Below are 461,373 nucleotides of genomic sequence, written 5' to 3' on the forward strand. Positions count from 1 at the left end.
CACGGCCCGGCGGCCCCCGCGCCGGGCGACCACGTACCGGGCGAGGCGTATCAGGCCCCCGGCGAGTCGTACCCGCCCCCCGGCGGCGCGTACGGCCCGCCGCCGCCCGGATCCCCGCACACCCTGCCGCACCAGCACCAGCACCAGCACCCGCACCCGCACCAGGCCGCCATGACGGAGGCTCAGCAGCCTCCCCCGGCCGATCTCCGGACCCCGCCGCCTCCGCTTCCGCAGACCGGTCAGTGGACGCGCTACGACCCCTGGGGCGCGCCCCAGCAGCCCCTGAGCCGCCCCGACACCGGGGCCGAGGGCGGGAAGGCCCGCAAGGGACGCCGTGGAGCGGCGCTGGCCGGCGCCGTCCTGCTCGCTCTCGTCGCGGGCGGGATCGGCGGCGGGATCGGTTCGTACATCGAGCGCAACGGCGGCCTCACCACGGTCGAGCTGCCGCAGGCGGGCCCCGACAGCGGGGGCCGGGCCCCGGACAGTGTCGCCGGTATCGCCGCGCGCGCCCTGCCCGGTGTGGTGACCCTGCACGTCAGCGGGTCCGCCGAGTCCGGCACCGGCACGGGGTTCGTGCTCGACGGCAAGGGCCACATCCTCACCAACAACCACGTCGTGGCTCCCGCCGGGTCGGCCGGCCACATCACGGTCACCTTCAGCGGTGGCGAGACCGCGTCGGCCGAGATCGTCGGCAAGGACAGCGGGTACGACCTGGCGGTGGTGAAGGTCCGCGGGGTCTCGGGTCTCAAGCCCCTGGCCCTCGGCAACTCCGACAACGTGCGGGTCGGTGACCCGGTGGTGGCCATCGGCGCCCCCTTCGACCTGTCCAACACGGTCACGTCCGGCATCATCAGCGCCAAGCAGCGGCCCATCACCGCCGGGGGCGAGAAGGGCGACGGCAGCGACGTCAGCTACGTCGACGCGTTGCAGACCGACGCCCCGATCAACCCGGGCAACTCGGGCGGTCCGCTCGTCGACACCCAGGCCCGGGTGATCGGTATCAACAGCGCCATCCGCGCGGCCGACAGCGGCTCCGGGCTCGACGGCGGGCAGTCGGGGTCCATCGGCCTCGGGTTCGCGATACCGGTCAACCAGGCCAAGCGCGTCGCCGAGGAGCTGATCAACACCGGCAAGGCCACCCACCCGGTGATCGGCGTCACCCTGGACATGCAGTACACCGGTGACGGCGCCAAGGTCGGCGGGAAGAGCGCCGAGGGCACCTCCGCGGTGACCCCCGGCGGCCCCGCCGACAAGGCGGGGATCAGGGCGGGTGACGTCATCACCCAGGTGCAGGGCCAACGCGTGCACAGCGGAGAGGAGCTGATCATCAAGATCCGCGCCCACCGGCCGGGCGACCGGCTGGACCTCCGGCTGACCCGTGGAGGTAAAGAGCTGCCCATGACTGTGACACTGGGTTCGGCGAGCGGTAGCTGACCGGCGGCGGCAGGTACCGGACGGACGGCAACGCCGGGTACCGTGGAGCGGGTCCGGGCCACGGTCACCCGGCGGAAGAGAACCGCCGGGAACACGCAGAGAACACGAGGAGCAGCAAGGTGTTCAATGACATAGGCGCACTGGAGCTGCTGACGCTCGTGGTCATCGCGGTGATCGTCTTCGGTCCGGAGAAGCTGCCGAAGGTCATCCAGGACATCACGCGCACCATCCGCAAGATCCGTGAGTTCTCGGACAGCGCGAAGGAAGACATCCGCACGGAGCTCGGCCCGCAGTTCAAGGACTTCGAGTTCGAGGACCTCAATCCCAAGACGTTCCTCCGCAAGCAGCTTTCCGAGGGCGGCGACGACCTGGGGCTGAAGGAGATCCGCGAGAGCTTCGACCTGCGCAAGGAGATGGCCGAGATCACCGACGCGGTGAACGGCCGGGAGAGCGCCTCCTCCACGGCCCCCGCGGCGGGCACGCCCGACCTGCTCAAGAAGGAGCCGGGCTCCGATCTCCTCAGGAAGGAGCCGGCCCCGGACCTCCTCAAGAAGGAGTCGGCCCCGGACCTCCTCAAGAAGGAGACCGCGCCCGGCCGTCCGGAGAAGCCCGCCCTGGACGAGCGCCCGCCCTTCGACGCAGACGCCACCTGAGACCGGTCAATCCCGGCTCCCCGGGACGGTATGGCTATTCTCCATCTGTCCGGTTGCGAGGTTGCCTACGCCCGAGAGGGAGGGCCGCTCCGGATCAGCGACAGATCGAGGAGGCGGCCGGGCAGATGGAGACGACGAGTCGGGCAGGGGCGGACGGTGCCCCCGGCGCCGGCACCACAGCGGGGGCGCCGGCGACCCGGCGCGCTGTCGACGGCTATCTGAAGGCGCCGTTCCCCTGGTACGGCCTCGACGAGGCGTTCACCGGCCCGCGCTGGCTGATGCAGGTCACCCCGGCGGCGGACGGCACGGTGCAGCACGGCTGCACCGGGCACGGCGAGGAACCCGCCCTGCGCGCCGGCGACAGCGCCGAGAAGGAGCGCTTCGCGGTGGTGGTGACGGTCGCCAGCAGCCCGACGCGGCACAGCGGCGACGGTACGGGTGTGCTGGAGGCCACCACGGTGTCCTCGGCGGCCTGGCTGGCCGGCAGCGGCCTGCTCACCTACACCTGGCCCGCGCAGATGGACCACGTCCTGCGTGGCGAATGGCTGAGCCAGCAGACGGAGGCCGCGTTCGCGCTCGCCGACGAGGTGGGCCAGGCCCCCTGGTCGGTGCTGTCCCTTCCGGTGGACGGGGTGCCGGTGGACTTCCACTACCGCGAGTCCGAGTTCGGCTGGATCCTCGCCGGATCGGCGCCCGACGGGGTGCACATCGGCGCGTACGGGCGCGGGATGAGCGCCTACGGCCTGGGCTTCGCGGTGATCGGCGACATCAGGACGTACGAGGACTGAGCGGACCGCCCGCCCACGGGGCGGCCCCGGACGGCGGCCCCGCCTAGCGGGACCGCCTGTGCCCGAGGACCGCCCCGAGGCCGCCCCGTGCGCGGCTCAGAACTTGTTGCGCGGGGTCAGCCCCAACGACATGCCGGACAGCCCGCGCTGACGGCCGCCCAGCTTCTGGGCGATCGACCGCAGCGCCGCGCCGGCCGGGGAGTCCGGGTCGGACAGGACGACGGGCTTGCCCTCGTCGCCGCCCTCCCGCAGCCGCAGGTCGATCGGGATCGCGCCCAGCACCGGCACCTCGGCGCCGACCGTCTTGGTCAGCCCGTCGGCGACCCGCTGACCGCCGCCGGAGCCGAACACGTCGACCATCTCGTCGCAGTGCGGGCACGGCATGCCCGACATGTTCTCGACCACACCGACGATCTTCTGGTGGGTCTGCACGGCGATGGACCCGGCGCGCTCCGCGACCTCGGCCGCCGCCTGCTGCGGGGTGGTGACGACCAGGATCTCCGCGTTCGGCACGAGCTGGGCCACGGAGATCGCGATGTCACCCGTGCCCGGCGGCAGGTCGAGCAGCAGGACGTCCAGGTCGCCCCAGTACACATCGGCGAGGAACTGCTGGAGCGCCCGGTGCAGCATCGGGCCGCGCCACACCACCGGGGTGTTGCCCGGGGTGAACATGCCGATGGAGATGACCTTCACGCCGTGCGCGGAGGGCGGCATGATCATGTTCTCGACCTGGGTGGGCTTGCCGTCCGCGCCGAGCATCCGGGGCACGCTGTGCCCGTAGATGTCCGCGTCCACCACGCCGACCTTGAGTCCGTCGTCCGCCAGCGCCGCCGCGAGGTTCACCGTCACCGACGACTTGCCGACGCCGCCCTTGCCGGACGCGACCGCGTAGACCCGGGTCAGCGATCCGGGCCTGGCGAACGGGACCTCACGCTCCGCGGTGCCACCGCGCAGCGAGGAGGCCAGCTCCTTGCGCTGCTCGTCGCTCATCACGTCGAGCGTGACCTCGACCCGCGACACGCCTTCGACGCGGGCCACCGCGTCGGTCACGTTCCTGGTGATCGTCTCCCGCATCGGGCAGCCGGAGACCGTGAGGTACACGGTGACAGCGACCACACCGTCAGGATCGATGTCGACGGATTTCACCATGCCCAGCTCGGTGATCGGTCGGTGGATCTCCGGGTCGTTCACTGTCGCCAGCGCTTCACGCACCGCGTCTTCCGTAGCCATACGGACGATGGTACGGCGCCGGTGCCTACGCGCGGGTAGCCCTTCAGCGGTCGGCTTCGTCACTCTCCGCGGGAAGCAGCATCCGGCGCTGTTCCATGTCCCTGACCATGGCTTCCAGCTCCGACCGGATCCAGTCCCGGGTGGCGACCTCGCCGAGGCCCATCCGGAGCGCCGCGATCTCCCGGGTGAGGTACTCGGTGTCCGCGATCGAACGCTCGTCCTGCTTGCGGTCCTGCTCGTGGGTGACCCGGTCGCGGTCGTCCTGGCGGTTCTGCGCGAGCAGGATCAGCGGGGCCGCGTACGAGGCCTGGAGGGACAGCGCCAGGGTCAGGAAGATGAAGGGGTACTGGTCGAACCGGAGCGCCAGGGGCGCGACGACGTTCCACGTCACCCACAGGATGATGATCAGCGTCATCCAGACGATGAACCGCCCCGTCCCCAGGAAGCGGGCGATGCGCTCGGAGAACCGGCCGAACGCCTCCGGGTCGTAGTCCGGCAGCAGCCGGCGCCGGGGTGCCTTCGGCTGGTCGAGCCGTGGCCGTGGCGGACGCGCGAGGCCCGAGGCGCCCGACGGGCCGTTCTTCGCGCGGTCCTCAGCGACCACCGGAGACCTCCTCCCCGCTGTCGAAGTCGGTCTCCCGCCAGTCCTCGGGGAGCAGGTGGTCCAGCACGTCGTCGACGGTGACCGCGCCGAGCAGCGACCCGCTCTCGTCCACCACGGGCGCCGAGACGAGGTTGTACGCGGCGAGGTAGCTGGTCACCGCGGGCAGCGGGGTGTCCGGGGCGAGCGGTACCAGATTGCTGTCGACCAGCGAGCTGACCAGGGTGAACGGCGGGTCGCGCAGCAGCCGCTGGAAGTGCGCGGTGCCCAGGTACCTGCCGGTCGGTGTCTCGTCCGGCGACCGGCAGACGTACACCTGGGCGGCCAGCGCGGGGGAGAGGTCCTGCTGCCGGACCCGGGCCAGCGCGTCGGCGACCGTCGCGTCCGGGCGCAGGATGATCGGCTCCGTCGTCATCAGCCCCCCCGCGGTCCGCTCCTCGTAGGAGAGCAGACGCCGCACGTCGGCCGCGTCGTCCGGCCGCATCAGGGTCAGCAGGCGCTCCTTGTCGGCCTCCGGCAGCCAGGAGAGCAGGTCGGCCGCGTCGTCCGGGTCCATCGCCTCCAGGACGTCGGCCGCGCGGTCCTCCTTCAGCTTGCCGATGATCTCCACCTGGTCGTCCCCGGGCAGTTCCTCCAGGATGTCCGCGAGCCGGTCGTCGTCCAGGGCGGCGGCCACCTCGGCCCGGCGCTTCGGCGTCAGATGGTGCATCGCGTTGGCGACGTCGGTGGGGCGCAGCCGGTCGAAGGTGGCCACCAGGCTCTCCGCGCCGCCGTGCTGCTCCAGCGAGAACCCGCTGATGGCCGACCACTCCACGGTCAGCGTCTCGCCCTTGCGGCGCAGTGCGCCGCCACGTCCCTTGCGTACGAAGAACTTGTCGATCTCCCAGTCGCGGCGGGCCGGGAGCTGCTGGATGGCCACGTCGAGGACGGTGACCTCCTCGTCCGTCTCCACCAGGCGCACCCGCCGGTCAAGGAACTCGCCCAGGACCAGTCGCTCGGTCGGGCGCTGTTCGAAGCGCCGCATGTTGACCACGCCGGTGGTGATGACCTGGCCGGACTCGACGCCCGTCACCCGGGTCATCGGCAGGAAGATCCGGCGCCGGCTCACCACCTCGACGACCATGCCGAGGAGCCGCGGGGGCTTGCCGCCGACCCGGAGCATCGCCACCAGGTCGCGCATCCGGCCGACCTGGTCACCGTTCGGGTCGAACACCGGTACGCCGGAGAGGTGCGAGACGAACACCCGGGGGGTGCCTGCCGCCATCCTGTGCGTCTCCCTCCGCCCCCCGCGTCCGCCTTGCCGTGATTCAGGCTAGCCCGTACCCGCCCCCGCCGCCCGTGGCGGACCGTCCGTCCGGCACTGGGCCGAAAGGCGTACCGGGCACGGGTACGCTGCCGTCTGCCACCCCGACACACCGACGAGAGGCAGTGCGCCGTGACCTCTTCCGCCCCGGCCGTCCGGGCCCGCCGCCGGACGGCCGCCGCCCTGGTGCTCTGCGCCGGGCTGACCGCCGCGCTGACGGCCTGCGCGGGGGAGGACCCGGACGAGGGAACCAACGGCGTCGGCAAACTGACGGCGGAACAGATCGAGAAGAAGACCCGGGCCGCCGCCGACGCCGCCGACGCCGTGCGCCTGACCGGCAAGCTGGTCAGCAAGGGCGGCACGTACACCCTGGACATGCGGCTGAGCGCCGACGGCGGCACCGGATCGGTGACCTCGAAGAAGAACACCTTCGCGCTGCTGCGGGTCGGGGACGAGCTGTTCCTCAAGGCCGACGCGGGCTTCTGGACCGACGAGAAGGGCGACGACGACAGCTCCCAGGCCGCCGACAAGCTCCAGAACAAGTACGTGAAGGTGCCCGAGGACGATCCGACCTACCGGCAACTGCGCGGCTTCACCGAGAAGAAGACCCTCCTGGACGGCATGCTCACGCTGCACGGAAAGGTCAACAAGGGCGATCGCGACACGGTCGGGGAGGTCCGCACGGTGCAGATCATGGGGGGAAAGGGTGAGGGCGGCACGCTCGACGTCTCCCTGGAGGGCACGCCGTACCCGCTGAGGGTGGCCCGGGGCGGCGGCGGGGGGTCCGTCACCCTGGCCGACTGGGGCGAGGACTTCGCGCTGGAGGCACCGGCCGAGGGCGACACCGTCGACTACGGCGGCGACCTGCCCAAGTCCTCCGGCTGACCCCGCCCGGCGCCGGCCCCCGGCAGCCCGTGCGGCGGCGCCTCAGCCCGTGCGGCGGCGCTTCAGCAGCAGCCGGGGGAGCGCGGCGGGTACGGGATGCCGGGTGGTCGCCGTGGTGGGCGGAGGCACCGCGGCCAGCGAGCCCCGCGGCAGGTCCGTGCGGGCCGCGCCCGGCGTCAGCCGCACCACCCGGCACGCGCGCGCCCAGCGTTCGGTCAGCCGGTCGGCGTCCGGCGCGTTCAGCCGTTTGCCCTTGAGCTCAGCGACCGCCGCCTCCCACTCCTCGGAGTGTGGGGCGAGGACGGCGACGGCGGCCGTCCAGGCCACGATCCGGCCGCCCTTGTCCTTGCTGCGCACCGTCACCTCGGCGGTCCCGCCCGGCTCCAGTCCCGCGGGCAGCGGCTGCTCCCCGGGGCCGTCACCGACGAGCACCGCCGCGCCGTCGTGCCACACGTGCCAGAGCGCCTGGGCGCGGCCCGAGCCGCGCACCCAGATCAGGCCGGACTTCTTGGTGGCCTCCTCGACCAGGGCCCGGTCCAGCAACACGTCAGCGGCAGTCATGTCCGCACTCTATTAGGGCGGGTTTCGAAAGTCCCGCCTGGCCCGCGACGCCCTCCGGGCGGACAGCGCCGCGTTCGGAACTCGCCCTAGAGCCAGCCGTTGCGCTTGAGGATGCGGTGGATCGAGAAGCAGACGGTGACGATGAGCCCCAGGACCATCGGATAGCCGTAGGACCAGCGGAGTTCGGGCATGTCGAAGTTCATGCCGTAGACACCGCAGATCATCGTCGGCACGGCCACGATGGCCGCCCATGAGGTGATCTTGCGCATGTCCTCGTTCTGCGTGACCGTGGCCTGGGCCAGATTGGCCTGGAGGATCGAGTTCAGCAGCTCGTCGAAGCCGATGACCTCCTCGTGCACCCGGGCCAGGTGGTCGGCCACGTCGCGGAAGTACTTCTGGATGTCCGGGTCGATCAGCCGCATCGGCCGCTCGCTGAGCAGCTGCATCGGGCGCAGCAGCGGCGACACGGCGCGCTTGAACTGGAGCACCTCGCGCTTCAGCTGGTAGATCCGGCCGGCGTCCGATCCGCGGCGGCCGCCTTTCGCCGGGGTGGAGAACACGTCGATCTCCACCTCGTCGATGTCGTCCTGGACGGACGCGGCCACCGCGATGTAGCCGTCCACGACATGGTCCGCGATGGCGTGCAGAACCGCCGACGGCCCTTTGGCGAGCAGCTCCGGGTCGTCCTGGAGCCGGTGGCGCAGGGCACGCAGCGAGCCCTGGCCGCCGTGCCGGACGGTGATGACGAAGTCCGGACCGGTGAAGCACATCACCTCACCGGTCTCCACGACCTCGCTGGTGGCGGTCAGTTCGGCGTGCTCGACGTAGTGGATGGTCTTGAAGACGGTGAACAGGGTGTCGTCGTAGCGCTCCAGCTTGGGCCGCTGGTGGGCGTGGACCGCGTCCTCCACGGCGAGCGGGTGGAGCCCGAACTCCCTTGCGATACCGGCGAATTCGGCCTCGGTCGGCTCATGCAGGCCGATCCACGCGAAGCCGCCCTCCTCGCGCACGCGCAGCATCGCCTCGTGCGGGGTCAGACACGAGGCCTGGGTCACCCGGCGGCCGTCGCGGTAGACCGCGCAGTCCACCACCGCACTGGAGGCGGACGGGTCACGGGTGGTGTCGTAGGCACTGTGCGGGGCGGTGCTGCTCTTACGGGACGGGCGCACGGCTGCGCGCAGGTCACGGATCATCGACATGGCTGGCTCCTCGTTACGGAGGGCCGTCGGCGGGGCGTGGAACTGCCCGGAACGGGGACGTGATCTCACGTCCGCAAAGCGGGCGGCACCGCGCGCGGCGCGATGACGGCGTTCGCTACAGACAGGCTGGGGAACGGGGGCGCTCCGGGGCGCGGACCGCCGCGCGCCGGTCCGGCGAGAACGTCAGACCGCGGAAGGGAGGTGTCGTGCGGAAGAGCGGTTGGTACTGCACGGTCGGCTTGGATCCACCGCAGCCCCACCTCCTCCGGCCGGTCCCCCGTGAGGGATCACGTGTCGTCGGCACCGGGAGACGCGTTCCGCGTACTGTCCCGGCCGACGGTTCAGGCTAGCAGCCGTCTCGGGGCCAATCTGTTCCTTTGCCCGCCGCGGACGCGTTCTATGCTCGCCGTATGGGAGAAATTCTTGATCTGGTCGAGGCCAGGCTCCGTACCGCTCTGGGCGAACCGGACGCGCGGGCCGACGTGACGTTCGTCGGAACGGACCGGATCGAGGTGCTCCGCTTCATAGAGGGTGATGTGGTGCGGTACGCGACCCTCGGTATGTCGGGGCAGCCGATGGCCGACCCCACCTCTCCGCTCGCCGACCCCGTGAAGGGCCCGCGGGCCGAACTGATCCTCTCCGTACGGGCGGGACGCGCCGACACCGACCAGGTGCTCAGGCCCCTCGCGGTACTGGCCGCCTCCCCGCAGGTCGAGGGGCTGGTCGTCGCCCCCGGGGCGTCGCTGGACCTCGGCCAGGAGTTGTGGCCCGGCGCCCCGTTCAGCTCGGTGCTGGTCGCCGAGCCGGGCGGCCTCGTGGAGGACCTGGAGCTGGACGCCCCGATGGACCCGGTGCGGTTCCTGCCGCTGCTGCCGATGACCCGCAACGAGGCCGCGTGGAAGCGGGTCCGGGGCGCGGAGGAACTCCAGGAACGCTGGCTCGCACGGGGGACCGACCTGCGCGACCCGTCGCGCGGCTCCGTGGCACTGGACTGAGCGCGTGGACCGGCCGCCGCACCGGCGGGGGTGATCGTCCTTGACGCGGCGGCGGGCGGAGAGGACCGTGGCGGTATGAGGGGCGAACCCAGTTGTCCGAGGTGCGGAGGCCGGGTCAGGCCGCCCGGCCTCTTCGCCGACTTCTGGCAGTGTGCCGAGCACGGCCGGATTCACCCGATGCAGCCGCTGATACCACCCGGCGTGGAATCGCTCGGCGTCGTGGTGGACCGGTCCGAGGTGCCGGTGTGGATGCCCTGGCCGCTCCCGGTGGGCTGGCTGCTCACGGGCGCCGCCTACGCGGGCGACGACCGCAGCGGCGGCCGCGCCACCGCCGTCGCCTGCTCGGGGCCCGGACCGCTCGGCGGCATGGGCGAACTGGTGCTGGTGGCCGAGGAGCTCGGCATCGGACTCGGCGCCCGGTACGCGGGCCTCGACGGCCTGGACCCTGGCCCAGGACTGTCCGCCGACGGCCCCCCGGACGCCAAGGTGCTCGCCGCCGGGCACCCCACCCCGCTCTGGCACGTCAAGAACGCCCCGCCCGACCGCGCGGTCTTCGCCGGGGAGGCGTCCGGCCTCTGGCTCTGGGCGATCGTCTGGCCCGAACAGTCCGGATTCCTGATGTACGACGAGCTGGTGCTGACCGATCTGCGGGACGTGGGCGCCGAGGTGGACCTCGTCCCCTGCGGTGCGCTCACTCCCCGGCTGCTCACCCGGCCCTGACCGGGGCGCGTCCGTGCGCCGGACCTCCCCGGTGTGACGCGTCAGGCCCCGGTGACGGGCCGGACGGCGACGCAGGCCGGTTATCCTTTGAGCGTCCCCTGTCCGTCCACCAGCACCGGAGTGAGCGTCGTGCGCATCGATCTGCACACCCACTCCACCGCGTCGGACGGCACGGACACCCCCGCCGAGCTGGTGGCGCACGCCGCCGCCGCGGGTCTGGATGTCGTCGCGCTCACCGACCACGACACGGTGGGCGGGCACGCGGAAGCGGTCGCGGCCCTCCCCGAGGGGCTCACCCTCGTACGGGGCGCCGAGCTCTCCTGCCGCGTCGGCGGCGTCGGCCTGCACATGCTGGCCTACCTCTTCGACCCCGCCGAACCCGAGCTGGCCCGCGCACGCGAACAGGTGCGGGACGACCGGGTGCCACGCGCCAGGACGATGGTGCGCAAGCTCCAGGAGCTCGGCGTCCCCGTCACCTGGGAGCAGGTCGCCCGGATCGCCGGGGACGGGTCGGTCGGCCGGCCGCACGTCGCCACCGCCCTCGTCGAGCTGGGCGTCGTCGACTCGGTCTCCGACGCCTTCACGCCCGACTGGCTGGGCAACGGCGGCCGGGCCTACGCCGACAAGTACGAACTCGACCCGTTCGAAGCGGTCCGCCTGGTCAAGGCGGCGGGTGGCGTCACCGTCTTCGCCCACCCGCTCGCCGTCAAGCGCGGCGCCGTGGTGCCCGAGTCCGTGATCGCGGACCTGGCGGCCGCCGGGCTGGACGGCATCGAGGTCGACCACATGGACCACGACGCCCCCACCCGGGCCCGGCTGCGCGCGCTCGCCGCCGAACTGGACCTGCTGCCCACCGGCTCCAGCGACTACCACGGCACCCGCAAGACCGTCCGGATCGGTGAGTACACCACCGACCCGGAGATCTACGGCGAGATCACCCGGCGCGCCACGGGAGCCTTCCCGGTGCCGGGCGCCGGTGGAGCCCGCCAGGCGTAACGCGCTCCCGTCCCCTGGTCCGTCCCCCTCTCCCGTAGCGTCGCGTGTCCGGCCCCGTCCGTGGCCGGACACCCGTGCGCCCCGGTTCCCACCCGCTCCGCTCTCCTCCCCTGGCAAGGCTCACTGTGTTCGACGTCGCTGTCTTCGGATCCCTTTTTCTCACCCTTTTTGTGATTATGGATCCGCCCGGAATCACCCCGATCTTCCTGGCCCTGACCGCGGGGCGCCCCGCCAAGACACAGCGCAGGATGGCGCTCCAGGCGGTCGCCGTCGCCTTCGGCGTGATCGCCGTGTTCGGTGTGCTCGGCCAGCAGATCCTCGACTACCTGCACGTCTCCGTGCCCGCGCTGATGATCGCGGGCGGACTGCTCCTGCTGCTGATCGCGCTGGACCTCCTCACCGGCAAGACGGACGAGCCGACGCAGACCAAGGACGTCAACGTGGCCCTCGTACCGCTGGGCATGCCGCTGCTCGCCGGGCCCGGTGCGATCGTCTCGGTGATCCTCGCCGTGCAGCACGCGGACGGTGTCGGCGGCCAGGTGTCGGTGTGGTCGGCCATCGTCGCCATGCACGTCGTCCTCTGGCTGACCATGCGGTACTCGCTGCTGATCATCCGGGTGATCAAGGACGGCGGGGTCGTCCTGGTGACCCGGCTGGCCGGCATGATGCTCTCCGCCATCGCCGTCCAGCAGATCATCAACGGCGTCACCCAGGTCGTCCAGAACGCCTGACCCCGGACACCACTACGCCCCCGTACGGAGTGGTCCGTACCGGGGGCGCGTCGTCGGGCTGGGCCGCACGGGGCGGCACACGGCGTTACGAAGCCGGCGTGTCTGCCGGCCGGATCAGGATGCGCTGGCCGATCGAAGCGGCCTGCTGCACGATCCGGTTGACGGAGGCGGCGTCCACGACGGTGCTGTCCACGGCGGTACCGTCGACGTCGTCGAGTCGCGTGATCTCGAAGCGCATAGGGCTTCCCTTCGTCTGATCCTCCTGCTGGAGAACTGCTGGATGGACGGTGGGCCGTCCGCGAGGATGGGGGCGCAAGCCGTCTCGCGACGCGCGCCCCACAGAGGTGACAACGACTTGCTGACTGCAATCATTCCCTAGGCTAAGGATTTTTTTTGGATGCCTGAGCACCCGTCAGTAAGGAACCATGTGCAGCCGATGAGGTCCGCGTGAACCCACAGAGCCCGCAGCCGGACCCGGGACCCGGCATCCGCGAGCAGGTGGAGCGCACCAACGAACTGCTTCAGCGCGTACTCGCCGAGGTGTCCAAGACACCCTCCACCCACGCGATCTTCGTGGACGCGGGATACGTCTACGCGGCCGCCGGCCTGCTCGTCACCGGCACCGAGGACCGCCGGTCCTTCGACCTCGACGCGGAAGGGCTGATCGAGGCCTTCATCGACAAGGCCCGCACCATCTTCGCGGACAGCAGACTGCTGCGCGTCTACTGGTACGACGGGGCGCGGCGCCGCATCCACACCGTCGAGCAGCAGACCATCGCCGAACTCCCCGACGTCAAGGTCAGACTGGGCAACCTCAACGCGAACAACCAGCAGAAGGGCGTCGACTCACTCATCCGCTCCGACCTCGAATCGCTCGCCCGGCACCGGGCGATCAGCGACGCGGCCCTGGTGGGCGGGGACGAGGACCTGGTGTCCGCGGTCGAGGCCGCGCAGGGCTACGGCGCCCGCGTCCACCTCTGGGGCATCGAGGCGGGCGAAGGGCGCAACCAGGCCGAGCCGCTGCTCTGGGAGGTCGACAGCCAGCGCACCTTCGACCTCGACTTCTGCCGCCCGTACGTCACCCGGCGCCCCGTCACGATGTACGAGGACGACGGTCCCGCCCCCGGGCGCGAGGACGTGCGCTTCGTCGGCGCGCAGATCGCCGCGGGCTGGCTCTCCACGCGCGGCAGGGAGGCCCTGGCCGACCTGCTGCCGGGGCACCCCTACCTCCCCGGCTCCGTCGACCAGGACCTGCTGGTCGAGGCCGAACGGCTGCTCCAGCACTCGCTGAGGGGCCACGCCCCGCTGCGACGGGCCCTGCGCGACGGCTTCTGGCAGCACCTCCAGGCGCAGTACTGACGCCCGGCCCGGTTTCCCGGTAGCGGGGCCCGGTTCCGGTCGCGGGCCGGGCGGTGGCACGGACGGTCGGGGGCGTGGCTGCCGGTCGTGGGCCGGGCGGCGGCTCAGACGGTGTTCCAGAACGCGGCGAGCGCGGCGGCGGTCGGGCCGGGCCGGGCCGTGTTCGGGGAGTGCTCCGCGCCCTCGATCACGGTGCGCCGCGCTCCCAGCCGCCGTGCCATCGCGTCCAGCGACGGCACCGGCCAGACGTCGTCGCTCTCCCCGGACACCACATGGACCGGCAGCCCCAGCGCGGCGAGTTCGTCCACGCGGTCCGGCTCGGCCGAGAGCTGGGCCCCGGTGGCGATCAGCTGCGCCGGGTTGTGGCGCAGCCAGCGGCGACGCAGGTCCTCGCCGTCGTCCGTGTCGGCGTCCTCGGGCGGATCCAGCTCGCGCATCGCCCTCCAGACCTCGTCCATGGTGAGGCCGGCCAGCGCTTCGCTGAGCATCCGCGCCTTCTTCCGCTGGGCGGGGACGATCTCGGCGGGGCCGGACGACATCAGGGTCAGCGAGCGGAACGGGGCCGCGTCGAGCAGGACCGCCGCCCGCGCGATCTGGCCCCCGAGGGAGTGCCCCAGCAGATGGACCGGGCGCTCCTCACCGAGCGCGTCGGCCTGCGCCAGCACATCACGGGCCAACTCGCCCTGGGCGTAAGCGCTTTGATCGTCCGGCCCCTCGGTCTCGTACTGCCCGCGGCCGTCGACCGAGACCACCCGGAAACCGGCGTCGGTCAGCGGTTCGAGCAGCGCGACGAAGTCCTCCTTGCTTCCCGTGTATCCGGGGAGCAGCAGGGCCGTGGCGCGTGCCGGGGTACGCGGCACCGCGTCCAGCACGGCGAAGTCACCGCGCCCGGTGGCCAGGACGCGGGCGCGGGCGCAAGGGGGCGGGACGAAGGTGGGCGGCCGACTCATGGGACGAGGCTATCGCCGGGCACCCGCAGGCGCCGAGGGGGAGGGCGGGAGGACGCCGTGTGGGACGGCCTGCCTGGACGGGCGTACGGGCCGGGTCCGGTCCGCGCGGGTGGACCGGGCCGTACGACCCTCGCGCCCGCCAGACACAGGGCCCCGGACCCATGGTGCGCGGGTCCGGGGCCCTGGGCGGGCTGCGGTGGGATCAGCTCTCGGCCGTCCCGGCGGCCGCCGTCGTCGCGCGGGCGCGGCGGCGGCGCGGCTCCGTGGCGGCAGCGTCCTCGACGGCGGCCGTCTCGGGCGCCGTCGCGGCCTCCGCCTTCGCGGCGCCGGTCGCCCGGCGACGACGCGGCTTGGCCGGGGCCGCCGCGTCCTCGGACGCCGCCGGCACCGATGCCACGGCCTCGGTCTTCGGCTTGGTGGCGGTCCGGGGCCGACGACGCGGACGCGTCTCGGACACCGGCTCGGAGACCGGGGCGATCTGGAAGTCGACCTCGTCGACCACGGGCTTGACCACACGCGGGCGGCGGCGCGGCCGGGTGGCCACGGGCTCCGCCACGGACGCGGCGACCGCCACGGTCTGGAAGTCCACGACCGGTTCGGCGACCGGCGCCGCGGCCACGGCCTCGACGGCGGGCTGCGCGGCGGCGCGGGTACGCCGACGCGGCTTCGTCTCCGCCACCGGAGCCTCCCCGACGGCCTCGGCCTCAGGGGCGGCCGCGCGGGTACGGCGGCGACGCGGCTTGTCCTCGGCCTGCTCGGGCCGGGTCTCCGTCACGACGGCGGCCGGAGCCTCTGCGGCGGGGGCCTCGACCACCGCCACGCCCGCCTCGGCCACGGAGGCCCGGGTACGCCGACGGCGGCGCGGGGTACGCGGCTGCGCCGAGTCGTCACCGTCCGCGTCCACGGACGGCGCCGGTACCGTCGCGGTGTCCGTGGTCACGGCGCTCTCGGTCACGGCACCCTCGGCCGTCGCGGCACCGCCCCGCGTACGACGACGCTGACGCGGGGTGCGCGGCGCGCGCTCCTCGCGGGGGGCCGGGGCCGTGGCGGAGGACTTGCGGCCACGGCCGCCCGTCTCGCCGAGGTCCTCGATCTCCTCCGCCCGCAGTCCCGCACGGGTCCGCTCGGCACGCGGCAGCACACCCTTGGTGCCCGCCGGGATACCGAGCTCCTCGTACAGGTGCGGAGAGGTGGAGTACGTCTCGGCGGGGTCCGGGAAGTTCAGGCCGAGCGCCTTGTTGATCAGCTGCCAGCGCGGGATGTCGTCCCAGTCGACCAGCGTGATCGCGGTGCCCTTGGCGCCCGCGCGGCCGGTGCGGCCGATGCGGTGGAGGTAGGTCTTCTCCTCCTCGGGCGACTGGTAGTTGATGACGTGCGTCACACCCTCGACGTCGATGCCGCGGGCGGCGACGTCGGTGCAGACGAGGACGTCCACCTTGCCGTTGCGGAAGGCGCGCAGCGCCTGCTCGCGGGCGCCCTGGCCGAGGTCGCCGTGGACCGCGCCGGACGCGAAGCCGCGCCGTTCGAGCTGCTCGGCGATGTCGGCCGCCGTCCGCTTCGTCCGGCAGAAGATCATCGCGAGCCCGCGGCCCTCGGCCTGGAGGATGCGCGAGACCATCTCGGGCTTGTCCATCGAGTGCGCGCGGTAGACGTACTGCGTCGTGTTCTTGACGGTCGAGCCCTCGTCGTCGGGCGACGTGGCGTTGATGTGCGTCGGCTGCGACATGTAGCGGCGCGCGAGCGAGATGACGGCACCCGGCATGGTCGCCGAGAACAGCATGGTCTGGCGCTTCGCCGGAAGCATGGTGATGATGCGCTCGACGTCGGGCAGGAAGCCCAGGTCGAGCATCTCGTCGGCCTCGTCGAGGACCAGGACGCGGACGTGCGAGAGGTCGAGCTTGCGCTGGCCCGCCAGGTCCAGCAGCCGGCCCGGGGTGCCGACGACCACGTCGACGCCCTTCTTGAGGGCCTCGACCTGGGGCTCGTACGCCCGGCCGCCGTAGATGGCGAGCACACGGACGTTACGGACCTTGCCGGCGGTGAGCAGGTCGTTGGTGACCTGCTGGCAGAGCTCGCGGGTGGGGACGACGATCAGCGCCTGCGGCGCGTCCGTCAGCTCGTTGGGGGTGGCCCGGCCCGCCTCGACGTCGGCGGGGACGGTCACCCGCTCCAGGAGCGGGAGGCCGAAGCCCAGCGTCTTGCCGGTGCCGGTCTTGGCCTGGCCGATGACGTCGGAGCCGGACAGGGCTACGGGGAGCGTCATCTCCTGGATGGGGAAGGGGGACATGATGCCGACCGCCTCAAGGGCTTCGGCCGTCTCGGTAAGGATCCCGAGGTCACGGAACGTAGTCAGGGTGCTGCCTCTTCTGTGAGACGCGGCCCGAGGCGAACGCTGGGGGTCCAACCGTGCCTTGGTTGGTCATCCGGCCGTGGATGGGCCGGGTGGCGCGGGACCACTGCCGTCGCTCGAGCGCTCGTGCCGCTGAGGGGGCCCCTCATCTGCGGTCGTACGTGGTGTACGCCTCGCGTGGAGGGCTGTCGGGTCGGAGCCGATCGGGCCACCGACCGGGCATCCTCATTCAAGGTCGCGCTCTTGGCACAAGAAAATGCTCAGTAAGCGCAATACCACTGTACCCCGGATTCGCGCATGTGTGTTGGGCGAATTCGTGGGAATGATGTGATGTCTCCGTCCGGCCGAGGCCTTCCGCCCTCACACGAGCGGGCTATTCTGCGCTCCATGGAGACGCCTGACAACGCCACGGAAGCAACCGACGGAGCACCCGCGCCCACCGGGATCGCCGCCCAGGACTGGGCCACCGCCTCCGCCGACCCCCAGTACCGCGCCGCGGTGGTGGACCTGCTCGGCGCGCTCGCCTACGGGGAGCTGGCGGCCTTCGAACGACTCGCGGAGGACGCGAAACTCGCCCCGACACTCGGCGACAAGGCCGCCCTGGCACGGATGGCGTCCGCCGAATTCCAGCACTTCGAGCGGCTGACCGACCGGCTGACCGCGATCGACCAGGACCCGACCGCGGCCATGGAGCCCTTCGCCAAGGCGCTGGACGACTTCCACCACCTGACGGCGCCGTCGGACTGGCTGGAGGGCCTGGTCAAGGCCTATGTCGGGGATTCCATCGCCAGTGACTTCTACCGCGAGATCGCGGCCCGGCTCGACGCGGACACCCGCTCGCTCGTCCTCGGGGTGCTCGACGACACGGGCCACGGGAACTTCGCGGTCGAGAAGGTGCGCGGTGCCATCGAGGCGGACCCCCGGGTCGGCGGCAGGCTCGCCCTGTGGGCCCGGCGGCTGATGGGGGAGGCCCTCTCCCAGGCCCAGCGGGTCGTCGCCGACCGCGACGCCCTGTCGATGATGCTGGTGGGCGGCGTGGCGGACGGTTTCGACCTCGCGGAGGTCGGCCGGATGTTCTCCCGGATCACCGAGGCGCACACCAAGCGGATGGCCGCGCTGGGCCTCGCGGCCTGACCGGTCCGAAGGCCCGCCACCGGGCCGGTGGCTACCGGGCCGCCGCCGAGGGCACCGGCCCCCGGCCGCGCGGGCGGATCAGCAGGGACAGGGTCACCGCCCCGACGAGCACGGCACCGGTCGGTGTCGCCAGGGGGTGGCCCGAACCCAGCGTGGAGTCGGTGAGGTACGCGCCGAACAGGGAACCCAGCGCACCGGTGACGAACACCGTCCTGCCCGCCGGAAGACGGCCGGGCAGGACCCGGAGCGCGGCCCAGGACAGGGCGAGGCCGATCACGACGGAGCTGATGGATTCCCAGAGCACTGAGGTCACCTCACCTGACGACGCTGCGGGCGGTTCGGTCAAGGCGCTTCTACCCGTGACCTGCGCGTTGCAACCCTCGCGGGGGACGCTCGCACCCCACCGAGGGGCGGCCCGGACGGGACGGAGGAGAGGCCCGGCGGAAGTCCGCCGGGCCTCTCTCCTTGGCCCTTGGCCGTCCGCTGGGCGCGGGTCCGGCGGGCGCGCGGTCTACAGCGCGCCGAACCCCACCCGCCGGGTGGTGGGCTCGCCGATCTCCACGTACGCGATCCGGTCGGCCGGCACCAGGACCTTGCGGCCCTTCTCGTCCGTGAGGCTGAGCAGCCGCGCCTTGCCGGTGAGCGCCTCACCGACCGCGCTCTCGACCTCTTCGGCGGAAAGTCCGCTCTCCAGAACGATCTCCCGGGGCGTGTGCTGTACCCCGATCTTGACCTCCACGGCTATGTCCCTCCGACGGTCCGTCTCTGCGCGGTGGAACCGCGCCGTACGCAGCACACATTAGCCCGGTGAAGGGACGGACCACGGGTCGACCGGCAACGCCGGGAGCGAACACCGGCACCCGGCGCCGGGCCCGCGCGGGCGCCGGGGGACCGGTGCTGTCCGACGCCGGGCGGGTCGGTGCCGTCCCGACGCCGGAGGGGCGGTGCCGACCGGACGCCGGAGGGTCAGTGCTGTTCGACGCCGTGCAGCGGGAAGCCCGCGATGCCCCGCCAGGCCAGCGAGGTCAGCAGTTGCACCGCGGTGTCCCGGGGGATGCCGGACGGGCTGGACAGCCAGTAGCGCGCCACCACCTGGGAGACCCCGCCGAGCCCCACCGCGAGCAGCATCGACTCGTCCTTGGAGAGCCCGGTGTCGCCCGCGATCACGTCGGAGATGGCCTCCGCGCACTGGAGCGAGACCCGGTCCACCCGCTCGCGCACGGCCGGCTCGTTGGTCAGGTCGGACTCGAAGACCAGGCGGAAGGCGCCGCCCTCGTCCTCCACGTACGCGAAGTAGGCGTCCATCGTCGCCTCCACGCGCAGCTTGTTGTCCGTCGTCGAGGCCAGGGCGGTCCGGACCGCCTGGAGGAGTGACTCGCAGTGCTGGTCGAGCAGGGCGAGGTAGAGCTCCAGCTTGCCGGGAAAGTGCTGGTAGAGCACCGGCTTGCTGACGCCGGCCCGCTCGGCGATGTCGTCCATCGCGGCGGAGTGGTAGCCCTGTGCGACGAAGACCTCCTGCGCCGCTCCCAGCAGTTGATTGCGTCGGGCGCGGCGGGGCAGCCGGGTCCCCCGCGGGCGCGCTGCCTCGGTCTGCTCGATGGCTGTCACGCCGCCTCCCAAATGTGTGATCGAACGCAGCCGTTCCGTACACGCCGCGTCCACCAGGACATCGTACTTTTGGGTAACCCGGGTGCGCGCGGCGCGGACGCAGAATTTCACGGACCGGACGGCCGCGGTAGCCGTGGGCACGTCGGACGATGAGACAAAGCGGAACGTACTACCGGTAATCGTCCTCGTCCTGCGGAACCACACGCGCCTGCTCCGCGGCATCCGCCTCGTCGGCGTCGTCCCGGTCGATGTCCGTGACCGGTTCGTCACGGTCCGGCCGGACATCGGCGCGCTGCTCGGCGGTGTCCGCCTCGGGGGCCTCCTGGTCCCGCTCGTCGTCCGCCGGGGTGTCCTCGAAGGTCTCCGGGTCGGTGGGATCGACCGTCATGTGGGCTCCCTTCCTTCCCTTGCAGCCTAGGAGCAACCCTCCGGGGATGCGATACGACCTGTGACGCCGAACACATGAATCAGCACGTGATCATCTCGTAACATTGCCGCATGTCTTCGACCGAGCTGTCCGGGACCCCAGCCGCCGCTGCCGCCGTGGCCCCCACGGTCAGCGCCGTCAGGGTCGTGGAGGGTGAGGAGCTGGGCTCCGTCGAGTTGCCCGGCCTCACCCTCGCCGTCCGTTCCCGCCCCACCGCGGCGCGAGGGCTCGATCCCGCGCTCTATGTGCACGGGCTCGGCGGTTCCTCGCGGAACTGGTCGGCGCTCATGCCGCTGCTGGGCGACCGGGTGGACGGGAAGGCCGTCGATCTGCCGGGCTTCGGCGAATCCCCGCCCCCGGACGACGGCGACTACTCGGTCACCGGGCACGCCAGGGCCGTGATCCGGCTGCTCGACGCCGAACCGCGCGGCCCCGTGCACCTGTTCGGCAACTCCCTGGGCGGTGCCGTCGCGACCCGGGTCGCTGCCGTACGGCCCGACCTGGTGCGCACGCTGACGCTGATCTCCCCGGCCCTGCCCGAGATCCGGGTGCAGCGGCCCGCCGTTCCCACCGGGCTCCTCGCCCTCCCCGGGATCGCTTCCCTGTTCGCCCGGCTCACTCGTGAGTGGACGGCGGAACAGCGCACCCGCGGTGTCATGGCACTCTGTTACGGCGATCCGGCGCGTATCTCCGAGGAAGCCTTCCGCCATGCGGTGGCCGAGATGGAGCGACGACTGGAACTGCCGTACTTCTGGGACGCCATGGCGCGCTCGGCCCGGGGCATCGTCGATGCCTACACCCTGGGCGGGCAGCACGGGCTGTGGCGCCAGGCGGAACGGGTGCTGGCACCGACCCTGCTCGTGTACGGCGGAAGGGACCAGCTCGTCTCGTACCGGATGGCACGCAGAGCGTCCGCGGCCTTCCGTGACTCGCGCCTGCTGACACTGCCCGACGCGGGGCACGTGGCGATGATGGAGTACCCGGAGGCGATCGCCCAGGCGTTCCGGGAACTGCTCGACGAACGCGGCGGGAGCTGATCCGGGGCGTGGGACGACACAGTCGTAAGGGCCTTGAGGCCACAGGGCGCGAGGCCGTCGCCGGTGACGGGGGCGGGGGTGCCGCCGTCCCCGGCCGGGGACGGCGCAGGCGGGACTCCGCGACCCCGCCGGCCGGTGAGGGCCACAGTCCGTCCCACGACGCGCCCCGGGTGCGCGGCGGGCACCCGGAACAGCGTGAACCGGGCGGCGGCTGGGGCACGGGTCCACAGCCCCGGTACGACGGCACGTGGGACCCGGGGGGCCGGAACCAGGAGGTGCGGGCCCGGCAGGCGGTGGCGCGCCAGCTGACGGCCCAGCAGGCCGCGCAGCGTGCCGCCACCCGGCGCACGGCGGCACCCGGCCCCACCACCGAGGCCCCGCTGATACCGGGGCCGCGCAAGGAGTTCGTCGAGGCGTTCGACACCGGCGCCTCTCCCGCGGTACCACCTCCTCGTCCTGACGACACGTCCACTGCCGCCGGAGCCGCCCCGGGGCCGCCTTCCGGGCCGGACGACGGGGACGGCGCCGTCAAGGAGGGCAAGGGCGGCAAGGGGCGCGCCTTCACGGGGATCGCCGCCGCGGCCGTCACCACGGTGCTCGCGGTCGTGGTGGCCGGACAGGTGGCACAGGACTCCGGGGGCTCCTCCCGGACCCAGGCCGCGGACGTCGACCGGGACGCGGCGGGGGACGTGTCCCGCCACGACGAGCGGTCGGCCCCGCAGTCCCGGTCGCAGCCGGCGGAGGCCAAGCCCCTGACGTACGTCCAGAAGATGGCCCAGCCCTATCCGCTCGCCGCCGACCTGAAGGGGTCCGGGGAGTTCGAGGCGGTCCCGGGGCTGGCGAAGGCGCCCGGCAAGGGACATCTGTACCGGTACCGCATCGATGTCGAGACGGGGCTCGGTCTCGACACCGGACTCTTCGCCGAAGCCGTGCAGAAGACGCTCAACGACGACCGGAGCTGGGCGCACAACGGCGCCATGACCTTCGAGCGCATCTCCTCCGGCGAGCCCGATTTCGTGATCACGCTCGCCAGCCCGGGTACCACCGCCCTCTGGTGCGCCAAGTCCGGCCTGGACACCACCGAGGACAACGTCTCCTGCGACTCCGCGGCCACCGCCCGTGTGATGATCAACGCCTACCGGTGGGCGCAGGGCGCCTCGACCTTCGGACCGGACAAGCTCCTGATCTACCGGCAGATGCTGATCAACCATGAGGTCGGCCACCGGCTGGGGCACAACCACGAGAGCTGCCGCACGCCCGGCGCCCTGGCCCCCGTGATGCAGCAGCAGACCAAGACGCTGGACCTCGGCGGCATCAAGTGCCGAGCCAATCCCTGGGTCTACCCCGGGAGTTGACCCGGTGGCGCGGCCCGCGAGGAGCTGGCCGGAGCCTGACTCCGTGTGACCGGGATGCCCCTCGTCGCGACTGAACGCGACGGGGGCGGGAAAGTTACGCCGGTTCACCCCTTTCGGTGGTGAGACGGACAACCGTCCGCCGCGCCACCGGCGTATCCGCTTACGGTCGTCCCGCTGCCGACCGCCGACCAACGGCGGCCGCTCACAAGGGAGATCGGGGGTGTACTCGTGCGGATCGGACTCCTCACGGACGGTGGTTATCCGTATGCGACGGGTGAGTCCAGGCTCTGGTGCGACCGCCTCGTACGGGGGCTGCCCCAGCACGAGTTCGACCTCTACGCCCTCAGCCGCTCGGCCCGGCAGGAGCGGCAGGGCTGGGTCAGGCTCCCCGAGGGGATCGGCCAGGTCCGGACGGCATCGCTGTGGGCCTCCGGCGCGGGTCTCCCTCAGGCGGGCCCCCCGCGTGGCCTCACCGGGAGGCTCGCCACCGGTCTGGGGCGCGCGTACGGACGCCGCGAGCGACGGCGCTTCACCGCGCATGTGACGGCGCTCGTCGGCGCGGTCTGCGCCGGGGCGGACATGGGGGCGCCGAACGGTACGGGCGCGGCGGACCGCTTCGCCGAAGGTCTCTACGGCCTGGCCGAGCTGGCCCGGGAGTGCGGCGGTCTGCCCACGGCCCTGCGCTCCGAGGCGACCGTACGCGTCCTGGAGGCGGCCTGCCGCGCCCCGGGCGCCGGGCGGACCGTCCACCGCGCCACCGTTCCCGACTACCTGGCCTTCGCGGTGGAGCTGGAGCGGGCCCTACGGCCCCTCTCCCTCGACTGGTACGACGAGGACGGCCTCGGCGCGGTGGACCTCTGCCACGCGGCCTCCGGGGGCACCGCGGCCCTTCCCGGGGTGCTGGCCAAACGCTTCTTCGGGGTACCGCTGCTGGTGACGGAGCACCAGGTCCCGTTACGGACACACTATCTGGCGGCGCCCGAGGCGTCCTTCCGCGCGCCGGTGCGCGCCCTGCTCGCCCACTTCCACGGCCGGCTGGCCTTCGAGGTGTACCGGCAGGCCTCCGTCGTCACGCCCGGCAACACCCATGTCCGCCGCTGGCAGGAGCGGTGCGGGGCCGACCCCGCCACCGTGCGCACGGTCTACCCGGGGATGGACGCCGAGCGGTTCCGGGCCGTGGGGGAGGGGGACGACCGCGGCGGACCCGCGACGCTGGTCTGGATCGGGCGGATGGAACCCGCCAAGGACCTGCTCGCCCTGCTGCACGCCTTCGCCGAGGTGCGCCGTGCCGTACCCCGCACCCGGCTGCGTGTCTTCGGCGCCCCGGCGGAGGGGGAGGAGGGCGACGGCTACCGGGCCCGGTGCGAGGCGCTCGCCGCCCAGCTCTTCCCGGACGAGGCCACGGACGCGCACGCCGTCGGTGACAGCCCGGTCACCTTCGAGGAGATCGGCGGGCCGGAGGTGCCCGACCTCGCGGAGGCCTACGCGGCGGGCGGGGTCGTCGTCCTGTCCAGCGTGGTCGAGGGCTTCCCGATCAGCCTGGTCGAGGCCATGTTCTGCGGACGGGCCACGGTCTCGACGGACGTGGGCGCCGTGGTGGAGGTCGTCGGCGGTACGGGGCTGGTGGTGCCCCCGCGCAATCCCCGGGCGCTCGCCGATGCCTGTATCGCGCTGCTGCGCGACCCCGAGCGCCGTGCGCGGCTCGGTGCGGCGGCGCGCGCGCGGGCGCTCGAACTCTTCACCGTCGAACAGAACCTCGCCGCCTTCCGCGGTATCTATCTCGACCTGGTGGCGCACGTGCCCGCTCGCTGGACGGCGGAGGCGGAACGGGCGGAGCGCACCGGCCCGCCGCGTCCCTTCGCCACGCCTCCCGAGGCCCATGTGCTGGGGCAGTCGCCGCCGGCCCCGGTCGCCTCCGGGGCGTCGGCCAGGGTGCCCAGCTGGGCCGCCGCCGGCGCGGAGGCCGAGAGCGTGTGCGCGGGCGCGCGCGGGGCGGGGAGCAGCGATGCGTGACCACGGAGGATCTCCCATGGGCCGACCGACCGACACCCCCTCCTGGGGCCTCGCCCGGGACCAGGAGGCGGACCCGGGGACGCCCGCCGACGCCGTACGCCCGGAGCGGGAGCGGGGCGGCGCCCGTCCCGTGGAGGGCGGGGCCGGTGCCTCCGCCATCGGGCCGGGCGCCACCGGGCCGGTCTTCCGTGACCTGCGGGTGGACCCCGGGGCGGCGGGTCCGAAGGGCTTCAGCGCGGACCCCGGGCTGAACCCCGGGACGGCGGCCCCGCGGACGGGCCTCAGGCCGGATGCCGGGACGGGGGCCCTGGAGGCGGACCCCGGGGCGGCGGGCCTGGAGCCGGGCCCCGGGCTGAACACCAGGCCGGACCCCGGTACGGCGGTCCCGGACACGGCCACCGACGTGGACCCCGGGCTGAACCCCGGGACGGCGGTCCCGGACGCGGGCCCCGCACGTATCCACACCCCCGCGAGCCGATCCGTCGAAGGCACCGGTCCGCGCACAGGCGGGCCGGGAAGCGGGACCGCCCCCGGAGGCGCCCGTACCGCCGTACGGGCGCCCGAGATCGCCTACCGTTCCGGGCGCGGGCCGGGGGCCCGGCGCGGACCCGCCGACCCCGTGAAGGCGCTCATGCACCGCCACCACGACCTGTGTGAACGGGCCGTCGACCCCCTGGAGATCGCCGCCGGTCTGGAGGCCCACGGGCTGACGGACCGCGCCGCCGCCCGCTACCGGCACCGCGACGTCTTCTCGCTCGCCGAGGAGCTCTACGCCCGCGCACCCGGCACCGCCCCGTCCGCGCCCCCGCACCCCCCACGGCAGGACCCCGCCGGTGAGGCGCGGGCCGGCTGGACGCTGCGCGCGATGCTGCCCGGGGCCGCCTGCCTCGCCACGGCCGGGGTGCTCAGGGCCACCGAGGGGGTGCTCGGCGCGGAGGCCCGGTTCGCCGTCACGGCCTTCGGCGCGCTCCTGACCGTCCTCGGCCTCCGGCTCTCCCTGCGCGGCGGTCCGCTGCGGGCGCCGGACGGCGCCGGAGGCGTCACCCTCTACGTCTGCTGGCTCCTCGGATACGCCGTGTACGGCGACGACCTGCTCGCCCAGGTGCTCAGCGGGGGCCCCGACGGCACCTGGACCGCGGACCCCGCCGCGCTGCTCGGGCTGGCCTCGGCCGTCGTCCCCGCCGCCTGGTGCGCGCACCTGTTCGCCGTCCACGCCCACCGCAGGCTGGCCGGAAGCCACGCCCTGGCGGAGTTCGGCGTCGGCGTGCGCCCCGCGCTGTTCGGTGTCGTCGCGCTCCACCTGTGCGCCGTGACCGCCCTGCTGTTCCTCGCCGGACTCGGCCACGGAGGCGGACCCGTCCTGGCCCCGGCCGCCCTGGGCGTGCTGCTCTTCCTGGCCCGGCTGCTCACCGTCCACGGCTTCCCGGAGGCCGCGGCCACCGGCCTCGCCGTCGCCTGCACCGCCGAACTCGCCGCCGTCTTCCTGGTCCTGGCCGGGCGGCTGCCCGGCCTCAGCCCGCTCGCCCGGCCCGTCGACGTCCTCGTCGCCACGGCAGGCACCGGCGCGGTACCCCTCCTCGCCTGTGGTGTCGCCGCCCTGGGGCTGCTGATCCACGCCCTGCTGACCCTCACCCGGGCGTCCGCCCACGCCACCGCGTAGCCGGACCGCCCCTCCCACGCCGCGGAGCCGACGCCGCGGACCTCCCGAATCGCACCTTCCTCAAAGGAGACACCGGACATGACCCCCCAAACCCCAGCACCGGCAGCCCGCCGTCGGCAGCGAGGGGGCGCGTGATGAGGGTTCTGCTGCTCGGAGCCAACGGATTCCTCGGCCGCTTCGTCGCCGATCGCCTGCTCGCCGACCCCGCCGTGCACCTCACCGCCCTGGGCCGCGGCGACGACGCCGACGTGCGCTTCGACCTCGCCGGCGGCAGCCCCGGAGCGCTCACCCGCTTCCTGGACGCCGTCCACCCCGGGGTCGTCGTCAACTGCGCGGGCGCCACCCGGGGCGGCGCCCGGGAACTGACCCGGCACAACACCGTCGCCGTCGCCACCGTCTGCGAGGCCATGCGCCGCAGCGGATGCAGCGCCCGGCTCGTCCAGGTCGGCTGCGCCTCCGAGTACGGGCCCTCGCAGCCCGGCTCCTCCACCGCCGAGGACGCCGTACCCCGCCCCGGCGGCCCGTACGGCGTCAGCAAGCTCGCCGCCACCGAACTCGTCCTCGGCTCCGGGCTGGACGCCGTCGTGCTCCGGGTCTTCTCGCCGGTCGGGCCCGGTACCCCGGCCGGCTCGCCGCTCGGCAGGCTCGCCGAGACGATGCGCCGCGCCATCCAGTCCGGCGACCCCGAACTCCGGCTCAGCGGCCTGGGTGTGCAGCGCGACTTCGTGGACGTACGGGACGTGGCGCGCGCCGTGCACGCCGCCTCGCTCTCCGCCGCCCAGGGAGTCGTCAACATCGGTACCGGCCGCGCCGTACGGCTGCGCGACGCCGCGGCCGTACTCGCCAGGGTCGCCGGATACGGCGGCGCGCTCCACGAGCTGGACACCCCGCCCGGCCGGCTCCCCATCGGATCACCCCGCGCCCCCGCGGAGTCCGTCGTCGAACACCTCTCGGCCACCCCGTCGCCCTACCCCGACGGCTGCGGGGCGTGGCAGCAGGCCGATGTGCGCACCGCCCGGGACCGCCTCGGATGGCGCCCCCGGATCAATCTCGAGGAGTCCCTCGCCGACATCTGGATGGAGGCGGCGTGCCGTATCTGACCAGCACCGGCGCCGACCCGCGGACCGACGGGGCCGAACGTCCCGGGGTCGGCGTCCCGGGGTACGCCCATCCGCTGCTCGCCCCCACCGAATGGGCCGAACTCAACCGGCCCGGGACACCGCTGCACTGGGCGGTGCTCAACATCGACAACGGCCCGGGGGCCCGCCCCGACCCGCACTGCCTGGACGCCGCCGGACGCCTGCGCAACGCCCGCGAGCGCGCCCTGCGCGACCATCCGCCGCACGACACCGTCCGGGCCGCCGGGGGCAGACTGCTGGGCCATCTCGACCTGGCCTTCGGTACCCGCCCCTTCGGGAAACTGGTCGCGGACGCCCAGTCCTTCATCGACTGGTACCAGGTCGGCGGTTTCTACCTCGCCCGCTGCCCCGCCGACCGTCCCGGCCTGCCCGCCGTGCGCCGGCTCACCAGCACCCTCGCGGCCCTCCTGGAGGACCGCGAGGACGGCGGGCGGCTGGTCCTCGGCCACGGCGCCCACCCCTACCCGGGATACGCCGAGGCCGCCGACCAACTGGTCACCTTCCGGGGGGCGTGGACCGACTACCGCTGGTCGCAGGCGGCCGAGTGGACCGCCGCCTACCGTCCGAGCCGCTTCGCGCACTTCGTCCACGGGGTGCCGCGCACCCACCTCGAAGAGGCCCTGCGCATCGCCCGCTGGCAGGGCGCGGGCACGATCTTCTTCACGGACCGGAGCGGCAAGAAGGGGCAAAGCGACCCATTCGCGGCGCTGCCCAGTTACTGGGACGAATTCGTCTCGCGGATCGGACCAGGTATCTCGGAATGAGAAGACGCGTGGCAGTGTTGCGGAAGAACAACCGTACGTAAGTGAAGTACGTAGAAACCGACCACCTGCATTGTTGAGGTTCCTGTGTCGCTGCCACCCTTGGTCGAGCCAGCTGCTGAGCTCACCGTCGACGAGGTCCGCAGGTACTCCCGCCACCTGATCATCCCGGACGTCGGGATGGACGGGCAGAAGCGGCTGAAGAACGCGAAGGTGCTCTGTGTCGGTGCCGGCGGTCTCGGCTCGCCCGGCCTGATGTACATGGCCGCGGCCGGCGTCGGCACGCTCGGCATCGTGGAGTTCGACGAGGTCGACGAGTCGAACCTCCAGCGCCAGGTCATCCACAGTCAGGCGGACATCGGCAAGTCCAAGGCCCAGTCGGCCAAGGAGACCGTGCAGGGGATCAACCCCCTGGTGAACGTGATCCTTCACGAGGAACGGCTCGAAGCCGAGAACGTGATGGACATCTTCGCCCAGTACGACCTGATCGTGGACGGCACGGACAACTTCGCCACCCGCTATCTCGTCAACGACGCCGCGGTCCTGCTGAACAAGCCCTACATCTGGGGCTCGATCTACCGCTTCGACGGCCAGGCGTCCGTCTTCTGGTCCGAGCACGGTCCCTGCTACCGCTGCCTCTACCCGGAGCCGCCGCCCCCCGGCATGGTCCCCTCCTGCGCCGAGGGCGGCGTCCTGGGTGTGCTCTGCGCCTCCGTGGGCTCCATCCAGGTCAACGAGGCCATCAAGCTGCTCGCCGGTATCGGTGACCCGCTGGTCGGCCGTCTGATGATCTACGACGCCCTGGAGATGCAGTACCGCCAGGTGAAGGTCCGCAAGGACCCGGACTGCGCCGTCTGCGGCGAGAACCCGACCGTCACCGAGCTCATCGACTACGAGGCCTTCTGCGGCGTCGTGTCCGAGGAGGCCCAGGAGGCGGCGGCCGGCTCCACGATCACTCCCAAGCAGCTCAAGGAGTGGATCGACGGGGACGAGAAGATCGAGATCATCGACGTCCGCGAGCCGAACGAGTACGAGATCGTCTCCATCCCCGGCTCCCGGCTGATCCCGAAGAACGAGTTCCTGATGGGCAACGCCCTCCAGGACCTTCCGCAGGACAGGCGCATCGTCCTGAACTGCAAGACCGGTGTCCGCAGTGCCGAGGTCCTCGCCGTCCTCAAGTCCGCGGGCTTCGCCGACGCGGTGCACGTCGGCGGCGGTGTCATCGGCTGGGTCAACCAGATCGAGCCCGAGAAGCCGGTCTACTAGGGCGCGTCCGTACGAGGGCCGGCTCCGTCCACGGGGCCGGCCTTCCGTGTGCCCGGCCTCCCCGTCGGCCCGCACCTCTCGCGGGCCGGGTCACCCGGGGCGCTCGGCCGTCCCGGGTGACCGGCGTCCGTAGGTCTCAGGGGCAGCTCCGGCCGTCCTCGGGGACCTTCCCGTCCAGGAAGTAGGCGTCCACCAGCGACGTCACACAGCGGCTCTCCCCGTACGCGCCGTGCCCCTCGCCCTCGTTGCTGAGCAGGACGCCGACACCCTTGCCCAGCTCGTCCGCCATCCGCCGCGCGCCCTCGTACGGTGTCGCCGGGTCGCCGGTCGTGCCGACGACGAGGATCGGGGCCGCACCCGGAGCGCTCGCCTCCGGGGTGTCGCGCTCACCCTCCACCGGCCAGCCGGCACACCATCCGGCGGTGTCCCACGCCAGGAAGGGACCGAAGACCGGGGACAGCTTCCGGAACTCCGGGAGCAGCGCCCGCGCCTCGGCCACCGTCGGCCGCGCCGTGCTGTCGGCGCACGATATCGCCCGCTGCGCATGGCTCTGCGTGTCGTAGTGGCCCTGCTCGTCCCGCCCGTTGTACGAGTCGGCCAGCGCCAGCAGCCGGTCGCCCGTGCCCTCGGTCTCGATCTCGGCGAGGGCCGCCGTCAGGGAGGGCCAGTTCCGCTTCGCGTACAGCGGGGTGACGATGCCGGTGACCGCCAGCGACTCGTTCAGCTCGCGGCCGGAGGAGGTCGGCAGGGGCTTCTCGTCGATCCGCCGCAGCAGCTCGACCAGCCGCCGGGTCCCCGCCCCGGGGTCCTCACCGCGGTCCGTGAAGTAGTTGTCCAGCGCCCGCTGGAAGCCGATCGCCTGGTTCCGGGCGTGGCCCACGGTGTCGGCCGTCGGGTCGACCACCGCGTCCAGGACCATGCGCCCCACCCGCTCCGGGAAGAGGTGGGCGTACGTCCCGCCCAGCTCCGTGCCGTAGGAGACGCCGAAGTAGTGCAGCGTGTCGTCGCCGAGGGCCGAGCGCAGGAGGTCCATGTCCCGGGCCGCGTTCGCCGTGCCGACGTGGGGGAGCACCGCACCGGACAGGCGCTCGCAGCCCGCCCCGAAGGCCGCGCCGTCGCCGACGAACGCGGCCTCCTCCACCGCCGTGTCGGGCGTCATGTCGATCTCGCGGTAGGCCTTCTCCTGCTCGGCGTCGTCACGGCAGCGCACCCCGGAACTGGCCGCCACCCCGCGCGGATCGAAGCCCACCAGGTCGTACCGGGTGTTGAGGTGTGCGTACGCGGCCGCGGCACGCGGCAGTACGGCGACGCCCGAGCCCCCCGGACCGCCGAAGTTGAAGAGCATCGACCCGAGCCGTCGGCTCTTCCGCGTGGCCTCCTTGCGGATCAGGGCGATGCCGATGGTGGCGCCGTCCGGCTTGGTGTGGTCCAGGGGGACCTCGACGGTGGCGCAGCGCCAGTCGGGTCCCGGCTCGCTGCCGCCCTCCGGCGCCGCACAGCGCTTCCAGTCCGGCGTGCCCGGGGCGGGCCGGCCGGTGCCGGGCGCCCCACCGGCGGAGGGGCCGGTGGCGGAGGCGGGGGACGGCGTCGCCGGTGAGGGGGCCGGGGTGTCGCAGCCGGCGAGCAGCCCCGCCGTCAGCAAGGCCGCTCCGGCCGGGACCAGGGCCCGCAGGAGCCGTCCGTGTACCCGCATGTGTGTGTTCCCTCCCCCGAGGCGCGAAGGCGGCCGGCCGCCGGCGCCCACCGGTCGGCGCTCACCGGCCGGCGTGCGGCCATGCTAATCGGCACCACCGACAGCGAGCCCTGGGACGGTCACGCGCAGACCGTCCCGGAGGCCGGGACCTTCCCGTCCAGCAGATAGCCGTCCACGGCCTTCTGCACACAGGTGCTGCCGCCGTTGTAGGCGCCGTGCCCCTCGCCCTTGTAGGTGAGCTCGACGCCGACCCCCTCGCCCAGTTCGTCGGCCATCGCCTTCGCGCCCGCGTACGGGGTGGCCGGGTCACCGGTGTTCCCGATGACCAGGACGGGCGCCGCCCCCGGGGCGCTGACGTCGGGAGTGTCCCAGGCGCCCGAGACGGGCCAGCCCGTGCACGACATCAGGCCCCAGCCCAGGTAGTCGCCGAAGACGGGGGAGGCCTTCCGGAACAGCGGAAGCGCCGCCTTCGTCTGTTCCAGGGTGAACCGCTGCTTGGAGTCCGCGCAGTTGATGGCCGTGTTGGCGGCGCCGGAGTTGTCGTAGTGGCCGTTCTGGGTGCGGCCGTTCAGCGAGTCCGCGAGCGCGAGGAGCAGCCCGCCGTTCTTCCCGTCGGCCTCGTCGAGGCCCTGTTCGAGCAGGGGCCAGGTCTCCTTGGAGTACAGGGCCGAGGCGATGCCCGTGGTGGCCTGGGTCTGCGTCAGTTCCCGCTCACCGAGCCCGGGGACGGGCTTCTTCTCCAGTTTCTCCAGGAGGTCGGCGATCCAGTCCTGGACCTCCTGGGCGCGCGACCCCGGAAGCTTGCAGTCCTCCCGCTCCGCGCAGTCGGCGGTGAAGTTGTCCAGGGCGAGCTGGAAGCCCTTGGCCTGGCCGAGCGCGGACTGCTCGGCGTCCTCGGTGGGGTCGACGACCGCGTCCAGGACGGCCCGGCCGACCTTCTTCGGGAACAGGTGCGCGTAGACCCCGCCCAGCTCGGTCCCGTAGGAGATGCCGAAGTAGTGCAGCTTGTCGTCACCGAGGACGGAGCGCAGGAGGTCCATGTCCCGGGCGGCGTTCGTCGTGCCGACGTAGGGCAGCTCCTCCCCGGAGTTCTCCTCGCAGTCCGCGATGTAGGACTTCAGGTCGTCGACGAAGGCCTTCTCCTCCTTGGCGTTGTCCGGGGTGCCGTCCATCTCGTACCGGGCGTCCAGGGCGGCGTCGTCCGCGCACTCGACGCCTTCGCTGCGGCCGACCCCGCGCGGGTCGAAGCTCACCAGGTCGTAGCGGCCGCGCAGCGTGTCGTACGCCGTTCCGAAGGCCGGCAGGGTCGCGACGCCCGAGGCGCCCGGTCCGCCGAAGTTGAAGACCAGGGAGCCGATCCGCCGGTCCTTGTCCGTGGCGCGGGCACGGACGAGCGCCAGCTCGATGGTCCGGCCGTCCGGGTCCCCGTAGTCCAGGGGGACGTTCATGAAGGAGCACTCCCAGGGGGTGCCGCCCGGCAGCGGTGAGGGGGCGGTGCCGCTGCCCTGGGCGTTGCTCGGAGCGGGGCAGCGCTTCCAGTCGAGCTTCTGCGAGGACAGGTCCCCGGGTGTCGTCGTCGGGGACGCGGTCGAGGCGGCGGAGGGCGTGCCCCGGCCCGTTCCGCCTCCGTCGTCCGAACAGGCGGCCAGGGACAGCAGCACGGTGGCGGTGGCGGCGAGGGCGATGGCACGCGGGGCGGGGGTAGTCCTCATGGGCCCATCGTGGGCCGGGGCGCCCGGGGTCGCGCGGAGCCGCGGTCCATGCGGGTGGGCCCGTCCGCCCCGAGGCCGGGGCGGACGCGGGGCGCGGGGTCCTACAGCTCACCCTTACGGGTCAGTTGGTTGAAGCAGATCCAGCCGGGCAGCACCGGCAGCCACAGCGTCAGCACGCGGTACAGCAGCACCGCGGGCGCGGCGACCTCCTTCGGCAGGCCGACCGCGATCAGACCCAGCGTCAGCGCGCCCTCGACCGCGCCCATACCGCCCGGGGTGGGCGCCGCGGACCCCAGGGCGTTGCCCGCGAGGAAGACGACGGCGACGCTGGCGTAGCTGAGGTGGGGGACGTCGGGGCCGCTGAACGCGCGGACGGACGCGTCCAGGCAGAGCACGAACAGGCCGGTCAGCAGCAGCATGCCGCCGATGCCGGTGACCAGCTTCTGCGGGCGCTGGACGACGTCGAGCATGCGCGGCACGACTCCGGCGAACAGCGACCGCACCCGGGTCACCACGAACTTCCGCAGCAGCGGGATGGCGGTCACCACCAGCACGAGCACGGCGACCGTCAGCAGCCCCGCGATCACCGTCCTGGAGGGCGTGAGCGAGTCGGGCGTGCGTTCCGTACCCGTCAGATAGCCGAACAGGGCGAGCAGCAGGATGTGGCAGCCGAGCCCGAACAGCTGGGAGGCGCCGACGCTCGCGACGGCGAGCCCCGGGCGTACCCCGGCGCGCTGGAGGAAGCGTGTGTTCAGTGCCACACCGCCGACCGCCGCCGGGGCGACGATCTTCACGAACGAACCGGCCACCTGGGCCAGCACGGTCCTGCCGAACGGCACCCGCTCGGGCACGAAGCCCAGCAGGCTCATGGCCGCGGCGACGTAGCTCAGCGCGGAGAAGCCCAGCGCCGCCGCCACCCAGCCCCACTCCGCCTGCTCGACGACCGCGCCGAAGTCCGCCTCGGTGACCTGCGAGATCAGGAAGTACGCGGCGATGGAACCGGCGATGAAGCTGAGCAGGGTGCGCGGTTTGATGCGCTCCAGCCGGACCGGTTCGACGGGCGCCTGCGGCCGGATCAGCAGCACCTCACGGCGGATCTGGGCCAGCATGTCCTCCTCGCGGGCCTCTTCCAGGGCATCGTCTATCGCCCGCTTCTCGGCCTGCTTCTCCGTGCGCAGCGACTTGCGCACCGCCTTGCGGTCGCCGGCCTCCGGGGGGGCCTGCTCCTGCGACCTGGCCTGCTTGGCCGCCTGGGAGGCCTCCAGGACCGCTTCGCGCTCGCGCTGCGAACGCTCCCGGGCGAGCCGCCGCAAGGTGGCCCGGGTGGAGCGGCTGAGCGCGATCGGCTGGAGCAGCGGCAGACAGTCGGCCACGGCGTCCGGCCCGAGGACGGCCAGCGCCCCGGCCACCGCGCGTTCGGCACCGACCCGCAGACCGGTCGTGGTGAGCAGCTGGGCGATGTCCATGCGCAGGACCAGGTCACCGGCCGCGATCTCGCCGCCCCGGAGGTCCGTGACGAACACCGCGCCGGAACGGTCCACCAGGATCGCGTCCCCGGTGAGCCGGCGATGGGCGATCCGCCGTGACTGGAGCGCCCGCACCTGGTGCCAGGCGCCGCGCAGCAGCTCGTCGGTGATCTCCTCGTCCTCCATCGCGTCCAGCGAGCGCCCGCCGATGTGCTCGTAGACGAGCATCACCGCGTCCGGGCCCAGCTCGGAGGTGGCGATCAGCTTCGGCGCGTTGGCCCCGGCGGCGATCGCCGCGTACGCCAGCAGCGCCTCCTGTTCCAGGGCCTGGCGCAGTGACTGGATGGAGCGGCGCTGGGTGATGCTCCGCAGGGTGAGCCTGCGCCACAGGCGGTAGAAGAAGCCCTGGGCCTGCTGTTCCCGGTCGACGACCGTCACGTCCAGCGGTGGGCCGTCCTCCAGGGTGACGAGGTAGCGGCGCCCCCGGTCGCTCTGGTCGATGTTCTCGGGGCCCTCCTCCTCGGTGCGCATCGCGGCCACCGGGCGGAAGCCGACGTGGCGCAGGCCCGCCATGAGGTGCTGGCCGGTCGGGCGTACGTTCGGCGAGCCGACCGCGTACAGCGTGCCGTACGCCACCGTCCAGCCGATCAGTACCGTCAGGACGATCGAGAACGGAGTGGTGTAGCCGCCGACGAGCATGGCGAAGGCGTCCAGGAGCAGCACGACCCAGAGCACGATCCGCCAGCGTGGCCGCCGGGCCATGCCGACCGCCGTCATGTAGGCGATGACGGGGGCGAGATAGCCGTGTACGGGATCGGTGAGCCCGTCACCGGGCTGTGGCTGGGTCAGCGCGTCCCGGATGGTCCCGGGGGCCGTCCTGGCCACCCAGAGGTCGGTGGCCAGGGTCACCCCGTGGGCGAGCACCGCGGCGAGCACCCCGTCCGCGATGCGCAGTCCGTCGCGTTTGACCAGCCGCTCGATCGCGAAGGCGACCGGTACGAGCAGCACGGCGATGCTGGACACCAGCCCGGCGATCTTGATCAGCAGGTCGGGCGCCTGGTCGGTGCCCTTGGAGATGTCGTTCTCCAGGCCGGTGGTGGTGTTCTGGGCGAAGGCGGCGACGGCGAGGAGCAGGACGACGGCCGCGACGCCGATGAACAGCCGCATCAGGTCGGAGGGGCGGTGCACCCGGGCGGGCAGCAGCGGTTCGTCGCCCGACACGTGATCGGCGGCCGCGGCGGACGACGCGAGGGTCGAGCCGGTCAGATGTTTCCCCGGGGGCTTCGGGCCCCCCGGGGCGCCGGAGGACCGCGGGCCCTGGGAGGCCTCCTGGGCGCCCTCGGCCTTCCCGGTGCCCGGAGTGTCCGGCGTGCCGGAACCCTCGGGGCGCGGCTCCGCGTCTGAGGCGTCGGCCGCCTTCGGTGGCTGCACGCCCCGCTCCTTCGTCGCCTCGGATTGCTCTTCGTGTTCTCGTATCACCGGTCACCCGCTCGCACGATGGTGGCACGGCCCGCGGACGGACGAGGGCATCAGGGTGCGTCGCGCGGGTGCGGGAAGCGCAACATACGCTCCTTTGCCGACGCGTGTCCGCCGTGTGATCAGCGTGACACCGAACCGGCACCGATGTCGGTGGTGTGCGGCAGGATGTACCGGATGAGCGAAGACCGGACGAGTGGCGAACCCACCCGGGGCGCCCCGGAGGCGGCCGCACTGCCCGCGTACGCGGAGCGGGTGCTGGACGTCGCCGACCTGATCCCGCCGGGCCGGGTGATGACCTACGGCGACGTGGCGGAGTGGCTCGACGAGGGCGGACCGCGGCAGGTGGGCCGGGTGATGGCGCTGTACGGCGGTGCCGCGCCCTGGTGGCGGGTCGTCCGGTCCGACGGCACCCTGCTCCCCGGTCACGAACTGCGGGCCCTGGGCCACTACCGCGAGGAGGGCACACCGCTGCGCGAGGCCTCCCGCGCCACCCAGGGACACCTGCCGCGCCTCGACATGAGGCTCGCGCGATGGGACGGCGTCACGGGCGCCGCCGAAGGAGGCGGCGGTCCGGGCGCGGGCGACGCCCCGGACGGGAACGACGCCCCGGAGGGTGACGACGGTCCGGACGGTGACGGAACGACCCGCGGGTGACAGCTTCGGCCGTCGCGCCGGGTGAACCCGGGTGCCGAGCCGGTGGACGGCGGGGCCCCGGCCACGGCCCGTCCCACGTGACGAGCGACGCGGCCCGCACGCCGCGTTCCGCCCCGAGGCTCGCGTAGCGTCGTCAGGACGCGGCACCGGGTCCCCCTTCCTCCCGCACCCGCCGTGCCCGGGACCACCCGTCCCCGGGCAGACCGAGCAGACCGAGTACACCCACCAGGACCGGCGATCCACGTGAGCTCCTCCTCCACCACCCGGCACGGCCCGCACCGGCAGGCACGGCGGCGGGTTCCGGGCGCCTACCGGCTGGTGCGTACGCCGCCGGGCTCGGTGGAACCCCCTCTCCTGGACGCGACGCAGCGCGCGGTGGTTGACCACCGGGACGGGCCGCTGCTGGTTCTCGCCGGGCCGGGCACCGGCAAGACCACCACGCTCGTCGAGGCGGTCGCCGCACGGGTCGCCGCCGGGACGGACCCCGCCCGGATGCTGGTCCTCACCTTCAGCCGCAAGGCGGCCGTGGAACTGCGCGACCGCATGGCCGCCCGGCTCGGCGGGGCCCGGGGCCCGCAGGCCACCACCTTCCACTCGTACTGCTACGCCCTGGTGCGGGCCCACCAGGACGCCGATCTGTTCGCCGACCCGCTGCGGCTGCTGTCCGGACCGGAGCAGGACGTCGCCGTACGGGAACTCCTCGCCGGACAGGTCGGCCTGGAGCGGGCGGGGCTCGCCCATGTGCGCTGGCCCGACGAACTGCGGGCCTGCCTGACCACCCGGGGCTTCGCCGACGAGGTGCGCGCGGTGCTGGCCCGCAGCCGGGAGCTCGGCCTGGGGCCCGACGCCCTCGCCGCCTTCGCCCGCCGCACCGGCCGGCCGGACTGGAGCGCGGCCGCGCAGTTCCTCGCCGAGTACCTGGACGTCCTCGACGCCCAAGGCGTCCTGGACTACGCGGAGCTGGTCCACCGGGCGGTCCTGCTCGCCGAACAGCCCGAGGTGGCGGCCCGGCTCGCGGACGGCTACGACGCGGTCTTCGTCGACGAGTACCAGGACACCGACCCCTCCCAGGTACGGCTGCTCCACGCGCTGGCCGGCAACCGCACGGCCGCGCCCGGCACGGGCGGCGGCCGCACACTGATCGCGTTCGGGGACCCGGACCAGTCGATCTACGCCTTCCGGGGCGCCGATGTGAACGGCATTCTCGACTTCCCGGACGCCTTCCGCCGTTCCGACGGTGCCCCCGCGCCGGTCGGCGTGCTCACCACCTCCCGCCGGTCCCGGGCGCACCTGCTCGCCGCGACCCGGCTGCTCACCCGCCGGATGCCGCTCACCCGGCTGCCCTCCGACAAGGTCCGCGCCCACCGGGAGTTGTCCGCCGTACGCGAGGGCGGCCGCGTCGAGACGTACACCTATCCGACCGCGTCCACCGAACTGGAGAACATCGCCGATCTGCTGCGGCGCTCGCACCTGGAGGACGGGGTGCCCTGGCGCGACATGGCGGTCCTCGTGCGTGCCGGGGGGCGTTCCATCCCCGCCGTCCGTCGCGCGCTCACCTCCGCGGGGGTCCCCCTGGAGGTGGACGGCGACGACCTCGCCCTGCGCCACGAGCCCGCCGTCGCCCCGCTGCTGACCGCGCTGCGCACGGTCGCCCTGGCGGCCCTGGGCGGCAGCCCCGGGGACACGTCGTCCCAGGACGTCGGGACGGAGACGGCGGACCTGGCCGAGGCCGCCGGCCCGGTCGACACCGAGACCGCCCTCGCCCTCCTCGCCTCCCCCCTCGGCTCCATGGACGCCACCGACCTGCGGCGCCTCGGCCGGGCCCTGCGCGACGAGGAGCGGGCCGCGGGCAACCGGCTGCCGCCGCCCTCGGGCGACCTGCTGGCCCGCGCGCTCGCCGAACCCGAACGCCTGGTCACGCACGACCCCGCGTACGCCCGCGGCGCCCAGCGCCTCGGCGCGCTCCTGCGCGACGCCCGCGAGATCCTCGAAGGCGGAGGCACCGCCGAGGAGGCCCTGTGGACCCTGTGGGACGGCACCCCCTGGCCGGGCAGGCTGGAGCGGGCCGCGCTGCGTGGCGGGGCCGGCGGCCGCAACGCCGACCGGGACCTCGACGCCGTCTGCGCCCTCTTCGACGCCGCCGCCCGTGCCGAGGAGCGCACCGGGGGGCGCGGCGCGCTCAACTTCCTGGAGGAGATCGACGCCCAGGACATCGCCGCGGACACCCTCTCCCGGCGTTCCGTACGCCCCGACGCCGTACGGCTGATGACCGCCCACCGCTCCAAGGGCCTGGAATGGCGCGTCGTGGTCGTCGCCGGGGTGCAGGAAGGGCTCTGGCCCGACCTGCGCCGCCGGGGCTCGCTCCTGGAGGCGGACCGGATCGGGCGCGACGGCCTGGCGGAACCCCTCACCCCGGGGGCCCTCCTGGCCGAGGAGCGCCGCCTGTTCTACGTCGCCGCCACCCGCGCCCGCGACCGGCTCGTCGTCACCGCGGTCAAGGCGCCCGCCGACGACGGCGACCAGCCGTCCCGGTTCCTGACCGAACTCGGTGTCGAGCCCCGGGACGTCACGGGGAGGCCCCGGCGCCCCCTCGCCCTCGCCCCGCTCGTCGCCGAACTCCGGGCGACGACCGTCGACCCCGCCGCCTCGGCCGCCCTCCGCGACGCCGCCGCGCACCGGCTGGCGCGCCTCGCCGCGCTCACCGACGACGAGGGCCAGCCCCTCGTACCGGCGGCCCACCCGCACCGCTGGTGGGGGCTGAACGAGCCGACCCGCTCCGAGGTCCCGCTGCGCGAGCGGGACCACCCGGTCGCCCTGTCCGGGAGCGCCCTGGACCAGCTCGCGAACACCTGCGCCCTCCAGTGGTTCCTGGGCCGCGAGGTGAAGGCCGACGCCCCCGCGACGGCCGCGCAGGGCTTCGGCAACGTCGTCCACGTCCTCGCCGACGAGGTGGCGTCCGGGCGTACGGCCGCGGACCTGGACGTCCTCATGGAGCGCCTCGACTCCGTCTGGAACGGCCTGGTCTTCGACGCCCCCTGGAAGTCGCGGCAGGAGAAGGACCAGGCGCGCGCCGCCCTGGAGCGCTTCCTGCGCTGGCACGTCATGGACCGCGTCGGCCGCACCCCCGTCGCGGGCGAGCACGAGTTCGACGTGACCCTGGAGGCGGGTGAGTACGCCGTACGGATCCGGGGGTCCATGGACCGGCTGGAACGGGACACCGCGGGCCGGGCGTACGTCGTCGACTTCAAGACCGGCAAGGCGGCCCCCACCAAGGGCGAGGTGGCCGCCCACCCCCAGCTCGCCGTCTACCAGCTCGCGATCCGGGAAGGCGCCGTCGACGAGGTGTTCGACGGCCGCCGGCCCGAGTCGGGCGGCGCCGAACTCGTACACCTGCGCCAAGGGGCCCCGGTGAAGGAGGGCGGCGACGCGCTGCCCAAGGTGCAGCGCCAGGAACCGCTGTCCGGGGAGTGGGTCTCCGGACTGCTGGCCACGGCCGCCGGCCGCGTCCTGGACGAGCGGTTCACCCCCAGCACCGGCCAGCACTGCGCCCACTGCGCCTTCCGGGCCTCGTGCAGCGCACAGCCCGAGGGCCGCCACGTCGTCGAATGACCACAGCGCGGTACGAGCGCGCCGCCGGGACCGGCCCCACGGCCGGACGACCCGCGGCCGCGTCCCTCACGGACGGTGTTGTCGGTGCCCCCGGATAGCCTCTGTGGAGTGTCCCCCCGCATCACCGACCCGGAGCAGCTCAAGGAGCTCCTCGGGATCCCCTTCACCCCGGAGCAGACGGCCTGCATCACCGCGCCGCCCGCCCCGCAGGTGATCGTGGCCGGAGCCGGCTCCGGCAAGACGACGGTGATGGCCGCCCGGGTGGTGTGGCTGGTCGGGACCGGACAGGTCGCCCCGGAACAGGTCCTCGGCCTCACCTTCACCAACAAGGCCGCCGGCGAGCTGGCCGAGCGGGTCCGCAAGGCGCTCGTCGCCGCCGGGGTGACCGACCCGGACGTCATCGACCCGGACAACCCCCCGGGCGAGCCCCGCATCTCCACCTACCACGCCTTCGCCGGCCGGCTGCTCACCGACCACGGCCTGCGGATCGGGCTCGAACCCACCACCCGCCTCCTCGCCGACGCCACCCGCTACCAGCTCGCCGCCCGGGTGCTGCGCGAGGCCCCGGGCGCGTACCCGGCACTGACCCGGTCCTTCCCCACCCTCGTCAGCGATCTGCTGGCCCTGGACGCCGAACTGTCCGAACACCTCGTACCGCCCGAGGAGCTCGCGCGGTACGACACCGAACTGCTGGAGACGCTCGCCGCGGCCAAGCTCACCAACGCCGACCTGCGCAAGGTCCCCGAGACCGCCGAGGCCCGCCGCGAACTGCTCGGGATGACCCTGCGCTACCGGGAGGCCAAGGCCGGCCGCGACCTGCTGGACTTCGGCGACCAGATCGCCCTCTCCGCCGAGCTGGCCCTGACCCGCCCCGAGGTCGGCACACTGCTGCGCGACGAGTTCCGGGTCGTCCTCCTCGACGAGTACCAGGACACCTCCGTGGCCCAGCGGCTCCTGCTCTCGGCACTCTTCGGAAGCGGTCCGGAAGGCGACACCGGCCACGCCGTCACCGCCGTGGGCGACCCCTGCCAGGCGATCTACGGCTGGCGTGGCGCCTCCGTCGCCAACCTCGACGACTTCCCCCGCCACTTCCCGCACGCCGACGGCACACCCGCCACGCGCTACTCGCTGAGCGAGAACCGGCGCAGCGGAGGCCGCCTCCTGCATCTCGCCAACGGCCTCGCCGACCCCCTGCGCGCCATGCACGAGGGGGTCGAGGCCCTGCGGCCGGCGCCCGGGGCCGAACGGGACGGCACGGTCCGGTGCGCCCTGCTGCCCACCCACGCCGAGGAGATCGACTGGCTCGGCGACCGCCTGGCCCATCTCGTGCGGACCGGCACCCCTCCCGGGGAGATCGCCGTGCTGTGCCGGACGGCCGGAGACTTCCCCCGCATCCAGGCGGCGCTCGTCGCCCGGGACGTCCCCGTCGAGGTCGTCGGGCTGTCCGGGCTGCTGCACCTCCCGGAGGTCGCCGACCTCGTCGCCGTCTGCGAGGTCCTCCAGGACCCAGGGGCCAACGCTTCCCTGGTGCGGCTGCTCACCGGCCCGCGCTGGCGGATCGGCCCCCGGGACCTCGCCCTCCTCGGACGCCGGGCCCGCCTCCTCGTCCACCGTGACACGCACGCCGACGACACCGACCCGGACCACCGGCTGGCGGAGGCCGTCGAGGGCGTCGACCCGGCCGAGGTGATCTCGCTCGCCGACGCGCTGGACACCTTCCTGGACTCCGGTGGCCACCAGGACGACCGGCTTCCGTTCTCCGCCGAGGCACGCGTCCGCTACGCCCGCCTCGCCACCGAGCTGCGGGAGCTGCGCCGTTCGCTGGCCGACCCCCTCATGGACGTGCTCCACCGGGTCCTCACCGCCACGGGGCTGGAGGTCGAGCTGTCCTCCTCGCCGCACGCCCTGGCCGCCCGGCGCCGCGAGACCCTCGCCAACTTCCTGGACGTCGCCGCCGGATTCGCCGCGGTCGACGGGGAGGCCACCCTGCTCGCCTTCCTCGCCTTCCTGCGCACCGCCGCCCAGTACGAGAAGGGCCTGGACAACGCCCTTCCCGGCGGGGAGAACACCGTCAAGGTGCTCACCGCCCACAAGTCCAAGGGCCTGGAGTGGGACGTCGTGGCCGTGCCGGGGCTCGTCACCGGCCAGTTCCCCAGCACCCAGTCCCGGGACGCGTGGCCCGCGCAGTCCAAGGTCCTCCCGCACGCCCTGCGCGGCGACGCAGCCACCCTCCCGGACGTGTCCTCCTGGGACGCCAAGGGACTCAAGGCCTTCAAGGACGCGATGAAGGCGCACCAGCACACCGAGGAACTGCGCCTGGGATATGTCACCTTCACCCGTCCGCGCAGCCTGCTCCTCGGCTCCGGGCACTGGTGGGGGCCGTCCCAGAAGAAGCCCCGAGGCCCCTCCGCCTTCCTGGACGCGCTGTACGAACACTGCGCGGCCGGACACGGCGAGATCGAGGTCTGGGCGGACGAGCCGGGGCCGGACGAGGAGAACCCGGCACTCCAGGAGCCGGAGGCGGAGCAGGCCTGGCCCCTGCCGCTGGACGAGACCGCCCTGGCCCGCCGCCGTGCCGCCAGGGACACCGTGCTGGCCCACCTGGAGGCCCTGTCCACCGCCCCCGTGACGGAGGGCGCGCCGGGCGCGTGGCAAGGGCCCCCGGGGGGCGGGGACGCGCCGTACGAGGGGGAGCCGCCGCCGTACGACGAGGAGCCGCCGTACGACGAGGAGCCCCCCTACGACGAGGAGCCCCCGTACGAGGAGGAATCCCCCTACGACGAAGAGCCGCCGTACGAGGAGGAGCCCGCCCGGCCGGCCGCCCCGGCTCCCCAGGTGCCCGCCGCCCGGACCCCGTCCGACGAGACCGGCCTCACCCCGGAGGAAGCCCGGACCCTCGCCTCCTGGGACCGTGACCTGGACGCGCTGGCCGGTGAGCTGCGCCGGGCCCGCGCGACCGTGCACGACGTCGTCGTGCCCGCCTCGCTGTCCGCCACCCAGCTGCTGCACCTCGCCGACGACCCCGACGGCTTCGCCCGCGAGCTGGCCCGCCCCATGCCCAGGCCCCCGCAGCCCGCCGCCCGCCGGGGCACCCGGTTCCACGCCTGGGTGGAGTCCCGGTTCGAGGACCTGCCCCTGCCGATGCTCGGCCCGGACGAGCTCCCCGGGGGCGACACGAGCGACGCGGAGATCGCCGACGAGCGTGATCTGGCGGAGCTGAAGGAGGCCTTCGAGCGCACGGCGTACGCCCGGCGCACTCCGTACCGCGTCGAGACCCCGTTCCAGATCGTCCTCGCCGGCCGGGTGATCCGTGGCCGGATCGACGCGGTGTACCGCACGGGTGACACCTACGAGATCGTGGACTGGAAGACCGCCCGGCACCGCATGGCCGACCCGCTCCAGCTCGCCGTCTACCGCCTGGCCTGGGCCGAACTGCACGGACTGGCGCCGGAGGAGGTCACCGCGACCTTCCTCTACGTACGCACCGGGGAGAGCGTCCGGCCCACCGGACTGCCCGGCCGGGCGGAGCTGGAACGGCTGCTGCTGGACGAGCCACCTCCGCCGGGCCGATAGGCTCAAGAACATGAGCGACACCCCGGACAGCGCCGTCCGTACGTACACCCGGCTCCACCGCGCCGCCTTCCTCGCCGACCTCGCGGAGTGGCTGCGCATCCCGTCCGTGTCCGCCCAGCCGGAGCACGACGGGGACGTACGGCGCAGTGCCCAATGGCTGTCCGCCAAGCTCAAGGAGACCGGGTTCCCGGTCACCGAGGTCTGGGAGACACCCGGTGCCCCGGCGGTCTTCGCCGAGTGGCCCTCCGACGACCCGGACGCACCCGTCGTCCTGGTCTACGGCCACCACGACGTGCAGCCCGCCGCCCGTGAGGACGGCTGGCACACCGACCCGTTCGAACCGGTGGTACGCGACGGCAGGATGTACGGGCGAGGCGCGGCCGACGACAAGGGTCAGGTGTTCTTCCACACCCTGGGCGTCCGGGCCCACCTCGCCGCCACCGGCCGGGCCACCCCCGCCGTGCACCTCAAACTCCTCGTCGAGGGCGAGGAGGAGTCCGGCTCCCCGCACTTCCGCGCGCTGGTCGAGGAGCGGGCCGACCGCCTCACCGCCGAGGCCGTGATCGTCTCCGACACCGGCATGTGGGACGAGGACACCCCGACCGTCTGCACCGGCATGCGCGGCCTCGCCGAGTGTGAGATCGAACTGTACGGTCCCGCCCAGGACATCCACTCCGGGTCGTTCGGCGGCGCCGTCCCCAACCCGGCGACCGCCCTGGCCCGCCTGGTCGCAGCGCTCCACGACCCCGACGGCAGGGTCGCCGTCCCCGGCTTCTACGACGGAGTGGCCGAGCTCACCGACACCGAGCGGGACCTCTTCGCCCAGCTGCCCTTCGACGAGGAGACCTGGCTGCGCACCGCGGCCTCCCGGGCCACCGCGGGCGAGGCCGGCTACTCCACCCTGGAGCGCCTCTGGGCCCGCCCCACCGCCGAGGTCAACGGCATCGGCGGCGGCTACCAGGGGGCCGGCAGCAAGACCGTCATCCCCTCGTCCGCGCTGGTGAAGCTGAGCTTCCGGCTGGTCGCGGGCCAGGACCCGGAACGCGTCCAGGAAGCCGTACGCACCTGGGTCGAGGCACAAACCCCGGACGGCATCCGGCACCGGATCACCTTCGCCCCCGCCACCCGCCCGTGCCTGACCCCGCTCGACCACCCCGCCCTCCAGGCCGTGGCCCGCGCCATGGGACGCGCCTTCGAGAAGAAGGTCCTCTTCACACGCGAGGGCGGCTCCGGACCCGCCGCCGACCTCCAGGACGTGCTGGGCGCCCCCGTCCTCTTCCTGGGCATCTCCGTACCGTCCGACGGCTGGCACGGTCCCGACGAGAAGGTCGAACTCGACCTCCTCTTCAAAGGAGCGGAGACCACCGCCCACCTCTGGGGCGAGCTGGCCGCGGCACTCCGCTGAGTCCCTGAACGCCCGATCCACCCCCGGGGGAGTAGGAAGCACCTGTGAGCACCTTCGACAACGCCACCGCGGACCGGCCCATCGGTCTCACCGCGCCCAGCGGCATCGACCGCGCGGCGCACCACCGGCTCGACGAGGCCTGGCTCGCCGCGGCCTGGAGCCACCCGACGACCAGAGTCTTCGTCGTCTCCGGGGGCCAGGCGCTCATCGACGACACCCCCGAGGGCGGCACCGAGCTGCTCATGACCCCGTCCTTCGAGGCGCCGCTCACCGAGACGCACCGCTACTTCCTGGGCACCGACGAGAAAGGGGTGCGCTACTTCGCGCTCCAGAAGGACTCGTTGCCCGGCCGCATGGACCAGTCCGCCCGCCCCGCCGGGCTGCGCGAGGCCGGAATGCTCCTCGGGCCCCGGGACGGCGCGCTGATGGCGCACGCGGTGGCCCTGGAGAACTGGCAGCGCCTGCACCGCTTCTGCTCGCGCTGCGGTGAGCGCACCGTCATCGCCGCGGCCGGACACATCCGCCGCTGCCAGGCCTGCGGGGCGGAGCACTACCCGCGGACCGATCCCGCGGTGATCATGCTCGTCACGGACGACCAGGACCGCGCGCTGCTGGGACGCCAGGTGCACTGGCCCGAGGGCCGCTTCTCGACCCTCGCCGGCTTCGTCGAGCCGGGGGAGTCGATCGAGCAGGCCGTGGCCCGCGAGGTGTTCGAGGAGGCGGGGGTCACCGTCGCCGAGGTCGAGTACGTGGCCAGCCAGCCCTGGCCGTTCCCCTCCAGCCTGATGCTGGGCTTCATGGCGCGCGCCGGTGCCTCGGAGATCAACGTGGACGGCGAGGAGATCGAGGAGGCGCGCTGGTTCTCCCGCGAGGAGCTGACGGCCGCCTTCGCGTCGGGCGAGATCCTGCCGCCGTTCGGTCTGTCGATCGCCGCCCGCCTGATCGAGATCTGGTACGGCAAGCCCCTCCCCAAGCCCGGCGGCATGGCCTGAGACCCCGGTGACGACGGTGAGGCCCCCGCGCTCGGCGGGGGCCTCACCGTTGTCACCGGATCCGGGAGTCAGGCACCGGCCCCGGACTCGGGGATCAGGCGCCGACCTTCTGCTTCACCTGGGCCAGCGACGGGTTCGTCAGGGTCGAACCATCCGGGAAGAGCAGGGTGGGAACCGTCTGGTTTCCGCCATTGGCCTTCTCCACGAAAGCCGCCGACTCGGGGTCGTGCTCGATGTTGACCTCGGTGTACGCGATGCCTTCGCGGTCCATCTGGCCCTTGAGCCGGCGGCAGTAGCCGCACCACGTGGTGCTGTACATCGTCACAGTGCCCGGCATGTCGTCGGTGCTCCTTGTCTCGTCCGTCCCGCCTGGAAGCGGAACCTCTTCGCGTCGCGCGCGGAGAAGAGCCGGCCCGCGGAGCGGGAGACACTTCTCGCCTTGGGAAACGTACGGGACCCGACCGCCATTCCCACCGCCGCACCCCGCCCCATGGGTACGGCGGTGGGATCCCGGGGGACCGGCGGCGGGAAGGGCAGTGGGAAGGTACGACGAACGCCACCCCCTGTGGACAACCTCCGCGTCCGCCCCCGGCGACCTGGCAGCATGGCGGGGTGACAGCAGCAACGCATTCCACTCTCTTCCCTCAGGTCCCGGAGACCGCGGACGCCGTGCTCGACGGGCTGGACCCCGAGCAGCGCGAGGTCGCGCTGGCCCTCGGCGGACCCGTGTGCGTGCTGGCCGGAGCGGGGACGGGCAAGACGCGGGCGATCACACACCGCATCGCGTACGGAGTGCGCTCCGGGATCCTCCAGCCGTCGACCGTGCTCGCCGTCACCTTCACCAACCGCGCGGCGGGCGAGCTGCGCGGCCGTCTCCGCCAGCTCGGCGCGACCGGCGTGCAGGCACGGACGTTCCATTCCGCCGCGCTCCGCCAGCTCCAGTACTTCTGGCCGAAAGCCGTTGGTGGCGAGCTGCCCCGCCTGGTGGAGCGCAAGGTCCAGTTGGTCGCGGAGGCCGCGGCCCGCTGCGGCATCCGGCTCGACCGCAACGAGCTGCGGGACACCACGAGCGAGATCGAGTGGGCCAAGGTCACCCAGACGGTGCCCGCCGACTATCCGGCGGCGGTCGCCAGGAGCCGGCGGGACGCCCCGCGCGACCCCGCGGAGCTCTCCCAGATCTACTCGACGTACGAACAGATCAAGCGCGAGCGGTCGGTGATCGACTTCGAGGACGTCCTGCTGCTGACCGTCGGCATACTCCAGGACCGGCACGACATCGCCGACCATGTGCGCCGCCAGTACCAGCACTTCGTCGTGGACGAGTACCAGGACGTCAGCCCCCTCCAGCAGCGCCTGCTCGATCTCTGGCTCGGTGACCGGGACGACCTGTGCGTGGTCGGTGACGCGAGTCAGACGATCTACTCCTTCACCGGGGCCACCCCCGAACACCTGCTGGACTTCCGCACCCGCCATCCGCGGGCGACGGTCGTCAAGCTGGTGCGGGACTACCGCTCCACGTCCCAGGTGGTCCACCTGGCGAACGGCCTGCTGAGCCAGGCCCGTGGCAGGGCCGCCGCACACCGGCTGGAGCTGGTGTCCCAGCGCGGCAAGGGCCCCGAGCCCGTCTTCACGGAGTACGCGGACGAGCCGGCCGAGGCCGAGGGCACCGCGCGCAGGGTCCGCGACCTGATCGCCGCCGGGGTCCCGGCCGGAGAGATCGCCGTGCTGTACCGGGTGAACTCCCAGTCCGAGGTCTACGAGCAGGCGCTCGCGGACGCCGGTGTGCCCTACCAGCTGCGGGGCGCGGAGCGCTTCTTCGACCGGGCGGAGGTGCGGGAGGCGGGCGTGGTCCTGCGCGGCGCGGCCCGCGCCGGGGGCAACGACCCGCTGCTCGACGGGGCGGACGACCTGCCCGCCGAGGTGCGGGCGGTGCTGTCCACGAAGGGGTGGTCGACCACACCGCCCGCCGGATCCGGGGCGGTGCGGGACCGCTGGGAGTCGCTGGCCGCGCTGGTGCGGCTCGCCGAGGACTTCGAGCAGGCCAAGCCGGGGGCCACGCTCTCCGATCTGGTCGCGGAGCTGGACGAGCGGGCGGCCGCGCAGCACGCCCCCACGGTCCAGGGCGTCACGCTGGCCTCCCTGCACTCCGCGAAGGGCCTGGAGTGGGACGCGGCGTTCCTGGTCGGGATGACCGAAGGCATGATGCCGATTGCGTACGCCAAGACCGACGAGCAGGTCGAGGAGGAACGCCGCCTGCTGTACGTGGGCATCACCCGGGCCCGATTCCACCTCTCGCTGTCCTGGGCGCTGGCCCGTTCCCCCGGAGGGCGCGCGAGCCGCCGGCCGACGCGTTTCCTCAACGGGCTGCGTCCCGGCTCCACCGCGCTCGGCACCCGGGGCGGCACCGGGGGAGGCGCCGGTATCGACCGCGGCTCCGCCCCGGGGACCGGCGCGGCCCGTCCCGGCATCCAGCCGCAGACCCGGACCCGGCGGCGCGGACCCGTGCGGTGCCGGGTCTGCGGCAGGACGCTCACGGACGCCGGAGAGATGAAGCTGATGCGCTGCGAGGACTGTCCGTCGGAGATGGACGAGGCGCTGTACGAGCGGCTGCGGGCGTGGCGGGCGGTCCGGGCGAAGGAGATCAGCCAGCCCACCTATTGCGTGTTCACGGACAAGACCCTCATGGCGATCGCGGAGGCGGTGCCGGGCAGCGAGTCGGAGCTGGTCGTCATCGCCGGCGTCGGCAACCGGAAGCTGACCAGGTTCGGTGCCGATGTCCTGGCGATCTGCGCAGGTCAGACGGTACGTGTGGGTTCCGGGGAGGATGGCTGGGATGTGTGACGGAAACTCGTCGAAAAAATAGTTTGCGCCCGCAGCAGTCGTCACCATAGGTTCTTAACCACGGGAACAGCGACTTCTCTGAAGCCCTGACTCCGTGCTGTACTTATCCGAATACCGCAGGACCGGCCCCGGCCGGTCCCCCGAGACGCCGAGAGGAGGCGATTGAAGTGATCAGCATCATCAAGACCATCAAAATGACCGATCTCTCGGTCGTCTCCGCCTGCCCGCTCGGCGTCATCGCCTCTTCGGAACTCTCGCTCCGTGGGACCGGTCTGTCCGGCAGCGTCCCTGCCGTCAGCCCGCTGTCCCTGGCGACCCTCCCCGTGCGGGAGCGCAATGAGCGACCGTCCGAGGCACCGGTGGCAGCAGTAGCGAACGCACAGGCCCAGGCCTATGCCTTTGCGGCAGCCGGTGCAGGAGCCAAGAAGCAGACGCAGCACCACACGATGTGGGCCTTCCGTGGGCCTGAACCCTGGAGTGATCCAGCCTGATCCGGAATCAGGCCGGCGCCTTCAGGGCCGCGGAACCCCACTCGGGATCCGCGGCCCTTTTGTTTTGTCCGAACGGATGAGACGAGACGAAGGAGCCTCGGGACAGCAGGACCTGGTACCAGCCGCCAACCGGCCAACAGGCCGGCACGACCAGACGAGGACAACAGCACCGTGCACATCGAGACGCACGCCCCGTCCGTACCGCCTTCCGACACGATCTCCCCGCCCGGCCTCACGGAGGACTCCACCTTGCTCCCCCTCACCGCGCTCACCGCGCTCGACGACGCCATCGAGAACCTCGGCGTACCCGTTCCCTGCCGTGCCTACGACCCGGAGGTCTTCTTCGCCGAGTCGCCGGCCGATGTCGAGTACGCCAAGTCCCTCTGCCGGACCTGCCCGCTGGTCGAGGCCTGCCTCGCCGGGGCCAAGGAGCGGCGCGAGCCGTGGGGCGTCTGGGGCGGCGAGCTCTTCGTCCAGGGCGTTGTCGTCGCCCGCAAGCGGCCGCGTGGCCGCCCGCGCAAGAACCCGGTCGCGGCGTGACCACCGGGCTGGGGGTCATGTCCCCCTCGCGTACGAAGCGCATCGGAACCATCGATCGTCCCCAGACTCATGACCCCCGAAATCGAGCACCCATGACCACGCCCACGAGCGAGCCCGTCGGCTCCGCGACACCGGACGTCACCATCAGCGGCGCGAACGACTCGCGTCAGAACAGGACCCGTGAAATGCAACTCATCCCAGAAGCCCTGGCGCGTGCGCATATGCACGACCGCCTGCGGGAAGCCGAGGCGGACCGTCAGGCCGTACGCCTGGTGGCCGCCCGGCGGATGCAGCGCCGAGCGGAGCGCGCCTCGATGCGCGCCCGCCGCGCGCTCGCCATGGCGGTCATGCACTGAGGCGGTGACCGGCGGATCCCGATCCGTCGGACCGGGGCGCTCTCGGGTCCGGGGCCCGCGAATTCGGTCGCCCTCGGGTCCGGTCCCGATCCGCAGGGCCGCCGATCCGCCGGTCTGCCGGCCCGTCGGCCTGCCGGGCCGTCAGTCGCCGGGGCCTTGGTCTGCCGGGCAGTCAGTCGCCGGGCCCTCGGTCTGCCGGATCCGGCTTGGTCCCGCCGAGTCGGTCGGTCCCGCCGGACCGGTTTGGCCCCGTTGAACCTCCTTGGCCCCGCCGGGCCTCCTTGGTCCCGCCGGGCCCCCTTGGCCGCCGGGTCGCCGGGTCGGCTTGGTCCTGCCGGGCCGCGTCGGTTCCGCCGGGCCGGCTCGGTCTCGCCGGACCGGCTCGGTTCGCTGGGCCCTCTCGGTCCGGGCGGCCGTGATTCGGCGCCGGCATACGTACGACCCGCACGCGGGGCAACCGCTCTGCCTCGCGTGCACCCTCCCCTTCCATGGGGCCGGTCCTTCGGGCCGGCCCCGCAGTGCGTGGGCAGGTGATGCCGGCCGCCGCGCCCCGCCGGGTGGACGCGGCTATCGTCACCAGGGTGGACGAGGAGACACGGCACCCGCCTGGCCCGGCCGACGAACGCCTGGAGTGCGCCCGCTGCGGCGAGCCGGCCCACGACGCCACCGCCCCCGCGACCTGGGTCTGCTCCGTCGAGAGCGGCAGACACCACTACCTCTGCGATGTCTGCGCCCGCACCCACCTCAGGGCGATCGAGGGCCGGCTCGACTCCGACTGGTGGTGAAGCGCCCCACCCGGGCCCGCGAGACGCGTGCCGGGTCCGGATGCGGGGGTTGGGGCGCGGGTGCCGGATGCCTGTGCCGGGAGGCGCCGCGTCCGGTGCCTGACCGGTGACCTCCGTGGCGCGGCCCGTGGTGACGCCCGGTCGGGTCAGGCCCCCACCACCGCGCCCTCCCCAGACTCCGGTTCCGACTCGGACTTGGCCCCGGACTCGGATCCAGATCCGGACTTCTGCTCGGGCACCGGCTCGGGCGCAGGCTCGGACTCGGTCACCCGCTCCGACTCCGACTCCGGCTTCGGCTCCGGTTCCAACTCCGGCTCAAGGGCGGAGGCGAAGCCCGGTAGCCAGTTCTCCAGTTCGTCCCGCAGCCGCACCGTCGCGTTCAGCTGGCACAACACACCGATCGTGCTCAGCGTGACGCGGTGTATCAGCAGATAGGAGGGAGGGAGGTTCAGCTGCTTGCCCAACTGGTGGGCGGGCGAGCGGGGATCGGCGATCCTGGCGGCCTGCGTGCGCAGCCAGGAGCGGGAGAACGTGAACTCCTCCGCCTGCGCGGGCTCGATGATCGGCAGCAGGTAGTCCAGCACCGCGTCCGGGTCCAGCTCGATCGAGTCCTTGACGAAGCCCTCCTCTCGCAGCATCTCGTACACCTCCTCGGCCTGGCCGCTCAGCGTCATGCGCAGTGCGTCGCCGATGGGGCGGGGCAGTCCGTCGGGCAGCCGGTCCACGGTGCCGAAGTCGAGGACGCCCAGACGCCAGTCACCGAAGTTTCCGGACGCGGTGAAGGACTCGTCGGCCGCACCGTCGTCGGCGGACTCCGCGGCCTCCACGGAATCCGCGATCCGGTCGGGAGGCGGCAGCAGCCGGAAGTTGCCCGGGTGGGGGTCGGCGTGCAGCAGACCCGTACGGGCCGGACCCGAGAACAGGAAGCGTGCAAGCAGTTGACCCGCCCGGTTCCGCTGTTCGGGCGTACCGTCGGCGATCACCTCCGACAGAGGCGTTCCCTCCATCCACTCCGTCACCAGTACCTGTTCGCACTGGTGCACCACCCCGGGGATCACCACGTCGGGATCGTCCGCGAACTCTGCCGCGTGCTCGCTCTGTGCCCGCGCCTCCAGCGCGTAGTCCAGCTCCTCCGAGACCCGGTCGCGCAGCTCGGTGATGAGCGGCTTGATGTCCATCCCGGGGACGAGCGGACCGAGCAGCCGTGCGAAGCGGCCGAGTTGGGTCAGATCCGAGAGCAGCGCGTCACCCGCGCCCGGATACTGCACCTTCACGGCGACGTCGCGTCCGTCGTGCCACACCGCCCGGTGCACCTGACCGATCGACGCGGCGGCGGCCGGCCGGTCCTCGAACTCGACGAAGAGATCCTGCCAGTCCTCTCCGAGCCGCTCCGCCAGCACCCCGTGCACGGTGCGGGTGGGCATGGGCGGTGCGGCCTCCTGGAGTTTGGTCAGCGCCGCCCGGTAGGGGCCGGCGACATCCTCCGGCAGGGCGGACTCGAAGACGGACAGTGCCTGCCCGAGCTTCATCGCGCCCCCCTTCAACTCCCCGAGCACCTTGAAGAGCTGATCGGCGGTGCGTTGCTGGACCTCACGGGCCACGATCTCGGCGGAGCGCCCGCCGATCCGCTTGCCCAGACCCCAGGTGGCACGGCCGGCGAAGCCGAGCGGCAGCGCGGCCAGCTTCGCGGTGCGGGTGACCGCCTTGCGGGGAAGATCAGACATGTGCCCCTCCAGTTCACAGACTGCCGTGCCGCGTGGAGCATGCCGGCCCTGCCCCACCGGCAGCGGTCACCCCGCCATTGTGTCCTGAGTCGCCCCCGTGGCGGGGGTGAGCTCCCCCTCAGTCTGCCCGGCCGCGCCACAGGAGCAGTCGGTGTGCGGCCCGAGCCGGTCCGCGCGCCAGTCCAGCATCGGCAGGGCCGCCTCCCACCGCGCGCCGGTGCTGGCAGGCAGCTCACCGTCGAGGAAGGACAGCGCGTGCGCCGCCGCCAGCCCGGCCACCGCGGTCGCCAGACCCAAGTCGCAGGCCGGCACGGTGGTACGGCGGCCCGAACGCCACTGCGTCAGCATGCGCGGCCACTGTGGGTCCCGCTCAGCCCGGTGCAGCGCCAGACAACCCGCGCATCCGGTCCCGCCGGGGAGGACGAGCGGGCCCACCACCCCGGTGGCCTCGATCACCCCCGCGTAGAGATGGGGGGTCCCCGAGGCGATCCAGGGCGCCGCCGTGCCGGGGTCCGGGGCGTAGACCGAGAGACCGTCCCTCGGCGCCACCACGACGAGGGACAGCGGCGGCTCGCCTCCCACCGGGCCTCCGGCAGCGGTCTCGGTCGCGCGAGGCGCACCGTCCGTCGCGGACCTGCGGACCAACTGCCGGGCAGCCGTGTCCCTCCGCTCCCCGACCGCCGCCGCCGGAAGCCCGCCGGGCGCGATGTCCCACGGCTCCGTGCGGCCGCCGTCGAGCACGTCGACCAGGCCCACCCCGGAGGCGGAGAGCACCGCCGCGATCGACGCCCCCACCCGCCCGGCGCCTCTGACCTGGACCCGCGTCGCCCGCCGCGCCGCCAGTCTGCGCAGACCGCTCCCGGGCGTGGGGTGGACGACGGAGAGAGACGCCGCGTCGGGGCGCTGCCGGTCCATGGCCTGGGCCCGCCGTCGTAAGGCCTCGGCCTCCGGGCCGCCCGCCTTGGGGTCGTCGAGCAGCCCGGCCGCGGTCAGCCGCGCCATCAGGACGTCCACGTGCCGGTCGGAGAGGTCCAGTGCCCTGGCCTCCTCCCGCAGCATGGACAGCCCGCGTGTTCCGTCGAGCAGTTCGAGGAAACTCCCGGTGGCGATATCCATGGGTCCCAGCGTCACCGCGTGCGCGGGGGTCACACCGAATTGCACGGTGTTCCGTCCGCGCCAGGCGCGGCGCAGCGCGGGCTTCAACATCGGATGCATGACTTCTCCCCGGTCGGTGTTGGGTGTTCGGTGTTCGGTGTCGCGTTGACGGGCCGTCGCTCAGCGAGCCCGCGTTCGACAGGCGGTTGTTCCGAGCCCTCGTTCCGCGACTTCCGGTGCGCGGACCTTCGGTGTGTGGAGCCGTTGCCAGAATGCAATGCGCGGGAGATGCGCGCCGAAAGTTATCCACAGGTCGCGGCATTAGTCGTTCAAATGGTGCGCGCCGAGAAGCCGATCATCCACAGGCACGAGGCGGGGCGGGACTTCCCGTGCTTGCGGAGGGTAACGTCGTGGCGTGTCCGCCGACCCCTCGTTCGGCCGCACCGGGGAGACCCCCGCGCGCAGCGCCGGACGCCCTCAGTACAGCGCCGCGGCCCACCGGCCCCGCGCCTCGTCGACGAGCGCCGTGGAGGTCCGCAGGAGCGCCCGGCGCAGCAGGACGGTCTCCGCGTACCGGGAGGGTGACCGCACCATCGTGCTGATTCCCGCCCGGATGTCGGAGGCCGAGGAGCGGCGCTGGGTCGGGGTGATGCTCGACAAGCTCGCCGCGCAGGAGAGCAAGCGCGTGATCGGGGATAGCGAACTCGCGGAGCGGGCCGAGCGGCTGTCCGGCCAGTACCTCGACGGCCGGGCGCGGCCCGCCTCGGTCCGCTGGGTCACCAACCAGAACACCCGCTGGGGTTCCTGCACCCCGGCCGAGGGCAGCATCCGCCTCTCGCACCGCCTCCAGGGCATGCCGGAGTACGTCGTCGACTACGTCCTCCTCCATGAGCTGGCCCATCTCCTCGTTCCGGGCCACGGGCCCCGTTTCTGGCGCCTGTTGGAGGCGTACCCCCGTACCGAGAGAGCCCGCGGCTATCTCGAAGGTGTCGTCGCCGCGGAACGGCTGCCGCATCTGCCGGCGGCCCGGGAGCGGTGACGTTCCGCGGTTGTGTACCGGGTCTGTACCGACGTGGCTCGATGTCGGCGGCAGCGGTTAGCCTGACGCGACGTATGCACCTTCGGGATGGGGGACGGTCGTTACGCATGGCCAGGGAATTCCAGCGGGGCCACAAGGCCAAGATCAGTGATCTGACAGCAGGGAGGGATCTGTACGTAGGCGTACGGATCGCTGCCCCCGGCCTGACGTTCGACATCAGCTGCTTCGGTCTCGACGCCCATGAACAGCTCTCGGACGACCGGTATTTCGTCTTCTTCAACCAGCCGAAGTCGCCCGAGGAGTCCATTCAGCTCCTCGGTGCCCAGGCGGGGGACACGGAGTCCTTCCGCGTCACCCTCGACCGTGTTCCGGCGAGCATCCACAAGCTGTCCTTCACCGCCACGATCGACGGTGCGGGACAGATGTCCCAGATCGGGCCCGGTTACATCCGGGTCGTGGCGGGGGGCGAGGAGGTGGTGCGGTACGCCTTCGACGGCCCGGAGTTCACCACCGAGCGCGCGGTCATGCTCGGCGACTTCTACCTCAAGGACGTCTGGCGCTTCGCCGCGGTCGGCCAGGGGTTCGACGGCGGGCTCGACGCGTTGCTGAGGAACTTCGGCGGCGAGGTCGCCGAGGACGAACCGGCCGACCCGCCACAGGGGGCCGCACCGGCGTTCGCCCCGCCTGCCCAGGCCTCCCCGCCGCCGGCCTTCGCCGCCCCGCCCGCACCGCAGGCTCCCCAGCCGCCCCCGGCGTTCGGCACCCCCGAGCCCCCCGCTCCCGCCCCGCAGCCGCAGTCGATCCACGCGGCGCCGACCATCGCGGCGCCCATGGCCCTCGTGGCCCCCACGGGTGCGCCCCCCGCCCCACAGGCACCGATGCCGCCGCAGGCCCCGTACGCACCGGGGCCGCCGCCGCCCCCGGCCCCGTACGGACAGCCGCCCCCGCCGCCGTTCGGCCACGTCCCCGGCCAGGGCGCGGCGCCCGCCCCGCCGCCGTTCGGCCAGCACCCGCCCGCTCCGTTCGGCCAGCAGCCACCCGGTGCGCACGGTGTGCCCCAGGGCGTACCGCAGGCCGGTGCCGGTCTGCTGGCCGCACTCCAGCCCTACAAGGAGACGGCGACCGGGCAGCGCTGGACCTCGCAGAGCAGTCAGCTCATGCGCGCCGACCTCACCATGGGCGACATGCCCGTGCTGGCCCGCCAGGGCAGCATGGTCATGTACCAGGGCAAGGTCGACTTCGGTTACAAGGGCGCCGGCTTCGCGGGCCGGGTCGTCGGCAACGCGACGGGCCAGGAGATGCAGCTGATGCGCTGCACCGGCCGCGGCCAGGTGTTCTTCGCCGAGGACGGATCGCATCTGCACCCCGTCGAGTTGCAGGGCGACGGCATCTGCGTCTCCGCGGAGAACGTCCTCGCGTTCGACGAGTCCCTGCAGTACGAGGTACGCCGGATCGAAGGGCACGGGATCCCCGGCGGCGCCCTGTTCACCATGCAGTTCCACGGCACCGGGACCGTCGTGGTCAAGACCCACGGCACACCGGTGGTCCTGCCGGTCACCCCCACCACCTTCGCCGACTGCAACGCCGTGGTCGCCTGGTCGTCCGCGTCCCAGGTGATCATCTCCAGCCAGGTCCGGCTCCGCCGCAACGCCTACCCGGGGCACAGCGGGGAGACCGTGAACCTCCAGTTCCGGGGCGCCCCCGGGAACTTCATCGTCGTCCAGCCCTACGAGGTCTGAGGGAGCCCGTCATGAACCAGCAACTCGCGGGCTACGCCCCGACCCCCGTCACGGCCCGGATGGAGAACCACGGCCACACGATGCTCAAGGTCGCCATGGCCACCGGCCAGGACCTCTACGCACGGACCGGTTCGATGGTGGCCTACGAGGGCTTCATCCAGTACGAGCCCAACCCGCCCGCCGTACGGCAGATCGCCTCACAGTGGATCACCGGGGAGGGCACGCCGCTCATGAAGTGCTCCGGCGACGGGCTCCTCTACCTCGCCGACTACGGCGCGGACGTCGTCGTCGTCCATCTGAACGACGAGGCGCTGTCGGTCAACGGGACCAACCTCCTGGCGTTCGACGCCCATCTCACCTGGGGCGTGGAGCGGGTCAAGGGCCTGGCCAAGTTCGCCGGTCAGGGATTGTGGAACGTCTGCGTCCGGGGCACGGGCTGGGCGGCCATCACCTCGCGCGGCACACCGGTCGTCGTCGACTGCGGCCGGGGCGAGGACGAGACCTACGTGGACCCGGACGCGCTCGTCGCCTGGTCCCCGAACCTCAAGGTCAAGGGCAAGCGCAGCTTCAAGGCGGGCTCCCTGATCGGTCGGGGGAGCGGCGAGGCATACCAGATGGCCTTCTCCGGCCAGGGCATCGTCGTCGTCCAGCCGAGCGAGGACAGCACCGACCGCCTGCGGATCCGGAACTGAGCGGGGGAGGAACACACCATGCAGAGTCCGCTTTTCACCCACACGGAACAGCAGTCGCAGGACCGGTACACCGTCCAGAACCCGCAACTCCTGCGGCTGTCGCTGACCGGCCACGACGACGTCCTCGCCCGCAAGGGCGCCATGGTCGCCTACCAGGGGCTCATCGAGTTCGACGGTGAGTACCAGTCGCACGGGCAGCGCAACGCCCGGCTGAGCACCGGCGAGGGTCTGGACCTGATGCGCTGTTCGGGCCAGGGCACGGTCTTTCTGGCCAACCTCGCCCAGTACGTCCATGTGGTCGACGTCGACCACGAGGGCATCACGGTCGACAGCGCGTATGTGCTCGCCCTGGACTCCTCGCTGCACACCGAGGTCATCGCGGTGGACAGCCAGTACGGGATCTCCGGCACCGGCAAGTACCAGCTCAACATCTCCGGGAGCGGCAAGGTCGCGCTGATGACCTCGGGCCGGCCGCTGATGATGCAGGTGACACCGGACAAGTACGTCAGCGCCGACGCCGACGCGATCGTCGCCTGGTCCAGTGGTCTGCGGGTGCAGATGCAGGCGCAGACCCACTCCTCGGGCGTCTTCCGCCGCCGGGGCGGTACGGGCGAGGGCTGGGAGCTGAGCTTCCTCGGTCAGGGCTTCGCCCTCGTGCAGCCGAGTGAGGTCCTGCCCCCGCAGAACGCCGAGATCGGCCAGGGCATGGCGGCCCAGTTCGGCGTGGGCCAGCACGGGGCCCACGGCCAGAACCGGAACAACGCCTGGGACTGAACCGAGGCCGTGACCGGAACAACGCCTGTACTGAGCCGGGTCGAGGCCGGAACCGGACCGACACCAGGACTCACCCGGGCCTGGGGCGCGACCGGAGCAACGCCGAGACCGACCCGGGCCCGAGCCGGAGTCACGCCCGGAACCGGCCGGGCACGTGAGCGGTCCCGGCGGAGGTGGGGGCGGCCTCGGACGGGACCGCCCCCGCCTCCGCGCGCCGCCCCGCCGGGCTACCGCCCGTGCTCCAGCCGGGCGCGGGTGTGCTCCACGAGCCGTACGACCGAGGTGTCGGCCACCCCGGCCACCTCGTCGTAACGGAACCAGCGCAGATCCAGCGACTCGTCACTGATCCGCTCCACCGCCCCGGCCGGCACCGTCGCCGCGTACTGCACGTCGAGGTGCCAGTGGCACGGCGCGGGGATCGGATGGCGGTCCAGCCGCACCGGCCCGCCGGGCAGCAAGGCCAGCCCGGCGATTCCCGACTCCTCCCCGGCCTCCCGCAGGGCGGCCGACGCCAGGGTGGCGTCCTGCGGCTCGCAGTGCCCGCCCATCTGCAGCCACATCCGCAGCTTTCTGTGCAGGGTCAGCAGGACCCTGCCGCCCTCCGGATCGATCACCAGGGCGCTGGCGGTGAGGTGCCCGGCCCCGCAGGCCTTCCACATCCCGTCCGGGTGGGCGGCCAGATGGTCCAGATACGTCTGCCGCAGCTCGGTCTGGCCGGGGTCGGGCACGTCGTACTCCTTGAGTACGAGCGTCGCGTCGTCGTGCAGGCTCACCGGTCGGTGTCGCCCTTGCCGTCGCTCCCGGACTCGTCCGGCCCGTCCTCGCCCGCCGTCCCGGGGCCCGGCTTCCCGTCGGACGGCTTGCCGTCGGACGGCTTCTCGCCTTCCGGCCTCCGCGGGTCCTTCGCCGCCTCGCCGAGCATCTTGTCCAGCTCGGAGAAGTCCAGCTGCTCGTGGTGCACGAAGCCGTCCGGATCGTCCAGGTCCTGTGCGGTGGGCAGCATGTCCGGGTGCTCCCACAGCGCGTCCCGGCCGTCGACGCCCCGGGCGTCCGTGAGCGAGGCCCACAGCCGCGAGGCGTCCCGCAGCCGGCGCGGACGGAGCTGGAGACCGATCAGGGTGGCGAAGGTCTGCTCGGCGGGACCACCGGACGCCCGGCGCCGGCGCATCGTCTCGCGCAGCGCGTCCGCCGAGGTCAGACGCGGCTTCGCGGCCTCGTGCACCACCGCGTCCACCCAGCCCTCCACCAGAGCCAGGGCCGTCTCCAGACGGGCCAGCGACGCCTTCTGCTCCGGGGTGTCCTCCGGCTGGAACATGCCCTGCTGGAGCGCCTCCTGCAGCTGCTCGGGCTGCGAGGGGTCGAACTGACCGACGACGTCCTCAAGCTTGCTCGTGTCGACCTTGATGCCGCGCGCGTACGCCTCGACCGCGCCGAACAGATGCGACCGCAGCCACGGCACATGGGCGAAGAGCCGCTGGTGGGCGGCCTCACGCAGCGCGAGGTACAGCCGCACCTCGTCCTGCGGGACGCTCAGGTCCTTCCCGAACCGCTCGACGTTCAGCGGAAGCAGCGCGGCCTTGCCGGCCGGACCCAGCGGAAGGCCGATGTCGGTCGAGCCCACGACCTCACCGGCGAGCACGCCCACGGCCTGCCCGATCTGCTGGCCGAACATGGCGCCGCCCATCGACCGCATCATGCCGATCAGCGGGCCCGCCATGGCCTGCATCTCCTCGGGCAGCACATCGCCCATGGCCAGCCCGACACGCTCCGCCACCGGGTCCACCAGCTGCTGCCAGGCCGGGAGCGACGCCTCGACCCACTCCGCACGGCTCCAGGCCACCGACGAGACGGACCCGGAGGGCAGGGAGGTCACCCCGTCCAGCCAGTGGTCCGCCAGACGCAGCGCCTCGTCGACCGCGGACCGCTCGGTGGGACCGACACTGGCGTCCTTGCTGCCGTCCGCGGTGCCCTGCGACACGGTCTGGCGGGCGATCTGCTTGGCCATGTCCCAGTTGACCGGGCCGCCCTCGTAGCTCAGCATCTGGCCGAGCTGCTGGAAGGCCGCTCCCAGGTCGTTCGGGTTCATCGAACCGAACATCGCGGCGAACGGGTTGTCCCCGCCCGCCCCCGGCCCGAAGCCGAACGGGTTCGCCGGCCCGCCCGAGCCCTGCCCACCTCCGGTGGGGTCCTTCTTCTTGCCCTCGTCGCCGTCGTCCGGCTCCTCCGGCGGAAGGCCGAATCCGAATGGGGTGTCACTCACGGGTTTCCTCGGCTCGTAGGGCCGCCGGCTGGAACCGACGGCGGCTGCCCGACATCACCATCCAGCGTAGACACCCGAGACCGCTCAAGGCCTCAGTGCTCCGCCGGCTCCCGGCCTGCGGCAGGATGGACGCCACCTGGTACGTACGCGCCTTTCCGGTACGTACTGAAGACAACCGCTGGAGACGCCCGGTGAGTTCCCCAGATCCGCAGGTTCGCGCAGCGCGAAACCTGGCCGACCCCTCGCCCGAAAGCACGCCCAAGAAAAACCGCTCCGGCAACCGGGGCCCCGTCGTCGCGGTCACCGGCGCCGCGACCGGCGTCGGTGCCCTGCTCACCGCCCACCTCGCCGCCGCCGACGAGGTCAAGCGGGTCGTGGCCATCGACGAACGCCGCGGTGACGTCCCCGAGGCCACCTGGCACGTCCTGGACGTACGGGACCCCGCGATCGCCGAGAAGCTGCGCGGTGCCGACGTCGTCGTGCACCTGGCCCTCGACCTCGACCTGGAGACCGACCCCGCCGCCCGTACGGCGTACAACGTGCGTGGCACGCAGACGGTCCTCACGGCGGCGGCCGCCGTCGGGGTGCGCAGGGTCGTGCTCTGCACCTCGGCGATGGTCTACGGCGCACTGCCCGACAACGACATCCCGCTCGCCGAGGACGCCGAGCTGCGGGCCACGGCGGAGGCGACCGGTGTCGGCGACCTCCTGGAGATCGAGCGGCTCGGGCGGCGCGCGCCCCGCGCCCACCCCGGACTCGACGTCACGGTGGTACGGCCCACGGTCCTGGTCGGCGGTACGGACACCGCCCTGACCCGCTACTTCGAGTCGCCCAGGCTCTTGGTCGTCGCGGGATCACGCCCGGCCTGGCAGTTCTGTCACGTGGACGACCTGGTGACCGCCCTGGAGTACGCGGCGCTGGGCAGGATCGACGGCGAGTTCGCTGTCGGCTGCGACGGCTGGCTGGAGCAGGAGGAGGTGGAGGAGCTCTCCGGGGTGCGCCGGATGGAGCTGCCCTCCGCCGTCGCCCTGGGAGCCGCGGCCCGGCTGCACCGCATTGGTCTCACGCCCTCCCCCGCCGGGGACCTCGCCTACACGATGCACCCGTGGGTGGTCAGCGTGAGCCGGCTGCACGACGTGGGCTGGCGGCCGCGCTGGACCAACGAGGAGGTGCTCGCCGCGCTCCTGGAGGAGGTGGAGGGACGCCACACCGTCGCCGGGCGACGGCTCGGCCGCAAGGACGCCACCGCCGCGGGCGCCGCCGGGGCGACCGTCGCCCTGCTGGGCACGGCCGCGCTGGTCAGGCGGGCCCGTAAGGCACGCCGGCGCTTCTGAGCGCCGCCCCCGCCCGCACGGCTCGGCCCGCCGCGGCTCCTGTAGGACGCTCCAAGGCGCCCGGCGGGGCACCGGTCGAACAGGCAATTCCGCGATGCCGGTGCCGTGCGGCACGATGGGTGGCATGGCACGCACCCACGATCACCCCGGCGAACTGGCGGCCCAGGACCCCATCCGGCTCCTGGACATCCGGGAGGCGCCCCTCTCCGTCGACGAGGTCTTCCGGGCGGTGGGCGACGACGCGGCCGGTGGTACCGCGCTCTTCGTCGGCACGGTGCGTGACCACGACGGCGGCCAGGACGTCGGCGCGCTCGGATACTCGTGCCATCCGACGGCCGTCGACGAGCTGCGCCGGGTGGCCGAGAAGGTCGCGGCGAACTTCCCGGTACGGGGCCTCGCCGCCGTCCACCGTGTGGGTGAGCTGGCCGTGGGCGATCTGGCCGTGGTCGTCGCCGTGTCGTGCGCCCATCGGAGTGAGGCCTTCGCGGCCTGCCGCACCCTCATCGACGACCTCAAGCACGAGGTTCCGATCTGGAAACACCAGCGGTTCTCGGACGGCACCGAGGAATGGGTCGGCGCCTGCTGATCGCAAACCGTCCGGGGCGTGATCAGCCCCGATTTGCGTAACCGAACCCCTGCCACGAGCGTTGGTCCTGCACACGGATAATCTGCTGATCGTCAGTTGCGGTCGCTCAAGGGGTAGGGAGGTCGTGATGGCAGCACTCGCTTGGCTTCTGATTCCGCTTTTCGCTGCTTTCGGCGCGGCGATATGGGGAGGGTGGGCAGCCCGCAACCGTTCGACAGGCGATGTCACCGAACTCGCCGACTACGCCAGGTTCCGTGAGGCGATGGAGAAGTCGCACTCCGGTTCCCAGCCCGCCTGAGACTTCCCGGCCCGCCTGAGACTTCCCGGCCCGGCTGAGACCTCCCGGCCCGGCTGGAACGTCCGGCCCGACCGAAGGTCCGCGCCCCGTCCGAAGACCGCGCACGGACCGGCACGGCCGCCGGAACCACCCGTTCTCCGCTTCCCCCGGCGCCCTTCGTGACGCCCGGAACGGCCCCCGGACCGGCACCGTACGGACCGGCCCCGACGGTGCACTGACAGGCCCTTCCCGTACTGTCGTTCCATGCCACGCCGCACCGCGACGATGCTCGCCTCCACGCTGATTCTGATCGCGCTGCTCTGCGCCGGCGTGCTGATCCCCGTCCCGTACTCGGAGATGTCCCCGGGACCGACGGTGAACACGCTCGGCGACGCGCGAGGCGAGCCGGTGCTCCAGATCAAGGGGCGCGACACCTATCCGACGTCCGGTCACCTCAACATGACGACGGTCCGGGTCACCAGCGCCGACTACGACATGAACATCGTCACGGCCGTCTACGGCTGGCTGGCCCACGACAGCGTGATCGTGCCGCACGACACTCTCTACCCGGACGGCAAGACGGAGGAGGAGTCCACCCAGGAGAACGCCGAGGAGTTCAGCCAGTCCCAGGAGAGCGCCAAGGTCGCCGCCCTGAAGGAGCTGAAGATCCCGGTCACCTCACGGGTCGTGGTCTCCTCGGTGGTGAAGGACAGCGCGGCCCAGGGCAAGCTGCACGCCGGTGACGTCATCAGGGCCGTCGACGGGACCGTGGTCACACAGCCCGAGGACGTCGCCAAGATCGTCTCCGCGCGCAAGCCGGGCGAGAAGGTCGTCTTCACGATCGTGCCAGCCAAGACGGCGGCCGCCGCCGAGAAGGCGGGCAAGGAGCCCCGCGGTTCGGAGGAGATCACCCTCACCACGCGGAAGGCGCCCGCGGACCCGGCGAACCCCGCCCCGGGCCGGGCGATCGTCGGCATCCAGGCGGGGACCGACCACACCTTCCCGTTCGAGATCGACATCACCCTCGCGGACGTCGGCGGTCCGAGCGCGGGACTGATGTTCTCCCTCGGCATCATCGACAAGCTGACGCCCGGCTCGCTGACGGGCGGGAAGTTCATCGCCGGTACGGGCACCATCGACGACGCCGGGAAGGTCGGCCCGATCGGCGGCATCAACATGAAGCTGGTCGGTGCCCGCGACGCGGGCGCCCGCTACTTCCTGACGCCCGACGACAACTGCGCCGCGGCGGCGGCCGACACCCCGAGCGGGCTCACCCTGGTGCGGGTCAAGACCCTCGCCGACGCCAGGAAGTCCCTGGAGAAGATCAGCGCCGGGCACACGGCCGGACTGCCGAGCTGCTCGACGGGCTGAGCCAGCCGGACCGCCGAGCCGCTCGGCCGGCTGAGCCCGGCCGGGCGGCTCGGCAGCCCCGGTGTCAGGACTCGAAGGTCGCGGCGAGCGCCTCGGCCAGTCCCGGCACCAGTCCGGCACCGGTCAGCACCTCGGTGGGGGAGTCCTTCTCCCGCAGCCGCACCGCGGAGTCACGCGCCCCGTCCCGCAGGACGGCCACGGTCATCCGCACCTCCTGCCGGTCGGCGTGCCCGGCCACCCACGCCGTGAGCTGGGCGTCACTCAGCCCCTCCGGCACGGAGGCCTCCGCCGACGGCGGCAGCATCAGCCGCTCCACGGTCAGCGCGCAGCCGGCCACCGCGTCGGGCCAGGCGATCGTGGCGAGGAACTCGTCCAGCGCCGTGCCGGCCGGAAGCTCCTCCTGCTCCACGGGTGTGAGGGCGGATCCCGAGGACGACGGGTCGTCGAGGCCCAGCTGGGCGGCGAGGCCCGGCTCCTGGGCCCGGAGCCGGGCGGTGTCGACAAGGGCGAACAGACGTGCGGGCTGGTCCCAGCCGAGGGTCGCGGCGTAGGCGTCGATTTCGAGGACGGCGACGGTCAGAGGACTCGACGCCATCGGGGGGCCTGAGGGGGAAACGTTGGGCATGCGCAATATCCTGCCTCCTTCCGCCCCGGGAACGGGAACTAGGTAAAGCCTCAGTAAGTTGCATAGGTGGGCTCTACGATCCCGGGGCCTGCTTCACACGACCGCGAACTTCGAGGTGCGCACGTTGGCTTTCCAGATGCCGGACCGCGGCGGAGGCCCGACCGGGCCACGGATCAGAGTCGGCCGCCCGTCCCGGCGCGTCCGTACCCTGCTCATGACATTGGGCGTCCTGGTGGTTCTCGCCATGGCCTTCGTCATGTTCGCCGGGTTCTGGACGGACTGGCTCTGGTACAGGTCGGTCGCGTATTCGTCCGTCTTCACCACCACCCTGTGGACCAAGATCGGCCTGTTCCTCGTCTTCGGACTGCTGATGGCGCTCGCCGTCGGTGTGAACATCTGGCTCGCGCACCGGCTCCGGCCGCCGCTGAGCGCGATGTCACTGGAGCAGCAGAGCCTGGACCGCTACCGCATGAGCGTCGCCCCCTACAAGAAGTGGGTGCTGCTCGCGATCACCGCGCTCGTCGGACTGATCGCCGGCGCGTCCGCGTCGGGTCAGTGGCGTACGTGGCTGATGTACATCAACGGCGTGTCGTTCGGCCAGAAGGACCCCCAGTTCAAGCTGGACGTCTCCTTCTACGCCTTCGACCTGCCGTGGTACCGCTTCCTGCTCGGCTTCGGCTTCGCGGCGACCGTGCTGTCGCTGATCGCCGCGGCGGTGACCCACTACCTCTACGGCGGACTGCGGGTCACCAGTCCCGGCGCGCGGGCCACGGGAGCGGCCACCGGTCATCTCTCCGTGCTGCTGGGCATCTTCGTCTCGCTGAAGGCCGTGGCGTACTGGCTCGACCGGTACGGCCTCGCCGTGAAGAGCAGTGACTTCAAGGCCACGGACAACTGGACGGGGCTGCGGTACGTCGACGCCAACGCCTATCTGCCGGCGAAGACGATCCTCTTCTGCATCGCCGCGATCTGCGCGGTGCTGTTCTTCGCGACGCTCTGGCGGCGCACCTGGCAGCTGCCGGTGATCGGTTTCGGCCTGATGGTCCTCTCGGCGATCCTGATCGGCGGGCTCTACCCGGCGATCGTGCAGAAGTTCCAGGTCCAGCCGAACGAGCAGGCCAAGGAAGCCCCGTTCATCCAGAAGAACATCGATGCCACGCGTGAGGCGTACGACATCGACGACGCTCAGGTGGACGACTACGCGGGCACGAGTACCACCGATGACAGCACCAAGCTGAGGGCGAGCGCCGACTCCGCCGCCAGCTACCGCGTGATGGACCCGAACGTCGTGTCCCCGGCGTTCCAGCAGCTCCAGCAGAAGAGGAACTACTACCAGTTCCCCAAGACGCTGGACGTGGACCGTTACAAGGACGCGGACGGCAAGGAGCAGGACACCGTCATCGGCCTGCGTGAGCTGAACATCCAGGGCCTGCCCAAGCGGAACTGGATCAACGACCACTTCACGTACACCCACGGCTACGGCGTCATCGCGGCCCGGGGCACCACGACGGGCACCAACCCGACGGGATCCCCGGACTTCACGGAGTCGGGCCTGCCCACCACGGGTGACCTGGGCAAGTACGAGCAGCGGGTCTACTACGGCGAGAAGACCGAGCAGTACTCCATCGTCGGCGGGCCCCAGAAGGAGCTCGACTACGAGGAGGACGGCGAGAAGACCACCAGTTACCAGGGCGACAGCGGGGTCAGCCTCTCCAGCGCCTTCAACCGGGCGGCCTACGCGGTCTCCTTCAGCGAGCCGCAGATACTGTATTCGGGAGCCATCGGTGACGGTTCGCGGATCCTGTACAACCGCACGCCCAAGGAGCGCGTCGAGGCGGTCGCGCCCTGGCTGACCATCGACGGCGACGCCTATCCGGCGGTGGTCGACGGCCGGATCCAGTGGATCGTGGACGCGTACACCACGACCAACGGCTATCCGTACGCCTCGCGTACGACGCTCGGTGACACGACGGCGGACTCGCTGACCACCAACCAGCGCGCGGTCGTCGCCCAGCAGAACCAGGTCAACTACATCCGCAACTCGGTGAAGGCCACCGTCGACGCGTACGACGGCAAGGTCAAGCTCTACGAGTGGGACACCGAGGACCCGGTCCTGAAGACCTGGCGCAAGGCGTTCCCCGGCACGGTGAAGCCGCGGGCGGACATCCCGCAGCAGCTGATGGACCACCTGCGCTACCCGCAGGACCTGTTCAAGGTCCAGCGCGAGCTGCTGACCCGCTACCACGTCGAGAACCCGGCGCAGTTCTACAGCGGCAGTGACGCCTGGCAGGTGCCGGACGACCCCACCAACAAGGAACCGGGGTCCGTCCCGCCGTACTACCTGAGCATGAAGATGCCCGGCCAGGACGCCCAGAAGTTCTCGCTGACCACGACCTTCACCCCGAAGGGGCGCCCCAACCTGGGGGCGTTCATGGCGGTGGACGCGGACGCGGCCAGCAAGGACTACGGCACCATCAGACTGCTGAGGGTCACCAGCACCGTCAAGGGCCCCGGCCAGGTGCAGAGTGAGCTCAACGGCAACGACGACGTGGCCGAGTTCGTGAGGAACCTCAAGGGCACCGACTCGGACATCGAGTACGGCAACCTGCTGACGGTGCCGCTCGACGGGGGCTTCCTCTACATCGAACCGGTCTACACGCGCGGTGGCACGCAGAACTATCCGCTGCTGCGCAAGGTCGCCGCCTCGTACGGTTCGAAGATCGTGTTCGAGAACAGTCTCGGGGAGGCGCTGAACGCGGTCTTCGGGGTCGAGGAGTCCGACACGACGAAGCCCACCGAACCGGACCAGCCGCCGGGCGACACCACGGAGCCTCCGGCCACCGGGGACGCGGCGCTGAAGAAGGCCATCGCGGACGCCCAGAAGGCGTACACGGCCGGCGAGGAAGCCCTCAAGGAGAACGACTGGTCGGCCTACGGCAAGGCCCAGCAGGAGCTCCAGGACGCGCTCAAGCGGGCCGCGGCCGCTCAGCCCAAGGCCGGCGGCGCCGCCTCCGACGCCCCTGGTACGTCCGGGGACGACAAGGCCGACAAGGGTGACACGGCCGACAAGGGCGACAAGGGCGACAAGGTGGATACGGCGAGTGCCGTCGATCCGCCGGGCAAGGCCGGCGGGGAGGCCGGCGACCGAAGCGGCTGAGAAAGCCGCGCCCCGCGTCGTGGTACGGTTTGAACACAACGACGCGGGGTGGAGCAGCTCGGTAGCTCGCTGGGCTCATAACCCAGAGGTCGCAGGTTCAAATCCTGTCCCCGCTACTGAAGACAGAGGCCCGGATCCTTCCAAGGATCCGGGCCTTCGTCATGCGCGGGGCGACTTTGTGAAGTTGTCGGTGTGAAGTGTGGTTCGCGGGGCACGAGTTGGGGCCGAACGTGTTTCACTTGTCTCTCTGTGGGCATGTCGACAAAACGCTGAAGTGACCTCACTGGCCGGGGTATACGAGGTGTACGCGGGTCGCGGGTGGTGGGACGATGGTATTTATGGGGGACAGGGCAACTCTGTTGGAGACAGGGCGGTTTGTGCAGCGACGCGGCCGAACGACGGAAATCGTGGCGGATGCGGTGTTCGCCGCCGCCGTCGCCGAGGTCGAGGAGGCTGCCGTGACCGTCGACGGAAGCCGCCTGGACACGCCCCGCGCCGGTGCCACCGGCCGGGCCGCGGGCGCCGGGCCGGCCGAGCGGGAGACGGCCCGGACCGGCCCCGACGCCACGTTCGCCGACGCCGCCGAGGCCGCCGAGCGGGCCGAGACCGAGGCACGGCACCGGCGCGCGGCGGACGCGGGCGACACCGCGTCGATGAGCGTGCTCGGCGCGCTGCTGCTGCGCCGAGGCGACCTGGACGGCGCCGAGACCTATCTGCGGGCGGCCACCGCCGAGGGCGACCGTGCCGCCGCCAACAACCTGGGCGTCCTCCTGCACCAGCGCGGATACGCCGACGAGGCGGCCGGCTGGTGGCGCATCGCCGCCGTGGCCGGATCCGCCGCCGCCGCGCACGCCCTGGGCCGTCACTTCAGGGAGCGCGGGGACGAGCCCGGCGCCGAGTACTGGCTGCGCCAGTCCGCCGAGCAGGGGCACGCCCTCGGCGCCTACGCGCTGGCCGACCTCCTGGAGCACCGGGGCGACTCCGGCGCTGAGCGCTGGCTGCGCCAGTCCGCCGAGCAGGGGCACCGCGAGGCGGCGTACCGGCTGGCGCGCGCGCTGGACCGCCAGGCCGTCGGCGACACCTCCGACGCCTTCGGTCCGGGCCGCGGCGCCGGACCGAACACCCTGGGCGGCACCGCGGGCGTCCTGGGCGACCTGGGCCCCGGCGTACCGAAGAAGAGGGAAGGGCCCGCGACCGGCCGGGGCGAGGCCGAGCAGTGGTACCGGCAGGCCGCCGCGCGCGGCCACCGCCGCGCCGCCCTGCACCTCGGCGCCATCCTGGAACGGCGCGGGGAGCAGAAGGAGGCCGGACGCTGGTACCTCACCGCCGCCAAGGAGGGCGAGCCCCGGGCCGCCTGCGCCCTGGGCTTCCTGCTGCGCGACGCCGGTGACGAGGAGAGCGCGGCCGTGTGGTGGCTGCGGGCCGCCCAGGAGGGCGACGGAAACGCCGCCAACGCCCTGGGGGCGCTGCACGCGGCCCGCGGTGAGCAGCAGACCGCCGAGCGCTGGTACCGCGCGGCCATGGACGCGGGCGACGTCAACGGCGCCTACAACCTGGGCCTGCTCTGCGCGGCGCAGGACCGGGTCGCCCAGGCCGAGCAGTGGTACCGCCGAGCCGCCTACGCCGGGCACCGCGAGGCCGCCAACGCGCTCGCCGTGCTGCTGCTCCAGGCGGGAGACGCCTCGGGAGCCGAGCCGTGGTTCTCCAAGGCGGCCGAGGCGGGCAGCGTGGACGCCGCCTTCAACCTCGGCATCCTGCACGCGGGCCGTGACGAGGACGGCGCGGCGCTCGGCTGGTACCAGCGGGCCGCGGCGGCCGGGCACACCGATGCAGCCCTCCAGGTCGGCATGGCGCTGCTGCGCGACGGTGAGGAGCGGGAGGCCGAACGCCATCTGCGCTGCGCCGCCGGGGGCGGCAGCGCCGAGGCGGCGTTCCGGCTGGCCGGGCTGCTCGACCTGCGCCGGCCGCCGCCGGGCCGTCCCGCGCTGGGCGAGCCCATGCCGGACAAGACCGAGTGCGAGGAGTGGTACGAGAGGGCGGCCGAGCAGGGCCACCGCCGCGCGCAGGTCCGGGCCGGCATGCTCGCCGCGGCCCGCGGCGACCTGACCGACGCCGCCCGCTGGTACCGCGAGGCCGCGGAGTCGGGCAGCCGCAACGGCGCGTTCAACCTGGGACTGCTGCTCGCCCGCGAGGGCAGTGAGCGGGAGGCCGCCCTGTGGTGGAGCCGCGCCGCCCACGACGGCCACGGCCGTGCCGCCCTGCGCCTCGCGCTGCTCGCCGCCCGCCGGGGCGAGCTCACGGAGGGGCAGCGATGGTGCGCGCGGGCGGTCGAGCTGGGGCCCGCCGAGGTGGCCGAGCGGGCCGCCCGGCTGCGGGAGGCACTGCACCAGGAGCTCACCGCCTGAGGCGGGCGTCAGGGGGCGGACGTCTGGGGCGAGAGGGCCCCGGCGGAGCGGCGCGCGGGGGCCCTCGGAAGTGATTTGCGCTGGTCCCCGCGGTTGCCGTAGGGTTATGAACACAACGACGCGGGGTGGAGCAGCTCGGTAGCTCGCTGGGCTCATAACCCAGAGGTCGCAGGTTCAAATCCTGTCCCCGCTACTGAAGACAGAGGCCCGGATCCTTCCAAGGATCCGGGCCTCTGTCGTATGTCCCCACGCACGACCGAGGTGTACGCCCGCGCGCACGGTCAAGGCGCACCGGCGGCCCGCGGCGGGCGTTTTGGTCGTGGGGCGGGCCTCTGGTCAGGCCGTGGCGGCGCAGTTCGGACAGATGCCGCGGTAGGTCACCTCGACGTCCGAGACGGTGAAGCCGAAACGCTCGTCGGCGGGCAGGTCGGCCAGCGGATCGCCGGACGGGTGCACGTCCCGGATGGCGCCGCAGCGGGCGCACACCAGGTGGTGGTGCGGCCGGTGGGCGTTGGGGTCGTACCGCTTGGCACGGCGGTCGGTGGAGACCTCGATGACCTCACCGAGGGACACCATCTCGCCCAGCGTGTTGTACACGGTGGCGCGGGAGATCTCCGGCAGCCGGTCGACGGCCCTGGCGTGCACCTCGTCCGCCGTCAGGTGCACATGCTCCCCGTCGAGCACCTCGGCCACCACGCGGCGCTGTGCCGTCATGCGCCAGCCGCGTCCGCGGAGTCGTTCCAGGAGGTCACTCATGGGATCCAGCCTAACAGTGACGGGACCGTGTCCCGAATGGGTGTGACTTTGGATGTTCACTTGACTTAGACAAAGTCCATCGTAGGATCGGTCTTGGCATTAGCCAAGGGACAGGCCGCAGCGGGAGACCACGACCGCGCGGAAGATGACGCAGGAGGCGCACGTGACGCAGGGACCGCTCACCACGGAGGCCGGCGCGCCGGTAGCCGACAACCAGAACAGCGAGACCGCTGGCCCGGGTGGACCGGTTCTCGTCCAGGACCAGGCGCTTCTCGAGAAGCTCGCCCACTTCAACCGGGAGCGCATCCCGGAGCGCGTCGTGCACGCCCGCGGCGCCGGTGCGTACGGCACGTTCACCCTGACCCGTGACGTCTCGCAGTGGACGCGCGCCGCGTTCCTCTCGGAGGTCGGCAAGCAGACCGAGACCTTCCTGCGTGTCTCCACCGTCGCGGGCAACCTCGGCGCGGCGGACGCGGCACGTGACCCGCGCGGCTGGGCGCTGAAGTTCTACACCGAGGAGGGCAACTACGACCTCGTCGGCAACAACACCCCGGTGTTCTTCGTCAAGGACGCCATCAAGTTCCCGGACTTCATCCACACCCAGAAGCGCGACCCGTACACCGGCTCCCAGGAGGCGGACAACGTCTGGGACTTCTGGGGTCTGTCGCCCGAGTCCACCCACCAGGTGACCTGGCTCTTCGGTGACCGCGGCATCCCCGCCAGCTACCGCCACATGAACGGCTACGGCTCGCACACCTACCAGTGGAACAACGAGGCCGGCGAGGTCTTCTGGGTCAAGTACCACTTCAAGACCGACCAGGGCATCAAGAGTCTCACCACCGAGGAGGCCGTCCGCCTCTCCGGCGTGGACCCGGACAGCCACCAGCGCGACCTGCGCGAGGCCATCGAGCGCGGTGACTTCCCGACCTGGACGGTGCAGGTGCAGATCATGCCGGCGGACGAGGCGGCCACGTACCGCTTCAACCCGTTCGACCTGACCAAGGTGTGGCCGCACGAGGACTACCCGCCGATCGAGATCGGCACGCTGGAGCTCAACCGCAACCCGGAGAACATCTTCGCCGAGGTCGAGCAGTCGATCTTCAGCCCGGCGCACTTCGTGCCCGGCATCGGCCCCTCCCCGGACAAGATGCTCCAGGGCCGGCTGTTCGCGTACGGCGACGCCCACCGCTACCGCGTCGGCATCAACGCCGACCACCTGCCGGTGAACCGCCCGCACGCCACCGAGGCGCGGACCAACAGCCGTGACGGCTACCTGTACGACGGCCGGCACAAGGGCGCCAAGAACTACGAGCCGAACAGCTTCGGCGGCCCCACCGAGACGGGCCGGCCGCTGTGGCAGCCCGTCTCCGTCACCGGCGGTACGGGCAACCACGAGGCCGCGGTCCACGCGGAGGACAACGACTTCGTGCAGGCCGGCAACCTCTACCGGCTGATGTCGGAGGACGAGAAGGGCCGGCTGATCGACAACCTCGCCGGGTTCATCGCGAAGGTGTCGCGTGACGACATCGCCGAGCGCGCGGTCAACAACTTCCGTCAGGCCGACGCGGACTTCGGCAAGCGGCTGGAGGTCGCGGTCCAGGCCCTGCGCGGCTGACGCGGGCGCGTGCCGTAGGCGGCGGGCCGGATCCCCCGGGATGTTCCCGGGGGATCCGGCCCGTGGTCGTGTGCGGCCCGGACCACGCGTTTCGGCCGGGACCCGCACGCCGGGCAGGCGGAGATCGGTGGGGGATCAGCGGGTGGTCAGCGCCGCCGTCCGCTGCCGGGACGGCGTCCAGCAGCGGATGATGTCGCGTACCGAGACGATGCCCACCGGGCCGCCGTCGCCGTCCAGCACGATCAGGTGCCGGAAGCCGCCGTGCGTCATGGACTCCGCCGCTTTGTCGAGGGTCCAGGCCGGTGAGGCGAAGACCACGTCGTCGGTGGTGTGGGAGCCGGCGGTCTCGACGTCGGGGTCCTGCCCCGAGCCGACCGCGTCGAGGATGTCGCGTTCGGTGAGGATTCCGAGGCCGCAGGTGTCCGGGTCGTGGACGACCGCGGCCCCGATGCGGCGGGCCGACATCAGCCGGGCCGCCTGGCGGAGGGTGTGGGCCGGTCCGATGGTCAGGACCACGGTGCTCATGGCATCGCGGACAAGCATGAAGGAGCCACCTCCTGTGGTGCGAACCCGCGGAACCGGCGTCAGGTGGCGCCGATTCACAAGTTCACAAATGGGGGGCCTCTCAGAGTTGCACCGTCATGCGGGCGGGACAAGGGGCGTGCGGGCCGACACGGGGGGCGTGCGGGCTCAGTAGCGCTGGTTGAGGTAGCCGAGCAGTTCCCGGTGGAGCAGGCCGTTGGAGGCGGCCGCGTTGCCCCCGCCGGGGCCGGGGACACCGTCCAGGCTGGTGAACTCCCCGCCCGCCTCCTGGACGATGATCGCGTTCGCCGCCATGTCCCACAGCGAGAGCTCCGGTTCCGCGCAGATGTCCACCGAACCCTCGGCGACCATCATGTACGGCCAGAAGTCCCCGTATCCCCGGGTGCGCCAGCAGGCCCGCGTCAGATCCAGGAAACCGTCGAGCCGGCCCTGGTCCTCCCAGCCGGTCAGCGAGGAGTACGCGAACGAGGAGTCCGCGATGCGCTCCACCTTCGACACGCCGAGCCGGGTGGCGGAGGTGAGGCTGCGGCCGGAGAAGGCCCCCGCTCCCTTCGCCGCCCACCAACGGCGGTTCAGCGCCGGGGCGGAGACGACACCGACGACCGGCTGGAAGCCGTCCTCGCCCGCCTCCGTCAACGCGATCAGGGTCGCCCAGACGGGCACGCCCCGCACGTAGTTCTTGGTGCCGTCGATCGGGTCGACGACCCAGCGCCGGGGCCCGGTGCCCTCGATGCCGTACTCCTCGCCGAGGATCGCGTCGCGTGGCCTGGCCCGCTGGAGGTGCCCGCGGATGAGCTCCTCGGCGTGTTTGTCCGCCTCGCTCACCGGGGTCATGTCCGGCTTGGTCTCGACCTTGAGATCCAGGGCCTTGAAACGGTCCATCGTCGCCGCGTCGGCGGCGTCCGCCAGCACATGGGCGAGGCGCAGATCATCGTGGTAATCGGGCATGCCGTCACAGTATCCACCGGCGCCGGTCCGGATCCACCGCCGCCCGTTCCGGCCCGGACGGGGCGGTACGGCCCGGTGACGGGCGCGGGCCCCCTTGACAGCACCCGACGGGGCGTCAACTCTGTAGCGCCGACCCCGGTTGCGGGAGGTGGGCATGCCCACGGCGCGAGAAGCCCTGCTGGACGCCGCTGCCTCGACGCTGGCCGTGCTGCCGTGGCCCGAGGTGCGGATGGGCCGGATCGCGGCCGCCGCGGGCTTCTCCCGGCAGACCCTCTACAACGAGTTCGGCGGCAAGGACGGCCTGGGCCGCGCGCTGATCGGACGGGCCGCCGACCGTTATCTGGCCGGGGTCGACGAGGCGGTCGGCACACACGCGGCCACCGGGCGGGGGCCGGTGGAACTCGCCCTCTGGACGGTCCGGGCCGCGCGGGCGGACGTACTGGTCAGGGCGTTGCTCACGGGCTTCTGGGACGCGCGCCTGCCACGGCCCGGACCACCCGGGCCGACGGGCGGCACGGAGCCGGAGGGCGCGGACGGCCCCCCACGACACCGGCCCGCGCCCTGCCAGGCGCCGCCGGCCCCCGCCGAACTCCTGGCGCTCGCACGGGACCGGGCGGTGGCCGTCCTGAGGGGCGCGGGCCCCTCCCGGGACGACACCGGACTGGAGTCCCGGTGCGAGATCGCCCTGCGGATCGGCCTCTCCTACGCGGTGGCCCCGGCGGTCACCGCCCCCTCCCCGGTCGGCTCCGACGCCGTGCGCCTGGTCCACGAGGCGCTGGCGCGCGACCCGGGGTGCTGACGGCAAGCTCCGGTGCGCCGACCGGCAAGGGTCCGGGGTGCTGAACGGGAAGGTCCCGTGTGCCGCACGGGAAGGCCCGGTGCGCTGACCGGGAAAGCGGTCAGTGCGAGGAACCGGACAGCTGGAGCCCGATCACACCGACGATCACCAGCGAGATCGACACCAGCTTGAGCGTGGAGACCACGTCGTCCAGGAAGACCATGCCGTAGATCGCCGTACCGGCCGCGCCGATGCCGGTCCACACCGCGTACGCGGGCCCGACGTCGAGCTTCTTGAGGGAGAGGGTCAGCAGCCCGAAGCTGCCCAGGGCGAACGCGCAGAAGGCGACCGTCGGCCACAGCCGGGTGAACCCGTGCGAGAGCTTCAGGCACACGGCGAAACCGGTCTCCAGCAGTCCGGCGACCACGACCAGCAACCACGCCATCGTCAGGTGCCTCCCATTTAGGTGACCTTCGTCCCGCCTGACGCGATTATGCCCTGAGCGGCTCCGGTAACTCGCAAGCGTGCGTGAGTCGGGCCGTCCCGCCGCGAGCCGTCAGTCGCCCTCGCGCCGCTCCCGGGTCTCCAGCAGCCGGCGCAGCGAGTCCAGACGCGCGGGGTCCGCGTGTCCCTCGGCCACCCAGGCGTCCAGGGCGCACTCCGTCTCACGGCTGTCGTGGGTGCAGCCGCGCGGGCAGTTCTCCGTGCCCGGCGCGAGGTCCGGGAAGGCGAGGACGACCCGGGAGGGATCGACGTGGTGCAGACCGAACGACCGGACACCCGGGGTGTCGACCACCCAGCCGCGACCGTCCCCCAGCGGCAGGGCGAGCGCGGAGGTGGTGGTGTGCCGGCCGCGTCCGGTGACGGCGTTCACGACGCCGGTCGTACGCCGTCTGTCCTTCGCCACCAGGGCGTTGACCAGGGTCGTCTTGCCCACTCCGGAGTGCCCGACGAAGGCGGTCACCTTGCCGTCCAGCAGCTCGCGCACCCCTTCGGCCGCGTCACCGTTCTCCAGCTCCTCGCGGCTGGTCACGACATAGGGGACGCCGAGCGGCGTGTACGCCTCCAGGAGCTTGTCCGGGGAGGCCAGATCGGACTTGGTCAGCACCAGGAGCGGGGAGAGCCCGCCGTCGTACGCCGCGACCAGACAGCGGTCGATCATGCGGGGACGCGGCTCCGGGTCGGCGAGCGCGGTCACGACGGCCAGCTGGTCCGCGTTGGCGACGACCACCCGCTCGTACGGGTCGTCGTCGTCCGCCGTGCGGCGCAGCACCGAGGTGCGCCGGCCGATGCGCACGATGCGGGCCAGGGTGTCCTTGTCGCCGGAGAGATCGCCGACCAGGGAGACCTTGTCGCCCACCACCGCGGCCTTGCGCCCCAGCTCACGGGCCTTCATCGCCACCACGGTGCGGCCGTCGACGAGGCAGGTGAGCCGGCCCCGGTCGACCGTGAGGACCATGCCGTCCTGGGCGTCCTCGTGCTTGGGGCGGGTGTGGGTGCGGGGCCGGTTGCCCTTGGGGTTGGGGCGGACGCGGATGTCGTCCTCGTCGGGGTTCTTCCCGTAGCGGCGCATGTCCTCAGGCCCCGGGCCTCTCCGTGGGGGCTCCGAGCGCGCCGGGCGTCACCCCGACCGTGTCCGGGTCGGCGTCGAGCATGCCGGTCCACAGGTCCGGGAAGTCCGGCAGCGTCTTCGCGGTGGTGCCGATGTTCTCCACCTCGACCCCGGGCACGGCGAGGCCGATGACCGCCGCGGCCGTGGCCATCCGGTGGTCGTCGTACGTCTGGAAGACGCCGCCGTGCAGCGGGCGCGGCCTGATCACCAGTCCGTCGGCCGTCTCCGTGACGTCGCCGCCGAGGTTGTTGATCTCCTTGGTGAGCGCGGCCAGCCGGTCCGTCTCGTGCAGCCTCAGATGGGCGACGCCGCTCAGCGTGGAGGGGGAGTCGGCGAGGGCGGCGAGTGCCGCGATGCCGGGGGTCAGCTCGCCGACCTCGCCGAGATCGACGTCGATGCCGTGGACGCGGCCCGAACCGGTGAACGTGAGGCCGCTCTCGGTCAGCTCGCAGCTGCCACCCATCGCGGTGAAGATCTCGCGCAGCGCGTCACCCGGCTGGGTGGTCCGCAGCGGCCAGTCGGGGATCGTCACCCGGCCCCCCGTGACCAGCGCGGCGGCCAGGAACGGCTGGGCGTTGGACAGGTCGGGCTCCACGGTCAGGTCGCGGCCGAGCAGGGCCGAGGGGGAGACCCGCCAGACATCGGGCTCGCCGCCGGTCTCCGGCTCGTCCACCTGGGCGCCCACCGCGCGCAGCATGTCCACGGTCATCCGGATGTGCGGCATGGACGGCAGGGCCCGGCCGGTGTGGCGCACCTCCACGCCCTGGTTGAAGCGGGGGGCCGAGAGCAGCAGGGCGGAGACGAACTGCGAGGACGAGGAGGCGTCGATCGCCACCGGTCCGCCGTCCAGCGCGCCCGCGCCGTGCACGGTCAGCGGCAGGGCGCCGCGCGCCTCGTCGTCGATACGGGCCCCCAGCGCCCGCAGCGCGTCGATCACACCGTGCAGGGGGCGCTCGTAGGAACGGGGGTCCCCGTCGAAGTGGACCGGGCCGTCGGCGAGGCTGGCCACCGGGGGCAGGAAGCGCATCACGGTGCCCGCGTTGCCGACGTCCACGGTGGCAGGGCCGTGCAGTCCGGCCGGGATGACCCGCCAGGCCTCGCCCGAACCGTCCGGCCCCACGCCCTCCTCGATGCCGACGCCCATCGCGCGCAGCGCCTCGGCCATCAGCAGGGTGTCCCGCGAGCGCAGCGGGCGGCGCAGCCAGCCCGGCTCCGAGGACAGCGCGGCCAGGACGAGCGCCCGGTTGGTGACGGACTTCGATCCGGGCACGGTGACGGTCGCGTCGACGGCCCCGGTCGCGTGGGGAGCGGGCCAGAGGGCGGGGTGCGCGGAACTCTCGGTCATGCCCCTTACTTTAGTGGCTCACCGCAAACCCAGAGCCATAACAAATGGGGCGAAATCAGGCCGTAACGCAGGGACGGTACGGGCCGGACCGGCTCACAGCTCCAGCAGCCAGCGTCCCCCGCCGATCAGCGAGCACAGGGACACCGCGTGGAACAGGAACAGCCACATCGCGGCCGGGGCGTGCGTCAGCCGGGCGAGCTGGTCGGCGTCGGAGTCCGGCGCACCGCCGTGGCGGCGCTTCGACTGGAGCTCGAAGGCCGGGCGCACCCCGCCCAGCAGCAGGAACCACACCACCGTGTACGCGAACGCCGACTGGACGTCGGGCGAGGTCAGCCAGGACACCAGCAGGAACGTCGTACCCGTGAGGATGACCGTCAGGGCCCCGTACAGGTTGCGGATCATCACCAGCATCACCGCGAGCAGCGCGGTGGCCAGCCACAGCAGCAGCGTGATCCGGCCGTCGGCCAGCAGCCAGGCGCCGCCCAGGCCGAGCAGCGGGGGCGCCGTGTAGCCCGCCGCCGCGGTGAGGATCATGCCGATGCCGGTCGGCTTGCCGCGGCTCACCGTCAGCCCGCTGGTGTCCGAGTGCAGCCGGATCCCGGAGAGCTGCCGTCCGGTCAGCAGGGCCACCAGCCCGTGGCCGCCCTCGTGCGCGATGGTGATCGCGTTCCGGGACAGCCGCCATATGAGGTTCGGCACGACGGCGACGAGCGCCGCGGTGGCCGTCACGACCACCAGCCACTGCTCGGGCGCGGGCTGGGTGCCGAAGACGCGATCCCACAGATCGCCGAGTTCGGTGCTGTCCATGGTGCGGGCGGCTCCTTGCGGTAGGTGAGGCGACGGGGGTCCGCTCCACTCGCGGATCGTGGCAGTCTGGCACTTATGTGCGGACGGTATGCGGCCAGCCGGCGGCCCGAGGACCTGACCGGACTCTTCGGGGTCGAGAAGTGGGAGCCGGCCGAGGCTCTGGAGCCCGACTGGAACGTGGCGCCGACCAAGGAGGTCTACGCCGTGCTGGAGCGTCCTGTGAAGGACGCCGCCGACCGGCGTCCGGTTCGCCAGTTGCGCCCGCTGAAGTGGGGGCTGGTGCCGGCCTGGTCGAAGTCGCCGGACGGCGCCGCCCGGATGATCAACGCACGGGCCGAGACCGTCCACGAGAAGCCCTCGTTTCGCCGCCCCTTCGCGGCACGGCGGTGCATCCTGCCCGCCGACGGCTACTACGAGTGGATGACCGGGGCCGACGAACGGCGGCTGGAGGAGCGGGGGAAGAGGAAGCGGCCGCGCAAGCAGCCGTACTTCGTGACCCCGGCCGACGGTTCCGTCTTCGCGATGGCCGGGATCTACGAGTTCTGGCGCGACCCCGCCCTGCCCGACGACCACCCCGGTGCCTGGTGGGCGACCTGCTCGGTGATCACCACGGAGGCGGAGACCTCACCGCTCGCCGTCGCCCCCGCGGAAGGGCCCGCCGCGCTCGCCGACATCCACCCCCGGATGCCGCTGATGCTGCCCCCGGACCGCTGGGACGCCTGGCTGGATCCCGCGCGCACCGACGTGGAGGAGCTGAGGACCCTGCTGGAGCCGCCCCCCGGCGGGCTGATGCGGGCCTACCCGGTCGGCACCGCGGTCAGCAACGTCCGTAACAACGGCCCGGAACTCCTGGCGGAGCTGGCCGCGCCCGAGCTGAGCACGCTGTTCTGAGCGGGCAGGATGGCCCCGTGAGCCGTACAGGGATCAGAAGCGGGACGGAATCCGTCGAGACCGGTGCCGGAGTGGCCAGGATCACCTGGCTGCCCGCCCGGAACGCCCGGCTGGTGCTCGCCCTCGGCCACGGCGCGGGCGGTGGCATCGAGGCGAGGGACCTCCAGGCACTGGCCGCCGTGCTGCCCGGCCGCGGGGTGGCTGTCGCCCTGGTCGAGCAGCCCTGGCGGGTGGCGGGGAAGAAGCTGGCCCCCGCGCCCCGGACGCTGGACACCGGCTGGCACGGCCTGTGGCCCGCGCTGACCGCCCCGGGGCTGCCGGTCGTCGCGGGAGGACGCAGCGCGGGCGCCCGGGTCGCCTGCCGTACGGCGGCCGGGCTCGGCGCCCACGCGGTGCTCGCGCTGAGCTTTCCGCTGCACCCGCCGGGCCGGCCGGAGAGGTCACGGGCGGACGAACTGCTGGGGACGGGGGTGCCCACCCTCGTCGTCCAGGGCGGACGCGACCCCTTCGGACGCCCCGCCGAGTTCCCCGCGGGCGGGCACCGGATCGTCGAGGTGCCCCACGGGGACCACGGGTTCGCGGTCCCCAAGAGGGCCCCGCTGACCCAGGATCAGGCGCTGGAGGTCCTCACCGGCGCGGTGGCCGACTGGCTGGACGTGTCGGCGTAGGGGCGTAGTTCACCTCACAGCCGGGTGCGCGGGCGCCCCGGGAATGCGGCGTGCGGGACCGCTGTTGTCCGTGGTGTCGGTACAACACAGTCGTACGTGGAAGAGGGAGTCCGTCGCATGGGTTCGACCATCTGCCCGCGCCGCTCGAACACCGCTGACCTGGAGTGGACGGTGCTGCGCGCGGCGAGGACCACGTCCCGGGGCGCCGCGGCCGGAGCCGATCGACAGCCCGCGCGGAAGCAAGGTCGACTATTCTCCGATGCGAGCGGGTCCGGTTCGGGCTCCGCCACTTCGTTGGAGGAGGTGGGTCCGGTCACAGGGACCGACACAGGGACCGACGACGGCCGCGCCAAGGAGACGACCGCCGAGCGCAACGCGCGCTTCGAGCGGGACGCCCTCGGGTATCTCGACCAGATGTACTCGGCGGCGCTGCGCATGACGCGCAACCCCGCCGACGCCGAGGACCTGGTCCAGGAGACCTATGCCAAGGCGTACGGCTCCTTCCACCAGTTCCGTGAGGGCACGAACCTCAAGGCGTGGATGTACCGCATCCTCACCAACACCTTCATCAACTCCTACCGGAAGAAGCAGCGCGAGCCCCAGCGGAGCGCCGCCGAGGAGATCGAGGACTGGCAGCTGGCACGCGCCGAGTCGCACATGTCGACCGGACTGCGCTCGGCCGAGTCCCAGGCCCTCGACCACCTGCCCGACTCCGACGTGAAGTCCGCCCTGCAGGCGATCCCCGAAGAGTTCCGCATCGCCGTGTACCTCGCCGATGTCGAGGGCTTTGCCTACAAGGAGATCGCGGACATCATGGGGACACCCATCGGTACGGTCATGTCCCGGCTGCACCGGGGCCGCCGCCAGCTGCGCGGCATGCTGGAGGACTACGCGCGTGAGCGCGGGCTGGTCCCGGCCGGCGCCGGTGAGTCGGACGACAGGAAAGGCTCGGCCTCATGAGCTGCGGAGAGCCGCACGAGACGGATTGCTCAGAGGTCCTCGACCATCTCTACGAGTTTCTCGATCATGAGATGCCCGAGGGCGACTGCACCAAGTTCGAGGTGCATTTCGAGGAATGCTCCCCGTGCCTGGAGAAGTACGGCCTGGAGCAGGCGGTCAAGAAGCTCGTGAAGCGCTGCTGCGGGCAGGACGACGTCCCCACCGACCTGCGCTCCAAGGTGATGGGCCGGATCGAGCTGATCCGCGCCGGCGAGACCGTCCCCGAACAGGACGTGGCCCTCGGAGACGACGCCGGACGGCCGGCCGCCACCGCCGAGTGACACCGCCTCCCGGCTGACAGCCCCGTGCCACCGCGTCCCGGTGGCACCGGCCCCCGGTGACACGCTCCCCGGGGCCGAGGTCGCGTGGCCGGACGGTGTCCGGCCATGTCACCCGAAGGTGCTAATCAGGTCCATAGAAGCCCTTGGCTCGACCCAACTCGCTAGCCTGGCGCATTCATTGACCAGGCTGGGGGGCAAGCGGTGCGGGTGCGGAGCACACCGGGGGCGGCGCGGCTCTGCATCCTGGCCGCGTCGGCCGGCGCCGCGCTCTGCGCGCTCCCCGCCCTCCTCCCCGGTGCCGGTACGCCCTGGGGCACGCTCGCCCTCCTCGCCGCGCTCTACCTGGTCCGCGAGGTCCCCGCCCGCCGGTCCTTCTTCGGCGACCCCGCCCCGGTGACCGCCGGGGCCTTCTTCCCCCTGCTGCTCGCGGCGGCGTTCCTGCTGCCCCCGGCCGCCGCCGTCCTGGTCTCCCTGCCCGGATCGCTGGCGGGCCGGATCGAAGAGCCCCCCGTCGCGGCCCGCCGTGTCTGGCGTGCCGCGCAGCTCGCGCTCACCGTGGGAGCGGCCTCGTGGGCGTACGCCCTCCTGGGCGGTCCCGCCAGTCTCGGCGGGTCCGGGAGCGGGGCCGTGCTGCCGTACGCCCTGCTGCCCGCCTGCGCCACCGCCCTCGTCTTCAGCGCGGTCCTGGCGGCTCTGGACGGCGCGATCCTGGCCACCGCCGAACGCGTCCCGCCGCGCCACGCCTGGCGGGGACTGCACGCCTCGGTGGGGCCGCACCTGGTGCACGCGCTGGCCGGACTGATGATGGCCGTGCTGTGGCGCAGCCCGTACGGACCGGTCTCCGCGCTGGTCGTGCTCCTGCCCATGTACATCTCCTGCTGGGTGTTCGCCCAGTACCACCGCCAGCACGCCGCCCACCGCGCCACCATCCGGGCGCTCGTCCAGGCCGTCGACATCAAGGACGGCTACACCCGGGGGCACAGCGAGCGGGTCGGCCGGGCCTCCGAGCTGATCGCCCGGGAGCTCGGCATGGAGGAACGCCGGATGGAGGCCCTCCGCTTCGCCGGCGTCCTGCACGACGTCGGCAAGCTCGGCGTCCCCACCCGGGTCCTGCGCAAGGAGGGGCCCCTCACCCCCGAGGAACGCCGGGTCATCGAGCTGCATCCGGAGTACGGCCACGAGATCGTCCGGGGCATCGGCTTCCTGGACGAGGCGCGCGCGGCGATCCTGCACCACCACGAGCGGCTGGACGGCAGCGGATACCCCTACGGCCTCAGCGGGGAGGCCATTCCGGAGTTCGCCCGGGTCGTCGCCGTGGCGGACGCCTTCGACGCGATGACCTCGACCCGCTCCTACCGGCCCGGCCGGCCCGTCCCCGCCGCCGTGGCCGAACTCGAACGCTGCGCCGGAAGCCAGTTCGACCCCCGGATGGTACGGGCGCTGGTACGGGCCCTGGACCGGCACGGCTGGTCGGCCACCACCCCGGTCACCTCGGACGAGGAGGCGGCCTCCCGGCCCCCGCGCCAGCGGGCCGCCCCGTCACGGGCACCCGCGGCCGGACCCGCCGGCCGGCCGGGGCGTCCGCGGTGACGCCCGGGTACCGCGGACGCCCGCCCCCGTCGGCCCTCACGGTCCGGGCGGCCGCGCTGGCGCTCGCGGTCGCCGCCCTGGGGCACACGTTCTGGCTCGGCGTCGTCGAGCCCGGCCACGCCCTCGCCTTCGGGGTCCTGATCGCGGTCGGGGAACTGGCCCGCTGGGGCGCCCTGCCCGGCGAACGCGAGCCCGCGCCCCTCGGAGCCGCCGGAGCGCTGGCGTACGCCCTGCTCGGGAGCAGCCGGGGGGTGCCCACCAGCCACGGTGTCCTCCAGGTGGTCACCGTGGTGGTGGCGGCGCACCTGCTCGCCGCGGTGCCGCAGGCGGCACGCGGCAGCGGCCCCGGGCCGGACCGGGTGGCCCGGCGCGTCCTGGCCGTGGGGTTCGCCGCGGTGTGCTTCCAGCCGCTCTCGAACTCGGGGCGGGCGGTGCGCTGGTTCGGCGAGGGGCCCCCGTTCGTCGTCTTCCTCCTGGTCCTGCTGGTCCTCATCGCCCTGTGCGACGCGGTCCTCGCCGTCCTGACGGCCGGGAACCCGCGTCCCTTCGGGCCGCTGCTGCGCGACGAGCTCAGGGCGCTCAGCGGCATCGCCTCGGCGGTCTGCGCGACCGGCGCGGTGATGGCGCTCGGGGTGGCCGTCGCGGGCCTGTGGGCGCTGCCCGTCCTGTGCGTACCGCTGCTGCTGACCCAGATCTCCTTCCGCCGGTACGCCGCTGTCCGCACGACCTACCGGCAGACCATCGCGTCGCTGGCCAGGGCGACGGAGATCGCCGGGTACACCCGGCACGGGCACGCCCGCAGGGTGGCCGGGCTCGCGGACGCGGTCGGCCGGGAGCTGGGCCTGTCCGGGCCCGAGCTGACCGTCCTGGAGTACGCGGCGCTGATGCACGACATCGGCCAGCTCTCGCTGGTGGACGCGGTGCCGGGCGGCGCGACGGTCGCGCTGGCGCCCGCCGAGCAGCGCAGGATCGCCCTGCTCGGCGGTGCCGTGGTCCGCCGGACCGGGGTGGACACCGAGGTGGCGGTGGTGGTCGAGCAGCAGGCCGATCCGTACCGGGAGCAGCCCACCGCCGCGCGGATCATCCGGACGGTCAACGCGTACGACGACCTGTGCGGGGAAGGCGTGGGCGGGGCCCTGAGGGCGCTGGAGCAGCTCAGGCTCGGCACCGGCCGCGACTACCAGCCCCAGGTGGTGGAGGCGCTGGCGAGAGTCCTGGCGCGAGGCGGTCTGACCCCGGTCCCCAGCGGGTAACCCACGGGTAATGAGCGGGCGTCCGGCCGGGCATGGTTGGATGCGAAGAGAGCGAGCAGACGAGGGTGTCCAGTCGGGACAGGCGGGAATCGTGAGGATCTTCGGGAAGGTACGGCATCGGCCGTCCGCCTCTTGGCGGCAGGCCACGGACCGCGCGTTCACGCTGATCGGCGACGGCCGGTACGAGGACGCGGGCGCGCTGCTGACACGCGCGGCGGATCTGGAACCCTGGCTCTCGGAGTCCTGGTTCAATCTGGCGCTGCTGCACAAGTTCCGGCACGACTGGGAGCAGGCCAGAGCCGCCGGACTGCGCGCCGTCGCCCTGCTGGACCGGGAGTCCGGCGCCCCGGACTGGTGGAACGTGGGGATCGCGGCGACCGCCCTCCAGGACTGGCCGCTGGCCCGCCGCGCCTGGCAGGCGTACGGCCTGAAGGTGCCCGGCAGCGGGCAGTACGACGCGGCGTCCACCGGGGAACCGACCGGTATGGAGCTGGGCAGCGCCGCCGTGCGGCTCTCGCCCGAGGGCGAGGCCGAGGTGGTCTGGGGCCGCAGGCTGGATCCGGCCCGGATCGAGGTGCTGTCGATCCCGCTGCCGTCCTCCGGGCGGCGCTGGGGCGAGGTCGTCCTGCACGACGGCGTCCCGAACGGCGAGCGGATCACGGCGGCCGGCCCCTCCTACCCGGTCTTCGACGAGATCGAGCTGTGGGCGCCCTCGCCCGTACCCACCTGGGTGGTGCTCCTGGAGGCGGCCACCGAGTCCGACCGGGACGCGCTGGAGCAGCTGGCCTCCGACGCCGGGTTCGCCGCCGAGGACTGGTCCTCCTCCGTGCGACTGCTCTGCCGCGCCTGTTCGGAGAGCCGGATGGAGAGCGACGAGGGGGAGGGCGAGCACGTCGATCCGCACGACCACAGCGAGCCGGGCCACCCGGGCCCGCTCGGCCACCGCACCGCCGGTGAGCTGTGGGCCCCGGAGCGTGAGTGCGGGATAGCCGCGCCCGCCGCCCTGGTGCGCGGGCTGCTGGACGGCTGGGTCGCCGACAGTCCGGACAGCCGCGAGTGGCGGGATCTGGAAGAAGTCTGCTGAGCGGTGCCCGTAGGCTGTACGGGCACCGATTCGCGGTGCGTTTCCCACGGGTATCGCAGGAAGGCGTACGGCGGACATGTCGCAGCAGGAGACGGACGAGCAGGTCGGCGTGGACGACGAGGGTTTCCTCGTGGACACCGAGGACTGCGAGGCGCGCGAGACGGCACACCGCGAACGCGGCACCTCCCGGCCGATCACGGTGGTGGGCAACCCGGTGCTGCACAAGGAGTGCGCGACCGTCACGGAGTTCGACGACGAGCTGGGCCGGCTGATCGACGACATGTTCGCCAGCCAGCGCACGGCGGAGGGCGTGGGCCTGGCCGCCAACCAGATCGGTGTGGACCTGAAGGTCTTCGTCTACGACTGCCTGGACGACGAGGGGGTCCGGCACGTCGGGGCGATCTGCAACCCGGTGCTGGAGGAGCTCGCGCCCGAGCGCCGCAACCTCGACGACTCCAACGAGGGCTGCCTCTCCGTCCCGACGGCGTACGCGGAGCTGCCCCGGCCCGACTACGCGGTGGTGCGTGGCCAGGACGCGCGGGGCAACGCCGTGCGGGTGCGGGGCACCGGATACTTCGCGCGCTGCCTCCAGCACGAGACCGACCACCTGTACGGCTACCTGTACATCGACCGGCTCTCCAAGCGCGACCGCAAGGACGCGCTGAAGCAGATGGCGGAGGGGACGCCGCGCTACGAGGTCGTCCCGAACGACTGACCCGGCGCGCCTCGCCCGCTGTACGGGGCCCCCGCCGGTTACGGGGCCCCGCCGGTATCCCCGGCGCGGGCCCCGTATGCCGTGGCACGCTCTCCGGTACGCCAACCAGCGTTTCCCCGGGCGTAGTTGACGCGGGTAGACATCTTCCGACAGGCTCACTCCCACACCTCACCGTGGTAGGGAGACCTCATGCTCAGACGTACCGCACACGCCTTGCTCGGTCTTGTCATGGTCATGGCTTTCGCTGTGGGTGGAGCCCTGGTCACCGCGGGCACCGCCCAGGCGGACGGCTGCTACACCTGGACCCGCACCCTCTCGTCGGGCGCCACCGGCAACGACGTCACCCAGCTCCAGATCCGCGTCGCGGGCTACCCCGGCTACAACTCGGTGCTGGCCGTCGACGGCTCGTACGGACCGGCCACCACGGCCGCCGTGAAGCGCTTCCAGGCCGCCTACGGCCTCGCCGCCGACGGCATCGCGGGCCCGGCCACCCAGGCCAAGCTCTACGCGCTCCAGGACAACGACTGCACCCCGATCCACTTCACGTATCCCGAACTCAATAAGTGCAACAGCACCTGGGCGGGCGGCAAGGTCGCGGCCGGCAACGCCAAGGCCAACGCGCTCAGCTCCATGTGGAAGCTGGAGGCGCTGCGGCACGCGCTCGGTGACCAGCCCCTCCGGGTCACCAGCGGCTTCCGGTCCGCCTCCTGCAACTCGGCGGTCGGCGGAGCCTCCAACAGCCGCCACATGTACGGCGATGCCGTGGACCTCGGCGCCGGACCGCACTCCCTGTGCACCATCGCCAAGCAGGCCCGCAATCACGGCTTCAACGGCATCCTCGGCCCGGGGTACCCCGGCCACAGCGACCACATCCACGTGAACCAGGGACCGAGCCACTACTGGTCGGCCTCCGGCTGCGGCATCTGAGACCGCGCACCGGCTCAGACCGCCTCCGGTACCGCCGACGGCCCGCGGAAGGTCTGGCGGTACCGGTGGGGGGTCGTGCCGAGCGACCGGACGAACTGGTGGCGCAGGGCCGCGGCGGTACCGAAACCGGTCCGCCCGGCGATCGTGTCCATGGTCTCGTCGGACGTCTCCAGCAGGTGCTGCGCCAGCAGCACGCGCTGCCGCAGCAACCAGCGGTACGGGGTGGTGCCCGTCTCCTGCTGGAAGCGGCGCGCGAAGGTGCGGGGCGACATGTGGGCCTGTGCGGCCAGCCCTTCCACGCTCATCTCCTGGTCGAGATGGCCTTCCATCCAGGCGAGCGTCCCGCCGACCGTGTCGCACCGGTCCCGGGGCAGCGGGCGCGCGACGTACTGCGCCTGGCCGCCGTCCCGGTGCGGCGGCACCACCATGCGCCGGGCGATGGCGTTGGCCACCGCGGGGCCGTACGCCTGGCGCACCAGGTGCAGGGCGGCGTCGATGCCCGCCGCCGTACCCGCCGAGGTGACGACCGGGCCCTCGTCCACGTAGAGCACGTCCGGCCGCACGATCGCCTTCGGGAAGCGGCGGGCCAGGCCGTCGGCGTGGCGCCAGTGCGTGGTGCAGCGCCGGCCGTCGAGCAGCCCGGCCGCGCCGAGGACGTATGCCCCGGAGCAGACGCTCATCACGCGGGCGCCGCGCGCCACCGCCCGGCGCAGCGGTTCCAGGACCTCCTCGGGATAGTCCCGGTCCGCGAAGTGGCTGCCCGCCGGCACGGCGATGAGGTCGGCCTCCTCCAGGCGTTCGAGCCCGTGCGGTGTGGTGAGGGTGAAGCCGGCGTGCGTCCGCAGCTCCGGGCCCTCCGCGGAGACCACCGCGAAGTCGTGCACCGGCAGCCCCTCCTCGGACCGGTCGAGCCCGAACACCTCACACAGCACGCCGAGTTCGAAGGGATGCACTTCGTCGAGCAACAGGACGGCGACGTTGTTCAGCATGCCCGCAGTCTGGCAGCAATTCGATGCTGTGTGACAGTCCTGCCACTGCCCGGATCCGCGCCGGGACGCGACAGTGGAGCCATGAACACCTTCCTGAGCTATCTGTCCACAGCGGTACTCTTCGCTCTTGTCCTGCTGCCCGCGCTCGTCGGGGCCGCGCGGGAACGCCGGATCGACCGGGCGCTGCGGGAGGCGGAACGGGGGCGCGCGGCGAAGCCGCCGGGAACGGCGGACGCCGCGCGACCGGTCGTGGTCACGCGGCGTCAGCCGGTCAGGCACGGGGCCAAGGCCCAGAGGGCCTAGGTCGTGTTTCGAAAGTAGCGCCGTCCGCCCGGAGGGCGGGCCTGCGGCGTCCGGTGCGTGCGATCGCAAGGCGGAGGATCGCCCTCGTACTGGACGTACTGGGGCGACTCCGACAACGCGGCGAGCGTGCGTGCCGGGCGTCGCAGGCCAGGCGGGACTTTCGAAACACGACCTAGAAGTCGTCGTCGAAGCCCACGGAACCCTCCACGGCGACCTGGTACGCGGACGGCCGGCGCTCGAAGAAGTTGGTGAGCTCCTGGACGCCCTGCAACTCCATGAACGCGAACGGGTTCTCGGAGCCGTAGACGGCGGGGAAGCCGAGCCGGGTGAGCCGCTGGTCGGCGACGCACTCCAGGTACTGGCGCATCGACTCCGTGTTCATCCCGGGCAGACCCTCGCCGCACAGGTCGCGGCCGAACTGCAACTCCGCCTCGACGGCCTCCCGCAGCATGTCGGTGACCTGCTGCTGGAGGGCGTCGTCGAAGAGCTCGGGCTCCTCCTTGCGGACGGTGTCCACGACCTCGAACGCGAAGTTCATGTGCATCGTCTCGTCACGGAACACCCAGTTGGTGCCGGTGGCGAGACCGTGCAGCAGGCCGCGCGAGCGGAACCAGTAGACGTAGGCGAAGGCGCCGTAGAAGAACAGCCCCTCGATGCACGCCGCGAAGCAGATCAGGTTCAGCAGGAAGCGACGCCGGTCGGCCTTGGTCTCCAGCCGGTCGATCTCCTCGACCGAGTCCATCCACTTGAAGCAGAACTGCGCCTTCTCGCGGATCGACGGGATCTCCTCGACCGCGTCGAAGGCCGCCGCGCGGTCCTCCGGGTCGGGCAGGTAGGTGTCGAGCAGCGTCAGGTAGAACTGGACGTGCACGGCCTCCTCGAAGAGCTGACGCGACAGGTACAGCCGCGCCTCCGGGGAGTTGATGTGCTTGTAGAGCGTCAGCACGAGGTTGTTGGAGACGATCGAGTCTCCCGTGGCGAAGAACGCGACGAGCCGGCCGATCATGTGCTGCTCGCCGGGGGAGAGCTTGGCCAGGTCGGCGACGTCGGAGTGGAGATCGACCTCCTCCACCGTCCAGGTGTTCTTGATCGCGTCCCGGTAGCGCTCGTAGAAGTCCGGGTAGCGCATCGGGCGCAGGGTCAGCTCGAAGCCCGGGTCGAGCAGGTTCTTCGCGGCCTTGCCGGCGGTCGTGCCGGTCGTCGTGCCGTCGGTCGTTTCGGTGGTGCTCATTACTGGCAGGCCTCGCAGGACTCGGGGTTTTCGAGGGAGCAGGCGACGGCGTCCGCGTCGGGAGCCTGGGCCTGCTGGGCGGGAAGGGCGGCGGACGCGGTACGGCCGGAGGCCGCGCGGGCGATCCGGGTGGCCGGACGGGAACGCAGGTAGTACGTGGTCTTCAGACCCCGCTTCCAGGCGTACGCGTACATCGAGGAGAGCTTGCCGATCGTCGGCGTCTCCAGGAACAGGTTCAGCGACTGGCTCTGGTCCAGGAACGGCGTACGGGCCGCCGCCATGTCGATCAGGCCGCGCTGCGGGATCTCCCAGGCGGTGCGGTACAGCGCGCGCACGTCCTCGGGGATCCACCCGAAGCCCTGCACCGAGCCGCTCGCCTCGCGCAGCGCCTCACGGGTGCGGGCGTCCCACACGCCGAGCTTCTTCAGCTCCTCGACGAGGTAGCCGTTGACCTGGAGGAACTCACCGCTGAGGGTCTCGCGCTTGAAGAGGTTGGAGACCTGCGGCTCGACGCACTCGTACACCCCGGCGATCGAGGCGATCGTCGCCGTCGGGGCGATGGCCAGCAGCAGCGAGTTGCGCATCCCGCTCTTCGCGACGCGGGCCCGCAGCGCCTCCCAGCGCTCCGGCCAGTTCAGCTCCGTGTCGTAGTGGTCGGGGTGCAGCACACCGCGGGCGGTGCGGGTCTCGGCCCAGGCGGGCAGCGGGCCCGACCGCTCGGCGAGGTCGCAGGACGCCTCGTAGGCGGCCAGCATGATCCGCTCGGAGATCCGGGTGGACAGCGCGCGGGCCTCGGGGGAGTCGAACGGCAGCCGCAGCTGGAAGAAGACGTCCTGGAGCCCCATCGCGCCCAGACCCACCGGGCGCCAGCGTTCGTTGGAGCGCCCGGCCTGCTCGGTCGGGTAGAAGTTGATGTCCACCACGCGGTCCAGGAAGGTCACCGCGGTGCGGACGGTGGCGTCCAGCCGCTCCCAGTCCATCGAACCGCCGGAGACGAAGGCGCCCAGGTTGACCGAGCCCAGGTTGCAGACCGCGGTCTCGCCGTCGTCGGTGACTTCGAGGATCTCGGTGCACAGGTTCGAGGAGTGGATGACGCGGCCCGGCTCGGCGGTCTGGTTCGCGGTCCGGTTGGAGGCGTCCTTGAACGTCATCCAGCCCTGGCCGGTCTGCGCGAGGGTGCGCATCATCCGGCCGTACAGCTCGCGCGCCGGCATCGTCTTGCGGGCCAGGCCCCTGGCCTCGGCCGCCCGGTAGGCCGCGTCGAACGCGTCGCCCCACAGGTCCACCAGCTCGGGCGCGTCGGCGGGGGAGAACAGCGACCACTCGGTGTCCGCGTCCACCCGGCGCATGAACTCGTCCGGGATCCAGTGCGCCAGGTTGAGGTTGTGCGTACGCCGCTGGTCCTCGCCCGTGTTGTCGCGGAGCTCCAGGAACTCCTCGATGTCCGCGTGCCAGGTCTCCAGGTAGACGGCGGCGGCCCCCTTGCGCCGGCCGCCCTGGTTGACCGCGGCGACCGAGGCGTCCAGCGTCTTCAGGAACGGCACGATGCCGTTGGAGTGCCCGTTGGTGCCCCGGATCAGCGAACCCCGGGCGCGGATGCGGGAGTAGGACAGACCGATGCCGCCCGCGTGCTTGGACAGCCGCGCCACCTGGTGGTAGCGGTCGTAGATCGAGTCCAGTTCGTCCTTCGGGGAGTCCAGCAGGTAGCAGGAGGACATCTGCGGGTGCCGGGTGCCGGAGTTGAAGAGCGTGGGGGAGGAGGGGAGGTAGTCCAGCCGGCTCATCAGCCCGTAGAGCGCGGCGACCTCGTCCAGCGCCCGCGCCGACTCGTCCTCGGCGAGGCCCGACGCGACGCGCAGCATGAAGTGCTGCGGGGTCTCGACGACCTGGCGGGTGTGCGGGTGGCGCAGCAGGTAGCGGCTGTGCAGGGTGCGCAGACCGAAGTAGCCGAAGCGGTCGTCCGCCCCGTCGGCCAGCGTCCGCTCCACGAGCGCGTCGAGCGCCTCGGCGTGCAGTGCGACGAAGGCGGCGGTGCGGTCGGCGATCAGGCCCTCGCGGTGCCCCACGGCGACCGAGGCGGAGAAGGAGGTCGCGCCCTGGCCGGCGGCCTCGTCGGCGATCGAGAGGGTCAGCAGCCGGGCGGCGAGCCGGGAGTACGCGGGGTCCTCCGAGATCAGGCCCGCGGCGGCCTCGGTGGCCAGCGAACGCAGCTCGGCCGCGTCCGAGCGGGCGTTGCGCCCGCGCAACGCGGCGGCGGCGACCCGTCCGGGGTCGGTGTCGGGCAGATCGACGGTGAGTTCGGTCAGGGTCCGCAGCAGGGCGGTCCCGGGTCCGTCGTTCGTGGCTTCCCCGGACGTGGCGGACACAGCGGATTCGGCGGCTGAAACCGGATCGGCGGGCGCGATGGTCACTGGGCATTCCCTCGCTCGGCAGGGGCCCGCGGGAGGAGGGGAGCCGGGCAGGGGGCGGCCGGGGCGGGCAGCACCGTGTACGGCGTCCACCGGCCTATCCGCGAGGCCCGGACGTCTGGCGTCCGGGTCGGTCGATCCGGACGCGCTGTCGGCAGGTCGTCGGACTTGTGGGTAGCACAGATGTGCACCGATCACACCGTTGCGGGACAGTTCCGGATTCGCACCGGATTCCCCTGCGGCGACAGCGAGCACGAGCATACATGTGGGGGCCGCCCGATCGGGCGGCCCCCACATGTTGTGTCGTACGCGAGGGTTGCCCGGTCAGAGATCCAGGCGGAAGGTGAGGAGCGGGACCGCCGGAATGGGGGTCCAGTCCCGCTCCGGGGTCCGTGTGAAGCCCAGTCGGAGGTAGATGCGGTGGGCGGCCCGCATGGTGGTCTGCGTGGACAGGACGAGCCCGGAGAGCCCCTCTGTCGCGCGGGCCCGGTCGACGCAGGCACGGACGAGCGCCTCGCCCACGCCGCGTCCACGCGCCTCGGGGGTGACGGCGAGCATACGCATTTCGGCCTCCCCCTCGCGGGCGATGTCGGCCCAGGGGGTGCCCGCCGTGACGTAGGTGACACCGCCCAGCAGCCGGCCCTCGCCGTCGGTCGCGACGAGGACGTCGGCCTCGGCGGCCCGGCGGGCGACGGCGCGGAGCTCCGCCAGATACGGGTCCTCGGTGCCGAAGTCCAGCAACCCGTCCCCGAGGTAGGCCTCGGCGGTGATGTCGCCCAGGGCGGTGTGCTGGGCGGGGCGCACGGGTCCGATCGTCAGGTCCATGGCGGGCCAGTGTGCCGCGGCGGCGGGGCGGGCGCACGGGGTTTTCGGGCGGCGGGGCACCCCGCCCCGGACACCGCCGTACCGGGTCCGGCCCGGCGGTGCCCCGCGGTGGGTCAGCGGCCGCCCGGGGCGCCCACCGTGGCCGGCGGGAGCTCCGCCCGTACGCCCGGGGCGCCCGCGTCCGCCGTGTAGTCGGCCGGCGAGGTCTCGTCGGCACCGGCCGGGGCCTTCAGCGCGTTCAGGACGACCGTCAGCACGACCACCACGAGCACGTTCAGGACGAACGCGGTGAGGCCGATGTAGCCGATCTCTCCGAGGCCCGGGATCTCCTTCGAGGAGCCGCCGAAGTGCTTCTGGGTCGGGCTGGCCACGCCGTAGGCGGCCACGGTGCCGTAGACCATGCCGACCGCCCAGCCGGCGATCAGCGCCCAGCGGTGGAACCAGCGGGTGAACAGGCCGCCCACCAGGGCCGGCATCGTCTGGAGGATCCAGATCCCGCCGAGCAGCTGGAAGTTGATCGCGACCGTCTTGTCCATGGTGAGGACGAAGGCGAGCGCGCCGACCTTGACCAGCAGCGAGACCAGCTTGGAGACCCTCGTCTCCTGCTCGGGTGTCGCGCCGGGCCTGAGGAAGTCCTTGTAGATGTTGCGGGTGAAGAGGTTCGCGGCGGCGATCGACATGATCGCGGCGGGCACCAGGGCCCCGATGCCGATGGCGGCGAAGGCCACACCGGCGAACCAGTCCGGGAACATGGTCTCGAACAGCTGCGGGATGGCGAGCTGCCCGTTGTCCACCTTGATGCCGGCGGCGATCGCCATGAAGCCGAGCAGGGCCAGCAGACCCAGCATCAGCGAATACAGCGGCAGGATCGTGGTGTTGCGCCGGATCACCTCACGGCTGCGGCTGGAGAGCGTCGCCGTGATGGAGTGCGGGTACATGAAGAGCGCCAGCGCCGAACCCAGGGCCAGCGTGGCGTAACCCCACTGACCGGCGGCGCCGGGCGCCAGTCCCGCCACCGGTTTGCCGGCCGCCTCGTTCTTCTGCGCGAACGCCTCGCTCGCCTTGCTGAAGATCTCGTCGAAGCCGCCGAGCTTGATCGGGATGTAGATGATGGCCACGGCGATGACCAGGTAGATCAGCCCGTCCTTGACGAACGCGATGAGCGCCGGGGCGCGCAGCCCGGAGGAGTAGGTGTACGCGGCGAGGACGGCGAAGGCGATGAGCAGCGGCAGGTCCTTGACGAACCAGTGCGTGGTCTCGCCGCCGCCGACGCCCATGACGTCCAGGACGGCCTGGATGCCGACCAGTTGGAGGGCGATGTAGGGCATCGTGGCGAGGATGCCGGTCACGGCGACCGCCAGGGACAGGCCCTTGGAGCCGAAGCGGCCGCGGACGAAGTCCGAGGTGGTGACGTATCCGTGCTTGTGCGAGACCGACCAGAGCCGCGGCAGGAAGGTGAAGACGAGCGGGTAGACGAGGATCGTGTAGGGGACGGCGAAGAAGCCCGCCGCGCCCGCCGCGTAGATGGCCGCGGGGACCGCGACGAAGGTGTACGCCGTGTAGAGGTCGCCGCCGAGCAGGAACCAGGTGACCCAGGTGCCGAACGACCGTCCGCCCAGGCCCCATTCGTCGAGGGTCGCCTCGTTCTCGGCCCGGCGCCAGCGCGCGGCCAGGAAGCCCATGACCGTGACGGCCGCGAAGAAGAAGATGAAGACGGCGAGTGCCACGCCGTTCACGCCGTCCTTCATGCCGACGCACCCCCCTTGCGGGCGCGCTGGTCACGCTGCCACAGCTTGTACGCGGTCATGGTGAGCGCGGTCGAGATGAGCACCCAGAGCATCTGGTACCAGTAGAAGAACGGGATGCCGATGAAGGTGGGGTCGACCTTCGCGTAGGAACTCACCCAGAGCATCGCGACGAACGGCGCGAGCAGGCAGAGCCCGATGACCACTCTCATGGGTGTCACGGTCGGTCGTTTCGCATCGGTGTCTTCCGGCATGTGGCGACTCCGTCCCCTCGCTGATCACCTGTTGTCATGCGCATGAAATCTAGGGGAGGTGTCCGGTCACCGTCACCCCCTGTCCGCATTGCGGTCGCGCAACGGCGGGTGCCGCCGGTCACCCCCTCCCGCGCCCGCCCGGCCCCGTCGGCGACGGTGAGGTGTCGGAGAGGATCACGGACGTGGCGGCCCGGCGGTTCACACCGGGACGGGTTCATCGCCCGGACGGAGGACGTGGCGGCGGCGGGGTTGACGCGCGAACCGCGAACAGGCCCCCCGCCGCGGCCCGGTGACACGCCTCCGGCCGCGTTCGCACCCCGGTCTCCCGGCCGGTGACACGCCTCCGCCCCCGGTCCGTCGAGGGCCGGGGGCGGAGAGGGAGGTGTCCGGATCTATTCGGTGGGCCGCTTGAGCCGGGCGACGAACTTGTAGCGGTCGCCCCGGTACACCGAGCGCACCCACTCCACCGGTTCGCCCTGCCCGTCGACCGAGTGCCGGGACAGCATCAGCATGGGAAGCCCCACGTCGGTGCCGAGCAGGCCCGCCTCGCGCGGTGTGGCGAGGGAGGTCTCGATGGTCTCCTCGGCCTCGGCCAGGCGCACGTCGTACACCTCGGCCAGCGCGGTGTAGAGCGAGGTGTACTTCACGAGCGAACGGCGCAGGGCCGGGAAGCGTTTGGCCGAAAGGTGGGTGGTCTCGATCGCCATGGGCTCACCGCTGGCGAGCCGGAGCCGCTCGATGCGCAGCACCCGTCCGCCCGCCGTGATGTCCAGCAGGCCGGCGAGCCGGTCGTCCGCCGTGACGTACCCGATGTCCAGCAGTTGGGACGTCGGTTCCAGTCCCTGGGCCCGCATGTCCTCGGTGTACGAGGTGAGCTGAAGGGCCTGGGAGACCTTCGGCTTGGCGACGAAGGTGCCCTTACCCTGGATGCGTTCCAGCCGGCCCTCGACCACGAGCTCCTGGAGGGCCTGACGGACCGTGGTGCGCGAGGTGTCGAACTCGGCCGCCAGGGTCCGTTCGGGGGGCACCGGCGTACCGGGCGGCATGGTGTCGGTCATGTCGAGGAGGTGCCGCTTGAGCCGGTAGTACTTCGGTACGCGCGCGGTGCGCGTACCGGTACCCGTCTCGCTCGTGTTCCTGCCCCCGTCGGCGCCCATGGCCCGCCTTCCCGACTGCTGCGTTGCTGCCGTCACCGGCTCCTCCGTCTGTCGCGGCTCACATGGTGGCACGGTCCGGTCACGGGTCGTCGCCCTCTCTTAGATGTCGGTCCTATAACGGACGCGAGTGCACTTCTTATACACCCTTGACACCCCTAAAGGTCTAGGCCAAGCTCCGGGTACTGGTCTAAACCATTAAAGACCAGGTCCCAGCCCCACAGGCAGTACCAGGCGTACGTCTTCGCGGTGGGCGGGGGGTTGCTGGTATCCCTGAGGAGGGTGTGGCATGAAGCGCAAGCTCATTGCGGCGATCGGCGTCGCCGGCATGTTGATGTCCGTCGCGGCGTGTGGATCCGACGACAAGGCGTCGTCGCAGGATCCCAAGGACCGCAAGGAAGACCTGACCGTCTGGCTGATGGGTGAGGCCCAGACGACCTGGCCGGAACTCGTCAAGGACGTCAACTCCGAGTTCAACAAGAAGTACCCCAATGTCAAGGTCAAGGTCCAGTACCAGGGCTGGGCCGACAAGGTCAAGAAGCTTGACACCTCCCTCGGCGGCGACAAGTTCCCGGATGTCGTCGAGCTCGGTAACACCGAGACCATGCAGTACATCCTCAACGGCGCTCTCGGCGAGATCGACCTCAAGAAGCACGAGAACTCGGACACCTGGATCAAGGGTCTGAAGGACACCTGCTCCTTCGAGGGCAAGGTCTACTGCGTTCCTTACTACGCCAGCGCCCGTCTCGCGGTCTACAACAAGGACATGCTCAAGGCCGGCACCGGCAGCGAAGAGCTCCCGCAGACCGAGGACGAGTTCCTCAAGGCCATGGACCAGGTGTCCACGGAGCTCGGCAAGAAGGACAAGCGCGCCTCGTCCCTCTACTTCCCGGGCCGTTACTGGTACGCCGCGATGTCCTACGTCGCCGCCGAGGGTGGCCAGATCGCCACCTACGACGACGGCAAGAAGGAGTGGAAGGCCTCCCTCTCCACCCCCGAGGCCCAGAAGGGCATCAGCCACTACGTCGACCTGGTCAAGAAGTACAACAAGGCCGACCAGACGAAGGACGAGCAGGACCACGCCAACGTCATGGCCAACGAGAAGGCCGCCGTGATCTACGGCCAGGCCTGGGAAGCCGGTTCCGTCACCACGGGCGACAACGGCAACCCGAAGCTGGAGGGCAAGATCGCCACGGCCGGTATGCCCGGCCCGAACGGCAAGGCGCTCCCGTCCTTCATCGGTGGCTCGGACCTCGCGACCATCTCCAAGTCCAAGGTCCAGGACCTCGGCGAGGAGTGGATCTCCCTCTTCACCAACGCGAAGTCCATGGACGTCCTCGCGTCGAAGAACATCCTCCCCAACAACGAGAAGCAGCTGGAGCCGCTGAAGGCCAAGCCTGAGACGGCCGCCATCGCCAACGCGGTGCCGGACGCCTGGTTCACGCCGATCGCGCCGGGCTGGGCCTCCGTCGAGAAGGAGGAGATCCTGAAGAACATGCTCCTGGAGATCATCAAGGGCAGCTCCGTCGCCGACGCCACGAAGAAGGCCGACGAGAAGATCGACGCTCTGATCAACAAGAAGGCCTGACCTTCCCCTGCCAGGCGGGGCCCGGCAGCGATGCCGGGCCCCGCTCCTTTCCCGCAAGTGAACGCCGTGAAATCCGGGGACTGCCTCGGACCCGCGATGGAAGGTCAGCCACGTGACTGCTGATACCAAGGCCGCCGGGCCACCGGTCCCCGTACCACGGGATCCCGAAGTCACAGGGGGCATGCAGCCCCTCAAGGACGACACCGGGCTACCCGGGCAGAAGAAGAAGCGCAAGAAGGGGGAGCTGCTCCCCTATCTTCTGATCCTGCCGGCGATCGTGGCGATCGCCGCCGTGTACCTCTACCCACTCTCCAAGACCGTCATCATGTCCTTCCAGGACATGGGCAGACGGGAGCTGTGGACAGGCGAACCGGCCCCCTGGGTGGGACTGGAGCAGTTCACCAACATCCTGGGCGACCCCGACTTCTGGTGGGTCACTTTCCGGACCGTCGTCTTCATGGCCATCTGCGTCTCGCTGACCATGGGGATCGGTCTGCTGGTCGCCCTGCTGATGCGCCGGCTGACCACCTGGGTGCGGCTCGCGCTGACCTTCGCGCTGATCGCCGCCTGGTCGATGCCGCTCATGGTCGCCGCCTCGATCTTCCGCTTCATGGCCGACTCCGACTACGGCCTGATCAACACCCTGATCGCCAAGGTCGTCGGTGAGGACTGGCTCGGCCACAACTGGTACCTGGACCCGATCCAGGGCTTCGGCATCATCACCCTCCTCGTGGTCTGGGGTGCCGTCCCGTTCGTCGTCGTCACCCTGTACGCCGCCCTCACCCAGGTCCCCAAGGAACTGGAGGAGGCCGCCTCGCTCGACGGCGCCAGCGGCTACGGCGTCTACAAGTACGTCACCTGGCCGGTCATCAAGCCGGTGTTCACCATGGTGGCCACCCTCTCGGTGATCTGGGACTTCAACGTGTTCGGCCAGATCTGGCTGCTGCGCGGCAACAAGCCGGAGCCCGAGTACGAGACCCTCGGCCTCTACTCCTACTCCAAGGCATTCGAGTCCACCTCGTTCAGCCAGGGCACCGCGATCGCCCTGATCACGGTTCTCCTGCTGTCCGGTGTGGCCGTGTACTACCTGCGCCAGCTCATGAAGACAGGAGAGGTCGAATGAGCTCCACGACCCAGACGCCGCAGGAACTGCGCCCGGACCGCAAGAAGAGCCGGCTCGGCTTCGACGTCCTCGGCCTCGGCATCGCCCTGGTCATGATCTTCCCGGTCTACTGGCTGGTCATCAGCGCGCTGCGGCCCAACCACGAGATCCGGTCCTACGACCAGACCCTGTGGCCCTCGTCGATCACCTTCGACAACTTCGTACGCGCCGCCCAGCAGCCGAACTTCGGCACCGCGATCCAGTCCAGCCTGATCGTCTCGATCACCGCGGTGGTCGGCGGCATGATCATCGCGACCCTGGCCGCGCTGGCCATCGGCCGCTTCCGCTTCTTCGGCCGCAAGCCGCTGCTCCTGATCATGATCCTGGTGCAGATGCTTCCGCCGACCGCGATGCTCATCCCGATCTACGCCCAGCTCAACGCGATGGGCGGGATCGACGAGTACTGGGGCCTGATCGTCGTCTACCTGGTCTCCACGCTGCCCTTCGCGACCATCATGATCCGCGGCTTCGTGGTGAACATCCCGGTCGAGCTGGAGGAGTCCGCGATGGTGGACGGGTGCACCCGCTTCGGTGCCTTCCGCCGCGTGATCTTCCCGCTGCTCGCCCCGGGGCTCGCCGCCGCGTCGATCTTCGCGCTCGTCAACGCGTGGAACGAGTACCTGTTCGCCTACATCCTGATCAACGACAACTCCAAGTACACGCTCAACGTGTGGCTGATGACGTTCACGACCGAACGCGGGACCGACTACGGCGCGCTGATGGCGGCGTCCACCATGATCGCCATTCCGGTCGTCGTCTTCTTCATGATCATCCAGAAGAAGATGGCCGCGGGCCTCACCTCCGGCGCCGTGAAGGGATAGTGCGGCTTCCATGACCACCCTCGTATCCACGACGGACACCGTCACACGGGACGCGCTCGCCGTCCTCCAGCCCGGGTTCACCGGCACGACCGCCCCGGACTGGCTGCTGCGCAGGGTCGGCGAAGGCCTGGCCTCCGTCGGACTGTTCGGCCGGAACATCCACTCCCCCGAGCAGCTCGCCGCGCTGACCGCGCGACTGCGGGCCGAACGCGACGACGTCCTCGTCGCGATCGACGAGGAGGGCGGGGACGTCACCCGTCTCGAGGTCCGGAACGGCTCGTCCTTCCCGGGCAACCTCGCCCTCGGGTCCGTCGACGACGTGGAGCTGACCCGGGCCGTCGCCCGGGAGCTCGGCCGCCGGCTGGCCGAGTGCGGGGTGAACCTCAACTGGGCGCCGTCCGCCGACGTCAACTCCAACCCGGGCAACCCGGTCATCGGCGTACGGTCCTTCGGGGCCGCCCCGGACCTGGTCGCCCGGCACACGGCCGCGTACGTGGAGGGGCTCCAGGCCTCCGGCGTCGCCGCCTGCACCAAGCACTTCCCCGGCCACGGTGACACCGCCGTCGACTCGCACCTCGCGCTGCCGGGCATCGACGTGGACCTGGACACCCTGCACGCCCGTGAGCTGGTGCCCTTCCGGGCGGCGATCGCCGCGGGTTCCAAGTCCGTGATGAGCGCGCACATCCTGCTCCCCGCGCTCGACCCCGACCGGCCCGCGACCCTCAGCCCGCAGATCCTCACCGGTCTGCTGCGCCAGGAGCTCGGGTACGAGGGCCTGATCGTCACCGACGGCATGGAGATGGACGCCATCGCCGGTACGTACGGCATCGAGCGCGGCTCCGTCCTCGCCATCGCCGCGGGCGCCGACGCCATCTGCGTCGGCGGCGGACTCGCGGACGAGGACACCGTGCTGCTGCTGCGTGACGCGCTCGTCGCGGCCGTGCGGAGCGGTGAACTGCCCGAGGAGCGGCTGGCCGACGCCGCTGCCCGGGTGCGGTCCCTCGCGTCCTGGACGCAGGGGGCCAGGGGGGCTGTCTCGGAGCCGGGCGCGGCAGCGCAGGAGGGGACCGCGCCCGGCACCGGAGCCGGTCCGGACATCGGGCTCGCCGCGGCCCGCCGCGCCCTTCGGGTGACCGGCACCGCCGCGCCGCAGACCGAGCCGGTGTACGTCGCCGCGTTCGCCCCGGTCGCGAACATCGCGGTCGGCGCCGAGACCCCGTGGGGTGTGGCCGGCGAACTGGTGCGGCGCCTGCCGGGCACCGGAACCGGTACGTACGGCGGCGCCGACGTGGACGCGGTGCTGCGGGAGGCGGGGGAGCGGCGCGTCGTCGCGGTCGTGCGCGACGAGCACCGGCACCCGTGGATGGCCGAGGCGCTGGACGGTCTGCTCGCGGCCCGTCCCGACACGGTCGTGGTCGAGATGGGGCTGCCCGAGGCGCCGGCCCGGGGGGCCCTGCACGTCGCCACGTACGGCGCCGCCCGGGTCTGCGGCGTCGCGGCCGCGGAGGCGATCACCGGGGCGCGCCCCGCGTAGGACGGTTCGTCCCGCACACGAAGGGCCGGGTACCCGACTGGGTACCCGGCCCTTCGCGCGTGCGGTTCCGGCCTCTCTACAAGCCCTGCCAGTCGGGCTTCGAGGCGTAGGTGGCGCGGAAGTAGTCCGCCAGCTTCAGCTTGGACGCCGCCGCCTCGTCCACCACCACGGTGGCGTGCGGGTGCAACTGGAGGGCGGAGGCCGGTACGACCGAGGCGAGCGGACCCTCGACCGTCAGGGCCACCGCGTCGGCCTTGCCCTCGCCGGTGGCCAGCAGGATCGGGTGGCGCGACTCCAGGATGGTGCCGATGCCCTGGGTGATGACGTGGCGCGGCACCTGCTCGGTGTCGTCGTCGAAGAAGCGCGCGTTGTCCACCCGGGTCTGCTCGGTGAGGGTCTTGATCCGGGTGCGCGAGGAGAGCGAGGAGCACGGCTCGTTGAAGCCGATGTGCCCGTCGGTGCCGATGCCCAGCAACTGGAGGTCCACGCCGCCCGCTGCCGCGAGCGCCTTGTCGTACGCCTCGCACGCGGCCTGGACGTCCTCGGCGGCGCCGTCGGGGCCCATGAAGGACGCCTCGGACAGCCCGAGCGGTTCGACGACCTCGCGCAGCACGACCGAGCGGTAGGACTCGGGGTGGCCCACGGGCAGCCCGACGTACTCGTCGAGCTGGCAGATGCGGGCGCGCGAGGCGTCCACGGCGCCGGAGCGGACCTTCGCCGCCAGGGCCTGGTAGATGGGCAGCGGGGTAGAGCCGGTGGCAACGCCGAGCAGGGCGTCGGGCTTGCGGCTCAGCAGGGACGCGATGGCCTCCGCGATGAGTTCCCCGCCTGCCGTGGCGTCCGGGACGATGACAACTTCCACGCTGTGCCTGCCGATCTGATGAGGGGCGTCATGTGGTATAGACCAATTATGGAGCCAATCTAGCAGAACGGGAAGGCCGGGGGGTGAACGGGCCGCACGGGCGCGCGTCTGTGTCGCCGCCGGTGTCGTCGCCGGTGTGAGGTCCCGAGGCCTGGCGCGCGGGCCGGGCCGGCGCCCGGGGGAGCGGGGCCGTGCGGGCTCAGGGGAGGGGGTGCGCGGGCGGGCCCGGAAACACCCGCGGGCCGCGGCGCCGGGACGGGACCCTCAGCCCGTCCGGCACCGCAGCCCGGAGCTTCCTGGCCGGCGGTGTGCGGTGCCTCCGGCCCAGTGAGGCGACCGGCGCGGTCAGGGCAGAGAGCGCCGGGCACCTCGGTCCGCTCTCCTGTGCGGGGAGAGCGGAGGTCTACTCGTGCGTACACTCGCATTGTGGACTAGACCAATACCCCGTGTCCATCCATCGGCGCGGACATTCCCGCGGCGCGGGGGAGGCCTTCCGTCCAGTGTCACGTATACGCGGGGCGAACGGTTCGGAACCTGCGGGTTTCCACGGGTACGCTCGGCCCCGTGCCCTCCATGAACGACCTCGTCCGCCAGCACACCGCCCTGAGCGACACCGACCTCGAGTGGCTGCATCTGCTGGTCTCGGAGTGGCAACTGCTCTCCGACCTGTCCTTCGCCGACCTCGTCCTGTGGGTGCCCACCCGGGACGGCACCCGCTATGTGTCCGTGGCCCAGATGCGGCCCAACACCGGCCCCACCTCCTACCAGGACGACATGGTCGGCCATCTGGTGCCGCGCGGGCGCCGGCCGCTGCTGGACGCCGCCCTGGACGAGGGCAGGATCGTGCGCGAGGGCGACCCGGAGTGGCGCGAGGAGGTGCCCGTACGCGTCGAGTCCATCCCGGTACGCCGGGAGGGCCGGGTCCTCGGCGTCATCGCCCGCAACACCAACCTCCTGACCGTGCGCACCCCGTCCCGGCTGGAGCTGACCTACCTCCAGTCCGCGTCCGACCTGGCCCAGATGATCGCCGCCGGGGCCTTTCCGTTCCCCGGCCAGCAGGTGGACATGGATGCCTCGCCGCGCGTCGGTGACGGGCTGATCAGGCTCGACGCGGACGGGGTCGTGCAGTACGCCAGCCCCAACGGCCTCTCCGCCTACCACCGGCTCGGTCTCGCCTCCGACCTGGTGGGCCATCACCTCGGGGCCACGACCGCCGAACTCGCCCCCTCGCGCGGACCGGTGGACGAGGCGCTGGTCAAGGTGGCGAGCGGGTACGCGCCCCGGGAGTTCGAGGTCGAGGGCGCCGGCGGGGTGATCCAGCTCCGGGCGATCCCGCTCAAACCCAAGGGGGTGCGCATCGGTTCGCTGGTGCTGCTGCGCGACGTGACGGAACTGCGCCGCCGCGAGCGTGAGTTGATCACCAAGGACGCCACCATCCGGGAGATCCACCACCGGGTCAAGAACAACCTCCAGACGGTGGCCGCCCTGTTGCGGCTCCAGGCGCGCCGGATGGACTCGCCGCAGGGCCGCGAGGCGCTGAACGAGGCGGTACGGCGCGTGGGTTCGATCGCCATCGTCCATGAGACGCTGTCCCAGAATCTGGACGAGCGGGTGGAGTTCGACGAGATCGCCGACCGGGTCATCGCGATGGTGGCTGAGATCTCGCCCGGCAAGGTCACCTGCCGCCGCACGGGACGCTTCGGCGTCCTGGACGCGGAAGTGGCCACTCCGCTGTCGATGGTCCTCACCGAGGTGCTGCAGAACGCTCTGGAACACGCCTTCACACCGGCCGAGCAGGGCACGGTGGAGGTCTCCGCGGTGCGCGGCGGGACACCGGCCGAGGGCCGGCTGCTGATCACCGTGACGGACGACGGGCGGGGGCTGCCCGAGGGGTTCGACCCGCGGCAGGCCGGCAACCTGGGGCTCCAGATCGTCCGCACGCTCGTCGAGGGGGAGCTGGGCGGCGGCTTCGGCATGGTCCCGGCCCCCGAGCGCGGCACGCAGGTCGTCCTCGACATCCCGGTCAGCAACGACAAGTAGCGCGAACGACGCCGGCGCCCCGAACGGCGGACGGCGCGAACGACAGGTGGACGAACGGCGCGTGGCGCGGCGCCGCATGACAGTGGGCCCGGACCGTGGTGACGGTCCGGGCCCACTGCGTGGTGCTCACGGTGCGATGCGCTTCGGGTGTACTGCGCGCTGCGACTCGAAGGCGGGGCCATGCGTACGCTCTGTACGCGCCGCCTGGCTGGGGCTCGTCGTGCGGGGGGCGTCGGTCAGGCGCTGGCGTTACGCGCCCGGTTGCGAGCGGCGCGGCGCTTCATTGCGCGGCGCTCGTCCTCGCTGAGGCCACCCCAGACGCCGGAGTCCTGGCCGGACTCGAGCGCCCACTGCAGGCACTGCTCCATGACGGGGCAGCGACGGCAGACGGCCTTGGCTTCCTCGATCTGCAGCAGCGCAGGACCGGTGTTGCCGATGGGGAAGAACAGCTCGGGGTCTTCCTCACGACAAACGGCGTTGTGACGCCAGTCCATGGCTGCTACCTCTCCTTGGTATTACATGCTGGTGCTTGTGAATGTGAACGCTTTCACGAATCCCCCCGCAGGTGAAGGTCCGACGCCCAGACGAACTGGATGTGGTCCTGTGTGGTGAGGAGGGGTTCTGGCTCTCAGGGATGCCGGTGTTGCGGGCTGTCCCGATCGCCATGTAGAGATTCCCAAACCTCGGCAGCGGATACAACCCCTTCTGGAAACTTTTTTTTGATTCCTCGGTGTCGACTAGGTCACAGCCGTACTTCTAAGGGGTGGGGGCCAGCCCAAACGTTCGAGTTAAAGGACTTTACGTCCTTCCACTCACACAATCACACGCAGTGCACGGCGTACGCCTGTGAACGTCACGCTCGTGCGCAGTCCCAGGTGGTCGCCGTCCATCTGGAAGGGCAGTGGCGCCTTCGAATGCAAGGTGAAGTCGGTGAGGTCGTGGAGGGACACCGCGTGCTTGCCGTGCGGGCCCTTCTCGGGGCTCGAAGTCAGCAACTGGGTGGCGTACCGGGTCACCGCGGCGGTGGAGAGACGGCGCAGCCCGAGGATGTCCAGGGCGGTGTCGAAGGAGGCCTTCGGGGCGGCGTACATCGGACGATTCCCCAGGTAGGTCCAGGGGGCGGTGTTGCAGATGATGGACAGCGCGAGGTCGGTCACCGGCTCCTGACCGGGCACGTCCAGGGTGATCAGCCCGTTGCGCCGGTGCGGCTCCTCCAGGAACTGCCGGAGCACCTGGCGTACGTACAGCGCGTGGGTCGAACGCTTTCCCCGCTCCCGCTTCTGTTCGACCCGGCCGATGACCCCGGCGTCGAACCCCAGTCCGGCGCAGAAGGTGAACCAGCGTTCGGGGACGGCCTCGTCCGGGGAGCCCGGAGTGCCGGCCGCCAGACCGAGGCCCACGGTGCGCTCGCTGCGGCCGGCCAGGGCGTCCAGGATGGCGCCGGTCGCCTCCACGGCGTCGTTGGGGATGCCCAGGGCGCGGGCGAAGACATTGGTGGAGCCGCCCGGGACCACCGCGAGACTCGGCAGACCGTGCAGGTCAGGGCCTTTGTGGAGCAGCCCGTTGACCACCTCGTTGACCGTGCCGTCGCCGCCGAGGGCGACCACCATGTCGATGTCGTCGGAGTCCGCGGCCCGCCGCCCCAGGTCGCGGGCGTGCCCGCGGTACTCCGTGGTCACGACCTCCAGCTTCATCTCGCTCGCCAGGGCGTGGATGAGCACGTCACGGGTCCGCGCGCTGGTGGTGGTGGCGGCTGGGTTGACCACGAGGAGTGCGCGCATGCGAGCAGCCTACCTACCGCGCGGTACCGCCCAGAAGCTCCGGACCTCCTGGTCCATCGGCGGTCACGGTGAGTGATCATGGGTGGGGCGGTGCCGGCTCGCGGGGGTCCGGTGCGCGGGTTTCCGGCACCCTTTCGTCCTTCTCCCGGCGGACTTCGGCTTCCGGGCGGCGGACTTCGCGCGTACGGCGGCCGGCTTCGGACTCCGGCCCGGCGGACTTCGTGTTCTCGCGGGGCGGTGTCCGGGCTTCCCTGGGCGGACTTCGTGTTCTCCCGCGCTTCTCCGTGTGGCCGGCTTCGTGGTTCCGCCCCGCCGGCTTCGCTTCCTGGAGCCCCCGGCTTCGCTTTCGGGGGGCGGGGGTGCCAATCTGAAGGGCGTGAGTACTGAAGCGAACGCCCCCTCTCCCTCGCCCTCGGCCGGCGAGGAGAAGCCGGGACGGATCCCCCTCGCGGCCGCTCTGAGCGCCCTCGAAGGCGCCGCGCTCGTCGTCGGCGGGATCTACATGCTGGTGATGGGCCTGCTCGGACGGCCCGACAGTCCCCAGCAGGCCGAGATGGGCGGGGTCACCCTGCTGGCGCTCGGAGCCATCCCGCTCTTCGCCGCCCGGGGCCTGCTCCTGCGGCGCGGCTGGAGTCGCGGTCCGGCGCTCATCACCCATCTCATGGCGCTGCCGGTGGCCTGGACGCTGCTGCGGTCGCACGGGGCGCTGATCCCCACGGGGATCCTGGTCGCCGTGGTCTCCGTGACCGGACTGGTGCTGCTCTTCTCCCCGCAGACCGCCCGCGCCCTGGGCGTCAGGGGTACGCGCCCGACCCCTGAGGCCTGACGCCCGAGGGCCCGAGCGCGACGGCCGGTGTCCCGGGGAACCGGGCCATGAGCCTGACGGTCCACGGCCCGGTGCTCCCGGCACTGGTCGGGGGCAGGCACCCGGCCGGTGCCGGGCCCCGACCCGCGCGCTACTCCTCGACGAGCAGCCGCTCGCGCAACTGGGCGAGTGTGCGGGCCAGCAGCCGGGAGACGTGCATCTGGGAGATGCCGACCTCCTGCGCGATCTGCGACTGGGTCATGTTGCCGAAGAAGCGCAGCAGCAGGATCCGCTTCTCGCGCGGCGGAAGACCTTCCAGCAGCGGCTTGAGCGACTCCCGGTACTCGACGCCCTCCAGCGCCTCGTCCTCGGAGCCCAGGGTGTCCGCGACCGCGGGCGACTCGTCGTCCGTGTCCGGGACGTCCAACGAGAGCGTGCTGTAGGCATTGGCCGATTCCAGCCCCTCCAGCACCTCCTCCTCGGAGATGCCCAGGCGCTCCGCCAGCTCGTGCACGGTCGGCGAGCGGCCGTACTGCTGGGAGAGCTCCGCGGTGGCCGTGGTCAGCGACAGCCGCAGCTCCTGGAGGCGGCGCGGCACCCGGACCGCCCAGCCCTTGTCACGGAAGTGGCGCTTGATCTCGCCGACGACCGTGGGGGTCGCGTACGTCGAGAACTCGACGCCGCGGTCCGGGTCGAACCGGTCCACCGACTTGATCAGCCCGATGGTGGCGACCTGGGTCAGGTCGTCCAGCGGCTCGCCCCGGTTGCGGAACCGGCGGGCCAGGTGCTCCACCAGCGGCAGGTGCATCCGCACCAGCCGGTTGCGCAGCTCGGCCTTCTCCGGCGAGCCGTCGGGCAGCTCCCGCAACTCGACGAAGAGCGCCCGTGCCCCGCTGCGGTCATGTGGATCGTGGTGCCCGTGCTCGCTCATCTGGCCCGCCCGCTCCGCCTGGGACTGCTCCACCGCGACCGTACGGCCTCGCGCCCCGTCCGCGCCGCCGGTCCCGTCCGCGCCGTCCACCGGATGCGGCCGGGCCTGCTGTTCCGGGACGGCCGCTGGGCGCACCACCCCGGACCGCATCGTCTCGTCACGCACAGGACCGTCCCCGTTCCCGCTGCTCACGCCGGCCCGGGTCCCGCGCCGCGCTGTTTGTGGAGGCTGATGCTGACCGTGCGGTCGTCGGCCACGGTGGATTCGACCTTGCCGGCCAGTGCGGAGAGCACCGTCCAGGCGAAGGTGTCGCGCTCCGGGGCGCGTCCGTCCGTCGTGGGGGCCGAGACGGTCACCTCGAGGGAGTCGTCGATGAGACGGAAGACGCAGCTGAGGACCGATCCCGGCACGGCCTGCTGGAGCAGGATCGCGCAGGCCTCGTCGACCGCGATGCGAAGATCCTCGATCTCGTCGAGAGTGAAGTCCAAGCGTGCTGCGAGGCCGGCCGTGGCCGTACGCAGCACCGACAGGTAGGCACCCGCAGCGGGCAGCCGGACCTCTACGAAGTCCTGATTCCCGGGCTCGCCTGCGATCTGGGACACCCTCACCTCCAAGGTGGCACAAACTCGTTCGAGGCCCCGGGACACGCGCCCGGAGCCATCCGGTCCGCCGTCGGCTGTGTGGCCCGACGGCGTTGTCGCGGTCCATGATGCCGTGTCGCCGCGACCCCGTCCCTGACCGTCACTCATGGTAAGCATAAGCGTACGCTCAGTGGATAGGGGGTTGCGGCGGTCAATTGCGAAGAACCGGCGCCGGTTTGACGTACCCAGGCGTCACACGATCGAACCGTCCTCGAAGCACCAGCGCCAGTTCTCGCCGCTTTCGAAGCTGCGCATCACCGGGTGCCCGGTGTCGCGGTAGTGCCCCGTGGCGTGTTTCAGGGGCGAGGAATCGCAGCACCCGACGTGACCGCAGACCAGGCACAGCCGGAGCTGTACGGGGTGGGTCCCCGCTTCCAGACACTCCAGGCAGGTGTCGCTGAGCGGGGTGGGCTCGGGGCGCGGCAGTCCGGATACGTGACGGCACTCACTCATGATGGCCACGTTACGTCGGATGCGAGGACGGTGAGATGGACGCGCTGCCCCTGGTGGCACTCGTCGCGGCCAGCGCGGCGGTCGCGGGGGCCGCCCGGCGGACCCCGGTGCCCGCGCCGCTGATGCTGGTCGCGGCGGGACTGGTGGTGTCGTACGTGCCCGGGGTGCCGGCGTACACCCTGGACGCGCACGTCGTCCTGCCGCTCCTGCTGCCGCCCCTCCTGTACACGGCCGCGGTCGACAGCTCCTACCTCGACCTGCGTGCCAATCTGCGCCCGGTCGCGCTGCTGTCCGTCGGCTACGTGCTCTTCGCGACCTTCGCCGTGGGCGCTCTGGCCTACCTGCTCGTGCCGGACCTGCCGCTCACCGCCGCGCTGGTGCTCGGCGCGGTGATCGCGCCCCCGGACGCCGTCACCGCCGCGGCGATCGCCCGGCGGGTCGGTCTGCCCGCCCGGGTCACCACGATCCTCCAGGGCGAGTCCCTGGTGAACGACGCCACCGCGATCACCGCCTTCAAGGTCGCCCTCGCCGCGGCCGTCGGGGCGGGGATGACCTGGGGCGCCGGTGTGGGGGACTTCCTGCTGGCCGCGGTCGGCGGGGTCGGGGTCGGCCTGCTGCTGATGGTGCCGCTGCACTGGCTGCGCACCCACCTGGGCGAGGCCCTGCTCCAGAACACCCTGTCGCTGCTGATCCCCTTCGTGGCGTACGCGGCGGCGGAGCGGGTGCACGCCTCCGGGGTGCTCGCCGTGGTCGTCGTCGCGCTCTACCTGGGGCACCGCTCCTGGCAGGTCGACTTCGCCACCCGGCTCCAGGAGGCCGCGGTCTGGAAGATGGTCGGCTTCATCCTGGAGTCGGCCGTCTTCGCGCTCATCGGGCTGCAACTGCGCTCGGTCGTCAAGGGGCTCGGCACGTACGGCCTCGGTCAGGCCTTCGGGTACGCGCTCGCCGTGTTCGCCACCGTGGTGGTGGTGCGCTTCGTCTGGGTGTACCCGGCGATGTACCTGCCGCTGTGGCTCTCCCGCCGCATCAGGGGGCGCGAACCCGCGATGCCCTGGACCTCGCCGCTGATCGTGTCCTGGGCCGGGATGCGGGGCGTCGTCTCCCTCGCGGTGGCCGCCTCCGTCCCGATGGTCACGCAGGACGGATCGGCCTTCCCGGACCGCAACCTCCTGCTGTTCCTGGCCTTCACCACCGTCATCGGGACCCTCGTCGTCCAGGGCCTCACCCTGCCCCTCCTGGTGCGGGTGCTGAAGCTGTCAGGACGGGACACGCGCGCCGAGACACTGGCGGAGGCACAGGCGCAGAGCGAGGCGTCCTCGGCCGCGGAGGCGCGCCTGGACGGGCTGCTGTCCGATCCGCGCAACTCCCTGCCCGAGCCGCTCGCCGACCGGCTGCGCCACGTCCTGGAGCGGCGCCGCAACTCCGTCTGGGAGCGGCTCGGCGCGGCCGATCCGGTCACCGGGGAGTCGGCGGACGACACCTACCGGCGGCTGGCGAGGGAGGCGATCGAGGCCGAACGGGAGGTCTTCGTCCGGCTGAGGGACGAGCGCCGCCTCGACGACGAGATGCTCCGGGTGCTGCTGCGCCGGCTCGACCTGGAGGAGGCCGCGGCCTACCGGGAGTCGGACGGGGCGTCGTGAGGTGAGCCCGCCCCGTGAGGTGCGCCGGGGCGCCCGGTGACGACGGCGGTGACCGTGGACCCCGGGGCGAACGCGCCCTCGGCGGCCAGGACGGTCAGCCCGTACAGCAGTTTGGCGACGTAGAGGCGTTCGACGGGCAGGCCGTGCCGGTCCTCGAAGTCATCGGCGAAGGCGTGCAGCCGGGGGGTCGTACGGGCGTAGCCGCCGAAGTGGAAGCGGTCGTCCAGGGACCACCGCCCGACCGGGCCGCCGAACGCCTCCTGTTGCAGCCCGCGCACCGCGTCCCCCAGGAAGCCGCCGCGCAGCACGGGTATCCCCAGGGCGCGCTGCCCGGGGCCGAGACCGGCGGCCAGTCCGGCCAGGGTGCCACCGGTGCCACAGGCCACCGCGACCGTACCGGCGGGTGCGCGCAGTTCGCGGCCGAGCTCCGCACAGCCCTGTGCGGCGAGCGCGTTGCTGCCGCCCTCCGGGAGGACCAGGCACTCCCCGAAGACGCTCAGCAGCCCGTCCAGGACCTCGGGCGAGGCCTTCGCGCGGTAAGCCGCGCGGTCCACGAAGTGGAGGCGCATGCCGTCGGCGGCGCACCGGGCCAGCGAGGGGTTCAGCGGGCGGTGGGCCAGTTCGTCGCCCCGGACGACACCGACCGTGGGGAAGCCGAGCAGCCGTCCGGCCGCGGCGGTGGCCCGCAGGTGGTTGGAGTAGGCGCCGCCGAAGGTCAGCACCGTACGGCCGGCGGCGGCCCGCAGGTTGGGGGCGAGTTTGCGCCACTTGTTGCCCGGGAGCTCCGGATGGATCAGGTCGTCGCGTTTGAGCAGCAGGGTCACCGAGTGCCGGGCGAAGCGTTCGTCCTCGACCGGCTCCAGGGGTGAGGGCAGGGCGGGCCGCAGCCGGGAGAGGGGGAGTGCGTCGTCGGGCATGGGCGCATTGTCGTCCGCCCCCGCACCCGGGAGCCACTTCTCCCGGGCGTGGACGCGGGCCGCCGGCCGGATGTCCGTGCGGCCCGCGGGCGGAGGAGGCCTCCGGGGCGGCTCAGCCCTGGGCGAGCCACAGGTCGGGGCCGAACACCTCGTAGTGGATGTCGGACGCCGCCACTCCCTTGTCCAGCAACTGGCCGCGGACGGCGCGCATGAAGGGCAGCGGGCCGCAGAGGTAGGCGTGGGTGCCCGAGGCGACCGGGAGGCCGCTCAGGTCGACCAGGCCGGTGCGCTCGGCGGGGTGGCCGGCCTCCGGGTCCTCGTACCAGAAGTGGGCGGAGGCGTCATGGAGCTTGCCGGTGAGGGCGGCGTGGTCGGCGCGCAGGGCGTGGTCGGCGGGGGACCGGTCGCCGTGCACGACGGTGACCGGCGCGCGGTGCTCCTCGGCCGCCAGGTGTTCGAGCATCGACAGGATCGGGGTGCAGCCGATGCCGGCCGAGGCGAGGAGCAGCGGGGCGTGGGTGGTGTGCAGCACCAGGTCGCCGTACGGGGCCGAGACGCGCAGCCGGTCGCCCTCGCGCACACGGGTGTGCAGGTGCCGGGAGACCTCGCCCTCGGGGGAGCCCTCGTCGCGCACCCGCTTGACGGTCACGGTGCGCAGGTCGGAGGCGGGGGCGCCGGTGAGGCTGTACTGCCGTATCTGGTGGGCGCCGTCGGGCAGTTCGACCTGGAGGGAGACGTACTGCCCCGGACGGAACGCGGGAGCGGGCGCGCCGTCGGAGGGGGTGAGGCGGAAGGTGGCCACGTCCTCGGTCTCCTCGGCCCGGGAGACCACCGTCCACTCGCGCCACACGTCGCCCGCCACGACACCCTGCTGGGCGTAGAGCCGCTCCTCCATGGAGATCAGCGCGTTGGCCATCAGCCAGTACACCTCGTCCCAGGCCGCGGCGACCTCCGGGGTGACCGCGTCACCGAGCACCTCGGCGATGGCGGAAAAGAGATGGGTGTGCACGATGGTGTACTGCGGGGCGGTGATGCCCAGGGAGGCGTGTTTGTTCGCGATGCGGCCGAGCATCACGTCGGGGCGGGTGTCCGGGTGTTCGACCAGGTGCGTGGCGAAGGCGGCGATGGATCCGGCGAGCGCCTGGCGCTGGGTGCCGGAAGCCTGGTTGCCGCGGTTGAAGAGGTCCCGGAGCAGCTCCGGGTGGGCGTCGAACAGCTTCCGGTAGAAGAGGTCCGCGATGTCACCGATGGCCGCCCCCACGGCGGGGAGGGTGGCGCGGACGGTGGCGGTCGACGACTCGGACAGCATCGGTGGACTCCTGTGTGTGATGGGGCGGGCCGCGCGGCGGCCCGATAATTGGTACCGGAGATGCGTATTTCAGGCCGTCGGGAACCGGCGCGCCGTGGGGTGCGCGTCGAAGGGCCTGGTGCGGATCAGCCGGGTGCGGTGCGGGTGGCGCTGATGCCGATCAGCAGCGGGCCGGTGGGGGAGGCGACGAGATCGCCGACCGTGAGCGGGTCGAGCGAGGCGTAGAAGGCCGCTTCGGCCTGGCGCAGGGCGACGCGGAGCCGGCAGGCGGAGCGGAGGGGGCACGGGGAGTCGCCCTCGCAGTCGACCACCTCGCCCGGCCCCTCCAGCTGCCGCACCAGGCCGCCGATCGAGGCGGACCGGCCGGCGGCGGTGAGGGAGAGGCCCCCGCCGCGGCCACGGCGCGCGTCGACCAGGCCGAGGTGCTGGAGGCGGGCGACGACCTTGGCCGCGTGGGTGTACGGCACCTGCATCGTGGCCGCCACCTCGCGGGTGGTCGGCTGGTCCTCGCGCTCCGCCGTGACGGCCAGGCGCATGAGCACCCGGAGCGCCACATCGGTGAATCTGGTCAGCCGCATGAGGATCAGCGTAGATAAGTTGCATCGGCGATGCAACTTAAGGGGGGTGCGAAGTGACCGGAACACCGTGCCCAGAACGAAGGCTGATTAGTCACACTCTTTTGTGTAATAGCGCGGGGTGTCCTCGGCTGAAAGGCTTCTTCAGCACTTCAGCCCATGATTGAGAGGATGTCGGATGTCCGTTGGTGAAGAGGTTCGCGACACGCAGCCGCCGCAGCAGAGTCTCGGCACAGCGGCTGCGCGGAACCTCGCGACGACCACCAAGTCCGCCCCGCAGATGCAGGAGATCACCTCGCGGTGGCTGCTGCGCATGCTGCCGTGGGTGCAGGTGCAGGGCGGCACCTACCGGGTGAACCGCCGGCTGAGCTACTCGGTCGGAGACGGCCGGGTGACCTTCGTCCAGACCGGCGACCAGGTCGCGGTCATCCCCGCGGAGCTCGGCGAGTTGCCGGCCCTGCGGAACTTCGGGGACGAGGAGGTCCTGTCGGAGCTCGCCCGCAGGTGCGAACAGCGTGACGTGGCGGCGGGCGAGGTGCTCGCGACGTCCGGAGAGGCGGCGGACCGCGTCTACCTGCTGGCGCACGGCAAGGTGCAGAAGGTCGGCTCCGGCCCGTACGGCGCCGAGACGGTGCTCGGAGTCCTCGCCGACGGCGCCTACTTCGGAGACCACACCCTGGTGGACGCCGACGCCACCTGGGACTACACCGCACGCGCCGTCACGCCCTGCACCCTGCTGACGCTCAGCCGTGCCGACGTGCTCAACCTCGCGGCCCGCGCCGACTCGCTCCGTGACCACCTCGCCGGTCTGCTGGCCATTCCGCACCAGCGCACCAACCACTACGGCGAGGCCGCGATCGACCTGTCGGCCGGGCACGTGGGGGAGAGCGTCGTCCCCCACACCTTCGTCGACTACGAGGCGGCCCCCCGCGAGTACGAACTCAGCGTCGCCCAGACCGTGCTGAAGGTCCACAGCAGGGTGGCGGACCTCTACAACCAGCCGATGAACCAGACCGAGCAGCAGTTGCGGCTCACGGTCGAGGCGCTGCGCGAGCGCCAGGAGCACGAGCTCATCAACAACCGGGAGTTCGGGCTGCTCCACAACTGCGACTACGGGCAGCGGCTCCAGCCCCACGACGGCGTCCCCAGCCCCGACGACATGGACGAGCTGCTGTCGCGCCGGCGCGGTTCCAAGCTGTTCCTGGCCCACCCGCGCGCCATCGCCGCCTTCGGCCGCGAGTGCAACAAGCGCGGGCTGGTGCCGGAGAGCATCGAGGTCGGCGGGCACCATGTGCCCGCGTGGCGGGGGGTCCCGATCTTCCCGTGCAACAAGATCCCGGTCTCGGACGCGCGTACGACGTCGATCATCTGCATGAGGACGGGCGAGGCCGACCAGGGCGTCGTCGGACTCCAGCAGAGCGGCATCCCGGACGAGATCGAACCGAGCCTGTCCGTCCGCTTCATGGGCATCGACGAGCAGGCGATCATCTCCTACCTGGTGACGGCCTATTACTCCGCCGCGATCCTGGTGCCGGACGCCCTCGGTGTCCTGGAGGGCGTCGAGGTGAGCCGCTGGCGGTGACCACCGCCGGGCCCGGACGGGCGGCGGGCCCGCCCGGGGCCGCGCCGGTCCGGGCCCCGCACCCGCCGCGGGCCCCCGGTGCGTCCGCGGCGGTGAGCGGCCCGGGCCTCGCACCCGCCCGCCCGTGCCGCGTACGCGCACGCCGCGACCACGGTGCCTTCGAGGCGCCCGGAAGGAGTGACAGTGACCATGACGAGTACGGACGCCGCGACGGAGGGGCGCGAGGCCGCGGCACTCCTGGAGCGCACCCGCGGCCTCGTCGACCCGCATCTCAGAGCGGCGGTGGAGACGCTGCCCGGTGCGATACGCCGTGTCGCGCTGTACCACTTCGGCTGGCAGGACGCCGACGGTTCGCCCGCCTCGGGCCAGGCGGGCAAGGCCATCAGGCCCGCGCTCGTCCTGGCCGCCGCCCGTGCCCTGGGCGGCGATCCGGACGCGGCGCTGCGGGCCGCCGTCGCGGTCGAACTCGTACACAACTTCACCCTGCTCCACGACGACGTGATCGACGAGGACGCCACCCGTCGTCACCGCCCCACGGCATGGGCCGTGTTCGGCGTCCCCGACGCGATCATCACGGGTGACGCGCTGCTCGCCCTGGCCCACCGGCTGCTGGCCGAGGATCCGCACCCCGCGTCCGCCCGTGCCTCCGCGCGGCTGGCGGACTGTGTCATCGAGCTGTGTGCCGGACAGCAGGCCGACTGCGCCCTGGAGGAGCGGGACCCCCTCGGCGTCACGCTCGACGAGTGCCTCACCATGGCGACGGCCAAGACGGGTGCCCTGCTCGGCTGCGCCTGCGCCCTCGGCGCGCTCTACGCGGAGGCGGACCGGCCGGCGGTCGAGGCCATGGACGGCTTCGGAAGGGAGGCGGGCCTCGCCTTCCAGCTCATCGACGACCTGATCGGTGTCTGGGGGGACACCACGCGGACGGGCAAGCCGGTCGGCGCGGACCTCGCCGCCCACAAGAAGTCGCTGCCGGTGGTGGCCGCCCTCACCTCGGGCACACCCGCCGCCGGTGAACTGGCCGCGCTCTACCGGGGATCCATGAGCACCCCCGCCGAGGTCGCCGGGGCGGCGGCCGCGGTCGACCGGGCGGGCGGCCGCGACTGGGCGCAGGCCTGCGCGGCGGACCGGATGGCCCGTGCCGTGCACCATCTGTCCGGTGCCGTCCCGGACCCCGCGGGCGCGCAGGAGCTCCTGGCGCTGGCGGAGTTCGTGACCCGCAGGACGCACTGAGCGAGGTGCCGACGACCGTCTTCCCAGGCCGGACGCGGTCTTCCTGACGGCTCGTCGGCACGCTCCGGCCGGCCCGGCCGAGGAGCGTCGCGCACGGCTCTCCGGCCGGACCCCGGAAGGGGAGGGCGCCACGAGAAGGAGGCTCGGCAGGGGCTACAGTCCCGCTCATGACAGATGAGTCGTGGGCAGGCTGGTACCGGGACCGCCATGGTTCAGAAGCCGTCATTCTCACCACGGACGGGAGGCAGCTCCGCATCAGGGTCCGGGGAACGGACTTCGAAGGGGAGAGCTTCGACCGTCTCGGCCCGGTGGCCGGAGCGTCGCCCGGGTCCGGTGCGTTCGACCTGGCCGACGGCATGCTCGGGGACTGCGTGCTGGAGTGGGACCTGCCGATACCGGTCCTCGTGTCCGGCGCGGTCCGCCACGCCACGCTCAGCTGCCTGCTGTCCCTGCGCCGCGCCGACCCGGACCTCTTCCTCGCGCTCCATCTGGACGGGGCGGTGTACGAGTCCCAGCGCGCGGAGGGCGACTTCGCCTCGGCGCTGGCCACCATACGGCGCGTCCTGCCGCCGGACATACATCTGCAGATATGCACGGCTTGCGCCCTCTCCGGCTACCTCCCCGCGTCCGGGCGCGGCATCTCCGGAGGCCTCGGCTGCTTCCGTGAGGTGAAGGACGCCTACCGGGAAGCGGTGGAAGGGTCCGGCGTCGAGAGGCTGTGGGACCGGCGCAGCGGAGTCGTCCAGGAGGTGTGGAGCTGCCACGAGTTCGAACCCCGCCCGGCCGGCGCGGAGTTCACCGCCGCGTCGGGGGCGGGGCGGCGTCCGTGCGCACCCGGTCCGGCGGGGCGTGCCGTCATCGGCCGCCTGGGGGCGTTCCCGCTCGAACACGCCTGACCGCCTGAGGCGTTTCCCCGTTTCTCTCCAACACGCCTGTCCGCCGTCTCCCTGAGCCCGTCGCCACTGCCCCGCACCGGACCGCCGGTGCGGGGCAGTGGCGTGTCCGCGTCCGGAGGAACCACGTTGTCATGTTTGCATTGTTCTACTAGCATGCTAACAACGGAGGTGCTCATGAACCGTACGAAGCTCGGGCGCGCGTTCCTCGCCGCCCTGCCGTTCCTTATCGCCCTGATCCTCGCCCTCGTCCTCGCCGTCACCCTCTCGGACCGGTTGCCCGCACGGATGGCCAGCCACTTCTCGGCCTCCGGTGACCCCAACGGGTACATGGGCCGCGGGGCCTTCCTCCTCACCACCGTCCTGGTCATGGCCTTGCTCGGCGCCCTCTGGGCCTACATGGCCGCCCGGGGCCGGTTTCCCGGCCGTTCCTACGACGGGTTCGCCGCCGCCGGGTACGCCGCGGCCGCGTTCTTCGGCTATCTGACGACGGCCACACTGGTCCTCAACCTGGACGTGTCCGACAGCGGTTCCGAGGCGTCCTTCACGCTGTGGCATCTCACGGGCGCCTGCGGGGCGGCCGCCGTCGCGGCGGCCCTGGGCCTGTGCGCGGCCAGGCTGCTGCCGCCGTCGCCGGACGGGCCGGAGGGCTCCGGGCAGGACGGCGCGCGTATCTCGCTGGCCGACGGAGAGGTCGCCGGCTGGGCCCGCAGCGCCACGTCCTGGTGGCCTCCCCTGATCGCCGGGACGACGGCGGCCGTCGGTGTCGTCCTGATGGTCGCCATGGGACCGGCCGCCGGAGTGCCGCTCCTGGTCATCGGCGTGCTGATCCTGACCTTCGCCCGGCCGAGCGTCACGGTGGACCGCCGTGGACTCACCGTCTCCGGGCTCCTGCCCTGGCCGCGCGTCCGCATCCCGCTGGAGCGCATCGACGGGGCCACGAGCCGGGAGGTCAACGCGGTGTCCGAGTACGGCGGATGGGGCTACCGCTTCCGTCCCGCCGGCTCGGGAGTGATCATCCGGTCCGGTGAGGCCATCGTGGCCACACTGGAGGGCGGCCGGTACTTCGCGGTCACGGTCGACGACTCGGCCACCGGAGCCGCGCTGCTCAACACGCTGGTCGACCGCCGACGAGGGGGGCACTGAACGTGCTCTTCCGGGTCGATCCCTCTTCCCCGGTGCCCTTGGGGGACCAGATCGCGGCGTGCGTCCGCCGAGCCGTCTCCGACGGATCGGTGGCGCCGGGCGAGCGGCTGCCGGCGGCACGCGCACTCGCCGACTCGCTGGGCGTCAACGTCCACACCGCGCTGCGCGGCTACCAACGGCTGCGTGAGGAAGGGCTGATCGAACTGCGCCGGGGCCGGGGCGCGGTGGTCACGGCCGGTGCCTCCCCCCATCGCGCGCGACTCCTGGAAGGGGTGCGCGCGGTGGTCGCGGAGGCCCGGGAGCTGGGCATGACGGAAGGCGATCTGCTGGACCTGGTCCGCGCCGAACTGAAGGCCTGAACGGCCCGGCACCGCGAAGGGGGCCGCTCTCGTGGAGCGGCCCCCTCGGATGGGCGGGTGTGCGGGGCCTACCTCAGGAGGCGTCGGCCAGGGCGGCCGCCAGGCCGTTCCGCCAAAGGGAGTTCACCCGGGAGCGCTCGTTGGCGTCCGGGTAGGGATTGGTGCAGGAGGTGCCGGGGCCACCACCCGACATCAGCTCGCTGCACGGCCCTGAGTAGTGGTCCGGCAGACCGAGGACGTGCCCGGTCTCGTGCGCGGTGACCCGGGTCGAGTTGTACTGCCGGTTCTGGGCGTAGTCGAGGAAGATGTACCCCCTGCCGTGCCCGTCGGTGCTCGCGTACGAACCGCGCGCGTCGTTGCCCTCGTAGTAGACGAAGTCCGCGTTCGAGCCCTCCTGGAGCTTCACGTTGCTCACGGAGCTGTTCCAGATGGAGGCGCTGCTCGATATCTGGCTACGGAAGCTGGGGGCGTTGGCCGCGCTGTAGACCACGGTGACCGCCTGGGTGCCGGGGACGGCGGCCCGCTTCTCGGCGACCGACTTCATGACCGCGTCGAAGAACGCCTGGTTCGCGGAGGCGTTCTCGCTCGACCCGGCGTACGCGGCGTAGCCGGCCTCCGCGGGGACGGAGGGGGCCGGGGCGGCGGCGACCGCCGGGGAGGCGCACAGCGCGGCGGCGAGTCCGAGACCGGCGACGGCCGACATCAGGACGGTCCTGGGGTGTCTCATGGGGGGTCTCCTACCTGTCCGGCGAACCCCGTCGGTCGGACGGGGAACGGGTGGGGGTACGGAGAGAGTGTCGGGCCGTCCGGGCCCGCCGCGGACGATGTCAACCGGCGATAGCACCGCCCTATCACCGGCACAGGAACCGCACAGCACCCGCACACCGGCGTCGCCCCAACAGCCCCTGATTCGGACCGTTTAACGGCTTTGGGACCTCTGGTGCCGCCCACCGGCGCGGCCCTACCCTCTGCGTCATGGAGTTCGAGGTGAGGCACCTCAGGGTGCTCTGCGCCATCGCCGACACGGGCAGCCTGCGCCAGGCGGCCCGGCGGCTGGGTGTCAGTCAGCCCGCGCTCACCACCCAGCTCCAGCGGATCGAGAGGTCCGTGGGCGCGGCCCTCTTCAGCCGGGAGCGCACCGGCTGCCGGCCGACCCTGCTCGGCCGCGCCGTCCTCAGCCGGGCACGCCCCCTGGTCGACGGCATGTCCACCCTGGTGGAAGCCGCGCTGGCCGAGGCGGAGGCGGCCCGGTCCGGCGGCCCCCGGCTGCGCATCGGGTCCACCGCGAGCCGGGTCATCGGCGGCTGGCTGCGCCGCTTGCGGGTGCGGCTGCCCGACGCGGACATCTCCCTCCGGGTCGACGTCTCGGCCCGGGAGCTGCTGCGCACGGTGGCGGCGGGCCGGCTCGACGTCGCGTTCGTGCACGAGGTGGAGGGCTGCCCGCTGACCGTCCCGGAGGGGCTGTGCCAGCGGGTCCTGCTGGAGCGCGAACCGCAGTTCATCTCCCTGTCGCGGGACCACCCGGCGGCCGCGCGGCCGGTGGTGGACCTGGACGATCTGGCGGGGGACCGCTGGATGGTCGATCCCTCGGTCGACGGCGAATGGGACGGCGTCCGCCGAGTGCTGGGCGCGGCGGGCCTGGACCCGCCCGTGCTGCACGGCGACTACCTCACGGCCGCCTCCCTCGTGGTCCTCGGTGAGGCGGTCGCCCCGTGCCAGCCCACCTCGGGGCCGCGCGAGGACATGGCGATCCGCCCGTTGCGCGGCGACCCCCTGGCGGTGCGGCTGCTGCTGGTCTCGCGGCCGGGCTGGGACACGGCCGCGGTGTACGCGGAGTTGGAGGCCGCCTACCGTGAGGCCGCACAGCGCGCGGCGGCCTACCACCAGTGGCTGCTGCGCCACCGCAGCCCGCTGGTCGCCGCCCTGCCCTGATCGCGGGCGCCCGCGCCTGCCGCCGGGTTCCCCGTTCTGCTGACAGCAGCGCGCCGTTTCCGGTACGGGCCGATGGGGGCAGGACCAGATCATGGAGATCCTGATGCTGGGCGGTACGGAGTTCGTCGGACGCGCCGTCACCGGAGCGGCGCTCGATCGGGGCTGGCGGGTCACGGTGTTCCACCGCGGCCGCCACGCCCCGCCCCCGGGCGTGCGAGTGCTGACCGGCGACCGGACGCGGGGCACGGCGGGGCTCACCGCCCTGGAGAGCGGCACCTGGGACCTGGTCGTCGACACGTGGAGCGGCGCGCCCCGGGCGGTCCGGGACGCGGCCCGGCTGCTGGCGGGCCGGGCCGGGCACTTCACGTATGTCTCCAGCCGCTCGGTGTACGCGTACCCCACCCCCGCCGGACTGCCGGAGGACGGCCCGACGGTGACCGGAGCCTCCCCCGGCGCGGGCGACGACGTCTCCTACGCCCTGGCCAAGCGGGGCGGCGAGATCGCCGCCGTCGACGCCTTCGGTGACCGGGCCCTGCTGGCCCGGGCCGGACTGATCCTCGGCCCCGGGGAGAACGTCGGCCGGCTGCCGTGGTGGCTGGCGCGGACGGCCCGGGGCGGCCCGGTCATAGCCCCCGGACCACCGGAGACCGCCCTCCAGTACATCGACGCCCGGGACCTGGCGGCCTGGATGCTGGACGCGGCGGCGAAGGGCCTGGGCGGCGCGTTCAACACCGTCAGCCGACCCGGCCACACCACCATGGGGGAGCTGCTGGACACCTGCGTCCGGGTCACCGGCTCCACCGCCGAACTGCGCTGGACGGACCCGGAGGTGCTGCTCGCCGCCGGGGTGGAGCCCTGGACCGATCTGCCGGTCTGGCTGCCCGGGGGTGAGTTGTACGACGCCCTGCACCAGGGAGACGTCACCAAGGCGCACGACGCGGGACTGCGGTGCAGACCCTTGGCCGAGACGGTGGCCGACACCTGGTCCTGGATGCGCGAGCGGGGCGGCACCGTGCCGCGGCGGCCCGACCGTCCCGCGGTCGGCCTCGACCCGGAGACGGAGGCGAAGCTGCTCGCGGGGAAGGGGGCACGGTGACGCCGCCGGACGGCGGGAGGCGGCCCGCCCGCCGGGGGTGCGGAACCGGGCGGTGGCCACCCGGTTCGACGAACTCGCGGTCTTCGAGGCCACCGTCCTCATCGCCGTAATCAACGAATGGCTATGACATCTGTATGGCCTCCCGGGCAGTCGAGCCTCCGCGCCCTCTCAGCCGGCGCGCAGGATCCGGAAGCGATCGGGCTCCGCGGGGTCCCGGTCAACGACTTGGATCGGTGTCCAAGCCCATTGCCAAACGCTGATGCCCGTGGTGCGGGAGAACCGGATCGGCCCGCGGGTGCCATCGACCACCACGTGCGGCCATGACTCGGCGATCGCTGCCCGGTCCGTGCCGTGGGAACGCAACACCTCGGCGAGGACAGTGACGGTGTCCCAGCCCTCGAAGGCGACGAAGGAAGGCGCTTCGCCCAGACGCTCGCGGAGCTCCTTCTCGACGCGTTCGCCGAGGGGGCCGAGGACCTCAGGCAGGTAACGCAGAAACGGTATCCCGGCGCCGTCCTCGCCCAGAAGCGCGGCCCATTCGGCGAACTCCGCTTGTCCGGCCGGAGCGCCGATCAGGATCTCCGCGAGCCGCACGTCATCCCGTACGGCCCTGACGATCGGCACCGCCGGCTCCGGGTGGCCGACCAGCAGGAGCAGCGCCGTCGCGCCGTGGTCCACGAGCGCATCGCACAGGGCCTCGGGGGTGAGCGCGCTCGTGTCGAGTTCCACGACAGTGCCGCCGTGTGGAGCCAGGTGCTCCCGCAGGACGCGGGTCCCGGACGCCCAGTAGACGCTCGGCTGGGTCGCCACGGCGATCCGGCGTCGTCCCTCACCGAGGAGGAAGTCCGCGTAGATCCGCCAGCCACGAGACTGCGCCGGGGCAAGGCGCGCGACCCACTTCGTCGGCTCCTCGGTGAGCTCGTCAAGCACCGCGGACGAGCAGAGGAACGGCACGCCCAGGGCGTCGGCCCGGCCGGCGGCGGCGCGGGCGACGACGCTGTGATACTCGCCCGCCACAACAGTTACGCCCAGGGCGGCCAGTTCGTCCACGGCCGCCGAGGCCCGCTCCGGATCGGCCGCGGTGTCCCGGACCACCAGCTCCAGTGGTCTGCCGTCAATCCCGCCTGTGTCGTTGACCTTGTCAACGGCCAGCTCGAACCCTGCGAGCAGGTGTCGCCCCGCCTCGGCCCAGCCCGGCCGCGTCAAAGGGACGAGTACGCCCACACGGACAGCCGACCCCTCTGCGTGCTCCGCTCCGGACGGCGATGGTGGTGTGGTCATCGGTTGACGTCTCCCTTGGGGCTGTGCGGTCACGGTCTGCCCGAATCGCTGAGGGCACGTACTCCCCACCTCTCCCGAGACGGAGCTCGCGATCGCCAAGGGGTTGCGGCGGGTGTGGGAGGAGTCGCCGGGCGAGGACGCGGGCCGGCCCGTCCAGTGGCGGGGGAGACGCTCCTCCTGACCGCGCCCCCCAACGCCTCCCAAATGATCTCGAAAGCCCAGAGGGCCCGACCGTTTCGCACGGTCGGACCCTCTGCCGGACCATTCCGGCCCGCGGCGGAGCCGGGGCCGGACGGGAGGGCGGTCAGCCCTGCTTGGTCTCCCAGAAGATCTTGTCGATCTGGGCGATCAGGTCCAGAGCCTTCTGGCCCGTGGCCGGATCGTTCGAACCCTTGGCCGCGGAGAGCGCCTTCAGGGTGTCGTTCACCAGCTGGTGCAGCTCCGGGTACTTCTCGAAGTGCGGCGGCTTGAAGTAGTCGCTCCAGAGCACCGAGACGTGGTGCTTCGCGAGCTCGGCGCGCTGCTCCTTGATCAGGATCGCGCGCGTGCGGTAGTCCGCGTCGTCGTTGGCCTGGTACTTCTCCTGGACGGCCTTGACGGACTCCGCCTCGATGCGGGCCTGGGCCGGGTCGTACACGCCGCAGGGCAGGTCGCAGTGCGCGCTGACCTTCACCTTGGGGGCAAACAGGCGGGAAAGCATGGAGCTGTCCTTCCTCGTGATCGTCTTCTCAGGTGGGACATTACTCCGTGGGGGAGTGTTTTTTGCGCCTGCCCCCGTGGGCTTAGGCCAAAAGTCCAGGGTGAGGATGAGACCAGTGGCCGGATGTACGAAACGGTGCACACGGCGGTGTACTGGAGGACGGACCGGGAGGTGCCACGGATGCCGGAGGAGTTGTCGCAGGAGGCCGGGGGCGGGCGGGCGGCGCGCAGACCGTTCCAGGTGGTGGAGGTGACGGGGCCGTCGATGGTGCCCACGCTCTACCACGGGGACTGGCTGCTCGTGCAGTACGGCGCGCCGGTACGCCCCGGGGACGTGGTGATTCTGCGCCATCCGTTCCAGCAGGACCTGCTGGTGGTGAAGCGGGCCGCCGAGCGGCGCGGCAACGGCTGGTGGGTGCTGGGCGACAACGCCTTCGCGGGCGGGGACAGTACGGACTACGGCGCCGTGCCCGAGGAGCTGGTGCTGGCCAGGGCACGCGCCCGGTACCGGCCGCTGAAGCGGGATCAGCGCTCGGTGCTCGGGGTGCTGCGCTGGGCGGTGTCCGCGGTGCGCTCCGTCTCCCCGGACCGCTCCGTCTCCAGGCGCTTACGGGCCCGGTAGGCAGCCACGTTGGCCCGGGTCGCGCAGCGGTCCGAACAGTAGCGCCGTGAGCGGTTGGTGGACGTGTCCAGGTAGGCGTTGCGGCACGGGGCGGCCTCGCACAGGCCGAGCCGGTCCACCCCGTACGAGGTGAGGTGGAAGGCCAGGCCCATCGCGGCGATGGCGGTGAAGCCGGCCGTGGCGTTCGACGGGTGGTCGGCCAGGTGCATGTGCCAGTCCGGCTTGCCGTCCGCGTCGCGGGTGTCGTGGCCGGAGATCTGCGGGCTCACCGGGAACTCCAGCAGCAGGGAGTTGAGCAGGTCCACCGCGAGCGTCTCGTCGCCGCTGTCGGCCGCCTCGAAGACCGCGCGCAGCCGGGCCCGTACGGACCGGAAGCGCGTGACGTCCGCGTCCGTGGCGCGCCGGGCGGCCTGGGCGTTGGTGCCGAACAGCTCGCGGACGGACTCGACGCTGGTCAGGCAGTCCTTGGCGCGGGCCGGCTCCTCGGTGTTCACCAGACGTACGGCGTAATCCGAGTAATGGGCCAGTTCCACTTGTAGTCCTTACGGCATCGGTTTAAGGTCGCTGTGCCGACCAGTGTAATGGTCGAGGGTGTCTACTGGGTGTTACGTGGAGGTTGGGATGGCGGAGAGCGCGCAGGACACCGACTGGCGTTCCTGGCAGGAGAGCTGGGACCGGCAGCAGGAGTGGTACATGCCGGACCGTGAGGAGCGGTTCCGGGTGATGCTGGACATGGTGGAGGCCGTGGTGGGTCCCGCGCCGAGGGTCCTGGACCTGGCGTGCGGTACGGGAAGTATCACCGACCGCCTTCTCAGGCGGTTCCCCGACGCCACCAGCACCGGAGTCGATCTGGACCCGGCCCTCCTCGCCATCGCCCGCGGCACCTTCGAGGGCGACGACCGGGTCACCTTCGTCACCGCGGACCTCAAGGACCCCGCCTGGACCGAGCGGCTTCCGCACTCCTCGTACGACGCCGTCCTGACCGCCACCGCCCTGCACTGGCTGCACAGCGAACCGCTCGCGGAGCTGTACGGCCGCGTCGGACAACTGGTCCGCGACGGCGGGGTGTTCATGAACGCCGATCATATGATCGACACCGAGACCCCCCGTATCAACGCCGCCGAACGCGCCCACCGGCACGCCTCGATGGACCGCGCCCGTGCCGGGGGTGCCCTGGACTGGGCCGACTGGTGGGCCCTGGCCGCCAAGGACCCGGCCCTCGCGGAACCGACCGCCGAGCGCTACCGGATCTACGGCGAGCACGCGGACGGTGACATGCCCTCCCCGCAGTGGCATGCCGCCGCCCTGCGCGCCGCCGGGTTCGGGGAGGCGCGCACGGTCTGGAGTTCGCCCTCGGACACCCTGATGCTCGCGCTCAAGTAGCCGGAGGAGCGGAGAGACGGAGAGACGGGGAGACGGAGGGGGCGGCCACGCGCGTGGCCGCCCCCTCCGTCTCTCCGCGCTCTACAGCACCTTGGACAGGAACGACTTCGTCCGGTCGTGCTGGGGGTTGGTCAGGACATCGCGGGGGTGGCCCGTCTCGACCACCACCCCGTCGTCCATGAAGACCAGCGCGTCTCCCACCTCGCGGGCGAAGCCCATCTCATGGGTGACGACGATCATCGTCATGCCGTCCTCCGCCAGCCCGCGCATGACGTCCAGGACGTCACCGACCAGCTCCGGGTCGAGCGCCGACGTCGGCTCGTCGAAGAGCATCAGCTTGGGCTCCATGGCCAGGGCGCGGGCGATGGCCACCCGCTGCTGCTGGCCGCCGGAGAGCTGCGCGGGGTAGTGCTTCGCCTTGTCCGAGAGGCCCACGCGGTCCAGCAACTGCTCGGCGCGGACCCGGGCGACGGCCTTGGCCTCGCCCTTGACCTGGACCGGGGCCTCCATGACGTTCTCGACGGCCGTCATGTGCGGGAACAGGTTGAAGCGCTGGAAGACCATGCCGATGTCCCGGCGCTTCAGGGCGATCTCGCTGTCCTTGAGCTCGTGGAGCCGGTCGCCCTTCTGCCGGTAGCCGACCAGGTCGCCGTCGACGTACAGCCGGCCGGCGTTGATCTTCTCCAGGTGGTTGATGCACCGCAGGAACGTCGACTTGCCCGAGCCGGACGGGCCGATCAGGCAGAAGACCTCACGGGGCGCGACCTCCAGGTCGATGCCCTTGAGGATGTGCGCGGTGCCGAAGGACTTGTGCACGCCTTCGGCCTTCACCATGGCGTTCATGAGTTCCTCGTCGAGGGGTGGTTCCGGGTACGGAGGCTGGCGAGGTTGAGCTTGACCCGTTGCCAGGGGGTCGGCGGCAGGGCGCGCAGCGAGCCCCGGGCGTAGCGGCGCTCCAGGTAGTACTGGCCGACGCTGAAGACGCTGGTCATCACGATGTACCAGATGGAGGCGACGAAGAGCATCTCCATCACCGCGTAACTGGTCGAGCCGATCTGCGATGTCGAGCGCAGGAGTTCGTTGTAGGTGACCGCGTATACCAGCGACGAGGTCTTCAGCATGTTGATGAACTCGTTGCCGGTCGGCGGGATGATGACCCGGAGCGCCTGTGGGAGCACCACGCGGCGCATGGTCTTGGCCTGGGTCATGCCCAGCGCGTGGGAGGCCTCGGTCTGGCCCTCGTCCACCGACTGGATGCCCGCCCGGCAGATCTCCGCCATGTAGGCGGCCTCGTTGAGGCCGAGCCCCAGCAGGGCGCACATGAACGGGGTCATCACATCGGTCATCTCGTCCTTGTAGACGAACGGGATGTTGAGGATCGGGAAGACCAGGGCCAGGTTGAACCAGAGCAGCAGTTGTACGTAGACGGGCGTGCCGCGGAAGAACCAGATGTAGAGCCAGGCGACCCAGCTGGTCACCGGGTTCTTCGAGAGCCGCATGACGGCGAGGACCACGCCCAGGGCCACACCGAGGATCATGGCCAGCACACTGATCATCAGCGTGCGGCCGGCTCCGGCCAGCACGGTGTCGTCGAACAGCTTGTCCTGGACCGCCTGCCACTGGATGTTGCCCTGCGAGAAGGCGTACACCAGGGAGATGAGCAGCCCGATGACGACCACGGCGCTGATCCAGCGGCCGTAGTGGCGGACGGGAACGGCTGTGATGGTCTCCGGCGCGACGGTGGTGGCCTCGGAGACGGGCGCGGCGGCGACCGGTGGGCCGTCCGCAGCCTTGTCGAACATGTCAGTCACGGTGACCGCCCTTCGGTGGTGCGCCGGTCACTTGCCGCCGTTGACGGCGGCCTTGTCGATCGCGCCGGTGGCGGCGCCCCACTTGTCCAGGACCTTCTGGTAGGAGCCGTCCGCGATGATCGCGTCCACGGCCTCCTTGAGGACGTCACGCAGTTCGGTGTTGTCCTTGTTGACCGCGATGCCGAACGGGCCGGCGTCGACCTGCTCGCCGACGACCTCGAAGTCCTTGCCGTCGCCGGCCTTGCGGGCCAGGTCGACCGCGACCGGGTAGTCGTTGACCCCGGCGACCGCGCCGCCGGACTTCACCCGGGTCTGGGCCTCGGTGTCGTTCTCGAAGGACTGGATCTTGACGGCCTTCTTGCCGCCCTCCGTGCAGGCCTTGGACTGCTTCTTCAGCGCTTCCTCGTAGGTGGTGCCCCGCTGGACGGCCGCGGTCCTGCCGCACAGGTCCTCGATGGACCCGATGCCCTCGGGGTTGCCCTTCTTGGTGTAGACGGCGGTGCCGGCCAGGAAGTAGTCGACGAAGTCGACGCCCTTGCCGAGCTTCTTGCCGTTCTCGTCGAGGCCTTCCTGACGCTGCTTGTTGTCCGTGATGGAGGACATGGCGACGTCGTGGCGGCCGGTGTTCAGCGCGGTGATCAGTCCGTCGAAGGAGCCGGAGGTGAACTCGAACTTCACACCGAGCTGCTTGCCGAGGGCCTCGGCGATGTCCGGGTCGACGCCGACGATCGTGCCGTTCTCGACGGACTCCATGGGCGCGTACTCGGCGTTGGTGCCGACCTTGATGACACCCGACTTCCGGTACTTCTCCGGCAGCTTGTCGAAGAGCGGGGCGCCGCTCTTGGACGCGGTGACGTCACCCGCCTCCGAACCGCTGTCGGTCTGGTCGCCGCAGGCGGTGAGCAGCAGGGTTCCGGCGACCGCGACCGCGCAGGCCGCGGCAATCCGGGACTTCGCGGCCGTACGACAGAGGGTGCTTGCGGTCATGATCGGTGTCCTCCGGCGGTGAGGGAATGCTGATCAGGTAGGTGTGCACGCACCTTCGAGTGCCGCCACCGTGTGTGATTAGGGCATCTTGCCATTCGGACTGGCCCGATCAGGGGGCTGGGCATGTCAAAATCGGATAACGGGTGACCCCCTGACCCCAACGGGCCCGCGCCGCAAGGCCGGATCATCTGTTGGCATTCGAGCTCCGCTCCGGAGAATCTCCGGTATGTCTCGACTCGTGGACGACCTTTGTGCCCCTTAGCGGACTTGTCCAGATATTCGACTATGAGTCACGTCACCGCGTCGATATGGACTCGTCCCGGGCCCGGTTCGTCAGGTAAGAAAGACCTTTACACCCCTCATCCGGGGCTCAGGGCGCGTGTGCGGCGCGCCCGCGCGTATGTACATCCCCGGCGGGAGCGTGCCAACCGCTCGGTGCCGGGAACGTACGCGGTGCCCGCCCACCCCTCCTCAACCAGGAGTGGCCACCCTCACATGATGAAGACTTAAGGGGTCAACACAATGGCAGCGGAGATCGTCAATCCTCGCAGCGACAGCCCGACGCCCGGTGCGGCCGGCGTCAACAGCACGGACGAGCCCTTCGATCCGGCCTTCGCCCTGCATCGCGGCGGGAAGATGGCGGTGCAGTCCACCGTCCCGATCCGCGACAAGGACGACCTTTCCCTCGCGTACACACCCGGCGTCGCCAAGGTGTGCAGCGCCATCGCCGACCAGCCCGAGCTGGTGCACGACTACACCTGGAAGTCGCAGGTCGTGGCCGTCGTGACGGACGGCACGGCCGTGCTCGGCCTCGGGGACATCGGTCCCGAGGCCTCCCTCCCGGTGATGGAGGGCAAGGCGATCCTCTTCAAGCAGTTCGGCGGGGTGGACGCGGTGCCGCTCGCGCTCGCCACCACCGACGCGGACGAGATCGTCGACACCGTGGTGCGGCTCGCGCCGTCCTTCGGCGGGGTCAACCTGGAGGACATCTCGGCGCCCCGGTGCTTCGAGATCGAGCGCAAGCTCCAGGAGCGCCTGGACATCCCGGTGTTCCACGACGACCAGCACGGCACGGCCGTCGTGACCCTGGCCGCCCTGCGGAACGCGGCGAAGCTGTCCGGCCGCACGCTCGGCGAGCTGCGCGGTGTCATCTCCGGCGCGGGCGCCGCGGGTGTGGCCATCGCGAAGTTCCTGCTGGAGGCGGGCATCGGCGATGTCGCGGTCGCCGACCGCAAGGGCATCGTCAGCAAGGACCGGGACGACCTCACGGAGGTCAAGCGGGAGCTGGCCGAGCTCACGAACCGGGCGGGCATCACCGGTTCCCTGGAGGCGGCCCTGGCCGGGGCCGACGTGTTCATCGGTGTCTCCGGGGGCACGGTCCCCGAGCCGGCCGTCGCCTCCATGGCGCCGGGCGCGTTCGTCTTCGCCATGGCCAACCCGAACCCCGAGGTCCACCCGGAGATCGCGCACAAGTACGCGTCCGTGGTGGCGACCGGGCGGTCGGACTACCCGAACCAGATCAACAACGTGCTCGCGTTCCCCGGCATCTTCGCGGGCGCCCTCCAGGTCCGGGCCTCCCGGATCACCGAGGGCATGAAGATCGCCGCGGCGAACGCGCTGGCGGACGTCGTCGGTGACGAACTCGCCGCCGACTTCGTGATCCCGTCGCCGTTCGACGAGCGGGTCGCCCCCGCGGTCACGGCCGCCGTGGCGGCCGCGGCCCGCGCGGAGGGCGTGGCGCGGCGCTGACACGCCGGGAGGGCGGGCGGACACGGACCACCGTGTTCCGCCCGCCCTTTCCGTTTCCCGGCCGGGCGGCCGCCGCGCGCGTTGGCGGGGCGGGGGGTCCGTGCGCCGGTGACCGGGGGCCGGGTGCTGGTGGCCGGTGACTGGGGACGGCAGGGGGCGGCCAGGGGCGGATTGGTGGGCCGGAGGGGCGGTCGGGGTGCCAGGCCGGGCGCCGCGCGTCACCGGCCGCGGAGCGCGCTCTGGGGCCCGTGTCACACCGCCGACCGGTTACCTCACGACGGGTCACGGCCTATCGTCGTGGCCATGTTCGCCGCCTACGCCGCACGCATCGACCGTGACCAGCCCCTCGACGGCCTGGAGCTGGGCGAACGCCCCGCGCCCGAGGCGCGTCCCGGCTGGACGACCGTCCGGGTCAAGGCCGCCTCCCTCAACCACCACGACCTGTGGTCCCTGCGCGGGGTGGGGCTCGCCGAGGACAAGCTGCCCATGATCCTGGGCTGCGACGCCGCCGGGATCGACCAGGACGGCAACGAGGTCGTCCTGCACTCCGTCATCGGCCAGACCGGGCACGGGGTCGGCCCCGCGGAGCCGCGCTCCATCCTCACCGAGCGGTACCAGGGGACCTTCGCCGAACAGGTCACCGTGCCCAGCTGGAACGTCCTGCCGAAGCCACGGGAGCTCACCTTCGAGCAGGCCGCCTGTCTGCCCACGGCCTGGCTGACGGCCTACCGCATGCTGTTCACCAACGCCGGTGTCCGGCCCGGGGACTCCGTACTCGTCCAGGGAGCGGGCGGCGGTGTGGCCACGGCCGCGATCGTGCTCGGCAAGGCCGCCGGGCTGAGGGTGTACGCCACCAGCCGGGACGAGTCCAAGCGGAAGCGAGCCGTCGAGCTGGGGGCCGTCGAGGCATACGAGCCCGGGGCGCGGCTGCCACGGCGCGTCGACGCCGTCATCGAAACGGTCGGCGCCGCGACCTGGTCCCACTCGGTGAAGTCGCTCCGTCCCGGAGGGACCCTGGTCATCTCGGGGGCGACCAGCGGTGATCGCCCCTCGCACGCCGAACTGACCCGGATCTTCTTCCTGGAACTCAGGGTCGTCGGCTCCACGATGGGCTCCAAGGACGAGCTGGAGGACCTGCTGTCCTTCTGCGCGGCGACCGGCGTACGGCCCGTGATCGACGGGACCCTGCCGCTGGACCGGGCCCGGGAGGGGTTCGAACGCCTGGCCGCGGGCGACCTGTTCGGGAAGATCGTGCTGACCGTCTCGTGACGGGACCCCGCCGGCCGCACGCGTCCGGGGGCGTCCTGCTGCGGCCTTGGCGGCCGTCGGACGCGCCGGCCGTGCTCCGGGCCTTCGCGCCGTCGGAGATGGCCCGGCAGTCGGGCGGCCATCCGGTCACCACCCGGGCCGAGGCGCTGGACTGGATCGCGCGGTGGGAACGGGAACGCACGGCGGGCACCGGATACGCCTGGGCCGCCGTCCGCGCGACGGGCCAGGGTGAGGCCCTCGGGTGCGTGGCCGTGACCGCCGTGAACCAGGTCCACGGCTGCGGCTGGGTGTCGTACTGGACCACCGAGGCGGCACGCGGCTCCGGAGTGGCCTCGGCGGGTGTACGGGCGCTCGCCCGCTGGGCCTTCGACGATCTGGGCCTGTACCGGCTGGAGCTCGGGCACCGCACGGACAACCCGGCGTCCTGCGCGGTGGCCCGGCGGGCCGGGTTCATCGCCGAGGGAATCGAACGCGGAAAGCTGCGGTACGAGGGCGTCCGCCACGACGTGGAACGTCATGCCCGCCTCGCCACGGACCCTGTCAACTTCGGTTGACACGACCCGACTGTCAACGTACGTTGACAGTATGACCGAAGCAACGGATCTCGCCGCGCGTGCCGGTGACCGTGACCCGCGTGTCGGGTTGCGTGCCGTCGCCGCGTTGCGGCGGCTGCTGGAGCGGCTTGAGGCCGTCCAAGTGGAAAGCGCCCGTGGCCAGGGCTGGTCGTGGCAGGAGATCGCCGCCGAGCTGGGCATCAGCCGGCAGGCCGTACACAAGAAGTACGGGAGGCAGTGATGTTCGAGCGTTTCACCCAAGGGGCCCGCGCCACGGTGACCGGTGCCGTCACGCATGCCGAGCGGGCCGGCGCGGGATCGGTCACCGAGGAACATCTGCTGCTCTCCTTGCTGGACCGGCCGGGCGGCCGGTCCGCCTTCGCCCTCACCGCCCTGGGGCTGACGGATCGCCGGTCGTCGCTGGAGACGGCATGCGCCGAGGCCCGTCGACGTGGTGGGCTGACCAAGGCCGACGCGGACGCCCTGGCCGGGATCGGCGTCGATGTCGACGCGATCGTCGCCCGGGTCGAGGACGCGCACGGTGAGGGCGTCCTGGGCGGTGACCGTGGCAACCGCCGCCGGTGGCCGGGGCGTCGGAGCTTCACCGGCGGGGCGAAGAGGATCCTGGAGAAGTCCCTGCGCATCGCCCTCGGCCGGGGCGACCGCTTCATCGGTGAGGAACACATCCTGCTGGCCCTGACCGCCCACCCCGGGACCGTCGCCGATGTGCTCGCCGACCACGGCGCGACGTACACGACGGTTGAGCGTGCCTTGTACGGTGCCGGGGGAGCGGGCGAGGCCAAGGCCGGCTGACCTGCGCCGCACCACCGGCCGGTGTCCGGGCGGGCCGTGGTATCCGGGCGGCCTGGGGTGACCGCGCGGCGGCCCACCCGCCCGTCTGAGCCCCGGCCTATCTGTCGGCCGGGCGGCGAGACCCGCCCACCGGCGGCCCGCCCCGGCCCGATGACAGCCCGGCCCGGCCCTGACCGTCGCCGGCCCACCCGTCGGTGCCCCGCCCTCCGCTCGTCGGCGCCCGCCCCCGCCCCACCCCGCCGACCGGCGTCGGGGCGCCCGGCCGTGACGGTCAGGCGCGCAGCCCCGGAGCCGGTGCGGCGCCCCGGTGGCGGCGGTCCACCCGCGGGTCCCGGGTCCGCTCAGAGCCCCTTGGACGTGGAGCCGGGCCTGTCGTGCCGCTCGGTGTCCTCCGGCTCCGGCCCGGCGAGCAGCGCGTCGATGCGGGAGGCGGCGGTCGCGAGATGGCGGCGGGCCTCCGTCAGTTGGGATGCGCTGATGCCCCGGTCCCGTGCCGCGTCCCGGATGTCGTCGCGGAAGCGGTCCAGCAACCGGTCCAGGTCGCGGGCCGGGGCGCCGGTGGGCGGGATGTCGGCGGCCCAAGGGTCCGGGGCGTCCGCCACCGGGCTGTCCTCGCTCTCCCACCTGACCTCAGGCTCGGCCGGATCGGGCTTGCTGTACGAGGGCCAGCTGCCGGTCCTGGCGAAGCCGCCCAGCTGGCCCGTGATCTCGGCCAGCCCCTCGCGCACCCCGGTGGGCCAGTCCCCGCGCGAGAAGTGCTCCTGCACCTGCCGGGCGGCGTTCTGCATCTGCTCGCGCGCCCTCTCGTGCGCCTCCTGGGCCTGACGGCGGGCCCGGTCCGCCTCCTCGCGGGCGCGGCGCGACTCGTCCTTGGCCCGGCGCGCCTGCTCCTTCCACTCCTGCTTCGCCTTGCGCAGCTCCTCCTTCGCCACGCGCCACGCGTCGGCCTCGCCGCCGGGCGCCCCGCCGCTCCGGGGGGCGCCCCCCGCGCCCTGCTTGGACTCGGAGGCCGCCGCGCGCATCTCACTGCGCAACTGGCCCGCCGCACCGCGCACGTCGTCGCGTATCTCCGCGGCCAGCTCCGAGACCGACTCGCGGATCTCCAGCTCCAGATCGGCCAGCTCCCCGCCCCGGCCCGCGAGCTCCTCGCGTCCCGCGTCGGTGATGGAGTAGACCTTGCGGCCGCCCTCCGTGGCATGGGTGACCAGGCCCTCGGCCTCCAGCTTGGCCAGCCGCGGGTAGACCGTGCCGGCCGAGGGGGCGTACAGGCCGTGGAAGCGCTCCTCCAGCAGGCGGATCACCTCATAGCCGTGGCGAGGGGCCTCGTCCAGCAGCTTGAGCAGATAGAGGCGGAGACGTCCGTGGGCGAATACGGGAGGCATGTCAGAGCTTCTTTCCGGTCGGCTCGGCGTCCCGCGGCTCGTCCTGGGCCGGTGGGCGGCGCAGCAGGGCGATCGAACCGGAGACGGTGGTGGCCTTGAGGGTGCCCGTGCCCGCGCCGAGCTTTCCGGTGATGTTCTTCGCTCCCCACTGGCCGCTGACCCGCAGGTCCTCGAAGGCGTTGCTGACCTCGCCGCTCGCGGTGTTCGCCTCCACCTTGGCGTCCGCCGGGTGCGGCAGCCGTATGGCGATCTCCCCGGAGACCGTGGTGAGCCTGATGTCCGTCGGCTTCGGGGCGGAGTCGAGGTCCAGCACCATGTCCCCGCTGACGGATTCCGCGCGCACCGATGTGCCGGCGCCCTTGACGACCGTGAGGTTGCCCGAGACGGAGTGGAAGCGCAGATCGCCGGTCACGGCCTGGACCTCCAGGTCGCCGGAGACGGTCTCCGCCCGGACCGGGCCGGAGAGTCCCACCAGGGTGCTGTCGCCGGTGATCCCACGCAACTCCGTGCGGCCTTGGATGCCCGAGACGACCGCACCCGCCCCGATCACCCCCACCTCCACCGACGCGCCGCTCGGCACGGCGAGCGAGACGACGGCCTTGCGGCGCGGGGCCCGGCGGCCGAGCCAGCTCAGGAACCCCTTCCACGGCAGGTCCTCGTACGCCACGGTCAGCTCGCCGCCCCGCCGCGTGACGATCAACGGCGGTCCCTCGATCTCGGAGACCTCCAGCCGGGCCGTCGGCTCCGTGGTGCCGACGACATTGACCGTGCCGTCGACCACGCGCACGCGCAGCGTCGTCACGGGGTCGTCGAACGTGAGCTTCCGCGGCTCGGCGACGGTCCACGTCGAATCAGGCATGGTCTGACCTCCCTGAGCGTGCCCCTACGCAACATATCGCGTCTCTGAAGAACACGATATATCGCGGTTGTCGTAAGTCAAGAGGGGCTGGACAGGTGTGGATGTCCGATCCGGACGCCGAATCAGCTCATATGCAGACAAGGTGACCTAGCGTAGGGAACATGACCGCTACCTCCGTGGGTGCACTGCTGCTGTGCCGGGCCGACCCCGAGGCCGTACGGCCACCGGCTCACCTGTTGCGGGAGCGCATGCTGCTCCTGCCCGCCGGAACCGGCTGGAGCGTCCTCGTCCCGGAAGGAAAGCCCTGGCGGGGAGAGCCCCACGACGGCCCGGACGCCGCCCCCGCCGCCCCCGCCGCCCCCGGCGGCGCCGAACCCGTGGACCGGGTGATGGGCGGCTGGGCCACCGCCCTCGCGGTGGGCGCCACCTGGCCGGTCATCGCCCTGTGGTGGGACGGCGACCGGTCCGGCTACACACTCGCCGCGGGCTTCCGCCGCCCGGTCGGCTACGTCTGGCTGGCCGACGGCACCCCGGCCGGTGAGGACGAGGCCATGCGGACCTTCGCGGCCCGGCTCAGCCTCGACCCGGTGCTGGACGTCCAGGAGCTGGAGGCGCTCACCCGGCAGGACCCCGAGGCCGACGCCGACGCCCGGCTGCGCGAACTGCTCGCCGTGCTCACCCGCGCCGGGGTGGCCCTGCCGCCCGGCCTCGCCCCAGGAGAACCGGCCGACCGGCTGCGCACCGCGGCCGGCGTCCACCCGCAGGTGGAACGGATCGAGTGGGCCGGCTGGCGTGACGCCGTCCAGGTGGAGCTCGACGCAGTCGAGTCCACCGGTCTCGGACCCTGGGTACGCGGCCCTCGCGCCCGCGCCCTGGCGGCGGCCCAGGTGGCGGCGGGGATCCCGCTCACCCTGTGGGGAGCCCGCAGACGCGGCGCGGGATGGCTCGCGGCGGGACTCGTCCTGCTGGTGCAGGGGGCGCTGGGCCTCGCCTACGACCGGTTCAGGGCCGAAGCGGAACGGGGCGCCCGGGGCGGCGGGCCGGTGTGGTGACTACTCGTCCTCGTCGTCGTCCAGCCGGGCCAGCCAGGTCGCGAGACGCTCGACGGGCACCTCGAAGTCGGGGTTGAGGTCGACGAACGTACGCAGCTGCTCGGCGAGCCACTCGAAGGTGACCTCCTCCTCGCCGCGCCGCTTCTCCAGTTCCTCGATGCCACGGTCCGTGAAGTACATGGCACCAGAATAACGAGCCCGGACAGGCCGGAGGCCCGGCCCCGCGAACCTCTCGCGGGACCGGGCCTCCGGTGTGTACGGCAGCCGGTCAGGCCTCGAAGACCTCGTTGATCAGCTGGGTCTGCTCGGCCTGGTGGCGCTTGGCCGAGCCGACCGCCGGGGACGAGCCGTGCGGACGCGAGATGCGGCGCAGACGCTCGTCGTGCGGCACGTCGGCGCCCACGGCCAGGTCCAGGTGGTCGATCAGGTTGAGCGCGATGAACGGCCACGCGCCCTGGTTCGCCGGCTCCTCCTGGGCCCAGAGGTACTTCTCCGCGTTCGGGTACTTGGCGATCTCGGCCTGGATCTCCGCACCCGGCAGCGGGTACAGGCGCTCCAGACGGATGAGCGCCGTCTCCGTGTCGCCGCGCTTGATCCGCTCGGCGTCCAGGTCGTAGAAGAGCTTGCCCGCGCAGAAGACGACCTTGCGGACGGCTTCCGGCTTGACCGAGTCGTCGCCGATGACCGGACGGAACCCGCCGGTGGTGAACTCCTCCGCCTTCGACGCCGCGGCCTTCAGACGCAGCATCGACTTCGGCGTGAAGACGACCAGCGGCTTGTGGTGCGGGTTGTGCACCTGCCACCGCAGGAGGTGGAAGTAGTTCGACGGCAGGGTCGGCATCGCGACCGTCATGTTGTTCTGCGCGCAGAGCTGGAGGAAGCGCTCCGGGCGGGCGGACGAGTGGTCCGGGCCCTGGCCCTCGTAGCCGTGCGGCAGCAGCAGCGTGACGCCGGAGGTCTGGCCCCACTTCTGCTCGGCCGAGGAGATGAACTCGTCCACGACGGTCTGCGCGCCGTTGACGAAGTCACCGAACTGGGCCTCCCAGATCACCAGCGACTCGGGGCGGGCCAGCGAGTAGCCGTACTCGAAGCCCATCGCCGCGTACTCGCTGAGCAGCGAGTCGTAGACGTTGTAACGGGCCTGGTCGTCGGTGAGGTAGAGCAGCGGGGTGTAGTCCTCGCCGGTCTTCTGGTCGACGAGCACGGCGTGGCGCTGACCGAACGTGCCGCGGCGGGTGTCCTGGCCGGCGAGCCGGACCGGGGTGCCCTCCATCAGCAGCGAACCGATGGCCAGGGTCTCGCCCATGCCCCAGTCGATGGTGCCGTTCTCCACGGAGGCCGCGCGGCGCTGCATCTGCGGCATCAGACGCGGGTGCACGGTCACCGTGTCGGGGATGTTCACCTGGGACTCGGCGATCAGCTTCACGACCTCCGAGGACACCGCGGTGGTCACGGCGACCGGGAACTCCGCCTGCACGTCCGGGACATGCGGCTGGGACGGCGCCGAGGTGGCCTCGCGGACCTCCGCGAAGACCTTCTCCAGCTGGCCCTGGAAGTCCTGGAGCGCCTGCTCGGCCTCTTCCAGCGTGATGTCGCCGCGACCGATGAGGGACTCGGTGTAGAGCTTGCGCACCGAGCGCTTCTTGTCGATCAGGGTGTACATCTGCGGGTTGGTGAACTCCGGGTTGTCGCCCTCGTTGTGACCGCGCCGGCGGTAGCAGATGAGGTCGATCACGACGTCCTTGTTGAACGTCTGCCGGTACTCGAAGGCGAGGCGCGCGACCCGCACCACGGCCTCCGGGTCGTCGCCGTTGACGTGGATGATCGGCGCCTCGATCATGCGCGCCACGTCGGTGGCGTACATCGAGGAGCGCGAGGACTCCGGGGCGGCGGTGAAGCCGACCTGGTTGTTGATCACCACGTGCACGGTGCCGCCGGTGCGGTAGCCGCGCAGCTGCGACATGTTGAGGGTCTCGGCGACGACGCCCTGGCCCGCGAAGGCCGCGTCGCCGTGGAGCGCGACGGGCAGGACCGTGAAGTCCGTGCCGCCCTTGTTGATGATGTCCTGCTTGGCGCGGGCGATGCCCTCCAGGACCGGGTCGACCGCCTCCAGGTGCGAGGGGTTGGCGGCCAGCGAGACCTTGATCTGCTCGCCGTCCAGACCGGTGAAGGTGCCCTCGGCGCCCAGGTGGTACTTGACGTCGCCGGAGCCGTGCATCGACCGCGGGTCGAGGTTGCCCTCGAACTCCCGGAAGATCTGCGCGTACGACTTGCCGACGATGTTCGCCAGGACGTTCAGGCGGCCGCGGTGGGCCATGCCGATGACGACCTCGTCCAGGCGCGCCTCCGCCGCGGAGTCGATGACCGCGTCGAGCAGCGGGATGACGGACTCGCCGCCCTCCAGCGAGAACCGCTTCTGGCCGACGTACTTGGTCTGCAGGAACGTCTCGAACGCCTCGGCGGCGTTGAGGCGGCGCAGGATCCGCAGCTGCTCCTCACGCTCCGGGGCCGGGCGCGGACGCTCCACCCGGTCCTGGATCCACTTGCGTTCCTTCGGGTCCTGGATGTGCATGAACTCGATGCCGGTGGTGCGACAGTACGACTCACGCAGGACGCCGAGGATGTCGCGGAGCTTCATCAGCGTCTTGCCGGCGAAGCCGCCGACGGCGAAGTCCCGCTCCAGGTCCCACAGGGTGAGGCCGTGCTCGGTGATGTCCAGGTCGGGGTGCTTGCGCTGGCGGTACTCCAGCGGGTCGGTGTCCGCCATCACATGACCGCGGACCCGGTAGGAGTGGATCAGCTCGAAGACCCGCGCGGCCTTGGTGACGTCGTCGTCGTGCGAGGCGTCGATGTCCTTGAGCCAGCGGACCGGCTCGTAGGGGATGCGCAGCGCCTTGAAGATCTCGTCGTAGAAGTCGTTCTCGCCGAGCAGGAGCTGGGCCAGGACGCGCAGGAACTCGCCGGACGCCGCACCCTGGATGACCCGGTGGTCGTACGTGGAGGTCAGCGTCATGACCTTGGAGATGCCCAGCTTGTTCAGGGTGTCCTGCGAGGTGCCCTGGAACTCGGCCGGGTAGTCCATCGCGCCGACGCCCATGATGAGGCCCTGTCCGGGCATCAGGCGCGGAACCGAGTGCACGGTGCCGATGCCGCCGGGGTTGGTCAGCGAGGCGGTGACACCGGTGAAGTCGTCCATGCCGAGCTTGCCGACGCGGGCGCGGCGGACGATGTCCTCGTACGCCTGCCAGAACTCGAAGAAGTTGAGCGTCTCGGCCTTCTTGATGGCCGCGACGACCAGCTGGCGGTCGCCGTTCGGCTTCACCAGGTCGATGGCCAGGCCGAGGTTGATGTGCTCCGGCTTGACCAGGGTCGGCTTGCCGTCCTTGACCGCGAAGGAGTAGTTCATCGACGGCATGGCCTTGAGGGCCTGCACCATCGCGTACCCGATGAGGTGCGTGAAGGAGATCTTCCCGCCACGGGCGCGCTTGAGGTGGTTGTTGATGACGATGCGGTTGTCGAAGAGCAGCTTCACCGGGACGGCGCGCACGGACGTGGCCGTCGGCAGTTCCAGCGAGGCGTTCATGTTCTTCGCGACGGCGGCCGAGGGGCCGCGCAGCGTCACGTACTCGGGGCCGGCCGGGGCCTCGGTCGCGGTGTCGGCCTTCGCGGCGGCCGGAGCCGCCTTGGCCGGGGCCGCCTTGGCCGGAGCGGCCTGCGCGGCGGCGGGCTTCGCGGGCGCGGCCGGAGGAGCTGCCTTCGCCGGTGCGGCGGGGGCGGGTGAGGGGGCTGCGGCCTTGACCGGAGCGGGCGCGGCGGCCGGGGTGTTGTTCACGGGGGCCGCGGCCGGGGCCGTGGTCACCGTGGCACCCGCCACCGTCGGGACGGGCTTGTCCGCCGTGCCGGACGTGCCCGGCTTGTAGTCGGCGAAGAAGTCCCACCAGGCGCGGTCGACCGAGCTGGGGTCCTGGAGGTACTGCTGGTAGATCTCGTCGACGAGCCACTCATTGGCACCGAACGCGGCCGCCGGGTTGGACCCGGTGCCCGCTTCTTGATCGGTCGAGATACTCGAGTTACTGGGGGACTGAGACGACACGGCGGCAACCGCCCTCTTCCGCTTCACAAGGTGATGGACAGCGGAAATCAAGGCTACGCCCCCTGAGCCGTTACGTGCAGGCCGGGCCGGTCTTCGTCGTGCACATCACATCTGAAGCCGGGTTTCGGCGCATGAAATGGCGGGAAACAAGCGGGGTTCCGCTGCACTTCGGTACGCGAGGCCGAGGTCCGGCCCCTTGGACCGTATCTCGTTCCTGGTCAGGACGGAGAACCTGGCCCTCCGGATCGAACTCCGGGTCAACCACGCAACCGTGGATTGCCCGGAAGTGTGACCTGTATCCGGCAGCCGCGAGCTGATTCGGCCACACCGATACGTCCCCCGTGCAGATCGACCGCCCAGCGGGCGATGGCCAGGCCCAGTCCCGTACCGCCGTCGCTGCCGGGGCCCTGCGGGGACGGAGTCTGGCCCCGGTTGAAGCGCTCGAAGACCCGGTGGCGCTCGGCCTCCGGGATGCCCGGACCCTCGTCGGCGACCTCCAGCTCCAGCGACTCCGGGTACCGCCCGCGCCGCGCCAGCACCGTGACACGGCCGTGCGGCGGGCTGTGTTTGACGGCGTTGTCGATGAGGTTGGCGACCACCTGGTGCAGCCGCTCCGCGTCCGCGTGCGCGGTCAGCTCGGGTGGTGAGACGTCGAGGTGGAGATGGACGTCCGTACGGGAGTGGTTGCCGGAACCGGAGGAGAGCCGGCGCTGGGTGGCCGCGAGGTTCGCCTCCTTCAGCACGCCCGACAGGTACGGCCAGACCTCGAAGCGGCTCGCCTTGAGCGTCACCACGCCGTTGTCGAGGCGCGAGAGGTCCAGCAGGGTCTCCACCAGCCGTCCCAGGCGCTCCGTCTGCTTCAGCGCGGTACGCATGGTCTCCGGGTCGGCGGCGGACACCCCGTCCACCACGTTCTCCAGGACGGCTCTGAGCGCGGCGATCGGGGTCCGCAGCTCGTGGGAGACGTTGGCCACCAGCTCCTTGCGGTGCCGGTCCTCCGCCTCCAGGTCGTCGGCCATGCGGTTGATCGTCTGGGCGAGGTCCCCCAGCTCGTCACGGCGCCCGGCCCCGCTCACCCGCCGCGTGTAGTCGCCGTGCGAGATCGACCGGGCCACGGCCCTCATCTCGTCCAGCGGCGCGGTCAGCCCGTGCGCCACGAACTGGGTGATGAGCAGGGTCGCGATCACCGAGAAGACGGTGATGAACCGGAACTCCGTCCGGGTGCGCAGGGCGACGATCAGCAGTCCGGTGGTGATGAACACCGACACCACCACGAGCGTGCCGAGCTTCGCCTTGATCGAGAAGGGCCGCAGTCCGGAGCCGGGCCGGGTCATGGCGCGGGGGTCTCCAGGGCGTAGCCGACGCCGTGCACGGTACGGATCCGCTCGGCGCCGATCTTCCTGCGCAACGCCTTGATGTGGCTGTCGACCGTGCGCGTCCCGGAGGCGTCCGCCCAGTCCCACACCTCGGCGAGCAACTGCTCCCGGGAGAGCACCGCGCGCGGGGTGTTGGCCAGGCAGACCAGCAGGTCGAACTCGGTCGGGGTGAGGTGGACGTCCTCCGCGCGCACCCGGACCCGGCGCTGCGCGTGGTCGATCTCCAGCTCGCCCAGGCGCAGGATGCCGCTGCGGGGCGTGACGGCGGCCAGCGCGGCCCGCTCGACCCGGCGCAGCAGCACGTGCACCCGCGCGGCCAGCTCGCGCATGGAGAACGGCTTCGTCATGTAGTCGTCGGCGCCGACCCCGAGCCCGACCAGCATGTCGGTCTCGTCGTCGCGTGCGGTCAGCATCAGCACCGGCACGGGCCGCTGGGCCTGCACCCGGCGGCAGACCTCCAGGCCGTCGAAGCCCGGAAGCATGATGTCGAGCACCATCAGGTCCGGCTGCCACGCCTCCGCCGCGTCCACGGCCGCGGGCCCGTCCAGTGCCGTCTGCACCAGGAAGCCCTCGGCCCGCAGACGGGCGGAGATGGCGTCGACGATCGTCGGGTCGTCCTCGACCACCAGGACCCGGCGCTGGGCCCCGGGGGTGGCCGCGACGCCGTTGTGGGTGGTGTGTGTCTGTTCCATCGCCCCGCCCCTGCCCGTTCTCGCGGGGGACATGCCCCCGGAGACGCGGTTATCGCTCGTGGATTTCTTGGGTCACAGCCCCTGTGCCGCTCAGCAGCGTAAGGGGAGAGGAGGGCTTCCGGCTACGCAGGGTGTTGCCCGGCGTCCCGGAGCGGCCGTCGTCGCGGGGGCGGACCGGGGGCCGTGCGGCGCTCGTCCCTTGGGGGGCCGGGGCGCCGCATACCGGGTGGGGGGTTCAGTCCCCGCGCGACGCGAGATGCACCACGTCCGGAACACCTCGGGCAACGGCTACTTCTTCGGTCCGTACCGCGTGGAACCCGGCATTCCGCAAGGCGTCCTCGAACGCCGCGGAGGGTCGCGCGGACCACACCGCGAGCACCCCACCGGGCGTCAGAGACGCCCGGCAGGCGGCCAGTCCGGCGGGTGAGTAGAGGCTCTCGTTGTCCTCCGTGACGGTCCAGTCGGGGCCGTTGTCGATGTCCAGGCACAGTGCGTCGTAACGCTCCGTGGTCGTGTGGAGGTGGGTGACGAGGTCCACGCGGAGGATCTCGGTACGCGGATCGGCGAGCGCCGCGCCGGAGATCCGGCCGAGCGGACCGTCGAGGTGCCAGTCGACGATGGCCTGTTCCCGCTCGGCGACCGCGATCCGCCCCCAGCGCGGAGCGGCGGCGGCCCGGACGAGTGAGAAGCCCACCCCGAGCCCCCCGATGAGCACACCGGGGTCCGGGCGCCCGTCGGGCAGGGCGGCCAGCGCGGCGTCCACGAGCAGCCGCTCGGAGCGGCCGTCGGAGGTGTCCATCAGGAAGCACCCGTTGGCGATGATCTCGAAGTCGTCGCCGCGCTGCCGCAGCACGACTTCGCCGTACGGCCCCTCGCGCCGGTCGAGGGTGACGGGGCCGGTGAGGTGGGTGGCGGGCATGTACGCGGTCTCCGGTCTCCGGTCGGCGGGCACGGTTTCGCCCATCCTTCCGGCAAGTCCCCTGCCGGGCCAGCGAATTCCCGGCCGGGGCGGGGGGAACGCCTGTGCCCAGGGTGGGTTCGCCGGGGCCGCCGGCCGGAAGGGCCCTCCGGGGCGTCGGCAGAGGTCTGCCCCAGCCGTCCCGCCGGGCCGCTTCCACGGGCCGGCCCGCGCGGGCGTCACGGCCGCGGAGCGGCGGCCGGCGGCAACGGCCGGCGAACGGCCCCCGGCGATCCGGGTGTGGCTGAAAAGCGGCTCCCCGGTGCGGCGGCCGTCGCCGGGGTCACCGGACGGTCCGGCCACCGCCGCCGGCCGGCCGGGCCCCGGAGTCGGTGACCGCCCCGGAGGCCGCTCCAGGCGTCGCGGGGGCGGGCTCCGCGCGTGCGGGAATCCCCTCGGCGCACGCCGCGTTCTACGCCGCGGGCCACCTGGGAACGGTCCTGCGGCCAGCAGGCACCAGATATCGCTGAGAGCGAACACAGGGTGGGGAACATTCGGCGGCTCACAAGCATTGAGTCTGCATAACTCAACTTGCCTGCCGAAGGGGAGATCATGACTACTGAGTCCAACGCGTCCCGGGCGTCCACCCCGATCGACCTGCCCGTGCTGCCGCTCGACGACGAGGTCGTGCTGCCGGGGATGGTGGTCCCGCTCGACCTGTCCGACGCGGAGGTGCGCGCCGCCGTCGAGGCCGCCCAGGCCGTCGCGCGGCCCGGCGGAGGCAAGCCCGAGGTGCTGCTCGTACCGAGGATCGACGGGAACTACACCGGGACCGGCGTCCTGGGCACCGTCGAACAGGTCGGCCGGCTCTCCGACGGTGACCCCGGTGCGCTCATCCGGGCCCGCGACCGCGTACGGATCGGTGCCGGGACCAGCGGGCCGGGAAGCGCGCTGTGGGTGGAGGGCACCCGGATCGAGGTGCCCGCGCCCGGCCGGGGAGGAACCGCCCCCGGCGCCGCCGCCGAGCTGGTCAAGGAGTACAAGGCACTCGCCACCAGCTGGCTGAAGAAGCGTGGTGCCTGGCAGGTCGTGGACCGTGTCCAGCAGATCGACGACATCTCGGCCCTCGCCGACAACTCCGGGTACTCGCCGTTCCTGACCACCGCCCAGAAGGTGCGCCTGCTGGAGACGGTCGACCCGGTCGCCCGGCTGAAGCTCGCCATCCAGTGGCTGAGCGAACACCTCGCCGAGCAGGACGTCGCCGAGTCCATCGCCAAGGACGTCCAGGAGGGCGTGGACAAGCAGCAGCGCGAGTTCCTGCTGCGGCGCCAGCTCGACGCCGTCCGCAAGGAGCTCTCCGAGCTCAACGGCGACCCGGAGGACGAGTCCGACGACTACCGGGCCCGTGTCGAGGCCGCCGACCTGCCCGGGCACGTCCGCGAGGCCGCGCTCAAGGAGGTCGAGAAGCTGGAGCGGGCCTCCGACCAGAGCCCCGAGGGCTCCTGGATCCGGACCTGGCTGGACACCGTCCTCGAACTGCCCTGGACCGAGCGGACCGAGGACGCCTACGACATCAAGGGCGCCCGGGAGATCCTGGACGCCGAACACGCGGGCCTGGCGGACGTCAAGGAGCGCATCACCGAGTACCTCGCGGTGCGCAAGCGGCGTGCCGACCGGGGGCTGGGCGTCGTCGGCGGCCGGCGCGGCGGTGCCGTGCTGGCGCTGGTCGGCCCGCCCGGCGTCGGCAAGACCTCGCTCGGTGAGAGCGTCGCCCACGCCATGGGCCGCAGCTTCGTCCGCGTCGCGCTCGGCGGTGTCCGCGACGAGGCGGAGATCCGGGGCCACCGGCGTACGTACGTCGGGGCGCTGCCCGGACGCATCGTGCGGGCGATCAAGGAGGCCGGTTCGATGAACCCGGTCGTCCTGCTCGACGAGATCGACAAGGTCGGCTCGGACTTCCGCGGCGACCCCGCCGCGGCCCTGCTGGAGGTGCTGGACCCGGCACAGAACCACACGTTCCGCGACCACTATCTGGAGGTCGAACTCGACCTGAGCGACGTGGTGTTCCTGGCCACGGCCAACGTCCTCGAAGCCATCCCGGAGGCCCTGCTCGACCGTATGGAGCTGGTCCGCCTCGACGGCTACACCGAGGACGAGAAGGTCGTCATCGCCCGAGACCACCTGCTCCCGCGCCAGCTGGAGCGGGCCGGTCTGGAGGCGGACGAAGTGAGCCTGGAGGAGTCCGCGCTGCGCAGGCTGGCCGGCGAGTACACCCGGGAAGCGGGCGTACGGAATCTGGAGCGGGCGGTCGCCCGGCTGCTCCGCAAGGTCGCGGCCCAGCACGAACTGGGTGACCGGGACCTGCCGTTCAGGGTGACCGACGCCGACCTGAGGGGTCTGATCGGGCGCCCCCACCATGTGCCCGAGTCCGCCCAGGACCCGGCGGAGCGCCGCACCGCGGTGCCCGGGGTGGCCACCGGTCTGGCGGTCACCGGAGCGGGCGGCGACGTGCTGTACGTCGAGGCGTCGCTGGCCGACCCGGAGACCGGGGCGTCCGGGCTGACCCTGACCGGTCAGCTGGGCGACGTGATGAAGGAGAGCGCGCAGATCGCCCTCAGCTTCCTGCGGTCGCACGGCGCGGAGCTGGAGCTTCCGGTCGCCGACCTCAAGGACCGGGGCGCGCACATCCACTTCCCGGCGGGCGCGGTCCCCAAGGACGGCCCGAGCGCCGGTGTCACCATGACCACGGCGCTGGCCTCACTGCTGTCCGGGCGGCTGGTCCGCACGGACGTGGCGATGACCGGTGAGGTCTCGCTGACCGGACGGGTGCTGCCCATCGGCGGCGTGAAGCAGAAGCTGCTGGCCGCGCACCGGGCGGGCATCACCACCGTGGTGATCCCCAAGCGGAACGAGGCCGACCTGGACGACGTCCCGGCGGAGGTGCTCGACACCCTGGAGGTCCACCCGGTCACCGACGTCCGCCAGGTGCTGGAGATCGCCCTGACCCCGGCCTCGGCCGAGACCGGCGAAAGGGTCCCGGCCGCGGCGTAGGCGCCACGCCGTGACGGACGCGGCGCCACGGACACGGCCGGTACGGACGGCCCGCTCCTCCCCGAAGGGAGGGCGGGCCGTTCCGCGTGCCGCCGCGCGGACCGGGTGCGACGGGGCGCCGGCCCAGGCCGGGTGGACCGTACCGGGGCGGCGGACGCCGCGTCACGGCGGGCGGCGGATCAGGGGCGGTAGATCGTGCCGGGCTCCGGCTCGGCGGGCGCCATCAGCTGGGGCACGGTCACGAAGGTGTAGCCGTCCTTCCGCAACGCGTCGATGATGCCGGGCACCGCGGGGACCGTCCCCTTGTAGATGTCGTGCAGCAGGATGATCCCGTCCCGGTCCGCCTGGTCGAGCGTCCGCTTCCGGATCAGCGCGGAGTCGTTGGTCGAGTAGTCCTTGGCGGTCGTGCTCCACAGGATCTGGGAGAGGCCCAGCTCCTTGCTGATCTCGGAGACCGTGTCGTCGGTCCGGCCCTGCGGCGGACGCATCAGCCGGGGCTTCTTGCCCGTGATCTCCGCTATCGCGTCCTGGGTCTTCTCCAGTTCGGCGCGGATCTCGTCGGGCTTCTTGTCCGTCAGGATCTCGTGCGACCAGGTGTGGTTGGCGACCTCGTGCCCCTCCGCCTCGATGCGGCGCACGGTGTCCGGGTGCTTGAGCACATGGTTCTTGCCCAGCAGGAAGAACGTCGCCGGGACCTTCTTCTCCTTCAGGACGTCCAGCAGGTGCGGGGTGTCCTCGCCGGGCCCGGCGTCGAAGGTCAGCGCGATGCACTTCGCCTTGCGGCAGTCCACGGAGCCGAACGCCCCCTTGGCGTCGGACGCGGCGTCGGCGCGGGCGGAACCGGGAGCGGTCGTCTCCATGGAGCAGCCGCCCAGCGAAAGAGTGAGGACGGTCACAAGGGCGGCGGCCAACCCCGTACCGAGCGGCGTCGTCTTCCTGGGCACAGCGGTCACTCCCGGAGCAGATCCGCGCCCTGGTGGCGCGGTACGCCGTGACTCTACACAGCGGGTATACCCAGCGTGCATAGTGGGGGTGCCCCGACGGTACCGAGCCCCGGCGGCCGGATTCGGCCATCGGGGCTCGGTCGGTGCGGGGAGTGTCGCGGGCGGTGCGGGTCAGCCGTTGGCGAGCGCCTGCACCCGGTCCAGGGCGCCGTTGAAGTGGTCGTGGTCGCCGACCGTGGGGCCGGACGAGGTGTACTGCCACATCGTGTAGAAGCCCCAGCCGGCCGGCAGTTCACCGACCGCCGCGGCGTAACGGGCCACCCAGAGCGGGTTGGTGGTGCCGAAGCCCGCGTTGTTGCCGGTGCAGTCCTTCCACCAGCTGGTCGCGGTGTAGATGACCGCGTCGCGCCCGGTGCGGGCCTTGTAGGTGTTCACGAAGTCGCGGATCCAGGCGACCATGGCGGCCTGCGTCTTGCCGTAGCACTGCGCGCCGTACGGGTTCCACTCGATGTCCAGCACGCCGGGCAGGGTCTTGCCGTCCCGCGACCAGCCGCCGCCGTTGTCCACGAAGTAGTTGGCCTGAGCCGCGCCGCTGGTCGTGTCCGGGGTGGCGAAGTGGTACGAGCCGCGGATCATGCCCACGTTGTAGGAGCCGTTGTACTGCTGGGCGAAGTACTCGTTCTTGTAGTACGTCCCCTCGGTGGCCTTCACGTAGGCCCACTTCACGCCGCTGTTCCAGAGGGTCGACCAGGCGACGTTGCCCTGGTGCCCGCTGACGTCCACGCCCTCGGTCTGCGCGGCCGCGGCGACGCGGGCGGGGCTGCCGGCCTGCCGGCCGTCGTGCGCGATCACGCCCTGGCCCATCCTCGCCGTACCCCGCTCGGGGACGTCGGCGCCGGACGCGGCGCCGGGCAGGGCGAGCAGGAGGGCGAGGGAGGAGAGGAGCGCGCCGGCCGCGGCGAGGCGGCGGCGGGAGGTCTGGGCGGTTCCGGATCTGTGCACGGGCATCTGCGTGCCTCCGAAGGCTCGGTGGGGGGAGCTCATGACCCAGGAGCGGGTGCGGGACACTCCTGTGGGGCGGGCGCCATGGTGTGAACATGCCATCCCTGGCATCCCTGACGCTACGCACGTAGACCCGTCCGGCGGAAGGGGGCCCGGTCGTCGCCGGAGGTCTACTCCTGCGAAATACTGGCCGAGCTGCGGTGATGGCCGCGGTTGGCGGAAACTTTCATCGGCCGGAAAGCGTGTGAGGGGTGCTGACGTGCACGGGAGCGAAAGCGGCGGTGAACCGGGTGCGGCGGCCAGGAGTGGTGTGGACCACGAATTCCTCGCACTGGAGCGGGAGTTGGCGGTCTTCCTGCGCCGGGCGCGGGCCAACTCCGGGGAGATGGCCCGCGAGGTCCACCCGGATCTGGAAGCCGCCGCCTACGGTCTCCTGGTGCGTCTGGAGTCGGCGGGGCGGCAGCGCCCCACGGACCTCGCCGCCTACTTCGGGGTCGGCCGGGCGACCATGAGCCGCCAGCTGCACGCCCTGGAGACCCTCGGTCTGGTGGCCCGTGAGAGTGATCCGGCGGACGGCCGGGTCTCGCTCGTCCACCTCACCGACGAGGGGCTCGCCCGCTTCCGCCGGGTCCGCGACGCGCGGCGCGGCCGCTACGCCGACAAGCTGGCGGACTGGGACCGCGCGGAAGTGGCGGAACTGGCGCGGCTGCTGCACCACTTCAACGCCCGCGCCGAGGACTGAGGCGGGCGCGGGCGCGGTGCGGGCGCCGTCGCCCGGCCCCGCGCCGCTCACGCCCCCGCGTCCCGCACCGGAGGCTCCCCGGTCTACAGCTCGGCCAGTACCGCCGTCGCGTCGTCGTGCCGCTTGCCGCGCCGCAGGAAGACGCGGTCGGTGTCGGCCCGCTCCAGCTTCCTGACCCGGTCGATCAGTCCCTGTGGCCCCTCCTCGCGCACCACCCCGAACGCGGCCGTCCAGTCGCCCTCGCCGAACGTCTCCGTCCAGCGGCTCGCCCCGTCCGTCAGGGCGGCCAGCGCCCGCACCTCCGCGCGGGGCGTCTTGCCGGTCACCGCGCGTGACGCCACGTCGGGGTCGGCGGCGGCGGTGAAGAAGCCCCCCTCCTTGTTGCGCGCCCGCGCGTCGGTGACGGCCTCGGAGACCAGGGAGCCGGGCGGGAGCCGGTCGAGACGGTCGTCCAGGACCGGGCACACCGTGCCGTCGGGCCCCTCAAGGAGCAGGACCGAGTCGGAGAGCACCAGGTGTTCCACCCGCTCGGCGTCCCAACGCGCCAGGACCACCGTCGCCTGAGGTGTACGCACGTGAGAAAGGTCACACGAGGAGCGGTGGGCGTCGGCGGTGCGCCGGATGGACGCCGCGAGCACCTCGGTGAGCGTCAGATCCCGCCGCGAAGCGGACAGTTCGACCAGCGAGCCGCCCAGCCGGGCGGTGAACCACGGCACGGAGTGCACACATCCGTCGTCGCCCGGTGGTGGGGTGACGCCGTCGAGGAGGACGAGGGCGCCACCCAGGCCGGATGCGGGGACGGCGGTCGATGCCCAGTCCTCGTTGGGGTGTTCGGGGCGGCCCGGCTCGGTGGCGAGTTGGATGCGCATCCGGTCAGTCTGCACGATGCGTTCACAGCCCCGTACGACACCGGGCCCGGTCCGTACCAGCAGGTCAGCGTGGCCCGGTGGGCGGGGGAATGGGCTCTGCGCATATGCGGGCGGGCATCCTGCCAAAGCGCGGGCGGAAGTTCCACCCGGTGGCTGATGTGTGACAAGGGTTGGCTCTGGGGAGACTTGTTCGCCAACTCAGGAGTGATGTTCACTCGTTCGAGTGGCGGAGCGGTTGATGCGCGCCCCCCTCCGAAAAGCGCTGGAATGGTCGGAAGCCGTACCAGGGGTGGGGCGTCCTACGACACGTGACCGTGCGTCATCTCTGCTTCATGGGTGGACGAGTCAAGATTGCGAGCACCGGTGCAGAAGAAGCGGCCTCGGAGCAAGGACAGCACACGAGACGGGTCCGGGGCGACGCCTCCGGCCGCGGGCGCGGGCAAGCGGACCGTGCGGGTACGCAGCAGGCTGGTCGCCGGCGTGGCTGTCGTCGGTATCACCGTGATCGCCGCGGGTGCCCCGATGGCTCTCGACGCCTCCGCCGACCTCAACGAGTCACAGCGGCTGGTCACGCTCGCCGAGCTGAACCGGCAGGCGGTCACCCTCGCGCACGCCCTCGCGGACGAGCGCGACGAGGTCGTCGCCCACATCGCGGCAGGGCGTGACCAGGACGGCGAGGGCGGCTCGTCCGACTCCGCCGCGCGGGTCGACCAGCAGGTGGACGAGATCACCCCGGACGCGTCCGCCGCCCTGCGCCGCGACCTGTCCACCCTTCCCTCGCTGCGCCGTGAGGCTCTCACCGGCAAGGGCTCGGCGATGGAGGCCTACCAGGCGTACTCCGACGTCATCGCCAAGCTGCAGGGCCTCGCCGGGGAACTCGCCGAGAAGACGCCCCCGCGCGCCGCCGACGCCACCCGCGCCCCGCTCGCCCTCGGCGCCGCCGTGGAGCAGGCGTCCGCGACCCGGGGCCTCCTGCTGGCCGCGCTCGCCGTACCCGGTACGAAGCCGGCCGACCCCGTGACCGACCCGTTCACCGGGCTGCCGGTCCAGGGCCAGGACGAGAGCGACAGCGACGACACCCGCACCCGCGACGAGCTGAGCGCCGCCGCCCAGCAGGCCCGGGTGCGCGAACTCGCCGCCCTCGCCGACTTCGACCAGGCCGCCGGGACCGCCGCGCGTAACCGCCTGGCCTCCACGGTCACCGGCCCCGAGGTGAACACGGCGGAGAAGTACCTCACCCGGCTGGCCGACAGCCCCCAGCTGTCCGACTCCGACCGCAAGTCGGACCCCAAGAAGGTCCAGGCGGCGCTCTCCGCCCGGGTCGACCGTATGCGCAGCGCCGAATCCGCCCTGGGTACGGCCCAGGTCGAACGGCTGGAGGCGCTGCGGGACGACGACGTCACGGCCCTGGAGATCCGGCTGGCCCTGCTCGGCGGCTGCCTGCTGATCGCGGTCGGCGTCTCCACCGCCGTCGCCCGCACCCTCACCCAGCCGCTCGCGGTGCTGCGGATCGGGGCCGCCCGGATCGCCGGTGAGCCCGAGACCGCCGAGCCGGTCCGCTACACCGGGCGCAACGACGAGTTCGCCCAGGTCGTACGGTCGATCAACACCCTGCACAGCACGCTGGGCGCGCTCCGTCAGGACGGTGCCACGGGCCGGCTGCGGACCCTGGAGTCCGAGCGCGGTGAACTGATCGCCGACCGCCAGGCCTTGGCCGTGCGCCGGGAGGAACTCCAGGGCGCGGTCGAGGAACTGACCACACAGCTGGAACAGCTGAAGAACACCGTCCACCACACCTTCGTCAACCTGTCGCTGCGCGCCCTGGGCCTCGTCGAGCGCCAACTCGCGGTCATCGAGGGCCTGGAGGAGCGCGAGCAGGATCCGGAACGCCTCTCCACCCTGTTCAAGCTCGACCACATGGCCACCGTCATGCGCCGCTACAGCGAGAACATGCTGGTGCTGGCCGGGGCGGAGCACAACCAGGGGCACGCGGGCCCGATCCCGCTCGTGGACGTGCTGCGCGCCGCCGTCAGCGAGATCGAGCGGTACGAGCGGGTCACCATCCAGTCCCTGCCGCCGCACGCCCAGATCGCCGGATTCGCCGCCGACGACCTGAGCCACCTGGTCGCCGAACTCCTGGAGAACGCGACCTCCTTCTCGCCGCCGGACTCCCCGGTCGAGCTGTCCGGCTGGCTGCTGGAGACCGGTGAGGTGATGCTCTCCGTACAGGACGAGGGCATCGGCATGTCGACGGTCCGGATGGGCGAGCTGAATGCCCGGCTGAGCGACCCGGCGTCCTTCGAGGCCGGTGAGCAGGCGGCGGACGGAGCCGGACTGGGCCTCCAGGTCATCTCCCTGCTGGCCGCGCGCCACGGGGTACGGGTCGAGCTGCGCGAGCAGACGGGGAGCGGGGTGACCGCCGTCGTGGTGCTCCCCAAGGCCCTGCTGCCGAAGGCGCCGCCCGCCGCTTCCCCGCCCACGGCGCAGATGCCCGGGGGCGCCCCGGCCCTCAACCTCCCGGGATCGGTAGCCGAGGCCAACTCCAATGCCCTTCCTCCGCGTTCGTCGGAACAGGAGGACGAGGACCCGCTGATCGCCGCCGCCGAGCGGACGATCCGTGAGACGGGCACCGACACGGTGCCCGCTCCCGGCATCGCCGAGGAGCCCGCCGCCTCCGCCGAGGACGTGGAGCCGGTCGGCCCGGACGCGGCCGCGGAGGCCGGCTCATCGGCCGGCCCGGACGCGGACAGCGAGACGGACGCCGACACCGACGCGGACACGGACACGGACGCGTCCGCCGCGCAGGCCGACGAGGACTCCGCGCACGGCACCGCCCCGGACGAGGCCCCCGACGCCCCGGCCGCCGCACGGCCCGCCCCGCCCGCCGAGTCGGACGTCGAGTCGGACCCCGAGACCACGATGCAGGTCCGGCTGCCCTCACCGCAGCGCGCCCCGGACCCGTACGCCATCGGACCCGACCGCCACGAGCGGGCGGCCGACGACAGCCCGGCCGCCACCACGCCCCCGGAGGCACCCGGAGCCACGGCCCCGGACACCGGAGTCACCGCCGCGGGCGCCCTTCCCGGCCCCCGGCAGCCCGTGACCCCGCCCCCCGCCGCGCCGGCCACCGGCCTGGGCGAGGAGGTCCCCGACCCGGCCCCGGTGCCCGAGCGGCTCACCGACAAGGGCCTGCCCAAGCGGACGCCGAAGATCGTCGATCCGCCCTCCGTTCCGGCGGGCGACCGCACGGGCACGCTGGACAAGGAGGCCCTGCGCCGCAGGCTCGGTGGCTTCCACCGCGGGGCCAAGGAAGGCAGGCGTGACGTCGAGGCCGAGCTGACCGAGAACACTTCAGAGACCGATGAGACGGGGGACACTGTCGAGGAGGCACGCAGTTGACTGCTCCCAGCACGTTCGGGCTGAGCACCGAGGCCCGGAACCTTCACTGGTTGCTGAGCAATCTCGTGGAGGAGGTGCCAGGGGTCCACTCGGTCACCGTCGTCTCGTCCGACGGGCTCATGCTGCTGTCCTCCGACCCGGGCCTCGCCACGGCCGGGGAGGCCGGACCGAAGCGGGGCCCCCGGGGTTCCAGCGCCGATCTCGCCACCATCGTCTCCGGCGTCGCCTCGCTGACCACCGGCGCCGCCAAGCTGATGGACGCCGGCGGGGTCAAGCAGACGATGGTCGCCATGGACGAGGGCAGCGTCTTCGTCATGTCGATCAGTGACGGGTCCCTCCTCGGAGTGCACGCCACACCCGACTGCGACATGAGCGTCATCGCCTACCACATGGCGCTCTTCGTCGGCCGCGCCGGACACGTACTCACCCCCGAACTCCGCAGCGAGCTGCGCAAGTCGATGGAGAGCGCCCAGTGACGCCGGCCGCCGAGCCCGCACGCAAACTGCCCGTGCGGGGCGCCGGCCGCAAAGCCGCGCGTGTGCGCCCCTACTCCCTCACCGGCGGTCGGACGCGCTTCGGCCACGTCCTGCTGGTGGAGACCTTCGTGGCCGCGCTGGAGGCTCCGGAGGAGCGCCGCGAGCTGACGAACGGCAACCTCGCACGCGTCATGCCGGAGCTGCGCGCCATCGTGGAGCTCTGCCGCCGCATGCGTACGGTCGCGGAGATCTCGGCCATGCTCAAGATGCCGCTCGGCGTGGTCCGGGTGCTGCTCAGCGACCTGGCCGACCAGGGGAAGATCCGCGTGTACGGGACCGGTCACGGCACCGGCCAGCCCGATCGCGCACTGCTCGAAAGGGTGCTCAATGGACTCCGCCGTCTCTGAGGCTCCGCTCTTCGCCCCGCGACAGCAGGAGCCGCGGGACCAGCCCGAGGAAGCGGTACAGGCCTGGCAGCTCGACCACACCCGGGCGCCCGTGGCGACCAAGATCGTGGTGGCGGGCGGGTTCGGCGTCGGCAAGACGACCTTCGTCAGTTCGGTCTCCGAGGTGACCCCGCTGCAGACCGAGGCGCTGATGACGCAGGCCAGCGAGGCGACCGACGACCTCAGCGCCACACCGGACAAGGTGACCACCACGGTCGCGATGGACTTCGGTCGGCTCACGCTCGACGACGACCTCGTGCTGTACGTCTTCGGCACCCCCGGCCAGGAGCGCTTCTGGTTCATGTGGGACGACCTGGTGCGCGGTGCGATCGGCGCGGTCGTCCTCGCCGACACCCGCCGCCTCGCCGACTGCTTCCCCGCGCTCGACTACTTCGAGAGCTGTGGGCTGCCGTACATCGTCGCCGTCAACCACTTCGAGGGGACGGACGGTTACGAGGAGGCGGACGTCAGGGAGGCGCTGACCGTTCCGCCGCACGTGCCTGTGGTGATCATGGACGCGCGGAGGAAGATCACTGTCGTGGAGTCGCTGCTGGCCCTGGTGGGCCACGCACTCGACATCACCCCCGCGTAAGCGCACCCCCCCACGTCCACGTAACGGAGAAGCCCGATGCGGAAGATACTCATAGTCGGAGCAGGCCAGTCCGGTCTCCAACTGGCCCTCGGCCTCCAGGCCCACGGGTACGAGGTCACCCTCATGTCCAACCGCACGGCCGACGAGATCCGGTCCGGCCGGGTCATGTCGACCCAGTGCATGTTCCACACCGCGCTGGAGCACGAGCGCGAACTCCAGCTCGACTTCTGGGAGTCGCAGGCCCCCCGCATCGAGGGCCTCGGTGTCTCGGTGGCCGGACCCGACTCCGGCCGGGCCGTCGACTGGGTGGGCCGGCTCGACGGGTTCGCGCAGTCGGTGGACCAGCGGGTGAAGATGGCCGGCTGGATGGAGACCTTCGCGCAGCGCGGCGGCCAGCTCGTCATCCACGGCGCGGCCGTCTCCGACCTGGACTACTTCTCCCGCACCTACGACCTGGTGCTGGTCTCGGCCGGTAAGGGCGAGCTGGTCTCCATGTTCGGCCGGGACGCGTCCCGTTCGCCGTACGACGCCCCGCAGCGCGCACTCGCCGTCGCCTACGTTCACGGCATGGGCCCGCGCCCGGAGCACCCGGACTTCGACGCGGTCCGCTGCAACCTGGTCCCCGGTGTGGGCGAGTTGTTCGTGATGCCGACGCTCACCCTGTCCGGCCGCGCCGACATCCTGTTCTGGGAGGGCGTGCCCGGTGGCCCGCTGGACGTCTTCCGGGGCATCAAGGACCCCTCGGAGCACCTGGCCACCACCCTGGAGCTCATGGAGCGGTTCACCCCCTGGGAGTACGCCCGCGCCACCAAGGTCGAACTGACGGACGCCAACGGCACCCTGGCCGGCCGCTACGCCCCGACCGTCCGCAACCCGGTCGGCCGGCTGCCCGGCGGCGGCCTGGCCCTGGGGGTGGGGGACGTGGTCGTCGCCAACGACCCGATCACCGGGCAGGGTTCCAACACCGCGTCCAAGTGCGCGCACTCCTACCTGCACTCGATCATCGAGCACGGCGACCGTGAGTTCGACGCCGCCTGGATGCAGGCCACCTTCGACCGGCACTGGGAGAAGACCCAGCACGTCGTGCGGTGGACGAACGCGATGCTGGCCCCGCCGCCGGAGCACGTGCTCAACCTGATCGGCGCGGGCGGTCAGCTCCAGCCGGTCGCCGACCGGTTCGCCAACGCCTTCAACGACCCGGCCGACCTCGACCACTTCTTCTTCGAGCCGGACCGGACGAACGCCTACCTCGCCGAGGTCACGGCCGCCGCCCAGGCCTGACCGTCCGGACGCCCCGCCCCGCCCGTCGCCGGGGCGGGGCGCCCGGTCATCCCGCGTCCGGGGCGTCGTAGCCGGTGTCCGCCCCGTCGGCCGCGCCGTCCGGAAGCTCCGGCGGGGTGTACGCGGCCAGCGGCTCGCCGTCCGGGTCGGGCCGCACCGCCCCGAGCAGCGGGTTCGACGCCACGGGGGACACCTTCACCTCGGTACCGGGCCGGGGCGCCTGCACCACCTGGCCGTCGCCGATGTAGAGGGCGACATGGGTCGCCTCCGGGAAGTAGACCACCAGGTCCCCCGGGCGCAGCGCCGAGACGGGCACGTGCGGCAGCCGCCGCCACTGCTCCTGCGAGGTACGCGGAATGGCGCGCCCCGCCGCCGCCCAGGCCGTCGAGGTCAGCCCCGAGCAGTCGTACGACTCCGGACCCTCGGCGCCCCACACATACGGCTTGCCGATCTGCTCGACGGCGTACCGCACGGCCTCGCCGCCCTGTTCGGACGGTGTCCGGGGGGTGGTGCTCAGCGCGCCGGAGGCCACCAGCGCGTCCTGCGCGGCGGCGGTGTTCCGTCCCTCCAGCTCGGTCACCCCGGCGAGCTGCTCCTCGGAGAGCGAGGCGAGCATCGCCTCGACGTCCCGCATCCGGGCCTGGACGGTGTCGCGCTGCTCCTTCTCCCGCTTGGTCAGCTCCCGCTGCCTGGCCAGCGCCGCGCGGGCCTTCGCCGCCAGGTCCTCGGCGCGTTCCTCGGCACCGGAGAGCCGGTCCACGGTGGCCGTGCTGCCCGCCTGGGCGCGGGCGATCACATGGCTCTGGTCCAGGGCCCGCTGGGGGTCCGGGGCCAGCAGGAGCCGCAGATAGAGGGAGAAGTCGGTGCGGCCCTGGTACTGGGCACGGGCGAGGCGGCCCGCGTCCTGCCGGGCTCCGGTCAGGGCGGCACGGGCGGCGGCGAGCCGGGTGTTGAGCGTCTTCGCCTCGGCGGTCCGTTTCTTCAGTTCCTCGGCCGTGCCGTTGTACCGTTCCCCGGCCTTCTCCGCCTCCTGGTAGAGGGTCTGCAACCGCTTCAGCAGGGTGGGGACGCTCCGCGGGGCCTCCACACGTGCCGGGGCGCCGGGCGCGGGCTCGGCGAGGCCGGTTCCGGGGGCCGGTTCCGCGAGGGCGGGGGAGGCGGCGACGACCGAGGCGGCCACCGCCGTGCAGAGCGTGCGCGCGAGTCTGCCTGGCACGGCATCACCTCCGGTGACAGGGCCGGGCACACCGTTCCGTAGGACAATCGGACCGGTCGCTCCGCCATCGGTGTTCGGATCCCGTCCATCCGGTCACCCGGTGTCAGGTGATGCAAGGACCTTCCGGCGTGCCGCTGACCGGACCGCCCGAACGCCGTACGTCCGGCGTCACGCCACCGGGAAGGCGTAGAAGGCCCGTTCGCGCCGGACGACGACGGTCTTCCCCGCCGCCAGCACCCGGTACGGGCCGCTGACGGTCGCGCCCTTCGGCTCCTGGGCACCGATGTCCTGGAACTTCCACAACCGGCGTCCGTCCGCCGTGGCGAACGCCGTCACCTGGGTGGAGTCCGCCGCGAGCAGGGTCCCGCCACCGGTGCTCAGGGTGAGGGCGGGGGCGTTGCCGCCGAGCGGGACCTCGGTGGACCGCCGCCAGGCCTGGCGCCCGGTGGCCGCCTCGACCGCGCCGACCTCCTGGGCGCGGTTGGCGGTGTGGAGCAGCTTCCCGGCGAGCACGGGGGTGCCGAAGACGGAGCCCTCGGGGCCGGCGAGCGTCCACACGGGCTTCCCGGTGTCCGTCTCGAACGCCTGGAGGCCGCTGCCCACGGCCGCGTACAGCCGGCCCTCCTCGTCGCCGAGCGCCGCCGCGGCCGGGGAGACGGAGCCGAACTGCCGGTTCCACAGCGCCTTTCCGGACGCGCGGTCGAAGCAGCGGAAGAGGGCCTTGCCCTTGGCCGCCTTGGCGTCGGCCGCCGTGAGGGTCGCCGCGTCCTGGGCCAGGACGACGTCCGTGTCCCGGACGGCGGTCAGCCGGTAGGCGGGGGTGCCGTCCCGGCCCGCGGGGACCGCGGTGCGCCAGACCTCCTCGCGCCGCACGAGGTCGTACGCGAAGAGGTACGCCTTGGCGACCTGGGTGTCCTTGCCGGGCTTCTCGCCCTTCTTGGGCTTCGGCGCCTTCACGGTGACGGTGTGCGAGCCGGTGAACCACAGGACGTTCCCGGTCAGCCCGGTGAGGGGGCCGACCTTCATGCCGGGGACGCCGGTGAACTGGTCCGCGTACCGGACGCGGTGCTCGACCCGGCCGTCCTTCGACGACAGCCAGAGGAACTCGGCCGGACCCGCGAGGAAGCAGAGCCCGTCGCCCGCGGCCAGCACCTGCTGGGCGCCCGCCGCCTCCTTCGACGTCCAGCGCGCCCGGCCGGTCCGCAGGTCGAGGGCGGTGGCCCGGTCGGTGCCGGTCAGCACCAGCAGTTCGTCCCGCCAGACGCCCGCGGTGAGGGGGACGGGTGCGGTGGCCGGGTGGGTGTACGTCCACCGGGGCTCCGGCGCCCGGCCGGGGACCTTGGGGCGCGGCGCGGCCGACGGCTTGTCACCGGTGGCGGCGGCCTCGTCGTCGGAGCCGAGGGCCAGGACGGCACCTCCGCCGACGACCAGCCCGGCCACCCCGGCGGCCACGGCGGCGAGCAGCCCCCGCCGACCGGGGGCGGCGGGCGGCGCGGGGGAGGGGGCCGGGGCTGCCGGAAGCTGCTGGGGAAGCGCGGCGGGGGCCGCCGGATAGGGGTACGCGTACGGCTGCCGGGCGGCGGCCGGGGGGAGCCCGGACGCGGGGGCGTGCGGGGCCTCAGGTGCCGGGGAGGCGGCCGGGGCGTTCCAGGGCCCGGGCACCAGGGAGGCCGGGACGTGCGGGGGCTCGGGTGTGGCGGAGGCCGGGACGTGGGGGGCGGGACGGGCGCGGGGCAGGGCCAGTTGGGCCGTCGCCGGGTCGCTCTGCCGGACGCCCGGCCCGGTCCGCGTGAACCGGGTGGTGCCCCGGTCCTCGTCGGTGTCGGCGTACTCCGCGGCGGCCGTCCGGGCCGGTCCGTCGCCCGCCCGGCCGTCCCCGGGGGGCGACGCCGGGCCGCCCACCGGGGCCGCGTGGCCGGGCGGCACGGGGTCCGAGGCCACCACGTGCGAGGCCACCGAGTCCGAGGCCACCGAGTCCGAGGGCACGGCGTCGGACGGCTCGTCGTCCGGCCCCGCGTCGGCCCGGCCCGCGCCCGCCGTCGTCCCGGCAAGGGCCACCGCTCCCGCGTCCGTCCCCGTCTCCGACGGAGCGTCCAGGGCCCGTACCCGCGCCGCCTGGTCCATGACCGCCGCCGCGACCGGCTCCGGGAGCCAGCCGCCGCGGGCCAGGCCCGCCGCGCCCTCCAGTGCCAGTTCCGCCGCGACCGCCCCGGCACCCGGCCGGTCCGCCGGGTCCTTGGCCAGGCACCCGGCGATCAGCCCGCGCAACGCGTCCGGTACGGAGCCCAGTTCGGCCGGTGCGTGTGCGATCCGCTCGGCCGCGCCGTCGGCGGGGCCGTCCGCGAACGGGGTCGTCCCGGTCGCCGCGTACGCCAGCAGCAGCCCCAGCACGAACAGGTCCGAAGGGGTGCCCGCCGCCGTGCCCTCGACCTGCTCGGGGGTGAGGTAGCCGAGCCGTACCGAGAGCTGGCCGCCCTCCCGCGCCTCGGCCCCGGCGGCACCGCCGAGCGGCCCGAACGCCGTGAGCCGGGGCCCGTCCTCGGCCAGCAGCACCGTCCCCGGCGCGAGCCCCTGGAGCACCGCCCCGGTGGCGTGCACCCGGGACAGCGTCTCGGCCAGACCCGCGCCCAGTATCCGTACGGCCCGCTCGGGCAGCGGGCCGGCGAGCGCGATGGCCTCGGCGAGGGTCAGCGCGGGCACGTACGCCGCCGCCGTCCACAGACCGTCGTCCTCCGGTCCGGCGAGCGGCGGCTGCACCCAGCCGCCGGACAGCCGTTCGGCGGTGCGGGCCTCGGCCTGGAAGCGGCGGCGGAACGCGGGCAGTGCGGCCAGGTCCGGCCGGGCGGCGGTCACCACGACCCGGCCGTCCCCGTCCGTGTCCCGGGCGAGGTAGCGCACCGCGCTCGCGGTCTCACACAAGCGGGCCAGGGCCGTGTACGGACCGAAGCGGCGTGGATCGTCCTGACGCAGCGCCTCCATGGCGCACCCCCCTTGTGACCGTGCCCTCGGCACCTGACCGCCGATCTTAGAGGGTGCGCCCCGCCCGGTCCTCCCGCTCAGACGCCCCGGTCCGGCTTCGTCCAGGGCCACTTGGGGCGCCGGCGCTCGCGGCCTTCGGCGACGTACTCGTACACCCAGCCGCGCTGGAGCCCGAGCCGCTTGGAGTAGCCGGCCGGGGCGCGCCGGTAGGCGTGGACGGTTGCGGGGCCGCCGTCGGGGGCCGGTACCGGCACCTCGTACCACTTGGGCGGGTGCCCGGTCGGGCCCAGGAGGACGGGCAGGACCCGGCCGTCCAGGGGGCCGCCGCTGAAGGGGGTGTTCTCGCTTCTCACCCGGCCAGTCTGGCCCAGACCGTGCCGTCCGGCGGCCTCGGGACGGCCGGGTCAGTCCTGGGGCAGCAGATGCGCGGCGCGGCCGGCCACCGGCAGCACCCGCGCGGCCAGCCGTCCGGCCGGCCCTTCGGAGGTCTCCTGGCCCAGCAGTTCCGCCACCACGGCGGCCGTCTCGTCGTCCGAGGCGGCGGTCGCCGTCAGCAGGGCGATCAGGTGGTCGACCAGCCAGCCGCGCAGATCGGGGGCGGCGGGCTGCTTGTCCTCGTCCAGCCAGATCAGCGACGCGGCCTCGACCGCGGCGATCCAGGTCTTCACCATCATCCGCAGCCGGGGCCCGGCCGGTTCCTGGCCCGGACCGGTACCGCGTCCGAGGTGCAGCAGGATCTGCTCCGCCGCGGCCCGCCGCACACCGTCCACGATCGCCGACGTACGCGAGGTCTCGGCGACGCTGCCGCCGCGCAGCAACGCGCTGAAACCGGCGTCGTGCTGGTCGACGAAGCCCAGGTAGCGGTCGAGCACCCGGCTCACCCGCTCGGTGGGCGGGCCGGCCGCCGGCTCGGCGAAGCAGAGGGTCAGCTGCTCGGCGGCCGAGCCGAGCGCCGCTTCGTACAACTGCTGCCTGCCGCCCGGGAAGTAGCGGTAGACCAGTGGCCGGGAGACACCGGCCGCCACCGCCACCTCGTCGATCGACACGTCGTCCGGGGCCCGGTGGGCGAAGAGTGTGAGCGCGGCGCCGAGGAGCTGGGCCCTGCGCTCCTCGACACCGAGCCGTCGGTAGGCACGGACCGGTGGTGCTGCGGGGGCGGAGGTCATACCCCGAAGACTAAGCGTTCTCCCGCGCACCGGGAGAGCGCTCAGGCCAGCAGGCCCGAGCTCTTCCACAGCCTGCGCCCCACGCCGTTGAGCACCCCGATGTCGTCGAAGAAGTCGGTGAGCCGCTTGGCGCCCGTCTGCATGACCTCGGTCCGGTGGCCGCTCGCCTTCACCTGGGCGACCGCCTCGTGGCGGTCCAGGCCGACGTGCTCGTACACCTGGGGGTTGATGAAGCAGATGGAGAAGATGCGGGCCGCGTGCCCGCAGCTCAGCCGGGTCATCCGTCGCTCCCAGGCCGGAGCGGTCACCATCTGGCGGCGCAACTCCTCGCGGGCGTACCGCACATGGCGGGCCTCCTCGACGACGTGGATGCGGGTCACCCCGCGTACCAGCGTCTGGACCCGCTCGTCGGGGAAGGTGAGGCGCTGCATCCAGTCGAGGATCTCCTCGCCCAGGAGCGTCGCCGCGAACGAACCGGGGGTGGTGGAGACGGTCTTCAGGACGCGCGCCGCGTTGTGGTAGGCGCGCGGTACCGGGTAGGTGGGGGTGCCGCCCCACTGGATCATGCGGCCGAACATCATCGAGTGCCGGCACTCGTCCGCTATCTCGGTGAGGGCGTAGCGGACGTGGTTGCTGGTCACCGGCTTGTCGTAGATGTGCCGGACGAGGAGCTGCATGAGGATGATCTCGAACCAGATGCCGAGCGAGGCCAGCGACGCGGCCTCGTGCCGGGACAGCGCCATCCGCTGTTCCTCGGACATCCGCCGCCAGAGCGGGGTGTCGTAGAGGGAGACCAGCTCCGGCGGCCAGAACCACTTGCCGTCCTCGACGCCCGCGTCCCAGTCGAGTTCGGTGTCCGGGTCGAAGGAGTGCTTGGCCGAGGCCTCCAGCAGGCGGATCGCGACCTGTTCGCGATCCCTGAGGGGGCCGAGCGCGTCGCGCAGCGCCTGGACGTCCTGTTCGGTCACTGTCGTCATGGCAGAAGGCCCCTCGCACATGGGTTACCGGCGGTCATACATTATGAGACTGCCTGTCAGTAAGCGCGTCAATCCCTTGGGCGCGACTTGTTGACCGAGCGTCTACCAATGCGCCGCCCCACCTGCCGGGCGCGGCCGGGGCCGACCGCGCGACCCCCGCGCCTCCTGGCTGTTCGGCGGGGGGCCGCCCGGCGGTGCGACGTCACTCGTCGTCCGGGAGATCCACCGTCCTGCCGTTCTCGTCCACGGTGTGGGTACGCCAGTACGTGTCCCAGGTGTCGTCCACGTGCTTCGGCTCCTTGCCCTCCGGGTAGCGGGCGTACCCCTTCGGCGGCTTCTCGTCGTCAGGGACGCACGCGCTGCCGGCGCTGTTCACGGCGAGCACCGGGTACTCACCGCCCCCGCACGTGGCGTCCTCCATCGAGCAGGCGCCGGTGAGCAGGGCCAGGGCGGCGGCGGTGGCGGCCAGGCCGGCCGTGGTGCGGGACGGTCGGCGAAGTCGGCTGATCCTGCTCATGGGTGGGTTCCTCCTGGAGAGTGGCTGACAGGGCCAGCCTGCCGCCGCGCGGTGGGCCGGACCATGAGCACGCGTACTCAGCTCCGGCGGGCGTACCGACTCAGTCGCGTCGGGTGCCGCCCGCCGCCGGTCGGCCGGCGACGGGGCGGGGCGCCGAGCTGACGGGGCGTGGTTTCCGGCCTGATCTCGATCAACCGTCCGTCGAATGACTGTTCATGCCGGTGACGTAACGTGAGCGCCATGACCATGCCGCCGCAGCCGCCCCAGGGCCCGTACGGGCCGCCCCCGCCGCAGCAGAACCCCTACGGGCAGCAGCCTCCCCCCGGCCCCTACCCGCAGCAGCCCCCGGCGGCGCCCTACGGCTACCCGCCGCAGCCGCCCCAGGGCCCGCCCGGACCGTGGGGGCAGCCGGGCGCGCCTGGCTACCCGCAGCCGCCGCGCAAGAGCCGGACCGGGCTGGTCCTGGGCATCGTCGCCGGTGGGCTCGTCCTCGTGATCGGCGGCGGCTTCGGCCTGTACAAGCTGATCGACGCCGGGGCGGACGCCGCCTTCCCCGAGGCCACGCACAGACTCGTCGTGGAGAAGACGGTGCTGGACGGTGAGTTCACCCTCGCCGAGGACATGTCGGACAGCAAGGGCAAGGAGATCGAGGACACCCCCGACGTGAGCGTCCGGGACGGCAAGGCGGTGGTCGCCCAGTACGGCTCCGAGGAGAACGGCGTCCTGGTCCTCTCCGGCATGTACGGGCGTCTGTCCAGCGCCTCGTTCATCCGCGGCAAGATCATGGAGGGGGCGGCCGAGGCGGACGGCGCCAAGCTGGTCGTGCCCGCCAAGGAGTTCAAGCCCGCGGGATACGGCATCACGGTGGAGTGCCAGGTCGTGCAGTCCACGGAGATGGGCATGACCGCCAACACCCCCATGTGCGCGTGGGGGGACGGCAACACCGCCGCCATGATCGCCGTGATCCGGCCGGACGACCTCGGCAAGGAGCCCGCGTCCCTGGACCTGGCGAAGGCCGCCGAGGAGACCGCGAAGGTCCGCTCCGAGATCCGCAAGCCCCTCGGCTGAAGCCGGAGCCGGAGCCGGAGCCGGAGCCGGTGGCGCGGCTCGGTGGTGGCTGGTGGCCTGGTGGCTGGGGCCCGGCCCCGGTCACCGGTCAGCCCGACTCCGCCAAGGCCGCCTCCATCACCGCTCGGGCGATCGGGGCCGCGCTGCCGCCCCCGCTGATGTCGGCCCGGTCCGCCGATGCGTCCTCCACGACCACGGCCACCGCGACCGCCGGACGGCCGGAGTCCGGATCCTGCGCCCAGGAGATGAACCAGGCGTACGGCGTACCGGTGTTGCCGACACCGTGCTGCGCCGTGCCCGTCTTGCCGCCGACCCGCACCCCGTCGATCGCCGCGTTCGTCCCGGTGCCGTTCTCCACGACGTCCACCATCATCCGCTGCACCTGCCGGGCCGTCTCCGGTTCCATCGCCCGGCGGTAGGAGTCCGAGCCCTGCCGCCGGACGGTGTCGCCGTCGTGGTCGGTGATCCGGTCCACCAGGTGCGGACGCCGCAACTCGCCGTCGTTGGCCACCGCCGCCGCCACCATCGCCATCTGGAGCGGGGTCGCCGTGGTGTCGAACTGGCCGATCGAGGACTGGGCGAGCTGGTCGTCGCTCATGTCGGTGTCGACGTTGGAGCGGGCCACCCGGAAGGGGATCGTCAGGTCGTCCTCGTTGAAACCGAACTTCTCGGCGGTCCTCACCAGGTCCTTCAGGCCCACCTCCACGCCCAGGTGGGCCATCACGGTGTTGCAGGACACCCGGATCGCCTCCGCCAGCGACGCCTTCTCGCAGCCCCGCGCCTCGTCCGGGAGCGTGGTCGAGGTACCCGGCAGCACATACGGGGACGGGGTGTCGGTCGCCGCCTCCGGATCGCTCACCACACCGGTGCCGAGCGCCGCCGCGGCCGTCACGATCTTGAACGTGGACCCCGGCGGATAGGTCTGCCGGACGGCCCGGTTGAGCATGGGCTGACTCGCGGCCCCGTTCAGCTCGGCCCACGCGCCGGTCACCGAGGAGCCCGTGCCGGAGAGCCGCTCGGGGTCGTACGACGGGGAGGAGACCAGCGCCAGGACCGCGCCGGTGGCCGGATCGAGCGCGGCGACCGCGCCGCGCCGGCCGGCCAGTCCCTCGTACCCGGCCCGCTGCACCGCGTCCCGGACGGTGGTGACGACGTCGCCGCCGGGCTGCCGGTCGCGGGTGAGGTCGTCCCACAGGGGGAGCGGCGCCAGCACCGAGGCGGTCCCGGACAGCACGGGGTCCTCGGCGTTCTCCAGCAGCGTCGTGCCGTACGTCTGCGAGGCGTACCCGGTCACCGGGGCGTACAGCGGGCCGTGCCGGTAGGTGCGTTCGTACGCGAGCTGTTCGTGGGTGTCCTTCGAACCCGTGACGGGCTCGTCGCCGACCACGATGTCGCCGCGCGGCTGGGAGTAACGGGCGATCGTGGTACGGCGGTTGGCGGGGTTGTTGTCGAGGGCGTCGGCCTCGAAGACCTGGACGCGGGCCGCGTTGGCCAGCAGGGCCACGAGCAGCAGCAGGCAGAAGGCGGCGGCCCGCCGGATGTAGCGGATCACCGTCCGGCCCCGTGACGGCGGCCGAGGTCCGGCGGGTCCTCCTCGACGATCGGCCCGATGACGCCCGTCTCCACCTGGCCCGGGTGCGGGGCGCGGGCCTCGGCGCTCACCCGGATCAGCAGGGCCACGATGATCCAGTTGGTGACGACGGACGAACCGCCCTGGGCCAGGAAGGGCATGGCCATGCCGGTCAGCGGGATCAGCCCCATCACCCCGCCCGCGATGACGAAGACCTGGAGCGCCAGGATCGAGGCCAGCCCGATCGACAGCAGCCGGCCGAAGGGGTCGCGCAGGGCGAGCCCCGCCCGGTAACCGCGGGCCACCAGCAGGGCGTACAGCAGGAAGATCGCGGTGAGCCCGGCCAGGCCGAGTTCCTCGCCCGCCGTCGCCAGGATGAAGTCGGACTTGGCCGCGAAGCCGATGAGGATCGAGTGTCCGAGCCCCAGTCCGGTGCCGAGCATGCCCCCGGCGGCGAACGCGAACAGCGACTGGGCGAGCTGGCTCGGGCCGTGGCCCGCGCTGATGCTCGCGTACGGATCCAGCCAGTCCTGCACCCTGCTGTGCACATGGGGTTCGAGCGAGCCCACGACGAACGCGCCCGCCGCCGCCAGCAGCAGGCCCACCGCGATCCAGCCGGTCCGCCCGGTGGCGACGTACAGCATGATCACGAAGAGGCCGAAGAAGAGCAGCGAGGTGCCCAGGTCGCGTTCCAGCACGAGGACACCGACACTGAGCAGCCAGATCGCGACGATCGGGCCGAGCACCCGGCCGGTGGGCAACTGGAGCCTCCAGACCGTTCGGCCGGCGTACGCCAGCGCGTTGCGGTTCGCCGCGAGGTAGGCGGCGAAGAACACGGCGAGCAGAATCTTGGCGAACTCGCCCGGCTGGAAGGAGAATCCGCCGACCCGGATCCAGATCTTGGCCCCGTTCACCGCGGGGAAGAAGATCGGCACGATCATCAGGACCAGCGCCGTCGCCACCGAGAGATACGCGTAGCGCTGGAGGAGGCGGTGGTCACGCAGCAGCACGACGACGGCGATGAAGAACGCGACCCCGAGGGTGGACCAGACCAGCTGGGTGGCCGCGGCCTGGTCCCGGGGGGTCTCCAGGTCGAGCCGGTAGATCAGCACCAGGCCCAGGCCGTTGAGCAGGACCGCGATCGGCAGCAGCAGCGGATCGGCGTACGGGGCGCGCAGCCGGACCGCGAGATGGGCGAGCAGGGCGAGGAGGCCGAGACCTGCGCCGTACCCGGCGACATCGGGGGGTACGGCGTTGTTCCTGGCGAGGCCGACGGCCGCGTAGCCGTAGACGGAGATGAGCACGGCCCCGATCAGGAGCGAGAGCTCGACCCCGCGCCGCTTGGGCAGGCGTAGCTCGGGCGGGCGCGCGTCCGCCGTCGTTGCGGTCATGCCCCGCAACGTAGCAAGAGGCGGGTGCTATTTCCCTTATGTCAGCCCCGCGCCCCCGGCCCCGCGCCCCGGCCTCCCCCCTGTGCCCTTGGCCCGTGCTTCCGGGCCCCGTGCGTTCAGCCCTGGTGGGGGCCGCCGCCTCCGGGCGCGTACCCGGGCTGCTGCCGCGGGGCGGTGCCGTACGGATTCCCGTCCTGCCCCGCGTGTGCCTGAGCCAGCAGCCGGTCGGCCTCCTCCGCGGGTATCTGCCGCTCGCCGCCGCAGAAGGTGCACTGCGTCGCGTACTTCGTGGAGAACGGGAAGAGCGGCACGAAGAACAGCGTGAACTTGGTGACCCGCTTGCGCAGTGCGTGCGCGGCGGGGTTGCCGCACCAGCCGCACACCATCGTCAGGACGGCCAACTGGTGGAGATAGCCCCGCGTACCAAAAATGATCATGATGTGGTTCCTTTTCCCCTGTCGGTCCCGAGAGCCCGCCGGCAGAGCGCCAGAAGCTTCTCGTCCTCATACGTGTCGTGACTGCCGTATCCGCCGTCCATCGCGTTGTGGCGGCGTACGGACAGGAGTTCGGCGCGCACGACCTGTGCGGCGTCCGCCCCCGCGCCGGGCAGACCCATCCGCGCCAGACAGTCCGCGACCCGGACCCTGACGTGGCGGTTCCTCTCCCAGGCCGCGAGGAGCACCGGGACGCTCTCCCCCGTCCGCCCGGAGATCTCCCACAGGGCGATCGCCGCGTCCACGCGCAGCCACAGCTCGTCATGGGCCAGCAGGGCGCGCAGCCGGGGTACCGCCACCGACGCCGCCCCGCCGAGCCGCCCCAGCGCGGCGGCGGCGGCCCGGCAGTCGTGCTCCCGCTCGGCCCGCAGCCCCTCCAGCAGCACGGGCAGCACCGCCTCGGCGTCCCCCTCGACCGACCAGAGGGCCTCGGCCGCCTCGGTCGCCGCCGCCGTGCCGGGCCGCCGGATCAGCGCCCGCAGCTCCGGCGCGGCACCACGGGCGGCCGGCCCGAACGCGTCGAGCGCCCGCAGCGCCGCCGTACGCAGCCACTCGCCCCGGTACTCCGGCGCCCCCCGCAGCACCCGCAGCACCTCGGGCGCGGCCTCGCCCGCCCGCAGCGCCGTCAGCCCGGCGAGCAGCGGAGCCGCCCGGTCGTACGCGCCCTCGTCCAGGCCCACTTCGCCCAGCCTCCGCCGGAGCGTCCCCGCGAGAGGGGCGGCCGCCTCGCCCAGATACCCGATGGCGAACCCCACGTCGTGCGGCACCTCCGGCTGCTCCAGGGCGGCCGCCAGCGCGGGCAGCACCCGCACGTCCCCCAGCCTGGCCAGCGCCTTGACCGCCGAACCCAGTCCGGGCGGCCCGCTCGCCCACTGCCGCACCCAGGCACCCGGCTCCGCCGCCACCCGGGCGGCCAGCGCGTCGGCGGCCGGCGCGGCCAGCGAGAACAGCTCCTCCAGCACATGCGAGGCGGCTTCCGAGAGGCGCGGCTCCGGATCGGTGAGCTGCGCCCCGACCAGCCGCACCAGCTCCTCGTACGAGCCGCGCCAGGCCCGTATCAGCCCGCTGCTCATCCGTACGGCGTCGATCCGCTGCCAGGGGTCGGGGCTGCGCAACTGGTCCGCCAGCAGTGCCGTGCGCTCCTCCACCCGGTCGTCCAGGCCCACGTGCAGCGTCCGCAGCAGATCGGCGGCCCAAGGGGCGCCGCGCCCCGCCGCCTCCTCGGCCGACAGCGCCCGCAACTGCCCCACCAGCGTCGGGGCGGCCGCCCGCTCCACCGGGCCCTCACCGGCGGACGCCTCGGGGCCGGCCCGCTCCGGCTCGGGCGGCCCGGAGCGCAGCTCCCGCAGCAGCCCCGACACCATCGCCACGACGTCGCCGGGCAGGGCGTCCGGCGCGCACCGGGCCAACTGGGCGAGAGCGGCGAGCCGCAGTCCGGGGGCGTACGCCTCGGCGGCGAGGCGGCTCAGCCAGTCGGCGGCCCGCCCGGCCAGCGGGCGGTGGCGCAGGGCCACCCGCCCCGCCGCCTCGGCCAGCGCGAGACGCACCTCCTCCACCGGCTCCACGGGCAGCCGCTCCCGCAGCAGGTCCAGGACGTGGACCGGCCGGCTGTGCAGGGTGGCGAGGGCCAGCGGCGCGGCGAGCCGTACCCCCGGGTCCTCGTCGGCGATCAGCTCGCAGAACACGCCCGCCCCGGCCGTGACCGCGGCCGCCGCCATCGCGTAGTTCGCGGCGCCCTCGATCTCGTCCTCGTCCATCTCGTCCTCGTCGTCCTCGTCGAGGTCGATGCCGCCGATGCTGGTCAGCAGCTCGACGACGCTGCCGCGGTCCTGGACGCCGGGATCGACGACCAGCTCGAAGAGGAAGGGGATGCAGGCCAGCGTGCACGCGTACACGTCGCCCTGGTGGTGGACCGCCCCGTACATCCCGTCCAGTGCGCTCTCCCGCGCCGCCGGATCGGGGGAGGCCAGGCCCCGCAGGAGTGCGGGCACGTCGTCCGCCGGCCCGTAGGCGTGCTCCATCGATGCCCAGTCGACCTCGTCGATCCCCGCGAACACGCCGTTCCCTCCCCGTGTCGTCCTCTGCACCGCGAACCCGGTGGGCCGTGTCCAAGAAGCAGCTCTGCGCAGAGTGTGCACCACGTCCCTGACAATCCACCCTCCACTTGCGGCCTTTACTGCCGTGTGCATGGCCAACTGTGAACAGGCCGTGACCTCCCGGTCCGTACCGCCCGCCCGCCCGCCGCCCGGCCCGAGGCTCCCGACGGCCGTCAGCCGCCCGGCAGGGGGCGGGCCTGGCGGGCGTCGGTCAGCGGCCCGAGGAGGTCGCCGTGGTGCTCCAGCCGCGCGGCCATGTCACCGGCGAGGAAGTCCAGCGCGGCGGGGTCCTCGCAGGCCCCGATCTCCTCCCAGGTGACGGGGGCGGACACGGTGGGACGGTCCTTGGCCCGCAGGGTGTACGGGGCGGCGGTCGTCTTGGCCGCGGCGTTCTGGCTGAAGTCCACGAACACCTTCCCCGGGCGCAGCGCACGCGTCATCCGGTGCACCACCAGATCGGGGAGCGCCTTCTGGGCCTCGACCGCCAGCGACCTGGCGTAGGCCGTCACGTCCTCGGAAGGGGCGGGTTCCAGCGGGACGAGCAGGTGGAGCCCCTTCGAGCCGGAGGTCTTCCCGTAGGCGGACAGGCCGTCGGCCGCCAGGCGCTCCCGCAGCCAGAGGGCCACCGCGCAGCACTCGACGATGCTCGCGGGCGCCCCGGGGTCCAGGTCGAACACCATCCGGTCCGCGACCGCCGGAGTCTGCCGCCGCCACTGATGGGTGTGGAACTCCACCACCAGGTTGGCCGCCCACATCAGCGCGGGCAGGTCCTGGACGAGCACCTGGCGGGCGTCCGGGTCGTCGCTGCGGGGCACCGGCGTGGTGCGCACCCAGTCGGGTGTACCGGGCGGCGGGTTCTTGGTGAAGAAGCGCAGTCCCTGCGGACCGTCGGGATAGCGCAAGAAGGACAGGGCCCGGTCGTGCAGATGGGCGAGCATCACGTCCGCCGCGGTGGCCGCGTAGTAGTGCAGCACCTCGCCCTTGGTGGTCCCGGTGGCCGGATACAGCACCTTGTCGAGATTGCTGAGGGCCAGGCGCCGCCCCTCCACCTCTGTGATCGGCGTCATACGATAAGAATCGCACGGAATCGCATCCAACCGGTGCAATCAGGTCGTCACGCGCGAGGAGTGAACGGTGAGGTCCATCTGGAACGGCGCCATCTCCTTCGGACTGGTCAGCATTCCCGTCAAGCTGATGAACGCCACGGAGAACCACTCGATCTCCTTCCGGCAGATCCATCTCGCCGACGGTGGCCGGATCCGCTACCGCAAGGTGTGCGAACTCGACGAGCGGGAGGTGAGCGCCGCCGACACCGGCAAGGGCTACCAGGACCCCGACGGCACGGTCGTCCCCATCACCGACGAGGACCTCGCCTCGCTGCCGCTGCCCACCGCCAAGACGATCGAGATCGAGGGCTTCGTGCCCGCCTCCGCCGTCGATCCACTCCAACTGGACTCGGCGTACTACCTCGCGGCCAACGGCGTACCGGCCGGCAAGCCGTACGCGCTGCTGCGGGAGGCGCTGCGGCGGAGCGAGAAGGTCGCTGTCGCCAAGTACGCCCTGCGCGGCCGGGAACGGCTCGGGATGCTCCGCGTGGTGGACGACGTGATCGCCCTGCACGGCCTGTTCTGGCCCGACGAGATCCGTGGCCCGGAGGGGGTCGCACCGGACACGGACGTCCGGATCCGGGACGCCGAACTGGACCTGGCGGACGCCCTGATGAACACCCTGGGCGAGGCCGACCTGGACACCCTCCACGACGACTACCGCGAGGCGGTCGAGGAACTCGTCGCGGCGAAGGCGGCGGGGGAGCCGGTGGAACCGGAGGGCGAGGAGGAGCCCGGCGGGGGCAAGGTCATCGACCTGATGGCGGCGCTGGAGAACAGCGTGCGCGCGGCGCGAGGATCGCAGGGGCAGGACGACGGCGAGGTGGCGGACGTCCACCCCATCGAGTCCGGCAGGGCGTCGTCCGAGCGGGGCGGTGGCGGCGGAAAGGAGAAGGCCGGGGGAGCGGCGGCCGAGGGGCGGAGCGCGAAGGGAACGGAGTCGAAGAAGAAGGCGTCCGACGACGCCGGGGGATCGGCCGCGCAGAGGAAGGCGTCAGACGCCCGGGAACCGGCCGCGAAGAAGAAGGCGGCGGCGAAGAAGTCCTCCTCCGGCGCGACCACGGAGAAGAAGTCCCCGACGACGCGCTCCGCCGCCGAGAAGTCACCGTCCAAGAAGTCCGCGTCCGAGAAGTCCCCGGCCAAGAAGGCGTCAGCCGGGAAATCCTCCGCCCGGAAGTCCACCGCGAGCGCGTCCTCGGCGAAGACGGCGGCGAAGAAGAAGACGGCGAAGAAGAAGACGGCGGCGGAGAAGTCGTCCTCGGGCACCCGCCGCGACGCGTCGGGGACCTCCTCCCGGTCCGCCCGCACACGCACCTCGGCCTGACCTCTGGGCCGCAGGGCACCGGCCCCGTGGCCGAACAGCCCTCTTCCTGCGGTGTCATGGGCTCCCCTTACGCTACGGGGCATGAGCACAGGCGCTGACCCGTCCGCACGGGTGATCGACGGTCGCTTCACGCTGGTCAGACGACTCGGCAGCGGAGGCATGGGCATGGTCTGGCGCGCCCGTGACGAGGCGCTCCACCGCGACGTCGCCCTCAAGGAGGTCCGGCCGCCGGACCCCGCCCTCGCGGAGCACGACCCCGAGTCGGCGCGCACCCTGCGCGCCCGGGTCCTGCGCGAGGCCCGCGCCCTGGCCCGGCTGGACCACCCCAACGTGGTCACCATCCACCACATCGTGGACCCGGGGGAGACCGGCTACCCCTGGATCGTCATGGAGCTGGTGGAGGGCTCCTCGCTCCAGGAACGGCTGGCCGAGGGCCCCATGTCGCCCGCCGAGGCGGCGGAGTTGGGCCGTGGCGTCCTCTCGGCGCTCCGGGCAGCCCACGCGGCGGGAATCCACCACCGTGACGTGAAACCGGCCAACGTGCTGCTGCGGACCGACGGACGCCCCGTCCTGACCGACTTCGGTATCGCCGCGATCCGCGAGTCCACCAGCCTGACCGCCACCGGGGCGCTCATCGGTTCGCCCGACTACATAGCCCCCGAGCGCATCCGGGGCACCGAGGGCGATCCCTCGTCCGACCTCTGGTCGCTCGGCATGCTGCTGTACGTCGCCGTCGAGGGCCACCACCCGCTCCGCCGGGCCAGCACCCTCGCCACCCTCGCGGCCGTCCTGGACGAACAGGTGCCCCCGCCGGTACGCGCCGGCGCGCTCGCCCCCGTACTGGACGCGCTGCTGACCCGGGACACCGCCGCACGGCCGGACGCCGAGACGCTGGACCGCATGCTGGCCGCCGTGACGGCCTCCGCCGACGTCTCCGCGCCCGCGCCGCCCGCGGGTTCGCCCGACACCCTCCGCCTCTCGGGAGGCCGCCCGCAGGCGCCGTCCGGGTCCGCCCCACGGCCCCCGGCGGCCGGCCCGGTCCCGGCGCCACCCGGTGCCGGTCCCCACCACGCCCCCTGGTCCCCGCCCCCGTCCGGAGCACCGACCGCTCCGGACCACGGACGCGAGGACGACCGGGAAGCCCGGCTGCGGCGCCGGATACACATGATCACCGCCGCCGCCTCGCTCACCGGCACCCTCGTGACCGCCGGTGTCCTGCTGTTCCTGTACTGGCCGCAGTCCCCGGACGACGACAAGGACGCCGACCGGCCGACGGTCACCGCGAGTTCCCCGTCCGACGACCGCGGTGCGGCGCCCTCACCCCGCGCGGACGCCACGCCCGTCGAGGACACCCAGGAGCGCGCGGTGGACCTCCTGACCCCGGACGGGGCGCGTCAGGTGGTCAAGGGCCTCGAAAAGGTGATGGGCGGTACCCGGGTCACCGACTTCACGCTGTACGGGGAACACGCCTCGGCCGACGCGCCGTTGGCGACCAACCCCAAGCTGTACGACCGCTACACCTACCGCGAGGGCCGCGCCGAACGCGATAACGCCGGCGGCACGCTCTCCGCGAGCGACACCCCCGTCGACCTGGAGAAGGTCGACTGGGACAAGCTGCCGTCCCTCCTCGCGGACGCGGAGAAATCCCTCAACATCCCCGACCCGGACAGCCGTTACCTGATCGTGGACCCGTCGTCCCCCTTCCACGGCGACCGGCCCGTGCTGCGGGTGTACGTCTCCGACGACTACGGCGGCGCCTTCCTCACCGCCGAGCTGAACGGAAAGATCATCGAGCGGAACCCCCGCGACGCCGGCTGACCGGTGCCGAAGGCCCGCTCACCGGCGCACGGCGTCCAGCGTCCCGGATCCTGACCGTTCACACGGCGTGCCGCGCCCCCGCGCAGTAGAGTGCGGGATGCCGTGACTGGCGCGTGCCCCGCGGGGTACTCCGTGGAAGCGACCACGAGGGAGCGGCACACCCCGGGCACCGTCCCGGGGCGTCATCGCCGGAAGGCCGTCCGCCTGGGCCGTCCGGGTCCATGTCGCCTCCGTGCGACCGACCCGGGAGGATCCCCGTGTCCGTACAGCCGTCCGAAGACCGCCGTCCCGCCCTGTCCGTGGCCGACCCGGAACTTGCCGCACTGGTGAACGCCGAGGAGCGGCTCCAGGCCGACACACTGCGCCTGATCCCCAGTGAGAACTACGTGTCCGCCGCCGTGCTGGAGGCGTCCGGGACGGTTCTCCAGAACAAGTACTCCGAGGGCTATCCCGGCCGCCGGTACTACGAAGGCCAGCAGGTCATCGACCAGGTGGAGACGCTCGCCGCCGAGCGGGCCCGGGACCTGTTCGGCATGGAGCACGCCAACGTGCAGCCGTACTCCGGCTCACCGGCCAACCTCGCCGTCTACCTGGCGTTCCTTGAGCCGGGCGACACCGTCCTGGGGATGTCCCTGCCGATGGGCGGCCACCTCACCCACGGCTGGGGCGTCTCGGCGACCGGTACATGGTTCCGGGGGGTGCGGTACGGGGTACGGCGCGACACCGGGCGCGTCGATCTGGACGAGGTGCGCGACCTGGCGCGCGCCGAACGCCCCAAGGTGATCTTCTGCGGAGGCACCGCGGTGCCCCGGGTCATCGACTTCGCCGGGTTCGCGGACATCGCCCGTGAGGTCGGCGCGATCCTGGTCGCCGACGTGGCCCATATCGCCGGGCTGATCGCCGGAGGCGCGCACCCGTCACCGTCCGGCCACGCGGACGTCGTGTCCACCACCACCCACAAGACCCTGCGCGGCCCGCGCGGAGCGATGCTCCTCTCCCGGGCGGAGCACGCCAAGGCCATCGACCGGGCGGTCTTCCCCGGCCTCCAGGGCGGCCCGCACAACCAGACCACGGCCGCCATCGCGGTCGCCCTGAAGGAGGCCGCCACACCGGAGTTCGGCGCGTACGCCCATCAGGTCGTCGCCAACGCCCGTGCCCTGGGGGAGGAGATGGCGGCACGCGGCTTCGACCTGGTCTCCGGGGGCACGGACAACCACCTGCTGCTGGCCGACCTCACGGGGAAGGACGTACCGGGCAAGGTCGCGGCCAAGGCGCTCGACCGGGCGGGGATCGTCGTCAACTACAACGCGGTTCCCTACGACCCGCGCAAGCCGTTCGACCCGTCCGGCATCCGCGTCGGCACCCCCGCCCTGACGTCCCGGGGCGTGCCGACCTCCGAGATGGGCACCGTCGCACAGTGGATCGATCTTGTGGTCGACGCCGCCCGTACAGGTGACGAAACCACGGTTTCCAAGGTCAGGGGCGAGGTGAAGGCGATGATGGACGCCTATCCGGCGCCGGGCCTCCCCCTGGTCTGACCGGGCCGCCGGAGCAGTCCGGGGCGCACGGAGCCCGGACCGCTCCGGAACGCCGGGTCCTCGACCCCGCGCGCCCGCTCTGCGCCCTGTCCGGTTGTCGAACTGCCGTACAGGGTGGAGACAAACGGGGGAGCGAGGAAGTCGGAGAGGCGGAAACGGCGAACACGAGGGGGCACGATGCACGATCTGAAGGTCACGTCATGGCAGCTCTTCGGGCATGACCGGCTGTATGTGAACCTGCCCGACGGCACCGCGATCGGCTGGGCCGACCTGGGCAGCGGCACGATCACCGTCCTGCACCCGCGCTACCGTGACGCCGTCACGGACGCGCTCGCCCGTCAGGTCCCGGACATGCCGGTCCTCGGCGAGGTGGACCCTCCGGACCCCCTGATGCCCCCGACGCCCCCTTCGGCCCCCCGGATCCCGCCGCTGCGGCGGATGCGGATGCGGAAGGGCGCGGAGGCGGGGGAGCGCGGGGGTGCACCGGAGCGGGGCCGGGAGGACGTCCCGCCCCCGGCCCACACCCCGCGCGTCCCGGAACAGGCACGGCCACCCAGCCAGGAGCGAGAACCGGTCACGGCCTCCCCGGGCGAGCGCGAGGGGCGCCGCCCGCCCCAGGAGCGGGCGGCCGGGGACGAGCGGTCCCGGGAGCCCGCCCGGAAGGCCGCGCCCACCCGCGAACCCGGGCCCGGACCGGAGCCCGGATCCTGGTCCGAACCGGCGCCGGGGTCCGTACCCGAACCGGCGCCGGGGTCCGTACCCGAGCCGGGGGCCCGGCCCGAACCGGCGTCCGGGTCCCGGCCCGAGCCCCTGTCACCCGCCTCCGCGTCCCCCGAGCCCATGACGCCCGAGCCCACGGCGCCGGGGCGGCGGCCGGAGCTGCCCGCGCTCACCCCCGCCACCGACCTCTCGACCCGCCGCCCCGGCACCGCGTTGCGGGTGCAGCTCGGTGAGTCCGGTGCCGGCACGCTCGTACGGGCGGCCACCGGGGCGCTCCGCCGGCAGAAGGAGCCGGACCCCCGGCGTACCGCGCTGTCCGGGGAGCGCCGGGTCGGGGCCGAGCTGAAGCGGCTGACCCGGCACGGCTGGCGGGTCCTGCACTCCGTACCCCTGTCGGACGGTACGGAGATCGGGCATCTGCTCATCGGCCCGGGAGGGGTGTTCGCCGTGCACGCGGAGCACCACCCCCAGGCCTCGGTACGGATCGACGACGGCACCGTGCGGTTCGGTGACGGCGAGCCCCAGCCGTACGCCCTGGACGACCGGTTCGGGGCCGGGCGGGCGCGGAGGGTGCTGGAGGCGTACTGCACCTTCGCGGTGCCGGTCGGGACCGTACTGGTGTTCACCGGCGTCACCGCGCTCGACGTGGTCACGACCCCGCCGGACGTACGGGTCCTGAAGGAGCGTCAGGTGTCGTCCCTGGCACCGCTGAGCGGGGCGCTGACCCCCACCCAGGTGGAGCGTGTCTACGACGTGGCGCGCAACCAGGAGGCATGGGCGGGCGCCTGACGCCCACGGTGGCGGCACCCGGAGGGTCCCGGGTGCCGCCACCGGTCGTTCAACGGTCCGATCCGGCTACCCGGCCCGGCCGTTCACGTGGCGAGACTGGTGTGCAGGAAGTCGAGGATCTCCTTGCGCGCGGCCTCCGCCTGTGGCGCCACCCCAGGCATGCTGAGGAAGGCGTGCGTCGCCTCCGGGAACTCGGTGAGCTGGGTCGGCGTCCCGGCCGTGCGCAGCCGCTCGGCGTAACCGCGGCCCTGGTCGGCCACCGGATCGTGTGTCGGTACCACCACGAGCGTCGGGGGCAGCCCGTGCAGATCGGCGTAGAGCGGTGACAGCGCGCGGGAGTCGGCGCCCGGCGGGACGGCGAAGCGGTGGAACAGTTCGAGCTGCGGCATGCTGAGCGTGGGGGTGTGGGAGTACTCGACGGCCGAGGGGTGGTCGAGCATCGTCTCGGTCAGGTCCACGGCCGGGTTCACCAACACCTGTGCGGCGAGCGGCAGATCGGCCTCCCTGGCCCGGACCGCCGCCAGGGCGGTGATCAACGCGCCGCAGCTCTCACCGAAGACGGCGACACGCGTCGGGCTGATGCCCCACTCCGCGGCGTTCCGCACCAGGTGGTCCAGTACGTCCCAGCCGTCGTCGACGGCCGCCGACAGCGGGTGGTCCGGGCCGACGAGGCGGTGCTCGACCGAGACGACGACCGCGGGCAGCCGGGCGGCGAGGTGGCTGTTGACCCAGTCGCTCTGCACCGCCGTGCCCACGAACCCGCCGCCGTGCACATGGACCACGAGCGGCAGACCGGCTCCGGTGCCCGGGGTCCCGGACGAGGGCCGGTACACCCGGACGGGTAAACGGCGGCCGGGCAGTTCCATTTCCTGCCACTCGATCGTGACACCGTCCTCGGGCATTCCGGTGATCGCCCGCGCCTCGGGCGCCGCCCTCCGGCGGTTCTCCGCGTCCCGGAAGGCGAAGATCTCCTCGTCCGTCAGCGCGTTCCAGTCCGGTTCGCCCGCCGGGGCCTGTCCCTGGGACCGGGCGTCGGCCGGGCGCGACCGCGCACCGGTGGTCTCGCTCATGATCGTGCTCCCTTCGCCGTGGGCCTGTGTGCGGAAGGCGTCAGACCCAGCGGTCCCTCTCCCGGATCGGTACGGGTGACGACGAACGACAGCGCGTCGCCCGGGAGGCGGTCGGCCCGCTCCGGACGTGCGCACGGTTCGGCACGGTTTCTGTTCATGACGGCCACGCTAGAGACCTGTTTCGGTATCGCAAAGAGCGCCACCTTCCACCGCATGTCGGAAATCGGACACGTTATCGAGTGCGCACTCATCGGATGTTTCCCCCGCCCTCGGGTGCCGGGCCGCCTCGGCGTGTCCGCCGGGTGCGCCCGCCGACTGGGCCGCCCGTGGCGCACTCACGGCCGATGCCCTGGCCCGGAGGTGGAGGTTCCGTCCGGTCGGCCACGCGGGCGCCGTGAACCGGAGCGGCGTGGCGTGTCGCGTACGGGCACTCTCGGCCACGGCCCGGGCGGGCGAAGTCGTAGGTGAACGGAGTGTTTCGGGAACGGCCGTTCGAGGCTGCCGTCCCGTTGACCCTCGTAGGGTGAGACAACGGCGGTCTGATGGACGCCCCGGACGGAGAGGACCCCTGTGCACCCGCCCATGGCCGAGATCCCCGGCGGCACCGTGGACCTCCGCGACGACCGCCGCGGCACCCGCTGGCGGACCGAGCTGGCACCCTTCCTGATCGGCCGTCACCCCGTGACCGCCGGGCTGCACCGCGAGGTCACCGGGGAGACCGCCGCCGCGGCGGACGCCGCGCCCCTGACGAACATCAGCTGGTTCGACGCCGTCGAGCTGTGCAACCGGGTCTCGGCCCGGTCCGGGCTGTCTCCGGCCTACCACCACGACCCCGCGACCGGGGACGTGGTCTGGGACGAGGAGTGCGACGGCTACCGGCTGCCCACCGAGGCGGAGTGGCAGTACGCCTGCCGGGCGGGCACGGCCGGCTACCGGTACGGCGAGATCGACGCCATCGCCTGGTACGACGGGAACTCGGGCGGCCGGGCCCACGAGGTCGGGGCCAAGGACCCCAACCCGTGGGGGCTGTACGACATGCTGGGCAATGTCTGGGAGTGGTGCTGGGACCTCTACGACGAGGAGGTCTACGGCTCGTACCGCATCTTCAGGGGCGGTGGCTGGGCCGAGTCGGAGCGCGGCTGCGGCGCCACGGTCCGGCGCCGCAGCCACCCCACCTTCGCCATCGACGACCTGGGCCTCCGGCTGGCCCGGAGTGTGCGCCGATAGGTCTTCCGGGGATTGGTCCAGACCCATGGACATCGCGCTATTGACGTGGACCTGACCGTGAGTATGGTCTAGACCTACGGTGAGTCCTCGGTCGTCACCCCGCGACCCGAGGTGCGCGCGGAGGCGTGATGCGCCCTCGCGCCGCTGACCGCGCACACGCTTTCCGGTACGCCCGCGGCTCGGCGGGGCGCGCGGGGCACCGGAGGTGCGGGTACCCCGGCCGCTGTCGCACGCCTCCGGCGGCGGTCTCCACAGCGAAGGAGTTGACATGAACACGAAGCGACGGCTGGCCGCCGTGATCGGCGTGGGCATCGCCCCTCTGGTCGCGGTATGCCTCCCGGCCGCCACGGCCAGTGCGCACGGTTACGTCTCCACGCCCCCGAGCCGTCAGGCGCAGTGCGCCGCGGGTACCGTCGACTGCGGTTCCATCAAGTACGAGCCGCAGAGCGTCGAGGGACCCAAGGGGCTGCGCAGCTGTAGCGGCGGCAACGCGGGATTCGCCGAACTCGACGACGACAGCAAGAACTGGAAGGCCACCCCGGTCAGCAGCTCGACCACCTTCACCTGGAAGCTGACGGCCCGTCACTCCACGAGCACCTGGCAGTACTTCGTCGGTGGCCAGACCGTGGCGGAGTTCAACGACAACGGCGCGCAGCCCGGCGCGACCGTCACCCACCAGGTGAACTTCGGCGGCCTCAGCGGCCGGCAGAAGGTCCTCGCCGTCTGGAACATCGCCGACACCCCCAACGCGTTCTACGCCTGCATCGACGTCCAGATCGGCGGTGGCGGCGGGAACGGCGGCGGTGGCGGCGAGGAGAACCCGGGCGACTGCGCCGCCTCGGCCTGGAGCGCGGGAGCGGTCTACAACGGCGGGGACACCGTCTCCTGGAAGAACCACACCTGGCGTGCCAAGTGGTGGGCCCAGGGCGAGGAGCCCGGCACCACCGGTGAGTGGGGCGTCTGGGAGGACCTCGGCGCCTGCGCGGCGTAACGCCCGCGGACCGTACCGGTGCACCGGTCGCCCTCGGTGCGCCGGTACACCCGTGGGGCGCCCGTGCGCGGGTACGCCCGTGTGGCGTCCGTGCGTGGGTACGCCCGTGTGGCCCGGAACGCGGCCGTCCAGGTCAGGTCTTCGTCAGCGCGCCGCCCTTGTGCATCGCGATGTGGCCGGTCCGGTCGCTCTTGATCTCGTACTGCGGGTCGTCGGGGCCGCAGTGCCGTGTGCGGCCCTTGAACTCCACGTCCTCGGTGTGGACCCGGGTGATCCGGCCCTCCACATGGCCCGCCTCGGAGTTCCAGCGCACATGGTCTCCGACCGAGAAGGTGCTGGTCATCGGTTCGCCTTCCGTCACGGCAGGTGCTTCGGACCCTTCCAGTGTCGCGTCCCGGGCGTTGTTCGCATGTCGTCGGCGGCCGGGGACCGCGGCCGGTGCATCATGTCCGGACGACGCGGTGGCGAGGGCGTGCGGAGGGAACCCCCATGCGCGAGATCTGGACGATCGGGCACTGGACGTGCCCGGAGGACATGTTCATCGGCCGCCTCGACGACCAGCGCATCGATCTGCTGGCCGACGTCCGGGCCCATCCCGGCTCGCGCCGGAGCCCGCAGTTCCTCGGCGAGGCGATGCGCGGATGGCTGGAGCGGGCCGGGATCGACTACGTGTACCTGGAGGAGCTGGGCGGCCGGCGGCGCGCACAGGACGTGGATCCCGCCCTCAACGCGGGCTGGCGCAACGCGAGCTTCAAGAACTACGCCGACTACACCCTGCTTCCCGCCTACGAGCACGGCATCGCCCGCCTCACCGCCCTCGCGGAGCACCACCGCGTCGCCGTGATGTGCGGGGAGCCGATGCCGTGGCGCTGCCACCGCCTGCTGATCGCGAACACCCTGACCGCCCGTGGCTGGACGGTCCGGCACATCATGGACAGCGGTGAGCCGCGCGTCCACGAACTGGGCGCCTGGGGCGCCGCGTCACGGGTCGACGAGCACGGACGGGTCACCTACCCGGCGCCGTGAGGAACGCCGTTCTGACCGTGGGCGGCGGCACGGCGGGCTCGTCCCCGGCGTGTCGCGGCCGTCCCCCGTGTGCGGACCGACCGCTGTGGTGCGGACCGACCGCTGTGGTGCGGGCCGTCCGGGGGCTACCCCCACCCTGCCCAGGCGCATCAGACATACCACTGATCGGCGCGGTAGCCGGATGCCCTCGGAGCCGCGTCCGGCGAAGGATGGTGCGGGTCCGCATCCGCTCGCACCATCAGTTCCCGAGGATCACTCATGGCACGCATCCACGCTCCTGGCCACCGCGCGCACCGCGCCCACCGCGCATTCGCGGCCCTCGCCCTGCTGGCCGTTTCCGCCGGTTCCGTCACGGCCTGCGGTGGTGGCGGATCCGCGCACCGGGAGCCGGCGCCGTCGGCCTCCGCCTCGGCGGTCCCGGGGGCGCACAGGACGGCCGAGCCGGAGCTGCACATGATCGACAACGACGGTCACCGCCTCGCGTTCCACGTCACCGAGGGGCACGGCCCGGCCATCGTCCTGGACGCGGGCGGCGGCGAGGACTCGTCCTACTGGAAGGACATCGTTCCCGGGCTGCACGCGGCCACCGGGGCCACGATCATCACGTATGACCGGCCAGGTCTCGGCAAGAGCGAGGCCGTCCCCGGAGCGTGGGACGTGCGGAGCGCCGTCAGCGACCTGGGGACGGGACTCCGGAAGCTGGGCGTGACCCAGGACGTGGTCCTGGTGTCCCACTCGCAGGCCGGTGAGATCGCGACCTACTTCACGAAGGAGAACCCGGAACTGGTGTCCGGCTCGGTCCTCGTCGACGCCAGCCTGCCCCCGCTGTACACGGACGAGGAGATAGCCCGTCTCGTCGCCGCCAACCAGCCGGCGGTGGACGCCGCGAAGAAGGACCCCTCCCAGCCGCGGAACAGCCAGCTGATCTCCGTGGCGGAGAGCTACGTCCCGATGCACAAGGCCTATCACCAGGTCTCCTGGCCCGACGCCGTCCCGGCCACCGTCATCGTGTCGGAGAAGACCCCGTTCGACGGATCGCCCGAGGACGCCCAGCTCTGGCGCGATGCCGCCGCCTCGTTCGTCGGGCAGGGGCCGGACCGGACGCTCGTCACCGCGAAGGGCAGCTCGCACGACGTCCCGAAGGACCGGCCCGCCCTCGTGATCGAGGAGATCGGGAAGATGGCGGCCGCGCGGGGCTGAGGACCCTCGCGGGAGCCGGCCACCGTCCCGCGCTCCGGTCGGCCGTTCCCGTCGTGGCGCTCCGGCCGGGACGGCCCCGGCCCCTCCGTGGCGTTGTCCTCCCTCCGCCGTCCGCCTCCGCTCAGAGCTGCTCGGTGAGCCAGGTGTGCACCGCGAGGGCGGTGGTGCGGGAGTGCTCCTCCAGTACGGTGAAGTGGTCGCCCGGCACGGTGACTTCGGAGTGCGGCAGACTCCAGGGCCCGGCCGCCTCGATGCCCGGCAGAGGGTCCCTGGCCCGTACGAAGAGGGTGGGTGCCGCCAGGGGTGTCGGTTTCCAGCCGTCGTAGAGCTCCAGATAGCCGGCCATCGCCGTGAGCCGGTCGATCTCGGCCGAGGCGAACTGCGCGGAGTGGTCCAGCATCCCGGCCGTCATCGCCGAGAGCGCGGGCCCGTCGCCGCCCTTGTCACCGCCCGCGCCGCCGCTCTCGCCGGGGAAGGTGTCGATCAGGACGACGGCGGACGGAGCGGGTCCCGTGCCCTCCAGGTGCTCGGCGACCGCGTGGGCCACCCATCCGCCGGCCGAGCGCCCCAGCAGGACGAACGGCTCGTCGCCCGCGCACGCGCGTACCGCCGCCGCCTGCGCCGCCACGAAGGCGTCCAGGGTGGCGGGCAGCGACTCGCGCGGCAGGAACCCCGGGTTCGGCAGCACCGAGACGGGACGCCGGCCCTGGAGGGCCGGCCCGAAGCGGGTGTACTCGTGCGGCCCCGACAGGGCGCTGAGGGCGGGGAAGCAGAGCAGGCGGGCGCCGGAGCCTCCCTCCGCGACGGTGACGGGCGAGGGCGGAGCACCGAGGGCGCCGGCGCTCTCGAACACGTCACGGAAGCGGGCGGCGATCGTCAGAAGCGCCATCCCGTCCCACGCCCTGCCCCGGGCGCACGCCGTACGGAAGAGCGCGGACAGGGAGTCGGCGGGCGCGCCCTTCGGGGACGGATCCCCGTCCGGGGCACCACCCCGCCCCCGGGGCACGAGCCCGCCCGCGGCGGTGCCGTCCGGTGCCGGGCCGGGGGCGACGGGTGCCTCCGGGGCGGCGGGTACGCCGGGCGTGGCCTGGGACCAGCGTTCCTCCAGATGGGCGGCGACCGCACGCGGCGTCGGGTGGTCGAACAGGAGGGTGGCCGGCAGGGCGAGTCCCGTCACGGCCGCGAGCCGGTTGCGCAACTCGACCGCGGCCAGCGAGTCGAGCCCCAGTTCCGCCAGTGCGCGGTCCGCGTCGATCACGGGGCCCTCCGCGCTGTGGCCGAGTGCCAGGGCCGCTTCCGCCAGGACCTCCGACAGGAGCAGCGCGCCGCGCGCGGCCGCGGGGGCGGCGGCGAGCCGACGTCCCGGTGATCCGCCCCCGGCACCGGGCTCCGTGAGCGCCGTGGAGGCTCTCCGGACCGGCACCCGGCCCGGCACGCGGGAGAGCGGTGCCCCGGGGGTGCCGGCCGCGGCCGGGTCCAGCCGGGCCGCCACCAGGACCGCGTCCTGACCTTCGACGGCGGCGTCGAAGAGCGCGAGCCCCTCCTCGGTGCGCAGCGGGACGAATCCGGAACGCGCCATCCGGCGCAGATCCGCCTCACGCAGCGTGGCCGTCATCCCGCCGCTCTGCTGCCACGGCCCCCAGGCGATCGAGGTGCCCGGCAGTCCGAGGGCCCGGCGGTGCTGTGCCAGGGCGTCCAGGAACGCGTTCGCCGCCGCGTAGTTGCCCTGGCCGCCGGAGCCGAACACCCCAGCCACCGAGGAGAAGAGGGCGAACACCGCGAGGTCGCCGTCCCGGGTCAGCTCGTGCAGGGCGAGGGCCGCGTCCACCTTCGGCCGCAGGACACGGGCCAGGCGCTCCGGCGTCAGCGCCGGGATCACCCCGTCGTCCAGGACACCCGCGGTGTGCACCACGCCGGTCAGCGGATGCGCTCGCGGTACGCGCGCGAGCAGGGCGGCGAGCGCCGCACGGTCGGCGACGTCGCAGGCCGCCACCGTCACCTCCGCGCCCGACTCCGCCAGCTCCGCGCACAGTTCGGCGCTGCCGGGCGCGTCCGCTCCGCGTCGCCCCACGAGCAGCAGATGCCGTACCCCGTGGGCGACCACCAGGTGGCGGGCGAACGCCGCGCCCAGGGAGCCGGAGCCCCCGGTGACCAGGACGGTGCCGTCCGGGCGGAGCCGCCGGAGCGCGCCCTCGTCGGCCCCCGCCGTGTGTTCCGGGCGGGAGGCCCGGACGAGCCCCGGTGCGTACGCGACACCGCGCCGCACGGCCGTCTGCGGCTCGAGGCTCGCCAGCGCCCGGACCAACGCCGCCCCGGACGCGGGATGTTCGTCCACGTCGATCAGTGTGAAGCGGCCCGGGTTCTCGGTCTGTGCCGAACGCAGAAGCCCCCGTACCGGCGCGTGCGCGAGCAGGGCGTCGGCCGTGGCGCCGCCGTCTCCCGACTTCGCACCCGTTCCGGCCCCCGTGGCGACGGCGCCCGAAGTGACGACGACCAGGCGTGAGCCGGCGAGACGCTCCTCGGAGAGCCAGTCCTGTACGAGCCGCAGTGCCCACCCGGCCGCACGGTGCGCCGCCGACGCGCGGTCCGGTCCGTCGGCCGGGACGAGGGGAGGGCAGGCGATGACGACGTCCGGTGCGTCGGGACCCGCCGAGGCCGCGTCCGCGTACACCGTGGGCCTGATGCCCGACCGCACGAGTGCGTCGTACGGCCAGGGCCCCGGCTCGCCCAGCAGCCCGTACCGAGGTGGTTCCGCCCCCGCCGGAGCGGGCGCATCCAGGAGGCGTACCCAGTCCAGGCGGAACAGGAGGTCGCCGTGTGCCCGCCCGCCCAGCCCCTCGCGGGGGAGCGGACGCAGGGCCAGTGAGCGCACCGTGGCCACGGGGGCCCCGGAACCGTCGGTCAGCTCCAGCCGGGCCGTGTTCCCCTCCGTCGGTGTCACCCGCACCCGTACCGCGCGGGCGCCGGAGGCGTGCAGCCGCACGCCGCTCCAGGCGAACGGGAGCGACAGCACCGTGCCGCCGCCGTCCGGAGTGTCCTGAACCTGCTCGGACTCACGTGTCCCCTCGTAGTCCTGACGGACCATCATGGTGTGCAGGGCCGCGTCCAGCAGGGCCGGATGCAGGGTGAACCGCCCGGCGTCGCCGTGCTCCTCCTGCGGGAGTTCCACCTCGGCGAGGACATCGGTGCCCAGGTGCCAGGCCGCGCGCAGCCCCTGGAAGGCCGGGCCGTAGCGGAGCCCGCCGCGTGCCAGCCTGTCGTAGAGGCCGGGCCCGGTACCGAGCGGCAGCGGGACGGCGCCCGCGGGAGGCCAGGGGGCAGGGGACTCCCCGGAGACCCGGGGTTCAGGGAGCGCGTGGCCGGACGGGGCCAGCGTCCCGGAGGCGCGGAGGCTCCAGGGCCCCTCGGGCCCGGGCGTGTGCGTCCGCGCGTGGAACACCACGGCCCGCCGCCCGTCCGCGTCCGCCCCCGCCACCTTCAGCTGGAGTTCGACCGTCTCGTCGGCGGCCAGTGACAGCGGTGCCGTCAGAGTCAGCTCCTCCAGTACGGAGGCGCCTACCCGGTCCCCGGCGTGGATCGCCATGTCGACAAACGCGGTCGCCGGCAGGAGCACCGTGTCCAGCACCGCGTGGTCGGCCAGCCAGGGCTGGTCCCGCAGAGAGAACCGGCCGCTCAGCAGCAGGCCGTCGTCGTCCGCCGTCGAGGTCGCCGACGAGAGGAACGGGTGCGGCGAGGCGTCCTCTTCCGGCGCGGCCCCCGGCCGGTCGGCCTCCAGCCAGTACCGCTCACGCTGGAAGGCGTACGTCGGCAGCGCCGTGCGCCGCGCCCCGCGGCCAGCGAAGACCGCGTGCCAGTCGACCGGGACCCCATGGGCGTGGAGCGCGGCGACGGCGGTGAGCAGTGCTTCGGCCTCCGGTCGCGGGCCCCGCAGGGTCGGGACGAACGAGGGCGCGGGCACCAGCCCGCCCGCCCCGCCACCCGCCGCCGGGTCCGCGGCCGGGTCCCTGGTTCCGTCCGTGGCCCGGCCCTTGGCCCCGTCCGCGCCCGCGTCCCCGGCCACGGACGCGGGTGGGGGCTCGCAGAGGTAGTCGCGGGCGAGACCGGTGAGCACACTGTCCGGGCCGAGCTCCACGAAGTGTGCCGCGCCCCGCTCCCGCAGCCGGCGCACCGCGTCGGTGAACCGGACCGGTCGGCGTGCGTGCTCCACCCAATACCGGGACGAGCGGACCTCCTCCGCGGCGGCGGGCAGGTCCGCCACCGCGCCGACGAGGGGAATCTCCGGCCGGGAGTAGGTGATCTCCCGCGCCACCAGGTCGAAGGCGTCGAGCATGGGGTCCATGTGCGCCGAGTGGAAGGCGTGGCTCACCCGCAGCCGGGTGGCCTCACGGCCCCGCGCGCGCCAGTGGGCGACGGCGTCCAGCACGGCGGGTTCGTCCCCGGCGAGGACGACCACGGAGCGACCGTTCACGGCCGCGATCTCCAGCCCCCGGCCCGCCCCGTCCGCCAGGAACGCGACTACCTCGTCCTCGCCGGCCCGTACGGAGGCCATCGCCCCACCGGCGGGCAGCGCGTCCATCAGACGGCCCCGCGCCGCCACCAGGGTGCAGGCGTCCGCGAGGGACAGCACCCCGGCCACATGCGCTGCCGCCAGCTCACCGACCGAGTGCCCGGCCACCATGTCGGGGCGCACACCCCAGGACTCCAGCAGCCGGAACAGGGAGACCTCCAGCGCGAAGAGCGCCGGCTGCGCGAACCGCGTCGTGTGCAGGAGCCCGTCCGCCCCGGCGCCCTCGCCGGCCCGGTCCGCCTCTGCCCGGTCGTCCGCCTCGTCCCCTTCGGCGAAGACCACGTCCCGCAGCGGCTGCGGCAGCAGCGGGTCCAGCAGCGCGCAGACGGCGTCGAAGGAGCGGGCGTAGACGGGCTGGGTCTCGTACAACTGGCGGCCCATTCCGCTGCGTTGGCTGCCCTGTCCCGTGAACATGAAGGCGACCGCGCCCGCCGGGCGGGGGCCGCTCGTGCTCAGACCCGGCCGGGAGAGGCCCTCGGCCACCGCGTCGAGGGAGGCGAGCAGTTCGCGGCGGTCACCGGCCACCACCACGGCGCGGTGTTCGAAGTGGGCGCGGCTCGTGGCCAGGGAGAAGCCGAGGTCCAGCAGGTCGGCCCCCGGGCGCGCGTCCACATGGGCGCGCAGGCGCCGCGCCTGCGCCCGCAGTCCCGCGGCGCTCCTCGCCGACACGGGGAACGGCACGGCCGCCACCTGAGCGGCCGGGGACCCGTTCTCCGGGCCGCGCGGATCATCCGGCTCCTCCACCGGTGCCTGCTCGATGACCACATGGGCGTTCGTCCCGCTGATCCCGAAGGACGACACCCCCGCCCGCCGGGGCCGTCCGGTCCGGGGCCACGGCACCGGCCGGGTCAGCAGTGACACCGCGCCCGACGACCAGTCCACGCCGGGGTTGGCCTCCTCGGCGTGCAGCGTGCGCGGCAGTACCCCGTGCGCCATTGCCTGGACCATCTTCATCACACCGGCCATACCCGCCGCGGCCTGCGTGTGCCCGACGTTCGACTTGACCGAGCCCAGCCAGAGAGGATGTTCCCGCGCGCCGTCCCGGCCGTAGGCCTCCAGGAACGCCTCCGCCTCGATGACGTCGCCGAGCCGGGTGCCCGTACCGTGTGCCTCCACCGCGTCGATCTCGGCGGGCACCAGCCGCGCGTCGGCCAAGGCCTGGCGGATCACCCGCCGTTGCGCCGGTCCGTGCGGCGCGGTCAGGCCGTTGCTCGCGCCGTCCTGGTTCACGGCGGAGCCGCGTACCACGGCCAGCACCTCGTGTCCGGCCCGCCGCGCTTCCGACAGCCGTGTCAGCAGTAGCATGCCCGCGCCCTCGGCCCATCCGGTGCCGTCCGCCGCCGCGCCGAACGCCTTGCAGCGGCCGTCGGGCGCCAGCGCGCGCTGCCTGCTGAACTCGACGAACGAGTGGGGCGCCGACATGACGGTGACGCCCCCGGCCAGCGCCAGCGAGCACTCGCCCCCGCGCAGGGCCTGGGCCGCCAGGTGCAGGGCCACCAGGGACGACGAGCACGCCGTGTCCACCGTCACCGCGGGCCCCTCCAGGCCCAGGGTGTAGGCGATACGGCCGGAGGCGACGCTGCCCGCGTTACCGATGCCGAGGTAGCCCTCCACCCGCTCCGGTGTGCGGACGAGACGGCCGGCGTAGTCGCTGTACATGAGCCCGGCGTACACACCGGTGGGCGTGGAACGCACCGTGCCGGGATCGATCCCCGCGTGCTCGAAGGCCTCCCAGGCGACTTCGAGCAGCAGCCGGTGCTGCGGGTCCATGGCCGTCGCCTCGCGGGGCGAGATCCCGAAGAAGGCGGGGTCGAAGCGGTCCACACCGGTCAGGAAACCGCCGTCGCGTACGTAGGTACGGCCGGCCCGCCCGGGATCCGGGTCGTACAGCCCGTCCACGTCCCACCCCCGGTCGGCGGGGAAGGGGGTGATGGCGTCGACACCCTCGTCGACCAGCCGCCACAGGTCCTCGGGGGACCGCACGCCGCCGGGAAAGCGGCAGGCCATGCCGATGACGACCACGGGATCGTCCGCCGGGTCGTCCCCCTGCGGACGTGCGGGCCGGGCACGCACCGTGCCGCCGGTGAGCCGGGCCCGGAGGTGTGCGGCCAGCTCCGTCGCGGTGGGGAAGTCGAAGGGCGCGGCCTCGGACAGCGGGACACCGGTCGCCGTGGACAGACGGTCGCGCAGCACCATGGACGTCAGCGAGTCCAGGCCCAGGTCGCGGAACGCGGTGCCCGCCCCCACCTCGTCCACGGCACAGTCGAGCACGGCGGCGACCTCGGCCCGCACCAGGGCCGTCAGATCCGCCGTTCCCGTCCCCGTCCCCGTGGCCGTTTCCGTGGCCGTTTCCGTCTCCGCCCTGCTCGCCGCGCCCGTGTCCGGAGCCGCCGCCCCGGCCGGCAGGAGCCGGGCGGGCAGGTCCCCGAGCAGGTACCGCCTGGCCTTTCCCGAGGCGGTACGCGGGATCTCGTCCACCTCGTAGAAGGCCACGGGCACCTTGAACGGCGACAACCGTTCCCGGCAGGCGGCCAGGACCGCCCTCCGGTCGAGGGCACCGCCCCGCTCCGGGACCAGGTAGGCGACCGGAACCTCACCGAGGACGTCGTCCGGGCGGCCGGCCACGGCGGCGTCCCTGATCCCCGGCAGCGTCAGCAGCACCGCCTCCACCTCGGACGGATGGACGTTCTCCCCGGCCCGGACGATCAGCTCACCGACCCGGCCGGTCAGGGTGAGCTGACCGTCGGCACCGATCCGGGCCAGGTCACCGGTGCGGTACCAGCCGTCGCGCAGGACCTCGGCGGTGTCGTCGGGCCGGCCGTGGTACCCGGCCATGACGCCGGGCCCGGAGACCCGCAACTCCCCCTCACCCGTGCCTCCTTCGCCGCCGACGCCGTCACCGATACGCGCTCGGGTGCCCGGCAGCACACGGCCGCAGGAGCCGGGCGCCCGGTCGGTGCCCGGTGCCGTCATGGTGACGGGCCCCGCCTCGGTGCTCCCGTAATGGTCGAGGAACGGAACCCCGCAGGTCTCTTCGAAGGCCCGCCGGAACGCGGGGGCGACGGCCGCGCCGCCACTGACGCAGCCCCGCAGTGCGGGCGCCCGCAGCCCGTCGGCGCCCACGGCGTCGAGGAGCTTGCCGTACGTCGTCGGCACCCCGGCCAGCAGGGTGAACGGCTCGTCGGCCCGGCGCAGTTCCGCCAGCACGGCCCTCGCGGAGAAGCGCGGCAGGATCGCCGCGGACGCTCCGGTCGCGGTCACCCCGAGGACGCACAGGACCTGCCCCATGGCGTGGTGGAGGGGGAGCGGCCACAACAGGCGGTCGTCGGCCGACAGACCGAGGACGGTGACGAGGCCGGACGCCACCGACGACAGGCGGTTGCGCTGGGTGGACAGCACGCCCTTGGGGAGGCCGGTGGACCCGGAGGTGTAGAGCAGCCAGGCCACCTCGTCGAGCCCGAGGTCGTCCGGAGCGGGAACGGGGGGTTCGGTGGTGGCCATGTTCTCGTACCGCCACACGTCCACCGGACCCGTCGCGTCGTCACTCGCACCGGTCGCCGGGGCCCCGCCCGGCGGACCGGTGTCCGGCGCCCCGCCGTCCCGCATGCCGCCGTCGCGTGTCCCGTCGTCGCGTGTCCCGGCGTCCCGGACGAGCACCACCCTCAGCCGGGGGCGGTCCGACGGTAACGGCGGTAAGCGGCGCAGGGTGGACCGGTCGGTGACGAGGACCCGGGCGCCGCTGTCGTCCAGCATGTGCGCCAACTCGGCCGTGCTGCTCCGCGCGTCCATCGGCACACCGACCGCCCCCGCCCTGGTGACGGCGAGGACGCTCTCGACGGCCTCCACCCGGTTACCGAGGACGATCGCCACCCGCTCACCGTGCCGCAGCCCGAGGCCGGCGAAATGCCCTGCCAGCCGGCCGGTCCGCGCCTCCAGCTCCGCGTAGGTCACACGGAAGCGCTCGTCCTGGAAAGCGGTCTTGGTGCCGAGACGCCGGGCATGGTCCCGGAGCAGTTCCGGCAGAGGACGGAGGTCGGCCGTACGTGAGGTCACCAGGATGAACGCTTCCTCTGGGGGCGGGAGTTGCCGGCCTCACGATAGGGGCGCGCGCCATCGGCCCGAAGGAGGCGCGAGCGCCGGAAGCCGACCGCTCGGAGCGCGGCGGGGACGACCGGAAGCGGACCGCGGGACTCCGCCATCACCACGGATCCGGCGCACATGAAAAAGACCCTCCGCGCAGTGTCTCCACTGGCAAGAGGGTCTTTTCGGCACTTCTCGCGAAGTGCCCCCGGCAGGATTCGAACCTGCGCACCCGGCTCCGGAGGCCGATGCTCTATCCCCTGAGCTACGGGGGCGATGTCGCCGCTCTCGGCGGCGACGGGTGAAACACTACCAGCTCCGGGGCGGTGCCCGGGAACGGGTATTTCCGTCAGCGGGTACGGGCGCGCCCCGGGGGCGGACGGCCGGACGCCGGGTGCGCGGTCCGGGCGGACCGGCCCCGCGCCGGCCCGACCCGGGCGCCCGGCCGGCCCGTCACCGGCCGGGTGGCCGGATCCCGGTGCCCCGCCGCCCGCCCGTGTGCGGTCCGAGGCGGTCCCCCCGGGCGGAAGTGGGCAAAAGCCGGACGCGGCCCCTCCGCCCCGCCTACTCTCGAAGGGTGTCAGGGGTGTACGGCCGCGTGCTCGTTGTCGACGACAACAAGGTCATCCGGCAGCTGATCAAGGTCAATCTCGAACTGGAGGGCTTCGAGGTCGTGACCGCGGCCGACGGTGTCGAGTGTCTGGATCTCGTGCACCGCATCTGTCCGGATGTGATCACCCTCGACGTGGTGATGCCCCGCCTCGACGGCATACAGACCGCGACCCGGCTGCGCGAAGACCCGCGGACCAGCGCTCTGCCGGTCGCCGTCGTCAGCGCCTGCACCCCCTTCGAGGTGGACGCCGGAGTGGCCGCCGGGGTCGACGCGTTCCTGGAGAAGCCGTTCGAGCCGAGCGAGCTGGTGCGGGTCGTCCACCGGCTGATGCGCAAGCAGGGGCCGCACCCGGAGGACCCGCCGGCACCGGCCCGTGGACGCGGCGCCGGAAGGGCCGGAAGCACCGCGGGGTGACCGGTGCGCCCCGTCGTACCGCACGTCCGGCTGACCGCATGGCGAAACCGGGTCGCGGAGTGCCCCCCTTCCTCCCCTACGCTTGTCCCGTGACCCCCGCGGAACTCTCCCGGACCGTGCTGCGCGCTGTGCGCCGCGCGGTGGACGAGGACGCCCTGCGCGCGCCCGTGCCCGCGCGCGTGCGGGTGGAGCGGAGCAAGCCCGGCGGCAGCGGTGACTACGCCTGCGCCGTCGCCCTGCAACTGGCCGGACCCGCCGCGCTCCCGGCGCACGAGGTCGCCCGGATCCTCCGGGACCGGATGGCCACCGCGCCCGGGATCGGACGCGTCGAGGTCACCGGCCCCGGCTTCCTGAACTTCACGCTCGACACCCCCGGCACAGCCGCTCTCGTACGGACGGTGGGGGAGCGCGGCACGCGCTACGGACGGGCCGACCGGCCCACCGGGGAGATCCGGCGGCTGCACCACCGGCGCGAGGTGCGGGCCGCCGTCGTGGCCGACGCCGTGCGGCGACTGCTGTGCGCGCGGGGCGTCCAGGCGCGGACGAGCTGCGAAGAGGCGCCCGACCCCGACTGGGCACGGCTCGGCGTCACCGTGGACGCGTGGGGCACGCCCACCGCCCCGCCGCCGGAGACCCGGCCCGTGCCCGCGGGGGCCACGGCCGGCGCCCTGCTGGCCCGCCTCGGCCCCGACGCCACCCGGTGGGGCCTGCTGCGGCCCGCCGGCCACGACCGCGCCCCGCTCGGCGACGACCTGCTCGTCCAGGGCGAGGCCAACGCCCTCTTCCGGGTCCGTCACGCCCACGCCCGCGTCCGCGCGCTCGTCCGGGGCGCGGACCGGCTCGGCTTCGCCCCCTCGTACGAGCGGGAGGTGGACGGCCCCGCCGCCGGTGCCCTGTGCGCCCTGCTCGCCGACCACCCCGGCGTACTCGACGCCGCCGCCCGCCACCAGGCGCCCGACCGGCTCGCCCGGCACCTCGAAGCCGTCGCGTGCGCCTTCTCCGACTTCCACGACGCCGCCTCCCCGCTCCCCGTCGGCGACGAGAAACCCTCGGCCGCCCACCGCTCCCGGCTGGCCCTCGCCGAAGCCGCCGGGACGGTGCTGGCCGGCGGCCTGGACCTCCTCGGCATCAGCGCGCCCGATCACCTCTGAGAGAGCCAAGAGAGCAGAGCACCACGATGAGCCGATCCGCACACCCCGCCGGGCCCCGCCACGCCGACGTCCTCCCCGAGGGCCACTGGACCGCCCCGGCCACCGACCTGAACGCCCTGGACGAGAAGGTCTGGTCCCGTACGGTCACCCGCGACGCCGACGGCGCCGTCTCCGTCGGCGGGATCGAAGTCGCCCGGCTGGCCGAGGAGTTCGGCACCCCGGCGTACATCCTCGACGAGAGCGACTTCCGGGCCCGCTGCCGCGCCTGGGCCGACGCCTTCGGCGCGGACGCCGACGTCTTCTACGCCGGGAAGGCCTTCCTGTCGCGCGCCGTCGTGCGCTGGCTCAAGGAGGAGGGGCTGAACCTCGACGTCTGCTCCGGCGGGGAGCTGGCCACCGCGCTCGACGCGGGGATGCCCGCCGAGCGCATCGCCTTCCACGGCAACAACAAGACGACCGCCGAGATCGAGCGGGCCGTCACGGCGGGCGTCGGGCGGATCGTGCTCGACTCCTTCCAGGAGATCGTCCGCGTCGCGCACGTCGCCCAGGGCCTCGGCACGCGCCAGCGCGTGCAGATCCGGGTCACCGTGGGCGTCGAGGCGCACACCCACGAGTTCATCGCCACCGCGCACGAGGACCAGAAGTTCGGCATCGCGCTGGCCGACGGGCAGGCCGCCGAGGCGGTCCGCAGGGCCCTCACCCTGGACGGCCTCGAACTCGTCGGCATCCACTCGCACATCGGCTCGCAGATCTTCGACATGGCCGGATTCGAGGTCTCCGCCCGCCGCGTCGTCGGGCTGCTCGCCGAGATCCGCGACGAGCACGGGGTGGAGCTCCCGGAGATCGACCTGGGCGGCGGCCTCGGCATCGCCTACACCTCCGAGGACGACCCCCGTGAGCCGCACGAGATCGCCAAGGCGCTCGGCGACATCGTCACCCGTGAGTGTGAGTCGGCCGGCCTCGCCACCCCCCGGATCTCCGTCGAGCCGGGCCGGGCGATCGTCGGCCCCACCGCCTTCACGCTCTACGAGGTCGGCACCATCAAGCCCCTGGAGGGCCTGCGCACGTACGTCAGCGTCGACGGCGGCATGTCGGACAACATCCGCACCGCCCTGTACGACGCCGAGTACAGCGTCTCGCTCGTCTCGCGCAGCTCGGACGCCGGCCCCATGCTCGTCCGGGTCGTCGGCAAGCACTGCGAGAGCGGGGACATCGTGGTCAAGGACGCGTTCCTGCCCTCCGACCTGGCCCCCGGCGACCTGATCGCCGTACCCGCCACCGGCGCCTACTGCCGTTCCATGGCGAGCAACTACAACCACGCCCTGCGCCCGCCGGTCGTCGCGGTGCGCGACGGGCGGGCCCGGGTGATCGTCCGGCGTGAGACGGAGGAAGATCTCCTGCGCCTCGATGTCGGTTGATGAAATAGGGGTCTCAGGATCCGGACGGGTGGCAGAAACTCCCGTCCGGTGAGTGAGACTGGTCCACACATCAGAAGTATGAGAAACGAGGTCGGATGATGCGTACGCGTCCGCTGAAGGTGGCGCTGCTGGGCTGCGGAGTGGTCGGCTCAGAGGTGGCGCGCATCATGACGACGCACGCCGACGACCTCGCCGCGCGCATCGGCGCGCCGGTCGAGCTCGCGGGCGTGGCCGTCCGCCGGCCCTCCAAGGTCCGTGAGGGCATCGACCCCGCGCTGATCACCACGGACGCCACCGCCCTGGTCAAACGCGGCGACATCGACGTGGTCATCGAGGTCATCGGCGGCATCGAGCCCGCCCGGACGCTCATCACCACCGCCTTCGAGCACGGCGCCGGCGTCGTCTCCGCCAACAAGGCGCTGCTCGCCGAGGACGGCTCCGCGCTGCATGCCGCCGCGGAGAAGCACGGCAGGGACCTGTACTACGAGGCGGCCGTGGCCGGCGCCATCCCACTCGTACGCCCGCTGCGCGAGTCCCTCGCCGGGGACAAGGTCAACCGGGTCCTGGGCATCGTCAACGGCACGACCAACTTCATCCTCGACAAGATGGACACCAGCGGCGCCGGGTACTCCGAGGCGCTCGACGAGGCCACCGCGCTCGGATACGCCGAGGCCGACCCGACCGCCGACGTCGAGGGCTTCGACGCCGCGGCCAAGGCCGCGATCCTCGCCGGGATCGCCTTCCACACCCGGGTGAGGATCGGCGAGGTGCACCGCGAGGGCATCACCGAGGTCACCGCCGCCGACATCGCCTCCGCCCGCCGCATGGGCTGCACCGTGAAGCTCCTCGCGATCTGCGAGCGCGCCGCCGACGGCCGGTCCGTCACCGCCCGCGTGCACCCCGCGATGATCCCGCTCAGCCACCCGCTGGCCTCCGTCCGCGAGGCGTACAACGCGGTCTTCGTGGAGGCCGAGGCGGCCGGGCAGCTGATGTTCTACGGCCCCGGAGCCGGCGGCTCCCCGACCGCGTCCGCGGTCCTCGGCGACCTCGTGGCCGTCTGCCGCAACAAGATCGGCGAGGCCACCGGCCCCGGTGAGTCCGCCTACACACGCCTGCCGGTCAGCCCCATGGGCGATGTCGTCACCCGCTACCACATCAGTCTCGACGTGGCCGACAAGCCGGGCGTCCTCGCCCAGGTCGCGACGGTCTTCGCCGAACAGGGCGTGTCCATCGACACCGTCCGCCAGCAGAGCCGGCAGGACCCGGACGGCGAGGCGTCCCTCGTCGTCGTCACCCACCGCGCGCTCGACGCCGCCCTCTCCGGGACCGTCGAAGCGCTGCGCAAGCTGGACACCGTGCGCGGTGTCGCCAGCATCATGCGTGTTGAAGGGGAGTAAGGACCCATGACCAGCAAGGGCACCCACCAGTGGCGCGGCATCATCGAGGAGTACCGGGACCGGCTTCCGGTCACGGCCACGACGCCGGTCGTCACACTCCGTGAGGGTGGTACGCCGCTCGTTCCGGCGCAGGTCCTCTCCGAGCGCACGGGGTGCGAGGTACACCTCAAGGTCGAGGGCGCCAACCCCACCGGGTCGTTCAAGGACCGCGGTATGACCATGGCGATCACCCGGGCCAAGGAGGAGGGCGCGCGGGCCGTCATCTGCGCCTCCACCGGAAACACCTCCGCCTCCGCCGCCGCGTACGCGGTACGGGCCGGCATGGTCTGCGCCGTCCTCGTGCCCCAGGGCAAGATCGCGCTCGGCAAGATGGGGCAGGCGCTCGTCCACGGCGCGAAGATCCTCCAGGTCGACGGGAACTTCGACGACTGCCTCACCCTGGCCCGCTCCCTCTCGGACAACTACCCGGTGGCGCTGGTCAATTCGGTCAACCCGGTGCGTATCGAGGGGCAGAAGACCGCCGCCTTCGAGATCGTCGACGCGCTCGGCGACGCCCCCGACATCCACGTCCTGCCGGTCGGCAACGCGGGCAACATCACGGCCTACTGGAAGGGCTACAAGGAGTACGCGGCCGACGCGGTCTCCTCGCGCACTCCGCGCATGTGGGGCTTCCAGGCGTCCGGCTCCGCGCCCATCGTGCGCGGTGAGGTCGTCAAGGACCCGGCGACCATCGCCACCGCGATCCGCATCGGCAACCCGGCCTCCTGGCAGTACGCGCTGGACGCCCGCGACGAGTCGGGCGGCTTCATCGACGAGGTGACGGACCGCCAGATCCTCTCCGCCTACCGCCTGTTGGCGTCGCAGGAGGGTGTCTTCGTGGAGCCCGCATCGGCGGCGTCCGTGGCCGGACTGCTCAAGGCGGCCGAAGCCGGCGAGGTCGATCCCGGTCAGCGGATCGTCTGCACCGTCACGGGCAACGGCCTCAAGGACCCCGACTGGGCCGTCGCGGGCGCCCCGCAGCCGGTCACCGTCCCGGTCGACGCCGTCGCCGCGGCCGAGAAGCTCGGTCTCGCCTGACGGCGGACGGCGCCCGGGTCCGGAGGATCAAGAGCGCATGGGAGGCGGGCGACACGCATCGTGCGCCTCCTGTGCGCCCTATGTCGCCACAGAACCTTCCTTCGATAAGCTGTACCCGACCCGCCCCCGCCGCGTGTGCCGGGGAGCAGTCGCCGTCGCGGCCGCCGGGTACCACCCCACTTCCGTACAACAGCCCCCACGCACGCCGCAGTACCGCAGCACACCCCGCACCACCGATCCCCGCCGCCGTACAGGAAGAGTCGTCCAACCGATGGCCGGTCCCGCGTTCCGAGCCGCCGCCGTCCGGGTGCGCGTCCCCGCAACCAGCGCCAATCTGGGCCCGGGTTTCGACGCCCTCGGCCTCTCGCTGGGGCTCTACGACGACGTCGTCGTCCGGGTCGCCGATTCCGGGCTGCACATCGACATCGCGGGTGAGGGCGCGACGACGCTTCCCCGCGACGAGAACCACCTGCTCGTACGCTCCCTGCGCACCGCCTTCGACCTGCTCGGCGGGCAGCCGCGCGGCCTGGAGATCGTCTGCGCCAACCGCATCCCGCACGGCCGCGGCCTCGGTTCCTCGTCCGCCGCGATCTGCGCCGGGATCGTCGCCGCCCGCGCCGTGACGACGGGCGGCGAGGCACGTCTCGACGACGCCGCCCTGCTGGAGCTGGCCACCGAGATCGAGGGGCACCCGGACAACGTCGCGGCCTGCCTCCTCGGTGGTTTCACCCTCGCCTGGACGGACGGACCGTCCGCCAGGGCGATCCGGATGGACCCCGCCGACTCCGTGGTCCCGGTGGTCTTCGTCCCGGCCACGCCCGTCCTCACCGAGACCGCCCGCGGCCTGCTGCCGCGCACCGTGCCCCATGTGGACGCGGCCGTCAACGCGGGCCGCGCCGCGCTGCTGGTCGAGGCCCTGACCAGGCGTCCCGAGCTGCTGCTCGCGGCCACCGAGGACCGGCTCCACCAGGAATACCGGGGCCCGGCGATGCCGCGGAGCGTGGAGCTGGTGAACCGGCTGCGCGCCGACGGTGTCCCCGCTGTCATCTCCGGCGCCGGGCCCACCGTGCTCGCGCTGACGGAGGAAGGTGCGGCCGACAAGGTCGCCCGGCTCGCGGGCGAGGGGTGGGCGGCCAACCGGCTCACCCTCGACGCGGCCGGGGCGAGTGTGCTGCCGCTCACCGCGTGAGCGCACGTGATTGCCGGTGCACGAGAGGGGGAATGTTTGTTGGAGCCGGTAGTGTTAACCTCAAGTCAGCAATCGACGTCTTCGTGGCGCGTTGCTTCGCGTCCCCGTCCGGGACCACCACTCTTCCGGGAGCCTCCCCGACTGCCTGAGCAGCCTGCCTGAGCTTTCGAGCACGCTCCGGAACCGGCACGACACCCTCTTGCTCGTCCAGGAGTGGGCCGAGCAGGGGGATCTCGCGCCGGAACCCCGCACTTTCGTCTCTCCGCCGCACCCGGCGGACCACCGCCCCGACCACGTCCACGATCGACACGATCAACAGACCGCAGTCGGACAGCACAACCGGTCGCCGTGCCAGAAGGCCGACGTCCGCTCCAGGGAAGGACCCTTCGTGAGCGACACCACCGATCTGATGGGCGTGACTGCCGACAAGAACGTCGACAGCCCCGCGCCCGCCGAAGGTGCTGCCACTGGCACCACCGCACGGCGCCGCCGTTCCGGCACCGGCCTCGAGGGCATGGTCCTGGCCGAGCTGCAGCAGGTCGCGTCCGGCCTCGGCATCAGGGGTACCGCGCGGATGCGCAAGAGCCAGCTGATCGAGGTCATCAAGGAGGCGCAGGCCGGCGGGGGCTCCGCCGCGCCCAAGACCGCCGCCAAGTCCGCCGCCCCCGCGGCCGCGGACACCGAGAGCAAGCCCAAGCGGCGTGCGACCTCGAAGGCGCGCACCGGTGACGAGAGTGCCGCCGCCGCACCGGCCGAGAAGGCCGGCAAGGCGGAGAAGGCCGACAAGGCCGCCGCCCAGCAGCAGATCGACATCCCGGGCCAGCCGGCCAACGACGACCAGCCCTCGGGCGAGCGCCGCCGTCGCCGTGCGACCGCGCAGGCGGGCAGCCCCGAGACGAAGACCGAGGCCAAGCCGGAGCAGCAGCAGGCCGACCAGCAGCAGGCCGAGACCCGCCAGGACCGCGCCGACGAGCGCGGCGAGGCCAGGGGCGAGCGCGGCGACACCAAGGGCGAGGCGAAGACCGAGTCCGGGGCCGACACCGCCGAGGGCCGCCGCGGGGACCGTCAGGACGGCCGCCGCGGCGACCGCCGGGACCGTCAGCGCGACCGGCGCGGCAAGGGCGACGACCAGGGCCAGCAGGGCGGCGGACGCCGTCAGGGTCAGCAGGGCGGTGGCGGCCAGAGCCAGCAGGGCGGCGGCGGCCAGGGCCAGCACGACGACGGTTACGACGACGAGGGCGGCCGCCGCGGCCGCCGGGGCCGTTACCGCGACCGCCGTGGCCGTCGTGGCCGCGACGACTTCGCGACCGACGTCCAGGTCGCCGACGACGACGTCCTGATCCCCGTCGCGGGCATCCTCGACATCCTCGACAACTACGCCTTCATCCGGACCTCCGGCTACCTGCCCGGCCCGAACGACGTGTACGTGTCGCTGGCCCAGGTCCGCAAGAACGGCCTGCGCAAGGGCGACCACGTCACCGGTGCGGTGCGCCAGCCCAAGGACGGCGAGCGCCGCGAGAAGTTCAACGCGCTGGTCCGCCTCGACTCGGTGAACGGCATGGCGCCGGAGAGCGGCCGGGGCCGCCCCGAGTTCCAGAAGCTGACCCCGCTCTACCCGCAGGACAGGCTCCGTCTGGAGACCGACTCCAACGTCCTGACCACCCGGATCATCGACCTGGTCGCCCCGATCGGCAAGGGCCAGCGCGGGCTGATCGTGGCCCCGCCGAAGACCGGTAAGACCATGATCCTCCAGGCCATCGCCAACGCGATCACGGTCAACAGCCCCGAGTGCCACCTGATGGTCGTCCTGGTCGACGAGCGTCCGGAGGAGGTCACCGACATGCAGCGGTCGGTGAAGGGCGAGGTCATCTCCTCGACCTTCGACCGCCCCGCCGAGGACCACACCACTGTCGCCGAGCTCGCCATCGAACGCGCCAAGCGCCTCGTGGAGCTGGGCCACGACGTGGTGGTCCTGCTGGACTCGATCACCCGTCTGGGCCGCGCGTACAACCTGGCGGCACCGGCCTCCGGCCGCATCCTGTCCGGTGGTGTCGACTCGACCGCGCTGTACCCGCCGAAGCGCTTCTTCGGTGCCGCGCGGAACATCGAGGACGGCGGCTCGCTGACCATCCTGGCCACCGCGCTCGTCGAGACCGGCTCGCGCATGGACGAGGTGATCTTCGAGGAGTTCAAGGGCACCGGCAACATGGAGCTCAAGCTCGACCGGAAGCTCTCGGACAAGCGCATCTTCCCGGCGGTGGACGTGGACGCGTCCAGCACCCGTAAGGAAGAGATCCTGCTCGGCAGCGACGAACTGGCCATCGTCTGGAAGCTGCGCCGGGTGCTGCACGCACTCGACCAGCAGCAGGCGATCGAGCTGCTCCTGGACCGCATGAAGAAGACGCAGTCCAACGCGGAGTTCCTGCTCCAGATCCAGAAGACGACGCCGGCGCCGGGCAACGGCAACGACTGACTTGACGTCAGCCGGCACGGCCAAATGCCCCCGTCACTCCGGTGACGGGGGCAGTTTCGTGACGCCTCGTCAGTCTTCCGGCACGGGCGGAGCGGCTGAAGTCGTACGGTGACGGGCGGGGGAGGGGCGGGAGCCCGGGGAGCCGCGCGAGGCGGGATCCGGCCCCGGTGCCACGGACGCGCCGAACACTCCGGCCGGTGGCACTTTCCGGTCATCGGCCGGTCGCGGAACGTACCCGGACAGTACGGGAATAGTCACGTCCCCTTCCTCGTTTTGGGAGATACGGCCGGTCCTGGCAGACTGGTACGTCGGCCCCGGTTCACGGACGCGCAATCCGCGCGTGCGACCCGGTGCCCTCCCGAACCTAGGAGACACCTTGAAGCGCGACATTCACCCCGAGTACGTCGAGACGCAGGTCAGCTGCACCTGTGGTGCGTCGTTCACGACCCGGAGCACCCTCGGCGACGGCGCCATCCGCGCCGACGTCTGCTCCGAGTGCCACCCGTTCTACACGGGCAAGCAGAAGATCCTCGACACCGGTGGCCGTGTGGCCCGCTTCGAGGCCCGCTTCGGCAAGGCCGCCGGCTCCGCCAGCAAGTAGCGAGCCACTGCGCCGGTTCCCGGGGCCCTCTTGCGGGGCGCCGGGACCGGCGTTTTTTCCGGCTGTGCCGCCAGGCGGTGGCAGGCCGTCCAGCAGGCCCGCAGACGTATGACGCACGGAACCAGGAGCCCGGGGATGTTCGAGGCTGTCGAGGAACTGATCGGCGAGCACGCCGATCTGGAGAAGAAGCTCGCCGATCCGTCGGTCCACGCCGACCAGGCGAACGCGCGCAGGCTGAACAAGCGCTACGCGGAGCTGACCCCCGTCATCTCCACCTACCGTGCCTGGAAGCGGACCGGCGACGACATCGAGACCGCCCGCGAACTCGCCGCCGACGACCCGGACTTCGCCGCAGAGGTCAAGGAGCTGGAGAAGCAGCGCGAGGAGATCACCGAGAAGCTCCGGTTGCTGCTGGTCCCGCGCGACCCCAGCGACGACAAGGACGTGCTCCTGGAGATCAAGGCGGGCGCGGGCGGCGACGAATCCGCCCTGTTCGCCGGTGACCTGCTGCGGATGTACCTGCGCTACGCCGAGCGCGTCGGCTGGAAGACCGAGATCATCGACTCCACCGAGTCCGAGCTCGGCGGCTACAAGGACGTCCAGGTCGCCGTGAAGACCAAGGGCGGCAACGGCGCCACCGAACCCGGCCAGGGCGTGTGGGCGCGGATGAAGTACGAGGGCGGGGTGCACCGTGTGCAGCGCGTGCCCTCCACCGAGTCCCAGGGCCGCATCCACACCTCGGCCGCCGGTGTCCTCGTCACCCCCGAGGCGGAGGAGGTGGACGTCGAGATCCACGCCAACGACCTCCGTATCGACGTCTACCGCTCCTCCGGGCCCGGCGGCCAGTCCGTCAACACCACCGACTCCGCGGTCCGCATCACCCACCTGCCCACCGGTGTCGTCGCCTCCTGCCAGAACGAGAAGAGCCAGCTCCAGAACAAGGAGCAGGCCCTGCGCATCCTGCGCTCCCGGCTGCTGGCCGCCGCCCAGGAGGCCGCCGAGCAGGAGGCCTCCGACGTGCGCCGCAGCCAGGTGCGCACCGTGGACCGCTCCGAGAAGATCCGCACGTACAACTTCCCGGAGAACCGCATCTCCGACCACCGCGTCGGCTTCAAGGCGTACAACCTCGACCAGGTCCTCGACGGCGACCTCGGCGCCGTCATCCAGGCCTGTGTGGACGCCGACTCCGCCGCCAAGCTCGCCGCCGCGTAGGCGCGCCCGCCACCACAGCCCGCCCGTGAACCCGTACGGAGAACCGCGATGAACCTGCTGCTCGCCGAGGTGGCCCAGGCCGCCCAGCGGCTGGCCGACGCCGGTGTCCCCTCCCCGCGATTCGACGCCGAGGAACTCGCCGCGTTCGTGCACGGCGTCAAGCGAGGCGAGCTGCACAACGTGCCGGACGCCGACTTCGACGCCCGCTACTGGGAGACCGTCGCCCGCCGCGAGGCGCGCGAGCCGCTCCAGCACATCACCGGACGCGCCTTCTTCCGCTACCTGGAACTCCAGGTCGGGCCCGGCGTCTTCGTCCCCCGGCCGGAGACCGAGTCCGTCGTCGGCTGGGCCATAGACGCGGTCCGTGCCATGGACGTCGTGGAACCGCTGATCGTCGACCTGTGCACCGGGTCGGGCGCGATCGCCCTCGCCATGGCGCAGGAGGTGCCGCGCTCCCGTGTGCACGGCGTGGAACTGTCCGAGGACGCCCTCAGATGGACGCGGAAGAACGCCGAGGGGTCCAGGGTCACCCTGCACCGCCAGGACGCCCTGAGCGCCCTCCCGGAGTTCGACGGCCAGGTCGACCTGGTCATCTCCAACCCGCCGTACATCCCGCTCACCGAGTGGGAGTACGTGGCGCCCGAGGCCCGCGACCACGACCCGCAGATGGCGCTCTTCTCCGGCGAGGACGGCCTCGACACCATCCGCGGCATCGAGCGCACCGCGCACCGTCTGCTGCGCCCCGGCGGCCTCGTCGTCATCGAGCACGCCGACACCCAGGGCGGCCAGGTGCCCTGGATCTTCACCGAGGAACGGGGCTGGGCCGACGCGGCCGACCACCCCGACCTGAACAACCGGCCCCGGTTCGCGACGGCCCGCAAGGCCATGCCGTGACCCCGGCGGCACCGGAACCGCGAGAGACCTGTCCACCAGACCTGTACATGTCCGAGGAGGCCGGCTGATGGCACGGCGATACGACTGCAACGACGCGACCGACCGCACGACCGGCCTGCGTGAAGCCGCGTCCGCCGTGCGCCGCGGCGAACTGGTCGTGCTGCCCACCGACACGGTGTACGGCATCGGGGCGGACGCCTTCAGCTCCGAGGGGATCGCCGACCTGCTCGCCGCCAAGGGCCGGGGCCGGAACATGCCCACCCCCGTCCTGATCGGCTCCCCGAACACCCTGCACGGCCTGGTCACCGACTTCTCCGAGCAGGCCTGGGAGCTCGTCGACGCGTTCTGGCCCGGCGCCCTCACGCTCGTGGCCCGGCACCAGCCCTCCCTCCAGTGGGACCTCGGTGACACCCGGGGCACGGTCGCCGTCCGGATGCCCCTGCACCCGGTCGCCATCGAACTCCTCACCGAGGTCGGCCCGATGGGCGTCTCCAGCGCCAACCTCACCGGCCACCCCTCGCCCGAGACCTGCGACGCGGCCCAGGACATGCTCGGCGACTCCGTCTCCGTCTACCTCGACGGCGGCCCGACCCCCGGCATCGTGCCCTCCTCGATCGTGGACGTCACCGGCAAGGTGCCCGTGCTCCTGCGGGCCGGCGCGGTGTCCGTCGAGGACCTCCGCAAGGTCGTACCCGACCTCGAGGTGGCCAGTTGATCGCCCCTGAGGGGCGTGGCATAGCGGGGCAGGACACCACTTTCCGCATCCTCCACGTCAGTACCGGCAACGTCTGCCGCTCGCCCATCACCGAGCGGCTGACCCGCCACGCCCTGGTGGACCGCCTCGGCGATCCGCTCAGCGGCGGCCTCGTCGTGGAGAGCGCCGGCACCTGGGGCCACGAGGGCGCGCCCATGGAGGCCAACGCCGAGGTCGTGCTCGCCGACTTCGGGGCCGACGCCACCGGCTTCGTCGGCCGGGAACTCCTGGACGAGCACGTGATCCGCGCCGACCTGGTACTCACCGCCACCCGCGACCACCGCGCCCAGGTGATCTCCATGGGCCACTCCGCGGGACTGCGCACCTTCACGCTCAAGGAGTTCACCCGGCTCGTGCGGGCCATCGACCCGGCGACGCTGCCCGACGCCCGCGAGGAGGGCGTGGTCGAGCGCGCCCGCGCCCTGGTGCGCGCCGCGGCCGCCCTGCGCGGCTGGCTGCTGGCCCCCACCGCGGAGGCCGACGAGGTCTACGACCCGTACGGCGCGCCGATCACGTTCTTCCGCTCGGTCGGCGACGAGATCAACCAGGCGCTGGACCCGGTCGTGACGGCCCTGACGGGCGTCAGCGCCCCGCACTGAGCACACCACCCCTCTCCGAGTGCGCCGACCGGCGTACGGGGCCGCACGGCGGCGGGCAGCGGGCCGCACACCGGCCTACGCTGGAACCGACACCAGCGCCCCCTCCAGGCCCGGAGCCGTCAGATGCCGGTCACCCCTCCAGCCGCACCCCCGGACGTGTCCCCCGCCGGCGCCGCCATGCCGCAGGACTTCGACGCACTGCTGCACCAGGACCCGGAGGTCGCCGGCATCCTGCTGGCCGAGTCCGGGCGCCAGTCGAGCACCCTCCAGCTCATCGCGGCCGAGAACTTCACCTCGCCCGCCGTGCTGGCGGCCCTCGGATCCCCGCTCGCCAACAAGTACGCCGAGGGCTACCCCGGCGCCCGCCACCACGGCGGCTGCGAGCAGGCCGACGCAGCCGAACGCGTCGCCGTCCGCCGGGCCACGACCCTCTTCGGCGCCGAGCACGCCAACGTCCAGCCGCACTCCGGCTCCTCCGCCGTCCTCGCCGCCTACGCCGCGCTGCTGCGCCCCGGTGACACGGTGCTGGCCATGGGGCTCGCGTACGGCGGACACCTCACCCACGGCGCCCCCGGCAACTTCTCGGGCCGCTGGTTCGAGTTCGCCGGGTACGGCGTCGATCCGGACAGCGGACTGATCGACTACGCCCAGGTGCGCGCGCTGGCGCGGGCCCGGCGGCCCAAGGCGATCGTCTGCGGCTCGATCTCCTACCCCCGCCACCCCGACTACGAGACGTTCCGCGAGATCGCCGACGAGGTGGGCGCCTATCTGATCGCGGACACCGCCCATCCGATGGGCCTGATCGCCGGGGGAGCGGCGCCCAGCCCGGTGCCGTACGCGGACGTGGTGTGCGCGACGACGCACAAGGTGCTGCGCGGGCCGCGCGGCGGCATGATCCTGTGCGGCTCCGAGCTGGCGGAGCGGATCGACCGCGCGGTGTTCCCGTTCACCCAGGGGGGCGCGCAGATGCACACCGTAGCGGCCAAGGCGGTCGCCTTCGGCGAGGCGGCCGCCCCCGCCTTCGCGGTCTACGCCCACCAGGTCGTGGCCCACGCGCGGGTCCTGGCGGCCGGTCTGGAGGCCGAGGGCTTCGAGGTGGCCACGGGCGGCACGGACACCCATCTCGTCGTCGTGGACCCCGCTCCGCTGGGCGTGGACGGCCGTACGGCCCGGGACCGGCTCATGGCCGCCGGAATGGTGCTGGACACCTGCGCGCTGCCGTACGGGGACGCCCGCGGGCTGCGGCTCGGGACCGCGGCCCTCACCACCCAGGGCATGGACGAGGCGGACGTGGCGCGGGTCGCCGTGCTGTTCGGCGCGGCCGTCCGGGAGCGGGGCGACGCGGGCCGGCTGCGGTCCGAGGTGCGTGAACTGGCCGAGCGGAATCCGCCGTATCCGGGGTAGGTGACGCCCGTGCAACCGTCGCCCGTGCTCTGGAGTCCCTGTTCATGGGACTAGGCTGTGAGGCTGAGATGGCCGGCGAATTCTGTGGGGCAGCCCGTGCGTGATTACCTGCTGACGCTCTGTGTCACGGCTGCGGTGACCTATCTGCTGACCGGACCGGTGCGGAAGTTCGCCATCGCGATCGGGGCGATGCCCGCGATCCGCGCGCGTGACGTACACCGGGAACCGACACCTCGGCTCGGTGGCATCGCGATGTTCGGCGGACTGTGCGCGGGGCTGATCGTCGCGGACCACCTGTACAACCTGAACAGCGTCTTCGAACTCTCCAGCGAGCCGCGGGCCCTGCTCTCCGGTGCCGCGCTGATCTGGCTGATCGGCGTCCTGGACGACAAGTTCGAGCTGGACGCCCTGATCAAGCTCGGCGGCCAGATGATCGCCGCCGCGGTCATGGTCATCCAGGGCCTGACGATCCTGTGGCTGCCCATCCCGGGCGTCGGCACGGTCGCCCTCACCCAGTGGCAGGGCACGCTGCTCACGGTGGCGCTGGTGGTGATCACCATCAACGCGGTCAACTTCGTTGACGGCCTGGACGGGCTCGCGTCCGGCATGGTCTGCATCGCCGCCGCCGCGTTCTTCCTGTACACCTACCGGCTCTGGTACGGCTACGGCATCGAGGCCGCGGCCCCCGCCACCCTCTTCGCCGCGGTCCTCATGGGCATGTGCCTCGGCTTCCTGCCGCACAACCTGCACCCCGCCCGGATCTTCATGGGCGACTCGGGGTCCATGCTGATCGGTCTGGTGCTGGCGGCGGGAGCGATCTCCGTCACCGGCCAGGTCGACCCGGACCTGATGAACCTCTTCGTGGGCGGTGAGCGCGCGGCGACCCACGCGATGCTGCCCGTCTTCATCCCGCTGCTGCTGCCGCTGACCATCATCGCGATCCCCGCGGCGGACCTGGTGCTGGCCATCGTGCGGCGCACCTGGAACGGCCAGTCGCCGTTCGCCGCCGACCGGGGTCACCTGCACCACCGGCTGCTGGAGATCGGGCACTCGCACAGCAGGTCCGTGCTGATCATGTACTTCTGGTCCGCGCTCATCGCGTTCGGGGCCGTGGGCTACTCGGTCCACTCGACCTCGCTGTGGATCGTGCTGGTGATCGTCGGACTCAGCGCGGTGGGGCTGGTCCTGCTGCTCATGCCGCGCTTCACGCCCCGGGCTCCCCGCTGGGCGGAGGCCTTCGTGCCGCCGCGCTACCGGCGCCGCCGTCGGGCCGTGGCGGAGCGCGAGGCGGGGGCGGAGGACCAACAGCCTTTGGGAAAGGCCGAGATGGGCTCCCTGGCGGTTTCCCAGGCACCGGAGCGCGCGCCGGTGGCCATCGGCGTGTCCGGAGTCAACGGAGCGACCGCGATCGGTGCTCGTTCGGGTTCTTCCACGCAGCGCTCAGCAGATTCAGCACCCTGATGTCTCGGATGTCCCGGTGCTGTACCAGCATCCCGCACGTTCGTCACCGTACGGACGCGCGCCTTAGACCGCCCGTGTGACGGCTAACACACTTTATGGGTAAAGACCTCGCCAAATAGTTTGTGATACCGTTCACGAGACCTGGTGACGAAGCCGACGGGGCCATCTGTCGGACCACCGGTTCGGATTTCCGCCTCGCGGACCGGGCCTACGCTCGTCCATTGCGACGCCCATTTCTCTCCAAGCCAAGTGGAGCTGCCGCCCAATGCAGTCCGACATGCGCGAACTACTGCGCATCGCCGCCCCCACTGCTGCCGTGGGAGCTGTCGCCATGCTCGTCGGCGGCCTGCTCGCAGGTGGCGACGGGGCCATCGGCGCTGCGGTGGGCTGTGTGGTCGTCATCGTCTTCATGGCGCTCGGCATGCTGGCTCTCCAGTGGGTCGCCAGGGCTATGCCGCAACTGTTCCAGGGCATGGGGCTGATGATTTACTCGGCCCAGCTCGTGCTCCTGTTGATCTTCATCCTGAGCATCAGGAACACCTCTCTCTTCGACCTTCAGGTCTTCGCTCTCTCCCTGGTCGCCGCCGTGATCGCCTGGATCACCGCGCAGACCGTGCGGCACGCTCGGAGCAAGACTCCTTACGTCGACCCTGCGGCCGACGTAAGTGGCCGCCGCGACGGCGGGGCGGGGGCCGGGCGTGACCAGTAGGGCCGGGATAAAGCCGCGTTCGATGTGCTGCTATCGTCCGGTCTCGGTTGCGGTACTGCGGGCGCGGAATCCAGAGCTGTCGCCTGAATCATCGCGAGGCTTCGGGCCCGGCCGCTGCCTCCTCACCGTAAGAACCAGTCCGGTGCCGACCTGCGGCCACCCGCCGCTCCGACACAACGAGGTAGCCGCATCCATGCGCCATGCAGAAGGAGCTCTTGGTGACTGACGCCCAGACGCTCGCTTTCGAGACGAACTGCCACCTGTTCAAGGACTGCGGCTTCCATGCTCCCAGTGTGTGGTCGTTCCTCTTCGAGCCGATCTTCACCATCGGGCCTGTCGAGTTCAACAAGCCCATGCTGCTCGCGATCATCGGCACGTTCGCGATCCTGGTCTTTTTCTGGGCCGCGTTCGCGAAGTCCAAGGTCGTCCCCGGCAAGCTCCAGATGGTGGCCGAGGTGCTGTACGACTTCGTGCGCCGTGGTATTGCCCGTGAGGTCATCGGCAAGAAGGGCGACCAGTTCGTCCCGCTGCTGGTCTCCCTGTTCTTCTTCGTCTGGATCCTGAACCTCTGGGCCGTCATCCCGCTCGCCCAGTTCCCGGTCAGCTCGATCATCGCCTACCCCGCTGGCCTGGCCCTGGTGGTCTGGGTGACCTATATGACCGTGACGTTCCGGTCGAACGGATTCGTCGGGGGCATCCGCAACCTCTGCGTCCCGAGCGGTCTGCCGAAGCCGATCTACGTGCTGCTGACGCCGCTGGAGTTCGTCTCCAACGTCATCGTGCGGCCGTTCACGCTGACGGTGCGACTCTTCGCGAACATGTTCGCGGGCCACATCCTGATCCTGATCTTCACGATCGCCAGCTGGTACATGCTCGGCACCTTCCTGGGTTCGGTCTACGCCGCCGGATCGTTCATCATGACGCTGATTCTCACAGTGTTCGAGATGTTTATCCAGGCTCTCCAGGCCTATGTGTTCACGGTGCTGACCGCCACGTACCTTTCCCAGGCAGTCGAAGAAGCCCACTGAGGGTTAGCCGGCCCCGGCTCCCGCCCTCACCCACAGACGCCCGGTGCGAAGACACTTTCCACCGGTCCCACAAAGAGAAGGAACCACGGACATGTCTGCTGCTTTCGAGACCCTCGCGGCCGTGAACGGCAACGTCGGCACCATTGGCTACGGCCTCGCCGCGATCGGCCCCGGCATCGGCATCGGCATCATCTTCGGTAACGGTGTGCAGGCCATTGCCCGCCAGCCCGAGGCTGCCGGCCTCATTCGCCAGAACATGCTGCTCGGGTTCGCCGTCGTTGAGGCCCTGGCCCTGATCGGCTTCGTCGTCCCGTTCATCGTCAAGTGACGTTGTGGCCGTAGCCCTATTCGACGAAAGGTCCACCATGATGTACCTGGCAGCCGAGGAACCGCAGATGCCTCTGCTCCCGGTCTGGCCTGAAGTCGTCATCGGCTTGATCTGTTTCGGCATCGTCTTCTTCGTTTTCTGGAAGAAGCTCCTTCCGGCGGTCAACAAGACCCTGGAGGAGCGCCGCGAGGCCATCGAGGGCGGTATCGAGAAGGCCGATGCGGCCCAGACCGAGGCCCAGAGCGTTCTTGAGCAGTACAAGGCTCAGCTCGCCGAGGCCCGGCACGAGGCGGCGCGTCTCCGCCAGGAGGCCACCGAGCAGGGCTCCCTGATCATCGCGGAGATGCGGGCTGAGGGTCAGCGGCAGCGCGAGGAGATCATCGCCGCCGGCCACGCCCAGATCGAGGCCGACCGCAAGGCCGCTGCCTCAGCGCTGCGCCAGGACGTGGGCGCGCTCGCCACCGCCCTGGCCGGCAAGCTCGTCGGCGAGTCCCTGGAGGACCACGCCCGGCAGAGCGGCACGGTCGACCGGTTCCTCGACGAGCTCGAGGCGAAGGCCGAGGCCGTCCGATGAACGGAGCGAGCCGCGAGGCACTGGCGTCCGCACGCGAGCGTCTCGACGCGCTGACCGACTCCACGTCGGTCGACGCGGCGAAGCTCGCCGAGGACCTGGCGGCCGTCACCGCGCTGCTCCACCGCGAGGTGTCGCTGCGCCGGGTCCTGACCGACCCGTCGCAGGGCGGTGAGGCCAAGGCCGAGCTCGCCGGGCGCCTGCTGAGCGGCCAGGTGGGCGGCGAAGCCGTGGACCTGGTCTCCGGCATGGTCCGCTCCCGCTGGTCGCGGTCGCGTGATCTGGTGGACTCGGCCGAGGAGCTGGCGGACACCGCCGACCTCGCCGCAGCCCAGCGCGCCGGTGTGCTCGACGACGTGGAGGACGAGCTCTTCCGGTTCGGCCGGATCGTGGGTTCCGACAAGGCACTGCGCGCCGCCCTGACCGACCGGACGGCCCCGGCCTCCGCCAAGAGCGGGCTGCTGCGCGGCCTGCTCGGCGGTAAGGCCCAGTCGGCCACCGAGCGCGTCGTGACGCGTCTGGTGACGCAGCCCCGTGGACGTAGCCTGGAAGAAGGACTCGAGTCCCTGTCCAAGCTCGCCGCGGCGCGCCGGGACCGCGCGGTCGCCGTCGTGACCTCGGCGGTGCCGCTGTCCGATCGGCAGAAGCAGCGCCTCGGCGCCGCCCTGGCGAAGATCTACGGCCGCACGATGCACCTGAACCTGGACGTGGACCCCGCGGTCCTCGGTGGGATCTCGGTGAGCGTCGGTGACGAGGTCATCAACGGCACGATTGCGGAACGTCTCGAAGAGGCGACCCGCAGGATGGCCGGCTGACAGCGCCGCACGTACCGCACCAACCTGAACGAGCAAGAACAGCGGCCCGGTTGGGCCGTGCAGAAATTGCAGAAGATTCCTGGGGGTCGCCCCCAGACCCCTTTGAGAAACTTCGGGCCCAACAAGGAGAGCAGGGAACCCAGATGGCGGAGCTCACGATCCGGCCGGAGGAGATCCGGGACGCACTGGAGAACTTTGTCCAGTCGTACCAGCCGGACGCGGCCTCGCGCGAGGAGGTCGGTACGGTCAGCGTTGCCGGTGACGGCATCGCGAAGGTCGAGGGCCTTCCCTCGGCCCAGGCGAACGAACTGCTGAAGTTCGAGGACGGAACCCTCGGTCTCGCCCTCAACCTCGAAGAGCGCGAGATCGGTGCGATCGTCCTCGGCGAGTTCAGCGGAATCGAGGAGGGCCAGTCGGTGCAGCGCACCGGCGAGGTGCTCTCCGTCGGCGTCGGCGAGGGCTACCTCGGCCGCGTCGTCGACCCGCTCGGCAACCCGATCGACGGTCTCGGCGAGATCGCGACCGAAAGCCGTCGCGCCCTCGAACTGCAGGCCCCCGGCGTCATGGTCCGCAAGTCGGTCCACGAGCCGATGCAGACCGGCTACAAGGCCGTCGACGCCATGGTGCCGATCGGCCGCGGCCAGCGTCAGCTGATCATCGGTGACCGCCAGACCGGCAAGACCGCCCTGGCCGTCGACACGATCATCAACCAGCGCGACAACTGGCGCTCGGGCGACGTGAACAAGCAGGTGCGCTGCATCTACGTCGCCATCGGTCAGAAGGGCTCCACCATCGCCTCCGTGCGCGGTGCCCTCGAAGAGGCCGGCGCCCTGGAGTACACGACCATCGTCGCCGCCCCGGCGTCCGACCCGGCCGGCTTCAAGTACCTGGCGCCGTACACCGGTTCGGCCATCGGCCAGCACTGGATGTACGCCGGCAAGCACGTCCTGATCATCTTCGACGACCTCTCGAAGCAGGCCGACGCCTACCGCGCCGTGTCCCTGCTGCTGCGCCGTCCGCCGGGCCGCGAGGCCTACCCGGGCGACGTCTTCTACCTGCACTCGCGTCTGCTGGAGCGCTGCGCCAAGCTCTCCGACGACCTGGGCGCCGGTTCGATGACGGGCCTCCCGATCGTCGAGACCAAGGCGAACGACGTGTCGGCGTTCATCCCGACCAACGTCATCTCCATCACCGACGGCCAGTGCTTCCTGGAGTCCGACCTGTTCAACGCGGGTCAGCGTCCGGCGCTCAACGTCGGTATCTCGGTCTCCCGCGTCGGTGGCTCCGCCCAGCACAAGGCCATGCGCCAGGTGTCCGGCCGCCTCCGTGTGGACCTCGCCCAGTACCGCGAGCTGGAGGCGTTCGCCGCCTTCGGTTCCGACCTGGACGCGGCCTCCAAGGCGTCGCTGGAGCGCGGTAAGCGCATGGTCGAGCTGCTGAAGCAGGCCCAGTACGCGCCGTTCCCCGTCGAGGAGCAGGTCGTCTCCGTCTACGCCGGCACCACCGGCAAGATGGACGACGTCCCGGTCGAGGACATCCGCCGCTTCGAGGGTGAGCTGCTGGAGTACCTGCGACGCGAGCGCAAGGACCTCCTGACCAGCATCGCCGAGGGCGGCAAGATGTCCGACGACACGCTGCAGTCGATCGCCGACGCGATCGCCGCCTTCAAGCAGCAGTTCGAGACCTCGGACGGCAAGCTCCTGGGCGAGGGCTGATCGATGGGCGCTCAGCTTCGCGTTTACAAGCGCCGCATCCAAGCCGTCACCGCGACCAAGAAGATCACCAAGGCGATGGAGATGATCGCCGCCTCGCGCATCGTCAAGGCGCAGCGCAAGGTGGCGGCGTCGATGCCGTACGCGACCGAGCTCACCCGTGCGGTGACCGCGGTGGCGACCGGCTCGTCCACCAACCATCCGCTCACCACCGAGGCCGAGTCCCCGGTCCGGGCGGCGGTCCTGCTCCTCACGAGCGACCGCGGTCTGGCCGGCGGCTACTCCTCCAACGCCATCAAGGCGGCGGAGCGGCTGCGGGAGCGGCTGGCGGCCGAGGGCAAGGAGGTCGACACGTACATCGTCGGCCGTAAGGGTGTCGCGTACTACGGCTTCCGCGAGCGCAAGGTCACCGAGTCGTGGACCGGCTTCACCGACAGCCCCGAGTACTCGGACGCCAAGAAGATCGCCGGGCCCCTCATCGAGGCCATCGAGAAGGACACGGCCGAGGGCGGCGTCGACGAGCTGCACATCGTCTTCACGGAGTTCGTGTCGATGATGACGCAGAACGCGATCGACGACCGGATGCTGCCGCTGTCGCTCGACGCGATCGCGGAGGAGAGCAGCACGAGGAAGAGCGAGATCCTTCCGCTGTTCGACTTCGAGCCGTCGGCCGAGGACGTCCTCGACGCTCTTCTGCCGCGCTACGTCGAGAGCCGTATCTACAACGCACTGCTCCAGGCGGCCGCTTCCGAGCACGCCGCCCGACGCCGTGCGATGAAGTCGGCGACCGACAACGCCGGAGACCTCATCAAGAGCCTCTCCCGGCTTGCCAACGCGGCCCGCCAGGCCGAAATCACCCAGGAAATCAGCGAGATCGTCGGCGGTGCTAGTGCTCTGGCCGACGCGTCCGCGGGGAGTGACAAGTAATGACGACGACAGTTGAGACGGCCGCTGCCACGGGCCGCGTCGCCCGGGTCATCGGCCCGGTCGTCGACGTGGAGTTCCCCGTCGACGCGATGCCGGAGATCTACAACGCCCTGCACGTCGACGTCGACGACCCGGCCGAGGCCGGCGCTCGTAAGACGCTGACCCTTGAGGTCGCCCAGCACCTGGGTGACGGTGTGGTCCGCGCGATCTCGATGCAGCCCACCGACGGTCTGGTCCGCCAGGCCCCGGTGACCGACACGGGCAAGGGCATCACCGTCCCGGTCGGTGACGTGACCAAGGGCAAGGTGTTCAACACCCTCGGTCAGATCCTGAACGAGCCGGAGGCCGAGTCCCAGGTCACCGAGCGCTGGCCGATCCACCGCAAGGCCCCGGCCTTCGACCAGCTCGAGTCGAAGACCGAGATGTTCGAGACCGGCCTGAAGGTCGTCGACCTGCTGACCCCGTACGTCAAGGGCGGCAAGATCGGTCTGTTCGGTGGTGCGGGCGTCGGCAAGACGGTCCTCATCCAGGAAATGATCATGCGTGTGGCGAAGCTGCACGACGGTGTGTCGGTGTTCGCCGGCGTCGGTGAGCGCACCCGTGAGGGCAACGACCTCATCGACGAGATGACCGAGTCGGGCGTCCTGGACAAGACCGCGCTGGTCTTCGGCCAGATGGACGAGCCGCCGGGGACGCGTCTGCGCGTGGCCCTGTCCGCCCTGACCATGGCGGAGTACTTCCGCGATGTGCAGAAGCAGGACGTGCTGCTCTTCATCGACAACATCTTCCGCTTCACGCAGGCCGGTTCCGAGGTCTCCACGCTGCTCGGCCGTATGCCGTCCGCGGTGGGTTACCAGCCGACCCTGGCCGACGAGATGGGTGTGCTCCAGGAGCGCATCACCTCGACGCGTGGTCACTCGATCACCTCGATGCAGGCGATCTACGTCCCCGCGGACGACCTGACCGACCCGGCCCCGGCCACCACGTTCGCCCACCTCGACGCGACGACGGTTCTCTCCCGTCCGATCTCCGAGAAGGGCATCTACCCGGCCGTGGACCCGCTGGACTCCACGTCCCGCATCCTGGACCCGCGTTACATCTCGCAGGACCACTACGACGCGGCCAGCCGTGTCAAGGGGATCCTCCAGAAGTACAAGGACCTCCAGGACATCATCGCGATCCTCGGCATCGACGAGCTGGGCGAAGAGGACAAGCTCGTGGTCTCGCGCGCCCGTCGCGTCGAGCGCTTCCTCTCGCAGAACACTCACGCCGCCAAGCAGTTCACCGGCCTGGACGGTTCGGACGTCCCGCTCGACGAGTCGATCGCCGCGTTCAACGCGATCTGTGACGGGGAGTACGACCACTTCCCCGAGCAGGCGTTCTTCATGTGCGGTGGCCTGGACGACCTCAAGTCCAAGGCCAAGGAGCTCGGCGTCTCCTGAGCCTCCGGCTCACCGAGGGGGGTGGGTGTGTCCCGCCCCCCTCACCACGCCCCGTAGAATTGACCCAACACCCGGCATGACCGCCGGGTGGTGACCCGAGGAGCCACCCTTGGCTGCTGAGCTGCATGTCGAGCTGGTCGCCGCGGACCGTAATGTCTGGTCCGGCGAGGCCACCCTCGTTGTCGCACGTACCACGTCCGGCGACATCGGCGTCATGCCCGGTCACCAGCCGCTTCTGGGTGTGCTGGAGTCGGGCCCGGTGACGATCCGTACGAGCGACGGCGGCACTGTCGTCGCCGCCGTGCACGGCGGGTTCATCTCGTTCGCGGACAACAAGCTCTCGCTGCTGGCGGAGATCGCCGAGCTGGCGGACGAGATCGACGTCCAGCGCGCCGAGCGCGCGCTGGAGCGTGCGAAGTCGGACACGGACGGTTCCGCCGAGCGGCGCGCCGAGGTGCGACTGCGTGCGGTGGCGGCGCCCTGAGCGTCCCCACGAAGTGATTTTTTGACTCAGCCGCGGCCGAGCTGGACTCCTCCAGACCGTGCCGCGGCTGAGGCGATGCAGGTGCAGGACGGTTCGGCTCGGTACGGTATCCGTTACTCGACGATGCGAGGAGGTCGGTGGGAATGGTCCTCGCGTTGTGGGTGGGCGGCCTGGTCGTCGTACTGGTGGCCGTGGGTCTGTTCGTCTTCGGTCTGCGCAGACGGCTGATCCAGCGGTCAGGCGGAACGTTCGACTGCAGTCTGCGCTGGGACATCTCCCAGGAACCCGACCCGTCCGGCAAGGGCTGGGTGTACGGGGTCGCGCGCTACAGCGGTGACCGCGTGGACTGGTTCCGGGTGTTCTCGTACTCGCCCCGCCCGCGCCGCGGTCTGGAGCGCTCGTCCATCGAGGTGGTCGCCCGTCGGCTGCCGGAGGGCGAGGAGGAGCTGGCGCTCCTGTCCGACTCCGTCGTGCTCGGCTGTCTCCACCGGGGGATGCGCCTGGAGCTGGCGATGAGCGAGGACGCCCTGACCGGCTTCCTGGCCTGGCTGGAAGCGGCGCCTCCCGGCCAGCGGGTGAACGTGGCCTGAGTAAGGGGCTCCCGCTGGTGGGGGATACCCCCGGACCGAGTCCGGAGAGCCGCCCCGCGCACCCGTAGCCCCTTCGGGTAAGCGGCCCGTACACCCGCAGCCCCCGTACGCACGGACCCCGCACACACGAAGACCGGGGAGACAGGGGGCGGTCCTGTCTCCCCGGCGGTTTTCGGGGTGGGGGGTGTGGCTGCCTCGGGGTACTAGCTGAGGCCGCCGGCCATGGCGCTCACGAGCTCGCCGTTGGCGGTGTCACCGCTGAACTCCCAGAAGAACGCACCACCCAGACCCTGGTTCTTCGCCCAGGTCATCTTGGAGTTGATGGTCGACGGGGTGTCGTAGCTCCACCAGTTGGTGCCGCAGTGGGCGTACGCGGTGCCGGCGACGGTGCCGGTGACCGGGCAGCTGTTCTTGAGGACCTTGTAGTCCTCGATGCCCGCCTCGTACGTGCCCGGGGCCGCACCGGTGGCCGTGCCGCCCGGAGCCGCCTGGGTGACACCGGTCCAGCCGCGGCCGTAGAAGCCGATGCCGAGCAGCAGCTTGGAGGCGGGGACGCCCTTGGCCTTCAGCTTGGCGATGGCGGCGGCGGAGTTGAAGCCGTCCTGCGGGATGCCGTCGTACGAGGTGAGCGGGGAGTGCGGGGCCGTCGGACCCTTGGCCTCCCAGGCACCGAAGAAGTCGTACGTCATCACGTTGTACCAGTCGAAGTACTGCGCGGCGCCCGCGTAGTCCGCGAGGTCGATCTTGCCGCCGTCCGAGCCGTCGGCCGTGATCGCGGCGGTGACCAGGTTGTTCGAGCCGAACTTGGTCCGCAGCGCCGAGGAGAGGGTTTTCAGCGCGGCCGGGCCGCTGGTGTCACAGGTCAGACCGCAGGCGTTGGGGTACTCCCAGTCGATGTCGATGCCGTCGAAGACATCGGCCCAACGGGGGTCCTCGACCAGGTCGTAGCAGGACTGGGCGAACGCGGCCGGGTTCTGCGCCGCGGCACCGAAGCCACCGGACCAGGTCCAGCCGCCGAACGACCAGATGACCTTGATGTGGGGGTACTTCGCCTTCAGCTTGCGCAGCTGGTTGAAGTTACCGCGCAGCGGCTGGTCCCAGGTGTCGGCGACGCCGTCGACCGACTGGTCGGCGGTGTAGGCCTTGTCGTAGTCGGCGTAGCTGTCGCCGATGGTGCACTTGCCGCCCTGGACGTTGCCGAAGGCGTAGTTGATGTGCGTGATCTTCTGGGCCGAGTCCGACGTCACCAGGTTCTTGACGTGGTAGTTGCGCCCGTAGACGCCCCAGTTGGTGAAGTAGCCGAGGTTGACCTTGCTCCCGGTGCCGGGGCCCGGGTTGTCGTCCTTGCCCGTGGTGCGCACGGCCACCGCGCCGCTGACCGGACCGGTCTGGTCGGCGGTGTCACGTGCCTGCACGGTGTAGGAGTAGTCCGTGGCCTTGGTGAGGCCGGTGTCGGTGTAGGTCGTCGTGGTGACCGTCGCGACCTTGGCGCCGTCGCGCAGGACGTCGTAGTTCTTGATGCCCTTGTCGTCGGTGGCCGCGGTCCAGCTGAGCTTCACCGAGGTGTCGGTGATGTCGCTCGCGGTGGGGGTGCCGGGCTTCGACGGGGCGTTGTCGCCGGGGACGCTGCCGCCGTCACAGGAGGCGCCGTTCAGCTTGCAGCCGGCGGGGGAGCCGGAGCCGGTGCCGTTGAAGCCGAAGCTGATGCTGGCGCCCGGGGCGACCGTGCCGTTCCAGCTGAGGTTCTTGGCGGTCCAGTGGGTTCCGGAGCTGGTCACGGCGGCGTCCCAGGCGGAGCCGACCGCGGTGCCGGAGGGGAAGTCCCACTCGATCGTCCAGGAGGAGAGGGCGGTGGTGCCCGTGTTCTTGACCGTCCACTGGCCTTCGAAGCCGCTGCCCCAGTCGGACTTCTTCAGGTAGGTGGCGGTCGCCGAGGTGGCGGCCTGGGCCGGGGACGCCAGGCCGACCATGGCGGCGAGCGGCAGCAGCAGTGCGGTGAAGCCCGCGACCGCCTTGGCCCGGGTGACCCGGGCCGGGGCGAGTCTCCATCTCAGGCGGGGTCTTCTGCGGGGGATCTCTGTGCTCAACGGTGCTCCTCGGGTGAGGTCCGACAAACGGGGGTGGTCCGTGGACTGCAAACCCTGCGTCGCCCTGAGCACGCTTTGTCATGGCGTACTCACCGCAGCGTGCTCGGTGAGATTAGGAAGGTCTGGACCAATCGTCAAGAGGTCCAGACCAAAGTTCCCTGTTCGCGGTCAGATGCCCAACTCCTGTGCGAGGACGGCGGCTTGCACTCGGCTGCGCAGCTCCAGCTTCCCCAGGACCCTGCTGACGTGCGTCTTCACCGTCGCCTCGGCCATCGAGAGGCGCCCGGCGATCTCCGCGTTCGACAACCCCTGCCCCAGGCACCCCAGGACCTCGCGTTCCCGCCGGGTCAACGCGTTCAGCACCGCCGGACCGGGTCCGACGTCCCGGCGCGAGGCGGTCGCACCCGCGAATTCGGCGATCAGCCGGCGGGTCACCGCCGGGGCGATCACGCCCTCGCCGCCCGCCACGGTGCGTACGGCGGCCAGCAGATCGTGGGCGTCGGTGTTCTTCAGCAGGAACCCCGCCGCGCCCGCCCGCAGCGCCCCGAAGACGTACGCGTCCAGGTCGAACGTCGTCAGCACCAGGACGTCCGCGAGCCGTTCGGCCACCACCTGCCGCGTCGCCGCCACCCCGTCCAGCCGGGGCATCTGCACATCCATCAGCACCACGTCCGGACGCAGTTCACGGGCCAGCCGCACGGCGGCCTCACCGTCCGCCGCCTCGCCCACCACCTCGATGTCCGGGGCGCTGCCCAGAATGAGCACCAGCCCCGCGCGCACCGCCGACTGGTCCTCGGCGACCAGTACCCGGATCGTCATCCCCGCGTCCCTTCGTCCACGGGCAGCTCCGCCCGTACCCGCCAGATCTCCTCGCCGTCGGGCCCGCCGCCCACCGGGCCCGTGCCGATCGTGCCGCCGAGGAGCGCCACCCGCTCCGCCATCCCCACCAGACCGGCCCCCGAACCGGGCGCGCGCGGCCCCGGCCGGGTGCCGATCACGCTGCTCACCTCCACGGTCAGTGAGCCACCCGCGTGGTGCAGGCGGACCGTCACCGGGCCCGGGGCCGCGTGTTTCAGAGCGTTCGTCAGGGATTCCTGGACGATGCGGTAGGCGGCCAGTTCGACCGGGGCCGGGAGCCGTTCGGCCACCCTCCGGGCGTCGTCCAGGGTGACGGTCAGTCCGCTGGACGCGGCGTTCGCCCGCGCCTGCTCGACCAGGGCGTCCAGCGAGGCGAGCGTGGGCGCCGCGCTCGGCCCCTCCTCGCCGCCGTTGTCCCGGAGCAGCCCGATCAGCCGCCGCATCTCGGCGAGCCCCTCGACGCTGTTGTGCCGGATCACACCCAGGGCGTCGCGGGAGGTCGCCGGGTCGTCGATGGAGAGGGCCGCGGTGGAGTGGATGGCGATCGCGGAGAGGTGGTTGGCCACCATGTCGTGCAGCTCCCGCGCCATCCTGGACCGTTCGGCCGTCACCGCCTGGACCCGGTCCATCTCGGCGAGCAGGGCCGTCTGTTCGGCCCGCAGACGGGCCGCCTGGGCCGCCTCCCGGTGGTTGCGCACACTGACGCCCGTGAGGGCCGGGCCGAAGGTGACCAGCCCGGTCACCACACCGAACAGCAGCGCCTCGGGCCGGCGGAACCAGGCGAAGAACCCGATGGTGACCGCCACGGTGACCAGGAACGTCACCACCGGGACGCGCCGGGCGGCGGCCGGGGTCCCGTAGACCACGGCCGCGTACATGAGGTCGGTGTACATCAGGATCGTGACCAGGCTGCCCGTCGTGAACTGGTCCGCGACCAGCGCGAGCGTGCCGACGGCCACCGCGGTCTGCGGCCGGGTCCGGCGGAGCGGCTCCAGGGCGGCCGTCACCACCAGTGGGACCAGCGCCGCCCACGGGGCGCCGAAGACCCGGCCGGCCTGCGTGTGCAGACCGGCGGCCCAGAGCAGCAGCCCGCCCGCCAGCCCGACGGCCCCGATCAGTACGTCCTGGCGGTGCGGTCGTGAAGAGGTGGACACCGCTCCATCCAACACGGCACCGGCCCGCGCCACGTCGGTACGCCGGGGGAGGAGCGAGTACATCGAAGGATGCAGTCGCGATTCGTCACCGGCGACGACGCCCCGGGGCGCCGCAGCCGGAAGCCTGGAGGGGACCGGAGGGAGGAGTGCCGTGATCGTCACGCTGATCGTGCTCTGCGAGGTCGGCTTCTGGGTGCTGCTGGCCGTGGGACTCGGGCTGCGGTACGTGGCGCGGAAGCCCCGCGCGGGGGCCGCCGTGCTGCTGTGCGAGCCGCTGCTGGAGGTGGTCCTGCTGGTGGTGACCGCCGTCGATCTGAAGAACGGTGCCCAGCCCGACTGGAAGCACGGTCTGGCCGCCGTCTACATCGGCTTCACCGTGGGGCTCGGCCCCTCCACCATCGCCTGGGTGGACGCCAGGATCGCGCACCGCTTCGCGGGCGGACCGCCCCCGGTGCGGCCCCCGAGGTACGGGAGGGCGCGGGCCGTCCACGAGTGGCGGGTCGCGGCCCGCTGGATCCTGGCCTCGGCGATCGCCCTGGTCCTCCTCCAGGCGGCGGTCTGGTACGTCGGACCGGACGGCGGCACCGGGTCCCTGCGGATGTGGCAGCAGAGGATGCTCTGGCTGACCGGGATCAACCTGGTCATCGCCGCGAGCTACACCCTCTTCCCGAAGCGGGGGCCCCGGCCGGAACCCGAACGGAGGCCCGAGCCGGAACCCGGAGGGCGACCCGAACGGGCACCAGAGCCGGGCCCCGAGCGGGCGGGCGAGCGGGGCCCAGGACGTCCGGAGGTCCGCTGATCAGCGCTCGCCGCCCGGCACCCACAGCACGTCGCCGACCTCCTTGTTCGCCACCCTGGCGAGGATGAACAGGAGGTCGGAGAGGCGGTTGAGATACGTCGCCGTCAGCGCGTTCATCACCTCGCCGTGCACCTCCAGCGCCGCCCAGGTGGACCGCTCCGCCCGGCGGACGACCGTGCAGGCCTGGTGCAGCAGCGCCGCACCCGGCGTGCCGCCCGGGAGGATGAAGCTGCGGAGCTTCTCCAGCTCCTCCAGGAAGGTGTCGCAGTCGGCCTCCAGCTTGTCGACGTAGGACTGCTCGACCCGCAGCGGCGGGTACTTCGGGTCCGGGACCACCGGCGTGCTCAGGTCCGCGCCCACGTCGAAGAGGTCGTTCTGGACCCGCACGAGGACCTTGACGACGTCCTCGGCCAGACCGCCGAGTGCGATCGCCGTGCCGATGACGGCGTTCGCCTCGTTGGCGTCGGCGTACGCCGCGATCCGCAGGTCGGTCTTGGCGGTGCGGCTCATGTCGCCGAGGGCGGTGGTGCCCTGGTCGCCGGTACGGGTGTAGATGCGCGTCAGATTGACCATGGGCCCACCCTAATGACGCCTCAGGCCCCGGCGCTCCGGAAGACACGTGTGCCGACCGTCACCGCGACCAGGGCGAGGCCGACCGCGACCAGCACGCCGTAGAGCATGTGCGCGGTCGCGTACGAGCCGGTGTACGCGTCCCGTACCGCGTCCACCAGGTAACGGAACGGCGTGAGGTGCGACAGGACGTCCAGCCAGCGCGGGCCCAGGGTCATCGGCAGCATCAGGCCGGAGAGCAGCATGGCGGGCATGGTCAGCGAGTTGATCACCGGCCCGAACTCCTGCGGGGTCCGCACCCTCATGGCCAGCGCGTACGACAGTGAGGCCAGCGAGACGGTCAGCAGGCCGACGAAACCGAAGCCGATCAGCACCCCGGGCAGCGGCGCGCGCAACCCCATGACCAGGGCGGCGCCGACCAGCAGGACCGCCTGGAACATGAACAGCAGGGCGTCCCGCAGGACCCGGCCGAGCAGCAGGGCGAGGCGGCTGACGGGGGTCACCCGCATGCGTTCCACCACGCCGGTCGACTGTTCGATGATGATCGCGAAGCCGGTGAACGAGGCTCCGAACAGCGCCAGTTGGAGCAGCAGTCCGGGCACGAGGACCTGCCAGGAGCCGGCCTCGGAGCCGAGGGGCAGACCGGTGAGCAGCGGCCCGAAGAAGAGCAGGTAGAGCAGCGGCATCAGGATGCCGAAGAGGATCTGGAACCGCGAGCGCAGGGTCTGCCGGACGTACCGGCCGAAGATCAGTGAGGTGTCGTGGAGCAGCATGGCGAGTCCTATGCGGCGACGGGGGCGGCTTCGGACGCGGGGGCGCGCCCGGTGACGGCGAGGAAGGCGTCCTGGAGTGAGGCATCGGGGGAGCCGGCGTAGGTGGTCTTCAGGGCGGCCGGTGTTCCCTCGGCGGCGACCCTGCCGCCGTCGACCACGACCACCCGGTCCGCGAGCGCGTCCGCCTCGTCGAGGTAGTGGGTGGTCAGCACGACGGTGGTTCCGAAGTCGTCGCGCAGGCGGCGCACCAGCTCCCACAGGGCGGTGCGGCTGCCGGGGTCGAGGCCGGTGGTCGGCTCGTCGAGGAAGAGCACCTCGGGGCGGTGGGTGAGGCCCATCGCGAGGTCGAGGCGCCGGCGCTGCCCGCCGGAGAGCGCCGAGGTCTTCCGGTCGAGCAGGTCCTCCAGGCCCAGGGAGCGCGCCAGTTCGGCGGTCCGCGCGAGGGCGCCGGCCTTGCTCAGCCGGTACAGCCGCCCCTGGGTGACCAGCTCCTCCCGCACGGTGACGTGGGGGTCCACGCCGCCGGACTGGGCGATGTAGCCGCACTTCGCGCGCACCCCGGCCGGGTCCCGGGCCGGGTCGCGGCCGGCGACGGTGGCCGCGCCGCCGGTGGGCGCGAGCAGCGTGGTGAGCATGCGCAGGGTGGTGGTCTTGCCCGCGCCGTTGGGGCCGAGGAGACCGATGATCTCGCCGGCCCGGACCGTCAGGTCGATCGACCGCACGGCCTCGACCGGTCCCGCCTTGGTCATGAAGGTCCGGGAGAGCCCGGACGTACTGATGATTGGCATAGTGACCACAAAAACAGACACCACGCAAAATTGCAATGCCCCCAAAGTTTGACGGACCCCACGACCGTCTAGGATGGGTTCATGGCAGAGGGGCTCAGGGAGCGGAAGAAGCGGCAGACCAGACAGCACCTCTCGGACGTGGCCACCGGGCTCTTCCTGGAGCGCGGCTTCGACGCGGTCACGATCGCCGAGATCGCACGCGCCGCCGACGTCTCGGTGAACACCGTCTACAACTACTTCCCCACCAAGGAGGACCTCTTCCTGGACCGCAGCCGGGGCGTCGTCGACCGGCTGTCCCGCTACGTCCGCGCCCGCGACGACGAGGAGTCCGCCGCCGAGGCCGTCCTGCGGGAGCTGCGCCTCCAGGTGGAGAGCGTCTCGCCCACCGTCGGCCTGATGGAGGGTTACGACCGGTTCATGCGGGTCATCGAGGGCGCCGACGGCCTCAAGGCCCGACTCTGGCACATCCAGCAGGAGGCCCTCTCCCACCTGGAGGTGACGCTCCGGGAGGAGTCCGGTGCCGACGAGGGCGACCAGGCCGCGGCCCTGGTGGCCGGTCAGCTCTCCTGGGTGCACAGCACGCTCATGGGGTACATCGGCCGCGAGATGGTCGCGGGTCGGGTGCCCGCCGAGGTGTCCAGGGAGGCCCTCGGCCTCCTCGACGACATGGAGGACCTCCTCGGCGAGAAGGTGCTCAACTACGGGCGGCGCTCCGACCCGTGAGCGCCGACGGTGTGATGTCCGTCATGTGAGACGTGACGCGCATCTCTTCACCACCCCAGGGCGCCTCACGGGTACTAACCTCCGCCGGAGAGCAAGTGCGGGAACCGACCGATGAGAATGCATAGGGGTGCCAACGTGGCAAGGAAGCTCGCCGTCATCGGCGCCGGACTCATGGGGTCCGGGATCGCGCAGGTCTCCGCCCAGGCCGGCTGGGACGTCGTCCTGCGCGATGTCACCGACGAGGCCCTGGCCCGTGGACGGGGCGCCGTCGAGGCCAGCTACGGCAAGTTCGTCGCCAAGGGCAAGCTGGAGGCCGCCGACGCCGAGGCCGCGCTGGGCCGGATCACCACGACCACCGACCTCGACGCCGTGGCCGACGCCGATGTCGTCGTGGAGGCCGTGTTCGAGAAGCTGGAGGTCAAGCACGAGATCTTCCGCGCGCTCGACACCATCGTCCGCCCGGACGCCGTCCTCGCCTCCAACACCTCCGCCATCCCGATCACCAAGATCGCGTCCGCGACGGAGCACCCGGAACGCGTCGTCGGGGTGCACTTCTTCTCGCCGGTGCCGATGATGCGGCTGGTCGAGCTGGTGCGCGGCTACAAGACCAGTGACGAAACGCTCGCCACCGCACGGGAGTTCGCGGAATCGGTGGGCAAGACCTGTATCGTCGTCAACCGCGACGTCGCGGGCTTCGTCACCACCCGGCTGATCTCCGCCCTCGTCGTCGAGGCCGCCAAGCTCTACGAGTCGGGCGTCGCCACGGCCGAGGACATCGACACCGCCTGCAAGCTGGGCTTCGGGCACGCGATGGGTCCCCTCGCGACGGCGGACCTGACCGGCGTGGACATCCTGCTGCACGCCACGGGCAACATCTACACCGAGTCGCAGGACGAGAAGTTCGCCGCTCCCGAGCTGATGCGCCGGATGGTCGACGCGGGTGACATCGGCCGCAAGAGCGGGCAGGGCTTCTACACCTATTGATCGTCTCCGGGTCCCCGTTCACCTGATACGCCGTCAGTCACGTACGGGGACCCGGGTTCCGGTGCCCTCGCGGTACCAGGATCCAGTGGTACAGGCGAACCCCTGTCACCCCTCAGGGTGAATTCGGTATCGGTTCGCTTACAGACGGCAACTTCCCTGTCGCCATGGCCGTCAGTGGTGGCAAGAGACAGTGGACAACGGACAGACGGACCTCGCTGCGGAGTACTTTCAGGGGAGCGCATATGCACATCAGGGGCGACCACGCCGAGCTGGTCGTCGGGGGCCGCCTCGACGTCCGAAGCGCGGCGGACGCCCGTACGGTCCTGCACTCGGCCGTCGACGACGGAGCCGGTGACCTGGTGCTGGACCTGACCGAGCTGGACTCCTGGGACGCCACCGGACTCGGCGTCATCATGGGCGCGCACCGCAGGGCGGGCCGGGCCGGACGGCGGCTGGTGCTGCGCGGGGTGCCGCCCCAGATGCAACGCCTCCTGGTGGCGACCCGGTTGCACCGCATCCTGGCCATCGAGGGCGGAATCGCCGCGGAATCCCTGCCGCGCGTGTAGGCGGACACCGGGCACGGGGTGACCACCCGCACAATCCTCACGAGACCATGACGTCCTGGACGGCGCGGCCCCCCGCCGGTGCGGGGACACTGTGCGAAGGTTTAGGGTTCGGCCGTCTGCCACCGACGAACCCCACTCGGCGGACACCGGACCGGAAGCGACAGGGAGCGTGCGCGGCCGGAGGGGCAACCACGCCACGCGTCTGGGGGACTTTGACGATGGACCCGACCAACCGGGTACCCGACGAATACGGTCACGGCCGCGCCGCCGATGACGCCGCGCGGGGCCGGCAGTCCCGGGACCCGCTGACGCCCGACTTCGGGCTCCAGACACCGCAGCAGTCCCGTACGGCACGGCTGATCACCGGTGACTTCCTGCTCACCGTCAACCCGGTCGACGGCAGCGAGATCGAACTCTGCCCGCCCGGAGAGCGGCCCGCGGCGCCCGTGCGGCGCACCGCCGCGGAGCGGGCCGAGCGCGAGCGCGCCACCGCTCCGCCGGCCCCGCCAGGGCCTCCCGGCCCTCTCCTGCCCCTGCTGGAACGCCAGGAGGAGCGCGAGCGGCTCGTCCGGCTGCTGGCGCGCGGCCGCTCCGTGCGGCTCACCGGACCCGCCGGTTCCGGCCGCACCGCCCTGCTGAACGCCGTCGCCGCCGACTGCGCGGACCTGGCCCCCGACGGCGTCGTACGGCTCTCCGGCCTCCGGCGCACCGCCGTGGAGCTGATGTACGAACTCTTCGAGGCCGTCCACCGCTCCCCGCTTCACCGCCCCGGGCGCGCGGAGTTGGAGACGCTCGTCCGGGGCATCGGTGCCGTCGTCGTCGTGGACGACCTGGAACTGGGCGGCGCCGCGCTGGAGGAACTGCTCGACGTCACGCCCGAATGCGCCTTCCTGCTCGGCGCGACCCCCGACGTGGCCGCGCCCACCGCCGACTCGAACGTGGAGGAGGTCTTCCTCGCCGGTCTCGGCCGCGGTTCCTCGATCGAACTGCTGGAACACGTCGTGGAACGCCCCCTCACCGACGAGGAGGCCAACTGGGCGGGCGATCTCTGGTTCGAGTCCGAAGGGCTGCCGCTGCGTTTCGTGCAGGCCGGTGCGCTGCTGCGCCAGCGGGACCGGCTGCGCACCGACCCCGAGGCCTTCGACGGTTACGACGACGGCGACCCGGACGACCGGCCCTTCGGCCGGCCCGTGCCGGCGGACGTCCCCCTGCCGAGTCTCGGCGAGGGCGCGGCCCCGGCGGCGCTGCTCGGCTCGCGGATGAGCGAGGCGGCCCGTGACACCCTGCGGTTCGCCGTCGCGCTCGGCGGCGAGGTGCCGCACCAGGCCCATCTGCCGGCCCTGGTCGGGGACACCCACGCCGACGCGGCCCTGGGGGAGCTGTTCGTCTGCGGCCTGCTCTCCCCGGCGGGCCCCCGCTACCGGCTGGCGGCCGGTGTCCTGGCCCAGCTGGAGGCGAGCGGATACGCCGAGGAGGCGGACACCTTCGCCCGTAACGCCGCCCAGCACTACGCCTGGTGGACGGGGCACCCGTCCGTCAGCCCCGAGCGTGCCGCCGCCGAGGCGGACGCCGTCCTCGCCTCGCTGGTGCCGCTGGTGCCGGCCGACCACGCGGGGGCGGCCAGCGCGGCCGTGCTGCTGGCCCGCAGCGCCGCCCCGGCCTTCGCGGCGGGGATGCGGTGGGGGGCCTGGGAGAAGGCGCTCAGGGCAGGCCTGGAGGCGGCCCGGATCGCCGGTGAGGTCGCGGAGGAGGCCTACTTCCACCACGAGTTGGGCGTCCTCGCGCTGTGTACCGGGAACCTCGACCGGGCCCGGGCCGAGCTGGAGGCGTCCGTCGGCATGCGCGGCGCGCTCGCCGACAAGCCCGGGGCGGTGGCGGGACGCAGGGCGCTGGCCCTGGTCGCGGACCGTTCCGGTGGACTCGCGGCGCCGGGCGGCCGCACCCCGGCCGGTGAAGAGGTACCGGGCGCCCGCCACGAGGAGTCGCTCTCGCCGTCCGGCGTGCCGGGGACCCCGGTCGCGGGGCCCGTGTTCGCACGGCAGGCGGAGGAGCCGCCGACACTGATCGCGCCCCGGATCCCTCCGGCACCGGCCAAGGCCACGCCACCGGCCCGGCTCGGGGTGCTCGGGAGCGCTCGGCGCAACCTGGTCGCGGTCGGCGCGGGCGCGCTGCTCGCCGCGGTGCTGGGCACGGTGGTGACGCTCGGGGCGACCTCGGACAACGAGGACCCGGAGGGCCAGAACGTCACGACCGAGCAGTCGGCGGGCGAGGACGACAGCGAGCGGGGCCTCTCCGCGGACGAGCCCGAGGACGAGTCGTCGTCGAAGGACGCCACGTCCCGGTCCGGGGCGTCCTCCCCGGGCCCCTCGGACAGCGCGAGCCCGTCCGAGAGCGGGACCCCGTCGCCGAGCGCGTCGGAGCCGGGGTCGAGCCCGTCGACGGACGACCCGACGAGCGAGGGCCCCGGCAGCCCTTCGACATCGGGCGAGCCGTCCTCGACCGGGAAGCCCACGAAGTCACCGACCACCACGCCGACCGCCACCACGCCGACCGAGCCCACGGAGCCGACCCCGCCGGACACGACGGAGCCGACTCCCTCGGATCCGCCGAGTGAACCGGAGTCCTCGAACTCGGCGAGCGGCCCGGCGGAGTCCGCGACGGCGTCCGCGCCGGACGACGTCCCCGCGCCGGACGAGACGTCCGGCACCACCCTCGCCTGAACCCCGGGCGGCCCGGCCGGAACACCGGCCGGGCCGCGCGGGCGCGTGTGCGGGCTCGTCCGAGGAGACTGTCCGGCAGCGCGGGCGCGTGGACGGGCTCGTACGAGGGGGCTCCTGCCCGCACGAGGGCCTGTGGCCCCCGCCAGGGCCGTACCCCGGGCCCGCGTCAGCGGGGTTGCCCGCCCGCCCGCTTCCGGCGGCGTACCGCCCCGCCTGGGGATCGGGCAGGGGCATACGCGCAGGGCCCGGGGAGGCCCGTCGTGGACGCGGGGGGCCGGGGAGCCCACTCCGGCCGGAATGGACCGGAAAAGCACTCCGGCCGGAATGGACCGGAAAAGCACCCCGGCCGGAATGAACCGGGGAAGCCCACCCCGGCCGGAATCGACCGGGGAAGCCCACCCCGGCCGGAATCGACCGGGGAAGCCCGCCCCGGACGTCAGAACAGCCGCAGCTTGTCGTCCTCGATGCCGCGCATCGCGTCGTAGTCCAGGACCAGGCACCCGATCCCGCGGTCCGTCGCCAGCACACGGGCCTGCGGCTTGATCTCCTGGGCCGCGAACACGCCCCGCACCGGCGCCAGATGGGGATCGCGGTTCAGCAGCTCCAGATAGCGGGTCAGCTGCTCCACCCCGTCGATGTCGCCGCGCCGCTTCAGCTCGACGGCCACCGTCGCACCGTCCGCGTCCCGGCACAGGATGTCCACCGGACCGATCGCCGTGGGGTACTCGCGGCGGATCAGGGTGTAGCCCTCGCCGATCGTCTCGATGCGGTCGGCCAGCAGTTCCTGGAGGTGCGCCTCCACCCCGTCCTTGATGAGCCCCGGGTCCACGCCCAGCTCATGGGACGAGTCATGAAGGACTTCCTCCATGGTGATGATCAGTTTTTCGCCCGCCTTGTTCACCACGGTCCAGATGCCTTCGCCGGCGTCGGAGCCCTCCTTCAGGGTGCACGGCGGCGACATCCAGTTGAGCGGTTTGTACGCCCGGTCGTCGGCGTGGATGGAGACGCTGCCGTCCGCCTTCACCAGGATCAGGCGGGGCGCGGAGGGCAGATGGGCAGTGAGCCGGCCCGCGTAGTCGACGGAGCAACGGGCGATGACGAGACGCATGGTCGGCAACGCTACTCGACAACCGGCGGTCCACGCGATTTCCGCACCTCCCGTCCCGTACACCTCTTGACGGCCGCCGCTCTGGCTTGCCCCTTTTTGCGACCGTTCGTTATTGGCCGGTTGTGTTCCCAATCTCCTGGTGCGGCCCGGACTGCGCGCTTACCGTGGAAGCAGGAGGTCGCCGCCTGTGTACGCAGCGTCGCCGCCCTTCTGCCCTGCCCGTAAGGCCCCGGCCGTCCGTCGGGGTCGCGAGAGGAGAACCCATGTCGCTCGACGTCTCACCGGCCCTCTTGGAACAGGCCGAGCGAGGCGAGGTCGACGAAGCCGACTTCGTCGACTGCGTCCGGACCTCCCTGCCCTTTGCGTGGGAGATGATCAGCTCGCTGGTGGCCCAGCTGAAGGTGGACGGCGGAGAGTTCGCCGACAACCAGACGCCGCCGCCGGACGAGCAGGCACGTGGCCAGCTGCTGCGTGCGCTCGCGAGTGATGCCATACGCGGTGCCCTGCAGCGGCACTTCGGAGTGCGCCTGGCATTCCAGAACTGCCACCGCGTCGCGGTGTTCCCGCTGGACGCCTCGGTCGACGATCGGCTCGCCAAATTCACCTCGGTGAGGGGCCAGTTGCTCAACCAGTCGCCCGAACTACGGGACTGCTGAACACCTCTGCTGCCGCTTCGGGCCGCGGGAGGTGCAACTGGCTCCGGGGCGGCAGCTCCCGTACCACCGCACCACCAGGGCGACGCACACGATCACCAGGGCCGACACACCGCGCGGACGGATCAGCTCAGCAGGGGAAGCACGTCCGCGCCCAGCCGCCGCACGTTCTCCTCCGTCGCGGCGAGGTCGCCCGAACCCTCCACCAGGAGCGCGAAGCGGGTGATGCCCGTCCGCTCCGCCGTGGCCGCGAGCCGGTCGGCGGCGAGCCGGGGCGGGCCCACCGGATGCAAACTGCACAGATACTCCGTGTACGCGACCGGGTCGCGCATCACCCGGTGCCGGCCGTCGACCGTGACATGCGCGTCCAGGCCCTGCCGCAGCCAGCCCGGCATGGCCTTCACCAGGGTCTCCACGGCGTCCTCGGCACGGTCGGCCACCTGGGCCACCCCCGCGGACACATGTGCGACGCCTTCCACGACGTCCGCCGGCTGGCCCGCCTCACGGGCCGCCGACCGCCACAGAGCCGCCATGTCGGCCTTCTCCTCGTCGGCGCAGTGCATTCCGAGGAGCATCGGCAAACCCTTTTCAGCGGCGAGTTTCACGCTTTTTGGCGAGGTGCAGGCGACGACCACCTCGGGGCCCGGCGGACCGTCGCCGAGGAGCTCGTCGGCCCGGGGGACCACCGCCACCTCGCGGAAGCCGAACCGCTCCCCGCGCCCGGCGACCCGGGGGTGGCGCAGCCAGTCCAGCAGCAGCTCCAGCGACTCCGGGAACCCCTTCTCGTACGCGTCGAGGCCGCACTGGAACACCTCCAGGTCCACCCAGGGCCCACCGCGCCCTACCCCGAGGGTGAAGCGCCCGCCGCTGGTCAGGTGCAGCAGGGCCGCCTGCTCCCCGAGGGTGACCGGATGCTGGGTGGGCAGCACGCTCACCGCCGTGCCCACCCGGATTCTGCGGGTGCGGCCGAGCAGCAGCCCGGCCAGGGTCACCGCGGACGGGCACACCCCGTACGGCACGAAGTGGTGCTCGGCCAGCCAGACCGAGTCGAGACCGGACTCCTCCGCCACCTCCGCGGACCGGACGGCCCGGTGCAGGGCCTCGCCCTGTCCCTGGCCGGGAAACTGTGCTGCCAGTACGAACGTTCCCACGCGCATCGCCTGTTACCTCCTTGCGGCCGACGCGGCTCCCCCCTACCGGCAACAACGTCTGACACGTGCCAAAGGCACGGTCCACCGCGAAGTTGTTGCGATTTTCCGGTAACCCACACGTCACTGGCGTGGTCTGGAGTCACAGACGCACCGGAAGACGGCGTGGATGGCTCTAGGCTTGACGGACCTGCCCGTACCACCCTGTGAGGTGTTCCGTGTCCCCGCGCCGCAACCGCCCCCGAGGCGGCGAGAGTCCCAACGGCAACGCACACGAGGCGGCCGAGCGGTACGGCGGGGGCGGGCTCAGCGAGAGCTGGCAGGGCGAGGAGTGGTCGGTGCGGCCGGTGAGCGGGGCGAGCGCGGTGGGCAAGCGCTACCGCTGCCCCGGCTGCGACCAGGAGATCCCTTCCGGGATCCCGCACCTGGTCGCCTGGCCGGAGTACGGGGGCGTCGACGACCGCAGGCACTGGCACAAGGCCTGCTGGAACGCGAAGGACCGCCGCACCACGAAGGTGCAGCGGTCCAGGAACGCGCCGCGCTACTGAGAGCCGGCGCCCGGGGGAGCGCCATGCCACCGATGCGGCGCCCAGGAACACGCACACCGGCGAGCCGGCGCCCCCGGAACGCGCCGCGCCACGGAAGCGGCGCGAGGGCGCTTCAGACGTCCCGCCGGTCCAGCGAGACGAACGCCCCGCACAGCGCCACGGCGGTCACACCGGCGATGATGGCCACCGACTCCCAGCCGGACGGCCCCGGCAAGGTCATCGCCGTGTCGTACAGCGCGGCGAGCTGGCTCGGGATCGAGTACTCGAACAACGCCTGCCGCACCGAGGTGAGCGTCGGCGTGAACATGAACATCGCCATCACCAGCGGCAGCAGGACCACGGCGATCATGATCGTGATCGCCCCCGCCGAGTGCCGGACGATCGTGCCGAGAGCCAGCGACAGGAGCCCGAGCAAGGCGATGTAGAGCCCCACCCCGACGGTGACGCGCAGCCACTCGCCGCCGCTGGGGGACTCGGCGTCCAGGATCGCGGTCTGGAGCACCCCGACGACCCCGGCCGTCACGGTGGTGACCGTGAAGGAGAGCAGGAAGAAGACGATCGACTTCGCGATCAGTACCCGGCCCCGGCCGGGGCAGGCCGCCAGCGTCGTACGGATCAGCCCGGTGCTGTACTCGGAGGCCATGGTCAGCACGCCCAGGGTGATCACGCAGATCGAACCGAGCAGCACCCCGAAGAAGCCGAGGCTGAGCACCGGCTCGCCCCCCAGGTCGGACTCCGCGACGCGCAGGGTGACGGCGGTGAGCAGGCCGACCCCCAGGAGCAGCAGGACCATCACGCCCAGCGTCCACATCGTGGAGCGCACCGAGCGGATCTTCGTCCACTCCGCGGCGACGGCGTCACCGAGTCCGGGGGTCCGGACCGGGACCGCCGAGACGGGTTCCCCGGCCGGCGCGGGGTACGGGGGAGGCGGCGGGGTCGCCGGTGTCGTCATCGGGATTCCTCGCTCGTCTCACGGTCGGCCGGAGCCACGGACGCGGCCGGGGCCACGGAAGCCGCGGCCACAGGAGCGGCCGGTGCGACGGACGCGCCGGGGGCCGGGGCCTTGGACGGCTCCCGCCCCGGCGGGGGCGGGACGTACCAGTCCCGCTGCGGCGTCTCCGGTGGCTCCGGCACGTACTCCGCGAGGTCCGGCAGGGGCCCGTAGGCGGGCGGCGGGGGCTGGAGCCCCTCCTTGGCGTCCGCCGTCGAGCGGTAGTCCACGGCGCCCTGTGTCATGCGCATGTACGCCTCCTCCAGCGAGGCCTGGTGCGGCGAGAGCTCCCAGAGCCGGACGTCCGAGGCGTGGGCCAGCTCGCTGATCCGGGGCAGCGGCAGCTCGGTGACCCGCAGCGCCCCGTCGGGCTCGGGCATGACGCGCCCGCCCGCCTCGGTCAGCGCGGCCGTCAGCCTCTCCCGCTGCTCGGGCGGCTCGGAGGAGACCCGCACCCGGGCGAAGTCCGCGGAGTTGGCGGAGATGAAGTCCCGCACGCTCATGTCGGACAGCAACCGCCCGCGTCCGATCACGATCAGATGGTCGGCGGTGAGCGCCATCTCGCTCATCAGGTGGCTGGAGACGAAGACCGTGCGTCCCTCCGCGGCGAGCTGCCTCATGAGGTTGCGCACCCAGTGGATGCCCTCGGGGTCGAGACCGTTGACCGGCTCGTCGAAGAGCAGTACCCGGGGGTCCCCGAGCAGCGCCGCCGCGATGCCGAGCCGCTGGCCCATACCGAGCGAAAAGCCCTTGGAACGCTGCTTGGCGACCTCCCGCAGGCCGACGACGCCCAGCACCTCATCCACCCGGGCCGTCGGGATGCCGGCCAGCTGGGCCAGGCTCAGCAGGTGGTTACGGGCGCTCCGCCCGCCGTGCACCGCCTGGGCGTCGAGGAGCGCCCCCACCTGCCGCGGCGCGTTGGGAAGGCTGCGGAAGGGGTGGCCGCCGATCGTGACATGGCCGGAGGTCGGCCGGTCCAGGCCGAGCATCATCCGCATGGTGGTGGACTTGCCCGACCCGTTGGGCCCGAGGAAACCCGTGACGGCCCCCGGCCGCACCTGGAAGGAGAGGTTCTCCACGGCCGTCTTGGCGCCGTAGCGCTTGGTCAGGCCTACCGCTTCGATCATTCTCCCGCCCCTCGACGTGTGCCGTCGGGGCGCGACCCGGCCGCACGCCCCCTTCAGAGTTAGGAGGATAACCAGGGCGTGACGGTTCCGGCCAAGTCGCCGGGCGGGAGGAACCTCGTATACGGGACGGCCTCAGGCGTCCCGCTTCTTCAGTACGAGGTAGCCGCCGGCCAGGGCGGCGATCACCCAGAGCGCCATGATGCCCAGCCCGCCCCACGGTCCGTAGGGGGCCGGGTTGCTGTTCATCGCGTCGGGGACCACCTGCATGATCTTGGACCCGGCCTGGTCCGGGAAGTAACGGGCCACGGTCTTGGCGCCCGGCACCGCCGAAAGGATCCCGGAGACCAGGAAGAAGAACGGCATCAGGATGCCGAGCGACAGCATGGAGCTGCGCAGCATCGTGGCGACGCCCATGGAGAAGACCGCGATCAGCCCCATGTAGAGGCCGCCGCCGAAGACCGCGCGCAGCACGTTCTCGGAGCCGATGCCGGTGCTGTGGTCGCCCAGCAGCGCCTGGCTGAGGAAGAACGTCACGAAGCTGGTGGCGAGCCCGACCAGCAGGGCCAGCACCCCCGCCACCGCGATCTTGCTGAAGAGGAGGGAACCGCGCTGCGGCACGGCGGCCAGCGAGGTGCGGATCATGCCCGAGCTGTACTCCGTACCCACCACCAGGACGCCGAAGACGACCATGGCGAGCTGGCCCAGGACCATGCCGGAGAAGCCGACGTAGGTGGGGTCGAAGGTGGCGCGCTCGGCGGCGGGCAGGTCGTCGAACTGGCTGTTCAGCAGGGCGCTGAGCGCCGCGCCCATGGCGACCGTGACGACGAACGCGGCGATCAGCGTCCAGATGGTCGAGGAGACCGTACGGATCTTGGTCCATTCCGAGTTCAGGACCGCGGGTACCGCTGCCATCGTCTTCACGCCCCCTTCGTCGCGTCGCCGGAGCCGGAGCCCGTACCCGTGTCTGTGTCCGTACCTCTGTCCGTACCCGTACCCATACCCATACCCGTATCCGGGCCGGTGCCGGGGTCCGTCCCGGAGTTCCACGTGTCGCCCCAGTGCGGCCCCACGGGCGGCGGCTGGGCGCCGTCCTGCTCCGAGTGCGCGTGGTACTCCACGGTCCCCGCCGTCATCTGCATGAACGCGTCCTCCAGCGACGCCCGCTGGGAGCTGAGCTCGTGCAGCACGATCCGGTGCTCGGCGGCGAGCTCACCCACCCGCTCCGGCGCCCCGCCGTCGATCTCCAGCGTGCCGCCGACCGCATCGACGGCCACGATCCCCTCGGCGTGCAGCAGGTCCCGCAGCCGCTCCCGCTCGGGCGTACGCACCCGCACATAGCTGCGGGAATTCTCGTGGATGAAGTCCGCCATCGAGGTGTCGGCCAGCAGCCGGCCCTGGCCGATCACGACCAAATGATCGGCGGTCAGGGCCATTTCGCTCATCAGATGCGAGGAAACGAAGATCGTCCGGCCCTCCGCCGCGAGCGCCTTCATCAGATTGCGGATCCAGTGAATTCCCTCGGGGTCCAGACCGTTGACCGGCTCGTCGAACATGAGGATCTCGGGATCACCCAGCAGTGCCGCCGCGATTCCCAGCCGCTGGCCCATGCCGAGGGAGAAACCCTTCGACTTCTTCCTCGCCACCGCGCTCAGGCCGACGGTGTCGAGCACATGGGAGACCCGGCTCGCCGGGATGCGATTGCTCTGGGCCAGGCACAGCAGGTTGTTGTACGCGCTGCGCCCCCCGTGCATCGACTTCGCGTCGAGCAGCGCCCCGATGTGGGTGAGGGGCTCCTGGAGATCGCGGTAGCGCCTGCCGTCGATCCGCACCGAACCGCTGGTCGGGTTGTCCAGGTCCAGCATCATGCGCATGGTGGTGGACTTGCCCGCGCCGTTGGGTCCCAGAAAACCCGTCACCATCCCGGGTCTGACCCGGAATGACAGATGGTCCACGGCAAGCTTGTTGCCGAAGCGTTTCGTGAGGCCGTCCAGCTCGATCATGCGTTCACGCTAGAACGGCCACGCGCCCGGCGCCACCACAAAGGCGGAACCGGGCGCGTGAAACGGCGCATACGGCCGGGGTACGGGCGTCAGCGGGTCTGCTGGGCCGGGACCCCACGGCTCGCGGACTCGTCCTCGACCGGGGAGCCGGCGGCGGCCACCGCGGCACCCGTCAGCGTCGCCAGCATCTCGCGGACGTTGGTCAGCTGGGCGTTGATCGAGTCGCGGCGGTTGGTGAGCGCCGCCAGCTCGCGCTCCGACTCGCTGCGGATCCGGTCGGCCTTGGCGTTCGCGTCGGCCACGATGTCCTCGGCCTGGCGCTGCGCGGTCTCCACCGTCTGGCGGGCGCGGCGCTCGGCGTCCGTACGCAGCTTCTCGGCCTCCAGGCGGAGCTGCTCGGCGCGGTGCTCGATCTCGGCCAGACGCTTCTCGGCCTTGGCCTGACGGGACGCGAGGTCGCGCTCCGACTGGTCGCGGCGCTTGGCGAGGTTCGTCTCGAAGTCCGCGGCGGCCTGGGCGGCCTTGGCGCGGGTCTCCTCGAAGAGGGCGTCCGCCTCCTCACGCTTCTGCTGCGCGTCCTTCTGCGCCTCGGTACGCAGCGCACCGGCCTCGCCCTTGGCCTTCTCGACGATGCGGACGCCCTCGTCCTCCGCCTTCGACTTGCGGTCGGCGGCGAACGACTCGGCGTCGTTGCGCACCTGCTGGGCGGCCGACTCGGCCAGCTCGCGGTGCTGCTCGGCCGCGCGGCGGGCCTCCTCACGCAGGTCCTTCGCCTCTTCCTCGGCGAGGCGGAGGATCTTCTCGACGCGCGCGCCGAGCCCGGCGTACGACGGCTCGGCGTCGTTGACCTGGGCCTGGGCGTTCTGCGTCTCGAGGTGGAGTTCCTCGATGCGCTTTTCCAGAGAGGTGATGCGTGCGAGGGCGCTGTCACGGTCGGCGACGAGTTTGGTAATGCGGTCGTCCACCTGACCGCGGTCGTATCCACGTCGCACGAGCTCGAAGCCGAAGGGGGAGGAAGGGTCGCTCATGGGGTTCCTGTCGAATGAGACCGGTGAGGTGTTAGAGGGAATCCTAGGGGTCTGGGCGGCGTGTCAGCGTGAAGATGCCGCTTTGATATGGAGAATGACACCCCTTTTGAGTGGCTGACCCTCGGAGCGCTTGCCACCGAGGATTGAATGTTCATGCCGAATCGGCAGACCGGCTACCCGTCCGAGGACTTGCCCCCCGACCGGGTGCCAGCGGCCGCGCCGGCCTTGACCCCCGTACCGCCGGTCTGCCCCTTGCCGACCGGTGACTCGAAGGACTCCAGCGCCTCCAGCACGTCCTGGACACGGGAGATCTCCGTGTTGATGTCCTCCCGCCTGCGCACCAGCAGATCCAGCTCGCGGCGCCCCTCGTCGACGATCTTCTTCGCCTCCGCCTCGGCGTCCGCGCGCAGTTTCTCGGCCACGCGGGTCAGTTCGGCCTTCTTGGTCTCGGCCTCCTTGAGGAGCGACTCGGCACGCTTCACGGCGGCGATCCGGACCTTGCTCGCCTCCGAATTGGCGTCCGCCAGCAGCTCCTTGGCCTTCGACTCGGCCTCGTCGCGCTGCTCGGTCGCCGCCTTCATCAGCTTGTCGACGCGCTCACCGGCGGTCTTCATCTGCTCGGACGTCTCCCGGCGGGCCCGCTCGTGCAGCTCCTCGATCTCACTTTCGAGGCGGGTCCGCAGCTCCTCCGCGCGCTCCCGGGTGGCGGTGGCGTCCCGGCGGGCGCCGACGAGCAGCTCGTCCGCGTCCGTTCGCGCCCGCTCCACCAGGGCGTTGCCCTCGACGGTCGCCTCCGAGGTGATGCGCACCGCCTCGTTGCGCGCGGCGCCGACCATCGTGTCGGCCTGCTTCTCGGCCTCGGTGGCGGCGCGCAGCGCCTCCTCCTGGGCCTTGGCCACGAGCTGGTCGGCCTGTTCGGCGGCGTCGGTACGGCGCTTCGCCGCGGCCTCCCGCGCCTCGTCCAGCATCCGGTCCGCCTCCTGGCGGGCCTCGGAACGCATCTGCTCGGCCGCGGACTCCGCGTCGGCGCGCAGCCGCTCCGACTCCTCGCGGGTGCGGGCCGCGTGCTCCTGGGCCGAACCCACGGTCTGAGCCGCCTCCGCGCGCAGCCGCTCGGCCTCCTCGGCCGCCTCGGCGCCGACCCGCTCGGCCTGCTCGCCGGCCTCGGCGCGCATCCGCTCGCTCTCGCTCGTCGCCTCGCCGACCAGCCGGTCCGCCTGGGCGGCCGCCTCGGAGCGGATCCGGTTGGCGTCCTCCCGCGCCTCCGCACGGGCCCGCGAGGCGTCCCGCTCGGCGGACGCGAGGGCGTCGGAGGCCTCGGTGCGGACGCGCTGGCTGTACTCCGAGGCGTCCGAGCGCAGCTTCTCCGACTCGGTGATCGCCTCCGACACCGTCCGCTCGGCCAGGGACTTCGCGGCCTCCGACTCGTCCCGCGCGACCTGCCGGACCCGGTTGGCGTCCTCGGACGCCCGCTCCCGCTCGGCGTGCGCGTCGGCGCGGACCCGGTCCGCCTCCTCCTCGGCCTCGGTCTTCGTGCGCTCCGCCGCGTGCTCGGCGGCGGACCGCAGCCCGGCGATCTCCTCCTCGGCCTGCTCCTGGAGCCCGGAGACCGCGTCCCGGACCTGCTGCGCGGTCTGCTCGGCCGCGGAGACCAGCTCCGTGGCGCGGCCCTCCGCCTCCTCGACCAGCCGCTGGGCCTCGGCCTGCGCCTCACCGACCCGCTTGCGGGCGGAGGCCAGCAGCTCCTCGCTCTGCTCGCGGGCCCGCTCGCGCTCCTGCTCCGCCTCGGTACGCGCGGCGGTGAGGGTCTCCTCGGCCTCGCGGCGACGCCGGTTGGCCTCCTCCTGGGCGGCGGCGAGCGCCTCCGCGGCCTCCGTGCCGACCCGCTCGGCGGCGGCCGCCGCCTCGGACCGCACCCGGTCGGCGCTCTCCTGCGCCTCCGTCCTGAGCCGCTCCGCCTCGGTGGCGGCCTCGGTACGCAGCCGTACGGCCACCGACTCGCCCTCGGCACGGGACTGCGCGGCGTCCGCCGCGGCCTCCGTACGCAGCCGCTCGACCTCGGCCTCGGCCTGCTCCTGAAGGGTGCGCACCCGCTCGGCCGCCTCGCCGCGCAGCCGCTCGGACTCCTCGGCGGTCTCCCGGCGGATCCGCTCCGCCTCGGTGCGCGCCTCGCCCAGCGCCTCCTCGGCGGCGGTGACCCGGGTCTCCGCCTCGGTGCGCAGCCGCGTCAGCTCCTCCGCGGCCTCGGCCGTGCGCGCCTGAACGGCCCGCTCGGTCTCCTCACGGAGGGTCTCGGCCGCCGCCTCCGCGGCCGCGGCCACCGCGGCGGCCTGCTCCTCGGCGTCGGCGCGCAGCTTCTCCGCCTCGGCGCGGCTGCGTTCCAGCGCCTCCTCGGCCTGCTTGCGCACCGCCGCGGCGCGCTCGGCGGCCTCGGCCCTGACCTTCTCGCTCTCCGCGCCCGCGGAGGTCCGCAGCTCCTCGGCGTCCGCCTTCGCCTTGGTCAGCAGCTCCTCGGCGGTGCGGGCACCTTCCTCCAGCTGCTGTACGGCCTCGCGGCGGGCCTCGCCGCGGATCCGCTCGCCCTCGGCGACCGCCTCGGAGCGCAACTGCTCGGCCTCGCCGCGCAGTCGGCGCGCCTCCTCCTGGAGCTCGACCGTCTTGGCCCGGTACTCCTTGGTGTCGTCCTTGGCCGCGCCCTTGAGCTGGTCGGCCTGCTCGGCTGCCTCGCCGCGCAGCCGGTCGGCCTCGGCCTCCGCCTCGCGGCGGATCCGGTCGGCCTCGTCGGCGGCCGCCTTGGTGGTGGACCGGGCGTCCTCGGAGGCCTTGGTCAGGACCTCCTCGGCGCTGCGGGCGGCCTTGGCGAGCTGGGCCGCCGCGTCCTCGGCGGCGACCGTACGGGCCTTCTCCGCCGCCTCGGTGACGAGCCGTTCGGCCTTGGCGCGGGCGTCGGAGAGCGCCCGCTCGGCCTCCTCCTTGAGCGCCTCGGCCTGCTCGGTGGCCTCGCCGACCAGCCGGGCGATCTCGGACTTGGCCGTACGGGTGCGCTGCTCGTTCTGCGACTCGGCGCCGGCCAGCCGCTTGACCGCGGCCTCCTTCGCCTCGGCGACGACCTTCTCGGCCTCCAGCCGGGCTTCCCGCAGCCGGGTCTCGGCCTCCTGCGTGCGCTGCTCGGCGGCCCGGTTCAGCTCGGTGGTGCGCTGACGCGCCTGGTCCGACTCGGCGGCGGCGGTGGAGCGCAGCCGCTCGGCGTGACCGGTGGCCTCCTGGGCCTGGGTGGAGGCCGCGTCCAGCATCCGCTCGGCGTCCCGGCGGGCGCGCAGCAGGGTGCTCTCCGCCTCCGCGCGGGCCGTCTCCGCCTCGGAGTTGAGGCGCTGCCGGGTCTCGTCGGCGAGCCGGGCCGCCTCGGCGCGCGCCGCGGCCAGCGACTGCTCCGCCTCGGTACGGGAGTCGTCCAGCAGCCGGCGGGCCTGGGACTCGGTCCGGGCGCGCAACTGCTCGGCCCAGGCGACGTTCTCGTTGACGTGGGACTCGACGGTCTGCCGCCGCTCGGCGAGTTCCTGGTCGAGCTGCTGGCGCCGCTGCACCGCCTCGGCGTGCAACTCGGCCTGGAGACGGGCCTGGTGCTCGGCGTGCTCCTGGAGGATCCGCTGCGTCTGGGCCCTGGCCTCGCGCAGCTCGCGCTCGGCGTCGGTGCGCATCTGGTCGGCCTGGACCTGCGCGTTGCGCAGCGTCTGCTCGGCCTGGTAGCCGAGGTCCGCGCTGTCGTGCGCCGGACGGTTGGCGAGATTACGCCGCGCCTCGTGCAGCTTGGCACGCAGGACCTCGACCTGGTAGCCGAGGTCCTCGGCGTGCTGGACGGCCTTCTCCCGGTCGGTCTTCAGCCGGTCCATCTCGGCTTCGAACCGCGAGAGATGGTCGTCGTCAGCTCGGTGGATCTGCTGGCTTTCGTAGCCCCGCACTGCGCGGTCCCATCCTTCCCCGAGCTCTCGACTTCTTCCCCAGGCCCTCAACTTCGTTCGAGCAGGGGATGCCCCACTGAGCAGGGGAGACCCCAACCCTGGTCGCACACTCCGTACGAGCACCGTTCGCCGGCGAACGGTCCCCCGGAGAATGGTGACAGATCAACAGCGGGGACGCGGCACGGCCCCGACCCGGCCCCGGCCCGGAACCGCCCACTCTACCGGGCCGGGAATCCTCAGGTCAGTGCTCGGCCCGGGACGTGACCAGTTCCGTGAGCACCCCGTGACAGTCCTTGGGATGCAGGAAGGTGATCCGGGACCCCATGGAACCGGTCCTGGGCTCGTCGTACAGCACCCGTACGCCCTTGTCGCGGACGGCCGCCGCGTCCTGGTCCACGTCCTCCGTCCCGAACGCGATGTGGTGGACACCCTCGCCGTTCTTCGCCAGCCACTTGCCGACCGCCGAGTCCTCCCGGGTCGGCTCCAGCAACTGGAGGTACGAGGCCCCGCCGTCCGAGGTGCCGTTGATCCTCAGCATGGCCTCCCGCACGCCCTGCTCCTCGTTGACCTCGGAGTGGTACACCTCGAAGCCGTAGGTCGCGCGGTAGAACTCCACCGTCCTGTCGAGGTCGAAACAGGCGATTCCGATGTGGTCGATTCGCGTCAGCATGGAACCAGTGCAGCGCTCCGGGGGTGGTTACGCAACGTGCGCGCGATCACACCCACAGCCGGATGACGGGCGCGGTACCGCTCAGTACATTCGAGTAAACCCTCGTTCACTTCTCACCCTAGGGGCTGTGCCTCATGTCAGGAACGACCGGTACCACCTCAGTGATCGTCGCGGGCGCGCGCACCCCCATGGGCCGCCTCCTCGGTTCGCTGAAGAGCTTCTCCGGCGCCGACCTCGGCGGCGTCGCGATCAAGGCCGCCCTGGACCGCGCGGGCATCGGCGGTGACCAGGTCCAGTACGTGATCATGGGCCAGGTGCTCCAGGCCGGGGCGGGTCAGATGCCGGCGCGCCAGGCCGCCGTCAAGGCCGGCATCCCGATGAACGTCCCCGCGCTCACCGTCAACAAGGTCTGTCTCTCCGGCCTCGACGCCATCGCGCTCGCCGACCAGCTGATCCGCGCGGGCGAGTTCGACATCGTGGTGGCCGGCGGCCAGGAGTCGATGACCAACGCCCCGCACCTGCTGCCGAAGTCCCGCGAGGGCCACAAGTACGGCGCGATCGAGATGCTCGACTCCATGGCCCACGACGGCCTGACCGACGCCTACGAGAACATCCCGATGGGCGAGTCCACCGAGAAGCACAACACCCGCCTCGGACTGGACCGCGCCGCCCAGGACGAGATCGGCGCCCTGTCCCACCAGCGGGCCGCCGCCGCGCAGAAGAACGGCGTCTTCGAGGCCGAGATCACCCCGGTCGAGATCCCGCAGCGCAAGGGCGACCCGGTCCTCTTCTCGAAGGACGAGGGCATCCGCCCCGAGACGACCACCGAGTCCCTCGGCAAGCTGCGCCCCGCCTTCTCCAAGGACGGCACGATCACCGCGGGCACCTCCTCGCAGATCTCCGACGGCGCCGCGGCCGTGGTCGTGATGAGCAAGGCCAGGGCCGAGGCGCTGGGCCTGGACTGGATCGCCGAGATCGGCGCCCACGGCAACGTGGCCGGACCGGACAACTCGCTCCAGTCGCAGCCGTCCAACGCCATCCGGCACGCCCTGGAGAAGGAGGGCATCGGCGTCGAGGACCTCGACCTCATCGAGATCAACGAGGCCTTCGCGGCCGTCGCCGTCCAGTCGATGAAGGACCTCGGCGTCACGTCTGAGAAGGTCAACGTCAACGGCGGCGCGATCGCGCTCGGCCACCCGATCGGCATGTCCGGCGCCCGTGTGGTGCTGCACCTGGCGCTGGAGCTGAAGCGCCGGGGCGGCGGCACCGGGGCGGCGGCGCTGTGCGGCGGCGGCGGACAGGGCGACGCGCTGATCATCCGGGTAGCGGGCAAGTAGCGGACCCGAACGAACGAGCGAGGAGACCGAGCGTGAACGTGGACGTCCCGACCCTGGTCGAACAGGCACGCCAGGGCAGGCCGCGTGCGGTGGCCCGGCTCATCTCCCTGGTGGAGGGGGCCTCACCCCAGCTGCGCGAGGTGATGGCGGCCCTGGCGCCGCTCGCGGGCCACGCGTACGTCGTGGGGCTGACCGGTTCCCCGGGCGTCGGCAAGTCCACCTCCACCTCGGCCCTGGTCTCCGCGTACCGCAAGGCCGGCCGACGGGTCGGGGTCCTGGCCGTCGACCCGTCGTCGCCGTTCTCCGGCGGCGCGCTCCTCGGCGACCGGGTCCGGATGTCGGAGCACGCCTCCGACCCGGGCGTCTACATCCGCTCGATGGCCACCCGTGGCCACCTCGGCGGCCTCGCCTGGGCGGCGCCGCAGGCGATCCGGGTGCTGGACGCGGCCGGCTGCGACGTGGTCCTGGTGGAGACGGTGGGGGTCGGCCAGTCGGAGGTGGAGATCGCCTCCCAGGCGGACACCTCGGTGGTGCTCCTCGCCCCGGGCATGGGCGACGGCATCCAGGCGGCCAAGGCCGGGATCCTGGAGATCGGTGACGTGTACGTGGTGAACAAGGCCGACCGGGACGGCGCCGACGCCACCGCCCGCGAGCTGAACCACATGCTGGGCCTGGGCGAGGCCCGCGCCCCCGGCGACTGGCGGCCGCCGATCGTGAAGACGGTCGCCGCCCGGGGCGAGGGCGTCGACGAGGTCGTCGAGGCGCTGGAGAAGCACCGGGCGTGGATGGAGGAGCACGGCGTCCTGGCCGAGCGGCGCACCGCCCGCGCGGCCCGGGAGGTCGAGACGATCGCGGTGACCGCGCTCCGCGAGAAGATCGCCGATCTGCACGGCGACCGGCGCCTGGGCGCGCTCGCCGAACGCATCACGGCGGGAAGCCTCGACCCGTACGCGGCGGCCGACGAACTGGTGGCCGGACTCACCGGGCACCCGGCCGGGGACTGACGGCCCCCGGGCGGCGTGCGGGCCGCCCGGGGACCTGGGGCGTGTTCCGAAAGTCCCGCCTGCCCGCCCTCAGGGCGGACGGCGCTCCTTTCGGAACACGCCCTGGTGCCTCAGCGTTCGGCGCGGGCCTTGCGGGCCCGGGACACACGGGCCGGCTGGAAGGCGTCGATGGCTCCCGCGCCCCGGCCGGGGTGTTCCTCCCAGCCGTTGATCTTCGCGACGAGCTTCTTCAGGCGTGAGTCGTGCGGGGGGACGTCGATCTGGAAGTGGGACTGCTTGACCGGGTCCGTCTCACCGCCCCAGGCGACGACGCCCTGGCAGTCGGCGAGGATGTCCTCGACGACGGTGACCTCCGGGCCGCTCATCCCGTTGCCGGCCGGGGCGCCCAGCGGGTACGCGACCTGTCTGACGGTCAGGGCGGTTCCGGACAGCTGGTTGCTCTCCAGATCGGCCCGTACGTTCCGGTCGGTGAGGTGGCCGGTCACGTCCTCCGGGGTGAGCATGTCGATCTCGTAGCAGTAGCGGCGCAGCACGTACAGCAGGACGGTGGCGGCGTCGCCTTCGGCGAGGCGGACCGTCAGCCGGGCCGCGCCCTCGACCCGGTGGGCGGGGGCGCTGTCGAGGACGGGCCAGCCGTTGGCGCTGTTCCGGGCCGTCCAAGGGGTGGTCCCGGCGGCAGGGGACGCGGCAGGGAATGCGGCCGGGGGCGAGGCGACGGCCGTACCGGGGGTCCACAGGACGCTTCCCGCGGCGATGACGCTTCCGGCGGTGAGGACGTGGCGCCGGGTCGGCCGGGAGATGTCGGTGTCAGACATGAGCCTTCTTCCTTCTTCGGGTGACGTTGCGCGCTCCGAGGCAGACGGCTGTGCAGAGGCAGACGGCGGTGAGAAGCAGGAGGACGACGATCAGGGGGTTGATCCACGCGGGAACGAGGTCCACGGTGGCGTCGCAGCGCGCGTGCAGCGGGAAGACCTTCTGCGACTCCTCGTAGTGGTGTGCGTTCCAGGCGTCGTCGAGGGGGACGCCGGCCTTGCGCTCGCAGGCCTCCCTGAGGTCCAGTCCGGCCCGGGAGAGGCCGAGGACCCACGCGGTGGCGGCGTTGAGGAACGCGACGACGCCGAGCGCGGCCATCGTCGACGGCCGTGGGAGCCCGGGTCCGCGCCGTCTGCGCGCCAGCCACACCGCCACGGCCGCGCACACGACGGCCGTGGGAATCCAGAACTGGACTGCCCCGATGAACGAAATCCCCATGAACTACTTCTTCGCTACTCTGCGCCGACTCGGGCGAGGACGGCGTCCGTGAACCCCTGGACGAAGCTGTCCAGCTTGTCCGATCCGCCGGGCATGTTGATCAGGACCCCTGGATAGAGCGCTCCGTCGAGGGTGATGAAGTACCCCCGCGCGAGATCGAAGATCGGGTCCTCCTGGGTGAGGTCGTTCCACGCCGCCAGCTTGCAGTTCTCCGCCGTGCCCCAGCGCTGCTGGAAGTAGTCGGTGAACCGGCGCAGGGCGCTTCCGCCGTTGCCGTAGCGCTCGCGTACGGCGGTGGCGATGTCCTTCCCGCCGCGCACCGCGCGGGCGAGGAGATAGCCGTCCGCGTCCTCGACGAGGTCGGTGAAGCCGAAGGACGAGGAGACTCCCGGCTTGGCGAGCTTGGCCTCGCAGAAGGCCTTGCCCGAGGCGTACTTCTCCTCGGAGTTGCGCCAGTCCGTGTAGAACGTCATGAGGTCGCCGCCCCAGCCGGTGATGTCACCCACGTTGGCGCTCTTCGGGTTGCCCGGCTGGTCGATGACGAAGTGGCCGTCGGCGGTGGCCAGCATGTGCTCGGCGCCGATCCGGTACCCGGTCACGGGATCGGTGAACTCCGGCAGGACGGCGAAGCCCTTCTCCCGCGCGTAGGTGACGAATCCGTGGTCGTAGTCCCCGATCAGGGCCTGCCACTGCACGCCGCCGTAGGTCTTGTGCCGCATGAACTCCATGACGAGCTTGGACGCGTCCCGGTCGGAGCCCTTCGACGCCTTGTAGGTCACCGCCGCGTCGTACAGACCCGCCACCAGGGCGATGAAGTCGGACGCGGGGGACGCGTCGATGTTGAGCGAGGACGTCGCGGGGTCGGAGTCCGGCCGCCAGGCGTCGCTGTCCAGGTCGATGGGCGCGCTGCCGCTGATCTGGATGCCGGAGGTCTCCTTGATCTGGTTGAACGACCAGTTCGCGGGCAGCGGGAATCCGAGGTTGCCGGAGAAGCCCCAGGACATGCCGGAGACGAAGGAGTAGCGGGCGTACGTCTTGTTGGTGATGTTGACGCACACGTTCCGCGAACCGTAGACGCCGTGGACGTACTTCTTGCCCTGGCCGGCGAGACCGGAGGCGACACCGTGGAAGTACGGGACGATGTACTCGTCGATCTCCTCCTGGGTGGCGTCGTAGTCGACGGCGAAGTAGATGGTCGTGCCCCGGTTGAAGCCGAACCCCTCGGCCTGTTCGTGTGCCTTCAGGGCGTGCTGGTAACCGGTCGGGTAGTCGTAGTCGGAGGCGTCCCGGCCGTGGATCTGGAAGATCGGGAAGACCCGCAGGTCGTTGGAGAGGATGGTCTCCAGCTCACCGGGCTGGATCTGCTTCTCGTAGCTGGGGTCCGGGTGGTAGAGGTAGCGGCCCACGACGCGGAAGCCGTTGGCGTGGAGCCACTTGGCGCGCGCGTCGCTGATGACGAAGCGGGTGTCCGACCCGGTCACCTTCCGGTCGGGGTCCCCCATGGAGACCAGGAGCTGGGCCCAGGTGGTGTAGTCGCCCTTGCCGGACTGGGGGATGTAGGAGAACTCCTGGAAGAGCTTGACGAATTCGGTGGTCTTGGAGTCGTAGGAGGACTTGAACGTGGTCCGGACCCCGTTGCCGATCGGTACGGGCTCGTTGAAGACGCAGGCGGCGGTGAAGAGGCTCACCTTGGTGCCGGAGTCGCCCTCGCCGAGGGTGGCGGTCCTGAGGGCCGCCTGGGTGGCCGGCCCGAAGTTGCCGTTGGGTTCGGCGATGCCCAGCTCGTACTGGAGGGCGACCATCAGGGACTTCTGGACGTCGCGCGAGTAGATGCCGTCGCAGGGGCCGATGCTGTAGGCGCTCTTCGTCCAGTAGTTCTGGTTGAGCCACTGCTGGATGCCACGGATCTTGTCGGTGCCGCCGGCGACGACGACGTAGGCGTCCATGTTGAGGAGCGCCTTGGCGATCTTGGCGTTGATGACACCCGCGCCGTTGATGCCCATGTTGCCGCGCAGCTTCTCGACGGCGTCGCGGGTGACTCCGGTGAACCAGCCCTCGCTCTCGGGCTCGACGGCCCAGTACCCCTTGCACCACAGGCCGAACTGGAGGATGGCGACGATGTCGCGGTTGGTGTCCCACTCGAAGCCGATGTCGCCGAGCGCGTCGAACCTGGCGTAGGTGGTCGCACCGAACGACGCCACGACCGGGCTGATGCCGAGTTCGTGCTGGAGCGCCATGATGAGGGAGTTCATGGTCCCCCATCCGGTCTGGCCGTTCTCCGGGCAGGCGACGTAGCCGGTCACGCCGCCGTAGTGGGAGTTCACCCACTTCTGGGCCCTGAGAACCTGTTCGTCTGCCACAACTGATTCCTTTCGTGTGAACCACTCGGGGACGAGCCCCGCCGCCGTTCCCGGCGGCGGGTGGTGCCGTGCCCGTGCCCCGGGGTACGGGCACGGCACGGCACCTGGGGAGACCGTCAGTTGCAGGCGCCGACCTGGAGGTAGTTGTCGACGACGGCCTTGCCGCCGACCTCCATGTAGGAGTACGCCTGGCCGCAGTAGCCGCGGTTCTGGTACACGGGACCGGCGTAGGACCCGAAGGTGCCGAAGTCCTGGGTGTCGGGGGTGGCGGTGTAGTTGTCCTTGAGGCGGACGCCCATGTAGTGGGCGGTGCCGGTGTCGTTGAAGAACACCGCGCAGATCGGCTTGTCGTAGTACGAACTGCCGGTCGTGGTGCCGTTGGTCCAGGTGTAGGCGGTGCCGTAGGTGCCGTAGCGGGCGGCCCCGGTGGAGATGGTGTAGCCGGCCCCGCAGACGTTCGCGGCGGCGGCGGCGACCTCGACGCGTGACTCGACCAGGGACCGTCCCTCGGCGGCCGCCTCGATCCTCAGGCCCTTCCCGCCCGCGAGTTCGACGGTCTTCGGTGCGGCCTGCGGCCCCGGCTCGTCGCGTGGGGCGGCGCTGGCACCGGTGGCGGTGACGGCGGCGAGTCCCAGGGCGAGCGCGGTGACGAGACAGCGTGTGACGGTGCGAGTGTGCACGGACGTTCCCTTCGATGCGTGTGGCGTGCTCATGTCGGACCGGCGCAGGTGCGCGACCTCAGTCCGATCATGGCCGCTGCTCGTGGGGCGCCGAGGCGGGAAGGCCGTTTTTCACCTGGTGGAGGAGGGAGCCGGCCGGTCCTCGTGGGCGTCCGGACTCGCCCCGGGCAGAACCAGGTTGGCCGAAAATCATCAGACCGCCGGTTCTCGGCGGTGGACGAACGGCGCGTTTCGGCGCGCGTGGGGGCGCGGCTTCCCGGAGGCGCGCGCGACACGGCCTGAGCACCTGAGTGCCCCACCACGGACGTGGTGGGGCACTCAGGTGCTCAGGCCGTATGCGTACGCGGGCGCGCGCCGCCGTCCGGTCGTCCCGCGCGTACGCGGGCGCGCCGTGGCTCAGTCGTCGTCGCGGTCCACGGAGACGGCGGCCGTCCTGGCGTCCACGCGCAGCTCGTGGTCCCGGCCGTCCCCGCCCGTGACGTCGATCTCCCAGTACAGGTGCCCGTGGTCGTCGTCGTCCAGCTCCACCGACGTCACCGTGCCCGGCTCGGCCTTGAGCGCGGCGGCCACCGCCGGCTCCCAGGAGACGGCCGCCTGCCTGGGCGCGTGCCGGTCGCGGTCGTCGTGGTCGTCGTCCCGGGTGGACAGCACCTTGCCGCTGCTCGCGTCCACCGTCACGTCGTGCCAGACCGCGTCCGTGCCGTACACGTCCAGCTCCCAGACGAGCCGGGCCCCGTGGTCGTCGTCGTCCAGCTCCACCTCGGTGACCGTGCCGGGGACGGCCTTCAGGGCTGCGGCGACCGCCTCGTCCAGGGTGACCCGGTCACCCGTGGAGCGGGTGGACCCGGTGTGCTGGTCCGCGCTCAGCGGCGCCCGGTCCGGACCCCGGTCGTCGTTGTCGACGTGGGCGAACGCGGCCGTCGTGGCGATTCCGCCGCCGACGAGCACGGCCGCGACGGCGGCGAGGGCGATGGTGCGCTTCATGAGGTTCCTCCCCGATGGGATGTGCGGTGCGACGGGAACCACATTGCCCGGCCGACGCTGAAGGCAGCCTGAAGCCACCTGAAGCCGTCTTCAGGTCCGGCCTGCCACCCTGGGCGTATGCGCCTGCTGATCGTGGAGGACGAGAAGCGCCTCGCCGTGTCCCTGGCCAGGGGACTGACCGCCGAGGGCTTCGCCGTGGACGTCGTCCACGACGGCCTGGAAGGACTGCACCGGGCTGCCGGGGGCGGGTACGACCTCGTCGTCCTGGACATCATGCTGCCCGGGATGAACGGCTACCGGGTCTGCGCCGCCCTGCGCGCGGCCGGCCACGACGTGCCGATCCTGATGCTGACGGCCAAGGACGGGGAGTACGACGAGGCGGAGGGCCTGGACACCGGCGCCGACGACTACCTGACCAAGCCCTTCTCCTACGTCGTCCTCGTCGCCCGGGTCCGCGCCCTGCTGCGCCGCCGGGGCGGCGGGTCCCCCTCACCGGTGCTGACCGTCGGCACGCTGCGCCTGGACACCGCGGCCCGGCGCGTGCACCGGGGCGAGGAGGAGATCACCCTGACGGCCAAGGAGTTCGCGGTGCTGGAACAGCTCGCGGTGCGGGCCGGCGAGGTGGTCAGCAAGGCCGACATCCTGGAGCACGTCTGGGACTTCGCCTACGACGGCGACCCGAACATCGTCGAGGTCTACGTCAGCACCCTGCGCCGGAAGCTCGGCGCCGCCGCCATCCGCACCGTGCGCGGCGCCGGGTACCGGCTGGAGGCGCGGTGAGGTCGGTACGGGCCAGGGCCGCGCTGGGCGCCACCCTGGTCGTCGCCGTCGCCCTGGTCGCCGCCGGGCTCGCCGTCCTCCTCGTGCTGCGGAGCAACCTGACCGACCGGGCCGGGCTGGAGGCGGAGGTCGCGGCGCGCGAGGTCGCCGGACAGTTCGCCCTGGACGTGCCGTACGCCCGTCTCGACCTGGGGGACGAGGAGACCCATCCGGTCCAGGTGACCGACGAGCGGGGGCGGGTGGTGGCGGTCTCGGACGACCTGGAGGCGATCACCGGCACCGGCACGGACCGGGTCACCCCAGGCCCGACGGCGTCCACCGGCCCGGGAACCCAGCACGATGACGGCGACGATGACGACGACGACAAGGACAGCGACGACGACAAGGACAAGGACGACGACACACGGGACGACGACCCCGGGCGCGGCGAGGTCTCGTCCGACGAGCCCGAGTTCAGCAACGGCACCGCCACCGTCGACGGCGACCGCGCCGACTACCGCTTCGCCGCCGTCGAGGCGACCACCTCGGCCGGGGTCACCCTGACCGTCCACGCGGGCGCCCCGCTCGCCGCGGAGCAGGAGGCCGTGGGCTCCGTACGCGGCGCCATGCTGGCCGGGCTGCCCGCCCTGCTGCTGGTCGTCGCCGCGGTGACCTGGCTGGTGACCCGGCGTGCCCTGCGCCCGGTGGAGGGCATCCGCCGGGAGCTGGCCGCGATCACCGCCTCCCAGGACCTCGGCCGCCGGGTGCCGGAGCCGGGCTCGCGGGACGAGATCGCCCGGCTGGCCCGTACGACGAACGAGACGCTGAGCGCGCTGGAGACCTCGGTGGACCGGCAGCGGCGCTTCGTCGCGGACGCCTCGCACGAGCTGCGGAGCCCGATCGCCTCGCTGCGCACCCAGCTGGAGGTCGGCGCGGCCCATCCGGAGCTGCTGGACCTGCCGGGGGCGGTCGCCGACACCGTACGGCTCCAGGCGCTGGCGGCGGACCTGCTGCTGCTGGCCCGGCTGGACGCGGGGGAGCGGCCCGGACGGGCGGCGGTGGACCTGGGCGCCCTGGTCCGCGAGGAGGTGTCCCAGCGCACCGGCGACCGGATCCCCGTGGAGGTGTCGGTGGCGGAGGGCGGGGCTGTGGAGGTGAGCGGTTCGCGCGGGCAGCTGGCCCGGGTGACCGGCAACCTGCTGGACAACGCCGAGCGCCACGCGGAGCGTTCGGTGGCGGTGACGGTCAGGGCGGAGGGCGAGGACGTGTGCCTGGAGGTCGCCGACGACGGTACGGGGGTGCCCCCGCCGGAACGGGAGCGGATCTTCGAGCGCTTCGTGCGGCTGGACGACGCCCGGACCCGCGACGACGGCGGCGCCGGACTGGGCCTGGCCCTCGCCCGCGACATCGCGTCCCGGCACGGCGGCACCCTCACCGTGGGCGCCTCACCCCGGGGCGGAGCGGCCTTCGTCCTGCGCCTGCCGGGCCGCTCCTGAACCGGGGCCGTGCCCTACGGCTTGCCCCGCTGCCCCCGCAGATGGTCGGCGATCGGGGTCAGTGCCGCGTGCAGGTCCGCGAGGGCCTCCGGGGTCAGCAGGTCCATGAAGTGCCTGCGCACGGACTCCACATGGTGCGGCGCGACCTTGCGCATGGTCTCGGCGCCGGGCTCGGTGAGGACCGCGTACAGTCCGCGCCGGTCCGACTCGCAGTGCTGGCGGCGCACCAGACCCGCGTTCTCCATGCGGGTGACCTGGTGCGAGAGCCTGCTCTTGGACTGGAGGGTGGCCGCGGCCAGATCGCTCATCCGCATGCGCTGCTCGTCGGACTCCGAGAGGTTGACCAGGATCTCGTAGTCGTTCATGGTCAGCCCGAACGGCTGGAGGTCCTTCTCCAGCTGGTGGGTCAGCAGCCTGCTGACGTCCAGGTGGGTGCGCCAGGCACACTGCTCCGCATCGGTCAGCCAGCGGGTGGCCGTCTCGGTCTCCATGTATGCATTCTACCTAAGAAGTTGAAAGCCGGACGAAGTCGGGATGTGTGAGGCCGCGCACGCGCCCGTGGGGGGTCACACTCCGCAGACTACCGCTCACACGCCGAAGCGACGCTGGAGGTCCCCCAGCGGACCGGACCCGCGCTGGGCGGAGCCGGAGTCGCCCGGCACCCCGGGCTCGCCGGCCGCCGCACCGGTGGCCTGCTCGGGCATCAGCGCCTCGGTCGACTGGAGCAGCACCGTACCCGCCCCGACGAACTCGAACTGGTGCTCCTCGCCCGAGGTGCCGCCGATCCCGGTCAGCGAGCGCAGCCCGCCCAGTACGCCCGTCATGTACCCGTGGTCGTAGTGGTGGCAGGGGGAGGGGCAGTCCGCCCAGCCCACCAGCGCCTGCGGATCGACCCGCAGCGGCGGTTCCAGGAAGACCACCGGCCCGTTCGACGCGGCCACGAACTTCCCCGTGCCGATGAGCGTCAGGAAGCCCGGCACGATCGACTGCTTCAGCGCCAGCGTCGGCTGGTACGCCAGCAGGTTGCCGGACCGGATCGTCAGGTTCCCGTCCTCCAGATCGAAGGAGTTGACGTCGAACGCCCGGTCCGCGAGGAGCATCTTGCCGCTGCCCTCGGCCACCACCCAGTCGCTCGCGTGCAGCGGGGAGTGGAAGCTCGCGCGGACCAGCCGCTCGAAGCGGCCGTGCCCGATGCCGTCGAAGGCGATCTGCCCGTAGTAGGCGATCATCTTGCCCTTCTGGAGGAACCACCGGCCGTTGTCCAGCTCCACGCAGAAGGTGTAGGAGTTGACGTTGTCGTCCGACGGCAGCGTCGTCGGATCGAAGATCACGGGGGTGCTCACAGCTTCTCCTCCGACGCCTGGACGTACACCGCTCCGCTGCCCCTGAGCTCCAGCTGGAACGCCTCGCCGGAACCGCGCCCCACCATGTCCCGCCAGCCGATCGCGGTGGACAGCTTGTTGGTGACCTCGCCGTGGTGCGCGACGTACGCCTGCGGGTCCACGTGCACCGGACGGTCCGGGGTGATCGGCAGCTCGATCACCCCGCCGTGCGCCATCACCGCGACCCCGCCGTGCCCCGAAAGTGTGGTGGTGAAGAGCCCCTGCCCGGTCACCTGGCCGCGCACCAGGCCCATCACGCCGCCCTGCGAGCCCATGAACATGGTGCCCTGCCGCAGCGCCCCGTCGAAGGCGAGGAGCCGGTCCGCCTCCACGTACAGGGTGTCGCCGTCGAGGTCGATCACCTGGATGTGGTGGCCGCCGTGGCCGAACATCACCGTGCCGTTCCCCTCGACCGTCATCAGCGGCGTCGCCTCGCCAGCCACCCGCCGGCCGATCATCGACCCCAGGCCGCCCTGCCCGCCCTGGATGTTCGGGGTGAAGGAGACGTCACCGCGGTAGGCCAGCATCGCGCCGCGCTGGCTGTACATCGTCCGGCCGGGCACCACCGTGGCCTCGACCATCTTGGAGTTGATCTCACGGAAAGGCATCAGAGATCGCCCCCGACGGTGTTGCGCTCGCTCGGCTGCACGTAGACGAGGCCGTCGCCCTCGAAGCGGATCTGGAACGCCTCGCCCGACCCCTCGCCCATGACCGTGCGGAAGTTCACCCCGGACTGGAACTGCTGGCGCAGGGACCCCTGATGGGCGATGTAGGCGCCCGGGTCCACCTGGAGCGGGTACTGCGGGGTCACCCGGAGCAGCACGGCCGCGCCGTCCGAGAGGATCGCGGCCTGGCCGGTGCCTTCGACGGTCGTGGTGAACAGGCCGTTCCCGCTCGCCCCGCCGCGCAGCCCGGTGAAGGCGGTCCCGGTGCGCAGCGCGGCGTCGGTGGCCAGCAGGTTGCTCGCCTCGACGTACAGCTTGTCGCCGTGCAGCGAGACGAGGTTGATCTCGCTCGCCCGGTCGGCGAAGTAGCAGGTGCCCTTCCCCTGCACCTGCATCACGGCCATGCGCTCGCCGGTCAGCCGGCGCGTCACCATGCCCCGTATGCCGTCGCCGCCGCCGGTCATCTTCTTGAAGGTCATCCGGCCCTCGTACGCGACCATCGAGCCGTTCTTCGCCTTGACGGCATCGCCCGTCAGATCGACGGCGAGCGTCTTGCTTCCCTGGAGTCGGAACATCGCCACGGTGCGACGGTAGTCCCCCGCCCGGTGCGCGGACAGGCCCCCAGGGATGATCCGCACCCCGGAACGACCCGGATACGGCCCTGAAATGCGCCGATACGTGCCACGCTGGCCCAGATGCGACCCACTGCCGTCCGGAGCGCGGGACGATGCCACAATGGAAGTGCTTGTGCCTGCGTTCACAAGCCGTTACGCCCCCCTCCCACCGAAGGTGCCCTCGTGGACATCAAGACCGCTTCCGCCCTGCACCGGCTGCGCCTCATCTCGCTTCCCGAGGCGCTCTCCTTCCCGGCGCTGATCATCTTCGGCTCGGTGCTCAGCCGGGTCTCGGACATCGACTTCCTGATGATGCCGCTCGGCGCGCTGCACGGCATCCTCTTCACGATCTACGTCGTGTTCCTGCTGGACGTCTGGAACAAGGCCAAATGGCCCCTCAAGCGCGTCGCCCTGTTCTTCTTCCTCGCGGTGATCCCCTTCGGCGGGCTGTACGGCGAGAAGCTCCTCAAGCGGTACGAGGCCGACGGCGTCATCGCCGCCCGCGCCCGCGCCGAGGGCACGGTGAACGTATGATCGTCGCCTTCTCCGTCAGCCCGCTGGGCGTCGGCGAGGACGTGGGCGAGTACGTCGCCGACGCCGTCCGCGTCGTCCGCGAGTCGGGGCTGCCCAACCGCACCGACGCGATGTTCACCTCGATCGAGGGTGAGTGGGACGAGGTGATGGACGTGGTCAAGCGCGCCGTGGCCGCCGTCGAGGCCCGTGCCGGCCGTGTCTCCCTGGTCCTGAAGGCCGACATCCGGCCGGGCGTCACGGACGGTCTGACCTCCAAGGTGGAGACCGTGGAGCGCCACCTGTCCCGCTGACCGGCACGTGCGCCCGGCTCCCGGGAGGGGCCGGCCGCGCGCGGGCCGGTGGGTGGGGTCAGATCGCCATGGCCTCCTGGACCCAGCGGTTGACCCGGTAGGGCACCCACCACATCAGCTCGCCCACCGGCAGGACCAGGCGTTCCTCCCGGAACTCCGTGAGGACGTCCTCGGGCAGGGTGGTCGCGGGGGCGCCGTGGGACAGCCGCTCGATGGCCTCCTGGTAGTGCGGTTCGTCGGCGGTGAAGCGCCGTAGGTCGCCCCAGCGGCGGTCGCGGATCTGGACGAAGCCCGGCCCCTGGCGCCACAGGCACTTGCCGAGGTAGTGCCCGTCACGCCAGCCGCCCAGGACCTCCGAGGGCTTCGCCGGGCCGTCGATCCGGCGCGGCGGCTGGAGGTGGTTCAGGACCCGCCAGGTGTCGGAGTCCGCCGCGTCCAGGCGGAGTTCCCAGTCGACGAGCACCGCGCGCGCCGTCAGGTCCCTCACGAGGCTCAGCCGTCTGACGGTCCGGGCCGCGGCGGCGGGGGTGCCGGTGTCCGTGAGGTCCACGGCCCCCGCCAGGCGCACCTGCCGCGCCCCCTGCTCCCACAGCCGGTCGCAGGCCTCGGCCACGGGGCCGGTGAGTTCGAGGTCGCCCAGGGACATGCCGGGCAGGGAGCGCGCCGCCGCGTCGTAGTCGCGCCACGCGGAGACGGCGAGGGGCTCCTCGGGGGCGGTGCGGGCCGGGGTGGTGGTGCTCATCGATGCGGTCCTCCTGGGTGTGTCGGGGGCGGTCGTCAGACGGTCAGTTCCTCGGGTACGGGGTCCGGCCCCGCTCCGGGACCGTCCTCGGTGGCCAGGTCCCGGCCGTGGCGCATGAAGTCCAGGCGGAGCAGGTCCCCGTTGACGGCCGCGGGGGCGAGGTGCACGTACTGCCCGGCGTCGGTGAAGACGAGCCCGAGGCCGACCCACCGCAGGAGCAGGTCGCGCACCCGGTCCTCGTCGACGGCCTCGCCGGGGACGCGGGCGGCCACCTTGCGGGCGAGCGCCTGGGGGGTGTGCGGCTGGTCCAGGAGCCGGAAGAGCGCGATCTCGTACGGGTCGGTCAGCTGCCTCGTGCGCCAGGCGAACGCCCGGCGCCTGCTGACCAGGACGATGCGGTCGCCGAGGTCCGTCTGTGTGAGCCTGGCGCCGGCGTGGTGCTTCTTCCACGCGGCGAGGCTGTCGTTGAGGGCGGTGACGGTCGCCTCGCCGATCCCGCGCTCCGGCGCCTCGAAGACGTACGCGAGGTCGTGCAGCTCCTCCTCGGGGAGGTCATAGGTGAAGCGGTAGTGCAGTTCGGGACGCAGCCCGGAGAAACCCAGCTCCGGGCGGTTGAAGTACGGGCTGAAGCGCTCGATGGCGATGCGCGCCGAGAGGTCCACCGGGGGGTTGAGGTGTTCCAGGGCCGGTATCTGGGCGATGACGGGGTCGTAGTCCTCGGCGGTCTCGCCGGGGAAGCCGTGCAGGTAGTTCCAGGACACCGACAGCCCGGTCTCCGCGCCGTCGCGGAGCATCCGCACGTTCTGGCAGCCGCTGACCCCCTTGTCCATCAGGTCGAGGACCCGGCTGTTGAGGCTCTCGATGCCCGGCTGCACGTAGATCAGCCCGGCGTCGGAGAGCGTGCGGAGCTGGGAGCGGCGCATGTTGGCCTTGATCTCGATGTGCAGCCGCAGGTCGTAGCCGCTGTCGATGATGCGCGGCAGCACGGTGGAGAGGTAGCCCATGTCGAGGATGTTGTCGACGACGTACATGTCCAGCACCCGGTGGCGGCGGGCGAGGTCCATGATCTCCTCGTAGAACACGTCCGGGCTCTTGCTGCGGAACTGCATGAAGGAGCCGTTGAGCCCGCAGAACGTGCAGTGGTGCTTCTCGCCCCACCAGCAGCCCCGGGCCCCCTCGACGACCAGCTTGGGTTCGACCCAGTTGCGTGCCACGGACGACGCCAGCCGCTCGAAGTAGCCGCTGTAGTCGGGCGGCAGGATCGTGGCCGGCGGCAGTGGGGTGGTGGCCATGGGGTTCGCCACGCTCGCGCCCTCCGCGCCGCGGTGGCACAGCCCGGCGATCGTGGACAGGTCGGTGGCCCCGTCGGCGAGGGCGGTCAGCAGGGCCGGGAAGGCGGCCTCCCCCTCGCCGCGGATCACATGGTCGACGAAGGGGAAGGTGCGGTGTACGGCCGCTCCCTGTTCGGCGTCGCAGTTGGCCCCGCCCATGACGGTCACGATGTGCGGGGCGAGCCGCTTCACGTGCCGGGCGGCGGCCAGGGCCGCGGTGTTCTGCTGGAAGGTGGAGGTGAAACCGACGACGTCGGGCGCGTACTCCACGATGCGGCGGGCGATCATCTCGACGAACTCCGGTACCTGGCGGTGGAGTTCCTTGGTCATCCGCATGCGGGACGCGCGTAGCTTGCCGCTCATGGCGGCCGTGAACTCCTCCTCCCGCCAGGCCGGGTCGTCGTAGAGGGCGGAGGAGAAGACCCAGTCGCCGCATCCCAGGAAGTAGGAGGACAGCGCGTAGTACTCGTAGTCCTCCGCGGTGAACTCGGTGCGGCGGGTGATCCAGTCGGTGAACTCAAGGTTGGCGTGCAGGACTTCGGCGCTGCCGCCCGGCACGTGTTCGTCCACACTGCGCTTGAGGATTCCCAGCGCCAACGAGGGAAGGTCGATCGGCGACCAGGGCATATTGACCAGCAGTACGCGCATGTCGGTTCCTCTGGGACAAGGGCGGAAGCCTGCCGGAGGGCAGACGGCCGGCCGTGGGCACGGACAACGGCCGGCCCGGCGTCACCGCCGGGCCGGCCGGGGGGTCACTCCTCCTCGCCCTCCTCGGCGGTACGGAACGGGACGGTGATCGTGATGCCGATGCCCGGCTTGCGGTTCTCCTCGTCACCCGCGAGCGGGTCGTTGTGGATGATGTCCTTCTGCATGGGTGGTTCTCCTCTCCGTCAGGCGTCACGCGGTGTCTTCTCCCGCCGCGTCGTGGCTGCGGCGGGAGCCCCCCTTCCGAGCGGAAGGGGGCGTCTTGGGGGCGCGGAGGGGTCCGCGCAGTTCCCGGTCGAGGAAGCCGACGGCGCGGCGCAGCACGGCCACGTGGTCCTCGCCCTCGTAGCCGTCGTGGCCGCTGTCCAGCCACATCGCCTCGTGGCGGGCACCGGCCGCGCGCAGCGCGTCGAGGTAGCCGCGCACCTGGCCGGGCGGGCACTTGGCGTCGTGACCGGCGGCGACCACCAGCACCGGGTCCGTGACCCGGCCGGCGTAGCTGATCGGTGAGTTACGCGCATAGCGCGCGGGCACGGTGTCGGGCGTACCGCCGAAGAGCCGTTCGTCCAGGGCGCGCAGGGCGGGTGTGGTGGTGCGGTGGGCGGCGGCGCAGTCGGCGACGGGTTTGACTGCGACGCCCGCCTGCCAGAGGCCTGGGCGCCTGCCGAGCGCGAGCAGGACCAGGTAACCGCCCCAGGAGACCCCCCACAGCCCGGTGGCGTCCGCGCGGATCAGCCCCCGGCCGACCAGGTCGGCCCGGACGGCGGCCAGGTCGTCGGTCTGGGCGAGCCCCACGTCACCGCCGGGCTCCCGCCGCCAGCGAGGCCCGTAGCCGGTGGATCCGCGGTAGTTGACCCGCGCCACGGCGAAGCCCGAGGCCACCAGGGAGTGCACGATCCCGTCGTAGGCGTCGCGGTCGTGGTCGGTGGGCCCGCCGTGCACCAGGAAGACCGCGGGCACCGGTTCCGAGCGGTCCGCCGGGAGGCTGAGCAGGGTGTGCACCGGCCCGCCCCGGCCGGTGGTCCACAGGTCCCGGTGGTCGCCCGGCACCTGTCCGGGAATCGTCGCCAGCGGCGGGAGGGCGGTGCCCGCGGTGGAGTACATCCGGGGCGGGTGGGCCGTGTCCGTCCAGAGGACGTGGACGTCGTCGTCCCGGCGGGGTGCGGCGTCCAGCAGGCTGCCCGGCCGGGTCGGCACCTCTGCCAGCGTCCGGTCCGCGAGCCCCGCGCGGTACAGGACGCTGCGGCCGTGCCGGTCCTGCCGGATCAGCACATGGCGGCCGTCCGGGTACCAGCGGGCGGTGATCTCGGTGTCGAACGCGCACCAGGGATGGGTACGGAGTCCGCCGTCCGGGGTCCAGCAGGCCGGCAGATAGCCGTCGTCGGTCTCCTGGACGAGCAGCAGCTCGTCCGCGCCGTCCCGCCGTACGGGGGCGAAGCCCAGGGCCCAGAGGCGGTGGCGCTCTCCGGACAGGACGGCGGCGACCCGGCCGTCCGAGGCCAGCACCGTCACCGCGCGGGCGGAGCCGGCGGGGCCGCCGAGCGCCAGCAGACCGGCGGAGGGAGTGGTCCCACGGAGCGTCACCAGGCCGTTGACGCGCGTCACCTCGCGTGCGGGGCCGCCGCGGGTCCCCGTGTACACCGTGGTGGAACGGGGCCCGCCGACGCCCATGACGACGGTGGCGTCGTCGCCGACGGACAGGCCCCGGGGCGTGCCGCGGGGGACCCCGGTCAGTCCGGGGCGGTCGGGTCCGCCGTCGAAGGGCTGGAAGAGCCAGCGGCCCGCGCCGCGCGCGTCCTCGTCGAACCACCAGACGTGCGCGGCGGGGTCCACCGCGCTGTGCGCGGTGCCCTGCGGACGGTGGGTGACCTGCCGTGCGCGGCGGGCCGACGCGTCCCAGGTGAATATCTGGCACCGGCCGTCCGCGTCGGCGGTGAAGGCCATCCGGTCCGGATCGCCACCGCACACCTGGGGCAGGGAGCCGTGGTAGACGTGGAAACGCGCGGGGGCCCCGTCCTTCGCCGCCGTCTCGTGGACCCCGGCGCCGCCCGGTCCGTCCTGGCCGGTCGCGGGGGGAGCCCCCGAGGGGCGGGGGGACCCGGTCACGCCGCACGCTCCGGTCCGAGGGAACGGCCGGCCCTCGCGGTCGTCCAGAGAGCCAGCGCGGCCAGCAGCACGGCGCACGCCCCGGTGGGCACGGCGGCTCCCGCCGGGGCGGCGAGCAGCCCGGCCAGCGCGGGGGCCAGGGCGGCCGCCCCGCCCGCCGTGGTCGCCAGGACCGCGCCCGCGCGGGCCTGGAGGCGCTGGGGCGTCGCCTGGATCGCCCGGCTCTGCAGGACGACCGTGGCGAGCGGCATGATCAGGCAGAACGCCGCGAACAGGGCACCGTAGGCCCACGGTCCGGAGGCGGCGGCCAGCCCGGCCGCGAGCGGGACCATGAGCCAGGACACCGCGACGAGCGCCCGGCCCGGACGCAGCCGGCGGGCGAGCCGGGGCGCGGTCAGCGAGCCGACGAGTCCTGCGGCCCCGGAGGCGGCCAGCACCAGACCCATCGGCGCGGCGCCGTGCCCGCCCTCCTGGAGCGTGAACACGGCGCCGTAGTACAGGGCGGTCAGGACTCCGCCGACGGTGGTGGTCCACACCAGGACCAGTCGTAACAGCGCCGAGTCGCGCACCAGCGTGTACCCGGCGGCGAGCGCCGCCACGGCGGCCCGGTACGCGGCCGCGCGGGCGGGTCCTCCGGCACGCTCGGCGGGGGCGCCGGTCCGGTCCGGGGTGTGGTCCCCGGGTGCCACGAGGTCCGCGCGCATCGCGCGTACGCAGACGGCGGCGACCGTGTACGACACCGCGTCCGCCACGAACGGGAGGAAGCGCGAGACCTGGAAGAGCGCTCCTCCCAGCGCCGGTCCCAGGACGAGGGCCCCCTGACCGCCCGCCTCCAGTCCGGCCACCACCCGGGGGACGTCCTCCGGTGCGGCGATCAGCGCGACGGTGCCACGGGAGGCGGCCTCGTAGCAGGCGGTGGAGAAACGTTCCACCAGGACCGCGCCCAAGAGGTGGGGGAGGGAAGGCCTGCCGTCCGCGACGGCGAGGGCGACCGAGGCCATGGCCAGCGCGGAGACCACCGCCGACCAGAACATCACCGTCTTGCGCGCGCCCCGGTCGGCCGGTACGGCGGCCAGGGGGCCCATCACCAGACCCGCGGCGGTGGAGACCCCAGCGATCAGACCGACCACGGCCGGCGAGTGGCCGAGCCCCAGGAGCAGGAGGGGCAGGACCACTCCGGACGCCTGGGTCCCGAGCGCGTCGGCCGCGTTCGCGGTCCACAGGAGCCGGATGTCCCGCGACCCGTGTCCGGACGGGTGGGGGTGGGGGAGGGGCCGGGGTTCCGGGCCGAAGGGTGCGGACGGCGGCCCGGTCGGCGGGTCGGACGACGGGCCGGACGACGGGCCGGACGACGGACGCGGGGGTCCGGCGGCCGGCCGGTCATCTGGCGCGGCGGGTAAGGCGGCGGTGGGTGCGGCGGGGCCGGAGGTGGTGGCGGGTGCGGCGGGGCCCGGTGCGGTGGCGGGTGCGGCGGACGGGCGCGCGGTGGAGGACGCTCCGGGAGGTCTCTCCATGCCGTTTCACCTCCGCCTTCCGGCAGCCGTCCACAGGGTGATCACGATCTGACGAAAGTGCGTAGAACTTGTGCACGAGATGAAACGGTCGGGAGCCTAACCACGGCCTTCGGAAGGGCACAAGGAGGCCGCTCGGAGGCGAATGTCCGGATCGAGGGGGTTGTCGGGCCCCTGCCACCCCCGTCCCGAGCGCCCCGTCCGGCGTCGCCTCCACGGGGCCGGGCCGGTGCGGAGGGGGCTCGTGGGGGGAAAGCGCGACGCGGGGGCTCCGGTACGGGATGGCGTGGCCTTCCGGCCACGGTGGTCCGCCGCTCCCCGCTCGTCGTGTCGGCGGGCGCGCGGTCGGGACGCTCCTCCGCGCGGCCATTGGCCGAAAAGAACCGCACCGCCCGCTGTCCGGGCCCGGTCCGCGCGCCGCTCAGCCCCGGTCCGCCCGCCGCCGCCCCGCGAGGACTACCCGGAAGCCCCGCGAAGGCCCCCGGAGGTTCCGTGAAGGCCCAGCGAAGGCCCCGCGAAGGCCCTGCGAACAACTGTCCGGTACCGAAGTGCGAGACAGGGCTGACCGGCATGTGACCAGTGGGTAAGGTCGTGCCGTGCCGAAGCCGCTCAGCCTCCCTTTCGATCCCATCGCCCGCGCCGACGAACTCTGGCAGCGACGCTGGGGCCCGGTGCCCTCCATGGGCGCGATCACCTCGATCATGCGTGCCCAGCAGATCCTGCTCTCCGAGGTCGACGCGGTGGTCAAGCCGTACGGGCTGACCTTCGCCCGGTACGAGGCACTGGTCCTGCTCACCTTCTCGCAGGCCGGTGAGCTGCCGATGTCCAAGATCGGTGAACGCCTCATGGTGCATCCCACGTCCGTGACGAACACCGTGGACCGGCTGGTGCGCTCGGGGCTGGTCGCGAAGCGGCCCAACCCCAACGACGGCCGGGGCACCCTTGCCTCCATCACCGACAAGGGCCGCGAGGTCGTCGAGTCGGCGACCGAGGACCTGATGGCGATGGAGTTCGGTCTCGGGGCGTACGACGCCGAGGAGTGCGCGGAGATCTTCGCGATGCTGCGTCCGCTGCGGGTGGCCGCCCACGACTTCGACGACAAGGCCTGACCGGGACCGGGAGGGACAAGGTCTGACCGGGGCCGGGACCGGACGAGGCCTGACCGCGCCAGGCCGGACAAGGCCCGACCGGACCGGGACCGGGGCGCCGCAAGATCGCCCCTGCCCTCCGGTTAGGCTCGACGGCATGAAACCCAGCGTGCTGACCCGCTATCGGGTGATGGCCTACGTCACCGCCGTCATGTTGCTGATCCTCTGCGTCTGCATGATCTTCAAATACGGGTTCGACACGGGTGAGGGCCTCACCCTCGTGGTCTCGCAGATCCACGGCGTGCTCTACATCATCTACCTCGTCTTCGCCTTCGACCTGGGCTCCAAGGCGAAGTGGCCGATGGGCAAGCTGCTCTGGGTGCTGGTCTCCGGCACGATCCCGACCGCCGCCTTCTTCGTCGAGCGCAGGATCGTGCGCGAGGTGGGCCCGCTGGTCGCGGACGGCGCCGCGCAGCCCGTGAAGGCCTGATCCTCGCGGCGAAGGAGCCCCCGGTACCGCCCCGCGCGAAAGCGCCGGGCGGTTTGCCATCGACAGATAGTAGGACGTCCTAGTAAATTCGGAGCATGGACGCTGACGCTATCGAGGAGGGCCGCCTCCGCTGGCAGGCCCGTTACGACAAGGCCCGCAAGCGTGACGCGGACTTCACCACGCTCTCCGGGGACCCGGTGGAGCCCGCGTACGGGCCCCGGCCCGGTGACACGTACGAGGGTTTCGACCGGATCGGCTGGCCCGGCGAGTACCCCTTCACGCGAGGGCTCTACCCGACGGGCTACCGCGGCCGCACCTGGACCATCCGGCAGTTCGCCGGCTTCGGCAACGCCGAGCAGACCAACGAGCGCTACAAGATGATCCTGGCCGCGGGCGGCGGCGGGCTCAGCGTCGCCTTCGACATGCCGACCCTGATGGGCCGCGACTCCGACGACCCCCGCTCGCTGGGCGAGGTCGGGCACTGCGGGGTCGCCATCGACTCCGCCGCCGACATGGAGATCCTCTTCGGGGACATCCCGCTCGGCGACGTCACCACCTCGATGACCATCAGCGGTCCCGCCGTCCCCGTCTTCTGCATGTACCTGGTCGCCGCCGAGCGCCAGGGGGTCGATCCCGGGGTGCTCAACGGCACGCTCCAGACGGACATCTTCAAGGAGTACATCGCCCAGAAGGAGTGGCTCTTCCAGCCCGAGCCCCATCTGCGCCTCATCGGCGACCTGATGGAGCACTGCGCCCGCGACATCCCCGCCTACAAGCCGCTCTCCGTCTCCGGCTACCACATCCGCGAGGCCGGGGCGACGGCCGCCCAGGAGCTGGCGTACACCCTGGCGGACGGCTTCGGCTACGTGGAGCTGGGCCTCTCCCGCGGCCTGGACGTGGACACCTTCGCCCCCGGCCTGTCCTTCTTCTTCGACGCGCACCTGGACTTCTTCGAGGAGATCGCCAAGTTCCGCGCCGCCCGCCGGATCTGGGCGCGCTGGATGAAGGAGGTGTACGACGCGAAGACGGACAAGGCGCAGTGGCTCCGCTTCCACACCCAGACGGCCGGGGTCTCGCTCACCGCCCAGCAGCCGTACAACAACGTCGTACGCACCGCCGTCGAGGCGCTGTCCGCCGTCCTCGGCGGCACCAACTCGCTGCACACCAACGCCCTGGACGAGACGCTGGCGCTCCCCTCGGAGCAGGCGGCCGAGATCGCCCTGCGCACCCAGCAGGTCCTCATGGAGGAGACCGGCGTCGCCAACGTCGCCGACCCGCTGGGCGGTTCCTGGTACGTCGAACAGCTCACCGACCGCATCGAGGCCGACGCCGAGAAGATCTTCGAGCAGATCCGGGAGCGCGGCACCCGGGCCCATCCGGACGGCAGGCACCCCATCGGGCCGATGACCTCCGGCATCCTGCGCGGAATCGAGGACGGCTGGTTCACCGGCGAGATCGCCGAATCGGCCTTCCGCTACCAGCAGGCGCTGGAGAAGGGCGACAAGCGGGTCGTCGGCGTCAACGCCCACCACGGATCGGTCACCGGCGATCTGGAGATCCTGCGGGTCAGCCACGAGGTCGAGCGCGACCAGGTGCGTGAGCTGGCGGCCCGCAAGGAGCGCCGCGACGACGCGGCCGTCCGCACCGCGCTGGAGGAGATGCTGGCCGCCGCCCGCGACGGCTCCAACATGATCGAGCCGATGCTCAGGGCCGTTCGCGCCGAGGCGACCCTCGGCGAGATCTGCGGGGTCCTGCGCGACGAATGGGGCGTCTACACGGAGCCGCCGGGCTTCTGATCCGCCGGAGCGGGCGAATCCCAGGGCCGCGGCCCCGGATCGCGCGCCTCGGGCCGTGCGAGCCACGGGCCGCGCGACCTCGGGCCGTACGAGCTCCGGCCCGCGCGGTTCCCAGGCCGCGCGAGCCCGGCCGCCCGGCCTCCGGACGGTTCCGCTTCCGGGCCGGTCAGCTCGCGGGGCGGGGCGCCGACCCCAGGCCCGAGAGCAGCAGCAGGGTGAAGCGCCGGGCCCAGTCGGTGTCCACGGGCTCGGCGCTCACCAGCGCCCGGTGCACCACCGCGCCCGCGATCACGTCGAAGATCAGGTCGGCGGTGCGGGCCGCCACCTCCCCGTCCGGCTCCACGGGCAGCTCCCCGCGCCGCTGGGCGCGCTCCCGGCCCTGGAGGACGAGGCGCTTCTGCCGCGCCACGATGGAGTTCCGTATCCGGTCCCGCAGCGCCTCGTCGCGGGTGGACTCGGCGACCACCGCCATGAGCGCGGTCCTCGTCTCCGGCCGCTCCAGCAGGGCGGCGAACTGGAGCACCACCGCCTCCACATCGGCCGCCAGACTGCCCAGGTCCGGCAGCTCCAGCTCGTCGAAGAGGACCGCGACCGCGTCCACGACCAGCTCGTTCTTGCCGGCCCAGCGGCGGTACAGGGTCGTCTTGGCGACCCCCGCCCGGCTCGCCACGTCTCCCATCGTCAGCTTCGACCAGCCGAGGTCGACCAGCGACGCGCGGGTCGCCTCCAGGATCGCGGCGTCGGCCGCCGCGCTGCGGGGGCGTCCCGACCGCGTGGGCCGGGTGAGGCGGTGGCTCGGCATGCGGCGACCATACCGGCCGGTAAGTACCGCTGACCGGGGCCGGAGAGCGTGAGACAGATCACCGGGGGGTCTTGCCCCCGAGGGGGTCCGGGCAGTTACGCTACGGGTCGTAGCGTAAGGCGGCGGCGCGTCCGCCGGCTCGCGCCGCGACTGATCGACAGCCACAGGCGCCGGGTGGGGACCCGGTGCGAGGACGAGGTTTTCAGGGCCTCTTCGACCGTGTCCGTCCGCCCGTCGCGCACACCGGTGCGGCGACGGGCGGACACGGTTCGCGGATCGCTTTTCGCAACCGTGGGGCCAGGGGGGAGGATGTACGTATGCAGCCTAGGAACATGTCCATGAGCGGCGTCGTCGACCTCGCCGCTGTGAAGGCGGCCGGAGAGGCCAAGGCGAAGGCGGAGCAGGCGCGCGCCGATTCCGCCCGCACCGGGGGCGGCGGCGGGGTGTCCCCGTCCGCCCTGGTGATCGACGTCGACGAGGCGGGCTTCGAGACCGACGTCCTCCAGCGCTCCACCGAAGTCCCGGTCGTCATCGACTTCTGGGCCGAGTGGTGCGAACCGTGCAAACAGCTCGGCCCGCTCCTGGAGCGCCTCGCCACCGAGTACAACGGCCGCTTCGTGCTGGCCAAGGTCGATGTCGACGCCAACCAGATGCTGATGCAGCAGTTCGGGATCCAGGGCATCCCGGCCGTCTTCGCCGTCGTGGCCGGGCAGGCCCTCCCGCTCTTCCAGGGCGCCGCCCCGGAGAGCCAGATCCGTCAGACGCTGGACCAGCTGATCCAGGTCGGCGAGGAGAGGTTCGGCCTCACCGGGATCGTGGTCGACGCGGACGCCGACGTGACGGACAGCGCTCCGGCCGAGGTGCCCGCCGGCCCGTACGACGCGCTGCTGGAGGCCGCCGCGCAGGCCCTGGACGCCAGCGACTTCGACGGTGCCGTCCAGGCGTACCGGAACGTCCTGTCCGACGACCCGGTGAACACCGAGGCCAAGCTGGGTCTCGCCCAGGCCGAACTCCTCCGCAGGGTCGCGGGTTTCGACCCGCAGAAGGTCCGCGCCGACGCCGCCGAGAAGCCGGCCGACCCGACGGCGCAGATGGACGCCGCCGATCTGGACCTGGTGGGCGGACACGTCGAGGACGCCTTCGGCCGCCTCGTCGAGACGGTCCGCCGCACGTTCGGTGACGACCGTGACGCGGTGCGGGTGCGTCTGCTGAAGCTCTTCGAGGTGATCGGCCCCGAGGACCCCCGGGTCATCGCCGCGAGGACGGCTCTGGCACGCGTCTTGTTCTGATGTGACAACACGGCCGCGGTACCCCCTGGGTATCGCGGCCGTTTTCGCGGGGGAGCGACAACGGACGCCCCTGCTTTACCAAATCTTGACACAAACGCGTCCTGTTACTCCCAGTAAACCCCCCTCCCTGCTCTGTCCGGTTCAGGGCGGAAATCGCACTGTACGGGCGCCCCGTCGGCGTCACCCTGTGCGGCCGCCCGGTATCGCCCTGTCGTGCCCCGGTTATCGGGTCGTTACTAGCGAGTAACGACCCCCCTTGTGTGACGGCCGGGAATGCACCACGATCGGCCACGCTCGGTCCAATACCCGCCAGCCCGACGGCCAGTCGGCGCCGACGGACTGTTGGGTCCCCACCGGGTGGTCGGCGGCAGTGGCGCCGATCGCGGACAGGGGGGTTCCCCGCCCCTTCGGCGGGGCCTGTCCGGCCGGCCGCGCAGACGCGTGGCCAGTGGTTGTCGCTCGGGAGTGATCGCCGGTGATCGGGAAGCGGTACGCGCGTTCCGGTCCGGGCGCTCCCCTTCCCGAGGACGTAGCACTTCTCCCATCCCAGGACGGGCACGACGCCCGTACCGGAGATGTACGTCCGAGAAGGAGGAAATGAATGAGTTCCCAAGTTCGCGGTGGAACGAGATGGAAGCGTTTCGCTCTGGTCATGGTGCCGAGCGTCGCGGCGACCGCCGCGGTGGGCATCGGCCTGGCACAGGGCGCCCTCGCGGCGTCGTTCAGCGTGTCCGGGCAGGAGTTCAAGGTCAAGGCCACCGAACTGGAGGGCTGGGACTTCGTCCAGTACGGCAGCGTGGCCTCGGGCAAGACGCTCGAAGGTAAGGACATGCACGCCCCGGTGGCGGTGTCGGGCTTCAGCAAGGCCAACATCACCAACATGTGCCAGTCGGTCGTCACCCCGAAGGTGCCCGGCATCGGCACCGTGACGCTGCGTCTGGAAGCGGGCGGGGGCGGCACGCCGGTCAAGGCCAAGAGCCTCTACCTCGACGTGTCGGAACTCGACGCCGACGCCGAGTTCAAGAACATCGACATCGGTGTGGCCGCGGGGTCCCTGCCGAAGTCGGAGGGCAAGCCCGGTATCCAGCCGAACACCCAGGCCAACCCCTACGGCTTCTCGCAGCGTGCCGAGAAGGCCCTGCTGAAGAACGTCAAGCAGAAGGCGTGGGCCACGACGGCCGGCACCTTCAACCTCAGCGGACTGAAGCTGCGGCTCTCCACCGGCACCGACCAGGAGTGCTACTAAGCACCGCCCGGGTGGCCGGAGCACGCGTCGTGGGCTTCCGGCCACCCACCCCTTCTCCTCTCACAGCAGTACCGGTTCCAGGGAGCTGTTTTCCATGAGCCCCGAGTCCACAGGGCAGAACGAGCACTACCTCACCGTCATTCGGAGGGGATTCCGCACCTGGCGGGGCGACCGGCCGTTCTGGGCGGGTCTGTTCACCATGGCGGGTGGCCTTCCCATCGCCTACTTCCCGTACGCCAACATGCATCTCGGCAACATCACGCTGGCGATGTCCACCACGGCCGGCGCGGGTTCACTGATCATCGGGGTCCTGCTGGTCACCCTGGGCCTGACCATGTGGTTCCACAGCATCGTCCGGGTGTTCGCCGGGGTCGCCGCGATCCTGCTGGCGCTGATCTCCATCCCGGTCGCCAACATCGGCGGCTTCGTGATCGGCTTCGTCCTCGCCCTTCTCGGCGGGGCCCTCTCCGTCTCCTGGGCTCCGGGTGAGCCCGTGGAGGAGGAGGACACCGAGGAGGAGCGGGTGCCGGCCTCCTCCGTCCCGGTGCCCGCCGCGGCGGAGCGCGCGCCCGACGACGTACGGACGACCGTGGCCGTTCCCCAGCAGGCGGTGGAGCACGGCGGTACGGTCCCGGCCGAGGACGGGAGTCGTCGTGCGGGGTGACGAGACACAGCCGGAACCGGCCGGGGAGAAGACCCGGACCCGCCCCGGGCCCCGCCACGCGGCCCCCCGGAAGTCGTTGCTGACCAAGCTTCACCTGCCCGCGGGCAAGAAGGCGTTCGCGCTCGCCGCGATGCCCACCGCAGTGTTCGTCGGCATGGGCCTCACGCCCCGGCTCGCCCTGGCGGACGACACCTCCGACATCCCCTTCGCCCCCGGCCCGTGTGTGACCCGGTCCGACGAGCCGAGCGAGTCGCAGGAGCCGGAGGCGACACCGACACCGAGCGCCACCCCCACCGGCGACACCGGTAAGGGCGGCGAGGACGGGCAGGACGACACACCGGACACCGGCGGGACCACGGCCCCGGAGCCCACCACGAGCCCGAGCGCCTCCGCCCAGGGCCGGGACTCCGAACAGAAGGCCGGAATCTCCGGACAGAAGGCCCAGGCCTCCGACGCCTCCGAGCAGGAGGCCGAGGCGACGCCCACGCCCACCAGGTCGAAGAACCCCCTCGACCCGCTCGGTGTCGGTGACGCGCTCAGGGACCTGCTCCACATCCCCGGCAAGGAGACCGCGAGCCCGTCCCCGAGCGCCACCGACGAGCCGGAGGAGTCCTCCACCGCCGGACCGGCCGACGAGGACAAGGCCTCGGACCCGGCGAAGGACGGCAAGGACACCAAGGACGGCAAGGACAGCAAGGACACCGGCAGGTCCGGGGACGCGGACGCGGCGAAGGAGGCGGCCGACAAGACCGCCGACGCCATCCGCGAGGCCGCCGGCAAGGCGGGCCAGGACGTCGAGGAGCTGGACGAGGACGTCAAGGGCCTCGACCCGGTCAAGGACGACGACATCCCGGACGGCGCCAAGGAACGCTTCCCGTGCCCGGTGCCCGACCCCGAGGCACTCGCCGCGGCCGAACTGGAGCAGGGCGTCCCGCTGCTCCCGACCGACCCGTGGATCCTGGAGTCGTCGATGCTCACGCTCAACGGGCTGGACTACAAGGGCATCGTCGAGGTGCGCGCGGGGAGCGGCACCAAGAAGGTGCTCAAGTTCACCGCGAAGTCCATCGACATCAAGGACCTGCACCAGCTGACGACGGGTCCGGCCGGCACCACCGGCCACGTCAAGGCGCGCGGCGGCTCGACGTCCACCATCCGCGACGGCGAGGTGACGATGTACACGGAGGAGCTGAAGGGCAACCTCTTCGGCCTCATCCCGATCACCTTCAGCCCCGAGACCCCGCCGCCGCTGAACGTACCCTTCGCCTTCTTCACCAAGGTCAAGGTCACCCAGGCCGGCCAGTTCGGCGGCACGCTCACGATCCCGGGCCTGCAGAACTACTTCACCGGCGGCAACGGCTGAGGCCCGTCCGGGAGCCGCACAGGCCTGTGGCCCGCACCCCTCGGGGAGTGCGGGCCACAGGCCTGTGCGAGCGGCGGGGCGTCAGGCGCGCTCGGTGCTCAGGTGGTGCACCCGGACCATGTTGGTGGTGCCCGGGACACCGGGGGGCGAACCGGCCGTGATGACCATCGTGTCGCCGTCGCTGTAGCGGTTCAGCTTGAGCAGCTCCGCGTCCACCAGGTCGACCATCGCGTCGGTGTTGTCCACGTGCGGCACGACGTAGGACTCCACGCCCCAGCTCAGCGCGAGCTGGTTGCGGGTGGACTCCTCGGTGGTGAAGGCCAGGATCGGCTGCGCCGCGCGGTAGCGGGACAGCCGGCGGGCGGTGTCACCGGACTTGGTGAAGGCGACCAGCGCCTTGCCGTCCAGGAAGTCGGCGATCTCGGCGGCCGCACGGGCCACCGAACCACCCTGCGTACGCGGCTTCTTGCCCGGCACCAGCGGCTGGAGGCCCTTGGACAGCAGCTCGTCCTCGGCGGCGACGACGATCTTCGCCATCGTCTTGACCGTCTCGACCGGGTACGCGCCCACGGAGGACTCCGCCGACAGCATGACCGCGTCCGCGCCGTCCAGGATCGCGTTGGCCACGTCGGAGGCCTCGGCGCGGGTCGGCCGCGAGTTGGTGATCATCGACTCCATCATCTGGGTCGCCACGATCACCGGCTTGGCGTTGCGGCGGCACAGCTCGATGAGACGCTTCTGCACCATCGGGACCCGCTCCAGCGGGTACTCGACGGCCAGGTCGCCACGGGCCACCATCACGCCGTCGAAGGCGGCGACGACGCCCTCCATGTGCTCCACGGCCTGCGGCTTCTCGACCTTGGCGATGACGGGGACCCGGCGGCCCACCTCGTCCATCACCTTGTGCACGTCCTTGATGTCCTCCGCGTCCCGCACGAAGGACAGCGCGACCAGGTCGCAGCCCATCCGCAGCGCGAACCGCAGGTCCTCGACGTCCTTCTCGGACAGGGCGGGGACGTTGACCGCGGCGCCGGGCAGGTTGATGCCCTTGTGGTCGGAGATCACCCCGCCCTCGATGACGATGCTGGTGACCCGGGGGCCGTCGACCGAGACGACCTTCAGCTCGACGTTGCCGTCGTTGATCAGGATCGGGTCGCCCTTGGTGACGTCACCGGGCAGCCCCTTGTAGGTCGTGCCGCAGATCGACCTGTCGCCCGCGACGTCCTCGGCGGTGATGACGAACTCGTCACCGCGGACCAGTTCGACGGGGCCCTCCGCGAACTTGCCCAGGCGGATCTTCGGTCCCTGGAGGTCGGCGAGCACGCCGACCGCGCGGCCGGTCTCGGCGGCGGCCTTGCGGACGCGGTCGTAACGGCCCTGGTGCTCCTCGTGGGTTCCGTGGCTGAAGTTGAATCGGGCCACGCTCATGCCGGCCTCGATCAGAGCGACGAGCTGCTCATGGGAGTCGACGGCGGGACCGAGGGTGCAGACGATTTTGGAACGGCGCATGAGGCGGATCCTATCGGTTTGTTTCGCTGCGGAATATTCCGTCTGGTGGAAGGTACAAAGGTGCGCCCACCCGCTCAGTTGTGGGTCAGTGCGAAGGTCTGGCGGGCGATCTCCAGCTCCTCGTCGGTCGGCACCACGGCCACCGCGACCCGCGCGTCGGCGGGCGAGATCAGCCTCGGCCCGCCGGACCGCACGGCGTTGCGCTCCGGATCCACGGCCAGGCCGAATCCCTCCAGCCCCGCGACGGCAGCCTCTCGTACGGGTGCCGAGTTCTCCCCGACCCCCGCCGTGAACACCAGCGCGTCCACCCGGCCGAGGACCGCCGAATAGGCGCCGATGTACTTCTTCAGCCGGTGGATGTAGATGTCGAACGCCAGCGTGGCCCGCTCGTCGCCCTCCTTGACCCGGCGCAGGATCTCCCGCATGTCGTTGTCCCCGCACAGGCCCACCAGCCCGCTCTTCTGGTTCAGCAGGGCGTCGACGTCGTCCATCGACATCCCCGCCACCCGCCCCAGGTGGAAGGTGACCGCCGGGTCCACGTCCCCGGACCGGGTCCCCATCACCAGCCCCTCCAGCGGGGTCAGCCCCATGGAGGTGTCCACGCACTTCCCGCCGGCCACCGCGGAGGCCGAGGCGCCGTTGCCCAGGTGCAGCACGATCAGGTTGAGGTCCTCCAGGGGGCGGCCCAGCAGCTCGGCGGCCCGCCGCGAGACGTACGCGTGCGAGGTGCCGTGGAAGCCGTAGCGGCGGATGCGGTGGGCGTCGGCCGTCTCCACGTCGATCGCGTACCGGGCGGCGTACTCCGGCATCGACCGGTGGAACGCGGTGTCGAAGACCGCCACCTGCGGCAGGTCGGGGCGCAGACCGCGGGCCGTGCGGATGCCGGTGATGTTCGCCGGGTTGTGCAGCGGGGCCACGGGGACCAGCCGCTCGATCTCCTTCAGCACCTCGTCGGTGATCACGGTGGGCTCGGTGAACCTCAGCCCGCCGTGCACCACCCGGTGCCCGATCGCCAGCAGCTCGGGGGAGTCCAGGCCGAGCCCGTCGGCCGCCAGCTCGTCGGCGGCGGCCTTCAGCGCCTCGTCGTGGTCGGCGATCCTGCCGGTGCGCTCACGGGTGCGCCCGTCCCGAGGGGTGTGTGCCAGCCGGGAGGAGGACTCCCCGATCCGCTCGACGAGCCCGGTCGCCAGCCGGGACCGGTCGCGCATGTCGAGGAGCTGGTACTTGACCGACGAGGAGCCGGAGTTGAGCACGAGCACCCGGCTCGCGTCCGAGTGGTGGGTGGTGGACAACGTGTTCACTCCTCGCCCTGCGCCTGGATCGCGGTGATGGCCACGGTCGTCACGATGTCCTGCACCAGGGCGCCCCGCGACAGGTCGTTGACCGGTTTGCGCAGCCCCTGGAGGACCGGGCCGACCGCGACGGCGCCCGCCGACCGCTGGACCGCCTTGTAGGTGTTGTTGCCGGTGTTCAGATCGGGGAAGACCAGCACGGTCGCCCGGCCCGCCACCGGGGAGTCCGGCAGCTTCATGGCGGCGACGGACGGTTCGACCGCCGCGTCGTACTGGATCGGGCCCTCGATCCTCAGGTCCGGTCGCGAGGCGCGTACCCGCTCCGTGGCCTCCCGCACCTTGTCGACGTCCGCGCCGCTGCCGGAGGTGCCCGTCGAGTACGACAGCATCGCGATCCGCGGGTCCACGCCGAAGCGCCGCGCGGTGACCGCGGACTGCACCGCGATGTCGGCGAGCTGCTCGGCGTCCGGGTCCGGGTTGACCGCGCAGTCGCCGTAGACCAGGACCTTGTCCGCGAGGCACATGAAGAACACCGAGGAGACGATCGAGGCGTCCGGCTTGGTCTTGATGATCTCGAACGCGGGCCGGATGGTCGCCGCCGTGGAGTGCACCGTGCCGGAGACCATGCCGTCGGCCAGTCCCTCCTGGACCATCAGCGTGCCGAAGTAGTTGACGTCCGAGACGACGTCGTACGCCAGCTCCACCGTCACCCCGCGGTGCGCGCGCAGCACGGCGTACCGCTCGGCGAAGCCCTGGCGCAGCTCGGAGGTTTGCGGGTCGATGAGCTGGGTCCCGGCGAGGTCGATACCGAGGTCGGCGGCCTTCTTGCGGATGACGTCCGTGTCGCCGAGGAGGGTCAGTTCGCAGACGTCGCGGCGCAGCAGCACGTCCGCCGCGCGCAGGACGCGCTCCTCGGTGCCCTCGGGCAGGACGACGCGGCGCCGGTCGGCGCGGGCCCGCTCCAGCAGCTCGTGCTCGAACATCATCGGGGTGACCCGGCCGCTGCGGGCCACCGAGATCCGCTCCAGCAGGGCGGTGGTGTCCACATGGCGTTCGAAGAGGCCGAGCGCGGTCTCCGCCTTGCGGGGCGTTGCCGCGTTCAACTTCCCTTCGAGTGCGAAGAGTTCACCGGCGGTGGGGAAGGAACCGCCGGCCACCGCGATCACCGGGGTGCCCGGTGCGAGGCGGGAGGCGAGCCGGAGTATCTCCTCGCCGGGGCGCTCGTCCAGGGTCAGCAGGACGCCCGCGATCGGCGGGGTGCCCGCGCTGTGCGCGGCGAGGGAGCCGATGACCAGGTCCGCCCGGTCGCCGGGGGTGACGACCATGCAGCCCGGGGTCAGGGCCTTGAGCAGGTTCGGCAGCATGGCGCCGCCGAAGACGAAGTTCAGCGCGTCCCGGGCGAGCCCGGAGTCGTCCCCGAGCAGAACCGTTCCGCCCAGGGCGGTGGTGATCTGGGAGACGGTGGGCGCGGACAGCGCCGGCTCGTCCGGCAGCACCGAGCAGTCCACCGGGAGCTGGGCCGACAGCCCGTCCGCGATCTCCGCGCGGTCCTCGGCCGCCACCCGGTTCACGATCACCGTCAGCACGTCGCAGCCCAGCGAGGCGTACGCGCGGTAGGCGTTGCGCGCCTCGGACCGTACGGACCCGGCGTCCTGGCCCTGACCGCCGACCACCGTGATCACCGAGGCGCCGAACTCGTTGGCGAGCCGGGCGTTGAGCGCCAGCTCGTCCGGGAGCTGGGTGGCCGCGAAGTCCGTACCGAGGACCAGCACCACCTCGTACTCACGGGCCACCCGGTGGAAGCGCGTGACGAGCCGGGAGACCAGTTCGTCCGTGCCCTCCTCCGCCTGGATCGCGGAGGCCTCGTGGTAGTCCAGGCCGTACACCGTCTCCGCGCTCTGGGAGAGCCGGTAGCGGGCCCGCAGCAGCTCGAACAGCCGGTCCGGCCCGTCGTGGACCAGCGGACGGAAGACCCCCACCCGGTCCACCTGACGCGTCAGTAGCTCCATGACTCCCAGATCGACGACCTGGCGGCCGTCCCCCCGGTCGATCCCGGTCACATACACGCTGCGCGCCACGCGTGCCCTCCCGTCCTGATTGGCTGGCCTTGCCCCCTTGACGATACCTACGGAGGCGGGTAAGCCGCCCGCCGGGCCGGACCCGTCCGGAACATCGCTCCGAAAACCTTCCGCCCCTCGGCGGGGCCGCTGCCGGACCCGGCGTGGGACAATCACGATGACTCACGGCACGGGGCGCCGCGTGCCCTTCGCCGGGGCCGCTCCACGGGCCCCGGCCGCCCGGAGCGCGGCCCCCGGTCCGGTGCGTCGTACGGCCCCCGGGGCCGCCCGCATACTGGATGCGTCCGGGTGTTCCGGCCACGCGACGAGAGCGGGACCCCGCTCGATCGAGCGCGGCCGGGAGCGTGGGGACGCGACTGCCCCCACGCGCCCGCCAGGGATGGACGGGACAGCCCAGAGGCACGGCACTAGTGAGCAGGAGACAGAGCACGATGCGCATCGGAATTCTCACCGCAGGCGGGGACTGCCCCGGCCTGAACGCCGTGATCCGTTCGGTCGTCCACCGTGCCGTGGTGGGGCACGGCGATGAAGTCATCGGATTCGAGGACGGTTTCAAGGGCCTGCTCGACGGCCACTTCCGCCCCCTCGACCTCAACGCCGTCAGCGGCATCCTGGCCCGCGGCGGCACCATCCTCGGCTCGGCCCGGCTGGAGCGCGACCGGCTGCGCGAGGCCGCGGAGAACTGCGCGGAGCTGTCCCGCCGTTACGGCATCGACGCCCTCATCCCCATCGGCGGCGAGGGCACCCTGACGGCGGCCCGGATGCTGTCCGACGCCGGGATGCCCGTCGTCGGTGTCCCGAAGACCATCGACAACGACATCTCCGCCACCGACCGCACCTTCGGCTTCGACACCGCCGTGGGCGTCGCCACCGACGCCATAGACCGCCTGAAGACCACCGCAGAATCGCACCAGCGGGTCATGGTCGTCGAGGTCATGGGCCGCCACGCGGGCTGGATCGCGCTGGAGTCCGGCATGGCCGGCGGCGCGCACGGCATCTGCCTGCCCGAGCGCCCCTTCCAGGTCGACGACCTGGTCAAGATGGTCGAGGAACGCTTCGCGCGCGGAAAGAAGTTCGCGGTCATCTGCGTCGCCGAGGGCGCGCACCCGGCCGAGGGCTCCATGCCGTACGCCAAGGGCGAGATCGACCAGTACGGCCACGAGCGCTTCCAGGGCATCGGCAACCGCCTCGCGGCCGAGCTGGAGACGCGCCTCGGCAAGGAGGCCCGGCCGGTCATCCTCGGCCATGTCCAGCGCGGCGGAACCCCGACCGCGTACGACCGTGTGCTCGCGACCCGCTTCGGGTGGAACGCGGTGGAGGCCGTGCACCGCGGGGACTTCGGGCGGATGACGGCGCTGCGGGGCACGGAGATCGTGATGGCCCCGCTGGCGGACGCCGTGACCCGGCTGAAGACCGTGCCCAGCGACCGGATGTACGAGGCCGAGTCGGTCTTCTGACCCGCCCCCGGCTCCACCGGGCCCCGGCCGTCCCGCGCGTGGACGGCCGGGGCCACGCCGTGTCCGGACGGCCCGGCCCGGCCCGGCCGCGTCGAGCGGTCAGAGTCCGGCCGTACGCCAGAACTGCTCGACCACCCGGTCCAGGAAGTCCTGGCCCGTCCCGCCCTCCGCCCCCGCCGCGTCCCGGCCCGTACTGCTCCAGCTCAACGTGGAGACCGTCAACGCCTGGTAGTCGGCGTGCAACTGGGCCAGCACGTCCTCGACCAGGACCCGGTCCAGCGGGACCAGCTTGGCCACCGGCTTGACGTATGCCTGCCAGCGGGTCGTCACCGCCCGGTTCAGCAGCTCCGCCAGCTCCTCGTTGCGGCCGGTCGCCGTGAGGAACTGCGCGGCCGACAGGTCCAGCGCCGTGCAGAGCGCCGAGGCCTGGCGCTCGTTGCCCCGCCACCGGCCCGACTCCTCGATCCGCAGATACGCGGCGGGCGCCATCCCCACCGCCCGCGCCAGGTCCTCCGGGCTCATGCCCCGGGCCACCCGATGCTCGCGCAACGTGCTCGCCTCGGAGAGCAGTTCCCCCGGGGCGCACCACAACACTCCGGCGAGCGCCTTGAGTTCCCGTTCGTCCGGCAGGGCCACCCCACGCTCCCAGGCGAGCACGGTCTCGGCGGTGATCCGAAGCCCATACTGGGCACCGAGCCCGTAGGCAACATGTCCGGGAGCCATTCCCAGCGCCTCACGCAAGCGGCGCGCGGCTGGGGCGTTGAAGGGGGGATTCTGAGGCACGGTCCCACCGTAGGATGAACCGAACGCCCTGGCTACAGGCTGTGCGTCACCATTCACCCTTCGTACGATCCTCCGAGGAGTAATCGCGGGCGTCATCCGATGGTGTCAACGAGTTTCGGCCACCCATCGGTAGTGCAGCTCGGGCCGTCCCACCTGCCCGTAACTGGGGCGCCGCACCGCCCGGCCCACCGTCACCAGATGCTCCAGATACCGCCGCGCGGTGATCCGGGACATCCCCAGCTCCTCCCCGGCCGCCGCCGCCGTCACCCCGTCCCCGGACGCCCGCAGGACCCGGGTCACCGCGTCCAGCGTCGGCCCGCTCAGGCCCTTCGGCAGCGCCGCCGGCTCCGTGATCCGCAGCGCCCCCAGCGCCCGGTCCACCTCCTCCTGGCCGCTCGCCTCACCGGCCGCCGCCCGGAACTCCGCGTACCGCACGAGCCGGTCCCGCAGCGTGGGATAGGTGAACGGCTTCAGCACGTACTGCACGACCCCGAGCGAGACCCCCTCCCGCACCACCGCCAGATCACGCGCGGACGTCACCGCGATGACGTCCGCGCCGTGCCCGGCCGCCCGCAGCGAACGCAGCAGATGCAGGCCGTGCCCGTCCGGGAGGTACAGGTCGAGCAGCAGCAGATCCACCGGCGCGCGCTCCAGCGCCCGCACCGCCTCGGCCCGGGAGTGGGCGACCGCCGTCACCTCGAAGCCGGGGACCCGGCCCACGTACAGCTGATGGGCGTCGGCGGCCACCGGGTCGTCCTCCACGACCAGCACCCGGATCACGCCGTCACCTCAGGGGCGGCACGGCCCGTCAGCGGCAGCCGCACCGTGAACCGCGCGCCGCCGTCCTCGGACCTGTCCAGCGTGACCGTCCCGCCGTTGCGGTGCGCCGCCTGCCGGACGAGCGCCAGCCCGAGCCCGCGCCCCGTCCCGCGCGTGGTCCAGCCGCGCCGGAACACCTCGTCCGCGTCGTCCGGGGCGATCCCCGCACCCGTGTCCGCGACCCTCAGCAGCAGCTCGCCGCCGTCCGTGCGCGCCGTCACCGTGACCAGGGCGCGGGCCGCCGTGCGCTGCCCCGGCACGGCCGCGCCGCCGCCTCTCATCGCCTCCGAGGCGGCGTCCACCGCGTTGTCGATGAGATTGCCGAGCACGGTCACCAGATCGCGGGCCGCCAGCGACTCGGGCAGCGCCCCGTCGTCGATCAGGCTGTCCTCCGCCAGCACCAGCTCCACCCCCCGCTCGTTCGCCTGGGCCGCCTTGCCGAGCAGCAGGGCCGCCAGCACCGGTTCACCGACCGCGCCGACGACCCGGTCCGTGAGGACCTGCGCCAGCTCCAGCTCCGCCGTCGCGAACTCCACGGCCTCCTCGACCCGGCCCAGCTCGATCAGCGAGACCACCGTGTGCAGCCGGTTCGCCGCCTCGTGCGCCTGCGAGCGCAACGCCTGCGAGAAACCCCGCTCCGAGTCCAGCTCTCCCGACAGGGCCTGGAGTTCGGTGTGGTCCCGCAGGGTCACCACCGTGCCCCGCTGCTCCCCGCCGACCACCGGGCTGGTGTTCACCACGATCACCCGGTCCGCCGTCAGATGGACCTCGTCGACCCTCGGCCCGGACGCCAGCAGCGCCCCGGTCAGCGCCGCGGGCAGCTCCAGCTCGTCCACCCGGCGCCCCACCGCCTCGGGCCCCAGCCCCAGCAGTTCCCGGGCCGCGTCGTTGACCAGCGCGATCCGGCGCCGCCCGTCCAGCATCAGCAACCCCTCGCGCACCGCGTGCAGGGTGGCCGCGTGGTAGTCGTGCATCCGGCTCAGCTCCCGGGCGTTCATCCCGTGCGTATGGCGCCGCAGCCTGGCGTTGATCACGTACGTCCCGAGCGCGCCCAGCGCCAGCGCCGCGCCGGCCGCCAGGGCGAGCGCGCCGAGCTGCTCCCGTACCTGCGTGGAGACACGCTCCACGGTGATGCCTGCGCTGACCAGGCCGACCACCCGGCCCTCGTCGCGGACCGGGGTGACCACCCGTATCGAGGGCCCCAGCGTGCCGGTGTACGTCTCCTCGAACGTCTCGCCGAGCAGGGCCCGGTCGGTGTGGCCGATGAAGGGCCGGCCGATCTCGGCAGGGGTCGGATGGGTCCAGCGGACCCCGCGCGGGTCCATGATCGTGATGAAGGCGATCCCGGTCTCCGCGCGGACCCGCTCCGCGTAGGGCTGGAGCGCCGCCGAGGGGTCGGGGGCGCGGATCGCCTCCCGGACCGACGGCGATTCGGCCATCGCCAGGGCGGCGGTCCGCACCTGCCGCTTCGCGGTCTCCTCCGCCTGGTCCCGGCCCGACACATAGGCGAAGACGGCGCACCCGGCCACGACGGCCGCCACCAGCAGGGCCTGCATCACGAAGAGCTGGCCCGCCAGGCTGCGGGGGAGGACACGGGGCAGACGCATGCCTCCAGTCTGCCTGGCGGACCCCGCCGCCCCAAGGTGGCTCGAAAACGTCTGTGAACGATATGAACGCAAGGGTGACCGGGGTCACGCCGAGGTGGATAGTCGCCGGGACCCCCAGGGACGGGGGAGCGAACCGCAGAGAGCCGAGGAGGGCCCCGTGGCAGAGCAAACCGCACGCCGGGACCGTACGCACTACCTTTACCTGGCCGTGATCGCCGCCGTGGTGCTCGGCATCACCCTGGGCCTCGTGGCCCCGGACCTGGCCGTGGAGCTCAAGCCGCTCGGCACGGGCTTCGTCAACCTCATCAAGATGATGATCTCGCCGATCATCTTCTGCACGATCGTGCTCGGCGTCGGCTCCGTGCGCAAGGCCGCCAAGGTCGGCGCGGTCGGCGGACTGGCCCTCGGCTACTTCCTGGTGATGTCCACGGTCGCCCTGGCCATCGGCCTGGTCGTCGGCAACCTGCTGGAGCCGGGCTCCACCCTCCACCTCACCGACGCGGCACGCGCCGCCGGGGAGAAGCAGGCCGCCGGAGCCAGCGAGTCCACCGTGGACTTCCTGCTCGGCATCATCCCGACCACGATGGTCTCCGCCTTCACCGCCGGCGAGGTCCTCCAGACCCTCCTCGTCGCCCTGCTCGCGGGCTTCGCGCTCCAGGCGCTCGGCTCGGCGGGCGAACCCGTCCTGCGCGGCATCGGCCACATCCAGCGCCTCGTCTTCCGCATCCTCGCGATGATCATGTGGGCCGCCCCGGTGGGCGCGTTCGGCGCGATGGCGGCGGTGGTCGGTGAGACCGGGGTGGACGCCCTGAAGTCCCTGGCGATCATCATGATCGGCTTCTACGTCACCTGCGCGCTCTTCGTCTTCCTGATCCTCGGCGCGATCCTGCGCCTGGTGGCCGGGGTCAACATCCTCGCCCTGCTGAAGTACCTGGGCCGCGAGTTCCTGCTGATCCTGTCCACCTCCTCCTCGGAGTCGGCACTGCCGCGGCTCATCGCGAAGATGGAGCACATGGGCGTCAGCAAGCCCGTCGTCGGCATCACCGTGCCGACCGGCTACTCCTTCAACCTCGACGGCACCGCGATCTACCTCACGATGGCCTCGCTGTTCATCGCCAACGCGACCGGCGACCCGCTGAGCATCGGCGAGCAGATCTCGCTGCTGGTCTTCATGGTGATCGCGTCGAAGGGCGCGGCGGGTGTCACCGGTGCCGGACTCGCCACCCTCGCCGGCGGCCTCCAGTCGCACCGCCCCGAACTCGTGGACGGCGTCGGCCTGATCGTCGGCATCGACCGCTTCATGAGCGAGGCCCGCGCCCTGACGAACTTCGCGGGCAACGCGGTGGCCACGGTGCTGGTCGGCACCTGGACGAAGGAGATCGACCGGGCCCGCGTGGACCAGGTCCTCTCCGGGGCGCTCCCGTTCGACGAGAAGCTGATGACGGACGACGCCCACGGGGAGGCACACGTCCCGGAGCCGAGGGGCGGCGACGAGGAGAAGCCGTCGCTGGCCAAGGTGTAGGACGTACGCAGGCGCCGCGGTACGCCGGTGGGTGCGGCCGGTACGGGAGTGTCCGTACCGGCCGCACCGCTGTGTACCGCCGGGGTTCGAGGATTCTCGTGTCCCGGCGGTGTCCGCAGGCGTACGAGAGCGCTCAGCGGCACTCCGCCGCGGCCCGCTCGGACAGCGTGCGGCGGCAGACCTTCCCCGTGGGACCCAGCGGCATGGCCCCCACGCGCAGGAGCCGTTCGGGCAGCTTGCGTCGCTCCAGGCCCCGCCGCGTCAGGAACCCGCCCAGCTCCGGCAGCGAGGGCACCGGGGCGCCCGGCACGGGCCGGACACAGGCGCACAGCCGTTCACCGAGGTCCGGGTCGGGCACCGGGACGCAGATGGCCTCGGCGACCGCCGGATGGTGGGCGAGCTCCCGCTCGACCTCGGCGGGACTGATGTTGAGACCGCCGCGGATCACGACATTCTTCAACCGGCCGAGGACGGACAGCCCCCCGTCCGGGCCGAGCCGCCCGAGGTCACCGGTGCGCACCCAGCCGTCGGCGGTGCGGTAGCGCGCGTCCAGCGCCGGGTCCCCGACGTAGCAGAGGGGGGTCATCGGCCCCTTGGCCTGGATCTCCCCCGTGCCGCCGGGCGGTACGGGGCGGTCGTCGGGACCCGTGATCCGGATGCGGGTGACGGCCGGGTCGGGCACCCCCGCGTACTCCTCCTCGGCGTCGGGCGACCACACGGTGTGGCAGTTGACGCCGTCGGACGAGCCGTACACCGTCAGCACCGGCCGCCCGAACCGGCGCACACAGGCACGCGCCGTGGAGGCCGGCAGCGCCGCACCGCTGGACACGACCGCCCGCAGCCACGGGAAGTCCTCGCCTGGCCCCGGGAATTCCACGCCGGGCGCGGCCGGGGCCTCCGCCAGCCACCGCAGCATCGTCGGCACCCCGAAGACATGGGTGGGCCGGTGCGTGCCGAGCGCCCGCAGCGCCCCGCGCACCGAGAACGACGGCGGCACGACGAGGGTGCCGCCGAGCGCCGCCAGGGTGACGATGCCGCAGGAGCCGAAGGAGGAGGCCAGCGGGGCGAGGACCAGATGGCGGCGGGGCTCCGCGCCCGGGGCGAGCGCCCTGAGATAGGCGGCCCGGCCCCCGCCCATCGCCTGATGGGCGTAGGCGACCATCTTGGGCGCCGCCTCGGTGCCCGAGGAGACGAGGACACGGGCGGGCGCGGCCGGATCCACCGGCGCCGGACGCCAGGGACGGGTGGCCGCCGCCCCGAGCCAGCGGGTGCCCGGCAGACCGCGCACCGGGCTGAACAGCGCCTCCACATACGGAAGTCGCGCGCACGCGGCCACATCCTCCGGGTCGGCGCACACCAGCGCGCGGGCGCGGGAGGCGCCCAGGAGCGCGAGGGTGTCCCGGCTGCCGCCGCCCGGCGGATAGGGCAGGGCGACCGCGCCGATCGCGTACACCGCGAGTTCGGCGGCGACGGCGTCCCGGCCCCCGGGCAGCCGCAGCGCGACCACGTCCCCCGCGCCGAGCCCCGCCTGAATGAACAGGGCCCCGATACGGCGGACTTCGGCGTCCAGGGCGGCGAAGGTGAGCCCGCCACCGGCCGGTTCGCCGGTCTCCACCACGGCCTGGCGGCCGGGATGGCGCCGTACCTGGGCACGGAAGAGGGAGTAGAGGTCGAGGTCCGGGCAGAGACCGCCCTCGGTCCACGCGCGGCGGTCCGCCCGGGGCACCCGGTCGGGGAAGGGCACACCGGCACGGGAGGCCCAGGGCACCTCGGGCGCCCGCACCCCGGCCCCCGGCTTCGGCACTCCGGGCGTCCGCGTCCCGGCCCCCGGCTTCGGCACTCCGGGCGCCCGCGTCCCGGCCCCCGGGTCCAGCAGCGCGCCCGTCACGCGAACGTCCAAGGGCTGCGGACCGTGGCGTGCCCGTCCGGCGGCGCGGGATCCACGGCATCCCGGAATCGAGGATCACCGGGGAGGGTGGCGAGATCGCACCGCACCTCGGTGGCGTCCGCACCGGCGAGAGCCAGCCGCTCCAGCCACCCGGCGGTGGGGAGGCGGTCGAAGCGCGCGGCCACGGCACGCGGGTCGGCCGTACCCGGGCCGGTGAGGCGGGCGAGCAGGGAGAGGTCGGCGGCGGTCCGCGCGCCGAGGTGCAGATGGCCGTCGGCCGTGCGTACCGGCAGCTCCAGCGGCGACCGGGCCCGGCGCCGCACGGGCGGGCGGGGCACGAGACCGGCGGCCGACAGCAGCGAGGACGCGGCGCGCACCCCGTGCCCCCCGCGCTCGCGCCGCAGCAGCCCCGCCACCACCGCGTGGGCGCAGAGCAGCCCGCCGAGGACGTCGGTGAGGGTCATGAGCGAGGGCGCGGGCACCTCCCCGGCCGGCCGCAGGGCCGCGGCGAGACCGCTGCGCGCCTGGGCGAGATAGTCGGTGCCGATCGGGGTGGAGCCGGGCGGATAGGCGTCACCGAAACCGGAGGCACCGGCGTGGACGAGCCCCGGCCGGACCCGCCACAGATCATCGGCGTCGAGCCCCAGGCGCGCGGCGCGGCCGGGCGCCCAGTTGTGCACGAAGACATCGGCGTCCGCCACGAGTGCGCGCACGGCCGCCCGCCCGGCGGCGGTCCGCAGATCGGCCTCGACGACCCGTTTCCCGGCGTTGAGCGCCGAGTGGCGTACGGAGCCGCCGGAGGCCAGGGGCGGCAGCCCGCGCATCGGGTCACCACCCGGCGGCTCGACGCGGACGACCTCGGCGCCCAGCAGCCGCAGGACGTGGCCGGCGAGCGGGCCCTGCACCCGGCGGGTGGACTCCACGACCCGTACGCCCGTCAGCGGCAGGGCGCCGGACGCCCGCCCCGCGAACACCGGCGCGTACGTCGGTCCCGCCGTCAGGCACACCGGCTCCACCGGCACGTCGGGGACCGGACCGTCCGGCAGCGGGACGAGGCTGACCCCCTCGGCCTGCGCGGCGGCGCACAGGGCGGCGAGCGGTTGCGCGCGGGCCGCCGCCCGCAGCTCTCCGGGGAGCGGGCACACGGCGGTGGCGAACCGCTGCTGGAAGGGACCCCAGCCGTGCCCCGCCGACCGTGCGGGAACACCGAGCCGGTGCCAGAACCCCCGCCACGCCTCCGGGTCGAGGGTCTCGATCTCGAAGGCGGTGCCCTCCGCCGAGACCAGCGTGGCGCCCCCGGGCGCGCCCGGCTCCCGCGAGCCGCCCGGCGGGGCGGTGGCGGCGGCGAGGTACTGGGAGAGCGCGAGCAGGGCCCCCTGGGCGGCCGAGGTCCGCACCTCGCCGAGGCCGAGCCCCCGGTGCCGGGCGAACAGGACCGCGCACACCCCCTGGGCGGCGAGCACCCCGGCGGCGGTCGCGGCGTAGTCCACACCGAGCGGCAGCGGCCGGCCCGCCGCGCGCCCGTGGACGTGCATGATCCCGCAGGCCGCCTGGACCGCTTCTTCCCCGGCGAGGGGGCCCGTGACGGGCCCGGCCCAGTCCGCCGTCAGACGCACCTCCCGCACGGCGGCGGGCGGCACGGTCCCGTCGGTCGCCGCGCGCAGCAGACGGGCCGTCACCTCCGCGGTGGCGGCCGGGGTGACGGGGGTGGCGGTGGTGACGGGGGAGAGGACGGGGGTGCTCACCGCTCCACCGGCCCCGGCCGCCGGCCCCGCGTCGAGTACAGGACGCTGCTGGCCGCCAGGAAGCCCGGATCCCGCATGATCTCCCGCACCCGGTCGAGCTGCTGGTCCGTCATCCCCTGGGCGAGGAGCCGTTCGCGGAGGTGGTGGGTGTGGTGCAGCTGGAGCTGGAGGCTCGGTGATCCCGCGTGCCGCACCTCGACGTACGGGCGTACGTCGAGGTCCACCAGCCCGGCCGACCGCAGTGCGTCCGGCACCCGCCTGCCCCAGTGCGGATCACCGCCCCCGGCGCGCATCGCGGCGGACTTGGCGGCCAGGAAGGCGGTGTAGAGCCGTTCCGCCTCCGGGTCGGGGGCGAGGAGCGGGGGCTCGTACGAGGTGTCGAACTCGTCGATCTGGAGCACCCCGCCGGGCCGCAGGGCACGGACCAGCTTGCCGAGCACGGCGCGCCGTTCGGGCAGGTGCTGGAGGACGAGCCGGGCCACGACGAGGTCGTAACGGTCCTGCGGGAGCGGGTCGTTCACCAGGTCGTGGGCGCGCACCTCCAGGTGGGGGGCGGGGGAGATGTGGCGCGGGTCCACGTCGGTGGCGAGGACCGAACCGTCCGGGCCGACCCGGCCGGCCAGCCAGCGGGCGACGCTGCCGCCGCCCGCGCCGACCTCCAGGCAGTGCCAGCCCGGACCGACGCCCGTGGCGGCCAGCCGGGGCAGGGTCACGGGGTCGTAGGCGGCGGCGAGACAGCGGTGCTGCTCCGTGCTGTGCTCGGTGGCGTTGTCGAAGACATAACCCGCGGCGGGTTGCGTGGCCGTCGGCTGCGGCACGGTGGAGTCCTTCGGTGGGAGAGAAGGGAGACGGGGGAGGGGTGCGCGGGCGGTCAGGTCCAGCGGCCGGTGCCACAGGTGGACGCGTCCCCGGTGAGCCGCTCCAGCAGGGCGGAGCGCCGCACCTTCCCGGTACCGGTGCGGGGCACCTCGTCCCAGGTGAGCACGGCCGGTTCGGCGAGCGGGAGATGGCCGGCGGCGGTGCGCCAGCGCACCGGGTCCAGGTGTCCGTCGGGAGTGACGACGACGGGCAGCGGGTCCTTGCCGTCCGGGCGGCCGAGCACCACGCACTCCAGCGCCTCGGGCAGCCGTACCTCCAGCAGGTCCTCGGTCTCCAGGCAGCTGAGCCGCCCGGGACTGTCCACCTCGCGGTCCAGGAGGCGGACGCTGCCGTCACGGCGCAGCACCCCGAGGTCCCCGGTGTTCCACCACCCGTCGTGGTGCTTGTCCGCCCAGCGGTCCTCCTCGCCGACGTACCCCAGCGCGAGCGCGGCGGTCCTGGTCTGGAGCAGTCCGGCCCGGCCGCGTGGCAGCGGCAGCCGGGTCCGGGGATCGACCACCCGCAGCCGGGTCTTGAGCGGGATGGGCCGGCCCAGGTCACGGGCGGTCGAGGAGGTGCGGCCGTCACCGGCGGCCGTACGCGTGTGGAAGCGGAAGGTGAGGGGGCCGGTCTCGGTCTGGCCCCAGCCCTGCATCCACACCGGACGCGGATGCGCGCTGGCCCGCAGATAGGCGCGGAGCGTGGGCGGGTGCACGGCGTCGTAGGTGCTGATGTAGAGGCGCACGCGGCGGAAGGGGTTGTCGAGTCGGCCGGTGAGGCCCTGGAGACGGACGTAGACGCTCGGCAGGGCCTCGACGATGGTCGGCCGGTGGGCGCGCAGCAGCGGGTCCGCCCGGTCGGGATCGGTGTCGGAGAGCATCACCACGGCCTTCGGGGCGCGGGAGAAGGCCACCGCCGTCCAGCAGAAGGTGCGCCCGTGGGCGTAGGAGCCGGCGTGCAGCAGGGTGTCGTCGCGGCGGACGCCGATGCCGGGGTAGGGGACCGCCTCGAAGCGGGCCAGTTTGCGGATGATCGTGCGGGTGGAGTGCACGACGAGTTTGGGCACCCCGGTGGTGCCGGAGGTGTGGTTGATGACCAGGGGTTCGTCGTCGTGCCGCCGGTGGTGCACCCAGGGACCGGGTTCGACGGCGGCGAGCGGTACGGCGCCGGGGGCGTCCGTGCCGACGGTGAGGCAGGTGCGGGCGAGGGCGGCCAGGTCGATGTCCGATCCCCGGCAGCGTTCCAGCACGGCGGCGGAGGTGACGAGCACGGCCGGCCGGAGCCGGGTGAGGAGGGCGGCGAGGACCGGCGGGTCGAGCGCCCCGGAGAGCTGGGCGGGCACGGCTCCGGCGCGGACGGCGGCGCAGGCCAGGAGGTCGTAGTCCCAGTGGTTCTCCTTGACGACGGCGACGCGGTCGCCGCGGCCCGCCCCGGCCCGCGCGAGCCGGGCGGCAGTGGTGGCCACCAGGCGGGCCAGCCGGGGGACGGTCCAGCGCACGCCGTCCTCGGGGGCGAGGTCCAGGGGCCGGTCGAGGTGGACGGCGGTGGTGTGGCCGCGCTCCGCCGCCTCGTCGAAGAGCACCCCCATGTCGTACGGCTTCACCGGGCCACCGCCGGTACCCGGGCGGGACGCGGGAGCCGGGCGCCGAGCCGGCTGAGGACACGGGAGGCGGCGAGGCCGCCGGAGCGTACGGCGCCCTCGGAGGCGGGGCGCAGCATGACCCAGTCGCCCGCGTACTCGACGGCGCGGGCGGGCCGCCCGGCGAAGCGGCCGCGCAGGTGCAGGGCGCGGGGCGTGGCCTCGGGCAGGGCGTGCGGGAAGGCGTGCACGAAGGTGCGCAGGGTGGCGGCGCCGAGCCCCGGTACATAGCGCTCGGCGGCGGCGAGCAGCCGGCCGGCCGTTTCCTCGGGCGGGCTGTCCAGCAGGCCGGGCACGGTCCCGGGGGCGGCCATGAGCGTCAGCAGCCCCCTGCCGCGTGGGGCGCGTCCGGGGTGCTTGACGTGGTCGGCGATGACGGCGGACAGGACGTCCTCCTCGACGGCGGGGGTGAGCAGCAGATAGAGCGGCCGGCCGCCCGCGGTGGGGGCCAGGGGCCGCTTGAGCAGGCAGCTGACCTTGAGGGCGGAGCTGAAGGTGCAGGCGTCGAGGAACGCGCGTTCCTCGGGGGGCGCCTGGGGCCGCAGGGCGGCGGCGACGGGAGCCGGTACGGCGAGGACGGCGGCCCGTGCGGTGATCTCCCCGTCGGCGCAGCGCACCAGGGTGCGGCCGTCCGCCTCGACGACCTCGTGCACGGTACGGCCGGTCTCGACGTCCACGGTCCCGGCGAGCCGCCGGGCCAGCAGGTCCATGCCGTCGCGGTAGGTGCGCCAGCCGGACGGCGGTCCGACCTCGGCGAGCAGGCTCAGCATCGGGGCGGCGGTGGAGCGGGCGGTGTCCCAGCCGAAGCAGCAGCCGGCGAGCGGCTGGAGCAGGTAGTCGTGCAGGTCCGGGTGGTAACGCCGGGCCAGGGCACGGACGGTGGCGGCGCCGGCCGGGGTCTCCTCGGGCCGGTCGCCGTCGTAGGCGCCGGGGTGCCGGGCGATCCGGCCGATCAGCCGGGCCAGGTCGAGCCGGGCGCGGGGGCCGAGCCCGCCGCCTCCGAAGAGGGCGCCGGGACCGGCGACCCCCGGCCGGGGCCGCCCGTCGCGCCACACGGCGAGGCCGCCGCCGATGCGGGGCACGTCGGTGCGCGGGACACCGAGGCGGTCGAGGAGTTCCCAGGTGGCGCGGTAGCCCTGGGCGGGGATCTGCTCGGCCCCCTGGTCGACGGTCCAGCCGTTGTGGCGGAAGGAACGCATCCGGCCGCCCACCTCGGCGTGGCTCTCGAAGACGCGTACGGTCAGGCCGGCGCGGCGCAGTTCGTGGGCGGCGGTGAGTCCGGCCGGCCCGGCGCCGACGACGGCGACGTCGAGGTCCGGGCTCATGAGGCCCCCGCCCCGACGAGGAGGTTCGTCACGATCAGGAGGACGACGCTCAGCCGGTGCACGCGGAAGCCGGTGCGCCGGGCGACCATGACGTTCCCGGCGCGGAAGCCGGTGACGTACTGCCGCAGCCTCAGGCACCCGGCCGGGAGCATGACGAGGGCGAACCACCAGGGCGCGAGTCCGGTGACCGAGGCCGTGACGCTGATCAGGTACTCGGCCGCCGACAGGGCCCCGACGAAGACGGCGTTGCCGCGTGGGGAGACCAGGGCGGCGACGGTGGGGCGCCCGACGGCGCGGTCGCCCTCGACGTCGTTGGTGTTGGAGTACACCCCGAACATCAGCGGTCCGAAGCCGAAGAGGAGTCCCTGCACCAGGAGGAACCCGGTGTACTGCCCGGTGAGCAGGCCGTAGGGGGCGAGCACCAGGACGAGCCCCAGGGCGACGAGGAACGCCTCCTGGAAGCCGTGGTAACTGATCTTCAGGCCGTAGGAGTACTGGAGGGAGACGACGTAGAGGAGAGCCAGCAGCACGACCGCCCACAGCGGCCGGTGCGGGGCGACGGCGACCGTGAGCGCCCAGACGGCCGCGCCGGCCACGGCGCAGATCCGGGCGAAGCGGAGCGCCTCGCGTTCGGTGAGCGTCCCGGCGACGAGCGGCTTGCGCAGCACGTTGCGGAGGGGGTGGTCCGGGCCGTAGTTGGCGAGGTCGCTGCCGTCGCGGTATCCGGTCACGTCGTCCAGGGCGACCATCGCCATGATGACGAGGACCTGTCCGAGGAGGAGGAGGGTGAGCGTGCCGATGCCGCGGCCGGTCAGGCCGGAGAGCGGCAGCAGGATCGCGGCCAGGACCACCGGGGCGCTCAGGTAGTAGTCGAAGACGTCGAGTTTGCCCAGTCTCCGGTAGCTGTGCGCCTTGCCCTCGGGGCGGGGCGCGGCGGGGGCGGTGCCCGTTTCGGCCGCGACGCTCTGTGTCATTGTTCCTCGGTCTTTCGTGGTGTTCGTGTCAGGCCCGTGCGGCGGGCGGGGTCAGCGCGCGTCGGCGAAGGAGCGCACGCTCTCGGTGACGTGTTCCACCTCGGCGTCGGTCAGGAGGTGGTGCACGGGAAGGGCGAGGATGCGCGCGGCGGCGGCGTGGGCGTGTGGCCAGGTCTCGCCGGGGCGGGCGTACCGGGCGAAGGCCGGCTGCGCGGGCAGCGGCCGGGGGTAGTAGACGTGGGTCTCCACCCCGGCACGCGTGAGGTGGGCGCGCAGCGCGTCGCGTTCCTCGGCGAGCAGGCAGTAGACGTAGTGGCAGCGGCCGTCACCGCCTTGGGGAGGCGGAACGATTCCGTGCTCGGCGAGCGGGGCGAAGCGCTCGGTGTAGTGGGCGGCGATGCGGGCCCGGCGCTCCAGCCGGGCCGGGAAGCCGTCGAAGCGGTGCAGCTGGAAGGCGGCCTGCACCTCGTCGAACCGGCTGTTGCGGCCGATCACCTGGTGGACGAAGCGCTGACGGCCGTCCTGCCCGTGGTTGCGCAGCATCCGTACCCGGCGGGCGAGTTCGGCGTCGCGGGTGACGACCGCGCCGCCCTCGCCGGGCATCCCGCAGGACTTCACCTGGACGAAGGAGTAGACCCCGGCGTCGCCCCACAGGCCCGCGGGTGTGGTGCCGAGGACGGCCCCCTGGGCGACGGCGGAGTCCTCGACGAGTCGCAGTCCGTGGCGTCGGGCGAGCGCGGTGAAGCGGGGCATGTCGGCCATGACGGAGAACATGTGCGCGGGCATCAGGGCCTTGGTCCTGGGCGTGATGCGCCGTTCCATGGCGTCGGGGTCCGCGACCATGGTGTGCGGGTCGATGTCGGCGAAGACCGGGACGGCCCCGACGTTGATCACGGAGGCGGCGAGCGGGGCGCAGCCGAAGGCGGGGACCACCACCTCGTCACCGGGGCCCACGTCCATGGCGGTGAGCACGAGTTCGAGCGCCGAGGTGCCGCTGCCGCAGAGGACGACGTCGGTGGCGCCCAGCGAGGCGCGCAGCACCCGCTCGAACTCCTGGGTGCGGTGGCCGAGGATGAAGCGCTGCGAGGGGTCGAGGGCCACATCGCGGACGAGGTCCAGCAGGGCCCTGCGGTCGGCCTCGAAGAGGTGGGGCGGAAAGAACGGGACGGGGGCGGTACGGGGGGTACCCGCCGGGCCGCCGGGGCCGGTGAGACCGGTGGTGCCGGAGGGCGCGGGCACGGCGGGGTCTCCGCCCGGTGCGACGGCGGGCGCGGGCACGGTGGGGTCTGCGCCCGGTGCGACGGCGGGCGCGGGCACCGTGGGGTCTGCGCCCGGTGCGACGGTGGCCTCCCCGCCCGGTGGGGTGGTCGCCGCCAGGCCACCGGGGTGGGTCGGTCCGGTCATGTCGTCCTCCCGCTGTCCTCGGTCGCCGCCGGGGCGTGTGCCGCGTAGAAGCCGGCGACGGCGGCGCAGACCCGGTCGGCCTCCTCGACGGTGAGGTCCGGGTACAGCGGCAGCGCCACGGCCCGACCGGCCGCCGCCTCGGCGTGCGGGAACGCGCCCGGCCGGTGGCCGAGTCGGGCGAAGGCGGGCTGGTGCGGCAGCGGCACCGGGTAGTAGACCTCGGTGCCGATGCCCTGCCGGTCGAGGTGGGCGACGAGGGCGTCGCGGTGCTCGGCCTCGATCAGGTAGACGTAGAAGACGTCCCGGTCGCCGTCCTCGGGCCGGGCGGTGGACACCGGCAGCCGCAGGACGCCGGGGACGTGGCGCAGCCGCGCGGTGTAGTGGGCGGCGAGCAGGGCCCGGCGGGCGATCTCGTCCTCCAGCGTCGTCATCCGGGCCAGGAGGACGGCCGCCTGCACGTCGTCCATCTTGCTGTTGGTGCCGACCCAGGTGCTCTCGGTCGCGATCGCGGGGAAGTCGTCGAGTGTCAGACCCGCCCGGCCGTGGTGGCGCAACGCGTCGACGGCGCGGGCCAGTTCAGGGTCGTCGGTGAGCACGGCACCGGCGTCGCCCAGCGCGCCGAGGGTCTTGCTCGGGAAGAAGGACAGCACCCCTCCGGCGCCGGACAGCCCCGCGTGGCGTCCCCGCCGGTACATCCCGATCGCCTCGGCGCTGTCCTCCACGACGGTCAGACCGTGGGTCCGGGCCACGGCGCCGATTGCGGCCATGTCGGCCGTCCGGTGGAAGAGGTGCGCGGGCATCACGAAACGGCAGGCCGGGGTGACCGCGGCGGCCAGGGCCTCCGGATCCATGGCGTAGGTGTCGGGGTTGATGTCCACGAACCTCGGGGTGCCCCCGGCGAGGACGACGGCGGAGGCCGTCGCGAAGAAGGAGTAGGCGGGCACCAGCACTTCGTCACCGGGCCGCAGACCGCAGGCGCGCAACAGCAGGATCAGCGCGTCCGTCCCACTGTTCACCCCGATGGCGAACCGGGCCCCGGTGTAGGCCGAGAGTTCCTTTTCCCATGCGGACACCTGAGCGCCGTGCGAAAACTTGCCGTTGTCGAACACACGCTCAAGGTTCTGTTCGACCAGGGGCCACAGACGGCGGAATCCGCGGGCCTGCGAGAAGAAGGGGATCCCAGGTGAGGAGGGGTCCGGAACGGTCGACGTGCCTATCCCCGCAAGGGTGTCGCCCCTTGGTGTGGAACCCATTCCCGAAACCCTCCCCGATCTTCGCCATGAACGCACACAGCCTGACCGAAACGCGAGTGGGAGAACAGTGGAAACAATCCTCTTCACACTTTGTAGTGCATATTCCCGGGGTGACTTGACGTCGGTTCGGTGATGCCGAAAGGCTCCATGGAGAACGGAAACGGGCGCCGGGTCACGAAAGACGCGTGAGCCCGGCCTCGCCTTTCCTCCCCGGCCGTACCGCGAAGCCTTCCGGCGCCCCGGCCACCGGCGTACGGAGCGCTCGCGGACGGGACCACGGGCGCCCCGGCGCGCTCCTCGGCGCCCCCTCCGCCGCCCGCGCGGGCCTCGTGCGGCCGGCCTCCGCGGCCGGCAGCCGTACGACCGGTCCCGGTCGTCACCACCCACCTCACCACCACCCACCTCCGAAGGAGCCATCGTGTTGCAGCCCCTGGTGATCGGACTCGGCCGCTCAGGGGCCGGACTGCACCTCAAGGCACTGCGGAAGCTGGCGCGTTCGCCCGACGCCCGCATCGCCCCGGTGATCGGCTGCGATCCGCGCCCCGACACCACCCGCGATCTGTCGGGGGTCGTCCTCACCGCCTCGACGGCCGAGGCCCTGCGCCGGGCGGCCGACCCGGCGGCGGTCGTGGCCCATGTGTGCACCCCGCCCGAGGACCGGCTGCCGCTGCTCCGCGAGCTGGCCGAGCACGGCGTGAGGCGGATGCTGGTCGAGAAGCCCCTCGCCACCACCCACCGCGAACTCGACGCGCTGCGTGAGCTGCGCGAGCGCGCGGGCCTGCGGATCTCCGTCGTCACCCACTGGCTCGCCGCCGAACTCACCGCGCGTATGCGTGAGCTGGTGGTACGCCAGCCGTACGGACCGCTGCGTGGCATCGCCGTGGAGCAGCACAAACCCCGGTTCACCAAGTCACTCACCTCGTCGGCGCACCGCAGCGCGCTGGAGGTGGAGGTCCCGCACGCGCTCGCCCTCGCCGCCCATCTGGCGGGGCCGGCCCGGGTGGAGCGCGCCCACTGCACGGACCTGCGCGTCGGCTCCGCGGCGCGCCCCGGTCTGGGCGGGGCGGAGGTGGTCCTGCACCACGCCAACGGGGTGCGCACGGTGGTCCGTTCGGACCTGACGGCTCCCGTGCGGCGGCGCAGCGTGGTCCTGAAGTTCCAGGACGCCGAGGTCACCGCGCACTTCCCGGTCGGTGAGGACGACGACCACGCCCAGCTCCTGCTGCCCGGCGAGGACCGCCAGGTCTTCCGTGACGACGCGATCCTGGCCCTCTTCCGTACCGCCTACCGGCCCCTGCCCTCCGGTGTTCCGGCCCTGGACTTCGTGGTCGGGGCGGAGGCGGCCCGGCTGCTCTGCGACGCGCGGGCCCTCCTGGCCCCGGAGCGGGTGACGGCATGACGACACGGCACACGGTCCCACCGGACGGCGGCCGTCCGGCCGGCCCGGCCGCCCAGGGAGCGGGCGCGCGTCCGCACGCCCCGGCCTCCGGAGGAGCGGAGGCGCCTCCCCACGCCCCGGTCCCGCACCCGCTGGCCGGTATCGGCGACGAGGCCGCCCCCTCCCTCGACGGCCAGCTCGCCGCCGTCCGGGCCCTCGGCTGGCGCGCCGTCGAACTCCGCTCCCTGGACGGCGTCGCCCTGGCCGACGTCCCCGCCGCCGACATCCGCGGGGCGGCCCGCCGGCTGGCCGGTGCGGGGGTCCGGGTGGTCGCCCTCGCCTCCCGTATCGGCAACTGGTCCCGCCCCGTGACCGGTGACCTCGCCGTGGACCTCGACGAACTACGGGTCCTGGAGGAGTACGCGGCCCTGCTGGACTGCCGACGCGTCAGGGTCATGTCGTACCCCAACGACGGGCTGCCGCAGGACGAGTGGGGCAGCCGGGCGATCGAGCGGCTGGGCCTGCTGACCGGCCGGGCCGAGACCGCCGGACTCACCCTGCTCCACGAGAACTGCTCCGGATGGGCCGGTTCCGACGCGGGGCGCGCCCTGCGCCTGCTGACCGAGGTGAACAGCCCCGCCCTGCGCGTGCTCTTCGACACCGGCAACGGCGTCCCCCACGGATACCGCGCCGCGGACCTGCTGGGCCCCCTCCTGCCGTACGTGGCGCACGTGCACGTCAAGGACGCCGTGCGCGGTCCGGACGGTACGACGGCCTACGTCCTGCCCGGCGACGGGGAGGCCGAGGTGGAACACTGCCTGCGGACGCTCCTGGCGGCCGGGTACACCGGCCCCCTCTCCCTCGAACCCCACCTGGCGCTGCGCCCGCACGAGGGCCTGCTGCGGCCCGGCGAGGACGCGGCGGACCTCTTCGTCCGGGCCGGCCGCCGCCTGGAAGAGCTCCTGGCCGGACTGACCGCGGGCACCGGACCCGGCGGCCTCCTGGAACACGCCGCCTCGCGCCCCGGGCGGACACCATGACCCCGCCACCGCACCCCCCGCCCGGCCACCCCCTGCTCGACGGCGCGGACCACGAACTGCTGCTGCGGCTGCTCTCGTTACCTACCGCCGGCCCCCTGGAGGGCGGCACCGCACCGGAGGCCCTCCGGTCCGCCCAGCGGCACTACGCACACGCCGCGGCACGGGCCGGACTGCGCGTCCTGCGGCACGCTCCCTGCGACCCCGTATGGCTGGAGCGGCCCGACGTGCCCGCCGTGGTGCGCCGGGCGGCCGAAGCCGACCCCGGGTTCCTCACCGCCCAGCCGAGCCTGCTGCTGCGCCTGGGACCGCGGGTGCCCCGCTCCCGCACGGTCATGTTCAACGTCCACCTCGACACCGTGGCCGGGGACGAGCCCGTGCGGTTCACCGGACGGCGCTTCCACGGCCGGGGCGCGGTGGACGCCAAGGGCCCGGCCGTCGCGCTGCTCGCCGGGATCCGGGCGGCGGCGGCCGCCCGCCCCGGACTCGGCCGGGACGTGGGCGTCCTGGTGCAGGCCGTGGCCGGGGAGGAGGGCGGGGCGATGGGCACGTACGGCACCCGCCCCCTGCTCGCCGCCAGACACTACGGACGGCTCAACGTCTTCTGCGAGCCGACCGGCCTGCGCTCGGTGCCCCGGGCCACCGCCTCCATGACCGCACGGATCACCGTGGAGGGCGAGGACGCGATCGACGACCGCCCCGAGGCCGGACACAACGCGAGCGTCCTGCTGGGACACCTCGCCCAGCACCTCGGCCACCGTCTCGACGGCGCGGTCCCCGGCACCCGCGTCTGCGTCGCCGGGCTGCGCACGGGCGAGTTGCACAACCGCGTCTACGGACGCGGCACCCTGCTCCTCAACCTCTCCTACGGCCACGGAGACGACGGCCGCCGGCTCGCCGGGGCACTGAACGACGCCCTCCAGGACGGACTGGCCCGGTTCGGCGAACGCTTCGGGGAAACGGCCGCGTTCGCGCGTACCGCCAAGGACGCCGCCCGGATCGTCCGGCTCCACTGGGACAAACGCGACCTGCCCGCGCTGCGCGACTCCGACCCCTGGGCCGAGGCCCTGCTCGCCGGGGCGGGGGCGGCACCCGCACCCGCCGACGACCCCGGCTTCACCTGCGACGCCCTCTGGGCGAGCGGACTGCCCGGCGCCTTCACCACGGTCCTCGGCCCCGGCTCGCTGGAGGCCAACCACGCCCACGCCCAGGGCGAGTTCGTCGACCTCGACGACCTGGAGGAGTTCGCGGGGGTCGTCGCCCGCCTCCTCGGCGCCTTCGCCGACCACCCCGCACCCCCTGTCCCCTCCGGGGAAGACCCGGACCCCTGCCGGAAAGGCGGTACCACCGCGTGACGACCACCACCCCCCGACCCGAGGCGCCCACGGCCCTCGTCGGCCACGAACGGCTGCTCGACGCCGTCACGGGCCTCTTCACCCGCCGGGGGCTGCCCCTCCCACGCGCCCGTACGGCGGCCGAGGCGCTCTGCCACGGCGACCTCGTGGGCTTCCCCTCGCACGGACTGTTCAACCTGGAGCGGCTCTACCTGCCGCTGCTGGAGACCGGACGCTGCGACCCGTGGGCCGAGCCGGTGACCGTGCGCGACCTCGGGGCCTGCGCCGTCGTGGACCACCGCAGGGCGCTCGGCCTGTGGGCGGCGGCCGAGGCGATGGACGACGCCGTGGCCCGCGCGCGGCGCCACGGCATCGGGCTCGTCGCCGTGCGCGGCGCCACCCACTTCGGCTGCGCCGGCTTCCACGCGGCACGGGCGGCGGCCGCCGGGATGGTCGGCGTCGTGGCGGCCAACTGCGGCGGCCAGCGGCTCGTCCCCGCACCGGGCGGCAGCCTGCCGCTGCTGGGTACCAATCCGCTGAGCGTGGCCGCGCCGGCCCTGCCCGGCCGCCCCTTCGTCCTCGACATGAGCACCACCACGGTCCCCACCGGTCGGCTCCGGCTCGCCGAGCGGGACGGCGCACCGGTACCGGAGGGCTGGCTGGAGGACGAGCACGGCACCCCCGTGACCGACCCCGGCGCCTACGACCGGTCCGAGGCCCGGCTGCGCTGGCTCGGCGGCACACCGGAGACGGGCGCGTACAAGGGCTTCGGCCTCGGGCTGGCGGTCGAGGTGCTGGCCGCGGGACTCTCCGGGAGCGCCACCGGTCCGGCCCCCGAGGCCCTGACGGGCGACGGCCGGGCACAGGGCGTGGACGACGGCGTGGGCTTCCTGCTGCTGGCCGTGGACGCCGCGCGGCTGCGCCCCGGCGGGGACTTCACGGACGCGATGCGGGACCTGTTCGGGACGGTCGCCGACTGCCCGCCGGCCGCCGGGTCGGACGGGGAGCCGCGTTACCCGGGCTGGTGGGAGGCGGAACGCTCACTGCGGCACCGCCGCGAGGGCGTCCCGCTGCCCGCCGGACTGTACGAGGAGCTGACGGCCCTGGGGCTCTTCGACGACGCCGAGGACGAGGGACACACGGGCGGTGGGGTCCGATGACGGACACCCGTGCCGCCCTCGGTGTGATCGGCCTCGGCGCGATCTCCCGCTACTACCTCGCCGCCCTGGAGCGGTCCCCGCACTGGCGGCTCGCCGCGGTGTGCGACGCCCGCCCCGAGGTGCTGCGGGAGCGCGGAGGCGGGGTGCCGGGCTGGGACGACGCGGCGGCGATGGTGCGGGAGGCCCGGCCGGACGGAGTGGTCGTCGCCGTCCCCAACGACGCGCACGCCGAGGTGTGCCGGACGGCCCTGGCCGCCGGTGTCCCGGTCTGCGTGGAGAAGCCGCTGGCCCTCACGGTGGCGCAGGGCCGCGAACTGGCCGCCCTGGCGGCCGCGTCGGGCACCCCGCTGCTCACCGCGTTCCACCGCCGCCACAACGACGCCTTCCGTACGCTCCGGGACGCCGTCGCGGCGGCGGGCTCCCCGGTGCGCCGGCTGCGGGTGCGCTATCTGGAGCGCATCGAGGAACACACCGGCGGTGAGTCCTGGTATCTGGAGCCGGAGCGCTGCGGGGGCGGGTGCGTCGCCGACAACGGCCCCAACGCCTTCGATCTCGTACGGCAGTTGCTGGGCGAGGTGGTGATGACGCGGGCGACCGTGGGACGGGACGTGGAGGGGGTGGACCGCACGGCCCGGCTGCGGCTGCGGGCGGACGGCGGGGCCGAGGCCGAGGTGCTGCTCGACTGGGCGTACGACGGGGAGCGGAAGGACGTCACGGTGACCCTGGCGGACGGCCGCACCCTGTACGCGGACCTCCTCGCGGACCACCCCGGCTTCAAGGGGTCGTTGTGGCACGAGTACGAGGGCATCCTCGCGGAATTCGCCGGGCTGAGGGCCGCCGGTGCGGCCGCGGGTTCCGGGGACGGCGCGTCCGGGGGGCTCGCCTGCCTCGAACTCACCGCGGCGGCTTACGCCTTGGAGGAGACCGGCCCGCCCACCCGGCGCCTGCCGAGCGGCGCGGAGGCCGGGGCATGAGGAACACGGCGGAGGACGGCCCCAAGCGTGCGGTGCGCGCCACCCTGGTGAAGGTCCTGCTGCACCGGCGCACCGACCGGGGGATGACCCTGCTGGAGTGGGCGAGCCGCTGTGTGCGGCCGGGCGAGGTCCATGAGCTGGTGGTGACCGACCGGTGGGACCCGCGTCCGGGGGCCCGGATCGACCGGGTCGGGTTCCTCGGTTTCGCCGAGATGGAGTGCGGCGGGGTGGTGGACCGGGGGGACGTCCTGACCATCGGCGGGAGCGTGTGCGGGACGGTGCTCGGCTTCGACGGCTGCCATCTGCCGAACCACTACAACATCCTGGTCCACGCGCCCCTGTTGCTGACCGGGGCGTCCCTCGGGCTGCGGCCGGAGCTGCCGGTGCTCCTGAGCCAGGGCGCGGCGGAGGAGTCCGGCCCGGCGTGACACGCACGGGCCGGGGCCGGTGGTCGGGTGACCACCGGCCCCGGCCGTGGAGCGGTACGGGCGGCTGGGCTCAGCCCAGCAGCTCGATGTCGAGGCGGCCGTAGTGGTACTCGCGCACCACGCGCAGCAGCTCGTCCTCGCTCAGGACGCCGTCACCGTTCTCGTCGACCTTGCTCAGGACCTCGCCGGCCTGACCCGCCGGAAGGCCGATCGCGACCAGCCAGGCCTCGAACTCCTGGCCGTCGAGGACCCCGTCACCGTTGGCGTCGGAGAGCGTGACGAGGGACTTCACGACCGGGCCCAGGGCACGGTTGAACGCGGCCTCGCCGCCGCTGAACAGCAACTCCTCGGTCGCGCGCAGGAAGCTGTCCTCGGTGATCCCGGCCTGGGCCGAGCCGGACCGCTCGGAGAGGTGGGCGTAGAGCGCCTCGAAGGCGTCACGGAGCGCCTGCACCTCGGGGGCGTCCTCCGGCTTGCCGAAGCCCTGAGCGATGCGGGCGGCCTCCTGCTGGAAGTCGTTCAGCTCCAGCAGTCCGTTGCCGTCGACGTCCCAGCGGGCGAAACGCTTACGCAGGCGCTCGTTGGCCAGGGCAGTGCTCATGAATGTGCTCCTTCTTCTGTGCGGATTGCGGGAAAGACGGTGCGATGGGCGCACCAGACCCCGTGGCTCGGGCAGGAGCGGAACCACGGGGCCGCACGCGCCGCGGGGGCGCGCGAGCCGGGAGGGGCCACCGCACGGGCGGGGCCTGGGGAGCGGGGGCCGGGGGCGGCCCGCGGGTCAGAGAGGGGTGACGAACCGGCCGGTGACGACCGTGCCCCGGGTGTCGAGCAGGGGTCGGCCGCGGCGGCCGAGCGCCCCGAGGTCGTAACAGGTGTGGAGCTGGAGGAGGACGACGAGGTCGGCCTCCTCCAGCGCCTCGTCGAGGTCGGTCGCGCGGGGCAGTGTCACACCGCCCACGCGGAAGTGCTCCACGTACGGGTCGTGGTAGGAGACCTGGACACCGGACTCGGCCAGGACCGCCGCGACGGCCCGCGCCGGGGTTTCGCGGATGTCGGCCACATCGGGTTTGTAGGTGACGCCCAGGAGCAGCACCCTGGCGCCCTCGGGTTCGATCCCGTGGTCGTCCAGGACGCCGAGGGCGCGTTGGGCGACGTGTCCGGGCATGGAGTCGAGCACCTGGCGCGCGGCGTCGAGCAACCGGAAGGAGTAGCCCTGGCGTTCGGCCTCGGTGGCGAGGTAGCGGGGATCGACCGGGATGCAGTGGCCGCCCACCCCGGGGCCGGGGGCGAAGCGCCCGAAGCCGAAGGGTTTCGTTCCGGCGCAGTGCAGGACGTCCCATACGTCGATGCCGCTGAGCCGGCAGTAGAGGGCCACCTCGTCCACGAGGGCGATGTTGACGTACCGGTAGGTGTTCTCCAGGAGCTTGGCCATCTCCGCCTCGCGGGTCCCTTTCGCGAGGACGACGTCCCGGATGAAGGGGGAATAGAAGGCGACGGCACGTCTCGCGCAGTCGGTCGTGTATCCGCTGACGATTTTCGGCGTGTTCTCCACCCCCCATTCCCTGTTTCCCGGATCGATGCGCTGAGGGGAATAGGCGAGAAAGAAATCCTGGCCCGCGACGAGCCCGCTGCCCTTTTCCAGGAGCGGTTTCACCACCTGTTCGGTGGTGCCCGGATAACTGGTGGATTCCAGTACCACGAGGGTGCCGGGCGTGAGCCTGCGGGCCACTTCCCCGGTGGCGGCCTCGACCTGCGCGAGGTCGGGTCCGCCGTCGGCGATGAGCCCGGTGGGCACACAGATCACCACGGTACGGGCGTCGCGCACGACCTCCGGGTCGGTGCCCGCCCGGAAGTCCTGGGCGAGCATCGACGCGACCTCCGCGTCGGTCACCCCGCCCACATGTGACCGTCCCGCCCCGAGTCCGGAGGCGACGCGGTCGCTCACGTCGAGCCCCCGCACCCGCAGACCCGCGGCGCACGCGCTGCGTGCGAGGGGCAGTCCGACGTGGCCGAGCCCGACCACCACCAGGTCGGCGGTCCGGGACTCCGAGGGCGCCGAGACCTGCCGTGGCACGTGCGCGGACGTCGGCCCGGACGACGCGGTCCCCCGCTGCGTCGACTCGACCATCAGCCGGAGAAGCTGCCGCTGCCGGGGACGACATGGGCCCCGTAACCCGGCTGGACGGTCAGTCCGGGGGTGAGGCAGAACGGGTCCCCGTACACCCTCACCGGCCGGTCGCTCCGGTTGACGAGTACATGGGCGTCGGCCGGGAGCTTGTGGCAGCCCCGGGGGCTGTCGTACGTGGTCAGCTGCGCCACCTCGGTACGGAACACGACCACTTCACCGGTATCCGCCGGTGCGGCCGAAGCGCCGGTCGGGAATGCGAGGAGCAAACCCGCGGCGGCGAGTACGGCGGCGGCCCCGAAGCGGTGCAATGTTCAACTCTCTTCTGTGACGTGTGTATCTGAAGAAACGATGCACGCGAAGTGCACATGGACATTGATCATTCTGTGGCCTGCCGCAGCAGTGGATGGCCATGGACCGGAATATGCACCTGTACGAGTGACGGAATTCGATAAACCGCTCGACGGTCGGCGCGGCCCTGCGTGCCCGTCCGGTTCGCGGAGCGGGACACCCCGTCGGTCCTACCTGTCCGACGCCCCCAGGCGGCCTGCCAGGCGGCCGTCCTCCTTGCCGTGGGAGGCTGCGGTACCACCGTGACCACACGCGACCGAGGAGCGGGCATGCGCGGGAATCTGGCCGAGACCGCCCGAGCCGCTCTGACGGCCGCGTGCGCACCGGGCGGTGACGCGTTCCCGGCCGCGCCCGCCCGTCTCGACGGTGTCACCACCGTCGTCGTCGCCGACGTATGTGTGCGGGGTGACCTGGGATTCGTCCTGCTCCTCCACCGCCGTAGGGACGGATGCGCCGCCGAGGAGCTCTACTTCTCCATCCGCGACGGAACGGGGGTCTGGGACGCCCCGGACCACCTGTCGGGCGGTGTCCTCCGTATGGAACCCACCAGCCCGCGAAGCGTCGCCGCCGTCCTGGGAGGCAGGGTGCTGGTGCCGTCCGTCGACTCCGAGACCTTGCTGTACACCGGGCGCCCCCAGGGCGACGAAGGCTACGAACCGGTGCGCTTCCACACGATGTTGGCGGACCAGGCGGTCGTCTGCCTCGACATCGAGGACGCCACTCCGGGGGCGCCGGACCCCGGTCCCGTCCGCAAGCCGCTCATCTCCCGCATCGCCCTCCTCGCCCTGCTGCCGGGAGAGCGCTTCGTCGTCCGCGCGGTGGTACGTGACGGGGCCGGGTACCGGCCGTGGGGCGAGCCGTTCGACGTGACCGGTACGGACCCGGTGCCCGACGCCGACTGAGGAGGGGCCGTGGCCCCGTGCGCCCGGCATACCGGTCACCGCACCGGTATGCCGGGCCCGTACGCCGGGCGGGCTCAGCCGTACGGGATGTGGACGAACGACTGGTTGCCGACCCCCACCGTGCCGGGGCCGTTGCCGATGGCGTTCCAGATCTCCACCCGCACCGTGCCGTTGACGAGGGCGCCATGGCTGCCGGTGGACGACTTCAGCCCCTTCGCCTGGGTGTAGTGCTCGTAGCCGGGGACCGGGTCGGTGGCGAAGTAGTGGTACGTCTCCGTACGCTCCCAGGTCCCGTCCCCCGTGCGGTCGTAACTCACCCGGATCTGCTGGCCGTTGGCGACCGTGGTGCCCGAGTCGGCGAACACGTCGAACTGGGTGGAACCGCCGTCGTACGCCCGGGTGATGCCGGTCGCCGTGAACGTCTGCGGGTTGTGCGGGGTGCCGTCGTGGTTCGCCCCGCCCGCAGAGGCGAGCGTCACCGAGGAGGCCGTGGACTGCGCCGCGCCCAGCCCACCGCCGCTGCGCAGGGTGAGGGTGGAGGAGCCGGACGGCGGGTCGGTGGGCGGGTCGGTGGTTCCGCCCCCGCCACGGGTCCAGACACCCACGTAGTCCACGAGCATGGGACGGCCGGGGACTGTCTCGGCCGTCGGGGTCGAGCCGCCCAGCGCGTTCGGGAACGCCCCGCCGATCGCCAGGTTCAGCAGTAGGAAGTAGCCGGCGTGGTCCGTCATGTCCGCCCAGGTCGCCGCGCCCAACTGGCTCTTGGTGACGCTGTGGAAGAGCTGGCCGTCCACGTACCAGCGCAGGGCCTCGGGGGTGACGGAGCGGTCCCACTCGAAGCGGTAGGTGTGGAACGCGGACTGGCAGCTGGCCCCCGGGCACGCGCGGCTGTTGGCGAGGCCGGTGGTCTCGCCGCAGGGGCCTCCCGGGTTGACCCCGCAATGGAGCACGCCCCAGACGGAGTTGAGTCCGTTGACGTTCTCCATGATGTCGAACTCACCGATGCCCGGCCAGTTCCAGTAGTTCCCCCGGTACGGGGAGCCGAGCGCCCAGAACGCGGGCCAGTAGCCGAGGGCCGCGTTCCCCATGACGTTCGGCATCTGGACGCGGCCCTCGATGCGCAGGGTCCCGCCGGCCGGTGCCTTGAAGTCGGCGCGCTTGGTCTCGATCCGGCCGGAGGTCCAGTTGCCCGCGCCGTCGCGGAGCGGGGTGATGCGCAGATTGCCGTTGCCGTCGAGGCTGATGTTGTCGGGGCTCGCGGTGTAGTTCTGGATCTCGCCGGTGCCCCAGTTGCCGGGCCCGCCGGGGTATCCGTGGCCGGTGTCGATCTGCCAGTTCGCGGAGGACGGCAGGCTGCCGTTCGCCCCGTCGAAGTCGTCGCTCCAGGCGAGGTTCCAGCCCGGCGTGGTGGGGACGTCACCCCGGGCGGACCCGGTTCCGGCGACGGTGAGGGCACCCGCGAGGGTGAGGGCCAGGGCGGTCAGACCGGCCAGGACGCTCGTACGCCTGTGGGCGGTCGTACGTCTGAGGGGGGTCCGGGGACGGATCGTGCGGATCGTGCTCAAGGGAACACCTCCGGTGGGGGCGGGCGCCGAGAAGTTGCTGAGAGCGCTCTCAGTGTTGTGTAGACGCGGACGGGGCAGCCGTCAACGGTCCCGGCCGTCCCACTTCCCGAAGGCCGCTCCCGGCGCCCTTGCCGTGACGCCGGGGACGGCCTTGCCTTGACGCCGACGTCAAGGATTACGGTCTCGGCATGCGAATCGGGGAACTGGCCGAACGGGCCGGGACGACGACACGGACGCTGCGGTACTACGAGTCCCGGGGCCTGCTGCCCGCGCGCCGCGCGGAGAACGGTTACCGCACGTACGACGACAGCGATCTGCGGCTGATCCAGCAGATCCGGACCCTCCAGGACTTCGGCTTCGACCTGGAGGAGACCCGGCCGTTCGTCGACTGCCTGCGCGCCGGCCACCCGGCCGGCGACGCCTGTCCCGGCTCGCTCGCCGTCTACCGGCGCAAGCTCGACGAACTGGACGCCCTGATCGACCAGCTCCGGTCGGTCCGCGCGGAGGTGGGCGCCCATCTGGCCCGCGCCGAGCTGGAGGCGTCGGCCGAGCTGCCGGGCGGCCCCGCGCCACGATGTGAACTCGACTGGGAGGACGAGGACCGATGATCCACGCAGAAGGCGTACCCGAGGTCACCGACAGCACGTTCGACGAGGAGGTGCGGGGGGCGGACCTCCCGGTCCTGGTGGAATTCACCGCCGACTGGTGCGGCCCCTGCCGCCAGCTCGCCCCCGTGCTCAGCGCGATCGCACAGGAGGAGGCCGCCCGCGTCAAGGTGGTCCAGCTGGACGTGGACGCCAACCCGGACATCACGAGCCGCTACGCGGTGCTGTCGATGCCGACGCTGATGGTGTTCCGGGACGGCGATCCGGTGAAGTCGATGGTCGGCGCCCGCCCGAAGCGCCGACTGCTCCAGGAGCTGCAGGACGCGCTGGGGACGTTCGCCGTTCAGCCGAGGTCGTAGTCGAACCAGACGCGGTGTGTGCCGTCGGCGTCGATCGCCATGCCTCCGCCACCGGAGATCCCCGCCAGCGCCCCGGTGCCGCTCGTGGGCACGATCGTGAAGAACTCGGCGGTGCGGTCGCTTCCGGACGTGGTGGCCGAATGCACGAAGTTGAACGCCCCTTCCAGGCCGTTCAGCGACCCCTCGAAGGACTCCATGGCCACGTAGGTGCCGACGCCGGTCGCCTGGTCGAAGGCCGAGGTGAACAGGGTCGCGGAGCGTCCCGCGGTCTCCCCCTCGAAGTGCTTCTCCATCGTCGCGACCCCCACGGGCAGCGCGGTGGAGACAGCCGGTTCGGGCTTCAGCTCGGTCGGGACGAAGGTGTGGACGGTAAACGTGCCGGAAGCTCTCATGCACCGACCGTACCGAGGGGGTCTGACAGTGAGGATGTCCCTGGCGTGGCGTGGCGCGGGGTCGGCCGTGAGGTCCGCAGTCACCTTACGGTCCGGGGCCACGTCAACCGGGCGTGCGTCGCGGCCGGCCTGCCGCAACACGGGCAGACGGACCCGGACCACGCTGAATTCTCGGCGTTACCAGTCGATCCACCCGTCCTTGCCGATGACCGGTCGGGCCACCGCCGTCACGCGATCGGGTCGGTCGTGGTGTTCCATCGCCTCGGCGACCTCATGGAGCCATGTCCCCAGGCTTGGCCATCCCATGAAGCACGCGGTGTCAGCGTGTGGGGCGGCCCCCAGGTGATCACGCCACATGCCCCGGTCGGCGTCGACGAACGAGTCGTCCCCGTCGCGTCCGGCGAAGGGAATCCAGTGTTCCCGCCACCACGGCGTTGCCTCCTCATCGGGGTCCTTGCCGTCTTCCCAGACCTCCATGCGCATCTGCCGGACCTCGGCGATCTGCTCGGTGGAGTACAGCGGACCGCAGGGAAGGACTGTGAGATACGAGCTCTCGCCGTCGTGGCAGAGCAGCGAGGCCCGCAGATCGTCGGGCAACCGCAGGTTCATCCGCGACTCCAGGGCGTCGATCGCACCTGTCGTCGCCGGCGGACGCAGGTCCGCCAGCCGGGCGGGGGCATGCCGGGCCAGCCATGCGTCGATACGCCGCCAGGACGTGGCCACGGGCGGAACGACCGGTGGAACACCGGTCCGGGGAGGCTCAATCACGCGCTGAAGCATGCCACCACGAGGCGAACGAACAGCAGCCGACCAGCTTGACGATGACCTCGGCCTCGGCCTCCTGGCGCCACGACGCCAGGCCGACCGGTCGGCCGCGTGGCAACGATCAGCCGCCGAACGTGGCGACAAGGAAGACGGGGTAGAGCACACCGAGGCCGCCTGTGGCCAGACCGACAGCGCACTGGGCGCGGTTGAGCCGCTTGGTCAGGCCGAGCACCGCAAAGGTGACGGCGAGGCTGCCGCACAGCAACGGAAGCGCGATACCGGCGTAGTCGGCGAGCACCGCGGCGACCAGAGAGATCACGCCGAGAACCGATGACGCGACCCCGTAGAGGGACGCGGGATTGTCTGCCTGTTCAGGGGCGGCCATGGAGCGATCCTCGCTTATGTTCAACGTCGTCCGGCTCGCGAAAATGCAGCCGACGCGGGAAGACCGTCCCGCATACTCCATGATGACATTTCTTACTCACGGCCGGGTCTGACCGTCCGGGTTGGTGTGAGTGAGAGGGACCTCACGCGTGGACGTTCCAGCGCGATGAAAGACGAAACGGGAGAAAACGTGAACTATCACCCTTCGGCGAAGAAAGCGTTACTGACGGTAGTCCCTTTGGTGCTCCTGGCCGCCGGGGGACCTGCGACAGCATCACCTGGCGGCAGGGACCGGACGGATGCCCCCGTGTTCTCTATATCCGTAGTGTCCGGCGCCGACGCGAAGGACATCTCGGGGGCGAGTGCGCAGAGTGAGCAGGGGAAAACTCTCGCGACGCAGGGGTTCGCTGTAACGGAGGCGCCCTCGGGTGAGATGGCACTCGTTGACCGGTCCATGGAACAGCAGGGGATCACCGCCGCCTACGGCCCCTCGTTCGTGGACCTTTCGTGGAGGGCGTACGCGCCGGGAGCCCGCTACGTTGTGGTCCGCGACGGCATTCAAGTGGCAAGCCTGGGCGCCGGGGTGACCGCGTTCCGCGACACGCGCGTGGAGCCAGGTGCTCACTACGACTACCAGGTGGCACCGGTGCTTGAGGAGGAGGGCCACCCGCAGGCCCGGCTGTGGGGGATGAAGGTCTCGGTACCGGCTGCTGGCTCCCTGTCGGCGCTGCGCCAGGAGGCCATGGCGCAGGCAGCCGCAGCGGCAGTGGCCAAGACGACGACACTGTCCTGGGTCACCTTCATCCCGCAGAAGAAGATCAACGGCCCCGCCAAGGGGTGCACTTACGGCTCGAAGTACCAGTTTGGCGGCGACGGCCGCACGAAGTTCGACTGGACGTCCTCGAAGTACCGCACGGCCTTGCATGCGACCGTCACCTGGAGCTCCAAGAAGGTGGCGGGAAACAAGTCGGTCAGCCCCACCACCGTCTATGTGAAGAAGACCGGCAAGAAGGTCGCGACGAAGACCGCCTCCAGCAAGGACATGCAGGCGAAGAAGCTGGGTTCGGGGAAGAACTACGTGGATCTGCGCATGGTCACCCATGCCACCAACCCCTTCTGCACCGGGCTGGGAGGTGTGAAGGGAGCTATCGACGGCGCCTTCACCATCCAGCTGACCACGAGCGGCAACTACACCATCCGTTCCGGCAAGCACCGCCTGATGCCGAACCATCACATCTACATCTACGACGGTGGCAAGGTGAAGAACGTCTACACCCGCACCTACGCCAACGCGAGTTGTCTGATCGGTTCGGTTGCCTGCCCGGAAGCCGACCTGACGGGCTATTACGGCAAGTTCTGATCCCTTCCCTCTGGTAAGCCCGGCGGAGCAGCCCGCCGCGATGGCGCGCGGCGGGCTGCTCCGTGCCGTCGATGCCGACCGGCCACCATCGAGGAATCCGCCGAGAAGGGTTTCCGGCTGGTTCGGTGACGAGAGGGCCGCATCGTGAGGCGGCCTGCCGGGACGCGGGTGGTCGCTGTGTCGGGTGACGTTTCCACGGCAACTCCGTCCTGGACCACCGGGGCCATGTGGTGTGGCTGGACGAACCGTCCGCAGCTGTGCCCCGGCGGAGCCGTGACCCGCGCGTGAGGGGGGAGCCTGTGTGAGACGCACCCGCCTCCCGGCCCACCTCGGCAAGCGGGGGGCGTGGGCCGCCGCTTGCCGAGCCGTCAGTGGCCGCCCAGCCCCGGCAGGCAGGTGCCGTCCGCTGTGCGGCCGATGACCTCGGCCTCGCCCGTGCCGTCGACCGAGCTGTTCACGCACCCCCGACCCGAACGCCCCGGTCCGGGACTCGGGTCCCGGAACTCGGGGCCCGGCGCTCGGGTTTCGAGCCTCGGTGGTGGGCCGTCAGCTACCGGGTCACCCCTTCGTGTGTACGTCTGCGGGCCCCGGCCCGGCGCTTGAGCTTCGGGATCCGGGGGTCGGGACCCGGGGGCCGGGCTTCGAGCGGTGTTGTTCACCCGGCGGGGACATACAGGAAATACAGGGGGTTGGGGAAAACCTCCCCACCCTCCCTACCCCGTCACGGCCAGCAAGTATGACTAATCGTGACCAGCTTGCGGCGCTGAGTCGCCACTGCTTACGGTGCCCTCAACGAAACGACCCCGACGCGGTGTTGGCTCACCGGCCGGGGTCTCACCCCAAGACCGAAAGCACTCGTTCTCGTGGCTACTCAGCACATTAGCTCCGCCCCGTGCGCGCCCGCACCCTCCCGCCCGTACCGCCAGGCCACCACCGGCTACGGCAAACGCTCCGTACCCGACCAAGCCCCGCCCCAGGCAGCCGACTTCGCCCGGCTTCCCGAGCGTGAGCGCTATGTCGCCGGGTACGTCGACCATCTCCCCGACGGCGCCGCCATGGACATCAAGTCCCTCGCCAAGGACCTCCCCCTCTACGGCCAGATGGCCATCGGCACCGCCCTGCGCACCCTCGCCGTCGCCGGACACCTCCGCCACGTCCGCTGCCGCGTCGAAACCCTCGGCCAGAACCGCTGGGTCACCCGCACCTACTGGTCCCGCACCGCCCGCGACCACACCTGGTGGACCACGCACCTCGCAGGGGAGACGACCGAAGGCGGTGGCTCGCCCGCGCGGGAGGAGTCGGCACCTCCGCCGCCTCCGGTGCCCACCGCACCCGCAGCCCCGGAGGCGACGGACACCCCCGTCGTACCGCGGCAGCGGACACCGGCCGGCCCGGCACCGGACGCCGCTCCCTCGGCCGCCTATCTCGCCCTGGCCCGGCTCGGCCGCCGCGAACCCCGGCTGGCCCTCTCCGCCGGGGACTGCGCCACCCTGGAAGGGCTCGCCGCCGAGTGGTTCGCACGCGGGGTGGACGCCGACTACCTCACCCAGGCCCTGGCCTCCGGGCTTCCGGCCCAGGTCGACTCGCCCGTGGGCTTCGTACGCCGCCGTCTCCACGACAAGCTTCCGCCACGGTTGCCCGCCGCCCACGCCCCCGGACCGGACCCGTCGCACGCGCGGCCGCTCCTGGTGGAGTGCGCCGAATGCGGCCGCCCCGGTCCGGCCGAAGCCCTGCCGGACGGCCTCTGCCGGCCCTGCCGCACCACCGTCCAGGCGGAGCCCGCGACCGCCGGTGGCGCGACCGCCGAGGTGCCCGTCGAGCGCGACGTCCACGCTCTGGTGGGCAGCATGCGCAACCTGATGCGGTCACCATGAGGTTCCGGTGGCCTGGCTCCCAGGCCCTGTGCGGCGGCTGTCGGTGCCGCTGACTACGCTCTTCCAGGTCCCGGACGTGCCGAACGTGCGGGGGATCCGATCATGGGGGAAGCGATGCGCAAGACACTCACCGCGACGGCCTTCGTTCTGGCAGCCGCCCTGGTGACGGGCTGCGGTGGCGGCGGCGAGAAGTCCGCCGACGACAGCAAGGCGAACACGCCCGCCGCCGGGAAGACCGCCGAGAAGACCGACGAGCCGAAGGAGACCGGCGGGGACACGGTGGAGCAGGGCTCCTCGCACGAGGTGACGATCGCGGTCGAGGGGACGGGCAAGAGCAACGTCATGTACACCCTGGACGACTCGGACTTCGCGGAGGTGGACCTGCCGTGGAAGAAGACGGCCACCATCGCCGCGCGCGGTGCGGAGCGCAAGGTCGGCCGACTGGTGATCGTCACGCCCGGCAACATGACCGCGGTCGACGGCAAGATCGTCGCGGGACGGTGCTCGATCACCGTGGACGGCGAGACGGTCGCCGAGAGCAAGGACGACTCGGGCAAGCCCTGTTCGTACAAGCTCAAGTAGGCGGACCGCGCCGGGAACGGTGCTTCGCGGCGGCGCACCCGAGGTGCCGGGTGCGCCGCCCCCGCTCGTCGTCCCGTCAGGCGGGTCGCAGCCAGACCGTCGCCAGGGGCGGCAGGGTCAGCGCGATGCTGGTGTCCCTGCCGTGCGCCGGTACCGCCTCCGCCTTCAGCGGCTCCTCGTTGCGGAGGCCGCCGCCGCCGTACCGGGCCGCGTCGGTGTTGAGGACCTCCACCCAGGCCTCGGCGCCGTCCGGTACCCCGATGCGGTAGTCGTGGCGGACGACCGGGGAGAAGTGGGAGACCGCGATCAGCGGGGAGCCGTCCGCGTCGTAGCGGACGAAGGAGAACGCGTTGTCCTCCGCCGCGCCCCCGTCGATCCAGGAGAAGCCACCCGGATCCGTGTCACGCTGCCAGAGCGCGGGCAAGGCGTTGTACACCCCGTTCAGGTCCGTGACCAGGGAGCGGACCCCCCGGTGGTCGCCGGAGGCCTCGTACGTCTCGTCCAGCAGCCACCAGTCCGGGCCATGACCCTCCGACCACTCGGCCCCCTGCGCGAACTCCTGTCCCATGAACAGCAGTTGCTTGCCGGGGTGTGCCCACATGAAGCCCAGGTACGCCCGGTGGTTCGCCCGCCGCTGCCACCAGTCGCCCGGCATCTTGCTGACCAAGGCCTGCTTGCCGTGCACCACTTCATCGTGCGAGATCGGCAGCACGTAGTTCTCGCTGTAGGCGTACACCATCGAGAACGTCATCTCGTGGTGGTGGTACTTGCGGTGGACCGGCTCCTTGGAGACGTACACCAGCGAGTCGTGCATCCAGCCCATGTTCCACTTCAGACCGAAGCCCAGGCCGCCCTGGTCCGTGGGGCGGGTGACGCCGTCCCAGGCAGTGGACTCCTCCGCGATCGTGACGACGCCCGGGTTGCGGCGGTAGACCGTCGCGTTCATCTCCTGGAGGAACGCGACCGCGTCCAGGTTCTCCCGGCCGCCGAACTCGTTCGGGGACCACTGGCCGTCCTCGCGCGAGTAGTCGAGGTAGAGCATCGAGGCCACCGCGTCCACGCGCAGCCCGTCGATGTGGAACTCCTCGCACCAGTACGTGGCGTTGGCGACCAGGAAGTTGCGTACCTCCGTGCGGCCGTAGTCGAACTCCAGCGTCCCCCAGTCCGGGTGCGCGGCCCGCATCGGATCAGGGTGCTCGTACAGCGGCCGGCCGTCGAACTCGGCGAGCGCCCACTCGTCGCGTGGGAAGTGCGCCGGCACCCAGTCCATCAGGACGCCGATGCCCGCCGCGTGCAGCGAGTCGACCAGGAAGCGGAAGTCGTCGGGACTGCCCAGTCTCGACGTCGGGGCGTAGAAGCCGGTGACCTGGTAGCCCCACGAGCCGCCGAAAGGGTGCTCCGAGACGGGCATCAACTCGACGTGTGTGAAGCCGAGTTCACTTACGTAGGCCGGGAGCTGGCTCGCGAGTTGGCGGTAGTCGAGCCCCGGTCGCCAGGACGGGAGGTGCACTTCGTAGACGGAGAAGGGGGCCTCGTGGACGGGCCGGTCGCCCCGGTGCGCCATCCAGTCGGCGTCCTGCCAGACGTGGTGCGAGGCGGTGACCACCGAGGCGGTCGAGGGTGGCACCTCCGCCTGACGGGCCATCGGGTCCGCGCGGAGGGTGTGTGAACCGTCGGGGCGGCAGATGTCGTACTTGTAGAGCGCCCCCTCACCGACGCCGGGGAGGAACAGCTCCCACACACCGGTGGAGCCCAGCGAGCGCATGGGAAAGCCCGTGCCGTCCCAGAAGTTGAAGTCCCCGGCGACGCGCACCCCGCGTGCGTCCGGTGCCCAGACGGTGAAGCGGGTCCCCGCGACGCCCTGTCGCTCCATCGGCCGTGCGCCGAGCGCCTTCCACAGCTCCTCGTGCCGGCCCTCACCGATGAGGTGCAGATCGAGCTCTCCGAGTGTGGGCAGGAAGCGGTAGGGGTCCTCCGCCTCGCTCTCGTTGTCGTCGTAGGTGATCAGCAGGCGGTAGGCGTCCGGCACCTTCGGCATCGGCAGCACACCGGAGAAGAGGCCGTCGCCGTCGCTCTGGAGTTCGGCCCGCAGACCGTCCGCCAGTACGGTCACGGCGTGGGCGAAGGGGCGCAGCACGCGGACGGCCACGCCGCCCGGGGCCGGGTGGGCGCCCAGCACGTCGTGCGGGGCGTGGTGCTCACCGGCGAGCAGCCGCCACCGGTCCGCGTCGTCCAGGGCCGTGGCCGGCAGCGCGTCCTTGCTGCCGCCGCCGCGCCGGGGCCGGGGCGGTGTGCCGGTGGTGGTGGCGGGGCCCGGGTCAGGCTCCACCGCAGACGCGGCGCCCGGAGCGGGGGCGGCGATCCCGGGGGAGGCGGCCTCGGGGACCGGCCCGTCGCCGCCTGGACCGGATGCGCTCGGACCGGATGAGAGCGGATCGGGGGCGATCGGGCCGGATGCGGCTTGAGCGGATGCGCCCGGTTCGGAGGTTCCGGGATCGGGAGTGCCTGGTCCGGACGCGAGCGCGTCCGAGCCACCGGGCCCGGAGGCCGCCGCGCCTGAGACGGTCGGCTCGTCGGCACTCGGCCCGGAATCGGCCGGTGTCGAGACGGCCGCCCCGAGGCGGGCGGGTGTCGCCTTGGTCCGTACCGCCTTGGTCCGTACGGGCTCGGGGCTCGCGGCCTCGGTCTCCGCCGCCGCCCCCTTGGTTCCGGCGGACTTCGCGCCCGCCGCCTTGGTGGTCGTGGCGGCGGTCGTGGCGCGCTTGGTCCGCGCGCGCTTCACGGGCGGCGGCGGGGTGTCGGAGGCGGGTGCGGCGGCCTCGGTGGCTGCCGCGTCGTTCGTGATCTCGGTAGTGACCGGTTGCGCGGAGGGCGGGACCACGACGGGCTCGGGGGCAGGCGCGGGCGTTCTGCGGGACGGCTTACGGGCGGTCACGGGGACGGCCTCCTAGGAAGGAAGAGGGGAGGGAGAGGGGAGGAGGGGAGGGGGAGGGCAGGGGAGGAGCGGGGGAGGAAGGGCGGTGTCACGCGGTCGCGGTGGCCAGACGGTGGATCGCCGCCATCGGGACCGGCAGCCAGTCGGGGCGGTGCCGGGCCTCGTACAGCACCTCGTACACCGCCTTGTCGGTCTCATGGGCGCGCAGCAGCTCGGGTGCGCCGCGCGGGTCCGTGCCGGACGCGGCGGCGTAGCCCTCGCAGTACGCGGTACGGCAACGGGCCGCCCACTCGGGGTTCCACGGGCGGTGGGTCCGCGCCGCGTAGTCGAAGGAACGGAGCATCCCGGCCACATCACGCACCGGCGGCTGCGGACCCCGGCGCTCGGGCAGGGGTTTGGACGGCTCGCCCTCGAAGTCGATCAGCGACCAGAACCCGTCCTCACCGCGCAAGGTCTGGCCCAGGTGCAGGTCGCCGTGGACGCGCTGGGCGGCCCAGCCCCGGCCCTCGTGGCCCAGCGCGGTCACGGCGTCGAAGGCGGCGCGCAGCCCCGGTACGTACGGGACGAGCGCCGGGACCGCCTGCGCCGCGGCTTCCAGCCGCCCGACCATCGCCGTCACCAGGTCCCGGGTCTGCGACCGGAGCAGGGCGGGTGTCGGAAGGGCCACGGCCAGCGCCGTGTGCACCTCCGCCGTGGCCCGCCCCAGCGCACGCGCCTCCGGTACGAAGTCGGCTCCCGCGTCGAGCGCGGCGAGCGCGAGCTGCCAGCCGTCACGCGCGCCCCGCAGGAACGGCTGGAGCACGCCGAGCGTCAGAGGCTCCGGTGTGGTGGCCGCCTCGAACCAGGCGACCGGGGACGGCACCCGGCCGCACCCCTCGCGGCCGAGCGCCAGCGGCAGCTCCAGATCGGGGTTGGTGCCGGGGAAGACCCGGCGGAAGATCTTCAGGATGTACGCGTCGCCGTAGACCAGCGAGGAGTTGGACTGTTCGGTGTCCAGGACCCGGGGGGCGAGCCCCGCCTCGATCGGCGCCGCCCGTTCGAAGCGCAGCGGACCGAGTGACCCAGGGTTACGGAATCGTTCCAGCAGCAAACCGGCGACGCGCGGGTCGTGCAGCCCCTCGTACAGCGTGAGGCCGGCCAGCGGGCCGTCCGCCACCTGGCCGATACGCGCCGCCGCCAGCGGCGGGGGCAGCGAGGAGCGCACCCCGAGCAGCAACTGGTAGCAGTCGCCGTGGGACGTCGCCGGGCGGCTCGGCTGGTGGGCCCGGACGAGCAGGTGCAGCAGTCCGGGGCCCGCGACGGCCGGGTCCAGCGGCAGTATCTCCGTCGCCGCGACGAGGGAGAAGCCGGTGACCGGCCGGCCCTTGCCGGCGAACCACCGCTGCCGGGGCAGCCACTCGTGGAGCAGCGGGGCGAGCGACGGCAGCAGAGCGGCCGAGCCCGCACCGCCCGAGCCGCCGGCGCCGCCCGACGGGCCCACAGGGCCGGACGGCCCGGTCGGGCCCACCGGAAACACGGGACCCGCCGGACGCGCCGGACCCGCAAGGCCCGGCTGACCCGTCGAATCCACAGTCGCTGCCGCATGCACAGCAGCCGCCGAACCCACCGCACCCGCCGAGTCCGCAGCCGCCGTCGCATCCGCGGTCCCCGCCGGATCCACGGCCCCCGGCTGACCCGTGGGACCCGCCGGACTTCGTCTCCGGGTCGTTCTCGTGGTCGTGCTCTTCGCCAGGGCGACTCGAATGGATGCAGCCTCCGACATGGCATCGCGTCCTTTTTCCGGGCAAGCACAGGATGCGAAGAGTGTCCCGGATTGCGGCAATGGCTGTCCGGCTGTGCGGGACGTGTCGGGTGAGGATGGTCCGTACGGACTCGATCGATCGGCGGGCGCCAGGAGCCCGAGGGAGCCGGGAGCGGCTCGGTACGGCGTCCGGGTGCCCGAGCGGGGCGGCGGGGACCGCCCCGCGGCACGCGGAGCTGACGCCTGGTCAGCTCTCGGCGGTCTTGGGCCTCGGCGGCAGCGCGGCCGCCGTCTCCTTGCGCATCCGGAACCAGTAGAAGCCGTGCCCCGCCAGGGTCAGCAGGTAGGGCCACTGGCCCACGGCCGGGAAGCGCACCCCGCCGATCAGCTCCACCGGATGGCGCCCGTCGAAGTCCCGCAGGTCCAGCTCCGTGGGCTGCGCGAACCGGGAGAAGTTGTGGACGCACATCACCAGGTCGTCCCCGTACTCACGGGTGAACGCGATCACCGCCGGGTTCGACGAGGGCAGTTCGGTGTACGTGCCGAGGCCGAAGGCCGGGTTCTGCTTGCGGATCTCGATCATCCGCCGCGTCCAGTGCAGCAGCGAGGAGGGTGACGCCATCGCCGCCTCCACGTTGGTGACCTGGTAGCCGTAGACCGGGTCCATGATCGTGGGGAGGTAGAGCCGCCCCGGATCGCTGGAGGAGAATCCGGCGTTGCGGTCCGGTGTCCACTGCATCGGGGTGCGCACCGCGTCGCGGTCACCCAGCCAGATGTTGTCGCCCATCCCGATCTCGTCCCCGTAGTAGAGGATCGGGGAGCCCGGCAGCGACAGCAGCAGCGCCGTGAACAGCTCGATCTGGTTGCGGTCGTTGTCCAGGAGCGGGGCGAGGCGGCGGCGGATGCCGATGTTGGCCCGCATCCGGGGATCCTTGGCGTACTCCGCGTACATGTAGTCGCGCTCTTCGTCCGTGACCATTTCGAGCGTCAGCTCGTCGTGGTTGCGCAGGAAGATGCCCCACTGGCAGCCGGACGGGATCGCCGGGGTCTTCGCCAGGATCTCGGAGACCGGGTAGCGGCTCTCCCGGCGTACCGCCATGAAGATCCGCGGCATCACGGGGAAGTGGAACGCCATGTGGCACTCGTCGCCGCCGGCCGCGTAGTCGCCGAAGTAGTCGACGACGTCCTCCGGCCACTGGTTGGCCTCGGCCAGCAGCACCGTGTCCGGGTAGTCCGCGTCGATCTCCTTGCGGACCCGCTTGAGGAAGTCGTGGGTCTCCGGGAGGTTCTCGCAGTTGGTGGCCTCGCGCTGGTAGAGGTACGGCACGGCGTCCACCCGGAAGCCGTCGATGCCCAGGTCCAGCCAGAAGCGCAGCGCCGAGATGATCTCCTCCTGCACCGCCGGGTTCTCGTAGTTGAGATCGGGCTGGTGCGAGAAGAAGCGGTGCCAGTAGTACTGCTTGCGCACCGGGTCGAAGGTCCAGTTGGACGTCTCGGTGTCGACGAAGATGATCCGGGCGTCCGGGAACTGCTTGTCGTCGTCGGCCCAGACGTAGTAGTCGCCGTACGGCCCGTCGGGGTCGGTGCGGGACTGCTGGAACCAGTCGTGCTGGTCGCTCGTGTGATTCATGACGAAGTCGATGATCACGCGCATGCCGCGCTGGTGAGCGGCGTCCACGAACTCCACGAAGTCGGCGAGGTCGCCGAACTCCGGCAGAACGGCGGTGTAGTCCGAGACGTCGTAACCACCGTCCCTCAGAGGGGACTTGAAGAACGGTGGCAGCCAGAGGCAGTCGACGCCGAGCCACTGGAGGTAGTCCAGCTTGGCGGTGAGACCTTTGAGGTCGCCGACGCCGTCGCCGTTGGAGTCCTGGAAGGACCGTACGAGTACCTCGTAGAAGACGGCGCGCTTGAACCAGTCGGGATCGCGGTCCTTGGCGGGAGTGTCCGCGAACAGGTCGTGGACAGGCTCATTGACGATCATGGTGTGGGTGACCCTCCGGTCGGCGGGGACGGTCGCAGGACCGCGATGTGCGCCGGTGTCGCACCCGGCTCAAGGCGCACATAGAAGGTCCTGCCCCAGTGATAGGTGTCGCCGGTGAGCTCGTCGCGCACCGGCACGCTCTCGTGCCGGTCGAGGCCGAGATGCGGCATGTCCAACGAGACCGTGGCCTCCTGGGTGTGGTGAGGGTCGAGGTTGACGACCACCAGAACGATGTTCGAACCGGACCGCTTGCTGTACGCGATCAGCGCCTCGTTGTCGACCGGGTGGAAGTGCACGTCGCGCAGTTGCTGGAGTGCCGGATGGCGACGACGGATCCGGTTGAGACAGGTGATCAGGGGTGCCAGTGAGCGGCCCTCACGTTCCGCGGACTCCCAGTCCCTGGGCCTGAGTTGGTATTTCTCCGAGTCCTGGTACTCCTCGCTCCCGGGATGCACCGGGGTGTTCTCGCACAGCTCGAAGCCCGCGTACACGCCCCAGGACGGGGAGAGCGTCGCGGCCAGCACGGCCCGCGCCTCGAAGGCCGGACGGCCTCCGTCCTGGAGGTAACCGGGAAGGATGTCGGGCGTGTTCACGAAGAAGTTGGGACGCATGTACGAGGCACAGTCGCCCGAAAGCTCCGTGACGTACTCGATGAGTTCCCGCTTCGTGTTACGCCAGGTGAAGTAGGTGTACGACTGCTGGAAGCCGACCGAGGCCAGCGTCCGCATCATCGCCGGGCGGGTGAACGCCTCGGCCAGGAAGATCACGTCCGGGTCGGTGCGGTTGACGTCGGCGATGACCTTCTCCCAGAAGACCACCGGCTTGGTGTGCGGATTGTCCACCCGGAAGATCCGTACGCCGTGGTCCATCCAGAACCGCAGGACACGCACGGTCTCCGCGACGATCCCGGGGAGGTCCTTGTCGAAGGCGATCGGGTAGATGTCCTGGTACTTCTTCGGCGGGTTCTCCGCGTAGGCGATCGAACCGTCCGGCCGGTGGTGGAACCACTCGGGGTGCTCCTTCACCCAGGGGTGGTCCGGGGAGCACTGGAGGGCGAAGTCCAGCGCGACCTCCATCCGCAGGGTGCGGGCCGTGCCGACGAAGTGGTCGAAGTCCTCCAGCGTGCCGAGGTCCGGGTGGACCGCGTCATGGCCGCCCTCGGCCGAGCCGATCGCCCACGGCACCCCCGGGTCGTCCGGCCCCGGGGTGAGGCTGTTGTTCGGGCCCTTGCGGTGGGCGGTGCCGATGGGGTGGACCGGCGGCAGGTAGACCACGTCGAAGCCCATGGCGGCGACCGCCGGAAGCCGCTCGGCCGCCGTCCGGAAGGTGCCGCTGACGAGACGGGGCGCGGGCGGGGGCACCTCGGCACGGACCGCCGCGCGCTTCTTCGCGGACGTGGCGGCGGCCGCCGTCTTCGCCGCCCGGGGCTTGCGGGCCGGCTTCGCGGGCGCCGGCTCCTTCCGCCGCGCGTCCTGTGACCATCGCGCGCCCTCCGAACGGGGGAACAACTCGTACCAGGAGCCGTACAGGGCACGCCGGCGCTCCACCACCAAGGGGTGCGGACGCGACGCGGTGACCAGCTCCCGCAGGGGATGACGGCCCAGGGCCGCGTCGACCTCGGCGGTGAGCGCCGCCGCGAGCCGCGCCCCGGCCGGGCGGCCCGGGTCGCGCAGGGCGTCGACCGCGGCCAGCACCGCCTCACGCCCCTCCCGCTTCGGTACGCCCGAGGCGGCCCGCTCGTACAGCTCGGCGCCCTCCGCGAAGACCAGATCCGTGTCGATACCGGCCGGAACCTTGATCCGCGCCTGCGCCCGCCAGGTGGTGACCGGATCGCTCCACGCCTCGACGGTGAACGTCCAGTGGCCCTCGGAGTCCGGGGTCACCTCGGCGCCCCAGCGGTCCGTCCCCGGTGCCAGCTCGCGCATCGGCGTCCAGGGGCCGGGCCGTCCGCTCGGATCGCACAGCACCACGTCGGCGGCCACCGCGTCGTGCCCCTCACGGAAGACGGTGGCGCTGACCTGGAAGGTCTCGCCTACGACGGCTTTGGCCGGCCGTCTCCCGCAGTCGACGAGGGGACGGACGTCCAGGACGGGAATGCGACCGATCATGGAATCACCTGGGGGCTGGAGCTCGGCATGCGCGGGGCGCGGTGCGGGTGTGGGGGGCTGACCGCGCGCGCCGCGATGGTGGGGTTGCGTCCTTTGTAGCCGCTCGGACCTCGGCCGACGGGTGGTGTGCATGGCCGCTCCTGTCCGCGTTCACTCGAATGGCACTCGAATGGCAGGTGCGAAGGAGAATTCGTGCCGGGCCGGCTACCTGGAACGTGACGGTCCGGTACCGGGAAAGTCTTCCCATCGCTCCCGGCCGCCCAACCTGCCGCGGTGTCAACTCACGGGTGAACCCGGCGCACGCGCCGAGCGCCGCGCGCCGGTCTCCGGCCCACCGAGCCGGTCGCACGCCGTGGCCACGGACGGCCGCACCCCGGTACCGTCGAGGGTGACGGCCGGGACGCGCACCGCCGTGCGTCCCCTCGGATCCGTACCTCCCCTGTAAAGGTGGGACCCGTGAAGGCCATTCGTCGGTTCACCGTGCGTCCCGTCCTCCCCGAACCCCTGCGACCGCTCAGCGACCTCGCCCGCAACCTGCGCTGGTCCTGGCACACCGAGACCCAGCGGCTCTTCCAGGCGGCCGACCCGGAGGGCTGGCGGCCCGCGGACGCCGACCCCGTGCGCCTGCTCGGCGCCGTCTCCGCCGGGCGCCTGGCCGAGCTGGCCGCCGACCAGCACTTCCTGCGCCGGCTGACCGAGGTCTCCGAGGACCTGCGGGCGTACCTCGACGGCCCGAGGTGGTACCAGGACCAGCTGGCCAAGGGCACGGAACTCCCCACCGCCGTCGCCTACTTCTCACCCGAGTTCGGGGTCACCGCCGCCCTGCCCCAGTACTCCGGCGGCCTCGGCATCCTCGCCGGGGACCACCTCAAGGCCGCCAGCGACCTCGGCGTGCCGCTCATCGGGGTCGGCCTGCTCTACCGCCACGGCTACTTCCGCCAGAGCCTGTCCCGCGACGGCTGGCAGCAGGAGCACTACCCCGTGCTCGACCCCCACGAGCTGCCGCTCACCCTCCTGCGCGAGACGGACGGCACCCCCAGCCGGGTGGTGCTCGCCCTGCCCGGCGGGCGCTCGCTGTACGCCTCGGTCTGGCAGGCCCAGGTCGGCCGCGTCCCCCTGCTCCTGTTCGACTCCGACGTCGAGGAGAACGCCCCGGGCGAACGCGAGGTCACCGACCGGCTCTACGGGGGCGGGAGCGACCACCGGCTGCTCCAGGAGATGCTGCTCGGCATCGGCGGGGTCCGCGCCGTACGCACCTACTGCCGGCTCACCGGGCACCCCGACCCCGAGGTCTTCCACACCAACGAGGGACACGCCGGATTCCTCGGCCTGGAGCGCATCCGGGAACTCACCGAGACCGGCCTCGGCTTCGACGCCGCCCTGGAGACGGTGCGGGCCGGGGCGGTCTTCACCACCCACACCCCGGTCCCCGCCGGGATGGACCGGTTCGAGAGCCAGCTCGTCGCCCGGCACTTCGCCGACGACGGCGAGCTGCCCGGTGTCGACGTCGAGCGGATCATGGACCTCGGCACGGAGACCTACCCCGGCGGTGAGCCCGGCCTCTTCAACATGGCCGTCATGGGCCTGCGGCTCGCCCAGCGGGCCAACGGGGTCTCCACCCTGCACGGGGCGGTCAGCCGGGAGATGTTCTCCGGGCTGTGGCCCGGCTTCGACGCCACCGAGGTCCCGATCACCTCCGTCACCAACGGGGTGCACGCCCCCACCTGGGTCGCGCCCGAGGTCCTCGGGCTCGCCGGCCGGGTGTTCGGCGCCGAACGCGCGGACGAGGCCCTGGCCGGCGCCGGGACCGGTGAGGCGGGCGGCGCCGACGGCACCCGCCCCGGCACCCCGAGGCGCTGGGACGCCGTCACCGCCGTCCCGGACCGGGAGATCTGGGACCTGCGCCGCGGCCTGCGCGAACAACTGGTCACCGAGGTGCGCAAGCGGCTCTACGCCTCCTGGCGGCGGCGCGGCGCGGGCACCGCCGAGCTCGGCTGGATCGACGGGGTGCTCGACCCGGACGTCCTGACCATCGGCTTCGCCCGCCGGGTGCCCTCCTACAAGCGCCTCACGCTGATGCTGCACGACCGGGACCGGTTGCGGGCCCTGCTGCTCCACCCCACCCACCCCGTCCAGATCGTCGTCGCCGGCAAGGCCCACCCCGCCGACGACGGCGGGAAGCGGCTCATCCAGGAGCTGGTGCGCTTCGCCGACGACCCCCGGGTGCGCCACCGCATCGTCTTCCTGCCGGACTACGGCATGGGCATGGCGCAGAAGCTCTACCCGGGCTGCGACGTCTGGCTCAACAACCCGCTGCGCCCCCTGGAGGCGTGCGGCACCAGCGGGATGAAGGCCGCGCTCAACGGCTGCCTCAATCTGTCGGTGCGCGACGGCTGGTGGGACGAGTGGTTCGAACCCGACTTCGGCTGGGCGATCCCCACCGCCGACGGCCCGGCCACCGACGAGGAGCGGCGCGACGAGCTGGAGGCGGGCGCCCTCTACGCGCTCCTGGAGGACCGGATCGCCCCCCGCTTCTACGACCGGGGCGCCGAGGGCCTGCCGGAACGCTGGATCGAGATGGTCCGCCGTACCCTGGTCACCCTCGGCCCCAAGGTCCTCGCAGGCCGCATGGTCCGCGAGTACGTGGAGCGGCTCTACGCCCCCGCCGCCCTGGCCCGCAGGCGGCTGACCCCGGCGGCGGCCCGCGAGCTGGCCGACTGGAAGGCGAAGGTCCGGGCGGCCTGGCCGCAGGTCGCCGTGGGTCATGTGGAGGCCTCGGCCGACACGGTCGTCGGCGGTTCGGCCGAGCTGGGCTCCACCCTGGCGCTGCGGGTCAGGATTGCCCTGGGCGGCCTGGACCCCGACGACGTGGAGGTGCAGGCCGTCGCCGGGCGGGTGGACACCAGCGACGCGATCGCCGAGGCCCAGACGTATCCGCTGAAGCCGGCCGGCGGCCACGGCCTGGAGGACCGCCGGCTGTACGAGGGGCCGCTCGCCCTGGACCGCACCGGCCCCTACGGCTACACCGTGCGGGTGCTGCCCTCGCACCCGCTGCTCGCCTCCGGCGCGGAACTCGGCCTGGTCGCGGTGCCCGGCGAGACCACCGGCGCGGACACCGCCGGGGACGCGGGTGTGCTGCTGCGCTGAGACCCGCCCGGTCCGCTCCCCGTCCGAACCGGTGGACCCGGCGCCGTCCCGTCCGGCGCCGGGCCCACCGGCGTCCGTACCGTGGGATCGCCGCCCCACCGGCGGGAGTGATTTCACCGTGACCTGGCTAACATGACAGCCGGTGCCGGTGTGGCCTGGTCCCACCGATGTGACAGGACAGCGAGGCGTCCGGTGGGCGCGAGTGGAGGTCGGCACGGTGAACGGCGGCGGAAGCCGAGCGAGACGCCTGACCCGTCGGCTGGCCGCCCAGCGGGGCGCCTCCCGCAGCCTGCGCGTCCGCCACCCGGATGCCGGGGCCCCGCTGCGGGCCGACCGCTTCACCACCGCCGCCCGGTTGCGCTGGCTGCACACCGCGAGCACCCGGATCGGCACCACCCTCGACCTGGAACGGACCGCCCGGGAGCTGGCCGAGTTCAGCGTCCCGCGCCTCGCGGACGGCGCCGCCGTGGACCTGCTGGAGTCGGTCCTGCACGGCGAGGAGGGCGAACGGGTCACCGGATCGGCCGTCCCCGTCACCCGGGCCATCGCCGTCAAGTCCCTCGACTCGCTGGCGGGCCTGGAGCCCTCGCCGGTCGGCGAGGTGGTCGACCGCAGCCGGCGCCGCGAGACCCTGCTGACCCTGCACTGCCTGCGCAACGGGGAGCCGGTGCTGGTCAGCCGGATGACCGACGAGGACTACGGGCGGGTCGCCCCCACCGACAGCGCCGCCGACGCGATGCGCCGCCAGGGCGTGCACAGTTACATGGCCGTGCCGCTGACCGCCCGGGGCATCCTGCTGGGCTCCGCCGACTTCGTACGCGCCGGAGACAGCCCTCCGTTCAACCGGTCCGATGTGCAGCTGGCCGGTCAACTCGCTGCCATGGCCGCCGTGTTCATGGACAACGCCCGGCTCTACGGACGTGAGCGCGAGCACGTCGTCTCGCTCCAGCGCAGCCTGCTGCCGCGCGCCACCCCGCACACCCCCGGGCTGCGCGTGCGCTCGCACTACGCCCCCGCGACGGATGCCCAAGGTGTCGGGGGCGACTGGTACGACGTGGTGCCGCTGCCCGGCGGGCGTACCGCCCTGGTGGTCGGGGACGTCACGGGGCACGGACTGCCGGCCGCCGCCACCATGGGCCGGCTGCGCACGGTCGCCCGTACGCTCATGACGCTCGACATCGCGCCCGACCGGGTGCTGGCCCGGCTCGACCTCGCCACCCGCGACCTGGAGGACGACCAGGTCGCGACGTGTCTCTGCGCGGTCTACGACCCGGCCGACCGCAGCTACACCTTCGCCAGCGCCGGGCATCCGCCGCCGCTGCTGATCGGCGCCGAGGGCACGCCGCGGTTCCTGGACGTGCCGGTCGGGGCGCCGCTGGGGGCGGGCGTCATCCCGTACGACCCGCTACGGCTGTGCGTTCCCGAGGGCGGGCGGCTGGTGCTCTACACCGACGGCCTGATCAAGACCCGTACCGACGACGTGGACGTCCAGCTGGCCGGACTGCGGTCCACCGTCGGGGAGATGCAGAGCGACGAACTGGACGACGGCGGGCTGCTCACCGCGCTGCGGACCGGCGACGCGCGCTTCGACGAGGCGGTGCTGCTGGTCGCCGAGTCCTGCGCGCTGCCGCCGGACGTCGGGCTGCGGACGTGGGAGCTGCCCACCGACGGCAACCCCGCCTCCACCGCCCGTACGCTCGTCACCGAACAGCTCGCCCGGTGGGACCTCGCCGAGCTCGCGGACGTCACCGAACTGGTCGTCAGCGAACTGGTCGGCAACGCCATGCGCTACGGCACCGGGCCCGGCCAGCTCCGGATGCTGCGCGACGGCCGCCTCCGGGTGGAGGTGTCGGACACCGGCCCGGACCTTCCGCAGATCCAGCACGCCGACGTCAGCGACGAGGGCGGACGGGGTCTCCAGCTCATCAACCTGCTGTGCCGCAGGTGGGGTTCGTGCCGCACGGCGGAGGGCAAGGTCGTCTGGGCCGAGCAGAACATCCCCGAAGGTCCCGGCTGAGCCGGGAACCGCGCGCGGGCGCGGCCCGGGAGAGCGAATCTCCCGGGCCGCGCCGTGTGTGGGGGGTGGTTCCGTGCGTGCGGGGCGTGGTTCAGAAGGTGAGCTTGACGCTGTTGAAGGTGCCGGTGTCGCCGGAGTAGACGTCCTGGATCCGCAGGTTCCAGGTGCCGTTGGCGGTCTTGGCGGAGGCGTTGACCGTGTAGGTCTCCACCACGTTGTCCGCGGAGTCGGACAGCGAGGAGTTCTTCAGCCGGAAGGCCGTACCGTCGGGGGCGACCAGGTCCAGGACCAGGTCACCGCGCCAGGTGTGGCTGATGTCCACCGCGACCGAGAGGTTGCTGGGGGCCTTGCCGGCGATGCCGGAGACGACCACGGGGATGGTGGTGGTGCCGCGGTCGACCAGGGCCTTTTTGGTGGTGTTCTGGAAGACCGTGCCGCCCGGCTCCGGGTCGGTGCTGCCGCCGGGGCGGCTGCCCACGTTGATGGCGGCCCAGGCGTTGGCGACACCGGCGTACTCGGTGCTGCCGGTGCCGTACAGCTCACCGGCCACGGCGAGCGTCCCGGTGCGGGCCGCCGCGTAGTTGGTGGTGGAGGTGAACTTCGTGGTGAGCGCCTTGTACCAGATCTGCAGCGCCTTGTCGCGGCCGATGCCGGTCACCGGGAGGCCGTCGGAGGTGGGGGAGTCGTAGGCCACCCCGTTGACGGTCTTGGCGCCGCTGCCCTCGGAGAGCAGGTAGAAGAAGTGGTTCGCCGGGCCCGAGGAGTAGTGGACGTCGATCGAGCCGAGCCCCGAGTACCAGGAGTCCTTGGACGCGCCGTCCTTGCTCGGCTTGTCCATGTAGCGCAGCGGGGTGCCGTTGCCGTTGATGTCGATCTTCTCGCCGATGAGGTAGTCACCGGGGTCCGTGGCGGTGTTGGAGTAGAACTCCACGCCCGTCGCGAAGATGTCCGAGGTCGCCTCGTTGAGGCCGCCCGACTCGCCGCTGTAGTTGAGGCCCGCGGTGTTGGAGGTGACGCCGTGCGTCATCTCGTGGGCCGCCACGTCCAGGGACGTCAGGGGGGCCTTGTTGCCGCTGCCGTCACCGTAGGTCATGCAGAAGCAGCTGTCGGACCAGAAGGCGTTGACGTAGCTGTTGCCGTAGTGGACGCGGGAGTACGCTCCGACACCGTCGCCCCGGATGCCGGTGCGGCCCATGACGTTCTTGTAGAAGTCCCAGGTCTCCGCCGCCCCGTAGTGCGCGTCGGCGGCCGCGGTCTCCACGTTCGTCGGGTTGCCGTTGCCCCAGATGTCGTCGGGGCCGGTGAAGAGGGTGCCGGTACCCGAGGACGTCCCGTTGTTCAGGTTGTACGTCTTGTGGTTGCCGCGGCCGGTGTCCGTGAGGTTGTACGAGCTGCCGGATCCCGAGGTGCCCAGGGTGACCGTGCCGCTGTACTGGGTGTTGCCGGTGCCGTTCTCGATGGCCTGCCACTCGTAGAGCTTGGCGCCGGAGGCGGCGTCGGTGATCACGTGCAGCTCGTTCGGGGTGCCGTCGTGCTGGAGGCCGCCGACGACCGTCTCGTACGCCAGCTGCGGGGTGCCGCTCGCCAGCCAGACGACCTTGCGCGGGGCCTCGCTCGCCTCGGTGCTCTTGGATCCGTCCGCCTTGGCGGCGGTCAGCGCCTGCTTCTCGGCGGTGGCGGGAGCGATGTCCGCCGAGGTGCTGACGGCCTTGAGCTGCGCGGTCGTCGCCTTGGACGCCTTGGTCACGCCCTCGGTCTTCCCGGCCTTGGACTCGGCCACGACCAGGTCGCCGCCGAGGACCGGCAGGCCGTCCAGGGTGCGCTCGTAGCGGGTGTGCGTGGTGCCGTCGACGTCCTGGACGACATCACGGACGACCAGCTTCTCCTTGGCCCCGAGGCCGAGTTCCTTGGCGGTGGCCGCCGTGGTGGCGCCGGCCTGGCGGATCAGTTCGGCCCGCTGGGAGGGGGAGAGCTGGGCGGGGAGCGCGCCGGGGTCGGCGCCCTTCACCGCGGCGGCCGGGGCGGCGGTACCGCTCACGGGCGCGGCCGTCGCGCCGTTGGTCTGTACTCCGACGGCGAGGAGGGCTGCGGCGGTTATCAGAGCGCCGGTCGCGGTGGCACGACGGCTGGGCGTGGATCTCACGCGGAACTCCTTCTGCGAGGGGGGTTACGGCCGACTGGGTGAGCCGACGGGCAGAGCAGGCGAAGCGCGGAACGGGGGAAGAGTGTCAGCAGAACCCCGTGCATGTCAGGACCGCGTCAACATGTTGGCCGGATCTCGTCCGTTGCCGGAAGGTACGTGTTCGTTAAGCGGACGTTTCCCTGTGTGTCGTCCCGATGGCCTACCGGCGGGTACTGACCGCCTGGGACCTGAACGCGCAGGGTGTACGGGGGCTCCACCGAAGCGGCCGGTCTTCGAACGCGAGGGGCCCGAGTGACGGAGGACCACAGGCTGAGACGGCGGGGAAAGGTGGCCGGTTCCGCGCCGTGGGGCTGGTACCCGTGGCGGAGGCCGGGTGGGGCCGGCCTCCCCGCGGTAGCCGGCCCGCCCGTCTCAGGCCAGACTCTCCCGCCACGCCCGGTGCAGCCCCGCGAAGCGGCCGGTCCCGGCGATGAGTTCGGCCGGAGTGCCGTCCTCCACGATGCGGCCGTGTTCCATCACCAGCACCCGGTCGGCGATCTCCACCGTCGAGAGCCGGTGCGCCACGACCACCGCCGTGCGGCCGTGCAGCACGGTGTCCATTGCCTGCTGCACCGCCCGCTCCCCGGGGATGTCGAGCGAGCTGGTCGCCTCGTCCAGGATGAGGACGGCCGGGTCCGCGAGCAACGCGCGTGCGAACGCGACCAGTTGGCGCTGACCGGCGGAGATGCGGCCGCCCCGTTTGCGTACGTCCGTGGCGTAGCCGTCGGGCAGACCGCTGATGAAGTCGTGCGCGCCGATCGCCTTGGCCGCGTGCTCGATCTCCTCGGGGGTGGCGTCCGGGCGGCCGATCGCGATGTTCTCCGCGATCGTCCCGGAGAAGAGGAACGCCTCCTGGGTCACCATCACCACGCCCCGGCGGAGTTCGGGTGTCGGCAGGTCCCGCAGGTCGGTGCCGTCCAGCAGTACCCGGCCGTCGGTCGGATCGTAGAAGCGGGCGAGCAGCTTGGCGAGCGTGGACTTCCCCGCGCCCGTCGAGCCGACCACGGCCACGGTCTGGCCCGCCGGGAGGGTCAGGTCGAAGCGCGGCAGGACCTCGCCGCCCGTACGGTAGGCGAACCGCACCTCCTCGAACCGTACTTCGCGGCCGGGGAGTCCCCCGCTCGGGGCGGGCAGCGCCTTCGGGGCGACCGGTTCCGGGACCGTGGGGACCTGCGCCAGCAGGCCGGCGATCTTCTCCAGCGAGGCCGCCGCCGACTGGTAGGAGTTGAGGAACATCGCGAGCCGGTCTATCGGGTCGTACAGCCGCCGCAGATACAGCACCGCCGCGGCCAGTACTCCCAGCTCCAGGGTGCCCGACGCCACCCGGTAGGCGCCCCAGAGCACCATCCCGGCCACCGCCGTGTTCGCGACGAGCCTGGACCCGACGACGTACCGGGCCATCTCCAGCAGCGCGTCGCCGTTCCGCCGCTCGTGGCGGTGGTTGAGCTCCGCGAAGTCGGCGTCGTTGGCGCGCTCCCTGCGGAAGGCCTGGACCGGGCGGATGCCGTTCATCGTCTCCGCGAACTTCACGATCACGGCCGCGATGGCCGTGGACCGGCCCGAGTACGCCTTCCCCGCCCGGCGCTGGTAGATCCGCACCAGGACGTACAGCGGGCCGAAGGAGGCCACGGCGATCGCGCCGATCCCCAGGTCCAGCCACAGCAGCATCAGCGAGATCGACACGAACGACAGGACCACACCGAGGAGTTCCTGAAGGCCCTCGCTCAGCAGCTCGCGCAGCGACTCCACGTCCGTGGTGGACCGCGAGATCAGCCGGCCCGAGGTGTACCGCTCGTGGAAGTCCACGCTCAGCACCTGGGCATGGCGGAAGATGCGCCCGCGCAGGTCGAGCAGTACGTCCTGGTTGATCCGGGCGGCGGCCTTGATGAAGGCGTACTGGAGCAGCCCGGCGCCGACCGCGCAGAGGGTGTATCCCGCGCCGACGGCGACCAGCGGTCCGTAGTCGTGGTCCCGGAAGGCGGGCACCCCGCGGTCGATGGCGTACGCGACGAGCAGCGGCCCGGCCTGTACGGCGGCCTGCTGGACGACCAGCAGGAGCGACGCCACCACCACCCTGGCGCGCAGCGGCCCGAGCAGTGACATGAGCAGCGCCCAGGTCGCCCCGCGCGGGGTGGGCAGGTCGTCCTTGTCGAAGGAGTCGGGGGCGGCGGCGTCCGACGGTGTGCCGGGCGCACCGCCGGGCAGGTCGTCGTCGGCCAGGGCGGGGCCGTCCGCGGTGGTACTGGTCATAGGGTGCTGCCCTCCTCGGCAGTGGCGACAGCGGTGCGCTCGTCGGCGGACCGGGGGCTCTGGGCGCCGGACATCAGCCAGGCGTACTCGGTGTGGGTGCGCAGCAGTTCCTGGTGGGTGCCCACGGCGCTGATCCGGCCGTCGGACAACAGCGCCACCCGGTCCGCCAGCATCACCGTGGACGGCCGGTGCGCGACCACCAGCGCCGTGGTGCCCTCCAGCACCCGCCGCAGCGCCGCCTCGACCAGGGCCTCCGTGTGTACGTCCAGTGCGGAGAGCGGGTCGTCCAGGATCAGGAAGCGGGGCCGGCCGACGACCGCGCGGGCCAGCGCGAGGCGCTGACGCTGGCCGCCCGACAGGCTGAGCCCCTGCTCGCCCACCTGGGTGTTGACGCCGTGCGGCAGGTCGTCCACGAAGTTGGCCTGGGCGACGGACAGGGCCCGGCGCAGCTCCTCCTCACCGGCTCCCTCCGCGCCCATCAGGACGTTCTCCCCGACGGTCGCGGAGAAGAGCGTCGGTTCCTCGAAGGCCACCGACACCAGCTCGCGCAGCCGGGAGCGCTCCAGGTCCGCGATGTCCTCGCCGTCCAGCAGGATGCGGCCCCCGGTGAGGTCGTGCAGCCGGGGTACGAGCGCGGTCAGCGTGGTCTTGCCCGAACCGGTCGCCCCCACCAGGGCCAGCGTCTCCCCGGGCCGCACGCGCAGATCGATCCGGGCGAGGACGGGCACGGAATCCGGGTCGGCGTCCGGGTAGCGGAACTCGACCCCGTCGAAGACGAGGCCCGCCTCCGCGTCCCCGCCCGCCCGCGCGCCGTCCGACGCCCCGTCCCGCGCCCGGTCCTTCGCCCCGTCCTTCGCCCCGTCCTTCGCCGTGGACGGTTCCTCCGCGACGTCCATGACCTCGAAGTAGCGGTCGGCGGCCGTCGCGGACTCCTGGCTCATCGCCAGCAGGAAGCCGATCGACTCGACCGGCCAGCGCAGCGCCAGCGCCGTCGAGAGGAACGCCACCAGGGTGCCCGCCGACAGCCCGCCGTCCGCGACCTCGATCGTCCCCAGCACCAGCGCGGCACCGATGGCCAGCTCCGGGATGACGGTGATCAGCGCCCAGATCCACGCCAGCAGCCGGGCCTTGTGCAGCTCCGTGCCGCGCAAGCGCTGGGCGAGCGCCCGGAAGGCCTGCGCCTGACTGCGGTTGCGGCCGAACCCCTTGACGATGCGGATGCCCAGCACGCTCTCCTCGACGACCGTCGTGAGATCGCCGACCTGGTCCTGCGCCTTCCGCGCCACCAGCGAGTACTTCGTCTCGAAGAGGGAGCACAGGACCATCAGCGGCACCGCGGGCGCCAGCAGGACGAGGCCGAGCGTCCATTGCTGAGCGAACAGGATGATGAAGCCGACCAGGATCGTCGTGGCGTTGACCAGCAGGAAGGTCAGCGGGAACGCCAGGAACATGCGCAGCAGCATCAGGTCCGTGGTCCCGCGCGACAGCAGCTGGCCGGAGGGCCAGCGGTCGTGGAAGGCCACCGGCAGCCGCTGGAGGTGGCGGTAGAGGTCGGCGCGCAGCGACGCCTCCACCCCGGCCAGCGGCCGCGCCACCAGCCACCGCCGCAGCCCGAAGAGCCCGGCCTCCGCGAGCCCGAGCAGCAGCAGGTAGAGCGCGCCCAGCCACACCCCGCCCGGGTCCCGGTCCGCGACCGGCCCGTCCACCATCCACTTCAGGATGAGGGGGATCACCAGGCCGAGGCAGGACGCGAGCACCGCGACGAACGCGGCGGCGAACCACCGCGCCCGCACCGGTCGGACATAGGGCCACAGACGCAGAAGGGAGCGCACGGCGGACCGGTCCGTGGGCTCTGCAAGTGTTTCGGGCATCAGGACCGAGCCTAAGGTTCACCACTGACATCCCTCATGTGGTTTTCCGGCCGGTGTCTCCACCAGGCCCCCTTCCACGACCGTCAGGCCCCTTCCTCACGTCCACCGGCCCCGTCGTCCGGGCCCACCGATCACCCCGCAGGCATCGGCCGATCGCCGTGCCCCGTCAACCGATCGGCTGATGCCTGTTCGAGCGGGACGGCGGATACCGCCGCGGCCCGCCCGCCGGAACCCTTGGCCCATGCCCATCATCGAAGTGAACGCGCTACGCAAGAGTTACGGGGGGCGCCTCGTCGTGGACGAGGTGGGCTTCGGCGTGGAGGAAGGGGAGATCTTCGGCATCCTGGGCCCCAACGGGGCCGGCAAGACCACCACCGTCGAATGCGTCGAGGGGCTGCGCGTCCCCGACTCCGGGACCGTCCGGGTCGCCGGGCTCGACCCCGTGGCCGACCGCCACCGGGTCACCCGTCTGCTCGGCGCGCAGCTCCAGGAGAGCGAGCTCCAGCCCAAGCTGACCGTGCGGGAGGCGCTGGAGCTGTACAGCGCCTTCTACCCGGAGCCGGCCGACTGGCGGCGGCTCGCCGAACGGCTCGGCCTCGACACCCATCTCACCCGCCGCTTCGCCAAGCTCTCCGGCGGCCAGAAACAGCGGCTCTCCATCGCCCTCGCCCTCATCGGGAACCCGCGGGTGGTCGTGCTCGACGAACTCACCACCGGTCTCGACCCCCGGGCCCGCCGGGACACCTGGCGGCTCATCGAGGAGGTCCGGGCGAGCGGGGTGACCGTCCTGCTGGTCACCCACTTCATGGAGGAGGCCCAGCGGCTCTGCGACCGTGTCGCGGTCATCGACAAGGGCCGGCTCGTCGCCCTCGACACCCCGGCCGGACTGATCGACCGCTCCAGCGGCTCCACCGTCATCTCCTTCACCCCGTCGGAGCCGCTCCAGGACACCGGCGCACTCGCCCGGCTGCCGGGCGCCGTGTCCGTCTCGGTGGACGAGCGGGACGGGCGGGTCACCGTCCACGGCGACGACGACACCGCCGACGCCGTGATCTCGCTGCTGGCCGCCCGCCGCGTCACCGCCCGCCACCTGCGTGTTCTGGAGACGACCCTGGACGACGCCTTCCTCGACCTCACGGAGCAGGACGCCTGACCATGACCGCCACCCTCAGCGCCACCGGCCCGGCCCGGAGACCCGCCACCGCCGTCCTGCGGACGGAGATCCGCCTCTTCCTGCGTGAACCCGGTGCCCTCTTCTGGGTCATGGTCTTCCCGACCGTCCTCCTGACCGTCCTCGGCCTCATCCCCTCCTTCCGGGAGGACCAGGACGGTCTCGGCGGACGCAGCGTCATCGACCTCTACGTCCCCGTGGCCGTGCTCCTCGCCATGATCATGGCCGGGCTCCAGGCCATGCCCCCCGTCCTCACCGTCTACCGCGAACGCGGCATCCTGCGCCGGATGTCCACCACCCCGGTCCGCCCCTCGGCCCTGCTCACCGCGCAGATCGTGCTGCACGGCGCGGCCTCGCTGTGCTCCGCCGCGCTCGTCCTGGCCGTCGGCCGCGTCGCCTTCGGGGTGCGGCTGCCCGGACAGATCCCCGGCTACACGCTCTCCCTGGTGCTGGCGGTCGCCTGCGTCCTCGCGCTCGGCGCCACCGTCTGCGCGCTGTCCCGGACCTCCAAGGTCGCGACCGCCGTGGGGTCGGTCGCGTATCTGGTGATGATGTTCACGGCCGGGGTCTGGGTGCCCGTGCAGACGATGCCCGGCCTGCTGCGCCGGATCGTCGAGTGCACACCCCTCGGCGCCGCCTCCCAGGCGCTCGACCAGGCGGCCCGCGGGGACTGGCCCGGCTGGACCCACCTAGCGGTCGTGGCGCTGTGGACGGCGGTGCTGGGCGCGGCGTCCACCCGGCTCTTCCGGTGGGAGTGACCGGGGCGCCGCGTAAGGTGCGGAGCGTCCGGGGACGACCGGGGGAGGGGCCGTGAAGGACGACGACCGTACGACGGCCGAGCACCGCTGGCAGCAGTTCTACCGGTACGGCCCGTACACGCTCCTGGGCCTCGCCGTGCTGATGTCCGCCCTGTCCTCGGGCCTCGTCGGGATGACCGGCACGGACATGTACGCGGCGGCGGTCCTGGCCTCGGGGGCCGGCGCGCTCCAGTTGTGGTGGGGCCGGACCCGGCCCGGGGCGCCCCCGTACGGACGGGCCGCCCAGGTCTACTACGTCCTGCGGACCGTGATCGCCTTCGCCCTCTGCTGGTTCAACCCGTTCTTCTCCGTCTACGCGATCACCGGCTACTTCGACGTCGGCGCCCTCCTGCCGAACCGGTACGTCCGTGCCGGCCTGCTGTGCACCGCCGTCACCATGGCGGGCGCGCAGTCCGGCAGCGGTATGCCGCCCGCCTCCCTCACCAACTGGGCGGCTTTCGCGGCGCTGTTCGTCCTGCATTCCTCCCTCGCCCTCCTCTTCGGCAACATCGGCGCCCGCGAGGCCGAGAAGGACAGGCGCCAGACCGAGACCATCACCGAGCTGGAACGCACCAACACCCGCCTGGAGCAGGCCCTCGCCGAGAACGCCGCCCTCCACACCCAACTCCTCCTCCAGGCCCGGGAGGCCGGCGTCGCGGACGAGCGCCGCCGTCTGGCCGCCGAGATCCACGACACCCTCGCCCAGGGCCTGGCCGGGATCATCGCCCAGCTCCAGGCCGCCGCCTCCACCGCCGACGACCCGGCGCTCGCCCGGCGACACCTCGACCGTGCCGCGGGCCTCGCCCGGCACAGCCTCGGTGAGGCCCGCCGCTCCGTGCACAACCTGGTGCCCGCCGCGCTGGAGGAGGACGACCTGCCCGGAGCCCTGAGGAAGACGGTCGGGGAGTGGTCCGAACGGCACGGCATACGGGCCGGATTCACCGTCACCGGCACCGTCGAACCCCTCCACGACGAGGTCGGCGCCACCTTGTTGCGCATCGCCGAGGAGTCCCTCGCCAACGCGGCCCGGCACGCCTCGGCGACCCGTGCCGGGGTCACCCTCTCCTACATGGGCGACGAGATCACGCTCGACGTACGCGACGACGGCCGGGGTTTCGACCCGGCCGCGCTCCCGGAACAGGGCGGCGGCGGAGGCTTCGGGCTCGGCGGGATGCGGGCGCGCGCCGAACGCGTCGCGGGCACGGTCACCGTGGAGACGGAACCCGGCCTCGGCACCGCCGTCAGCGCCAGGGTTCCCCTGGTGCGCCCCGCCTGACGGGCGTTACGGTGAGGCCGATATGACCGAGGCACCCGGCACCGCACGCGTGATCACCCTGGTCGTCGTCGACGACCACCCCGTCGTACGGGACGGCCTGCGCGGCATGTTCACGTCCGCGCCCGGCTTCGAGGTGCTGGGGGAGGCCGCCGACGGACCGGCCGCCGTGGCGCTGGTGGCCCGGCTGGACCCCGACGTGGTCCTGATGGACCTGCGGATGCCGGGCGGCGGGGGAGTGGCCGCCATCGCCGAGCTGACCCGGCTCGGCGCCCGGTCCAGGGTGCTCGTGCTGACCACGTACGACACCGACTCCGACACCCTCCCCGCGATCGAGGCGGGCGCCACCGGCTACCTGCTCAAGGACGCGCCCCGCGACGAACTGCTCACCGCCGTACGGGCGGCGGCCGACGGGCGGACCGTGCTCTCACCGGCCGTCGCCTCCCGGCTGGTCTCACGGGTACGCGCTCCGGCGGTGCCGGGCGGCGAGTCGCTGTCCACCCGGGAGCGCGAGGTGCTGGCCCTCGTCGCCCAGGGCACCTCGAACCGGGGGATCGCGGCCGAGCTGTTCATCAGCGAGGCCACAGTGAAGACCCATCTCACCCATGTCTTCGCCAAGCTGGGCGCCAAGGACCGGGCGGCGGCCGTCGCCCTCGGCTACCAGCGCGGCATCCTGGGCTGACGGCCGGAAGAGCGGCGCCCGCCCTCGTCCCGGCCACGGTCCCCGGTGTGGTCGCGGCCCCGGCCCGGTGGCGGGGCGCCCGGCCATACGGGTGGTCTGTCCGGCTCCGCCGACGGTCTGCCCACGGTGGACCCCCCGCTCACGTTTCCCCCGGGGGCGCCCGTCGTTGGGCGGGGCGTGAACCACGAAGCGAAGAGAGCACGGGCGGGTTCGGCCGCCGTGCTGACATGGGCAGGACTGTTCACCGTGCTGGTCCTACTGACGGGCTGCACCGAGGCGACGTCGTTCTTCGGGGACGACCGCGCACCCGGGGACGCCATCCGGATCGTCCCGAAGGACGGCGCCGAGAACGTGGGCGCAGACGACCGGATCGAGGTGACCGTCCCCAACGGCAGGCTCGAACGGGTGAAGGTGACACGGATCGAGGACGCGGAGCAGGAGGAGGTGCCCGGCACGATCGCCGGCGACGGCCGGTCCTGGGCGCCCCAGGACAAGGGGTACCGGCTCGGGCTCGCCGGGAAGTACAGCGTCGAGGCCGTCGCGGTCGACGGCGGCGGTCACCGCTCGGCCCGGAGCACCACCTTCACCACCCTCGTCCCCAAGGACCGTTTCATCGGCTACTTCAAGCCGGAGAACCGGTCGACCGTGGGCACCGGGATGATCGTCTCCTTCGAATTCAACCGCCCGGTCAGGAACCGGGCCGCCGTCGAGAAGGCGATCCGGATCACCACCGAGCCCCGCGTCGAGGTGGCGGGCCACTGGTTCGGCGCGGAGCGGCTGGACTTCCGCCCCGAGGAGTACTGGGAACCGGGGACCGAGGTCACCGTCGACGTCGGACTGCGCGACGTGGAAGGCGCGCCCGGGGTCTACGGAAGCCAGCGCAAGACGGTCACCTTCCGGGTCGGCCGCTCGCAGACGTCCGTGGTCGACGCCGTCGCGCACACCATGGAGGTGCGCCGTGACGGCGAGGTGGTCAGCACGGTGCCCGTCACGGCGGGCACCGAGAAGACCACCACGTACAACGGCAAGATGGTGGTCTCCGAGCTGCACGAGGTGACCCGGATGGACGGCCGTACCGTCGGGTTCGGCGGTGAGTACGACATCAAGGACGTGCCGCACGCCATCCGGCTGACCAAGTCCGGCACCTTCCTGCACGGCAACTACTGGGAGTCCCCCGACATCTTCGGCTCCGAGAACACCAGTCACGGCTGCATCGGGCTGCGCGACGTGAAGGGCGGCGGCTCGGACACCCCGGCCGGATGGTTCTTCGAGCGGACCCTCGTCGGGGACGTGGTCGAGGTGGTCAACTCCACCGACAAGACGGTCGCCCCGGACAACGGCCTCGGCGGCTGGAACCTCGGGTGGCCGCAGTGGAAGGCGGGTTCCGCGCTGCGCTGATCACCGGTCCGACCTGCACCGGTCCCGGGGACACCGTCCCCGGGACCGCCGGCCGGCTCCACCCGGGGCGCCGGGACGAGTTGGGACACAACGGTGACAGTCCGGGGGAGTTCTCCCCGCGTCCGGTGTGATTGTCTTGCGCCGAGCGTGCACGTACGGCGTGCGGAGTGCGGGCCATGGCGAGGCCAGGCCGTGCGAGGGGAGACGACCACAGTGAACGGGCTGCCGATATCGGGGGCATCGGCCGGGGCGAGCAGGGGACGGCACGGGCGCGGCGCCCATGGACTTCTCGCACTGGTACTCGGTGCGTTGCTGCTGCTGGTGACGGGGTGCGGGGGGAGCGGCGCGGCCGCCGAGAGGGACGGGGACGCCAAGAGCACGGGGGGCAAGAGCGCCGACACCAGCGCCTCGCAGGCGGTGGTGACCATCGCGCCGAAGGACGGCGCCGACGACGTGGCGACCAGCGGCGCGCTGAAGATCACGGCCGAGCGGGGCAAGCTGAGCACGGTGAAGGTCGCCGACCCCAAGGGCAACGAGGTCGAGGGCGCGATCGCCGCCGACGGACTGAGCTGGGCGCCGGAGCGGCACCTGGCCGCCGCGACCAAGTACACCGTGCACGCGGTCGCCAAGGACGACAAGGGCCGCGAGTCGGCCAAGGACACCGCCTTCACGACCCTCGTCCCGCAGAACACGTTCATCGGGCAGTACACCCCCGAGGACGGTTCGACGGTCGGGGTCGGCATGCCGGTCTCCATCCACTTCACCCGGGGCATCACCGACCCCGGGGCCGTCGAGAAGGCGATCCGGGTGACGGCCGAGCCGGCCGTGGAGATCGAGCCCCACTGGTTCGGCAACGACCGCCTCGACTTCCGTCCGGAGAAGTACTGGGCCGCGGGCACGAAGGTGACGCTGCGCCTGGACCTGGACGGCGTCGAGGGACGCCCCGGTGTCTACGGCAAGCAGGCCAAGACCGTGTCGTTCACCGTCGGCCGCAGCCAGGTCTCCACCGTGGACGCGCGGTCGCACCGGATGAAGGTGGTCCGCGACGGCAAGCAGATCAAGGACATCCCGATCTCCGCGGGCGCCCCGTCGACGACCACGTACAACGGTCAGATGGTCATCAGCGAGAAGCTCAAGGTGACCCGGATGAACGGTGACACGGTCGGCTTCGGCGGTGAGTACGACATCAAGGACGTCCCCCACGCGATGCGGCTGTCCACCTCGGGCACCTTCATCCACGGCAACTACTGGGGCGGGTCGGGCATCTTCGGCGCGAGCAACACCAGTCACGGCTGCGTCGGCCTGCGGGACGTGCGCGGCGGCTGGGACGGCAAGACCCCGGCCGCCTGGTTCTTCGACAACTCGCTGATCGGCGACGTGGTCGTGGTGAAGAACTCGAACGACAAGGTGATCCAGCCGGACAACGGCCTCAACGGCTGGAACATGGACTGGGCGGAGTGGACGAAGTAGGTCCCCCGCACACGACGGGCCCGGTGCTGTGACCAACGGCACCGGGCCCGCCGGTGTTAGCGGCGGTTAACCTGCCTTCCATGACCGTAACCCTCGAAGTACGCGACGACGTCGGCACGATCAGGCTGGACCGCCCGCCGATGAACGCCCTGGACAGTGCCGTCCAGGACCGGCTGCGCGAGCTGGCCGAGGAGGCGGCGGGGCGCGACGACGTACGGGCCGTGATCCTGTACGGCGGAGAGAAGGTGTTCGCCGCGGGCGCGGACATCAAGGAGATGCGGGCGATGGACCACCCGGCGATGGTGAAGCGCTCCAAGGCCCTCCAGGACTCCTTCACCGCCGTGGCCCGGATCCCCAAGCCCGTGGTCGCCGCCGTGACCGGCTACGCCCTGGGCGGCGGCTGCGAACTCGCGCTCTGCGCCGACTTCCGGATCGCCGCCGACAACGCCAGGCTCGGACAGCCGGAGATCCTGCTCGGCCTCATCCCGGGCGCCGGCGGCACCCAGCGGCTCGCCCGGCTCGTCGGTCCGTCCAAGGCCAAGGACCTGATCTTCACGGGCCGTCAGGTGAAGGCCGAGGAGGCGCTCGCCATCGGCCTGGTGGACCGGGTGGTGCCCGCCTCCGAGGTGTACGAGCAGGCGCACGCGTGGGCCGCCCGGCTCGCCAAGGGGCCCGCGCTGGCTCTGCGGGCGGCCAAGGAATCCGTGGACGCGGGGCTGGAGACGGACATCGACACCGGGCTGACGATCGAACGGACCTGGTTCGCCGGTCTGTTCGCGACCGAGGACCGCGAGCGCGGGATGCGCAGCTTCGTGGAGGAGGGGCCGGGCAAGGCCCGCTTCGTCTGAGGGCGTCGCCCGTCCGTGTGGGGACGCGGTGACCCGGGTTCATCCCTGTGGGCGGATGAGCGGGACCTTAAGGCAACCTTAAGGTCCCGCTCCCCTTCCGCTCGGGCGAAGACCCCACCGGTGTCCGTCGCCCCAGCTGGCGGCGGTTCCCGGCGTGCAGTCATGCCCCTGACATATGCCAGGAACCCTCCTCGGGGCGGCGCCGGCCGCGAGGACGATTCCCCGGGAACGGCCACGGAGTCCCCGCGGGCCGTCCATGATGGGGGGCATGGCGGGCCTGGAGGGTGTGGAGCAGCCGCGACAGCGCAGCAGCGCGAGTGCGGGACGCTGGAATACGGCCACGGAGGACGAACAGGCGTTCAAGGCCGTGGAGTTGTACGGAAATCCGACGGAGGGTGAGGTCCGATTGCCCTCGCGTCCGGAGTCCGCGGCCACCGCCCGGCGGATCACCTCGTGCGTGATGCTGCGGCAGTGGCAACTCCCGCCGCAGACCGCCGAGCACGGGGTGCTGCTCGTCTCCGAACTCGTCGGCAACGCGGTGCGGCACACCGGTGCGCGGGTCTTCGGGCTGCGGATGCTGCGGCGCCGGGGCTGGGTTCGCGTCGAGGTGCGCGACCCCTCGCGCGGCCTGCCGTGCCTGATGCCCGTCCGGGAGATGGACGTCAGCGGGCGCGGTCTCTTCCTCGTCGACAAGCTCTCCGACCGGTGGGGTGTCGATCTGCTGCCGCGCGGCAAGACCACCTGGTTCGAGATGCGCGCCTCCGACCGCTGAACCACCGCCCGCCCGTGTGCCGGGGGCGCGGTCCCGGAACGCCAGAAGCCCCCGTCGGCCGGGGTGCGGCGCTTTCGGGGGCTTCTGTGGGGGGCCATGGAATGGGGGGTGTCTCCATGGCCGCTTGTGGGGCCCGGCTCGGGTCGGAGGAGGCCGTGTCACCGACTATGGCAGATGGGGGACGTCGGTGCCAAAACCCCACATGGTGCAGAAGTGGGCATATTAGGGCAATCCCTTTGTGAATCCATGGTGTGATGGGTCACTGGCCTGGTAATTCCCGTGCGTCGGGGCGCCCGGAAGGGTGATTCCTCGACGGTCTCCGTGCGGCGGCACCCGCGTGCCACACCCTTTCCGCCCTACTCTGTCCCGGATCCCGGGCACGGTCTCCCGGTCCGGACCCGGAGGGAGGGCCATGAACGGTCGCGGGACGGCGACGGACCGCCGCACGGTCCTGCGCGCGGCCACCGGGGCGGCCCTCCTGGCCGCCGGCCCCGCCGGCTGCGCGGACGCCGGACGAACCACCCACGCCCCGGAGAGGCCCGGCCCCGCGGGGAGCCCGTCCGGCGCGGGGCGGGCCGGGGGCCCCGACCGTCCGGCCCCCGCCCCCCGGCGCTTCCCGGGGCAGCCCGTCCAGATCGACCACGGCCCCCGGAACCGGCCCCAGGTCGCCCTCACCTTCCACGGCGAGGGCGACCCCGCCCTGGCCGGCCGGATCCTGGCCGACGCCGAACGGGCGGGCGCCCGGCTCACCGTCCTGGCCGTCGGCACCTGGCTCGACGCCCACCCCCAGATGGCCCGCCGGATCCTCGACGGCGGCCACGACCTCGGCAACCACACCCAGAGCCACCTGGACATCAACGCGCTGGGCGAGGACCAGGCGTACGCGGAGATCACCGGCTGCGCCGAGCGCCTGCGCCGCCTCACCGGCTCCATCGGCACCTGGTTCCGGCCCTCCCGCAGCCGGTACGCCACCCCGCTCGTCCAGGACCTCGCCCGCCGGGCCGGCTACCCGCACGTGCTGGCCCACGACGTGGACTCCCTGGACGCCACCGCCACGGGTGTCGCGGCCGTCACCCGCAAGGTCGCCGGTGAACTCCGCGACGGGGCGGTGGTCAGCCTGCACCTGGGCCGGCCGGACACCGTCGCCGCGCTGCCCCTCCTCCTCACCGAGATCGCCCGGCGCCGGCTGCGCGCGGTGACGGCCACGGAGCTGCTGAGCTGACGCCCGCGGATCCGGGGCCGGCGACCGTCACTTGAGGTAGACCAGGCCGTCCGTCGTCACGGTCGGCCGGCCCTTCGTGCCGACCACCACGACCTTGACGGTGTGCTTGGCGGAGGACGGCCAGGACGTCGTCCAGACGGCCTGCCGGTAGGCGGTGGTGGAGGACTTCACGTCCACCGTGGCCGTCTTCTTCCCGTCCACGTAGATGTGCACCTGCCCGGAGGTCGAGGCCCGCGACGCCACCCAGGCCACCGAGCGCCCGGTGAACGTCCAGGTCAGCGAGGCGTTCTTGGTGCCGCTCGCGTACGACTTGCCGCCCAGGTAGGAAGAGGAGGACCGGGTCGCCCAGGTGCCGCTCTTCTTCGCCGCGGTCTCCTGGAGGATGACGGGCGTACCGGCGACCGAGGCGGCCGCGGTGTTGCCCGCCCGGTCGTAGGCCGACATCTTCCACGTCGTCGCCTTGCCCGGCTTCGCCGTGTGGGAGGCGCTGGTGACGGTGGGGCCGTAGGTCTTCGCCACGGGGGCCGTCAGACGTACGTCACGGAGCTGTACGGCGTCGGCGGCCTTCCACTTCAGCGTGAGCGGGACGGCGGCCGCGTTCACCGTGCCGCTGCGCAGCGAGAGACCCGGCTTGGTGGTGAAGGTGGGCGCGGTCCGGTCGGCGACCACGGTCACCGCCGCCGACACCGAGGTCTTCCCGGACAGGTGGGTGGCCCGCACCTGGACCGTGTGGCTGCCCGCGGCCAGTTGGGCCTTGGCGGACGTGGCGGAGCCCTTCACGGTGGCGGTGGACCTGCCGTCCACCAGCAGCTCGTAGGAGGCGACGAAGGCGGCCGGGGTGGTCGCGGACCAGCCGACGGTGATGTCCGCCTTGGTGTGGTACACGGCGCCGGAGAGCGCGGCGCCGGTCACGGACGTGACGGTCAGTCCGGTGACGGGGCCCCCGGCGTACCCCCGGATCAGCGGGAGCTGGGCGTAGAGCCGGGAGCCGGGGCACTGGGTGTTGAAGCCGTCACGGTGCCCGGAGATCTGCTGGAACGTGTACGTCTTGCCCGCGGTGAACACCTTGCCCGCGTAGTTGTTCCCGGCGGCGCCCGCCGTGAGGGTGGTGGTGCCGGCCGGATCGCCCTTGTACTGGCCGAGCTTCCACGCGGCGACCCTGGCGACCGAGGCCGTCGCCGCGCTCGCCGCCGCGGTGTCGGTGTACATGCCGATGACGGCGATGCCCGCGGTCTCCCGGTTGAACCCGTAGGTGTGAGCGCCCTGGACGGCACGGTCCACGCCGCCCTTGCGGCCCTCGAAGACCGTGCCGCACTTGTCGACCAGGAAGTTGTATCCGAGGTCCTTCCACCCGTTGGACTTCACGTGGTAGGCGTGCAGCCCGCGCACGATCGCCGCCGAGTCCGCGCAGGAGTAGGAGTTGGTCTGCGCGGTGTGGTGGACGAAGACGGCCTTGACCCGGTCCATGTAGTCCGGGGACTCGTCGTTGAGCGACTCGTCGGCGTTCCAGCCGGCCCGGGAGACGATCGCCGGCCGGGGCGCGGTGGACGGCGGCGGGGTGCCGGACGGTCCGGTGGAGGGGCTGGTGGCCGGGGCCGACGGCGACGTCGTGGGGTCCGGCCCGGGTTCCGTGCTCGGGGGCGCGTCCGTCGTGGTGGTGGGGACGGGTTCCTCGGTCGCCGGTTCGGTGGCGGGGTCCGTCTGCCCCGCCGGGGGCTCGGACACGGGCCCGTCGTCCGGGGCGGGGGAGGACGGCTCCTCGGACGGTCCGTCCTCGGCGTCCAGCGCGTACGCGGCGGGCTCGGCGTCTCCGGAGCCCCTGCCGGGATCGACGGTGTCCAGCCGCAGCCCGGCGGGGAGCCCGGCCGTGCTGCCGGAGCCGGCCCTCACCCGGACCTCCACACCGTCGGACGGGCCGACCCAGCGGGGCTCGGTGCTGCCCCGGACCCCGGCCTGTCCGGCCTCGGTACGGCCGTCGATCTCGGTGTCCAGCGGCAGCCAGGACGTCCAGGTGCCCGTCGCGCGGGAGCGCGTACGCGTCTCGACGGTGCCCGGCACCGTGGCCGAGGGATCGGTCCAGGTGACGCCCAGCATGCTGAACGGCTTGCTCTCACGCTGCTCCAGGGAGGCCGAGGCACCGTCACCGGAGACCTTCAGCGCCGTCCCGCGCACATCGGCCCGGACCGCGCCGGACGTGGCGCGCGCGTCGCCGGAGACGGGGGTCCCCGTCACCCCTTCGCCCACCAGGACGCCCCCGACCACCGCCGTGGTGGCGACGGCGGCCGTGACCCATATTCTTCGCTTCACTCGCACGAGGTTCCCGAGGATGACGACCGCCGTGGCGGCAGTTTCGACAAAGACTGGCCGATACTCGAACGGCCCTCCACACAATGGTTGCCGATCCTTCACATCTTTTCGGCCTTCCACGGGATCGAGATGGTCACAATCCACAGGGCCCGGGGGCCCGTTGCCGGGTCCCCGGGCCCTGTCGCCCTCGGTGCGCGTGTGACGCCTCAGACGGCGAAGTGCGGCGAGAGCGCCTCCCTCCGGTCGATCTCGACCAGATCCGGGCGGGTGTAGCGCTCGGCCCGCGCGTGGTAGTCGAAGTCGCCGCGCACCAGGCCCCGGTAGTCCCGTACACAGCGCTCCAGCGCCGCCCGGGTGGGGCCCTCGATGCCCCCGGCCGCTATTTCCTCGACGAGTTCCCTCTCGGCCCGCTGGACCCGCTCGGCGATACGTGCCAGTTGAATTCCGGCCTCGTCCACGGCCTCTTGGAGCGTGGACCGGCGGTCACGCTGAATGAGCCGGACCGCGTTGTGCTCGTATCCGTGGACGGCCTCCTTCTCGAAGGAGCAGATGTCGTTGCACAGCCCGGAGTGATCGGTGACCGCATGGCGCAGCGCGATATACGCGGGCAGGCTCCGGGCGGATTCCGGGAGATCGATTCCCGCGGTGATCTCATGGAGGTCCAGGAAGGGCTGCATCGCCACGGAGTCCCGGCGGTGCCGGGTGAAGTCGGCCCGGCCGGGCACCTGTCCGGCGGCCCGCTCCACCGCCTCCGCGTAGTAGGTCCAGAGCCAGGCGGCGGTGTCGCGCCGGAACTGCCGTGCCCAGGCGGGGGACCGGTCGCGGCAGGTGCGCTCGCGCAGTCCTTCGAGCGCGTACTCCATCGGGACCAGCGGCTTCTCCCCGTCCAGGACGCCCACGAGCCGGGAGATGGCCTCCTCGCACATCCGGGGATCGCGTCCGGCCGGCCCGTCGTCGAACTCGTCGTCCACCAGGAACGCCCAGAAGAGCCACTGGCAGAAGAGGTCGAGGTGCTGCTGTGAGGCCTGCGGGAAGATGAGCGATATCCAGAGTTCCGGGCGGGTGCGGAGCATCTTCTTCCGGGCCACCGGGGAGAGACGCAGATCGTTCTCCTCGGCCCACTGCCAGGCCGCCGCCTTCGTGTTCTCCATTCCCGGATTGCATCCCGCGCTCCGGAACGGCATATGAAACGCCGGTAAAACAATCTGGCTCATGGGTGCCCCTCGTCGAATTGGTGCGGATGGACGCCGGGATCGGTGAACCGATCGACGTGACGCACCGGGACCGGCCCGCCGGAGCGCGGCCGGTGACCCGCTGGCTCTGGCCAAAGGGTCACCGTCCGAGGTGGGGCTGCCATCGTGGGCCTCCTTCCACCGTCCGGGGGCCGGCCGGTCCGGCCGGGTGCGCCGAACGGCGGGAGCCGCTCGCGTCACCATGCGTCACGACCAGTGAACCCCGTGTGGGTGAGAGAGGGAAGCGGTAGGTGGCCGAAACCGCGTGATCGCGGGGAACACCCGCTCATCTCTGAGCAGGATGGGGCGGGGCGCCGGGCTCAGCCCTCGGGTGCCCCGAACACCGTCCCGTAGGTGGCGCGGAACAACTCCTCGACCTCCGCGCCCTCCAGCCCTTCGGCCCGCGCCTGGTGCATCCACTCGGTCAGCGCCGACCGCAACGGCCAGTCGGGGTCCGATCCGGGCCGCGCCAGGGTGCGGGTGACGAACGTGCCCGCCCCCTGGCGGACCTCGGCCAGCCCCGCGCGCTCCAGCTCGCGGTAGGCCTTGAGCGTGGTGTTCGGGTTGACCTTGGTGGTGGCGGCGACCTGCGCGGCCGTGGGCAGCCGGTCCCCCTCCTCCAACGCGCCCATCCGCAGCGCCTGTTCGACCTGGCGCACGATCTGGAGGTACGTCGCCACTCCACTGCGCCGGTCGATGCGGAACACGACCACCGGCATCACCTTCCGCTCGGGTACCGATACTTTATGTACACGGCCGCGACGTGCCTACAGCGGGCGTCGGGCCGAGCGCCACACCACGAACGCGGTGAGCGCGGCGGTGCCGGCCAGCAGGATGCCGGCCCCCGTCCACTGCATGGCCGCCATCTGGTCGTAGTCGAGGTACTCCATGACGCTGTTGACGATGCCCTTCTCGGAAAGGCACGCGTCCTGCGCCTTCTCGGTCGCCTCGGCGCACGTCCCCCATCCGTAGAGGGTTCCGTCGGCGCTGCCCACCCAGCGGTCCAGCTCGTACGACTCGTCGAAACGGGCGGGGAGTTCACCGTCCAGCGGGTAGGTGAAGACGTGCGACGGGGCGAGGTGCGTCCGGATCAGGCCCCAGGCGGTCTCCACGGCCACGGCGAACACGAAGGTGACGACCATGGCGGGGAGCACCCGGCGCAGCAGGACGCCGATGGTCACCCCGGCGGCGGTCAGGAACAGCGCGAGGGCCGGGAGCACGGGGCCGGTGTTGTCGAAGGACTCGGCGTCCATCCAGGAGAGCGAGAGCAGCGAACGGTACGGCGTCCACCACCAGGTGAAGAGTGCGGAGAGCACCACGCACGAGACCAGGGTGGCCGCGAAGCACCAGCCGAGCTTCGCGACCAGCCAGCGGCGGCGCGTCACGGACTGGGTGGTGGCGAGCTGGGCGGTGCCCTGCTCGCTGTCGGCCGCGATCAGCGGGGCACCGAGGAAGACGGCGAGGACGACGGGCAGCGCGCTCAGCAGCGTCGTCAGGTAGCCGTACTGGCGGCCGACGACCTGCGACGGCGCGTCCTTCCCGGGCCAGCCCGCCGCGTCGAGCAGGTCGATCAGCTGGGCGCGCTGGTACACGATCCAGATCGAGCAGAGCACCGTCAGGGCCAGGACGCAGAGCAGCGTGGCCCGGTGCTGGCGCAGGACCAGCCAGTTCAGGCCGCGCACCACCCTCCGGCGGGGCGTGGCGCGTCTGGTGGACGCCTCGGTCAGGGTGGTGCTCATACGGTCCTGGCCTCCTCGGGCTCGATACCGGCTCCGGGTGTGTACAGCGCGGGGGCGTCGGGCGAGCGGAGATGGGCGAGCAGCACTTCCTCCAGGCTCGGCTCCGAGACCTGCCACGCGTCGGACAGCGGGCCCGAGGGCCGCACCATCGCCTGGAACTGCCGGCCCCGCACCCGGTTCTCGATCACCGTGTGCCGGGTGAGGGCGGCGGGCAGCGCCCCGTCCTCGGTGACCCCGGTCACCAGGGCGTGCGCGGGGACGAGCGCGTCGGCGTCACAGGCCATCCGCACCTTGCCCTGGGCGAGGACGAGCAGGTAGTCGCACATGTCCTCCAGCTCGGTGAGCATGTGCGAGGACATCACCACGGTGGTGCCGCGTTCGACGGCCTCCGCCATCAGGAGGGTGCTCATCTCGTCGCGGGCCAGCGGGTCGAGGTCGGACATCGGCTCGTCGAGCAGGAGCAGGTCGGGCCGCTTGCCGAACGCGAGGGCGAAGGCCACCCGGGTCCGCTGACCGCCGGAGAGCGTGCCGACGGCGGCGTGCGGCGGTACGTCGCCCGCGCGGACGATCCGTTCCGCCGCCGCCATGTCCCAGCCGGGGTTGAGCTCGGCGCCCATCCGCAGCGTCTCGGCGACGCTGAACCGCTTGTACATCGGCTTGTCCTGGCCGAGGAAGGCGAACCTCGGCATCACCTTCGGATCGCTCACCGGCACCCCGAAGAGGCTGAGTTCGCCCTCGGTGGGGTTCACCTGCCGGGTGGCCATGCCCAGCAGGGTGCTCTTCCCGGCGCCGTTGGGCCCCACCAGACCGCAGATCCGTCCGGCCGGCAGCCGGAAGGAGCAGTCCCGCAGCGCCCAGCCGCGGCGGTAGCGCTTGCCCAGGCCGCGGGCCTCGACGGCCCACGTGCCCCCGGACCCGGTCGGCGTACTCGTCTGTGCCACGCTGTCCCCTCAATTCCATGAATCAATTAATGGAATCATGGTCACCGGGCGCGGGGCGTGTCAACCCGCGCCCGGACATGACGAAGGACCGGCCGCGTGTGAGCAACCGGTCCTCGGCAGGGGGCGAGTGGGCTGTCCGCCGTGTGCGGGCGGGCTGTCCGCCGCGTGGGGGCGGGCCGGGCGGTGCCACCCGCCCGGCCCGGCGTGGCCTCACACGCCGGACGTGTCCTCCTCCGCCGCGGACCCTCGCGTGAAGTGGGTGACGGCCTCGGCCACGTCGGCGTGTACGGGCATGAGGCCGCCGACCCCCGTCATGTCCAGCAGTCTGGTGAGCTGATCGGGTGCGGCGGCGACGGACAGGGACCCGTCGTGGTCTCTCGCGTGGTGGACTATGGCGATCAGCGCGTTGAGTCCCGAGGAGTCGCAGAACTCCACGGGCGCCATGTCGAGGACCACATGGGCGTAACCCTGTCCGATCAGGTCCACGGCCTTGGTCCGAAGGGCCGGTGCGGTCTCCACGTCGAGCTCGCCTGAGACGGTGACGACCGCGAGCGAGTCGGCCGGGTGCCGGACGGTGAGAACGAGAGTGGTGCTGTGAGTCATGACGTCATTGCTCCTGGCAGGGGCGGACGACTGAGGCCGGACCCGTGGGAGCGAGTCGGCGCGTACGGCCACAGGCGCCACCCGCAGGTGACGCGCCGCCCCCAGGCGCACCCTCCGACCGATCCGATGGGTGGCCGCCAGAATGTCGCTCATCGAATCCGGACTGCGGAAGCGTACCCCACGGCAACTGTTGTCCCCGGGGTGCATCGCGCCCGGAACGTGACCGTCGAAGCCTGCGGTCGGCAGAGGTAAGATGCTGGGGCCATACGCGTGTGCCCCTGAGGCGAGGCTCGGTCCTGACTTTCCGTACGAGCGCATCGGACGCCGGCACGCCTGCTCGGTCCGGTGGCCGGACGGAGCCAGACAGACGAGTACGACCATGCCGGATCGGAGTGTCATCTATATGGGCCTGAACCCCGAACCAGACCACCGGTCCCGGGACGCGGCTCACGAGGGTTCCGAGGTCATCGAACTGCTCGAAGTCCTGTGGGAACAAGGACGCGAGGCAGTACCGACCGGCCCGGTGTCCCCCTCCCAGCTCCGCGTGCTGTACACCCTGGACCGCGACGAGGGAATCAACCTGCGGATGCTCGCGGAAGCCCTGGGATCGGCCTCCCCCTCGGTCAGCAGACTGTGCGACCGGCTCCAGGCCACGGGATTCGTGGAGCGGGCCCCCAGCCCGGTCAGCCGGCGCGAGCTGGAGCTCCGGCTGACCAGCCACGGCAAGGCCTACCTCGTCGACCTGCGCATGCGCCGCGAGCAGGTCCTGATGTCGACCATCGACGCCATGCCGCCCAAGGCCCGGCGGGCGCTGCTCGAAGGACTCCGGAGCTTCCGCGGCGCGGCCGCCGCCGGACAGGAGGGCGGCACGGCCAGACCCCTGAGATCCACCGGGTAGCGGGACTCCGCTCACACCGGCGTGTCACCGGCCGGGGGCTGCCGCCCGAACCAGTCGAGGCAGACCACCAGGGCGTCGTCGTCCAGCGGGGCCGGGCCCCGGTAGTCCTTCAGATCACGCAGAACCGCCAGCGGCACCTGCGCGGACGGCAGGAAGCGGTGCGCGGACAGCGACCGCGCCAGCGCGCGCTCCCCGTAACGCTCCCCGGCCGCCGAGGCGCTCTCGTAGACCCCGTCGCTGCTCACCAGCAGCCGGTCGCCCGGCTCCACGTGGAGGTGCTCGGCGAGGTAGACCGTCTCCTCGAACATCCCGAGCGGAAGCTGCGCGTCGAAGGCGACGGACTCGACGGAGCGCCCCCGCAGCCGCCACATCCGGGGTGACCCGGCGTCCACGGCCTCCACCTCGCCGGTCGCCAGGTCGAACCGGAGCAGCAGTACCGAGGCGTGCAGAGCGCCCCGGTACTGCGCGTACACCGCCTGGTCGGCGAGGCTCGCCTGGCCGGGCAGGTCCAGCCCGGCGCGGCGGGCGTTGCGCAGGGCGTTGACGACGAGGTTGGTGAGCAGCGCGGCCTCCATCCCCTTGCCCATGCCGTTGGTGACGGTGAGCGTGAGGTGATGGGCCGAGACCGACCAGTCGAAGTTGTCACCGAAGATCGCGTACGCCGGCTCCAGATGCGCCCCCAGCGAGAACTCGGGGCGCGTCACCGAGCGGCCCGGCAGCAGTTGCCACTGCATCTCGGCGGCCAGCGTCAGACGGGTGGCGCGGCGGGCCAGCAGATAGAGATCGGTGTCCCGTTCGGCGATCAGGATCTCGTGGCCCAGGGCCTCGCAGATCCCCTGCATCTCCAGCAGATCCGCCCGGGTGCGGTCATCGGCGGTGATGACGGTGAGCACACCCATCCGGTCGCCCCTGACCGACACCGGCAGGTGCACCGTCACGGGGCCGTCGCCCGGCCTGGGCTCCACGAAGGGCTCCTGGGAGCCGAACGCCCGCCCCTGCGGGCTGTCATGGATGGGTACCGGCTCGGCGACCGGGGCCTCCCCGACCACCTGGAGGGTGGTCACCCCGTAGTCGGCAAGCCGCAGCTCCACGCTCCGCACGTCGTACTGCTCCCGCAGAGCCGCCGTGACGACATCGAGGAGCAGATGGGGTGCGGCACTGCGCAACGCCCGCTCGACGGCAGCGATTCTGTCCACGTGATCCTGTTTCTCGTTCGGGCCGCGCCGAACCCGGGCCGACCGCGAGCCCCGGGCCGTCGGCGTTCAGCGTACGGGGCCTGGCCCCGGTCGAGTGCGGCGCGCCCGAAAGGTCGCTCCGGTGGCCGGGGCCGTCAGGTGTGGGTGAGTGACTGGCGGGGGCCGGACACCTGGGCTCATCTTACGATGTACAGAGACAACAGTTTCCACACAGCAAGAAAAAATCGGCTCGGTGAGCATGCCCCGGGAAAGCCGGGGCAGGGGCCCTTCAGGAAGCTTTCACCACCAGGGAGGGTAGGCACATGTCATTGATCTCCGAACGGACCGCCGCAACCACCACGGGTGACGAGGTGTCGGCTCCGGACGGCCGGGCGGCATCCGTCGGGGAGCTGCCCTGGATCGAGGACGCCGGAAAGATCGCCCCGAAGGACGCCCGGGAGCTCTCGGCGCTCTTCTTCGCGCAGCTCCAGGTGCTGGAAGAGGGCACGCACGAGTACCAGTACGCCCGCAACGTCCTCATCGAGATGAACATCTCCCTGGTGCGGTTCGCCGCGCGCCGCTTCCGCAACCGCGGCAGCGGCGACATGGAGGACATCACCCAGGTCGGCATCGTCGGCCTCATCAAGGCCATCGACCGGTTCGAGCTCTCCCGCAACGTCGAGTTCGCCACCTTCGCCGTCCCCTACATCGTCGGCGAGATCAAGCGGTTCTTCCGTGACACCACCTGGGCCGTCCATGTGCCCCGCCGGCTCCAGGAACTGCGGGTGGAACTCGCCAAGGCCAAGGAGGAGCTGGCCGTACGCCTCGACCGCGACCCCACGGTGAAGGAACTGGCCGAGCACCTGGACCTCACCGAGGACGAGGTCGTCGAGGGCATCGTCGCCTCCAACGGCTACACCGCGGGCTCGCTCGACCTGCCGACCGACTCCAACGAGGCCTCGGCCACCGCCACGCGGACGTTCGCCGACGTCCTCGGTGAACCCGACGCCGCCATGGAGACCGTCGAGAACCTGCACGCCCTCGCCCCGCTCCTCGAAGAGCTGGACGACCGCGAACGGCGCATCATCGAGATGCGGTTCGGCCAGGAGATGACCCAGGCGCAGATCGGCGCCGAACTGGGCATCTCCCAGATGCATGTCTCCCGCCTGCTGACCCGCACCCTCGGCAAGCTCCGCACGGGCATGTTCGCCTGAGCCGCGCCGCCCGGTACGGGACGGCGCCGCGCGCGGCCCGCCGCCCCACGGCGGCATCCGCCCGGCTCACCCGCGCGGTACCGCCCGTGTCTCCGGGTAGACCACCTCGTCGGGCAGCCGGTAGCCGAGGGTGGTCAGCCGCGCCGCGACGTCGGCGGGGCTCCGGCACGTCAGACTCGCGCTGCGCAGGACGTGTTCCAGATGGACGCCGTCCAGGAACGAGCGGTCCACCGTCCCCAGCAGCCGGATGTCCTCCTCGTCCGCGACGGCGGGCGGTATCGCGTTCTTGTGCAGCCGGTGTCCCAGCGCGGCCAGTCGCTCCGCCGTCGCGGCGGGGCCGCGGCCGGTGACGAGCGCCGCGCGCAGGACGTGCCGCAACGCCACCCCGACCACGCCGTTCACCCGCAGCCAGGGGGCCCGCCCGTCCAGTCGCTCGCTCAGGACGACGAGGTCGTCCGGCTCCGGGACGTCGGGGACGAGGACTTCGCCGGCCCCCCAGCAGCCCAGCTCGGCGAGACGGGCGACGACGTCCGCCGGGCGACGCCCCGTCGCGCGGGCGGCGTCGAGGACATGGCCGGGGCTCTGGGCGGCCATCGCGAAGTCCAGGCCGTCGCCGGGGCGACCGGTGAGGCCGAGGAGGCGGTCGTCGTCGGGGTGCGGGGTGTAGGGCAGGCGGACGCCGAGCGCGACCAGCCGCAGGGCGGCGGCGTGCGGGCCGCACTTCAGCCGCGTGGCGATGTCGAGCACATGGCGCGCCCTGGCCTGCTCGCCGTGGTCGAGCCACTCGCCGTTGCCCTTGGCGTCGGTGCGGATCAGCAGCACGTCCCGGGCGTCGTGGGTCTCGGGCAGCGGTCCGGCGACGGCCGGGTAGTGGTATCCGAGAGCGGTCAGCCGCCGTGCGACCTCGGCCGGGGCCACGCCCAGCTGTTCCGCCAGGACGACCGTCTGCCGCAACGGCACCGGCGCGGTGACGTCGAGCCAGTCGAAGTCGTACTCCTTCCCCAGCGGCCTGAGCAGGACGGTGTCCTCGGGGGCCACGGCTTCGGGCAGCGGACCCTCGGGGCGCTCCACCTCGTGGTACCCCAGGGCGGCCAGCCGGGACACCACGGCGGCGGGCGCGCACCGCAGCAGGGCGGCGGAGGCGAGCAGATGCCCGTACGGCACCGGCTTGCCCGGGTCCAGCCAGGGCGGGCCGTCCCTCAGCAGCCGACCCGCGACCCGGCGGTCGTCCGGGTCCCCGGAGACGGGGGCGTGGGGTGCGTCGGTCATCGTGCTGCCTTCCGGTGCGTGGCTGTGACTGCGGGACGGGCGGGGGCGGTCATTCGGCCACCGCGATGTAACGGCCGTGTTCCATGCCGTCCTCCAGGTCGTACTCGTCCTCCTCGGACTTCCCGGTCAGGTTCACCCGGACCCCCGAGGGCTCCAGAGCCGACCAGAGGCGCAGCATCATGGCGTGGCTGAGGAAGTGGTGGGAGAGGTCCAGCTCTTCCAGGTGGGTGAGCGGCTGCCCCGAGAGCAGCGCCTCTCCACCGGTGTCGGAGAGGGAGCCCATCGACAGGCTCAGTGAACGCAGCCGGGCCACCACCGGGGCCGAGGCCAGCGCGGCGGCCAACTCGTCCTGGTCGGGGCTGTTCTGGAGACCGAGGTGGCGCAGCGCGGGCTTGCCGTCACCGGCCAGCAGCGGGGCGAGCTGCTCGACCGTCGTTCCGCCTCCGTACTCCTCGGTGCCCAGCCACAGCTCCAGCCGCTCCAGCGAGGGCAGATCGGCAGCGGCTATGTGCTCCGCCGCCTCGGGCGGTATTCCCCCGGACTCGACCCGCAGAGAACGCAGATTCCGGTGCCCGGCCACCGGGAAGTCGAGGTTGTCCCCACCACGCACCACCAGCTCCTGGAGCCCGGGGAACGCCTCCAGGAGCGGCCCCAGATCGTGCAGTCCGATCAGGGAGATCATCGACTCCTCGTACTCCAGATCACCGAGGAAGACCGCTTCGAGTCCGGTGAACCGGTCGCGCAGCCCGATCACGGCGTCGTCGGACCCGCCGAAGGAGTCGTACCAGGGGTGGCCCAGGATCAGCGCCCGCACCTTCTCCAGCTCGACCATCCCGGTGAAACGCCTCCAGCACGCCTCGGAGTCCTCGTCCGACGGGTACGGCCCGCAGCTCAGCCGCCAGGCCACGGCCCCGGCGTCGGGCAGGTCCTCGGGGTGGGCGTACGGGGGAAAGGTGTATACGGGCAGTCCGTGGAAGCGCCGGACGTGGTGCACATGCGACAAGGCTGGTCTCCCGACACTGCGTGCTCTGACTGTGCGTTCCGTTCTATCAGCGGGCACTGACAGCCGGTCACGCAGCCGGTCACGCGATGTCCAGCCGCACACCGATGAGGAGGACGCAGAATCCGCCGACAGCCATGGTGAGGGTCCAGCGTCCGACACGTCCGCCGATCACACGGGCGAGCACGCCTCCGAGCCCGGCCAGCGCGGCCACGGCGAGGGCCGGCACGATCCACACGGGACCGGGCAGGACCACTCCGGCGAACAAGGGGAGCGCCGCTCCCAGAAAGCTCGCCGCGCACGCCACCGCCATGGAGGCGAAGGAAGCGGTGAGCGCACGGCGGCCCAGCCGTCCGGCGGCCAGCCGTCCGCTCTCGGTCAGGTTCAGTTCCCTGGACGCGTGGACCAGGTGGGCCCGCCGCTCCGCGTAGTCCGCCACGAAGACCGTGAACGCGGTCGTCACCAGGGCCGCCGCACCCACCCGCGCCCCCAGCGAGAGGACCGGACGCGCGGAGGAGCCGAGCAGAGCCGAACCCGCCAGCGTGAGGGCGTTCAACAGGCCGTCCGTCAGGCCCAGCACCAGCGGCAGACGCATTCTGGCGCTCCCCTCGGCCATGCGCCGCGGGAGGCTCGCCAGGCCGGTCTCTCCGGTCTTCATCGCGCCCGGGGAACGCGTTCCAACACGTATGCTCCGGCGACCACTTGATCGACGCTGTGCACGACGGCACCCGCGTGTTCGATGCTGCGCACCACCGCGGCGACATCGATGTCGTCCCCCTCCACGGTGATGTCCGTTCCGACCGTCTCGATGTCGATGGCATCGACGGTGATGTTGACGGCGAGGACCCCGTCCACCTTCTCGATGGCTTGGGCCAGGCTGAGGAGGTCGGGTTCGTCCACGGTCTTGTCCACGTCCATGACCAACCGCCGTATGGGCATCGCGTCCTCCCGGGCTTGGTACGGCGACCGGTGGTCGCACTCTGACTGCGGAACGCGGTGGGCACGCGAGGCACCCGCGACGCATCGGCCGTACCCATCGACCATATGCGCCGCGGAGGACCGGCGCGCGGCGGCGACCGTCGGGGAAGCGACGGCCGGGACCCGGTCCGGCCCTGGTGCGCGACGTTCAGGGAGCGACCACCCCGAAGCGGAGGTCCACGGGGTGCGCGTCGGCGATTTCGAGCAGGCGGTCGTACTTGGCCACCCGCTCACCACGCGCCGGGGCGCCCGACTTGATCTGCCCGCATCCGGTGCCCACCGCCAGGTCGGCGATGAAGGCGTCCGGGGTCTCCCCGGACCGGTGGGAGATCATCTGCGTGTAACCCGCCTCACGGCAGATCCGCATGGCCTCCAGCGTCTCGGTGACGGTTCCGATCTGGTTGACCTTGATCAGCGAGGAGTTGCCGACCGTGCGCGTGACGGCCTGGGCGATGGTCGCGGGGTCGGTGACGAAGATGTCGTCGCCCATCAGTTGCACGCGGCTGCCCAGACGCGCCGTGAGACGGGTCCAACCGTCCCAGTCGTCCTCGGCGAGACCGTCCTCGATGCTCCACACCGGGAAGTTCTCGATCATCTCCTCGTACCGGTCGATGAGCTGGTCGGAGGTGAGACTCTCGCCGGCGATCCGGTAGTCGCCGTCTTCGCGGAACTCACTGGCGGCCGGATCGAGCGCGAGGGCGACGCCCTCGCGTCCGGCGGCATAACCGGCGTCCTCGATGGCGCTCACCAGTACCCTCAGCACGTCCTCGGGGCGGTCGATGTCCGGGGCGAAGCCGCCCTCGTCGCCGAGTCCCGTCGGCTGCCCCTCCGACGCCAGGCGGGCCTTGAGCCGGCCGTAGATCTCGGCGCCCGCGCGTACGGCCTCCGCGAGGCTCGGAGCACCGAGCGGGGCGAGCATGAACTCCTGGAAGTCGAGGTCGTTGGCCGCGTGGGCGCCACCGTTGACGACGTTGAAGTGCGGCACCGGCAGGCGCGGCGAGGTGCCCGCGCGCCGGGCGATGTGCTGCCAGAGTGCCGTACCGCCGCTCGCCGCTTCGGCGCGGGTGGCGGCCAGTGACACACCGGTGATCGCGTTGGCGCCGAGCCGGGCCTTGTCGTCGGTGCCGTCCAGCGCGATCAGCGCCCGGTCGACGGCGGCCGCGGACGAGAAGGTCCGGCCGGTGAGGGCCTGGGCGATCTCGCCGTTGACGTTGCCGACCGCGGTCAGCACCCCTTGGCCGCCGTAGCGGGACCGGCCCGTGTCACGCAGCTCGACCGCTTCCATGGAGCCGGTGGAGGCGCCCGAGGGCACAGCGGAGTGGATCCGCCCGCCCTCGGACGTGGTGAGGGTGACGGCGAGGGTGGGGCGGGCGCGGGAGTCGAGGATCTCGACGGCGTGCAGGTCGGTGATGCGCAAGGACATGGGGTTCTCCCTCACGTCGTGGGTGGGTCGGAGGCGGCGGGTGACAACTCGGCGCGGCCCTCGGCCGCGACCCGTTCGGCGCCCGCCAGGGCGGTGGGGGCATCCAGGTAGACGCCGCCGCGTACGAGGGGGCGCAGGGCGTCGGCGTCGAAGTCGTACCGGAGGGGGGCCGCCGTGGGAATGTTCAGCTCCGCGATCTCCCGCCCGGACAGGACGTCGAGAACGGTCACCAGGGCTCGCAGGGAGTTGCCGTGCGCGACGACCAGCACCACGGACGAGGCGCGCAGTTGGGGAGCGAGCACGTCCGCCCAGTACGGAGCCACCCGGGCGGTCATGTCGGCGAAGCTCTCCACGGCGGGCACGACCTCCGGCGGCAGGAGAGCGTAGCGGGGGTCGGCCCGGAGCCGGGCCAGCTCGTGTACGGGCAGGGGCCCGGGACGGCCGTGCGGCGACCGCCGCAACCGGTCGAACCGGCGGGGGCCGACCTCCGCGAGGACTTCGCTCTTCCGCCGTCCGGCCAGCGCCCCGTACTGGCGCTCGTTGAGCCGCCAGGTCCGCCGGACCGGGATCCACTGCCGGTCCAGTCCGGCGAGCACGATGTCGGCGCTGCTGATCGAGCGGGCCAGGACCGAGGTGTGGACGGCGTCCGGCAACAGACCGTCACGGGAGAGCAGTTCGCCCGTGAGCTGGGCCTCTTCACGCCCCCGGGCGGTCAGGGGCACGTCCGCCCAGCCGGTGAAGCGGCCTTCCACGTTGGCGGTGCTCTGCCCATGACGCACCAGGACCAGGCTCCTCGCACCGCCGCACCGGGCCTCAGACATCGGCATCGCCCCTGGGAACCGGTCCGGCGGTGCGGCGGGGAACGGCGGACGGGACCATGCATCCTCCTGGTCGTCTCGGCTACCTGACCAGGGACCGTCAGCGGCACGCCGCCGCGGTCGCGGTGAGCCCCGTCACCCGACGTGCCGGACGTCTTCCCAGGATGCGCCGTCCGAGGCAGGCACGCCATTCGGGCGAAGTGCGTGCTGTTCGCGGGGATCGGATCTGCTCGGCGAAGTGATGCCCGGATACGCGGTGACGCTCTACCGGCGGGGCGCTGCGCCGGCGTGGACCAGGGCCCGCGCCAGGCCGGCGCTCGCCGGAAGGGTGTCGAGCGGGAGGGGCTGGCTGGCGACGGCACCCTCGTGCAGCACGAGGAGCTGGGTGGCGAGGGCGTCCGGGTCCGGGCAGCCCGCCGCGGTGGCGAGCTCCTTGAACAGGCCGAGCAGCCAGAGCTTCTGGTTCGTCGCGATGCGGTGGGCGGGATGCGAGGGGTCCGGGAGCTCCGCCAGCGCGTTGATGAAGGCGCACCCGCGGGCGTTGGTCCCGCTCCAGGTCCGCAAGGCCTCGAAGGGGGCGGTGACGGCCTCGGCCGGAGTGCCGGCGGCGGCGACGGCGGCTCGGACGAGTGACCGCCAGCGCTCGTCGCGTTCCGTGAGACAGGCCGCGACGAGGTGGTCCTTCGAGCCGAACTGGTTGTACAGGGTCCGCTTGGTCACCCCCGAGTGCTCGGCGATCAGATCCACGCCGACCGCCGTGATGCCCCGGTTGTAGAACAGTTCCTCCGCGGCCGCCACGATGCGGCGGCCGGCCGGCGTCATGGGCCGCGTTTCCTGCATGACTGGACCTCTTTACCGATCGGTGTACGGTGGGGGATGTTCACAGATCAGTATACCTGGCAGGAGGTTCAGACGATGGGCACGTCCCGGTTGATGCGAGCGGTGCGAATCACAGGGCACGGAGGGCCGGAGGTCCTGGAGCTGACGGAGGTCGCCGTCCCCGACCCGCAGGCAGGAGAGGTGTTGGTCCAGGTCGGCGCGGTGGCGCTGAACAACACCGACCTGTGGACCCGGGAGGGCGCCTACGGCCGCCCGGGAGACCCGAAGGCGACGTCGGGCTGGCGGGGCCCGATCGACTTCCCGCGGATCCAGGGCGCCGACGTGGCCGGCCGGGTCGTCGCCGTGGGGGCCGGGGTGGAGGAGGGCCTGGTCGGACGCCGGGTGGTCGTCGATCCCGCGATCTACGACACCGAAGGGCCGGACGCCAACCCGGTGGGTCTGATGGGGAGCGAACGCGACGGCGGGTACGCCGAGTACGTGACAGCGCCGGCGGAGCGCGTGCACGACGTGTCGGAGTCCCCGCTCACGGACGACCAGCTCGCGACGTTGCCCACCGCCTACGGCACGGCGCTGGGCATGATCGAGCGAGGCCGGCTGCGGAAGGGAGAGACCGCCCTGGTCTCGGGAGCGTCCGGCGGCGTCGGCGTCGCGCTGGTGCAGATCGCCCGTGCGCGCGGGGCGAAGGTGATCGCCATCAGCAGCGGACCGAAGATCGACGCGGTGCGCGAAGCGGGCGCGCACGCGGTCGTCGACCGCGCGGGAGACATCGCCGGACAGATCCGCTCCGCCGCCCCGGAGGGAATCGACGTCGCACTCGACGTCGTGGCCGGGGAGCTGCTGGGCGAGGGCCTGCCGCTGCTGCGCGAAGGGGGCCGGTGGGTCGTCGCCGGAGCGCTCGGTGGCTACGAGGTGTCCTTCGACGTGCGCCGTCTCTACCTGCGCAATGCCCAGGTCATCGGATCGGCGATGCACACGCCCACACACTTCGGCCTCCTCATGGACCTGGCTCGCCGGGCGGAGGTCCAGCCCGTCGTCGCCACGGTCTTCCCACTGGAGCAGGCCGCGCGGGCGCAGGAGGAACTCTCCCGCAGGGGGCACGTGGGAAAGATCGTCATGCACCCCTGAGTTCCGCCCGCCGGGACCCCGGCGGAGCCGTGAGCCACGCTGGTGACGGTGACGGGCGTCCGCCACCGCGTCGGACGTCTCTCCGTCGACGCTCGTCGGCCGGCCACGGGGCAGCCCTCAGGAGGCGCCGCTGCCCTCGACGTTGGCGACCATCCTGCGCAGCACCTTGAGCGCGGCCACGTACTCCTCGTCGCTGATGCCCTCGTGGACCACGCCGCGCAGCTCGGTCACCAGATCCCGCAGTCGCACCCTGGCGGCCTCCCCGGCGTCCGTGAGCCGCAGACGCTGCCCGGCGTCGGTCCTGAGCCAGCCGCGGTGGAGCAGCTGGTCGATGACGCGCGCGATCTCGTGCGGCCCGTCCGCGAGCGGCGTCAGCTGGATGACGACGTCCTCGCGGCTCGGCGCCGCGGGCCCTCCGTCGACCCGGTTGAGCACCCAGTACTGCGGCTGCGTGACGTCGATCGTGGCCATGGCGTCACGCAGTTGCCGGGTGACGGCCGCCTGGGCGAGGCCACTCCAGTATCCGATGGGCTGAGTGGCCAGCATGTCGTCGGTGGCGGCGGGATCAGCCGGTGCCTGGTCAGTGGGGGTGTCAGACAGCGGTTTCATGATCGCGACGCTACAACTCCGTTCCGGGCGACGGACAGTCGCGTACCGGACACGGTGGCCGTGTGTCGGCGTACGAGGATCCGAGGCGTCCGCTCCCCACGGACAGATGACATTCACGAAGTGGGCGCCAGGGTCTTGCCCCGCATGCCGGCCGCTGGCAATCTGACCGCCAGACAGCAGACATCTTACGTCCGCTGTCCAATTAGTGAGCTTTATGTGAAGGTGGGGAGAGCACATGAGCGACGAAATCCGCAGCGGGGTCACGAGGCGGGGCGTTCTGCTTGGAGGCCTGGCTACGACGGCGATGGGCGCGGCGGGCACCTTCGCCGTGGCGGGACCGGCGACCGCGAGTTCGCCGGCCGTACTCATGGCCGACGGGTCTTCGCCGGCCGATCCGACAGGCAGGCGCCACACGTACTTCGCCTTCGACACCGGCCTCTGGAACGGACATCTGGGAATGGCGAACTGCCAGATCGAGATGGGCCGTTTCGTCAAGGACGAGAAGCACAACCCCCTGTTCAGGGAAGGCATCTTTGAGCATCCCCGGTTGCCGTGGGAGCCGCGCTTCGACAACGGGTACCCGAACGTCTTCTGGGATGCGCAGCACAAGAAGTTCCGCTGCTACTACACGCTCTTCCTCCGCGACCCCGCATCACTCAACACCCCTCCGGAGAAGAGGCGCGGGCAGGACTACGTCATCGCGAACAGGAAAACCGGCTGCTGTTACGCGGAGTCCGTGGACGGCGTGCACTGGACGAAGCCCGAACTGGGGCTGGTTGACTTCGACGGCAGCAAGAAGAACAACATCCTGTTCGAGAACGTTCAGGGAACGTCGGTCCTCTACGACCCCACGGATCCGGACTCCAGTCGCCGGTACAAGCTGATCACACTGCGTGAGTCGGGTGGAACCTCGCTGTGCGTGGCGTTCTCGTCCGACGGTATTCATTTCAGCGATCTGAAGCCCTGGCCGGCCAACAGCCCTTCCCCGGGAGCGGACTGCCACAACCTGGTCTTCCGGGACTCGCGTACAAACGAATACGTCCTCATCACCCGTCTGTGGGACAGCAACATCCGCGTCTCCGCCATGTCGCGGTCCAAGGATTTCATCAACTGGTCGAAGCCGGTCGAAGTCCACCGGGGCAACGGGTTCGAGTCCCAGATCTACTCGATGCCGGTCTTCGAGTACGGCGACCTCTACCTCGGGCTCGCCTCGCTGTACAGGGACGGCGACACCACGCTTCCGCACCATGACACCGTTGACCTGGCACTTCAGTGGTCCAGCAACCTCACCGAGTGGAACGACGTCGCTCTCCAGGACAGTACATTTATCCCGCACGGTAAGGGCATGGACACATACCCACGTGGCGACTTCGACAGCAGCGTCATTTTCTCCTCGACCCCCGTAGAAGTCGACGACAAGCTGTACTTCTACTACATGGGCGGCAAGGGCCGGCACACCGGCTGGCGTGAGTCCGCACTCGGCAGGGGATACGTCGAAAAGGACAAGTTCGCCTGCTACGGCAGCCGTAAAGGGAACGCGGTGTCCTCCCTCACCACACAGGGACTCAACTTCTACGGGAACGACATTGAGTTGCTCGTCGACATCGAGGACGGCGGATGGCTCGAAGTGGACCTGATGAACCAAGCGGGGACCGTCGTGCAAAGCGGTTTCGAAGCCGACAGCAGCCGACTCCGGAAGCTCGGCAACGGATGGCGTCAGCTCACGTGGCACAAGTCGTCCGTCATGAACCTCGATCGCGATTCCTTCTACGCCATGAGGATCACGATGCGTAAGGCGAAACTCTGGGCCATCCAGGGCGACCTGTACGTGCGCCCGCTGAAGTACGCCAAGCCCTGACCTGCGCGCCCGCACCCGCCCTGCCTCACCCCGTGCTCACGGACGGCGCAGCACGGGGCGGCTCGGCTCAACCGGGTGCACCAGTCCTGATCAGGGAACCGTCACGAGGCGGTACCACACGGCACCGCACGACCGGGGTCCGGCCCTTCTCGCCCCCGGTCCCTCCGATGACCTGGTCGGACCGGATGCCCGGCCCGTCATTTCACCCACCGGACATCGACAGCGTTCAGCGACACCCCGAACACCGCCGCCACATCCTCACGGGTCCAACCCGGCCCAACCCGCCACCGCCCGCAACCGCAAGGCATCCTGCGCCGACGGCGACAGATGCCGCGCGTCGCCTACCAAGCCGCTCACACCGCCTGGCGACCCCGAATCCAAACCGTTTCGGATCGATGACAGTCGAGACGCGGCACACGGCGCCAAGCGGCAACTGGGCTGGGCGAGGGAGGTGTCCGTTCTGACAGGCCGCGGTAATGAACTACAGCCGAATCAGATCCACGTACTGTCTGAGCTGTTCCACCTACGTGTGGCGGCGGTGCCCGCGAGCAGTGGGTCCGCGAATGTGACGACCAGTCCTACCACGTCGGTGAAGAGATTCGGATAGCCGGCCGAGGAAGGACCCTGTCGGCGGCGCCAGGCTGCGTAAGAGGATTGGCGGCGCTCGGCGAGGTCGGTGATCGTGGCGCTGAGGGGCTTCAGCTGTATGCCGCGGTGTGTGGCGGTGGCGGTCAGCGCCGCGGCCAGATCTTCGCTGTTGAGATCGTTGAGTGTCAGCAGGCGGTAGAGATCCGCGTAATCCCGGTCGCGGGTGTTGAGATCCCCGAGCGAGACGGCGGTGGAGAGCTTCTCTGCGATGACCGTGGCGAGCGGGTAACCGAGGAGCTGGAAACTGTCAGAGGTGAGCTGCTGCGGGTAGTTGATGATCTGAGGTCCGGGAGTGACGGGATCGCCGAAGCTGATGTCCAGTTGGAGCTTGAGGCGTGCCCGGGCGACCGACGCGGCCATCGACAGCCGGAGGCCGTGATACTCGTCCTCTTCTCGGATAGGCACGGTTCGGAGCGTGGCGGAATCGTACGTCACACCGTCGTCGACTTCAGTAGCGGCGATCGCGGCGATTCTGCGGATGATCTCGGCTTCCTCGCCGGAGAACGCGTGGCCGAGGATGTCGATGTCACGGGTCGTCCGGCGGGCGCCGAACTGGGCGAGCAGCAAGCCGCCTTTGAGGATGAAGTGCTGGCGGCCGAGGGGGGACGATCCGAGGCGGTAGAGGAAGCGTTCCAGTACGTACTCGACCATGACCTCGTCCGTTGAACGGCCGTTGCGCCGAGCCAGATTGCGTAGATCATGGTAGATGCGGCCTGCGGTGGTGGCGCGAGTTGGATTGGCCATCAGGCGAGCACCGCCTCTACGGCGGGGCGGATGACGGAGAGCGCATTCAGCTCGCGCGCGATGAATTGAAGCTCGCCGACCCCGCCTCGTCCGCTGCGTCGCAGGTAACGGCCGAGCGCGGACAGGGCCATGGTCTCGCCGATTCTGCCACGGTGGCGCATCGCGTCGACAACGCTGCGGGCAGCGTTGTACACGGGAACGGTCTCTCCTGGTGCGGCCTCGAACCGTTCGACGCCGAGATCGAAGGTCTTGGCCGCGTACTGAGCCACCACGGTCGGGGGATAGGAGATCGTGGGGCGGCGTGATCCGCGTGGTACGGCGATGTGCACGGCGCTGGGAATGTCATCGATCAGTTCGTGCAGAGCCAGAGCGGACTCCCCGCACAGGACAGCGCGAGGCGCCCGCGTGCACACGGCCAGTAGATCTGCGTACGCGGTTTCCGCTGCGTCTGCCTGCCGGTACACGCCACGGGACAGTTCGTCTATCTCCCCTTCGGTGATCAGGTACGCCAGATCACGAGCGGAGAGCAGGGCCTGACGTGCCTGCGCTGTCGTGAACGTCGGGGAGAGGGCAGCCAGCCGCTGGTTCAAGCGCGAGGTTTCCGCAGCACTCATGTATCGAATGATACCCCTCTGATGGAGGTAGGGGATCGATTTGATACGCCCAGGTGGTGGGGGCGGAGTTCCGACATCGTCCATGCGCCACGGATCTACAGGTCGGACGCCCATCTTCGCGGCGTGGGCAGGGAAGGCCCTGACAGCGCTGAAGGACACGAACGCGCTGGTCAGGGCCTACGAGGTCAGCACTCGATGATGTTCACCGCGAGCCCGCCCCGAGCCGTCTCCTTGTACTTCACGCTCATGTCCGCGCCGGTCTCCTTCATGGTCTTGATGACCTTGTCCAGCGAGACCTTGTGGCTGCCGTCGCCCCGCAGGGCCATCTTGGCCGCCGTGACCGCCTTCACCGCCGCCATGCCGTTGCGCTCGATGCACGGGATCTGGACCAGGCCGCCGACCGGGTCGCAGGTCAGGCCCAGGTTGTGTTCCATGCCGATCTCGGCGGCGTTCTCCACCTGCTCGGGGGAGCCGCCCAGGACCTCCGCCAGGGCGCCCGCCGCCATCGAGCAGGCCGAGCCGACCTCGCCCTGGCAGCCGACCTCGGCGCCCGAGATGGAGGCGTTCTCCTTGAAGAGCATGCCGATGGCGCCGGCGGCCAGCAGGAAGCGGACGACGCTGTCGTCCTTCTCGGTGTCCGTCGCGCCGCCCGCCGCGAAGTTCATGTAGTAGTGCAGGACGGCGGGGATGATGCCGGCCGCGCCGTTGGTCGGGGCGGTCACCACGCGGCCGCCCGCCGCGTTCTCCTCGTTGACCGCCATCGCGTAGAGGGTGATCCACTCCATGGCGTGCGTCTGGGGGTCGCCCTCGGCGCGGAGCTGGCGGGCCGAGTTGGCGGCGCGGCGGCGGACCTTCAGGCCGCCGGGCAGGATGCCCTCGCGGGACATGCCGCGGGCCACGCAGGCCTGCATGACCCGCCAGATCTCCAGGAGGCCCGTGCGGATCTCCTCCTCGGTGCGCCAGGCCTTCTCGTTCTCCAGCATGAGGGAGGAGATCGACAGCCCGGTCTCGCCGGTGAGCCGCAGCAGCTCGTCGCCGGTGCGGAACGGGTGCCGCAGCACCGTGTCGTCCGGGACGATCGGGTCCTCGCCCGCCACCGCGTCCTCGTCGACGACGAATCCGCCGCCGACCGAGTAGTACGTCTTCTCCAGGAGCGGGGCACCCTCGCGGTCGTACGCGAGGACGGTCATCCCGTTGGCGTGGTACGGCAGCGCCTTGCGGCGGTGCAGGACCAGCTGCTCGTCGGCGTCGAAGGGGATCTCGTGCACGCCGAGCAGGTTGATGCGGCCCGAGGAGCGGATCTCCTCGACGCGCGCGTCGGCGCCCTCGACGTCGACGGTGCGGGGCGACTCGCCCTCCAGGCCGAGCAGCACCGCCTTGGGGGTGCCGTGGCCGTGGCCGGTGGCCCCGAGGGAGCCGTACAGCTCCGCGCGTATCGACGCGGTGTGGGCCAGCAGGCCCTCGTTCTTGAGGCGGCGGGCGAACATACGCGCCGCGCGCATCGGGCCGACGGTGTGGGAGCTGGACGGGCCGATGCCGACCGAGAAGAGGTCGAAGACCGAGAGGGCCACGGGGAACTCCTAAAAGGGTTGGTAGACGCCGTTGTCTGCCGGGTGGTGCGGGGCGGGCCGGGTGGGCCCGCGAAGCGCGGGGCAGCGGTGGGGGCACCGCGCTCACTGTTCAGTGTGCGCGGTGCCCCCACCGGTCGTGCAAACTGCGGATGACCTACGCGAGGCCGGGGTACAGCGGGAACCGGCCGGCCAGCGCCGCCACCCGGGCCTTGAGGCCCTCGGCGTCGTACGCGGGCTTGAGCGCGGCGGCGATGATCTCGGCGACCTCGGTGAACTCCTCGGTGCCGAAGCCACGGGTGGCCAGGGCCGGCGTACCGATCCGCAGACCCGAGGTGACCATCGGGGGCCGCGGGTCGTTCGGAACGGCGTTCCGGTTGACCGTGATGCCGAGCTCGTGGAGCCGGTCCTCGGCCTGCTGGCCGTCCAGCTCGGAGTCGCGCAGGTCGACGAGGACCAGGTGCACGTCCGTACCGCCGGAGAGGACGGAGACACCGGCCTCGGTGACGTCCGGCTGGACCAGGCGCTCGGCGAGGATACGGGCGCCGTCCAGCGTGCGCTGCTGGCGGTCCTTGAACTCGTCGGTCGCCGCGACCTTGAACGAGACGGCCTTGGCCGCGATCACGTGCTCCAGCGGGCCGCCCTGCTGACCGGGGAAGACCGCGGAGTTGATCTTCTTGGCGAGCTCCTGCGTCGACAGGATGACACCGCCGCGCGGACCGCCCAGCGTCTTGTGCGTCGTGGTGGTGACGACGTGGGCGTGCGGCACCGGGTTGGGGTGCAGTCCCGCGGCGACGAGGCCCGCGAAGTGCGCCATGTCCACCATCAGGTACGCGCCGACCTCGTCCGCGATACGGCGGAAGGCGGCGAAGTCGAGCTGACGGGGGTAGGCGGACCAGCCGGCCACGATGAGCCGCGGCTTGGCCTCCTTGGCCAGGCGCTCGACCTCGGCCATGTCCACGACGCCGGTGTCGTCGACGTGGTACGGGACCACGTTGTACAGCTTGCCGGAGAAGTTGATCTTCATGCCGTGGGTCAGGTGACCGCCGTGGGCCAGGTTCAGGCCCATGATCGTGTCGCCCGGCTTCAGCAGTGCGAACATCGCCGCCGCGTTCGCCTGGGCGCCCGAGTGCGGCTGTACGTTCGCCGCCTCGGCGCCGAAGAGCGCCTTGACCCGGTCGATCGCGATCCGCTCGATCACGTCGACGTGCTCGCAGCCGCCGTAGTAGCGACGGCCCGGGTAGCCCTCGGCGTACTTGTTGGTGAGAACGGAGCCCTGGGCCTCCATGACCGCGACCGGGGCGAAGTTCTCCGAGGCGATCATCTCAAGGGTGGACTGCTGGCGGTGGAGCTCGGCGTCGACGGCGGTGGCGACGTCCGGGTCCAGCTCGTGGAGTGAGGAATTGAGAAGCGACATCAGATGGTCCCTAGGGGTCTTTAGTTGCCGGAGAACTCGGTGTACGCGTCGGCGGAGAGAAGGTCGTCCGGCTCCTCCACGACGCGCACCTTGAACAGCCAGCCGCCCTCGAAGGGGGCGGTGTTCACCAGCGACGGGTCGTCCACGACGTCCTGGTTCGCCGCCGTGACCTCGCCGGTCACCGGCGAGTACAGGTCGCTGACCGACTTGGTCGACTCCAGCTCACCGCAGGTCTCGCCCGCGGTGACCGTGTCGCCGACCTCAGGGAGCTGGGCGTAGACGACGTCACCGAGCGCGTTGGCCGCGTACTCGGTGATGCCGATCGTGGCCACGCCGTCCTCGAGGGCCGACAGCCACTCGTGCTCCTTGCTGTACCGCAGCTGCTGGGGGTTGCTCATGGTCTGAATTCTCCTGTACGCGGGGGAGTGCTGGTGAACGGTGGTCTTGCGGTGTGAGACGGGACCTCGTCACGTTCGTGCGGGTGTGGTCACGTCCGTACGGGCGTCGTCACGTCCGTGGGGTGTGGTCACGTCCGTGCGGGCGCGGTCACGCCCGTGGGGGCGCGGGCCGGTCCGGAGTGCGCCCGGTGTCACTTCTCGCGCTTGTAGAACGGCAGCGCGACGACCTCGTACGGCTCGTGGGTGCCGCGGATGTCCACGGCGACGCCCTCGGTGCCGGGCTCCGCGTACGCCGGGTCGACGTAGGCCATGGCGATCGGCTTGCCCAGGGTGGGCGACGGGGCGCCGGAGGTGACCTCGCCGACGACCTGGCCGTCGGCGCCCGCGACGACGGGGTAACCGGCGCGGGGCACCCGGCGGCCCTGGGCGACCAGGCCGACGAGCTTGCGCGGCGGGGTGCTCGCGGCGCGGTCGGCGGCCGCCCGCAGCGCCTCGCGGCCCACGAAGTCGCCCTCCTTCTCGAACTTCACCACTCGGCCGAAGCCCGCGTCGAACGGGGTCAGCGCGGAGGTCAGCTCGTGCCCGTACAGCGGCATGCCCGCCTCCAGGCGCAGCGTGTCGCGGCAGGACAGGCCGCACGGGACGAGCCCGTGGGGCGCGCCGGCCTCGGTGAGCGCCTTCCACAGCCCCTCGGCGTGCTCGGGCGCCACGAAGAGCTCGAAGCCGTCCTCACCGGTGTAGCCGGTACGGGCGATGAGCGCGGGGACCCCGGCGACCGTGCCCGGCAGGCCCGCGTAGTACTTCAGCCCGTCCAGGTCGGCGTCCGTGACCGCCTTCAGGACGGCGGAGGACTCGGGGCCCTGGACGGCGAGCAGCGCGTAGGCGTCCCGGTCGTCGCGCACCTCGGCGTCGAAGCCCCCGACACGCTCGGTCAGGGCGTCCAGGACCACCTGGGCGTTGCCCGCGTTGGCGACGACCATGTACGTGTTCTCGCCGAGGCGGTAGACGATCAGGTCGTCCAGGATCCCGCCGTCCTCGGCGACGATCATCGTGTAGCGGGCCCGGCCGGTGCCGACGGTGGCGATGTTGCCGACCAGCGCGTAGCTCAGGAAGGCGGCGGCCTGCGGTCCGGTGACGGCGATCTCGCCCATGTGGGACAGGTCGAACAGCCCGGCCCGGGTGCGGACGGCGTTGTGCTCGTCGCGCTCACTGGCGTACCGCAGCGGCATGTCCCAGCCCGCGAAGTCGGTCATGGTCGCGCCGAGGGACCGGTGCGTCGCGTCGAGAGGAGTGAGACGGGGGGCAGTGCTCATGGATACGGCTCCAGGGCATGACGGCAGAGGACGAACCCTCCCCATCTGTCATCGGAACCTGAGAGGTTCGCCGAAAGCCCCTGAACGGGGTCGGCTTGCACCTTGGGTGGAGCCGCGAAGCGGCCCGCTTTTCAGATCTGCCTCATCCGCGCGGTACGGGGCCTGAGAGATTCAAGGGAGGAACTTGCTCCTTCGGCGCCCGGTGCGCAGTGACCGGGACTCTCCCGCGCGGATTCAAACGGCCGGTATGCAATTGGCGGGGCCATCATCGCATGCCGTGCGGGAGAGTGGGCCCGCGAGCGCACGAACGGGTTCATGACGGGCTTCCCGGAGGACACACGCGGCCCGGCGCGGTTGTGTCGCATTACCTTTTCTTTACACTTCTTGGGCAGGTCCGGTGGGGCGACGAGCGCAGGGGGACGGCCATGACGTTGCAGCCACACGCGGCGACCGCGAACGATCCGGGGGTGCCCGGCGCGACGCACGACGCGATGCCCGCGCAGCCGGGCGCCCCCGCCCGGGAGAGTCTGCGCCCGCCCGTCCCGCCCGTGCGTGACCTGCGGCGGGGCGCCGGGGGCGGGCCGAAGGCGCTGGACTACCCCCCGGGCGACGTCGTGGTGGTCTCCGGACTGCCGGGCGGCGGCAAGTCCACGCTGATCCGGCGCACGGCCGCGGAGCACGCCGTGGACTCGCAGGACACCCGGGACCGCTGGGCCGGCTCGCTGCCCCGCCCGGTGCCGTACTCCCTCTACCGCCCCCTGGTGCGCGTGGCCCACTACCTCGGGCTGTGGCGGGCCCTGCGCGCGGGCGGATCCGTCGTCGTGCACGACTGCGGGACACAGACCTGGGTGCGGCGCTGGCTGGCCCGGGACGCCCGCCGGCGCGGACACCTTCTGCACCTGGTGCTGCTCGACGTCACACCCCGGGTGGCCCGGCAGGGGCAGCGGGAGCGCGGACGCGGGGTCTCCGCCTACGCGTTCGCCCGGCACCGGCGCGCGGTGGGGCGGCTGCTGGGCGTCACCGGCGAGGGGCGGCTGCCGCCGGGCTGCGCCTCCGTCGTGCTCCTGGACCGGGAGGCGGCCGGGGCGATCTTACGGATCTCCTTCAGGGACAGCCCTTAAGAGCTGCCCGGACGGATGGGCCGCGGGGCCGGACCGAGCCAGTCGCCCGGCGCGCCTTCGCACTTTCGTGCGCCCGCGCGCGCCGCGCACAGGGCGCACGCGACCGCCCCGCGCGGGCTCCGCCGTACGCGTGGCCGTGACGCGATTCGCGGAAGCACACCCGGAACGCCTCCTTCCGGGTGTCCGGAATCTGGACGCGACCGGGTCGTGGAAGGGGCCCGGGACCGCGTCACTGCCCCCCGGCCCGGTGTCGGTCTATGGTTTCTGCCGCAGAGCATGGCGAGAGAGGGACTGAGACACCGTGGACATTCCGGCACAGGCGCATCCCCAGCAGGGATGGCCGGCCAACGAGCTCGAAGAGGTCCTCACCGCGTCGGTGGGGGTGCCCGACGCCGGCGGACGGCTCGTCGAGGTGCTCGGCCGCAGCCCGGTCTGGGTGCCCCTGCCGAACGGCGGCGGACCCGAGAGCCCCGACCTGGACCTGCCGACCGTCGAGATCGGCGGTGCCGCGTACGTCCCCGTGTTCAGCTCCGAGGCGCAGTTCCGCCACTGCGCCGGACCCGCCCTCCCCTTCGCCGTCGCGCCCGCCCGCGACCTCGCCCGGGGGCTCCCCCCGCAGCTCGGCCTCGCGGTCAACCCGGGCGGCGCGGTCGGCATGCCGCTGCCGCCGCCCGCCGTCGCCGAACTCTGCCGGGCCGGCCGCACCGCGCTGGACGGCCCCGCCGGCGGCGGCCGGGTCCGGCTGTACGAACCGGACTGGAAGCAGGACCCCGTCGACTTCCTCTCCGCGGTGGCCGCCGAGTTCCACGCGAGCGGGGTGGTGGGCACCGCCCGCCGGACACTGGCCAGCATCGAGGGCGGCGATCCGGTCCTCTTCGTCGGCGTCGAGTCCGCCGGCGTCGAGCCGGCCCCGTGGGACGACGCCGGGCAGAGCGTCCCCATGGAGGCGCTGGGCCGCGCGCTCGGCCGGATCCCGGTGCCCTGGCCGGTCAGCCTCGTCCTGCTCGACGTGGCCCAGGACCCGGTCGGTGACTGGATGCTGGAGAAGGTGCGGCCGTTCTACCGGCGCGAGGAGTACTGACGGCTCGTGGAAGCGGCTCAGGCGCCGCCCCGTGGCGTCAAGACGGTGTCAGGGGCGGCGCATAAGCTGGTTGGATGAGGAGGTCGCCCCGTGTGCCCGGAGCGACACCACAGCACCGTGAGACGGGCCGACGGCAGCGTGAGACGGGCCGACGGCGTGAGACAGGCCGGAGCACCGTGAGACGGGCCGACGGCCGTACAGCGATCGACGAGGGGCGGGACCCAGGGTGAGTGCGTCAGGCACGGCGGCGGCCGGACAGGTCGAGCACATGCTGCGCCAAGTGACCCCCGGGCGTCTCGACGCGTACGAGGCGCTGCTGGGGGCGCTGGCGGACGGCCAGGTCTGGATGCTCCTCTGGCACGGCACGGCCGGTTCACCCGACGCCCAGTACGGCAACATGGAGGTGGGCGGCCTGGGTTACGCCCCGTGCGTGACCTCCGCCCAGGAGCTCTCGGCCAGCGGATGGAACAGGGCCCACGAGCTGATCACCGGCCGCGACATCGCCCGCGCGCTGTTCCCCGACCGCTGGGGGATCTGGCTCAACCCGCACGCTCCCGGCGGCGGCGTGGGCATTCCCTGGCTGGACCTCCGCCGCATCGCCACGGGCCTCGACCGGATGCCGGCGGGCCCGCTGCGGCTCACCGAGCCCGCCATCGAACTCCCGCAGTTCTACGCCCTGTTGGCGCAGAACGCCCATCGCACCCCGGCGATCCGCTCGCTGCGCCGAGCCTGGGTGCAGCCCGCCCTCGGTGTCCCCTACCTCGCCATCGGACTGGACCTCTACGACACGGGCCGCCCCTCCGTGGACGCGGCCCGCGCCATGATGCGGCAGTCGGTCGGCGCGGTCCCCGACGGGCTGCCCGTCTCCACGGTCTCGATGTCCGACGAGTACGACCCGGTCGCCCTGTGGCTGCGCGCCAACGCCCGGCCGTTCTACGCCCGCGAGGCGCACGCCGCCCCCGCCGGGCCGCCGCCGGTGTCCGCGCCCGGCTACGGCTACCCGCCCCCGCGTACGTACTGAGCGGTCGGCGGGTGGCCCCTCACCCACCGAGGGCGTGCGGCTAATTGTCCCGTCATGAAGGCGAGTTGGCCTACATGTCCGTTATCGTGGATTAGTGGCCGAGAGGTCCGCTCAGTAAGACCCGTTGTCCGGATAACGGAAACCCACTGACCGCATCACGTTTGAGCAAACATTCCCCGCTGGGTCTGGCGGGTGATCGCGCGGAAGCTGAAGACTCCACCTCAGCAGGTGGTCCCTGCCCGACTCATGCCTCTTTCAAACAGGGGTTGTTCAGTGTTGGACCACCATCAGTGACATGTGTTGTGTACGAGCCGCTACAGCGGCGGTCATGGGCCGGCCAACCGTCGGCCGAGAGGGGTCTCCAGCGCGATGACGGCACCTATCGAGACCACCAGGGCGGATGCGCGGCCCGAAGCGGTGCTGGAAGGCGCGGGCGGCAAGGAGATCGAGGGCCGCTCGCTCGGACGCATCGCCTGGACCCGTTTCAAGCGGGACAAGGCCGCGATGGCCGGTGGCATCGTTGTCGTGCTGCTGATCCTCACCGCCGTACTCTCCAAGCCGATCCAGTCGCTCCTCGGCCTCGACCCGAACGCCTTCAACCAGGGTCTCGTCGACCCCGTCATGCTGGCCCCCAAGGGCGACTTCGGCGGCATCAGCTGGGACCACCCCCTCGGTGTGGAACCGCAGACCGGGCGCGACATCTTCGCCCGCATCCTGGAAGGTTCCTGGGTCTCCCTGGTCGTCGCCGTCGGCTCCACGCTCCTCTCGGTCGTCATCGGCGTCGTGATGGGCGTCGTGGCCGGCTTCTACGGCGGCTGGGTCGACAGCTTCATCAGCCGGATGATGGACACCTTCCTCGCCTTCCCCCTGCTGCTCTTCGCGATCTCCATCTCCGCTTCCCTGCAGGGCAACGCCTTCGGGATGGAAGGGCTCACGCTGCGGATCGCGGTCCTGATCTTCGTGATCGGCTTCTTCAGCTGGCCCTACATCGGGCGCATCGTCCGCGCGCAGACCCTGTCGCTGCGTGAGCGGGAGTTCGTCGAGGCGGCCCGCTCGCTGGGCGCGCGCGGCCCGTTCATCCTCTTCCGCGAGCTGCTGCCGAACCTGATCGCGCCGATCCTCGTCTACGCGACGCTCCTGATCCCCACGAACATCCTCTTCGAGGCCTCCCTCTCCTTCCTCGGCGTCGGTATCGCGCCGCCGCAGGCCTCGTGGGGCGGCATGCTCACGCAGGCGGTCGACCTCTACGAGGTGGACCCGATGTTCATGGTCATCCCCGGCATGGCGATCTTCGTCACCGTGCTGGCCTTCAATCTGCTGGGGGACGGGCTGCGCGACGCACTCGACCCTCGTGGCAAGTAAGCGCGGCCATGCCGCACCGGACGAACGAGGGGGCTTTCCTCAGCATGCAGAACAGAAAGACAGCGGCGGCCATAGCGGTGGCCGTGGCGGTGTCGCTCGGCGCATCCGCCTGCAGCAGCAGTGACTCGGACAGCAAGGGCGGCGGTGGCGGCGGCAACGCCAAGGCCGACGCCGGTCTGACGTCGATCGTCAACACCAGTGACAAGAAGGGCGGGACGCTCTCGCTGGAGCACTCCAGCGGTCCCGACTCGCTGGACCCGGGCAACACGTACTACGGCTGGGTGCAGAACTTCTCCCGCCTGTACGGCCGCACCCTGGTGACCTTCAAGCCGGCCGCCGGTGACGCCAGCCTGGACCTCGTCCCGGACCTGGCGACCGACCTCGGCAAGGCCAGCGCGGACGCCAAGACCTGGACGTACACGATCCGCAAGGGCGTGAAGTTCGAGGACGGCACCGAGGTCACCTCGAAGGACGTCAAGTACGCCATCGAGCGCTCCAACTTCGCGCCGGAGGCCCTCTCCAACGGCCCGACGTACTTCAAGGCGTACCTCGAAGGCGGCGACAAGTACAAGGGTCCGTACAAGGACAAGTCGCCCGAGGGCCTCAAGTCCATCGAGACGCCGGACGACTACACGATCGTCTTCAAGCTGAACAAGCCGTTCGCGGACATGGACTACCTCGCGACCTTCTCGCAGACCGCGCCGGTCCAGCAGAAGGCCGACAAGGGCGCCGCCTACGTCCAGAAGATCGTCTCCTCGGGGCCGTACAAGTTCTCGGCGTACGACGAGAGCAAGGGCGCCACGCTGGTCCGCAACCCGGAGTGGGACGCGAAGAGCGACCCGATCCGCAAGGCCCTGCCGGACAAGGTGGAGCTGAAGTTCAACGTCAACGCCACCACGGTCGACGACCACCTGCTCGACGACGTGATCACCGCCGACGCCGGCGGCACGGGCCTTCAGTCCAAGACCCAGCCCAAGGTCCTGGCCAAGGCCGCCGAGAAGGCGAAGACGGACAACCCGTACGCCGGCGCCCTCCAGTACCTGGCGCTGAACGTCAACGTGAAGCCGTTCGACAACGTCGAGTGCCGCAAGGCCGTCCAGTACGCCGTGGACAAGCAGAGCATGGTCGACTCGATCGGCGGCTCGGTCAAGGGCGACCCGGCCAGCACGGTCATCCCGCCGAGCGTCGCCGGGTACAAGGAGTTCGACCTCTACCCGACCGAGGGCAGCAAGGGCGACGCCGCCAAGGCGAAGGAGCACCTGACCAAGTGCGGTCACCCCGAGGGGTTCAAGACCACGCTGACGGCCCGTTCCGACCGTCCTGACGAGATCACCGCGGCCACCCAGCTCCAGAACAGCCTGAAGACGATCGGCATCACCGCCGAGATCAAGCAGTTCCCGGCCGACAAGTACTTCACGGACTTCGCGGGCGTTCCCGAGTGGGTCCACAAGAACAACGCGGGCATGATGATGATGGCCTGGGGCGCCGACTGGCCGACCGGCTTCGGCTTCCTCGACCAGATCGTCAACGGCTCGGCCATCAAGCCGTCCGGTGGCACCAACCTGATGGAGCTCAACGACAAGGGCATCAACGAGCTCATCGTCAAGGGCATCGGCACCGTCGACACCACGGAGCGCAACGCCACGTGGGGCGAGGTCGACCAGAAGGTCATGGAGAACGCCTCGGTCGTTCCGCTCTTCTACCGCAAGAACCTGCTGTACCGCCCGGACTCCGCGGCGAACGTCACGGTCACGAACGCGTACCTCGGTATGTACGACTTCGTGCTGATGACCTCCACCAAGTAACACCTGTTCATCAAAAGCATCCCCTGAAAGGCAGGTGAAGGCGCCGGGCCGGCGGGCTACACCCCGTCCGCCCGCCCGGCGCCGCACGGCTGTGGCTGCGTACATCATCCGACGCGTCTTCGCCGCGGTGTTGCTGCTGCTGGTGGTCAGCGCAGTCACGTTCGCGATCTTCTTCCTCGTGCCCCGACTCGGCGGGCAGACCCTCGACTCGATGGCCGCCCAGTACGTCGGGAAGAGCCCCGACCCGGACGTCATCGCCGCGGTCAAGAAGAACCTGGGGCTCGACCAGCCCCTCTACCTCCAGTACTGGCACTTCATCAAGGGCATCGTCGTCGGCGCCGAGTACCAGTTCGGCCCCGACCCGGTCACCTGCAACGCCCCGTGCTTCGGCTACTCCTTCAAGACGCACACCGAGATCTGGCCGCAGATCGTCGACCGCATCCCGGTCACGCTCTCGCTGGCCGTCGGCGCGGCGGTCATCTGGGTCCTCTCCGGTGTCGCCACCGGTGTGGTCTCGGCGCTGAAGCGCGGCTCCATCTTCGACCGGCTCTCCATGGGCGTGGCCCTCGCCGGTGTCTCGCTCCCGATGTTCTTCACCGGCCTCGTCGTGCTGGCGATCTTCGGTAACGGTGAGTACGTCCCGTTCACCGAGAACCCACTCGAATGGGCCGGATCCCTGGTCCTTCCCTGGTGCACGCTCGCCCTGCTCTACTCCGCGCTCTACGCCCGGCTCACCCGGGCCGGGATGCTGGAGACGATGGGCGAGGACTACATCAGAACCGCCCGCGCCAAGGGCCTGAGGGAACGCAAGGTGGTCGTCAAGCACGGTCTGCGCGCGGCGCTCACCCCGCTCGTCACCATCTTCGGCATGGACTTCGCGCTGCTGCTCGGCGGCGCGGTCATCACCGAACGCGTCTTCTCCTTCCAGGGCATGGGCGCCATGGCCATCAACGGCGTGACCACCGCCGACCTGCCCAAGGTGATGGGCGTGACGCTGGTCGCCGCCTTCTTCATCGTTCTCTGCAACCTGCTGGTGGACCTCGTGTACGCCGCGATCGACCCCCGGGTGAGGCTCTCATGAGCGAGGTAGACAAGAAGAAGTCCCCGGCGCCGGACGCCTCCCAGGGCTCGGTCCCCGCACCCCGGGACGCGTCGGACGGCGCCAAGGAGTTCCTCTCCGTACGCAACCTCAGCGTCCACTTCGACACCGACGACGGCCTGGTCAAGTCCGTGGACGGCGTCAGCTTCGACCTGAAGGCCGGTCAGACCCTGGGCATCGTCGGTGAGTCCGGGTCCGGCAAGTCCGTGACCTCGCTGGGGATCATGGGCCTGCACACCTCGGAGCGGGCCCGGATCGGCGGTGAGATCTGGCTCGACGGCGAGGAGTTGATCGGGGCCGGACCCGAGCGCGTACGGAAGCTGCGTGGCCAGAAGATGGCCATGATCTTCCAGGACCCGCTGTCGGCCCTGCACCCGTACTACAGCATCGGCGCGCAGATCGTGGAGGCCCACCGGGTCCACCACAAGGTCGACAAGAAGACCGCGAAGAAGCGCGCGATCGAGATGCTCGACCGGGTCGGCATCCCCGAGCCGCAGCGCCGTTACGAGGACTACCCGCACCAGTTCTCCGGCGGGATGCGCCAGCGCGCGATGATCGCGATGGCCCTGGTCAACAACCCCAGGCTGCTGATCGCCGACGAGCCGACGACCGCCCTCGACGTGACCGTCCAGGCACAGATCCTCGACCTGATCCGGGACCTCCAGAAGGAGTTCGGCTCCGCGGTCGTCATGATCACCCACGACCTCGGCGTCGTCGCCGAGATCGCGGACAGCCTGCTCGTGATGTACGCCGGCCGCTGCGTCGAACGCGGCACGGCGGAAGAGGTCTTCTACCAGCCGCAGCACCCCTACACCTGGGGGCTGCTCGGCTCGATGCCCCGGATCGACCGGGAGCAGACCGAGCGGCTCGTCCCGGTCAAGGGCTCGCCGCCCAGCCTCATCAACGTCCCGTCCGGCTGCGCCTTCCATCCCCGCTGCCCGTACGCCGACGTGCCCCCGGACAACATCACCCGCACCGAACGCCCGGAGCTGAAGCAGGCCGGCGACGGCGAGGGACACTACTCCGCGTGCCACATGACGCGTGAGCAGCGGGACCGGATCTGGACCGAAGAGATTGCGCCGAAGCTGTGACTGATCTGAAGAACAAGGCCGCCGCGGCGTCCGCGGAGCAGGCGGACGGGTCGGAGCCGCTCCTCAAGGTCAGCGGCCTGGTCAAGCACTTCCCGATCACCAAGGGCGTGCTCAAGCGCAAGGTCGGAGCGGTCCAGGCCGTCGACGGGCTGAGCTTCGACGTGCGGCCCGGGGAGACCCTGGGCGTCGTCGGTGAGTCGGGCTGCGGCAAGTCCACCATGGGACGGCTGGTGACCCGGCTGCTGGAGCCGACCGGCGGCACGATCGAGTTCCAGGGCAAGGACATCACCCACATGTCGGCGGGCCGGCTGCGTCCGATGCGCCGGGACATCCAGATGATCTTCCAGGACCCGTACGGTTCGCTGAACCCGCGCCACACGGTCGGCGGGATCGTCGGGACCCCCTTCCGGCTCCAGGGCGTCACGCCCGAGGGCGGTGTGAAGGCGGAGGTGCAGCGGCTGCTGGAGCTGGTCGGGCTCAACCCCGAGCACTACAACCGCTACCCGCACGAGTTCTCCGGCGGCCAGCGCCAGCGCATCGGCATCGCCCGCGCGCTCGCGCTCAAGCCGAAGCTCGTCGTCGCGGACGAGCCGGTGTCGGCGCTGGACGTGTCGATCCAGGCCCAGGTGGTGAACCTGCTGGACGACCTCCAGGACGAGCTCGGCCTCACGTACCTGATCATCGCGCACGACCTGTCGGTGATCCGGCACGTCTCGGACCGGATCGCGGTCATGTACCTCGGCAAGATCGTCGAGCTGGCCGACCGCGGCTCGCTGTACGAGGCGCCCATGCACCCGTACACGAAGGCGCTCATGTCGGCGGTCCCGGTGCCGGACCCGCGCCGGCGCGGTGCGAAGAGCGAGCGCATCCTGCTCAAGGGCGACGTGCCCTCGCCGATCTCGCCGCCCACGGGCTGCCGCTTCCACACCCGGTGCTGGAAGGCGACGCAGATCTGCAAGACGACCGAGCCGCCGCTGATCCAGCTGAAGACCGGGCACCAGGTGGCCTGCCACCACCCGGAGAACGGCGAGGACCAGGCCCCGGGGGACGCGCCGCTGGAGGCGGACGTCATCACGGTGGCACCGGCCAGGACCCCTGAGGCACCCGAGCCTGAGGCGCCCGTCGCGCCGGAGGCCCCGGAGGTCGCGGAGGCCGCGGCCGGGGAGGCGCCTGAGGCTTCGGAGGTCGCGGAGGCCGTGGAGCCGGAGGCCGCAGCCGGGAAGGCACCGGAAGCCGCGGAGGCGCCGGAGCCTGCGGCTGCCGAGGCGCCGGAAGCCGCCGAGGCAGAGGAATCATCGAAGGTCGCCGAGCCGGCCGCCGAGGAGTCCCCCAAGGCCGCCGAGCCGGCCGCCGGGGACGCGGAGGGCAAGGCCAAGGAGTAGGACCGGCACAATTGTCCGGTGCTCAACGAACTCTTCACCCCCTCCGTCCAGCACGCGCTCGACATCGTCGGAATCTTCGTCTTCGCGATCTCGGGCGCGCTGCTCGCCGTACGCAAGAACTTCGATGTCTTCGGCATCGCCGTTCTCGCCGAGGTGACAGCGCTGGGCGGGGGGATCTTCCGTGATGTGATCATCGGGGCCATTCCCCCGGCGGCCTTCACCGACCTCGGCTACTTCACCACCCCGCTGCTCGCCGCCGGGCTGGTCTTCTTCCTGCACCCGCACGTGGAGCGCATCCAGGTCGGCGTCAACGTCTTCGACGCGGCCGGGCTGGGCCTCTTCTGCGTGGCCGGCACGGTCAAGGCGTACGACTACGGGCTCGGCCTCACCTCGTCCGCCACCCTGGGGCTGGCCACCGCGGTCGGGGGCGGTGTGCTGCGCGACGTGCTGGCCAACGAGGTCCCGTCGCTGCTGCGCTGGGACCGTGACCTCTACGCGGTGCCCGCGATCGTCGGCTCGGTGATGGTCGTCCTCTGCATCCGGTTCGACGCCCTCAACGCGTACACCAGCACCCTCGCCGTGGTCACCGCGTTCGTGCTGCGTCTGCTGGCCCTGCGCTACCACTGGCGGGCGCCGCGCGCCTACAACCGGCGCTCCTCGCGGGCGGAGGAGACCTCGTCGGGCACCTGAGCCGAATAGAAAGCTACCGCTCAGTAATAGGATCGGTGTACCGTGCGAGGCATGGCACAGGCAGCAGCTCGGGCGCGCGACGCGCAGGCGACCATCGGTGACAGCGAGTTCGACCGCGACACGGCGGTGACCCTGCGGGAGAAGGGCGTCTACGACGCCGAACTCTCCGCGGGCTGGACGATCATCCAGGCCGTCAACGGCGGTTATCTGCTCGCGATGCTGGGCCGGGCGCTGAGCGACGCCCTTCCGCACTCCGACCCCTTCTCCGTCTCCGCGCACTACCTCACGGCCTCGTCCCCCGGCCCCGCCGTGATCCGCACCCAGACCGTCCGTACCGGCCGGACCCTCTCCACCGGTCAGGCCTCGCTCTTCCAGTACGCCGAGGACGGCACCGAGGTCGAGCGCATCCGGGTGCTCGCCACCTACGGCGACCTGGACGGGCTCACCGACGAGGTCCGTACGTCCGCCGAGCCGCCCGCCATCCCGCCGCGCGAGGACTGCCTCGGCCCGGGCGACGGCCCGGCGCCGATCCCCGGCAGCTCCGCCATCACCGAGCGGCTCGACATCAAGCTCGACCCGGCGACCGTCGGCTGGGCCGTCGGCGCACCGTCCGGCAAGGGCGAGATGCGGGGCTGGTTCGGCCTCGCGGACGGCCGGGACCCGGACCCGTTCTCGCTGCTGCTGACGGTGGACGCGCTGCCGCCGACCGCCTTCGAGCTGGGGCTGAAGGGCTGGACGCCCACCATCGAGCTGACCACCCACATCCGCTGCCGCCCGGCCCCTGGCCCCCTCCGGGTCTCCATCACCACCCGCAACCTCGCGGGCGGCTTCCTGGAGGAGGACGCCGACGTGTGGGACAGCGCCGGACGCCTGGTGGCCCAGTCGCGTCAGCTGGCCCGCGCCCCGCGCGGCTGAGACCGGCCGGGCCCGCTCACCCGCTCACCCGCTCCCTCGGTCCCGACGCCCGCCGCCCGTCGGCCGGGGCCGCCGCCGTCAGGGGGCCGTACGCAAGAAGCGGGTGAGCGCGGCGGTCAGTTCGGCGGGCGCGTCCTCCTGGACGAGGTGCCCGGCCCCGTCGATCAGCTGTAGCCGGGCGTCCGGGATCAGCGCGGCGAGTTCATGGGCGCGGGCGACCGGGATCCAGGTGTCCTCGGTGCCCCAGCAGATCAGGACGGGCAGGTCCAACTCCCCGTAGCGGCCCTGGATCTCGTCCGTGAACCGCTGGTCGTTCTGGGCGATCTGCCGGTAGAAGGCGGGCTGTCCGGACTCGGTGCACCAGGGGCCGGTGAGCCGGTCGAGCACCGCCGGGCGCAGGCCGAGGTGGCTCGCGGAGCCCACGTACTCCCTGACCAGGGCGCGGTGCAGGTCCGGCGGGAGGGCGCCGAAGACCTCGGGCCGGCCGCCGAACAGCCGGTAGACCGGCGAACCCCAGGGGGCCAGGGCCACCGGGTCGACCAGCGCGAGGCGGCTGTAGCGGACGCCGTGCAGGAGGCGGGCGCGCAGGGCGACGCAGCCGCCGAAGTCGTGGGCCACCACGGCGGGTCCGCTCAGCCCCCAGTGGCCGGTCAGCTCGGCCAGCACCCGGCCCTGGGCCCTCAGCGACACGTCCTGGCCGTCGTACTGGGCCGACGTCCCGTAGCCGGGCAGGTCCCACACGTACACCTGGTGGTCCTGGGCCAGCGCACGGGCGATGCCGCGCCAGACGTACGAGGAGAAGGGCGTCCCGTGCACCAGGACCACGGGGGGCGCCTCCTCGGGGCCGAGCGCGGCCCAGCGCACCTCGCCCGAGGAGCTGTCGAAGGTCCGGTCGAGAATCCAGTCGGTCATGGCGACGAGGCTAAGGGGTGTCCCGCCAGGGATGACGGGACAGCCCTCAACGGCTGTTCCGGCGCCGTGCGGGGGGTGTCAGCAGTCCAGCCAGTGCGCGCGGCCCAGGGTGACCAGGCGCAGCCTGCGCCGGGCGGTGCGGACGACCTCGCGTTCCTCCTCGGGGCCGGCCGCGTCCAGCAGCGCGGAGGCGGTGAGCACCATGTGGTCGACGTACAGGCCGGCCAGCATCAGGAGGTCGGGCCGGTCCCAGCCGGCCGACTCGGGTTCCGTGGCGACCGCCGCCGCCACCTCCTCGGTGAACGCGCGCACCTGGGCGGCTATCGCCTCCCGCACCGGGCCCACTCCGCCGTGCTGCTCCCGGGCGATGAACCGGAAGTGCGCGGGCCGCGCGGCGACATGACGGGCGATCAGCTCGACGCTTCGGTCCAGGCGCTCCTCGCTGTCACCGGTGTCGGCCAGCACCGCCCCGATCATGCCGTGCAGGCTGCCCAGCGCCTCCTCCACGAGGGCCACCCCGAGCGCCGCCATGCCGTCGAAGTGCCGGTAGAAGGCGGTCGGGGTCACACCCGCGTTCCGCGTCACCTCGCGCAGGCCGAGGCTGCTGAGGCTCTGGTGCTCCAGCAGGGTCAGCGCCGCGTCCAGCAGGGCCTGGCGGGTCCTCAGCTTCTGGGCCTGGCGGACGCCGGGGGTGTGACTCATGCCATTCAGTAAACAACTGTTCTCCGACCGGAGGAAGGGGCAGGCGCACTAGACTGGATAGTCAGTGAACAGTCGTACTCCGACCTGTTCACGGAAAGGGGCTCACATGTTCGTCCTCGTCGCCGCTCTGCTCCTGCTGGGTGTCGTCCTCGGAGCCGTCGCCCATCTGCCGGTGCCCCTGGCCCTCACCGCGGCGGGCCTGATCGGGGTCTGGCTGGTGGCCTTCGCGGTCCGTGAGGGCTTCACCCGCCGGACCCGCTGACCGCCACCGCCCCGGCCCTTCCCGCCTCTTCCCCGGCCGTGATCCGGCCGGGTCCCCCCACCGGAACCGGAGGTGTCCGCACCATGGCACTCACCAGCACACCGGGCCCTCGCACCACCCGGGCCCCTCGCACCACCCAGGCCCCTCACGCCCCTCACGCCCCTCGCGCCCCTCGCGCCTCCCGTGAGGCGGACGGGCTGGCGGTCGCCTCGTTCGTCCTCGGGCTGCTGGGCCTCCTCGTGATGAACATCCTGCTGGGGCCCGCCGCGATCGTGATGGCCTGCCTGGCGCTGGCCCGCTCCACCGCGCGGCGCGGCCGCGCCTTGCTGGGTCTCGCCCTCGGCGTCGCCGACCTGGTCGTCCTCGCGGTCCTGGTCACCGTGAACGGCACCGTCTCCTGGAGCTTCGGGGGCTGAACGCGCGTCCCCGGGACCGCGTGCGCGGGTGCCTCGTCCCGGTCCGGCGGCGCCCCGGCCGGGCCCCGCCCGACGGCGGTGAGGCCATGCGCCTGCCGTGAGCCCCATGGGGGGCTCGTAGACTCGGGGCATCATGGCCTACCTCGACCACGCCGCGACCACGCCGATGCTTCCGGAGGCGATCGCGGCGATGACCGCGCAGCTCGCCGTCACCGGCAACGCGTCCTCCCTGCACGCAGCCGGGCGCCGTGCCCGCCGTACCGTCGAGGAGTCGCGGGAGACCCTCGCCGACGCTCTCGGCGCCCGCCCCAGCGAGGTGGTCCTCACCTCCGGCGGCACCGAGGCCGACAACCTCGCCGTGAAGGGCCTGTACTGGGCCCGGCGCGACGCCGACCCCCGGCGCACCCGGGTGCTGGCCAGCCCCGTGGAGCACCACGCTGTGCTGGACGCCGTGGACTGGCTCGCCGAGCACGAGGGCGCCAGGGTCGAGTACCTCCCCGTCGACGGGTACGGGCGCGTCCACCCGGACGCCCTGCGCGAGGCGGTCCTGCGCGACCCGGACGACGTCGCGATGATCACCGTGATGTGGGCCAACAACGAGATCGGCACCGTCATGCCGGTCCGCGAACTGGCCGAGGTCGCCCAGGAGTTCGGCGTACCGATGCACGCGGACGCGGTCCAGGCCTTCGGGCAGCTGGACGTCGACTTCGCCCGCTCGGGGCTGGCCGCGATGACGGTGAGCGCCCACAAGATCGGCGGACCGTTCGGCATCGGCGCCCTGCTCCTCGGCCGCGACCAGAGCCCCGTCCCCGTGCTGCACGGCGGCGGACAGGAACGGCACGTGCGCTCCGGGACCCTGGACGTGCCCGCCGTGGCCGCCTTCGCGGTCGCCGGACGGCTGGCCGCCGAGCGGCGCGAGCACTTCGCCCAGGAGATTGGTGCGCTGCGCGACTCCCTGGCCGAAGCCGTGCTGCGGGCCGTCCCGGACGCCGTCCTCGGCGGCGACCCGGCCCCCGGCGGCCGGCTCCCCGCCAACGCGCACTTCACCTTCCCCGGCTGCGAGGGCGACTCCCTGCTGCTGCTGCTCGACGCCCAGGGCATCGCCTGCTCCACCGGCTCCGCGTGCACGGCGGGGATCGCCCAGCCCAGCCATGTGCTGCTGGCCACCGGCACGGACCCCGACCTGGCCCGGGGCACCCTGCGCTTCTCGCTCGGCCACACCTCGACGAAGCGGGACGTCGACGACGTCGCCCGCGCCATCGGACCGGCCGTGGAGCGCGCCAGGACGGCCGGACTCAGCTAGCGGACCCGGCGGACGGACCGGCCGACGGATCGGTGGACGCCGCACGCACCAGCCTCATGTAGCGCTTCCAGTCCCAGTGCGGACCGGGATCGGTGTGATCGGTGCCGGGCACCTCCACGTGGCCGATGACGTGCTCGCGGTCGACCGGGATGCCGTGACGGGCGCATATCGAGGCCGTCAGCCGGGCCGACGACTCGTACATCTCCCGCGTGAAGTCCTGGGGGCGGTCCACGAAGCCCTCGTGCTCGATCCCCACGCTGCGCTCGTTGAACGAGCGGTTGCCCGCGTGGTACGCCACGTCCAGCTCACGGATCATCTGCGTCACCCGGCCGTCCTTGCCCACGACGTAGTGCGACGCCGCCCGGTGCGAGGGGTCCTGGAAGACCCGGACCGCGCTCGCGTAACTGCCCTGCGTGACGTGGATGATCACCCGGTCCACGGCGTAGTCGTCGGGGCGGTCGGCCCGCCGCCAGTTCGCCTCGGAGGCGGCGACCCAGCGCGCGCCCGCGTAGTCCAGCTCGCCCGGCTCGCGGGGCCGCCCCACCCCCGGCACCCGCCACCACAGGCGCCGGATCTCCTGAGCGGCCAGCGCGCCGCCGCCCACGACGGCCGCGCCGCCGCCGATGAGCAGGCTGCGTCTGCTGATGCCGTGCGCGGGTCCCTTACCCGGCGAACCGGCGTTCCTGTTGGTCCCCATGCGAGCGACAACGCATATCGGCGAGCATTCGGTTCCCGGGGCCCCGTACCCTGGACGGGCTATGACTCAGACCTCCCAGCGCCCCCTCCGTGTGCTCGCCGCCATGTCGGGCGGTGTGGACTCCGCCGTCGCGGCGGCCCGCGCCGCCGAAGCAGGCCACGACGTGACCGGTGTGCACCTCGCCCTCTCCGCCAACCCGCAGTCCTTCCGGACCGGGGCGCGGGGCTGTTGCACCATCGAGGACTCCCGTGACGCCCGCCGCGCGGCCGACGTCATCGGCATCCCGTTCTACGTCTGGGACCTGGCGGAACGCTTCCGCGAGGACGTCGTGGAGGACTTCGTCGCGGAGTACGAGGCGGGGCGCACCCCCAACCCGTGCCTGCGCTGCAACGAGAAGATCAAGTTCGCCGCGCTCCTGGACAAGGCGCTGGCCCTCGGTTTCGACGCCGTCTGCACCGGCCACTACGCCACCGTCGTGCTGGACGAGGACGGCGGCCGGGAGCTGCACCGCGCCTCCGACATGGCCAAGGACCAGAGCTATGTGCTGGGCGTCCTGGACGAGAAGCAGCTCGCGCACGCGATGTTCCCGCTCGGCGACACCCTCACCACCAAGGACGAGATCCGGGCCGAGGCCGAGCGCCGTGGCCTGGCCGTCGCCAAGAAGCCGGACAGCCACGACATCTGCTTCATCGCGGACGGCGACACCCAGGGCTTCCTCGCTAGCCGCCTCGGCGGACCGGCCGAGGGCGACATCGTCGACGAGTCGGGCGCCAAGGTCGGCACCCACGAGGGCGCCTTCGGCTTCACGATCGGCCAGCGCAAGGGCCTGCGCATCGGCCACCCCGCCCCGGACGGCAAGCCGCGCTACGTCCTGGACATCTCCCCGGTGAACAACACGGTCACCGTCGGCCCGGTGGAGGCCCTCGACGTCACCGCCCTCACCGCCGTCCGGCCCCGCTGGTGCGGCACCCCCCCGGCCGGCTCCGGTACGTACACCGCACAGCTCCGGGCCCACGGCGGCGAGAGCGAGGTGACGGCGGAGCTGGCCGACGGCACCCTGTACGTCACCTTCGCCGAGCCGGTCCGCGGCGTGGCCCCCGGCCAGGCGGTCGTGCTCTACGACGGCACCCGGGTGGTCGGCTCGGCCACCATCGCGACGACGGTCCGGCGGGAGACGGCGGCCGCGGGCTGAGGCCGGACCGACCGCGCGGTCCGCGTCCGACCCCTGTACGGACGCGGACCGCGCGGAGCGCTGTCAGGACGGCAGGTGCGCGATCACGTCCCGGGTGAAGAAGTCCGTCAGCACCGGGGCGACGGCCTGCGGCGCCAGTTCCCGGGTCTGTCCGGTCAGCGTGCGGTGCCGGGCCCGGGGAATCGCCGCCGCGAGGGCGAGCGTCGTCTCATGGGCCCGAGCGGTGCTGAAACCGCCGGTCACCACCAGGGTGCGGGCCGTCACGGCGGCGAACCGCCCGGTGGGGACCTCCCCCGTGCCCAGGAGGGCGTCGTCGTAGGCCAGGGTGGGCGCCACCGCCTCCAGGCCCGCCCACAGCGGCGCCCGACGCATCCGGGCGATCACCGCCTCCGGGACGCCCGTACGGGCCAGGTGCAGCGCGACGGCACCCGCCCGGTCACCGGCCGACAGCAGCGCGTGGAGTTCGGCCGTGCAGCGTGCCTTGTACGCCCGGCCGGCGGGCCCCGGGGTGTACGGCGGCTCGAAGACCGCGAGCCGTAGCGCGGGCACCCCCGCGGCCTGCGCCTCCAGCGCCAGCGCCCCGCCCGACAGCATCCCGAACACCGAGACCCGCTCGCCCGCCCGCGCGACCACCGCCGCGAGGTCCTCGATCTCCCGGCGCACCGCCCAGGGCCCGGTGTCCCCGCTCGCTCCCCGCCCCCGGCGGTCGTACGTGAACACCGTGAAGCGCGGCTCCAGCAGGGCCGCCAGCGGCTCCTCGTCCGCCGCGGTGCCCAGCGCGCCCCCGACCAGTACCACCGGCGGTCCGTCGCCCCGGCGGCGATACGCGATCGGCGTGCCGTCACGGGAGAGAGTCTTGTCCATGCGGGGGTGGACCGACGGGCCGCACGGAACTCATCGGTGCGGCGGAAAAATGTTTCTGACGGTCAGTCAGTCACGCGCCGGACCGTCGTCCGGGAGGACCTCCGTGTCGTAGAAGCAGTAGTGGCCACGGATCGCGGCGACCTGTTCCTTCGGCTTCGGATAGGCCCAGACGGCGTCCGTCGCCCCGGGGACCGACCAGTAGGACGCGTCCCCCTTGAACGGGCAGTGGGTGCGCGTGCCGGACGGCGTCAGCAGCTCGGTGCGCACGTCCTCGGGCGGCAGGTAGTAGCGGGGCGGGCAGCCCGTCTCACGCAGTACGAGCGGGCGGCGGCTCTCGGCGAGCACCCGCCCGTCCCGGACGGCGCGCACGTGCTCGGTGCCGGGCTCGACGGTGATGCGGTGTCCTGGGATGTCTCTCATGACTGTTTCAGCCGACGGCGGGCCCTGTTTCTTCCCCGCCCCGGGTCCGGGTGTCGGTGGTGGCCCGTACGGTAGCGGCATGAACATCTGTGTCTTCCTCTCCGCCGCCGACCTCGACGACCGCTACACCGTGCCCGCGCGGGAATTCGCCGAACTTCTGGGCAGGGGCGGGCACACCCTGGTCTGGGGCGGGTCGGAGAGCGGGCTCATGAAGGTCGTCGCCGACGGGGTGCAGGAGGCCGGCGGGCGGCTCGTGGGGGTGTCGGTGGACTTCCTCGCCGCGAAGGCCCGGACGAACGCCGACGAGATGGTCATAGCCAAGGACCTGGCCGAGCGCAAGGCGCTCCTCCTGGAGAAGTCCGACGCGATCGTGATCATGGTCGGTGGCACCGGGACGCTGGACGAGGCCACCGAGATCCTGGAGCTGAAGAAGCACGGCAAGCACACCAAGCCGGTCGTCCTGCTGAACACCGCGGGCTTCTACGACGGTCTGCGCCAGCAGTTCCGGCGCATGGAGGACGAGGGCTTCCTGCCGGTGCCCCTCACCGACCTGGTCTTCTTCGCCGAGGACGGGGTGGGCGCCCTCGCCTACCTGGAGGAGTCGGCCGGCATGCTGTGACCCCGCACGGGCCGGGGCGGCCCGGGACGAACGGGCGCGACCGGGTGGGACCGGGCGCGGACGCGGCGGGCGGCCGCGTCGGCGACCTGCGGTGATGCGAGCATGAGGGCATGGCTACTCATCTCATCACCGGCGCCGGTTCCGGTATCGGCGCGGCCGTCGCCCGCCGCCTCCGCGAGCGCGGCGACGACCTCGTCCTGCTGGCGCGGGACGCGGGCCGCGCCAAGGAGCTCGCCGCGCTCCACCCCGGATCCCGCACCCTCGTAGGGGACCTCGGCAACCCCGACCGGCTGTCCTGGGCGTTCGGGCAGCAGCCCATGCCCGAGCGGCTGGACTCGCTGCTGCACATCGCCGGGGTGGTCGAGCTGGGCCAGATCGGCGAGCTCACGCCCAAGTCCTGGCACTTCCAGCTCAACGCCAACCTGGTCGCCCCCGCCGAGCTGACCCGGCTGCTGCTGCCCCAGCTCCGGGTCGCCCAGGGACACGTCGTCTTCGTGAACTCGGGCGCCGGTCTCGCCGCGCACGCCGAGTGGGGCGCGTACGCCGCGAGCAAACACGGGCTGAAGGCCCTCGCCGACTCGCTGCGCCACGAGGAGCACGGGAACGGCGTCCGGGTCACCTCCGTCTACCCGGGGCGCACCGCCAGCCCCATGCAGGCCAAGGTCCACCAGCAGGAGGGCAAGGAGTACGACGCCTCCCGCTGGATGGACCCGGAATCGGTCGCCACCACGATCCTGCTGGCCCTCGACCTCCCCCGGGACGCCGAGATCAACGACCTGACGGTCCGCCCCGGACGCTGAGGCGGGGCCCGGCCCCAGGAGGCCGGCCCCGGCCCGGCCCGGCCACCGACACCGGCGGCCGGGCCGGGCTGTCCGACGCGGCCCGTAGGCTTCCGGGGTGAGCGAGAAGAGCAAGTTCAGCGCGTACGCCGCCACCGGCATCGGGTCCATGCCGGGAGGTGACGCACGCGAGGCCGCCAAGACCGTCGTGGGGTCCTTCGCCGACGGGCGGGGCCTCGTCCACCTGCCGGAGCTGCCCGCACGCGGGCCAGGCGCCGACATGATCGGGCGGACGGTCGGCCTGCTGGAGGAGATGTACGGACATGTCGAGCCCAGCGGGTGGCGGATCAGCGACCGGCCCGGCCGCGACACCCGCCGGGCCCGCTCCTGGCTCGGTGAGGACCTGGACGCCCTGGAGGAGTTCACCCAGGGCTACGAAGGACTGCTCAAGGTCCAGGCCGTCGGACCCTGGACCCTGGCCGCCTCCCTGGAACTGCGCGGCGGCGAGGCGATGGTGGCCGACCCCGGAGCCTGCCGCGACCTGGCGGGCTCGCTGGCCGAGGGGCTGCGCGGGCACCTGGCCGAGGTGCGGCGCAGGGTTCCCGGTGCCGAGGTCGTCCTCCAGCTCGACGAACCCTCCCTCACCGCCGTGCTGCGCGGGCGGGTCCGGTCGGCGAGCGGCTACCGCACCTACCGGGCGGTGGACCGCCAGGTCGTCGAAGGGGCCCTGCGTGACCTGCTCGCGGTCAACGACGGCGGGCCGACCACCGTCCACTCCTGCGCCCCCGAGGTGCCCTTCGCCCTGCTGCGGCGGGCCGGGGCGGGTTCCGTCTCGTTCGACTTCTCCTTGCTCACCGAGGGTGAGGAGGAGGCGATCGGGGAAGCCGTCGAAAGCGGTACCCAGCTTCTGCTCGGTGTCGTCCCGGGCCTCGACGGTGCCTCGACCGCATTGTCGGACCCGGGCGGTAGCGTCATGGGGGTCAGGACGTTGTGGAGCAGGCTGGGGCTGAATCCGGGGACTCTCGCCGAGTCCGTGGTGATCACCCCTTCCTGCGGACTGGCGGGCGCGTCACCCGCCTACGCGCGGGCCGCGCTCGCCCACTGCGTCCGGGCCGCGAGATCACTCGCGGACAACCCTGAGTAGCGGGGTCGGGTCGACAGGAGGAACGGGACGATGGCCGGCGAACAGCAGGCGCGGGAGCTGACAGGCGTGTCCGCCGAGGCGCGGGAGCGGCACGCGCTCCTGTCCGAGCAGATCGAGGAGCACCGCTTCCGGTACTACGTGAAGGACCAGCCGGTCGTCAGCGACGCCGAGTTCGACCGGCTGATGCGCGAGCTGGAAGGCATCGAGGAGCGGAACCCGCAGCTGCGCACCCCCGATTCACCGACCCAGAAGGTCGCCGGGCCGTACACGACGGAGTTCACCTCCGTCGAGCACCGCGAGCGCATGCTCTCCCTGGACAACGCCTTCGACGACGCGGAGCTGGCCACCTGGGCCGACCGCGTCGCCAAGGACGTGGGCCGCCCCGGCTACCACTTCCTGTGCGAGCTGAAGGTCGACGGCCTCGCCGTCAACCTCACCTACGAGCACGGCAGGCTCACCCGCGCGGCGACCCGTGGCGACGGCCGCACCGGTGAGGACATCACCCCCAACATCCGCACCATCGCCGAGATCCCGCACCGCCTGACGGGCGACCACGTCCCCGCGCTGGTCGAGATCCGCGGCGAGGTCTACTTCCCGATGGAGGCGTTCGAAGGGCTCAACGCCCGGCTGGTGGAGGCCGGGGACAAGCCCTTCGCCAACCCGCGCAACGCGGCGGCCGGTTCCCTGCGCCAGAAGGACCCGAAGGTCACCGCCACCCGCCCGCTGCACATGGTGGTGCACGGCATCGGCGCCCGCGAGGGCTTCGACATCGACCGGCTCTCCCACGCGTACGACCTGCTGCGCGGGTGGGGCCTGCCGACCGCCCGGCACAACAAGGTGGTCGGCTCCCTGGACGACGTGCGGGCGTTCATCCGGTACTTCGGCGAGAACCGCCACTCCGTGGAGCACGAGATCGACGGGGTCGTCGTGAAGCTGGACGAGATCCCGCTCCAGGGCCGCCTCGGTTCGACCTCCCGCGCCCCGCGCTGGGCGATCGCCTGGAAGTACGCGCCCGAAGAGGTCAACACCAAGCTGGTCAACATCCGCGTCGGCGTCGGACGCACCGGCAGGGTCACGCCCTACGCCCAGGTCGAGCCGGTCGAAGTGGCCGGTTCCGAGGTCGAGTTCGCCACCCTCCACAACCAGAACGTCGTGAAGGACAAGGGCGTCCTGATCGGCGACACGGTGGTCCTCCGCAAGGCCGGTGACGTCATCCCGGAGATCCTCGGCCCGGTGGTGGACCTGCGCGACGGCAGCGAACACGAGTTCGTCATGCCCACGGCCTGCCCCGAGTGCGGGACACCGCTCAAGGCCATGAAGGAGGGCGACGTCGATCTCCGCTGCCCCAACGCGCGTTCCTGCCCCGCCCAGTTGCGGGAACGGGTGGCCTATCTCGCGGGCCGCAAGTGCCTGGACATCGACCACTTCGGCTATGTCGCGGCGGCGGCCCTCACCCAGCCGCTGGAGCCGGCCGAGGCACCGCTGAAGGACGAGGGGGACCTCTTCTCCCTGACGGTGGACCAGCTCCTGCCGATCAGGGCCTACGTCCTGGACCCGGACAGCGGCCTGCCCAAGCGTGATCCGAAGACCGGGGAGGAGAAGATCGCGACGGTCTTCGCCAACCAGCAGGGCGAGCCGAAGAAGAACACCCTCGCCCTGCTCGACGGCATCGCCGCCGCCAAGCAGGCGCCGCTGGCCCGGATCCTCACCGGGCTGTCGATCCGCCACGTCGGCCCCGTGGCCGCCGTCGAACTGGCCCGCCAGTTCCGTTCCGTCGAGCGCATCGACGAGGCGTCCGAGGAGGAGCTGGCCGCCGCCGACGGTGTCGGCCCGATCATCGCGGCCTCGGTCAAGCAGTGGTTCGCCGAGCCCTGGCACCGCGAGATCCTGCGTAAATGGCGTGAGGCCGGGGTGCGGACACAGGACGAGGGCGCGGGAGAGGACCAGGGCCCGCGCCCCCTCGAAGGGCTCACCGTCGTCGTCACCGGCACACTGGCCGGCCACACCCGGGACGGCGCGAAGGAGGCGCTCCAGAAGCAGGGGGCCAAGGTGACCGGATCCGTGTCGAAGAAGACCTCCTTCGTCGTGGTGGGTGACAACCCCGGCTCCAAGTACGACAAAGCGATGCAGCTGAAGGTGCCCGTCCTCGACGAGGAGGGCTTCGCCGTGCTCCTCGGGCAGGGGCCCGAAGCGGCCCGCGAGGCCGCCGTGACCGCCGAGGCCTGATCGAGGCGCGATCGAGACACCGCCCGGCGCGTGGCACCGGGCGGCAGGGGAAGGAACCGGAGGGGAAGGAGAGCCGCCTCCGTACCGTCACCACCCGTTCGGCGCACCGCGGACGGCGCGGGTGTCAGGTCCGCATTCGGGCAAGAGCTGTAGAGCGCTGCCCCTCGGGGCCCTCGGCGGCCTACTGTTGAACGTGCACCTGCCGTGCCCCGGCCGCGTGGTGGGATGCGGGCCGCGGTGGCATGGGAGCGGGGGCCACCGTGGGACACATCGGCACCGCCGGCTGTGAGAGGGACGGAATGGAACCGACCGAGAGCACCGCGACGGTGTCACGGCCACGGGGTCTCGCGGACCTCGCGAAGAAGCTGGTCCCCGCGCAGACGGGCACGATCCCGAAGGTGGGGGCCTTCGTCGTCGCGGTCGCCGGCCTGCAACTCGCGACCGGCTTCTACCAGGCCGTCCGCGACGGCCACGCCCTCTTCCCGGACGGCACCGCGGGCTGGTCGCTCGCCCTGCTCACCGGCATCGTCGTCGGCCATCTGGTCGCCCTCGGACGCGACCGCTGGTGGGGCGGGACCGGATCCGGGGCCGCCCTCACCCTCTCGGTGCTGCTGCTGTACGGCTGGGTGCCCGCCGGACTGGTCAGCCTCGTGGTGGTGGTGCTCGTCGGCACCGCCCGCCGGCACCGCTGGCGGCAAGGACTGCTCCACGGCGCCGTGGACATACTCGGCATCGGCGCCGCCGCCCTCGTCCTGGCCGCCTTCGGCGACGTGGCCACCGTGGAGTCGCCCTGGCGCCCACTCCACTGGGGTATCGGCGCCGTACCGGAAGTGCTCCTCGCCGCCTGCGCCTACCTCCTCGTCACCCGGTTCCTGCTCTGGTACGCCCACGCCTCCCAGAGCGGCCAACTGCCCACCGTCGCCCGCACCGCGCTCCTGCGCCAGAGCCTCGTCGCCGTCGCCCTGATCGGGATCACCCCGCTGATCTGCGTGGTGGCCTCCGTCATGCCCGTCCTGCTGCCCCTGTTCGCCGTGCCGCTGATCGCGCTGGACTCCACGCTCTGGATCGCCCGCGCCCGCGCCGAGGAGCAGCTGCGGGACCCGCTGACGGGGCTCCCCAACCGGCAGTGGCTCCTGGAGCGGACCTGGACCGCCCTGGAGGACGCCGAGGGCACCGGCACCCGCACCGCCCTCGTCCTCATCGACCTCGACCGCTTCCGCGCCGTCAACGACACCCTCGGCCACCTCGCCGGAGACCGGCTGCTGCTCCAGATCGCCGAACGTCTCCGTCTCGCCCTGCCGCGCGGCGCCGAGGCCGCGCGGCTCGGCGGCGACGAGTTCGCCGTCCTGCTGCCGACCGCGGACTCCACCACCAGCGCCCAGCGGGTCGCCCGCCATCTCGTCGCCGAACTCTCCTCGCCCCTCGGCCTGGACGGACTCACGCTGGTGCTGGAGGCCAGCGCCGGTGTCGCCGTCCACCCCGACCACGCGCTGGACGCCGAGGGGCTGCTGCGCCGCGCCGACGTCGCGATGTACCAGGCCAAGCGCGACCGCACCGGCGTGGAGGTGTACGAGTCCAAGCGCGACAGCAACACCCCGGACCGGCTCGGACTGCTGGGCGACCTGCGCCGCGCCCTGGACGCCCGGGAGGTGGAGCTGCACTACCAGCCCAAGGTCCGCTTCGACGGCCAGGTCGCGGGCCTCGAAGCGCTCGTCCGCTGGGTGCACCCGGAGCGCGGACGGGTCCCCCCGGACGAGTTCATCGCCATCGCGGAGTCCTCGGGCCTGATGCCGCACCTCACCGAGTACGTCCTGGAGACGGCCCTCGCCCAGGTCGCCCGGTGGCGCGCGCAGGGGCTGTTCGTGCCGGTCGCCGTCAACGTCTCGCCGCGCGACGTCCACACCCCGGGCTTCGCCGGCAGCGTCGCCGCCCGGCTGGCCCGGCACGGTGTCCCGGCCGCCGCGCTGCAACTGGAGATCACCGAGCACGTGCTGCTGGAGGACCCGCAGCGCGCCGCCGACACCATGGCCGGGCTCACCGCGCACGGCGTGAAGATGTCCCTGGACGACTTCGGCACCGGGTACTCCTCGCTGGTGCACCTGCGGAAGCTGCCCGTCAGCGAACTCAAGATCGACCGCTCGTTCGTGGCGCGGCTCGCCGTCGACACGGAGGACGCCGAGATCGTCCGCTGCACCATCGACCTGGCCCACTCGCTCGGCCTGCTGGTCGTCGCCGAGGGCGTGGAGGACGACGAGACCTGGGAGCGGCTGCGGGACCTGCGCTGCGACGCGGTCCAGGGATGGCTGGTCGCCGCCGCGATGCCGCCGCTGGAGACGACGGCCTGGCTGCGGGCCCGCGGCGAGCGCGGATGGCGGCGTCCGGCCGAGCTGAGGGCGGCCGCGGCCGCCGCGGCGCTCCCCGCCGAGCGGGACCCCCGCTCCACGGGCCGCGCGCTCAACCCCGGCCCGGCCACGGCCTGAACGGCACCCGTCGGGGCGGCCCGTGGGACCGGGCCGCCCGCCGCCCCGGGGCCGTCCCGGCCCGGATCGCCGAGCGTTGTCCACAGGCTCGCCGCCGAGTCCTCCGGCGACCCCATAGGATTGGGACCTTGAACCCACTTTGCCTAACCGAACCCTGAGGATCGCCGCATGCCTGGCATCACGCGCGAGGAGGTCGCCCACCTCGCCCGGCTGGCGCGTCTTGAACTGAAGGGCGAAGAGCTCGAACACTTCGCCGGTCAGCTCGACGACATCATCGGCGCGGTCGCCCGCGTCTCCGAGGTCGCCGACCAAGACGTACCGCCGACCTCCCACCCGCTGCCGCTGACCAACGTCATGCGGGCGGACGAGGTCCGTCCCTCGCTCACCCCCGCGCAGGCGCTCTCCGGAGCCCCGGCCCAGGAGCAGCAGCGTTTCAAGGTGCCGCAGATCCTGGGGGAGGACTAACAGCCATGACGGACATCAGCACCATCATCAAGCTCACGGCCGCGCAGATCGCCGAGAAGATCGCGTCCGGCGAGCTGACGGCCGTCGAGGTCACCGAGGCCCACCTGGCCCGGATCGAGGCCGTCGACGAGAAGGTCCACGCCTTCCTGCACGTCGACCGCGAGGGCGCCCTCGCGCAGGCCCGCGCCGTCGACGCCAAGCGTGAGGCCGGCGAGAAGCTCGGCCCGCTGGCCGGCGTCCCGCTCGCGCTCAAGGACATCTTCACCACCCGGGACATGCCGACCACCGTCGGCTCGAAGATGCTCGAAGGCTGGGTGCCGCCGTACGACGCGACCCTCACGACGAGGCTGAAGGCCGCCGACGTCGTCATCCTCGGCAAGACCAACATGGACGAGTTCGCCATGGGGTCCTCCACCGAGAACAGCGCCTACGGCCCGACCGGCAACCCCTGGGACCTCACCCGGATCCCGGGCGGCTCCGGCGGCGGTTCCTCCGCCGCGCTCGCCTCCTTCGAGGCCCCGCTCGCCATCGGTACGGACACCGGCGGCTCCATCCGCCAGCCCGCGGCCGTCACCGGCACCGTCGGCGTCAAGCCCACCTACGGCGGCGTCTCGCGCTACGGCATGGTCGCCTTCTCCTCCTCCCTCGACCAGGGCGGCCCCTGCGCCCGCACGGTCCTGGACGCGGCCCTGCTGCACGAGGCCATCGGCGGCCACGACCCGATGGACTCCACCTCCATCGACGCCCCGGTCCCGCCGGTCGTCGAGGCCGCGCGCAACGGCTCGGTGGCGGGCATGCGCGTCGGCGTCGTCAAGCAGTTCTCCGGCGAGGGGTACCAGGCCGGTGTCGTCCAGCGCTTCGAGGAGTCCGTCGAGCTGCTGACGTCGCTCGGCGCCACGGTCGTCGAGCTGGACTGCCCGTCCTTCGACCTCGCGCTGTCGGCGTACTACCTCATCGCGCCGTCGGAGTGCTCCTCCAACCTGGCCCGCTTCGACGCCATGCGCTACGGCCTGCGGGTCGGGGACGACGGCACCCGCTCCGCCGAGGACGTCACCGCGCTCACCCGCGAGGCCGGCTTCGGCGACGAGGTCAAGCGCCGCGTCATCCTCGGTACGTACGCGCTCAGCTCCGGCTACTACGACGCGTACTACGGCTCGGCCCAGAAGGTCCGCACCCTCATCACCCAGGACTTCGAGAAGGCGTTCGAGCAGGTGGACGTCATCGTCTCGCCGACGACGCCCACCACCGCCTTCCCGATCGGTGAGCGCGCCGACGACCCGATGGCGATGTACCTCGCGGACCTGTGCACCATCCCGACCAACCTCGCGGGCAACTCCGCCATGTCGCTGCCCTGCGGTCTGGCCCCGGAGGACGGCCTGCCGGTCGGCTTGCAGATCATCGCCCCCGCCATGAAGGACGACCGGCTGTACAAGGTCGGAGCCGCCGTCGAGGCCGCCTTCGTGGAAAGGTGGGGGCACCCGCTGCTCGAGGAGGCTCCGTCACTGTGACCGCCATGACCAAGAAGGCCAAGAACTTCAAGAAGTCCAAGTCCGGTGTGTACCTGTCGCTCGGCACCACCGCCTTCGGCGCGCTGAGCGTCGCCAAGCAGGCCAGGCTCGCCCGCCAGGAGAACGACACGCTCCGGCTCATCGACGCCGCCGTCTCGGCCGCGGCGATCGTGACCGGCATGGCCATCCTCTACCGCGAACTCAAGCGTCTCGGCGACGACGACGTCCTGCTGGGCTGAGAGGGAAAGTTTCACCGTGACTGTCATTGACCTGGAGTCGTACGAGGACGCCCTCGCGACGTACGACCCCGTCATGGGCCTGGAGGTCCATGTCGAGCTCGGCACCAAGACCAAGATGTTCTGCGGCTGTTCCACCGAGCTCAAGCAGGACGCCAACTCGCAGACGTGCCCGGTCTGCCTCGGCCTGCCGGGCGCGCTGCCGGTGGTCAACGAGATCGGCGTCGAGTCCGCGATCAAGATCGGCCTCGCGCTCAACTGCGAGATCGCCGAGTGGTGCCGCTTCGCCCGGAAGAACTACTTCTATCCGGACATGCCGAAGAACTTCCAGACCTCCCAGTACGACGAACCGATCGCCTTCGACGGCTATCTGGACGTCCAGCTGGAGGACGGGGAGATCTTCCGCGTGGAGATCGAGCGCGCCCACATGGAGGAGGACACCGGCAAGTCGACGCACGTCGGCGGTGCCACCGGCCGCATCCACGGCGCGTCGCACTCCCTGCTCGACTACAACCGCGCGGGCATCCCGCTCATCGAGATCGTCACCAAGCCGATCGAGGGCGCCGGCGCGCGGGCACCCGAGGTCGCCAAGGCGTACGTCGCCGAGCTCCGTGAGCTCATCAAGGCGCTCGGCGTCTCGGAGGCCCGGATGGAGATGGGCCAGATGCGCTGCGACGTGAACCTCTCGCTGCGCCCCAACGGCACCAAGACGTTCGGCACGCGCTCCGAGACGAAGAACGTCAACTCGCTCCGCTCCGTCGAGCGCGCCGCCCGCTTCGAGATCCAGCGCCACGCCGCGGTGCTGAACTCCGGCGGGACGATCGTGCAGGAGACCCGGCACTTCCACGAGGAGGACGGCTCCACCACGGCCGGCCGCATCAAGGACAACGCCGAGGACTACCGCTACTTCCCCGAGCCGGACCTGGTGCCGGTCGCCCCTGCCCGCGACTGGGTCGAGGAGCTCCGCAAGGGCCTCCCCGAGCTTCCCCGGCTGCGCCGCAAGCGGCTGAAGGAGGAGTGGGGTGTCAACGAGCACGACATGCAGTCCATCCTCAACGCCGGCGCGGTCGACCTGATCGTCGCCACGACGGACGCGGGCGCCCCCTCGGACCAGGCCCGCAAGTGGTGGATGGGCGAGCTGGCCCGTAACGCCAACGAGACCGGCCGCGGCCTGGACGAGCTGCCGATCACCCCGGCGCAGGTCGCCCGGGTGGCCGCGCTCGTCGCCGCGGGCGACCTCAACGACAAGCTGGCCCGCCAGGTCATCGAGGGCGTCCTCGCGGGCGAGGGCGACCCGGACACCGTCGTGGAGAAGCGCGGTCTGAAGGTCGTCTCGGACGAGGGCGCGCTGTCCACGGCCGTGGACGAGGCCATCGCGGGCAACGCTGCCGTCGCGGACAAGATCCGCGGCGGCAAGGTCGCGGCGGCGGGCGCGCTCGTCGGCGCGGTCATGAAGGCCACCCGTGGCCAGGCGGACGCGGCACGCGTGCGCGAGCTGATCCTGGAGAAGCTCGGCGTCGAGGGCTGACACCGAGCGACCCCCGAAGGGGGCGGCCCCACCCGCTCAGGCGGTGGAGCCGCCCCTTTCCCGTTCCCGGCCCGGTCCTGTGACCATGGCCACGAAACGGGCAAATGATCACTAATGGCTGAGAGAGTGACGGCTGTCAGGTCATGCGACTTTCACGGGATGTTTCCTTCGTCTCCCGTCGGGGTCCACGAACCCGCAGGGAGCACGTCCGTTGGCCTCCATCGCACGCTGGTGCCTCGCGCACCGCCTCGCCACCGTCCTGATCTGGCTGTTCGCCCTCGGCGCCACCGCCACCACGGCGGGATTCGCCGGGTCCGCCTACACCGACGACTACGACGTGCCGGGCACCGAGGCGGGCCGGGCCGGTGAGCTCCTCCAGCAGGGCTTCACCCAGCTCGGAGGCGACGCCGACACCGTCGTCTGGCACACCACGGGGCCCTCCACCGTGCGGGGCGCCGACATCGAGCGGACCATGACCCGGACCCTCGACGCGATCGGCGCGCTGCCCGGCATCGGCGCGGTCACCAGCCCCTACGAGACCGCCGGCACCGGGCAGATCAGCGCGGACAGCCGTACCGCCTACGCCACGGTCACCTTCGACCAGCGGGTCGAGGACATCCCCCGGGAGCGGGCACAGGCACTCGTCGACACCGCGAAGGCGGCCGAACGCGACGGACTCCAGGTCGAGCTGGGCGGCAGCGCCGTCGCCCTGACCGAGGCACCGGCACTCCACCTCAGCGAGGCCGTCGGGGTGCTCGTCGCGGCCCTTGTGCTCTTCCTGGCGTTCGGTTCCCTCGCCGCCAGCCTGCTTCCCATCGCCACCGCCCTCGTCTCCGTCGGCACGGCCTACGCCGGCATCGTGCTGCTCGGCCACGTGATGAACGTCGCCGACTTCGCGCCGATGCTCGGCATGCTCATCGGGCTGGGCGTCGGCATCGACTACGCGCTGTTCATCGTCACCCGGCACCGCCGGGGGCTGCGCGGAGGCCTCTCCGTCCACGAAGCGGCGCGCGAGGCCGTCGCCACCACCGGCCGCGCCGTCGTCTTCGCCGGGGCCACCGTCTGCGTCGCCCTGCTGGGCATGCTGGTGCTGCGGCTCGGCTTCCTCAACGGGGTCGCGATCGCCGCCTCCCTCACCGTGCTGCTGACCGTCGCCGCCTCCGTGACCCTGCTGCCCGCCCTGCTCTCCTTCATCGGCACCCGGGCGCTGAGCCGTCGCGACCGCCGCCGCCTCGCCGAGCACGGCCCCTGGGCGGAACGCCCCACCGGGTTCGCGGCCCGCTGGTCCTCCTTCGTGGAGAGGCACCCCAAGCTGCTGGGCGCGGTCGCCGCCGCCGTGATGGCCGTCCTCGCCCTGCCCGCGCTCGGCCTGCACCTGGGCACCTCCGACCAGGGCAACAACCCCGCGACGGCGACCACCCGGCAGGCGTACGACCTGCTGGGCGACGGCTTCGGGCCCGGCGTGAACGGGCCGCTGACCGTGGTCGCCCGTCTCGACGGCGCCGACGACCGGCTGGCCCTCGACGGTCTGCCCGCCGTGCTGCGGGGCACTTCGGGCGTCTCGGCGGTGAGCCCGGTGACGTACAGCAACAGCGGTGACACCGCGTTCGTCACCGTGGTGCCGGACTCCGCTCCGCAGGACCGGCGGACCAGCGAACTCGTCGACCGGATGCGGGAGGACGTGCTGCCGCCGGTGGCCGAGAACACCTCGCTGGAACTGCGGGTGGGCGGGGTGACGGCCGGGTACGACGACTTCTCCGACGTCATCGTCGGCAAGCTGCCGCTCTTCGTCGGTGTGGTCATAGGGCTCGGCTGCCTGCTCCTGCTGCTGGCCTTCCGCTCCCTCGCCATCCCCCTCAAGGCCGCCGTGATGAACGTCGCCGCCGTGGCCGCCTCCTTCGGGGTCGTCGTCGCCGTCTTCCAGTGGGGGTGGGGCAGCGAGCTGCTCGGCCTGGGCAGCGCGGGCCCGGTCGAACCCTTCCTGCCGGTCATCATGGTGTCGGTGCTCTTCGGGCTCTCCATGGACTACCAGGTGTTCCTCGTCGGCCGGATGTACGAGGAGTGGCGGGAGACCGGGGACAACTGCCGGGCCGTCCGCGTGGGCCTTGCCGAGACCGGCCGGGTGATCAACTCCGCCGCGGTCATCATGATCTCCGTGTTCCTCGCCTTCGTCCTCAGCGGGGACCGGGTCATCGCGATGTTCGGCATCGCGCTGGCCGCCGCCGTAGCCCTCGACGCCTTCGTGCTGCGCACCCTGCTGGTGCCCGCCCTGATGCATCTCCTCGGCGGCACCAACTGGTGGCTGCCCGCCCGGCTCGATCGCCTGCTCCCGCGCATCAGCATCGAACCGCCCGGCGTTCCGGCTCCCCGTGCGAAGATCCCTGGGGCGCACGACGACGAGGACCTGACGGTCGCGGTGCGCGTCCACTGACAGGCTCCCGTGTCGGGCGAGGAGCCGACGAGCGAGGAGAAGTCCCTGTGTTCACGATGTCCCTCGGCGACGACGGGGCGTGGTTGCGCCCGCTGGAACCCTGGCAGGCGGAGGAGTTCCTCGCCCACATGGACCGGGCACGCGCGCTGGTCGACCCGTGGATCCCGTTCGCGGCGGCGGCCACCGACCTGGACTCCGCGCGGGCGCTCCTCCAGCGGTACGCCGACAAGCAGGCGGCCGACACCGGACGGATCTACGGGATCTGGCTCGACGGCACCCTGGTCGGCGGTGTCCTCTTCCGGATATTCGACGCGGCGACCGGCTCCTGCGAGATCGGCTGCTGGCTGGAGCCGGCCGGGCAGGGCCGGGGACTGGTGCACCGGGCGTCCCGCAAGCTGATCGACTGGGCGTTCGACGTGCGGGGGATGCACCGGGTGGAGTGGATCGCCTCCTCCGCGAACACCCGCAGCGTCGGGGCGGCCGCACGGCTCGGGATGACCCGTGAGGGTGTCCTGCGGGAGGCCTTCCTGCACCACGGCGTACGGCACGACGAGGAGATCTGGGCCGTCCTGGCCGACGAGTGGCGGGCGGCGCGTTAAGGGCGCTCTCATCCGGGGCCCCTACCGTGCGCCGCATGGAGAACACCCCCACCACCCCTGCCACCGACCAGGACCACGACGCCGACGGGGAGCCGGCGAGGGACGGGACGGCCGCACCCGGCCTGACGAAGACGGCCGAGCCCGTCGCCACGCGGACGGCCGAGCCCGTCTCGACGAAGACGGCTGAGCCCGTCGCCACGCGGACGGCCGAGTCCGTCTCGACCAAGACGGCCGGGTCCTCGGACGCGCCGGGCCCGGAGGACGCCGTTCCGGACACCCCCGTCCCGGACGCCCACGCCTCGGACGCCCCGGACCCGGACGCCGCGTCCGACGACGACGGCCCGGAGCCCGACGCCTACGATGAGGCGGAGGCCACCGCGTCCGCCGAAGCCGCCGGTGGCGCCGCGGCCGTGGTCGCCGCCGGACTCGGCGTCGTCTCCCTCTCCGGTGCCTGGACCGGCCGGGTCGCGGCCGAGCGCCAGACCCTCATCGGCCAAATCAAGTCCGGCGGCAGCGGCAGCGCCACCCAGCAGATCTCCGACATCTACGGCGACGCCTGGCACACCACCGCCCTCGTCAACGGCCTGTTCGCCCTCCTCGCCCTTCTCGTCGGCGTCTTCGTCCTGGTCCGCCCCGCCTTCGGCGCACCCGCCGCCCACCCGCGGCCCGGCTGGATCCGTGCCGTCGCCCGTGCGGGGATCGCGCTCGGGATCCTGGGCGTACTGATCTCGGTCGTCATGTACTTCGACCTCGCCCTCCCGCTGCCCACCGCCGGCTGAGACGCCGCGGCTCCGCCCTAAGGCTTCTGCTCAGCGGGTCTGAGGCCCCCGGGGCGCCAGGATGCGGCACACGCCCGATGCGGGCGCGCCCCCTTGCCGACGAGAGTGGGACCACGGCAGGGAGCCGTGGTCCGCACCGGGCCTTCGTCAGCGGGGAGAGTGCCATGTACAGCTACGAGATGCACCAGTTGAGGGCCGCCGAACTCATCCGCCGGGCCGACCGGCGGCGCCTCGTCCGCGAGGCCGTGGCCGCCCGCCGCACCGCCGCCCGCACCACCGGGCGCGACGCTCCGGAAGGGCGGGTGAGCGAGAACCGGGGCCGGTTCGCCCGCGCCGCGTGACCATGGGCGGCGGCACGGCCGGCCCCACCGCGTCGTACGGAGCCGGAGCCGCCGGGGCCCCGCACACCGCCCACGCGGCGGTCGGGGCCCCGGCGTTGTCGTACGCGTATGCGATGCTCGGCGCTGTGGAGACCAACACCGTCAGCCCCCTCTTCGTCGGCCGGACCCGAGAGCTCGCCACGCTCACCGAGGCGCTCGCCCGCGCCTCGGCGGGCGAGCCGCAGGCGCTGCTCGTCGGCGGCGAGGCGGGCGTCGGCAAGACCCGGCTGGTCGAGGAGTTCCTCGCGGTGGCGAGCCGGCGCGAGGCCGTCGTGGCCGTCGGGGGCTGCGTGGAGATAGGGGCGGACGGCCTCCCCTACGCCCCCTTCGCGACCGCTCTGCGCGCCCTGCGCCGGGCCCTGCCCGAGGAGCTGGCACAGGCGCTCGCCGGACAGGAGGGCGAACTGGCCCGGCTGCTGCCCGAACTGGGCGAGGCCGGGCACGCCGCGCACGACGAGAGCGGCACGGCACGCCTCTTCGAGCTGACCGCCCGGCTGCTGGAGCGCGTCTGCGCCACCCGCACCCTGGTCCTCGTCCTGGAGGACCTGCACTGGTCCGACGCCTCCACCCGGCACCTCCTCTCCTACCTCCTGCGGACCCTGCGCGCCGGACGCCTCGTCCTGGTCGGCACCTACCGCTCCGACGACGTCCACCGCCGCCACCCGCTGCGTCCGCTCCTGGCCGAGCTGGACCGGCTCCGCACCGTCGGACGCGTCGAACTCGACCGGTTCAGCCGCGCCGAGGTCGGCCGGCAGCTGACCGGGATCCTCGCCGTCGCCCCGGACACCGCGCTCGTCGACGAGATATTCGACCGCTCCGACGGCAACGCCTTCTTCGTCGAGGAACTGGCCCGCACCATCGAGTGCTGCGGAGACGGCTCGCAGCTCTCCGCCTCCCTGCGCGACCTCCTCCTCGTACGCGTCGAGACACTGCCCGACGACGCCCAGCGGGTCGTGCGGTTCGTCGCCGAGGGCGGCTCCACCGTCGAACACCGGCTCCTGGCCGCCGTGGCGCGGCTCGCCGACGACGACCTGGACGAGGCGCTGAGGGCCGCCGTCGGCGCCGGCATCCTGCTGCCCGCCCCCGACCTGGACGGTTACCGCTTCCGGCACTCCCTGGTCCGCGAGGCCGTCAGCGACGACCTGCTGCCCGGGGAGCGCTCCCGCCTCAACCGCCGCTACGCCGAAGCCCTCGAAGCCGACCCCGGCCTGGTCCGCGCCGACGAACGCGCCGCCCGGCTCGCCAGCTACTGGTACGCGGCCCACGACCCCGCCAAGGCGCTGCCCGCCGTCCTGCGGGCATCCGTCGAGGCCCGCCGCCGCTACGCCCACTCCGAGCAACTGCGCCTCCTGGAGCGGGCCATGGAGCTCTGGGACGAGGCACCCGACGCCGTACGCGCCACCCTGCGCCCCCTGGACTACGCCGAGGTCTATCCGGGCTGCGGCTGCGCGTCGGGGTCCGGACCGCTGCGCCACCTCGACCTGATGGCCGAGGCCACCGTCGCCGCGCGCTTCGGGGGCGACCGCGAACGGGCCCTGACCCTCGCGAAGAAGGCCCTGCGGCTCCTGGACGGGGACGACGACCCGCTGCGCGCCGCGTGGTTCTGGGTGCAGCGCTCCTCGCTCGTGCAGACGCTCTCCCGGGGGGACGGATGGCAGGAACTCGCCACCGCCCAGGAGCTGGTGCGCGGGCTGCACCCCTCGGCGGTGCACGCCGACGTCCTGGTCAACGTCGCGAGCTGGGGTGCCCTGCACCGCCCCGGCCCCGACGCGCTCGCCGCCGCCGACCGGGCCGTGGAGTACGCGAGGCTCGTCGGCGAGGAGTACATCGAGCTGCACGCCCGTCTCACCCGGGGCTGGCTCACCATCGACGCGGGCGGCGTCGACGAGGGGCTCGCGGAGATGTACGCCGTCCGCGACCGCGCCGACGCGCTCTGCCTGGTGGGCGTGATGAGCCGGGCCGGCGTCAACCTGCCCTCCTCGCTGGAGTCGGCCGGCCGGTCGCTGGAGGCGGTGGCCGCGGCCGACCACGGCATCACGGTCTGCCACGACCACGGGATGCCCGACTCCGAGGCCTGGGCCCGCGCCAATCAGGCGGAGTCCTATTTCTCCCTGGGGCACTGGGACGAGAGCCGGGCCGCGACCGACGCGGCGGCCCTGCTCTTCCGGTCCCGCAAGTCCCACGGGCTGGTGGCCTCGCGCCGCATCGAACTCGCGCTGGCCACGGGCGATTTCGCCGAGGCGGAGGAACAGATCGCGCTGAACGGACGCCTGGTCGGGGCGCACGAGTTCCAGCCCCAGTACTTGATCCCCCTGGCCCGGCAGACCATGCTCCTCGCCGCCCGGCAGGGGCGCGTCCCCGAGGCGCGGGCCGCCTTCGAGGCGCGGTCCGAGGAAGGGTTCCCGCCGGGCACCCAGCGCTACGCGCTGCCGCTGCTGCACGTCGCCGCCGTGATCGAGGCCGACGCCCGCGGACTGCCCGCCACCGAGCCGGGCCGGCCCGCCGTGCTGGAGCGGATCAGGGACCACCTCAAGCGGCTGCCCACACTGGTGCCCGTCTGGGCCGCCTACGGGACGCTGATCGAAGCCGAGCTGGCACGGGCGGAGGGTGCGGACACCCCGCAGGACTGGGCCCGCGCCGCCGCGGCCTTCGGGCCGCTGCGCCGCCCGTACGAACTCGCCCAGATCCGGTACCGGTGGGCGGAGTCCGTCGTCGCCGCCTCCGGGGACCGCGCCACGGCCACCGCACTCCTGCGCGAGGCCCACGCGGTGGCCGAGCGGCTGGGAGCCGCGCCCCTGGCGGAGAGCGTCGGACTGCTGGCCCGGCGGGCCCGTATCGCCCTGTCCGCACCGGCCGACGAGAGCCCGGACACCGCCGGGGAGGACACGGAGGCGGACTTCGAGCCCGCGGCGGACGCCATCGAGTCGTTCGGGCTGACCTCCCGCGAACAGGAGGTGCACCGGCTGGTCGCGGCCGGTTACACCAACCGCCGGATCGCGGAGGAGCTGTACATCTCGCCGAAGACCGCGAGCGTGCACGTCTCCAACATCCTGGCCAAGCTGGGCGTCACCGGCCGCGGCGAGGCCGCGGCCCTGGCCCACCGCCTCCGGCTGTACGAGACGGTGTGAGCCCACCCGGGGGCTTCGGCGGCGCGCTCGCCTAAGCCGGTGTATCCGGCGGGGCCCCGGCTCCTCCTCCCGGCCTGCCCGGCCCGTCCGGCCGCTCCGTCCCGGCCGTGGGGTCCGCCGGGGCCGTTTCCGTCGGGCCCGTGAGCCGGAGCGTCACCTTGCCGGAGGAGAGGTCTATCGGGCCGCGCGACGGGTCGGAGTCACCCAGGTCCTCGCGGCTCAGCTCCAGGCGCTTCCGCTCCTCCGTGGTGTGCTTGCGGCCCGGCGAGAACAGTTCCGAGAAGAGGTCGAACACCAGCCGTACTCCCTCCGACGTGCCGCCCGGCCGGTCGTCACCGCACCTTCAGCAGCAGGATCCGGTCGTCCCCGGACTTCGGGGTCCCGCGTCCGTCCGTGTTGCTCGTGACCAGCCACAGCCGGTCGCCGCCCGCCGCCGCCACGGTGCGCAGCCTTCCGTACGTCCCCTCCAGGAACGCCTGGGGGGCCGCCAGAGGTTCCTTGCCCGCCGAACCCGACAGCGGGATCCGCCACAGCCGCTCGCCGCGCAGGCCCGCCATCCAGATGGAGCCCTTCGCGTAGGCGATGCCGCTCGGGGAGGCCTCGGACGTCTTCCACACGGCCACCGGGTCCTCATACCCCGGCTCGCCCTTCTCGCCCTCGACCTCGGGCCAGCCGTAGTTCTTGCCGGGCTCGATCAGGTTCAGCTCGTCCCAGGTGTCCTGGCCGAACTCCGAGGCCCAGAGGCGCTTCCGCGCGTCCCAGGCGAGCCCCTGCACATTGCGGTGGCCCCAGGAGTAGACCACCGAGTCGGCGGACGGGTTGCCGTGCACCGGCTCGCCGTCGGGCGTCATCCGCAGGATCTTGCCCGCGAGGGACTTCTCGTCCTGGGCCAGCCCCGTGTCACCCGTCTCGCCCGTGCCCGCGTACAGCATGCGGTCGGGTCCGAAGGCGATCCGGCCGCCGTTGTGCACGGAGCCCTTCGGGATGCCCCGCAGAATCGTGTCCGGGGCGCCCAGCTGCTGCCCGGCGGGCTTCGACTCGTCGTACTGGAGGCGGGCGACGCGGTTGTCGGACTCGGTGGTGAAGTACGCGTACACCAGATGGTCCGCGCCGTACGTCGGTGCGACCGCGAGACCGAGCAGACCCCCCTCACCGGCCGGCGAGACGCCCGGCACGGTGCCCAGCTCCGTCTTCTCGCCGCTCGTGCCGTCGATCCGGGTGATCGTCGCCTCGTCGCGTGAGGCCACCAGCAGATCGCCTCCCGGCAGCGGGGCCAGACCCCAGGGGGAGTCGAGGTCCTCCGTCAGCGTGGACACCACCTCCACCGACCCCTTGGCCGGGGGCAGGTCGGCGGACGGGCTCGGTGAGGCCGCCGGGGCGGACGCGGAGCTCGCCGGGGGAGTGGGGGAGCCGGCGGTGCCCGCGGACCCCCCGTCGTCGGTCGCGCAGGCGGCCGACAGCAGCAGGGAGGCCGAGGCGAGCACCGCCGCCACCCCCCTGAGCCTCGTGCACCCGTGGTGCACCGTGTGTTCCTCGCGCGCCGCGGGAGTGTGCACAGGACCGGTCCTTTCGACAGCGGGCATCACCCCTGTTCTTACACTGCCGCGCGCCGCCGCTCCCCGGTCTCCACCCATTCCCCGCCGCCGCGTCAGTCCCACGACCCGCGCGCCGGGGGAAGCCGCGCGATCTCGGCCAGGTCCCGGTCGGTGAGCACCAGTTCGCCCGCTCGCGCGTTCTCCACGGCCCACCGCTCCCGCTTGGCACCGGGCACGGGCACCACATGGCGGCCCTGCCGCAGCACCCAGGCCAGCGCCACCTGCGCCGGAGTGGCGCCGTGCCGCTCGGCGACCCGTCGCAGACCCACGACCACCGGCTGGTTCGCCGCCATCATCTCCGCGGTGAAACGGGGGTGCCGGGCCCGTGGGTCGTCCGGCTCGAAGCCCATGCCCGGCTTCAGCGTCCCCGTCAGGTAGCCGCTGCCCAGCGGCATCGCCGCCAGCACGCCCACGCCCCGCGCCGCACACCAGGGCACCAGGTCGTCCAGCGCCTCCGGCGACCACACCGACAGCTCCGCCTGGACCGCGCTGACGGGGAACACCTGCTGCACCCGCTCCAGTTGCCGGATCGTCGCGGCGTACGTCCGGGGCACAGCGCGGCGCCCCGCGCGCGCCCCCACCGCGCTCAGGCCGAGCGCCCGCACCTTGCCCGCGGTCACCAGCTCCGCCATCGCGCCCCAGGTCTCCTCCACCGGCACCTCGGGGTCGGCCCGGTGGAGCTGGTAGAGGTCGATCACATCGGTCTGGAGCCGCCGCAGCGAGGCGTCGCAGGCCCGGCGCACGTACCCGGGGCGGCCGTTGGCGACGACGTGCTGGTCCCCGACCAGCAGACCGCACTTGGTGGAGAGGAAGGCGTCCGCGCGACGCCCCTTCAACGCCCGCCCCACCAGCAGCTCGTTGGTGAACGGCCCGTACATGTCGGCCGTGTCGAACAGCCGGACCCCGGCGTCCAGGGCCGCGTGCACCGTACGCAGCGAACGGTCACCACGCTGTTGCGACGTGCTGTAGGCCCAGCTCATGGGCATGCACCCCAGCCCGACAGCGCCCACGGCCAGCCGCGCCGCACCGATTGTCCTGCGCACTCCCCGAACCCTCCCTCGGCCCCGTCTCGCAGGACCACCACCGCATCCTCAAAAGTAACCTCTGCCGTTCCGCGCCCTTCGCATAGCCTCCTGACCATGACTTCGACAGCGGCTCCGAGCCCGGCCCCGACCCCCGCGACCGCCCCCGACGTATGGCTGCCGATCCCCGCCGAGGAGATCGACGGACTTCCCGAGGGTCTCAACTACCGCTTCTGGAACGGTGGCGAGGACTACCCCGCGGACCCCGCCGAATGCGCGTTCTACGTCGTTCCGTACCTGGCGGGAGCCGAGGTCGCGGTCCGGCCGCTGGAACACATGGGCGCCGTACAGGTCGTGCAGACCCTCTCCGCCGGCGTCGACCACGTGCAGCCGGGCCTCGTCGGACTGCCCGCCGGGGTGCGGCTGTGCAACGCCAAGGGCGTGCACGAGGCGTCGACCGCGGAACTCGCCGTCGCCCTGATCCTCGCCTCGCTGCGCGGGTTCCCCGGCTTCACGCGCGGTCAGGACGACGAGGAGTGGCGGTCGGGCTTCTACCCCGCGCTCGCCGACAAGTCCGTACTGATCGTCGGCTACGGATCGATCGGCGCGGCCGTCGAGGACCGGCTCGAACCCTTCGAGTGCGCGCGGGTGGTGCGCGTCGCGCGCTCCGCCCGGACAACCGCGCGCGGTCCCGTACACGCGCTCGACGCGCTGCCCGCGCTCCTGCCCGAGGCGGACGTCGTCGTGCTGACCACCCCGCTGAACCCCTCCACACAAGGGCTGGTCGGGGCGGAGTTCCTCGCCGCGATGCGGGACGGAGCGCTGCTCGTGAACGTGGCGCGCGGCCCGGTCGTCGACACCGAGGCCCTGCTGGCCGAACTCACGTCCGGCCGGCTGCGGGCGGCCCTGGACGTCACCGACCCGGAACCGCTGCCCGCGGGCCATCCGCTCTGGCATGCTCCCCACGTCCTGATCACCCCCCATGTGGGCGGCTCCACCTCGGCGTTCCTGCCCCGGGCGAAGCGACTGCTGGCCGGACAGCTGTCCCGGTTCGCGGCGGGGGAGCCGCTCGACAACCTGGTGTTCACCACCGGCTGACCACGCCGTGGACCGGCCCGGTCGCACCCGTCGCGCGGCCAACACCGCAGGTGGTAACGGAGCGTAGAGATCTTATGGCCCTGAGTGACCGTTCTGGTGTATCGTCCAGGAGGGGGCGGCGTCGTGGAAGGGGCGGCGCCGGGCGGGAGTGGAACACGAGGGGGCGACGGGCGATGCACGGCCAGTGGAGAGGTGATCCGGCGCCGCGCCGCGGGCGTGCGCGCCCACGCGCGGCGGTGCGGGCAGAGGTGCCGAGGGCACCGGTCCGGTCCGGGGGAGTCCTCCGGTGAGCGCCCTCGCGGCCCTGCTCTCCAAGCCGGTCTCCGGCCGGAGGGCGGGCCTGCGCTCCCAACTCCTCCTCGCCCTGGTCTGCGCCGCCTACGCGGTCGGCGCGGGCATCGGCTGGGGGTCCACGGGAGTGGCGCTCTTCATGGGTGACTTCGGCCTCAGTCTCGCCGCGCTGATCGCCGCCGTCTCCTGCTTCGTCTACGCGCGCCGCAGCGACAGCCGGCTCAGGCCCGCCTGGCTGCTGTTCTCGCTCTCCTCGGCGATGGCGGCCGGCGGAAACGCGGTCTGGGGGTGGTACGAGGTGGTGCTGAGCCGTCCCGTGCCCTCCCCGTCCCTGGCCGACCTCTTCTTCCTCTGCTTCGCGCCCCCGGCCATCGTCGGCCTGCTCGTCCTCGCCAAACGGCCGGTGAACCGCGCCGGCTGGGTCTGCCTGGCGCTGGACGCCTGGCTGATCGGCGGATCGCTGCTGACGCTCTCCTGGAGCCTCGCGCTCGCCCACACCGCCCACATGGCCAACGCCGAAGGGGAGAGCGTCGCCAGGGCCGCGCTCTCGCTCGCCTACCCACTGCTCGACATCGTGCTGGTCTCCATGGTGCTGGCCCTGCACTTCCGCCGGATCAGCGTGAACCGCTCGGCGGTGAACACCGCCATCGCCGGGCTCGCCCTGACGGTGCTGTGCGACGCCCTGTTCACCTCGCCGCTGCTGCGCTCGGCCTACCGCTCCGGCCAGTTGCTCGACGCCGGCTGGTTCGCCGGGTCGCTGCTCCTGGCGTACGCCCCCTGGGGCGTCCGGCGCGGGCTGGACAACGCTGTCCGGACCGGCCGCGCCGTCCGGGGCGCGAGCCGCCCGATCACCGGGTCCCTGGCCGCCCTCACCCCGTATCTGGCGGCGGCCGTCTGCACCCTCGGCATCCTGTACAGCGTGGTGGACGGGCGCCGGCCCGACCGGGTCGTGATCGTCACGGGCTGCGCGGTCGTGCTCGCCCTGGTCGTCCGCCAGGCCATCATGCTGCTGGACAACATCACCCTCACCCAGGAGCTGGCCCAGAAGGAGAACCACTTCCGCTCCCTGGTGCAGGGCTCCAGCGACGTCATCATGATCGCGGAATCCACCGGGGTGCTGCGTTACGTCAGCCCGGCCGCCGCCGGGGTCTACGGGCGCGCCGCGGAAGACCTCGTCGGCACCGAACTCCCCTCGATCATCCACCCGGACGACCTCGGCCCGGTCTTCCACGAGGTGCGCAGATTCCTGGCCGCCCCGCCCCGCGAGGTGCCCAGCACCCGTATCGAGTGCCGCTTCAGATCGGGCACCGGCGCGTGGCTGCACGTCGAGTCCACCGTCAACCGCCACCAGGGCGGGCTGCTGCTCAACAGCCGGGACGTCAGCGAGCGGGTCCGGCTCCAGGAGCAGTTGCGGCACAACGCCGAGCACGACCCGCTCACCGACCTGCCCAACCGCGCCCTGTTCACCGCCCGGGTGGCCCAGGCCCTCGGCGGACGGCGCTCCGGCGACCAGGGCACCGCGGTGCTCTTCATCGACCTCGACGGATTCAAGGCGGTCAACGACAGCGTCGGGCACCAGGCGGGCGACGAACTGCTCGTCCAGGCCGCCCGCAGGCTCCAGGAGTCGGTGCGCGCCTGGGACACCGCCGCGCGCCTGGGCGGCGACGAGTTCGCGGCGCTCATCGTCGGTGACGGCACCCGCGACCAGGCCGCCCGCGAGTACCAGGTCCACGAGATCGCCGAGCGGCTGCGCCTCACGCTCTCCCAGCCGTACCGGGTCAACGGCCAGGAGGTCCGGGTGGCCGCCTCCATCGGCGTCGCCTTCGCCGAGCCCGCCATCACCCCCAAGGACCTCATGCGCAACGCCGACCTGGCCATGTACCGCGCCAAGGCCGGCGGCAAGGACCGGGTCGAGCTGTACGCGCCCCAGATGCAGGCCGAGGTCGTCCGGCGCTCCGAGCTGGCGGCGAGGCTGCGCACGGCCGTGCGCGACGGCGAGTTCGCCCTGCTGCACCAGCCGGTCGTCCACCTCGCCAGCGGCACGGTCGCGGCGGTCGCCGCACAGGCGCGCTGGCGCTCCTCCCAGGGCATCCTGTTCACCCCGGCCGAGTTCCTCCGGGTGGCCGGGGACAGCGACCGCGCCGCCGAGCTGGGGAGCTGGATGCTGGAGGAGGCCGTCGAGCAGGCCGCCGACCGGGCCAGGGCCGGTCACCCGGTCTCCGTCTCCGTACGGGTCTCGGCCGGCCGGCTGCTGGACCGGGCGCTGCCCCGCGGCTCGGTCGAAGCCCTCCTCACCCGGCACGGGCTGCCCTCCGGCGCCCTGATGATCGAGGTGGCCGACCACGACCCCCGGGTCTCCTTCGACGATCTGGAACAGCGGCTGGTCGCCCTGCGCAGACTCGGCGTACGCATCGCGCTCGACGGCTTCGGCAACGGCTACGCCGCGGTCAACGCCCTGCGCAGACTCCCCGTGGACGTGCTCAAGCTGGACCGGAACCTCGTGGACGGGGTCGTGGAGTCGGCGCGGCTGCACAAGATCACCAGCGGCCTGCTGCGGATCGCCTGCGACCTCGGGATGCAGTCCGTCGCCGACGGGGTGGACGGACCCGAACAGGCACGCGCGCTCCGCGCCATGGGGTGCACCCACGGCCAGGGGGCGGCGTTCTCCGGGCCCGTGGACGAGTACCGGCTGCGGCGGGCCCTGGCCCGGGGCAGGTTCCCCGTCGCGGGCGGCGGACCGACGGCGCGGCCCGTGCTGGCGGGCGGCTGGATCCCGCTCCAGGGGCGTTCACATGATGAGACGCCCGTCCCACCCACTTGACACCGCGGGCGCCCCGGAGAGAGGGTCAATGCCATGCGCACCCGAATTCTCGTACTTGGAAAGCGCGTCGGCTGAAGCAGGGTCACTCATGGACACCCCGCAGACCGCACCGGCGCGCTCCCCTCGCTTGCCTCACGGCACGAGGGGTTTTTTGTTGCACCGGTACTTCTCAAAACACCATAAAACACCCCGCATGAACACCAGCTTCGAGAAGAGAATGTGATGACCGAGCAGGCAACCGGGGCCCAGCACCCGCAGCCGCGGGCCCGTAACGGCGGACCGTCCTCCGCCTCCGTCGAGCACCTCACGGGCGCGCAGTCCCTCATCCGTTCTCTTGAGGAAGTCGGGGCCGACACCGTATTCGGCCTCCCCGGTGGCTGCATCCTGCCGGCCTACGACCCGCTGATGGACTCCACCCGGGTCCGCCACATCCTGGTCCGCCACGAGCAGGGCGCCGGCCACGCCGCCACCGGCTACGCGCAGGCCACCGGCAAGGTCGGTGTCTGCATGGTCACCTCGGGACCGGGCGCCACCAACCTGGTCACCCCGATCGCGGACGCGGCCATGGACTCCGTGCCCCTGGTCGCGATCACCGGCCAGGTGGCCTCCGCCGCGATCGGCACGGACGCCTTCCAGGAGGCCGACATCTGCGGCATCACCATGCCGATCACCAAGCACAACTTCCTGGTCACCCGCGCCGAGGACATCGCCCACACCATCGCGGAGGCCTTCCACATCGCCTCCACCGGCCGGCCCGGACCGGTCCTGGTGGACATCGCCAAGGACGCCCTCCAGGCGAAGACCTCCTTCAGCTGGCCCCCGGCCATGGACCTGCCCGGCTACCGCCCGGTCACCAAGCCGCACGCCAAGCAGATCCGCGAGGCGGCCAAGCTCATCACCCAGGCCCAGCGCCCCGTGCTGTACGTCGGCGGCGGAGTCCTCAAGGCCGGCGCCACCGCCGAGCTCAAGGTCCTGGCCGAGCTCACCGGAGCGCCCGTCACCACCACCCTGATGGCGCTCGGCGCCTTCCCCGACAGTCACCGGCTGCACGTGGGGATGCCCGGCATGCACGGTTCGGTCACCGCCGTCACCGCGCTCCAGAAGGCCGATCTGATCGTCGCGCTCGGGGCCAGGTTCGACGACCGGGTCACCGGCAAGCTGGACAGCTTCGCCCCGTACGCCAAGATCGTCCACGCCGACATCGACCCGGCCGAGATCGGCAAGAACCGCGCCGCCGACGTGCCGATCGTCGGTGACGCCCGCGAGGTCATCGCCGACCTCGTCCAGGCCGTCCAGGCCGAGCACACCGAGGGCCGCCAGGGCGAGGCCGCCCGGACGCGGTACGCGGACTGGTGGAAGGACCTCGACCGCTGGCGCGCGACCTACCCGGTCGGCTACGACCTGCCCGAGGACGGCAGCCTCTCCCCGCAGCAGGTCATCCAGCGCATCGGCCAACTCGCCCCCGAGGGAACCGTCTTCGCGGCGGGCGTCGGCCAGCACCAGATGTGGGCCTCGCACTTCATCGAGTACGAGCAGCCCGCCACCTGGCTGAACTCCGGCGGCGCCGGGACGATGGGCTACGCGGTCCCCGCCGCGATGGGCGCCAAGGCCGGCATGCCGGACCGCACGGTCTGGGCGATCGACGGCGACGGCTGCTTCCAGATGACCAACCAGGAACTCACCACCTGCGCGCTGAACAACATCCCGATCAAGGTCGCCATCATCAACAACGGCGCCCTCGGGATGGTCCGCCAGTGGCAGACCCTCTTCTACAACCAGCGCTACTCCAACACCGTGCTGCACTCCGGCGCGGACACGGACGGCGTCCCGGCCAAGGGCACCCGCGTCCCGGACTTCGTCAAGCTGTCCGAGGCCATGGGGTGCCACGCGATCCGCTGTGAGGACCCCGCGGACCTGGACAAGGTCATCGCGGAGGCCAACGCGATCAACGACCGCCCTGTCGTCATCGACTTCATCGTCCACGAGGACGCCATGGTGTGGCCGATGGTCGCCGCCGGCACCTCCAACGACGAGGTCATGGCCGCCCGCGGCGTCCGACCCGACTTCGGCGACAACGAAGACGACTGAGAGACAGAGAGAGACCGACTCCATGTCCACGAAGCACACGCTCTCCGTCCTGGTCGAGAACAAGCCCGGTGTCCTCGCCAGGATCACGGCCCTGTTCTCCCGGCGCGGGTTCAACATCGACTCGCTCGCCGTCGGTACCACCGAACATCCCGACATCTCCCGCATCACCATTGTGGTGAATGTCGAGGGCCTGCCCCTGGAGCAGGTGACCAAACAGCTCAACAAGCTGGTCAACGTCCTGAAGATCGTCGAACTGGAGCCCTCCGCCGCGATCCAGCGGGAGCTCGTCCTGGTGAAGGTCCGCGCCGACAACGAGACGCGTTCCCAGATCGTCGAGATCGTCCAGCTGTTCCGCGCCAAGACCGTGGACGTCTCCCCGGAGGCGGTCACGATCGAGGCGACCGGGGGAGCCGACAAGCTGGAGGCCATGCTCCGGATGCTCGAACCCTTCGGCATCAAGGAGCTGGTCCAGTCCGGCACCATCGCCATAGGGCGCGGCGCGCGCTCGATCACCGACCGTTCCCTGCGCGCGCTCGACCGCTCGGCGTAGACCCCGGACATCCTCGCCGCTCGCATGGCGAGACCCGCAACCGCATCAGACGCACCCCGCCGTACGGTGGGACGCAACACCTGCACACCAAGGAGAAGACCCAGTGGCCGAGCTGTTCTACGACGACGATGCCGACCTGTCCATCATCCAGGGCCGCAAGGTCGCGGTCCTCGGCTACGGCAGCCAGGGCCACGCCCACGCGCTGTCGCTGCGTGACTCGGGTGTCGACGTCCGTGTCGGTCTCCACGAGGGCTCCAAGTCCAAGGCCAAGGCCGAGGAGCAGGGCCTGCGCGTGGTGACCCCGGCCGAGGCCGCCGCCGAGGCCGACGTCATCATGATCCTCGTCCCGGACCCGATCCAGGCCCAGGTCTACGAGGAGTCCGTCAAGGACAACCTCAAGGCCGGCGACGCGCTGTTCTTCGGCCACGGCCTGAACATCCGCTTCGACTTCATCAAGCCGCCGGCCGACGTGGACGTCTGCATGGTCGCCCCGAAGGGCCCCGGCCACCTGGTCCGCCGTCAGTACGAGGAGGGCCGCGGCGTCCCGTGCATCGTGGCGGTCGAGCAGGACGCCACGGGCAAGGGCCTGGAGCTGGCCCTGAGTTACGCGAAGGGCATCGGCGGCACCCGCGCCGGCGTCATCAAGACGACCTTCACCGAGGAGACCGAGACCGACCTGTTCGGTGAGCAGGCCGTCCTCTGCGGCGGTACGGCCGCCCTGGTCAAGGCCGGCTTCGAGACGCTGACCGAGGCCGGTTACCAGCCGGAGATCGCCTACTTCGAGTGCCTGCACGAGCTGAAGCTCATCGTGGACCTCATGTACGAGGGCGGCCTGGAGAAGATGCGCTGGTCCATCTCCGAGACCGCCGAGTGGGGCGACTACGTCAGCGGTCCCCGCATCATCACGGACGCCACCAAGGCCGAGATGAAGAAGATCCTGGGCGAGATCCAGGACGGCACCTTCGCCAAGGGCTGGATGGCCGAGTACCACAACGGCCTGCCCAAGTACAACGAGTACAAGAAGGCCGACGCCGACCACCTGCTGGAGACCACCGGCAAGGAGCTGCGCAAGCTCATGAGCTGGGTGGACAACGAGGACGCCTGAGCCTCACCGGGGGCGGGTCCGCACGGGCCCGCCTCCTGGGCCGCCCGCCCCGTGTCACTGCGGGGCCGGGACGGCGGCAGGAGACGGTGCCGTACCCCTGTACGGCACCGTCCGCCCCGTGCGGGTGATCCTTCCGCCGGGGCGCAGACCTGGCCCGGCCGCATGACTAGACTGCTCCACACACATACGCGTCAGGGCCCACAGTGTCGTGCGTCTTCCACGCGGCTAGCCCCTCCACCGCCTGCGGCCGTCGGGACGGCCGTCCGCACTGGACTTGTGAGGACACACGTGAGCTCGAAACCTGTCGTACTCATCGCCGAAGAGCTGTCGCCCGCCACGGTCGACGCTCTGGGTCCGGACTTCGAGATCCGGCACTGCAACGGCGCGGACCGCGCCGAACTCCTCCCCGCGATCGTGGACGTCGACGCGATCCTGGTGCGCTCCGCGACCAAGGTGGACGCCGAGGCCATCGCCGCCGCGAAGCAGCTGAAGGTCGTCGCCCGTGCCGGTGTCGGCCTGGACAACGTGGACGTCTCCGCGGCCACCAAGGCCGGTGTGATGGTCGTCAACGCGCCGACGTCCAACATCGTCACCGCCGCCGAGCTGGCCTGCGGTCTGCTGGTGGCCACCGCGCGGCACATCCCGCAGGCCAACACCGCGCTCAAGAACGGCGAGTGGAAGCGGTCCAAGTACACCGGTGTCGAGCTGAGCGAGAAGGTCCTGGGCGTCGTCGGCCTCGGCCGCATCGGCGTCCTGGTCGCGCAGCGCATGTCGGCCTTCGGCATGAAGATCGTCGCGTACGACCCCTACGTCCAGCCCGCGCGTGCCGCGCAGATGGGCGTCAAGCTCCTCACCCTGGACGAGCTGCTGGAGGTCGCCGACTTCATCACGGTGCACCTGCCGAAGACCCCGGAGACGCTCGGCCTGATCGGTGACGAGGCGCTGCACAAGGTGAAGCCCTCCGTGCGGATCGTCAACGCCGCGCGCGGCGGCATCGTCGACGAGGAGGCGCTCGCCGCCGCCCTCAAGGAGGGCCGCGTCGCCGGCGCCGGCCTCGACGTGTACGCCAAGGAGCCCTGCACGGACTCCCCGCTGTTCCAGTTCGACCAGGTCGTCTGCACCCCGCACCTGGGCGCCTCCACCGACGAGGCGCAGGAGAAGGCCGGTATCGCGGTCGCCAGGTCGGTCCGTCTGGCCCTCGCCGGTGAGCTGGTCCCGGACGCGGTCAACGTCCAGGGCGGGGTCATCGCCGAGGACGTGCGCCCCGGGCTCCCGCTCGCCGAGAAGCTCGGCCGGATCTTCACCGCGCTGGCCGGCGAGGTCGCGGCCCGCCTCGACGTCGAGGTCTACGGGGAGATCACCCAGCACGACGTGAAGGTGCTCGAACTCTCCGCGCTCAAGGGCGTGTTCGAGGACGTCGTGGACGAGACCGTGTCGTACGTCAACGCCCCGCTCTTCGCCCAGGAGCGCGGTGTCGAGGTCCGTCTCACCACCAGCTCCGAGTCGCCCGAGCACCGCAACGTGGTGACCGTCCGCGGCACCCTGTCCAGCGGCGAGGAGGTCGCGGTCTCCGGCACGCTGGCCGGCCCCAAGCACCTCCAGAAGATCGTCGCCATCGGTGAGCACGACGTGGACCTGGCGCTCGCCGACCACATGGTCGTCCTGCGGTACGAGGACCGTCCCGGCGTCGTCGGCGCGGTCGGCAAGATCCTCGGTGAGGCCGGGCTGAACATCGCCGGCATGCAGGTCTCGCGGCGGGACGCGGGCGGCGAGGCGCTGGTCGTCCTCACCGTCGACGACACCATCCCGCAGTCGGTGCTGAACGAGATCTCCGAGGAGATCGGCGCGACCTCGGCCCGCTCGGTCAACCTCACGGACTGACCCGGTCCACGGACTGACCCGGTCCATGGACCGGCTCCGTCCAGGGACCGGCCCGGTCTACAGCCGGGCCGCCTTCAGCGCCATGTGCAGCAGCAGCCGGTCCTCGCCGTCGCCCAGATCGAGGCCGGTGAGCTGCTGCACCCGGCCGATGCGGTAATAGAGCGTCTGCCGGTGGATGCCCAGCAGGGCCGCCGTCCGGCCCGCCTGGCCCGCACAGTCGAGGAACACCTCGGCGGTGCGGGCCAGCTCCGTGTTCGGGCCCGCCAGCAGGGGGCGGGCGACCGGGTCCGGTGTCCGGGGCAGCGCGGTGAGCAGCCGGTACGGCCCGATGGACACCCAGTCGGCGACCGGCCCGTAGCGGGACTCCGCCCCCGCCGCGCGCGCGGCGGACACGGCCTCGTGCCAGGAGACGGCCAGCTCCGCCAGACCGCGCCGGGCGGTGGCGATCCCGGCCGTGGCCCCCGGGCCGGCCAGGACGCGCAGCCGGTCGGCGGCCGCTGTCGCCGGGTCCTGGGCGTCGGGGGAGCGCAGCCGCACCAGCGCGGCCAGGGACGGCACCTCGGCCCCCTCGACCGAGGCGAGGGCCGCCGCCGACGGCACCGTACGCACCGAGGGGGGCCCGTCCGGCCACGGGGTCACGCACACCACGGTGTGCAGCCCGGCCGCGTCCGGACCCAGGGCCTCGCCCAGGGCGGACACCGCCGCCTCACGCGGCCGGCCCGGTCCCGCGGTGAGCGCGGCGGCGAACTCGCGGCTGAGGTCCGCGCCGGCCCGTGCCTCGTCGAAGAGCAGCACCCCGATCCGGGCGGCCACCTCCATGGCCGCCGTCAGCCGCTCCTCGGGCGGTCCGGGCTCTGTGTCGAGCAGCCATACGTAGCCCAGGACGACACCCCGATGGCGTACCGGGAGGCACAGGCGGTCCCGGTAGACACCGGCCTCCGGGGCGGCCGGGATACGGACCGGGCCGGTGGCGCGGGTGATGCCGAAGCCCTCGAACCAGGCCCGGACGGCCGGGGTGGAGCGCCGGGTGAGGATCGAGCGCGTACGGACGGGGTCCATGGCCGTGTCGTCGTCGCTGTCGTGCGCCCCGAAGGCGACCAGGCCGAAATCGCGGTTCTCCAGGGTCGCCGGGGCGCCGAGCAGCGCGGAGATCTCGTCCACCAGCTCCTGGTAATCGCCTTTCACCCCGCCATTCTCGCACCCTTCAGACATATGTCTGAGTCGGCGGCCACAGATGCGTGACAGGTGTCGATGGCACGGGGTGGGAAGGTTCCCTAGATTTCACGGTGGTTCTCCGTACCGTCCCGTTCCGTTCGTCTTTGCGCCGGTTCGGTCCCCGTCCGATCTTCCGTGGAGGTGCCCCGTGCTGGGTCCCGTGATTCTCGCCGCGTCCCGCAGCGACACGATGCGTCGTTTCGTCTCGGCCGCCCCGGGCACCAAGCAGGTCGTCGACCGGTTCATCGCCGGTGAGACGGTCGACCAGGTCATCCGGATCGTCCAGGACTCCGCCGACAAGGGCCTGGAGGTCACCCTCGACGTCGTGGGTGAGGACATCACCACCCCCGAGCAGGCCGCCGCCGCGCGTGACGCGTACCTGGAGCTGATCGGCCGCCTCGAAGGCCTCGGTCTGGGTACCCGCGCGGAGATGTCGGTCAAGCTGTCGATGTTCGGCCAGTCGCTGGACGGCGGCCACGAGCTGGCGCTCGCCAACGTCCGCCCGGTCGTCGAGGCCGCCGCCGCGATCGGCACCACGGTCACGCTGGACGCCGAGGACCACACCACCCTCGACTCGATGTTCGCCATCCACGAGGAGCTGCGGAAGGACTTCCCGGAGACCGGCTGCGTCATCCAGTCCTACCTGTTCCGCACCGAGGAGGACGCCCGCCGCCTCGCCGCCGCGGGCAGCCGGGTCCGGCTGGTCAAGGGCGCGTACAAGGAGCCGGCCTCCGTCGCCCACCAGGACAAGGCGGAGATCGACAAGGCGTACGTCCGCGTCCTGAAGACGCTGATGCACGGCGAGGGCTACCCGATGATCGGCTCCCACGACCCGCGGCTCATCGCCATCGGCCAGGAGCTCGCCCGCCAGGCCGGGCGCAAACTGGAAGAGTACGAGTTCCAGATGCTGTACGGCATCCGCAGCGACGAGCACGTCCGGCTCGCGGCCGAGGGCCACCGGATGCGCGTCTACACGGCGTACGGCACCGACTGGTACGGATACTTCATGCGCCGCCTCGCGGAGAAGCCGGCCAACCTGCTGTTCTTCGCCCGCTCCGTCGTCACCAAGGGCTGACGGCCCCCTCGGCCCGACGCCCACCCCAACAAGGAGGCATGTCACTCATGGACGCTGTGACCCAGGTCCCCGCACCGGTCAACGAGCCGGTTCACACCTACGCCCCCGGCACCCCGGAGCGAGCCCGTCTGGAGGCGAAGCTCAAGGAGCTCGCCGAGAACCCCGTGGACCTGCCGATGACCATCGGCGGCGAGAAGCGGATGGGCGGCGGCGAGCGCTTCGACGTCGTACAGCCGCACAACCACCAGGCCGTGCTGGGCACCTACGCCAACGCCACCGAGGTTGACGCCCAGGACGCGGTGGACGCCGCCCTGGCCGCCGCCCCGGCCTGGCGCGCGATGTCCTTCGACGACCGCGCCGCGATCATCCTGCGCGCCGCCGAGCTGCTCTCCGGCCCCTGGCGCGAGACGCTGGCCGCCTCCACCATGCTCGGCCAGTCCAAGACCGCGCAGCAGGCCGAGATCGACTGCCCCTGCGAGCTGGTGGACTTCTGGCGCTTCAACGTGCACTACGCGCGCCAGATCCTCGCCGAGCAGCCCCCGGCCAACTCCCCGGGCGTGTGGAACCGCATGGACCACCGCCCGCTGGAGGGCTTCGTCTACGCGATCACGCCCTTCAACTTCTCGGCGATCGCCGCGAACCTGCCGACCGCGCCCGCCCTCATGGGCAACGTCGTGGTGTGGAAGCCGTCCCCGACGCAGACGCACGCCGCGGTGCTGCTGATGAGCCTCCTGGAGGAGGCCGGTCTGCCCAAGGGCGTCATCAACCTGGTCACCGGTGACGGCCTCGCCGTCTCCGAGGTGGCGCTGAACCACCGCGACCTGGCCGGTATCCACTTCACCGGCTCCACGCCGACCTTCCGGCACCTGTGGAAGACGGTCGGCAACAACATCGAGAAGTACCGCACCTACCCGCGCCTCGTCGGGGAGACCGGCGGCAAGGACTTCGTCGTCGCGCACCCGAGCGCCGACCGCGCCGTGCTGAAGACCGCGCTGACCCGCGGCTCCTTCGAGTACCAGGGCCAGAAGTGCTCGGCCTCCTCCCGCGCGTACATCCCGGCCTCCCTGTGGAACTCCGGTTTCAAGGAGGAGTTCGCGGCCGAGGTGGACTCCATCACGATCGGCGACGTCACCGACCTCTCGAACTTCGCCGGCGCCGTCATCGACGCCCGGTCCTTCGCGAAGAACAAGGCCGCGATCGACCGCGCGAAGAACGACCCGTCCTGCACGGTCGTCGCGGGCGGCACCTACGACGACTCCGTGGGCTACTTCGTGCGCCCGACCGTCGTCGTGTGCGACGACCCGGCCAACGAGATCTTCACCACCGAGTACTTCGGCCCGATCCTCGCCGTGCACGTCTACGAGGACGAGAAGTACGACGAGATGCTGGAGCAGATGGAGTCCGTCACGGACTACGCGCTGACGGGCTCGGTCATCGCGAACGACCGCGCCGCGGCCGCGTACACGATGGACAAGCTCCGCTATGCGGCGGGCAACTTCTACATCAACGACAAGTCGACCGGCGCCGTCGTCGGCCAGCAGCCCTTCGGCGGCGGCCGGGGCTCGGGCACCAACGACAAGGCGGGCGCCCCGCAGAACCTGATGCGCTGGACGCTGACCCGCGCCATCAAGGAGACGCTGGTCGCGCCGACCGAGTACACCTACCCCCACCAGGGCTGACGCCCTCCCGGGGCACCGCTCGCGCGGTGTCCCGGCCCCGCACTCCGCCTCCCGGACGGCCCCCCTGCCGACCGGGAGGCGGTTTCCATATATGCGCGTGCGCAGGAACGGTGGCGTGCGGCAGGCTGTCCCGCATGACCGCGTCGCCGCCCGTCCTCGCCCACACCCACCAGCTGGATCCCGCCGTCCTCGCGGAGATCCGCGCCTTCCTGGACACCGCGTTCGAGGGGGACTTCAGCGACGAGGACTGGGACCACACCCTGGGCGGCGTCCACGCGTACGTGACCGGCGACGCCGGGATCCTGGCCCACGGCAGCGTGGTCCAGCGCCGCGTCCGGTACGCGGGCCGCTCCTACCGGACCGGTTACGTGGAAGGGGTCGCCGTCCGCGCCGGGCACCGCCGCGAAGGGCTCGGCGGGCAGGTGATGGCCGCGCTGGAAGGGGTCCTCGACGGGGCGTACGACCTGGGCGCGCTGTCCGCGTCCGCCTCCGGCGCCCCGCTCTACCGGGCGCGCGGCTGGTGGGCCTGGCCGGGCCGGATCGCCGCCCAGGGGCCGGACGGGACCGTACCCCTGCCCCACGAGGAGGGCAGCGCCTACCTCCGCGGAACGGGCGGAGGACCGCTGCCCTTCCCCGCCGGCTCCGCGGAGACGGGCACGCTCCAGTTCGACTGGCGCGACGGCGACGTGCTCTGACCGGGCCCGGGGCCGCGAGTCAGCCCTTCACGGTGAACGGGGCCCGGTCCTTGACTCAGCCCTTCACGGTGAACGGGGCCCGCAGCAGCGCCTCGTCACGGGAGGACGGGCCGACCAGCAGCGCGAAGTCGCCCGGCTCCACGACCCGGCGGCCTCCGGCGTCCACCAGGGTGCAGTCCGCGACCGGCAGCTCCACCAGGACCTCGCGCGCCTCGCCCGGCGCCAGCTCCACCTGCCGGTAGGCCTTCAGCTCCTTCTCCGCCCACGTCACGGAGGTCACCAGGTCGCTCACGTACACCTGGACGGTCTCCCGGGCGGGCCGGGAACCCGTGTTGGTGACGGTGACACGCGCCCGCAGGACGTCGTCGGCCTGGACGTTCTCCGTCAGCACCGCCAGGTCCGTGTACGTCACGGTCGTGTAGCTCAGCCCCTCACCGAAGGCGAACGCCGGGCGCTGGGTGAGGTCGGCGTACCGGCTGCCGTGCTGCCCCCGGATCTGGTTGTAGTACGTCGGCTGCTGGCCGGCGTGCCGGGCGAAGGAGACCGGCAGCCGGCCCGAGGGCTCGACGAGGCCGAGCAGCAGTTCGGCCACGGCCCGGCCGCCCTGCATGCCCGGGTTGAACGCGTGCACGATGGCGGCCGCCCCCAGCGCGGACGGCGGCAGGACCAGCGGCTTGGAGCTGATGACCACCACCACCATCGGGGTGCCCGTCGCGGCCAGCGCGTCCAGCAGTGCGACCTGGTCGCCCACGAGCTCCAGGGTGGCCGTGGAACGCCCCTCACCGACCAGCTCGATCCGGTCGCCCACCACGGCGACCACGTGGTCGGCGCCCTCGGCGGCGGCGACCGCCTCGTCGATCAGAGCCTTCGACGGCCCGGCGGGCACCACGACGTGCGGCCGGGGCTGCCCGTCCGGGAAGTACGCCCCCTCCGGGTCCGGCCCGACCGACAGGATCTCGGCGCCTCGCGCGTAGGAGACGGTCCAGTCCTCGGGGACGTGGGCCCGCAGGCCGTCCAGCACCGTGCGGACCATGGAGCGGGGCTGGCCGTCCGGCAGCCAGTCCGCCTGGCCCGAGGCTCCGGCCCAGTCGCCGAGCTGGGTCTGGGCGTCGTCGGCGTTGGGCCCGACGACGGCGACGGTGCGGGGCGCGGCGTCCGGGACCGCCAGGGCGCGCCCGTCCGCACCGGCCTCGAAGCCGCCCTCCAGCGGCAGGGTGCCGTCGTTGGTGAGCAGGACGAGCGAGCGGCGGGCGGCCTCCAGGTTGAGCGCGGTGTGCGCGGCGCTGCCGATGACCGCGGCCTGCCGGGCGGGGTCCGGGTGGCGCGGGTCCTCGAAGAGGCCCAGCTCGAACTTGAGGGTCAGCACCCGCCGTACCGCCGCGTCGATCCCGGCCTCGTCCAGAAGGCCCTGGGCGACCGCGTTCTGCGCGCCCTCGAAGAACTGCGGGGTGGTCATCACCATGTCGTTGCCCGCGCGGACCGCCGCGGCGGCGGCCTGGGTGTCGTCGGCGTAGATCTTCTGCTCCCACACCATGCGGCCGACGTTGTCCCAGTCCGTCACCAGAGTGCCGGTGTAGCCCCACTCACCGCGCAGCACCTCGTTCAGCAGCCAGTCGTTGACCGTGACCGGCACCCCGTCCATCGACTGGTAGCCGAGCATGAAGGTCCGGCAGCCCTCGCGGGCGACCCGCTCGAACGGGGGCAGGAACCAGGAGCGCAGCTTGCGCCGTGAGATGTCCGCCTCGCTGGCGTCCCGGCCGCCCTGGGTCTCGGAGTAGCCCGCGAAGTGCTTGGCGCAGGCCAGGATCGCCGTGGGGTCCGACAGGCCCTCGCCCTGGTAGCCGCGCACCATCGCCGAGGCCAGCTCACCGATGAGGAAGGGGTCCTCGCCGAACGTCTCGCTGACCCGGCCCCAGCGCAGGTCGCGGGTGATGCACAGCACCGGCGAGAACGTCCAGTGGACGCCGGTCGCCGCGACCTCCACGGCCGTGGCCCTGGCGACGCGCTCCACCAGCTCCGGGTCCCAGCTCGCCGCCATGCCCAGCTGGGTCGGGTAGATCGTGGCCCCCTCCCAGAAGGAGTGGCCGTGGATGCAGTCCTCCGCGACGAGCAGCGGGATGCCCAGCCGGGTCCGTCCGGTGGCCGCCACCGCCTCCCGGACGTGCTCGGGGGAGGCGTGCAGGATCGAACCCACGTGCAGGTCCTCGACGAGGTGGCTCACCCCGTCCTTCGCGTTCAGCTGGAGCATCTGGCCGGTCTTCTCGGCCAGCGTCATACGGCCGAGGAGGTCGTCGACCCGCTCGGCGACGGGCCGTGCGGGGTCCAGGTAGGGCAGGGGGGTGGAGGGGGGCACGGAGCGGTCCTTTCGCGGCGCGGTTCGGCTTTCACCATAGAGTCAATACCGACCGCTTGGTAAGTATCTCGGAATGTGCGAACGTGGCCGGTGACAACAGCCGGTACGACCGGGCCGGGAGGTGACCGTGGCCGCCGAGGCGAGGCGTGGGTACGCGAAGGGCCGCGCGAAGCGGGGCGAGATCCTCGACCAGGCGATGGCCCTGTTCGGCGAGGCCGGGTACCGGGGCGCCTCGCTGCGGGTGATCGCGACCCGCTGCGGCATCTCGCACCCCGGTCTGCTGCACCACTTCCCGACCAAGGAGTCCCTGCTCCTCGCGGTGCTCGAACACCGCGACGAGGTGGACGGCGAGTGGCTCGGCCTGGGCGGCGCCACCGGCGTCCAGCGGCTCGGCGGATTCGCCGCGCTGGCCGAGCTGAACGCCACGCGCCGCGGCATCGTCGAACTGTTCTGTGTGGTCTCCGCGGAGGCGACCTCGGCGGACCACCCGGCCCACGCCTACTTCGTACGCCGCTACGCCCGCTCCGTCTCCGACGCCGAACGGGCCTACGCCCAGGCCCGCGAGGAGGGGGCGCTCCGGGACGGCGTGGACCCGGCCCTCGCGGGCGCGCAGCTGATCGCCCTGATGGACGGCCTCCAGGTGCAGTGGCTGCTGAGCGACGGCGCGACGGACATGGCGGGCGTCCTGCGCGCCCACCTCCAGGCCCAGCTCACCGTGCGGCTCTGAGGCCCCGCGCGAAACCGTGGCCCGGCCCGGCCCCGCGACCGCCGCGCGTGTGCCCGCCCCTGGCCGGCACGCCCGGGGCACGCCCGACACGCCCGGGACCCGCGCGCGTGCGGTCAAGGCGTCCCCGAGGCCGCGGCGGGCCCGCGACCGGGGTGTCACCAGGGCGTGACCGCATCACCGGGTGAGGGGTCCGGCCGGGTCGCCGTCTCAGATAGTAGGACGTCCGACTAACTGTGGAGACAGATCGCTTCCGCTGTCCTAACTTTGTAGAAGCCGAACGATTCGCGTGATCCAGCGAACGGCGGACGCGAGCACGTGCCCGACGCAGGCCACCCCTGCGGCACCCGCTCCCCGCCCCTTCCGGCGCCCTTCCCGGCACCTCGCAGAGCCCGGTTCCGGCCACCGCAGTCCGACCGTCGCACCGTGTCCCGACACCACGGTGGAAGCGGTCCCGATCCCGCGATCCACGCGATCCGAAGGAGTCGACCCGTCATGACCCAGACCACCGCCGCCCGTCGCGTCCGCCACAACGCCCGCCCCACCGAGTCGGAGCGCAAGAACGCGGCCGCCGCCCTCCAGCGCGCCCTCGACCGCCGTGACAACGGCGGATCGACCGGTCACTGACGGTCCGGACCGGTCCGGGTCCCACCCCGTACGTCCGTATGCTGGACGTTCGATGTCATGGGGTGGGACAGGACGTTAGGGTGCAGCCATGTCTCGCAGCATCGATCTCGCAGTGATCCCCGGCGACGGTATCGGCCAGGAGGTCGTCACCCAGGGCCTCAAGGTCCTCAACGCTGTTCTCCCGCAGGATGTGAAGCTGGAGACCAAGGAGTACGACCTCGGCGCCCGCCGCTGGCACCGCACCGGTGAGACCCTCCCGGACGCGGAGCTGGAGGCGCTCAAGAACCACGACGCGATCCTCCTCGGCGCCATCGGCGACCCGTCCGTGCCCTCGGGTGTGCTGGAGCGCGGTCTGCTGCTGAAGCTGCGCTTCGCCTTCGACCACTTCGTGAACCTGCGGCCGTCGAAGCTCTTCCCGAACACCGCGACGCCCCTGGTCGGCCGTCCCGAGATCGACTTCGTCGTCGTCCGCGAGGGAACCGAGGGCCCCTACACGGGCAACGGCGGCTCCCTGCGTACGGGCACCGAGCACGAGGTCGCCACCGAGGTCAGCGTCAACACGGCCTACGGTGTCGAGCGCGTCGTCCGGGACGCCTTCGCGCGTGCCGCCGCCCGCCCGCGCAAGAAGCTGACGCTGGTCCACAAGAACAACGTCCTCGTGCACGCCGGCCACCTGTGGAAGAACATCTTCGACGCGGTCGCGACCGAGTACCCCGAGGTCACCACCGACTACCTGCACGTCGACGCGGCGACGATCTTCTTCGTCACCCAGCCGGAGCGCTTCGACGTCATCGTCACCGACAACCTCTTCGGTGACATCCTCACCGACCTCGCCGCCGCCGTGACCGGCGGTATCGGCCTGGCCGCCTCCGGCAACATCAACCCGACGGGCGCGTTCCCGTCGATGTTCGAGCCGGTCCACGGCACTGCCCCCGACATCGCGGGCCAGGGCAAGGCCGACCCGACCGCCACGATCCTCTCCGTCGCCCTCCTGCTGCGCCACCTCGGTTACGAGGCCGAGGCCGCGCGCATCGAGGAGGCCGTCTCCGCCGACCTCGCGGAGCGCGAGGGCAAGGCCGCGCGCAGCACCGACGAAATCGGCGACGCGCTCGCGGTACGCGTAGCGAGCTGACCCGACGCCTCCCTTTCGAAGCCGCCGGGTCGCATACGCACCCGGCGGCTTCACCTTGCGGTCCCCGGGTGCCACCATCGACCCCAGGACCGCGTTTTCACGTCTCCGCAAACCCACCATTTCGTACACGGCACCTCACGAGCGATAATCGAACGCGGGGCCGTGGTTCGCGGTAGAGCTCGGACGTCCTACAACCTGCCGCGCTGTGCCGGACGGGAGCGGACGCGAGCGCGGTCCATCACACACAAGACCGGTGAAGGACACGCACTCATGACGACGCCCACCATCGAGCTCAAGCCCTCCTCCCACCCGCTGTCCGACGCGGAGCGCGAAGCGATCCTGGCCAACCCGGGATTCGGCCGGCACTTCACCGACCACATGGTGACCATCCGCTGGACCGAGGGCCGCGGCTGGCACGACGCCCAGCTCGTCCCCTACGGTCCGCTGTCGATCGACCCGGCCAACATGACCCTGCACTACGGGCAGGAGATCTTCGAGGGCCTCAAGGCCTACCGGCAGCCCGACGGCACCGTGGCCACCTTCCGCCCCGAGGCCAACGCCGCCCGCTTCCAGCGCTCCGCCGCCCGGCTCGCGATGCCCGAACTGCCCGTCGAGACGTTCATCGAGGCCTGCGACGCGCTCATCCGGCAGGACCAGGCCTGGGTCCCGGAACACGGCGGCGAGGAGTCCCTCTACCTGCGCCCGTTCATGATCGCCTCCGAGGTGGGCCTCGGCGTGAGGCCCGCCAACGAGTACCTCTTCCTCGTCATCGCCTCCCCGGCTGGCGCCTACTTCCCCGGCGGTGTGAAGCCCGTCTCGATCTGGCTCTCCCAGGACCGGGTGCGCGCCGTCCCCGGGGGCATGGGCGACGCCAAGACCGGGGGCAACTACGCCGCCTCCCTCCTCGCCCAGGCCGAGGCCGCCGCGAAGGGCTGCGACCAGGTCGCCTACCTCGACGCCGTCGAGCACACATGGGTCGAGGAGCTCGGCGGCATGAACCTCTACTTCGTGTACGGGCGGGAGGACGGCGGCAAGCGCATCGTCACCCCCTCCCTCACCGGCTCACTGCTCGCGGGTGTCACCCGGGACTCCCTGCTCACCGTCGCCCGGGACCTCGGCTACACCTCCGAGGAGGACCGCGTCTCCATCGGCCAGTGGCGGGACGACACCGCGAACGGCACCCTCACCGAGGTCTTCGCCTGCGGTACCGCCGCCGTGATCACCCCCGTCGGCACCGTGAAGTCGGTGGACGGCGAGTGGGTCCAGGGCGACGGAACGCCCGGCGAGGTCACCCTCAAGCTGCGCGAGCGCCTGCTGGACATCCAGCGCGGCACCGCCGAGGACACCCACGGCTGGATGCACCCTCTGGGCTAGGGCACCGGTCCGCGTGGGACGCCGCACCCCCCGGCGACAGGAGGGTGCGGCGTCCACGCCCGTGTGCGCCCCGGTACGGCTTGACGGGCGCGCGCGTTCCGGCGTGCGCGGGCGTGCGCGGCGGACAGGGGCGCCCGCATCCTGAGACGGGACGGAGCCCCGGCGCGTCGCTGTGCGAGACTGCGGGCGTGTCCTCGTTCGCCATGATTATCGGCAGCAGGCGCGCCGGTCCGCAGTGACCGCCCGTACGACCACGTACGGACGGGCATCGTGCCCCAGACCCGCGCGCAGACCTCTCGCACCCGCGAGGGGTTTTTTCGTTTTCCGGCCCCCATCACGGGCCGGGCGAGGCACGCGGGATGATGGGGGCAAGTGGAGTCGATTCGTCCGGATCCGCTCACCGACAGGAGTCAGACAGCATGACCACCAAGGCCACGGCCCCCGACGACCGCTTCCATGTCTTCGACACCACCCTGCGCGACGGGGCGCAGCGCGAAGGCATCAACCTGACGGTCGCGGACAAGCTGGCCATCGCCCGGCATCTGGACGCCTTCGGGGTCGGCTACATCGAGGGCGGCTGGCCCGGTGCCAACCCCCGCGACACGGAGTTCTTCGCCCGCGCCCAGCAGGAGATCGATTTCGAGCACGCCCAGCTCGTCGCCTTCGGTGCCACCCGCCGCGCGGGCGGCAAGGCGGCCGAGGACCCGCAGGTGCGGGCCCTCCTCGACTCGGGCGCCCCGGTGATCACCCTGGTCGCCAAGGCCCACGACCGCCACGTCGAGCTGGCCCTGCGCACCACCCTCGACGAGAACCTCGACATGGTCCGCGACACCGTCTCCCATCTGCGGGCCCAGGGCCGTCGCGTCTTCGTGGACTGCGAGCATTTCTTCGACGGCTACCGGGGCAATCCGGAGTACGCCAAGGCCGTCGTACGCACCGCGTCCGAGGCCGGTGCCGAGGTCGTCATCCTCTGCGACACCAACGGCGGGATGCTCCCCGCCCAGATCCAGGCCGTCGTCTCCACGGTCCTGGCCGACACCGGCGCCCGGCTCGGCATCCACGCCCAGGACGACACCGGCTGCGCCGTCGCCAACACCCTGGCCGCCGTGGACGCGGGCGCCACCCATGTCCAGTGCACCGCCAACGGCTACGGCGAGCGCGTCGGCAACGCCAACCTCTTCCCGGTCGTCGCCGCGCTGGAGCTGAAGTACGGCAAGACCGTCCTGCCCGAGGGCGCGCTCGCCGACATGACGCGGATCTCGCACGCCATCGCCGAGGTCGTGAACCTCACCCCGTCCACCCACCAGCCCTACGTCGGGGTCTCCGCCTTCGCCCACAAGGCGGGGCTGCACGCCTCCGCGATCAAGGTCGATCCGGACCTCTACCAGCACATCGACCCCGAGCGCGTGGGCAACACCATGCGGATGCTGGTCTCCGACATGGCCGGCCGCGCCTCGATCGAGCTCAAGGGCAAGGAGCTGGGGATCGACCTGGGCGACGACCGCGCGCTGGTCCAACGCGTCGTGGAGCGGGTCAAGGAGCGCGAACTCAAGGGCTACACCTACGAGGCGGCCGACGCCTCCTTCGAACTGCTGCTGCGGGCCGAGGTGGACGGCCGCCCCCGCCGGTACTTCCGCGTGGAGTCGTGGCGGGCCATCGTCGAGGACCGCCCCGACGGCACCCACGCCAACGAGGCGACGGTGAAGCTCTGGGCCAAGGGCGAGCGGATCGTCGCCACCGCCGAGGGCAACGGACCGGTCAACGCCCTGGACCGGGCGCTCCGCGTCGGCCTGGAGCGGATCTACCCGCAGCTGGCCAAGCTGGAGCTGGTGGACTACAAGGTCCGCATCCTGGAAGGCCGTACCGGTACGGAGTCCACCACCCGGGTGCTGATCACCACGGGCGACGGATCCGGCGACTGGGCGACGGTCGGTGTGGCCGAGAACGTCATCGCCGCGTCCTGGCAGGCCCTGGAGGACGCCTACACCTACGGCCTGCTCCGGGCCGGGATCGAGCCCACCGACTGAGCGGCCCGGCCGCCCGGCCCACCCGCGGTGCGCGGGCGGGCCGGGCACGGGCCGGGACGGGGCGTCAGCCCAGCCGCCACTTCTGGTTGGCGGCTCCGGTGCACGTCCAGATCTGGAGCCGGGCGCCGTTCGCCGAGGACCGGTCCACGACGTCCAGACACTTGTCCGCGGCCGTGTTGACCACGTCCCCGGTGGCCGCGTCGTACCTCCAGCGCTGCGCCCCCGAGCCGTTGCAGGTGTACAGCTGGACCTTCGCACCGTCGGCCGTCGAGCCCGAGGTGACGTCCAGGCAGGCGCCCAGGACGGTGACCGAACCGTCACCGCCGACCGTCCAGCGCTGGTTCGCCGCGCCGGTGCAGTCCCAGATCTGCACCGGGGTGCCGTCGGCCGCGCTGTGGTCCGTGGCGTCCAGGCACTTGCCCCCGATGCCGGTGAACGCGCCGCCGGTGCCCGGGGTTCCGCCCGACTGGGTGCCCGTCCAGGTGAAGGTGGCCGAGGTGCGGCCCGGCAGGGAGTACGCGAACTTCTGGCCGCCCCAGTTCACCGTGACCTGCTGTGCGGAGGAGGACCCGTTGTAGGCGATCAGCGCCTTGGAGCCGTCCGGGTTGCGCCAGGCGACGTTGGGCACCGTGGAGCTGGCGGTGGAGGCGATGCGGGAGGCGCCCGGCCGGACGTACTTGGTCAGGTGGCCCATCGTGTAGTACTCGATCGTGTAGTCGACCTGGCCGTGCCGCCCGTCGCCGTTGTGCACGGTGATCAGCCCGTCGCAGGTGCCGCAGCCCCCGTTGTGCGGGCCGCGGTTCTGGTCCACGGCGAGGGACCACTTGGTCACCGACTTCGCCCAGTTGCGGGTGTAGTCGATGATGTTCAGCATGTCCTCGCGCTGCTGGTCGGCGATCCAGGTGCCGCCCGAGTGCTCCGTCTGGAAGGCGTCCAGCTGCGGGTAACGGTCGTGCACGGACGTCTGCTTGGCGATGTCGCCGCCGTAGCCGTGCCAGGCGATCCCGCCGAAGTTCGGGTGGTCGCGCACCGCCGGGTCGTCCACGGTCTCGGCGGCGTACGCGTCGTAGGTGTCCCAGTTCCAGTCGTGCGCCAGGACCTTGGTGGGCAGGCCCGCGGACCGGAGCTTGGGCAGCAGTTCGCTCTTGGTGAAGTAGGCGAGCCCCGAGCCGTTCCAGCTCATCGAGGGGTAGCCGGAGCAACAGGTGGGCTCGTTCTGCGCGGTGACGTAGTCGACCGGGACGCCCTGGTCGCGCCAGGCCTGGAGGTACTTCACGAAGTAGTCCGCGTACGCGCCGTAGTGCTCGGCCTTCAGCCAGCCGCCGTCGAGCCGGCCGCTGTCCTTCATCCAGGCCGGGGCCGTCCACGGTGAGGCGACCGTCGTCAGCGCCGGGTTGAGCTGCTTGGCCTGCTTGGTCAGCGGCAGCACGTCCTGGAGATCGTGTGCGATCGTGAATTTCGTGAGGCCCGGGTCGGTCTGGCCGGCCGGCAGGTCGTCGTAGGTGTAGCCGAAGCGCGCCAGGTCCGAGCCGCCCATCGGATTGCGTACGAACGACAGCCCGATGCCCTCGGTGGGGGAGAAGAGTTTCCTCATCGTCGCGTCGCGGGTCTCCTGGCCGAGCGCCCCGCTGCCCTTCATCAGCCAGGCGGCGGTGTCCGTGAACGAGGCGCCGCCGCCGGTGAAGGTCTGGTAGCGGGTGTTCTCGTCGACCGTGATGTTCGTCCCCGGACCGCCGTTGCCCGCGCCGAAGGCGGTCGGCGTCTGCGCCTGGAGGCCCCGGGTGACATGGCGGCCGCCGGAGTCGTCGGTCGTGGTCAGCACGATGCCGACGCTCTCGCCGGCCGCCTGGGCGGTGCCGGGGGAAAGACCCGCAAGACCCGCGGTGGCGAGGGCCGTCGCGACGAGGACGCTCGCCGCTCTTCCTGTCCGAATCATGTGGCTGCTGCCTTTCATGGCAGGGGCGTGGGGGACGTGCCGTCGAACGAGCCGTGAGTGAACTGGTATTACGTGTTCGCGTCAAGTGGGCCGTGTGTTCAAGAGGTGAACGGGCGGGCTCCCCGCGCCGCTTGAGGTATCGGTCCGGACCAATCTCGGTGTGAAGTATTGACGCGTCTGTTCCAGGGCGGTTAACTCCAGCCGCAACGCCGGTACCGGTTCCGGTACCGGTTGCGGAACCGGTACCGGGAGGTCCCGGCCGTCCGCCCGCCCTGCCCTGCCCCGCCGTGTCCCCGGAGGCCCGATGCGCGTCACCATCGCCGATGTCGCCCGTGAGGCCGGCGTCAGCAAGACGACCGTGTCGCGTGTCGTCAACCTCAAGGGCGAAGTGGGCGGTTCCACGGCCGCCCGCGTTCGCGAAGTGATCGCACAGCTCGGCTACGTGCCCAGCTCGGGCGCCGTCGGACTGGCCCGCGGCAGCAGCCGCACGGTCGGGATGCTGGTGCCCTCGCTCACCTGGCCGTGGATGGGCGAACTGCTCCAGGGCGTCGTGGACACCGTCGAGGCCGCCGACTACGGGCTGCTGCTGTTCACCTGCAACCGGGGTGCCGAGTCGGTGGAGCGCTTCACCAGCCAGGTGTCGGCGCGCGCCTTCGACGGACTGGTCGTCGTCGAACCGGAGAACACCCTCGACCGCCTCACCGCGCTCCACCGGTCCGGCCTGCCGATCGTGCTCATCGACGACCGCGGCCGCCACCCCGAATTCACCTCCGTCGTGACCACCAACCACGAGGGGGGCGCGTCGGCCGCCCGCCACCTGCGGGACAGCGGACGCACCAGACCCGTGGTCGTCACCGGCCCCGCCCACTTCGGCTGTGTGAGCGACCGGCTCGCCGGATTCCGCTCGGTGCTGCCCACCGACCTGGTCGTGGCCGGGGACTTCACCGAACGCGCCGGACGGCTCGCCGTGGAGCGACTGCTGTTGGAGGGGACGGAGTTCGACTCCGTCTTCGCCCACAACGACATCACCGCGGCGGGTGTCCTGCGGGCCCTGCGAGCCGCCGGCCGCCGCGTGCCCGAGGACATCGCGGTGGTCGGCTTCGACGACATCCCGATGGCCGAGCACACCGAACCGCCGCTGACCACCGTGCACCAGCCCACACGTCAGATGGGCGAGGCGGCGGCGCGCCTGCTGCTCGCCCGCCTCGGCGGCGGTCCGCCACCGGAGCAGCCCCTCGTGCTGCCCACCGAACTGGTCGTGCGCCGCTCGGCGCCGTAGAGGGCGCGGCCGTCCCCGACGGTCCGCGCCCGCCCCCAGCCCCCGACCCGCACCCGGAGCGCCGGGTGCCGCACACCCCCGGCCACCGGCCCCCGCGTCCCGCGGCCTTCCCCAGCTCCGCGGGACCCCCGCCCGCAGTCCGTCCAGCCCCGCAGTCCTTCTGGAGTCGCCATGTCCGTACGCCGTCGTCATACGCTGAGAGCGCTCTCAGCCGCCACCGTCGTGGTCGCCCTCGCCGCCGGTTGCTCGTCCGCCAACTCCGGCGCCAACAAGTCGGGCGGCGCCGGTGCCTCCGGCGTACTGACCCTCGGGAAGCCGGACGGGCCCCAGACCAACAACAGCAACCCGTTCCTCGCGACCTCGGCGGGCGCCACCCTCGGCTACCGCTTCATGATCTACGAGCCGCTGGTGATGACCAACCAGATCCGCCCCACCGACAAGGGCGACCCGTGGCTGGCCACCGACTGGGCGTGGGAGGACAACTTCCGCAAGGTCACCTTCACGCTGGACGACCGGGCCACGTGGGCCGACGGCAAGCCGCTGACCGCCGACGACGTCGCCTTCACCTTCGAGCTGCTCAAGAAGCACCCGGCGCTCAACGGCAACGGCATCCCGTACGACGGCATCACGGTCGAGGGCAAGAAGGTCGTCCTGACCTTCGAGGAGTCCCAGTTCGTCAACCAGAACAAGATCATCACGACCTATGTCGTGCCCAAGCACATCTGGGAGAAGGTCGAGAACCCGGAGACCTGGCCCAACCGGAACCCGGTCGGCTCGGGCCCGTACAAGCTGAAGACCTTCACCCCGCAGACCACCACCCTGACCGCCACGCCCACCTACTGGAAGGGCGAGACGAAGGTCAAGGAGCTGCGCTACACCGCCTACAACGACAACAGCGCGGCGACCACGGCCCTGGCGAACGGCAAGGTCGAGTGGTCGTTCGTCTTCATGCCGGACTACAAGCAGCTGTACATCGCCAAGGACCCCAAGAACCACAAGCTGTGGTTCCCCTCCGGACTCGGCATCCACGGACTGTGGTTCAACACCGCCCGCAAGCCGTTCGACAACCCGGCCCTGCGCAAGGCGATGGCCATGGTCGTCGACCGCAACGCCATCCACGTCCAGGCGGAGGCGACCCTCTACCCGGAGATCACCAATCCGACCGGCATCCCGCTGCCCGCCGGTGACGCCTTCATCGCCCCGGAGTACAAGGACGCCACCACCAAGCCCGATGTGGCCGGCGCCAAGAAGGTCCTCACGGAGGCCGGGTTCACGCTCAGCGGCGGCGTCCTGAAGGACCCGGGCGGCAAGCCCGTGACGCTGACCTTCACCGACCCGGCCGGCTGGAACGACTACATCACCGGGCTCGCCATCATCAAGGACAACATCAAGCAGATCGGCATCGAGGCCAAGGTCAAGACCCAGACCGCCGAGGCCTGGGGCAACGACGTGGCCGCCGGCAACTTCGACGCCACCCTGCACTGGACCAACAGCGGTGCCACGCCGTACGACATGTACCAGAACATCATGGACGGCGCGATCCTCCAGCCCATCGGCAAGAGCGCCCAGCTCGGCAACTTCGGCCGCTTCAAGAGCCCCGAGGCGACCGCCGCGCTCAAGGAGTACGCCAACGCCTCGGACGACGCCACCCGCACCAAGGCCATGAACGTCCTCCAGAAGATCATGGTCGAGCAGGCCCCGGTCATCCCGACCGCCGCCGCGCCCATCGGCGCCGAGTACTCCACGAAGAACTGGGTGGGCTGGCCGACCGAGGAAGACCCCTACTCCGCACCGCAGCACACCCAGCCGGACGCGCTGAAGATCGTGCTGAACCTCAAGCCCGCCAAGTGAGTACGGGGAAGAACCGGCCATGACCACCGAACAGACGCCCCGCGCGCGCACCGAGACCGACGTGGTGCTGGAAGCGCGCGCCGTCACCAAGCACTTCCCCGTGCGGCGCACCGGGCGCGACCTGATCGCCCGGCGCCACCGCACCGTCCACGCCGTCGACGACGTCTCGCTGGAACTGCGGCGCGGCACCGTCACGGCCCTGGTGGGGGAGTCCGGCTCGGGCAAATCCACCGTCGCGCGGCTGCTCGCCCAGCTCTACCCGCTCACCGCGGGCGAGATCCACCTGGGCGGCACGGCGGTGAAGGCCGGGCGTGGCCGGTCCTTCCGTACGTACGTCAAGCAGGTCCAGCTGATCTTCCAGGACCCGTTCGCCTCGCTCAACCCGGTGCACACCGTGCGCTACCACCTGACCCGCGCCCTGAAGATCCACGGCCGGGCGGGGCGCGGGGAGGCGGAACTGGAGAAGAACCTGGCGGCCCTGCTGGAACGCGTCCAGCTGACCCCTCCTCATCAGTACCTGGACAAGTTCCCGCACGAGCTGTCCGGCGGGCAGCGCCAGCGCGTCGCCATCGCGCGCGCGCTCGGCGCCGACCCGCAGGTCCTGCTCGCCGACGAACCGGTCTCGATGCTCGACGTGTCGATCCGGCTCGGCGTCCTGAACCTGCTGCGCGACCTCAAGGAGCGCCTGCGGCTCGCGATCCTCTACATCACCCACGACATCGCCTCCGCCCGCTACTTCGCCGACACCACCCTGGTGATGTACGCCGGACGGATCGTCGAGGGCGGGGACAGCGAGACCGTCACCCAGCGCCCCGCGCACCCCTACACCCAACTCCTGATCGCCTCCGCGCCGGACCCGGACCGGGTGGCGGACGAGGCGGCCCAGGAGGAGACCGGGAGCGGCGAACCGCCCTCCCTGATCGACCCGCCGGCCGGGTGCCGCTTCCACCCGCGCTGCCCGAAGGCCATGGAGCGCTGCCGCACCGAACTGCCGCCGCGCTTCGACCTGGCGGACGGGCAGTGGGCGGCCTGCTGGCTGTACGAAGGCACCGCCGAGGGCGCCACGGCCGACGGCACCGCGAGCACCGCCGACGGCACCGCGAGCACCGCCGACGGTGCCGCGTCCGGGAGCGCGACCGCGAAGGGGGCGGCGAAGTGAAGTACGTCCTCCAGCGCCTCGCCTTCTACGCCGTCACCGCATGGGCCGCGATCACCATCAACTTCCTGATCCCCCGCCTGATGCCGGGCGACCCGGTCGAAGCCCTGATGAGCCGCTACCAGGGGCAGCTCGACACCAGCGCCATCGCCTCCCTGAAGGCGCTGTTCGGCCTCGACGAGAACAAGTCCCTCTGGGCGCAGTACACCGACTACTGGTCGCACCTGCTCGACGGCGACCTCGGGCTGTCCTTCACCTTCTTCCCGACGCCGGTCGGCGAGGTGATCTCCCAGGCGCTGCCGTGGACGCTGGCCCTCGTCGGCATCACCACCCTGATCAGCTTCCTGCTCGGCACCGGCATCGGCGTCTACAGCGGCTGGCGGCGCGGCTCCTGGCTGGACGGGCTGCTGCCCGTCACCACCTTCATCTCCTCGGTGCCCTACTTCTGGCTGGGCCTCATCGCCATCTCGGTGTTCGCGGTGAAGTGGCCGCTGTTCCCCTTCGAGGGCGGCTACGACAACTCCCTGGTCCCGGCCTTCGACTGGCCGTTCATCTCCAGCGCCCTCTACCACGGGGTGCTGCCCGGGGTGACGATCGTGCTCAGCGCCATCGCCGGCTGGATCCTCGGGATGCGCAACATGATGGTGACCGTGTCCTCCGAGGACTACGTCATGGTGGCGCAGGCCAAGGGGCTCTCCGAGCGCAGGGTGATGTTCGCCTACGCCGCGCGCAACGCGGTCCTGCCCAGCATCTCCGCCTTCGCCCTCTCCCTGGGATTCATCGTCAGCGGCACCCTGCTGGTCGAGATGGTCTTCAACTACCCAGGCATCGGCTTCCAGCTGCTCCAGGCCGTCGGGGCGAAGGACTACCCCCTGATGCAGGGCGTCTTCCTGGTCATCACGCTCTCCGTGCTCGCCGCGAACCTGCTGGCCGACATGGCCTACGCCTTCCTCGACCCCCGCACCCGCAAGGAGGCATGACAGGTATGTCCGTCGCCGCCACCGACACCGCCGTCCTGGACGACGTTCCCGCGCCCACCGCGACCGGCCGGGGGAACAGGTTCCGCTTCCTGCGCGGCGGGAAGACCCGCACCGGTCTGCTGATCCTCGCCTTCTTCGCCCTCATCGCCGTCATCGGGCCCTGGATCGCCCCGTACGACCCCGACGCGATGAGCGACCAGCTGCTCCAGCCGCCCTCCGCCGACCACTGGTTCGGCACCACCCACACAGGTCAGGACGTGCTCTCCCAGATCCTCGTCGGCACCCGGGGTGTGCTCCTGGTCGGCTTCATCGCCGGGTTCCTGGCCACCGTGCTGTCCGTACTCATCGGGGTCACCGCCGGATTCCTCGGCGGGGCGGCCGACGAGGTCCTCTCGTTGTTCTCCAACGTCTTCCTGGTCATCCCCGGACTGCCGCTGATCATCATCATCGCGAGCTTCGTCGAGGACACCACCGACCTGCTGATCGCCGCCGTCATCGCCCTCACCTCCTGGGCCTGGGGATCGCGGGTGCTGCGCGCCCAGACCCTCTCGCTCCGGCGCCGCGACTACGTGGAGGCGGCCCGCGCCACCGGGGAGTCCACCTGGCGGATCATCCTCTTCGAGGTCATGCCGAACCTCACCGCCGTCATCGCCTCCGGCTTCGTCGGCACGGTCATCTTCGCGATCCTCTCCGAGATCACGCTCGCCTTCATCGGCGTCGCCGACATCTCCCACTGGAACTGGGGCACCGTGCTCTTCTGGGCCCAGTCCAACCAGGCCCTGGCCCAGGGCGCCTGGTGGTGGTTCGTCCCGGCCGGCCTGTGCATCGCCCTGCTGGGCACCGCCCTGTCCCTGATCAACTTCGGCATCGACGAGTTCGTGAACCCGCGGCTGCGCACGGCGGCGGGGTCCTCCAAGCAGGTCACGATGCGGGTCGGCTTCACCCCGGTGGCCCGCGCCACCGCACCCACCACGGCGCCGGACCCCGCCACGGCGCCGACGCCCGAGCCGCCCAGCGAGACCGGCGAGAGTGGCGAGAGTGGCAAGACCGGCGAGAGTGGCAAGACCAGCGACACCGGCGACACCGGCACGACCGGCGAGAGCAGCGAGACCAGCAAGGAGCCGAGCGTATGAGCGCCGAGCCGATCCTCACCATCCGCGGCCTGAACGTCGACTACGGCACCGGAACCAGCGGCGTCCGCGCCCTCAGGGACATCGACCTCACCCTTCACCGGGGCGAAGTCCTCGGTCTCGCGGGCGAGTCGGGCTCCGGCAAGTCCACGCTCGCCTACGCGGTCACCCGGCTGCTCTCCCCGCCCGGAGTGATCACCGGTGGCGACGTCCACTACCACCGGCCGGGCGGGGAGACCCTCGACATCCTCGCCCTGAGCGCCGCCGAGCTGCGCGCGTTCCGCTGGCAGGAGCTCTCGATCGTGTTCCAGGGGGCGATGAACTCGCTCAACCCGGTGCACACCGTCCACAGCCAGCTCACCGATGTGCTCGTCGCGCACCGCCCCGGGATGCCGGCGGCCGAACGGACCAAGCGCGCCGAGGAGTTGCTGAACCTCGTCGGGATCTCCGCCGACCGGCTCACCGCCTACCCCCACCAGCTGTCCGGCGGCATGCGCCAGCGGGTGATGATCGCGATGGCGCTCGCCCTGGAACCCGAGATCGTCATCATGGACGAACCCACCACCGCGCTCGACGTCGTGATGCAACGTCAGATCCTGCGCAAGCTCGTGGAGCTGAGGGAACAGCTCTCCTTCTCCGTCGTGTTCATCACCCATGACATCTCGCTGCTGATCGAGTTCTCCGACCGCATCGCGATCATGTACGGCGGCCGGATCGTGGAGCAGGCGGGTGCCGCCGACATCTACCGCGATCCCCGCCACCCCTACAGCGAGGGCCTGCTGCACTCCTTCCCGGCCCTGCACGGCCCCCGCCGCGAGCTCACCGGCATCCCCGGCTCCCCGCCGCACCTGTCCGCGATGCCCACCGGATGCGCCTTCCACCCCCGCTGCGGCAAGGCCTTCGAGCCGTGCGCGGGCCGGATTCCCGTGCTCACCCGCCCGGACGCGGCACAGGAGCGCGAGGTGGCCTGCTGGCTGCCCGCCCCGCCCGCCTGACCGGCGGACCGTACCCGCGCCCGGACCGGCCCCGCCCGGTCCGGACGCCTGATCCGGCCCGGTCCGCCGGAGCACATCCCCACCCGACCCACCGAACTACGGAGTCACATGAACCTCGCCACGCCCCGCAGCAGCCTGAACCCCGTCGCCGTCCAGGGACTCCCCGCCGGCTTCCGCTGGGGCGTCGCCACCTCCTCGTACCAGATCGAGGGCGCCGCCCGGGAGGACGGCCGGACCCCGTCCATCTGGGACACCTTCTGCCGGGTGCCGGGCGCCGTGCACAACGCGGAACACGGTGACGTGGCCTGCGACCACTACCACCGGATGCCGCAGGACGTGGAGCTGATCGCGGGCCTGGGCGTCGACACCTACCGCTTCTCGCTCGCCTGGCCGCGTATCCAGCCGGGCGGGCGCGGCCCGGCCAACGCCAAGGGCCTGGACTTCTACAAGCGGCTGGTCGACGAGCTCCAGGACAAGGGCGTCACCCCCTGGATCACCCTGTACCACTGGGACCTGCCCCAGGAACTGGAGGACGCGGGCGGCTGGCCGGCCCGTGACACCGCGTACCGCTTCGCCGACTACGCCATGCTCGCCTACGAGGCCCTGGGCGACCGGGTCGAGCACTGGACCACCCTGAACGAACCGTGGTGCTCGGCGATGCTCGGCTACGCCTACGGGGCGCACGCCCCCGGCCGCACCGACCTGGGCGACGCGATGGGCGCCGTCCACCACCTGCTCCTGGGACACGGCCTCGCCGCCCGCCGGATGCGCGAGGCGGCCGGCGACCGCCCGCTGGAGCTGGGGATCACCCTCAACCTCGGCACCGCCACCCCCGAGACCGGCAGCGAGGCCGACCGCGAGGCCTGCCGCCGGGCCGACGGCATGGGCACCCGCCTCTACCTCGACCCGCTCGTCCACGGCCGCTACCCCGAGGACGTCGTACGCGACCTCGCCGACCAGGGCGTCGAGCTGCCCGTCCAGGACGGCGACCTGGAGACCGTCGCGGCACCCCTCGACGTCCTCGGGGTCAACTTCTACCGGGGCGCGGTCTTCTCCGGCGTCACCGAGGAGGGGTCCCCGACCGGCGCCGACGGCCTGCCCGTCGTGCGCGGGGTGGAGCGCGACCTCCCCAGGACCGCCATGGACTGGGAGATCACCCCCGGCGAACTCACCGAGCTGCTCGTGCGGTTGCAGCGTGACTACGCGCTGCCGACCGTCATCACCGAGAACGGCGCGGCCTTCGACGACACCGTCGCCGCCGACGGATCCGTCCCCGACACCGACCGCACCGCCTATCTCGCCGACCACATCGCGGCCGTCGCCGACGCCCGCGCGCGGGGCGCCGACGTCCGGGGCTACTTCGCCTGGTCGCTGATGGACAACTTCGAGTGGGCCTACGGCTACGACAAGCGGTTCGGCATCGTCCGCGTCGACTACGACACGCAGGAGCGGACCCTCAAGGACAGCGCCAAGTGGTACCGCGACACCATCCGGCTCACCCGGAACGCTCCCCAGGACTGAGCCCCACCAGGGGCGCCCCGTGGGCCGGCCCCGGGTGGGTGGCGCGTTCGTCACCCACCCGGGTTACGTTTGTTCCATGCGGAAGAGGCTGTTCGTGCCCCTGTGGGCGGGTCTGCTGCTGATTCTCTCGGCGGTGGTGCTGGCGGCTGCGCCCGCCGCGCCGGCGGCCGCACCCGCCACCCTCGCCGACGCGGCCCGCGCCCTGCGCCAGGGCCCGGTGTACGTTGACCCGGCGGCGGCGGACCAGCTCACCTCCTCCCAGAGGTCGGCGCTCGAAAAGAAGATCAAGGACGCCGACAAGCCGGTCTTCGTGGCCGTGCTGCCCGCGACGTCCGCGTTCCCACCGGACCACCTCCTCCAGGACCTCCGGAGCGACACCGGTGTCACCGGGGTCTACGCCGTCCGCCTCGGGAACGGCTTCGACGCCGGGGCCGACCCGCAGGTGATGCCGGTCCGGGCGGTCGCCAACCTCACCACGGCCGTCAAGGCACCCGGCACCGGCACCGACGCCGCCACCCAGCTCAACGCCTTCGTCGACCGCGCCGTCGAACAGGCCCGGGGCAGCGCCCCCGCCTCCTGGTCCGGCGGGTCCGACGGCGGCGCGAACGGCGCCGCCCCCCTGGCCGGACTGGTCGTCCTCGGCGCGGTCGCCGTCCTCGGCGGCGGCGCCGCGTACGCGGTGGTCCGCCGCAACCGCAGGCGACAGGCGGAGGAGGAGCGGGCCTCCCTGGACAAGCTCCGGGTCGTCGTGGACGAGGACATCACCGCCTACGGCGAGACCCTGGACCGCCTGGACTTCCATCCCGCGGAGGCGGGCGCCGACGACGCGATGCGCGCGGACTACGAGCGCGCGCTCGACTCCTACGAGGACGCCAAGTCACGCATGGCCGCCGCCCGGCGCCCGTCCGACGTACGCGGGGTGACCGAGGCCCTGGAGGACGGCCGCTACTCCCTCGCCGTCCTGGACGCCCGCCGCGCCCACCGCGAGCTGCCCGCCCGGCGCCCGCCCTGCTTCTTCGACCCCCGGCACGGCCCGTCCGTCGCGGACGTGCGGTGGCAGCCCCCCGGCGGCACGGCCCGCGAGGTCCCGGTGTGCGCCGCCGACGAGGTGCGGCTGCGCGAGGGCCGGGACCCGATGAGCCGCACGGTCGACGCCGGCGACGGCTCCCGCCGCCCGTACTGGGAGGCCGGGCCCGCCTACGGTCCGTGGGCGGGCGGTTACTTCGGCGGTGGACTGCTGCCCGGTCTGCTCGTCGGCACGATGCTCGGCTCGATGCTCTCGACCCCGGCGTACGCCGCCGAGTACGGCGGCGGAGACTTCGGCGCGGGCGGCGACTGGAGCGGCGGCGACTTCTCCGGCTCCGACTTCGACTCCTCCGGCTTCGGCGGCGACGGCGGCGGGTTCGGCGACGGCGGAGGCTTCGGGGGTGGCGGAGGGTTCGACGGCGGCGGGTTCTAGGTGTATTGACCCGCAGGGTTGTTGACGCCCGGCACGCACGCTCGCCGCGTTGTCGGAGTCGCCCGAGTACTACGGTGGGACACGAAGGCCTCCGTGCGGTGAAGAATTCGACACCTCCACCACACACGGAGGCCTTCGCCATGATCAAGCCCGATCGGCGTTAACAACGCTCGTGATCAATACACCTAGGCCGTCCCCGCGCCCCCGCGGGCCGCGCCTTCCCAGGTGTCCGGGGCCCAGAGGCCCGAGCGCTTGAGGGACGCCGGGCAGTGCAGATAGATCTCGTCGATCTCCACGACGAGCGCGAGCTGGGGGCGCCGCCCCTTCACCGCCATCGCGTCGAAGAAGGGCGCGTCCGTGAGGATCCGGGCGCGGCCGTTGATCCGCAGCACCGTCATTACCCCGGGTATGAGGAAGAGCAGCCCCACGTGCGGGTTGGACAGGATGTTGTGGAAGCTGTCGCCCCGCCGGTTGCCCGGCAGGTCGGGCATGGCCAGCGTCCGCTCGTCCAGCACCCGGGTGAAACCCGGCTCACCGCCGCGCGGCGAGGTGTCGCAGTTGCCGTCGGCGTCGGAGGTGGACACGGCGCAGAACGGCGCGCGGGCCAGCAGATCGAGGTCGGCCTCGGTGAGCCGGTCATGGACCTTGTCGATGACCAGGGGCCACGGGGTGCCCATGATCTCGCGCAGTTCCTCGGCCGACTCCAGGGGCACGGCTCCGGCCAGCGGGTCCCGGGCGGGGGCGGCGACGGCGGCGCCCGCGGGCGCGGCGTTCGGCAAGGGGACACTCCGTACCGTGTGGGGGCTCGGCAGCACCACGCTGACCTGGCGCTGTTAGGCTCACCTTACTTATGCTCCCGTATGCTCCCCGTCCCGGGGTGCCGTTCCGCGGCCGGGACCCGGGGGAGCGCAGGCAGCGACGAACAGGATGAGGAACAGTGCACCACCGTATGCCGCGCGCCGCGGTGAGCGGCCCGTGAGCGGCCAGGTTCTCCGAAGCGCGACGCCACAGCGGACGACGGGGACCCCGCCCCCACGCCGTACCCGCGGCCGGCCCGTCCTCGCCCTGGGACTCGCGGCCGCCCTGGCCGTACTCCTGCTGACCGTCCTGGCGAGCCTCGCCGTGGGGTCCGGCGACGTCCCCTTCCACGACGTGGTGCACGGCGTCCTCGACCCGGACCTCCAGGTCAAGGGCCAGCTCATCGTGCGGGAGGTGCGCATCCCCCGCACCGTGGCCGGGCTGCTGGCCGGGGCCGCGCTGGGCCTGGCGGGCACGGTGATGCAGGGCGTGGCCCGCAACCCGCTCGCCGACCCGCAGCTCCTCGGCATCAACGCCGGGGCCTCCGTCGCGGTCGTCTGCTCGATCAGCTTCCTCGGATTCACGGTCGCCACCCAGTACATCTGGTTCGGCTTCCTCGGAGCCCTGCTCGCCGCCCTCCTGGTGTACGGGGTGGGCTCGCTCGGCCGGGAGGGCGCGACCCCCGTGAAGCTGGCGCTCGCGGGCGCCGCGACCAGCGCCGTACTGACCTCCGTGACCAGCGCCGTCCTGCTCCAGGACCGCGAGGGCTACGACCGGTTCCGCTTCTGGCAGCTCGGCGCGCTGACCGCCCGGGACGCCGACGTGCTCTGGCAGGCGTCCCCCTTCGTCGTGGCCGGCGCCGTGCTCGCGCTGGCGCTCGGGCCGCAGCTCAACGCCCTGTCCCTCGGCGACGACCTGGCACGCGGCCTCGGCCAGCGCGTCGGGCTCGCCCGGCTGACGTCGGTGCTCGCCGTGGTGCTGCTGTGCGGGGCGGCCACGGTCGTCGCCGGCCCGATCGGCTTCGTCGGCCTCGCCGTCCCGCACGCGGCCCGGCTCATCACCGGCCCCGACTACCGCTGGGTGCTGCCGTACAGCATGGTGCTCGCCCCCGTGATGCTCCTCGTCGCGGACATCGTCGGCAGGGTCGTCGCCCCGCCCGGCGAGGTGCAGGTGGGCGTGGTCACCGCCGCGATCGGCTGCGTCCCCTTCATCTGGCTCGTCCGGCGCAGGAAGCTGGTGGAACTGTGACCGGAACCCGTCTCCAGCAGACGGCCGACGCACGCCTCGCCGACGCCGTCCGCACGGTCGCCGGGGCGCGCGGCCGCGGCCGTCGGCGCTCCGTCCTGGTCGGCGCCGCCCTGCTGGCGGCCCTGGTGGCGGTCTTCGCCGTCTCGCTCAGCGTCGGTGACATGGTGATGCCGCTCGGCAAGGTCGTCGACACCCTGTTCGGGGGCGGCGACGGCGGCTCGCGGTTCGTCGTGCTGGAACTGCGGCTGCCCCGCGCCCTGCTCGCCGTCCTCGTCGGCACCGGTTTCGGGCTCTCCGGGGCGGTCTTCCAGTCCGTACTGCGCAACCCGCTGGCCAGCCCCGACATCATCGGCATCAGCGCGGGGGCGAGCGCGGTCGCCGTCACCGCCGCCCTGCTCTTCCAGGTCAGCGGCCTCACCCTGTCCGCGAGCGCCCTGGTCGGCTCACTCGTCTCCGGCACGGCGATCTATCTGCTCGCCTGGCGCCAGGGTGTCGCCGGCCAGCGCCTCGTCCTGATCGGCATCGGCGTCGGCACCGGACTGACCAGCGTCGTCTGGTACGTGATGGCCCGCTCCGACACCACCGACGCGCAGGAGGCCTACCTCTGGCTCACGGGCAGCCTCAACGGCCGCTCCTGGAACCAGATGTGGCCCCTGCTGATCGCCCTCGCCGTCCTCCTGCCCCTCACCGCCCTCGCCGCCCGCACCCTGGGCCCCCTCCAGCTCGGCGACGACACCGCGGCCGGGCTCGGGGCCCGCGTCGAGCCCGGCCGCCTGGCCCTCCTCGGCTGCGCGGTCGCCCTCGCGGGCGTCGCCACCGCGGCGGCCGGACCCGTGGGGTTCGTGGCGTTCGTGTCCGCGCCGATCGCCCGCCGCCTGGTCCCGCGCCGGGGCGCGGCCCTGGCGCACTCCGCGCTGACCGGGGCGCTGCTCGTCCTGGTCGCCGACTTCGCCGCCCAGCACCTGCTGCCGTCGGTCCAGCTGCCGGTGGGCGTGGTCACCAGCATCATCGGCGCACCGTACCTGCTGCTGCTCCTGGCCCGCGCCAACCGCGTGGGCTCGGGAGGCTGACGTGCCGGCACCCGGGACGGACGACCCTGAGACGTACGACAAGGAAAGGCGTGGCCCCGTCGTGGCTGAGCACACTCTTCAAGCGCGGGACGTCCGCCTCGGATACGGCGACCGGGAGATCGTCTCCGGCCTGGACGTGAGCGTCCCGCCGGGACGGATCACGGTCATCGTGGGCCCCAACGCCTGCGGGAAGTCCACCCTGCTCCGGGCGATGGCCCGGCTGCTCCCGCCCACCGGGGGATCGGTGCTCCTGGACGGCCGCAGCATCCAGGAGATGCCGACCAAGGAGGTCGCCGCGGTGCTCGGCATCCTCCCGCAGAGCCCCTCCGCCCCGGAGGGCATCACGGTGTCCGACCTCGTGGGGCGTGGCCGCTACCCGCACCAGGGATGGTTCAGGCGGTGGACCGCCGAGGACGACGAGGCGGTCGCGCGGGCGCTCCTGTCCACCGACGTCCTGGAACTCGCCGACCGCCCGGTGGACGAGCTGTCGGGCGGCCAGCGCCAGCGCGTGTGGATCGCCATGGCCCTGTCGCAGCGTACGGACATACTCCTGCTGGACGAGCCCACGACCTTCCTGGACGTCAGCCACCAGCTGGACGTCCTCGACCTGCTCACCGACCTCAACCGGGAGCGCGGCGTCACCATGGTCGCCGTGCTGCACGACCTGAACCTCGCCTGCCGGTACGCCGACCACATGATCGCCATGAAGGGCGGACGGATCCTCGCGGAGGGCCGTCCGCGCGACATCGTGACCGAGGAGCTGGTCGGGGAGGCGTTCGGGATGCGCTGCACCGTCCTGGACGACCCCGCGTCGGCCACACCGATGGTGGTGCCGCTGGGCCGCCACCACGTGGGGGAGACGGTCGCCTGAGGAACGGCGGCCGGGCCCCCGGTGGCATCGTTGTCTTTAGGTGAGGCTAACCTAAGGGGTATGAACGATTCCGTCTCCCGTACCCCCCGCGCCCGGCGTCCCCGCCGCACTCCCGTCCTCATGGCGGGTGCCGTCGCCGCCCTGCTGGTGGGGCTGGCCGCCTGCGGCTCCTCGGACGACTCCGACAGCGCCGCCCCCTCGGCGTCGGGCGGTTCGTCCGACGGCGCCTTCCCCGCGAAGGTGGACACCAAGTTCGGCGAGATCACCATCGACAAGGCCCCCAAGCGCATCGTCGCGCTCGGCTGGGGCGATGCCGAGACGGTCCTCGCGCTCGGCGGGCAGCCGGTCGGGGCGAGCGACTGGCTGGCGTTCGGCGGCGAGGGCGTCGGCCCCTGGGCCAAGGGCATGTACGACAAGAAGCCCGAGATCATCGGCACGCTGGAGCCCGAGTACGAGAAGATCGCGGCCCTCCAGCCGGACCTGATCCTGGACACCAAGTCCAGTGGTGACAAGACGCGTTACGACACCCTGAGCAAGATAGCCCCGACCGTGGGCGTGCCCGAGGGCGGCGACCAGTACAAGCAGACGTGGGAGAAGCAGACCGAGATGGTCTCCGCCGCGCTCGGTGTGCCGGAGAAGGGCAAGAAGCTCATCGCCGACACCGAGGCGAAGTTCGCGGAGGCGGTGAAGGCGCACCCCGAGTTCAAGGGCAGCACCATCACGCTCGGCTCGCGCACCTCCGAGGGGTACGGCGCCTACGTCTCCGGCACCGGACGCGTCGACTTCGTCGAGCGCCTCGGCTTCACGAACAACCCGGCCGTCGAGGCCAAGGCCGGAGAGGGCTTCTCCGTCTCCGTCTCCAAGGAGAACCTGGACCTCCTCGACGCCGACCTGACGGTGATGTCCCCCATCGGCATCCCCGCCTCCGACATCAGCGGCGACCCGCTGTACAAGGCGGTCCCGTCCGTGAAGGCGGGCCACTCGCTCGTCTTCGACGACGAGATCCTCAGTCAGGCGTTCGCCACCGACTCGGTACTCTCCACGGTGTACGCGCTGGACAAGGTGGCCCCGCTGTTCGCGGAGAAGATGAAGTAGGACCCCACGCAGGACACCACGCGGCACCCGGAAGCGGGTGCCGGCGGGGACGAACGGCGCCCACGGGGCGGCCGGAACCGGTCACGACGGTTCCGGCCGCCCCGTGGCCTTGTTCCGCGGCCCGCGAGGGGAAGAGCCGCAGGGGGAGGGAGATCGAGGGTAGACATAAGATGTCTGATGTCCTAGGTTCAAGGGTGAGCCGAGCGTGAGGAGCAGCGGGTGAACTCCGGCCCTGAGCCTGGACAGAAGAGGTTGTCCCATCCGGGACGACGAGGAACCGACCACCGTGTGGCCGTCATCGGCGCCGGTGCCATCGCCCGCGACCATGTCACCGCGCTCGCCGGAGTCCCCGGTGTGCGGCTGGCCCACGTCGTGGACCGGCATCCCGAACGCGCCGCCGCGCTGGCCGCCCTCGCGGAGGGCGCCACCTGGTCCACCGACCCGGCCACCGCCTGGTCCGACGCCGTCGACGTCACCGCCGTCTGCACCTCTCCCGAGTCGCACGCCGACCTCTCCGTGGCCGCGTTCGCCGCGGGCAAGGCGGTCCTGCTGGAGAAGCCCGCCGCCCTGAGGGTGGCCGACGCCGACCGCGTCCTGGCGGCCGCGAAGAAGGCCGGCCGGCCCCTCCTCGTCGCGCAGACGGCCCGCTTCCAGCCCGTCCACCTCGACATCGCCCAGGCGGTCGCCGAAGGCGCGATCGGCACCCCCCGCCTGGCCCACCTCACCTGGTACACCGGGCACGTCTGGCCCGGCGGCTGGCGGGGCTGGCAGCTGGACGCGGCCCGCTCCGGAGGCCATGTCGCCCACAACGGCGTGCACGCCCTGGACCTGCTGACCTGGCTCATGGACGACGAACCGGTCCGGGTCTTCGCCCGCCCCTGCCGGACCTGGGCGCCGGGGATGCCGACCCCCGACAGCTTCCAGATCCTCGTACGCTTCGCGGGCGGCGCCCTCGCCACCGTCGAACTCTGCTACGCCCTCGCCGCACGCGGCACGTTCGTCCGCCGGCTCATGCTCTCCGGCACCACCGGAACCCTGCACCACAGCAGCGAGGACGAGCCCCGCGCACACACCGCCCAGCCCGTCGCCCCCGCCTCGATCGAGGGCGCGATGACCGAGCAGACCAGGCACCTGCGCGACGTGCTCGACGGTGTCGCGGAACCGCTGACCGCGCCCCACCAGGTGCGCGCGGCCCTCGCCGCCGCCCTGGCGGCCCAGCTCAGCGCGGACGAAGGCCGCCCCGTGGACGTCAAGGAGGTCTGCTGACATGAGGATCCTCATCGTGTCCGGAGTCCGGCACGCCCGCGACTACGTGCCGCTCCTGCGCTCCCTGCCGGGCATCGAGGTCATCGGCTGCGCCGACACCGCCGACAGCCCCTTCGCCGAGGACAGCGCCGCCCTCGCCGCCACGACGGGCATCCCGCTGCTCGACCTGGACGAGGGCCTCGCCTCCTGCGACATCGCCCTGGTGTGCAGCGAACCCACCCGCCACGCGGACCTGGCGGTACGGGCGCTGGAGGCGGGCCGCCATGTGGTCGTCGACAAGCCCGCCGCGACCGGCACCCGCGCCGCGGAACGCCTGTGGGACGCCGCCGACCGCTCCCCGGGCCTGCTCACCGCCGTACACCGGCTGTACTCCCCGCAGATCGCCCGCGCCCGGCGCATCGTGGACTCCGGGGCGATCGGTCTGCCCCTGGCCGTGGACGCGGAGTGGCTCGCGGCCGGAGGGCTGGACGGAAGCACCGTCGAGCGCCCCGAACTCGTCTGCGACCCCGCCCTGTCCGGCGGCGGCGAACTGATGAACTTCGGCTGGTACCCGGCCCTCGCGATCCGCCACCTGACCGGCCTGGAGGTGGAGGAGGTCGTCGCCTTCGGCAGCGGCGCGCCCCACGGCCCGCTCTTCGACGGCCCGCACGGCGCCTACGGCGTCGAGGACGCGGCCGTCCTCTCGCTCCGCCTGCGCAACGGGGTGGTGGCGACCGCCACCGTCGCCCGCACACCCGCGGGCGTCGGCCCGGCCCCCGTCTCGTCCAGCCTGCGCGTGCTCGGCTCCCACGGCCATGTGCTCGCCGACGAGGACGCGCCCTCCGTCGCCGTGCGCGGGGCGGACGGCGAACGCGTCTCCCGCCAGGTCGGCGGACCCGCCGGACTGACGGCGCTGCGGCGGCTGTTCACCGAGTTCGGCGACGACATCCGCTACGGACGTACGCCGCTGGTGACGGCGGCGGACATGTACGCGGCCGTCGCGGTGGTCGAGGCCGGACTCGCCTCGGCCCGCCTGGACGGTACCCCGGTCACCCCCGCAGCCCGTACGGCCACGGTCTGACCCGTCCCGCCGGTGCTACCGGCCGCCGACACCGCCGAGGAAGGCGGTCCAGGCGGCCGGCGGCACGGTGAGGACGGGTCCGTCGACGGTCTTGGAGTCGCGGATGTGCACGGCGGCAGGGTGCGCGGCGACTTCGACGCAGTCGCCGCCCTGGTCGCTGCTGTGGGTGGACTTGTGCCAGTGGTAGGCGACTTCCAGGCAGGCACCGCCTTCGCTGCCGCTGTAGCTGGACTTCATCCAGGCGAGGGTTGCGCCGTGATCTGCGCGCATGGCTTCCCCTTTCAGGCCGTCAGCGGGCGAGGCCGGTGCGAGCGGATGGCCTTTGATGCCGGGCAGTGGCGTTGACGAAGGCGTGCCAGGCGCTCGGGGGCACGGTGAGGACGGGTCCATCGACGGCTTTGGAGTCGCGGATGTGTACGGCGGTGGGGTGCGCGGCGACTTCGACGCAGTCGCCGCCCTGGCTGCTGCTGTAGCTGGACTTGAACCAGGTGAGGGGTGTGCCGTGTGCTGCGCGAGTCATGACTCTCCAAGCAGGTCGTCCAGTAGTCGCGCGCTCTTCTCGACGGAAAGCGCCTGCGAACGCAGCATTCCATACATCTGTTGCAAGATGCTGACGTCATCTGGATCCTCGTGGAGGAAGCTGACGCGCTGGCCCTCGATGTACGCGAGGTGGTCGTGGTCAGGTGTCTCTAGAAGAACCATAGGCCCCGCCAGTCCCGCGTGCTTAGGTAGGCGCATCGGCATCACCTGGAGGCCGAGGAAGGGGAGTTCCGCGCATTGCCGCAAGTGCCGGATCTGCTCCAGGCGCATAGTGGAGTCCCCGATCTCACTACGTAGAATGCTCTCCTCCAGAAGGAAGTGCAGTATCGGGCGCGGGCGGCGTTCGAGAAGCCTCTGCCGGTCAAGACGAGCAGCAACCCACTCTTCCACCTCCTCTGCCTCGATCGGCGGGTAGAGGCAGGCGAAGACGAACCGGGCGTACTCCTCCGTCTGCAACAATCCTGGCACCACCTGGTTCTGATACGACAGCAGCGTCACCGCCTCCTGCTCGTACTCCACGAAGTCCTGCACGAACGCCGGGAACCGCTCCTTCTGCGGCACCTTCGACACCGCGACCCGCAACACCCCCTTGGTGTCGAGCAGTTCGTCCAGCGCCGCCGCGAAATCCGCCTGGAGCGTGCGGCGGCCCTGTTCGATCGAGGCGATCGTGTCCTCACCCACACAGAACCGGTCGGCCAGTGACGCCTGTGTCAGCCCGGCCGCCTTGCGGAACGTGGCCAGTTGGGCGCCGATCACATGCCAGGAGGTGACCCGCTTGTTTCGCTTCGCCGTGTGCATGAAGTGCCTCTCCCCGTGCGTGACTCCGGCCGACCCGTCGGCGGTCGTACAGAAGCGGCGTACGACCTGACGCACTGGGTCACTCTAATCACGGTCTGTGACAGTCGTCCCGTGAACGAGACAACACGACTCACCCCCTTCCGCGAGGCCTTCTACCGTCGTGAGCGCAGGTCGATCCCCCTCGTACGGCAGTTCGTCCGGGCGGCGCTGCTCGACTGGGCGTGCGGGGTTCCCGTCGATGACGTACTGCTCTGCGTGACCGAACTCGCCACCAACGCGCTGGTGCACGGCGTGCCGCCCGGCCGGGGCTTCAAGGTTGAGCTGACCTGCGGGGAGACCCTGCGCATCGAGGTCCATGACAGCGGGGGCGGCAAGGTCCGCCGGGACGCGGAGCCCGTTCCCGAGGCCGAGGGCGGGCGCGGGCTGCTGCTGGTCGCGGCGCTGGCCGACGCGTGGGGCGTGGGGGAGCGGGACCCCGGGAAGATCGTATGGTGCGAGTTTGCCGCTTCGGCAAGCAGGTTTGTCGGATCGGGGCCACGGGCGCACTCTCTGCCGTAGACGGAGGTGTTTCGCATGAGTAAGAACAGACAGCGGTACGACGTCGTGGTCGTCGGCGGCGGGGCGGCCGGGCTGAGCGGGGCGCTCACGCTCGCTCGGGCGGGGCGTTCGGTGCTCGTCATCGACGCGGGAAGCCCCCGCAACGCGCCCGCGTCCCACGCGCACAACTACCTGGGCCGCGAGGGGGTACCGCCGCTGGAGCTGCTGGCCGCCGGCCGGGCCGAGGCCGCTGGTTACGGGGCGGAGGTCGTCCAGGGCAACGCCGTGGCGGCCGAGAAGCTGCCGGGCGGCGGATTCCGCGTCGTACGGGAGGACGGCTCCGCCGTGGAGGCGCGCCGGCTGTTGGTCACCACGGGGCTCGTGGACGAGCTGCCGCCCGTGCCCGGTGTGGCCGAGCGCTGGGGCCGCGACGTACTGCACTGCCCGTACTGCCACGGCTGGGAGGTCAGGAACCGGCCTGTAGGCATCCTGGCGGCCGGCCCGATGGCCGTGCACCAGGCGCTGCTGTGGCGGCAGTGGACCGACGACGTGGTGCTGTTCCGGCACACCGCGGCCGACTTCGGTGACGAGGAGTACGAGCAGCTCGCCGCCCGGTCCGTCGCCGTGGTGGACGGCGAGGTGGCCGCGCTGGAGGTGACCGGCGACCGGCTCACCGGGGTCCGGCTGGCGGGAGGCACGGTGATCCCGCGCGAGGCCGTCGTGGTCCAGCCCCGCTTCACGGCGCGGTCCGGGGTCCTGGAGACCCTCGGGCTCGCCCCCACGACCCTGGAGGTGGCCGGGCAGCCCATCGGCTCGTACGTCGCCGCCGACCCCGCCGGAGCCACCGACGTCCCCGGGGTATGGGTGGCGGGCAACGTCACCAACCCCATGGAACAGGTGATCGGTTCGGCTGCCGCAGGTCTGAAGGCGGCGTCCGCGATCAACATGGACCTCGTCACCGAGGACACCCGGCGCGCGGTCGAGGCGCGCCGCGATCCCGTCACGGCCTTCTCGGCCGCCACGGAACGCCAGGTCACCGAGCGCGTGCTCGGGGACCGCCGACACGGACTTCAGGAGATGCGATGACCGGCGACGACGCCACCACCCCCGCCCCCACCGACGCCGAGCTGTGGGACGACCGGTACCGCGAGAGCGACCGGATCTGGAGCGGCAACCCCAACACCGTGCTCGTGCGCGAGGTGGAGGGCATGAAGCCCGGCCGTGCCCTGGACCTCGGCTGCGGCGAAGGCGCGGACGCGGTCTGGCTCGCGCGGTGGGGCTGGAGGGTCACCGCCACGGACATCTCCCGGGTCGCGCTGGAACGGGCGGCCGTCCACGCGGCCGAGGCCGGGGTCACCGACCGTGTCGACTGGCAGTGGCACGACCTGGGGGCGACCTTCCCGGAGGGGGAGTACGACCTGGTCTCGGCGCAGTTCCTGCACTCCATGGGCGACCTGCCGCGCGAGAAGATCCTGCGCCGGGCCGCGCGTGCCGTCGCCCCGGGCGGTGTCCTGCTGATCGTCGGGCACGCGGGCTTCCCGCACTGGGAGCAGAACCCGGACCCCAGCGTCCGCTTCCCCACCCCCGACGAGGTGCTGGCCTCTCTCGAACTGCCGGACGGGGCCTGGGAGGTGCTGCTCAGCGACGAACACGAGCGCGTCCAGAACGACCCGGACGGCAACCCCACCACCCGTACCGACAACGCGCTGAAGGTCCGCCGCACGGCGTGACCCGGACACCTGGACACTCGTTACGGAAGTGTACTTCCCAGAAGTACACTTCCGTAACCGAGTGTAGCCGGTGATGCCTGTGAGTATCCATCCGCCCCGGACCTTCATCAGGCCGACGGACATGTTCGACCGCGAGTGGGAGTGGAGCGAGCTCACCGCGTTCGCCGCCGACGCGGGGAGGGAGGCGACGCTCGCCGTGGTGTCGGGGCGGCGCAGGCAGGGGAAGTCGTTCCTGCTCGACTCGCTCGCCCGTGCCGCCGGGGGGTTCTACTTCTGCGCCTACGAGGCGACCGAAGCGGAGTCGCTGCGCCGCTTCGGCGAGGAGTTGGGCCAGTACACCCGCGCCGCCGCCCCGCTGCGCTTCGAGCGCTGGGAGAGCTGCATCGACGCGCTGCTGGCTCTCGGCCGGGAACGGCCGCTTCCGGTGGTGATCGACGAGTTCCCCTATCTGGCCCGTTCCACGCCGTCGCTCCCTTCCGTTCTCCAGGTCGCCTACGGCCCCCGCCGACCGGAGCGTCTCGAATCGCGGACGCGGTTGCTGCTGTGCGGCAGTTCCCTCGGATTCATGGGCGGGCTGCTCAGCGGGACGTCGCCGCTGCGCGGGAGGGCGAGCCTGGAACTGGTCGTGCACCCGCTCGACTTCCGGCAGGCCGCGGCGTTCTGGGGCATCGAGGACCCGCGCCTCGCGCTCCTCGTGCACAGCGTGGTGGGCGGGACTCCGGCCTACCGCCGGGAGTTCGTACGCGAGGACGTCCCCTCCGGGCCGGACGACTTCGACGCCTGGGTGTGCCGCACGGCTCTGTCACCACGGTCTCCGCTCTACCGCGAGGCGAGATACCTGCTGGCCGACGAGTCGGACCTGAGGGACCGCGCGCTGTACCACTCCGTGCTCGCCGCGCTCGCGTCCGGGAACGCCACGGCCGGCGGGATCGCCGGCTGCCTAGGGCGCCCCGCCGGTGACCTGACGCATCCGCTCACGGTGTTGCAGGACTGCGGCCTGGTGCGACGAGAGGTGGACGCCTTCCGGAGGAACCGCAGTGTCTACCGCGTTGCCGAGCCACTCATCGCCTTCGACCACGTGGTGTCCAGGACCACACGGGCACTGCTGGACCGGGGGCTCTCCGAACAGGTCTGGGAAAGCTCCCGGGAGCGGTTCCGCTCGGCCGTCGTCGGTCCGCACTTCGAGCAGCTCTGCCGGGAGTGGGTGTCGCACTTCGCGTCCCCGGAGACCTTCGGCGGGATGCCGATCGACGTCTCCTACGGAACGGTCCCCGACCCCGGATCACGTACCAGCCACGAGGTGGACGTGGTGGTCAGAGGGGCCGTCGGTCAGGACAGCGGTGTACTGCTGTCCCTCGGCGAGGCCAAGTGGGACCAGGTCATGGGCGAGAAGCACCTCGACCGGCTGCGGCGTATCGAGGCGCTGGTCGCCGCGCGGGGCCTGGACACTTCCGCCGTGCGGCTCGCCTGTTACAGCGGCGCCGGTTTCACCGAAGGGCTGCGTCGGGCCGAAGCGGCGGGGGATGTCGTCCTGGTCGATCTGCGACGGCTGTACCAGGGCGAATGAACACGCCGAGCGCCCGCGTCCCGCCCCCGTGGGGCGGTGCGGGCGCTCGGGCGTCGTGCGGGGGATCAGGCCTGCGGGGCGGCCTTGATCGCGGAGATGTCGAAGTTCAGCTTGATCTTGTCGCCGACCAGCACGCCGCCGGTCTCCAGGGCCGCGTTGTAGGTCAGGCCCCAGTCGGAGCGCAGGATCACGGCGTTGCCCTCGAAGCCGACGCGCTGGTTGCCGTACGGGTCGGTGGCGGAGCCGTTGAACTCCAGGTCGATGGAGAGGGGGCGCGTGACGTCCTTGATGGTGAGGTCGCCCGTGATCCGGTACGTGTCGTCACCGAGCGCCTCCGTGGCCGTCGAACGGAACGTCATCAGGGGGAACTTCTCCGCGTCGAAGAAGTCGCCGCTCACCAGGTGCCCGTCACGGTCCGCGATGCCGGTGTCGACGCTGGCGATCTTGACGTCGATGGAGGCCGAGGAGCGGGACGGGTCGGAGCCGTCCAGCTTCAGGGTGCCCTCGTGCTCACCGAAGGAGCCGCGCACATTGGTCACCATGGCGTGGCGCACCGTGAAGCCGATGCTGCTGTGCGCCGGGTCGATCGCGTAGTCACCGGTCAGGGCGGCGAGCGCCGGGTCCACCGCGAGGGCGGCGGTGCTGGTGGTCGGGGCGTCGGCGTTCTTGCGGTTGAACAGAGCCATGGCTCCTCCTCGGGGGACGTGTACAGAGGGTGTGTACGGACGAGTGGCCGTCGAAGTTGTTGTTTAACCTTCAACGACACCGACTGTAGCCCACCTTTGTTCAACATTCAACATCCTTGACGGGGTGAATGTGGGCGCCGTGCGCCGATCGCCGCGACGGAGGCCTCCCGCCCTCTGGCGGACGCGCGTAGAACCGGGCAGGATCTCCCTGCCCGGCCCGTACGGCACGGCAGTGCACGTTCCGAATTGTCATGAGCAGGAGGAACCCCCCATGTCGCATCCCCCCGCGCCGAATCCCCTCACACCGGCCCGTCCCAGACTCCGCTCGGCCCTGACCGCCCTCGCCCTCGTCCTCGGCGTCCTGTTCGCACCCGGCGTCGGCGTCCTCGGTATCGGCGGTACGACCGAGGCCCACGCCGTCACCAAGCTGACCCACGCCCAGGCCACCTCCCGCTTCAGCTCCTCCGGGGTCACCTGGTCCTCGTCCGGCGGCTGCTCCAACCGCAACGTCTCGACCTGCACCTCCTTCGACCAGCTCAACCTGCCGACCGCCCAGGGCGCCCAGACGCTCAAGAGCGCCACGGGCTGCGCGCTCAACATCACCGGCGGCACCGAGACCGGCCACGCCAGCGGCACGTACTCGCACTGGAACGGCTACAAGCTCGACTTCGGCAAGAGCACCTGCCTGACCAACTACATCAAGAGCGCCTTCACCTACATCGGCCTGCGCGGCGACGGCGCGGCCCAGTACAAGTCCGCCTCCGGCAACGTCTACGCCGACGAGGGCAACCACTGGGACGTGACGTACTACAACTGCGGCGGCTGCTGACCCCGTACGTACGCGTGCCCCCCGTCCGGCGGGACGGGGGGCACGCTCATGTCACCGTGGGCCCGCGCACGGGGGGAGGGACACCGCCCGGCGGCTTGCACGCCGGCCGGGTATCCGGTCCCGGGGCTCAGGGGCAGAGGGCCGGCAGGGAACCGCCGCCGAAGAGGCCCGCACGGTCGACGGCGATCCGGCCCTCCTTCACCACGGCCAGGATGTGGCCGGGCTCGCCCAGCGAGGCGATGGCGGCGAGCGGATCGACGTCCGTGACCACCAGGTCGGCGGCCTTGCCCGCCTCCAGCGTGCCGGTGACGTCCGCGACCCCGCACAGCCGGGCGGCACCGCTGGTCCCGGCCACGATCGCGTCCATGGGCGTCAGCCCGGCGATCCGCACCAGCAGGCCCAGCTCCTCCAGGTTCCGGCCGTGACCGACGGCCAGCCCGCTGTCGGTGCCCATCGCGATCGGGACCCCGGCGGCGGCCGACCGGGCCACCGACTCCTGGGCGATCCGGTGCCAGCGCACGCCCTTCTCGTACGCCGAGGGAGAGGTGCGCGCCGGGTCGAGGTCCTGGGTCGTCTCCAGCAGCGTCGGCACGAGGTACTGGCCCCGGTCCACCATCTCCGCCCGCAGCTCCTCGTCCAGGGCGTAGCCGTGCTCGATGCTGGTGACACCCGAGCGGACGGCGGCCTCGATACCGGGCCGACCGATGGCGTGCGCGGCGACCGGCAGCCCGCCGTACGCCTCCGCCTCCTCCACGGCCGCCCGGATCATCTCCGGCCGCAGCCCCAGCCACTCGGGCCGGTCGTGCGGGGAGGTGACACCCCCGCTGGTGGCGAGCTTGACGCAGTCGGCGCCCGCCGCGACCAGGTCGCGTACCCGGGAACGCATGTCGTCCACGGAGCCGACCAGGCTGCGCGGGCTCTCCGGGAAGGTGACGGCGACCGCCAGCCCGTCGATGCCCCCGGCGAGGGTGAAGTCCGCGTGACCGGCCCGCTGGCTGAGCATGGTGACCGACACCAGCAGCCGGGGCCCGGGGATCCTGCGCTCCGCCACCGCCTGCCGGAACCCCGCGTCCAGGCCCATCAGGTCCCGGGCGGTGGTCACCCCGTTCTCCAGGGTGACGCGCAGCCGGTCCAGGACCTTCAGGGTGCGGTAGCTGGGCAGTTCGTAGAGGCCCTGGAGCGGGTTGCCGGCGGGGCCCGGCAGGGCGAAGTGCACATGGGCGTCGATGAAGCCGGGGCACACGGTCCGGCCGCCGAGGTCCACCCGGGCCGTCGGCGCGAGGTCCGAGGGGAGGGCGCTCGCGGGACCGGCCCAGCGGATCACCGCGTCCTCGATCAGGAGGGCGGCGTCCGGCACCGGGGGCCGCCCGCTGCCGTCGATCAGCCGCAGGCGGTGGAGGAGGGTCCGTGCGCCGGATGTCGGGGCGGGCGTCTCGTCGAGAGGGGGCATCCACCAACGATCCGCCACGCCCCCGGTGCCCGCAGGCCTGAGTGGGCCGGACGGGCACCGGCCGGCGCCCGGACCGCCCACCGCGCGTGGCGGACGGTCCGGGCGCCGGGTCAGAGGCCGACGCTCACCGTGGAGCGCCGGGTCAGGATCCGACGCTCACCGTGGAGCGCAGGATCAGGAGCCGACGCTCACCGTGAAGCGCCGGGGGTTGCCGTCGTTCGCCGCGCCCGACACGTCCGGCTCGCCGTCGGGCCGCACGTCGTCGTACGGGAACGCGTACCCGATGGGGGAGTTGGCGTGGACGACCCGCGACCAGTGGTTGGTCACCGCGCCCTGGTAGTAGTCCGACACCGAGGTGCCGTTCGGCTGCTGCGGGTGGCTGAGCATGATCGAGCGGTTGAAGCCCGCCGCGATCCTGGCCAGCAGGGCCTTCTTGTCGTCCGAGTCGTTCGGGTTGTTGGTGAAGGGGCCGTGGTTGCAGGTGAAGATGTCCTTCGAGGTGGGCTTGGAGAAGGTGTGCCCGCCCTCGAAGGTCAGCGTGTCGCCGCTGACCCGGCCCGCCAGCGTGCCCCGGCCGCCCTGGAGGTCGATCCGCAGGTCGGTGGAGCGGTACTTCTCCCAGACCTCGTCGATCTGTGCGGTGAACAGGTCCCGGAACGGCATCTCGTCGGGCCGGTCGAAGTACGGCGCCATCAGGTTCTGCGGGGAGACGACCCGGAGCACCTGGCCGTCCGCTCCCCGGCTGACCAGCTTGTCCCAGGGCTGCCCGTCGGCCGCGGCCTGCGCCGTGAGGTCGTCGGCGATGCGCTGCACGGCACCGTCCGGGAGCGGTGCCACGGTGTGGGTGGAGTCGCCCTCCAGGGTGAGGCCGATCGGCAGGGCGGTCACCAGGTCGACATAGCTGATGTTCGCGTACAACTGCTGCGGGTTGAAGGTGAATTCGGCGAACGACCAGGTGCGCCCGTAGTTCGGGTCGGTGGGCGTGGCGAAGGCCGGCTCGACCAGCGACGGACCCGGGTTCAGATAGAAGTCCAGCTTGTCGTCGCGTACGAAGTAGACCCGCGCCCCGTACATCTGAGGCAGCGTCAGTACGACGGGACCGGCGCCCGCGCCGTTCAGCGGGATGGCGCAGTCCACCGGCAGCGGGGTCTGCGGGGCGCCCGGCGACTCCGGGTGGTACACGCTGCCGTCGGCCCGCAGCAGCACCCAGCGGTCGGTGCCCTGCTCGTGGCCGGTGACGTACGCGTGCACCGTCCCGGGCAACGAACGGTTCTCCAGGGCCAGTTCGCAGGTGGTGGCCGCGGCCGAGGCGCGGGGGCTCAGGGCGCTGCCCCAGAGGGGATAGGTGAGCGCGGTCGCGGAGGCGGCGGCGCCGGTCAGGAACATTCTGCGCGAAATCACGGAGGTACTCCCGGGGTGTGGGGGCGGCAGACGGGGTCGGAGGGGAGGTCACACGGTGGGGGCCGTCTGCGGTGCGCACCACTCTCGCCATGTGCGCCTCAAGCGTCAAGAGTTATGACTGAGAGCGCTCTCAAGAGCAGGGTTTCTTCACAACTCGACGCCGCCACCCGGTACATGGCGGCCCCCGGTCCGCCGCCGCGCGCTCCGGGTGAACAGGAAACGAACCCGGTGGGTCCGGGAGCGGCCCCGGAGCGACTTGGACTAACGGGAACCGGTTGTTGGACTGGTAGGAGCTCGTGCGGCCAGGAACCGTTGACCTGCGGTCCGGAAGCGGGACTACTCGTTCCCCATGTCCCTCAGACTTCGTTCGGCGGCCCTGGCCGCCGCCTCCACCGCGGTCCTGGCCCTCGTGGGGACCGCCCTCCCCGCCACGGCCGCCGGACCACCGCCCGCCGCCGCGCCGACCGCGTCCGACCCGGCGGCCGGAGCCGTCCTCACCTCCGCCCAGCTCTCGGTCACCGTCGCCCGGGACTTCCCGCGGGTGCTCACCTACACCGACCGGGCAGGCGGCGCCCAGCTGTCCGGCTCCACCCGGCCGGTCACCTCCGTCACCCTCAACGGCACCGCGCACCCCGTGGAACTCAAGGGCGCGCCCTCCTTCACCGCCTCCGCCGCCCGCTACACCCTCGTCTTCCGCGACCTGCCGGGCGTGGAGATCGACGCCTCCCTCTCGGTCTCCGGACGCGTCACCACCTTCCGGGTGACGGCGGTCCGGGACACCGGGGCCTTCCGGGTCGGCACCCTCGACATCCCCGGGCACGACCTGATCTCCGTGGCGTCCACCGACACCGGCGCCGCCACCGCCTTCACCCGGCTCGATCCGGACTCCACGCGGACCGCCGACGTCTTCGCGAAGGTCACGGGCTCGACGCCCGCCGACAGCGCGCCCGTCGGCGCCTCGTACGCACTGGTCAACACCGGCTCCCTCGCGGCGGCCGTCGAGTCCAACGCCACCGAGGACAAGCCCTCGGGCGCCACCGCGGGCGACGGCGCCCGCTTCTGGCACCAGGCCCGCGGGACCGACGACGGCGGCGTCCGGGTCGGGGTGTGGTCCGGCCGGTGGACCTACCGCGGCGAGGGCGCCCCGAAGCCGGAGAGCGGGGAGAACCTGCCCTGGGCGAAGGTCGTCGTCACCCCCGACGCCAACGGCGACAGGACCGTCGACTGGCAGGACGGCGCGGTCGCCTTCCGGTCCATCGGCGTCACCGCGCCGGGCTCCGAGGACACCGCGAACCGGGTCGTCACCCACATCCCGTTCAACTTCGCCAGCCAGGCCACCCACCCCTTCCTGCGCACCCTCGACGACGTCAAGCGGATCTCCCTCGCGACGGACGGCCTGGGCCAGCTGGCGCTGCTCAAGGGCTACGGCTCCGAGGGCCACGACTCCGCCCACCCCGACTACGGCGGCAACTACAACAAGCGGGCCGGCGGGCTGAAGGACCTCAACACCCTGCTGAAGAAGGGCGAGAAGTGGGGCGCCACCTTCGGCGTCCACGTCAACGCCACCGAGGCCTACCCCGAGGCCAGGGCCTTCGACGAGAAGCTCGTCGACAAGAACTCCCCGGGCTGGAACTGGCTGAACCAGAGCTACTACATCGACCAGCGCCGCGACATCAACAGCGGGGACCTCGCCAAGCGCTTCCGGCAACTGCGCGACGAGACGGACGACAACCTCTCCTTCCTCTACATCGACGTCTACTACACGCACGGCTGGATCGCCGACACGACCCTGCGCACCGTCCAGGAACAGGGCTGGAACGTCGGCACCGAGTGGGCCGACAAGTTCGAACGCGGCTCGCTCTGGTCGCACTGGGCCAACGACCTCGACTACGGCGGGGCCACCAACAAGGGCCTGAACTCCAGGATCATCCGCTTCATCCGCAACAGTGAGAAGGACGTCTGGAACAACGACCCGGTCCTCGGCCAGAGCGCGCTCGTGGACTTCGAGGGCTGGACCGGCGAGACCGACTGGAACGCCTTCTCCGCCAACATCTGGGAGCGCGACCTCCCCGCCAAGTACCTCCAGCAGCAGCAGATCACCCGCTGGGACGGTGACGACATCACCTTCACCGGAGGACTGCGCGGCACGGTCGAGGACGGCGTACGGACGTTCTACGACCACGGCCGCACGGTCCTCAGGGGCGGCGACTACCTGCTGCCCTGGGACGGCGGCAAGAAGCTCTACCACTACAGCGAGGACGGCGGCACCAGCACCTGGGAGGTCCCCGGAACGGGCGCCTACACCGTGTACGAGCTGACCGACAACGGCCGGGAGAAGACCGGCACGGTCCGGCCCGTACGGGGGAAGATCACCCTCAAGGCGGCCGCCGGGCAGCCGTACGTCCTGTACCCGGGCGCGGCCCCGAAGGCCGCCGACCCGAAGTGGGGCGAGGCGACCCCCGTCGACGACCCCGGCTTCAACAGCCGGAAGCTCGGCGGCTGGTCGAAGACCGGCACCGTCACCCGGGACACCGACGCCCAGGGACGCAACAGCGCCAAGCTCTCCGGCACCAAGAAGGCGGCGCTCTCGCAGAAGATCACCGGACTGGAGCCCGGCGCCCGCTACACCGCCTCCGCGCTCATCGAGGTCCAGCCGGGCGAGACCCGGCACACCACACTCTCGGCCGGGGGCGCATCCGTCTCGGTGGACCGCTCCACGGTCAAGGACCAGGTCGCCGCCTCCGACTGGCACGGCACGTACTTCCAGCGGGCCAAGGTCAACTTCACCACTCCCGCGAACGGCCGCACCACCCTGCGCGTCGAGGCGGCGAAGGGCAGCGGCGCGACCGTGCGGGCCGATGACGTACGGATCGTCGCCAACGCCCCCACGACCAAGCGGAACACCGTCGTCCATGAGGACTTCGAGGACGTCGACCAGGGCTGGGGCCCCTTCCTCAAGGGCGACGCGGGCGGCTCCACCGACCCCCGTACCAGCATCTCGCAGTCGCACGCCCCCTACACCCAGGCCGGCTGGAACGGGAAGCTCGTGGACGACGTCCTCGGCGGCAAGGAGTCCCTCAAGTCCCACGAGGAGAACCAGGGCCTGGTCTACCGGACCGCCCCCTGGACCGTGCCGATGAGCGAAGGCCGCCGCTACCGGGTCGAGTTCGACTACCAGTCCAGCCACGCCGGGGCCTACGCCTGGGTCGACGGCTACGACCGGGCCGGGACAGGCTCCACCCCGAGCACCACGCAGACCCGGGCCACCCCCGTCGGGCAGCAGCGCGTCACCGGGCACTTCTCCGAGACCGTCACCGCCGGATGCGGTGACACCTGGACCGGACTGCGCAAGCTCGCGGGCGCGCCCGAGGGCGCCGACTTCGTCCTCGACGCGTTCACCGTGACCGATCTCGGCCCGGTCCCGGCAGCCGACCGGGCGGCCTGCGCCACGCTCTCCCTGGAAGCCGGGTCCCAGGCCCTGGAGCCCGGCACCGCCCACGAGGTGAAGGCCGCCTTCACCAACCACGAGCCGGTCGCGGTCAAGGGCGTCGGACTGGACCTCGACGTCCCCGAGGGCTGGACCGCCGAGCCCTCGGGCGCCCTCGCCTTCGACACGGTCGCCCCGGGCGCCGGGGTCACCGGCACCTGGCGGGTCACACCCCCCGCCGACGCGGAGTACCGCTCGTACGACCTCGCGGCCACCGCCTCGTACACGGTGGACGGCACCGCGCGCGGCCTGGAGGCGCGGAGCACCGTACGCACCCTGCCCCCGCCGCCCACCACCGACAGCTGGGCCGGAGACCTGGACTGGACGTCGGCCGAGAACGGCTGGGGGCCCGTCGAGCGGAACCGGTCCAACGGCGAGGCCGGCAGCGGCGACGGCACCGCGCTGACGATCGGCGGGGTGACCTACGAGAAGGGGCTCGGCACCCACGCCCCGGCGAGGATCCGCTACTACCTGGGCGGGCACTGCGCCTCCTTCACCGCCGAGGTCGGGGTGGACGACATCCAGGCCGCACGCGGTACGGTGCGGTTCTCCGTCGAGGCCGACGGGACGGAGAAGGCGCAGTCACCGGTGCTGACCGGGTCCGACCCGGCGTACGCGCTCCGGGCCGACGTCACCGGCGCGACGTACGTCGACCTGGTCGTCGGCGACGGCGGGGACGGCAACGGCAACGACCACGCGGACTGGGGTGACGCGCGCTTCCACTGCGGAGCGTGACCGTCCGAGGGTCCACAGACGCACGGGGCGGTGCCGTTCGCGGCGCCGCCCCTCCGCCGTCGCGGGGCGGGGCGATACCCCGCCCGGTGGATCCACGGCGTGGCGCGCGGGGCCCGATGTGCCGCACACCACATCGGCGGCTTTGTCGGAGCCCCACAACGAAAGAACGGCGTGAGCTGGCGGATGGGCTGCACGGCACCCGCCTTCTGTCAGGTGCCACCAGGAAACGGGGCAGGAGACTGTTCGGAGTGGACGGCGCGGATTCCATGGTCAGGTTCGTAGGGTCGGTGCATGACCGTTGTGGACGAAATCCCGGGCGAGCCGAGCGACACCCGTGGCCGGGTGGCCGAGCTGCTGGCGCTGCGCGAGCAGGCGCGGCGCGGACCGAGTGACCGGGCGACCGAGGCACAGCACGCCAAAGGCAAGCTGACGGCCCGGGAGCGCATCGAGCTGCTGCTGGACGCGGGTTCGTTCAAG

General features: G+C 72.1%; 393 protein-coding genes, 3 tRNA genes, 1 pseudogene and 2 riboswitches (2 of these 399 cut by a window edge). Of the genes and pseudogenes, 225 read left to right on the forward strand and 172 right to left on the reverse strand.

What is annotated here, in order from left to right; all coding sequences use genetic code 11:
- The 3 genes from B9S64_RS21830 to B9S64_RS21840 all read left to right on the forward strand — a co-directional run.
- A protein-coding gene (locus B9S64_RS21830) for a trypsin-like peptidase domain-containing protein (RefSeq protein ID WP_109492091.1) crosses the window boundary here: on the forward strand, positions 1-1,434 show its 3' portion. The gene continues 639 nt to the left of window position 1, outside the view; the window shows 1,434 of its 2,073 coding nt (coding positions 640-2,073); its start codon lies off the left edge, out of view; its stop codon occupies positions 1,432-1,434.
- Positions 1,435-1,553: 119 nt separating this feature from the next.
- Positions 1,554-2,087 carry a sec-independent translocase gene (locus tag B9S64_RS21835; RefSeq protein WP_103488537.1) on the forward strand — a complete coding sequence of 178 codons (534 nt, stop codon included), beginning with the start codon at positions 1,554-1,556 and terminating at the stop codon, positions 2,085-2,087.
- 125 nt (positions 2,088-2,212) lie between these two features.
- Positions 2,213-2,875, forward strand: coding sequence for a hypothetical protein (locus tag B9S64_RS21840; protein ID WP_103488536.1), 663 nt, complete (start codon positions 2,213-2,215; stop codon positions 2,873-2,875).
- 96 nt (positions 2,876-2,971) lie between these two features.
- On the opposite strand, the gene B9S64_RS21845 is transcribed toward B9S64_RS21840, so the two are convergent.
- Genes B9S64_RS21845 through B9S64_RS21855 form a run of 3 tightly spaced genes read right to left on the reverse strand, consistent with a single transcriptional unit; the run spans position 2,972 to position 5,970 of the window.
- Positions 2,972-4,105 carry an Mrp/NBP35 family ATP-binding protein gene (locus tag B9S64_RS21845; RefSeq protein ID WP_103488535.1) on the reverse strand — a complete coding sequence of 378 codons (1,134 nt, stop codon included), beginning with the start codon at positions 4,103-4,105 and terminating at the stop codon, positions 2,972-2,974.
- A gap of 43 nt (positions 4,106-4,148) precedes the next feature.
- A complete protein-coding gene (locus B9S64_RS21850) occupies positions 4,149-4,709 on the reverse strand; it encodes a DUF1003 domain-containing protein (protein ID WP_103488534.1) in 561 nt (186 codons plus the stop codon).
- On the reverse strand, positions 4,699-5,970 hold the full coding sequence (locus B9S64_RS21855; RefSeq protein WP_103488533.1) for a magnesium transporter MgtE N-terminal domain-containing protein: 1,272 nt from the start codon (positions 5,968-5,970) through the stop codon (positions 4,699-4,701). Before B9S64_RS21855 ends, B9S64_RS21850 begins: the two co-directional genes overlap by 11 nt.
- 171 nt (positions 5,971-6,141) lie before the next feature.
- Here B9S64_RS21855 and B9S64_RS21860 point away from each other — a divergent pair, with 171 nt between their 5' ends.
- Entirely contained in the window at positions 6,142-6,894 is a 753-nt protein-coding gene (locus B9S64_RS21860; protein ID WP_028438911.1) for a hypothetical protein, read from the forward strand.
- 42 nt (positions 6,895-6,936) lie between these two features.
- Here the strand turns inward: B9S64_RS21860 and B9S64_RS21865 are convergent, their stop codons facing one another.
- Complete coding sequence (locus B9S64_RS21865; RefSeq protein WP_103505145.1) at positions 6,937-7,455, reverse strand: hypothetical protein; 519 nt, start codon at positions 7,453-7,455, stop codon at positions 6,937-6,939.
- 86 nt (positions 7,456-7,541) lie between these two features.
- Positions 7,542-8,654, reverse strand: coding sequence for a magnesium and cobalt transport protein CorA (locus B9S64_RS21870; RefSeq protein ID WP_103489707.1), 1,113 nt, complete (start codon positions 8,652-8,654; stop codon positions 7,542-7,544).
- 410 nt (positions 8,655-9,064) lie between these two features.
- Between B9S64_RS21870 and B9S64_RS21880 the strand changes: the two genes are divergently transcribed.
- The 4 genes from B9S64_RS21880 to B9S64_RS21895 all read left to right on the forward strand — a co-directional run bounded on the left by B9S64_RS21880 (position 9,065) and on the right by B9S64_RS21895 (position 12,096).
- Complete coding sequence (locus B9S64_RS21880; RefSeq protein ID WP_037879256.1) at positions 9,065-9,649, forward strand: suppressor of fused domain protein; 585 nt, start codon at positions 9,065-9,067, stop codon at positions 9,647-9,649.
- A 75-nt stretch (positions 9,650-9,724) separates the two neighbouring features.
- Positions 9,725-10,369 carry a DUF6758 family protein gene (locus B9S64_RS21885; protein WP_103489706.1) on the forward strand — a complete coding sequence of 215 codons (645 nt, stop codon included), beginning with the start codon at positions 9,725-9,727 and terminating at the stop codon, positions 10,367-10,369.
- A gap of 129 nt (positions 10,370-10,498) precedes the next feature.
- Positions 10,499-11,365 carry a PHP domain-containing protein gene (locus tag B9S64_RS21890; RefSeq protein ID WP_103489705.1) on the forward strand — a complete coding sequence of 289 codons (867 nt, stop codon included), beginning with the start codon at positions 10,499-10,501 and terminating at the stop codon, positions 11,363-11,365.
- Between the two features lie 125 nt (positions 11,366-11,490).
- Positions 11,491-12,096, forward strand: coding sequence for a MarC family protein (locus tag B9S64_RS21895; protein WP_103489704.1), 606 nt, complete (start codon positions 11,491-11,493; stop codon positions 12,094-12,096).
- Positions 12,097-12,181: 85 nt separating this feature from the next.
- Here the strand turns inward: B9S64_RS21895 and B9S64_RS34575 are convergent, their stop codons facing one another.
- A complete protein-coding gene (locus B9S64_RS34575; RefSeq protein WP_093530233.1) occupies positions 12,182-12,334 on the reverse strand; it encodes a hypothetical protein in 153 nt (50 codons plus the stop codon).
- A 209-nt stretch (positions 12,335-12,543) separates the two neighbouring features.
- On the opposite strand from B9S64_RS34575, the gene B9S64_RS21900 reads away from it, so the two are divergent.
- Positions 12,544-13,455: an NYN domain-containing protein gene (locus B9S64_RS21900; RefSeq protein ID WP_103489703.1), complete on the forward strand. Its 912-nt coding sequence runs from the start codon at positions 12,544-12,546 to the stop codon at positions 13,453-13,455.
- 104 nt (positions 13,456-13,559) lie between these two features.
- Here the strand turns inward: B9S64_RS21900 and B9S64_RS21905 are convergent, their stop codons facing one another.
- Both B9S64_RS21905 and B9S64_RS21910 read right to left on the reverse strand, forming a co-directional pair.
- Positions 13,560-14,405 carry an alpha/beta fold hydrolase gene (locus tag B9S64_RS21905; protein WP_103489702.1) on the reverse strand — a complete coding sequence of 282 codons (846 nt, stop codon included), beginning with the start codon at positions 14,403-14,405 and terminating at the stop codon, positions 13,560-13,562.
- 202 nt (positions 14,406-14,607) lie between these two features.
- On the reverse strand, positions 14,608-16,692 hold the full coding sequence (locus tag B9S64_RS21910) for a DEAD/DEAH box helicase (protein ID WP_109492092.1): 2,085 nt from the start codon (positions 16,690-16,692) through the stop codon (positions 14,608-14,610).
- 450 nt (positions 16,693-17,142) lie between these two features.
- Here B9S64_RS21910 and B9S64_RS21915 point away from each other — a divergent pair, with 450 nt between their 5' ends.
- A complete protein-coding gene (locus tag B9S64_RS21915; RefSeq protein WP_103489235.1) occupies positions 17,143-17,889 on the forward strand; it encodes a ferritin-like fold-containing protein in 747 nt (248 codons plus the stop codon).
- Between the two features lie 31 nt (positions 17,890-17,920).
- On the opposite strand, the gene B9S64_RS21920 is transcribed toward B9S64_RS21915, so the two are convergent.
- The 4 genes from B9S64_RS21920 to B9S64_RS21935 form a co-directional block, all read right to left on the reverse strand.
- On the reverse strand, positions 17,921-18,193 hold the full coding sequence (locus B9S64_RS21920; protein WP_103489236.1) for a hypothetical protein: 273 nt from the start codon (positions 18,191-18,193) through the stop codon (positions 17,921-17,923).
- 207 nt (positions 18,194-18,400) lie between these two features.
- Complete coding sequence (locus tag B9S64_RS21925; RefSeq protein ID WP_028438899.1) at positions 18,401-18,628, reverse strand: DUF3107 domain-containing protein; 228 nt, start codon at positions 18,626-18,628, stop codon at positions 18,401-18,403.
- 227 nt (positions 18,629-18,855) lie between these two features.
- Positions 18,856-19,497, reverse strand: a complete 642-nt coding sequence (locus B9S64_RS21930) for a TetR/AcrR family transcriptional regulator (RefSeq protein ID WP_103489237.1) — start codon at positions 19,495-19,497, stop codon at positions 18,856-18,858.
- A gap of 169 nt (positions 19,498-19,666) precedes the next feature.
- Complete coding sequence (locus B9S64_RS21935; RefSeq protein ID WP_103489238.1) at positions 19,667-19,885, reverse strand: hypothetical protein; 219 nt, start codon at positions 19,883-19,885, stop codon at positions 19,667-19,669.
- Between the two features lie 110 nt (positions 19,886-19,995).
- Between B9S64_RS21935 and B9S64_RS21940 the strand changes: the two genes are divergently transcribed.
- The 7 genes from B9S64_RS21940 to moeZ all read left to right on the forward strand — a co-directional run bounded on the left by B9S64_RS21940 (position 19,996) and on the right by moeZ (position 29,155).
- Complete coding sequence (locus tag B9S64_RS21940; RefSeq protein WP_103489239.1) at positions 19,996-20,961, forward strand: alpha/beta fold hydrolase; 966 nt, start codon at positions 19,996-19,998, stop codon at positions 20,959-20,961.
- 8 nt (positions 20,962-20,969) lie between these two features.
- Positions 20,970-22,316, forward strand: coding sequence for a DUF3152 domain-containing protein (locus B9S64_RS21945; protein ID WP_103489240.1), 1,347 nt, complete (start codon positions 20,970-20,972; stop codon positions 22,314-22,316).
- Positions 22,317-22,544: 228 nt separating this feature from the next.
- Positions 22,545-24,329: a DUF3492 domain-containing protein gene (locus B9S64_RS21950; protein WP_103505057.1), complete on the forward strand. Its 1,785-nt coding sequence runs from the start codon at positions 22,545-22,547 to the stop codon at positions 24,327-24,329.
- A 16-nt stretch (positions 24,330-24,345) separates the two neighbouring features.
- Positions 24,346-25,989: a hypothetical protein gene (locus B9S64_RS21955; RefSeq protein ID WP_103491517.1), complete on the forward strand. Its 1,644-nt coding sequence runs from the start codon at positions 24,346-24,348 to the stop codon at positions 25,987-25,989.
- Positions 25,990-26,123: 134 nt separating this feature from the next.
- Positions 26,124-27,089: an NAD(P)-dependent oxidoreductase gene (locus B9S64_RS21960; RefSeq protein WP_103491518.1), complete on the forward strand. Its 966-nt coding sequence runs from the start codon at positions 26,124-26,126 to the stop codon at positions 27,087-27,089.
- Positions 27,077-27,892 carry a spherulation-specific family 4 protein gene (locus B9S64_RS21965; protein WP_028438893.1) on the forward strand — a complete coding sequence of 272 codons (816 nt, stop codon included), beginning with the start codon at positions 27,077-27,079 and terminating at the stop codon, positions 27,890-27,892. Before B9S64_RS21960 ends, B9S64_RS21965 begins: the two co-directional genes overlap by 13 nt.
- A gap of 84 nt (positions 27,893-27,976) precedes the next feature.
- The gene (moeZ, locus tag B9S64_RS21970; RefSeq protein WP_028438892.1) at positions 27,977-29,155 is read left to right on the forward strand and encodes an adenylyltransferase/sulfurtransferase MoeZ; all 1,179 of its coding nucleotides are present in this window, start codon (positions 27,977-27,979) and stop codon (positions 29,153-29,155) included.
- 136 nt (positions 29,156-29,291) lie between these two features.
- On the opposite strand, the gene B9S64_RS21975 is transcribed toward moeZ, so the two are convergent.
- The 3 genes from B9S64_RS21975 to B9S64_RS21985 form a co-directional block, all read right to left on the reverse strand.
- Positions 29,292-30,848 (reverse strand): alpha/beta hydrolase, encoded by a 1,557-nt coding sequence (locus B9S64_RS21975; protein WP_103491519.1) that lies wholly within the window; start codon positions 30,846-30,848, stop codon positions 29,292-29,294.
- 119 nt (positions 30,849-30,967) lie between these two features.
- Positions 30,968-32,560 carry an alpha/beta hydrolase gene (locus tag B9S64_RS21980; RefSeq protein ID WP_103491520.1) on the reverse strand — a complete coding sequence of 531 codons (1,593 nt, stop codon included), beginning with the start codon at positions 32,558-32,560 and terminating at the stop codon, positions 30,968-30,970.
- Between the two features lie 101 nt (positions 32,561-32,661).
- Positions 32,662-35,457 (reverse strand): lysylphosphatidylglycerol synthase domain-containing protein, encoded by a 2,796-nt coding sequence (locus B9S64_RS21985; RefSeq protein WP_103491521.1) that lies wholly within the window; start codon positions 35,455-35,457, stop codon positions 32,662-32,664.
- A 222-nt stretch (positions 35,458-35,679) separates the two neighbouring features.
- On the opposite strand from B9S64_RS21985, the gene B9S64_RS21990 reads away from it, so the two are divergent.
- The 5 genes from B9S64_RS21990 to nudC all read left to right on the forward strand — a co-directional run bounded on the left by B9S64_RS21990 (position 35,680) and on the right by nudC (position 45,738).
- Positions 35,680-36,159, forward strand: a complete 480-nt coding sequence (locus tag B9S64_RS21990; protein WP_103491522.1) for an MGMT family protein — start codon at positions 35,680-35,682, stop codon at positions 36,157-36,159.
- Between the two features lie 243 nt (positions 36,160-36,402).
- Complete coding sequence (locus B9S64_RS21995) at positions 36,403-39,768, forward strand: ATP-dependent DNA helicase (RefSeq protein WP_103491523.1); 3,366 nt, start codon at positions 36,403-36,405, stop codon at positions 39,766-39,768.
- A 108-nt stretch (positions 39,769-39,876) separates the two neighbouring features.
- On the forward strand, positions 39,877-43,341 hold the full coding sequence (locus tag B9S64_RS22000) for an ATP-dependent DNA helicase (RefSeq protein WP_103491524.1): 3,465 nt from the start codon (positions 39,877-39,879) through the stop codon (positions 43,339-43,341).
- 10 nt (positions 43,342-43,351) lie between these two features.
- Positions 43,352-44,746, forward strand: a complete 1,395-nt coding sequence (locus tag B9S64_RS22005) for a dipeptidase (protein ID WP_103491525.1) — start codon at positions 43,352-43,354, stop codon at positions 44,744-44,746.
- A 44-nt stretch (positions 44,747-44,790) separates the two neighbouring features.
- The gene (gene nudC / locus B9S64_RS22010; protein ID WP_164348565.1) at positions 44,791-45,738 is read left to right on the forward strand and encodes an NAD(+) diphosphatase; all 948 of its coding nucleotides are present in this window, start codon (positions 44,791-44,793) and stop codon (positions 45,736-45,738) included.
- Between the two features lie 94 nt (positions 45,739-45,832).
- Here nudC and B9S64_RS22015 read toward each other — a convergent pair whose 3' ends face one another.
- On the reverse strand, positions 45,833-46,075 hold the full coding sequence (locus B9S64_RS22015; RefSeq protein ID WP_103491526.1) for a mycoredoxin: 243 nt from the start codon (positions 46,073-46,075) through the stop codon (positions 45,833-45,835).
- Between the two features lie 275 nt (positions 46,076-46,350).
- Between B9S64_RS22015 and B9S64_RS22020 the strand changes: the two genes are divergently transcribed.
- The 5 genes from B9S64_RS22020 (at position 46,351) to B9S64_RS22040 (ending at position 50,751) form a co-directional block, all read left to right on the forward strand.
- Complete coding sequence (locus B9S64_RS22020; protein ID WP_103491527.1) at positions 46,351-48,579, forward strand: ATP-dependent DNA helicase UvrD2; 2,229 nt, start codon at positions 46,351-46,353, stop codon at positions 48,577-48,579.
- A gap of 167 nt (positions 48,580-48,746) precedes the next feature.
- Positions 48,747-49,070, forward strand: a complete 324-nt coding sequence (locus tag B9S64_RS22025; RefSeq protein ID WP_103491528.1) for a hypothetical protein — start codon at positions 48,747-48,749, stop codon at positions 49,068-49,070.
- A 171-nt stretch (positions 49,071-49,241) separates the two neighbouring features.
- Positions 49,242-49,610, forward strand: coding sequence for a WhiB family transcriptional regulator (locus tag B9S64_RS22030; RefSeq protein ID WP_028438881.1), 369 nt, complete (start codon positions 49,242-49,244; stop codon positions 49,608-49,610).
- Between the two features lie 17 nt (positions 49,611-49,627).
- On the forward strand, positions 49,628-49,966 hold the full coding sequence (locus B9S64_RS22035; protein ID WP_028438880.1) for a hypothetical protein: 339 nt from the start codon (positions 49,628-49,630) through the stop codon (positions 49,964-49,966).
- Between the two features lie 581 nt (positions 49,967-50,547).
- Positions 50,548-50,751 (forward strand): hypothetical protein, encoded by a 204-nt coding sequence (locus B9S64_RS22040; protein ID WP_103491532.1) that lies wholly within the window; start codon positions 50,548-50,550, stop codon positions 50,749-50,751.
- 146 nt (positions 50,752-50,897) lie between these two features.
- Here B9S64_RS22040 and B9S64_RS22045 read toward each other — a convergent pair whose 3' ends face one another.
- Entirely contained in the window at positions 50,898-52,475 is a 1,578-nt protein-coding gene (locus B9S64_RS22045; protein ID WP_103491529.1) for an AarF/ABC1/UbiB kinase family protein, read from the reverse strand.
- A gap of 66 nt (positions 52,476-52,541) precedes the next feature.
- On the reverse strand, positions 52,542-53,690 hold the full coding sequence (locus tag B9S64_RS22050; RefSeq protein WP_103491530.1) for a ThiF family adenylyltransferase: 1,149 nt from the start codon (positions 53,688-53,690) through the stop codon (positions 52,542-52,544).
- A gap of 295 nt (positions 53,691-53,985) precedes the next feature.
- On the opposite strand from B9S64_RS22050, the gene B9S64_RS22055 reads away from it, so the two are divergent.
- The 4 genes from B9S64_RS22055 to B9S64_RS22070 all read left to right on the forward strand — a co-directional run bounded on the left by B9S64_RS22055 (position 53,986) and on the right by B9S64_RS22070 (position 57,814).
- Positions 53,986-54,609, forward strand: coding sequence for a M48 family metallopeptidase (locus B9S64_RS22055; RefSeq protein ID WP_103491531.1), 624 nt, complete (start codon positions 53,986-53,988; stop codon positions 54,607-54,609).
- Between the two features lie 107 nt (positions 54,610-54,716).
- Positions 54,717-56,348 carry a TerD family protein gene (locus B9S64_RS22060; protein WP_109492093.1) on the forward strand — a complete coding sequence of 544 codons (1,632 nt, stop codon included), beginning with the start codon at positions 54,717-54,719 and terminating at the stop codon, positions 56,346-56,348.
- Positions 56,349-56,359: 11 nt separating this feature from the next.
- Entirely contained in the window at positions 56,360-57,040 is a 681-nt protein-coding gene (locus tag B9S64_RS22065; RefSeq protein ID WP_103490692.1) for an AIM24 family protein, read from the forward strand.
- Positions 57,041-57,058: 18 nt separating this feature from the next.
- Entirely contained in the window at positions 57,059-57,814 is a 756-nt protein-coding gene (locus B9S64_RS22070) for an AIM24 family protein (protein WP_103490691.1), read from the forward strand.
- A 227-nt stretch (positions 57,815-58,041) separates the two neighbouring features.
- Here B9S64_RS22070 and B9S64_RS22075 read toward each other — a convergent pair whose 3' ends face one another.
- Both B9S64_RS22075 and B9S64_RS22080 read right to left on the reverse strand, forming a co-directional pair.
- Positions 58,042-58,587: an NUDIX hydrolase gene (locus B9S64_RS22075; protein WP_103490690.1), complete on the reverse strand. Its 546-nt coding sequence runs from the start codon at positions 58,585-58,587 to the stop codon at positions 58,042-58,044.
- Positions 58,584-60,074 (reverse strand): zinc-dependent metalloprotease, encoded by a 1,491-nt coding sequence (locus B9S64_RS22080; RefSeq protein ID WP_103490689.1) that lies wholly within the window; start codon positions 60,072-60,074, stop codon positions 58,584-58,586. Before B9S64_RS22080 ends, B9S64_RS22075 begins: the two co-directional genes overlap by 4 nt.
- Positions 60,075-60,265: 191 nt before the next feature.
- Here B9S64_RS22080 and B9S64_RS22085 point away from each other — a divergent pair, with 191 nt between their 5' ends.
- The 4 genes from B9S64_RS22085 to B9S64_RS22095 all read left to right on the forward strand — a co-directional run bounded on the left by B9S64_RS22085 (position 60,266) and on the right by B9S64_RS22095 (position 63,642).
- A complete protein-coding gene (locus tag B9S64_RS22085) occupies positions 60,266-61,408 on the forward strand; it encodes an SDR family oxidoreductase (protein WP_103490688.1) in 1,143 nt (380 codons plus the stop codon).
- A gap of 124 nt (positions 61,409-61,532) precedes the next feature.
- Positions 61,533-61,994, forward strand: a complete 462-nt coding sequence (locus B9S64_RS22090) for a molybdenum cofactor biosynthesis protein MoaE (protein ID WP_103490687.1) — start codon at positions 61,533-61,535, stop codon at positions 61,992-61,994.
- Between the two features lie 127 nt (positions 61,995-62,121).
- The gene (locus B9S64_RS34580; protein WP_181012241.1) at positions 62,122-62,292 is read left to right on the forward strand and encodes a hypothetical protein; all 171 of its coding nucleotides are present in this window, start codon (positions 62,122-62,124) and stop codon (positions 62,290-62,292) included.
- Positions 62,293-62,535: 243 nt separating this feature from the next.
- The gene (locus tag B9S64_RS22095; RefSeq protein ID WP_103490686.1) at positions 62,536-63,642 is read left to right on the forward strand and encodes a PDZ domain-containing protein; all 1,107 of its coding nucleotides are present in this window, start codon (positions 62,536-62,538) and stop codon (positions 63,640-63,642) included.
- Between the two features lie 64 nt (positions 63,643-63,706).
- On the opposite strand, the gene B9S64_RS22100 is transcribed toward B9S64_RS22095, so the two are convergent.
- Entirely contained in the window at positions 63,707-64,267 is a 561-nt protein-coding gene (locus tag B9S64_RS22100; RefSeq protein ID WP_239084869.1) for a PPA1309 family protein, read from the reverse strand.
- 136 nt (positions 64,268-64,403) lie between these two features.
- On the opposite strand from B9S64_RS22100, the gene B9S64_RS22105 reads away from it, so the two are divergent.
- From B9S64_RS22105 to B9S64_RS22120, 4 genes are all read left to right on the forward strand, one after another.
- The gene (locus tag B9S64_RS22105; protein WP_103490685.1) at positions 64,404-67,424 is read left to right on the forward strand and encodes a UPF0182 family protein; all 3,021 of its coding nucleotides are present in this window, start codon (positions 64,404-64,406) and stop codon (positions 67,422-67,424) included.
- Between the two features lie 42 nt (positions 67,425-67,466).
- Positions 67,467-67,540, forward strand: a tRNA-Met gene (locus B9S64_RS22110).
- A 213-nt stretch (positions 67,541-67,753) separates the two neighbouring features.
- The gene (locus B9S64_RS22115; protein WP_109492094.1) at positions 67,754-69,829 is read left to right on the forward strand and encodes a tetratricopeptide repeat protein; all 2,076 of its coding nucleotides are present in this window, start codon (positions 67,754-67,756) and stop codon (positions 69,827-69,829) included.
- 119 nt (positions 69,830-69,948) lie between these two features.
- A tRNA-Met gene (locus B9S64_RS22120) sits at positions 69,949-70,022 on the forward strand.
- A gap of 143 nt (positions 70,023-70,165) precedes the next feature.
- Here B9S64_RS22120 and B9S64_RS22125 read toward each other — a convergent pair.
- Positions 70,166-70,585 carry a Fur family transcriptional regulator gene (locus tag B9S64_RS22125; protein WP_028438865.1) on the reverse strand — a complete coding sequence of 140 codons (420 nt, stop codon included), beginning with the start codon at positions 70,583-70,585 and terminating at the stop codon, positions 70,166-70,168.
- Positions 70,586-70,730: 145 nt separating this feature from the next.
- On the opposite strand from B9S64_RS22125, the gene B9S64_RS22130 reads away from it, so the two are divergent.
- The gene (locus B9S64_RS22130; protein WP_103490637.1) at positions 70,731-72,200 is read left to right on the forward strand and encodes a catalase; all 1,470 of its coding nucleotides are present in this window, start codon (positions 70,731-70,733) and stop codon (positions 72,198-72,200) included.
- Between the two features lie 135 nt (positions 72,201-72,335).
- Here the strand turns inward: B9S64_RS22130 and B9S64_RS22135 are convergent, their stop codons facing one another.
- On the reverse strand, positions 72,336-72,743 hold the full coding sequence (locus B9S64_RS22135; protein ID WP_028438863.1) for a cyclic nucleotide-binding/CBS domain-containing protein: 408 nt from the start codon (positions 72,741-72,743) through the stop codon (positions 72,336-72,338).
- Positions 72,744-72,890: 147 nt separating this feature from the next.
- Positions 72,891-73,691, reverse strand: coding sequence for a histidinol-phosphatase (gene hisN, locus B9S64_RS22140; protein WP_028438862.1), 801 nt, complete (start codon positions 73,689-73,691; stop codon positions 72,891-72,893).
- A gap of 154 nt (positions 73,692-73,845) precedes the next feature.
- On the opposite strand from hisN, the gene B9S64_RS22145 reads away from it, so the two are divergent.
- Complete coding sequence (locus tag B9S64_RS22145) at positions 73,846-74,490, forward strand: TetR/AcrR family transcriptional regulator (RefSeq protein ID WP_103490636.1); 645 nt, start codon at positions 73,846-73,848, stop codon at positions 74,488-74,490.
- 100 nt (positions 74,491-74,590) lie between these two features.
- Here B9S64_RS22145 and B9S64_RS22150 read toward each other — a convergent pair whose 3' ends face one another.
- The 4 genes from B9S64_RS22150 to B9S64_RS22165 all read right to left on the reverse strand — a co-directional run bounded on the left by B9S64_RS22150 (position 74,591) and on the right by B9S64_RS22165 (position 78,233).
- Entirely contained in the window at positions 74,591-74,914 is a 324-nt protein-coding gene (locus B9S64_RS22150; protein ID WP_103490635.1) for a multidrug efflux SMR transporter, read from the reverse strand.
- A 111-nt stretch (positions 74,915-75,025) separates the two neighbouring features.
- Positions 75,026-76,042: a ribosome small subunit-dependent GTPase A gene (gene rsgA, locus B9S64_RS22155; protein WP_103490634.1), complete on the reverse strand. Its 1,017-nt coding sequence runs from the start codon at positions 76,040-76,042 to the stop codon at positions 75,026-75,028.
- Positions 76,043-76,046: 4 nt separating this feature from the next.
- A complete protein-coding gene (gene aroA / locus B9S64_RS22160) occupies positions 76,047-77,426 on the reverse strand; it encodes a 3-phosphoshikimate 1-carboxyvinyltransferase (RefSeq protein ID WP_103490633.1) in 1,380 nt (459 codons plus the stop codon).
- A 93-nt stretch (positions 77,427-77,519) separates the two neighbouring features.
- Positions 77,520-78,233: a M50 family metallopeptidase gene (locus B9S64_RS22165; RefSeq protein WP_103490632.1), complete on the reverse strand. Its 714-nt coding sequence runs from the start codon at positions 78,231-78,233 to the stop codon at positions 77,520-77,522.
- Positions 78,234-78,308: 75 nt separating this feature from the next.
- Between B9S64_RS22165 and B9S64_RS22170 the strand changes: the two genes are divergently transcribed.
- From B9S64_RS22170 to B9S64_RS22210, 9 genes are all read left to right on the forward strand, one after another.
- On the forward strand, positions 78,309-79,124 hold the full coding sequence (locus B9S64_RS22170) for an SOS response-associated peptidase (protein WP_103490631.1): 816 nt from the start codon (positions 78,309-78,311) through the stop codon (positions 79,122-79,124).
- Positions 79,125-79,141: 17 nt separating this feature from the next.
- Positions 79,142-79,792, forward strand: a complete 651-nt coding sequence (locus B9S64_RS22175) for an alpha/beta family hydrolase (protein ID WP_103490630.1) — start codon at positions 79,142-79,144, stop codon at positions 79,790-79,792.
- Positions 79,793-80,095: 303 nt separating this feature from the next.
- Positions 80,096-80,752: a sigma-70 family RNA polymerase sigma factor gene (locus tag B9S64_RS22180; RefSeq protein ID WP_019992373.1), complete on the forward strand. Its 657-nt coding sequence runs from the start codon at positions 80,096-80,098 to the stop codon at positions 80,750-80,752.
- Complete coding sequence (gene rsrA, locus B9S64_RS22185) at positions 80,749-81,072, forward strand: mycothiol system anti-sigma-R factor (RefSeq protein WP_103490628.1); 324 nt, start codon at positions 80,749-80,751, stop codon at positions 81,070-81,072. Before B9S64_RS22180 ends, rsrA begins: the two co-directional genes overlap by 4 nt.
- A 207-nt stretch (positions 81,073-81,279) precedes the next feature.
- Positions 81,280-82,662: an HD-GYP domain-containing protein gene (locus B9S64_RS22190; protein ID WP_181387633.1), complete on the forward strand. Its 1,383-nt coding sequence runs from the start codon at positions 81,280-81,282 to the stop codon at positions 82,660-82,662.
- The gene (locus B9S64_RS22195) at positions 82,659-83,915 is read left to right on the forward strand and encodes an HD-GYP domain-containing protein (protein ID WP_109492096.1); all 1,257 of its coding nucleotides are present in this window, start codon (positions 82,659-82,661) and stop codon (positions 83,913-83,915) included. The genes B9S64_RS22190 and B9S64_RS22195 overlap by 4 nt, the downstream gene beginning before the upstream one ends.
- A gap of 91 nt (positions 83,916-84,006) precedes the next feature.
- Positions 84,007-84,999, forward strand: a complete 993-nt coding sequence (locus B9S64_RS22200; RefSeq protein ID WP_103491088.1) for a hypothetical protein — start codon at positions 84,007-84,009, stop codon at positions 84,997-84,999.
- A 76-nt stretch (positions 85,000-85,075) separates the two neighbouring features.
- A complete protein-coding gene (gene def / locus B9S64_RS22205) occupies positions 85,076-85,714 on the forward strand; it encodes a peptide deformylase (RefSeq protein WP_103491087.1) in 639 nt (212 codons plus the stop codon).
- Positions 85,715-85,903: 189 nt separating this feature from the next.
- Positions 85,904-86,641 carry a D-Ala-D-Ala carboxypeptidase family metallohydrolase gene (locus tag B9S64_RS22210; RefSeq protein WP_103491086.1) on the forward strand — a complete coding sequence of 246 codons (738 nt, stop codon included), beginning with the start codon at positions 85,904-85,906 and terminating at the stop codon, positions 86,639-86,641.
- Between the two features lie 14 nt (positions 86,642-86,655).
- On the opposite strand, the gene B9S64_RS22215 is transcribed toward B9S64_RS22210, so the two are convergent.
- Positions 86,656-87,630 carry a GlxA family transcriptional regulator gene (locus B9S64_RS22215; protein WP_103491085.1) on the reverse strand — a complete coding sequence of 325 codons (975 nt, stop codon included), beginning with the start codon at positions 87,628-87,630 and terminating at the stop codon, positions 86,656-86,658.
- A gap of 81 nt (positions 87,631-87,711) precedes the next feature.
- Here B9S64_RS22215 and B9S64_RS22220 point away from each other — a divergent pair, with 81 nt between their 5' ends.
- Positions 87,712-87,933 carry a hypothetical protein gene (locus B9S64_RS22220; protein ID WP_103491084.1) on the forward strand — a complete coding sequence of 74 codons (222 nt, stop codon included), beginning with the start codon at positions 87,712-87,714 and terminating at the stop codon, positions 87,931-87,933.
- 172 nt (positions 87,934-88,105) lie between these two features.
- On the opposite strand, the gene B9S64_RS22225 is transcribed toward B9S64_RS22220, so the two are convergent.
- The 6 genes from B9S64_RS22225 to B9S64_RS22250 all read right to left on the reverse strand — a co-directional run bounded on the left by B9S64_RS22225 (position 88,106) and on the right by B9S64_RS22250 (position 95,553).
- Positions 88,106-89,164: a ribonucleotide-diphosphate reductase subunit beta gene (locus B9S64_RS22225; protein ID WP_103491083.1), complete on the reverse strand. Its 1,059-nt coding sequence runs from the start codon at positions 89,162-89,164 to the stop codon at positions 88,106-88,108.
- A complete protein-coding gene (locus B9S64_RS22230) occupies positions 89,164-91,575 on the reverse strand; it encodes a ribonucleoside-diphosphate reductase subunit alpha (RefSeq protein ID WP_103491082.1) in 2,412 nt (803 codons plus the stop codon). The genes B9S64_RS22225 and B9S64_RS22230 overlap by 1 nt, the downstream gene beginning before the upstream one ends.
- Before the next feature lie 132 nt (positions 91,576-91,707).
- A riboswitch (cobalamin riboswitch) is annotated at positions 91,708-91,846 on the reverse strand.
- Between the two features lie 50 nt (positions 91,847-91,896).
- Complete coding sequence (locus tag B9S64_RS22235; protein WP_103491081.1) at positions 91,897-92,397, reverse strand: GNAT family N-acetyltransferase; 501 nt, start codon at positions 92,395-92,397, stop codon at positions 91,897-91,899.
- A 113-nt stretch (positions 92,398-92,510) separates the two neighbouring features.
- Positions 92,511-94,145 carry a monocarboxylate uptake permease MctP gene (gene mctP, locus B9S64_RS22240; protein ID WP_103491080.1) on the reverse strand — a complete coding sequence of 545 codons (1,635 nt, stop codon included), beginning with the start codon at positions 94,143-94,145 and terminating at the stop codon, positions 92,511-92,513.
- Positions 94,142-94,354 carry a DUF3311 domain-containing protein gene (locus tag B9S64_RS22245; RefSeq protein ID WP_028438844.1) on the reverse strand — a complete coding sequence of 71 codons (213 nt, stop codon included), beginning with the start codon at positions 94,352-94,354 and terminating at the stop codon, positions 94,142-94,144. The genes mctP and B9S64_RS22245 overlap by 4 nt, the downstream gene beginning before the upstream one ends.
- 434 nt (positions 94,355-94,788) lie before the next feature.
- A complete protein-coding gene (locus B9S64_RS22250; RefSeq protein ID WP_103491079.1) occupies positions 94,789-95,553 on the reverse strand; it encodes a GntR family transcriptional regulator in 765 nt (254 codons plus the stop codon).
- A gap of 286 nt (positions 95,554-95,839) precedes the next feature.
- Here B9S64_RS22250 and B9S64_RS22255 point away from each other — a divergent pair, with 286 nt between their 5' ends.
- The 4 genes from B9S64_RS22255 to B9S64_RS22270 all read left to right on the forward strand — a co-directional run bounded on the left by B9S64_RS22255 (position 95,840) and on the right by B9S64_RS22270 (position 100,655).
- Complete coding sequence (locus tag B9S64_RS22255) at positions 95,840-97,138, forward strand: sugar ABC transporter substrate-binding protein (RefSeq protein ID WP_103491078.1); 1,299 nt, start codon at positions 95,840-95,842, stop codon at positions 97,136-97,138.
- A gap of 181 nt (positions 97,139-97,319) precedes the next feature.
- Positions 97,320-98,261 (forward strand): carbohydrate ABC transporter permease, encoded by a 942-nt coding sequence (locus B9S64_RS22260; RefSeq protein WP_258037835.1) that lies wholly within the window; start codon positions 97,320-97,322, stop codon positions 98,259-98,261.
- Positions 98,258-99,121 (forward strand): carbohydrate ABC transporter permease, encoded by an 864-nt coding sequence (locus B9S64_RS22265; RefSeq protein WP_103491076.1) that lies wholly within the window; start codon positions 98,258-98,260, stop codon positions 99,119-99,121. Before B9S64_RS22260 ends, B9S64_RS22265 begins: the two co-directional genes overlap by 4 nt.
- Positions 99,122-99,131: 10 nt before the next feature.
- The gene (locus B9S64_RS22270) at positions 99,132-100,655 is read left to right on the forward strand and encodes a glycoside hydrolase family 3 protein (RefSeq protein ID WP_103491075.1); all 1,524 of its coding nucleotides are present in this window, start codon (positions 99,132-99,134) and stop codon (positions 100,653-100,655) included.
- A 76-nt stretch (positions 100,656-100,731) separates the two neighbouring features.
- Here the strand turns inward: B9S64_RS22270 and nagB are convergent, their stop codons facing one another.
- Positions 100,732-101,517 (reverse strand): glucosamine-6-phosphate deaminase, encoded by a 786-nt coding sequence (gene nagB / locus B9S64_RS22275; protein WP_103491074.1) that lies wholly within the window; start codon positions 101,515-101,517, stop codon positions 100,732-100,734.
- A 573-nt stretch (positions 101,518-102,090) separates the two neighbouring features.
- On the opposite strand from nagB, the gene B9S64_RS22280 reads away from it, so the two are divergent.
- Positions 102,091-103,557, forward strand: coding sequence for a sensor histidine kinase (locus B9S64_RS22280; RefSeq protein WP_103491090.1), 1,467 nt, complete (start codon positions 102,091-102,093; stop codon positions 103,555-103,557).
- Positions 103,558-103,793: 236 nt separating this feature from the next.
- Here B9S64_RS22280 and B9S64_RS22285 read toward each other — a convergent pair whose 3' ends face one another.
- Positions 103,794-104,051, reverse strand: a complete 258-nt coding sequence (locus B9S64_RS22285) for a WhiB family transcriptional regulator (protein ID WP_003953983.1) — start codon at positions 104,049-104,051, stop codon at positions 103,794-103,796.
- A 318-nt stretch (positions 104,052-104,369) separates the two neighbouring features.
- Positions 104,370-105,338 (reverse strand): diacylglycerol kinase family protein, encoded by a 969-nt coding sequence (locus B9S64_RS22290; RefSeq protein ID WP_103491073.1) that lies wholly within the window; start codon positions 105,336-105,338, stop codon positions 104,370-104,372.
- A gap of 376 nt (positions 105,339-105,714) precedes the next feature.
- On the opposite strand from B9S64_RS22290, the gene B9S64_RS22295 reads away from it, so the two are divergent.
- Entirely contained in the window at positions 105,715-106,164 is a 450-nt protein-coding gene (locus B9S64_RS22295) for a hypothetical protein (protein ID WP_037879336.1), read from the forward strand.
- Positions 106,165-106,294: 130 nt separating this feature from the next.
- On the opposite strand, the gene B9S64_RS22300 is transcribed toward B9S64_RS22295, so the two are convergent.
- From B9S64_RS22300 to B9S64_RS22310, 3 genes are all read right to left on the reverse strand, one after another.
- Positions 106,295-107,239 carry an RNA polymerase sigma factor SigF gene (locus B9S64_RS22300; RefSeq protein WP_103491072.1) on the reverse strand — a complete coding sequence of 315 codons (945 nt, stop codon included), beginning with the start codon at positions 107,237-107,239 and terminating at the stop codon, positions 106,295-106,297.
- Positions 107,240-107,262: 23 nt separating this feature from the next.
- Positions 107,263-107,676: an anti-sigma regulatory factor gene (locus B9S64_RS22305; RefSeq protein ID WP_103491071.1), complete on the reverse strand. Its 414-nt coding sequence runs from the start codon at positions 107,674-107,676 to the stop codon at positions 107,263-107,265.
- Between the two features lie 231 nt (positions 107,677-107,907).
- Positions 107,908-108,168, reverse strand: coding sequence for a UBP-type zinc finger domain-containing protein (locus B9S64_RS22310; RefSeq protein WP_103491070.1), 261 nt, complete (start codon positions 108,166-108,168; stop codon positions 107,908-107,910).
- A 35-nt stretch (positions 108,169-108,203) separates the two neighbouring features.
- Between B9S64_RS22310 and B9S64_RS22315 the strand changes: the two genes are divergently transcribed.
- Positions 108,204-109,808 carry a Na+/H+ antiporter gene (locus B9S64_RS22315; RefSeq protein WP_103491069.1) on the forward strand — a complete coding sequence of 535 codons (1,605 nt, stop codon included), beginning with the start codon at positions 108,204-108,206 and terminating at the stop codon, positions 109,806-109,808.
- Here B9S64_RS22315 and B9S64_RS22320 read toward each other — a convergent pair.
- From B9S64_RS22320 to B9S64_RS22330, 3 genes are all read right to left on the reverse strand, one after another.
- The gene (locus B9S64_RS22320) at positions 109,781-110,725 is read right to left on the reverse strand and encodes a 1-aminocyclopropane-1-carboxylate deaminase/D-cysteine desulfhydrase (RefSeq protein WP_103491068.1); all 945 of its coding nucleotides are present in this window, start codon (positions 110,723-110,725) and stop codon (positions 109,781-109,783) included. The genes B9S64_RS22315 and B9S64_RS22320 overlap by 28 nt on opposite strands.
- 112 nt (positions 110,726-110,837) lie before the next feature.
- The gene (locus B9S64_RS22325; protein ID WP_103491067.1) at positions 110,838-112,034 is read right to left on the reverse strand and encodes a globin domain-containing protein; all 1,197 of its coding nucleotides are present in this window, start codon (positions 112,032-112,034) and stop codon (positions 110,838-110,840) included.
- Positions 112,035-112,159: 125 nt separating this feature from the next.
- Complete coding sequence (locus B9S64_RS22330; RefSeq protein WP_028438828.1) at positions 112,160-112,612, reverse strand: Rrf2 family transcriptional regulator; 453 nt, start codon at positions 112,610-112,612, stop codon at positions 112,160-112,162.
- Between the two features lie 175 nt (positions 112,613-112,787).
- Here B9S64_RS22330 and B9S64_RS22335 point away from each other — a divergent pair, with 175 nt between their 5' ends.
- The 5 genes from B9S64_RS22335 (at position 112,788) to B9S64_RS22355 (ending at position 117,822) form a co-directional block, all read left to right on the forward strand.
- Positions 112,788-114,191, forward strand: coding sequence for a family 2B encapsulin nanocompartment shell protein (locus B9S64_RS22335; protein ID WP_103491066.1), 1,404 nt, complete (start codon positions 112,788-112,790; stop codon positions 114,189-114,191).
- 189 nt (positions 114,192-114,380) lie between these two features.
- Positions 114,381-115,424 (forward strand): family 2 encapsulin nanocompartment cargo protein polyprenyl transferase, encoded by a 1,044-nt coding sequence (locus B9S64_RS22340; protein WP_103488836.1) that lies wholly within the window; start codon positions 114,381-114,383, stop codon positions 115,422-115,424.
- A 167-nt stretch (positions 115,425-115,591) separates the two neighbouring features.
- Positions 115,592-116,320 (forward strand): DUF6304 family protein, encoded by a 729-nt coding sequence (locus B9S64_RS22345; protein WP_103488837.1) that lies wholly within the window; start codon positions 115,592-115,594, stop codon positions 116,318-116,320.
- Between the two features lie 174 nt (positions 116,321-116,494).
- Entirely contained in the window at positions 116,495-117,463 is a 969-nt protein-coding gene (locus tag B9S64_RS22350; RefSeq protein ID WP_103488838.1) for a DUF1648 domain-containing protein, read from the forward strand.
- A 2-nt stretch (positions 117,464-117,465) separates the two neighbouring features.
- The gene (locus B9S64_RS22355; RefSeq protein WP_028438823.1) at positions 117,466-117,822 is read left to right on the forward strand and encodes a GntR family transcriptional regulator; all 357 of its coding nucleotides are present in this window, start codon (positions 117,466-117,468) and stop codon (positions 117,820-117,822) included.
- Between the two features lie 73 nt (positions 117,823-117,895).
- Here the strand turns inward: B9S64_RS22355 and snpA are convergent, their stop codons facing one another.
- A complete protein-coding gene (gene snpA / locus B9S64_RS22360; protein ID WP_181012122.1) occupies positions 117,896-118,549 on the reverse strand; it encodes a snapalysin in 654 nt (217 codons plus the stop codon).
- A 248-nt stretch (positions 118,550-118,797) separates the two neighbouring features.
- Between snpA and B9S64_RS22365 the strand changes: the two genes are divergently transcribed.
- Positions 118,798-119,754: a LysR family transcriptional regulator gene (locus tag B9S64_RS22365; protein ID WP_103488840.1), complete on the forward strand. Its 957-nt coding sequence runs from the start codon at positions 118,798-118,800 to the stop codon at positions 119,752-119,754.
- A 91-nt stretch (positions 119,755-119,845) separates the two neighbouring features.
- Positions 119,846-120,850, forward strand: a complete 1,005-nt coding sequence (locus B9S64_RS22370; RefSeq protein ID WP_258037685.1) for an NAD-dependent epimerase/dehydratase family protein — start codon at positions 119,846-119,848, stop codon at positions 120,848-120,850.
- 168 nt (positions 120,851-121,018) lie between these two features.
- Here B9S64_RS22370 and B9S64_RS22380 read toward each other — a convergent pair whose 3' ends face one another.
- On the reverse strand, positions 121,019-122,131 hold the full coding sequence (locus B9S64_RS22380) for an ABC transporter substrate-binding protein (RefSeq protein WP_103488841.1): 1,113 nt from the start codon (positions 122,129-122,131) through the stop codon (positions 121,019-121,021).
- A 304-nt stretch (positions 122,132-122,435) separates the two neighbouring features.
- Positions 122,436-122,831, reverse strand: coding sequence for a superoxide dismutase, Ni (sodN, locus tag B9S64_RS22385; RefSeq protein ID WP_037879360.1), 396 nt, complete (start codon positions 122,829-122,831; stop codon positions 122,436-122,438).
- A gap of 180 nt (positions 122,832-123,011) precedes the next feature.
- Between sodN and sodX the strand changes: the two genes are divergently transcribed.
- Entirely contained in the window at positions 123,012-123,452 is a 441-nt protein-coding gene (sodX, locus tag B9S64_RS22390; RefSeq protein WP_258037686.1) for a nickel-type superoxide dismutase maturation protease, read from the forward strand.
- Here the strand turns inward: sodX and B9S64_RS22395 are convergent.
- The gene (locus B9S64_RS22395) at positions 123,356-123,985 is read right to left on the reverse strand and encodes an ABATE domain-containing protein (RefSeq protein WP_093527335.1); all 630 of its coding nucleotides are present in this window, start codon (positions 123,983-123,985) and stop codon (positions 123,356-123,358) included. The genes sodX and B9S64_RS22395 overlap by 97 nt on opposite strands.
- A gap of 88 nt (positions 123,986-124,073) precedes the next feature.
- On the opposite strand from B9S64_RS22395, the gene B9S64_RS22400 reads away from it, so the two are divergent.
- Positions 124,074-124,835, forward strand: coding sequence for a trans-aconitate 2-methyltransferase (locus B9S64_RS22400; protein ID WP_103488843.1), 762 nt, complete (start codon positions 124,074-124,076; stop codon positions 124,833-124,835).
- A gap of 81 nt (positions 124,836-124,916) precedes the next feature.
- On the opposite strand, the gene B9S64_RS22405 is transcribed toward B9S64_RS22400, so the two are convergent.
- Genes B9S64_RS22405 through B9S64_RS22415 form a run of 3 tightly spaced genes read right to left on the reverse strand, consistent with a single transcriptional unit; the run spans position 124,917 to position 127,633 of the window.
- Positions 124,917-125,678 (reverse strand): amino acid ABC transporter ATP-binding protein, encoded by a 762-nt coding sequence (locus tag B9S64_RS22405; protein WP_103488844.1) that lies wholly within the window; start codon positions 125,676-125,678, stop codon positions 124,917-124,919.
- Positions 125,675-126,646 carry an amino acid ABC transporter permease gene (locus tag B9S64_RS22410; protein ID WP_372454050.1) on the reverse strand — a complete coding sequence of 324 codons (972 nt, stop codon included), beginning with the start codon at positions 126,644-126,646 and terminating at the stop codon, positions 125,675-125,677. Before B9S64_RS22410 ends, B9S64_RS22405 begins: the two co-directional genes overlap by 4 nt.
- Positions 126,647-126,673: 27 nt before the next feature.
- Entirely contained in the window at positions 126,674-127,633 is a 960-nt protein-coding gene (locus B9S64_RS22415; protein ID WP_103488846.1) for an ABC transporter substrate-binding protein, read from the reverse strand.
- A 522-nt stretch (positions 127,634-128,155) separates the two neighbouring features.
- Between B9S64_RS22415 and B9S64_RS22420 the strand changes: the two genes are divergently transcribed.
- The 5 genes from B9S64_RS22420 (at position 128,156) to B9S64_RS22440 (ending at position 132,018) form a co-directional block, all read left to right on the forward strand.
- A complete protein-coding gene (locus B9S64_RS22420) occupies positions 128,156-129,382 on the forward strand; it encodes an NADP-dependent malic enzyme (protein WP_103488847.1) in 1,227 nt (408 codons plus the stop codon).
- A 303-nt stretch (positions 129,383-129,685) separates the two neighbouring features.
- Entirely contained in the window at positions 129,686-130,651 is a 966-nt protein-coding gene (locus B9S64_RS22425; protein WP_103488848.1) for a zinc-binding dehydrogenase, read from the forward strand.
- Complete coding sequence (locus tag B9S64_RS22430; protein WP_103488849.1) at positions 130,648-131,205, forward strand: GNAT family N-acetyltransferase; 558 nt, start codon at positions 130,648-130,650, stop codon at positions 131,203-131,205. The genes B9S64_RS22425 and B9S64_RS22430 overlap by 4 nt, the downstream gene beginning before the upstream one ends.
- A gap of 31 nt (positions 131,206-131,236) precedes the next feature.
- A complete protein-coding gene (locus B9S64_RS22435; RefSeq protein ID WP_028438797.1) occupies positions 131,237-131,446 on the forward strand; it encodes a helix-turn-helix domain-containing protein in 210 nt (69 codons plus the stop codon).
- Entirely contained in the window at positions 131,446-132,018 is a 573-nt protein-coding gene (locus B9S64_RS22440) for a Clp protease N-terminal domain-containing protein (protein WP_103488850.1), read from the forward strand. The genes B9S64_RS22435 and B9S64_RS22440 overlap by 1 nt, the downstream gene beginning before the upstream one ends.
- Before the next feature lie 341 nt (positions 132,019-132,359).
- Here the strand turns inward: B9S64_RS22440 and B9S64_RS22445 are convergent, their stop codons facing one another.
- Both B9S64_RS22445 and B9S64_RS22450 read right to left on the reverse strand, forming a co-directional pair.
- A complete protein-coding gene (locus tag B9S64_RS22445) occupies positions 132,360-133,400 on the reverse strand; it encodes a PadR family transcriptional regulator (RefSeq protein ID WP_103488885.1) in 1,041 nt (346 codons plus the stop codon).
- 1 nt (position 133,401) lies between these two features.
- A complete protein-coding gene (locus tag B9S64_RS22450) occupies positions 133,402-134,259 on the reverse strand; it encodes a DUF4097 family beta strand repeat-containing protein (RefSeq protein ID WP_103488884.1) in 858 nt (285 codons plus the stop codon).
- A 161-nt stretch (positions 134,260-134,420) separates the two neighbouring features.
- On the opposite strand from B9S64_RS22450, the gene B9S64_RS22455 reads away from it, so the two are divergent.
- Positions 134,421-135,311, forward strand: a complete 891-nt coding sequence (locus tag B9S64_RS22455; protein WP_103488883.1) for a hypothetical protein — start codon at positions 134,421-134,423, stop codon at positions 135,309-135,311.
- Here B9S64_RS22455 and B9S64_RS22460 read toward each other — a convergent pair whose 3' ends face one another.
- The 5 genes from B9S64_RS22460 to B9S64_RS22480 form a co-directional block, all read right to left on the reverse strand.
- Positions 135,312-135,491 (reverse strand): DUF6104 family protein, encoded by a 180-nt coding sequence (locus B9S64_RS22460; protein WP_014048295.1) that lies wholly within the window; start codon positions 135,489-135,491, stop codon positions 135,312-135,314.
- A gap of 88 nt (positions 135,492-135,579) precedes the next feature.
- On the reverse strand, positions 135,580-139,404 hold the full coding sequence (locus B9S64_RS22465; RefSeq protein ID WP_109492097.1) for a multifunctional oxoglutarate decarboxylase/oxoglutarate dehydrogenase thiamine pyrophosphate-binding subunit/dihydrolipoyllysine-residue succinyltransferase subunit: 3,825 nt from the start codon (positions 139,402-139,404) through the stop codon (positions 135,580-135,582).
- Positions 139,405-139,661: 257 nt separating this feature from the next.
- Positions 139,662-140,738: an ATP-binding protein gene (locus B9S64_RS22470; RefSeq protein ID WP_028438791.1), complete on the reverse strand. Its 1,077-nt coding sequence runs from the start codon at positions 140,736-140,738 to the stop codon at positions 139,662-139,664.
- Positions 140,735-141,472, reverse strand: a complete 738-nt coding sequence (locus B9S64_RS22475; protein ID WP_028438790.1) for a response regulator transcription factor — start codon at positions 141,470-141,472, stop codon at positions 140,735-140,737. The genes B9S64_RS22470 and B9S64_RS22475 overlap by 4 nt, the downstream gene beginning before the upstream one ends.
- Before the next feature lie 235 nt (positions 141,473-141,707).
- The gene (locus B9S64_RS22480) at positions 141,708-142,391 is read right to left on the reverse strand and encodes a spermidine synthase (protein ID WP_037882473.1); all 684 of its coding nucleotides are present in this window, start codon (positions 142,389-142,391) and stop codon (positions 141,708-141,710) included.
- Between the two features lie 591 nt (positions 142,392-142,982).
- Between B9S64_RS22480 and lon the strand changes: the two genes are divergently transcribed.
- Entirely contained in the window at positions 142,983-145,421 is a 2,439-nt protein-coding gene (gene lon, locus B9S64_RS22485; protein ID WP_103489129.1) for an endopeptidase La, read from the forward strand.
- Between the two features lie 179 nt (positions 145,422-145,600).
- On the opposite strand, the gene B9S64_RS22490 is transcribed toward lon, so the two are convergent.
- Both B9S64_RS22490 and B9S64_RS22495 read right to left on the reverse strand, forming a co-directional pair.
- A complete protein-coding gene (locus B9S64_RS22490) occupies positions 145,601-146,281 on the reverse strand; it encodes a polysaccharide deacetylase family protein (RefSeq protein WP_239084852.1) in 681 nt (226 codons plus the stop codon).
- A 255-nt stretch (positions 146,282-146,536) separates the two neighbouring features.
- On the reverse strand, positions 146,537-147,373 hold the full coding sequence (locus tag B9S64_RS22495; RefSeq protein ID WP_103489131.1) for a lysozyme: 837 nt from the start codon (positions 147,371-147,373) through the stop codon (positions 146,537-146,539).
- A 253-nt stretch (positions 147,374-147,626) separates the two neighbouring features.
- On the opposite strand from B9S64_RS22495, the gene B9S64_RS22500 reads away from it, so the two are divergent.
- Entirely contained in the window at positions 147,627-148,109 is a 483-nt protein-coding gene (locus B9S64_RS22500) for a MarR family winged helix-turn-helix transcriptional regulator (protein WP_103504927.1), read from the forward strand.
- Between the two features lie 83 nt (positions 148,110-148,192).
- On the opposite strand, the gene B9S64_RS22505 is transcribed toward B9S64_RS22500, so the two are convergent.
- Positions 148,193-148,978 carry a hypothetical protein gene (locus B9S64_RS22505; protein ID WP_103490087.1) on the reverse strand — a complete coding sequence of 262 codons (786 nt, stop codon included), beginning with the start codon at positions 148,976-148,978 and terminating at the stop codon, positions 148,193-148,195.
- Between the two features lie 363 nt (positions 148,979-149,341).
- On the opposite strand from B9S64_RS22505, the gene B9S64_RS22510 reads away from it, so the two are divergent.
- The 5 genes from B9S64_RS22510 to B9S64_RS22530 are packed head-to-tail and all read left to right on the forward strand — an operon-like array spanning position 149,342 to position 155,172.
- Positions 149,342-152,377, forward strand: a complete 3,036-nt coding sequence (locus tag B9S64_RS22510; RefSeq protein ID WP_103504928.1) for a nitrate- and nitrite sensing domain-containing protein — start codon at positions 149,342-149,344, stop codon at positions 152,375-152,377.
- The gene (locus B9S64_RS22515) at positions 152,374-152,853 is read left to right on the forward strand and encodes a roadblock/LC7 domain-containing protein (protein WP_028438782.1); all 480 of its coding nucleotides are present in this window, start codon (positions 152,374-152,376) and stop codon (positions 152,851-152,853) included. Before B9S64_RS22510 ends, B9S64_RS22515 begins: the two co-directional genes overlap by 4 nt.
- The gene (locus B9S64_RS22520; protein ID WP_093530375.1) at positions 152,850-153,260 is read left to right on the forward strand and encodes a DUF742 domain-containing protein; all 411 of its coding nucleotides are present in this window, start codon (positions 152,850-152,852) and stop codon (positions 153,258-153,260) included. Before B9S64_RS22515 ends, B9S64_RS22520 begins: the two co-directional genes overlap by 4 nt.
- Complete coding sequence (locus B9S64_RS22525) at positions 153,241-153,891, forward strand: ATP/GTP-binding protein (protein ID WP_028438780.1); 651 nt, start codon at positions 153,241-153,243, stop codon at positions 153,889-153,891. Before B9S64_RS22520 ends, B9S64_RS22525 begins: the two co-directional genes overlap by 20 nt.
- A gap of 36 nt (positions 153,892-153,927) precedes the next feature.
- Complete coding sequence (locus B9S64_RS22530) at positions 153,928-155,172, forward strand: styrene monooxygenase/indole monooxygenase family protein (RefSeq protein WP_103490832.1); 1,245 nt, start codon at positions 153,928-153,930, stop codon at positions 155,170-155,172.
- 46 nt (positions 155,173-155,218) lie between these two features.
- Here the strand turns inward: B9S64_RS22530 and B9S64_RS22535 are convergent, their stop codons facing one another.
- The 6 genes from B9S64_RS22535 to B9S64_RS22560 all read right to left on the reverse strand — a co-directional run bounded on the left by B9S64_RS22535 (position 155,219) and on the right by B9S64_RS22560 (position 162,027).
- Positions 155,219-156,388, reverse strand: coding sequence for a C40 family peptidase (locus B9S64_RS22535; protein ID WP_103490833.1), 1,170 nt, complete (start codon positions 156,386-156,388; stop codon positions 155,219-155,221).
- 168 nt (positions 156,389-156,556) lie between these two features.
- Positions 156,557-159,367 (reverse strand): PQQ-binding-like beta-propeller repeat protein, encoded by a 2,811-nt coding sequence (locus B9S64_RS22540; protein ID WP_109492098.1) that lies wholly within the window; start codon positions 159,365-159,367, stop codon positions 156,557-156,559.
- A gap of 77 nt (positions 159,368-159,444) precedes the next feature.
- Complete coding sequence (locus tag B9S64_RS22545; RefSeq protein WP_103489388.1) at positions 159,445-159,720, reverse strand: hypothetical protein; 276 nt, start codon at positions 159,718-159,720, stop codon at positions 159,445-159,447.
- A 51-nt stretch (positions 159,721-159,771) separates the two neighbouring features.
- Positions 159,772-160,533, reverse strand: coding sequence for a TetR/AcrR family transcriptional regulator (locus B9S64_RS22550; RefSeq protein ID WP_103489387.1), 762 nt, complete (start codon positions 160,531-160,533; stop codon positions 159,772-159,774).
- A gap of 41 nt (positions 160,534-160,574) precedes the next feature.
- Positions 160,575-161,510, reverse strand: a complete 936-nt coding sequence (locus B9S64_RS22555) for a diiron oxygenase (RefSeq protein WP_103489386.1) — start codon at positions 161,508-161,510, stop codon at positions 160,575-160,577.
- Between the two features lie 202 nt (positions 161,511-161,712).
- Positions 161,713-162,027, reverse strand: a complete 315-nt coding sequence (locus B9S64_RS22560; protein WP_103489385.1) for an SCO0607 family lipoprotein — start codon at positions 162,025-162,027, stop codon at positions 161,713-161,715.
- Between the two features lie 240 nt (positions 162,028-162,267).
- Between B9S64_RS22560 and B9S64_RS22565 the strand changes: the two genes are divergently transcribed.
- Positions 162,268-163,095 (forward strand): hypothetical protein, encoded by an 828-nt coding sequence (locus B9S64_RS22565; protein WP_103489384.1) that lies wholly within the window; start codon positions 162,268-162,270, stop codon positions 163,093-163,095.
- Positions 163,096-163,183: 88 nt separating this feature from the next.
- Here B9S64_RS22565 and B9S64_RS22570 read toward each other — a convergent pair whose 3' ends face one another.
- The 5 genes from B9S64_RS22570 to ligD all read right to left on the reverse strand — a co-directional run bounded on the left by B9S64_RS22570 (position 163,184) and on the right by ligD (position 169,713).
- Positions 163,184-164,647 carry a penicillin-binding transpeptidase domain-containing protein gene (locus B9S64_RS22570; protein WP_103489383.1) on the reverse strand — a complete coding sequence of 488 codons (1,464 nt, stop codon included), beginning with the start codon at positions 164,645-164,647 and terminating at the stop codon, positions 163,184-163,186.
- Positions 164,644-166,056, reverse strand: coding sequence for an FtsW/RodA/SpoVE family cell cycle protein (locus tag B9S64_RS22575; protein ID WP_103489382.1), 1,413 nt, complete (start codon positions 166,054-166,056; stop codon positions 164,644-164,646). Before B9S64_RS22575 ends, B9S64_RS22570 begins: the two co-directional genes overlap by 4 nt.
- A gap of 116 nt (positions 166,057-166,172) precedes the next feature.
- Positions 166,173-166,493 (reverse strand): zinc-ribbon domain-containing protein, encoded by a 321-nt coding sequence (locus B9S64_RS22580; RefSeq protein WP_103489381.1) that lies wholly within the window; start codon positions 166,491-166,493, stop codon positions 166,173-166,175.
- A complete protein-coding gene (locus tag B9S64_RS22585) occupies positions 166,490-168,607 on the reverse strand; it encodes a PBS lyase (protein WP_109492099.1) in 2,118 nt (705 codons plus the stop codon). The genes B9S64_RS22580 and B9S64_RS22585 overlap by 4 nt, the downstream gene beginning before the upstream one ends.
- 212 nt (positions 168,608-168,819) lie before the next feature.
- Positions 168,820-169,713: a non-homologous end-joining DNA ligase gene (gene ligD / locus B9S64_RS22590; protein ID WP_103490372.1), complete on the reverse strand. Its 894-nt coding sequence runs from the start codon at positions 169,711-169,713 to the stop codon at positions 168,820-168,822.
- 67 nt (positions 169,714-169,780) lie between these two features.
- Here ligD and B9S64_RS22595 point away from each other — a divergent pair, with 67 nt between their 5' ends.
- From B9S64_RS22595 to B9S64_RS22610, 4 genes are all read left to right on the forward strand, one after another.
- Complete coding sequence (locus B9S64_RS22595; protein ID WP_103490373.1) at positions 169,781-171,076, forward strand: Ku protein; 1,296 nt, start codon at positions 169,781-169,783, stop codon at positions 171,074-171,076.
- Positions 171,077-171,157: 81 nt separating this feature from the next.
- On the forward strand, positions 171,158-172,894 hold the full coding sequence (locus B9S64_RS22600) for a serine/threonine-protein kinase (protein WP_103490374.1): 1,737 nt from the start codon (positions 171,158-171,160) through the stop codon (positions 172,892-172,894).
- A 221-nt stretch (positions 172,895-173,115) separates the two neighbouring features.
- Positions 173,116-174,432 carry a serine hydroxymethyltransferase gene (gene glyA, locus B9S64_RS22605; protein ID WP_374936053.1) on the forward strand — a complete coding sequence of 439 codons (1,317 nt, stop codon included), beginning with the start codon at positions 173,116-173,118 and terminating at the stop codon, positions 174,430-174,432.
- Positions 174,433-174,609: 177 nt separating this feature from the next.
- A complete protein-coding gene (locus tag B9S64_RS22610; protein WP_103490376.1) occupies positions 174,610-175,941 on the forward strand; it encodes an NERD domain-containing protein in 1,332 nt (443 codons plus the stop codon).
- Between the two features lie 83 nt (positions 175,942-176,024).
- On the opposite strand, the gene B9S64_RS22615 is transcribed toward B9S64_RS22610, so the two are convergent.
- Positions 176,025-177,011, reverse strand: a complete 987-nt coding sequence (locus B9S64_RS22615) for an alpha/beta hydrolase (RefSeq protein WP_103490377.1) — start codon at positions 177,009-177,011, stop codon at positions 176,025-176,027.
- A 582-nt stretch (positions 177,012-177,593) separates the two neighbouring features.
- On the opposite strand from B9S64_RS22615, the gene B9S64_RS22620 reads away from it, so the two are divergent.
- Complete coding sequence (locus tag B9S64_RS22620; protein ID WP_103490378.1) at positions 177,594-178,238, forward strand: SUMF1/EgtB/PvdO family nonheme iron enzyme; 645 nt, start codon at positions 177,594-177,596, stop codon at positions 178,236-178,238.
- A gap of 268 nt (positions 178,239-178,506) precedes the next feature.
- Complete coding sequence (locus tag B9S64_RS22625) at positions 178,507-179,229, forward strand: lytic polysaccharide monooxygenase (RefSeq protein WP_103490379.1); 723 nt, start codon at positions 178,507-178,509, stop codon at positions 179,227-179,229.
- 133 nt (positions 179,230-179,362) lie between these two features.
- Here B9S64_RS22625 and B9S64_RS22630 read toward each other — a convergent pair whose 3' ends face one another.
- A complete protein-coding gene (locus tag B9S64_RS22630) occupies positions 179,363-179,572 on the reverse strand; it encodes a DUF2945 domain-containing protein (protein WP_103490380.1) in 210 nt (69 codons plus the stop codon).
- A 146-nt stretch (positions 179,573-179,718) separates the two neighbouring features.
- On the opposite strand from B9S64_RS22630, the gene B9S64_RS22635 reads away from it, so the two are divergent.
- Together B9S64_RS22635 and B9S64_RS22640 are read left to right on the forward strand one after the other, a co-directional pair.
- The gene (locus tag B9S64_RS22635; RefSeq protein ID WP_103490381.1) at positions 179,719-180,255 is read left to right on the forward strand and encodes a DUF488 family protein; all 537 of its coding nucleotides are present in this window, start codon (positions 179,719-179,721) and stop codon (positions 180,253-180,255) included.
- Positions 180,256-180,513: 258 nt separating this feature from the next.
- Positions 180,514-181,455 carry an alpha/beta fold hydrolase gene (locus B9S64_RS22640; RefSeq protein WP_103490382.1) on the forward strand — a complete coding sequence of 314 codons (942 nt, stop codon included), beginning with the start codon at positions 180,514-180,516 and terminating at the stop codon, positions 181,453-181,455.
- Between the two features lie 121 nt (positions 181,456-181,576).
- Here B9S64_RS22640 and B9S64_RS22645 read toward each other — a convergent pair whose 3' ends face one another.
- Together B9S64_RS22645 and B9S64_RS22650 are read right to left on the reverse strand one after the other, a co-directional pair.
- Positions 181,577-190,075, reverse strand: coding sequence for a type I polyketide synthase (locus B9S64_RS22645; RefSeq protein ID WP_103490383.1), 8,499 nt, complete (start codon positions 190,073-190,075; stop codon positions 181,577-181,579).
- A gap of 230 nt (positions 190,076-190,305) precedes the next feature.
- A tRNA-Arg gene (locus tag B9S64_RS22650) sits at positions 190,306-190,377 on the reverse strand.
- Between the two features lie 254 nt (positions 190,378-190,631).
- Between B9S64_RS22650 and B9S64_RS22655 the strand changes: the two genes are divergently transcribed.
- The 24 genes from B9S64_RS22655 to B9S64_RS22770 all read left to right on the forward strand — a co-directional run bounded on the left by B9S64_RS22655 (position 190,632) and on the right by B9S64_RS22770 (position 215,365).
- Positions 190,632-191,129 (forward strand): response regulator, encoded by a 498-nt coding sequence (locus B9S64_RS22655; protein ID WP_103488497.1) that lies wholly within the window; start codon positions 190,632-190,634, stop codon positions 191,127-191,129.
- A gap of 89 nt (positions 191,130-191,218) precedes the next feature.
- Positions 191,219-192,280, forward strand: coding sequence for an ArgS-related anticodon-binding protein NrtL (gene nrtL, locus B9S64_RS22660; protein ID WP_109492100.1), 1,062 nt, complete (start codon positions 191,219-191,221; stop codon positions 192,278-192,280).
- Positions 192,281-192,306: 26 nt separating this feature from the next.
- Positions 192,307-193,698 carry a diaminopimelate decarboxylase gene (gene lysA / locus B9S64_RS22665; protein WP_103492315.1) on the forward strand — a complete coding sequence of 464 codons (1,392 nt, stop codon included), beginning with the start codon at positions 192,307-192,309 and terminating at the stop codon, positions 193,696-193,698.
- A 95-nt stretch (positions 193,699-193,793) separates the two neighbouring features.
- The gene (locus B9S64_RS22670; RefSeq protein ID WP_181012357.1) at positions 193,794-195,095 is read left to right on the forward strand and encodes a homoserine dehydrogenase; all 1,302 of its coding nucleotides are present in this window, start codon (positions 193,794-193,796) and stop codon (positions 195,093-195,095) included.
- A 6-nt stretch (positions 195,096-195,101) separates the two neighbouring features.
- Positions 195,102-196,172: a threonine synthase gene (thrC, locus tag B9S64_RS22675; protein ID WP_103492314.1), complete on the forward strand. Its 1,071-nt coding sequence runs from the start codon at positions 195,102-195,104 to the stop codon at positions 196,170-196,172.
- A gap of 271 nt (positions 196,173-196,443) precedes the next feature.
- Positions 196,444-197,361: a homoserine kinase gene (gene thrB / locus B9S64_RS22680; RefSeq protein ID WP_103492313.1), complete on the forward strand. Its 918-nt coding sequence runs from the start codon at positions 196,444-196,446 to the stop codon at positions 197,359-197,361.
- A 388-nt stretch (positions 197,362-197,749) separates the two neighbouring features.
- Positions 197,750-199,834 (forward strand): transcription termination factor Rho, encoded by a 2,085-nt coding sequence (gene rho, locus B9S64_RS22685; RefSeq protein ID WP_103492316.1) that lies wholly within the window; start codon positions 197,750-197,752, stop codon positions 199,832-199,834.
- Between the two features lie 376 nt (positions 199,835-200,210).
- The gene (gene rpmE / locus B9S64_RS22690; protein ID WP_028438750.1) at positions 200,211-200,435 is read left to right on the forward strand and encodes a 50S ribosomal protein L31; all 225 of its coding nucleotides are present in this window, start codon (positions 200,211-200,213) and stop codon (positions 200,433-200,435) included.
- 135 nt (positions 200,436-200,570) lie between these two features.
- Positions 200,571-201,647 (forward strand): peptide chain release factor 1, encoded by a 1,077-nt coding sequence (gene prfA, locus B9S64_RS22695; protein ID WP_028438749.1) that lies wholly within the window; start codon positions 200,571-200,573, stop codon positions 201,645-201,647.
- Positions 201,648-201,695: 48 nt separating this feature from the next.
- Positions 201,696-202,541: a peptide chain release factor N(5)-glutamine methyltransferase gene (prmC, locus tag B9S64_RS22700; RefSeq protein ID WP_014048341.1), complete on the forward strand. Its 846-nt coding sequence runs from the start codon at positions 201,696-201,698 to the stop codon at positions 202,539-202,541.
- A gap of 67 nt (positions 202,542-202,608) precedes the next feature.
- Positions 202,609-203,256, forward strand: a complete 648-nt coding sequence (locus B9S64_RS22705) for an L-threonylcarbamoyladenylate synthase (protein ID WP_103492312.1) — start codon at positions 202,609-202,611, stop codon at positions 203,254-203,256.
- Positions 203,253-203,894, forward strand: coding sequence for a low molecular weight phosphatase family protein (locus B9S64_RS22710; protein ID WP_028438746.1), 642 nt, complete (start codon positions 203,253-203,255; stop codon positions 203,892-203,894). Before B9S64_RS22705 ends, B9S64_RS22710 begins: the two co-directional genes overlap by 4 nt.
- 123 nt (positions 203,895-204,017) lie before the next feature.
- Complete coding sequence (gene glyA, locus B9S64_RS22715; protein WP_103492311.1) at positions 204,018-205,298, forward strand: serine hydroxymethyltransferase; 1,281 nt, start codon at positions 204,018-204,020, stop codon at positions 205,296-205,298.
- A gap of 84 nt (positions 205,299-205,382) precedes the next feature.
- The gene (locus tag B9S64_RS22720) at positions 205,383-206,759 is read left to right on the forward strand and encodes an MraY family glycosyltransferase (protein ID WP_181012356.1); all 1,377 of its coding nucleotides are present in this window, start codon (positions 205,383-205,385) and stop codon (positions 206,757-206,759) included.
- A 265-nt stretch (positions 206,760-207,024) separates the two neighbouring features.
- Positions 207,025-207,468, forward strand: a complete 444-nt coding sequence (locus B9S64_RS22725; protein WP_103492309.1) for a hypothetical protein — start codon at positions 207,025-207,027, stop codon at positions 207,466-207,468.
- Positions 207,469-207,668: 200 nt separating this feature from the next.
- Entirely contained in the window at positions 207,669-208,496 is an 828-nt protein-coding gene (atpB, locus tag B9S64_RS22730) for a F0F1 ATP synthase subunit A (RefSeq protein WP_037879448.1), read from the forward strand.
- A gap of 91 nt (positions 208,497-208,587) precedes the next feature.
- Positions 208,588-208,824 carry an ATP synthase F0 subunit C gene (gene atpE / locus B9S64_RS22735; protein WP_003966254.1) on the forward strand — a complete coding sequence of 79 codons (237 nt, stop codon included), beginning with the start codon at positions 208,588-208,590 and terminating at the stop codon, positions 208,822-208,824.
- 37 nt (positions 208,825-208,861) lie between these two features.
- Positions 208,862-209,398 carry a F0F1 ATP synthase subunit B gene (locus B9S64_RS22740; protein ID WP_037879450.1) on the forward strand — a complete coding sequence of 179 codons (537 nt, stop codon included), beginning with the start codon at positions 208,862-208,864 and terminating at the stop codon, positions 209,396-209,398.
- Positions 209,395-210,210 (forward strand): F0F1 ATP synthase subunit delta, encoded by an 816-nt coding sequence (locus B9S64_RS22745; protein WP_037879454.1) that lies wholly within the window; start codon positions 209,395-209,397, stop codon positions 210,208-210,210. Before B9S64_RS22740 ends, B9S64_RS22745 begins: the two co-directional genes overlap by 4 nt.
- Before the next feature lie 143 nt (positions 210,211-210,353).
- Positions 210,354-211,925 carry a F0F1 ATP synthase subunit alpha gene (atpA, locus tag B9S64_RS22750; RefSeq protein WP_028438739.1) on the forward strand — a complete coding sequence of 524 codons (1,572 nt, stop codon included), beginning with the start codon at positions 210,354-210,356 and terminating at the stop codon, positions 211,923-211,925.
- A gap of 3 nt (positions 211,926-211,928) precedes the next feature.
- The gene (locus tag B9S64_RS22755) at positions 211,929-212,849 is read left to right on the forward strand and encodes a F0F1 ATP synthase subunit gamma (protein ID WP_103492308.1); all 921 of its coding nucleotides are present in this window, start codon (positions 211,929-211,931) and stop codon (positions 212,847-212,849) included.
- Entirely contained in the window at positions 212,849-214,291 is a 1,443-nt protein-coding gene (gene atpD / locus B9S64_RS22760) for a F0F1 ATP synthase subunit beta (RefSeq protein ID WP_028438737.1), read from the forward strand. Before B9S64_RS22755 ends, atpD begins: the two co-directional genes overlap by 1 nt.
- Before the next feature lie 109 nt (positions 214,292-214,400).
- Positions 214,401-214,775, forward strand: a complete 375-nt coding sequence (locus B9S64_RS22765; protein WP_103492307.1) for a F0F1 ATP synthase subunit epsilon — start codon at positions 214,401-214,403, stop codon at positions 214,773-214,775.
- 143 nt (positions 214,776-214,918) lie between these two features.
- On the forward strand, positions 214,919-215,365 hold the full coding sequence (locus B9S64_RS22770) for a DUF2550 domain-containing protein (RefSeq protein WP_028438735.1): 447 nt from the start codon (positions 214,919-214,921) through the stop codon (positions 215,363-215,365).
- A 203-nt stretch (positions 215,366-215,568) separates the two neighbouring features.
- Here B9S64_RS22770 and B9S64_RS22775 read toward each other — a convergent pair whose 3' ends face one another.
- The 3 genes from B9S64_RS22775 to B9S64_RS22785 all read right to left on the reverse strand — a co-directional run bounded on the left by B9S64_RS22775 (position 215,569) and on the right by B9S64_RS22785 (position 219,464).
- The gene (locus B9S64_RS22775) at positions 215,569-217,452 is read right to left on the reverse strand and encodes a glycoside hydrolase family 18 chitinase (protein WP_103492306.1); all 1,884 of its coding nucleotides are present in this window, start codon (positions 217,450-217,452) and stop codon (positions 215,569-215,571) included.
- Between the two features lie 168 nt (positions 217,453-217,620).
- On the reverse strand, positions 217,621-218,271 hold the full coding sequence (locus B9S64_RS22780; protein WP_103492305.1) for a response regulator transcription factor: 651 nt from the start codon (positions 218,269-218,271) through the stop codon (positions 217,621-217,623).
- Positions 218,268-219,464 carry a sensor histidine kinase gene (locus B9S64_RS22785; protein ID WP_258037937.1) on the reverse strand — a complete coding sequence of 399 codons (1,197 nt, stop codon included), beginning with the start codon at positions 219,462-219,464 and terminating at the stop codon, positions 218,268-218,270. The genes B9S64_RS22780 and B9S64_RS22785 overlap by 4 nt, the downstream gene beginning before the upstream one ends.
- A gap of 151 nt (positions 219,465-219,615) precedes the next feature.
- Here B9S64_RS22785 and B9S64_RS22790 point away from each other — a divergent pair, with 151 nt between their 5' ends.
- Positions 219,616-220,263, forward strand: a complete 648-nt coding sequence (locus B9S64_RS22790) for a hypothetical protein (protein WP_258037936.1) — start codon at positions 219,616-219,618, stop codon at positions 220,261-220,263.
- Here the strand turns inward: B9S64_RS22790 and B9S64_RS22795 are convergent, their stop codons facing one another.
- The 3 genes from B9S64_RS22795 to B9S64_RS22805 are packed head-to-tail and all read right to left on the reverse strand — an operon-like array spanning position 220,264 to position 222,394.
- On the reverse strand, positions 220,264-220,836 hold the full coding sequence (locus B9S64_RS22795) for a cob(I)yrinic acid a,c-diamide adenosyltransferase (protein WP_103492303.1): 573 nt from the start codon (positions 220,834-220,836) through the stop codon (positions 220,264-220,266).
- A 20-nt stretch (positions 220,837-220,856) separates the two neighbouring features.
- Entirely contained in the window at positions 220,857-221,606 is a 750-nt protein-coding gene (locus tag B9S64_RS22800; protein WP_103492302.1) for an ABC transporter permease, read from the reverse strand.
- 8 nt (positions 221,607-221,614) lie between these two features.
- Entirely contained in the window at positions 221,615-222,394 is a 780-nt protein-coding gene (locus tag B9S64_RS22805; RefSeq protein ID WP_103492301.1) for an ABC transporter ATP-binding protein, read from the reverse strand.
- An 81-nt stretch (positions 222,395-222,475) separates the two neighbouring features.
- Between B9S64_RS22805 and B9S64_RS22810 the strand changes: the two genes are divergently transcribed.
- From B9S64_RS22810 to B9S64_RS22825, 4 genes are all read left to right on the forward strand, one after another.
- Positions 222,476-223,117, forward strand: coding sequence for a TetR/AcrR family transcriptional regulator (locus tag B9S64_RS22810; RefSeq protein WP_103492300.1), 642 nt, complete (start codon positions 222,476-222,478; stop codon positions 223,115-223,117).
- A gap of 135 nt (positions 223,118-223,252) precedes the next feature.
- Positions 223,253-224,101, forward strand: coding sequence for a 3-hydroxyacyl-CoA dehydrogenase family protein (locus tag B9S64_RS22815; protein WP_028438727.1), 849 nt, complete (start codon positions 223,253-223,255; stop codon positions 224,099-224,101).
- Between the two features lie 242 nt (positions 224,102-224,343).
- A complete protein-coding gene (locus B9S64_RS22820) occupies positions 224,344-224,667 on the forward strand; it encodes an STAS domain-containing protein (RefSeq protein ID WP_028438726.1) in 324 nt (107 codons plus the stop codon).
- Between the two features lie 218 nt (positions 224,668-224,885).
- Positions 224,886-227,387: an AAA family ATPase gene (locus tag B9S64_RS22825; protein WP_103505227.1), complete on the forward strand. Its 2,502-nt coding sequence runs from the start codon at positions 224,886-224,888 to the stop codon at positions 227,385-227,387.
- A gap of 436 nt (positions 227,388-227,823) precedes the next feature.
- On the opposite strand, the gene nucS is transcribed toward B9S64_RS22825, so the two are convergent.
- Entirely contained in the window at positions 227,824-228,495 is a 672-nt protein-coding gene (gene nucS, locus B9S64_RS22830; RefSeq protein ID WP_103489278.1) for an endonuclease NucS, read from the reverse strand.
- 263 nt (positions 228,496-228,758) lie between these two features.
- Between nucS and B9S64_RS22835 the strand changes: the two genes are divergently transcribed.
- A complete protein-coding gene (locus tag B9S64_RS22835; RefSeq protein WP_006127608.1) occupies positions 228,759-229,151 on the forward strand; it encodes an SCO5389 family protein in 393 nt (130 codons plus the stop codon).
- A 122-nt stretch (positions 229,152-229,273) separates the two neighbouring features.
- Here B9S64_RS22835 and B9S64_RS22840 read toward each other — a convergent pair whose 3' ends face one another.
- Positions 229,274-230,305: an LLM class flavin-dependent oxidoreductase gene (locus tag B9S64_RS22840; protein ID WP_103489259.1), complete on the reverse strand. Its 1,032-nt coding sequence runs from the start codon at positions 230,303-230,305 to the stop codon at positions 229,274-229,276.
- Between the two features lie 209 nt (positions 230,306-230,514).
- Here B9S64_RS22840 and B9S64_RS22845 point away from each other — a divergent pair, with 209 nt between their 5' ends.
- Positions 230,515-230,844, forward strand: coding sequence for an ATP/GTP-binding protein (locus B9S64_RS22845; protein WP_103489260.1), 330 nt, complete (start codon positions 230,515-230,517; stop codon positions 230,842-230,844).
- Between the two features lie 112 nt (positions 230,845-230,956).
- On the opposite strand, the gene B9S64_RS22850 is transcribed toward B9S64_RS22845, so the two are convergent.
- From B9S64_RS22850 to mce, 7 genes are all read right to left on the reverse strand, one after another.
- On the reverse strand, positions 230,957-231,796 hold the full coding sequence (locus tag B9S64_RS22850) for an ABC transporter permease subunit (RefSeq protein WP_103489261.1): 840 nt from the start codon (positions 231,794-231,796) through the stop codon (positions 230,957-230,959).
- Positions 231,793-232,962 carry an ABC transporter ATP-binding protein gene (locus B9S64_RS22855; protein WP_103489262.1) on the reverse strand — a complete coding sequence of 390 codons (1,170 nt, stop codon included), beginning with the start codon at positions 232,960-232,962 and terminating at the stop codon, positions 231,793-231,795. The genes B9S64_RS22850 and B9S64_RS22855 overlap by 4 nt, the downstream gene beginning before the upstream one ends.
- 132 nt (positions 232,963-233,094) lie before the next feature.
- Positions 233,095-233,874 carry an ABC transporter permease gene (locus tag B9S64_RS22860; RefSeq protein ID WP_103489279.1) on the reverse strand — a complete coding sequence of 260 codons (780 nt, stop codon included), beginning with the start codon at positions 233,872-233,874 and terminating at the stop codon, positions 233,095-233,097.
- A 5-nt stretch (positions 233,875-233,879) separates the two neighbouring features.
- A complete protein-coding gene (locus B9S64_RS22865; RefSeq protein WP_258037714.1) occupies positions 233,880-234,962 on the reverse strand; it encodes an ABC transporter ATP-binding protein in 1,083 nt (360 codons plus the stop codon).
- Between the two features lie 89 nt (positions 234,963-235,051).
- Positions 235,052-235,990 (reverse strand): cellulose-binding protein, encoded by a 939-nt coding sequence (locus B9S64_RS22870; protein ID WP_103489263.1) that lies wholly within the window; start codon positions 235,988-235,990, stop codon positions 235,052-235,054.
- 173 nt (positions 235,991-236,163) lie between these two features.
- Complete coding sequence (gene scy / locus B9S64_RS22875) at positions 236,164-239,949, reverse strand: polarized growth protein Scy (RefSeq protein WP_103489264.1); 3,786 nt, start codon at positions 239,947-239,949, stop codon at positions 236,164-236,166.
- Positions 239,950-240,190: 241 nt separating this feature from the next.
- Positions 240,191-240,619, reverse strand: coding sequence for a methylmalonyl-CoA epimerase (gene mce, locus B9S64_RS22880; protein WP_103489265.1), 429 nt, complete (start codon positions 240,617-240,619; stop codon positions 240,191-240,193).
- Positions 240,620-240,753: 134 nt separating this feature from the next.
- Here mce and B9S64_RS22885 point away from each other — a divergent pair, with 134 nt between their 5' ends.
- Positions 240,754-241,956 carry an acetyl-CoA C-acetyltransferase gene (locus B9S64_RS22885; protein ID WP_103489266.1) on the forward strand — a complete coding sequence of 401 codons (1,203 nt, stop codon included), beginning with the start codon at positions 240,754-240,756 and terminating at the stop codon, positions 241,954-241,956.
- 32 nt (positions 241,957-241,988) lie between these two features.
- Positions 241,989-242,960: a methylmalonyl Co-A mutase-associated GTPase MeaB gene (meaB, locus tag B9S64_RS22890; RefSeq protein ID WP_028438713.1), complete on the forward strand. Its 972-nt coding sequence runs from the start codon at positions 241,989-241,991 to the stop codon at positions 242,958-242,960.
- 110 nt (positions 242,961-243,070) lie between these two features.
- On the opposite strand, the gene B9S64_RS22895 is transcribed toward meaB, so the two are convergent.
- The 5 genes from B9S64_RS22895 to B9S64_RS22915 form a co-directional block, all read right to left on the reverse strand.
- Positions 243,071-243,775, reverse strand: a complete 705-nt coding sequence (locus tag B9S64_RS22895; protein ID WP_103489267.1) for a hypothetical protein — start codon at positions 243,773-243,775, stop codon at positions 243,071-243,073.
- Entirely contained in the window at positions 243,768-244,211 is a 444-nt protein-coding gene (locus B9S64_RS22900; protein ID WP_103489268.1) for a hypothetical protein, read from the reverse strand. The genes B9S64_RS22895 and B9S64_RS22900 overlap by 8 nt, the downstream gene beginning before the upstream one ends.
- A 14-nt stretch (positions 244,212-244,225) precedes the next feature.
- A complete protein-coding gene (locus tag B9S64_RS22905) occupies positions 244,226-246,571 on the reverse strand; it encodes a glycoside hydrolase domain-containing protein (protein ID WP_103489269.1) in 2,346 nt (781 codons plus the stop codon).
- A gap of 116 nt (positions 246,572-246,687) precedes the next feature.
- Positions 246,688-247,251, reverse strand: coding sequence for a hypothetical protein (locus tag B9S64_RS35140; RefSeq protein WP_228869557.1), 564 nt, complete (start codon positions 247,249-247,251; stop codon positions 246,688-246,690).
- Between the two features lie 396 nt (positions 247,252-247,647).
- Positions 247,648-248,235, reverse strand: a complete 588-nt coding sequence (locus B9S64_RS22915) for a PepSY domain-containing protein (protein ID WP_103489270.1) — start codon at positions 248,233-248,235, stop codon at positions 247,648-247,650.
- Positions 248,236-248,352: 117 nt separating this feature from the next.
- Between B9S64_RS22915 and B9S64_RS22920 the strand changes: the two genes are divergently transcribed.
- Entirely contained in the window at positions 248,353-249,015 is a 663-nt protein-coding gene (locus B9S64_RS22920; protein WP_103489271.1) for a response regulator transcription factor, read from the forward strand.
- Entirely contained in the window at positions 249,012-250,490 is a 1,479-nt protein-coding gene (locus B9S64_RS22925) for a HAMP domain-containing sensor histidine kinase (protein ID WP_103489272.1), read from the forward strand. The genes B9S64_RS22920 and B9S64_RS22925 overlap by 4 nt, the downstream gene beginning before the upstream one ends.
- Positions 250,491-250,504: 14 nt before the next feature.
- Here the strand turns inward: B9S64_RS22925 and B9S64_RS22930 are convergent, their stop codons facing one another.
- The 4 genes from B9S64_RS22930 to B9S64_RS22945 all read right to left on the reverse strand — a co-directional run bounded on the left by B9S64_RS22930 (position 250,505) and on the right by B9S64_RS22945 (position 253,112).
- Complete coding sequence (locus B9S64_RS22930; protein WP_028438705.1) at positions 250,505-250,981, reverse strand: MarR family winged helix-turn-helix transcriptional regulator; 477 nt, start codon at positions 250,979-250,981, stop codon at positions 250,505-250,507.
- 96 nt (positions 250,982-251,077) lie between these two features.
- Entirely contained in the window at positions 251,078-251,833 is a 756-nt protein-coding gene (locus B9S64_RS22935) for an AIM24 family protein (protein WP_103489273.1), read from the reverse strand.
- Complete coding sequence (locus B9S64_RS22940) at positions 251,830-252,480, reverse strand: AIM24 family protein (RefSeq protein ID WP_103489274.1); 651 nt, start codon at positions 252,478-252,480, stop codon at positions 251,830-251,832. Before B9S64_RS22940 ends, B9S64_RS22935 begins: the two co-directional genes overlap by 4 nt.
- Positions 252,480-253,112 (reverse strand): AIM24 family protein, encoded by a 633-nt coding sequence (locus B9S64_RS22945; protein WP_028438702.1) that lies wholly within the window; start codon positions 253,110-253,112, stop codon positions 252,480-252,482. The genes B9S64_RS22940 and B9S64_RS22945 overlap by 1 nt, the downstream gene beginning before the upstream one ends.
- A 222-nt stretch (positions 253,113-253,334) precedes the next feature.
- Here B9S64_RS22945 and B9S64_RS22950 point away from each other — a divergent pair, with 222 nt between their 5' ends.
- Entirely contained in the window at positions 253,335-253,685 is a 351-nt protein-coding gene (locus B9S64_RS22950; protein ID WP_028438701.1) for a DUF3817 domain-containing protein, read from the forward strand.
- Complete coding sequence (locus tag B9S64_RS22955; RefSeq protein WP_103489275.1) at positions 253,682-253,975, forward strand: MTH1187 family thiamine-binding protein; 294 nt, start codon at positions 253,682-253,684, stop codon at positions 253,973-253,975. The genes B9S64_RS22950 and B9S64_RS22955 overlap by 4 nt, the downstream gene beginning before the upstream one ends.
- Positions 253,976-254,033: 58 nt before the next feature.
- Here B9S64_RS22955 and B9S64_RS22960 read toward each other — a convergent pair whose 3' ends face one another.
- The 4 genes from B9S64_RS22960 to B9S64_RS22975 all read right to left on the reverse strand — a co-directional run bounded on the left by B9S64_RS22960 (position 254,034) and on the right by B9S64_RS22975 (position 260,373).
- The gene (locus tag B9S64_RS22960) at positions 254,034-254,717 is read right to left on the reverse strand and encodes a DUF5825 family protein (protein ID WP_103489276.1); all 684 of its coding nucleotides are present in this window, start codon (positions 254,715-254,717) and stop codon (positions 254,034-254,036) included.
- Between the two features lie 35 nt (positions 254,718-254,752).
- On the reverse strand, positions 254,753-256,696 hold the full coding sequence (locus B9S64_RS22965; RefSeq protein WP_103489277.1) for a RiPP maturation radical SAM C-methyltransferase: 1,944 nt from the start codon (positions 256,694-256,696) through the stop codon (positions 254,753-254,755).
- A gap of 249 nt (positions 256,697-256,945) precedes the next feature.
- On the reverse strand, positions 256,946-258,859 hold the full coding sequence (locus tag B9S64_RS22970) for a S9 family peptidase (RefSeq protein WP_258037715.1): 1,914 nt from the start codon (positions 258,857-258,859) through the stop codon (positions 256,946-256,948).
- A complete protein-coding gene (locus tag B9S64_RS22975) occupies positions 258,856-260,373 on the reverse strand; it encodes an MFS transporter (RefSeq protein WP_109492101.1) in 1,518 nt (505 codons plus the stop codon). Before B9S64_RS22975 ends, B9S64_RS22970 begins: the two co-directional genes overlap by 4 nt.
- Before the next feature lie 593 nt (positions 260,374-260,966).
- On the opposite strand from B9S64_RS22975, the gene B9S64_RS22980 reads away from it, so the two are divergent.
- The 3 genes from B9S64_RS22980 to B9S64_RS22990 all read left to right on the forward strand — a co-directional run bounded on the left by B9S64_RS22980 (position 260,967) and on the right by B9S64_RS22990 (position 263,744).
- Entirely contained in the window at positions 260,967-261,479 is a 513-nt protein-coding gene (locus tag B9S64_RS22980) for a MarR family winged helix-turn-helix transcriptional regulator (protein ID WP_103490410.1), read from the forward strand.
- A gap of 136 nt (positions 261,480-261,615) precedes the next feature.
- A complete protein-coding gene (locus B9S64_RS22985) occupies positions 261,616-261,948 on the forward strand; it encodes a DUF3817 domain-containing protein (protein ID WP_028438698.1) in 333 nt (110 codons plus the stop codon).
- A gap of 95 nt (positions 261,949-262,043) precedes the next feature.
- Entirely contained in the window at positions 262,044-263,744 is a 1,701-nt protein-coding gene (locus B9S64_RS22990; RefSeq protein ID WP_103490411.1) for a methylmalonyl-CoA mutase, read from the forward strand.
- Positions 263,745-263,910: 166 nt separating this feature from the next.
- Here the strand turns inward: B9S64_RS22990 and B9S64_RS22995 are convergent, their stop codons facing one another.
- Positions 263,911-264,546 carry a TetR/AcrR family transcriptional regulator gene (locus tag B9S64_RS22995; RefSeq protein ID WP_103490412.1) on the reverse strand — a complete coding sequence of 212 codons (636 nt, stop codon included), beginning with the start codon at positions 264,544-264,546 and terminating at the stop codon, positions 263,911-263,913.
- Positions 264,547-264,878: 332 nt separating this feature from the next.
- On the opposite strand from B9S64_RS22995, the gene B9S64_RS23000 reads away from it, so the two are divergent.
- From B9S64_RS23000 to B9S64_RS23020, 4 genes are all read left to right on the forward strand, one after another.
- Positions 264,879-265,835 carry a tetratricopeptide repeat protein gene (locus B9S64_RS23000; RefSeq protein WP_258037791.1) on the forward strand — a complete coding sequence of 319 codons (957 nt, stop codon included), beginning with the start codon at positions 264,879-264,881 and terminating at the stop codon, positions 265,833-265,835.
- Positions 265,836-266,436: 601 nt separating this feature from the next.
- Positions 266,437-267,081 (forward strand): DUF6230 family protein, encoded by a 645-nt coding sequence (locus B9S64_RS23010; RefSeq protein WP_181012226.1) that lies wholly within the window; start codon positions 266,437-266,439, stop codon positions 267,079-267,081.
- Positions 267,082-267,175: 94 nt separating this feature from the next.
- Positions 267,176-267,745, forward strand: a complete 570-nt coding sequence (locus tag B9S64_RS23015; RefSeq protein WP_103490415.1) for a DUF6114 domain-containing protein — start codon at positions 267,176-267,178, stop codon at positions 267,743-267,745.
- The gene (locus B9S64_RS23020) at positions 267,735-269,105 is read left to right on the forward strand and encodes a hypothetical protein (protein ID WP_103490416.1); all 1,371 of its coding nucleotides are present in this window, start codon (positions 267,735-267,737) and stop codon (positions 269,103-269,105) included. The genes B9S64_RS23015 and B9S64_RS23020 overlap by 11 nt, the downstream gene beginning before the upstream one ends.
- Positions 269,106-269,186: 81 nt before the next feature.
- Here B9S64_RS23020 and pyk read toward each other — a convergent pair whose 3' ends face one another.
- The 3 genes from pyk to pta form a co-directional block, all read right to left on the reverse strand.
- The gene (gene pyk / locus B9S64_RS23025; protein WP_103490417.1) at positions 269,187-270,614 is read right to left on the reverse strand and encodes a pyruvate kinase; all 1,428 of its coding nucleotides are present in this window, start codon (positions 270,612-270,614) and stop codon (positions 269,187-269,189) included.
- A gap of 74 nt (positions 270,615-270,688) precedes the next feature.
- Positions 270,689-271,906 (reverse strand): acetate kinase, encoded by a 1,218-nt coding sequence (locus B9S64_RS23030; protein ID WP_258037788.1) that lies wholly within the window; start codon positions 271,904-271,906, stop codon positions 270,689-270,691.
- A 5-nt stretch (positions 271,907-271,911) separates the two neighbouring features.
- Complete coding sequence (gene pta, locus B9S64_RS23035) at positions 271,912-273,984, reverse strand: phosphate acetyltransferase (RefSeq protein ID WP_103490419.1); 2,073 nt, start codon at positions 273,982-273,984, stop codon at positions 271,912-271,914.
- Between the two features lie 431 nt (positions 273,985-274,415).
- Here pta and B9S64_RS23040 point away from each other — a divergent pair, with 431 nt between their 5' ends.
- Positions 274,416-275,441, forward strand: a complete 1,026-nt coding sequence (locus B9S64_RS23040) for an ATP-dependent 6-phosphofructokinase (protein ID WP_028438689.1) — start codon at positions 274,416-274,418, stop codon at positions 275,439-275,441.
- Between the two features lie 99 nt (positions 275,442-275,540).
- On the opposite strand, the gene B9S64_RS23045 is transcribed toward B9S64_RS23040, so the two are convergent.
- From B9S64_RS23045 to B9S64_RS23055, 3 genes are all read right to left on the reverse strand, one after another.
- On the reverse strand, positions 275,541-276,164 hold the full coding sequence (locus B9S64_RS23045) for a helix-turn-helix transcriptional regulator (RefSeq protein ID WP_103490420.1): 624 nt from the start codon (positions 276,162-276,164) through the stop codon (positions 275,541-275,543).
- A 165-nt stretch (positions 276,165-276,329) separates the two neighbouring features.
- Positions 276,330-277,004, reverse strand: coding sequence for a response regulator (locus B9S64_RS23050; RefSeq protein ID WP_103490421.1), 675 nt, complete (start codon positions 277,002-277,004; stop codon positions 276,330-276,332).
- Positions 277,001-278,650: a sensor histidine kinase gene (locus B9S64_RS23055; protein WP_103490422.1), complete on the reverse strand. Its 1,650-nt coding sequence runs from the start codon at positions 278,648-278,650 to the stop codon at positions 277,001-277,003. Before B9S64_RS23055 ends, B9S64_RS23050 begins: the two co-directional genes overlap by 4 nt.
- A gap of 157 nt (positions 278,651-278,807) precedes the next feature.
- On the opposite strand from B9S64_RS23055, the gene B9S64_RS23060 reads away from it, so the two are divergent.
- The gene (locus tag B9S64_RS23060) at positions 278,808-280,172 is read left to right on the forward strand and encodes a cation:dicarboxylate symporter family transporter (RefSeq protein WP_103490423.1); all 1,365 of its coding nucleotides are present in this window, start codon (positions 278,808-278,810) and stop codon (positions 280,170-280,172) included.
- Between the two features lie 133 nt (positions 280,173-280,305).
- On the opposite strand, the gene B9S64_RS23065 is transcribed toward B9S64_RS23060, so the two are convergent.
- From B9S64_RS23065 to B9S64_RS23100, 8 genes are read right to left on the reverse strand one after another with little or no spacing between them, the layout of a single operon-like run.
- Positions 280,306-282,072 carry a class I adenylate-forming enzyme family protein gene (locus tag B9S64_RS23065; protein ID WP_308460748.1) on the reverse strand — a complete coding sequence of 589 codons (1,767 nt, stop codon included), beginning with the start codon at positions 282,070-282,072 and terminating at the stop codon, positions 280,306-280,308.
- Positions 282,057-283,805, reverse strand: a complete 1,749-nt coding sequence (locus tag B9S64_RS23070; protein WP_258317576.1) for a CoA transferase — start codon at positions 283,803-283,805, stop codon at positions 282,057-282,059. The genes B9S64_RS23065 and B9S64_RS23070 overlap by 16 nt, the downstream gene beginning before the upstream one ends.
- The gene (locus B9S64_RS23075; RefSeq protein ID WP_103488965.1) at positions 283,802-284,623 is read right to left on the reverse strand and encodes a methyltransferase; all 822 of its coding nucleotides are present in this window, start codon (positions 284,621-284,623) and stop codon (positions 283,802-283,804) included. The genes B9S64_RS23070 and B9S64_RS23075 overlap by 4 nt, the downstream gene beginning before the upstream one ends.
- Before the next feature lie 53 nt (positions 284,624-284,676).
- Positions 284,677-286,266, reverse strand: a complete 1,590-nt coding sequence (locus tag B9S64_RS23080) for a class I adenylate-forming enzyme family protein (RefSeq protein WP_309136915.1) — start codon at positions 286,264-286,266, stop codon at positions 284,677-284,679.
- Positions 286,263-287,627 (reverse strand): FAD-dependent oxidoreductase, encoded by a 1,365-nt coding sequence (locus tag B9S64_RS23085; protein WP_103505217.1) that lies wholly within the window; start codon positions 287,625-287,627, stop codon positions 286,263-286,265. Before B9S64_RS23085 ends, B9S64_RS23080 begins: the two co-directional genes overlap by 4 nt.
- Positions 287,624-288,601, reverse strand: a complete 978-nt coding sequence (locus B9S64_RS23090; RefSeq protein WP_103489686.1) for a UbiA family prenyltransferase — start codon at positions 288,599-288,601, stop codon at positions 287,624-287,626. Before B9S64_RS23090 ends, B9S64_RS23085 begins: the two co-directional genes overlap by 4 nt.
- 51 nt (positions 288,602-288,652) lie before the next feature.
- Positions 288,653-290,005, reverse strand: a complete 1,353-nt coding sequence (locus tag B9S64_RS23095; protein WP_219818757.1) for an aminotransferase class I/II-fold pyridoxal phosphate-dependent enzyme — start codon at positions 290,003-290,005, stop codon at positions 288,653-288,655.
- On the reverse strand, positions 290,002-291,258 hold the full coding sequence (locus B9S64_RS23100; RefSeq protein WP_103489687.1) for a DegT/DnrJ/EryC1/StrS aminotransferase family protein: 1,257 nt from the start codon (positions 291,256-291,258) through the stop codon (positions 290,002-290,004). The genes B9S64_RS23095 and B9S64_RS23100 overlap by 4 nt, the downstream gene beginning before the upstream one ends.
- A gap of 418 nt (positions 291,259-291,676) precedes the next feature.
- Here B9S64_RS23100 and B9S64_RS23105 point away from each other — a divergent pair, with 418 nt between their 5' ends.
- Genes B9S64_RS23105 through B9S64_RS23130 form a run of 6 tightly spaced genes read left to right on the forward strand, consistent with a single transcriptional unit; the run spans position 291,677 to position 297,569 of the window.
- Positions 291,677-292,657 (forward strand): Gfo/Idh/MocA family oxidoreductase, encoded by a 981-nt coding sequence (locus tag B9S64_RS23105; protein WP_103489688.1) that lies wholly within the window; start codon positions 291,677-291,679, stop codon positions 292,655-292,657.
- A complete protein-coding gene (locus tag B9S64_RS23110) occupies positions 292,654-293,676 on the forward strand; it encodes a sugar phosphate isomerase/epimerase (protein ID WP_103489689.1) in 1,023 nt (340 codons plus the stop codon). The genes B9S64_RS23105 and B9S64_RS23110 overlap by 4 nt, the downstream gene beginning before the upstream one ends.
- Complete coding sequence (locus B9S64_RS23115) at positions 293,673-295,028, forward strand: M20/M25/M40 family metallo-hydrolase (RefSeq protein ID WP_103489690.1); 1,356 nt, start codon at positions 293,673-293,675, stop codon at positions 295,026-295,028. The genes B9S64_RS23110 and B9S64_RS23115 overlap by 4 nt, the downstream gene beginning before the upstream one ends.
- Entirely contained in the window at positions 295,025-296,167 is a 1,143-nt protein-coding gene (locus tag B9S64_RS23120) for an Ldh family oxidoreductase (protein ID WP_109492102.1), read from the forward strand. The genes B9S64_RS23115 and B9S64_RS23120 overlap by 4 nt, the downstream gene beginning before the upstream one ends.
- A complete protein-coding gene (locus tag B9S64_RS23125) occupies positions 296,164-297,141 on the forward strand; it encodes a Gfo/Idh/MocA family protein (RefSeq protein WP_103493919.1) in 978 nt (325 codons plus the stop codon). Before B9S64_RS23120 ends, B9S64_RS23125 begins: the two co-directional genes overlap by 4 nt.
- Positions 297,138-297,569: a DUF6917 domain-containing protein gene (locus B9S64_RS23130; RefSeq protein WP_103493918.1), complete on the forward strand. Its 432-nt coding sequence runs from the start codon at positions 297,138-297,140 to the stop codon at positions 297,567-297,569. The genes B9S64_RS23125 and B9S64_RS23130 overlap by 4 nt, the downstream gene beginning before the upstream one ends.
- Before the next feature lie 70 nt (positions 297,570-297,639).
- Here B9S64_RS23130 and B9S64_RS23135 read toward each other — a convergent pair whose 3' ends face one another.
- The 3 genes from B9S64_RS23135 to B9S64_RS23145 form a co-directional block, all read right to left on the reverse strand.
- A complete protein-coding gene (locus B9S64_RS23135; RefSeq protein ID WP_093528364.1) occupies positions 297,640-298,170 on the reverse strand; it encodes an EF-hand domain-containing protein in 531 nt (176 codons plus the stop codon).
- Between the two features lie 177 nt (positions 298,171-298,347).
- Entirely contained in the window at positions 298,348-299,697 is a 1,350-nt protein-coding gene (locus tag B9S64_RS23140) for a nucleotide sugar dehydrogenase (RefSeq protein ID WP_103493917.1), read from the reverse strand.
- The gene (locus B9S64_RS23145; protein ID WP_228869609.1) at positions 299,697-299,903 is read right to left on the reverse strand and encodes a hypothetical protein; all 207 of its coding nucleotides are present in this window, start codon (positions 299,901-299,903) and stop codon (positions 299,697-299,699) included. The genes B9S64_RS23140 and B9S64_RS23145 overlap by 1 nt, the downstream gene beginning before the upstream one ends.
- Before the next feature lie 411 nt (positions 299,904-300,314).
- Between B9S64_RS23145 and B9S64_RS23150 the strand changes: the two genes are divergently transcribed.
- Complete coding sequence (locus B9S64_RS23150) at positions 300,315-300,947, forward strand: hypothetical protein (protein ID WP_103493916.1); 633 nt, start codon at positions 300,315-300,317, stop codon at positions 300,945-300,947.
- A gap of 74 nt (positions 300,948-301,021) precedes the next feature.
- Here B9S64_RS23150 and B9S64_RS23155 read toward each other — a convergent pair whose 3' ends face one another.
- Positions 301,022-302,512: a glycoside hydrolase family 16 protein gene (locus B9S64_RS23155; RefSeq protein ID WP_258038089.1), complete on the reverse strand. Its 1,491-nt coding sequence runs from the start codon at positions 302,510-302,512 to the stop codon at positions 301,022-301,024.
- 188 nt (positions 302,513-302,700) lie between these two features.
- Between B9S64_RS23155 and B9S64_RS23160 the strand changes: the two genes are divergently transcribed.
- On the forward strand, positions 302,701-303,120 hold the full coding sequence (locus tag B9S64_RS23160; RefSeq protein WP_103493915.1) for a MerR family transcriptional regulator: 420 nt from the start codon (positions 302,701-302,703) through the stop codon (positions 303,118-303,120).
- Positions 303,117-303,476, forward strand: a complete 360-nt coding sequence (gene trxA / locus B9S64_RS23165; protein WP_103493914.1) for a thioredoxin — start codon at positions 303,117-303,119, stop codon at positions 303,474-303,476. Before B9S64_RS23160 ends, trxA begins: the two co-directional genes overlap by 4 nt.
- Here the strand turns inward: trxA and B9S64_RS23170 are convergent.
- The 3 genes from B9S64_RS23170 to B9S64_RS23180 form a co-directional block, all read right to left on the reverse strand.
- A complete protein-coding gene (locus B9S64_RS23170) occupies positions 303,461-303,868 on the reverse strand; it encodes a DUF3224 domain-containing protein (protein WP_103493913.1) in 408 nt (135 codons plus the stop codon). The two genes, trxA and B9S64_RS23170, sit on opposite strands and share 16 nt — an antisense overlap.
- Positions 303,869-304,045: 177 nt before the next feature.
- Complete coding sequence (locus B9S64_RS23175) at positions 304,046-304,591, reverse strand: SMI1/KNR4 family protein (protein ID WP_181387634.1); 546 nt, start codon at positions 304,589-304,591, stop codon at positions 304,046-304,048.
- Positions 304,592-304,754: 163 nt separating this feature from the next.
- The gene (locus B9S64_RS23180) at positions 304,755-305,018 is read right to left on the reverse strand and encodes a hypothetical protein (RefSeq protein ID WP_103493911.1); all 264 of its coding nucleotides are present in this window, start codon (positions 305,016-305,018) and stop codon (positions 304,755-304,757) included.
- A gap of 453 nt (positions 305,019-305,471) precedes the next feature.
- On the opposite strand from B9S64_RS23180, the gene B9S64_RS23185 reads away from it, so the two are divergent.
- The 3 genes from B9S64_RS23185 (at position 305,472) to B9S64_RS23200 (ending at position 308,833) form a co-directional block, all read left to right on the forward strand.
- Positions 305,472-306,377, forward strand: coding sequence for a hypothetical protein (locus B9S64_RS23185; RefSeq protein WP_258317577.1), 906 nt, complete (start codon positions 305,472-305,474; stop codon positions 306,375-306,377).
- Positions 306,378-307,240: 863 nt separating this feature from the next.
- Complete coding sequence (locus B9S64_RS23195; protein WP_109492103.1) at positions 307,241-308,251, forward strand: MarR family transcriptional regulator; 1,011 nt, start codon at positions 307,241-307,243, stop codon at positions 308,249-308,251.
- Positions 308,252-308,365: 114 nt separating this feature from the next.
- Entirely contained in the window at positions 308,366-308,833 is a 468-nt protein-coding gene (locus tag B9S64_RS23200) for a hypothetical protein (protein WP_103493908.1), read from the forward strand.
- A gap of 76 nt (positions 308,834-308,909) precedes the next feature.
- On the opposite strand, the gene glgB is transcribed toward B9S64_RS23200, so the two are convergent.
- The 4 genes from glgB to B9S64_RS23230 all read right to left on the reverse strand — a co-directional run bounded on the left by glgB (position 308,910) and on the right by B9S64_RS23230 (position 317,601).
- Entirely contained in the window at positions 308,910-311,768 is a 2,859-nt protein-coding gene (gene glgB, locus B9S64_RS23205; RefSeq protein WP_308460780.1) for a 1,4-alpha-glucan branching enzyme, read from the reverse strand.
- Positions 311,769-311,856: 88 nt separating this feature from the next.
- On the reverse strand, positions 311,857-313,248 hold the full coding sequence (locus B9S64_RS23220; RefSeq protein WP_103493906.1) for a phosphotransferase: 1,392 nt from the start codon (positions 313,246-313,248) through the stop codon (positions 311,857-311,859).
- A gap of 508 nt (positions 313,249-313,756) precedes the next feature.
- On the reverse strand, positions 313,757-315,493 hold the full coding sequence (gene treS / locus B9S64_RS23225) for a maltose alpha-D-glucosyltransferase (protein WP_103493905.1): 1,737 nt from the start codon (positions 315,491-315,493) through the stop codon (positions 313,757-313,759).
- On the reverse strand, positions 315,490-317,601 hold the full coding sequence (locus B9S64_RS23230) for an alpha-1,4-glucan--maltose-1-phosphate maltosyltransferase (protein ID WP_103493904.1): 2,112 nt from the start codon (positions 317,599-317,601) through the stop codon (positions 315,490-315,492). The genes treS and B9S64_RS23230 overlap by 4 nt, the downstream gene beginning before the upstream one ends.
- A 456-nt stretch (positions 317,602-318,057) precedes the next feature.
- Here B9S64_RS23230 and glgP point away from each other — a divergent pair, with 456 nt between their 5' ends.
- Together glgP and B9S64_RS23240 are read left to right on the forward strand one after the other, a co-directional pair.
- Entirely contained in the window at positions 318,058-320,748 is a 2,691-nt protein-coding gene (gene glgP / locus B9S64_RS23235) for an alpha-glucan family phosphorylase (RefSeq protein WP_109492104.1), read from the forward strand.
- A 217-nt stretch (positions 320,749-320,965) separates the two neighbouring features.
- Complete coding sequence (locus tag B9S64_RS23240; protein WP_258038087.1) at positions 320,966-322,765, forward strand: SpoIIE family protein phosphatase; 1,800 nt, start codon at positions 320,966-320,968, stop codon at positions 322,763-322,765.
- 91 nt (positions 322,766-322,856) lie between these two features.
- Here the strand turns inward: B9S64_RS23240 and B9S64_RS23245 are convergent, their stop codons facing one another.
- From B9S64_RS23245 to B9S64_RS23255, 3 genes are all read right to left on the reverse strand, one after another.
- Positions 322,857-324,908 (reverse strand): M4 family metallopeptidase, encoded by a 2,052-nt coding sequence (locus tag B9S64_RS23245; RefSeq protein WP_103493902.1) that lies wholly within the window; start codon positions 324,906-324,908, stop codon positions 322,857-322,859.
- 411 nt (positions 324,909-325,319) lie between these two features.
- Positions 325,320-327,197 carry an ABC transporter ATP-binding protein gene (locus tag B9S64_RS23250; protein WP_103493901.1) on the reverse strand — a complete coding sequence of 626 codons (1,878 nt, stop codon included), beginning with the start codon at positions 327,195-327,197 and terminating at the stop codon, positions 325,320-325,322.
- Positions 327,194-329,068 (reverse strand): ABC transporter ATP-binding protein, encoded by a 1,875-nt coding sequence (locus B9S64_RS23255; RefSeq protein ID WP_103493900.1) that lies wholly within the window; start codon positions 329,066-329,068, stop codon positions 327,194-327,196. Before B9S64_RS23255 ends, B9S64_RS23250 begins: the two co-directional genes overlap by 4 nt.
- Positions 329,069-329,309: 241 nt before the next feature.
- Between B9S64_RS23255 and B9S64_RS23260 the strand changes: the two genes are divergently transcribed.
- The 9 genes from B9S64_RS23260 to B9S64_RS23300 all read left to right on the forward strand — a co-directional run bounded on the left by B9S64_RS23260 (position 329,310) and on the right by B9S64_RS23300 (position 338,701).
- Positions 329,310-330,221 carry an ABC transporter ATP-binding protein gene (locus B9S64_RS23260; RefSeq protein ID WP_181012475.1) on the forward strand — a complete coding sequence of 304 codons (912 nt, stop codon included), beginning with the start codon at positions 329,310-329,312 and terminating at the stop codon, positions 330,219-330,221.
- A gap of 2 nt (positions 330,222-330,223) precedes the next feature.
- On the forward strand, positions 330,224-330,997 hold the full coding sequence (locus B9S64_RS23265) for an ABC transporter permease (protein WP_103493899.1): 774 nt from the start codon (positions 330,224-330,226) through the stop codon (positions 330,995-330,997).
- Between the two features lie 52 nt (positions 330,998-331,049).
- The gene (locus tag B9S64_RS23270) at positions 331,050-332,312 is read left to right on the forward strand and encodes a sensor histidine kinase (RefSeq protein ID WP_258038086.1); all 1,263 of its coding nucleotides are present in this window, start codon (positions 331,050-331,052) and stop codon (positions 332,310-332,312) included.
- A gap of 22 nt (positions 332,313-332,334) precedes the next feature.
- Complete coding sequence (locus B9S64_RS23275) at positions 332,335-332,991, forward strand: response regulator transcription factor (RefSeq protein WP_103493898.1); 657 nt, start codon at positions 332,335-332,337, stop codon at positions 332,989-332,991.
- A gap of 177 nt (positions 332,992-333,168) precedes the next feature.
- Positions 333,169-334,389, forward strand: a complete 1,221-nt coding sequence (locus B9S64_RS23280) for an Ig-like domain-containing protein (protein ID WP_103493897.1) — start codon at positions 333,169-333,171, stop codon at positions 334,387-334,389.
- A 213-nt stretch (positions 334,390-334,602) separates the two neighbouring features.
- Positions 334,603-335,859, forward strand: a complete 1,257-nt coding sequence (locus B9S64_RS23285) for an Ig-like domain-containing protein (RefSeq protein WP_103493896.1) — start codon at positions 334,603-334,605, stop codon at positions 335,857-335,859.
- Between the two features lie 80 nt (positions 335,860-335,939).
- The gene (locus tag B9S64_RS23290; protein ID WP_103493895.1) at positions 335,940-336,707 is read left to right on the forward strand and encodes an enoyl-CoA hydratase/isomerase family protein; all 768 of its coding nucleotides are present in this window, start codon (positions 335,940-335,942) and stop codon (positions 336,705-336,707) included.
- Positions 336,708-336,963: 256 nt separating this feature from the next.
- Entirely contained in the window at positions 336,964-337,479 is a 516-nt protein-coding gene (locus B9S64_RS23295) for an ATP-binding protein (protein ID WP_164342759.1), read from the forward strand.
- Positions 337,480-337,891: 412 nt separating this feature from the next.
- The gene (locus tag B9S64_RS23300; protein WP_103505266.1) at positions 337,892-338,701 is read left to right on the forward strand and encodes a polysaccharide deacetylase family protein; all 810 of its coding nucleotides are present in this window, start codon (positions 337,892-337,894) and stop codon (positions 338,699-338,701) included.
- 27 nt (positions 338,702-338,728) lie between these two features.
- Here the strand turns inward: B9S64_RS23300 and B9S64_RS23305 are convergent, their stop codons facing one another.
- The 6 genes from B9S64_RS23305 to B9S64_RS23330 all read right to left on the reverse strand — a co-directional run bounded on the left by B9S64_RS23305 (position 338,729) and on the right by B9S64_RS23330 (position 345,523).
- On the reverse strand, positions 338,729-341,014 hold the full coding sequence (locus B9S64_RS23305) for an N-acetylmuramoyl-L-alanine amidase (protein WP_103489562.1): 2,286 nt from the start codon (positions 341,012-341,014) through the stop codon (positions 338,729-338,731).
- 200 nt (positions 341,015-341,214) lie between these two features.
- Positions 341,215-342,192 (reverse strand): terpene synthase family protein, encoded by a 978-nt coding sequence (locus B9S64_RS23310; protein WP_103489563.1) that lies wholly within the window; start codon positions 342,190-342,192, stop codon positions 341,215-341,217.
- A 368-nt stretch (positions 342,193-342,560) separates the two neighbouring features.
- Positions 342,561-342,959, reverse strand: a complete 399-nt coding sequence (locus B9S64_RS23315) for a GntR family transcriptional regulator (RefSeq protein WP_103489564.1) — start codon at positions 342,957-342,959, stop codon at positions 342,561-342,563.
- A gap of 48 nt (positions 342,960-343,007) precedes the next feature.
- Entirely contained in the window at positions 343,008-343,979 is a 972-nt protein-coding gene (locus B9S64_RS23320; RefSeq protein ID WP_103489565.1) for an ABC transporter permease, read from the reverse strand.
- A complete protein-coding gene (locus tag B9S64_RS23325) occupies positions 343,976-344,920 on the reverse strand; it encodes an ABC transporter ATP-binding protein (RefSeq protein ID WP_103489566.1) in 945 nt (314 codons plus the stop codon). Before B9S64_RS23325 ends, B9S64_RS23320 begins: the two co-directional genes overlap by 4 nt.
- 210 nt (positions 344,921-345,130) lie before the next feature.
- Positions 345,131-345,523 (reverse strand): STAS domain-containing protein, encoded by a 393-nt coding sequence (locus tag B9S64_RS23330; protein ID WP_103489567.1) that lies wholly within the window; start codon positions 345,521-345,523, stop codon positions 345,131-345,133.
- A 403-nt stretch (positions 345,524-345,926) separates the two neighbouring features.
- Here B9S64_RS23330 and B9S64_RS23335 point away from each other — a divergent pair, with 403 nt between their 5' ends.
- On the forward strand, positions 345,927-346,421 hold the full coding sequence (locus B9S64_RS23335) for a MarR family winged helix-turn-helix transcriptional regulator (RefSeq protein ID WP_028443757.1): 495 nt from the start codon (positions 345,927-345,929) through the stop codon (positions 346,419-346,421).
- A gap of 11 nt (positions 346,422-346,432) precedes the next feature.
- Here the strand turns inward: B9S64_RS23335 and B9S64_RS23340 are convergent, their stop codons facing one another.
- A complete protein-coding gene (locus B9S64_RS23340) occupies positions 346,433-347,617 on the reverse strand; it encodes a PP2C family protein-serine/threonine phosphatase (protein WP_103489568.1) in 1,185 nt (394 codons plus the stop codon).
- Between the two features lie 302 nt (positions 347,618-347,919).
- Between B9S64_RS23340 and B9S64_RS23345 the strand changes: the two genes are divergently transcribed.
- Positions 347,920-348,810 (forward strand): SigB/SigF/SigG family RNA polymerase sigma factor, encoded by an 891-nt coding sequence (locus B9S64_RS23345; RefSeq protein WP_103489569.1) that lies wholly within the window; start codon positions 347,920-347,922, stop codon positions 348,808-348,810.
- A 66-nt stretch (positions 348,811-348,876) separates the two neighbouring features.
- On the opposite strand, the gene B9S64_RS23350 is transcribed toward B9S64_RS23345, so the two are convergent.
- The 7 genes from B9S64_RS23350 to B9S64_RS23380 form a co-directional block, all read right to left on the reverse strand.
- Positions 348,877-350,079, reverse strand: coding sequence for a hypothetical protein (locus B9S64_RS23350; protein WP_103489570.1), 1,203 nt, complete (start codon positions 350,077-350,079; stop codon positions 348,877-348,879).
- 49 nt (positions 350,080-350,128) lie between these two features.
- On the reverse strand, positions 350,129-351,073 hold the full coding sequence (locus tag B9S64_RS23355) for an STM4015 family protein (RefSeq protein WP_308460743.1): 945 nt from the start codon (positions 351,071-351,073) through the stop codon (positions 350,129-350,131).
- 88 nt (positions 351,074-351,161) lie between these two features.
- Positions 351,162-351,674, reverse strand: coding sequence for a hypothetical protein (locus B9S64_RS23360; protein WP_228869661.1), 513 nt, complete (start codon positions 351,672-351,674; stop codon positions 351,162-351,164).
- A 59-nt stretch (positions 351,675-351,733) separates the two neighbouring features.
- Entirely contained in the window at positions 351,734-352,018 is a 285-nt protein-coding gene (locus B9S64_RS23365; RefSeq protein ID WP_103489572.1) for a DUF211 domain-containing protein, read from the reverse strand.
- A 187-nt stretch (positions 352,019-352,205) separates the two neighbouring features.
- Positions 352,206-353,480 carry a phosphopyruvate hydratase gene (gene eno, locus B9S64_RS23370; protein ID WP_103489573.1) on the reverse strand — a complete coding sequence of 425 codons (1,275 nt, stop codon included), beginning with the start codon at positions 353,478-353,480 and terminating at the stop codon, positions 352,206-352,208.
- 11 nt (positions 353,481-353,491) lie between these two features.
- A complete protein-coding gene (locus tag B9S64_RS23375; protein WP_103489586.1) occupies positions 353,492-354,301 on the reverse strand; it encodes a 2,3-diphosphoglycerate-dependent phosphoglycerate mutase in 810 nt (269 codons plus the stop codon).
- Positions 354,302-354,562: 261 nt separating this feature from the next.
- Positions 354,563-355,120, reverse strand: a complete 558-nt coding sequence (locus B9S64_RS23380) for a TetR/AcrR family transcriptional regulator (protein ID WP_219818755.1) — start codon at positions 355,118-355,120, stop codon at positions 354,563-354,565.
- A gap of 93 nt (positions 355,121-355,213) precedes the next feature.
- On the opposite strand from B9S64_RS23380, the gene B9S64_RS23385 reads away from it, so the two are divergent.
- Positions 355,214-356,263, forward strand: coding sequence for a zinc-binding dehydrogenase (locus B9S64_RS23385; RefSeq protein ID WP_103489575.1), 1,050 nt, complete (start codon positions 355,214-355,216; stop codon positions 356,261-356,263).
- Between the two features lie 117 nt (positions 356,264-356,380).
- Here the strand turns inward: B9S64_RS23385 and B9S64_RS23390 are convergent, their stop codons facing one another.
- The gene (locus B9S64_RS23390) at positions 356,381-356,872 is read right to left on the reverse strand and encodes a MarR family winged helix-turn-helix transcriptional regulator (RefSeq protein ID WP_103489576.1); all 492 of its coding nucleotides are present in this window, start codon (positions 356,870-356,872) and stop codon (positions 356,381-356,383) included.
- Between the two features lie 235 nt (positions 356,873-357,107).
- Here B9S64_RS23390 and B9S64_RS23395 point away from each other — a divergent pair, with 235 nt between their 5' ends.
- Positions 357,108-358,730: a hypothetical protein gene (locus B9S64_RS23395; protein ID WP_146060072.1), complete on the forward strand. Its 1,623-nt coding sequence runs from the start codon at positions 357,108-357,110 to the stop codon at positions 358,728-358,730.
- A gap of 492 nt (positions 358,731-359,222) precedes the next feature.
- Here the strand turns inward: B9S64_RS23395 and B9S64_RS23405 are convergent, their stop codons facing one another.
- From B9S64_RS23405 to gcvT, 6 genes are all read right to left on the reverse strand, one after another.
- A complete protein-coding gene (locus tag B9S64_RS23405) occupies positions 359,223-360,122 on the reverse strand; it encodes a nucleotidyl transferase AbiEii/AbiGii toxin family protein (protein ID WP_103489578.1) in 900 nt (299 codons plus the stop codon).
- Positions 360,122-360,736, reverse strand: a complete 615-nt coding sequence (locus B9S64_RS23410; protein ID WP_103489579.1) for a type IV toxin-antitoxin system AbiEi family antitoxin domain-containing protein — start codon at positions 360,734-360,736, stop codon at positions 360,122-360,124. Before B9S64_RS23410 ends, B9S64_RS23405 begins: the two co-directional genes overlap by 1 nt.
- A gap of 185 nt (positions 360,737-360,921) precedes the next feature.
- Complete coding sequence (locus B9S64_RS23415) at positions 360,922-362,307, reverse strand: L-serine ammonia-lyase (RefSeq protein WP_103489580.1); 1,386 nt, start codon at positions 362,305-362,307, stop codon at positions 360,922-360,924.
- Positions 362,308-362,461: 154 nt separating this feature from the next.
- Positions 362,462-363,721 (reverse strand): serine hydroxymethyltransferase, encoded by a 1,260-nt coding sequence (glyA, locus tag B9S64_RS23420; RefSeq protein ID WP_103489581.1) that lies wholly within the window; start codon positions 363,719-363,721, stop codon positions 362,462-362,464.
- 20 nt (positions 363,722-363,741) lie between these two features.
- The gene (gene gcvH / locus B9S64_RS23425; protein WP_103489582.1) at positions 363,742-364,119 is read right to left on the reverse strand and encodes a glycine cleavage system protein GcvH; all 378 of its coding nucleotides are present in this window, start codon (positions 364,117-364,119) and stop codon (positions 363,742-363,744) included.
- A gap of 191 nt (positions 364,120-364,310) precedes the next feature.
- Entirely contained in the window at positions 364,311-365,432 is a 1,122-nt protein-coding gene (gene gcvT, locus B9S64_RS23430; protein ID WP_103489583.1) for a glycine cleavage system aminomethyltransferase GcvT, read from the reverse strand.
- A gap of 141 nt (positions 365,433-365,573) precedes the next feature.
- Positions 365,574-365,669, reverse strand: a riboswitch (glycine riboswitch).
- A gap of 188 nt (positions 365,670-365,857) precedes the next feature.
- On the opposite strand from gcvT, the gene B9S64_RS23435 reads away from it, so the two are divergent.
- The 10 genes from B9S64_RS23435 (at position 365,858) to B9S64_RS23480 (ending at position 376,999) form a co-directional block, all read left to right on the forward strand.
- The gene (locus tag B9S64_RS23435; RefSeq protein WP_103489584.1) at positions 365,858-366,553 is read left to right on the forward strand and encodes an AAA family ATPase; all 696 of its coding nucleotides are present in this window, start codon (positions 365,858-365,860) and stop codon (positions 366,551-366,553) included.
- Between the two features lie 301 nt (positions 366,554-366,854).
- Positions 366,855-367,634, forward strand: coding sequence for an enhanced serine sensitivity protein SseB (locus B9S64_RS23440; RefSeq protein ID WP_103505265.1), 780 nt, complete (start codon positions 366,855-366,857; stop codon positions 367,632-367,634).
- A 226-nt stretch (positions 367,635-367,860) separates the two neighbouring features.
- Positions 367,861-368,655: an enhanced serine sensitivity protein SseB C-terminal domain-containing protein gene (locus B9S64_RS23445; RefSeq protein WP_103490958.1), complete on the forward strand. Its 795-nt coding sequence runs from the start codon at positions 367,861-367,863 to the stop codon at positions 368,653-368,655.
- A 369-nt stretch (positions 368,656-369,024) separates the two neighbouring features.
- On the forward strand, positions 369,025-370,017 hold the full coding sequence (locus B9S64_RS23450; protein WP_103490959.1) for an ABC transporter permease: 993 nt from the start codon (positions 369,025-369,027) through the stop codon (positions 370,015-370,017).
- A gap of 44 nt (positions 370,018-370,061) precedes the next feature.
- Complete coding sequence (locus tag B9S64_RS23455) at positions 370,062-371,822, forward strand: ABC transporter substrate-binding protein (RefSeq protein WP_103490960.1); 1,761 nt, start codon at positions 370,062-370,064, stop codon at positions 371,820-371,822.
- 91 nt (positions 371,823-371,913) lie between these two features.
- A complete protein-coding gene (locus B9S64_RS23460; RefSeq protein ID WP_103490961.1) occupies positions 371,914-372,903 on the forward strand; it encodes an ABC transporter permease in 990 nt (329 codons plus the stop codon).
- Positions 372,900-374,012, forward strand: coding sequence for an ABC transporter ATP-binding protein (locus B9S64_RS23465; protein WP_103490962.1), 1,113 nt, complete (start codon positions 372,900-372,902; stop codon positions 374,010-374,012). Before B9S64_RS23460 ends, B9S64_RS23465 begins: the two co-directional genes overlap by 4 nt.
- Positions 374,009-375,394 (forward strand): ABC transporter ATP-binding protein, encoded by a 1,386-nt coding sequence (locus B9S64_RS23470; RefSeq protein ID WP_103490963.1) that lies wholly within the window; start codon positions 374,009-374,011, stop codon positions 375,392-375,394. Before B9S64_RS23465 ends, B9S64_RS23470 begins: the two co-directional genes overlap by 4 nt.
- A gap of 18 nt (positions 375,395-375,412) precedes the next feature.
- Positions 375,413-376,084 carry a trimeric intracellular cation channel family protein gene (locus B9S64_RS23475; protein ID WP_028443681.1) on the forward strand — a complete coding sequence of 224 codons (672 nt, stop codon included), beginning with the start codon at positions 375,413-375,415 and terminating at the stop codon, positions 376,082-376,084.
- A gap of 51 nt (positions 376,085-376,135) precedes the next feature.
- On the forward strand, positions 376,136-376,999 hold the full coding sequence (locus B9S64_RS23480) for a thioesterase family protein (RefSeq protein ID WP_028443680.1): 864 nt from the start codon (positions 376,136-376,138) through the stop codon (positions 376,997-376,999).
- Positions 377,000-377,077: 78 nt separating this feature from the next.
- Here B9S64_RS23480 and B9S64_RS23485 read toward each other — a convergent pair whose 3' ends face one another.
- Both B9S64_RS23485 and B9S64_RS23490 read right to left on the reverse strand, forming a co-directional pair.
- On the reverse strand, positions 377,078-377,911 hold the full coding sequence (locus B9S64_RS23485; RefSeq protein WP_103490964.1) for an alpha/beta fold hydrolase: 834 nt from the start codon (positions 377,909-377,911) through the stop codon (positions 377,078-377,080).
- A 78-nt stretch (positions 377,912-377,989) separates the two neighbouring features.
- Positions 377,990-378,613 (reverse strand): TetR family transcriptional regulator, encoded by a 624-nt coding sequence (locus B9S64_RS23490; RefSeq protein WP_093676615.1) that lies wholly within the window; start codon positions 378,611-378,613, stop codon positions 377,990-377,992.
- Between the two features lie 106 nt (positions 378,614-378,719).
- Here B9S64_RS23490 and B9S64_RS34585 point away from each other — a divergent pair, with 106 nt between their 5' ends.
- The 3 genes from B9S64_RS34585 (at position 378,720) to B9S64_RS23500 (ending at position 380,594) form a co-directional block, all read left to right on the forward strand.
- On the forward strand, positions 378,720-378,875 hold the full coding sequence (locus B9S64_RS34585) for a hypothetical protein (protein ID WP_028443677.1): 156 nt from the start codon (positions 378,720-378,722) through the stop codon (positions 378,873-378,875).
- 83 nt (positions 378,876-378,958) lie between these two features.
- Positions 378,959-379,291, forward strand: coding sequence for a DUF4190 domain-containing protein (locus B9S64_RS23495; protein WP_103490965.1), 333 nt, complete (start codon positions 378,959-378,961; stop codon positions 379,289-379,291).
- Positions 379,292-379,424: 133 nt separating this feature from the next.
- Positions 379,425-380,594 carry a cysteine desulfurase family protein gene (locus B9S64_RS23500; protein ID WP_103490966.1) on the forward strand — a complete coding sequence of 390 codons (1,170 nt, stop codon included), beginning with the start codon at positions 379,425-379,427 and terminating at the stop codon, positions 380,592-380,594.
- Here B9S64_RS23500 and B9S64_RS23505 read toward each other — a convergent pair.
- Entirely contained in the window at positions 380,587-381,291 is a 705-nt protein-coding gene (locus tag B9S64_RS23505) for an N-acetylmuramoyl-L-alanine amidase (protein ID WP_103490967.1), read from the reverse strand. The two genes, B9S64_RS23500 and B9S64_RS23505, sit on opposite strands and share 8 nt — an antisense overlap.
- A gap of 61 nt (positions 381,292-381,352) precedes the next feature.
- Here B9S64_RS23505 and mnmA point away from each other — a divergent pair, with 61 nt between their 5' ends.
- Positions 381,353-382,483 carry a tRNA 2-thiouridine(34) synthase MnmA gene (mnmA, locus tag B9S64_RS23510; protein WP_103490968.1) on the forward strand — a complete coding sequence of 377 codons (1,131 nt, stop codon included), beginning with the start codon at positions 381,353-381,355 and terminating at the stop codon, positions 382,481-382,483.
- Between the two features lie 63 nt (positions 382,484-382,546).
- Here mnmA and B9S64_RS23515 read toward each other — a convergent pair whose 3' ends face one another.
- Positions 382,547-383,347, reverse strand: a complete 801-nt coding sequence (locus B9S64_RS23515) for an alpha/beta fold hydrolase (protein ID WP_103490969.1) — start codon at positions 383,345-383,347, stop codon at positions 382,547-382,549.
- A 66-nt stretch (positions 383,348-383,413) separates the two neighbouring features.
- Positions 383,414-383,767, reverse strand: a complete 354-nt coding sequence (locus B9S64_RS23520; protein ID WP_103490970.1) for a DUF427 domain-containing protein — start codon at positions 383,765-383,767, stop codon at positions 383,414-383,416.
- A gap of 79 nt (positions 383,768-383,846) precedes the next feature.
- On the opposite strand from B9S64_RS23520, the gene B9S64_RS23525 reads away from it, so the two are divergent.
- From B9S64_RS23525 to B9S64_RS23585, 14 genes are all read left to right on the forward strand, one after another.
- A complete protein-coding gene (locus B9S64_RS23525) occupies positions 383,847-384,386 on the forward strand; it encodes a TIGR00730 family Rossman fold protein (RefSeq protein ID WP_028443670.1) in 540 nt (179 codons plus the stop codon).
- A gap of 110 nt (positions 384,387-384,496) precedes the next feature.
- On the forward strand, positions 384,497-385,186 hold the full coding sequence (locus B9S64_RS23530; RefSeq protein WP_103490971.1) for an SDR family oxidoreductase: 690 nt from the start codon (positions 384,497-384,499) through the stop codon (positions 385,184-385,186).
- Positions 385,187-385,283: 97 nt separating this feature from the next.
- The gene (locus B9S64_RS23535; RefSeq protein ID WP_103490972.1) at positions 385,284-386,309 is read left to right on the forward strand and encodes a methionine synthase; all 1,026 of its coding nucleotides are present in this window, start codon (positions 385,284-385,286) and stop codon (positions 386,307-386,309) included.
- A 30-nt stretch (positions 386,310-386,339) separates the two neighbouring features.
- Complete coding sequence (ligA, locus tag B9S64_RS23540) at positions 386,340-388,535, forward strand: NAD-dependent DNA ligase LigA (protein WP_103490973.1); 2,196 nt, start codon at positions 386,340-386,342, stop codon at positions 388,533-388,535.
- 299 nt (positions 388,536-388,834) lie between these two features.
- Positions 388,835-391,015, forward strand: a complete 2,181-nt coding sequence (locus tag B9S64_RS23545) for a bifunctional diguanylate cyclase/phosphodiesterase (RefSeq protein ID WP_109492233.1) — start codon at positions 388,835-388,837, stop codon at positions 391,013-391,015.
- Positions 391,016-391,183: 168 nt separating this feature from the next.
- A complete protein-coding gene (gene gatC, locus B9S64_RS23550) occupies positions 391,184-391,480 on the forward strand; it encodes an Asp-tRNA(Asn)/Glu-tRNA(Gln) amidotransferase subunit GatC (protein WP_014048481.1) in 297 nt (98 codons plus the stop codon).
- A gap of 5 nt (positions 391,481-391,485) precedes the next feature.
- On the forward strand, positions 391,486-392,988 hold the full coding sequence (gatA, locus tag B9S64_RS23555) for an Asp-tRNA(Asn)/Glu-tRNA(Gln) amidotransferase subunit GatA (protein ID WP_103488971.1): 1,503 nt from the start codon (positions 391,486-391,488) through the stop codon (positions 392,986-392,988).
- 5 nt (positions 392,989-392,993) lie between these two features.
- Entirely contained in the window at positions 392,994-393,227 is a 234-nt protein-coding gene (locus B9S64_RS23560; protein ID WP_103488972.1) for a hypothetical protein, read from the forward strand.
- A 16-nt stretch (positions 393,228-393,243) separates the two neighbouring features.
- Complete coding sequence (gene gatB / locus B9S64_RS23565) at positions 393,244-394,752, forward strand: Asp-tRNA(Asn)/Glu-tRNA(Gln) amidotransferase subunit GatB (protein ID WP_103488970.1); 1,509 nt, start codon at positions 393,244-393,246, stop codon at positions 394,750-394,752.
- Positions 394,753-394,963: 211 nt separating this feature from the next.
- The gene (locus tag B9S64_RS23570; protein ID WP_103488969.1) at positions 394,964-397,183 is read left to right on the forward strand and encodes an efflux RND transporter permease subunit; all 2,220 of its coding nucleotides are present in this window, start codon (positions 394,964-394,966) and stop codon (positions 397,181-397,183) included.
- A gap of 47 nt (positions 397,184-397,230) precedes the next feature.
- Positions 397,231-397,782: a GNAT family N-acetyltransferase gene (locus tag B9S64_RS23575; protein WP_103488968.1), complete on the forward strand. Its 552-nt coding sequence runs from the start codon at positions 397,231-397,233 to the stop codon at positions 397,780-397,782.
- Positions 397,783-397,817: 35 nt separating this feature from the next.
- Complete coding sequence (locus B9S64_RS23580; RefSeq protein WP_374936025.1) at positions 397,818-398,561, forward strand: hypothetical protein; 744 nt, start codon at positions 397,818-397,820, stop codon at positions 398,559-398,561.
- Between the two features lie 164 nt (positions 398,562-398,725).
- Positions 398,726-398,902 carry a hypothetical protein gene (locus B9S64_RS34590; RefSeq protein ID WP_181387635.1) on the forward strand — a complete coding sequence of 59 codons (177 nt, stop codon included), beginning with the start codon at positions 398,726-398,728 and terminating at the stop codon, positions 398,900-398,902.
- 113 nt (positions 398,903-399,015) lie between these two features.
- Positions 399,016-402,069: a helix-turn-helix transcriptional regulator gene (locus tag B9S64_RS23585; RefSeq protein WP_181012417.1), complete on the forward strand. Its 3,054-nt coding sequence runs from the start codon at positions 399,016-399,018 to the stop codon at positions 402,067-402,069.
- Between the two features lie 31 nt (positions 402,070-402,100).
- Here B9S64_RS23585 and B9S64_RS23590 read toward each other — a convergent pair whose 3' ends face one another.
- From B9S64_RS23590 to B9S64_RS23600, 3 genes are all read right to left on the reverse strand, one after another.
- Complete coding sequence (locus B9S64_RS23590) at positions 402,101-402,364, reverse strand: DUF6191 domain-containing protein (RefSeq protein ID WP_103493219.1); 264 nt, start codon at positions 402,362-402,364, stop codon at positions 402,101-402,103.
- Positions 402,365-402,401: 37 nt separating this feature from the next.
- A complete protein-coding gene (locus tag B9S64_RS23595; protein ID WP_078552415.1) occupies positions 402,402-403,652 on the reverse strand; it encodes a sorbosone dehydrogenase family protein in 1,251 nt (416 codons plus the stop codon).
- A gap of 65 nt (positions 403,653-403,717) precedes the next feature.
- Positions 403,718-404,674 (reverse strand): aldo/keto reductase, encoded by a 957-nt coding sequence (locus tag B9S64_RS23600; protein WP_028443656.1) that lies wholly within the window; start codon positions 404,672-404,674, stop codon positions 403,718-403,720.
- Between the two features lie 129 nt (positions 404,675-404,803).
- On the opposite strand from B9S64_RS23600, the gene B9S64_RS23605 reads away from it, so the two are divergent.
- The 6 genes from B9S64_RS23605 (at position 404,804) to serA (ending at position 414,520) form a co-directional block, all read left to right on the forward strand.
- The gene (locus B9S64_RS23605; protein ID WP_103493220.1) at positions 404,804-405,784 is read left to right on the forward strand and encodes a 2-hydroxyacid dehydrogenase; all 981 of its coding nucleotides are present in this window, start codon (positions 404,804-404,806) and stop codon (positions 405,782-405,784) included.
- Positions 405,785-406,070: 286 nt separating this feature from the next.
- Complete coding sequence (locus tag B9S64_RS23610) at positions 406,071-408,896, forward strand: bifunctional diguanylate cyclase/phosphodiesterase (RefSeq protein ID WP_103493221.1); 2,826 nt, start codon at positions 406,071-406,073, stop codon at positions 408,894-408,896.
- Positions 408,897-409,118: 222 nt separating this feature from the next.
- A complete protein-coding gene (locus B9S64_RS23615) occupies positions 409,119-410,984 on the forward strand; it encodes an acetolactate synthase large subunit (RefSeq protein ID WP_028443653.1) in 1,866 nt (621 codons plus the stop codon).
- 22 nt (positions 410,985-411,006) lie between these two features.
- Complete coding sequence (gene ilvN, locus B9S64_RS23620; protein WP_028443652.1) at positions 411,007-411,534, forward strand: acetolactate synthase small subunit; 528 nt, start codon at positions 411,007-411,009, stop codon at positions 411,532-411,534.
- A 103-nt stretch (positions 411,535-411,637) separates the two neighbouring features.
- Positions 411,638-412,639: a ketol-acid reductoisomerase gene (ilvC, locus tag B9S64_RS23625; RefSeq protein WP_103493222.1), complete on the forward strand. Its 1,002-nt coding sequence runs from the start codon at positions 411,638-411,640 to the stop codon at positions 412,637-412,639.
- Between the two features lie 288 nt (positions 412,640-412,927).
- Complete coding sequence (gene serA, locus B9S64_RS23630; RefSeq protein ID WP_028443650.1) at positions 412,928-414,520, forward strand: phosphoglycerate dehydrogenase; 1,593 nt, start codon at positions 412,928-412,930, stop codon at positions 414,518-414,520.
- Positions 414,521-414,577: 57 nt separating this feature from the next.
- Here serA and B9S64_RS23635 read toward each other — a convergent pair whose 3' ends face one another.
- Entirely contained in the window at positions 414,578-415,705 is a 1,128-nt protein-coding gene (locus B9S64_RS23635) for a CdaR family transcriptional regulator (RefSeq protein WP_109492105.1), read from the reverse strand.
- Between the two features lie 178 nt (positions 415,706-415,883).
- Here B9S64_RS23635 and B9S64_RS23640 point away from each other — a divergent pair, with 178 nt between their 5' ends.
- From B9S64_RS23640 to B9S64_RS23650, 3 genes are all read left to right on the forward strand, one after another.
- A complete protein-coding gene (locus B9S64_RS23640) occupies positions 415,884-416,810 on the forward strand; it encodes a proline dehydrogenase family protein (RefSeq protein WP_103493165.1) in 927 nt (308 codons plus the stop codon).
- A gap of 47 nt (positions 416,811-416,857) precedes the next feature.
- On the forward strand, positions 416,858-418,489 hold the full coding sequence (pruA, locus tag B9S64_RS23645) for an L-glutamate gamma-semialdehyde dehydrogenase (protein WP_103493166.1): 1,632 nt from the start codon (positions 416,858-416,860) through the stop codon (positions 418,487-418,489).
- Between the two features lie 134 nt (positions 418,490-418,623).
- Positions 418,624-419,184: a GNAT family N-acetyltransferase gene (locus B9S64_RS23650; protein ID WP_103493167.1), complete on the forward strand. Its 561-nt coding sequence runs from the start codon at positions 418,624-418,626 to the stop codon at positions 419,182-419,184.
- A gap of 55 nt (positions 419,185-419,239) precedes the next feature.
- Here B9S64_RS23650 and B9S64_RS23655 read toward each other — a convergent pair whose 3' ends face one another.
- The gene (locus B9S64_RS23655) at positions 419,240-421,537 is read right to left on the reverse strand and encodes a glycoside hydrolase family 3 N-terminal domain-containing protein (protein WP_103493168.1); all 2,298 of its coding nucleotides are present in this window, start codon (positions 421,535-421,537) and stop codon (positions 419,240-419,242) included.
- Positions 421,538-421,664: 127 nt separating this feature from the next.
- Here B9S64_RS23655 and B9S64_RS23660 point away from each other — a divergent pair, with 127 nt between their 5' ends.
- From B9S64_RS23660 to cimA, 5 genes are all read left to right on the forward strand, one after another.
- The gene (locus B9S64_RS23660; protein WP_103493174.1) at positions 421,665-422,264 is read left to right on the forward strand and encodes a TetR/AcrR family transcriptional regulator; all 600 of its coding nucleotides are present in this window, start codon (positions 421,665-421,667) and stop codon (positions 422,262-422,264) included.
- 492 nt (positions 422,265-422,756) lie between these two features.
- The gene (locus tag B9S64_RS35145; RefSeq protein WP_258038013.1) at positions 422,757-422,888 is read left to right on the forward strand and encodes a hypothetical protein; all 132 of its coding nucleotides are present in this window, start codon (positions 422,757-422,759) and stop codon (positions 422,886-422,888) included.
- A gap of 88 nt (positions 422,889-422,976) precedes the next feature.
- A complete protein-coding gene (locus B9S64_RS23665) occupies positions 422,977-424,020 on the forward strand; it encodes a 3-isopropylmalate dehydrogenase (RefSeq protein ID WP_103493169.1) in 1,044 nt (347 codons plus the stop codon).
- A 270-nt stretch (positions 424,021-424,290) separates the two neighbouring features.
- Positions 424,291-425,394: a branched-chain amino acid aminotransferase gene (locus tag B9S64_RS23670; protein WP_103493170.1), complete on the forward strand. Its 1,104-nt coding sequence runs from the start codon at positions 424,291-424,293 to the stop codon at positions 425,392-425,394.
- Positions 425,395-425,813: 419 nt separating this feature from the next.
- On the forward strand, positions 425,814-427,421 hold the full coding sequence (cimA, locus tag B9S64_RS23675) for a citramalate synthase (protein ID WP_103493171.1): 1,608 nt from the start codon (positions 425,814-425,816) through the stop codon (positions 427,419-427,421).
- Positions 427,422-427,485: 64 nt separating this feature from the next.
- Here the strand turns inward: cimA and B9S64_RS23680 are convergent, their stop codons facing one another.
- Complete coding sequence (locus tag B9S64_RS23680) at positions 427,486-429,357, reverse strand: ricin-type beta-trefoil lectin domain protein (RefSeq protein ID WP_103493172.1); 1,872 nt, start codon at positions 429,355-429,357, stop codon at positions 427,486-427,488.
- A 304-nt stretch (positions 429,358-429,661) separates the two neighbouring features.
- On the opposite strand from B9S64_RS23680, the gene B9S64_RS23685 reads away from it, so the two are divergent.
- From B9S64_RS23685 to B9S64_RS23720, 8 genes and pseudogenes are all read left to right on the forward strand, one after another.
- Complete coding sequence (locus B9S64_RS23685; protein WP_103493173.1) at positions 429,662-430,636, forward strand: LacI family DNA-binding transcriptional regulator; 975 nt, start codon at positions 429,662-429,664, stop codon at positions 430,634-430,636.
- A gap of 171 nt (positions 430,637-430,807) precedes the next feature.
- Positions 430,808-432,487, forward strand: a complete 1,680-nt coding sequence (locus B9S64_RS23690; RefSeq protein ID WP_103490451.1) for an ABC transporter substrate-binding protein — start codon at positions 430,808-430,810, stop codon at positions 432,485-432,487.
- 19 nt (positions 432,488-432,506) lie between these two features.
- The gene (locus B9S64_RS23695; RefSeq protein ID WP_258037792.1) at positions 432,507-433,646 is read left to right on the forward strand and encodes an ABC transporter ATP-binding protein; all 1,140 of its coding nucleotides are present in this window, start codon (positions 432,507-432,509) and stop codon (positions 433,644-433,646) included.
- A complete protein-coding gene (locus B9S64_RS23700) occupies positions 433,643-434,623 on the forward strand; it encodes an ABC transporter permease (RefSeq protein WP_028443204.1) in 981 nt (326 codons plus the stop codon). The genes B9S64_RS23695 and B9S64_RS23700 overlap by 4 nt, the downstream gene beginning before the upstream one ends.
- A 5-nt stretch (positions 434,624-434,628) precedes the next feature.
- Positions 434,629-435,627: pseudogene (locus B9S64_RS23705) on the forward strand (ABC transporter permease); the annotation flags it as partial.
- 125 nt (positions 435,628-435,752) lie between these two features.
- Positions 435,753-436,748, forward strand: coding sequence for an ABC transporter ATP-binding protein (locus tag B9S64_RS23710; RefSeq protein WP_103490452.1), 996 nt, complete (start codon positions 435,753-435,755; stop codon positions 436,746-436,748).
- 108 nt (positions 436,749-436,856) lie between these two features.
- Positions 436,857-438,269, forward strand: a complete 1,413-nt coding sequence (locus B9S64_RS23715) for a GH1 family beta-glucosidase (RefSeq protein WP_103490453.1) — start codon at positions 436,857-436,859, stop codon at positions 438,267-438,269.
- Between the two features lie 76 nt (positions 438,270-438,345).
- The gene (locus B9S64_RS23720; protein ID WP_103490454.1) at positions 438,346-439,728 is read left to right on the forward strand and encodes a hypothetical protein; all 1,383 of its coding nucleotides are present in this window, start codon (positions 438,346-438,348) and stop codon (positions 439,726-439,728) included.
- Positions 439,729-439,913: 185 nt separating this feature from the next.
- Here the strand turns inward: B9S64_RS23720 and B9S64_RS23725 are convergent, their stop codons facing one another.
- Positions 439,914-440,507 carry an MSMEG_1061 family FMN-dependent PPOX-type flavoprotein gene (locus B9S64_RS23725; RefSeq protein WP_103490455.1) on the reverse strand — a complete coding sequence of 198 codons (594 nt, stop codon included), beginning with the start codon at positions 440,505-440,507 and terminating at the stop codon, positions 439,914-439,916.
- A gap of 196 nt (positions 440,508-440,703) precedes the next feature.
- On the opposite strand from B9S64_RS23725, the gene B9S64_RS23730 reads away from it, so the two are divergent.
- From B9S64_RS23730 to B9S64_RS23755, 6 genes are all read left to right on the forward strand, one after another.
- The gene (locus tag B9S64_RS23730; RefSeq protein ID WP_103490456.1) at positions 440,704-441,774 is read left to right on the forward strand and encodes an iron ABC transporter permease; all 1,071 of its coding nucleotides are present in this window, start codon (positions 440,704-440,706) and stop codon (positions 441,772-441,774) included.
- Complete coding sequence (locus B9S64_RS23735; protein WP_103490457.1) at positions 441,771-442,844, forward strand: iron chelate uptake ABC transporter family permease subunit; 1,074 nt, start codon at positions 441,771-441,773, stop codon at positions 442,842-442,844. Before B9S64_RS23730 ends, B9S64_RS23735 begins: the two co-directional genes overlap by 4 nt.
- Positions 442,845-442,905: 61 nt before the next feature.
- Complete coding sequence (locus tag B9S64_RS23740; protein WP_103490474.1) at positions 442,906-443,715, forward strand: ABC transporter ATP-binding protein; 810 nt, start codon at positions 442,906-442,908, stop codon at positions 443,713-443,715.
- A gap of 60 nt (positions 443,716-443,775) precedes the next feature.
- Positions 443,776-444,810 carry an iron-siderophore ABC transporter substrate-binding protein gene (locus tag B9S64_RS23745; protein ID WP_103490458.1) on the forward strand — a complete coding sequence of 345 codons (1,035 nt, stop codon included), beginning with the start codon at positions 443,776-443,778 and terminating at the stop codon, positions 444,808-444,810.
- 288 nt (positions 444,811-445,098) lie between these two features.
- Entirely contained in the window at positions 445,099-446,076 is a 978-nt protein-coding gene (locus B9S64_RS23750) for a Gfo/Idh/MocA family protein (protein ID WP_258037793.1), read from the forward strand.
- A 1-nt stretch (position 446,077) separates the two neighbouring features.
- On the forward strand, positions 446,078-447,136 hold the full coding sequence (locus B9S64_RS23755) for a Gfo/Idh/MocA family protein (protein WP_103490460.1): 1,059 nt from the start codon (positions 446,078-446,080) through the stop codon (positions 447,134-447,136).
- Between the two features lie 15 nt (positions 447,137-447,151).
- Here the strand turns inward: B9S64_RS23755 and B9S64_RS23760 are convergent, their stop codons facing one another.
- From B9S64_RS23760 to B9S64_RS23770, 3 genes are read right to left on the reverse strand one after another with little or no spacing between them, the layout of a single operon-like run.
- The gene (locus B9S64_RS23760) at positions 447,152-447,406 is read right to left on the reverse strand and encodes a DUF397 domain-containing protein (protein ID WP_258037794.1); all 255 of its coding nucleotides are present in this window, start codon (positions 447,404-447,406) and stop codon (positions 447,152-447,154) included.
- Between the two features lie 19 nt (positions 447,407-447,425).
- Positions 447,426-447,656, reverse strand: a complete 231-nt coding sequence (locus B9S64_RS23765) for a DUF397 domain-containing protein (RefSeq protein WP_103490461.1) — start codon at positions 447,654-447,656, stop codon at positions 447,426-447,428.
- Positions 447,653-448,474: a helix-turn-helix transcriptional regulator gene (locus B9S64_RS23770; RefSeq protein WP_103490462.1), complete on the reverse strand. Its 822-nt coding sequence runs from the start codon at positions 448,472-448,474 to the stop codon at positions 447,653-447,655. The genes B9S64_RS23765 and B9S64_RS23770 overlap by 4 nt, the downstream gene beginning before the upstream one ends.
- A gap of 111 nt (positions 448,475-448,585) precedes the next feature.
- Here B9S64_RS23770 and B9S64_RS23775 point away from each other — a divergent pair, with 111 nt between their 5' ends.
- From B9S64_RS23775 to B9S64_RS23790, 4 genes are all read left to right on the forward strand, one after another.
- Complete coding sequence (locus B9S64_RS23775; RefSeq protein ID WP_103490463.1) at positions 448,586-449,032, forward strand: ATP-binding protein; 447 nt, start codon at positions 448,586-448,588, stop codon at positions 449,030-449,032.
- Positions 449,033-449,047: 15 nt separating this feature from the next.
- On the forward strand, positions 449,048-450,097 hold the full coding sequence (locus B9S64_RS23780) for an NAD(P)/FAD-dependent oxidoreductase (protein ID WP_103490464.1): 1,050 nt from the start codon (positions 449,048-449,050) through the stop codon (positions 450,095-450,097).
- Positions 450,094-450,741, forward strand: coding sequence for a cyclopropane-fatty-acyl-phospholipid synthase family protein (locus tag B9S64_RS23785; protein WP_103490465.1), 648 nt, complete (start codon positions 450,094-450,096; stop codon positions 450,739-450,741). The genes B9S64_RS23780 and B9S64_RS23785 overlap by 4 nt, the downstream gene beginning before the upstream one ends.
- A gap of 121 nt (positions 450,742-450,862) precedes the next feature.
- Complete coding sequence (locus B9S64_RS23790) at positions 450,863-452,308, forward strand: ATP-binding protein (RefSeq protein WP_203631273.1); 1,446 nt, start codon at positions 450,863-450,865, stop codon at positions 452,306-452,308.
- Positions 452,309-452,373: 65 nt separating this feature from the next.
- Here B9S64_RS23790 and B9S64_RS23795 read toward each other — a convergent pair whose 3' ends face one another.
- Positions 452,374-452,994, reverse strand: coding sequence for a YceI family protein (locus B9S64_RS23795; RefSeq protein ID WP_103490467.1), 621 nt, complete (start codon positions 452,992-452,994; stop codon positions 452,374-452,376).
- Positions 452,995-453,265: 271 nt separating this feature from the next.
- On the opposite strand from B9S64_RS23795, the gene B9S64_RS23800 reads away from it, so the two are divergent.
- Complete coding sequence (locus B9S64_RS23800) at positions 453,266-453,823, forward strand: hypothetical protein (protein WP_103490468.1); 558 nt, start codon at positions 453,266-453,268, stop codon at positions 453,821-453,823.
- A gap of 127 nt (positions 453,824-453,950) precedes the next feature.
- Here B9S64_RS23800 and B9S64_RS23805 read toward each other — a convergent pair whose 3' ends face one another.
- Entirely contained in the window at positions 453,951-455,273 is a 1,323-nt protein-coding gene (locus B9S64_RS23805) for an amidohydrolase family protein (protein ID WP_103490469.1), read from the reverse strand.
- A 174-nt stretch (positions 455,274-455,447) separates the two neighbouring features.
- The gene (locus B9S64_RS23810; RefSeq protein ID WP_181012228.1) at positions 455,448-456,659 is read right to left on the reverse strand and encodes a glycoside hydrolase family 64 protein; all 1,212 of its coding nucleotides are present in this window, start codon (positions 456,657-456,659) and stop codon (positions 455,448-455,450) included.
- Positions 456,660-457,023: 364 nt separating this feature from the next.
- Here B9S64_RS23810 and B9S64_RS23815 point away from each other — a divergent pair, with 364 nt between their 5' ends.
- Together B9S64_RS23815 and B9S64_RS23820 are read left to right on the forward strand one after the other, a co-directional pair.
- Positions 457,024-460,896, forward strand: a complete 3,873-nt coding sequence (locus B9S64_RS23815) for an endo-alpha-N-acetylgalactosaminidase family protein (protein WP_103490471.1) — start codon at positions 457,024-457,026, stop codon at positions 460,894-460,896.
- Between the two features lie 291 nt (positions 460,897-461,187).
- Positions 461,188-461,373, forward strand: the beginning of a protein-coding gene (locus B9S64_RS23820) for an acyl-CoA carboxylase subunit beta (RefSeq protein ID WP_103490472.1). 1,398 nt of this gene lie beyond the right edge of the window; only the first 186 of its 1,584 coding nucleotides appear in the window; the start codon lies at positions 461,188-461,190; its stop codon lies off the right edge, out of view.

It is taken from the genome of Streptomyces sp. SM18 (assembly GCF_002910775.2).
GTDB classification, from domain to species: Bacteria; Actinomycetota; Actinomycetes; order Streptomycetales; family Streptomycetaceae; genus Streptomyces; species Streptomyces halstedii.

What these genes read in the sequence shown, in the direction of transcription:
- sodN (WP_037879360.1), bottom strand. Translation starts at nt 122,831, where the DNA reads ATGCTTTCCCGCCTGTTTGCCCCCAAGGTGAAGGTCAGCGCGCACTGC.
- B9S64_RS23395 (WP_146060072.1), top strand. Translation starts at nt 357,108, where the DNA reads ATGAGCGACGAAATCCGCAGCGGGGTCACGAGGCGGGGCGTTCTGCTT.
- B9S64_RS22860 (WP_103489279.1), bottom strand. Translation starts at nt 233,874, where the DNA reads ATGGCAGCGGTACCCGCGGTCCTGAACTCGGAATGGACCAAGATCCGT.
- B9S64_RS22870 (WP_103489263.1), bottom strand. Translation starts at nt 235,990, where the DNA reads ATGAGCGACCCTTCCTCCCCCTTCGGCTTCGAGCTCGTGCGACGTGGA.
- B9S64_RS23375 (WP_103489586.1), bottom strand. Translation starts at nt 354,301, where the DNA reads ATGTCTGAGGCCCGGTGCGGCGGTGCGAGGAGCCTGGTCCTGGTGCGT.
- B9S64_RS23300 (WP_103505266.1), top strand. Translation starts at nt 337,892, where the DNA reads ATGAACGGTCGCGGGACGGCGACGGACCGCCGCACGGTCCTGCGCGCG.
- B9S64_RS22505 (WP_103490087.1), bottom strand. Translation starts at nt 148,978, where the DNA reads ATGCGCATCCAACTCGCCACCGAGCCGGGCCGCCCCGAACACCCCAAC.
- B9S64_RS21870 (WP_103489707.1), bottom strand. Translation starts at nt 8,654, where the DNA reads ATGTCGATGATCCGTGACCTGCGCGCAGCCGTGCGCCCGTCCCGTAAG.
- B9S64_RS22820 (WP_028438726.1), top strand. Translation starts at nt 224,344, where the DNA reads ATGCACATCAGGGGCGACCACGCCGAGCTGGTCGTCGGGGGCCGCCTC.
- B9S64_RS22865 (WP_258037714.1), bottom strand. Translation starts at nt 234,962, where the DNA reads ATGATCGAGCTGGACGGCCTCACGAAACGCTTCGGCAACAAGCTTGCC.
- nucS (WP_103489278.1), bottom strand. Translation starts at nt 228,495, where the DNA reads ATGCGTCTCGTCATCGCCCGTTGCTCCGTCGACTACGCGGGCCGGCTC.
- B9S64_RS23140 (WP_103493917.1), bottom strand. Translation starts at nt 299,697, where the DNA reads ATGGTCGAGTCGACGCAGCGGGGGACCGCGTCGTCCGGGCCGACGTCC.
- B9S64_RS22150 (WP_103490635.1), bottom strand. Translation starts at nt 74,914, where the DNA reads ATGGCGTGGTTGCTGGTCGTGGTCGCCGGACTGCTGGAGACCGGTTTC.
- B9S64_RS22475 (WP_028438790.1), bottom strand. Translation starts at nt 141,472, where the DNA reads ATGGAACAGACACACACCACCCACAACGGCGTCGCGGCCACCCCCGGG.
- B9S64_RS23690 (WP_103490451.1), top strand. Translation starts at nt 430,808, where the DNA reads ATGTCCGTACGCCGTCGTCATACGCTGAGAGCGCTCTCAGCCGCCACC.
- B9S64_RS23315 (WP_103489564.1), bottom strand. Translation starts at nt 342,959, where the DNA reads ATGCCGGTGGTCGTGTTCCGCATCGACCGGCGCAGTGGAGTGGCGACG.
- B9S64_RS23410 (WP_103489579.1), bottom strand. Translation starts at nt 360,736, where the DNA reads ATGAGTGCTGCGGAAACCTCGCGCTTGAACCAGCGGCTGGCTGCCCTC.
- B9S64_RS22280 (WP_103491090.1), top strand. Translation starts at nt 102,091, where the DNA reads ATGAACGACCTCGTCCGCCAGCACACCGCCCTGAGCGACACCGACCTC.
- B9S64_RS22435 (WP_028438797.1), top strand. Translation starts at nt 131,237, where the DNA reads ATGACCGAAGCAACGGATCTCGCCGCGCGTGCCGGTGACCGTGACCCG.
- B9S64_RS23525 (WP_028443670.1), top strand. Translation starts at nt 383,847, where the DNA reads ATGAACATCTGTGTCTTCCTCTCCGCCGCCGACCTCGACGACCGCTAC.
- B9S64_RS22050 (WP_103491530.1), bottom strand. Translation starts at nt 53,690, where the DNA reads ATGCATCCGATGTTGAAGCCCGCGCTGCGCCGCGCCTGGCGCGGACGG.
- B9S64_RS22840 (WP_103489259.1), bottom strand. Translation starts at nt 230,305, where the DNA reads ATGCGCGTGGGAACGTTCGTACTGGCAGCACAGTTTCCCGGCCAGGGA.
- B9S64_RS22290 (WP_103491073.1), bottom strand. Translation starts at nt 105,338, where the DNA reads ATGCGCGCACTCCTCGTGGTCAACCCAGCCGCCACCACCACCAGCGCG.
- sodX (WP_258037686.1), top strand. Translation starts at nt 123,012, where the DNA reads ATGCCGGAGGAGTTGTCGCAGGAGGCCGGGGGCGGGCGGGCGGCGCGC.
- B9S64_RS22405 (WP_103488844.1), bottom strand. Translation starts at nt 125,678, where the DNA reads ATGAACGCCATGGTGAAGGCCGAAGGCGTGCACAAGTCCTTCGGCACC.
- B9S64_RS23505 (WP_103490967.1), bottom strand. Translation starts at nt 381,291, where the DNA reads ATGGGGACCAACAGGAACGCCGGTTCGCCGGGTAAGGGACCCGCGCAC.
- atpE (WP_003966254.1), top strand. Translation starts at nt 208,588, where the DNA reads ATGTCTGCTGCTTTCGAGACCCTCGCGGCCGTGAACGGCAACGTCGGC.
- B9S64_RS22260 (WP_258037835.1), top strand. Translation starts at nt 97,320, where the DNA reads ATGCAGCCCCTCAAGGACGACACCGGGCTACCCGGGCAGAAGAAGAAG.
- B9S64_RS23805 (WP_103490469.1), bottom strand. Translation starts at nt 455,273, where the DNA reads ATGCCCCCTCTCGACGAGACGCCCGCCCCGACATCCGGCGCACGGACC.
- B9S64_RS22975 (WP_109492101.1), bottom strand. Translation starts at nt 260,373, where the DNA reads ATGGAGAGACCTCCCGGAGCGTCCTCCACCGCGCGCCCGTCCGCCGCA.
- B9S64_RS23265 (WP_103493899.1), top strand. Translation starts at nt 330,224, where the DNA reads ATGACCGCCACCCTCAGCGCCACCGGCCCGGCCCGGAGACCCGCCACC.
- gcvT (WP_103489583.1), bottom strand. Translation starts at nt 365,432, where the DNA reads ATGAGCACTGCCCCCCGTCTCACTCCTCTCGACGCGACGCACCGGTCC.
- B9S64_RS22885 (WP_103489266.1), top strand. Translation starts at nt 240,754, where the DNA reads ATGTCAGGAACGACCGGTACCACCTCAGTGATCGTCGCGGGCGCGCGC.
- B9S64_RS23715 (WP_103490453.1), top strand. Translation starts at nt 436,857, where the DNA reads ATGAACCTCGCCACGCCCCGCAGCAGCCTGAACCCCGTCGCCGTCCAG.
- B9S64_RS23125 (WP_103493919.1), top strand. Translation starts at nt 296,164, where the DNA reads ATGACGGACACCCGTGCCGCCCTCGGTGTGATCGGCCTCGGCGCGATC.
- B9S64_RS23520 (WP_103490970.1), bottom strand. Translation starts at nt 383,767, where the DNA reads ATGAGAGACATCCCAGGACACCGCATCACCGTCGAGCCCGGCACCGAG.
- B9S64_RS23365 (WP_103489572.1), bottom strand. Translation starts at nt 352,018, where the DNA reads ATGCCCATACGGCGGTTGGTCATGGACGTGGACAAGACCGTGGACGAA.
- B9S64_RS21885 (WP_103489706.1), top strand. Translation starts at nt 9,725, where the DNA reads ATGAGGGGCGAACCCAGTTGTCCGAGGTGCGGAGGCCGGGTCAGGCCG.
- B9S64_RS22235 (WP_103491081.1), bottom strand. Translation starts at nt 92,397, where the DNA reads ATGGACCTGACGATCGGACCCGTGCGCCCCGCCCAGCACACCGCCCTG.
- B9S64_RS23350 (WP_103489570.1), bottom strand. Translation starts at nt 350,079, where the DNA reads ATGACCGACGCACCCCACGCCCCCGTCTCCGGGGACCCGGACGACCGC.
- B9S64_RS22600 (WP_103490374.1), top strand. Translation starts at nt 171,158, where the DNA reads ATGAGCACAGGCGCTGACCCGTCCGCACGGGTGATCGACGGTCGCTTC.
- B9S64_RS34585 (WP_028443677.1), top strand. Translation starts at nt 378,720, where the DNA reads ATGTTCGTCCTCGTCGCCGCTCTGCTCCTGCTGGGTGTCGTCCTCGGA.
- B9S64_RS23360 (WP_228869661.1), bottom strand. Translation starts at nt 351,674, where the DNA reads ATGCGTCTGCCGCTGGTGCTGGGCCTGACGGACGGCCTGTTGAACGCC.
- atpD (WP_028438737.1), top strand. Translation starts at nt 212,849, where the DNA reads ATGACGACGACAGTTGAGACGGCCGCTGCCACGGGCCGCGTCGCCCGG.
- B9S64_RS23320 (WP_103489565.1), bottom strand. Translation starts at nt 343,979, where the DNA reads ATGAGCACCACCCTGACCGAGGCGTCCACCAGACGCGCCACGCCCCGC.
- B9S64_RS22615 (WP_103490377.1), bottom strand. Translation starts at nt 177,011, where the DNA reads ATGAGCGAGACCACCGGTGCGCGGTCGCGCCCGGCCGACGCCCGGTCC.
- B9S64_RS23330 (WP_103489567.1), bottom strand. Translation starts at nt 345,523, where the DNA reads ATGACTCACAGCACCACTCTCGTTCTCACCGTCCGGCACCCGGCCGAC.
- B9S64_RS22850 (WP_103489261.1), bottom strand. Translation starts at nt 231,796, where the DNA reads ATGACGACACCGGCGACCCCGCCGCCTCCCCCGTACCCCGCGCCGGCC.
- B9S64_RS22100 (WP_239084869.1), bottom strand. Translation starts at nt 64,267, where the DNA reads ATGCCCAACGTTTCCCCCTCAGGCCCCCCGATGGCGTCGAGTCCTCTG.
- B9S64_RS23090 (WP_103489686.1), bottom strand. Translation starts at nt 288,601, where the DNA reads ATGACACAGAGCGTCGCGGCCGAAACGGGCACCGCCCCCGCCGCGCCC.
- B9S64_RS23680 (WP_103493172.1), bottom strand. Translation starts at nt 429,357, where the DNA reads ATGATTCGGACAGGAAGAGCGGCGAGCGTCCTCGTCGCGACGGCCCTC.
- B9S64_RS23695 (WP_258037792.1), top strand. Translation starts at nt 432,507, where the DNA reads ATGACCACCGAACAGACGCCCCGCGCGCGCACCGAGACCGACGTGGTG.
- glyA (WP_374936053.1), top strand. Translation starts at nt 173,116, where the DNA reads ATGTCGCCTCCGTGCGACCGACCCGGGAGGATCCCCGTGTCCGTACAG.
- B9S64_RS22165 (WP_103490632.1), bottom strand. Translation starts at nt 78,233, where the DNA reads ATGGACAGCACCGAACTCGGCGATCTGTGGGATCGCGTCTTCGGCACC.
- B9S64_RS21880 (WP_037879256.1), top strand. Translation starts at nt 9,065, where the DNA reads ATGGGAGAAATTCTTGATCTGGTCGAGGCCAGGCTCCGTACCGCTCTG.
- B9S64_RS34575 (WP_093530233.1), bottom strand. Translation starts at nt 12,334, where the DNA reads ATGCGCTTCGAGATCACGCGACTCGACGACGTCGACGGTACCGCCGTG.
- B9S64_RS22270 (WP_103491075.1), top strand. Translation starts at nt 99,132, where the DNA reads ATGACCACCCTCGTATCCACGACGGACACCGTCACACGGGACGCGCTC.
- B9S64_RS22445 (WP_103488885.1), bottom strand. Translation starts at nt 133,400, where the DNA reads ATGCCTCCCGTATTCGCCCACGGACGTCTCCGCCTCTATCTGCTCAAG.
- B9S64_RS23435 (WP_103489584.1), top strand. Translation starts at nt 365,858, where the DNA reads ATGACGTTGCAGCCACACGCGGCGACCGCGAACGATCCGGGGGTGCCC.
- B9S64_RS22560 (WP_103489385.1), bottom strand. Translation starts at nt 162,027, where the DNA reads ATGAGCAGGATCAGCCGACTTCGCCGACCGTCCCGCACCACGGCCGGC.
- def (WP_103491087.1), top strand. Translation starts at nt 85,076, where the DNA reads ATGTCGCAGCAGGAGACGGACGAGCAGGTCGGCGTGGACGACGAGGGT.
- B9S64_RS22440 (WP_103488850.1), top strand. Translation starts at nt 131,446, where the DNA reads ATGTTCGAGCGTTTCACCCAAGGGGCCCGCGCCACGGTGACCGGTGCC.
- B9S64_RS22460 (WP_014048295.1), bottom strand. Translation starts at nt 135,491, where the DNA reads ATGTACTTCACGGACCGTGGCATCGAGGAACTGGAGAAGCGGCGCGGC.
- B9S64_RS23170 (WP_103493913.1), bottom strand. Translation starts at nt 303,868, where the DNA reads ATGAGAGCTTCCGGCACGTTTACCGTCCACACCTTCGTCCCGACCGAG.
- B9S64_RS23450 (WP_103490959.1), top strand. Translation starts at nt 369,025, where the DNA reads ATGACGGCACCTATCGAGACCACCAGGGCGGATGCGCGGCCCGAAGCG.
- B9S64_RS22990 (WP_103490411.1), top strand. Translation starts at nt 262,044, where the DNA reads ATGGACGCTGACGCTATCGAGGAGGGCCGCCTCCGCTGGCAGGCCCGT.
- B9S64_RS23390 (WP_103489576.1), bottom strand. Translation starts at nt 356,872, where the DNA reads ATGAAACCGCTGTCTGACACCCCCACTGACCAGGCACCGGCTGATCCC.
- B9S64_RS22550 (WP_103489387.1), bottom strand. Translation starts at nt 160,533, where the DNA reads ATGACCTCCGCCCCCGCAGCACCACCGGTCCGTGCCTACCGACGGCTC.
- B9S64_RS21905 (WP_103489702.1), bottom strand. Translation starts at nt 14,405, where the DNA reads ATGAGTCGGCCGCCCACCTTCGTCCCGCCCCCTTGCGCCCGCGCCCGC.
- B9S64_RS22265 (WP_103491076.1), top strand. Translation starts at nt 98,258, where the DNA reads ATGAGCTCCACGACCCAGACGCCGCAGGAACTGCGCCCGGACCGCAAG.
- B9S64_RS23135 (WP_093528364.1), bottom strand. Translation starts at nt 298,170, where the DNA reads ATGAGCACTGCCCTGGCCAACGAGCGCCTGCGTAAGCGTTTCGCCCGC.
- B9S64_RS22490 (WP_239084852.1), bottom strand. Translation starts at nt 146,281, where the DNA reads ATGGAGACGACCGCTCCCGGTTCCGCCCGCGCCGACGCCGCGTCCGAC.
- gcvH (WP_103489582.1), bottom strand. Translation starts at nt 364,119, where the DNA reads ATGAGCAACCCCCAGCAGCTGCGGTACAGCAAGGAGCACGAGTGGCTG.
- B9S64_RS22060 (WP_109492093.1), top strand. Translation starts at nt 54,717, where the DNA reads ATGGCCAGGGAATTCCAGCGGGGCCACAAGGCCAAGATCAGTGATCTG.
- B9S64_RS23110 (WP_103489689.1), top strand. Translation starts at nt 292,654, where the DNA reads ATGACGACACGGCACACGGTCCCACCGGACGGCGGCCGTCCGGCCGGC.
- B9S64_RS22425 (WP_103488848.1), top strand. Translation starts at nt 129,686, where the DNA reads ATGTTCGCCGCCTACGCCGCACGCATCGACCGTGACCAGCCCCTCGAC.
- B9S64_RS22090 (WP_103490687.1), top strand. Translation starts at nt 61,533, where the DNA reads ATGGCACGCACCCACGATCACCCCGGCGAACTGGCGGCCCAGGACCCC.
- B9S64_RS23185 (WP_258317577.1), top strand. Translation starts at nt 305,472, where the DNA reads ATGGAACAGCAGGGGATCACCGCCGCCTACGGCCCCTCGTTCGTGGAC.
- B9S64_RS23335 (WP_028443757.1), top strand. Translation starts at nt 345,927, where the DNA reads ATGGGCCTGAACCCCGAACCAGACCACCGGTCCCGGGACGCGGCTCAC.
- B9S64_RS35145 (WP_258038013.1), top strand. Translation starts at nt 422,757, where the DNA reads ATGACCCAGACCACCGCCGCCCGTCGCGTCCGCCACAACGCCCGCCCC.
- eno (WP_103489573.1), bottom strand. Translation starts at nt 353,480, where the DNA reads ATGTCCTTGCGCATCACCGACCTGCACGCCGTCGAGATCCTCGACTCC.
- B9S64_RS22540 (WP_109492098.1), bottom strand. Translation starts at nt 159,367, where the DNA reads ATGGAGGCGCTGCGTCAGGACGATCCACGCCGCTTCGGTCCGTACACG.
- B9S64_RS23530 (WP_103490971.1), top strand. Translation starts at nt 384,497, where the DNA reads ATGGCTACTCATCTCATCACCGGCGCCGGTTCCGGTATCGGCGCGGCC.
- B9S64_RS22955 (WP_103489275.1), top strand. Translation starts at nt 253,682, where the DNA reads ATGATCGTCGCCTTCTCCGTCAGCCCGCTGGGCGTCGGCGAGGACGTG.
- mctP (WP_103491080.1), bottom strand. Translation starts at nt 94,145, where the DNA reads ATGAAGGACGGCGTGAACGGCGTGGCACTCGCCGTCTTCATCTTCTTC.
- B9S64_RS22985 (WP_028438698.1), top strand. Translation starts at nt 261,616, where the DNA reads ATGAAACCCAGCGTGCTGACCCGCTATCGGGTGATGGCCTACGTCACC.
- B9S64_RS23580 (WP_374936025.1), top strand. Translation starts at nt 397,818, where the DNA reads ATGGAGAACACCCCCACCACCCCTGCCACCGACCAGGACCACGACGCC.
- B9S64_RS22285 (WP_003953983.1), bottom strand. Translation starts at nt 104,051, where the DNA reads ATGGACTGGCGTCACAACGCCGTTTGTCGTGAGGAAGACCCCGAGCTG.
- B9S64_RS22130 (WP_103490637.1), top strand. Translation starts at nt 70,731, where the DNA reads ATGACGCAGGAGGCGCACGTGACGCAGGGACCGCTCACCACGGAGGCC.
- pruA (WP_103493166.1), top strand. Translation starts at nt 416,858, where the DNA reads ATGGACGCTGTGACCCAGGTCCCCGCACCGGTCAACGAGCCGGTTCAC.
- B9S64_RS23490 (WP_093676615.1), bottom strand. Translation starts at nt 378,613, where the DNA reads ATGAGTCACACCCCCGGCGTCCGCCAGGCCCAGAAGCTGAGGACCCGC.
- thrB (WP_103492313.1), top strand. Translation starts at nt 196,444, where the DNA reads ATGGCCGGTCCCGCGTTCCGAGCCGCCGCCGTCCGGGTGCGCGTCCCC.
- B9S64_RS22035 (WP_028438880.1), top strand. Translation starts at nt 49,628, where the DNA reads ATGTCCCCCTCGCGTACGAAGCGCATCGGAACCATCGATCGTCCCCAG.
- prmC (WP_014048341.1), top strand. Translation starts at nt 201,696, where the DNA reads ATGAACCTGCTGCTCGCCGAGGTGGCCCAGGCCGCCCAGCGGCTGGCC.
- B9S64_RS23405 (WP_103489578.1), bottom strand. Translation starts at nt 360,122, where the DNA reads ATGGCCAATCCAACTCGCGCCACCACCGCAGGCCGCATCTACCATGAT.
- B9S64_RS22255 (WP_103491078.1), top strand. Translation starts at nt 95,840, where the DNA reads ATGAAGCGCAAGCTCATTGCGGCGATCGGCGTCGCCGGCATGTTGATG.
- B9S64_RS23130 (WP_103493918.1), top strand. Translation starts at nt 297,138, where the DNA reads ATGAGGAACACGGCGGAGGACGGCCCCAAGCGTGCGGTGCGCGCCACC.
- B9S64_RS22940 (WP_103489274.1), bottom strand. Translation starts at nt 252,480, where the DNA reads ATGCCTTTCCGTGAGATCAACTCCAAGATGGTCGAGGCCACGGTGGTG.
- B9S64_RS22330 (WP_028438828.1), bottom strand. Translation starts at nt 112,612, where the DNA reads ATGCGGCTGACCAGATTCACCGATGTGGCGCTCCGGGTGCTCATGCGC.
- B9S64_RS23380 (WP_219818755.1), bottom strand. Translation starts at nt 355,120, where the DNA reads ATGACGCCGGCCGGCCGCCGCATCGTGGCGGCCGCGGAGGAACTGTTC.
- cimA (WP_103493171.1), top strand. Translation starts at nt 425,814, where the DNA reads ATGACCACCAAGGCCACGGCCCCCGACGACCGCTTCCATGTCTTCGAC.
- B9S64_RS22380 (WP_103488841.1), bottom strand. Translation starts at nt 122,131, where the DNA reads ATGACCACACCACCATCGCCGTCCGGAGCGGAGCACGCAGAGGGGTCG.
- B9S64_RS23800 (WP_103490468.1), top strand. Translation starts at nt 453,266, where the DNA reads ATGTCGCATCCCCCCGCGCCGAATCCCCTCACACCGGCCCGTCCCAGA.
- B9S64_RS22855 (WP_103489262.1), bottom strand. Translation starts at nt 232,962, where the DNA reads ATGATCGAAGCGGTAGGCCTGACCAAGCGCTACGGCGCCAAGACGGCC.
- hisN (WP_028438862.1), bottom strand. Translation starts at nt 73,691, where the DNA reads ATGCCCGATTACCACGATGATCTGCGCCTCGCCCATGTGCTGGCGGAC.
- B9S64_RS21960 (WP_103491518.1), top strand. Translation starts at nt 26,124, where the DNA reads ATGAGGGTTCTGCTGCTCGGAGCCAACGGATTCCTCGGCCGCTTCGTC.
- B9S64_RS22930 (WP_028438705.1), bottom strand. Translation starts at nt 250,981, where the DNA reads ATGGAGACCGAGACGGCCACCCGCTGGCTGACCGATGCGGAGCAGTGT.
- B9S64_RS22105 (WP_103490685.1), top strand. Translation starts at nt 64,404, where the DNA reads ATGCCGGACCGCGGCGGAGGCCCGACCGGGCCACGGATCAGAGTCGGC.
- B9S64_RS23345 (WP_103489569.1), top strand. Translation starts at nt 347,920, where the DNA reads ATGTCATTGATCTCCGAACGGACCGCCGCAACCACCACGGGTGACGAG.
- B9S64_RS23455 (WP_103490960.1), top strand. Translation starts at nt 370,062, where the DNA reads ATGCAGAACAGAAAGACAGCGGCGGCCATAGCGGTGGCCGTGGCGGTG.
- B9S64_RS23495 (WP_103490965.1), top strand. Translation starts at nt 378,959, where the DNA reads ATGGCACTCACCAGCACACCGGGCCCTCGCACCACCCGGGCCCCTCGC.
- B9S64_RS22900 (WP_103489268.1), bottom strand. Translation starts at nt 244,211, where the DNA reads ATGGGGATTTCGTTCATCGGGGCAGTCCAGTTCTGGATTCCCACGGCC.
- B9S64_RS23650 (WP_103493167.1), top strand. Translation starts at nt 418,624, where the DNA reads ATGACCGCGTCGCCGCCCGTCCTCGCCCACACCCACCAGCTGGATCCC.
- B9S64_RS22920 (WP_103489271.1), top strand. Translation starts at nt 248,353, where the DNA reads ATGCGCCTGCTGATCGTGGAGGACGAGAAGCGCCTCGCCGTGTCCCTG.
- glyA (WP_103489581.1), bottom strand. Translation starts at nt 363,721, where the DNA reads ATGTCGCTTCTCAATTCCTCACTCCACGAGCTGGACCCGGACGTCGCC.
- B9S64_RS22170 (WP_103490631.1), top strand. Translation starts at nt 78,309, where the DNA reads ATGTGCGGACGGTATGCGGCCAGCCGGCGGCCCGAGGACCTGACCGGA.
- B9S64_RS22070 (WP_103490691.1), top strand. Translation starts at nt 57,059, where the DNA reads ATGCAGAGTCCGCTTTTCACCCACACGGAACAGCAGTCGCAGGACCGG.
- B9S64_RS21955 (WP_103491517.1), top strand. Translation starts at nt 24,346, where the DNA reads ATGGGCCGACCGACCGACACCCCCTCCTGGGGCCTCGCCCGGGACCAG.
- B9S64_RS23745 (WP_103490458.1), top strand. Translation starts at nt 443,776, where the DNA reads ATGAACGATTCCGTCTCCCGTACCCCCCGCGCCCGGCGTCCCCGCCGC.
- snpA (WP_181012122.1), bottom strand. Translation starts at nt 118,549, where the DNA reads ATGAGACACCCCAGGACCGTCCTGATGTCGGCCGTCGCCGGTCTCGGA.
- lon (WP_103489129.1), top strand. Translation starts at nt 142,983, where the DNA reads ATGACTACTGAGTCCAACGCGTCCCGGGCGTCCACCCCGATCGACCTG.
- B9S64_RS22610 (WP_103490376.1), top strand. Translation starts at nt 174,610, where the DNA reads ATGCACGATCTGAAGGTCACGTCATGGCAGCTCTTCGGGCATGACCGG.
- ilvN (WP_028443652.1), top strand. Translation starts at nt 411,007, where the DNA reads ATGTCCACGAAGCACACGCTCTCCGTCCTGGTCGAGAACAAGCCCGGT.
- B9S64_RS21845 (WP_103488535.1), bottom strand. Translation starts at nt 4,105, where the DNA reads ATGGCTACGGAAGACGCGGTGCGTGAAGCGCTGGCGACAGTGAACGAC.
- gatC (WP_014048481.1), top strand. Translation starts at nt 391,184, where the DNA reads ATGCCTGGCATCACGCGCGAGGAGGTCGCCCACCTCGCCCGGCTGGCG.
- B9S64_RS23045 (WP_103490420.1), bottom strand. Translation starts at nt 276,164, where the DNA reads ATGGCTCCCGGACATGTTGCCTACGGGCTCGGTGCCCAGTATGGGCTT.
- atpA (WP_028438739.1), top strand. Translation starts at nt 210,354, where the DNA reads ATGGCGGAGCTCACGATCCGGCCGGAGGAGATCCGGGACGCACTGGAG.
- B9S64_RS22450 (WP_103488884.1), bottom strand. Translation starts at nt 134,259, where the DNA reads ATGCCTGATTCGACGTGGACCGTCGCCGAGCCGCGGAAGCTCACGTTC.
- B9S64_RS22470 (WP_028438791.1), bottom strand. Translation starts at nt 140,738, where the DNA reads ATGACCCGGCCCGGCTCCGGACTGCGGCCCTTCTCGATCAAGGCGAAG.
- B9S64_RS23255 (WP_103493900.1), bottom strand. Translation starts at nt 329,068, where the DNA reads ATGCCCGAAACACTTGCAGAGCCCACGGACCGGTCCGCCGTGCGCTCC.
- B9S64_RS23785 (WP_103490465.1), top strand. Translation starts at nt 450,094, where the DNA reads ATGACCGGCGACGACGCCACCACCCCCGCCCCCACCGACGCCGAGCTG.
- B9S64_RS22555 (WP_103489386.1), bottom strand. Translation starts at nt 161,510, where the DNA reads ATGACGACAGTGACCGAACAGGACGTCCAGGCGCTGCGCGACGCGCTC.
- B9S64_RS34580 (WP_181012241.1), top strand. Translation starts at nt 62,122, where the DNA reads ATGGCAGCACTCGCTTGGCTTCTGATTCCGCTTTTCGCTGCTTTCGGC.
- B9S64_RS21840 (WP_103488536.1), top strand. Translation starts at nt 2,213, where the DNA reads ATGGAGACGACGAGTCGGGCAGGGGCGGACGGTGCCCCCGGCGCCGGC.
- B9S64_RS22480 (WP_037882473.1), bottom strand. Translation starts at nt 142,391, where the DNA reads ATGCCCGCCACCCACCTCACCGGCCCCGTCACCCTCGACCGGCGCGAG.
- B9S64_RS22335 (WP_103491066.1), top strand. Translation starts at nt 112,788, where the DNA reads ATGTCCGTTGGTGAAGAGGTTCGCGACACGCAGCCGCCGCAGCAGAGT.
- B9S64_RS22340 (WP_103488836.1), top strand. Translation starts at nt 114,381, where the DNA reads ATGACGAGTACGGACGCCGCGACGGAGGGGCGCGAGGCCGCGGCACTC.
- B9S64_RS23765 (WP_103490461.1), bottom strand. Translation starts at nt 447,656, where the DNA reads ATGACTCGCGCAGCACACGGCACACCCCTCACCTGGTTCAAGTCCAGC.
- B9S64_RS23010 (WP_181012226.1), top strand. Translation starts at nt 266,437, where the DNA reads ATGAGTTCCCAAGTTCGCGGTGGAACGAGATGGAAGCGTTTCGCTCTG.
- B9S64_RS22370 (WP_258037685.1), top strand. Translation starts at nt 119,846, where the DNA reads ATGGAGATCCTGATGCTGGGCGGTACGGAGTTCGTCGGACGCGCCGTC.
- B9S64_RS22345 (WP_103488837.1), top strand. Translation starts at nt 115,592, where the DNA reads ATGACAGATGAGTCGTGGGCAGGCTGGTACCGGGACCGCCATGGTTCA.
- B9S64_RS22575 (WP_103489382.1), bottom strand. Translation starts at nt 166,056, where the DNA reads ATGACCGCAACGACGGCGGACGCGCGCCCGCCCGAGCTACGCCTGCCC.
- aroA (WP_103490633.1), bottom strand. Translation starts at nt 77,426, where the DNA reads ATGACCGAGAGTTCCGCGCACCCCGCCCTCTGGCCCGCTCCCCACGCG.
- B9S64_RS22215 (WP_103491085.1), bottom strand. Translation starts at nt 87,630, where the DNA reads ATGCTGAACAACGTCGCCGTCCTGTTGCTCGACGAAGTGCATCCCTTC.
- B9S64_RS22005 (WP_103491525.1), top strand. Translation starts at nt 43,352, where the DNA reads ATGAGCGACACCCCGGACAGCGCCGTCCGTACGTACACCCGGCTCCAC.
- B9S64_RS22225 (WP_103491083.1), bottom strand. Translation starts at nt 89,164, where the DNA reads ATGAGCACCACCGAAACGACCGACGGCACGACGACCGGCACGACCGCC.
- B9S64_RS21980 (WP_103491520.1), bottom strand. Translation starts at nt 32,560, where the DNA reads ATGAGGACTACCCCCGCCCCGCGTGCCATCGCCCTCGCCGCCACCGCC.
- B9S64_RS22115 (WP_109492094.1), top strand. Translation starts at nt 67,754, where the DNA reads ATGGTATTTATGGGGGACAGGGCAACTCTGTTGGAGACAGGGCGGTTT.
- B9S64_RS21990 (WP_103491522.1), top strand. Translation starts at nt 35,680, where the DNA reads ATGAGCGAAGACCGGACGAGTGGCGAACCCACCCGGGGCGCCCCGGAG.
- B9S64_RS21940 (WP_103489239.1), top strand. Translation starts at nt 19,996, where the DNA reads ATGTCTTCGACCGAGCTGTCCGGGACCCCAGCCGCCGCTGCCGCCGTG.
- B9S64_RS22365 (WP_103488840.1), top strand. Translation starts at nt 118,798, where the DNA reads ATGGAGTTCGAGGTGAGGCACCTCAGGGTGCTCTGCGCCATCGCCGAC.
- B9S64_RS23670 (WP_103493170.1), top strand. Translation starts at nt 424,291, where the DNA reads ATGACGACGCCCACCATCGAGCTCAAGCCCTCCTCCCACCCGCTGTCC.
- B9S64_RS23275 (WP_103493898.1), top strand. Translation starts at nt 332,335, where the DNA reads ATGACCGAGGCACCCGGCACCGCACGCGTGATCACCCTGGTCGTCGTC.
- B9S64_RS23790 (WP_203631273.1), top strand. Translation starts at nt 450,863, where the DNA reads ATGTTCGACCGCGAGTGGGAGTGGAGCGAGCTCACCGCGTTCGCCGCC.
- B9S64_RS22995 (WP_103490412.1), bottom strand. Translation starts at nt 264,546, where the DNA reads ATGCCGAGCCACCGCCTCACCCGGCCCACGCGGTCGGGACGCCCCCGC.
- B9S64_RS22210 (WP_103491086.1), top strand. Translation starts at nt 85,904, where the DNA reads ATGCTCAGACGTACCGCACACGCCTTGCTCGGTCTTGTCATGGTCATG.
- B9S64_RS23200 (WP_103493908.1), top strand. Translation starts at nt 308,366, where the DNA reads ATGCGCAAGACACTCACCGCGACGGCCTTCGTTCTGGCAGCCGCCCTG.
- B9S64_RS22135 (WP_028438863.1), bottom strand. Translation starts at nt 72,743, where the DNA reads ATGCTTGTCCGCGATGCCATGAGCACCGTGGTCCTGACCATCGGACCG.
- B9S64_RS23595 (WP_078552415.1), bottom strand. Translation starts at nt 403,652, where the DNA reads ATGCCCGCTGTCGAAAGGACCGGTCCTGTGCACACTCCCGCGGCGCGC.
- B9S64_RS22400 (WP_103488843.1), top strand. Translation starts at nt 124,074, where the DNA reads ATGGCGGAGAGCGCGCAGGACACCGACTGGCGTTCCTGGCAGGAGAGC.
- B9S64_RS22635 (WP_103490381.1), top strand. Translation starts at nt 179,719, where the DNA reads ATGCGCGAGATCTGGACGATCGGGCACTGGACGTGCCCGGAGGACATG.
- rsgA (WP_103490634.1), bottom strand. Translation starts at nt 76,042, where the DNA reads ATGCGCCGCTACGGGAAGAACCCCGACGAGGACGACATCCGCGTCCGC.
- B9S64_RS22670 (WP_181012357.1), top strand. Translation starts at nt 193,794, where the DNA reads ATGATGCGTACGCGTCCGCTGAAGGTGGCGCTGCTGGGCTGCGGAGTG.
- B9S64_RS22245 (WP_028438844.1), bottom strand. Translation starts at nt 94,354, where the DNA reads ATGAGAGTGGTCATCGGGCTCTGCCTGCTCGCGCCGTTCGTCGCGATG.
- B9S64_RS22455 (WP_103488883.1), top strand. Translation starts at nt 134,421, where the DNA reads ATGACCGCTACCTCCGTGGGTGCACTGCTGCTGTGCCGGGCCGACCCC.
- B9S64_RS22805 (WP_103492301.1), bottom strand. Translation starts at nt 222,394, where the DNA reads ATGCCAATCATCAGTACGTCCGGGCTCTCCCGGACCTTCATGACCAAG.
- B9S64_RS21910 (WP_109492092.1), bottom strand. Translation starts at nt 16,692, where the DNA reads ATGTCCCCCTTCCCCATCCAGGAGATGACGCTCCCCGTAGCCCTGTCC.
- B9S64_RS23150 (WP_103493916.1), top strand. Translation starts at nt 300,315, where the DNA reads ATGCGCGGGAATCTGGCCGAGACCGCCCGAGCCGCTCTGACGGCCGCG.
- B9S64_RS22530 (WP_103490832.1), top strand. Translation starts at nt 153,928, where the DNA reads ATGCGGAAGATACTCATAGTCGGAGCAGGCCAGTCCGGTCTCCAACTG.
- B9S64_RS23015 (WP_103490415.1), top strand. Translation starts at nt 267,176, where the DNA reads ATGAGCCCCGAGTCCACAGGGCAGAACGAGCACTACCTCACCGTCATT.
- B9S64_RS23515 (WP_103490969.1), bottom strand. Translation starts at nt 383,347, where the DNA reads ATGGACAAGACTCTCTCCCGTGACGGCACGCCGATCGCGTATCGCCGC.
- B9S64_RS22220 (WP_103491084.1), top strand. Translation starts at nt 87,712, where the DNA reads ATGAACACCTTCCTGAGCTATCTGTCCACAGCGGTACTCTTCGCTCTT.
- B9S64_RS23250 (WP_103493901.1), bottom strand. Translation starts at nt 327,197, where the DNA reads ATGACCAGTACCACCGCGGACGGCCCCGCCCTGGCCGACGACGACCTG.
- B9S64_RS21855 (WP_103488533.1), bottom strand. Translation starts at nt 5,970, where the DNA reads ATGGCGGCAGGCACCCCCCGGGTGTTCGTCTCGCACCTCTCCGGCGTA.
- thrC (WP_103492314.1), top strand. Translation starts at nt 195,102, where the DNA reads ATGACCAGCAAGGGCACCCACCAGTGGCGCGGCATCATCGAGGAGTAC.
- B9S64_RS22630 (WP_103490380.1), bottom strand. Translation starts at nt 179,572, where the DNA reads ATGACCAGCACCTTCTCGGTCGGAGACCATGTGCGCTGGAACTCCGAG.
- B9S64_RS22795 (WP_103492303.1), bottom strand. Translation starts at nt 220,836, where the DNA reads ATGGTCAATCTGACGCGCATCTACACCCGTACCGGCGACCAGGGCACC.
- rsrA (WP_103490628.1), top strand. Translation starts at nt 80,749, where the DNA reads ATGAGCTGCGGAGAGCCGCACGAGACGGATTGCTCAGAGGTCCTCGAC.
- B9S64_RS23665 (WP_103493169.1), top strand. Translation starts at nt 422,977, where the DNA reads ATGTCTCGCAGCATCGATCTCGCAGTGATCCCCGGCGACGGTATCGGC.
- B9S64_RS22495 (WP_103489131.1), bottom strand. Translation starts at nt 147,373, where the DNA reads ATGCCCGTGCACAGATCCGGAACCGCCCAGACCTCCCGCCGCCGCCTC.
- B9S64_RS23755 (WP_103490460.1), top strand. Translation starts at nt 446,078, where the DNA reads ATGAGGATCCTCATCGTGTCCGGAGTCCGGCACGCCCGCGACTACGTG.
- B9S64_RS22320 (WP_103491068.1), bottom strand. Translation starts at nt 110,725, where the DNA reads ATGCCCGACGACGCACTCCCCCTCTCCCGGCTGCGGCCCGCCCTGCCC.
- ligD (WP_103490372.1), bottom strand. Translation starts at nt 169,713, where the DNA reads ATGACGCCGATCACAGAGGTGGAGGGGCGGCGCCTGGCCCTCAGCAAT.
- B9S64_RS22315 (WP_103491069.1), top strand. Translation starts at nt 108,204, where the DNA reads ATGGACGCGCTGCCCCTGGTGGCACTCGTCGCGGCCAGCGCGGCGGTC.
- B9S64_RS22095 (WP_103490686.1), top strand. Translation starts at nt 62,536, where the DNA reads ATGCCACGCCGCACCGCGACGATGCTCGCCTCCACGCTGATTCTGATC.
- B9S64_RS23615 (WP_028443653.1), top strand. Translation starts at nt 409,119, where the DNA reads ATGACCGAGCAGGCAACCGGGGCCCAGCACCCGCAGCCGCGGGCCCGT.
- B9S64_RS23465 (WP_103490962.1), top strand. Translation starts at nt 372,900, where the DNA reads ATGAGCGAGGTAGACAAGAAGAAGTCCCCGGCGCCGGACGCCTCCCAG.
- B9S64_RS23085 (WP_103505217.1), bottom strand. Translation starts at nt 287,627, where the DNA reads ATGAGCCCGGACCTCGACGTCGCCGTCGTCGGCGCCGGGCCGGCCGGA.
- B9S64_RS22350 (WP_103488838.1), top strand. Translation starts at nt 116,495, where the DNA reads ATGAACCGTACGAAGCTCGGGCGCGCGTTCCTCGCCGCCCTGCCGTTC.
- B9S64_RS22945 (WP_028438702.1), bottom strand. Translation starts at nt 253,112, where the DNA reads ATGTTCCGACTCCAGGGAAGCAAGACGCTCGCCGTCGATCTGACGGGC.
- B9S64_RS23780 (WP_103490464.1), top strand. Translation starts at nt 449,048, where the DNA reads ATGAGTAAGAACAGACAGCGGTACGACGTCGTGGTCGTCGGCGGCGGG.
- B9S64_RS22420 (WP_103488847.1), top strand. Translation starts at nt 128,156, where the DNA reads ATGGCAGCGGAGATCGTCAATCCTCGCAGCGACAGCCCGACGCCCGGT.
- B9S64_RS21935 (WP_103489238.1), bottom strand. Translation starts at nt 19,885, where the DNA reads ATGACGGTCGATCCCACCGACCCGGAGACCTTCGAGGACACCCCGGCG.
- B9S64_RS23040 (WP_028438689.1), top strand. Translation starts at nt 274,416, where the DNA reads ATGCGCATCGGAATTCTCACCGCAGGCGGGGACTGCCCCGGCCTGAAC.
- B9S64_RS22640 (WP_103490382.1), top strand. Translation starts at nt 180,514, where the DNA reads ATGGCACGCATCCACGCTCCTGGCCACCGCGCGCACCGCGCCCACCGC.
- B9S64_RS22745 (WP_037879454.1), top strand. Translation starts at nt 209,395, where the DNA reads ATGAACGGAGCGAGCCGCGAGGCACTGGCGTCCGCACGCGAGCGTCTC.
- B9S64_RS22825 (WP_103505227.1), top strand. Translation starts at nt 224,886, where the DNA reads ATGGACCCGACCAACCGGGTACCCGACGAATACGGTCACGGCCGCGCC.
- B9S64_RS22895 (WP_103489267.1), bottom strand. Translation starts at nt 243,775, where the DNA reads ATGTCTGACACCGACATCTCCCGGCCGACCCGGCGCCACGTCCTCACC.
- treS (WP_103493905.1), bottom strand. Translation starts at nt 315,493, where the DNA reads ATGATCGTCAATGAGCCTGTCCACGACCTGTTCGCGGACACTCCCGCC.
- B9S64_RS23160 (WP_103493915.1), top strand. Translation starts at nt 302,701, where the DNA reads ATGCGAATCGGGGAACTGGCCGAACGGGCCGGGACGACGACACGGACG.
- B9S64_RS23260 (WP_181012475.1), top strand. Translation starts at nt 329,310, where the DNA reads ATGCCCATCATCGAAGTGAACGCGCTACGCAAGAGTTACGGGGGGCGC.
- B9S64_RS21915 (WP_103489235.1), top strand. Translation starts at nt 17,143, where the DNA reads ATGGAGACGCCTGACAACGCCACGGAAGCAACCGACGGAGCACCCGCG.
- B9S64_RS23605 (WP_103493220.1), top strand. Translation starts at nt 404,804, where the DNA reads ATGACTTCGACAGCGGCTCCGAGCCCGGCCCCGACCCCCGCGACCGCC.
- B9S64_RS22620 (WP_103490378.1), top strand. Translation starts at nt 177,594, where the DNA reads ATGGCCGAGATCCCCGGCGGCACCGTGGACCTCCGCGACGACCGCCGC.
- B9S64_RS23095 (WP_219818757.1), bottom strand. Translation starts at nt 290,005, where the DNA reads ATGACCGGACCGACCCACCCCGGTGGCCTGGCGGCGACCACCCCACCG.
- B9S64_RS23290 (WP_103493895.1), top strand. Translation starts at nt 335,940, where the DNA reads ATGACCGTAACCCTCGAAGTACGCGACGACGTCGGCACGATCAGGCTG.
- B9S64_RS23760 (WP_258037794.1), bottom strand. Translation starts at nt 447,406, where the DNA reads ATGCGCGCAGATCACGGCGCAACCCTCGCCTGGATGAAGTCCAGCTAC.
- B9S64_RS23180 (WP_103493911.1), bottom strand. Translation starts at nt 305,018, where the DNA reads ATGGCCGCCCCTGAACAGGCAGACAATCCCGCGTCCCTCTACGGGGTC.
- B9S64_RS22250 (WP_103491079.1), bottom strand. Translation starts at nt 95,553, where the DNA reads ATGGGCGCCGACGGGGGCAGGAACACGAGCGAGACGGGTACCGGTACG.
- B9S64_RS22755 (WP_103492308.1), top strand. Translation starts at nt 211,929, where the DNA reads ATGGGCGCTCAGCTTCGCGTTTACAAGCGCCGCATCCAAGCCGTCACC.
- B9S64_RS22770 (WP_028438735.1), top strand. Translation starts at nt 214,919, where the DNA reads ATGGTCCTCGCGTTGTGGGTGGGCGGCCTGGTCGTCGTACTGGTGGCC.
- B9S64_RS23815 (WP_103490471.1), top strand. Translation starts at nt 457,024, where the DNA reads ATGTCCCTCAGACTTCGTTCGGCGGCCCTGGCCGCCGCCTCCACCGCG.
- B9S64_RS34590 (WP_181387635.1), top strand. Translation starts at nt 398,726, where the DNA reads ATGTACAGCTACGAGATGCACCAGTTGAGGGCCGCCGAACTCATCCGC.
- B9S64_RS22045 (WP_103491529.1), bottom strand. Translation starts at nt 52,475, where the DNA reads ATGTCTGATCTTCCCCGCAAGGCGGTCACCCGCACCGCGAAGCTGGCC.
- B9S64_RS22780 (WP_103492305.1), bottom strand. Translation starts at nt 218,271, where the DNA reads ATGACGATCCGGGTACTGGTCGCCGAGGACCAGTCGGCGGTGCGCGCG.
- B9S64_RS23500 (WP_103490966.1), top strand. Translation starts at nt 379,425, where the DNA reads ATGGCCTACCTCGACCACGCCGCGACCACGCCGATGCTTCCGGAGGCG.
- trxA (WP_103493914.1), top strand. Translation starts at nt 303,117, where the DNA reads ATGATCCACGCAGAAGGCGTACCCGAGGTCACCGACAGCACGTTCGAC.
- B9S64_RS23115 (WP_103489690.1), top strand. Translation starts at nt 293,673, where the DNA reads ATGACCCCGCCACCGCACCCCCCGCCCGGCCACCCCCTGCTCGACGGC.
- B9S64_RS22015 (WP_103491526.1), bottom strand. Translation starts at nt 46,075, where the DNA reads ATGCCGGGCACTGTGACGATGTACAGCACCACGTGGTGCGGCTACTGC.
- B9S64_RS22965 (WP_103489277.1), bottom strand. Translation starts at nt 256,696, where the DNA reads ATGCGCGTACTGCTGGTCAATATGCCCTGGTCGCCGATCGACCTTCCC.
- B9S64_RS22625 (WP_103490379.1), top strand. Translation starts at nt 178,507, where the DNA reads ATGAACACGAAGCGACGGCTGGCCGCCGTGATCGGCGTGGGCATCGCC.
- B9S64_RS21865 (WP_103505145.1), bottom strand. Translation starts at nt 7,455, where the DNA reads ATGACTGCCGCTGACGTGTTGCTGGACCGGGCCCTGGTCGAGGAGGCC.
- B9S64_RS22580 (WP_103489381.1), bottom strand. Translation starts at nt 166,493, where the DNA reads ATGATCATTTTTGGTACGCGGGGCTATCTCCACCAGTTGGCCGTCCTG.
- B9S64_RS23810 (WP_181012228.1), bottom strand. Translation starts at nt 456,659, where the DNA reads ATGTTCCTGACCGGCGCCGCCGCCTCCGCGACCGCGCTCACCTATCCC.
- B9S64_RS22325 (WP_103491067.1), bottom strand. Translation starts at nt 112,034, where the DNA reads ATGCTGTCCGAGTCGTCGACCGCCACCGTCCGCGCCACCCTCCCCGCC.
- B9S64_RS22810 (WP_103492300.1), top strand. Translation starts at nt 222,476, where the DNA reads ATGGCAGAGGGGCTCAGGGAGCGGAAGAAGCGGCAGACCAGACAGCAC.
- pyk (WP_103490417.1), bottom strand. Translation starts at nt 270,614, where the DNA reads ATGCGCCGTTCCAAAATCGTCTGCACCCTCGGTCCCGCCGTCGACTCC.
- B9S64_RS22525 (WP_028438780.1), top strand. Translation starts at nt 153,241, where the DNA reads ATGGACTCCGCCGTCTCTGAGGCTCCGCTCTTCGCCCCGCGACAGCAG.
- B9S64_RS23385 (WP_103489575.1), top strand. Translation starts at nt 355,214, where the DNA reads ATGGGCACGTCCCGGTTGATGCGAGCGGTGCGAATCACAGGGCACGGA.
- B9S64_RS23720 (WP_103490454.1), top strand. Translation starts at nt 438,346, where the DNA reads ATGCGGAAGAGGCTGTTCGTGCCCCTGTGGGCGGGTCTGCTGCTGATT.
- B9S64_RS23100 (WP_103489687.1), bottom strand. Translation starts at nt 291,258, where the DNA reads ATGGGTTCCACACCAAGGGGCGACACCCTTGCGGGGATAGGCACGTCG.
- B9S64_RS22800 (WP_103492302.1), bottom strand. Translation starts at nt 221,606, where the DNA reads ATGCTGCTCCACGACACCTCACTGATCTTCGGCCGGTACGTCCGGCAG.
- B9S64_RS22915 (WP_103489270.1), bottom strand. Translation starts at nt 248,235, where the DNA reads ATGAAGCGCACCATCGCCCTCGCCGCCGTCGCGGCCGTGCTCGTCGGC.
- gatA (WP_103488971.1), top strand. Translation starts at nt 391,486, where the DNA reads ATGACGGACATCAGCACCATCATCAAGCTCACGGCCGCGCAGATCGCC.
- B9S64_RS23685 (WP_103493173.1), top strand. Translation starts at nt 429,662, where the DNA reads ATGCGCGTCACCATCGCCGATGTCGCCCGTGAGGCCGGCGTCAGCAAG.
- B9S64_RS22125 (WP_028438865.1), bottom strand. Translation starts at nt 70,585, where the DNA reads ATGAGTGACCTCCTGGAACGACTCCGCGGACGCGGCTGGCGCATGACG.
- B9S64_RS23795 (WP_103490467.1), bottom strand. Translation starts at nt 452,994, where the DNA reads ATGGCTCTGTTCAACCGCAAGAACGCCGACGCCCCGACCACCAGCACC.
- B9S64_RS22065 (WP_103490692.1), top strand. Translation starts at nt 56,360, where the DNA reads ATGAACCAGCAACTCGCGGGCTACGCCCCGACCCCCGTCACGGCCCGG.
- prfA (WP_028438749.1), top strand. Translation starts at nt 200,571, where the DNA reads ATGTTCGAGGCTGTCGAGGAACTGATCGGCGAGCACGCCGATCTGGAG.
- B9S64_RS23770 (WP_103490462.1), bottom strand. Translation starts at nt 448,474, where the DNA reads ATGCACACGGCGAAGCGAAACAAGCGGGTCACCTCCTGGCATGTGATC.
- B9S64_RS22740 (WP_037879450.1), top strand. Translation starts at nt 208,862, where the DNA reads ATGATGTACCTGGCAGCCGAGGAACCGCAGATGCCTCTGCTCCCGGTC.
- B9S64_RS23710 (WP_103490452.1), top strand. Translation starts at nt 435,753, where the DNA reads ATGAGCGCCGAGCCGATCCTCACCATCCGCGGCCTGAACGTCGACTAC.
- B9S64_RS23560 (WP_103488972.1), top strand. Translation starts at nt 392,994, where the DNA reads ATGACCAAGAAGGCCAAGAACTTCAAGAAGTCCAAGTCCGGTGTGTAC.
- B9S64_RS22310 (WP_103491070.1), bottom strand. Translation starts at nt 108,168, where the DNA reads ATGAGTGAGTGCCGTCACGTATCCGGACTGCCGCGCCCCGAGCCCACC.
- B9S64_RS22145 (WP_103490636.1), top strand. Translation starts at nt 73,846, where the DNA reads ATGCCCACGGCGCGAGAAGCCCTGCTGGACGCCGCTGCCTCGACGCTG.
- B9S64_RS23585 (WP_181012417.1), top strand. Translation starts at nt 399,016, where the DNA reads ATGCTCGGCGCTGTGGAGACCAACACCGTCAGCCCCCTCTTCGTCGGC.
- B9S64_RS23230 (WP_103493904.1), bottom strand. Translation starts at nt 317,601, where the DNA reads ATGATCGGTCGCATTCCCGTCCTGGACGTCCGTCCCCTCGTCGACTGC.
- B9S64_RS22415 (WP_103488846.1), bottom strand. Translation starts at nt 127,633, where the DNA reads ATGACCGCAAGCACCCTCTGTCGTACGGCCGCGAAGTCCCGGATTGCC.
- B9S64_RS21975 (WP_103491519.1), bottom strand. Translation starts at nt 30,848, where the DNA reads ATGCGGGTACACGGACGGCTCCTGCGGGCCCTGGTCCCGGCCGGAGCG.
- B9S64_RS23310 (WP_103489563.1), bottom strand. Translation starts at nt 342,192, where the DNA reads ATGCCGTTCCGGAGCGCGGGATGCAATCCGGGAATGGAGAACACGAAG.
- B9S64_RS23545 (WP_109492233.1), top strand. Translation starts at nt 388,835, where the DNA reads ATGGAACCGACCGAGAGCACCGCGACGGTGTCACGGCCACGGGGTCTC.
- B9S64_RS23485 (WP_103490964.1), bottom strand. Translation starts at nt 377,911, where the DNA reads ATGACCGACTGGATTCTCGACCGGACCTTCGACAGCTCCTCGGGCGAG.
- lysA (WP_103492315.1), top strand. Translation starts at nt 192,307, where the DNA reads ATGAGCCGATCCGCACACCCCGCCGGGCCCCGCCACGCCGACGTCCTC.
- B9S64_RS22725 (WP_103492309.1), top strand. Translation starts at nt 207,025, where the DNA reads ATGCAGTCCGACATGCGCGAACTACTGCGCATCGCCGCCCCCACTGCT.
- mce (WP_103489265.1), bottom strand. Translation starts at nt 240,619, where the DNA reads ATGCTGACGCGAATCGACCACATCGGAATCGCCTGTTTCGACCTCGAC.
- B9S64_RS22705 (WP_103492312.1), top strand. Translation starts at nt 202,609, where the DNA reads ATGGCACGGCGATACGACTGCAACGACGCGACCGACCGCACGACCGGC.
- B9S64_RS22960 (WP_103489276.1), bottom strand. Translation starts at nt 254,717, where the DNA reads ATGAGCACCACCACCCCGGCCCGCACCGCCCCCGAGGAGCCCCTCGCC.
- B9S64_RS23055 (WP_103490422.1), bottom strand. Translation starts at nt 278,650, where the DNA reads ATGCGTCTGCCCCGTGTCCTCCCCCGCAGCCTGGCGGGCCAGCTCTTC.
- atpB (WP_037879448.1), top strand. Translation starts at nt 207,669, where the DNA reads ATGCAGAAGGAGCTCTTGGTGACTGACGCCCAGACGCTCGCTTTCGAG.
- ligA (WP_103490973.1), top strand. Translation starts at nt 386,340, where the DNA reads ATGGCCGGCGAACAGCAGGCGCGGGAGCTGACAGGCGTGTCCGCCGAG.
- glyA (WP_103492311.1), top strand. Translation starts at nt 204,018, where the DNA reads ATGCCGGTCACCCCTCCAGCCGCACCCCCGGACGTGTCCCCCGCCGGC.
- mnmA (WP_103490968.1), top strand. Translation starts at nt 381,353, where the DNA reads ATGACTCAGACCTCCCAGCGCCCCCTCCGTGTGCTCGCCGCCATGTCG.
- B9S64_RS23480 (WP_028443680.1), top strand. Translation starts at nt 376,136, where the DNA reads ATGGCACAGGCAGCAGCTCGGGCGCGCGACGCGCAGGCGACCATCGGT.
- B9S64_RS22565 (WP_103489384.1), top strand. Translation starts at nt 162,268, where the DNA reads ATGACCATGCCGCCGCAGCCGCCCCAGGGCCCGTACGGGCCGCCCCCG.
- B9S64_RS23000 (WP_258037791.1), top strand. Translation starts at nt 264,879, where the DNA reads ATGTCCATGAGCGGCGTCGTCGACCTCGCCGCTGTGAAGGCGGCCGGA.
- B9S64_RS22835 (WP_006127608.1), top strand. Translation starts at nt 228,759, where the DNA reads ATGTCGCTCGACGTCTCACCGGCCCTCTTGGAACAGGCCGAGCGAGGC.
- B9S64_RS23295 (WP_164342759.1), top strand. Translation starts at nt 336,964, where the DNA reads ATGATGGGGGGCATGGCGGGCCTGGAGGGTGTGGAGCAGCCGCGACAG.